The following is a 461,373-nucleotide window of genomic DNA, read 5'->3' as shown; positions in this document are numbered from 1 at the left end:
TCGCGGACTTCCTATATTTTCCAGGGTTCCATTCCGTCGGCCAACTTGTCATGGGAAACAATCGAGACTACCAACGGAGGTCTTGACCTTGGACTTTTCCAGAACAAGCTGCAACTCAATGCAGATTACTACGTAAAGTACAACCGAAATATGCTTACTGCGCAGCAGCTGCCGGGCACAATCGGAATTGGTACGCCACGCAAGAACAATGGAGAGCTGAAATCATGGGGCTGGGAAGCAGAATTACGTTTCCGTGATAAGATTGGTGAAGAATTTAACTATTCGTTGGCGGTTAACTTTTCGGATAACAACAACAAACTGCTGAGTTTCTCGGGAAGAAATGTCGTATCAGCAGGTTATAATAACCTCATCGAAAATTATGCGATGAACACACTTTGGGGTTATAAAACGGCAGGTTATTTCACCACTAGCGACGAGGTGAAAAACTGGGCATTCCAGGATAACCGCGCCGGTGTTGGCGACGTGAAATACGTAGATCTCGACGGAGACAAGCGCATTACAGTAGGGAAGGGGACGGTTGCAAACCACGGCGACCTGGTGCTATTGGGAACTACTGCGCCCCGCTATCTTTTCGGAGTTACGCTGGGAGCAAGCTGGAAGGGATTTGACTTCACGCTGTTTCTGCAAGGTGTAGGGAAACGCAGCTACCGCGCACAAGCCGAGTCGATTGCGCCGCTACTTGTAACCTGGAAACAGGCAATGGGCATTCACAGTGATTACTGGACACCTGAAAATCAGGATGCATTATTCCCAAGACCTTACACAGGAGCTACACATAACTATCTGTCGTCTGACAAATGGACGCTGAATGCCGCGTATATCCGGATGAAAAACATTCAGCTTGGTTATACCATACCGCTACGGATTACAGAAAAGGCCAAAATTTCACGTGCACGTGTGTTCTTCTCTGGACAGGACATTCTGACCCTTTCTGGCTTGGGCAAGTTCCAGGGTTTCTTTGATCCTGAAACGCGCGACGGCGTAGAAAATGACTATCCGTTTTTCGCGACCGCCGCATTTGGTCTAAACATCTCTTTTTAATCAATTCCGACCAACCGCATTAATTCAATAGCAATGAAAATAACATTTAAACAAACACTGCTGAGCTTGTCGCTGTTAACGATGCTGGGGGCTTGTGATGTAAACCGCCTGCCGGAAACGAATATCAGTGATATGAACTTCTGGACTTCGGAGTCTGATATCAAAGCGGCTAGTAATTACCTGTATACATTTCTACCGGGGTTTACTGTACCAAATGCAGGTAATATCACTGAGGACGTATGGTCTGACGATGCATTCGGTTTAGCGTCTAATAATATAAGTGACGGTTCCCGGCTAGCTCCGGCCACGGCGACGGGCGACTACAACACGCCTTACAACCTGATCAGGGCTGCTAACAACATCCTGGAAAAAGCGCCGCGTGCTGATGTGACACCGGCCGTTTTGAACAGGTACCTGGCCGAGGCTTACTTCTTCCGTGCATGGGGTTATTTTTCACTGGTTCAGAGATACGGAAGCGTTCCGCTGATCATGAAAACGCTCGAAGAGAACAGTCCTGAACTAACGGAGCCGGCTGCTCCCAGGGAAACAATTGTGGACCAGATTTATATGGACCTGGACTTTGCAATTGCCAATCTTCCTACTATTACTACATTAGGTACTGCGGATTACGGGCGCATTTCGAAAACGGCAGCCCAGGCATTTAAAGCAAGAGTGGGGCTCAATGAAGGTACTTTCGCCAAATTCCACGCAAAAGGCGATGCAACAAAGCACCTGAATATCGCTGTAACAAGCAGCAAAGCAGTAATCGACAGCAAAGAACATGCATTGTTTGGCAACTACTTTGATCTGTTTCAAATGGCTGGTGAGGGCAGACAGAACAAGGAGAATATCATTGTAAAACAGTACGGTGTTTCTTCTACCGAGCGTGTTGTGACGCACGCTTACTATCGCAGCTCGCTGGAAAATGGGAACGTGAATCCTACTAAAAGTCTGGCGGATTCTTACCTGATGAAAGACGGTTTGCCGCTTAGCAAATCACCACTCTGGTCGGTGCCCGATTCTTCTCACAAAGTGTTCAGAAACCGTGACACACGAATGAGCGCTACTTTCATGAAACGCGGCGATGCGATGATGACCACCAAGCCTATCTTCGATATAGCTAACCTGGTATTTAACAAGACGGGTTACATGTTCAGGAAGTTTGCGAATGTAAATGACTGGAATACACAAGCTTCTGTAATCGACCGTCCATTGCTGCGTTACGCTGAGGTACTGTTGATTTTTGCCGAAGCCACTTACGAGCTCAATGGAGCGATTACAGACACGGAGTTGGATATGTCAATTAACCTGCTGCGCGCCAGAGGGGAAATCGCCAAGCTAACCAATGCATTTGTTACTGCAAACGGTTTGAATATGCGTGAAGAGATCCGCCGTGAGCGCCGGGTCGAGCTGGCGCAGGAAGGTTTTCGTTATTGGGACCTGATCCGCTGGAAAATTGCTGAGACTGAATTGGTAAAACCGGTTTTAGGTAATTTCTATTTCAAAAGTGAATTTGCCGCAGCTACTGTGAACCTAGCCCCAGGCAATGTTATCCTGGTTCAGGATGCAAGTTTCCGCAAGTTTGATCCGGCAAGAGATTACCTGTGGCCGCTGCCAATCAACGAACTCGCATTGAATCCTAAGCTGGAACAGAATGCAGGCTGGTAAAGTAGAAGAGGAAGAAACATGAGCAATTTGGTTGGAGGTAATACTCCTTTCGATAAATGGGGTAAGCCTCAGGGCAAGTAAGTTGGCGAAGGGAGTATTTTCATGCTTTGTTTTAGCCGACTATCAAGATCCCGGCTGACAATGCTTTTCAACTCCCTCCATTTTATCATTTTTTTCATTTTTACAACAACCGCGTTCTATACACTTGGGGGGCGCTGGCGCTGGGTCTTACTCCTGACTGCCAGCGCCTATTTTTATGCGTCATTTATTCCAGCCTACCTGTTGATCCTGGGGTTGATAATTGTATTCGATTACCTGGCCGGGATCTGCATTGAAAAGCTCTCAGGAATACGGCGGCTGGCGATGCTCATCGCCAGCATTGTCGTTAATCTGGGGTTCCTCGGTTTTTTCAAATATTTTGATTTCCTAAATGCCAACATAGCGATTCTGCTGAATACTGCGGGGATCGATTTTCACGCTGAAACAATGGCCGGGATGTACCCGGGCCTTGCATTGCCTATTGGTTTGTCGTTTCATACATTCCAATCGATGAGCTATACAATTGAAGTATATCGGGGTAAACAGCAGGCAGAACGTCATTTTGGGATTTATGCGCTTTATGTATTATTCTATCCGCAACTCGTAGCTGGCCCCATTGAGCGTCCTCAAAATATCTTGTGGCAATTTAAAACTTGTAACGGGTTTGAGTGGGACAATCTCCGCACCGGATTGTGGTGGATGGCGTGGGGGATGTTCAAGAAAGTGGTAGTCGCAGACCGGCTGGCATTAGTGACAGACCCGATCTTCGCGCACCCTGAAAGCCAGAATGCAAGCAGCCTGGCAATTGCCGCAGTGTTTTACAGTATACAGATCTACTGCGATTTCTCCGGCTATTCTGATATTGCGCTCGGTAGTGCTAGGACAATGGGATACAGGCTGATGACAAATTTTCGCTCTCCCTATTTCTCGCATTCAATTTCCGAATTTTGGCAGCGTTGGCACATATCGCTATCTACGTGGTTTCGTGACTATGTGTACATTCCATTGGGCGGAAATCGTCGCGGGAATGTGCACACATGCATTAACCTGATGATTGTTTTCCTGCTCAGCGGGTTGTGGCATGGCGCCGAATGGAAATTTGTGATCTGGGGAGCTATTCATGGCTCTTTACTCATTGTTGGCCGGATTCCTATCCCAGGAAGACTACCTATCCCTCCGTTAATTAGAATTGCCGGCACTTTCTCGGTGGTGACACTAGCCTGGATCTTTTTTCGGGCTCACACCACCAATGACGCCTTTTTGATCATACGCAAGCTGGCTACACCTGAAAACTGGGAGCTTCCCCACCTGCCTTTAAACGGCAACGAAACGATGTTCTGTCTGCTTCTGATAGCTCTATTGTTTGTAAAAGAATACTCTTCTCCTGCGTTTGTGCCGGAGAGGAGGAGCTTCTGGCCTTTGCTCGGTGTCGTTAGTTTTTTGTGCTATTTGTGCGGGGTATTTGGAAGCAATCAGTTTATCTATTTTCAGTTCTGATGATGAAATTCCTGACTAAGTCCGCACGCTTGATCCTTCTGCTATTTTCGGGTATTATCCTGTCAGCAGGACTTTCGGAAACTTTACAAAGGAAGTTGTACGATCGTGGCTTCATTCCTGACCAATACCGTTTTGGTGACCTTTACAACATTACTAATCTGTCTCGATTCAAAGAACTGAACTGGCAGCTGGCTGATGATTTACTTGAAAGCGACAAGCCGGTAAATCGGTCAAAAAGTACAGATCTCTTCACTATTGGCGACAGTTTCACGACAATGGATACGAGCTTTTATGCAGGGCGGCGAAACTATCACATTTGGCTAGGTACCAAAGTCGATACTGTGACACTCGATCCCTCGGTGCGGTCAATCGTGGTAATAGAGCTGATTGAGCGGACAATCCAGGAAAGGCTCAGGAGCGATTATGCCAGACTTTACATAGACCGCGGTTTTCAGGTTCGTGGAAAAAGTAAGCGGACGGTTAAAGAACATGCTGGCTTGGCGGGGTCCTTTTGGGAAAACAACTTAAACAGAGAAATTAACCAGCGGCTTGAATTCATTCTTTTCAATTCCAGCCTCGCGTTGAAGGCTAAGGAAATCAAGGCCAACCTGATGTTATCGTGGTTCGGTCGTACTCATCCTGGATCCATTATATCAAGGAATGGGGGATCGCTTTTTTACGAAATCGAAGCCAGCCCCCATAGTCCTCTGTCACCTTATCAACAACTCTCAGATGCGGATATTGACAGCGTGGTTATTCACATGAACCGCATTCGCTCGCATTACCTTCATGCAGGCTTCTCAGAAGTTTACTTCTGTTTTATTCCAAATAAAGTTACTGTATGCGAGCCTGACAGGCTTCCCCATAATCATCAAATTACCCGCATATCCAGAAATCCACGTTTGAAAGCGCCATTGTTAAACATCCATGACTACTTGCTTCCACATCCCGAATGGTTTCACAAAAGCGACGGGCACTGGAATGTGCATGGTAAGCGGCTGTGGTTGAAACGTGTTAATGGAATGCTAATCGATCAAAACCGCTCCTGGCAGCTTTCGCAGAAGTAGCTCCGGCGCTTTGTTTTGCCGAGATATTCTTTATGAAACGGAATGTTACAGCGCGGACAAATCTTTTTGGTGTGCGCCAGCCAATGCTTTTTAAGCGTATTTTCTTTCTTCCATTCCAAAAAATCAAATGAGTAGTTCCGCGTTTCTTTGATCATTTCGCGCAATTTCTTTTCTGGCATTTCGCCGATCTGGCTGAGCGGGTGGACTTTGATTCGAAACAATACCTCATTCTTAATGATGTTGCCACTGCCGGCAAATATATCCTGATCGAGCAGTGCGTCGCAGGCGAGCATTTCGGGCTGGGCTTTCAGTTTCTTCAATGCGGCTTTTGCATCCCATTTGTCGGACATCACATCTCCCGAAAAATCATAGATATCTGTCAGTGGCTCATCGAGCAGCACTACCGAGCATACATAAAAGTTGAGCTCGTGATCATCAAACAGGAGGGTCAGCCGCGGGTTCGTTTTCTTCCGCTCGTCAATCAGGTAACTCCCGAAGAGCAGAAAATGAATGCGGACTGTGAAGTCTTCAAAACAGATGAGAAAGTGCTTACCCCAGGATCTGAAATCAGTCACCTTTTGGCCAATGATCCTGTCCATATCGATCCTGGCATAACCCTCGGCGTGACGGACAGTTTTCCCTTTCAGATTGAGCGGTTCAATCTTTTCTCTCAAAATAATAATCGACGGACCTTCCGGCATAGTGCAGCATTTTGTGTTCAGCAGCAATGCTCAACAATAATGCCAGCCCGGCATACTTATTATACGTATAGCTATTGCCACCAAATTTGAAAACCATGCGCAACTTCATGATTACAATCGCTTCCACGTCCAAAGAGAACATTTTGACTTTCGAGCGGCACATTATTCAGAATGATACTTTTCCAAGCCAGTCGTATATCACCAACGTTGTGAACAGGGGAGGGCCGGAGCAGGATAAAGGTGAGGTAATTTCCATTGTGGAACTGTCCGACCAGGATGTAGCAGACTACGAAGCCCGCAGCTAACCAACTTTAATTGAACACCATTCTATGGGATTTTTCTCCAAAAAGTCTGACGGTACTGAACCATCTCAGCCTCAAAATTTCGCCTTGGAACAAAGGTATCCGTTCTACATACAGGCTCCGATGGTCTTTATCGGACTTTACCTGTTTTTCTACTTCATGCATCTTTTGCAGGAAATCATCGTGCCTTTTGCATTTGCCGGACTGATCGCCATTCTGCTCAACCCCATTTACAACAGGTTGCAGAAGTGGAACATCAACAAGATACTGTCGATCGTACTCACGATTCTGCTGGCCATTCTTGTTGTTGCCGGAATTGCATTTTTCCTGTCTTCGCAAATCGCGCAGTTCGGCGAAATGCTTCCTCAGCTTAAAACAAAAGCAGTATCGCTCATTCACGATCTGCAATCCTGGCTGGCTGTGAAGTTTAATGTTTCGAATGAAAAACAGACCAGTATGGTCAACGATGCATTGAATGAGGCGATGAACAGCGGTAAGACTTATGTGGGAAAAACCTTGAATACAGTGTTCGGTATCGTGAGCTTTTTCGTACTTATTCCGTTGTACGTTTTTCTGCTTCTCTACTACAAACCTCTGATCCTCAACTTTATATTTGAGGTTTTTGACGAGAACAATTCAGCGCAGGTAGCCGAGATCTTGCAGGAAACGAAAGGCGCGGTGCAAAGCTACATTGTGGGCCTGATGATCGAAACGTCCATTATCGCCGCATTGAATTCGGCTGCGCTGCTGATCCTGGGTGTCAAGTACGGTTTGCTGCTGGGCGTGATCGGCGCGATCCTGAACCTGATCCCGTATATAGGCGGCTTGATCGCGATCATACTCCCGGTACTGATTTCATTTATCACCAAAGATGGTATCACCACGCCGCTCCTGATTGTGGGCGCGTATATGCTGATTCAGTTCGCTGACAACAATATTATCGTACCCCGCATTGTTTCGTCAAAAGTGTCGGTTAATGCATTGATATCGATCCTCATTGTTTTGCTCGGAGGTACATTATGGGGGGTAAGTGGAATGTTCCTGTCCATTCCGTTTGTAGCTGTACTTAAAATCATCTTCGACCGGATTGATGAACTGAAACCCTGGGGTAAGCTGCTCGGTGACAAAATGCCCGAGGATGCGCCCAGGCAGGTGGTCGACCCGAAAGAGGTAGGTTAGCTTGTAAAATCTGATAGGCACAAAAAAAATCGCCGCTCTGTGAGGAGCGGCGATTTTTCTGTTTGCTGATGCTTAGTAAGTCAGTTTTTGAATGGTACCAAGCGGCATGCTGATCACATAAAACTCACGATCGCCCGTGCGTTTGATGTCTGTCGGCATCATTAGTCCGCCAAGCAATACAGTTCCGTCTTCGTTCAGTACTGCTCCTGTGAATGGAGCGAAGCCTGTTGCTCCAAAGTCTGCCAGTTTCACAACAAGTGGTTTGTTGTTGGCTGTCAGTGTAATGTGGGTCAATGTGGTAAAGCCATCTTTGTAAATGCTCACATTTCCGCTCATATCCACAGCGAAGATTTTCGCGCTGCCCGGAACAAATGGTCCGCCTGACAGCGTGCTGATCAGGAATTTACTTCCGTCGAAAACGATTCCGGTTGGTACTGCATCTACGATCGGGCCGGTGCCTACTTTAGGAAGTACTGCAAACAGGGAGATCGCTCCGGTACTGTTGTCTCTTTTGAAAATTGCATTAGCCCCCGCGTCAGCCATATAAATGTTGCCGTCAGGTCCCACAGTCATAGAGTACAGGTTGGAGTTTAAAGGAGTTGTTAACCCCAATGAACGTACCTGAGTGCCGTATTCGTGAACAATCAGGTCAGACATTGATTTCTGAGCATCTCCTGCTTTGAAGTTGGATACATCTGCGATGTACAGTTTTCCTTCGATACCGTGCAGGATATACAGCTTGCTGTCGTGGAACATCACGTGGCTGATACCTTCTGCGCCGCCTTCTGGTCCCATTACAGAGGTAAATCCGCTAGCGAATGTAGTTTTGGTACCATTTGGTGTGATCATCACAACTGCACCGTCATTATTACCGGTACCGATTTCTGACACCCAGAGGTTGCCTTTGTTATCCTTGTCCATTCCGATCGGTGCGCGCAATCCTGAAAACAGGTTGGTAGCAGTAAGCTGGGTAGGCTCCGGAATTGGTACAACGTGGTCTGTACATGCGATTACAGCGGCGAAAAGGAGCAGTGAAGCAAGAATTGAAGGCAGGAATTGTCTTTTCATAAGAAATGATTGTAGGTGGAACGTTGAATGGTTTTGTGAATGCGGCGAATGCCACGCCAAAAGTAAAGAATTTGAATCCCGCTGGTTTGACTGGTAACATTATTGAGTGACTTTCTTATTTAGCGGTCACAATAGTAAGGTTGATTAAAGCAACTATTTGATTCTGACGGCGTGTGCGCTATTTTCACGCCTATAACTACTAACCTTGGTTTTTACATGACGGAAGAAATTATCCAACCTATTCCTAAGACTTATGTCGCCATTGATGAGCAGACAAAAGAATCTGGTTTCAGTATGGCTTCGGACATACATACCTGTTCATTGTTAAAAACACTCGCTGCTTCCAAACCGGGCGGTAAATTCCTGGAACTGGGAACGGGAACAGGTTTGTCGACCTGCTGGATACTTGACGGAATGGATGCCGACTCCAGTCTGGTTTCAATTGACAACGAGGATAAATTCCTGAAAATAGCCTCGCACTTCCTGGGAGATGATTTGCGCTTGTCGCTGGTACTGACCGACGGAGCAGAGTGGATCGAAGCGCATCAGGAAGAAAAGTACGACTTCATCTTCGCCGATACCTGGCATGGTAAGTACCTGCTCCTCGACGAGGTGTTGGATATGCTTAATCCCGGCGGATTTTACATCATAGATGATATGCTGCCACAACCCAACTGGCCGGAGGGTCACGATGTAAAGGCGCGTAATCTTGTCAGTTACCTCGATAGCAGAAATGACATTGTGCTTACGAAGCAGGTTTGGGCCACGGGGATTATTGTGGGAGTAAAGGTGAGATAATGTGCAGCTTGCTGATGTTTTATAAAAAATGCTTGCTGAAATCCGGCAAGCATTTTTTTATTGATATCATTTTTAAAAACAGAGCCTTACTGTTGCTGTGCCTGCTGTTGACCTGGCTCGGGTTCAAGAAGCTGTACTTCTACGTGAAGCGATTTCAATGTTGCATTACCATATTGTGTGACCATTGCTACGTCGGCTGCGTCTCTGCCATGTGCAATTTCGATCCGGTATCCTTCGGTTTTTTCCTGTACCGCATCGAATGCGTACCAATCGCCACCAATATACACTTCAAACCATGCATGCAGGTCCATCTCCTGTAATTTGTCAAGGTATCCGACTGTCATACGCGCAGGAATGCTGAGACTCCTGCAAAGCGCCAGTGCCAAATGGGTGAAATCACGGCAGACCCCAATCCTGTTACGTGCCAGGTCCAGCGCCGTTGTAGTAGAATTGGTCACGCCATATTGGTAATTGACATTATTGTGGATCCACTTCCGGATTTCTTCTACCTGATCATACCCAGGCACAAAGTTGCCTGCGATTTCCATTGCCAGCTTGCTGATCTCGGGCAAGTCGGACTCACAATAGCGGCTCGGCAGAATGTAATGCATCACCTCGTCGGGCAGGTCGCCGATCATCATATAAGCGGGCACCGGATTTGGAATCGGCTTTGTGACATTCACCTGCGCCTGCACTTCGGTAGAAATAGTAACCTGTCCTACCGGCAGCACAAAGCGCTGGCAGGGATTTCCGTAAACATCAGTGTATTCTGAGAAAGGCACGGAAGGGATGATTTCAAAACCTTCCTGAATGACCGACTGGCCTTCCTGTCTTCTTGGGCGCAACATGGTTGTTACGTTGGTGGGCGCGTATACATCGTAGGCGATGACGCTCTTACCCTTCATTTTCATAAGATCCGATTATTGAATAAGTATATCTGCTACAATCATAAATCCTGTGCCATTCAGTGAATTGGGAAAATGGGGTAGGAGATCGCACGCAGTCAGTAATGTAAAAAGGGGCCGGCTGGCCCCTTTTTACATTACTGGATTTCTATTAATCTTGGTCCTTTTTGCTTGGCTTCTTCCCGTTTCGGAATCCAGAGCTTTAAAAGGCCATTTTCATATTGTGCGCTGATCCTGTCTTCGTCGACCACATCTTTGGGAAGAACGAATGTTCTCTGGAAAGACTGGTAGCTGAACTCCCTGCGCGAATAATTGTCTTTGTTATCCTCCTGGTTTTGTTCCTTCACCGAGGAAATCGTAAGTGTATTGCCGTCGAGGCGAATGTTGAAGTCTTTCTTGTCCATTCCCGGCGACGCCATTTCAACTTCAAAGTTGTCATCGGTTTCGCGGATATTCACCGCAGGAATCGTGGTACTTGTCGACGAATAATTGGATTGGTTCCAATTGAAAAGATCGCGACTTAAAAAGTCATCAAAGAAGCTTGGAAACACTGGGAACGTATCCCGGTTCTTTCTGATCAGTGACATAATTTACCTCGTTTTTAAGTGTTAAATAATAAATTATCTAAAAAGTAAAATGAAGTATTTTACATTGAATCCCCTATAAAGAAAACCCTGTGCCAGCCTATGAAATCTGAAAAATTGACATTCCCGAACCAGACATTTTTTCAGGGGAGTTTATGAGTGAATGAGTTTATGAGTGAATGAGTGAATGAGTGAATGAGTGAATTTGTGAATGAGTGAATGAGTGAATTTGTGAATGAATGAATGAATGAATTTGACTGGTAATGAATTATCTACTCATAAACTCATAAACTCATAAACTCATAAACTCTAAACTCATAAACTCCAACTCGCATTCACTCATTCACTCATTCACTCATTCCCCCTTCTCCTTCTCATTCCCCCTTCAACACCTTCGCCGGGTTCATGAGTGCTGCTTTGATGGCTTGTGAACTTACTGTTGCGAATGCGATGATGATTGCGGCTATTCCGGCTACGGCAAACATCCACCACGAGATTTCGATTTTATAGGCAAAATCATCCAGCCAGTGACTTACGCCATACCACGCGATCGGCGAGCCGATTGCGATGGCGATGATGACCAGCTTTATGAAATCCTGTGAGAGTAAAGCGACGATACTGCCGACCGTTGCGCCCAGCACTTTTCGTACGCCGATTTCTTTGGTACGTTGTGCAATGGTATAGGAAGACAAGCCGAAAATGCCCAGTGAGGCGATCAGTACTGCCAGAAGCGAGAAGAAGCTGGAAACCTGGCCGAAAATCCGGTCGTCTTTGTATTGCTCATTGAATTTTTGATCCATAAAAAAGTAGTCAAAACGGTTCCCCGGAAAGAAGTCCTGGTACTTCTGCCTCACCAGGTTGACTGTTTTCTCTACGTCCGAACTTGCCATTTTGACAGAAAAGAAGCCGCTTAAAGTGTAAAAGGGTGCGAATACGATTGGCTCGATAGCATGTTTCAAGGATTGCTGATGGAAGTCGCTGACTACGCCAACAATCTCCCATTCTTTCCCATTTAAAGAAAATTTCTGGCCGGTCGCTTCTTCTGCATTGTTAAAGCCGAGCAACTTGGCAGCGGAAAGGTTAAGTATTGCATTCTTGACTTTCTGAGAGTCCTGGTTGGAGTCGGTCGGAAGGAAATTTCTGCCAGCCAGCATTTTGATACGGTAAGTTTCAAAGAAATCTGCGTCAACGGGCATCCTGCTGAATGTAACACCTTTACCTTCGGTGGCGCCCACGCGCATGATGTTGAAGCTCCTGCTCAGCCTGTTTCCGAATACATTTGCCGAAGAGCTCGCTGCCTGAACCTGCGGGTAGCGCCGAAGCTCTGTCTTGAAGCTGTTAATCCGGTCGATGGAAGTAGAATCCCAGCGGGTCAGCTCGGGGCCGCGTACTACCAGCACTTGCTCCATATTGAACCCAAGGTTTTCTTTCCGCATAAATTCGAGTTGTTTGAATACAATGAATGTGCCCACGATCAGCACCATTGAGGCGGTATACTGGAACACAACAAGCGATTGCCGTACCCAGATCCCGTTCGCAGAACGTTTGAAACTGCCTTTCAAAACACTGATCGCCCTGAAACCCGATAAGGCAAATGCGGGATAAAAACCGGATAATAATGTGCCGGATACAAATACCAGCGCAAGTATCCACGCCATTGCCGAACCTCCGAATCCCTGCCCCGTGAGCAAATCAAACGACAGCGGCTTCTCGATAAGCTGGTTGAGGTATGGCTGGAAAAGTAATGCAAGCACAATGGCGAGTACGAATGCAAATGCATTAAGTAGCACCGATTCAGACAGAAACTGTAAAGTAAGTTGTCCCGAGGTCGCCCCGGCTACCTTGCGCACACCCACTTCGCGGGCCCGTTCCAGAGAGCGGGCGGTGGACAGGTTAATGTAGTTGATCCAGGCAATCAGGAGTATAAATGCAGCGATGATCAGCATAGTCCAGACAGCCTTTCCGTTATTCACCTGCCCGATTTCATATTCATAATCAGAATAAAGGTGTGCCTTGTTAAGAGGCTGCAAATGAAATTTCTCGACACTGCCTGAAACCTTATCTCCTTTGAAGTAACGGTCACTGAATGCAGGTAGCTTATTTTCCAGTGCGGCCGCTTCTGCGCCCTCCCGCAACTTGATATAGTGCCACATATCCGAGCTTTCCCAGCTGGTATTAACCCAGTCTCCCCAGCTGCGCGCCAATGTTTGATAGGACATTAACACAGAAAATTTCAGGTGTGAGTTAGCCGGAATATCCTTCATGATCCCCGTAATCTGGTAAGGCGCGGTATCCAAATCGATCAGTAACGTTTTGCCGATCAGTGCAGGATATTGTGACGGACCTGCATTGAAGATTCTCTTCGCATTGCTCTCGGAGAGTACAATGGAATTCGGCGCTTTCAAAGCTGTTTCGGGGTCGCCGGCGACAAGGGGAAATGTAAAAAATGTCAGGAACCCGGCATCTGCATAAAGGCCTTTTTCCTCATAGATCTTCTGGTCTTTCCGCAGCTTGAATGTACCCGGATTGGAAATGGTCGTATAACTTTCCACCTCGTTATAATCTTTCGCCAAAGCAGGAGCGACTGCGGGGTAGGTTATCGTGCCGTGCTGTATCAGCTTACCTTGCTGAAAGCGGTCATTGGCAACCCGGTAAATCCGGTCTGAATCACTGTGAAACTGATCAAAACTCAGCTCAAAACTGACATACTGAAGGATAAGCAGACAAGCCGTAATGCCCACAACGAGGCCAGTCAGGTTGACGAATGTGAAAGCTTTGTTCTTCCACATGTTCCGAAGCGCAATTTTGATGTAGTTGCTAACCATAATGATGGAGTTATAGAAAAAGAATTATCCACTGCTAACAATTAACAGCTAAGGCTAATAGCCAATCGCTAACAGCTAAAAGCCCTTCCCTAACAAATAAATGCCAGCTACTGCAAACCGTTCATGCGTGGCTGAAAGGCTGATTTAGTCAATGCACGTTGTTCGGATGCGGACAAAATATTTTCCGGGCGAACATCATTTTAGAGTAGTTATAACTTATTTTCAATTTTAAATTCAACAAATACCTTTAATCACCTGGCCGGCTTTCGCCGAGCTGACTGCATTTCAATCGTTTATGTTAAAAATTACATTCAGCCTGTTTTCTGCATTCCTGCTGCTTTGCTGGAATGACTGGAATACCGGGCGCACTGAAAATCCTGAAACAAGGAAAATGCTGGTAAAAGCCGACACACTTCCCAATGCCACCACCTGGCCTGAAGAACTTGATGTCACACCATTTGCCGGTCCGCAACTGACACCAAGTCCTGCCTGTCTCGCAGTAGCGGCCACGGGTGAAGTGTATGTGGGCGTTGATATGATCGGATCATTGGGAAAAGATCCCGGAAAAGGTAGTATCGTGCGGCTGGTGGATGCTGATAATGACGGCAAAGTGGATAAGCACACGACCTTCGCGAAAGTGGACGATCCGCGTGGGATCATTTCAATGGGCGATCAGCTTTTTGTACTGCATACCACGTTTGCAGATGGTAAAGCGTCGGGTATGGCGCTGGTTGTATTTGAAGATAAAAATCACGACGGACTGGCTGACGGACCTTCCACTACTTTGATACAGGGAATCAGTAATCCGAAATTCCTGCAAAGCCGCGGAACCGACCATGCTACCAATGGAATAAGAATGGGGGTCGATGGCTGGATCTATATCGCGGTGGGCGATTTCGGATTTCATGAGGCAGTGGACCGTTCCGGTAAAAAGCTGACACAGCTTGGAGGGGGAATCGTGCGCGTTCGTCCGGATGGAACTGAAATGGAGGTTTATACGCATGGTATGCGCAATATCTACGATGTGGCGATTGATCCTTACATGAACATTTTCACACGTGATAACACCAATGATGGCGGCGGCTGGAACATTCGTTTCAGTAACCAGATCCAGTCAGGAGAGTACGGTTATCCCGTTTTGTTTAAAAACTTCACCGAAGAAATCATTCCTGCATTGATCGATCTGGGCGGCGGTTCCGGAACAGGTTCTTTGTTTATGGATGATCCGAACTGGCCTGCGAAGTACAACCGCGTCCCTATGATGGCCGACTGGGGCCGCAGCCAGATATATGTACATCGTGTGCAGCCTGACGGAGCTACGTTTACCCAAAAGGAGGAAGAGTTTATCAAGCTGGCACAAGTAACAGACCTTGACATTGACGCTTCGGGGCGCGTTTACCTGGCTGCCTGGGATGGCGCGGGATATTCTGGTAACCCAAGCAAAGGGTTTGTTGTCCGGGCTGTTCCGAAGGGTTGGAAGTACAAAGCATTCAAGGATGTCAAGAAGTCGAATGTCAAAGAACTTGAAGCACTGTTGAAATCAGAAAGCGCTGTGCAGCGGCTGGCTGGTCAGCAGGAGCTGCTGGCACGCTTCCCAAAAGATGCGGCGAAAGTTTCGTTGAAAATCGCGGAAGACAAGTCGCTTCCACTTTACGTTCGGGTAGCGGGAATCTATACTTATGCACAGGCGGCTGGGAAGGACGCAGTTGGTAGTTTGGTGAAACTTACCGACGACAATGCAGTACGCGAATTTGCACTGCGTGCTTTGGCTGACAGAAAGCCAGCTATTGAGAGAGTACCTGTTGAACCGTTCATAAAAGGAATGAAAGACAGCTCGCCGCGCGTGCAGGCAGCTGCAACCATCGGATTAGGCAGGTTGGGGCGCCCAGAGGCGGCTTCTGCATTGCTGTCGGTGAAGGTACCATCGTCTTTTGTGTCACCTGCAAAAGGAACCGAAGGTCCGCACGCGACACCTAACTCCGCCATTGTTCCCCCGCATTTAGCGGTTCGCGCGCTGGTTGCCATCAATGCGGTAGATGCTTGCGTACAGGCGATTGGTAGCGAAAATACAACACTTGCACTTTGGGCGCTGCGTTATATGCACGACCCCAAGGCGGTTTCCGGACTGATAGCAGCTTACGATAAGGCCAAAGATGAAGCGCTGAAAAAGCAAATCCTGACAACACTGGGCAGGCTTTATAAAGAAGAGGCGCCTTACGACGGATCCTGGTGGTGGAGTACCCGGCCCGATACACACGGTCCGTACTACAAGGCTGTAACCTGGGCTTCATCGGATGAGATCAAACGTTTTCTGATGCAGCAATGGAGCAAGGCAGATGAGAATGGAAAGAAATTTTTTGCTGACTTGAATGGTCGCCAGCGAATGGGAATTGACGAATTCGGCGGAGAGGATATTGTGGTCGAAAAGCAAGAGTTGAAGATCGATTTGACCAAAATCCAGAATAAAAAAGGACAGGTTGGAGAAAACTCCATTGAAGATGTAATGCTGGCTATTGCAAAGATCGAGGGTGACCCGGCGCTTGGAAAAACTTTGTTTACCAAGCAAGGTTGCGTGGCTTGCCATAGCATCAACCGCAACGGGCCATTGAAAGGACCTTATATGGGGCAGATCGGCTCGATCATGAACCGCGAACAGATTGCAGAATCGATATTGAAACCCAATGCGTCGATCTCTCAGGGATTTGCATCGGTACTGATTACGACCAAGGATGAGAAGAGCTTTATGGGATTTGTTTCTGAGGAATCCGCTGAAAAGCTGGTACTAAGAGATATTACCGGCGCCGTTTACACCTTTAAAGTTTCAGATATTACGTCGCGGAAGGAAATGGAAACCTCGATGATGCCTCCCGGGCTGGCGAACGAGCTATCTTATGAGGAATTTGCTTCGTTGGTTACATTCCTGTCGCAACAGAAAAAGTAGTTAGATAGCTAAGATAAAATAATTCAACCCTCCATTCAGATATCTTTATGGAGGGTTTTTTGTGTCTTGAAACGACTATCATTTCTTCCCAAATCAGGAAAGAACTGAGAACACTGGCCTGGCTTTTGTAATCAGTCAGGCACTATCAGGTTACCACAAGAATTTTGAACTAAAACTTTGATCTCAATGGAAAGCATGAAATTGGAAAGCAAGGCTGCGATACAGATCGCCAAAACGCCTCAGGAGGTTTATGATGCAATTGTTGATCCTGTGCATATGGTGAATTATTTTATCGCCGATAGCAGCGGACATATCCGCGAAGGCGCCAGGCTGACGTGGCATTTCCCGGAAACGGACGTGGATGTTCCTGTGATGATCGAGAAAGTAACTGACCATCAATTTATCTCTTTTTATTGGGGTGAGGAAGGAAATGAGACGCTGGTGGAGATTACACTGGAACCGCTTGGAGGGACAACGATCGTGCGGATTACTGAAAAGTTTATGGAAAATACGCCCGAAGGAATCGATTGGCTCAGGGGGAATACCGAAGGCTGGGCTTACTTTCTCGCATTCCTGAAAGCGTATCTTGAACATGGTGTTAATCTTAGAAAAGGTGCATTCGACTGGCGTTTTCAATAGCCAGGATCAACCAGAGCTCAGCTATGAAACTTACTATTTTAATGGCGCTTTCTTTGGCAGCTTTTAATGGCAGCGATAGAAATGCAGCACCCGACTTCTCTAAAATCAAAGGCAGGTTTGTTTTAAATGAGGCAAGCTGTGCGGGTTTCGAGTTTTTCAGCGACAAAGAAGTGATTTGGCGCAATGAGATAACCTGCCAGGATCCGGATACATTGCTTATTCATTGGCTGGATGACAAATCATTTTTAATGAAAGATAAACAACCGCTCAATGGGGCCAAGAACTGTCCACCGCGTAACTGGTATTATGTGGTTACACAATTTGATGGTAAAAACCTGGTCTTACAGGAATTATGGACGGGGTGGGGTGAGTACAGGAAAGAAAATCTGAAACTGACCAGAAAGGGCAAGTAGTTAGTTAATTTTGTTCACTGTCTGCATTAAAATATTCTCAGATAAGGCCGCGTTGCGAGCGGAGAAAATGGCCAGGGTATTGCGATGAAGATGATGATTGCTGCTACGATAAAGCAAATGGTCATGATCCGGAATTTGGCCAGATCGGTCTGCTGTCGTTTAGCCGCAGAGGATCCTATGGTGATTATAATGACGGCGATCGTCATCAATGTAATGTGCAGTATTCCAAAAAAGACAAAGTCGAAATGCTGTATTGCTTCTTTGAAATGGGAACGGAAGTAAGAGATGAACGGGCTGTTGAAGTACAACAAATACCCGATCATCATCTGAATGTGCGAGAATGTGGCAGTGCCATGTCGCAGCGAATCGTCTCTCCTGGTAAACTCTTTTGCTCCCCTCCACCCCCGAATGCCCCGGTAGATTGCTATTGATAAGGTAGTTACTACAAACCAACGGGTAATTGAATGTGCAATGAGCAGAATCGGGAACATGAAGTTGATCAGGGTTTTTTACGCTTTCTGGTTGAATCTGTTCTGGTCGTTTCGCCGGGGTTCAGCGTTCTTACTTTCTTTCTGACGGTATAGCTCGTCGTAGTATCTGCATCCGGGCGACCGGTGCTGCTGCGCCCGTCGATTGTGCCTGTGCTACTCACGGAGCCATCATCCTTCAAGATTGGTCCGGATTCGGCATTAGAGGAGTCTTTCAGGATAGCAGTCACATCTGATGAATCTTTTTTAGTCTTCTTAAGACTCGTCCTCGTTTCGGTTGTGCGCTCGGTATACCTCGATTTTTGCGAAAACGAGTTTGAAGCAGTAATTAACACAAGTGCTATAATGAATGAAAACGCTTTCATAATTTTCTTGTTTAGTTATGTTGACGGATAATTCCTGATTTTACTTTAACAACCTTCAAATATTATTCCACCATCAATTTATAGACAACAAATCATGAAAGCAGTTTTTTTAACAGAAACGAACCAGCCGCTGATCATCAAAGAAGTAGAAAAGCCGGCCCCAGGAGCTAACCAGGTGTTGGTAAGGCTGCAATTCTCTGCTTTGAACCACCGCGACGTGTGGATACAAAAAGGCCGCTATGCAGGTCCAAAATCAGGACTGATACTTGGTTCAGACGGGCTTGGCGTTGTGGAAGAAGCAGGAGAGCATGCGGATCAGAGCTGGGTGGGGCAGAAGGTAATTATTAATCCAAGTCACGACTGGGGTGACAACCCCGCTGCTTTTGGCGAGCATTTCAAGATTCTGGGAAACCCTGAGCCAGGTACATTCGCTGAGTATATCGCCATAGATGAAAAGTACATTCACGCCAAGCCAGTACACCTCACCGACGAGGAGGCAGCCGCATTGCCTTTGGCCGGGGTAACTACTTATCGTGCATTGTTTACCAGGGCAGCGGTGCAGCCAGGTGAAAAGGTACTGGTAACCGGCATTGGTGCAGGTACCGCGTTGCTCGCACTGCAATACGCGATCGCAGCAGGAGCGGAGGTGTGGGTTACTTCCAGTTCGCAGGAGAAAATGGAGCGTGCGAAAAAGCTGGGGGCTCTCGGGGGTTTCAATTACAAAGACGAAGAGTGGGTTTCAAAGGCAAAAGAAGCAACCGGCGGCTTTCATGTAATCGTCGACAGTGCGTCAGGTGAGGGTTTTATCAACCTGATCGACGCAGCCCGGGCTGGTGGAAGGATTGTGTTTTTTGGTGGTACCGGCGGTGCAATCGGCAATATCGCGCCCAACAAGATCTTCTGGCGCAACCTGTCCATTCTGGGTACAACAATGGGAACTTTGGAAGATTTCAGCAACATGCTCGCATTCACAAGCGCGCACAACATCAAGCCCATTGTCGATAAGGTATATCCAGGTCTCGCAGACGCACAAGACGCCCTGGAATATATGCACCAGGGAAAGCAGTTTGGAAAGATCGTTTTGACAAATCAGTAGTCAAACGGGCCAATTTTTCTATATTGACGTTTTCAAAATATGGTTCCTATGGAGAGGAATACGAGTTTGCCGGAGTTGCGGACAGTGAATGTGATCCGATATCTTACCCCGCTGAGAGAGGGTGGGTCGCTGCCGGCCATTGCAGAGGCTGATGACGATTTTTTATATGTATTGAAATTTCGTGGTGCAGGGCAGGGAGTAAAAGCGCTTATTGCCGAACTGATTGGTGGCGAAATTGCGAGGTATCTCGGTCTTAAAATTCCAGAAATTGTATTCGCTGAACTGGATGAAGCATTTGGCAGAACAGAGCCCGACGAAGAAATCCAGGATCTGCTGAAAGCAAGTGTCGGACTCAATCTGGCTATGCATTACCTCTCAGGTTCAATCACTTTTGATCCGCTGGTCAGCAGGATAGATGCAAATCTTGCGTCCCGGATCGTGTGGCTGGATTGTTTTCTCCTGAATGTAGACCGGACTGTACGCAATACCAATATGCTCATCTGGCATAAAGAGCTCTGGTTGATAGACCATGGTGCGTCTTTGTATTTCCACCATTCATGGAATAACTGGCAGGAGCAGGCGGAGCGTCCATTTTTGCAGGTAAAAGATCACGTGTTGCTCAAAATGGCCAGTGAACTTGAAGCAGTGGATGCGCAGTTTAAGCAAATGCTTAATCCTGGTGTGATCAATGATATTGTATCAATGATTCCTGGCGAGTGGCTGATCAGAGACACACCTTTTCAATCCGAAGAAGAGCACCGGAGCGCCTATGCGGAGTTTTTAACTCGCAGGCTGCATCATTCAGAAATATTTGTAAAAGCCGCATCCGATGCAAGACAAGCAGCTGTATGAGTATGCCGTTCTGCGCGTTGTACCAAGGGTAGAGCGCGAAGAGTTTATCAATGTTGGAGTAGTGCTTTATTGTTCAGGCCGGCAATTTCTTGATGTTGTTTTTGACGATAACCTGACCAGGCTGAATGTATTTAATGCGGATCTTGACGTGGAGCAAATTCAATCGTACCTCCGTGCATTCAGACAAATTTGCGAAGGCCGGAAAGAAGGCGGGGCGATCGGCAGCTTGCCGCTTTCTTCCAGGTTCCGGTGGCTCACTGCAACCCGCAGTACCGTTTTACAAACTTCAAAAGTACATGCAGGCTTTTGTGACGACCCCAAGCAGGCGTTGAGTCATTTATTTAATCAACAGGTTGGATAAACGGCCCTATTTAAGTTTCAGATACTGCTGGACAGAATCTTTTTTCCGTCGTGAAATCTCAATCCTTGATCCGTCTGTAAGCAGCACAAATTGATTATTATGCGTGACTTGCTTGATGTATTTCGGGTTGACGAGATGCGATTTATGTGTCCGTATAAAGTTAAATTCACATAACATTTCGTCAAAGTGCTTCAAAGTTTTACTGGACAGAAATGGTCGTTTACCGATCAGGTGAATGGACGTATAGTTCTTGTCCGCTTCCAGACGCAGTATTTCATCTAATGTGAAAAAGAAAACACCTTCGCTGGAAGGCACTGCCAACCTGAAATCTTTGATTTCCTTTTTCTCAATGTTTTGAACGAGGTTGTCGTAGAGTTGCTGATTATTCTGCTGCGCTTTTTGTTTGACTTTTTCCAAATGCCTGTCGATCGAAGCCTGTAATTCTTCGGGATCAACAGGTTTCAGCAGGTAATCCAATGCACTAAACCGAATCGCCTGAATAGCATATTGGTTGTATGCTGTTGTGAAAATAATGTCGTAGCTCGGGTTTTTGCGAAGCAACAGGAAGTCAAATCCATTTTGATGTGGCATTTCCACATCCAGGAACACAATGTCGGGCATGAAGTCGTTGAGCACATTCAACCCGCCTCTTACCGAATCAGCATGGCGGATTTCTACGTTTTCTTTGACAAAATTGATCAGATAATGCGTGAGTACATTACGTGCTTTTTGTTCGTCGTCAATTATTAGCGCTTTTATCATAACGTTTATGTATTACTTAACAGGGTTGAAAGTTCGATTACTACCAGGGTACCTTCGGGATTTCCCTCCGGGTCATATTTGTCGATTATCTCCACAGAAGCATGTTGCCCCTGTCTTTCAAGTAGGTCAAGCCGGTCTTTTGCGATTTGCAGACCTTTGGATTTGTGTCGCTTTGCTTTGCTGTTGTACTGTTTGATTTCCAGTGATTTCTTCCTGCCTATGCCGTTATCTTCGATCAGGCACCGGAAAATATCGTCATCCATTCGCTCAAAAGTGATGGTAAGCTGCCGGTCGCCGTCTTTGTGCATGAGTCCGTGCCAGAGTGCGTTTTCGACGTAAGGTTGCAGAAGCATGGAAGGAAGGACGATTTCTTCTGCTTCCAGGTCTTCGTCAATGATGATCTCATAGGTAAAGCTTTGCTCAAACCGCATTTGTTCGAGTTCGAGATATAGTTTAAGTACATCTTCCTCTTCCTCAATTGTCACCAGGTTTCTATCGGAGTTGTTCAACACCATCCTGAACAGGCGTGAAAATTTATTGAGGTACTTGCTCGCCTCACCATATTTTTCAGTGACAATGCATTCCTGAATGCTGTTGAGGCAATTGAATACAAAGTGCGGGTTCATTTGGGCGCGTAGCGCCATTAATTGACTCTCCGCCAGCATTTTATTGATTTCCAGGAGCATAATTTCCTTTTGCTGTGCCTGTTCTTCGGCTTGTGCTTCCGCGATTTTTGTCGCACTAATAGACGCAATCGTCATCAAAGCACGCGCGTGTTCCTGGTTGAAAAAGGCACGTTCACTATGCTCGGAATCAACGACGCCGAGTAGCTTACCGTCGTGTAATATCGGCACCGCAAGTTCGGACAAGCGACGTTGATCGTCAACGATGTAGCGCTTGTCCCTGGAAGTATCTTTCACGATTACCGGCCTCCGGGTAGCCGCTGCGGCACCCACAATTCCCTCACCGATTTCCAGTTCCAGCGGGTTCAGTATTTCATGTTCTTTGACATTCTTGGTAGGTCCGTACGCGGCTTTTTGAACCAGTTTATTCTTGTCCGCGTCCCAGAGATAAACCACGCAATCTTCAAAACGGAGCTGGGTAATACAGTTTCTTGCGATATCCCAGCAGATTTCACTTACTGAATTTTCTCCGTATACAGAATTAGCAAAGTAGTCGATGGTCTCGTCAAATGTCATTTTACGCCTCCTTCGCTGGTGACTGTCGATGAGGAAGTGTATTGTGAACGCGAAGAATGTTGCAGAGAAAAAGGCAAACCACCAGGTTTGCCACCACTGTGCTCTCACGCGCACACGCATACTTGTAAACGTAGGCATCCACTTCCCATTCTCATCCGTGCTCCTGACTCTGAAAGTATATAAGCCTGGCTGTAAATTATTATAAGAAGCTGTCAGGTTCCTCCCCGCAGTGATCCACGAGTCGTCCAATCCCCCCAACTGGTAGCTGTATTGTAAGCTCGGGACATCGCGGTGATTGGGAGAGGTATATTGAAAAGTAATAAAGTTGTCATGCGGTGCAAGTTCAAGATCTGCAAGCTTGTGGTAACTGGATACTTCTTTTTCAAAAACACGAACAGAAGTAATGCGCGGCGCTTTCTTGATTGGGATCGTCGAAAATTTGAATGGATCGATCACCACAACATGATCAAGCATAACCGCATACACCTTCTTCTGATAGGAATAAACATAATTCCAATGATCCTGCAGCGTCTTCCCAAGATCGACATTAACCCTTGTAATTTCCTTGTTATAAGGTTTGAAGAAAAGAAGCCCGTCAGCATTGGCAGCCCAGATTGAATTCTGCGCATCAATTGTGAGGCTTGCTATATAGTCGAATGGAAAACCGGAAGCGGTAGTTAGGCTATCAAGAATTGTTCCGTTCTGCCTCATTTTCAAAATCCCTCTCTCAGCAACTCCACACCATAAAATACCATTATCATCTTCGACCATTGTTGGTACGTTAAATTGAGAGCTGTTAGCGACGGAGATGGAAGAGAAACTGTCCGAATGTTGATTATATCTGACAAAGCCCGATTTGTTCATCGAAAAAAGCAAATCGCCATTTCTTAATTTTAAATAGCTTTGGCAACGCATATATTTGAAGAACCCATATGCAGGATCCTTGCCATCAAATCGTTTAATCTCATCCGTAATCGGATCATATCTATAAAGGGCATCCACTTGAAACCAGATCCGCCCTTGGCTATCTTCGAAAACAAAATTGGCCACAGGTGAAAACGGATCTTTTTTGATCCGATCAAATCTTTGTAGCTTGTCAGAACCTGGCTTTAACCGATAAATTCCATCAATGCCTGCAAACCACCATCCGCTTCGGGATTTTGCCGCATGAATAAAAATATTTTTCTCAAAAGCATTTTTTCTACTAATGGCAAATCGTTTATAAGTTTTGAGATTGGTATTGTAAAATATGATCCCATCTTCCTTTGCAGCTACGATCGTGTCGCCAGACACAACGATGAAGTTAGCATGTGCAAACCCTGTGTCTAGAAAGAAATCAAAGCTTGGAAGTTTATAGATGGATCGAAATGGTGCATGTATCTGGCTTCGACTTAGACCGTTAATAGTTGCTAACCAAATGTTACCCTCGTCGTCTTCCACAGCATCGTTGAAATGTCCGTAAGCAATTGAATATGGTGCATCTTGGCTATAGGGAACCTTTTGAATTCCGGAGTTTGGATATTTGACATAGGCAGCATACATCCAGGTAGAAATCCAAAGCCTGTCCGATTTGTCGATGAAAAGATAATTACAGCCATCAGTCATTTTGGTGTCGCCCAACTTGTCGTAGGTCGTAAGCTGATTAGTTGCAGGGTTCCAATAAGATAATGTTTTCGGTGAAGTAGAGCTGAACCAGAGGTTATGCTTCTTGTCAATTACAACCGAAGTTACAAAGCGCTGATCAAAGAAAGCTAACCTAAGGGGATTGTTGTACCTGTCAAAAACATGCTTGTTTCCTAGATCTACGAAACAAGGGTTTACCCCGCCGATCCAAAATCCTTTCCGTGATTGATCCCAACAGAAGGCGGATATACCGGAAAATGAAAAATCAGTATCATCAAGTACTTCAAGAAACGGGAAAACCTCTTTGGCACTTACTACTGTGCCATTTTGTAATATGTGCAGTCCATTGGTAGATACAATCCACAACCTGTTTTCGGAATCCCTCTTAAATGAGAGAACGTCTTTCCCGAAAAGTTTTCGGAAACGTTGGTCCACCTGAAAGCGGCCTAACTTCTTATCAAATGTGAATAGGCCCGTTGAACTGGCAACGAGTAATTTATTGTCGTTTTCGAAAGGAACGATTGCGTTGACATACAGATTTTTTTGTCCATCAAAACCAGGATAACGTTTAATGAAATTTCCGTCAAAGCGGTTTAGAGAATTGGCTGTTCCGATCCAAACCAACCCGTCTTTGTCCTTGTATATACACCGAACGTGCTTTGAGCTTAAACCATCTTTTTCGTTCAGATTTTGAAAAATGAACTGGGCACTTAGGGGAAAAGAAAAGAGCAAAAAGCAAATAGTTAGGTAGATAGTGCGCATACCAGAAATGGAACAGTTACGTCATTGTAATTAATGGTAGAACCACCACAAAACGGAGATACGATTAGTGAATGGTAGTATTCGGTTATTTTAAGGAGACAAGAATTGATAACCGTAATACATGAAGTACAAACCTGCTGATCTCTACCGAAAATCTACTCTGAACTTCATTTTAGCGGAAAATGCCATTAAATCACTGAATTGAAACCGGTAATTCAATATAACACTACACCTTCCAATTTCTCCATCATATTTGAATCAGTTAAGTCATGACAGACAGCCTGGCCCGCTGTCACCCGGCCGGATTTAAAACACCCGCCAACTCTCCAATCACAACCGTTATGAAAATTTTAAACTTAAACACACTCGATTATGAAACGGATTTTATTGCTCGTGCTATTTATATCAGTTTTGAAGATAGAATTGGCTGCACAAACCATTCCAAAAACAAGTGGTCAATCCATATGTAAATGTGCACCTGCTGGGTGGAATACTGGATATCTGTCTAATAGAACTTATTATGGGTCTCTTGATAAACCTTTTGTCGGATTGTTGCCAACCTTTCCAGGAACACCAGTATTACCTCCAATCCCATCAGGAGAAAGCACCTTCTTAGGATTATACTCAGGAATAACACAAGCAACTATTTCAAACCTTGTCATTGGGCAGAAATACAAATTTACATATTCAGTCATTTCTGCAATGATAGAGTCCTTTAATCCAGACTATCCAAATAGAAATTTTACTGGTGGGATCAATTTTAGCGTTAATAATCCTGGAATTGGCTTCAATGAGGTTTTGGCGGTTCATAAACACGATTTTGCTGGTCCTGATGAAGAGCCAATCGAATGGCGAACTGGTGTGTTTGAGTTTACGCCAAAGGCGACAACTGCAATTCTGCAAGTGGAGATTATTCAAGAAGCGGATGATGATAATGAATACGGAGTTGTAGGGCTTGACTTAGGGCCAAATACAGTTGTACCATGCATTGCAGGCACGCAGGCAGTCCCACTTAAGGCAACGTCACACGAAATCCTCTGCCCCGAAACTTCCGTTAACCTTGTTTCACAATTTTTCGGAGGTTTGATTCCGAGTGGCACGGAATTAAAGTTTTTTACAAATCCAAACCATACCGGACTTCCATTAAGTAATCTCAATGTTGGAGCTGGTACATATTATGCATTCTATTACGACGCAGCTAATAACTGCTACAATCAGGATGTTTCAACGGCAAAGATTGATGTCACATACAAGAACTGCGCAGACGTAACACAGACGCTTGATATAAGTGCTGCAAACTTTAGCCTGGGGGTTTCACGTGATTTTGTAGTTAACCTATATGAAATTAATGGATCAGGTACTGCCGGACCAGTTACTTTCAAGATAGGTAAGCCAGGTGGCTTTACAATTACTTATCCGACTGTCAGCGGAGTATCAAAGATATTTGGAGATGTACCAAATGAAAATGGCAAATGGACATTCAGTGAAAATGCAGGGTTCATCACAGCTACGTCTAGCGAGCCTATACCGGCAAATGGACAGGCTACCATAGGGTTTCGAGTCGCTAGAAAAGCTGGAATAGCTGCCGGGCTTAGCCAAAACATCACAATCACTGTTGTGGGCGGCTCTGGTGGTGAATTGAATACCGAAAACAATTTGTCGATTACCACAGTATCGACTAACTGATTAGAGAGGATAGTCTTGTCAGCAAACACTACAAGGCTATCCATTCAATAGCATGTGCAATGCTAGCAAGTCGTAATCTCGCTTCCCAAAATATTAACTATCAAATCACAATCAAATGAAAACAAAAATGAAGAGACTTTTACCATGGGGAATGTTTATCTGGCTTCTCGGAAATGGAGGGTGCTTACAAGCCCAGGATGTGTCAGTTAACATCACTCCACAGACTTTCCCATTGTTCAATCATACATTTGGATTCCTTAGGGTTTCTATTTGCAACAATAATCCAACCCCGGTATCGGCACCAGCAAACAAGTTGCGTCCATTAATCAGTTTTCCGGATAATTTGACTGTTATTGAAGCACTGAATACCGATGGAACTCCAGTTAGCAATTTCAGCATATTTTCATTAGTCAATGAACCTAGCGATCACACGATCGTCTTATTGAATACAACAACGCTACCGCAGTTTGAGTGCTTTGAATTTGATATTAAGGTGTTTGCAGAAGAAGTGGGAACAGGCCCAATCACTTGTACCCTTGGATTTCAAGGGCCGCCGCCGGTGGGTAATAATCCAGCCAATGACAACAGTGTTGCAGTGATGCCCGTCGAGATCAACCTTCCGGTCAAGTTACAGGAATTCAAAGTAACCAAGGAAGGCGCAGCGGCTCAGTTAAGCTGGGTAACATCTGAGGAAGTGAACAGCGAGAGGTTCGATGTCCAGAAGAGTAGCGATGGTAAAAACTGGAAGACTTTCGAGACCGTCCAGGCTCTTGGAGAAAGCAAAGATTCTTACACTTACCATGCTGTCGACAAGGCGCCATTCTCCGGGGAAAATCTGTATCGGTTACACATGATTGACAAAGATGGTACCAGCGCGTATAGTAGCATACGTAATATAAATTTTGAGGGAACGCCGATGTCCTTGTATCCCAATCCTGTTTCAGACGAGCTGATCTTGGATATACCAGATTTAGCAAGTGTTTCAAGCGTTCAAATGTTTGATTTGAACGGGAAAGAAGTGTACAACTCTGGTGCGAGTCCAAAGAAGACCATTAAGGTTCGCCACTTGCACGCAGGTGCTTATGTTGTGCGCGTTAAAGGTGTAAACGGAGATGAAACAAGCTCCAAAATTCTTGTTGTGAAGTAGTTTGCTTGTGTTTTGCAGAGGGCTGCTCTGGTGTGTGGAGCAGCCCCTTTGTAGATTGCTCAGGCAATTCGGAATAAGCGTTAACCCTCCGCTAATTTCCTTTAACATCAAACCATTTTGGTTTGCTCACTAAAATTCCGTTATGAAAACTAAGTTCTTTTTTATAATTGTACAGCTCCTGATTTTGCTCAAAGCTTCTGCACAGGAGATCAAGCCAACTTCGACAGGTACTACTTGTCAATATTGCATGCCATCAAATGGATGGACTAATGATGCTGCTGCTATCTCTTTTAGTGTTTCGAACGAGCGATACTATGCAGGTTTATTAGATCAATCCTGGTCGCCGGCGCCAGATGGTCCGGCACCATCATATCTTGGTTCATTCTTGACCGCTCAGCCCCAGCCAAATCAACCAGCTGTTTGTCATACTAACCTGACTGGCCTGACTGCTAATAAGACATATTATCTTAAATACAGTATTATGTCCAGCAAAAGGGCTGGTGATGCGGGTTATGCAGAGTCGGGAAAGGTGGAGTTAGCTACTGTATCTAACGGTATTCCCACACCCTTTATAGATCAAAGCGTTACTTATATAGCGGGACTAAACACAAGTACATGGGTCACCAAAGTGCTAAAATTTACGCCGCCCAGTTCGAACGTCAGACTTACCTTTTCTGCGATCGGTGCTAGCGGCTTTGTAAACCTGGACATAGGATTCAATGCGCTTACAGAGTGTCTGGCGGGAACAGATCAGGTTAGTTTAAGTGCTATTACTATGAAAACTAAATGTGCCAAAGGTGCCGATCTGACATCGCTGGTGCAGGGTAATGCGGGAGCGACCGTCTCGATCGTTTGGTTCAAAAATGCGACGCACACGGGAGAAAAATACAACCAGCCGAACGCGGCTGAACCCGGAACGTACTACGCATTCAAATATCATGATGTACTACAATGTTATAACACCGACAATTCAACAGCGAAAGTAACCGTAGAGCCTGGATGTTTTGATCTCTCGCCATCTCTGGATATTAATGGACTAAGTTTCTCCCAGGGGCAGAGTCGTGACTTTGTAGTGAATGTGTTTGAGGTGAAAGGCGCAAGTACAGATACAGCCACGATTGTCAAAATTAGCAAGCCTGGTGGATTTGAGATTACCTATCCGACGCAAAGTGGTGTTTCAAATGTTTTTGGAGGGAAAGCTAACGAAAACTCAAACTGGATATTTTCTGAGAACGTCAACTTCATTACGGCCATCCGCAACTCACTTATTCCGGCATCAAACAGTTCCGTAATTGGTTTTACAATGAAAAGGAAGACAGGAGTTGGAAAAGGATTAACTCAAAACATAACAGCTGTGATCGCAGGTGGTGCAAGTGGTGAAAATGATTCTAGTAACAACACCGTTATCACAAGTGTTTCGACCAACTAGTTATGATCTTAGACAATAAAGCTTTTAATTATTTATAGTATGACGTTGTGCTCAAATGAGAATACATGAGTTTCTATTTTAAACTCAATAGTGTGTGAGTAGTACATATTAAGGCTACCTCAATAAAGAGGTAGCCTTATCTAATTACAATCGTCTAATTGTATTTCCGCTAATTACAACCACTCAAATCCACGGTCATATTTTAATACAACGATGGCTAGCGGTGGAAGTGTCATTGGAATGGAATGCATTTTTCCGTGTTTCGGAATTGGGTAGCTTTCTAATTCTTCTCCGCAAAGCAGGTCTGAGCCGCCATATTTCAGGTTATCCGTATTGAAAAGCTCTTTGTAGTAGCCTGGTTTTGGTACACCAACCCGGTAATTGGTGCGGACAACCGGGGTGAAGTTTCCGATAAAAATCAGCTCTTCCCTTGGTGTATTGCCTTTCCTGATCCAGCTCAACACGCTGTTTGTGCTATCCTGATTATCTATCCATTCAAAACCTTCACTTGAAAAGTTCTTCTCGTACAATGCCGGTTCTGACTGGTACAATGCATTCAAATCTTTGAGCACCAACTGAATTCCCTGATGTGACGGATTTAAATTCTCATCCCAATCCAGACTGAAATCGTGGCGCCACTCGTGACGTTGCGCGAAGTCTCCGCCCATAAAAATCAGCTTCGCGCCGGGATGACCGAACATGTAACCATACAGAAGCCGCAGGTTAGCGAATTGCTGCCACTGATCACCAGGCATTTTATTAATCAGCGAATATTTACCATACACAACCTCGTCGTGCGAGAGCGGCAAAGTAAATTTCTCCGAAAATGCATAGTGCATGCTAAAAGCCAGCTGTCCCTGGTGAAAAGGTCGGTATACCGGGTCTTTTTGGAAGTAAGATAAGGTATCATGCATCCAACCCATCATCCACTTCATGTCAAAACCCAGTCCGCCGTTTTGGGCAGGCTGTGTCACTCCCGGCCACGCAGTTGATTCTTCTGCAACAGTAAATACGTCAGGATAATACTGGTGTACTGCCGAGTTGAACTCTCTGATGAAATCAATCGCTTCCAGGTTCTCCCTTCCGCCATATTGATTTGGGATCCACTCGCCTTCATTGCGGGAATAGTCCAGGTATAGCATAGAGGCAACTGCATCAACGCGCAGCGCATCAATGTGAAATTTATCGAGCCAGTAAATGGCGTTGGAGATTAAAAAAGCCCGGACTTCATTTCTTCCGTAATTGAAGATAAAGCTCTTCCAGTCAGGGTGAAATCCTTTCTTTGGATCTGCATGTTCGTACAGGTGGGTTCCGTCAAAGTAGCCAAGTCCGTGCTCGTCAGTAGGGAAGTGAGATGGTACCCAGTCGAGGATTACGCCGATACCAGCCTGGTGAAGCGCATCGATAAGAAACATAAAATCCTGTGGCGTCCCGTATCTGCTTGACGGCGCAAAATAGCCCGTCAGCTGGTATCCCCAGGAACCGTAAAAAGGATGTTCCATCACCGGCATGAACTCCACGTGTGTGAAACCCATATAGCTGCAATACTCAGGAAGTTCGGCCGCCAGTTCGCGATAGGTCATGAAACGACCTTCTTCCTCGTGCACCCGCCGCCACGAGCCCATGTGTACTTCATAAATGGAAATAGGCTTTTCCAATGGAGAAGAGGCTTTTCTTTCCTGCATCCAATTGTCATCACTCCATTGATAGGACAAATCCCACACAATGGAGGCAGTGCTCGGAGGCGTTTCCCAGTGATACGCATAAGGATCGCCTTTTTCAACCTGGTAACCCGAATGCGAGACAATGAAGTATTTATAATACTCTCCATTGCCTATCCCTGGCACAAATCCCTCCCAAACGCCAGAACCGTCGTTTCTGACATTCAGAGGATTATTTGTCCTGTTCCAGCCGTTGAAATTTCCGATAACCGAAACCTCTCTCGCATTTGGAGCCCAAACAGCGAAATAGGTTCCGGTTTGTCCATCTACTTCTGCGATATGTGAGCCTAGTTTGTTGTAAGCGTGATAATGCGTACCGCCCTTAAACATGTCAATGTCGAAGTCGGATATTCTTGCAAACGAGGTACTTTGAAGATCAGTCATATTTGCTTGTTTATACAATCGCCGGGTCATTTTTTTTCAATATGGATTTGATTCCTCTCAGAGGTACCATTACCCACGATGGCCGGTTGTTAACTTCATAATTGAGCTCGTAAATCGCCTTTTGCAACAGGAAAGTCTGTAACAGAATGTCCAGGTCCTGCTTGCTCGAAGGTATGATCGGATTTGTTTTTACCGTTTCAAGATATGCCTTCATGAAAAAGCCGCTCATGTAATGGTACCATTGTTCCACGTACGGGATCAATTTTCCAATATCTTCTTTTCTGATCTGATTATCCAGGAAGAGGCTACCATAAGCTGCGTAATGGAAAGACCGTAACATGCCGGCGACGTCTCTCAATGCCGAGCGTTTCAACCGGCGTTCACTATAGCTTCTGGCAGGTTCACCCTCAAAATCAAGAATGACAAAATCCTTTCCTGTAAACAGTACCTGACCAAGGTGATAGTCACCATGAATCCTGATCTTAGAAGTATCTATCTTGTGCGAGTACACCTTTTTAAGTTCTGCCAGAATTTCGTCTTTCATCTGCAAAACCTTATCAGCCTCTTCTTTCACCTCAGGCGATAGTTTTTTCGCATTGCGGCTCAGGCTCTGAAAAGCTACCCTCACCAGCGATTGCAGCGAAGAATATACCGACCGCTGATAGTGAAGAGAAAATTCTTCCGGCTTGAAATCTTCCGAAGATTTGTCAGAAGCCAGCGCTAAATGCATTTCTGCTGTTCTCACTCCCAGCAATGCAACCTGTTCTGCAACGGGCACATCAAGGAGCGTCTTCAACTCGTCAGGGATATCTTCGTAACCAACCGGCTCTGTAAGTGTTCCCCTTAATTCCGGCAGCTCAACTACATCTCCTAAAAGGATCTTTTCATTGAAGCTATCCAGTCTGTCGAGCATATTAGCCCAGGCGTCTGTCGCATTGGTGACCATTTCCTGCATCATACCCAATATCATAGAGCCATTTCTATGCTTCCATTCAATGGCACCGACGTAAGCCGGAATATTTGGGAAATGCGCCTTGTGCGTCAGGTGCTGGGTTATCTCAACATCAGGATTGATCGCGCGATCAACTTTTCTGTAAAGCTTGAAGAAGTATTTCCCGTCGTAAGTAACAGAGGTATTACTTTGTTCACCCGAAAGTACACGCGGCTTTACGCGCTCGGTTTCCTGAATGTGCGCAGCCAGACCTGCATTACCAGTGAAAAGGATCTCGCTGTCTTTCGCGTGGATCTTTTCATTAGTAGCCATGTTGGTGATCAAAGCCTGCTGCATTTCGAGACCGTACATCGCGTCAAACAACACGCCTTCTTCTTCATCTTTTATCGCGATCCTGGCCACAACTGCCTGTGGGCAATCCTCTTTCACCTTGTAGGAGAAAGGCTCTTTTCCAAATGCCAGCGGGAGCTGATACATTTCCGGCAGATCGTTCTGGTAAGTCGTTTCGAGCAGCAGAATGTAAGCAGGTGGATTATCTCCAAGCGGCATTACTGCGTGTGAAACGATCTTCACGCTGTCCAAACCTTTTCCTTTACCGCCAAACCACCTCATTTTCATTAGGTATGAAGGTAGGAAGGTGTTCTCCAGCATATCCACCACCTCTGGTTCTATCAGGTCACTCCATTTGTCAAGCTGCAATAATGGAAGTTCGTGTACCTCGTCGAGTTCGGGATGTGTTTTCTGTAACACAAAGCATTGACAAGCATAAGCTTCCAGCGTGAAGAAATATGGTGTATTATCCTTAACAGAAGGAAATTTGTTCTTACTATAAATTTCGACTGGCTGAAATCCCTTGTACTGGTCAAGATCCAGCTCAACAGGCTGCGGGAAGCGGGATAGATTGGCAATCACGAGCATCGTCTCATCCTGGAAAGTCCTCGTAAACGCCAGTACCTTCGAGTTTTCCGAGTTAAGGAATTGAATATCGCCGCGGCTGAATGCTTTGTACTTTTTCCGGGTACTGATCGCCCGCTTCATCCACCAAAGCAGTGAGGATGAGTTGCGCGATTGCAGCTCCACGTTCACAGCCTCGTAATGGTATTGCGGGTCCAGAATGGTCGGTAAATAAAGACGCTGCGGGTTTGCTTGTGAAAATCCTGCATTCCGGTCCGGGCTCCATTGCATAGGTGTTCTCACACCGTCGCGGTCGCCCAGGTAAAAATTATCTCCCATTCCGATCTCGTCACCATAATAGATAATGGGCGTTCCCGGGAAGGTAAATAGCAGCGAATTCAGCAACTCTATTTTCTTCCGGTTATTCTCCATCAATGGAGCTAACCTGTGACGGATACCGAGGTTAATGCGCGCCTTGGGATCTTTTACGTACACCTTGTACATATAATCCCGCTCTTCGTCAGTCACCATTTCAAGAGTTAGCTCATCGTGGTTTCTCAGGAAGATACCCCATTGACAGTTATCCGGAATAGCCGGTGTCTGATCAAAAATATCGGTAATAGGGTAGCGGTCCTCCATTTGCAGCGACATAAACATGCGCGGCATAATAGGGAAATGGTAATTCATCTGGCATTCGTCGCCGTCGCCGAAGTACGCGGCAGAATCCTCCGGCCACATATTCGCCTCCGCAAGCAGCAGGGTGCCCGGATAACGGTCATCTACATACTTCCGAAGCTTTTTAAGGTATTCGTGTGTTTCAGGCAGATTTTCGCAGTTGGTACCATCGCGTTCAAACAGGTAAGGTACCGCGTCCAGACGGAAGCCGTCAACACCCATTTTACACCAGAAATTGATGATCTTGAAAATCTCTTCCTGAACCTGCAGACTGTCATAGTTCAGGTCGGGCTGGTGATGGAAGAAACGGTGCCAGTAGTACTGTTCTGCCTCGCTGTCCCACGTCCAGTTTGATTTCTCGTAATCCTGAAAAATGATCCTCGCATCTTTGAATTGCTTCGGATCGTCAGTCCAGACGTAAAAGTTTCGGTGATCGGAGCCTTTCGGCGCTTTTCTTGCCCGTTGAAACCATGGATGCTGATCCGAAGTGTGATTGATAACCAGCTCAGTGATAACCTTTAGACCACGTTTGTGTGCCTCTTTCAGGAATGCTTTAAATTCATGAAGATCTCCATAGGAAGGATTAATGCTGTAATAATCAGCAATATCATATCCATCATCCCGCAAAGGTGAAGGGTAAAATGGGAGCAGCCAGATTGCTGTTACGCCCAGATCCTGTAAGTAATCGAGCTGTTCCATCAGGCCCTTGAAATCTCCAATACCATCGCAGTTTCCATCCTTAAATGCCTTGATGTGCAGCTCGTAAATGATTGCATCCTTATACCAATGCAGGTTTTTTTCAAGCACTCCGTTCTTATATTCCATGGTTGTCTCAGTTGAGTGGTTCGATTTTAAAAATGTGTGCCGGCATCTCGTAAGGGTTCATTTGCACGTAATTGTACTCTCCGTGCCAATCGTAAAGCTCACCGCTCAGCATATCGCGTACACGGTAACTTTGCTCCCAATGCATGCCCAGTTTGTGCAGGGGTACTTTGATGTTCGCACCCTGCGTATTAAAGAAATCAAGGTTCACCGCAATGATCAGCAGGTTGTTACTGAGCGGATCTGCTTTGGTGTAGCAGATAACCATATCATTACTGGTTTCGGCGAAGTTGATGTTCCAGGTAGTTTGCAGCGCCGGATTCTCCTTCCTGATCTTATTAACCCTCGTGATAATTTCTCGTGTACGGCTGTATCTGTCCCAGTCCCAATGCTTGATCTCGTACTTCTCGTTATCGGTATATTCCTCTTTACCAGGATGCGGCGTGTTGACACCATATTCGTAGACAGGCCCGTATAAACCGTAGTTTGAAGAAAGGGTAGCCGCCAGAATAAACCGCGTGATATGCGCATTCTCGCCTCCTTCTACCAGGTGGTGCGGGAGGATATCCGGTGTATTTGGCCAGAAATTAGGGCGGAAGTAGTACTGCTGATCTGTTTTCGTCAGTTCATTCAGATACTGCTCAATCTCCCATTTACTGTTCCGCCAGGTGAAGTAGGTATACGATTGATTGAAGCCGATTTTGGCCAATCTCTCCATGACGCGGGGACGTGTAAATGCCTCTGCCAGAAAGATAATCTGCGGGTTTTCCTTTCGTACTTCGCCGATCATCCATTCCCAGAAGCCGAATGCTTTTGTATGCGGATTGTCAATGCGGAATATATTCACGCCTTTTTCTATCCAGAACTCGATTACGCTTTTCAGCTCCTGCCAGAGATTTTCCCAATCCTGCGTTTCGAAATCGAAAGGAAGGATATCCTCATACCTTTTGGGAGGGTTTTCTGCATATTGCACAGTGCCGTCAGGGCGCCACTTAAACCATTGTGGATGTTCTTTCACATAAGGATGATCAGGCGCGCATTGATATGCAATGTCCATAGCGACCTCAATCCCCAGCTTTTTTGCCTCTGTAACGAGTTCAACGAAATCCTCGATTTCGCCCAGCTCGGGATGTACGGCTTTGTGGCCGCCCAGCCTGTTGCCAATCGCCCAGGGCGATCCCGGATCTGTTTCTGAAGGTACCAGCGAGTTGTTTTTTCCTTTTCTTTTCATCTCGCCTATCGGGTGGATAGGAGGGAAGTACAATGTGTCAAAACCCATTTTGGCTACTTTCGGAAGCAGCCTGGTAACATCCTTGAATGTACCGTGCCGTTCAGGCTCCGGTGATGCGGATCTTGGGAAAAGCTCATACCAGCTGCTGAATGCGGCTTTCTTTCTCTCCACTTCCAGTTGGAAGGTTTTTTGAAAGACTGTAATGCGATCCGTATACCTGATTTTCGACATAGCAGCCGCAATCTCGTCACTGATCGCCAGGTTCACCGCCGCCTGATGGTCGGTGCTGTTGTTAAAGAATGCAATCCATTGCTGAAAATCCGCGGTATCCTGGCTGTCAGCCAAAGCGCTCGCTTCTTCAAGCAATTCTATACCGATTTTGATTTCAACAGCTATATCCTGGTGTGCGTCGTATTTTTTGACGAGCCCTTTTTTCCAGGTAGTAAAATGATCAATCCAACCTGTAAATTGATATTGATAAAAGCCCTCTTTATCGGGAGACCAGGTTGCTTCCCAATGATCGTTGCCGGTGAATTGCATCAGGACTTCATTCCAGTTTTCTTCGGATTCGTGCTTGTAAATTACAGCGGCAGCCACCACGTCGTGACCGTCACCAAACACATCAGCCGAAAAATCAATGCTCTCACCTATGGCACGTCTTGCCGGGTATTTTCCAGCCTCAACTTGGGGACTAACATTGGTGATTACCACGCGTTTTCTTCCGTCCTGGTTGCTCATCGATCTTATTTTTAGTTTCTCATTTTGCTGAATGGACTATCAAGCAATCAAAATCATGCCTGCAGAAATGGTTTTTTACAAACCCATCCAGGCAAAAGTATACGTTTGACGGACATTGTGTACGTATACCATTTTGAAAATGAAACTTTTAACCTGCTTATCGGTTAAATAGATCAGTTGAGGTCGGAGACCGTGTAGCGCTGCTGGTAAACGCGCTGTAATGCAGATTTTATTTCCTCATATCGCAACGGCTTGGCTATATAATCATCCATTCCGGCCGAAAGACAGATCTGTCTGTCTTCCTGCATCGCGTTCGCGGTCATCGCAATAATGTAAGGTTGCGGGCCCGGTTGCCTGCGGATAATGCCCGTCGCTTGCAGCCCATCCATTTCCGGCATCTGGATGTCCATGAAAATGAGATCGTAAGCATTTTTTGCAGCTTCCACAGTAGCTTCTTTTCCGTTTCTGGTCACTACGGGCTTATAGCCGAGCTTGGAAAGCACAGTCACAAACAACTTTTCATTGATCGCATTATCTTCCGCCATGAGGATCGTGAGGGGGTATTCGGCAGCGAAGCTCGTTGCTAGCACATTTTGCGCAGTTGCTTTGGAGTCAGAGGTAGTAACCTGTCTGGAAAGCTGTTTCCTGACCACTTCCCCAAGCTTCTGGTGTTTCACCGGTTTGGTCAAAACAGAAGAGAATATGCCGGGATAGTTCTTGCGTGTCTCATCGCCCATTGAGGTAAGCAGCACGATCGGCAACTCGGGATACCTGCCCCTGATCTGCTGGGCAAGCTCTACGCCGGTCATACCAGGCATGTTCCGGTCGGTAATTACCAGGTCTATTTTGTGTTCGGCATTCAGCATTGAAAGCGCCTCCTGCCCCGATGATGCCAGCACAGGTACCAGTTTCCAGTATTTAAGCTGCGCTTCGATGATGCGCAAATTGGTTTTGTTATCGTCAACAACCAACACCTGTTTGCCCGCATTTTCGCTTCCGTCTGTTGCTTCTGAAAGCTCGCCGGTATCTAGTCCGGCCGTAGTTTTGATAGTGAAAAAGAAGCTTGTGCCTTTCCCGGGTTCACTTTCTGCATAAATTTCACCGCCCATTAATTCAGTCAACCGCTGGCTGATTACCAGGCCGAGACCGGTACCGCCATACTTGCGGCTATGTGACGAATCCACCTGCGAGAATGCTTTGAAGAGCAAATCGAGCTTTTCATGTTCAATACCGATCCCGGTATCCCGCACCTGGAATTTTAGTTTGAATTCGGGAGTTTGCTGCGCCGGGCTTTCCCGCGTTACATTCACGAGAATTTCCCCTTTGTGCGTGAATTTCACAGCATTGCTGACCAGATTGATCAGGATTTGCCTCAACCTGAGGTTGTCCCCGATAATCTGGGAAGGGATATCAGGATCAATCTGGTACACCAGGTCCAGGCCGAGATCAGCCGTTTTCCCGGCGAAAATTCCAAGTACCTCTTCAATGCATTCGTGCAGGTCAAAGGATTTATGTTCGAGCTCCATATTGCCCGACTCAATTTTCGAAAAGTCCAGAATGTCGTTGATCACGGTTAACAAGCCATCGCCGCAACTGATGATCGTCTGGGTATATTCAGACTGCTCTTCCGTCATCTCGGTTTGCGAAAGCAGCACCGCCATTCCCAGAATCCCGTTCATCGGCGTGCGGATTTCGTGGCTCATTGTGGCCAGAAAGACACTTTTTGCCTGATTCGCTTTTTCTGCTTCTTTTCTTGCCTGCAGTTCGTGAATGTTCTTCTGCTGCAAATCCTCATTGAGCTGGTGTAAATTAGCAGCTTGCTCTTCCAGTACCTGTTTCTGCCGCACAACTTCTTTGGTACGCTGAAATACCTTACGCTGCAAAACCTGCTTCTGGTTCTTTATAACCTTTACCCTTGCTTGATAAAGCAGGTAAATGCACGCCGCAGCAACAAGCAAGCCCAAAATCCGGAACCACCACGTTTGCCAGAAAGGCGGGATAATGTGCAGCCGGATCGATGTACCCGTTTCATTCCAGACACCGTCATTGTTGGAAGCTTTGACGTGGAACAGGTAATCGCCGGGGTCAAGGTTGGTATAAGTCGCTTTTCTTGTCGTATTGGAGAAGATCCAGTCTTTGTCAAACCCTTCCAGCTTGTAGGCGTATTTGTTTTTGCGGGGTAATGTGTAATTCAGCGCCGAAAACTCGAACGAAAGCATCAGGTCTTCATGAGAAACGGTAATGTCCCGCGTCTGGGTAATGTGCCTTGACAGCACCGAACCATCGCCTACATTCACCGACTGATTGAAGATCTGAAAATCTGTAACATAGATCGGCGGGATGAATTTATTGTAACGAATGCTGTCAGGATGGAAGATATTAAGTCCCGTTTGCCCGCCAAAATACATCTTCCCGGTTTTATCCTGATAGCTCGCCATCCTGTTGAAGGAGGTTCCCTGCAAGCCATCGCTGATATCGAAGTTGCGGACACTTTTGGTAGCAGGATCAAATCTTGACAAACCGTTATTGCTGCTGATCCACAACATTCCGTGCGTATCTTCCAAAATCCCCCAGATCAGGTCGCTGGGAAGCCCGTCGCGCTGGGTGAATGAGGTAAAGACCTTCGTTTTTGTATTTAAAGAATTCAACCCCCCGTTGGTACCGACCCACAAATTTCCCTTACTGTCTTCCAGCGTACAGTTAACGAGGTTGTTGCTGATTGTCTTGCGGTTTTTCGGGTTATGTACAAAACGTGAAAAGGTGTTTGTTTTTTCATTGTAGAGGTTCAATCCTCCTCCTTCCGTCCCCAGCCAAAGCCGACCTGCTTTGTCCATATACACAGAAGGTACCACGTCATTACTGATCGTTTCAGGATTGCGCGGGTCATTTTTGAAGGTAATGTAAGAGTAGTCGGCTTTGCTGAACCGCAGCAGTCCGGCGGAGCTCCCGATCCAGATGTGCCCTTTGCGGTCGTCGACCATGGCGTAAATATTCGCGGTAATCGGTTTGAGGCTGCGGTTATTATTCAGATTGACAAACTTCCCGGTGGTTTTGTCAAAGAAGCTTAATCCGCCTTTGTAATTCCCGATCCAGATCTTTCCTTCCTGGTCCCGGATCACGGAGGTGATAAAGTTGCTGGCAACGGATGCATTGTTTCCAGGCACGTGCATATAATGTTTGAAGCTGCCCGTTTCGGGGGCCATTACGTTGACCCCGCCGCCGTCGGTACCCAGCCACATTTGTCCGGTCAGGTCTTCGGCAAGAGAAAGTACATTGTCGTTGTTCAAACCCTGCTGTACCGCCGCGCTGCCTCTGAACCTGCTGAATTTAAGCGGTTCATGATCCAGGATATTCACACCTCCGCTGAAAGTACCCACCCACATCGTGCCGTTTTTATCACAAAACATCGAGTAGATCGATCCATTATTGATACCTTCTGCATTGGCTTTGCTGAATGCATATTTTGTGAAGGTTCCGTCTTTTTCGAGAATGTTGATACCCCCGTTCCGCGTGCCTATCCAGAGTCGGCCGGCTTTATCTTCTTCAAAAGACAGAATATCATTATGTGAAATGCTCTCAGGCCTCGCCGGATCATTGCGGAACTTCTTGAAAGTCCCGTTCAGCCGGTCGAGCATATTCAGCCCGCCGCCTTCCGTAGCGATCCAGAGATATTGATTTCTGTCTTCATAAATGCTGTTGATCTCACCCGGACCCAGTGAGGTTTTGTCCGCAGGATTGTGTCGGTAATGCGTAAACTTGCCGGTTTTAGGGTCGAGTTTGTTTAATCCGCCCGACAATGTTCCAGCCCATACCATTCCTTCACTGTCGGCAAGCACACTTCTTACGTAACTCTGGCTGATCGAATTCGGATCCGTAGGTTTGTGTCTGTAATGCGAGAAGCGCTTTTTTACAGAATCGTAAAAACTCAGCCCGTCAGCGGTCCCTATCCAGATGCGGCCCGACGGGTCCTGTGCAATGGAGGTGACTTTGTTGTTCGCCAGGCTTCCTGCATTCCCGGGGTCGTGACTAAAATTGGTGAAACTGTCCAGCTGGTAATTGTAAATGCTCAGCCCGCCATCATTCGTCCCGATCCACAACTTTCCTTTATTATCCTCGAATAATGCCGTAATGTAGCTGTGGGGGATACTTTTAGGATTTTGCGGGTCGTGACGGTAAACCGTAAACCGGTATCCGTCGTACATATTCAGTCCGTCCTGGGTGCCAAACCACATGAAACCGCGCTTGTCCATGACAATGCAGTTCACATTATTCTGAGAGAGGCCCAGATTGGTCGTAAGGTGGCGAAAAGGACGATTTCTGGCTTGGGCGCTGGAATCGGAAAATGCAAACGTGAGTATAAAACAAAGCAGCAGAGGTATTTTCATTAGCAATCAGCACCTAATTAGTATTAGTCAGACATTTCAGGGGAGGGATAGGCGTTAGAAATTGTACATCGGTCTCCTTTTGTTAACTAATTCTACAATTACACTTAAATGTAAAACAAAAATTTATTTTTCTACATTTATTGTTCTTTACGTCTGGCAGAAGGTTTTGTTATGACCCCAATTTCCCTGCATGCATGGAATTCATAATAATTGATGATAGCGTATTCGACCTGTTCACACAGGAGAAGCTACTGCTGAAAAGCGGGTTGGCTTCCAGTGTGCTTACATTCAGCTCGGCTGAGCTGGCGGAAGAGTACCTCGTGCAGCAGAGTCATGAAATGCCGGAGACTGTGATATTGCTCGATCTGCAAATGCCCGGTCTGAACGGGTTCCAGTTTGCCGAACATTACGGCCTGCTTCCTGCCGGAGTCAGAAACCGCATCAGGCTCTTCATGATTTCTTCCACCGTCGACCCGAACGATTTCGCAGAGGCCGAGAGCAATCCATTTATCATCAGGCTGCTACCCAAGCCGCTGGACCTTGTTTTATTGAGGTCGCTGCTGCAAGCGTGATTCAATGCTGCGCTGAAACTGTCTGGCATAATATTTAAAGGGCAGGGTCAGATCCAAAACAGCATTTTATGAATCATCCTGCATCTACTTATCGCATACAGTTCAATAATACATTTACATTTAAAGACTTCGAAAAACTGATTCCCTATTTCCGGAAACTGGGCGTTGGTACTATATATGCTTCGCCTATCCTGGAATCTACACCGGGAAGTACACATGGATACGACGGGGTGAATCCCGCCGATATCGATCCCGAGCTGGGTACGCTGGAACAGCTGAAAGAGATCAGCAGCAAGCTTCATGAAGGAAATATCGGCTGGTTGCAGGACATTGTTCCCAATCACATGGCGTTCCATTCCGATAATCCGTGGCTGATGGACGTGCTCGAAAAGGGAACGCAGTCACGCTACGCATCTTTCTTCGACATTGCCTGGAATAACCGACTCTTCAAAGGCAGGATAATGGTGCCTTTTTTGGCAAACGATCTTGCAGAAGTAATAGAAAGCGGAGAATTACAGCTGGTTTATACCAATAACAGGCTGATGCTTGAATTTTCGGGCGGCGCTTTCCCGCTCAACCTGAGATCTTACCAGCGCATTCTTTCCGTGGCAGAAAATGATCAGCCGCAATCGGTGCAGCAGTTTGTGTCGCAGCTGAAAGAAATCCATGAAGTAGAAGATCCGAATGTGTTTTCGGAAAGATGGAACGAGCTGATGTTACAGCTTGCGTCTTTATACAAAAATGAGCAGATCAAAAAGTACATTGACGAGACCCTGGCGCATTTCAATGCGAGCAAAGAGCTGTTAACAGAAGTAGCCGATTTGCAGACTTACGTGCTTTGCCACTGGCAGAAAACAGAGGAGCAGATCAATTTCCGCCGCTTTTTTACGGTAAACGGGCTGATCTGCCTTAACATGCAGAACGACGAGGTTTTTGACGAATACCACAGACTGACCAAAGAGCTTGTAAAAGAAGGCGTGTTCCAGGGATTGCGCATCGACCACATCGACGGGCTGTTTGATCCCGATTTATACCTTGATAAACTAAGGAATGCGGTAGGAGAGGATACTTATATTATTGCTGAAAAAATCCTTGAAAAAGAGGAAGATCTGCCGGAAAACTGGCCTATTCAGGGAACGACGGGCTACGAGTTTCTTGCGATGATCAATAACCTCCTGTCAAATCCGGAGGCGGAGAAAACATTTGATGCATTCTATCAAAAGCTCGTGGCTTCCGACAAGCCAATTCATGATCAGCTTTTAAGCAAAAAGTCGGAAATATTGTACGGGCACATGGGCGGCGAGCTTGAAAACCTGTACCAGCTATTTATTGAGCTGGAACTTGCAACCAACGCCGAACTGGAAGCCACCGGGAAAGGAAACCTGAAAAAATTCATTGGCGAATTCCTGGTGCATTGTCCGGTATACCGGTATTACGGAAATCAGATGCCACTTTCGGAACCTGAAAATGCGGCATTGAAATCCATCATTGAAGAGGTACTTGAATACCACCCGGATCTGGCCAAACCAGCGGAGCTGTTTGCAAAGTGCATGATCGAAACGCCTGGTGGACAGGAAGATGAAGAATACAATGGCCGCGCACTTGAATTCTACCAGCGTTGCATGCAGTTTTCCGGTCCCCTGATGGCGAAAGGTGGGGAGGATACCTTGATGTATACCAACAATCGCTTTATCGCACATAATGAGGTAGGTGATTTTCCAGACCGGTTTGGCGTGACTGTAAAGGATTTTCATCACTACATGACCAAGCGCCAGCAAAAGTGGCCGCTGGCATTGAATGCGACTTCTACCCACGATACAAAACGCGGCGAAGATGTGCGTGCGAGACTGAATGTGCTGACAGACCTGGGCGAAGGCTGGCTTGAAAAGGTAGAGCAATGGCGTAAGCTGACTGCTGATCTCAGAGAAGAAGGCAAAGGTCCTGATGCAAACGACGAGTACCTGATTTACCAAACAATAACCGGTGCGCATCCGATGCCCGGTGAAGACGAGGATGATTTTTCAAACAGGCTGGCCGAGTACCTGCAAAAAGCTTTGCGGGAAGGAAAAGTAAACTCTTCATGGTCGGAGCCGGATGAGGAATATGAACAGAAAGCAAAAGATTTCGCGGCTGCATTGCTGAAAAGCGACAGCGCTTTTTACAAAGATTTTCAGGGATTTTTGGGCGATATAGCAGATTATGGCCTGATCAATTCACTGGCACAGGTACTGCTCAAATTCACGCTTCCGGGTATCCCGGACGTTTACCAGGGCTGCGAGTTGTGGGATTTTTCACTGGTCGATCCCGACAATCGTCGCGCGCCCGATTTTGAAAGGCGTACCAAATGGCTGAACGAACTGGAAAATTACGAGTCTGACCGCCTCCTGGAAAAGCTATGGGACGAACGGTACAATGCGAAAATCAAGCTGTGGCTTACTGCGCAGCTCTTCCATTTGCGCAAGGATGAAGCCCAAATTTTTACGGAGGGACATTACATTCCATTGAAAACCAGGGGTGAATACAAAAACCATTTAATGGCTTTTGCCCGGAAACACAAGAAGGATTACTACGTGGTAGTGATTCCAATGCACATTGCGGCGCTCTGCAAGGAACAGCAAGCATCCTTTTTTGAGATAGACTGGAAAGATACCAGCGTGGTGTTGCCTGACGGACTTGCACCGGAATGGCTGGATGTTTTGACACAACAAAAAGGGGAATGGCAAGGCAAACTGGTTCCATCGGAGCTGTTTGGTAAGTTGCCATTTGGTTTGCTCAAAGGGTCAAAGCCAGATAACGAGCGTAAGGCTGGTGTTCTACTGCACATTACCTCTCTTCCTTCTCCTTTCGGGATCGGCGACCTGGGTCCTGAGGCATTTGCATTTGCCGATTTTCTGAACAAGAGCAACCAGCGTATCTGGCAGTTATTGCCGCTCAATCCAACTGAACCTTCACAGGCGAATTCGCCTTACAGTGCGGTATCAAGCCGCGCGGGAAATCCGTTGCTGATCAGTCCGGAACTGCTGGCGGAGGAAGGTTTGCTTGATGCTGAAAGTCTTGCCGACTTCCATATGGACGCGTCAGAAAAAGTGGATTATGAAGAAGCAAACCGGATTAAGACGGAAATTCTTGAAAAAGCTTTTGCGGCATATAAAGAGCAGGACAAAGCCGGTGACCAGCAATCTTACAATGATTTTTGTGAACAGAATGCAGAATGGTTGCAGGATTTCGCGACCTATATTGTATTGAAAACCCAGCACGACGGTACGCCCTGGTACGAATGGCAGGACCAGTTCAAGATGCGCGACGAAGCTGCTATCAAGGAAATTGAAAGTACGCAGTCGGAGCTTATTGAGTTTGTTAAATGGCAGCAGTTCATTTTTGACAAGCAATGGAAAAGCCTGCGCGAATACTGCAACAATCTGGAAATTAAGCTGCTGGGTGACATTCCATTTTACGTAAGCTACGATTCTGCCGATGTTTGGGCGAATAAAGAGCTGTTTTGCGTGGATAAATCGGGTAAGATCACCGGAGTGGCTGGTGTGCCGCCGGATGCTTTTTCTGACGATGGTCAGCTTTGGGGAATGCCCGTGTTCAACTGGGAGGTTGTTGAGAAGCAGGGTTACCAATGGTGGATAGATCGTTTGAAAAAGAATGTGGAGTTGTTTGATCTTGTCCGGCTAGACCATTTCCGCGCATTCGCTGATTATTGGGAAGTACCTGGTGATGAGAAAACTGCCGTAAACGGGAAATGGAAGCTTGGACCCGATGCGGCGTTTTTTGAAAAGATCCAGTCTGCGCTGGGTAAGCTGCCCTTTATCGCGGAGGATCTGGGCGAGATCGGGCCGGAGGTGTATAAGCTGCGCGATCAATTCTCATTGCCGGGGATGAAGGTACTTCAATTTGCATTCGATGAAAACATGCCGCAGTCGGACCATATCCCGCATAATTATGCATTCAACTTCATTGCGTACACCGGTACGCACGATAACAATACCACGCGCGGCTGGTTTAAGCAGTCAGCTGAGGAAGGTGTGAAAGAAAGACTGGAACGCTACACCGGCAAGGAAGTGACCGAGGAGAATGCGTACGCAGAAATGGCGCGGCTGATCTATCAATCTGTTGCCAAGATTGCAATACTGCCCATGCAGGACGTACTCAACCTGGATGAAAGTGCGAAGATGAACGTACCGGGTTCGAATGAGGACAACTGGGCGTGGCGGTTACTGCCTGATCAGTATGGTGAAAAGGACCAGCAGTTCCTGGCCGAGCTGGCACAATTGTACAACCGTGATTAGTTTTTGGCCCACATACCTTTTATTTTGTGGGCCCAATCCTGTTTTATATCAATGAGAAATCCCGTTTTTCCGTCTTTGCTGACGCTCTTTGCACTGATTACATTTCTGATTTCCTGCAACAACACGGCCGGAGATTCAAAGGAAGCTGCTGAGTTTCTTACTGCTGCTCCGAAGTGGAAAATAGATGAGATCAGGGTAAATGATGCAGTTACATTTGAGAATGGGAAAATGATGCAGCAATTCGGTGGGATTGATTTTCAACGTTACATGGAGATTGTTGAAATCCGTAGAGACGGGAATTTTGAAGGCGTATTCAAGGGGGAATCAAAACCATTCAAGCTGCAATGGAAGTTGAATGAAAACAAGATCACGGTCGGCTTGCCCGGCGCGTCACCTTCACCCGGCGACTGGACAATCGCTCCGGGCGATGTCGATGAAAGTTCATTCATCATGAAAACCCAGAGCACCGCCTACGACTACCCGAACGTCACCAAAATCGCATTGAAGTTCAAATCCTTAAAGTAAAAAAGAGAGAGCCCGGCCGGGCTCTCTCTTTTTTATTACTCCTTGATTGCAGTTTCCTTCGGGTCTTGTAAAGACCGCGCCGTTTTTACAAGCTGCACGAATTCAGCCCGGTACCCTTCATTGTCTTTCCCCAATGCATTTTGCGCCTTGCTGATCACATCTCCGTAAGTAGCTTCGCCTTTGAACTCTGAATCTCTGAGCAAGAGTCCGAACTCGGCAACTGCTGCGGAGAACCTGAGGTTCTCTGAACAGCTTGCAAATGGACGCGAGCTGTTACCTACCGGCAGATCAAACAACTGGCTTTTCTCGCTGTCAGGCTCTTTGTAACGAACTTTGATCGTGAGCATTTCGTCTGTTTTTCCAGTTGCTGAAATGTTGTTTTTCTGGTATTTCAGCGGATCTGTTTTTGGTAAGTATTCGCTGTTAAAACCTGCCGGAATAAGCTCGTAAATCGCAGTGACAATGTGCCCCGAGCCCATTTCTCCCGCATCTTTCTTATCATCGTGGAACTCCTCGTTTTTGAGTGCCCTGGTTTCATAGCCGATCAGCCTGTAACCCTGCACGTGCAAGGGATTAAATTCAATCTGGATTTTAACGTCTTTGGCAACCGTAAATAATGTACCGCCAAATTCGTGCACAAATTCCTTTTTTGCTTCCTGCAGGTTGTCTATGTATGCATAATTGCCATTTCCTTTGTCGGCCAGCGTTTCAGCCAGGTTATCTTTGTAATTGCCCATTCCAAAACCCATTACGCTGAGGAAAATGCCGCTTTTCCTTTTCTGCTCGATGAGCCGCTGCAAGCCTGCCTCGCTGGAAACACCCACATTAAAGTCACCGTCTGTCGCCAGGATCACACGGTTGTTGCCTTTGGATATAAAATGCGCAGCGGCAAGATCATAAGCAAGCTCGATGCCCTCACCTCCGGCGGTAGAGCCGCCTGCTTCCAGCTTGTCAAGAGCATCCTTAATTTTCGACTTTTCACTTCCCGAAGTAGGAGGTAAGATGACGCCTGCGGCGCCGGCATAAGCAACAATGGAGATCTTGTCTTGCTCCCGCAGCTGGCCCACCAGCAATTTGAGCGCCTGCTTCACCAGCGGGAGTTTATTTTCATCAGTCATTGACCCGGAAACATCCACCAGGAACACCAGGTTGGAAGCTGGCAGATCTTGTACAGCTACTTTTTTCGCCTGCATACCGATATGCAACAATTTAAGTCCCTTGTTCCAGGGTGAGTCCGTCAATTCCGTGGTAAGCGCAATGGGCGAGTCGCCTTTTGGTTGCGGGTAGTCGTAATCGAAGTAATTGATCATTTCCTCGATCCGCACTGCGTCAGCAGGAGGGAGGTTGCCGTTGGTGAGGTACCGGCGGATATTGCTGTAAGAAGCCCGGTCCACATCTGCGGCGAAGGTAGTAACTGCCTGCTGGCCTGTTACCTGAAAGCCATTTTCGTTGATCAGCTTATAAGATTCATTTGTGACATCTGTCAGCGGACTGCTGCGCCGCATTACATTGGAAGATGGCAATGGGGCCGACATTCCTGCAAATTGAGGGCTCACCTTCTTTACGGCCTGCTCGTAAATGCCGACAGTTAGTCGCTGCTTATCGAAGTCAGCCTCTGCTTTTTCCATCACAATATCCAGGAAAGAGGAGGAGGTGATCGTCACCAGCTGCGTTTTAAATCCCGGAGCTGCTACTTGGAGCGGTTTGGTGAAGTCGGGAATGGAAATGGTGAATTTTCCCTGCTGATCGGTGGTAGCAATTGTTTTGCTGCCGTCGAGGGAAATGCGGGCGCCTGCTACCGGCTGATTATTAAAGGTTACCTGCCCTCTGATGACCTTGTTGGGTACCACGGCAAAAGCACTTAGGAATAAAGCAAGGAGTATTACGATCTTTCCTTTCATGGTTAATAAAGTTTTAGTTTATTGACTGGATGCAGACCGGAAAGTTTTTCCATAAAAGTTTTCAGAGTTTTTATGGAAAAGAGCCGCCGCCTGCATCCAGGTATTAGTTGAATGCATTTTCTTCAAGCATATTCATGTGAGGTTTTTAAAGGTTTTTACAAAACAGCATCAGCATCCGCTTACGGAGCCTGAGCTGCTGGAAGCGTACCGCGCATCCGGCGACCTCAGACTGCTGGGGACTTTGTATGAACCTTATATGGACGCCGTTTTCGGGATTTGTTTCAAATATTTTAAAGATGATAACCGCTCAAAAGATGCAGTAATGCAGATTTTTGAGAAGCTTGTGAAAGATCTGCGGGTCCATGAAGTGCAGCATTTCAGCAGCTGGCTGCATTCGGTGACCAGGAACTACTGTTTAATGCAGCTGCGTTCGGCAAAAGTGTTTGTTCCAATAGCGGAGCATACGGAAGAGGCATTGGAGCAGCTGGCGGGAGTTGATTCCGGGGAGACGGATATGTTTGAGGAAAAGCAGCTGGTGTGGCTTGAAAAGTGTATTGCAACCTTGTCGCCCGAGCAAAAGCTGTCCGTAAACTTGTTTTATATGGAGAGCAAGTGTTACCGGGAAATTGCCTCAGAAACGGGGTTTGGTTTAGAGAAAGTGAAGAGCTATATCCAGAACGGGAAGCGGAACCTGAAAATATGTATGGAAAGAAATGGCTGAGTTTAATCAACGTTCCCCCATTAACCTGAAAGATTTTGTACGCTACCAGAGCGGCGCAATGTCTTTTGAGGAGCAGCATACTTTTGAGAAGCGGCTTCTCTCTGATCCTGCATTTGCGGAGGCTTATGAAGGATTTGCATTTCTCAACCCGACCTCTGCCCAAGCCGAAACGCTCCATGCAGAACTGGCTGCTAAGCTGGCAGCAAGAACTGCGGAGAATGGATCACGGAAGACCAGTTTATGGACTTACGCCTCCGCCGCCTCCATCATCATAACAGCTGGGATCCTGTGGATTGTTTTGACCAAAGACAACGTCGTCGAAACAGTAAGTAAAGGGCCTGCGCCTATTGAAAAGCCGGTAATCAAGCCCGCCGGCCCGGTGCCAGATGCAAACGTAAATGCAGCGCCGATTGCAGCAGCTCCCGAACTGCCCGGGAAAAAGCAGCGCCCCGCGCGGAGACAGGCTGAGCAACTTTCGGCGAAGCCAGAGCCGCTTGTCGCTGCTGCACCATCTTTAGATGAGAATATCAGCACTGATTCTGATTTTATTAAAGCCAGAGTGGCTGTGGTTGAACCTGTACCTTCCGCATTTTCTGCTCCTCCTTCTTCCATTCAGTCGCTGGGAAGAGCGGCTCCTGCGAAGCTGAGCAGGTCTTCGTCGCGGCTTGTTTCTGATGGTGCGGTGAGTGAACATTCCGATGCATTGTCAACTGATAAGCCGCAGCCAAAGGCAGGCTGGCAACAATACCTTTCCTACATTCAGCAAAATACACCCGCTTTTGAGGGGAGCGAAACGGTGATCGTCAGCTTCGTTGTAAAAGCCGACGGGACACTTGCTGATATTAAAGCCACCGGCAAATCATCCCTTCATTCTTCTGCTATCGAGGTTGTACGTAAAGGTCCGGCATGGACTCCGGCGAAGCAGAATGGCAGTCCGATCGACGCGACTGCTGAGGTAGCGATTTACTTCCACGCTTCCAAATAATCCGAACAGCCTCAACTGGTTACATTTTACGTAGAATTAATTTGCAAAATTTTTTCAAATTCTGCCGGGTATTTTTTGTGATGTAGTTCCCAGTGCATAATTTTACTACCTACTCTCTACAACTCATCTCTCTTTAACCATAATAGCTTGCTATTGTCCTGAATAACTTAGAATCAACCTAAACAATGAATAAGGACAGTAGGAATGAACAAAACCAGTGTAATACAATTGAACTTACTGTTTTGTTATGAAAAGTATTATGACTAAATCTACAAAATAATTCCATCTGATACTTAGGCATGAAGTCAACTAGTTTGAGCGCATACTTCGATGAATTCTGATGGTTTAACCAACACGTTTTTAGATCTATACCAGCATTTGATTCATTTTTTACATCACCATGGACATTAAAAGAAGTTTGTTGATCATCGACGACGAGCCGAGTATCACCAAAATATTAGAGCATTTTTTAAAGAAAGATTTTAACGTTATCATTAAAAGTGACGGTTCAGAGGGTATGCTTTGGCTGGAAGAAGGCAATCACGCCGATCTGATCATTGCGGACCTGCATATGCCCAACCTGAGCGGAAAGGAATTTTTGAAAGTGACCAAAGCGAGTAACCTCTACTCAGAGATACCCATCATCATCCTGTCCGGCTCCGACGAGAGCAGCGAGCGTATCCAGTGCCTGAACCTGGGAGCGGATGATTTTATGGTGAAACCATTTAACCCGATGGAGGTACACGCCAAGATCAATGCGATACTCCGCCGCGCCAAACGATACTCCTAATCAGTTTAGAAAAGATGGAAACTGCAAGCGAAATCCAGACGCCGGGCGCTGAGACGAAGTCTTACACAGCTCAGTTCAGGGTTATGTACCTGAACGTCGATTTTGATCATTACATTAATTTCACAGAACGCTTCGCCGACTCGCTGCAGGTAGAGTATTTCAGCAGCCGCGAGAACCTGCTTGCTGCACTCCAGGAAAATTTTCCGGCAGATGTGATCATAGCGCACGAGAACAGCGGCGGCATTGAGCTGCTCGATTATATCCGGAGCTCTGCCGGTTTTGGCAATATCCCGTTTGTACTCATGGTCGACAAGCTGACGCGCGCGTCCATCGAAACTGCACGTCAGAAGCACGCAGACGATATCTTCTCTGTCCGCTTCGACGATGGGGACCTGATCACCAGGATTAAGTACTTCAAGAAAAGACAGTGGTATGTTGCCAACAAGGCACTGCAGAAGATTGGCGACCAAAGTGCGCATACGCCCTTATGGAAGCGTAGTATTGATATCATCACCACAGGCACGGCTGTCCTTTTGCTGCTGCCGGTGTTCATTATCGTCGCCATCCTGATCCGCCTGGATTCGAAAGGGCCTGTTTTTTACAAATCCAAAAGGGTAGGGAGCGGTTACAAGATTTTCGACCTCTACAAGTTCCGCACCATGCGTACCGATGCAGACCAGCAGATCCGCAAAATGGCCGCATTGAGTATGTACAATAAATCGACGGAGCCGGTACAGCAGATGGAACACAGCGGGCTGTGCGCGGAGTGCCAGGCCGGAAACCAATGCAAAAGCATGCTGTTCCACGATGGTAAGGAAATCTGCGAAAAGCTGTACCACTTCCAGAAGGAGCAAAAAGCCGCATTTATGAAGTTCCAGAACGATCCGAGGATCACGCGGTTCGGCCAGTTCCTGCGCAATTCAAGTATCGACGAACTTCCACAGCTGATCAACATCCTGAAAGGCGATATGTCGCTGGTGGGCAACCGGCCGTTGCCGCTTTATGAGGCTGAAAAAATGACAACCGACGACAAGATTTTCCGTTTTGCAGGACCAGCCGGCTTAACGGGACTGTGGCAGGTTACCAAGAGAGGAAAAGGAAAAGCAGATATGTCGGAAGAGGAGAGGACGCAGCTTGACATTACTTATGCGAAGGAGTTTTCATTCAAAATGGATATGCAGATTATCCTAAAAACCTTCCCCGCACTTTTACAATCCGAAAACGTTTAGATACCTCCCCAATCCCCTCCTGACTACTACTCACTTAAATTCTCTCAATGAAATATTTCTGCTCACTATTAATTTTCCTGATCTCACTGGCTCCCGCAAAGGCACAAAATGCATTGTCGGACGAACTTTCCTTTCCCTACTTAGAGAAGCTGGTTGAGATCGCCAAAAAAAACTACCCTAAGTTGAAGCTATATCAGTCACGGGTTGACGCAGGCACTTACAATGCCAAAAAGTTGAAGCTTTCCTATTTTGAAATCCTTTCATTCTCCTATCTGTATAGCCCGGATCGGCTGGCGAGCTCCATAAACCCCAATTTTCTGAATGGATACCAGTTTGGTTTTTTCGTGAACATCGGCTCACTGCTGCAAAAGCCGGCTTTGATCAAGCAGGCCAAAAGCGAATTGCAGGCTGTTGAGCACGATCGCGACACATACATGCTGAACCTGGAAGCCGACGTGAAGCAGCGTTACATTGCATATGCGCAATACAAAGTGCTGCTGCGGATCAAGGCAGATGCATTGCACGATGTGGAAGCATTGGCCGAAGAGCTCAAATTCAAATACGAAAAGGGCGAAACCACGCTGGAAGAGTATAGTAAAGCGCTGGTGGTCATTTCGGACAGGCAGCAGGCCAAGGTATCGGCGGAGGCAGATGTGCTTATCTCTAAAAGCGCGCTGGAAGAATTATTGGGACAAAAATTGGAAGACATCAAATGACAGAGCTCTCGCAATTTCTGAGAATACTATATAAAAATAAGTTCGTACTGATCTTTGTTCCGCTGATCACAGTTGTGGCAGCGTACTTTTTGGTGAAAGCGCTTCCCGACCAGTTCAAATCGCACGGAAGCATTGCAACAGGCTTGGTTGACAAAACGGAGCAGGGTTTGATGAGCAGCGGCACTGAGCAGGATTTCGAGATTGCCAGGAAGTTTGACAACATCATACAAATGATGTCGCAAAAGAAGGTACTCGATCAGGTTTCTTATCAGTTACTGCTTCACGATCTGAAAGCGGCTGAGAAGGATGATTTCAGATCGGCTTCCAAAGACTTACAGGCACTGGACCAAAATGCCCGCGCCCAGGCTGTGAATGTGCTTACGCAAAAGTACAAGACACAACAGGAGCTCTCGCCAGCGGTTCCGCAGGAGAAGAAGTTGCTGGCTATTTTGAAGGACATGGGCTACGACGCCGAGTCTGTGCAGAAGAAGCTGACCATTTTCCGACTGTCCAACAGTGATTTTATAAACATTGAATACGAGTCGGACGATTCACAAATGGCATCGTTTGTGATCAATACGCTTAGCAGCGAGTTTATCAAAATGTACTCTGCCAGGCTGACGGATACTTACAACCGTACCATCAGCTTCCTTGCCGATTTTCTCGAACAAAAAAGAATGGCGCTCCGCGTTCAGATGAACGGATTGCGTGATTATAAGATCAAGAACCGGGTTTTGAACCTGGACGAACAGGCAAAAAGCTTGTACGGACAAATGGCGGAGTTTGAGCTGAGAAGAGAAGTTGCCAAGAAAGATGTGATTGCGTACGGTGTGGCGATCCGGAATATTGACAATCGATTCAGTGCGAATGATCGCAAATACTTCGAAAGTGCGGTTTCGGGCATTAACCAGAGCATTGTCGCCACAAAACAGCGGCTCCGCGCGTTGAATGAAGCTTATGTAAAAAGCAACTTTGACCCGAAATATAAAGCTGGGCTCGACTCGATCCAGACCAAATTGTCGGCACAGATTAACGAGTCTACTGACAGGTATGTGTACAGTCCGCTCTCGCTCAAGGAGAACCTGGTTACCCAAAAGCTGACCATGGAAGTGGAGCGGGACCTCGCGGCGAACAGTCTGGCAACTATTGAAGCAGAGCTGAAAACGCTGAACAACAAGTTCGACGGCCTGGTACCCAATGAAGCACGGGTGCAGGAGTTTGAAACTGCGATTGATATAGCAGGCCGCGAGTATATGGAAGCATTGCAAAAATATAACGATGCGCGGCTGGCGTCGAGCTTTCCTGCAACACTCAAAGTCGCGGAAAAAGCACTTCCAGGTGTAATACAGCCTTCTAAAAAGATCGTTTTGGTTATACTGTCAGGAGTGATCAGCTTCGCATTTTGCTTGTTTATCCTCTTTATCCTTTACTTTTTCGACTCATCGATCCGGTACCCGCAGCAGCTTGCCAATGCGACCGACCGGCCGGTGCTTGGTTTTGTTAATCAGCTCGGAGGTGGTTTCCGTATCAGTGAGTTGCAGAATGAGCATACGAGTGAGGGTAAAATCGAATTATTCAGGAACCTGATCCGCTCCATTCGCTTTGAGCTGGACAATGAATTTCCCGATCCAAAGATCCTTTCGATCACCAGCCTTTCGGAAGGAAGCGGAAAAACTTTGCTTACATTGAGCCTTGCGTGGGCATTTTCCAAGATCAACAAAAGGGTGTTGATTATTGATGGAAACTTCAATGCAGCTGATATCACGAAGCTTAATACAGGCTCGCGGTACCTGGAAGATTACCTTACCAAAGGAGACACGGTCACGACTGCTGCGCATGGTTCGATTTCGATCCTGGCCAATAAAGGTGGTGATGTTTCGCTCCTTGAACTCGCCGATGAAACGAGGATCAAGGAAGCACTGGCTACATTGAAAACACAATATGATACCATCCTGGTGGACGCAGGTTCACTCGTGTCGATGAACAAAGCCAAGGAATGGATCACATTCTCAGATGCGGTTGTGGCTGTTTTTGAAAGCGGACACAGTATTTCTTATGACGACCGTTCAAAAATCGAGTATCTGAAAGGTCTCAATGGAAAAATGGCTGGCTGGGTATTAACCGGCGCGCAGGATATTTTGAAACAATCGGGTAGGGTCTCCAAACACGTGGCGGAATGACAATAGTCTGGTTCTTATGGTGGTTATGCCAGATGGCGATCGGCTTTTACCTGATTTTTCCGGTATTGCTGCTGATGTTTAATCTGTTTACCAAAAAAGAAGAAGCAACCGGGAAACCTGAGAAACACCCCGAAGCAGATTACGCGCTGATTGTAGCGACCTATGAGCAAACCCAGCAGTTGCCGGATGTAATTGCTTCCATATCAAAACTTAACTATTCCAATTACCTGGTGTACGTGGTCGCTGACAAATGCGACGCGTCGGGATTGAACCTGGAAAGTGACAGGGTAATCGTATTGCACCCGCCGACTGTGCTGGCGAGCAATACGCGTTCTCACTTTTTTGCGATCAACCATTTCAGGAGAGCGCACGAGCGGCTTGTCATTATCGACAGCGATAATATCGTAGATCCGGAGCTGCTCAACGAGCTGGATGTTTGTTTCAATGACGGCTTCGTGGCGGTTCAGGGTGTACGTAAAGCAAAGAACCTCGACTCGGTTTATGCGTGTCTGGACGCTGCACGCGACATTTACTACCATTTTTATGATGGTCAACTGCTGTTTGAAGCGGGCTCGTCGGCGACACTTTCGGGTTCCGGAATGGCGTTTACGGTAGCGTTGTACAAAGAGGCGCTCGGCAATCTGGATATAGTGGGTGCGGGTTTTGACAAAATACTTCAAAAAGAAATCATCACACGGAAGCACCGCATTGCTTTTCGGGAAGAGGCTGTGGTGTGGGATGAAAAAACTTCTGAATCAACTCAGCTTGTTAACCAGCGCTCGCGCTGGATCAATACCTGGTTCAAGTATTTTAAGTTTGGATTTGATCTGATTTTCAGCGGAGTAAAGAACCTGAACTGGAACCAATTCCTTTTTGGGTTTGTGCTTTTGCGGCCGCCCCTTTTCATTTTTCTGATTATCTCAGTACTGTTCATGCTTGTGAATTTTTGGATTGATCCATTGATGAGTGCGTGGTGGCTGGCAGCTTTGCTCACTTTTGTGGCCGGGTTCCTTGTTCCGTTGTTTGACAGTTCGGTTGACAAACGCATTCTCCGCTCGCTTACTTCCATTCCGGTCTTCATGTATTATCAGGTGCTTTCGCTGCTTAAAGCCAGAAAAGCGAATAAGATTTCAGTTGCAACCAAGCACAATTACCGTAAAGCACCCTGATCAGTATGAAAGTATTCCCTTCTCAAAAAGCAAAAAAAAAATCGAACGATCCTGAACTCACACAACTTCAGACGCTCACGCGCACAATCGCGCTCATCATCGCATTTGCCAGCGTATTTGTTTTCTTTTTTAAGATCCTGTTTTTCTAATAGTTACCATATTGAAATACGAATTATCAGCTGAATCAGAGAGGCGCTCTATCCATTTGCCCATTATCGATAAGGTAAGTACGCCGGTCGGTATGGTGCTGCTGGCTTTGGCTGCGATCGGGTTGGGGCTTGCTACAATTTATGGTGGTATGGTCGCTGGCCTGATGGTGCTGGTGGCGATGGTAGCTATTCCGGCGGTGTATGCAGTGGTTGTTTACCCGATATTCGGTATTGTGGTGCTGCTGATCATGGGCTTTTTCCTCTTTTTTATCCTGCGGTTCGGTATCAATTTCCCGCTCGGAACGTTGATGGACGGACTGGAAGCACTGCTGATCGTCGGTTTTCTGATCAAGTTGAAACAAAAAGGAGACTGGAATATCAGTACATTCAAGAATCCGGTATCCATCATGATATTGGTATGGATCGGTTACAATCTGATCCAGGTGGCAAATCCCTGGGCTGAGTCCCGGCTGGCCTGGGTGTACACGGTGCGGTCTGTTGCGGCAGTTACGATCATGTATTTTGTTTTTGTATACTACCTCCGATCCGTCGAAGCAATTCGTATCGTGCTGAAAACCTGGCTGGTACTTGCAGTTTGTGGTGCAATATATGGTTTCAAGCAGGAATATATCGGCATCGCTCCGCAAGAGCTCGCCGACTTATGGAGCGATCCCATGCAGGTGAGCCTGTTGTATATCAATGGCGCGTGGAGAAAATATTCGATTTTTTCTGACCCGGTTTCTTTTTCTTACACCATGGTCGGCGCCAGTCTGATATGCGTCGCCTTATTGTCGGCCAGACAAAGCCTGGCCAAAAGGATTATCCTGGTTGTAATGATCGGGGCATTTCTTCTGGCGATGCTCTATTCCGGAACGCGGGGTGCTTATGTGCTGGTACCCGCTTCGCTGATACCGTTCGCATTACTGAATTTCAGTAAAAAGATCATGTTTGCTTCCTGCGTGGCGGCCGTTTTTATCATAATCCTGATCATTATCCCCACCTCAAATCCGACGATCGCGCGCTTTCAAACTGCATTCCGGCCTTCCGATGATGCATCTTTCAATGTAAGAAAGGCCAACCAGAAGAGAATACAACCTTACATTTTGACACACCCCATTGGCGGTGGATTGGGATCAACCGGTGCCTGGGGTGCACGATTTTCGCCGAATTCTTTCCTGGCAACTTTCCCGCCTGACAGCGGTTACATACGTGTGGCTGTCGAGCTGGGCTGGATCGGCTTACTGATCTTTTGTTTTTTAATGTATTCGGTATTAAAAATGGGGATCAATAACTTTTACCGCATTAAAAATCCGGAACTAAGAACCTATTGTCTCGCGATGACTTTGGTTATTTTCTCACTTAATATCGGCAACTTTCCGCAGGAAGCTTTGGTGCAATTTCCTAATAATATCCTTTTTTACATTGCAGCAGCTATTGTGCACACAACCTATCTGATTGATAAAAAGGAAACAGCAAAAAGTGTAAAGGGAAATTATTGATCAGATTTAAGAATTTCCAAACCTGCATTCGATTCCAATTCCAAATCTGCAAGCTGAATCGCAAGATCCGGGACAGTTTCATTTCTTTTCAAAGCTGATTCAATTTCCTTGTATTTGGCAGCGGTATTAAGTAGCCCGACTGAAAACAGAGAAGATCTGTATTTATGAATGGATTGTTTCAGCATGTCAAGATCACCTGCTTTGCAATTTGTTCTGATACTGTCAAGCTGGATAACAGTTTCAGATTCAAACATGCTGATCAATTCGCTTTTTAATTCGGCATCTCCGCCGGTAATTTCCTGCAGATAAGCAAAATCAATCAATGAGGTTTCGTCGTGTGAGTTGTTCATTGCGGGGTACATTTTTTCGAGGGGTTATTCATAAGTAAGTTGCTGATCTGTGATCAGCATTATTTACAAAGCTAACACTATTATAGCAATCTGCCAGAACACGTTGGCTTTTCCAACGAACATCCTCAGTTATTATTCGGCTCAGCCGTGAATAAAAAAGAAGTTGCCCGCCGGCAATGAATCCGAGATCTGCACCGGTTCTATTGATTCGGTATTTTCGTTAAAAACATAGGACTTATATCCGAAACCACCCAGGAGGGAAAATACTTGAGTGCGGTTATCATTTTGCCATAACTCGCAGTAAATCATAGGCTTGTTGTTCTCTAAAACTTTCAGCGACCCCTTAAATACTTCAAGTTCAAAGTTTTCTACATCGATCTTGATCGCATTGATATTTGTCTCGGTAGGGTAGAGATCGTCCAGCTTTTTCAATGGGACCTGGTATACAACCCCTTTTTCATTCGCTCCCTCTTCATATGCTTTGCTCAATCCCTGCATCCGAGAATTTCCGCGCTCTGGCATGATCATCTTCAAAGTTCCCGACTCACTTCCCAATGCAATATTGAACAGTTTTACATTTTTCAGTTTCAAATAACGGACAACCCTTTCCAATGCAGAAAAATTTTCAGAAATGGGTTCAAATGCGTGAACCTCTGCGTTGGGATGGTGCTTTGCGAGCGGCGCTGCGGTAATTCCAATGTTAGCACCGATATCCAGTATGATACCGTCCTTTTTAATCATTTTCAAAAAGTATAAAAATTCCCGTTCGTATTTTCCAGCCTCAATGGTTTTAATTGAGTATAAGGAAAATAGGAAGAGATAATTTTTAAAAGACAGTGTTTTTTGAAGCAGATATCGTATAAGATTTTTCATGGCAATTAATGTAATGTCAAGCTAGATCGTTGCTGATGATTTTTGGGTCGAGACTACCCTTTCTAAATTTAGCACTTTTAGCCCAAGTTTGCTAAACAGGATCTAATTCTTGTGTATTTTTACTGGTGGAAGGTAAGAGTTATGAACCCTTTTTCGGATCAGGAATTTCAACCATGTTAAACAAAATACTGAGTTTCTTTGTCTTGATCAAATACGGGAAATTACCCCCGGATCTTAGGTACTTTTATCGCCATACGTATACTTGCAAGTTGGTCCAGGTTAAGTATTTGTTAAAAGATTATATTTTCCGACCCAAATACAAAGAACTTTCATTCGAGGGCGAGTTTGCGTGTGAACTTCAATTTGTTCTCCCATTTGCATATTGGCATTATAAAAACGGTACACTTAAAAGTACAAGTGCCCCCAAGTACACCAAAGAACTCTATTTTTTTTCGCCACAACATACCGAAGAATTCGATATCAGAACGGAGCCGGGTAACAAGAACTTTGAAATGCCGCGCGTGCTCTACAGCCAGGATTATAATATGTCCAAGTGGCTGCCGGTACCACTGAAAGATGTTTATAAGAATGATATTTACATTTATGATAAGCCAATTGTAATTATAGCAAACCGCTATAATATGGAATGGGATGGCCCGCCGGTAAGCTTTTACAGCATCGAGCTTCTGGAATTTATAATTTCTTCACTTACAAGTAAGTATACCATTATTTACAATCGTCCCCGCCCCGAACAAATCACTATGGACAACAGCGAGGTGTATGATTTGAAGGAGTATGAGTGGCTTAAAATAAATCACCCTGAGGTTATCTTGATGGAAGATCTTTACAGAGAAAACGAGGGTAAGGCCAACAATTTCAATCACTTGCAGTTTATGGTATATGCCAATGCAAGCAAGTTTATATCCATTCATGGTGGAACTGCAACCCTGGCAAGTTACTTTGGAGGGACCAATCTGATCTTCTCCAGGAAGGGACCCGAGCATCATTTTAAGTGTTTTCAGAAGTTATATCCGCAATTCTCCGGAGCTAAGATCCTGCATGCAAAAACAGATGAAGAAGTCCGGAATTATGTAAATGAATTTTTTGTCTGAAAACGATTGGTGATGAAATTAGAGGGACAACAATTGATCATTTTTGGCTTGCCCCGGTTTGATTCAAAAATCGAATCGACGAATTATACAATCGCCAAAATGCTGGCTCGTGATAATCAGGTTTTTTATGTGGAACATCCGTTTACCATAAAGGATTATATGCGTCTCCGCAATGAGCCTGAGAATGAGAAACGTAAGGGATATCATGATGTGTTTGATGATAAAGTAATTGATACGGATAACCCTAATTTCAAGGTCATTATTCCGCCCGTTTTATTATCTATTAATTTTTTACCCGAGGGATTTTTATTCCGGTCTTTGCTGAAAGTTAACGAACTGCTGATCCGCGCCAAGCTTAAAAGGGTTATCAGGAAATACAATATCAAGGATTTCATTTTCATTAACTCCTTCAATTTCCATTATCCGGGCTTAATGGACGGGCTGCATCCGAAATTGGCCGCTTACCATTGTGTTGACCCGATCATTGTTCCATTTGATGCGCGTCACGGTCAAGTTTCTGAAAACCAGCTGCTTCGGAAAAGCGATATCGTATTTTGCACAGCCCGCCAGCTTTATAATCAAAGTAAAAAGCTGAATGCAAACACCTACTTTATCCCTAATGCAGCCGATGTAACCCACAGCCAGAAGGCGCTGGATCCAACATTGCCGGTCGCGTCCGTTTTGAAAGATATCAGGAAGCCCGTCATCGGTTATTTTGGAAACATCGAGCGACGCATGGACTATGTGATGCTGGAAGAAGTGATCAAAATGAATGCGGATAAAAGCTTCGTGTTCGTAGGACCGATGGATAAATCGTACATACCGGACTGGTTCTTCAATGCGCCTAATGTTCATTTCACAGGCAGCGTACCTTATTCTGAAATGCCAGCTGTGATCAAGGGATTTGATGTGGCGCTACTTCCGTTTAAGCGGGATGAAGTGAGTGCTACCATTTTCCCATTGAAGTTGTTTGAATACCTGGGTGCAGGTAAGCCGCTGGTTTCCATTAACTTCAATGATGATTTGAAGGAATTCACAAAGGATTCCGTCGCATTTTGTTCAAATGCAGCCGCATTCTCGGAAGCGATCAATGAAGCGTTGAAGACGGACAGTGAGGAAAAAAGACAGGCGCGAATTCAGGTTGCTGCGGATAATACCTGGGAAAAGCGGGTTGCGCAAATCTCAGAATTGCTATCCGCCGAACTCGCGAAAAAGTAATTCAGCTACAACTTTTCGATTTCTTTTGGTGCTTTTGAATGCAGGTTGAAGAGCAATCCTTTGATTTCTTTCACAACCCGCTTTGTAAAAAGACTTACAAAACTACCGTCCCTTTTCAAGGTCCGCGCGCCTGTCCAGGCACGTGAGCGGTTGGCTTTTACCTGCTTGATTTTTCCGTAACTCATTAATGCATAGGCGAGCCGGCCGTCTTCGCCACGCACGTTCTTCATTACAAAGCCGATTTTCAATGCTGGTTCACGAACAAATCCCATGCTGATCCCGTAGGTATTCAGGTAGGGGCGGTTCAAGTGACGATATTCTGCAATCAGGTCTTTCGCCGTTTCCAGTACCGAGAGCTGCCAGCGGGAATAACCCTCTTCGCTGATGAAAGAATATCTGCCGTAAACACATACCACTCCGGGTTGTGTGAGTACCTGCATCATATCGTCCATCCAGGAGCTGGGGTAAAAACAATCTGCATCTGCAAGGAGAATGTACTTGCCGCGTGCATTTTCGAGTCCGAGCTGGCGCGCCGGTCCAGGTCCCTGTATTTCCTGGAAAACTGTCCTAACGTGCAGGCTGTCAATGGTTTGCTGTGTTTTGTCTGTCGAATTATTATTGACAACCAGTATCTCGAATGGAAATTTCGTTGCCATATCCGAAAGCGTTGCCACGCAGCGAAGCAGGTTAACTTCTTCATTCCAGGCCGCAATCATCACGGTGACCAAAGGCTCCGCTGCTTTTTTCGAATCCAGCCGCTGGTTGATTTCAGCAAAAACCTGGTCGGGGATTTGGTCGAAAGCAGTGTAGGGGTAGTTATATTTTTCCAGCCAGTCCGGGTTTTGAAAAAATGACATTGAATGCGGCTTTAAGACAGTTAGCAGAAATCAGGTAAATCTTGGCTTAATATACTTGGCAAAAAACTCAGGGTAAAACTTAAATGCGTATATAAATGTATGAAGCAGGTTCACATGTAAAATGCGGTTCAGGATCGTTTGCGAGATAGCAAAATTGACAATGTTCGAGATCAATGTCGCATAAGCAGCACCCATTACGCCCATTCGTTTAATCAATATGTAATTGAGGACCAGGTTAATAACTGCACTGAGCAGCACCAGTGCAAATGTAATTTTCGGTTTGCCGATAGAATCAAGGATTGTACCGAACTGCCTGCCAAAAGGGATCAGAACACAGTATAAGACGGTTACTTTCAGGATCGGGATCGTCTCCGTGTATTTATCTCCTGCTATAAAGCTGACCACAAATTCAGGGAACAAAAACAGGAAAAGCAGGGCAGGAATCAGGATTGCGAGAATGGTACCTACCGATTTTTCATACAAATATTTAATCGCTGCTTCCCCCTCAGTGGCCAGTCGCCGGGCACTTTGCGGAAACACAATCACTGCAATTGCATTTGTGGGAATGTCGACCAGGTTCATAATACGGACTGCAATATTGAATGCGCCAGAAGCCGCAGGAGAGAGCAGCGAACCCAGCATCATTTGATCGATGGTACTTGAAAGAATGGAGCCAATGGAAGTCCCAAATGCGTATTTACCATAATTCAGCAGCTTTTTCACCCATTCTCCTGTGATTTTCAGCGTGAAATTAAGCAGGTCTTTGACGAAGAAATATTCGAGACAAATAGCCAGGAACAATGCAACTGCCTGCACATAGACCAGCTCAACAAGCCTGATTTTTACATTGAAAAAAAAGCAGAAAGCGAGAAAACAGAAGAAGACACCCGACTTCACGAAGTTGGTGATGAAGATTCCGTTGAAGCGGAAGTTGGCTTGTTCCATCCAGTGAAACTGCGACAGAATGCCGGAAAAAAGATATACAATACTATAAACCCAGAAGAGCGGCACAATATCGGGCGAGTTCCAGATCCTGCCCAGGTAGGTCGCCAGCATCAGGTTTACAAGGATACAAACCAGGGTCAAACCGCCACTCAATGCAAATGAGGCGGAGAGGATCTTGTCGTGCTCTTCGGGTTCGCTGAATGATAAATACTTGATCAATGCATTCTGTATCAGTCCGCTACGTACCATTTCGAAAATGGTGGTCGTCGCGGCAAAGAGTGTCCACACGCCGAATGAATGCTTGTCGAGCATCCGCACCATGAGGTAAAATCCGCCAAAGCCGAAAAGTACACCCGTGAGGTTTTGCAGTACATTGATAATGCCTGATTTAAGCCAGTACTTGTCGTTTCCCTTTTTCTCAGTAGCCATAAATACAGGCCGACACTAGGTCAGGTAATCGTAGTTGAATTTCAAATGCCGGTATAAATGCCGGGAAAGGGTGACGAATGGGTTCTCTGTTTCGCGCCAGTAATTTCTTTTAACCGTGCTGGGCTCGGCGGAGGAATTCACCTGATCGAAAAGCGTGGTGTATTCGTCGAAAAACAATGCCTTTCCTTTGTTTTTGAGGACAGACATCATCATCCGGTATTCGGTAACTTCCACTTTCAAACCCTCAGGATAGCGGCCAAAACGCTCAAAAAAGTTGCTCCTGCGCAGGTGCGGGTGATCGCTGTAATAGTAGAACTTCTTGTAGCCGGGATTCCAGATACTGAATACCATATCAGAAAACCCGCTTTTATAAGGTTTCAGATACGGATATTTGAAGTAGGCATAGAAGCGGACAAAATCGAGCTCTTTCCGTTCCTGCATAAACCCGAAGGCGCTTTTGAGCTTGTCCGGGAAAATCGCCTGCGGAACAAAATCCTCCTGCACGTACAGCGTGTAAGGTGTTTTGACTGCGTCCTGACCTTTGTTGATGTTGTTACCCAGCCCCCGGTTTTTCGGTGTAGTTACCAGCTCAAAAGTGTAGGTGTTTTTAAGCGAGTTGATGTAGGTAATGTGCTCGGGTTTACTGCCGTCATCGGAGACAACAATATTCCCGAACCGGCAGCCAAGATCCTCAAACGATTTCAGTAGCCTTTCCAGGGAAGTGCTTCTGTTGTAATGCGTGACGAGTAAAGTTATTTCATCGAAACTATGCATCTGAAAGTATTCTATTTGAGGTATCCCGATACGATTTTCCTTAATTTATTGTAAGCTTTTCTGCTTAGTCTCACCCAGTCAGGAACCGGCTTGTGGTCTTTCCAGGGAGTCATTCTCAGGTATTTGTAAAACTCGTCCTTATAGGCAGGGTTGCAATTGTAGGATTGGAAAATGGGCTTGATATCGAGGTAGTGGATCAGCCACGGATCTTTGATTTCCAGCACAGCGAATGTATTCCAGCGCTGGTCGAGCACCACCCATTTATTTACCAAAACCACATTCAAACCGTACTGGTCGGGGAAGCTGGCAGAGGCAATATTGTCGTAAATGCATTGGATAACCTTGTTGGAAATATCCTGCGCGCGCCACTGGATCGGGTCCACGAGCAGCATACCTGCATTGAAATAAGGGGTTTGCGGATCAAAGCCGAGTTCTTTGTAATTGGGAACACCGCCCCATTCACTGCTCACTACTTTGGCCAGATCAGGTACTGCCGCGAACATTTTATCCTGCAAGTCGGTGTGCCACAGTTTTGAAATATCCTCTTTCAAAATCATATCCACGTCCAGGTACAGGAAACGTTCGGTTTCCTTCGGGATAATGTAGGGAGCAAAAAGCCGGAGGTAAGTAGTGATCGGGAATGCCGATTTATCTACCGGGATTTTCACATTCGGCGGGATCACGCTAGCAGTTTTATGCCAGTACATTGTCGTTACTGCCGGGTTGCTGGATGCAAGGATCTTCTTCTTGCTGGACTCAGAAATGCCGTCGTCGATGATGTACAGATCAATTTTCTCGTGCGTTTTGTGATTCATCTCGATGGATTTGATCAACGCGCCAAGCAGAATTGCATAGTGGTTATCGGTTGCAACGACGATCGTGATTTTGTCTTTAATGCTCATACATTAGATATTAAACTGGCGAACAATTAGGGTGTTTTCAATTCAGGTTCCTTGCTGTTTTTATTGACCCGGGCTTTTGGCTTGTACGCAAACCGCATTTCAATATGCTTGTAGGTCCAGGCGGAGAAAAAGTAGATGATGAGAAAGTTGAGTATGAAGAGATAGGAGTACGCGGTTTCGGGAAATTTCAGAACGCGTATGAATGCGACATTGAAAAGGCTGATCATCAATGCGTGGCACATGTAAATCGAGTAGGAGTACTTGCCCAGGTTATGCAGTATGCCCACGCTTTTGAGCATTCCTGACAATGCGCCTTTTTCAAATGCGAAAATGTAAATGCAAATGAAGAAAAGCACTTCATAAACAAGCCCGATCTCCTTCAAGGCAGCTCCTGCGCAGATCATCGTGATAATTGCAGCAACAGCCAAAACTTCCAACACGGAAAACAGGGGAGAAGAAAGGCGGGATACAGTATCGTAGCTGAGCCTGAAAACATTCACGCAGATCGCCCCCAGAAAAAAGCCGATAATCCCTCTCAGGAAACCGTAATCGAATGTAAAGTCTATTTTGAAGCTGTTCTGGACTGAGATGAGTGCAATGGTTGCGAGCAGTACAATGGCGGCGTAGAACCAGTTTTTGATTTTTTGTAAACCCATTACAAAGACAGCCAGCGTTAGGAATGCAAACACAATGTAAGCAACCATTTCAGCGCTGATCGACCAGCTGGGTATGTTCCAGCTCACATCTTTCGGGTCAAAAAGCGGGGTTGAATTGAGGAGGAACAGTGAGGTAATGAAGGTGTAAATGTTATTGTCGGGATCTGCCGGATTGTTCACCTTCACATAGGCTGTCATGGATTTTTTTGCAAACTCGATGGCGACAAAAGTGAGCAGCATGAATAAATGCAGCGGATAGATCCTGAAAAAGCGCTTTTTAAGGAACAGTTTTACTTCTCCACCTGATGAAATAGCCTGGTAGCTGTACGCGATCACAAACCCGCTGAGCACGAAGAAGAAGTCAACGAACATATCTGAATTTTCGACGAAGCTGTTGTTGATGATCGGCGTGGCTGCAAAAGGGCTCAAATGGAACAGAAATACCATCGACGCGAACAATCCCCGGAAAATATCAAGTACCTCAAACCGATGCTTCATTGCCGTCTGGTTTCAAATTAAAGATGCACCTAAAAGTATTCGTCCCTGTTTGTGACTCGTATTCGTATTCAAATGCGTCCGAAGCTTTTGTCAGGATCAGCAATCCGAAATGTTCGGTCGTCAATTCTGAAATCATCGGGTTACCGCTGCTTTCCATTTCTTCCACTGAAAAAACAGCCCGCGTGGTGCTCGGTGCACTCAGCCGGAGTGATTCAATCCCGTTCTGGTATATTTCGAATTCCACCGGCGGCGTAATGCTTTCCAGCGGCCACGAAACCTTTTTTCCGCCATTTTCCAGCTTAATCGCAAGTGGCAGGCCTTTATCCGCCTTTTCCAGCACAAGCTTCTTCTGATCATTCACGATCAATACTGCGCATTCAGGCACGCCCGAATGTTTGATCGCGTTCGTCAGCAATTCCGTCATTACCCATTTAAACCTCGACCTGACATCTTCCGTCAGATCATTCGTTAGCACTCTACTCTGCTCCACATAGTCCATACAGCTATTCAACATGTCTGAAATCTCCTGCAGGTCGCATCTGAACACCTTCTCAAACTTGTTGCGCGTTTCCATCATCCTTTACCGAAGCGTTTCCAATGCAGTTTGATGGTCTTTATAAATCTTGAAAACCTTATCCATTCTAATCAGTGTCAATAAGTTATGTACATCCGGTTTAAGGGATACTAGGTATATATCGATATTCCGGGGCAATGCATATTTAAGGGCTACAACGAGGCTTCCCAGGAAGGAGCTATCGATGTAATTGACGTTTTCAAAACTCACGATGATCAGCTTGGCACCATTTACCATCAGGCTGATCATTTCTTCCTTAAACAGTTCCGAGTTTGACAAGTTGGCTTCTTCCGGCAGGATTGTAACCTGAATGACGCCGTCTACTTCATTGGTATGTAATATCATTTTAGCTTATAATTTTTCAATAAAAATAATGCTGGCATCGTCCATCTGATTCGTATCGTCGATGATTGCCAAAACGTACTTTCGGATGAGCTCAAAGCTCTGTGCCTGACCGAGATAAGGGCTTATTTTTTCAACAAAAAATGGATAGTCGCTCTTCTTTGAATTGTTGGAAGGGATATCGATCATCCCGTCTGTAAAAATGGCAAGCTGGTCTCCCAACTGCATTTGAATGGACTGTTTATCGTACAAACCTTCTTCCAGCAAGCCCAGCAGCAGCCCGGAGGATTGTACTGTGTCAATGCGCCGGGTAGATGCCTTAAAGCCGATCAGCGGAAGGTCTCCTGCGCCGGTATAATGCACTTCGCCGGTGTGGCTGTCGAGCAGCAGCAGTGAAAGGCTGGAAAGAATGTTTTGCAGACTTTCATCCAGGCAGATTAGTTTATTGATCTTTTGAACAATCTGGTCGAGCTCAAAATCTTTGTCCAACACGCAAAAACGGATCGCAGCACGGATATAGCTCAGGAAGCCGAAGGTGAAAAACCACGCTTTCCATTTCTTACCCATGATATCGCCCAGGAATGCGAAACAGTACCGCTCGTCCACCTGGACAAAGTCGATAAAATCGCCGCCGGGATAGCCTCTGAACCCTTTATGCCAGAAATGTACCCTAAAACCGGGCAACTCGGGCTCGCGCACCGGGATGGATTTTACATTCAATGCATCCGCCGCGATCTTCAACTCACGCACCGAACGCACATGCTCATTTTGGAGCGACTTAATGATGTTGTTCAACTTGGAAATAATCACCGGGATTGGCGTTTCCTTATTGATAAAATCAAGCGCGTACATATTCAAACCTTCGAGTACCAGTGAATTATCGGTAAATGAGGTAAGGAAAACGAAAGGTATCTCGTTGATTTTCGGGTTCATCAAAACGGCTTGCCTGAAATGAAACCCGTTCATTTCGGGCATGTCGTAGTCGGAGATAATGAGGTCCGGGATTTCATTCGCCAGGAAATCAAGCGCGCGTTCCGCTGATTCGCAAACGGCACATTCATAACCGGCTTTCCGCAATGCAGATTCTATTACCCTGCCAAACAGCAGACTATCTTCCACCAGAAGGATCTTCTTAACACTTGTCGGCGGATCCGGGAACGTGATCATTTCTTGCTGAAGTTTAAAACAATCAGGAGAACTCCTCCAAATATGATCATCAGCGAAACCAGATCCATGATCGTTACGCCGTCATTGATATTGAAATAAAAAACGGTGGCAATTTCAAAGCTGGGCGGGGCCGGCATGATGATCATAGCAAATCCTGTGGTGATCAGTAAAAATCCTAGAATCAGCATTACGACAGTCTGCAATCCCTTCCGGGCCGGACTGCTGCCTATAATCCTGTTATCGACCGGGTTTTCTGCCAGCAGCTTTTCCAGACCTTCCAGCAGGTCCTCGCGTGACAGCGTATCCTGATCCAGCGCTTCGTAGGGCGCCAGCCTTTTTCTCGCGGCTTCTGCCATTCGGAAAGCCTCCGAAATGCGCTCCTCAAATTCTTGCGCCTGCCCGCTATCCACATTGGCGTGACCAATCAGGCGAACTATTTCGTCAACCTTCGCTTCTAAAAGCGCATTTTCCGGTACCTTTTTGGAGGGAATGCTAATCGGCCTGATTTCCAGCAGACGAGGAATTTTCACTTGATTGACGCGGATTTTGGATAAAGGAGGTTCGGTATTGCAATTACTTGCATTTGCTCAACAAAACCTGCGGTCTGAAACAACAATTTGTTAAAGCTATATTTTTATTATTACTTTTGAAATAGTTCTACAAAACAACAAAAATATTCCCTCTTTCCGAACACTTTCCCGCAGTCATTTTTAGAATGAAAACAGTTTCCATTGTGACGGTTAATTTTAACCAGCCTCAGGTTACCGAAGATCTGCTCAGATCACTTGAAGAGGTTAATAATTATCCTGACCTGGAAATCATTGTGGTTGATAACGGAAGCACAATAGACCCGGTACCTGCCTGGAAGCCACGCTATCCGCACGTGAAATTTATCCGCTCTGAAAAGAACACCGGATTTGCAGGAGGGAACAATATCGGGATTGCACAAGCGACAGGTAACTACCTGTTTTTGATCAATAATGACACCGAGGTTACGCCGGATCTGATCAGAAAGCTCGTCGCTCAGCTGGAAGAGAATCCGAGAATCGGAATGATCTCTCCGAAGATCAACTACTTTGATCACCCGAAAATGCTGCAGTACACCGGCTATACCCCCATGAATTATTATACTGCCCGAAATGCTTGCATTGGCCAGTTTGAAGAGGATAGGGGACAGTACGATTCGCTCAGCGGAGAAACCGGCTATGCGCACGGCGCGGCCATGATGGTGCGGCGCGAAGCAATTGAAAAGGCCGGTTTAATGGCGGAAAATTACTTTCTGTACTATGAAGAGCTGGACTGGTGCGAGCGCATCAGGAAGGCGGGCTATGAAATTCATGTAGACTTATCTGCATTGATCTACCACAAAGAGTCCGTTTCAGTCGGAAAGAGAACTGCATTGAAAGAGTTTTTCATGAACCGCAACCGGATTCTCTTCATCCGAAAAAATGCACCCGGACTTACCTTCTTCATTTTCTGTTGCTACTTTCTCCTTACAGTTGCCCCGCGAAATATCTTCAAATACATCAAAAACAAAGAGTACAGCTTTATTCCCGTGTTTCTGAGTGCAATTGCCTGGCATTTCACTAACAAGGCGGACAGCAACAACCTGGGTTTTAATTTGAAACGTTAACATATGGAACTCCTCTTCTGGCTCAGCCTTTTCGTCGTTTTTTACACGTTTCTTGGCTACGGGATCGTGCTGTACATTCTGGTAAGACTGCGCAGGATTATCAAAGGAAACCGGCCAATACCCGGTTTCGATCAGGACTTTCCGACATTGACGCTGATCATTGCTGCGTACAACGAAGAGAGCATCATTGAAGAGAAGATCGCCAATACCTTACAGCTGTCATACCCCGCAGACAAACTGAGCCTGGTGTTCGTTACAGATGGTTCGTCGGATCGTACGCCGGAACTGGTAGCCGCTTACGACCAGATCAAGCTGATGCATACACCGGTGAGAAGCGGTAAAATCCTGGCCATGCACCGGGCAATGAAGGAGGTGAATTCCGAGGTAGTTGTTTTTACCGATGCAAATACTTTCCTCAACAAAGACGCATTGATGCTGATCGCAAGGCACTATGCCGACCCGACTGTAGGCGCAGTGTCCGGCGAAAAACGCGTACAGCAGGAAGAAGTTTCGGATGCAACTGCCGGGGAAGGCTTTTACTGGAAGTACGAATCGACATTGAAGAAATGGGATTCAGAGCTTTATTCGGTCGTCGGGGCGGCAGGAGAATTGTTCAGCGTGCGGAATTCCCTTTACACGGATGTGGAGCCCGATACTATTCTCGATGATTTTATGATTTCAATGCGCATTGCCCAGCAAGGTTACCGCATTATCTACGAGCCTGCTGCCTACGCTTCGGAGCTTTCGTCGGAAGATATCAAGGAGGAGCTGAAACGAAAAGTGCGCATTGCTGCGGGCGGGATACAATCCATTCTGCGGCTCAAAAAACTGCTGAACCCGTTTCATTCGCCCCTGCTGTCATTTCAGTACATCAGTCACCGCGTACTCAGGTGGACAGTCACACCTTTTCTGATGATCCTTTCATTTGTACTTAACATCTGGATCGTTGCCGATGGAGGCGGGTGGTTTTACAGCCTGATCCTTGCCGGGCAGGTTTTCTTCTACGGCGCGGCACTGCTGGGCTGGTTGCTCGAAAAGCGGAAAATCAAGGTGAAAGCCTTGTTCGTTCCTTACTATTTCTGCGTGATGAATTATGCGGTATTGGCAGGAATACGGCGGTATATCAAAGGCTCACAAAGCGCGGCCTGGGATAAGTCCCGCCGGAAAAGCGCAACTGCTACTTACTAGTCTTTGCCCGTAAGCCTGTAATTACATTGCTTTAAGGCGAGCTGATTCTTCTTCCAGAATAGGCAGGAAAACATTGATATCCGTGTTGATCTCCACGTACATGTTCATGAGTGCGTCATTGGTTTCATTGTCTTTAATGGCGCGTTCCAGGATCTCGACGCGCGGGCGGATACCTGTTAATCCCGCCATTGTAAAAGAGGGTTTCAATCCGTGGACAATGCTTGCGGCTTCTTTTTTATTATCGGTTTCAAGTGCCAGCTCCAATGCCCGCCAGCGCGGAAGGGAATCGCTCAGAAATGCGTCAAAAATCATGTAAAGGATGACCGGATCGTCTCCATAAGCCTGATCGATATAGGCAAGATCCAGAGCTGGGTTAAGGTTTAAAGCCATTATTTCTGAGTTAAAAGTATTCCGGATAAGAGGTTGGTTGAGGTAAAAGTAAACGTGCAAGGATACCGCTGGTAACCCTTGCACGTCGCAAAACTATAACAATTATTGATTTCCTTCTGCTTTTGTTTCTTCTTTTGCAGGTTGTTTCGCTTCTTCTTTTGCCTTCTTCTTAAAGTACCTGCGGAACAGGAAGTTAGACCTTAAAGCGGTCATATTTTCATCCAGTTTTTCAGTGCTGGTTTCCAGGTTTTGAAGGGTTCCTTTCAGGTTTGCTGCCGTAGTTTCGTCGTGCAGTAACACACCGATTGGGCTGGTAGTGTTTGAGTTAAGTTCAGCGCTGGCTGTTTTCAGGTTGTTTACCATCACATTCGCAGAAGAAACTGTCTCATTCAATCTGCCGATTGTTCCGCGCAGGTCTCTCATGATAACTGTATCGGTTGCAAAATCATTTGCCAGGCCACCTTTCTGGTTCAATTTCTGAGAAAATCCGGAGAGAGAAGCGGTCATTGCCTGCGCATTAACAGAAGCCTTTTTCAATGAGGCCAGGGTTTGGTCCACATCGTTGTAAAGCCGCTCGTCGTTCAGAAGCATACCCACGGTTCCTTTTCCTTCCAGGATGTTCTTGCTGATCGTTTTGAAGGCACTGGTTATCCCGAGCAGATTTTTGTTGTTTTCGGATAAAACCGCGAGCATTTCCTCGGTACTCTCTATTTTTTCTACAACCAGCTCGTCGCCGTCTTCCACAGAAGGTACCTTTTGCGTGCCGCCGTAAATGACAATGATCTTATTTCCGATCAAACCGTCCGTGCTGACCTTGGCTTTTGCATTCTTGCGGATAAACTCCTGAGATTTTTCTTCGATGTTCAGCAGCACCTCTACCCGCGAGTTACCTAAAAAGCGAATGGACTTAACTGTACCGATCTTCACCCCCGAGTACCAGATGTTGTTGCCGGGTTTAAGCCCGTTCACGTCATCAAAAATGGTTTTGACACTAATGGTGGAAGAAAATACCTTTTTCATACTCCCGATCGTGAGTATTCCGACTACAAAAATCAGAATTCCTATTATTACAAACAGGCCAACGGTGATAGAGCGTCTTCTTGTTGATGTTTCCATTATTTACTGAATAAAATTATAGTCGTAAAAACTCTTGATTCTCTCTTCTTCTGAACTAAATACCTCCTCGAATGTGCCTTGTTTCACGAATGTCCCGTCAAGCAGCATTGCTATTTTATCCCCGGTCGCGCGGGCACAGGTAAGGTCGTGTGTGATGATGATCGAGCTGGTGTGGTATTTTTCTTTTACCTCGTTGATCAGCTCGTTAATTTCCAGACATGTGATCGGATCCAGTCCGGCAGTAGGTTCGTCGTAAAGCATGATTTCCGGTTTGAGGATCAATGTCCTTGCAATACCGATCCGTTTACGCTGCCCGCCTGACAATTCCGAGGGTACCTGATTAATGGTCTGTAAAAGGCCGACCGCATCCAGTACATATTCCACCTGCTCGTTGATCTCCGCGCGGGTCAGGTTCGCCACATTCCTTACGAGCGGGAATTCAAGGTTTTCCCTTACGGTCATACTATCATAGAGCGCACTGTTCTGAAAGGAAAAGCCGATTTTCATCCGCAATTCCCTCAGTTCTTTTTCATTGAGCTGAGATACTTCTCTGCCCAAAACAATGCACTTGCCCCGATCCTGTTTAAGTAGGCCGGCTATGATCTTGATCAGTACCGACTTACCAGTTCCGGAGCGGCCCAGTACCACCACGTTTTCACCTTTTTCGACCTTCAAATCTACTCCGCGAAGCACATGCAGGCTCCCGAAAGACTTGTGAAGGTCTTCGATGTCGATAACCGGCGCTTCTGGCTGAGTTACTTCTTCCATTTTATATCCTGAAATAATTAGATACCTGAACAATGATCACTTCCTCGATAAAAATGAGGAACATCGAAATTACCACAGCCGAGTTGGCTGCCTTTCCAACTCCTTCCGTCCCCTTACTCGCATTGTAACCCTGGTAACACCCCACAATCCCGATTGTGAAACCGTAAGCAATTGCTTTGGCGAGTGAGGTGAAAATATCCAGAAAGGTTATCTGCTCGAATGCGCTTTCGAAGAATGCAATAAAACTTGTCCCTTCATTGAGTGTTACATTGAGGAACGCGCCCAACAAGCTCACGAGCGTACAGTAGAACATCAGAATGGGAATAGCGATGGTGGAAGCGAGCACCCTTGTTACCACCAGGAATTTGAATGGGTTAACAGCCGATACTTCCATCGCGTCGATCTGCTCGGTAACGCGCATCGAACCCAGCTCAGCACCGATGCTCGACCCGATTTTACCGGCGCTGATCAATGCAGTTACGAGCGCAGCCAGCGCGCGGACGATAGCAATAGCAACCAGTGAAGGCAGCCAGGATACCGCGCCGAATTCGGCCAGCGAGGGCCGCGACTGTTTTGTAAATACCATTCCGGTGATAAAGCCCGTCATTCCGATCAGCAGCAGCGACTTGTTTCCGATCGCGTAACATTGCTTCACGATCTCCTGAAATTCCATCCGGCCTTTGAAGACTTCGCGGAAAAACCTGATAAAGAATACGTAGCCATTATAAACCGCCAGGAAGGCTGAGTCTAAACCTTTTGTGTAAACGTGTTCCCTTTTCTTTGTGCTCATTCAATTTTTGGCAAAGTGACTTTTGTGTTTCGTTGCTTCTTTTCAGATGCTCAATGGGATAGCTGGTTTAGCTCCCGGCAGCGATCTCTCTTCAAACCACCTCATTCTGTATGCATTCATAGCTGTTTTTCCAAGTTTGTCCAGCAGGCGATAGTTTACGATCACGCCCACTGCCGCTCCGATCCCAGGTATCAGCTGCGCCATTTTGGCGAGATCAATATAATCGCGGTATTCTTGCTGAAAGGTTTTCCAGTCGAACTGATGGATATCATCCGGCAAAAACTGGCTCTTCACTTGCCAGTCCTGCATTTGGCTGAAAACGTGCTGTCTTTGTTTCTGGCTTGAAAAAGCAAGCTGGAAAACATGCAGGATAAAAAGCCGCTCTTTATAATCGTTTACAGGTCGGCCGTACAGCGCGGCGATCTCGAAAAGCAGCTTCAATTTGATCCCGATCAGAATGGGGAACTCGGCGAGTGCAAGCAGGAAGCCGCCTGCGCCGGTGATACCACCTTCCGCAGCACTGGCTTTTTTATAAAATTCAATGCGTTTCTTGACCTCGGTTTCAATTTCTTCCAGGCTGTGTCGCTCCCGGGGAATGCCGGTTGTGAACTCCGCGCCGGTGAGTACCGCACGGATCATCTGTTTGATAGTCGCAGTAATTGCCTGATGAACCTTATCCGGGATGATATTATTGATTTTGTCCTGAACAGCCTTCGAAGTACGATCAACAAAGTTCGGCCGCTTCTGCATTTTGTGCTGCCACTTCAACAGTTCAAGTCTGGTATTTTCCTCGTATGTGCTGAAATGCATATCAGTCAAAATCAAGATCGGGAAGGATAGAGTACGTTAACAATTCGAATTTGATCTTGTTTAGCAAAAATCATTCCAAATCATTACTCAGTCTCCTTACTAATCTTTTCTTCGGCTAATTCAAGGTCTTCTTTGTCTGGTTCCGGCTCTTCCTGCTGCTTTTCTGCAGCAGGTTCATACTGGAGTGAAATCAGGATCGGGAAGTGGTCGGAGGAAAAGTTTTCCAGTCTTTTCAAATGGATCAGTTTGAAGTGCGTGGTGCAAAAAACGTGATCGAGGGGAAATCTCAGGAAAGGGTACCTCGCATGGAAAGTATTGAAGAAGCCGCGACCTTCACGCGGGTCGAGCGTTCCGCTGATTTTCTTGAAAAGCTGCGTTGTGTATGACCACGCCACGTCATTCAGGTCGCCCACTACGATCGTGGGAATCGGGCATTCTTTTACTTCTTTGGCTACCAGCAACAGTTCTTTGTCGCGCTCGGTGGAGTACACATTTTCACCCGGTACCGGCGGGGTAGGGTGCACGCAATGCAGCTGGAAATTCTTGCCTGAGGGCAATTCTACGCAGGTTTTAATGGAAGGTATCTCTTCATCCACCAGGTGCCGGACTTCCGTATCCATCAGTTTAAGCCGGGAATACAGCAGCATTCCATACGTATTTTCGAGTGGAACAAGCTGCTGGTAAGGGTAGCTTTTTGTAAGCTCTTCGGTACCTTTTCGCCAGAATTCGTCTGTTTCAAGCAGCAGTATAATGTCCGGATTGTACTTCTTCAACACTTTCAGACAGCCTGCTATATTCTTGTTATGCTGGTACACATTGGAAGAAATAATGCTCACCGTATTATCAGGATCATTCCTGTCTGCTTTCAGCAACGTACGTTTGGACAGAAAAGTAAATGGAAAAACCTGGTAAACGAGGTAACCAGTATTCAGCAGCAATACTGCCACGACGCCGATCTGAAAAGGTGTAGAAATCCTGAATAGCGCCAGATAAAGGATCAGGATCAGTACGTTGAGAAAAAGCTTTTGTAACCTGGGATATTCGAAAACTCTGAATGCCCAGAAATCATTTCTGACCAGCGGAATCAGGGAAAAGAGTACAATAATTGCCCCGGCAATTTCCAGGCCTGTTTGAAGAGAATGCATGTTGAGTTAATTCACGATGGTATCTATATGTCGGGCTATTGTACCCAAACTTTCTTTGTCCATTCCTTTTCACCGGCTTTCAGCCTGATCAAATGAATGCCCTGGACCCCGCCAGGTACTGTAATAATGGTTTCTGTTTCATTCCGGACAGCCTGTTGCGACAATGCGTGTCCATTCATATCTAAAAAGCTGATTTCACCTGTAACTGATTTGTTGAACTTTACGCTGAGGCGGTCATTTTTACGTGCCGGGTTCGGGTAAACTGAAAACAGCTCGCCCCGATCCTTCTCTACGCCGAGGATAACAGGCATTTCAATCTCAGCGAGTCCATACTGGTCGGATTCAGCGAGTTTGTTCTCGGCTTTGAGCCGGTATATGATTTTATCGGCATGATTGGGCTTATCAACAAACTGGGTTGTAACCGAGTCAAGTACTGCAATGCGGCTGAACGCGGAGGTGCCTTTCAATTGCCGCTCCAATACGTACTTATTTGCTCCTTCTACAAGTTGCCAGCTGAGCTTTACATCCGTGTCACCCTGCTTTTCAGCTGTCAGAACAGGCTTTGACAATGCAGTTCCGATCGGTACATTGTAGAAAGTAAGCGCGCGCATTCCTTTGCTGTTCCTGATGTAAGGCCCGGTAAACGGAAAGTAGGGGCCGCCCTCAGGAAGGTACATCGGCAGGTAGTTAATGCTATTCGCTCCCTGCGGACCGCTAAGTTCAAGCAGGATTTTGTTGCCTTCGGCTTTTCCTGAAGTTACCATTCCTGATCCCCAGTCCAGGTAAAAGAAATCTTTCATTTCCAGGTTTACGCCGGAAGCAGTGCGGTAAGTTGTCGGGTAAACCAGCTCCTGACCTTCGTCAAACACCAGTACCAGCTGTTTTTTTTCCTGGGTTTTATAAAAAACCTTTTTAAGCGAAGGAGAGAGTATGTTGGAAGTGTCTGTGGAATTGTAAAAATCTTTCAGGATAATCCTCGAAAGCTCGAACCCGCTCTGCTGATTGCCCGCCCGCCCATAATGCAGCCCGTCGAATTCGGCCGTTCCTACCGTCGCAATTGTGGTGATCTCATTGTAAATATCAGGAAGCCTGCGCTGATAATCTCGTATTTCAGCACCGGTTGGGGATGGGAAATAAATGATATCGATCTGGTAAATGTAAATTTTTTGAAGGTTGGGCAGATCGAGTTTGAGGTTCTTATGCAGGTGATCAAAGTTGCCGGGCCAGTTAAAGGCTTCGTGGTAAGCTTCTGTCTCACCTTGCCGGAAAATGTATGATTTAGCTGCATTGACAAGTCCGCCTTTTTGCAGCCGGTAAAGCATTCTGCCGTACCCGGTATTCAGGTCCGCCGGATTGTTCTCGTTGCGTTTCGCATGATCACCCACAGCCGACCAGTGAAACCCTGCATTGATCAGGCAGTTCGGAATGCCCGATTTTTGCATTACCTGCTTCTGGATTTCAAAACCCATTGTACCCACACCATTTTGGTAAAGGTTCATATTGGAGTACGACCAAAGCGTGTCGGCGGGGTTGTAGGGCACTGTATTGAGGTTGTCCGTAATCCTGCCAAAAGTGCGGCAAAAGCGCGTTGTATCTGGTTCTGTGAAGAATCCGGTGGAGTTAGATTGTCCCGAGACAATGTACACGTCTCCACTCACGACATCCTTTCTGTTAACCACCAATACAGAGTCCGCTCCTTTGCATACGTACACTGCAAAATTATATCCGGCGAGCTCCGCCTTGATCTTCGTTTCAGTTGAGAACTTACCTACTTTGCCGCCTCCCGTATATTGCAGATTAGCTTTCAGATACTTGAAAGGCGCATTGTTTCTGGTTACTTGCACCGAAACATAGTCCCAGCCGGCTACTTCGACGATTCCGGAGATCGGAATGTTTGCTTCACTCTTCTCGTCACGAGGGTACAGCTGATAGTCCTGCGGGAGCTTCTCGAATACGACCGAGAAAAACCTTTGAGCATGACCAGCACCTGCGCTTCCGAGGAGAAACACGATAACAAGAAGGATTCCGAGCCACTTTCGGCCGGGCTCAGTGTTGCGGTGAAGCAAATTCATCGACTGGATTATTTGATTTTAACTGGCTTTACACCCTCAAAGGTAATTTTGACCGGATTGATAAATCCCTTCTCGTCAAAGGTCATCGCATCAATACAGGTCTCACGGTGATTTCCATCCGTTTCTGTCAGCGGTCTTCTGTGGTAAACGATATACCATTCGTCTTTGCCTGGTACCTGGATCACCGAGTGGTGACCGGCGCCGGTGGCCACTTTCGGGTCTTGCTGCAATATCTTGTCAACACGCTCGAACGGCCCGAAAGGAGAGTCTGCGATGGCGTAAGCTACTGAGTAGTTCGGTCCTGTCCAGCCGCCCTCTGACCACATGAAATAGTATTTTCCATTTCTGATGAACATAAACGGACCTTCCACGTAACCTTTCGGGGTTACCTCGCGGAATGTACTTCCATCCTCAAAGGGAATAAAGCCGGTGAAATCCGGTTTCAGCTTGGCCACATTGCAATGCCGCCAGCCGCCGTAAAAAAGATAGTACTGTCCGTCTTTGTCCCTGAAAACGAATTGGTCAATCGGTTGTGCTTTGTTGTGGAATTTATCGATCAGCGGTTTGCCGAGGTGATCTTTGAATGGACCTTCCGGTTTATCGGCAACTGCCACGCCTATTCCGCCCAGCTCATTATCGCTTTGAATGTCATTTGCTCCGAAGAAAAAATAGTATTTCTTGTCCTTCTCGATAATGGAAGGCGCCCACATAGCGCGTTTTGCCCATTTAATGGATGAGGTATCCAGGATATTCTCGTGCTTTTTCCAGTTTACAAGATCTTTGGATGAAAATGCGTCGAAATGCACCTGCTCTTCGTATGGAGCAGAGTATGTCGGGTAAATCCAATAGGTTTTGTCGAAGATAATTCCCTCAGGATCTGCATACCAGCCTTTAAAAACAGGGTTGCCTGCGGCTTTTTTCGCAGACTGGGAAAACGAATAGGTACTCAGAATGCAGACCAGGATTAAGGAAAGATAGTTTTTCATCAGAAGTTAACAGGCGTAAGTTTTAACCCGGGTAAAGTTCATAATTTTTACCTAAATTAATATGCCTCCCCTGCGCCGCCGCCACCAAAATTTCCTCCGCCGAACTTAACTCCCGGATCTGCCGGTAGATCCCCGAGGCTTTCAGCAACCAGAATAGCTTCCAGATTGGCAAATCTCCTGCGCTTACCAGGCTGATCGGAAATACCGTGACGAGGTGTTTTCAGGTAACTGATCAATGCGGCCGCCAGTACGATCAGCAGCGCTCCTGCAATGGTAAGTTCCTGAGAAAGGGGTAGTTCAAAAAAGTACATCCGGTAAGTAAACACGGAGGCGACAATTCCCAGTAAGCCGGTGACAAATAATATTCGGTCGTGTTTTTTCAGGCCAAAATAAATGTAAGCCGCCGGGATTGCTGCTGTAAGGAAGTAGAAGAGGTAGGAAAAACTAATTTCCGCAGAAACTGGTAAATCGTTCAGCATTGCATTGCCTTCGCGGACAACGAAATAATTTCCACAAACATAAAACACAGCCAGCGAGAGCGCCTCCACGATTTGCTGACATTTGAGGTAATAAATATCATTGTTCTTCCTGACAGAATAATAGATACCAGCAGCTACGATCATCAAAATAAACGGAAGGAGAGCCTTGCCGAGAGGGAACCCGATGAATGTGGAGCCAACCAGTATGAGGAGCACGAAGAAGGCGGCAGTAGTAACGAAGAGGTCCGCGTATCTTAAAACAGAAGGGATAAGGAACAGCAATGTAACAATGCAGTAGACTCCCGCAGGCGCACTTTCAAAAAGCAGGAAAACAGGCGTTGATGCAGACAGTAATGCGGCATACAAAAGTGCATTGTCTACACCCGAATGGAACAGTTTTCTCTCCCTGATCAATACTTCCAAAGCGGAGGTAAAGCAGGCGGCGCAAAACAGGCTCAGTAGCGAAAGTGTGGCATCGGAGCCCTCACCGATGAAGAATATGGAGACAAAGCCGCCGAAAAATGCGCAGGAAAGGAGCCCAAAACAGAAAAGTCCGATCGTTACGAATATACCGGGCCGGTAAAATTCGCTCGTAAAATTCGCATTAACCGCTTCCAGCTGACTGGCTGTAAGAAGGTTTTTGCGAAACCATTCGTGTGCGGTTTGCTTAATGTACTTGTTTTGAACCCAGAGATTGTTGTAGGCTTTCATCATCGTTTAATCCCCAGAAATTTTTTGTAATTGAGCAGGAACAGGATTACACCAATGCTGGAAAATGTGAAATAAACCGTTGCCAGTCCAAACACCAGTTCATTGCCCACCAGCTTTGCGAGCAGGTAAGTGACGTGAACATAGCCGTAAACGATGCCCATCAGAAGAAACAGCAGCGAATGCACGCGGCGGGCTGATAAGATGAAGAACACAGCAAGTGTGATACCAAACAGGAAGAAAACGAACAGCGGCTCCATTGTAAATGCACCTGCTAACGTTGCTATAAACGCCAGATTTCCACCGAGCAGCAGATAGGTATTTGCGAAGTGAGCTTTCCAGCTTTTCAGGTTAGATATCCATGCGAAAGCCACCAGCAGCACACCCAGCAGCGTAGCCGACCAAACCAGCCTCCCATCGGTAAAATCGCTCTTTGCTATTACCGAAAGCGGTGCAATCGTCAATCCAAGCCAGGACGCGAGACCCGTTATCGCCATGGAAAGTACGCCGGTATGGTCGAAACGGTAAGCAGTTACGAAGAATAATAGGGTGGGTAACAGTACCGCAGCACCGTATTTTGTTCCAAAAAGTGTGTATTGAAATTGGAGATACCCTTCCAATGCAAGAAAAAGCATGCACCCGATCAGCAGTGTGTAGCTGACAAACTTGTTGGGATTATGGACTTCATCCAGACTGAAAGGAACGCGGTGTTTGTAGGTGTACCAGAAGCAAATCACCATCAGGATCGCAATCAATGCGATGATCGCCTGGTGACCAATCGTATCAATGTTCTCGTAAATCAGAATACCCAGTCCAGACGTGAACAGCAGAATGCCGAGATAGAGAATGGAACGCAGTTCCCAGTGAATGGAAAATGCTTTGTCAGCTTCAAAAGAATGGATTGTATCCGCCTGCTTGTTGGAGATAATGCCTTTGCTGGTTAATGCATTCAGAACCTCTGTTGTAGTCATTTTGGTAGAGCGGCGAAGTGTGCTTCAAATTAGTAAGTTTCGAAAGCGAAGATCCGTATGCGCCGAGTTTAATTATTTCCCGGTTGTCTCCAACTATCTAAGGGTATATACTACATGCGAAGCACAAAATCTTCTTTCACTTGCTCCGCTCTGAAAAAGACAATGCCCACCCAGAAAAGGTCGATTGTGACAGTTACACTTGGATGTGCCTTGATGTAATTCCAGGCGGCAGTCATTTCTTCTGACCAATAAATATCATCAAAAATGAAAACAGAGTTGTTGTGCGCGTAAGGCAGGCAGTCTTTGAAATAGCGGACAGTTGGTTCGTAGCGGTGATTGGCGTCAACATACAAAAAGTCAATCTTCTGATCGAGCATGCATAGTTTCTCCGGCAGGGTTTGGTCAATGTTACCCAATACAATCTCAATGTTCGCAGCGCCCATACTTGCAAAATGTTCACGGGCCTTTGCTGCTGTCTGTGGGCAGCCTTCGAAGCTGGTGATGCGGGCGGCCGGGTTTGCTTTGGATAGATAGAGCGTGGTAAGTCCTAGCGAAGTACCCAGTTCTACTATATTTTGTGATTGGAAATTTTGAACTAAACGATAAAACAGACGGCCGAATTTTTCAGGCTTTTCTGCATTTCTGGTAATCGTTTTGATTTTACGCCTGTTCGATTTATTAACCCGGGAACCCGCACCCAGGTCTACGATCTCGATCACTTCTGTGGATGAAAGCAGCTTTTTCCGGAGCTTTTTAATCTTCGCATAGTCTTCATTCCGGTCTTTAACATTGATTACACGGTTGTAAAGATCAAACACAAATGGCGAATGGATCGCATGTGCATTTCCCGAGCGGAAGAGGTACTTGAAGTAAGCGGCAATCAATGGATGAAATTTAAATAATGAAGAGGGTAGCTGCGATTAACCCGCTAGTTAAGGCGGTAGGGAGCTACCAATGAGAATGCAGGAATGATAACCCGGAACTGGCGGCCGTCGAGCACGCGCTCCATCAGGTAAGTTCCAGCCATCTTTCCCAAATCGGTTTTAAGATTGCAGCCTGATACATAATCATGTACATCTCCGGGTTCGAGAATGGGTTGCAAGCCTACAATGCCTGCACCTTCCACTTCGCGCACGGTTCCGTTTGCATCGTGGATCAGCCAGTGCCTGCGTAAAAGCTTCACTGTGTGCTCACTATGATTTTCAATCAGGATTTTGTAAGTGAAAACATAATGGTCCTGACCTGGATTGGAGTAGTCCGGCTGATATTCTGTCAAAACGGTGACTTTCACACCATCTGTCACTTTAGAAACCATATGGATTGAGGGTGTTGGTAATTAGCGGTACTTCCATGTAAACGAAAATAGCAATCAAATACTGATAAAACCAAATCAAAAACATATAATTTGGGTGGCGAAACTAAAGACTAAAATATGGATGTAAAGATAGAGCCTTCGTGGAAAGAGAAACTGCAGGGAGAGTTTGAGAAGCCTTATTTTGAAACGCTGACCGCATTTGTAAAGGAGGAATATAAGACCAAACAGATCTTCCCGCCGGCAAAGCAAATATTCAATGCCTTCAATTTTTGCCCGTTTGATGAATGCAGGGTAGTAATACTGGGCCAGGATCCTTATCACGGTCCCGGCCAGGCGCACGGACTTTGTTTTTCGGTGAACGACGGGGTGAGGATACCACCTTCTCTCGTTAATATTTTCAAAGAAATTCAGGATGATTTGGGAAAACCCATTCCCAAGAGCGGCAATCTGGAAAGGTGGGCCAAGCAGGGAGTATTGCTTTTAAATGCAACATTGACCGTTCAGAGCGGTCAGGCAGGTTCACACCAGAACCGTGGCTGGGAGCGCTTTACCGATGCTGTGATTAAGTGCGTTTCGGATGAAAAAACGAATGTGGTTTTTATGCTCTGGGGAAGGTATGCGCAGGATAAAGGGGTTGTTATTAATGCAAACAAGCATTTGATCCTGAAAGCAAAGCATCCGTCACCTATGTCAGCTAACAGCGGTGGCTGGTTTGGTACGCATCATTTCAGCCAGGCCAATGCATATCTGGAATCAAAAGGGCTTGAACCTATTGAATGGTGAAAAAAAAGAGTCGGGATGCCCGACTCTTTTTCCAATTTTCACTCCTATTACTATTGTTATTATTTTACAATATCTGAATTCATTTCCAGAACCTTGTCCCATTGTGCCTGGTTGGTTTGAATGAATGCTTTCCGATCTGCATTGGCAGCATATTGCTGTGCACTTTCATCCGTACGGAAAGTCAGATAATGGATTACGTCAAATTCATTTGTGCTTCCTTCGGCTTTCTGAACGCGGCCGGCTGAGTAAGCTACCAGGTCTTTTACCGAGCTCTTCATGGAAGCGAAATCTCTTAAATGCTTTTCGATATCCTCGGAAGTAACTCCTTCTTTAAATTTGATGCAAACTACTTTCTGCGTTTCCGCTGGTCTGTGCGGAACGTAAGCTCCGTAAATAATCAACATAAATACGCACAGCGCAAAGACGGGAACCAGGTAACCCAATGTTTTATTTCTTGTCTTCATTTTTATAGCAAAATCAATTAAGTCAATGATAATCTTGATGCTACAAAGGTAAAACAATATTACTTAATTGTATTATTTATATATAAAATATAACTTATTTTGCAATTTATACAATAGGAAAAAGGATCATTAACCTGTCAGCTGATTGTCAGAATAATCTTTGGCAAGTGACTTTATAGCCGCTGTCTATATTCACCTGCTACAATGTTTTGTTTCGGTAAATTTTGCCTGCTAAAATTTGTAGAATAAGTAAACTCAGCTTCAAAATCAAAGATTAAGTGACCTAAAAGTGCAGAGTGCGTCAAAACGGGTGTTGTAAGCTGCTTAACAACCATCCAAATTTTATATGGACGCATTATTTTTCAGATTGAAGGGGAAATCAGGAATTTTCAGCTTTGTGCTTTGTTTAATGCTGCTTTTCAATCAGCAGAATGCATTTACGAATGCTATTCAGGTGTATAAACCGCAATGGGGATTTTGGGCGCACAAAAGAATAAACCGGATGGCAGTTTTCCGCTTGCCAGCTGCAATGCAGGTTTTTTACAAAAAACACATCGATTTCATTACTGAGAATGCTACTAATCCGGACAAAAGAAGGTATGCGGTAGTAGGCGAAGCTGAGCGGCACTACATCGACCTGGATATGTACGGCGACAGTGCATTGAAGATTTTGCCAAAGTTCTGGCAGGCAGCGGTAGTTAGATTTGGCGAGGATAGTCTCCGTAAGCACGGCATTGTTCCCTGGCAGATACAACTATCGGCATACCAGCTCACCGAAGCTTTTAAAGAGAAGAATGCGGCGAGGATATTGCGTGTGTCTGCTGATCTGGGTCACTACGTCGCAGATGCGCATGTTCCCCTGCATACCACCCGCAACTATAATGGACAGTTAAGCAATCAGGAAGGGATCCATGGTTTTTGGGAGTCAAGGTTACCTGAGTTGTTTGCTGAGGAATATGATTTATGGATTGGCCAGGCTACGTACATGGATCGCATTGCCGAGAAAGCCTGGGTGGCCATCGCTGCATCGCATGCGTGCGTTGATTCAGTGTTTTTGTTTGAAAAAGAACTGACAGAGCAGGTTAGAAAAGATGCCAAGTACAGCTATGAACTTCGCAATAATGTACTTACCCGGAGTTATTCAAGGGAGTTTTCCGAAAAATACCACCGGATGCTTCAAGGTCAGGTCGAGCGGAGAATGAAAGCTTCCATTGAAATGGTAAGTGATCTTTGGTACACCTGCTGGATCAACGCTGGGCAGCCGGATCTAAAGTCGCTTGTAAATCCGGTACAGGCAGCAGAGACGACGCAGGAGGAGCCGCAAACCGAACCAGTCAAGAACGTGAGGCAGGAAGGGGATAATGAATGCAACCGAACACTTCTGTGACAGGCAAGTTATCTCTAGATCTTTTCTCCGGCCATTAATACCTTCGCTGTCACCAATAATTGTCCCAAATGCCGTTGGGTATGCTCTGCCGCATGAAACAACAAGCCCAGCTGAGTGGAAGGGATCATTGCGCGGCCGACATATCTGATCTCCGACAATGTAGTTTCGTCCGCTTGTTTCAGCTGATTGATTGCCATGTCGACCTGATTTTTAAATTGCTGCAATAGGAAATGAAAAGAGATGCTTTCCTGCGGTATACCCTCGTTTTTGAGGTATTCCATCTGGCTTTCTGTTAAAGATTCCTGTCTGGCGTAAGTGAAAAGCCGGTCTAGCACACCGGTGAGGTGCTGCAAGTGAAAGCCGACCGAAGCGACGCCCGCCGGTTTTTCCCACAATAATGAAGCAGGGAACTGAGGCGCGATGGCGGATAATTCTTCAACAGCCTGCAATAATGCATGTGCTACGGGCTGCAACGCGGGCGTAAGATCGGGCAGGGGGCCACGCAGCCAGACTTCCAGATTTGATTTTGCATTCATCTGCCCAAGGTAAATAAAAAAAGGGGCTTGTTGAAGGCCCCTTTTACGAATTGTTAATTCTGATTATTTCGCGATATCGATCTGAACAGGCTTGCCTTTGATGGTGTTGCCGTCCATTGCGCGAAGTACAGCACGAGCATCACGCTCAGGTACGTCAACGAATGTGAATTTGTCATAAATGTCGATCGCTCCGATGGTTTTTCCAGGAATGTTAGCTTCTCCTGCAATGGCACCAACAATATCTTTCGGCATAATATGGTCTTTTCTGCCAAGGCTCAGGAACAAACGAGTCATGCCCGCTTCCGGTGCAGACTGGCGACGTGGCTCACCGTCACGGCTACCTTCCGGGCGACGGAAGTCACCTTTTGGTGCATAGCGGTCAGTGCTTCTGCGGTCACCTTCTCTTCTGTCTCCGCCTCTTTCAAAACGGCTGCCAGTTGAGCGTCTTTCGAAACGGTCACCACCTTCACGACGGCCACCATCGCGGTCACCGCGTCTTTCTTCCCAAGCCAGGTTAGCGTCGGCGTACTCATTTTTCTGAACACCCATGATCTGCTTCGCCATGGCACCTACAACCTGCTCAGTTGTATAACCAGCGTGGTTCAGCATTTCCAGAATGTCGCCGAAAAGCTCCTGATCGTCGCCTTCCTGGATGGAAGCTGAAATGCTTTCAACAAAGCGTGCTTTACGAACACCAACGATATCTTCATAAGAAGGAATAACTCCTTTTTCGATTTTTACCTTGGTATAGCCTTCAATTGATTTCAGACGATATTTTTCGTCGCGTGCAACCAGAGAGAATGCTTTTCCGGACATTCCGGCACGACCTGTACGGCCGATACGGTGTACGTAATATTCTTCGTCAAGAGGGATATCGTAGTTGATCACACCATCAAGACCACTAACGTCGATACCACGGGCAGCTACGTCAGTTGCAACAAGAATAGTAGTTACACCAGCTTTGAATTTGCTCATTACATTGCTTCTCTGCTGCTGGCGCAAATCGCCGTGGATACCTTCCGAAGCATAGCCTCTTAATTGAAGATCTTCCACGATCTCGTCCACTTTCCTTTTTGTATTACAAAAAACAAGCAGTGATTTCAAGTGGTGCATATCGATCAGGCGGGTCATAACTTCAACTTTCGCCTGTGGTTTTACTTCGAAGTAAACCTGTTCGATATTCTGGTTAGTCAGCTCGTTGCGGACTACCTTAATAAGAATAGGATCATTCAAAAAGCGTTTTGTGATCGACATAATCGGCTTCGACATAGTAGCCGAGAACAGGATAGTCTGACGATCTTCCGGCATATCAGCAAGGATGCTTTCAATATCCTCACGGAATCCCATATCCAGCATTTCGTCGGCCTCATCCAAAACCATCATTCTGACTTCGTCAAATTTCAGTGTTTTGCGTTCCATATGGTCCATTACACGACCGGGAGTACCTACTACGATGTGGACGCCTTTTTTCAAAGAGCGGATTTGTCTGTCGATGGAATCTCCACCATATATAGCTTCGATCTTAATACCGCGCTGAAATTTAGCTAGGCGACCGATCTCTTCCGACACCTGCACTGCCAACTCACGGGTTGGGCAAAGGACAAGTGCCTGAACTGCATTGCTGGTAAGGTCAATTCTTTCAAGTACAGGAATACCGAAAGCGGCCGTTTTACCGGTACCGGTTTGCGCCTGACCAATTACGTCAGAACCTTGCATTACGGCCGGGATTCCCTGTGCCTGAATAGGAGAGGGTTTTTCAAAACCCATTTCTGTAAGGGCTTTCAGGATATTCTCAGAGAGACCAAGCTCTGAAAAAGATTCAATTGTTTCAGTTGTCATTATCTGTTTATTAGTATTATTCTGGTTGGAAAAATCAGCTCTGCTGCATTGGCAACTCTGGTTTTGTCGAAACAAAAATAAACCTGGACTAAAACAGTTATTTCTTATTCAGACAAATGGCCTCTGTCGTAATGACGAGAGCTTACATGAAAATTTAAAAAAAGGGATTGCGCACAGCCCACCACAAACCATCCGTGGGGCTCTGCATTTGAACGGTTGTCTTTACCGGCGATTAGAGGTCGGTTGCTACTTTTAGATTAATGCCTGACCGTATGAAGCAGAGAAGCGAACGGATGTTCGTTAATTTTATGCAAAAGTAAGAAGATTATTGGAAAACACAACCTGCACTAAAAAACTAATTGTAATATTTTTAGAAAGTAAAAAACCTGACAGAAGGATCTCCGTCAGGTTTGCTTAGCAGGTTTGTCAAATCAGAACAATTCTTTCACATCTGTATAGGGTAGGTTCCATGCCTCAGAAACACCCTTGAACACTACTTTTCCATTCACTACATTCAGTCCTTTCCTGAGTTCTTCATTGCGGGTACAGGCTGTTTTCCATCCCTGGTTTGCTAGCTGAAGTGCATAAGGCAAAGTTGCATTTGTCAAAGCCAGTGTAGATGTATAAGGCACGGCGCCAGGCATGTTGGCAACACAATAATGCACTACTCCGTCCACTTCATAAATAGGGTGCTCGTGTGTGGTTGCCCTGGAAGTTTCGAAACAGCCGCCCTGATCAATTGCCACGTCTACCATAACGGTACCGGGCTTCATGAGCTTCAGCATATCCCGGGTAATGAGTGAGGGCGCTTTTGCGCCGGGGATCAGAACGCCGCCGATAATCAGGTTTGCACCTTTAATCAACTCACGGATATTATATTCGTTCGACATAACTGTATCGACATTCGCGGGCATAATATCTTCAAGGTAACGCAGGCGCGGCAGGCTGATATCCACAATCGTCACATTAGCGCCGAGGCCAGCCGCCATTTTCGCTGATTGCGTGCCCACAATACCGCCACCGAGCACAAGCACATTCGCCGGCTTCACGCCCGCTACTCCGCCCAACAGGATACCGAATCCACCCATTGGTTTTTCAAGATACTTGGCACCTTCCTGTACGGCCATTCTGCCGGCAACTTCGCTCATTGGTACCAGCAATGGAAGACTTCTGTCTGTTTTCTCTACGGTTTCGTAAGCCAGGCAAACTGCCTTTCTTTCCATCATCGCGTGGGTAAGAGGCTCTGAGGAGGCAAAGTGGAAATAGGTAAAGAGGAGCTGTCCTTCTTTGATAAGGGCGTATTCACTTTCAATCGGCTCTTTGACTTTGATAATCATTTCGGCGATCGCATACACTTCTTCAATTGTAGGCAGGATAGTAGCGCCGGCGCCTGCATATTCCTCGTCGCTGAACCCGCTTCCTTTTCCTGCCTCGGCCTGAATGTAAACTTCGTGGCCCTGCTTGCGGAACTCGGTAACCCCGGCCGGGGTCAGCGCGACGCGGTTTTCGTTGTTTTTAATTTCTTTGGGAACACCAATGATCATGTGAATAGTGGTTTGGGATTTTAAATTGCAGGAAAGGCATCAAAATTAGAGTGTTATGGAAAAAGACACCAGAAATCTGCTTTAAGACAGAAAAGAAAACTAATTTTATGCCAGCCGGCAAGAAAAAATCCTGCCATTTGCCCTTTCTGGAAGTCGGCAATCAGAAAAAAAAACTATATGCAACCTGACGCTACGGACCGCAAAATTCTGGCATTGTTACAAGACGATGCCCAGCTTACGATCAAAGAAATAGCGAGCCGGATCAACCTCTCTGTTACCCCGGTTCACGAACGCATCAGAAAGCTTGAAAAAGAAGGATTTATAGATAAATACGTGTGTCTCCTGAACAGGCGAAAGCTTGGCAAGAGCCTCGTTGTTTATTGTAATGTTACCCTCGACAAGCAACGTAAAGAAAGCTTTGAGGACTTCAACCAGGCGATTGTGAAAATGAGCGAAGTACTGGAATGTTCAGTCGTGTCAGGTAACTTTGATTATATGCTGAAAGTAATCGTTGAGGATGGGGAAGCGTATAATCAATTCTATCAGCAAAAACTTTCTGCATTAAAAAGCGTGTTACACATCAGCAGTTATTTTGTAATTTCCGAGATAAAGCATACTACTGGGATTTCAGTGGGCTAGAAGTCGGCTGCGGGCTATTGGCAGTTAGCTATTAGCTATTAGCTTCTTTCGGTCGCAACCGTGGGAGCGATCTATTAATGTTCACTGATGACATATTTATCAACTATAAAAGCCAAGAGCTAATATACAATTGCTAACAGCTAATAGCTAACAGCTTATTAAACGAATGAATAAAAACTTTAAGGATGGACTGAACTTAATGTCGAAGGTGACGCCTAAGCGTGCCTGGAATGCGATTCAGATATTGAGCAGCTACTTTTACTCAAAAATGACAGGTAACCCGGTTCACTGGGGTATGCCAATAGCCATTTCTTTCGAGCCTACTACATCGTGCAACCTGCGTTGCCCGGAATGCCCCAGCGGTCTCCGGTCTTTCACCCGGCCTACCGGAATGATGGAAGAGCAGCTTTATAAAAAGACAATCGACGAGCTTGCCGATACGCTTTTGTACCTGATTTTCTATTTCCAGGGAGAGCCTTACCTGCATCCTAAATTCTTTGAGCTGGTACAATACGCGCATGATAAGGGTATTTACACGGCTACTTCCACGAATGCGCATTATCTCACGGATGAGAAAGCGAGAAAAACGGTTGAATCCGGCCTGGACCGCCTGATTATATCCATTGACGGAACGACCCAGGACGTTTACCAGCAATATCGGGTTGGAGGTAACCTCGAAAAGGTACTTGAAGGAACACGCAATATCATCAAATGGAAAAAGGAGCTCAATTCGAGCACGCCGCACGTGATTTTCCAGTTCCTGGTCGTAAAGCCGAATGAGCACCAGATAGAGGAAGTGAAGAAGCTGGCTGAGGAAATGGGTGTTGACGAGGTTGGATTGAAAACCGCCCAGATTTACGATTATGAGGAAGGTTCTGAGCTTATTCCTACGATTGACAAATATTCCCGCTACCAGAAACATGACAACGGAAGTTATTCCATCAAGAATAAATTCGTCGACCATTGCTGGAAAATGTGGCATTCATGCGTGATTACCTGGGACGGCGCTGTGGTGCCCTGCTGCTTTGACAAGGATGCCGAATACAAGCTGGGTGATATGAAGCGACAAACTTTCCGACAGCTCTGGCGCGGCAAGAAATACGAAGACTTCCGGGCGTCGCTGATCCGCTCTCGTTCCGAGATTGAAATGTGCAAGAATTGTACTGAGGGAACGCAGGTTTGGGCGTGAAACATAGGGTTACAAGCGGCTTATTTCCATTTCTAATTAAATAATAATCTGTCCTAAGTAATTGATTATAAGTACGCTGAATGTTTTAGGCAAATCTGCGTGGAACATTTTTTGGTGAATTGCCCTGAATAACTGAAATTTGAAATCGGTAACACAAAAGGATACATGGGCAAAGTAATTGCAATTGCGAATCAAAAGGGAGGAGTAGGAAAGACGACCACCGCTATCAATTTGGCCGCCAGTTTGGCTGCACTGGAATTTCGAACTTTAATCATTGATGCTGATCCACAAGCTAATTCCACTTCCGGTCTGGGTTTTAACCCGCAGGAAATGGAAAACAGCATTTACGAATGCATGGTGGAACAGGCAAAAGCTTCCGAAATTATTCTGGAAACCGATTTTCCAAACCTGAATTTACTGCCTTCACATATTGACCTGGTTGGTGCTGAGATTGAAATGATCAATCTGAAAAACCGGGAGAACCGAATGAAAGATGCGATTGCGGAAGTTCGGGACAACTACGATTTTATTATCATCGACTGCTCACCTTCGCTTGGTTTGATCACGATCAATAGCCTTACAGCTGCGGATTCGGTCATCATTCCCGTTCAATGCGAGTACTTTGCGTTGGAAGGTCTCGGTAAGCTGCTCAATACGATCACCATTATTCAGTCCAGACTGAATACAGGCCTTATTATAGAAGGTATATTGCTGACAATGTACGATTTGCGTTTGCGTTTGTCGAACCAGGTTGTTAATGAAGTTACCAATCACTTCGAATCACTCGTTTTCAATACCATTATTCCAAGAAACGTCCGGATCAGCGAGGCTCCTAGCTATGGTATCCCTGTGATGGCGCAGGATTCTGATAGTAAGGGTGCAGTAAGTTACCTGAACCTGGCAAGAGAAATATTAAGTAAAAACGGTCTGCTATCCTCGGATAAAAAACTAGGGGTCAACTAATAACGATCAAATAGCTAAACGATGGAGAACAGCAGCAAGACCAAAAAGATGACAGGGCTGGGGAGAGGTTTGGGAGCTCTTCTGCAGGATTCTGAAAAAGTCAATAATTCAAGAACAACTTCAAGATTGCCGGCTGCCGAGGTGGTTGGCTCCATGAATGAGATCAATCTCGACCAGATTGAGGCAAATCCTTACCAGCCGCGTACCAAATTTGACCAGGAAGCCTTGCAGGAACTGGCAGATTCCATTCGCGTTCAGGGTATTATCCAACCCATTACAGTAAGGCAGCTTGCCGAAGATTCATACCAGCTGATTTCGGGAGAGCGCAGGTTGCAGGCTTCGAAGCTGATCGGGCTGGATACCATTCCTGCGTACGTCAGGACTGCCAATGACCAGCAGATGCTGGAAATGGCGCTGATCGAAAACATTCAGCGCGAGAACCTTAACTCTATAGAAATTGCCCTCAGCTACCAGCGCCTGATACTGGAATGTAACCTGAAACAGGAAGAACTCGGTATACGTGTCGGTAAGAACAGGACAACTGTCAATAACTATATCCGTTTGTTGAAATTGCCTCCCGTGATCCAGGCTGCATTGCGTGACAATAAGATCAGTATGGGACATGCCAGGGCCATTATCACCATCAACAGCGACCAGAGCCAGCTTAAAATTTTCAACAAGATCATTGAAGAAGGCTGGTCTGTGCGAAAGGTAGAGGACGAGGTAAGAAAGCTCGGGATGATGAGCAGCAGCTCGCTGACCGACAAGAAGCCGGTGACAATTAATCAGGAAATAAAGTCGTTACAATTTCAATTATCTTCATTTTTCGGAGCGAAGGTTTCCGTAAAGAGCAATGAGAACCACAAGGGAGAAATTAAGATCCCATTCACGTCTCAGGATGAATTAAAGAAGATTTTGGAAACATTGAAATTCAAATAGGACTTGAAAAACTGGTTTTTATCGGCGGTAATCCTGCTACTATCCGGGGCTGTATCGGCGCAGAACACGATCCCAAGAGACAGCGTTAAAACACTGAATGTTCCCATTGTGGTGAACGATAGCACTGTTTTGCTACCGGGTGATACGTTAAAAAAGGTTAAAGGTTTCATGCCTGTTCCTAAAACCGCGACCAGAATGGCGCTGATACCGGGACTTGGCCAGATTTACAACCGCGACTACTGGAAGGCGCCTATTGTATATCTTGCATTCGGCGGCGGACTTTATACCTATTACCTGAATTCTTTGAAATACCACGACTATTTGTCGGCTTACAAAGAGTTTTACAATCTGGACAAGAACAGTCCAACTTACGGCCAGCCAAAGCCGGAACTGGTTGACTCTACGGTAACAGTAAGAGTGAGAAGCTTGCTTAATACCAGCAGCACCTACCAGCCTGCTAGCAGGGACCAGGCTTTAAGAGGAAAAAATTACTGGCGACGGAACCGCGGATTTGCATTGATCGTGACCGGCCTGATATACACACTTTCAATTATTGAGGCTAATGTAGCGGCGCATTTGAAGACTTTTGATCTTTCCGATGACCTTACATTGCGAATAGAGCCTAAACTTCAGCAGCCGGCAATGCGGACACCAGCTCCGGGCGTGCGGCTGGTTTTTAATATTAAATAGCTTTTATTGAATCAAATATTGTAGTTAATGAAAATACTGTTACTCGGTTACGGCAAAATGGGGAAAACGATTGAGAAGATTGCAATCGAAAGAGGGCACACGATCGTAGCAAAAATTGACCTGCAAAACCGAGCAGAAATGGAAGAATTAGGCCGGGAAGATGTTGACGTGGCCATTGAATTCAGCGCTCCGGAATCTGCTTTTGAGAATATAACGTATTGTTTAAAAAAGGGCTGGCCGATTGTAAGCGGAACAACGGGCTGGCTTGAACACAGAACAGAGATAGAACAGCTTTGTCTGGATACCAAAGGCGCTTTCTTTTATGCTTCTAATTACAGCATTGGTGTTAACCTGTTTTTCCGGCTCAATAAGCAGCTCGCACGTTTGATGAAGGGACAGGCATACCGCAGCTCGATGACTGAGATACACCATATCCACAAACTGGACGCGCCCAGCGGTACTGCGATCACCCTCGCCGAAGGTATTATGGAAGGCAGCGGCGAGCAGAAAGGATGGAAGCTTGCACCAGAGGATGAGGAAGGTTTTATTCAAATTGAAGCTAAAAGGCTGGGAGAAGTACCGGGTACCCACATTGTCCGTTACGAATCACAGGTTGATACCATTGAAATTACGCATACAGCCCACAATCGCGATGGATTTGCATTAGGCGCAGTGGTTTCGGCCGAGTGGCTGCCTGGCAAAGCAGGTGTGTTCGGGATGAACGATCTGCTTGAAAATCTAGATTAAATCGCCCCCTTCTATCTTATAAAAGCAACAAAAAAGCATGGCTATTAACAGAGAGTTAATTTCAGATAAAGTGAGTACGAAAAAGAAGAAATCGGCAGTTAGGGAGTGGTTTGATTCCATTCTCTTTGCTGTGGTCGCGGCAACATTGATCCGCTGGCTGTTTTTTGAAGCGTTTACAATTCCTACTCCGTCGATGGAGAATAGTTTGCTGGTGGGAGATTTCCTGTTTGTCAGCAAGCTGCATTACGGTACCCGCACGCCGAAAACCCCATTGCAGGTTCCATTGACGCACCAGACGATCTGGGGTACCAATATTCCTTCCTATACCGATGCTATCCAGCTTCCTCAATACAGATTGCCTGGTTTCAGCGAAGTAAAACGCGGCGACGTGGTCGTGTTCAATTATCCGCCTGAAATGCAGCATCCGGTAGATTTGAAGACCAACTATATCAAACGTTGCGTTGGTCTGCCCGGCGACCAGCTCGAAGTGCGCGACTTGCAGGTTTATGCAAATGGTACCGCTGAGCCAAATCCGGCGCGAATGGAGAACGAGTACTTTGTTGCCACTACCACTGCGGTAAATGAAGTGAAAGTGTTCAAGGAAAATGGGATTTCTGAGTACAACGCGTATTCTGAAAGTTATAATGATACAATTCCGGGAAATGATCAGCAGGGTTATCTTGTTTTCACAACCGAAGAAATCGCTGCGAAGCTTAAAACCTACGACTTTGTAAAAGGAATTACACTGGTGAAATCTTCGAAGGACATTAGTGAACCGATGTTGTACCCAAATTCAACATTGTTTAAATGGAACCGCGATAACTACGGACCTGTAACTGTCCCGAAAGAAGGAGTTAGTGTACAATTGACACCGGAGAATGTAGCACTTTACGGTACGGTGATCAAAAACTATGAGGAGAATGAGAACGTGGAGCTCGGAGAAAAGTCGGTTAAGATCGCCGGAAAGGAAATTACCAGCTACACGTTCAAGCAGGACTATTATTTCATGATGGGGGATAACCGCCATAACTCAGCGGATTCACGCTATTGGGGGTTTGTTCCGGAAGATCACATTGTAGGAAAAGCAGTATTCGTGTGGATGTCCATTGATCCTAGTCCGACGAGCTTCTTCAATAAAATCCGTTGGAGCCGCATATTCCGTGTGATTAATTAACTGGAATTTCTCTTAGGAAAAGAGAGGCTGCGAAGTCTCTCTTTTTTTGTATACTAATATATAAGAAAAATTAATATACATATTGATTATTTATATCTGTAATAAGTATCTTGCGCATGCATCTTTGATCCTTTTTTATGCCTGTTCTCGAAATTACCCCTAAGAACACACAGCAGCCTCACAAGAAAACTCCTTTCCACGAGTGGTTTGACTCCATCCTATTTGCTGTAATAGCAGCTTCATTGATCCGGTGGCTATTTTTCAGCGCATTTGTAATCCCGACTCCATCGATGGAAAACAGCTTGCTGGTAGGTGACTACCTCTTCGTAAGCAGGCTGCATTACGGTACTACCACGCCGATCACCCCGTTGCAGGTACCGCTTACACACCAGACGATCTGGGGTACGCAGATTCCATCTTACCTCGATTGGATCCAGCTCCCGCAATTCAGACTGCCCGGCTTTACGGATGTGAAAAATGGTGATGTGGTGGTGTTCAACTTACCGGTGGAGCATCCCGACACTTACCAGAAGTACAGCAACGTACTGCCAGACCTGCACCCGCATCCGGTCGATCTTCGGTCCAATTACATTAAAAGGTGCGTAGGAATCCCAGGTGATCAACTGGAAGTAAAGGCGGGGCAGGTTGTGATCAATGGCGTGCCGGCTGCTAATCCGCCGGGAATGCAGCAGGAATATTTCTTGTCAGCTACTACGCAGGTTAATGAAGAAAATGTATTCCGGCGCAACGGGGTAGTGGACTACGCGCCATTTACCGAGAGTTTTGGCGATACCATTGCGTCCAATGATGAATTTGGATACATCATTAAGACGACAGATGAGACTGTCGAGAAGCTAAAAGCTTACGATTTTGTAAAACGCATTCAGCCGATCCTCTTGGATAAAGGTTTGAAGGAGCCTTACCTGTTCCCTAACTCGGATCAACTCGACTGGAACAAGGATAACTACGGCCCCATTTTGGTACCTAAGAAGGGCGCAACGATAACGCTCAATGCTGGTAATGTCGCATTGTATGCCGATGTAATCAAAAGTGACGAAGGGAATGCAGGTATAACCATTGAGAATGGGAAGATATTACAAAATGGAAAGGCGCTTGAACGCTACACGTTTCGTCAGGACTATTATTTCATGATGGGAGATAACCGCCATAATTCCGCTGATTCACGCTATTGGGGGTTCGTTCCCAAAGATCACATTGTTGGTAAAGCAGTTTTTGTATGGATGTCTATTGATCCTGATCCGACCAGCTTTTTTCAAAAAATTCGCTGGGAAAGAGTTTTTCGGATTATCAGGTAATGAAAAAGTCCGGCTCGATATCAAGCCGGACTTTCTTTTTGCTTCTGAATACGTTACTCTTCCTGAGAGAAAATCAGCGCGGTATATGGGGGGATTTGTAAAGATCCGTGGAAAGGATGGTTGTCCATTTCACCCTCGAAAGTTTCAATGTCCTTGATTCCAATGTGAGAAAAGTCTGGATCGTAGTCTTCATTGTCGCTGTTGAACCTCAAATTCCAAGTGCCGCCTCTCGGGAAGCCGATTTTATAATCATCGAAGGTTTCAATTGAGAAATTCAAAACTACGATAACGCTGTCCTTCGGCCCGCCTTCGCTCCAACGGTGCATTGCAATAATCTTCTTCTCATTATCAACACGGATCAACTCAACATTTTGCCCCTGAAGACCTTTTGTTACGCCAAACCAGTTTCTTCTCAAATGGATCAGATCGCGGTGCAGATTTGCGAAACCGCTGAATTTTTCCAATCGCGTCCAGTCGATTGGGTCACTGTCCGAAAACCATTTGTCTTCCAGCAGCGGCTGACCCTGAAATATCATCGGGATACCCGGAGAAGTGAGCACAAGTGCCACACCGAGTGCCGCCCGCTTTTTAGAGTACCAGTTATTTACGTCACCATCTGCAATCTCCTCTGCTACTCTTGCCTGACCATTTGAGACTTCATCGTGCGACTCTGTGTATATAATGCGCTGGAAATAGTCCGAATTGAAACGCGAGCTGATCGCGTCTGCAACTTTTACCATATCACGGTCGCCATCGTGCTGGGTAATGATCGCGTCTCTTACAGTATGCACGAACTCGGCATCCCACTGCGATCCATATCCCAAACCGCCATTTTCAACGGAGTTGGTGATGAAATCCAGGGAATGCATATCCTCTGCAATGGTAATGCAATTGGGGTAATGCTGGCGAATATCGGAATTGATCCATTGCATCAGTGAAATTCCTTCGGGAATATCGTTTCCGGGATTACCGTCTGCTTTTACATTCCTGATATATGGTACCATATCCATTCTCAATCCGTCGACGCGGTAATCTTTCAGCCACATCAATGCATTGTCGCGGATATACTGACGTACTTCGCCGCGCCCGTAATCTGGTCGCGTGCTTCCCCAGGGTGTTTCCGCTTTCCAGTCGTTGTAAAAGTAAATACCGCCCCCGTCGTTTTCCGACCAGCCGTCAAACTGCCACAAATCCAGGTCTGACGGACCAAAGTGATTGTAAACCACATCCAGAATGACAGCTAACCCGGCTTCGTGTGCAGCTTTAACAAAGGCTTTCAGTCCGTCCGGACCACCGTAGTCTGCCTCAATGGAAAACGGGTTTGCAGGATTGTATCCCCACGAACGCGATCCCGGAAACTCGGCACAAGGCATTAGCTCGATTGCATTAAAGCCCATTTCTTTAAGATAGGGCAATTTTTCAATGGCTGTGTAAAAGGTACCAACCTGATCCTTATCCTTTACATTAAATGTGCCGACGTGCAGCTCGTAAATGACGATCTCGTGCCAGCTTGGGATCTGAAAAGTAGTGTCCTGCCAGTCAAAAGAAGCATGGTTATATACAATGCAGTTACCGGCAGAATTCGTCATTTTCAATGCATAAGGGTCATTTCTATGCAAATCACCTGCGGGTGTTTTTAATAAAAATTTATATTCATCTCCTTCTTTGGAGTTCTCAACTAAAAGGCCCCAATAACCATTTTCTTCGGCTTGAAGCATATTTGCAGTCTCATTCCAATCATTAAAGGTGCCGATTACGGAAACACTCTCGGCGTGTGGTGCCCAAACCCGGTAGTATACTCCCTCCGGATAACAGGTTGCTCCCATGCCTTCGTAATGTTCAATCGTTTCGGCGTTATCGGTATTAAAATTTTCCATACTAGCTGTTTGGTAAATGAAGTTGTATTTAGGTGATTCATTGACGTATATTGACAAAATGCATGCCACATTTTTTCTGAGGGCACCGCGACAGTCTTTACACAAAAACACACTTAAATGGAAGGTATTTCAGAGGCAGAAAAGATCTGCATTCTCGCACTTGTACAAACCCCCGGAGTTGGCTCTGTCACGATCAGACAACTGATCAGCTACTGCGGCAGCGCCTCAAAAGTATTTGATGCCGATTACAAAAAATTAATAAAGATCCCGGGAGTAGGGGACAAGGTCGTTAAAGCAGTTCTGGCTAAAAGTGAGCTGGATTGGGCTGAAAAGGAATATATCAGATGTAATAAGGAGCTTATCGATCTCCATTTCTTCACGGATCAAACCTACCCGCTCCGACTGAAACCACTTTACGATGCGCCGATTGTACTTTATTCAAAGGGAGAAATCGATTTCAATGCGAAAAGAGCTGTCGGTGTTGTGGGTACGAGGCAAATCAGTGAATATGGAAAGGCAGTTACCGAAACCATCGTTCGGGATCTGGAACCTTACAACGCGCTCGTCGTGAGCGGGCTGGCTTATGGCGTGGATATTACTGCGCACCGCGCGTGCATCAAGCATAACCTCCCTACCATCGGAGTAATGGCGAGTGGGCTAGATGTGATCTATCCAGCGACGCACAAACGAACTGCCGAAGAAATGCAGATCAATGGAGGAATTGTTACTGAGAATACATTGCAGACAAAACCTGATTTCATGAGATTTCCGGCACGAAACCGAATTATTGCGGGGTTGAGCGATGTTGTGATTGTGGTGGAATCGGGGAAGAAAGGCGGCAGTCTGATCACGGTTGAATTTGCCCAGAATTATCACCGTGATGTATATGCAGTGCCGGGTATGATCGGCAATAATCAGTCAGAAGGTTGTAATATGCTGATCAGAGACCATAAAGCTTCTATTTTCACCTCTGTCGAAGATCTTGCCACAGCCCTTAACTGGACCATGAACAACGATCCGACCTCAGTTATGGAACAAAGGCCGCAACATATCAGTTTTGAAGGTTTCACCCAGGACGAAGGACAGGTGTTATCGATGTTGAAACAGAAAGGGCCGACTCAGATCGATGAGTTGGCCTGGCAATCAGGTCTCCATTTGAATAAATTGGCAACATTATTGCTGAACCTGGAATTTCAGGGAATGATCCGCTCGTTACCTGGTAAGAAATACAGTTTAATTTGATGAATGAGCATAAATACTGACGAGATAATCAAGAAAGGAGAGGGGCTGACTGTTGAGTTCAAGAGTAAGATTGACAGTCCGGCCAAGATAGCGAAGACCATTGTTTCATTCGCCAATACTTCGGGCGGCACATTGCTGATCGGCGTGGCGGATACGGGTATTGTAACCGGCGTACCTTCCGAGCTGACCGAATTACAGAAGCTGGAAAAAGCATTGACGGATTACATTGAACCCAAGCTATTGGTACAGATCAAATCCCAGACATCATCGGGTAAAAAGCTGCTCGTTGTAGAAATCAAGGAAAGTGAGGATAAGCCGCATTATGTGTTGAATGAGCGCGGAGCACGGACCATTTATATCAGGGTAAAAGACAAGAGCGTTCCAATTCCCAAGCTGCTGCTTTACAATGATGGTGATGGACAAACTGAAAAGTTACTGGCAAACCGGCATGTAAAAACATTGGTCTCTTACCTTAAAACGTCCGACTCAGTTTCAGCAAAGTTATTTTCCCGTATGATCAACATTTCAGAAAAGCGGGCTGAACGAATGTTGCAGGACCTGGCTGCCCGGCAGATTTTGTTGAAAATACCGGGAACAAGACCGGAGATATTCAGTTTGAAATGGACTGAATGAAAAAAGGATCAGCCGAGTGCTGATCCTTTTTCGTTTCATTTAGTTGATTCCTACCAACTCAAGCTCAAAGATGAGATCCTGTCCCGCCAGCGGGTGATTTGCATCCAGAACTACGGTGTCCTCGGTAACTTCGCGTACAACGACCTGAATAACCTGGCCACCATCCTGATGCATATTCAGGGTGCTGCCGATTTCAAGAGGGATATCAGAAGGGATCTGGCTGCGATCGAAATTAATGATCATATCTTCATTGATCGGGCCGTAAGCTTCTTCGTTGGGAATGTGGATCGTCTTTTTGTCACCAACTTCCATCCCTGTCACACCGTCATCAAATCCTTTGATAACCTGTCCGCTGCCTAATTGGAAATTGAGCGGGTCACGGCCTTCCGATGAATCGAAAAGCTGTCCGTCTGGTAAAGTGCCTTTGTAATGTACTTGTACATTATCTCCTGCCTGCGCCTGCTTCATTTTGCTTTTTCTTAAATGGTTAAAAATATCCAGCCTTCCGGATTATGTACAACTGGTGGTAAAATTAGTATGCCCTTGCAAAAACGACCCTGCCAGTCGAAGGTTTACCTGAGTAAATGCAGGTTCCTGCCTCTTCTTCCTGATCCAGGGGAATGCAGCGGATTGTTGCCTTGGTTTCTTCTTTGATTTTTTCCTCTGTTTCGGAGGTACCATCCCAATGTGCCAGGATAAAGCCGCCTTTGGTATCCAGCACTTCGTTAAACTCTTCAAACGTATCCACTTTATGCGTATTCTCTTTGCGGAAAGCGAGCGCTTTGTTGTAGATGGACTCCTGGATATTGTCTAAAAGTGCTCTTACATGCTCAGCAATTCCATCGAGGCTTACTGTTTCCTTGGTTTTGGTATCTCTCCGTGCCACTTCGATGGTGCCATTTTCAAGATCCCGTCCGCCAAGAGCCAGCCTTACAGGAACTCCTTTCAGCTCATATTCCGCGAATTTGTAGCCAGGTTTGTACGCGTCGCTTGAATCGTACTTAACAGAAATCCCCATCTTTTTCAGCTGCTTCGTAATGTCTGCAACCTTATCTGAAATCTGCTGCAATTGTTCTTCATTCTTGTAAATAGGAACGATTACAACCTGGATTGGTGCCAGTTTCGGAGGTAGTACCAGGCCGCTGTCGTCAGAGTGCGCCATGATCAATGCACCCATCAGGCGTGTACTTACGCCCCATGAAGTTCCCCAGACATATTCAAGTTTACCGTCCTTATCCTGGAATTTTACATCAAATGCAGTCGCAAAGTTCTGGCCCAGGAAGTGAGAGGTACCCGCCTGCAATGCTTTTCCGTCCTGCATCAAAGCTTCAATGCAATATGTATTTTCCGCCCCTGCGAAACGCTCGTTGGCCGTTTTAATTCCTTTTACTACGGGTAGCGCCATCCATTCTTCTGCAAATGTGGCGTATACTTCAAGCATTTGCTCGCTTTCAGCAATCGCTTCCTGTGCAGTAGCGTGCGCGGTGTGTCCCTCCTGCCATAAGAATTCAGCTGTTCTCAAAAATAAACGCGTCCGCATTTCCCAGCGTACCACATTTGCCCATTGATTGATCAGCAAAGGCAGGTCGCGGTATGATTGGATCCAGTTTTTGTAAGTGCTCCAGATAACCGTTTCCGAAGTCGGGCGAACAATGAGCTCTTCTTCCAGCTTTGCATCCGGGTCAACGATTACTCCTTTTCCATTCGGGTCATTTTTCAGACGGTAATGCGTTACAACGGCGCATTCCTTCGCAAAGCCTTCCACGTGCGAAGCTTCTTTACTGAGGTAAGATTTCGGGATAAAAAGCGGGAAGTAGGCATTGGTGTGGCCCGTTTCCTTGAACATATCGTCAAGTGCCCGCTGCATCTTCTCCCAGATTGAATAGCCGTAAGGTTTGATCACCATACAACCTCTGACAGCAGAATTCTCAGCCAAATCAGCACGTTTTACCAGCTCATTATACCATTCGGAGTAGTTTTCACTTCGTGTTGGCAGGGATTTACTCATTATTAGGATTATTTTGTAATGGAAATGGAGTATACTGCTATAAATGCTCTTTTTTGCAGCAGTTGCAAAGATAGTTTTTTATGTTAACTTTGGAATTAATGTCATGTAACAGGCGTTTACTTACTAGTTTGGAATAGATTTTATAACTATATTAGCAACAAACATTTAATCCTTTAAAGCCATGAGTACAATCAACAAAGCAAAGCATCTTTCTTTGCTTATTTTGCTGGGAGCTTGGGGATGTACCAATAATCAACAGATATCGCGTTCGGGTGGATACGACGACCTATACGGTGGCGGTCCTGCTTCGGGGGTAGTAACGAGAGACAGAGGTGCAGATCAGGAATTATCCCGCACGGACAACCCGGATTACAGCTATACAGGTGAATACGCTGAGAACGGAACAAGTGATTATTACGACGAATCGTACTTGTCATCGCGAGGTGCCAAACGTGCGATTTCAAGCGATGTAGGTTATAATGCAGGTTTTGTAGACGGTTATAATCAGGCAAGCCGGTTCTCTAATTTCGGAGGAATGGGCTCTTACTGGCCAGGTATGATGAGTGCAGGAATGCGCTTCGGATATGGTAACTCAATGCGTTTCAGCCCTTATATCGGATTTGGAATGGGTTCAATGTTCGGATATTCTCCATTTGGTTACTCTCCTTGGGGTGGTAGTATGATGGGATACGGAATGGGCTACGGAAGTATGATGGCTTACGGTTATGATCCGTTTGGTTATAATAGTCCATGGGGCCTTGGAAGCCCTTACGGATATTATGACGGCTTTTACGGCGGCGGATACGGTTTCGGAGGAGGTTACGGCTACTCGCCGTGGGCTTACAGCCGTCCGGTTATCGTAGTGAACAGTCCTGAAAGAGGCGTTTCCAGGACATATGGTCCGAGAGTTGTTACAAATGGAACCCACGGCGTAAGAAATGCAACATCAGCTCCGTCACGGTCTGCTGGTGGTGTTACAGGTGACAGAGGTGGAAGACGCGCTTCGAATGCGATTTCTGCAAACGATAATTACGTTTCCCCAAGATCGTCAAGATCCTACAACAGAGGTGAAGTTTCAAACCCGGGTGGAAGAACTGCTAATAGTGGTTATTCTTCACGCGGAAGCAGCGAGGGTAACAATGTATATTACTCGCGTCCACGTCAAGCCAATGCAAGCACGTATTCTGAGCCAAATTCAGCAGCAACAGGCAGCTATACGCCAAGGTCGTCAAGAAGCAGCAGTACATATAACTCGCCTTCTTATACACCTTCAAGAAGCCAGTCTGACTACAACAGTCCTGCCAGAACTTATACGCCCTCAAGAAGCGAATCGTACAGTGCGCCGACCCGTACTTACAGTGCACCAAGTTATAGCGCGCCTTCAAGAAGTTACAGCGCACCATCTGGTGGCGGCGGTGGAGGAAGAGTTTCAAGCCCTTCTTCAAGAGGACCAAGATAACTGAAGTAATGTAATTTTATTACATATAGAGACCCTGCAAAATGCCATATTTTTGCAGGGTTTTCGTTTAAATGAGTGTTAAAGTTCTTAAATGCTATTTTTCAACATCGACATGAAAAAACCGTTTAGCGGATCACTACTCGCATTGAGCCTGTTAGTGTCCTCCTCAGCTTTCGCGCAATATGCGACCGACGCGTTCAGATATTCAGAGATAAATCAGACAGGGACAGCCCGTTTTCAGGCAGTTGGCGGAAACCATGCTGCATTAGGCGGTGATCCCAGTGCTATCAGCGGAAACCCCGCAGGGTTAGGCTTTTACAACAGGTCGGAAGTTACATTCAGCCCAGGGCTCAATAGTATCAGCACAGACAGCAAGTACATTGATCGGGTCACATCTGCAGCAAAAAGCACAGCCAATGTGACCAGCGCGTCCATGGTAATAACCAGTCAGCCGGGCTTTCAGCGCAAATGGAAAAGAACCTCACTCGGGATTTCGTTCTCCCGCCAGCAATCTTTTCAAAACAGGTTTACATACCAGGGACTGAATAACAGAAGCTCTTTCCTGGATCGTGCTGTTGAAGATGCAAATGGCGTCGGCTGGACTGACGAAGATTATAACCGGGAATTGCAGGAAAATCAGGGTACATACCGGTACCTCGACCACGCTTACTATCAATTGCAAACGATTTTTCCGACCAACTTCGTTTCGACTACCGAAGGATACGGGCCGCCTTACGGTCGCGATGATGCACGGAATGCAACATTGCAGCAAGGTGACTTTGATTCGAAAGGAGCAAATACCCAATGGACCATTGCCTACGCAGGTAACTACAATGACAAGCTTTACCTCGGTGGCTCGGTAGGGTTCAGCCGGATCAGGTATGAGTACACGCATATGCTCCACGATTCGATCATTAATGCAACCGTATTCCATTCTACGACGAACACAGAAGACCTTAAAGCTACCGGGAGTGGGCTGAATGCTACATTCGGAGTGATCTACAAATTCTCTCCATTCATCCAGGCGGGGCTGTCGCTCACTTCGCCGACTTTCACGGCTATGCGGGAAACATTCAACAGAAGAGTGGGCGCGAACTATATCCGCGGATCGATCACGAATGATAACGGTCAGGATATCGGGCCGACCCAGAGCAGCGTCTCGCTGGTGCCCAACGACTTTGAATACTCGATCGTAAGTCCATTCCGCGCATCTGCCGGTGCTACGTATTTCATCAGTAGTAATGGTTTCATTACGGGTACGCTTGAATACGTGGGCTATTCTGGAATGCGCCTGCGGACGAATTACCTGACTGACGAGGAGAACAAAAACTTCCGCGATAACAACAATGCGGAAGTGAAGGATGTGTATAAAAACGTAATAAATGCGAGATTAGGAGGAGAGTACCGCTTTGGAATTATGCGCGGCCGGCTCGGATTTGCCTACATTGCCGATCCTTACGCAGAGCGTCTCGATGGAATCAAAAGAGATAAGCTGATGTATTCGGCAGGTTTGGGGGTGCGTGTTGATCGTTTCTTCGCTGATCTTTCCGGGACTTATTCTGTCTTTAAATCAACTTATACGCCTTACACGCTGGAAGATCCTGCCAGATATTTTACAGCGAACATTTCGAACAAACCTGTAAATATGGTCTTGACACTCGGTGTAAATTTCTAAGTTACATTAAAGGGCGAAGTGCATTCAACAGCTGATTCACTTCAATTTCACCGCTCAAACTCAGATGCGCCTGCTGGTAAAACGGCAGGCGCTCATTTATTTTTTGCTCCAAAGTTTCACGCAGGGAAGTAGCGCCAGAGAGGATTGGACGATCATCTTTTCCGTGGCTCTCGATACGTCGCGCAAGGTCAGCTGCGGGTACATCGAGAAAAACACTGATACCCATTGTATTGATCACCTGCATATTGTCGAAAAAGCAGGGAGTGCCTCCGCCGGAAGCGAGTACAATGTGCTGCCGCAATGCTGTTTCTTTCAGGACGCGGCTTTCGACATCCCTGAAATAAGATTCTCCTTTTTCCGAAAATATCGACGGAATATCCATTTGCTGATCTTTTTCAATCAGCTTGTCCAGATCTACAAACTGAAAACCAAGCAATCGCGCTAACTTTTTGCCAAGCGTTGTTTTGCCTGACGACATCATTCCGACCAGAATTACATTCTTCATTTCAATCAGCCGGATTATTTAACAAGGTTCAAGACTTCGTCAGCGCCTGGCGTATCATTATAATGCCATTTTCCTTTCACAGTTCCGTCTTTCAAAAGCCAGAGCCCAGGGTTGGAGCGCATGATCGTTTTTAAAACTGTCGCGTCGACGTAATAAAAAGGCGCATTAAGCTGATGCGCATTCAGGAATGCCACGATTTCTTCACTGTTGCCGGAAGTCAGGATAATGGGCTGTATCCCTTTGCCACGAACTGCATTGATCAGTTTATTAATGTCAGGCAGCGCGGCTGTATTGATATCAGTCAGATTCTTGATAATGAGAAAAAGCTTGTTGCCTTTGAAAGTTTCCTCCGTAAAGTCGCCTTCATCATTCCAGACTTTATAATCTGTGATCTTAGGTTTTGCATCCTCGTTGAGGACAATCATTTCTTTGAAAACAAGTGTCGTGTCGCTTGGATATTGCTCGTACTCCACTGTTTCACCTTTCTTGTCAAATATATAAAGATACCTGAGAGGCTCGGAGGGTTTTAGCTGCGCAGGAATATTGGCGCCGACACGATAGGGGAGCAGGTCCAGAATAGGTAAATGACGTAATGCATACACCGCAATACCAAGTGAGACCAAGGTTGAAATTACCACGATAATACCCGTGGGAAGCGCACGAAATTTCTTTCGGTAAAAAACGATAACGAGAATTAATGCAAGCAGAAACAGGTCTTTCCCAAACGAAGTCCAGGGCGTAAGCTTAATAGCCGCTCCGAAACAGCCGCAATCGGTCACCTTGTTGAAGTAGGCAGAATAGAATGTCAGGAACGTGAAAAACAGGATGATCAGCAGCAGCAGCCAGGAAATTGTCCGTGGTTTGTAAGCGACCAGCAATGCAATCCCGAGCACAACTTCGGCTGTGCAGAGAAATACGGAGAAGTACAACGCCAGGGGAACCAGCCCCATGAAAAAATCATGGAATGCGGGAAGATCGGTAGCGAACACTTCGAAGTATTCTTCAAGCTTGTATTGAGTCCCGATCGGATCATTCAGCTTGATGAGTCCCGAAAAAATGAATAGAAGCCCCACGATGACGCGGGAAACCTGAGCAAGAATTTTCATTTGAAAAGCTGTAATAATGAAGCTTCGGTTCAATTGGTATGTAATGCATTGGACTTGATCAGGCAGAACACCGAATAATTAATGATATCCTGGTAGCCTGCTTTTACACCTTCTGAAACGATCGTAAGTCCGTTATTATCTTCTATTTGTTTAATCCGTAACAATTTCATCAGGATAATGTCTGTCATTGAGTTCACGCGCATATCCCGCCAGGCTTCGCCGTAATCGTGATTCTTGTTGAACAGCAACTCAGCCACTTCATTCACCTGCTTGTTATATAAGGTGGTCAGCTCTGATTCGTCGATCTGCTGGCCCAAACTGTCTATCTGGATCAGTGCCATTACACAATAGTTGATGATCCCGATAAACTCTGAAGAGACATTTTCATCCACTTTCTGCACGCCTTTTTCCTGTATAGTGCGAATTCTCTGGGCTTTGATAAAGATCTGATCAGTAATGGACGGGATGCGCAGAATCCGCCAGGAGGTGCCGTAGTCCTTGTTTTTTTTTGTAAAAAGATCTTGGCAATACTGAATGATTTCCTGATATTCCGATTCGGTGGATTTCACTGTTTTGAGTTAGTATTTAAACAAATCTATGCTGCAAGTTAGCAAAAAAACGCTCAACATCCGGGGCAGGATCGTCGATCTGAGCCGGCCTTTAGTGATGGGAATTCTTAATACCACTACAGATTCCTTTTTCAGAGGAAGCCGCGCAAATTCTGAGGATGAAGTAATTGAGCGCGCAGGCACAATGCTTTCAGAAGGTGCGGACCTGATTGATATAGGCGGATATTCCACGCGGCCGGGAGCAAAAGATATTTCTGTTACAGAAGAATTGGATAGTATTTTAACCGCGCTGAATGCGATTACCAAGTTTTTTCCCAAAACCGTTATATCCGTCGATACTTTTCGTTCTGATGTAGCGAAAGAGGCAGTAGCCGCTGGGGCAAGCCTGATCAATGATGTTTCAGGCGGAACGTTGGATCCCAGGATGTTCGAGACAGTGGCTGAGCTGCGGGTTCCTTACGTACTAATGCACATGCGCGGGGAGCCACAAACAATGAACAAACTTACCCATTATGATCACGTGGTACGGGACATTTTGAAGGATTTGCAAACGAAGATCGCCGCATTGCGTGCACTGGGGATTGCAGACATTATTGTAGATCCCGGATTTGGCTTTGCAAAAACAATCGCGCAGAATTTTGAGCTGCTGCGCAATTTGAGTGAGTTTGAACAGTTAGGTTATCCGGTACTGGCTGGTTTGTCCAGAAAATCGACCATTTACAAAACCCTCGGAGTAGCTCCCGAGGATGCATTAAACGGGACCACCGTCCTCAACACACTGGCACTCGAACGCGGCGCTTCCATACTGCGCGTACACGATGTGAAGCAGGCTGTAGAGGCGGTAAAACTCTGGTCAATGGCCGGAACAGTTAGAAATTAAGTAGTAATTTAGTCGCTGAAATTTATAGATTGTCTTATGCGTGTGGGTTTTCTAAACATTAACTGGACAGATGTCCTGGATGTTTTTCTGGTTGCGATTTTGCTGTATCAGGTGTATACACTGGTAAGGGGAAGTATCGCAAGCCGCGTGTTTTTAGGATACCTGTTCGTGTATGTTTTTTACCTTGTTGTTAAAGGGCTGGGTTTAGGGCTGCTGACTGCCATTCTGGAGTATTTTATGGGAGTGGGAGCGGTCGCATTGATCGTGATTTTTCAGCAGGAGATCCGGCGGTTTTTGCTCATTATCGGTAAATCAACCATTTACACCAATAATGGGTTTTTGAAAAAGATCATCGGCACCTCGGTACTCGACCAGAAAGCGAAGAACCTGAAAGAAATCGTTGACGCAAGTAAAACCATCGCTGCCAACTTCACAGGTGCATTAATTGTAGTTAATAAAAGGGATGATCTCACAAAGTTTATCGAAACAGGCGAGTTGCTCGACGCAAGGGTTTCGAAACCATTGCTGGTGTCGCTTTTCAATCAATATAGTGAGCTGCACGACGGTGCTGTGGTAATTGTAGACGGTGTGCTGAAAGCTGCCAGATGCGTGTTGCCCGTTGCCGACGGAGTGGATGTTCCTTCTTCGCTGGGTTTCCGCCACAGAGCGGGAATGGGCATGAGCGAAGCCACAGATGCAATTGTGATTGTTATCTCAGAGCAGACAGGAAAGATATCCCTGGCAGTGGAAGGTGTACTGCACGGAAACATTCCCTATAATGAACTGGAAGCGCGCATTGAGGAGTACTTATCGTCTGACTTACAACGTATGCCCAAGTAAGTACAGTTAAAATCTAAATTTATTTACAAGGAAGTTTGGCTATTTGTGCTCAAATCTCTATTTTTGCACACCAAAATGAGAAATTGAAAAATATTAATACGAAATGGCAAATCATAAATCAGCATTAAAAAGAATCCGCGCTAACGAAACAAAACGTTTGCGTAACCGTTACCAGCACAAAACCACACGTTCATACATCAAAAAACTACGCGAGACAACTGACAAGACAGTAGCTGTTGAAGTTTACAAAACAGTGTCTTCTATGTTGGACCGTTTGGCTAAGAAAAACATTATCCATAAGAAAAAAGCTTCTAACCAGAAATCGAAATTGGCGAAGCATATTAATTCTTTGGCAGTAGCAGCTTAAATTTCTACTGATGAAATCACCCCGGTAGTTTAACTATCGGGGTTTTTCTGTTATATTGCGAATTAGATAAGAGAAACCTTGCTTGCCGTCCAGCGAAGTAAGGTTTCTTTTGATTTAAAGGAGTTTCATTTTAAAGCCACCTAAAACCTAAGATTCTTTTTATGAAAAAAGTCGCATTATTTGCTGGTTTAGCAGCTTTGGGTAGTATTCCGGCAGTTGCTCAATCGCCCATCACCTTCAATGCCCGTGGATTGGTTGTTGTTTCAGATGCCGATATGTCGGCTTCCGCATTTGTTGATGGTAAGTTATTAAGGGACAACACTTCGAGGGATCAGTTAAGCACCATTAAATTCCCTGTTGAGCGGGGCAGTAAAGGATTAGGTACCGCAATGGTATCCAATTCGGCGCTGGGCTATTCGAAAACACTGGCCGTTCCCGCAAGCGGCGGACTCGCCTACGTGCTGGAAAATCGCGTGAGACCGGAAGACGGTGTAGCCGAATACAAAGATCCTTACAAGGAATTTCCGGTAGGAGAGAAGCTGTTTGTTGTAGATATCACGAACCTGGCAGCTCCGAAAGCGAAATTTGGTTTCCCGGTGGGCAAAAAGCCGACTTCAATCGATATTAATAAGAATGAGTTGATCATCTCCACGAGCGACGCAGGTAAGGAGCTCGTGTTTATAGAAGCTGGTCCCGATGGAAAGCCAGCCCGCTTTCTGAACCTGCCGGCTGCCATTGATTCCTCTAACAAAATTATAGACCTGTCGTGGCACCCTTCCGGTGATTTCATTGCATTCACTTTAGATAACTCCAATGAAGTGGGTCTGTACAAAGTGATCAGAGAGGCTGGAAAGCTCAAAAATGTGGAAATGGTTGGAAAACCTGTGAAGGTTGGTACAGAACCTTCGTTTGGAAAATTCACACCTGACGGAAAGCATTATCTCGTCCTTGATACCAAGGGAGCACAGGGAAAGGCCGCTGGTGACGGTGAGGTTGTCGTAGTTGATTTTTCAATGGATGGTTCAACTGAGCACAAGGTATCCGGTCAGGCTGCTGTTGGTTTGAACACAGGTTCATTTGCAATAAGTCCCGATGGCTCGATGCTTGTTACTGCAACGTCAGGCAAGAGCGGTTCGCCATGGACAGAGGCAGGAGCGGGGACTGGCGCTGCATTAATCTTGTATAAAGTAGCGGCCACCGGTGCATTGACCAAAGTGGCTGATTACCCGTTCCAGGGTATTTATCCGCAGAGCGTCGCATTCGATAAAGACGGCTCGAACGTGGCAGTTACCGTTTTTGAATACCTGCAATATGGTAACAGCAATGGCGGAGTTGAATTCTGGACAGTAACAAAGGGGGATACACCTGCATTGAAAAAGCAAGGTGCCTCAATCGGAGTTGGAAAAGGTGCGCATACCTTACGCGTCATTCCATAAGTAGCATACAAGATAGTTGACGGGGCAGACTGGTTGATCCGGTCTGCCTCATTTGTTTAGTTAACCCGGACATCCGAAATCAGCGTGATTTTTGTAGTTTTGCGGTCTCATTCATAAATAATCGGTTTTTAAGATGATTACGGTTCAAAACGTATCGTTGAGATACGGTAAAAGGGTATTGTTCGACGAAGTAAATATAAAATTTGTCCCTGGTAACTGTTATGGTGTGATCGGCGCCAATGGAGCAGGGAAATCCACTTTTCTGAAAATTCTTTCGGGAGAAATCGAGCCGCAAACGGGTAATGTAAGTATGAACCCGGGCGAGCGGATGACTTTCCTGAAACAGGATCAATATGAGTTTGACACGTATTCTGTGATGGATACTGTGATTTTGGGACACGAAAGGTTGTACAAAATCATGAAAGAGCGCGAAGCTATCTACGAGAAAGAAGAATTCACTGATGCTGACGGAGAAAAAGCGGCGGAGCTGGAAGCAGAGTTTGCCGATCTGAATGGTTGGGAAGCGGAGACCGAGGCTGCACAGCTGTTGAGTGGTCTGGGTCTGGGCGAAGATCAGCACCAGATGATGATGGCGGATCTGAACTCTAATGATAAAGTAAGAGTACTGCTGGCACAGGCACTTTTTGGAAACCCGGATGTTCTGCTGCTTGATGAGCCAACTAACAACCTTGACGTTGAAACGGTATTGTGGCTGGAAAACTTCCTCGCAGATTTCAAAAATACAGTTATCGTAGTATCCCACGACAGGCACTTCCTCGATGAAGTTTGTACGCACGTGGTAGACATCGATTTCAGCAAAGTCCAGATGTTCTCTGGTAACTATTCATTCTGGTACCAATCCAGCCAGCTGGCTTTGAAGCAGCGCCAGGATGCTAACCGCAAAGCGGACGACAAACGCAAGGAGCTCGAAGAGTTCATTCGCAGGTTCAGTGCAAATGCATCTAAGTCCAAGCAGGCTACTTCCCGTGCGAAGCTTTTGGAAAAGCTGACCATCGATGATATCAAACCTTCTTCAAGGAAATATCCGTACATCGCATTCAAATCGGAGCGGGAAGTGGGTGACCAGCTGCTGCGGGTAGAAGGGTTGTCCAAAACTGCCGAAGATGGTACGAAGCTGTTTGATAACCTGAGCTTCACTGTCAACAAAGGCGATAAGATTGCATTTGTAAGCAAGAATGTAATGGCAATCAGTACGCTTTTCGATATTATCAGTGACGTTCAGAAAGCAGATAAAGGCACATATACCTGGGGAGTAACTATTACAAAATCATATTTCCCGAAAGATCCTGCACAATTTTTTGACGTTGACCTGAACCTGGTTGACTGGCTGCGTCAGTACTCGGAAGAGAAAGATGAAAGCTTTATCAGAGGGTTTTTGGGAAGAATGCTCTTCTCAGGCGAGGAGTCTCTAAAAAAGGCAAAAGTGCTTTCCGGAGGAGAAAAAGTACGTTGTATGCTGTCGCGTACCATGCTGTCAGGCGCGAATGCATTGGTTCTGGATGATCCTACCAACCACCTCGACCTGGAATCGATTACCGCATTGAACAATGGACTGATTGATTTTACCGGCTGCCTGTTGTTCTACTCTCACGATCACCAGTTCGTTCACACGATTGCCAACCGGATTATCGAAATCGGACCAAAAGGTATCCTTGACAAGCTGATGAGCTACGACGACTTCCTGACGGACGAAACCGTGAAACAGCAGCGTCAGAAATTATATTAACATCACGCTGCATTGCCAAAAAACAAAAGAGCTGATCACATTGATCAGCTCTTTTTGTTTACACTTGGTAATCGTTAATTATCGTAACTTAAACCATATTGTTTCAAAACGTCGGCCGGTACACCTTCCCAAACATTCGGTGTATTGCCCATGTAACCCAGGGCAGCGATACCGATTTTGGATGTGTAATAACCTGAGGCAGTCAGGTTGCGCATTAAGTTGAAGAATGCAACTCCCTGGCTGTAAATTGGCTTCGCCTTTTCAGGGTAAGCAATATCATCAACAATTTGAATCTGCTGCGCCTTTGTTGCAAGAGTGAATATTTTGCCAAAACGTTTGCTTGACTCCCTATCCAGCCACTTCAAGCCTCCGCGTAAAGGTGTCTGGTTTTGCGGCATATCTTTCACGATGAATTCAATGAAATCAGGTACGCCGGCTTGCGTCGCGCTGCCTGATTTATCATCTGCTGGAATAATAATGTCGACCAGCACTTTGATGGTAGCCATTTCGGCCGCAGTAAGGAATTTCTCCTTCATCAGCCTGGCGTCGCGTATTGCTTCGTCTTTTGTTCTTCCACCCGGTATTTTGAGCGGGGTTTCCGGCGGCATTTGTGTTTCCAGCTCTCTCTGCTCTGCAAGTGCAACCTGCGGACTGAGTGCTGTTATCCCCAATGAGCTGAGGGTTAATGCTTTGAGCGAATCTCTGCGTTTCATATATCGTGATTTGAAACTTTGTTCAAACAATTAAATATTTTTCTGTTTTACCTGATTGATGATGTAATCGGAAGCTCTCCACGACAATGCGAGGATCGTCCAGGTTGGATTTTTGTCAGCCTGAGAAACAAATGAACCTCCGTCAACCACGAATACGTTTTTCGCATCGTGCGCTTGCGAAAATTTATTGAGCGCAGATGTTTTCGGATCGTCGCCCATACGCACGGTACCCACTTCGTGAATAATGCGGCCTGGGGCAGCAAGTCCATAGTTGGTATCCGCACCCGGTTTTACACCATTAGCCACACCGCCCAGTGCATGAATAATCTCTTCGAAGGTATCGTGCATGTGTTTGGCCTGCTTGATCTCGTAATCCGACCATTTGTAGTGGAAGCGCAAAACAGGGATACCATATTTGTCAACAACCGTAGGGTCGATCTCGGCGTAGTTATTGAAGTCAGGAACAGCTTCACCGCGACCTGCCATTCCAATATTTGCTCCGTAAAAACGACGGTAATCTTCTTTCAGTGATGAACCATAGCCACCTGCGGGTTTCATAGTTCCGGCTGCCGTCGGGTATTTTCCATTCAGGTTTTCAATTCCTGAACCAAAGCCGTAGCTCGGCATTCCCATTCCACCGCCGTATTCAATGTGGTAGCCTCTTGGGAAATCCAGTTTTTTGTTGTCCAGCCACCAGGGGGTATAAACGTGCATTCCGCCTACGCCATCTTCATTGTAGCGTTTTCTGTCCATTAAATGCGGAAGGAATGCGCCGCGCGATGCGCCTGTTGAATCGTGCAGGTACCGGCCAACTACGCCGCTCGAATTGGCTAGTCCGTTTGGATGGCGCTCCGATTTCGAGTTCAGCAGCAATCTCGCAGATTCAGCTGCGCTGGCAGCAAGTACTACCACTTTTGCTTTAATAGTATGCTCGGTAAGCTTTTCTCTGTCCACATAAGAAACGCCGGTAGCGAGTCCGGTAGTTGGATCAGTAAGTACCTCGCGGCACATTGCATTGTTGATCAACGTCACATTTCCTGTTTTTACCGCAGGGATACAAAGTACGGACGACGATGAAAAGTCAGCGTAAGCCTGACATGCGCGTGAGCACTGGCTGCAATAGAAACAAACTCCACGCTGGTCATTGATCGGTTTCGTCAGGATCGAAAGGCGCGAAGGTATCACAGGTACGTTTACCTTTTTACCTGCCTGTTTGATAAAAAGCTCGTGCAAACGCGGCTTGGGCGGAGGCAGAAATATACCGTCCGGCTCGTTATCCATGTTTTCAATTGTTCCGAAAACCCCGATCAGCTTATCTACCTGGTCATAATACGGTTTAACGTCATCGTAGCCGATAGGCCAGTCGTCGCCTAATCCGTCGATGCTTTTTCTTTTAAAATCTTTTGGACCAAAACGCAGTGAAATACGGCCCCAGTGATTGGTACGGCCACCGAGCATGCGTGACCGGAACCAGTCAAATTGCGTTCCGTTTTTACGGGTATAGGGTTCCCCTTCAATTTCCCAGCCACCCCAGGCTGCGTCAAAATCGCCGAACGGACGGTGATTGCTTGCGCCGCGGCGAGGTGATTCGTAAGGCCATTTTAGTTGTGTAATGTATTTAGGATCAGCAGGGTCAAAATATCCGCCGGCCTCTAAAAGTGCAACCTTTGCGCCCGCTTTTGCAAGTTGATAGGCTGCCATTCCACCTCCTGCTCCGGAGCCCACAATGCATACATCAAAAACGGTAGGTTGTTCTTTGATTTGAAACATAGGTAAAGGGTTATTTAGATAGTATTTTTTGATCAATAAATATAAACACGGTTTAAATAACAGCCGCCGTTGCCTTCAACATTCAAGGTTATTTAAAAAGAATCTAAATGAGATGGTGCCGGAATTAATGGACGGGAAAGTATTTTTGCACCAAAAAACGCGATAATCCATTGGCTGAGATCGGACAAGACATACTGGTTGCAAAAGAGTTTTTGATAAAAGGAGAACTGGTAGGTATACCGACAGAAACGGTGTATGGACTAGCAGGCAATGCACTAAATGAAAAGGCAGTTCTGTCCATTTTCGAAACCAAGAACCGGCCTGCATTCGATCCCTTGATTATCCATACGGATTCAATTGCCAAAGCGAACAATTTCGTAGCAGATTTTCCACCTGCCGCACAGGCGCTGGCAGAGCAATTCTGGCCAGGTCCGCTGACTTTGCTGCTGCCCAAAAAGAGCAATGTACCTGATCTGGTAACTTCCGGACTGGATACCGTCGCCGTACGCATTCCGCGCCATCCGGTTTTGCTGGAACTGTTGCGTTTACTGGATTTCCCGCTTGCTGCCCCGAGTGCCAATCCGTTTGGCTATATCAGCCCCACCGCCGCCGCCCATGTTAACGCGCAGCTGGGTGATCAAATACCTTATATTCTTGATGGCGGGACTTGCGAAGTAGGGATAGAGTCGACGATTGTAGGGTTTGAGGATGGGGAAGTGGTTGTTTTCAGGTTGGGCGGGCTTGATGTACGTGAGATTGAAGAAGTAGTAGGGAAGGTGCGGCTTACTGCGGTTTCCTCGTCAAACCCAAAAGCGCCAGGTATGCTCAAAAGCCATTATTCGCCCCGCAAATCGTTGAGAATGTTAACCCGGGAGGAAATGCATTCAGTTAATGCAAGAGAAATGGGCTATCTGCTTTTTGATCGTTACCTGGAAAATGTGGACAGAAAATACCAGTTCGTGCTGAGCGAAACGGGAGATTTGCGGGAAGCTGCACATAACCTTTTTGCCTTTCTCCGCGAACTCGATAAGTCCGACGCAACAGCGATCGTTGCAGAGTGGGTACCTATGGCCGGCCTCGGACTCGCCATTAACGACAGGTTAAAGAGAGCCGCAGTGCAGGAATAGGGGAGTACCTATTTAAAAAAGTGAGGATGAAAGTTCATCAGGAAAACTTCGTCGGTAGCTCTCGTGATTGCAGTGTACAGCCACCTGATAAACTCTGCATTGATCTGCTCCTGAGGCAAGTAACCCTGATCAACAAATACAGAACTCCATTGCCCGCCCTGCGCTTTGTGGCAAGTGAGTGCGTAGGCGAACTTTACCTGCAATGCATTTAAAAAAGGATCCTTGCGCAATGCTTCCAGTCTTTCCTTATTGGATTTGATATACAAATAATCCTGCTGCACGCTGTCGTACAGCTTCCGGTTATCCTCCGACGACATAGAAGGGGAAGATGAATGCAGTGTGTCAAGAAAAATCTTCGCGTCAAATTCCGGCTGCTTTTCATAGTCCGTAAGGCGCAGGGTTACGTCTGCAAACCGGAAACCATGTATTTCCTGCGTTTTCCTGATTTTGAGCAGTTCCACAAAGTCGCCGTTTGCTATGAAACCGGCGGGCGAATCTTCATCGAGGATGTTATAGTTGTTTCGCACTACCATCAGCCGGTCGCCGGCGTCCAGTTCTTCTTCCGAGAAGTTGATCACCCGACGGATAAACTCATTGTACTGCACAGCAGATTTGTTGGAGCGCGTCAGGATAATCGCGTTTTCCTGTCCATACTTGTCGTAGGCATAGCGCAGTCCTTCTTCCAGCCGCTCGCCGGTCATTTTATAAACATCCTGAAAGGAGCGTGTTGTAATTTGTATTTCCGGAGTTTCTGAGGCGAGCTGTTCACGCAGCAAAGTCGCATTGTAGAGAATGCCCGATTGCTCGTCCTGGCGCATTACCTCCTTTAATTCCTCCTGAAAAACAGACATATAAAACGTTTGTTCCAGATATTCCCTGTCTAATGCGGGACTCAGCTCTTTACCCACAGGCGGCAGCTGCGCCACGTCGCCCACCAGCATAAGCTTGTTTCCCGGGTTCTCGAAAACGAAATCGATCAGATCGGCCAGGAGGCTGCGACTGCCGAAGTCGGCTTCATTGGTGATCATGGAGGCTTCATCTACGATAAACAGCGTGTTATCATGGTAATTCTTTTGCCGCTGGAATGTCAGCGTGCCAGAATATGCGTCGGCTGTTTGTTTGTAGATCTTCTTGTGGATCGTCAATGCGATCTTATCTGAGTACCCGGACATTACCTTGGCCGCACGGCCGGTCGGTGCCAGCAGTACGGATTTGTAGCCGAAGTTTTTGAGTACTTTAATTAAGGTACTTATAATGGTGGTCTTACCAGTTCCTGCATAACCTTTCAGCAAAAAACAATCGCGGTAACGCTCCAATCCTTTTTCCTCAACCAAAAAATCATTGGCCTGTTCAAAGAAACGCAATTGGCCCTCAGTAGGTCTGAAAGGGAATTTTTTTCGCAGCAGCTGGGAAGGCAGCATTTTATCGGTATCCATAGAGACGAATCTAACGGAAGCTTTAACAATATCAAAATGCCTCTGATGCAACAAAAATATACTCAGAATTAGTTGGACTTTAACAGGTCGATTGCCTATATTGAAATTCCTTTTATCTCACAACCCCAAACCTAAACATCTATGCTAGTACAACATGTAATGGGCAACAAGCCTGTCAATGCGATTTGGTCGGTTACGCAGGACAACACAGTGTTTGAGGCTCTTGAACTCATGGCCGCGAAAAACATTGGTGCAGTTTTGGTATTGGAAGATGAAGAATTGATCGGAATTTTTTCCGAAAGGGACTATGCAAGAAAGGTGATCCTGCAAGGCCGGGCGTCGCGCGATACTTTGATCAGAGAAGTAATGACGAGCAAAGTAATCACTGTTGAAACCCTTGACAAGATCGAAGAGTGTATGCAGATCATGTCTGACAAACACATCCGCCATTTGCCTGTTAATCAAAATGGTACATTGGTCGGTATTATCTCGATCAACGACATTGTATCAGCCATAATCCACGAGCAGAAAGAGCATATCAGCACGCTCGAAAGTTACATTTCAGGTAGTCCTTACTCCTGAAATTGATCTGAATCTAACTTGCTATTCTTTTCAAGTCAGCACGGACATTGAGTCCGCCGGGTGAACTATATCTTGCCAAATATGGCGGGATAGTTATATTTGTTCTTCAAAAACAGGCTTTGCAAACGGTCGGGAAAGAAATAGCAGAAGTGTTTGGAGGGCGTGTGCGCGTCCGTGCTTGCGGTATCTGCATTCGGGATGAACGCATTCTGATGGTGCGGCACCAGCTTTACGGGGCCGACGAACCTTTCTGGAGTCCGCCGGGAGGCGGTGTTCAGCTTGGCGAGCCGACGACCCTTGCATTGGTCAGGGAAATAGCCGAAGAAACTGGCCTGAAAGCGGAAGTAGGCAGGTTGCTTTTTGTAAATGAGCATATTCAGCTGCCGCTACACGCGATCGAGTTGTTCTTTGAAGTCCTGCAATTTCAGGGAGATATTACCACGGGAATTGACCCGGAACTCGCCGCGGGTGAACAGATCATTGAAGATGTAGCTTTTCTGGCAATTGATGAGATCAAAAGATTGAAACCGACACAGGTTCATAGCTTATTTACTAACCTGAATTCGTTGCAGGACATTTTTGAAATAAACAAATACATTCCCGCTAACTAAAACGGGAATGTCATACAGAGCAATTATTCCCATTTATTGTGGCAAATACTGAAAACCAGGTCATTGAAATCATCCCTACCTTACTGGTAGGTGATCAGACCTTTGACCCGGCCAATATTCCTTCGAGTACGCTATGCATTGAAATCGGTGATCAGCAGATCCGTTTTTGCATTGTCAAGGAAGAAAATATGGAATGCGTCTGGCTGGAAGATTACACATTGGATCAAACACTTACTCAGGAAGAACTTTTTGAAAAGGTAAAAAGAGTTTTTACGGGACATTTGCTGTGGTCTTCCAGTGCCTGGAAATCAGTTCGCGTTGCCGTCAATTCCGGACTTTTTAGTCTCGTTCCAAGTCTGCTTTTCGATGAGCAGAATACAACCGGTTACCTTTCGTTCTCGGCCGGGAATGCCCCATCCAGGCAGGATATTGTGTTGCATCACGAGCTGCCGCTGGTTCATGCACATACCGTTTTTTCAATGCGGCAAAGCTGGCACGAATGGATATTGAACCATTTCAGATCTTCGCACCTTTCATTTTACCATTTTACCAGTCCGCTCGTAATCGGTGCATTGGTGAGCCACCTGGAACATCAGGAAATCCGGATAGTATCGCTCTACTTTGAGAAAGATCAGTTTACGCTGACACTAACCGAAAGTCAGCAGCTGATCCTATGCAACCGGTTCAGGTTCAAAGAAGTACATGAAATGGCTTACATTGTCCTTTTTACATTGGGACAACTGGGCTACGAGCCCGAGGAAGTAAAAGTGCTTTGCTACGGGGAAATCTCGGCGACTGCGGATGCATACCAGGAACTTTCGCATTTTCTGCCTGGCTTGCAAATAGGATCGCGGCCAACTACATTGAAGTACAACAGCCAGTGCGCCGAAGTACCCGGCCACAGGTATTTTGGTTTATTTAATACCTATCTTGTCTCATCTTAGGCTTATAACTATCACTTATGGAGCGCATTGCATTGTTTCCCGGTTCTTTTGATCCATTTACGAGAGGACACGAGGATATCGTTCTGAGAGGATTGCGGCTCTTCGATCAGGTCGTGATCGGTATCGGTAATAATGCGACAAAGAAGCGGTACTTCGCGCTTGACGTGATGAAGGAAATGATCGAGAAGACGTTTGCTTCTGAAAAGAATGTAAAGGTGATTACCTATGATGATCTCACCGCGCACACTGCCCGGGAGTTAGGCGCAACATTTCTGCTCCGGGGCCTGCGAAATACCACTGATTTCGAGTATGAAAATGGCATTTCGCAGGTGAACAGGTATTTATATGAAGAAATTGAAACTGTCTTCCTGATCACTTCGCCAGCACTGGCGCCGATCAGTTCCAGTATTATCCGCGACTTGCACCGCTACGGCCAGCAGGTTGATAATTTCTTACCCTACTCACTTTCCGAGCTGAACCAAATCAACTCACAGATTTAGCACTACTTCCCTGATTTTTTTACGCGCATTTTATTGAGACTGTCGAGGACAAAACGGATCGAACTGTAAGAGTTGATCAGAAGCGGCTTTGCATCCTCCGGCGAATACCAGTCGAGCTTTTCGATCTGTTCTTCTGCCTGCGGCGTCATTTTAGAATCGTCGATACTGTCGCAGAGGTACCATTTGGTACGTTTCAGAATGCGGTTGTTATTGAGTGTATAAGTATGCCAGGTAGTGCAGATTTTAGATTTGATAATTGATTTTACGCCTGTTTCTTCTTCTATTTCGCGGATAGCGGCAGTTCTTGAATCTTCGCCTTTATCCAGCTTTCCTTTCGGCAGGTCCCACTTTTTGCGGCGGTACATAAACAGCCATTTCCCGTCTTTCACAACCACGCCGCCTGCGGCTTTGATTACTTTGTACTGCCCTTTGATCTTATCTTCAATGTCGCCTTTCTCTTTTGTCGCCATTGTAATCGAGAGCATTTGCCGCGGGAAGTCTTTTTCCAGCAGCTGTACTACCTGCATGACCGTGGTCGCAGTTGCATTGAGGAACAAAGTATGCCCGGTTAACATGCTCTTCTGCAGTTTTTCAAGTCGTAAATCCACGATCTGATCAAACTGGGATGTTTCCGGGGAGAGCTGATTAGTCCGTACAATTTTGAATGGACGGTCGTCAAAAAAAATGGTCATTTTTCAAATGGTACGTGAATCGGGGTCAAAATTAAGTAAAGTGTTTAGTTTAGACAGTGATTATTATTGATAAATTTGTAACCATATCAAATACACAGTTCTTGGAACTACTGATTATTTTACTACTTGTGCTTCTCAATGGTATCTTCTCCATGTCCGAGATCGCACTCGTGTCTTCCCGAAAATCCCGCTTAGAAGCAGCTGCCAAAGGTGGCGATGCCAGTGCAAAAGCCGCATTAAACCTTGCCAATTCACCCACACGGTTTTTATCAACAGTTCAGATCGGTATTACGTTGATCGGACTTTTAACAGGTATGTACAGCGGGGACAACATTACCGCTGATTTTGAAGGTTTTATCAATACGGTACCTTACCTGCAGCCTTACAGTCACTCACTGGCGGTAGGAAGTGTACTCGTTTTCATTACTTACCTGTCCCTTGTTTTAGGCGAGCTTGTACCGAAACGCATCGGTATGTCGAATCCCGAGGCGATTTCGAAAGTAATGGCCACTCCGATGAACCTGCTTTCAAAGGTTACCGCGCCTTTTATATCCTTGCTCGGTATTTCGAGTGATCTCATTATTAAGGTCTTAAATATCAGGCAGAGTGAGAATGCAGTAACAGAAGAAGAGATCAAGAGCCTGATCCAGGAAGGGACTTCGGGCGGTGTTTTCGAGGAAATCGAGCAGGAAATTGTGCACAATGTATTTCAGCTTGGCGACCGCAAGGTTACTTCCCTGATGACCAACAGGCAGGAGATTGTGTGGCTGGATTTGGAAGATACAGTCGAAGAAAACAAGGCCAAGATCTTCGAAAGCCGCCATTCCATTTATCCCGTTTGCCGCGGCACGGTCGACGATGTGGTCGGTTTGGTTTATGTCAAAGATCTGATCGCGACCGACATCGAATCCCAGCTGGCTACATTGAATACCATTGCGCGTGACCCTGTGTACCTGCCGGAAAGTAACCGCGCTTACCAGGCTTTGGAAAAGTTCAAACAGCAGCGCGTGTACTTCGGGATTATCGTCGATGAATACGGCGGAATGCTCGGGATACTGACCATGCACGATATTATGGATGCATTGGTAGGTGACATTTCCGAAGATATCGAAGAAGCCTCAGAGATCGTGAAACGCGAAGACGGAAGCTTTTTGATAGACGCTCAGCTTCCATTTGACGATTTTATCCAGTATTTCAGCATTAATCTTCCCGAACCGGATCGCCGGGAGCTTGTTGGTTTCAATACGCTCGGCGGGTTTGTGCTGCATATACTTGAAAATATCCCTGCAACCGGCGAGAAATTCAGCTGGCGTAATTTCGAGTTTGAAGTGATTGATATGGATCGCAGCAGGATTGATAAGTTATTAGTTGTAAATCATAATAAGGAAGAAGAATCAGAAGAATAATATGCTAAACGGTTCAGATATCAGTAAAAGAGTTGCAGAACTATTGCTTGAAGCAAAAGCGATCAAGTTGAGCCCTGATAAGCCATTTCAATGGAGTTCAGGCTGGTTGTCACCTATTTATTGCGACAACCGCGTTGCATTGTCTTACCCCGACACCCGCACATTCATCAAGAAAATGCTGGCTGATCTCGTGCGGCAGGAGTATCCTGGCGTGCAGGCAGTAGTTGGCGTTGCGACAGGCGGCATCGCGCAAGGTGCACTGGTAGCCGACTTACTTGAACTGCCTTTCGCTTATGTACGTCCTGAACCAAAAAAGCACGGAATGGGCAATCAGATTGAAGGCAGGCTCGAACCTGGTCAGTCTGTGATCATTATTGAAGACCTGATCTCGACAGGCGGAAGTTCACTGAAAGTAGTGGACGTGCTCCGGGCTGCCGGGATTGAAGTAGCAGGTATGATCGCGATTTTTACTTACGGATTTGAAGTTGCAGCGAATAACTTCAAAGAGAAAGATGTGAAGCTGAGCACGGTCAGCAACTACAATGCATTGATCGAAGCCGCATTGGAACACAATTATGTCTCAGCTTCCCAAGTAGAAAGCCTGAGCGCCTGGCGCGAAGCGCCGGAGCAGTGGGGAAGGTGAGATTTAACTTCGGCTGTCGGCAATCGGCAATCGGCTATCAGACTCAAAGAAGCTGATAGCCGACAGCTGACAGCTGACAGCCGAAGTAAGACTAGCTTCTATGATTATCCAGCTTCTCAAATAGTCCTCCAAACGCTTCTTCCTTTACACCATCTGATTTCAGGAATTCGTGGGGGAAGCCTAGTTCGATCTTACTTACTGCATTCAGTTTTTGTAATGCAGCTTCGGGTAACGTAAAGTCCAGGCAGCCCAGCGAATCTTTAATCTGGTGTTCTTTGGACGCGCCTATAATCGGGATCATCACCTGATTACGATGCCTGGTCCAGTTGATCGCTACCTGCGCCGGGGTAACCCCCAGTTCGTTGGCGACATCCACCACAGTTTGCGCAATAGTGCTACTATGTTCGCTGCGGCGGGTGCTGTGGTCGGGTACCCTGCCATTTTCTCCCCGCAAATATTTTCCTGTCAATGCGCCACCGCCGATTGCGCCCCAGGGGGTAACCGCCAGATCCAGCGCTTTCGCCATTGGAAGCAGGTCGCGCTCAGGTGTTCTTTGCAGCAGGGAATATTCAAACTGAATGGCCGCAAATGCATTCCAACCTCTGAAATCGGCGATTGTATTTGCCTGAGAAACAATCCAGGCGGGTGTATCGGAGATACCGATATAATGTACCAAACCCCGGGTTACAAGATCATCCAAACCCCGCATTACCTCTTCTGTCGGCGTTGTATTATCCCATAAATGTACCCAAAGCAGGTCAATGTAATCGGTATTGAGCCTTTTCAGACTGGAAGTGACCGAACGCATCATGTTCTTCCGGTGGTTACCTGCGAAGTTCAGGTCGTCATTTTTGTCTTTAAGAGTGTATTTGGTAGCAAGTACCCACCTGTCGCGGTCGCTTTCAATGAATTCGCCTACATACTTTTCGGAAGAACCTTCTGTGTATCTGTTTGCTGTATCGATGAAGTTACCTCCTGCGGCAGCAAATGCTTCAAAAATTTTATAACTCTCATGTTTATCTGCCCCCCAGCCCCATTCTTTTCCAAAGGTCATAGTTCCAAGGCAAACCTCTGAAACCCTAAGCCCTGATCGGCCTAATAATTGATAACGCATATGCAACTGAAATTAGATTTTAAGCAAAATATAACAGTGAACGATGATCGTACAGGGTTATATTTTATGGTGCAAAGTTATACCCTTACCACTCAAATGTATTTATATTGTGACCAAATTTGAATCTTTTTCACCCCGCCTAAATGATAGATGTTGCTTATCCCTACTTTGATACCAATCTGAGTTGGCTGTCCAATAACTACCGATTTTTACTGGAAGCGAACGACGAAACAGTGCCGGTGAGGGAGCGGCTCCGCTTTCTTGGAATGTATGCTTATCAGACCAAGGAATTTTACAGGGTCAGGATTCCAAATCTCCTGGCTATGTGCGAAGTCAGCAATGATATCCGTTCAAAATTGTATCTCTTCCCCGAGTCTCTGCTCGAACACGTAAGCGAAACCATTGAAAACCAGCTGCGTGAGTTCAATGAGATCCTGACAGGCAGTATTTTTCCGAGCCTCAAAGAGCAGGGAGTACATTTATATTACCGCGAAGCTTTTGCAACGGAGCACCTGCCGTTTATCAGGAAGTTCTTTATTGACAAGCTTTTCAGGTATTTGCAGCCCGTGTTTTTAGATGCGAAACGATCATCTAAAACGCCGATTTTCGAGTCCAAGCAGCTGTACCTGGTCGTGCGTCTGCAGCATTCGGAAGACTCTGAGGAGGATTGGTATGCAACGGTAAACATACCTTCCGAGCCTTTCGGGCGGTTTCTGGAACTGCCTGAATGGGAAGGGAAGAAACATGTGGCTTTTATGGAAGATATTATCCGTGAGAACCTGCCGCTCCTTTTTCCGGGTTTCAGTGTGCTTGAAAGTTACACAGTGCGCGTAGAGCGGGAAACGGAGCTGTCCATTGAAGATGAATACCCGATGCAAATCGCGCAGCGCATTCTCAAACAGCTTGAAAAGCGCAACTTCATCCAGCCTTCGCAATACTTTTATGAATCGGGAATGCCGCTTTATATGCGCGAATACCTCGTGAATAAGGTCGCAATACCAATGAATGAATTCCATGAGCGCGGCGATTATCTCTTTTTACAGGATTTTAGTCGTTTTCCTGCGTTGTCGCGCCGGCTCGACTACCCGCATCAGCGCCCGATCCATAATCCCGGTTTCGAGGAGAATACCTCCATTTTCGAAACCATCCAGAAGGGAGATCAGCTCGTGCACCTGCCTTACCAATCGTATGAGCCGATCGTGCGCTTTTTTAATGAAGCCGCAGTTGATCCGCATGTGCGCGAGATCCATGTTTCATTATACAAGATCAGCCCCAATTCTTTTATCCTGAACTCGCTCATCAGCGCTGCCCGGAATGGAAAGCGCGTAACCACTTATGTGGAGCTGAACAACAAAATGGATATTCAGGAAAACCTGCAATGGTCGAGGAAAATGCGTGATGCAGGCGTGAAGATCATCTTGAGTGTACCGGGGCTGAAAGTGCATGCGAAAATGGCGTTGATCAAGCGCAAGGTGCAGAAAGGGTGGGAGCGCTATGCATTCCTGGGTACCGGCGGTTTTTACAGACTTACCAGCCGGGAGATCGTGGATCATGCTTTACTGACGAACCACCGGGAGCTAACCAACGAACTGGAACTGCTCTTCGGCTATTTGTCCACCCAGGACGAGCCTAAAAAATACAAGTACCTTCCATTCAACTACCTTTTCGTAACGCAGTTTACATTGCAGAAAAAGTTAATGGATCTGATAGACCGCGAGATCGCGAACTGCAATGCAGGCCTCAAATCTTTTATTAGCATTAAAATAAACCAGTTGCAGGATCACATCCTGATCGACAAGCTGTACCAGGCCGGACAAGCCGGAGTACCGGTGCATGTAATGGTGAGTGAAAGCTGTGGTTTGATTTCCGGGTTACCCTCGATCAGCGACAATATCATCGTAAGCCGCCACGTCGACCGCTATCTTGAAAACACGCGGATCTTCCATTTTGCGAATCGCGGCAACGATGAAATTTTCCTGAGCTCCTGCGACTGGACCCACCGGAACCTGCACCGGCGCATTGATATCTGCTTCCCTGTACTCGACGAGCAGCTAAAAAATCAAATGCGCATTGTACTCAGGAACTATGCAAATGATAATCAGAAGTCGGTGCGGCTTGATTTGTACCAGAATAACCTCAGGATTGGAGAAGACGGGCGCGGGAAAGTGAGAGCGCAGGATGCAAACTACCGCCTGGTTGAAAAAATTGAGAAAGGCGGGCCAATCAGGAAACCAGAATAAACGCATTAAATATGGGTAAAAAAAATTTTTCAGCTGTAAAATTTTCTAACCTGCGCCTAGATTTCACGGACGCACTTTGTTGTAAAAAATCATAAAATCGCAATGAATTTTTACAAATTAGCCGGGTCCTTCTCTTGAGCAGTAAGTTGTATATCACTATATTTGAAAGACATCATTCTCACTCAACCCCAAAATACTACCTAAGCATGGGAATAGTAGAACGAAGAGAACGACTCAAAATACAGGTACGTTCGGACATCGTTAAAACAGCAAAAGACATTGCCCGTGAAGACGGATGGACTGCTGTCTCGATTCGCAAAATTGCTGACGTAATTGAATATAGTCCCCCCATTCTGTACGAATATTTTGATAGCAAGGACAAGCTTCTGGAAGCGATCCGTCTGGAAGGCTTCGACCATTTGCAAGCCGAGTTTATCAAGATAAAGGGTCATTTCAGTAATCCTCAAAAGCAGCTTGTGGAAGTGGCCCAGAAGATCTGGAACTTCGCTGTCGAAAATCCTGAGGTGTTTCAGGTGATGTTCAACCTGGAAGGAGCTTATTGTGATTCTAAAAAGGCTTTTTCGCAGGCAATGAGCATCAAAGGAAACCCGGTTTGGGAAATGATCGCCGGTCTTCGTCCCAAGTCAGGAGAAGCGGTAACCAAGACTTACTATGAATGGTGGTGCCTGACCTTCGGTTTTATAGGTATTACCATGACAACTCAGCCGAGATATGCATTTTCCCAGGCTGAGCCGATATATATGGAAGGAGTAAGAAGATTTATCCGCAGCATTATGTAGTTGCGGCAGATTGAGGGCGTATCTCTATTTTACTTTGGTGATAAACCTGGGAAAATGGAGGTACGCTTCTTACTAACCAGGCATTTCCGCCAATGATTGAATCATGCCCGATTACAGTTTCTCCCCCCAGGATCGTGGCATTTGCATAAACAACCACATTGTCTTCGATAGTAGGATGGCGCTTGCGTGACGCGAGCGACTTGGAAACGTGCGTTGCGCCAAGTGTAACCCCCTGATATAATTTTACATTGTTCCCGATGTGCGTCGTTTCGCCGATCACAACTCCGGTACCGTGGTCGATGAAGAACGAGTGACCTATAACTGCATTGGGATGGATATCAATTCCGGTCTGCCCGTGTGCGAATTCAGTCAGCATTCTGGGCAATAATGGGATACCGCATTGCGCAAAAAGGTGGGCGAAGCGGTAGGTAGCGATCGCCGTGAACCCGGGGTACACCGCAATTACTTCTTCGATACTCACAGAAGCCGGATCATTGTCGGTAATGGATTTGGCGTCTTTCAGGAGCATTTCGTAAATATCCGGGATACCAGAAAAGATATCGTCCAGGATCTCGTCCGTGCTTTTGTCCAGCTCAGGCAACAGTGGCTGCAGCATATAATCCAGGTCCTTTCTAAGGTCTGCGTATTTCATCGCCAGGTCTTTAGATGGGCAGCTTGGACAATCCTGACTAATTGGAAACAGGAAATTGATCAGGTTCTGAATGAATTTCCCTGCGTCTTGTCTGGATGGAAGCTTGTAGCGGTATTTTTCATTTTGCTCCGTGAGGCGCTCGAAAAATGTGTTCTGGTGGCTGGCAGTCATTAAGAAAGTAGATTGAGTCGCAAGTCTGAGATAGTAGGACGTTTCGTTTTTCAACAACAAAGAAACGGCGGGAAAAATTTGTTTGTTTTAATTTCTTCAAAAAAAACCAAATAACGGCACGCTTTTTGACCTTTTGATCGTATATTAAGTATCCTGTGGATTGTAAATGCAGTAACAATACCTTGTATGCCTCGTTTTAAATTCCTTCGGACAGTCGCCTTATTGCTATTTATCTCGGCCTCACTCAGCTCCTGTTTTTCGAAATACATTATCTCTGCGAAACAGGTCAGAAAGCATTACGCCCAAAAGAAAGTCAAACCCACAGAGCGTATTATCAGGAATGACACCCTTTCACTCTGCATTGCCAGCGTGGGAGCGGATACCTTACCAATGCTGTTGCTGATCCACGGCGCTCCCGGTTCGCTTTGGGGATATATGAATTTAATGGATGATGAAGATTTACAGAAACGCTTTCACATTGTTTCGGTTGATCGGGTGGGTTACGGGAAATCAAGACTTAAGAAAAGACGGTCTGTAACTTCTATCGCTACTCAGGCAAATGCATTGCTGCCCGTTTTTGAACTGAATAAGAGCAAAGAAAAAGTAACGGTATTAGGTCGTTCTTACGGTGCGCCAATCGCTGCAAAGCTGGTATCTATGGTACCTGACCAGGTGAAAGAGCTTTTCATGGTTTCACCTGTTATCGATCCCGAGAAAGAGAAATTTTACTGGTTTTCTAAATGGGGCCGGAATTCCTTTATTCAGCTGTTTTTGCCGGGTGAGTTCAATACTGCTACTGCAGAGAAATACAGCCATTCAGACGAGTTGAAGAAGCTTTTGCCTGTCTGGAATAACCTGCTTGTTCCTACCACAGTAATTCAGGGCGGAAATGACTGGATCGCTGATCCGGGTAATATTGATTTTGCCAAAAAACACATTAAAAGCAAGAGAGCGCAGTATATTTTCCTCGATAATGCAGGTCACATGATCACCTACACGCATTTGTCGATGATCAAGGAAATGCTCCTGAAAGGTTTGCTTTTCAAAGACCACATTACTTCGGTCGATCTTACGCCCAACTTGCCGGAAGTTTCAGGGAATTAATCAGCGTATTACTTTTTGAGTTGCCGAATGCGTCGCATTGTCTGCACGGATCAGGTAAATTCCATGCGCCATGTTGCGGAGATCGAATCGTTCCTGAACAGAGATAACGGGTGTCTTTGATGATATTTCCCGCAGAATCCTTCCATGCAAATCAACTAGTTGCAGGCGGATCACAGCCCTCGTTTTGCTGTATGCTTTTACCGTAACAAAATCCTCGGTTGGTACAGGAAAAGCTTCAAGCGCCATGGAAATTTCGGGAGATTCTACCTTTGGAACAGATGTCAGCGGGTTACCATATTCTACTGATTCATAAGGCGGGATTTCAACAGGAGGACCCGGCCTGTCTACTACCGCAATGCTGCCCTCGCGATAGCTTTCGGATATAATTACACCTGCTCTCCATTCCGTTACCAGCATCGCAAAAAGGTAGTTTCCAACAAGCTCCGGGGCGGTCCAAATCAGCTTCTTGGAAACAGGATCTATCTTGAATGTACCATTGCTCGTAATTTCATTTGGAAACAAATACCTGTTGTCGACCATGCGCACACCGCAGGTGCCGGGAGAAGCTTTGCTCAGTTTGTGGACTTTTACACTGACACTGTCTGAATCGGCAACAGTCGGGGTCAGGTCTACTGAAAAAACCTGCTTTACGCCGGCATCAAAATTCAGGTATGGTAAAACAGGCGTCGAGTTTGGAGACTGAGTGTCAATGACGGTCCACAGGAATGCGGGTGTCATTTCTGATCTTTCAAGATTTAGAAATCCAGCGGTGCGGTTATCAATGGAAGTAGATATCTGAAAAATTCCTGCCGTGGGGTAGGTATACTGTCCCACAAAGTCTGCAACAAGTACGTTAGCGTTGCTGGGAAGTGGGATCGTCTTTGCTCTGGTCAGGTTTTTCGTAGCCCCGTTGCCAAGGCAAACCGTAACTTGACCCATTGCATCTGTGGCTCCCTGACCTGATTGAATATCGAGATAAACTCTGACCGTAATCTCGTATGTCTGCCCTGAAACATGCTTCGCCATGATCTCGCCGCCCTTAAAATGGGTAGCATAAGCTGCGTTGCAAAACAACGCTATCAGAAAAAGTATTCCGTAGATTGATTTCATAGAGAGAAAAGGCGGCGTTAAGTTACATACTGAATTGACAACGTTTAAAGCTGGCTGTTTTGTATGGTTACTTACGTAAACTAATGCATAAAAATCAGCATTTTTCCCGACCTGGTTTTTAGGCTTGTTTGTAGCCGAAAATCAGTCTTTATAGATCAGTACTTCACTTTTTCCATCGCCTTTTACATACCCCCGGTACATTCCTTCGCTGTTGAAAGGCATGGCAATGTTTCCATTCCGATCAAGTGAGATAATCCCGCCTTCTCCGCCGCGTTCAACCAGCTTTTTCATCACTACTTCATTCGCCGCACTCTCCAGGGAAAGTCCCTTGTATTCCATTAACGCAGAAATATCGTGCGCAACCACCGAGCGGATGAAATATTCGCCGTGTCCCGTTGCTGAAACCGCGCAGGTGGCGTTATTGGCGTAAGTACCTGCGCCGATAATCGGTGCGTCGCCAATGCGACCGTATTTTTTATTTGTCATACCTCCCGTAGAAGTACCTGCTGCCAGATTACCATATTTGTCCAGAGCCACACAGCCGACTGTCCCAAACTTCCGGCCTTCTGTGAAAATGAGCTCCTCTTTCAGCAGTCCGCCGGTCTTGGGTGCTTTCCTGATCTGCTTTTCTTCTTTGGCGTCGTGGTCTAGCTCTTGTTTGTCAGTGGCTTTTGCTTTTTCCAGCGCTTTAAAGCGGGCTTCGGTATAGAAGTAGGAGGGATCAACAATCTCCAATCCCTGTTCTTTCGCAAACTTTTCAGCGCCTGCGCCGGCCATCATCACGTGCTCCGATTTATTCATTACCGCAATGGCTGCGCTGATTGGATTTTTGATATTGGTAACGCCTGCAACTGCACCTGCTTTCAGCGTTTTGCCTTCCATAATGGAGGCATCGAGTTCATTTTTACCATCATTGGTGAATACGGCACCCTTACCTGCATTAAACAGGGGGGAGTCTTCCATGACGTGAATCGTAGCTTCCACCGCTTCCACGCTCGTACCCCCTTTTTTCAAAACCGCGTAGCCCTTTTGCAATGCCTCGTTCAAAGCGGCTTTATAAGCTTTTTCCTTTTCGGGGCTCATGTTGGCGCGGGTAATGGTACCGGCTCCGCCGTGAATAACAATGGTTATTTTATCTGAAAAATCCTGCGCGAAAGCCGGGAGACTGAGCACGGAAAGAAGCATTGCAGAAAGTTGTTTCATGATGTTGTAATTAGAGTGACTTACTCAAATCTAACAAGTAATGTTTGTATTTCCGGTGCAGTCCGTATTTTCATTGTTTCAAAAGCAGGTGTGCCAACGTACTTTCAATTCACAGTAAAGTGCATTGGTGCGACCCTTTTGAGATAACTAGCTTAATTATTTTTCAGTAATCCTTAATTGAATGAAAAAAGTACTCCTTTACCTTGGCGCCCTCTTATTTACGGCTCCGATCCTGCAAGCGCAGAATGCGGCTGAATGGAAGTATAAACAGGGTAAAATCGTCACGCAATGGGCCGACAAAGTGTCGCCTGCAAACGTGCATTCGGAATATCCCCGGCCACAGCTGGTACGCGGCAACTGGCAAAATATCAATGGTTTGTGGGACTATGCTATTGTGCCGCAAGCCAGTGCAGAGACAAAACCAGCTGCATTTGAAGGTAAGATCCTGGTTCCTTTCGCAGTGGAATCTGCATTGTCGGGCGTGGGCCGTACAGTTGGTAAAGACAGTGTGCTGTGGTATCAGCGCACTATTGATTTTTCCCCTAAACTGAAAGACCAGCGGGTGCTGCTGCATTTCGGGGCTGTTGACTGGAAATGTGATGTAATCGTAAATGGAAAATCGGCAGGTACGCACCAGGGCGGTTACGATCCTTTTTCTTTTGACATTACCGATCTTTTGGTTAAAAAGAAGCAGCAGGAAATTACTGTAAAGGTATGGGACCCGAGCAGTGACGGGCCGCAGCCGCGGGGCAAGCAGATCAAAAATCCGCACGGGATCTGGTACACGCCTGTTACGGGTATCTGGCAGACTGTGTGGCTTGAAACTGTGCCTACTACCTATATTGCCGCATTGATGCCGGTACCTGATATCGACAAGCAAATGGTACGCATTACATCCGACATCAGGAATGTAAAAGAGGGTGATAAGCTCAGGTTCACCGCATTCGACGGCAGTAACAAGGTAGCCGAGCTGGAAGTTGCCCCCAATGCCGCTGCCGATCTGAATATCGCAAATCCGAAGTTGTGGTCGCCGGATAGTCCGTTTTTATATGACCTGACCGTGGCACTGATCCGGAAAGGGAAAGTGGTTGACGAGGCGAAAAGCTATTTCGCAATGCGAAAGATTGCCATGCAGGCGGATCAGAATGGTATCCAGCGTATGACTTTAAACAACCAGTTTTTGTTTCAATACGGACCGCTTGACCAGGGCTGGTGGCCGGACGGACTGTATACTGCGCCAAGTGATGAAGCCTTGAAGTTTGATATCGTGAAAACGAAGGAAATGGGCTTTAATATGATCAGGAAACACGTGAAAGTGGAGCCTGCGCGCTGGTACCGCCATTGCGACGAGCTGGGTATGCTGGTTTGGCAGGATATGCCAAGCGGCGATCTGGGAAATGACTGGGGACAGCACCCGGGCGTTACAGGTAACGAAACCGAACGCAACCGCACCCCGGAATCTGAAAATATCTACAAGACAGAATGGAAGGCTATCATGGATGCCAACCGCTTTTTCCCTTCAATTGTGGTGTGGGTACCTTTCAATGAAGCCTGGGGACAGTTCAAAACAGAGGAAATTACAGAGTGGACGATGAAGTACGATCCGAGCCGCCTGGTAAACAGTGCGAGTGGCGGTAATTTCTTCCCGGTTGGCCACATTATCGACCTCCACAATTACCCTGCGCCGGCGATGCCAAAACCGGAGCTGTTCGGACAGAAGCAGATCATCGTTTTAGGAGAATTCGGAGGACTTGGGCTACCGGTTGACCAGCATACCTGGCAGCAGAAAGACAACTGGGGATACCAAAGCTTTAAGAACCAGGAAGACCTTTACAAACGTTACGAAACATTCATAGGCAGGTTTGAACCACTTATTAAAAAGGGGTTGTCTGCCGCAGTCTACACGCAAACGACTGACGTGGAAGTAGAAACAAATGGGTTAATGACCTATGACAGAAAAGTCATCAAATTCCCGGAAGCGAAACTAATGCAGATCCACAAGCCGCTATATGATCGGTCTTGGGTGAAGATGGGTCAGTAGAAGGAGGAAAGGGAAGAAAGGGAGGAAAGGGAGGAAGGAGGAACGGGAGAAAATATCCATCCTCCCTTTCCTCCTTCCTCCTTCCTCCCTTTTTCTAGCCCTTCATCTGCGCTTCTACGACTGCTATCGCTACCATATTTACGATTTCTCGAACGGAGCTTCCTAGTTGTAGTACGTGAACGGGTTTTTTCATTCCCAGCAGGATAGGCCCGATTGTTTCCAGTTCGGCTGCTTCTTTCAGCAAGTTGTAAGCAATGTTGCTGGCAGATAGGTTCGGGAAGATGAGCGTATTCGCGCCTCCTTCAACCAGGTCGCTGAATGGATGGTTTTCCTTCAACAGTTCTGTATTAAATGCAAGGTGCGCCTGCATTTCACCTTCCACTACCATGGACGGGTTTCTCTTCTTCAAAATCGCAGTTGCTTCGCGCATTTTCTCCGCGTCTTTTCCACCCGCACTTCCGTAGTTGGCATAAGTTACCAATGCAATTCTTGGCTGGATATTGAATCGCTCTACTGCTTTTGCAGTGAGTTCGGTTATTTCAACGATTTCATCAACTGTCGGATCAAGGTTCACGGTTGTATCCGAGAAGAAAAGCGGGCCGCGTGGCGTAAGCAGAATGTACATACCCGCCACCTTGTTCACGCCAGCTCCTTTTCCGATCACATGTAACGCCGGACGGATCGTGTCCGGATAAGTACGCGTAAGTCCTGAAATGAATGCGTCGGCTTCGCCATTCTCAACCATCATAGAACCGAAGTAGCTCTTGAAGTAGATAGTCCGGCGGGCTTCTATCGGCGTCAATCCTTTACGCTGTCTTTTTTCGTAAAGTTTGGATGCGTAGGTATCGATGATATGCTCGTTTTCTTCTGCACGCGGATCTACAATAGATACGTCGCCAAGATCCAGCTTGCTCTCGCGGATCAGGTGAAGGATTGTTTCCTTGCTTCCCAACAGGATCGGTATCGCAATTCCCTCGTCACGCACCTGCTGTGCAGCCCTTAAAACCTGGATGTTTTCAGCATCTGCAAATACAACACGTTTTGGAGCAAGTTTAGCTTTGTTCAGGATTACCCTTGAAATCTGCTCATTGCGGCCGAGGCGGCTGGATAGTTCCTGTTCGTAAGCATCCCAGTCTGTGATAATCTTCCGGGCTACTCCCGTCTCTATCGCAGCTTTTGCAACAGCGGGTGCCACGGTAGTCAGCAGGCGAGGGTCTACCGGTTTAGGGATAATGTAATTTTTGCCAAAAACAATATTGGTTTCATTGTAGGCGAGGTTCACGATATCAGGAACAGGCTTCGTAGCCAGGTCTGCCAGCGCGTGTACAGCGGCAAGCTTCATTTCTTCGTTGATCTCAGTAGCTCTTACGTCCAGCGCACCGCGGAAGATGTAAGGGAAACCCAGCACGTTGTTAACCTGATTAGGGTAATCCGAGCGGCCGGTGGCCATGATCACGTCTTCTCTCGCTTCTACCGCGTCAGGGTAAGGTATCTCCGGGTTCGGGTTCGCCATTGCAAGCACAATGGGATCTTTCGCCATGGATTTCACCATATCTTTCGAAACAATATCGGCAGTCGACAAGCCAAGGAAAATATCGGCTCCTACCATCGCTGCATCCAGCGAGTCATAAGAAACATCGGTCGCAAACTGCTTCTTCATCTCACTCAGGTCCGTGCGGCCGTTGTGAATATGTCCTTTTGTATCAAACATAGCCACATTCTTGGGATCAACACCCAGTGAAATGTAGAGTTTGGTACAGGATACTGCCGATGCGCCGGCGCCGGAAACGACCACGCGGATCGACGATATGTCTTTTTTTACGAGCTTCAATGCATTGAGCATGGCAGCGGCGCTGATGATAGCAGTACCGTGCTGATCGTCGTGCATGACGGGGATATTCAGCTCCTTTTTCAGGCGGGCTTCTATTTCGAAGCATTCGGGAGCTTTGATATCTTCAAGATTTACACCTCCGAAAGTAGGTTCAAGGATTTTGACGGTGCGGACAAATTCATCCACGTCTTTGGTATTTAATTCAATGTCAAAAACGTCGATATCAGCATAAATCTTGAAGAGCAAACCCTTTCCTTCCATAACAGGTTTGGAAGCTTCCGGGCCGATGTCGCCCAGACCAAGAACCGCAGTTCCGTTGCTGATTACTGCGACAAGGTTACCCTTTGCAGTGTATAAGTAAGCATTTTCGACATTGTCGGCGATTTCAAGACAGGGCTCTGCAACTCCGGGAGAGTAGGCCAGTGAAAGGTCTCGTTGCGTGCTGGTTTCCTTGGTCGGAATAACCTGGATTTTACCCGGCCGGCCCTTGGAGTGGTAGTACAGCGCGTCTTCTTTTCTGATCTTTTTGTTCATACCTGTGTAGCAATTATTTCGTGCTAAGGTACAAACATTAGGTTCACGCCAATGACTTTTACGCGGCTATTCACAGTAAAATCATCTGTCGCCAGATCAGAAATCGCGAAGTGAATTGTTGGTGGAAGGAAGGTCTTTTTCGTTGAAAGAAGGACTGTTGACCAATTTTTTCTTCTCTTTCACCATTACAGTGCGTTTCTTGAGAATATATGCAAAAAGCATGTACACACCGAACATTCCGATGTAAATGTACATGGAAGCTGTGTTGGTGATGTCGCCGTGAAAAGCGAAGAAAAGCGCAGTGTTAATGATGGTCACCATCCACAATGTAAACGAAGCCCAGAAGTGGTTAAGGCCGTTATCAATTAGAATATGGTGCATGTGGTTACGGTCTGCAACGAAGGGCGAGCCTCCTTTTACAATCCGCACGATGAATACACGCAGGGTATCAAAAATCGGAACGATCAGCAGGACCATCACGATGATAGGTGCATTGAAATATGCATTGGGATCGTGCAGGTAGCCTACATTCAATGACAGGAATTCAACTGAGAAAATAGAAAGCAGGTAACCCACGATCAAGGAGCCGGTATCGCCCATGAAGATCTTGCTGGTCTTCGAGAAGTTAAACCGCAAAAAGCCAAGCAGTGACCCCGACATTGCGAACGCGAGGCAGCCGAATGAAAAGTGGTCATTTAGAATAAACCAGATCCCGAAGCCAAGTCCGGCAATAAGACTGATTCCACCCGCGAGACCATCGATCCCGTCGATCAGGTTAATTGCATTGATAATAGCGATGAAGATGAATACGGTAAGGGGAATGCTGACGAAATCCGAAACAGTATGAATGCCGAATATGCCGTAAAAATTATCAACCTTAAAGTTGCCCATTGCTACAAGAATAAGCGAGGCGAATATCTGAATGATCAGCTTTTTGGTAGGATCTACTGCCAGGATATCATCTTTGATACCAAGAAAAAACAAAATAATAACCCCCGTCATCGCGAGGCTGATCAGGTTGGAATCAAGTATATTTTCAGAATGCGGCCACAGGAAATAGGCGATCAGGGTAGCTGCAAAAATAGCAATCCCGCCGAGGGTCGGTGTTTCTGTCTCGTGAGAGCTCCTGAAACCCGGCTTGGCTGTCAAATGCAGCAGGTTTGACAAATTGATAATGATCGGAATGGAAATGATCGAAAGAAAACAGGCGATCAAAAATGACAGCAGGCATTGATACACATCATGGTGAATGATGTTGCTGAAGTTGCCTTCGCTTAATATCTGAAGAGGTAACTTTAATTCCATAGTGTCTGCCTTATTTATGAAGTGTAAGAACGAGCAAGAGTAAAATCCTGGTCAAAAGACGTAAATTACTTTAATATAAGAAATATACAAATAACCGGAACCTAAATTATTTATTAAGCGGCTTTGTGTCCATTTGTTATTTCACGATAAACTGGAAGATCTTTCTCAGCGGTTTCAACCACAAAGTGTAAAAATGCGGTTTCAAACCGTTTGTCTTCCAGGCTTTAAGATCATTTCTATTCGCGAGTATTCTGTTTTTGAAAGAACTGTTACTGACACCGCCGCTCCGCATTTTGACGAGTACTTTGGGCAGGTAACCAATTTTGATTTCTGCCTTGTGTACAAATCTGAGCATAAGCTCATAGTCTGCTGCACTCCCCAGGTCGAGCCTGAACTTTCCGTATTTGTCATACATTTCCCTGCGCACAAAGAATGTCGGATGGGGCGGCATCCAGCCATTTAAAAATGAACCTTTCTGGTACAATCCCGACGTCCATCTCCGCTTGACGATCTCGCCGTTTGTAAAATCAACATACTCCAGATCTCCATAGCAAGCGTCGTAGTCTCCTGTTTTAATCAGATTTACAACATCTGAAATCACGGTCGAAACAGCATAGAAATCGTCTGCATTCAAGATACCGATGATATCTCCAGTTGCTAATTGTATGCCTTTGTTCATCGCGTCGTAAATTCCCGCGTCTTTCTCGCTCACGAATTTGCTGACTTTATGTTCAAAGGATCTCACAATATCCTGCGTCCCATCCTTGGAATTACCGTCGACTACAATGTATTCGATATCGGGATAATCCTGGTTGACAATGGATTCAATGCATTGCCGGATGGTTGAAGCTCCGTTATATACGACGGTGAGTATGCTTACTTTCAATGCGTTATAGTTCTTGTTTTAACATACTTTGCCGGATTACCCTGGTAAATTCCGTTTGCTTCCAAATTTGCAGTAGCAACAGAGTTTACTGTTAATACTGCGTGGGAGCCAGCTGTTACGCCTGGACAAACCGTTGCCTTCGCACCGATCCACACTCCTTTCTCAAGCGTAATCGGCTTCACTATGAGGTCAAACTGGCTCTTTGTATAATCGTGATTTCCGGTTAGCAACATGCAACCCTGTGACAGGCAGGCATTTGATTCAATAGTCACCATTGTGAGGTTGTCAATCCACACATTTTCACCGACCCAGGTATTGTCTCCGATCGACAAAAACCAGGGATACTTGATACTCACTTTCGGCTTGATCACAACGCCTTTTCCGATTTTGGCGCCGAATAATTTCAGCAGCCAATTCTTGAATGACGACGGATAAGGCAGGTGTGTGTTCAGGAACAGGCGGCCGGTAAAATACCAAAGGATCTGCTTGACAACATTCCCCGGCTTGTACCAGCTGTTGTCATATTTTGACAGATCGGTTTGGGCTTTTAAGGTCTTTTCCATATTCCGTTCTGAAATGTGTTATAATCTGCTCTTTGTCGCGACCTGCACGGTAGTACACTTCGTATATCTTGGCATCAACCAGGAACCTGTACCAGAATCCCTGTAAAAAGTGCCAGATCAATCCTTTGACGCCATCCAGAAAACCCAGTTTCAGGAAGTACCGGAAACTGAAATAGACGAATGGTCTCGTAAAAAGGGGCATTTTGGCATACTTCACTTTAAGGTAACGCGTGCGCTGCTCCTGGCTTCCCCAAAATTTCGGATCGACAGTTGGTTTGCTGTCAAAATTATATTTAATGTTCAATAAATCAATGACTTCCCGTATTGCATAATTGTTATGCTTTTGGGTCCACCAGGTGAGGTTATTGAGGTTATGATCAACTAAATCGTGATTGAGATTGGCAGTAGTTCCGCTGCTGAGCTTGATGTGCTCGTCCATCCACAACTCCTCGCAGGTACCGGTGCCGCGGCGCCAGAGCCTCAGCAGCCAGATCGGATAGTAACCGCCGCGTTTGATCCATTTATCCATGAAAATGACGCGCCTTTTTACATATAACCCGGAGACGGAATCCGCAACCTGCGAGAGTCCCGCATTAAGTTCGGTGGCAAGTTCCGGTGTGATGTACTCGTCTGCATCCATTCGCATCAGCCAGGCTGTGTTGAACGGATTGTTGGCGATGCCGAAATTGAACTGGAAAGAGTAGGATACCCACGTATTCTGAACCACGGTAGCGCCGAGGCTCTCGGCAATCGCAACCGTATCGTCCGTGGAAAAAGAATCGACAATAAAAATCTTGTCTGTTATCTGATGAAGACTTTTAATGCACCGCCCGATGTGTTTCGATTCATTGTGGGTCAAAATTATGACCGATAAGTCAATCATATCCAGGTATAACGTTTCCGGTTTGGTTTCAGCGGTTACTTAAATGCTCAAAGATAGCTGCTTTTTTTTAACTTTCTTGTATTCTTCCAATAACTGATTGGCAACCACTTTGATGTCAAAATTTTCAGTTACCATCTTATAGGCGCGATTTGCCACGTTATCGGCGTAGCTTTTATCTTGTAATATTTTAAGAATGCCCTCAGCTACTCCATCGGCATTCAGCGGTGTCAGAAACGCTGCATCGTACCTTTTAATGTAGTCGCCAAAGCCAACCCTGTCGGACACTACTGCCGGGATTTTGCAGGTCATTGCTTCAAGTACTGCAATCGAAAATCCTTCCGAGTAGGAGGGAAGAACAAATAGTGACGCGTCCGAAAATGCCTCTTTCTTGTCAGTATCTGTCAGCATGCCAACCAGCTTAATGCGGTCAGATAGCTGATGTTTCTGGATAAATGTTTCACACTCGGCCTGGTAACCATCGTCGGGCCCGGCCAGGATCAGGATCGCGTCCGGTACCTGTTTGAATATTTTATTGAAAGCAGGAAGAAGCAGATCCAGCCCCTTTTTGATATTCAGCCTTCCCATGAAAAGAATGAGCTGCTTATTATCCGGGATCTGATGTTTACGGCGGAAAATACCTTTCGCAGGCAGGTTCTGATAATCCGTGAGCTTCATTCCGTTCGGTACGATCACCATGTTTTTGGGCCGGTAACCCAGGTAACGTACCACATCTTCTTCCTCGTCGGTATTGTTGATCTGGATCAGGTCTGCTTTGCCGAGCAGGCGCTTTTGGTAAAGTGCGGTAACGATCTGCTTTTTCCACTTGCTGTGTGCCACCGCCCATTTGTCGAGCAAGCCGTGAATGGTAATCACCTTTACGGCTTTGTTGGGGATCAGAAAAGGCGCCAGACTGCCGAAATGCCAGATACCGTGCATGTGAACCACGTCGTACTCGTGGATATGCGCTTTCAGGTACTGATACATTTCGAGTGAAAACTCGCGATAGATATTGCTCAATGGCGTCGTTCTCGCACAGGGGATCAGGCGCGCGCCTTCGGGAGCGGGGTACATCTTTTCGCCTGGCGTCATCGGGCTCAGGATATCCACCTGGTGCCCCTGCGCCAGCACTTCCGTAGTGTGGTCGTAAATGATCCGGGCCGGTCCGCCAATTGCCCAGGTATATGCACAAATATTTAAAATCCGCATTCTTTTGGTGAGTGTAAATGGCGTTGCTTCAATCAAGCTTTTGCCAGTATTTTATATGTTTTGACCATTTCTTCGGCTACTTTGCCGGAAGAGAACGGTTTGATCTTTTCGAGTGAAACTGCGCCCATTGCAGCGATTTTTTCAGGATTTTTTACAAAAAATAACATCGCCTGTTCCAGTTCTGTTTGGGCTGTGGGATCGAAAGTAAAGCCGTTTTCTGCATTGCTTACCAGATCCGGCGCACAGCCGCATTTATTGGAAACAATCACGGGCATTCCGCAAACCATCGCCTCATTCACCACCAATCCCCAAGGTTCAGACTTGCTTGGCAAAACCAGCACGTCACTTTGCGCGAGCCAGCGCGGCACCTCGTACCACGGAAACCCGCCTGCGAAAGTAACCTGCGCTTCCACTCCCAGCTTTTTAGTAAGGATTTCCAAAGAACTCCTGGCCGGGCCGTCACCAACCAGCAGCAGTTCCCAGATACTTACCGCATTTCCTGCTTTTTGGATTTCGGCAAAAGCTTGTACCAGCATTTCCAGGTTTTTCTCGGGTGCAAGCCTGCCTACATATACGAATCGCCGGAGTTCGTTCCTGGCGGTATTAGCGTTCTTCAATTCCGTTTTTGCCTGCACATAATTTTCCCTGATTATCTGGTCATCCACCACCGCGGCATTGCGCACGGGAATTTTGCCCGGATTGATACCGAGGTTTTCCAGATAGTCGGCCGAGGTTTTACCAAAACAAAAAAACGCATTGCCTCTGTTAATGATAAAGCTTTTGAATGCCTCTTTCCAGCTGGAACGCGCGTGATCCTGGGCCGATGATTCTGACGAGATCACTACTTTCACGCCTTTCCATTTGGCATAAAACATCAGTTCTACCTGCGCCATGTCGCCCCAGCCTGTCACATTGAGCACATCCGGCTTGAATTCTTTGAAAACCTGAAAGAGCGCAGCCCGGCGCTCGGCTTTCGTGATCTGGTCGAGGCTTTTGTTGAACAGCAGCTGATAAGGATAGTCGTAAGTGACTTTTTCGTCGTTCTGCATCACAGCGCGGCTGGCTTCGTACAGACCGATCTGCGCAACCAGAAACTGGCTTCCGGGCTCCTGTTTTTTGAATACCTTGAAAATGTCGCTGAAAAGCTTCGACTTATAATGTGCCCAAAGCTGGTTATGTACAATAAGAACACGCATTATCTGGGCAGTTTTAAGTATTCCTGAAACAATGGATATAGGTTATCGGCCATAAAAACCTGTCCCTGCGGATTGTAGTGCACCAGATCCATTTTGCGGTACAATCTGGTAGATACCCCAAGCTGCAACTCATTGATCAACCTGACGTTATTCTCTTTTGCAAATGCCATAATTTCTTTCCCCTGATCATTGAAATGCCCCATTTCAACTTCTGAGATTTCGGGATGCAGGTAGATGAAAAATGGGATCTTGTTGGCTTCGGCAATTTCGAGCAGCTGCCGGTAACCCGGGTTGAAATCAGTGCCCGGCTTTCTGATACCCGCCTGGTTAAGGGTTTCCTGCTTCGCCGAATCCAGCTGCACAGTATCTGCTTTCGCAGGGTCGGGCTTGTTTTCAGCTGTGATAACAGGCTTTTCGGGCTCGGTGGTAAGTAAAACGGTATCCAGATAATAGAAGAAGATCCAGCGGTACCGGTCCCAGAGCTCGTACAATGCAACTTTGTATTGCTTGTCCGGCCAGCCCGGATCGATCCCGACCGGACTTTGGTGTGACATGATATCGTGGGCGTCGTGGCTGCTCGTTACAAGGCACATCAGGTTGGCCTTAAAAACTCCGTACTTTTTGAGGTAAGCGGCCACATTATCAGGTCCCCAGGAGCCGGCAGAGATATTGAGTACCCGCACCCGCGTTTTGAAATCTTGTTGAAATCTTTTTTCGAGGATCGTGGAAGCAATGCTGTCCTGATCAGTAAGGCTGCCTCCATTTACAACAGAGTCGCCGATGAGCAGGATGATGATGGAATCGGAAGGAAGTATCTCTTCATTCCGCATGGAAAACCGGTTTGTGCGGATCACCTGTCCAAACCGTTCCACGTCCTGATTTGGCGCATAGATATATTCGAAATCGGGATCAGAAACATAGAGAGGAGAATTACAGAAACCGTATTTTACCCTCAATACAACCTCTGCTATTCCGGCAAGAATGACAATACCGATCAGCAATCCGTACAGGTACTTTAACATCAAGTGAAGTTCTTATCTACGTCGAATGTGGGGCAAATTTAGGATTACTTTTTCCAAAAGCGATTTTTTGCCCTTTTGTTGCGTAAATAACTTACCCGCCGGCGCCGTCTTTTAGTACAGGCTTTGGATGAAAATTTAGTTGGTTCAGGTACTACTTAGTGGCATTAAAGCCGGTTTAAAACGGATAAGCCAAGAATCCAGGTTAATCAGAGCATTTCAATCAGCTCAATGCGGTTTCCAAACGGATCACGGAACGAAAACCGGTTTCTATCCGGGATCTTGCTTTCGTTTTTCAGCTCTATACCGTGTTCCTGCAACACAGCCCGCGCAGCTTCCAGGTCGTTGACTTCAAAGGCGGGATGTCGCTGAGAAGAACCGTCGTGATTCTTTTCAGCCCGTACGTGCAGCTGAATGTCGCCCATTTGAAACCATATCGCCCCGTTTGGCAGCGGGTATCCCAAGTCTTTCAGTTCTTCCAGGCCCAGCACGTTTGTATAAAAATCCCTGGCCTGCTCCTCGGTGCCTTCGGGAATGCAGAGCATAATGTGATCGAGCCTTTTAAATGCAATCTTCATGGTGTGGGGAGTCTCTTGACGATTAATAAATGTGGTTGTGTCTGTAATCGAGCGTTATTTCAGGTCGCAAAGTAACCTTATTTCAGCGGACCTTTGCTCGCCATTTTTCCTTCTTTCCAAACTGCATTGATCTTCCGCGTGTTCCGGATATCCTGAGTCGGGTCGCCGCCAAGGACGATAAGATCCGCCACTTTGCCTGTTTCCAGCGTACCATAATCTTTGTCTATCTGCAATGCACGCGCCGCGTTGCGCGTACCGGCTGTAATTACCTGCATTGGACTCAGTCCCGATTCCACCATCATTTCCATTTCAAGATGCTCTGTAAATCCCTGCGTACGTACAGGAAAAGCGCCGCTGTCGGTACCGAGTGCTACCGTAATGCCCGCATTTGCGATCTTTTGAAGGTTGCGCATTGCTATTTTGTTTGCTTCCATGTTGCGTGCATATTCAGGCGAGTTCCTGATTTTCTCTCCGTAAGCTTTATCGGTGATCATTTCAAACACGCCCGGTTCCAGGGAGTTTTTGAAAAAAGGATCATTAAGCCAGCCCGGAGTGCCTGCGTAGGCAAACTGGTATTCATCGAGCGTTAAAGTGGGGATGTAAATGACATTCTTCTGTTTCATTTTGGTCAAAAGCGGCTGATCAACTTCCTTGTCACGGATGCTATGGGCGATGATGTCAAGACCTGCATCGACCAATGTGCTGGCGTCTTCGGCGTAAAAAAGGTGCGCAGCGACGCGGATGTTCCTTTTGTGGGCTTCGCTGATAATCGCTTTATATATTTCCGGCTTCATTTTCTGCCCGCCACCGTGATCGTCTACCCACATTTTCAGCACGGTTGGTTTCAGGGCTGCCACTTTCTCCACCATGGCAGGTACTTCTTCGGGAGTCGCCGGCCTTTGCAGCAGGTTCATCCACGATCCAGGATTAGGATCGGGTGTATTGAACCCATAACCGGCAGAAAACAACCTGGCACCCGGCAGTTGGCCCGCAACCGTCGAATCCCGCAGCCCATTGAATATCAGCGGCCGGTCGGTTCCCATTACGAGTACCGCGCCTACGCCATAGTCCTGGTACTTTTGTAGTTGGTTCAGAATGTTATCCCTCGTATAATTTTCTGCATTGGATGTTGTCCCTTTCAACGTCCCAATGTGCGCGTGGGCGCAGATGAATGAGGGTACTACGGTTTGTCCGGTCAGCGTAATGGTGGTATCTGCCGCGGCTTTGATGTTCGTGCCGATCATCTTGATCCTTTTTCCCTCAATCAGAATATCCACATTCTTCCTGGGAGCAGCGCCCGTGCCATCGATGAGCGTCACATTTTTCATGAGCTTGGAGCCGCTTTGCGCGAGAGCTGGTACACTTAACAGGACCGGCAATGCCAGTGCCGCGAGCACTATTGTTTTTCTGCAATGCGACAAAAATTGTTGAGCTGTTTGCATGTTGAAATGGTTGTAATAAAGCGGGCAATAACGCATTTAAAGCTTGTCAGATCACTTTTGGCTGGTTCACTGAAATCCAATTTAAAAATACAATCCGGTAAAATGATTCGACAAACACAAAATATTAAAATAGGAAGAAAGAAAAGGTTTTGTCGAAGTAATTCAATCTCACATATAAGTAACCAAAAAACTATATATTGTATGGCTGAAAGTGAGCGACACTCCTTCGCTATCAATTTGGGATGCCATTGAACATGAATAAGATTAAGAAGAAGTTCTTCAGTTTGCTGCAGAGGGATGAACATGTGTTTGACTTTATAGAAGAAGCAGCAATTGACGGAGTTTTGATCTGGGAGCATTCCGATCCGCAAAATGAATGGGCCGATAACAGGCTCCGGAAATTTCTTACCCGTTTTCTGAAACAGGAAAATGAAGATCAGGCAGTTGCCGAGCTGGTTCGAAGTGTACAATTCGATTATTTCCGGGAAAATGCGGGTAAACATTTTTTGCAAAATGATAACGACTACAACAGCGCGATCGTCCTTTTCGGGGCTGAGGGAAATATTTCGCATATACAGGTACGTTCTCTCCCATTTTCCGATCCCGAATCAGATGCCCGCTACATCCTCACCGCTTTTGAAGCAACAGACAGGATCACCGGCGCGCCCGTAAGTGAGGGGCGCCTCTACCATACCTTTCTGAGCAGTCAGACAGTTTACGTGGCAGGAATTGACCTGGCAGGTAACTATATATATGTCAATGATTTTTTCTGCAAATCTTTTCAGCTCGACCGCCGCGACGTGCTCGGCATTTCGTCCATATCGGGCATTGTTCCGGAGGATATTGACAAATGTGTAAGTACCGGCGCGCATTGCCTCACAGTACCCAACGTTCCGCATCCTGTTAAGCTCAGGAAGTTTTGTTCAAATGGCGTGATCAAAACAACTCAATGGGAATTTACGGGAATCACGAATGCAGCCGGCGAAGTGGCAGAGCTTTTCTGTGTGGGCTATGATATTACGCAGCAGGTAAAAGTGGAAGAAGATCTGTCCGTGCTGATATCCAATATGCAGGATGTGCTTTTTACCATCAACAGAAAAGGCGTATTTACATACGTGTCACCCAGCTGGACAGCTACTTACGGATACCCGATTGAAGAAACTGTCGGGCATTCATTTGCCGAGTTTATTCACGCCGACGATTTTGAAGTTTGTTTCAAGGCATTACAGCAAACAATCGAACTGGGTTTGCCGCTGCCGGGGGGAGTAGAGCACAGGATCAGGCACCAGGACGGAACATGGTCATGGAGTAACACCACAGCCAATGTGGACCCTACCAGCCAGGAGATCATTCTCACGAGTCACAATATTACAGAACTGCGCAACTCCCGTGAAAGGTTGAAGGAGCTGGCCATTGTCGCTTCTAACACTACCGATTACATCGTCATCACAGACGGAAAGGGAATTATTACGTGGGTTAACAGGGCCTTCGAAGAGCGCTCGGAATACAGCCGGAAAGAAGCCAAGGGACAAAGGCCGGCTGACCTGATCAAAGGTCCGGAAACGGATCTGGAAACCATTGACCGCATTTACACCCGCAGCAAGGAAAAGCTGGTTGTAGAGGAGGAAATGCTATGCTATTCAAGGTCGGGAGAAAAATACTGGATCGACCTGAAAGTAATTCCGGTATTCAATGAGAATGGGGATTGTACCAATTACATCGCCATTGAAAGGGATATCACCGCGCGAAGGAAGTCCGACGACGAGCTGCGCCGGATCAAGGAAATGCTGGAACAGACCAACCTGGTCGCATTGATCGGCGGCTGGGAGCTTTATCCTAAAACAAATGAACTGTACTGGTCTTCGATGACCAGGCAGCTGCACGAAGTAGACGCCGATTTTGTGCCTGATCTCGCCACCGCTATTTATTTTTATAAAGAAGGTGATAGTAGGAATGCCATTGAGGAAGTGGTAAAGGAAGGCTTGCTCCACGGTACCGGCTGGGATCTGGAACTTCAGATCGTGACGGCGAAGGGTAACGAGGTTTGGATACGCACCATCGGTCAGGCAGAGATGAAGGACGGGATTTGCGTCAGACTTTACGGCGCGTTCCAGGATATTACTACCAAAAAGAAGGCGCAGGTGGAGATCCTGCAGTCGGAAGCGAAATTCAGGAGCTTGTACGATTCTACCAGCGACGCGGTATTGCTTTTCAATAGTCAGGGGTACCTGGATTGTAACGAAGCTGCCCTACGTATGTTCGGGCTGAACTCTGTGGAGACTTTGCGGCAAATGCAGCTGGGTGACTTATCCAGCCGCGAAGATGATGAACAGACTGCCGTGCGGCTGTCGGGAATCCATATAGATTCTGTTTACCGGAAAGGTAGCCACAGCTTTGAATGGGTGTACCGCCGGTTTGGTAATAAAAAGGAAAGCTTTATCGCCGAGGTACTATTAAACCTGATCAATGTGAATGATCAGGACATTATCCAGGCGGTTGTGCGGGATATTACCACCAGGAAGCGGGCTGAAATGGAATTGCTCGAAGCGCGTGAGCATGCGGAGGCAGCCAGCAAGCTGAAATCGGAGTTTCTGGCTAATATGAGCCACGAGATCAGGACACCGCTTAATGGGGTGGTAGGGTTTACCGACCTGCTGATGAAAACCAACCTGGACGAAACGCAGCAACAGTATATGTCCATGGTTTTCCAGTCGGCGAACTCGCTGCTGGACATTATCAACGATATTCTCGACTTTTCAAAAATCGAGGCGGGCAAGCTTGACCTCACGTTTGAAAAAACCGACTTACTGGAAATTTGCGGACAGGTTTCTGACATGGTAACCTATCAGGCGCAGCAGAAGCAACTGGAAATGTTGCTGAACATCCCGCCGGAGGTACCGCATTTCGTCTGGGCCGATCCGCTTCGGCTGCGGCAGATCCTGGTTAACCTGCTCAGCAACGCAGTCAAATTCACGCCCGCCGGCGAGATAGAGTTGAAAATTGAGCTCTTAGATAAGTCAGAACCGGACAATTATACATTCCGCTTTTCGGTCAGGGATACCGGCATTGGTATAGAGCCGCAGAACCAGCGCAGGATTTTCGAAGCATTTTCGCAGGAAGATTCTTCGACAACCAAACGCTTCGGCGGTACCGGCCTGGGACTGACCATTTCCAATCGTCTGCTCGGCCTGATGAAGAGCCACTTACAGCTTGAAAGCATTGTTGACAAAGGCAGTACCTTCTTTTTCGACGTTACTTTCAGCGCAGTGGAAGGTCAGGACCTGTTTGAATGGAAGAATCCCGACGGTGTGAAGAAGATACTGATCGTGGATGACAATGAAAACAATGGGAAAATCCTGCGTGAAATGTTGTCCAACAAAGAGATCGGATCAACGTATGCAAGAAGCGGGCAGGAAGCGCTGGACCTGCTTGCTACCGGCGAAAGTTTTGACGTGATTTTGATGGATTGCAAAATGCCTGATATGGGCGGCATTGAATCGCTGAGAAAAATCAGGGAGTTGCAGGGGCGCGATATGGAGCAGCAACCTGTGTTTCTGTTAAATGATTCTTTTGAGGATGAAATGCTGAATGCACTCCGCGACGAGCTGGGCGTCCAACATTTTTTGTTAAAACCTGTGAAGATCCAGCAGCTTTTTTCAGCCATTTCCAGCCTGGGAGTAAAGCAGCAGAATACTTTGCAGATCGCTGAGCCACCGATCGCGGCGCCGCAAAATAATTCGCAGGTAACGGTACTGATTGCCGAAGACCACCAGATTAACATGTTGCTGGTGAAGTCAATGCTTCTGAAAATTGTTCCTCATGCACATATTGTAGAGGCAACTAACGGGAAAGAGGCGATCCACGCATTTCATAAAAGTAATCCGGATATTGTTTTTATGGACATTCAAATGCCCGAGATGAACGGATATGAAGCCGCCCGTGGCATCCGCAACCTGGAACGGAACAAGCGCGTACCGATCATAGCACTCACGGCGGGCACGGTGGTGGGAGAAAGAGAAAAGTGTATAGATGCAGGAATGGACGATTATTTGACAAAACCGGTATTAAAAGATACATTGGAAGAGGCTATTCTCAAATGGCTGATCAAGACGCAATAGCCTCTGATGCAAAGATCTATAATAGCACTTTATCTCGTTTTCTTCCTTTTCGCAGCCAACTATACCGCAGCTGCGGCTGAGCCGATGCTTTCTGTTTCTGGTGAAAAGCTGCGCATTTCGCAGCTCGAAGAGCTATATGAAAAGGCAGATAACTTCACGACAGGCTCACCCGACTCGCTGCGATATATTGCTGAGTTGATCAAAAAAGAGGGATTGCGGCTGAACAATGCGCGTGCACTCGTACGTGGTACACGCTACCAGGCACAGGCGCTCTGGCGGCTTGGTAACCACAAGGAGGCGATGAAGTTGGCTATTGTTGCGCTGAAAGATGCGGAGAAGGGGAAGCTGACAGGCGAGCTGCCGGATATCTACGCCGTAATCGGGAATTTGCATAAGGAAAAAGCCAATTACAGCATGGCGCTGGCTGCGGTAGACAAAGGTATGGCCATCGCCAGGAAGAACAGGGATACAGCCTCGGTGATCTATATGGCGCGGCTTGAAGCGATGTTTACGCAGGGGCTCGGCGCGGATAAGGAAGATACCGCATTGATACACAAATCCTTGAAGATGCACCTGGAAGGCCTTAAACTGGCTGAATCATCGGCACGGTTTGAGAAACAGCGCATTGGTTACTACAACAATATCGCGCAGGCTTGCGTGAAAAGAGGAGAGCTGGACAGAGCGCGATTTTACGTGACCAAAGGCATTGAACTTGCCAAAAAATACGATCAGCTGCTATCGCTTACCTACTCCTATACCTGGCTTTCACAGGTTTACCTCGGGGAGGGCGACAAACAAAACAGCATTTATTACCTCAAGGAAGCATTGCGCATCACCCGGCAGCTGAAAAATCCTTTCCGGGAAATGGAGGTAAACCGCTACCTCTACCGTACACTGAATGAAATGAACAGTTACAAAGATGCATTGCAGGCTTATACACGCTATATCGAGATCCGCGACTCGCTTCGTGTATTGGAGAACGTGCGGCAGATAGGCGAGATGCAGGAGCAATATGAGGCAGGCAAAAAAGACCAGCAGATCAGCACACTGGCCGAGATTAACAAGGTAAAAACGCGGGAAACAATCTGGGCGCTGGCTGGTTTATCGGTATTCCTGGTATTGTCGGTGTTCATGCTGTTTCAATACCGGACGATATCCAGGACGAACCAGGAGCTTGCAAGTAATAATGCGAAGATCAACGAGCAGGCCGAGAAGCTGAAAATCCTGATGAAAGAGCTGCACCACCGCGTGAAGAATAATCTGCAGACCGTATCCAGCTTACTCAGTATGCAGTCAAGCCGGCTGACCGACGATGATGCGCGGAACAGTATGCGCGCAGGCCAGCAGCGCATTGAAGCCATGTCGCTGATCCACAAGAGCTTGTATGGTCAGGATGCGGTGAATCTTGTAAATATGAAGGAATATATGAGTAACCTGATCGACAGTGTCATGCAAAGCTTTGGTGTGGAGCCTGGCGACCTGGATCTGCGGCTGAATGTTTCCGTGATGGAAATCGATATCGATGTTGCGATGCCTACCGGGTTGATTGTCAATGAGTGGGTAACCAATTATTTCAAGTACGCCTATAATTCCACAACTGATCCGCGATTATCTGTTATATTGGAAGCCAGGCTGGAAGAAGGAAGGTCGCTGCTGCTCCGGATCATTGACAATGGACCGGGTATGAGCCTTGACAAGTGGAAAAGACCTTCCGGCTCATTCGGAATGAAGCTGGTGCAGGTCCTGGCTAAACAGCTGGACGCGAAATGCAGCGTGGAAGTTTCCGGAGGTACGACATTTATAATGGAAATTCCCGCCGTCTCGATTGCGGGAAACAGGTAAAAGCTGCCTGAGAAAAAGTTGCGCTATGAAAAAAACAATTAAAATTCTGGTCGTCGAGGATGAGGGTATCCAGGCAATGGGACTCGAAGAAACACTTGATCAGGCTGGATACGAAGTAGTTGGCATTGCCGACAACAGTGAAGAAGTACTCGGCTTTGTGAATAGTGAAGAAGTGGACGTGATCATCATGGACATTCACATCAAAGGGGAAGTTGACGGCATCGATACCGCATTGCGTGTCCGGGAGATCAAAGCGGGCATTCCTATCATTTATCTGACTGCGTACATGGACCAGGAAACAGTACGGCGTGCATCCGAAACACACCCCGCCGGCTACATTACCAAGCCTTACCGCCAGGCGCAGCTGCTCAGCAGTATCGAAGCCGCTGTTCAGCAGATATCATAAAAGGGATCCCCGCTAACGGGAATCCCTCCTGATCTTATTGGAGAAAACCTCCTTTTAACCATTTACAACCTGTCCTCCATTGGGGTGCAACACTTGTCCGCTCATATAGGAAGCGTCGTCGCTTGCCAGGAACACGTAGCAGGTGGCTACTTCGCTCGGCTGACCGGGGCGTTTCATCGGTGTGTCTTTTCCAAATTTCTCAACCCGCTCTGAATCAAATGTAGCAGGAATCAATGGTGTCCAGATCGGCCCGGGCGCTACTGCGTTCACGCGGATTCCTTTTTCTGACAAGCTGCCCGCGAGCGACCGGGTATATCCCACAATCGCGCCTTTTGTTGAAGAATAATCAAGCAGGCTCGGGCTGCCATGGTAGGCTGTTACCGAAGTGGTGTTTATAATGCAATCTCCCTCACTCAGGTGTTCAAGCGCCGCCTGCGTGAAATAGAAGAACGAGAAGATATTGGTAGAAAACGTATCTGAGAGCTGCTGGGCAGTAATTTCCCGGATATCGTCTTTGGGATGCTGTTCAGCAGCATTGTTGACGAGGATATTCAATTTTCCAAACTCGCGTACGGTCTGGCTTACTGCATCTTTACAAAAAGCTTCGTCACGAATATCCCCCCGGATCAGCAGACAGGCTTTTCCCTCTGCTTCAACGAGTGACTTGGTCTCGGTGGCGTCCTGGGTTTCATCCAGGTATACAATGGCCACATCAGCACCTTCTCTCGCGAAATGCACGGCCACAGCGCGACCGATCCCACTGTCACCACCCGTAATCAGGGCTGTTTTTCCCTGCAGCTTGCCGCTTCCGCGGTAATTTTCACGAATAATAACCGGTGCCGGGTCCATTTCCTGTTCAATGCCGGGCTGCTTGCTTTGTGTCTGGCCCTTGGTATCGATGTCGTAATTCATGATAAGGTTTTTTATGTTGATAAATGCGAAAGCCACATTTGCCAAAAACGATATGCCAAGTCCGGTAACCAGCGTAAACTGCATTGACCTGGATCAACGTCAGGCAGATATTCCTGTAATGAGTAAAGAATTTCACAGTTTCAGCCCGGTATGCTCCTGCTGTAAGTGCATTTGTAAATACCAATTCATGCCCCAAAACATCCCGGCACAATTATATTGAGCGAGGGGCAAAAGATTCTAAATGGACACATTATGGCTACGAAGAAGGTAGTAATCATAGGCGGAGGCTTCGCAGGCATCAATCTGGCGCAGAAGCTGGCCAAAGACAAAGAGTTCGATATTACATTGGTGGACAAGAATAACTACAATTTCTTCCCGCCGCTGCTGTATCAGGTAGCAACCGGATTTCTGGAAGCTTCCAATATCAGCTATCCTTTCCGGAAATTTTTTCAGGAAAAGCCCAATCTACGGTTTAGCCTGGGTGCATTCAAGGAAGTATTTCCTGCCGAAAACCGCGTGCTCACCGATACCGGAGATTTGTACTACGACTATCTGGTGTTCGCCACGGGTACCGAAACCAACTACTTCGGAATGGAGAATGTGAAAAAGAACGCGGTACCGATGAAAACCGTCAAGGATGCATTGGCGCTACGGAACCACGTACTTGAAAATAAAGAAAGGGCCACGAAGATCACCGATCCGGTAGAGCGGCGAAAAGTATTGTCCATTGTAGTGGCCGGCGCCGGCCCGACAGGCGTGGAGATATCGGGTATGCTGGCCGAAATGCACAAAGGCATTTTCAAGAAAGATTATCCCGAGCTGAACCGCGATGAGGTGGAGATATACCTGGTCGATGCATTGCCGGTCGTGCTCAATCCGATGAGCAAAAAAGCGCAGGAAGAAACTTTGGAAGAGCTGCGCGGTCTGGGCATCAAGGTACTGCTGGACCATGCCGTTAAAGATTACGACAATGGCGTAGTGACTTTCGCGAATGGAAAAACGATCGAGACCGAAACGCTGATCTGGACTTCGGGCGTAGTCGGCGTGGAGCTGCCGGGCTTGCCGAAGGAAGTATTCGGGCGTGGCCGGCGTGTGCTTGTTGACCGGAATAATAAGGTAAAAGGATACAGCAACATGTTCGCGCTCGGCGATATCTGTTTAATGGAAGGCGATCCTGAGTTTCCGAACGGTCATCCTCAGCTGGCGCAGGTTGCTATTCAGCAGGGGCGGAACCTTGCCAAAAACCTGCGGTTAATGCAGGAAGGAAAGCCGCTGATCGACTTTTCATATAAGGATAAAGGATCAATGGCCATTATCGGGGTCAACAAGGCTGTGGCCGATTTACCTGGCTTGCATTTCAAAGGTTTTATAGCTTACTTTCTATGGCTGGTCGTGCATTTGTTTTCGCTTATCCGCTACCGTAACCAGGTGAAGACGCTTTACAACTGGATAGTTGCATTTTTCACGCGGGATCAGTCATTGCGCTTTATACTTGATTCTAAGCCAGATAAGTAGACTTCCGAACTTCTGAATAAAATTTGACAGTGTTATATTTCTCGACCAACCCCTATGCTGCAAAGTATTACCGACCATTCAGAGCATCCCTTTGAATGGCTGGATGTGACAGACCCTGATCAGGAAGAGCTTGCCAGTCTTACCAGTAAGTACGCATTGCACGAGTCGTCGATCAAAGACTGGCTGCAAGCTGATCACCTTCCGAAATATGAGCACGTAGGAAGCTATGCATTCATCATTTTCAGGATACACGCCGAAAAGACGGCAGTTGAGGCAGATACTGTGCCTGAGCTGACCGACAAAGTGGCGATTTTCATGTTTGAAGACAGGGTAATTACACTACACAAGCACGAATGGTCAGGCCCTCAGCAGATTAAAGAGAACCGGATCAGCCAGCATGGTTGCGAGAACACTCACCAGTTGGTTAACGAGATCGTTAAAGTTTGTTTAAGTAGCTATGAAGATCCTTCGGCCCGGCTCACGCGTGACATTGAGTATTATGAGGAAAATATGTTCCTGAAAACGCGCAAAGCTTCGCTGTTGAAGGGACTTTATTACCTGAGAAGAAAAGTGGAAGTTACCAGGCGCGTGATCATGCTTTCTCACGATATCATCGACCGGATAGATTCTCCCGAACAATCCAATACCTACACCCGGGATACCCGCGATCTTTACGTAAAGCTTCACAGCATTTACGATACGCTTTTTGAAAATATGAACCAGCTGGTGATGATTTATTTCTCCATTTCATCACAGCGGACCAATGACATTGTGCGGGTACTTACCGTGTTTTCGGTGTTTTTTATGCCACTTACCTTCATCGTCGGCATTTACGGAATGAACTTTAAGTTTATGCCCGAACTGGACTGGAAGTACGGATATCCTGCGGTGATGATCTTTATGGCTGTGATTACAGGCGGCATTTATGTCTGGTTCAAAAAAAGAGGCTGGCTTTAAACCGGCATTCCCCTGCTTTATCGTGTTGTTTTTAGAAGTATGAAAAAAATCGCTTTGGGAGGCTTTGTAGCGGCATTCCTGTTTATGTTGACCGGCGTTTTTGTTAAAGTAAATGCATCTGCATTTGCTGTTCCAAAGGCGCCTGCCAATCTGATTGCAACTCCCACATCAGTAAGTCAGATTACACTCAGCTGGACGGATACTTCAACAGACGAAGTCACGTTCGAACTTGAAAGTGCTGGTGACGGCATCAAATACACCAAAATTGCTGACCTGAAATCTAACACCGTAAGCTACATTCACGATACGCTTAAAGCCTCAACCAAATACTGGTACCGCATTCGGGCAAAGAATGTGAGCGGATATTCGGCTTACTCCAATGTTGCCAGTGCCACCACCTTGACACCGGTTATCACCATCCCAAAAGCACCTTCCGCGCTCGTCGCTACGCCGGTTTCTGCAAGCCAGATTCACCTCGGGTGGACAGATAATGCAAATGACGAAACCGCCTTTGAAGTGGAAAGTTCTGTGGACGGAGTCAGGTTTGAGAAGATTGCGGAAGTCGCTGCGAATATGGTAATCTATCAGCATACCGGCTTAAAACCGGCCACAAAATACTGGTACCGCGTACTTGCGAAGAATAGTGCGGGTAAGTCTGCATACACGAGTATTGTTTCAGCTATCACATTCCAGGTTGCCCCGGCAGCACCGGATAGTTTGGCAGGTATTGTAGTTTCGCAGACCCAGATCAACCTGAGCTGGGTGGATCTTTCCGGAAATGAGACGGGCTTTCAGGTGGAACGATCCACGAATGGGACTGCGTTTACCAAAGTCGCTGACCTCCCGGCGAATGCGACTTCTTACCAAAATACCGGACTGACTGCCGGCACGCTTTACTATTACCGCGTTCGCGCGGTGAATGCAATCGGGGCGTCGCCTTACAGCAGCGTGGTTTCATTGCGGACGCTTAATATCCCCGTACCGGACCGTCCGGCCGACTTCTCGGCTGTCCCGCTCGCTCCGCAGATCGTGCAGCTCAGGTGGGCTCCTGTTACAGGCAATGCAGTTTCGGTATCAATAGAAAAGGCCAAAGCGGCGGATGAAAACTATGTGATACTGGCGACGGTACCGGCCACAGTTTTACAGTTTCAGGATACTGCCAAGCTCGAAAAGGTAGATTATTTCTATCGGATCAAGGCAGTGAATGCAGGCGGCAGCTCACCTTACAGCCTGATCGCGATCGTGCGCGCCGGTTCCATTATCACAGGAATGGAAGATCCTCAAGCCAGAAACAGCATTTATACCATCGGTCGCACTTTGTTCGTGAACCCCAGGCTGGCAGGAAAATACACGATCTCTATCTACCATATTTCAGGCAAAAAGCAGAAAGCGCTGACCGCGACCAGGCCGGCGGAAATCAACCTGCAAGGTTTAGCTGCGGGCATTTACATCGTGGCGATTGAAGCAGGTAAAGAAGTAATCTCGAAGCGGATCGCACTTTATTAACATAAAAATATAATGATGAAAGTCTCTGTTCTCGGAAGGTTAACGGGTCAATGCAGGTATCTGGCTGCTGCGCTTACTTTGCCGCTGCTCTTTGTTTCAGCTGGTTCATTTGCGCAGAACAAAAAGTATATCGTAAATGCCTACGTCGGCGGCTTTCGCGGGCTGGTGAATGCGGCCGAGATCGATGCTGAAAAGCTTACGCACATCAATTATGCATTCGTTAATGTAAAAGACAGCATGGCGGTGCTCACAAATCTTGCCACGGATAGTACCAATTTTAGAAATCTGAATGCATTGAAAACCAAGAATCCAGATCTTAAAATCCTGATCTCAATCGGTGGCTGGGCGTGGAGCGAGAATTTTTCTGACGCGGTACTTACGGAATCTTCGCGGATGAAGTTTGCCAAAACCAGTGTTGATATCATCCGTCAATATAACCTGGATGGAGTCGACATTGACTGGGAATATCCTGCAATGCGGGGCGAGGAAGGTAACATTTACCGCCCCGAAGACAAGCAGAATTTTACACTGATGTTCAAAGCGATACGTGAGGAGCTTGATCTGCTGGAAAGGGAAAAAGGACGGAAGTTTCAGCTTACAACTGCCGTAGGAGCTTCCAAATCGTTTGTAGCCAATACTGAGATGGGTCTTGTGCAAGCTTTTACAGATTACATATTTATCATGACTTACGATTACGGCGGTAAGAACGGGACCGTGGGACATCATACCAATTTGTACGATTACGACGCAGAAGGTTCTTCGGCAGACCGGTCCGTTAAGAACTTCATGGCCGCGGGTGTTCCGGCGAGCAAAATTGTGCTTGGCGCCGCATTCTACGGGAAAGGGTGGGAGGCTGCTTCTGCTAAAAACAACGGGCTTGGAGAAGCCAGGGTCAAATCAGTCCAGGGCGGAGGATATACCAAGCTGAAAGACACGGTGATCGATCAGAACGGATATAAAAAGTATTACGATAAAAATGCAAAAGCGCCTTACCTGTTCAATGATTCCACAAAAGTCCTGATCACCTACGAAGACGAAAAAACGATCAAGCTGAAATGTAAATACATTAAAAAGCACAAACTGGCGGGTATCTTCTTCTGGGAATATTTCAGTGACCCGAAAGAATACCTCCTGAACGAAATCGGCCGCAACCTGGATTAAAAATCAATGCGATACGAGGCTGAGCAAATCGTTTTTAGACAGTGTTTTTAAAACTGAATTGTCCGTCTTGATCAGATCGTTGGCAAGGTCCTTCTTGGTTTTTTGTAGTTCCAGGATCTTTTCTTCAATCGTATCGGGACAAATCAGGCGGACGGCGATCACGTTCTTGTTTTGCCCGATCCGGTAACTCCTGTCAATTGCTTGGTTTTCAACGGCGGGGTTCCACCAGGGATCTACGAGGTACACATAATCCGCTTCTGTCAGGTTCAAGCCCGTTCCGCCCGCTTTGAGGCTGATCAGGAACACACGCACATTGCTGTTGTTTTGAAAGTTCAAGACGCGTGCTTCGCGATCGCGGGTTTGTCCGGTAAGATACTCAAATTCAATGCCCCTGCTGATCAATTCGGCTTTAATGAGGTCGAGCATGCTTACAAACTGCGAAAAGACAAGGATCTTGTGCTGCGGCGACTTGCTCTCTATCTGCTCCATCAATGCATCAATCTTCGCTGAGGCAGTTCCATAAAACAGGTCATCATTGAGCAATGCGGGAGAGTTACATATCTGGCGCAGCTTCGTCAGTCCCTGCAAAATGTGAAGTGTTTCCCGGGGTATATCCACTTCGTTGCGGGTATTCAGGAAGGTGAAAAATTCAAGCTCGTAGGCATTGTACACTTTCCTCTGTTCTTCGCCCATTTCGCAGTAAAGCACGATTTCGGTCTTATCAGGGAGTTCCGTAGCAACCTGTTTTTTGGTCCGCCGGAGAATAAATGGATTGATCCGGCGCGCCAGTTCACGTGCGCGCTCGTTGTCTTTGAACCTGTCTACCGGAGCAGAGAAATGGTTTTTAAACTGCGTTTTACTACCCAGCAACCCCGGACAGGCGAATGAAAGCTGTCCATACAGATCGAAGGTATTGTTCTCCACCGGCGTACCCGTAAGCACGAGCTTATTCCGCGATTGCAGCAGCCGGGCAGCCTTATACCTTTGCGATTCGGGGTTTTTGATCGCCTGCGATTCATCAAGAATAATGTAGTTGAACATGAATTTTTTGAGAAAATTCACATCCGAAAGCAGTGTTCCGTAAGAGGTAAGCACAATGTCGAAATGCTCGAAATCATGGATCTCCCTTTGTCTGTCTGCACCGTAAATGGTCAGCATTTTTAAGCCTGGTGCAAACTTTTCCACCTCGGCCTGCCAGTTGAATATCAGGGAAGTAGGTACGATGATCAGGCTTGTACTTTGACCGCGTTTCTCTTTTTGTAATAATAGGAATGCGATGATCTGGACTGTCTTGCCTAAACCCATATCGTCGGCCAGACAGCCGCCAAAGCCAAATTCATCAAGGAAATTGAGCCAGTTAAGTCCTTCGTGCTGGTATTTACGCAGGCTGGCCCTCAGTCCTGCCGGAATGGCAACAGGCTGAATAGTTTCAAAATCGGCGAGATTGGTTTTGAAAAAGGCAATCTGCTCCCGCACTTCCCGCGTCAGTACTTCTGCTTCGTACAGCTCGCTGATCGCCACGAAGCTGCTTTTCGGCATTCGGATCGTCTCTTCTGCAATCTCACCCACTTCAAAGAATTTGGTGAATTTTGCCAGCCAGTCCTCAGGCAGAATGCCCATGGTACCGTCGCCGAGCTCCACATATCTGGTGCGGTTTTTCACGGCTTTGTGCAGGTGTTTGAGCGTAACCTGCTGTTTGCCAAACTTAATGGAAGCCACGGTGTTAAACCAGTTGATCCCGCTCACCACGCTTACAGATATCTTCGCTTTATTCAGGTTCAGGCGGTTTTTACTCAGTGCATTAAACCCGAGAATGCCGATTCCCTGGTTCTGCCACTCCTCAAATGCATCGGGAAACCAGTTTTCGTCCAGAAATTGACCGCGGTGTAAATAAAAGAAATCCCTGCCTTGCTGGTCCTCAAAATCGGGGTGCTGGCGGACGATCGCACTGATAAACCTCAGCTCTTCGTCACTATCCCGCGCTACCGTAAATGGGTTACCGTGACTGTCAACAGAGTAAATCTGCTTTTTTGAAAACAATGGAACCTCCGTCTGCCCATATCTCACTACCGGCGTAATCAGTACATAATTTCCGAAATCTTCCAGGTACACGAGCTTTTTGACCTGCTCGTTGAAGCCTGTATCCTCCCGCTGGCGTGCAGTGGCGGTTTTGAGGTAAGAGTACGTGATTTTGATCTTGTTTTCGAGCTTGTCCAGCAACCCGAGCCGAAACGCCTCGAACTTTGATTCGTGTATGAAAATCTTTTGGTTATGTTGTCTGAAGAAATGGATTGTTTTCAGGATATCTTCCCGGTCAATCAGGTACAGCTCGCGGATATGAAGTACAAAATAGTCAAACCGCAGCTCAACTTTTTCAAGATCGAGGTATACTCCGTCCAGTATCAGCTCGCCGGAGATCTGGTAAAATGGCTTCTTCTGATCGATCCTCAATTGCAGATCAACGGGTACCTGTTGTAATTTGACGGGAACAACCGAAGCTGCATTGATATTTTCGGATACCTCGGGATTGTGGTAACAGAAATCTGCCTGAACCGGATTTTTAAGGATCGCCCGCAGCCCTGCAACGTCGCTGGCAAATTGTTTTTTACGAAAGTTGTTCTGAAATCCCGCAATCGCGGTGAAGAACTTAACCGTTTCCGTATCCTCGGTCTTCCATATTTGTTCAAGCGGGCTCAGCGGGGTAATGGGATTTTTGATCTTCCCGTCGCGCGTTGTTGCTGCCTCATACAGTTCCGCGAAGAAGTTTTCGTAATACTTATTGTGACCGATCACGACAAGCTGGCGGGTTTGTGGCCGTTGTTCGATATCCGGCAGCATACTGGCATTGGAAGGCAGCAGGCTTTCTCCGAGCAACGTCACGGAGCGGCTGTCTACCGGAACCAGCTCTTTAAGTTTGGGCCTGATCTGCAACTCGCGGTTGGTGTAGGTCAGCTGAAAGTAGGTATCCGGGTCTGGTTCGTTTTCCAAACCATAATCAACGGCTACTTCACGTATCCGCGCGATTCGCAGTGTTTTATCAAAAAATACGCGTAAGTCTTTGCGTTGTAAAAGGTTATAGAGGATCTGAACCTGGTGTTCACACAGTTTTTTCTTGGGCTGGCCGCAGCCGCAGTAAATCTGAATGAGGCTTGCATTCTGTTTGACAATGACCTTGTTGAGCTCGCCGCTGAGTCCCTGCAGCTTGAAGTTGGCATAATGAATATCGATTTCGGCTGGCTGGATCTCGAAATAGCCTCTTTTGCCAGTGTCTGGCATTGTGGCACAATTCTGCAGAATGTGGCTGACAGAAAAGTTGCCGGTATCAAAATTGGGTAATATAAAATTATGCAGGCTCGGGCGCTCCGTTTCCGACGGCTCATTGTTTATCATGAAGCAAAATAACCAACTAATGTCAAAAGCCGAAAAGAAATCCGGCGCTGGTGATTTTAGCCGGAAATACCGAAATTGAGCCCGGGGCACCTGCCACGCATTTATTACTTAACAATAACCAATATGGAAATCGGAATAGCAGCTGATCACGGAGGGTACGAGTTGAAAGAACATCTAAAATCCTATCTGGCCGGCAAAGGATACACGATTAAAGATTATGGCGCATTTACGCTTGACAATCAGGATGATTATCCCGATTTCGTAGTTCCGCTGGCGCGCGGGATCGTAAGCAATGAGGTAGAACGGGGCATCGCGGTTTGCGGCAGCGGGGTAGGCGCTTCTGTGGTGGCCAACAAGGTCGCAGGTGTGCGCGCGGCGTTGATCCAGGATCATTTTTCGGCGCATCAGGGTGTGGAGGACGATGATCTCAATATGCTTTGTCTGGGCGGCCGCGTCACCGGAGTGAATGCAGCACAGGAGCTGGTCGAAGCTTTTTTGAATGCAGAGTTCACCGGTTTGGAAAGACATAACCGGCGGCTTGCGAAAGTGAAAGACCTTGAAAAAAACGGCTAGGCAGCGCACTGGTGCATTTTGGCATTATTATTTTGCGCTTTCGCGGTAATGAAAAATTCGACTCGTCTCCATTTCGCAAAGCTTTCCGCTTTCCTTTTGCTTGTCTTTTCTGCCCCGGCGATTGCGCAGGATTCTACGTCCAAAGCAATCAAGATCCTGCCCGCCGACTCCGTGGCAGGCTCCCGGCCCGATACTTCGCTGCGACCGCGGCAGGTTTTGATTGATACGATCCGGTACCGGTTCGTCGGCGACGGTAACTTTACGAGAGGGAATGTGAACCGCAGCCTGATGGTACTGCGGGCGGAGCTTATTTTCAGCGGACCGGTGATCAATGTAGCCTCCAATCCACGCTTTACATATGGTAAACAAAGCGGCATCCTGGCCGAGCGTGACGGTTATGTGGACGTTTTTGTGGATGTGTTTAAAAAGCGGAAAACTTACGTATTCGGTTTGGGTGTATTGGAAAACAGTAATTTGCGTCGCATTGATGTCCGGCAAATGGCGGGTGCGGGGATTGGATACCGGCTGGTTAAAACGGCTAAAAACGACCTTAGCCTGACCAATGCGGTTTTATATGAATCGACGAATTTTGTTGAAATACCAACCGTAACAACGATCCGTAATTCTTTCCGCGTGAAAGGGAAGCATTCATTTGCACAGGACAAAGTGCGCATTAATCATATTACTTTCCTGCAACCGGCATTGAACGATCTTTCTAACCTCCGGTGGAATACCATCGTGTCGGTGGAATTGCCGCTCAACAAATGGATCAGTCTGCGAACGAGTTTTGAAAACTCTTATGAAAGTGTAGTTGAAGCAACCAGGAAGCGCAACGATTCACGGATTACGTTCGGTGTTTCCGTGGGTAACAAATAGGCTTACTTGTAGGGGGAAATGCGAAAATATGATGTCGTTGTTGAGAGTACATTATATATGAACAAAATGTGCTTTTATCGTCATCACATCATTCAACCCAAGCATGAAAGATCCACAGGATAACCGCCGCCAGTTCCTCAAAAATTCTGTCAACTCGGCCGCCGGCTTGATGCTGCTTCCGGCATTGACCGATAACCTTATCGCCAAGCCCGTAACGAGGGAGTATGCGCAACCTGAACCTGTTATGATGCCGCCCAGGATTAAATTTTCGGTGATCGGAATGAACCACGGTCACATTTACGGCCAGGTGGAGGCAGTTACCCGCGGTGGCGGCGAGCTGATCTCATTTTATGCCAAAGAAGAAGACCTCGCCGCTGCTTTTGCCAAAAGGTACCCCAATGCCAAACAGGCAAAGAGCGAGGCAGAAATCCTCGATGATAAAAGCATCCAGCTGATACTGAGCTCGGGCATTCCCGACGAACGCGCGCCGCTGGGTATCCGCGTGATGAAAAGCGGAAAGGATTATATGGTTGACAAACCCGGTATCACCAGTCTCGAACAACTTGCACAGGTGCGTAAGGTTCAAAAGGATACCAAGCGGATTTACTCCATTATGTACAGCGAGCGGCTCGAAAACCGCGCTACCATTAAGGCGGGCGAGCTTATAAAAGAAGGTGCGATCGGGAAAGTTGTGCAGACGATCGGACTGGGTCCGCACCGGATGAATGCGAATACGCGGCCTGAATGGTTTTTTGATAAAAAGCGCTTCGGCGGCATTATATGTGATATTGCTTCACACCAGTTTGACCAATTCCTTTTCTTCACCAATTCAACCAAAGCCGAAGTTGTTGCTTCGCAGGTAGGCAATGTGAATCACCCGCAGTACCTGAAATTCGAGGATTTTGGTGATGCTATGCTGAGAGGGAATGGCGGCGCAGGTTATATCCGCGTTGACTGGTTTACGCCCGACGGGCTGAAATCCTGGGGCGACGGCCGGCTCACAGTGTTGGGAACCGAGGGTTTTATTGAGATACGTAAAAACGTAGATATAGGCGGCCGTGACGGTGGTAACCACCTGTTTTTGGTCAATAACAAGGAGACGGTCTATGTGGATTGCAGCAAGACAGAGCTCCCTTACGGCCGGCAGCTGGTAGACGATGTGCTCAACCGGACTGAAACCGCCATGTCGCAGGAGCATTGTTTCCTCGCAACCGAGCTGGCATTGAAAGCGCAAAAGCAGGCGCAGAATGTAGCGACGGTAAGTTGATAGATGATTTTGTATAAAGAAAAACCCTGGCACGTTGACGAGCCAGGGTTTTTCTTTGAGCCGGAAATGTTATTCTGAAAGCGCTTTGAAGTCTTCCTCCGAAAGCTCGATTTCGCTTGCTTTGAGGTTTTCCTGCAAATGCGTCAGTGAGCTTGTTCCGGGGATCAGCAGAATGTTCGGGGCACGCTTCAAGAGCCACGCCAATGCGATCTGCGCAGTGGTAGCGCCGTGTGCAGTTGCAATTTTCTCGATCTTGTTATTCATCTTATCCGGGCCGGAAGCCAGCGGGAACCAGGGAATAAATGCCATTCCGCGTTGTACGGTATAGTCCAGTACGCTCTCCCATTGTCTGTTGCCCAGGTTATAAAGGTTCTGGACCGAAACGATCGGTATCACCTTTTCAGCCTGTTCTATTTGCGCAACATCCACTTCCGAAAGTCCCACAAACCTGATCTTGCCGGCTTTAACCGCATCAACAACCGGTGCGAGTGTTTCTTCAACAGGGAATTTGGAATCAAAACGATGCAGCTGCCACAGATCGATTACGTCAAGTTTCAGCCGTTTCAAGCTTCCGTCGATCGCTTCACGGATGTGCTTTGGATCGCCATTGACCGGCCATTGGTTCGGGCCTGTTCTTTCCAGTCCGCCTTTGGTGGCAATCAGCAGATTTTGAGGGTAGGGGTGCAGCGCTTCGGCGATCAGTACCTCGTTGGTATGCGGACCGTAAGAATCTGCTGTATCAATAAAGTTGACGCTGGCTTCTACTGCGGCCTGCAATACTTTCTTGGCATTTTCACGGTCGGGTGCGTCGCCCCATACGCCGCGACCGGTAAGCTGCATTCCGCCGTATCCCAGGCGGTTAATTTCTATTTCTCCACCAATGCGGAACGTAGCCGGATTTTCTGTTGTGGTGCTCATTGACTGATTTATTTAGTATTTGTTTCACTGGTACCAACAAATCTTACGCCAAAAAGAATCAGCTTGTTTGCGCTCTGTGGCATAGTTTTAATCTTTTAGCCTAAAAAACAACGAGCAATGGACACGGATATCACAATCTACGAAGCACGCGCAAAGGAACTGGTCGGCGAGATCAGGAAGATCATTGAGGTAAAAGCCCTTGACCTGGACCAGGCGCTGGAAGAAGCAGGTATTGCGAAGGAAACGGCAGATAATATTCTGAATAAGGGAGGTATCCCCTCACTCTCCGAATTCCTTGCACTTTGCCAGATTTCCGGAATTACCATCCATATACCTTCGATCGAGACGCCGAATACACCCATGTAAGCCGGCTATTTTCTTCTTTTTCACGGCCGCTACCTGCACAAAAGCAGCTTGAAGTCAGCCGTTTAATCATTTATGAAAAAAATTTTGAAGCTAATTCAAAATTTTTTTTCGTTTAAAGCCTCCACACTGCGGGAATTTGCCTGAAAAAACGGTGTTGATAAAATCCACTCAGAAGAAAATTCGGGTAAACTGCCTATGTGCCAAATTGTATTCCAATGTGAACGGAAGGTTAACAATCCTTTATCAAAGGTTACTTGCACTGCCAAATCTTATTTGAGCCAAAATCCGCGGTAAGATGCATTTTGATGAAAGTCATATTTGAATAATACCATTTTTATACTTGATTTCTGTGCTTGTGAATGGAGATAAATTCAGGTTTTGAACAGAATATTGTTTTGTTGATAAATGCATTGAACGCTTGTTTGCGAAATATTGTAGTATATTTGTACTGTCAAATGAGAGACAGATAACAAGAACCAATAAATAATAGCAACAATGAAAAATGCAAAAACAATGATAGCTACTGCCATGATGGTTATGACTATCGCTACTTACGCCAATGCGAATAATTCTACATATATAGCAGAAGAGAAAACCAAAGTAGGCGTATCATCTGCTGCATTGCCAGCTTCGCTTCCTGTTCTGGAAAGCCCGGCTCCGCAGAAGGATAAATTGACAATTGACACCAATAAGCACAATGCTGCACAGAAAGCGGCAATCGTAGGGCTTCAATTAAAAAGCAATTCAGCTAAGTAATTGAACGGGCCTTCACGAGAAGGTCAGTAAGGTTTACGCAAAAAGGGAGGAAAATTTCTTCCCTTTTTTTTGTGCCCGAAATGTCGGTTTTGTCAAATTAGATAGCGGCCCGGTCGCTTGAATGCGGTTTTTTCATACCTTGAAAACTGTTTCACACGTTTCATGTACAAATAAAAACCCTGATGAAGCTTTTGCTTATTGAAGACGATCCTGGCGTAATCTCCGTAATTCAGCGTGGACTTTCTGCTTCGGGGCACGAGATTGCGGTTGCGATGGATGGGCAATCGGGTATGCAAATGGCGCTTCAACATGCATTTGATATCGTTATACTGGATCTGATGGTGCCTGTCATTAACGGCATGGAAGTGTGCAGAAGGCTCCGCAGCGCGCAGTTCACCACACCGATTTTGATGCTCACTGCATTGGGAACGACGGAGAATATCGTGTCGGGGCTGGATGCAGGCGCTGATGATTATATGACAAAGCCTTTCAAGCTGGCCGAACTGGAAGCCAGGCTGCGCACTTTGACCCGCCGCGGCCGCGAACCCGAGCGGAATGACGGCATTCTGAGCATTGGCGACCTGGTGCTGGACAAGGTTACCAAAACTGTCAAAAGAGGGTCGGGCACAATCGACCTGACCGCCACCGAATTCCGCCTGCTCGAATACCTGCTTTCCAATACCAACCGTGTATTGAACCGCATTGAAATCCTTGAAAATGTATGGGATATTAATTTCAATCTGGGTACCAATGTAGTAGACGTGTATATCAATTACCTGCGCAAGAAAATTGATAAAAACCACGACGTTAAGCTGATCCACACGGTTTTCGGAATGGGCTACGTGATTCGCCAGTCTTATGAAGATTCAAAATAAGATTGCCATCATCTTTACGGTACTCTCGGCAAGCATTATCCTGGCCCTGAGCGTTTTCGTTTACATTTTCGGCTCGGAGAGTATCGCTGCCAGCTTTTTCCACCGGCTTGAAGTAAGGTCTGATATCATCGGCCATGCTGTGCTGGAAGAAAATGAATCGCGAAAGCCGATCTACTACGATATTAAAGAGCGGCATCTGGGCGACCTGCCTTTCGAAAAACACCGCATTCTGTTGTCACTTAATGATGAAGGCGTGAAGAAGAAGCTGCCATTGCCGCAGGTTTTCTACGACGAGCTCGCCAGAACAAAGGAAGCCCGGTACTTCGAAAAGGATACCACCTATGTAGGCAGGTACATTACGAGTGGTAATAGAAAAGTAATCATGATTTCGTCGGCGGTGGACCTATACGGGCTGGCCGAAATGGATAATCTTAAAAACCTGCTGGTAACCGGCTTCTTTATCTCACTCATTTTTGTTTTCACTTTCGGAAAGCTCTTTTCAACGCAGATCTTCAAGCCGATCCAGCGCATTGTACGCAATGTAAAGGGGATCAATGCGCGCAACCTGCACCAGCGGCTGATCGTAGACGACAGCGGCGACGATATCCAGGATTTGGCGCGCACTTTCAACGATATGCTCGACCGGCTGGAAGTAACATTTGAGATACAGAATAATTTCGTGAGCAATGCCTCGCACGAATTTAAAACCCCGCTGACTGTGATCAGCGCCGAGGCTGAGATCGGACTTTCAACGGCGGGACTTTCGGAAGGTGCGCGGCAGTCTTTCGAGAATATTTACCGGGAATCTGAAAAGCTTGAACACCTGACGAGCAGTATGCTAAGTCTTGCTCAAACCGGTTTTGACGGGAAAAAAGAAGAATGGGGTGCATTGCGCGTCGACGAGCTGATCCTCTCTGTCAAAGAAGCAGCGGACAAAATTATCCCCGACAATAAGGTTTCCATCAACTTTGAGAACCTGCCCGAGGAGGAGCAAAAGCTTGTGATCAATGGAAATAAGGTACTTTTGAAAGCTGCATTCAGCAATATCGTGCTCAATAGCTGCAAGTATTCAGACAACCGGCCGGTCCAGGTTTCGATCAGTCACGACAAAACCTACGTGATCGTGGAAGTAGCCGATCAGGGTATCGGGATACCTGACCGCGAGATCGGGCAGATCTTTGTTCCCTTTTTCCGAGCGTCAAACACGGAACGCTACAAAGGCTACGGGATCGGGCTTCCGCTTGCGCACAACATTATCCGGATGCACCAGGGCAAAGCCGAAGTGTGGAGCAAAGTAGGTGAGGGAACGCGTTTTAAAACCTATCTTCCGTTCTGTTATAAGGGGCTCTAATCCCGTTTTAATATTCTTATTTCCTTCTAATAACTCTCTCACCGTATTATAATGTAGCTCTTAGTACAGCCTAATAACTCTGCCGTAACATTGTATCACTGATTTAGATCAGCAAAATCATTGTTAATCAAACCGATAGAGTTGTATGAAAACTGTAATGATTCCGACGGACTTTACACACGAGGGTATCCAGGTAGCTGAGACAATTGCAAGAGATTTGAATGAAGATGTGAAGCTGGTGTTTACACACTTGTTCCATGTTGCCGACGATATCCAGGACCTGCTGTTCTCAGGTTACCGGGAGAAAGAATATGAATTTGTTTCCGAAGACTTCTGGGCAGACTGTCGTGCATTGAAAGAAGACTATCCCGATAAGCTGCAAAGTGTCAAAATCGATTTTTTCTACGGCAACAAGATCGCCGGATTGAAGAACTTCCTCGAATACCACGAAGTAGACTGCATTGCCTATTCTGCAAAATACGGCTTCCCCAAACTCAACAAGAGCAGTCTTGATGCGCTCCCTGTTTTAAAAAAATGCGGCATTCCAATGGTAAATGCTGATCTGATCAGTGTAGGCTCCTTTGCACACGCAAACAGCATGCAGTGATATTGCTTCCAACAAGAATTTGTGATCATGATAAAGTGACGAAACTATGCTGCTCAAAAAGAATATCCCTATCCGTTATATTTTCGGAAAAATAAAATACGAAATCCTGTTTGTCACAGTGTATGGGGTAGCGATCGAGGTCGTGTACCAGAATTTTCATATCACTAATATTTCCATTCCGATGACGGTACCGACTGTGCTCGGTACAATTATCTCGCTGCTTCTGGCATTCCGTTCCAACCAGGCTTACGACCGCTGGTGGGAAGCCCGGATTATCTGGGGCGCCATTGTCAACGACTCGCGTACATTGGCCCGGCAGATCATTCATTTAATGGAAGAGCCTTACGGAACCGAGAGCATTGACGGTTTTAAACACCGGATGATCAAAAGGCAGATTGCCTGGTGTTATGCGCTGGGGAAGGGGCTGCGGAAAGATGATCCGATGCCATTGATCCGGAAATTTGTGACCGATGAGGAATATGAATTTGTGAAAGACTACGACAACAAACACGTAGGTCTGCTCCAATTGCACGCCCGCGATCTTAAAAATGCATTGAAGCAAGGTTGGGTAAACCCTTATCAGCAGATAGAAATTGATGGTACGCTTACGAAGCTTTGCGACTCAATGGGTAAATGCGAGCGGATCAAAAACACGGTTTTCCCGTCAACTTACAGTCTTTACATTCATCTGGCGCTCCACTTCTTTATTTTGCTGCTGCCATTTGGTCTGGTTCAGTTGTTCGGATTTTTGATGGTACCGGTGCTGATCGTGATTACTGCATGCTTCTTTTTAATTGAGAAAATGGCGATCCATTTACAGGATCCATTTGAAAATAAGCCAACTGACACTCCTGTTTTGACTATTTCAAGAAACATTGAGCGCGATCTGAGACAAATGATGCGCGACGATCAGGTACCTTCGGCTTACGAGCCCGATAAATTCTACATTCTGTAAACCTCCTCCGCAGGGGCGCGTGGCAAGCTGCGCGCCTTCTGATATTGTCACTTGCCGAGACCTTCGTATATATTGAACAGGATGTTGTAATTCTGTTCCACCCAGTTCCCTTTTCCGGAACTTTTGTGGCGGGTGGATTTAAGATATTGCTCAAACATCCGGTAAGCCTTCATCGCTTCATCCTTCGAGTAAAAACCATCAATCCAGGAAGCCGGTACCTTGTCAGGTTTGACAATGCCGATTCCTGGATTGTAAATTCTGATGATACCTTCCGAAAATTCCCAGGATACATTATCCTGTTCCCTGGTCTTGGCTGCTTTCAGGATCAATGCATTATGCAGTAGATAGTTGCGCAATCTTGCGCGGATCTGTGAATCGTTTTCAGATGCAGCCGGTTTGATCCGCCACTGATTGTTTTCGGGATAAAATGGATCTTCCCGAAAAGGTTTGACATTCTTCGCAAACTCCATCAGCAGCATTCCCTCTGAGGGGTTAAAGCTGAAATTCATTACCCGGACACCGCCCTGCGCCATTTTAAACTGCACGCCCACCTCCTGCGTCATGCGGGCTGAGGTAAGAAACACGGATTGTGAACTGCTGTCGTAAGACCATTTGCCTACATTGTAATCCGCACTTTCACGGATCTGCGTAAAGTTACCGTCGGGGAAAAAAGAGATAAACAGTTCTTTCTCGCTGAATGGCGTGTTCTCCATCGCGTCTTCACCGGGGACGATCACAGAAGGGTCACGCTGGTTCATGCCGTACATGCGCCAGGATCCGTTCATATTCACGCTTTTAGGAAGAATTGACTCTCTTATCGCGGTCAATTCGTCACCTTTCCCGCTTTTTTTGCTGGTCCGGTAGATAATGCCGCGGTACTGCATGATCATGATGAGGACAAACAGGAATATGAGTTTGATAAAAGTCATGCTGATGAACTTGAAAAAAGCAGGAGTAACTTCTGGATATATCCTACTTAAGAATGCACTCGAAGGCTGTTAAAAACCGATCCAGCTGCTTACTAAAATCAGTATTTTTCTATGAATATCATTAACTCTACAACCCTTTTCCTCGTTTTTTTATTTGCAAACCTCCATCATCATTTCAGAAACCCCGAACCCACTGAGAAATTACCCGCAGAAGTAACACTCCGCGCGGTGCAAAGTGCTGACGGTGAAACAATCCAGATTTTTCGGGGCAATGAAAGTAAGCCGGTGGTAACCCAGAATGCCAAGCCGGATTTTCGTCCCTACCTGCATCCCATTGTGGCGCCTGACGGAAAAGGTATCCTCACCGAATACAGCCCCGGCCACCACAAACACCAGACCGGGATCTACTGGGGTTATACCCGCGTAAACGGCCGTGACTATTTTCACCATCCGGCAGACGGTTACTGGAAAAAGGTATCTGCAAAGGTGATTGAAGCAAAAGGTCCGGAAGTAAAATGGCAGACCGTCTATAACCTGCTTGATTCTACCGGAACTGCAGTGCTGACAGAAACACAAAACTGGACTATGCGGCAAAAAAACGGCAAATACCTGCTTGACCTGGAATGGAACGGCGAAGCCCAGACTGACGTGACGATCGGGAAATACGATTACGGCGGGCTGTTTGTGCGTATGCCCTGGAAAGACGGCATCAAAGGAGAGGTAGTGAATGCAGCAAGGCAGAAGAACGAAAAGGCAGAAGGCCAGGCGGCGCATTGGGTGGACATTGCAATGCAGGTAGAAGGCCGGAGCGACCTGGCGCACATTGCAGTTTTGGATCACAAGCAAAATAAAGGATATCCGACCATCTGGCGGGTAGATAACCAGCTCGGCGCAGGTCCGGCGCGGGCGCGGAAGGGAGATTGGTATATTAAAAAAGGGGAAACCGAGACGATCAAGAACGAGCTGGTGATTTATACCGGTGAGCTCAATGATGTGGAGCTGAATAAAACTTTTGGAGAATTTGTAGGAGATAACGGCCTTTACAATGCAACTGCACTGTGGGCGCTGGCGCAAAAGGAAGGCAGGGAAGCTAAATTTCTCAGTGCACAGGAGGCTGTCGCTGCGATGACGATCAAAGAGGGTTACCAGGTAAATGCCTGGGCCTCCGAACCGATGATGACGCAGCCCATGGCTTTTTGCTGGGACGATAAAGGTAGAATGTGGATCGCTGAAAACAAGGATTACGAATCACGCGGCAAAGGATTTTCAAATGCAGGTACCAGCCGGATTCTCATATTGGAAGATACAGACAAAGATGGGGTAGCAGACTCCCGGAAGGTTTTTGCAGAAGGTATTGCATTCCCTTCTGCATTGGCGGTTGGTTTCGATGGAGTGTTCGTAGGCGCGCCGCCAAACCTGCTTTTTATTCCTGACAAAAACGGCGACGACAAGGCAGATATGGATGACATTGAAGTACGCCTGACCGGCTGGGGTATCCGTGACCGCCACGAAACATTAAACAGTTTCCATTGGGGACCCGATGGCTGGCTGTACGGCTTGCAGGGCTTTGCAACACCTTCAACAGTGGGCAAACCTGTTGGAAAGGGCAAGTTATACAAGCACAAAGACCCATTTCCCGAAAATATCCCGGTTGAAGACGGGCAGGAGATCAATGGCGGCGTGTGGCGTTACCATCCTACAAAGCAGAAGTTTGAGGTAGTTGCGCACGGTTTTTCAAATCCCTGGGGGATCGATCATGATGCAAAAGGGCAGCTTTTTATCACGGCTTGCGTGATCCCGCATTTGTGGCACGTGGTACCGGGCGGCATTTACCACCGTCAGGGCGGGCAGCATTTCAATCCCTATGTGTATAACGATATCAAAACCATCGCCGACCACAGTCACCGTTCGGCGCACGGCGGCGCACGCATTTACCAGTCGGACGCATTCCCCGCATCCGAAAAGGGCAAAATATTCATGGCTAACATTCACGAGCACGGCATTTTGTCCGACGTACTGATACCCAAGGGCTCGGGCTTCAGTGGCAAGCATGGAGATGATTTTATGATGGCCAACAATGCGCAGTGGGTAGGTTTCAGCATGGAAATCGGGCCGGAAGGCGCTATGTATGTGCTCGACTGGCACGATGCCGATATCTGCGGTTCCGACGTTCTGAATTCAGAAACCGGACGTATTTTCAGGATAACCCCGAAAAATTCACTGGCCGAAAACTTCACCGGTCGCTACACCGATCTGACTAAAATGAGTGACCTGGAACTGGCTTCATTGCAGACCAGCAAAAGTGACTGGCACGCGCGACGGGCGAGGGTTATTTTGCAGAACCGGGCTGGCAAAGGCAGCATTGCCCAGCCTGCCCTGGATAAGCTGAATGGAATTTACAAAGACGGTTCTGCCGACGAGAGGCTGCGGGCGATGTGGGCATTGCAGGTAACAAACGCACTTCCCGGAAAGCAGTTGACTGCTGCGCTGGCGGATAAGGATGCGTATGTACGCGCCTGGGCTATCCAGTTTTTGTGTGAAAACGGGCAGCCAGCCGAAGAGGTAAGTACCAGGCTCGCTGAAATGGCGCAGAAAGATCCTTCACCGGTTGTCAGATTGTACCTGGCTTCGGCATTGCAGCGCGTCAATGCGGATTTGAAATGGAAAATAGCGACCGGGCTTGTTGCGCACGGCGAGGATGCGGGAGATCATAATTTACCTAAAATGATCTGGTTTGGTGTAGAGCCGCTTGTAAAGGAAAATCCTGCGAAAGCATTGGAGTTGTCGGCTAAATCGAAGATCCCGATGGTTACTGAGTATATCGCCCGGCGGACTGTAGATGCAGATCAGGTGGAAACGCTGGTGGCCGCGATCGGCAAAGCGCCTGTGAATAGAATGGATCTGTTGAAAGGAATGCAGGATGCGCTGTCTGACCGGACCGATATCAAAACGCCCGCTAACTGGACTGCTGTTCTTGCCAAGTTGAAGCAATCGGATAAAGCAACAGCGGCGCTCGCATTGGAACTCAACCGGCAATTTGGCAACACCGAAGCCGCCAAGACGGACCTGGCTACCTTAAAGAGCAAGAGCGCGCCCATTGAACAAAAACAGAAGGCGCTGCAATCACTCACTGCCCGACAGCGCCCGGAGCTGGCCGCCGAATTACCTGCATTATTGAGCAGCCCGGCATTACGCCTCGACGCGATCCGGAGTGTGGCTGCATTCGAAAGTGAGCCGCTGGCTAAGTCTTTGATCGAAAACTATCCCAAGTTTTCGGCCACTGAAAAGTCTGAGGCGATACAAACGCTTGCTTCCAGACCCAAGTCGGGCTGGTTGCTTACCCAGGCGATTGCCAATAAATCAATCCCGAAAAAAGATGTTCCCACTTATGTAGCACGTCAGCTCCGCAGGGTAGTCGGCAGCGGTTTTGTGGAAGTGTGGGGGCCGATTGACCACGTGGCATTTGATGAAAAAGCTTATAAAAAGTACAAAGACCTGCTGACCGACAAATCCGTTTCTGCGGCCAGCAAAACAGAAGGACGGCTTGTTTTTCAGCGCACCTGCGCGCCTTGTCACAAAATGTATGGCGAAGGCGGCGCGATTGGTCCCGAGCTTACCGGCTCCAACCGGGCTAATCTCGATTACCTGCTGGGTAACATTCTCGATCCGAGCGGCGAGATCCAGGATGATTACAAAATGGTAGTAGTAACCATGCGCGACGGCCGCACTTACGTCGGGAATGTTGCCAAGGAAACCGATCGCCAGCTTACCCTGCGCGTTGTGGGGCAGGATGCAGTGGTTGTAAACAAGGCTGATATTCAAACCCGGGAAGTAAACGAAGCTTCCATGATGCCACCGGGATTGCTGGACAACCTGAGCGACAAGGAAGTAACAGAGCTGATCGCATACCTGAAAACAAGTACACAGGTGCCATTATCGAAGAAATAACAGTACAGCGGAGGAGTAGCAGAATGTAGAAACAGAATGGAAAACTGGAAGTCTATCGTCTATTTGCTGGCATTCGGACAAGGAATTGTGCTGAGCTTGTCGCTGATCGTACGAGGTATTACGCAGCAACGGGCAAACCTGTTTTTAGGTTTGATCCTGTACATCCTCGCATTGGAGATACTCAATGCGTGGGGAATGCAGGTGCATTACCATAGCCGGCCTGACAGTTTTCCCTTCTGGAATATGCAGAGTTACCTTGTGCTGCCCGTTTCGCTCTGGTTTTTTGTACAATACACAACGGCGCCGGCTTATCGTGCACCCAGGTGGTCGTGGTTACTTTTCGCGCCATCGTTGCTTGAAGTAATAGGACTAACCTCGTGGCGGCTTTACTGGCGGCATATTGATCAGCGCGTTCCTTCGCTGCTTGAAAACCCGGCCTGGTTCTTCGTGACCGAGATACTGCCTATTGCCGGGATGTTCGCTGTGCTCTCGTTCTATGGCCTGAAATTATTTCGGTTTAAACAGGAATGGAAGCGGAGCGGGCAGCATCTTAGCATTACCCAGGTAATCGGAATCTACGGTCTGTTTGCTTTTCTAACAACGTTAACCTTGCTCTGGACAGCGGGAGTGGGGTTGAACCTGCGTGTGTTTGCTGCGATCGAGGTTTTGCTTACCGGCTGTCTCTTTGCATTGGGCTATGCAGGTTATGTCAATCCGCATTTCTATCAGCTGCCGGTTTTGGTGAAATTAAAGTCTACTGATAAGTCTGTCTTCGCACATTATAATGACTCACGGGAGCTGGGCCGGCTTGAAGCTGCTTTTCGCGAAGATGCATTGCACATGCAGTCAAAGCTCACGCTGGAAGAGGTGGCCGCAAAGCTGCATTTGCCGCCGCGGTATCTGTCTTATCTGATCAACACACACCACAGTTCCAACTTCAATCACTACGTCAATGCATTTCGTGTAGAAGAGGTGATCCGGAAACTGGCGGACCCGAGAGAGCAGCATAAAACATTGCTTGCGCTGGCTTTGGAAGCGGGTTTCAGTTCCAAATCTACATTTAATCAGGTGTTCCGGCAGCATACTGGCAAGGCGCCGTCGGAGTACCTGCTTGTCAATAAATAAGTCCGGAATCCTGATCCCGGACGTCCGGACTTCTGTTTCAAAGCGCATTGCTTTGTTCCATTGGCTTGTTTTGCTTGCATTACTCACAAGCAATTTATCCCCATGTACAGGCAACTTCTATTTCTGTTAACCCTCAGTTGGGCTCCGTTTGCAGCAGCCCGGAACACTCAGATTCAGGTCAAAATCAACAAGAATGCCGAACTCCTCGGCTTCGTGTATTTTCTGGGCTACGAAGGCGCACATGCCCGCACGAGCAGCGATTATCCTGAGAAACGGCGAATCCGGTATGCATACGGACTGGATCTGTACCGGCAGTACCAAGCGCATGAAAAAAGTCCGCATTTGGCTGTGGCAATCGGTTTTGCGCAGGATATCTGGCTCGATTACTTCATCAATCTGCTGGTCCAGCTGGACGATTTTCCGAATGCAAAGTTGAATGAGGACATCGATTTCAAGTACTATAAAAGGTTTTCCGCGAAAGGAGACAAGGAGGAAGCCAGTAAAAATGCAGCTGCATTCATTGAAGCAATGAACCAGCTTTACAAAGAAGTGGACTTTGATTCTTATCTGACCAAAAACCGGTTAAAATACGATAATGTGCTTGCGCAGGTTCGGAGCGGGCTACCTGATAGCTTGTTTGTTCCCGCTATGGAGAAGTTTTACCAGGGGCACTTCGATAGCTATAACCTCGTACCAAGTTTGACTATCCCCGCAGGAATGGGCTTTGGTGTGAGCTATATCTCGGAAGGTAAGTCGCATGCATTCAATGTATTCGGCTCATTTGCTGCGCCGCGATTTGAAGATGACCAGCAGTTGAATATGGGGTTTGATGATGAGAAACACTTGGAGGAGCTGAGCACCCACGAATTTGCGCATTCATTTGTAAACCCGATTATCGACAAGCTGCCGCGAGAGCTGATTACGGCGGCTGAAAAGCTGTTTGTACCCGTTAAAAGCAGCATGGCCGATCAGGGTTATACCACCTGGAAAGCCTGTTTGTACGAGCATTTCGTGCGGGCGGGTGAAGTCGTAATAGCGAAGAATCTGGGTAAGAAAGACGATGCTGAGCGGCTGATGCAGCATTATGTGCAAGATCGAAAGTTCATTTATTTGCCGGTGATTTTGCGTGAGCTGGAAGCGTATAATGCGAAGCAGGAGGGATCATATCCCGACGCGGTCAGGCTTGCGATGGAGCGGCTGGTGGAGGAAGCTCGGCGGTAGGTTTTTTGCCACGAATGCACGAATTTGCACGAATGTTAACGCTGTGCATTAGTCTGAAATGGGAGCGGAGGAGTTGATATATTTTGACTGGTAACTACGTGCTTTTATACTGCATTTCAGATATTGATGAAACATACTTTACTTTTCTGCATTCTTCTTTCGCTTATTTTTTCCTGTAAATCTAAAAAACAGAATGAGCCGGCCCGGGTTCAGGAGCCTGCGGTTTCCAATAGCTCGGGGAGGGAACTTGCGATCGCGCATTGCAGCCGGTGCCATTTGCTGGTTGGCCCGGAAATGCTGCCCAGGTCGAGCTGGCAGAAAGTGCTTTCTGCGATGGGACAACGCATGGGAATATATGCAGGCGGCGCCAGGCCTGACAGTTTGTTTGATTCAAAAACAGGCGGATCGCTTATTCGGAGTGCGGGTATCTTTCCTGAAAATCCTGTTCTGGCAAAAGAAGACTGGCAAAAAATCGAAGCTTATTACCTTCAAAATGCGCCGGATACGGTTGCTGTACCTGTCCGCAAAAATCGCCTAAAAATGGGTCTGCGGCATTTCAGGTACCGGAAACCGGCGTTTTCGCATCGCCCTGCATTGACAACCATGGTGAAAATCCTGCCTGATCAGCAGGGGCTGGTATTCAGCGATGCGAAGGGCAGGCGCAAAATGCTTACTTTTCTGGATAAAGGTCTTGCAGAAAGATATACCGTCGAACTGCCTGTGGCGCCTGTGCATTATCATGAAACGCAGCAGGGTTTGTACCTCACAGCGACTGGAAGCAATATTTTTCCGACAGACGCGGCAAATGGTTCCATTCAGCGCTGGGTCAAAAGTGCGCCGCAACAAAGCTACGCGCCCTCGGACATTCCTATTTCAAATCTGCGACGTCCGGTCCATTCAGCATTTGGTGATTTGAACGGAGATACGCACCAGGACATTGTTGTTTGCGAATTTGGCAACGAAACAGGTCAGCTTGCGTGGTATGCGAATAATGGCAGGGGCGGTTACGAGAGACACATTCTGAATGAGCGGCCCGGGGCGATCAGTGCGATCATTAAAGACGCAAACGGCGACGGGCTGCCTGATATTTTCGTGTTAATGGCGCAGGCAGATGAAGGGATTTTCCTTTATGAAAACCAGGGTGGCGGCCAGTTTCAGGAAAAGCGCCTGCTTACATTCTCCCCACTTAATGGCTCTCAGTACATGGAAGTAGCCGATTTTAATAAAGATGGTTTCGAAGATATTCTGTACGTCTGCGGCGACAATGCCGACAAAACGCCTATCCTGAAAAGCTACCACGGCGTATACCTGTTCCTGAATGACGGTAAATCGAACTTCAAGCAAAGCTATTTTTATCACCTGAATGGTGCTTACAAAGCGATGGCGCGGGATTACGACCTCGACGGAGACCTGGACATCGCCGCGATCTCATTCTTCCCGGATTATGCGCGATACCCGCAGGAAAGCTTTGTTTATCTTGAAAATAAGGGAAAGCTCGTCTTCCAAGATTCCTCCTTCCCGCAGTCGCCCGAAGGTCGCTGGTCCGTGATGGATGCAGGCGACCTTGACGGGGACGGCGATATAGATCTGGTTCTGGGTTCGTTTGTTTACTTCCTGCCAATGGGTGATACAACCGGCCTCGGCAAAAAGTGGCTCGACACCGGCCCTTCGGTGATTGTTTTGGAGAACACGATCAAATAGAAAGGCTACCTTTCGCCAAAAACCTCTGCGCCAATCTCCTGATGCGAGGATGCATATTGTAAAACCGATTTTACAAAATCATTCAGCGTAACATTGTACTGTGAGGCGAGCAAGGCTATTTTCTTGTGCAGATCTGATGAAACGCGCACATTGAAAACACCTTTGTAAGACTTCTCAGGAGACTTTCCCAGCAGCCTGCACGTTTCAATATAATCGTCAACGGCTTCTTGCATACCTTGTTTCAAGGCTTCAACGGAAGTGCCTTCAAATGTGACAAGGTCATTTACACCAATCAATTTTCCAAAAAATACTTCATCTGCGGGACTGTAATAAATACTAGCAGTGTACCCGTCGTAGAACAGTGAGTTAATCATTTTTGACTTTTCCATTTTCTTCAAGAATCTCAATTACTTGTTCTATCACGTAAAACTTGACGATTTGCCCTGGATGCGGTTTGTGGAGGCTAATGATATGTTTAGCCGCATCAGCAAACTTTCGTCTCGATCCGCCAGTCGCTCCTGTCGGCAATTCGCGATATCCATAGAACTCCAGAACTAATACAAGTTCCTTCCATGTAAGGTCCTTAGGTTTATTGAAAAAGCGCGCTAGCAGCTTTTCTATTTTACTCATGTGTGTATAGAATGTAACTAATTTTTAGTTACAAATATAGAATGTAAATTGAGATTTTCAAGTTCCAGCACTACTCCTTTACAAAGACGCGGCTGTCGCTGCCTTCGCGGAAGCTTACTTTTTTGTCGGCAGGTGAAAATTCGAACAGGATCGCCGCGGCGGGGTAGGCGAAGGTGTGCTTGCCGGTCTGGCGTAACTCGGCAGGCGGCCTGCTGTTAGCCTGGACGGTGAGTACTTTATCCTTTTTCGCAAATGTCAGTTTGAATTGCACCTCCGGGTTGCTGTAAGTTCCGGTATAAGGTTCAGGATCGAGGTTGGCGATCTCCTTTGCGAGACTGATAACGCCTGCTATATTGTCGGTCTCCAATATCGCCTCGCTGTATTCAAGCCGCGCCATGATACCCCAGCCATAGAAATCATTTGCAACCCCGATCAGCAGGTCGTTTTCTCCCTGGTTGAGGTTTAGTTTCACAGTCGCATTCTGTACCGATATCCTACCGTCGGGATAGCGTTTCATGTTTTGCTGAAACAGGTTTTTATCAGCAAAAACAATCTGATTATTTAAAAACACCCATACTTCATCACTGAAACCCAGTTGTATGCCAGCCTTCACCGCTTCTTTGGCTGTGATTTTGGTTTTCAGCCAGATCGCCTTCCGGCTCTTGTTGCCTCCGTGCCTGCGCGTGAGGTTTACAAGACCAGCGCGTTCGGCCGCAATAGAATCCGTGAACAGCTCCGGTTTCGGTTGATTCTGAAAAGCCAGCTCGCTTCCGACGGGAAGATCAAAAGGAGCGGTGGACGCCCATTTTCTCAGGTAAAGCCCGTCATAGCTGGTCATATCCGGTAGCGCCAGCGGACTCAAACCTTCTGTTTCATTCGGCTTCACCTGAACATTGGCGATATGAGAAGCTCCTTCAAATGCGATGCTTCCTTCCGTCGCGCTGCCTTGAAGCTCCGGTATATCCAATGCGGGCCGCATTGCATTGTTCAGGAAAACTTGCAATCTCTTGCCTGAAACAACCAGTTTTACGTGGTTCCATTCACCAGCTTTTACCATCGCGGGCGCCTGAAAGTCGGGATACATATCCCACATATTGATCCCATCAAAATAGGGCGAGTACTGAATGCCCTGGTTTGCCAGCTTGTTGCCGACACGCGACATGCGCAGGTACACAATCTCCTGTTCTTTCTGGTCTTTTTGATGGAAATAAACCGACTCAGCAAACTCTGCCGCAGAAGGATCAATATCGAACTCAATCGTACCGTCTCTGAACACCACATCTTTTAAAATCACCTGTCCCGAGTTAGGCGCCAGCTTCATTGCCTTTATTCCATGATGCTCCTCAAAGATTACCTTGTCGGCCTGGAACTGCCATTTTTCAGCAGTGAGCGGAATGGTGAAGTCATTCTTTTTAAGTGAGGAGGAGGTACTCTTCTTTTGACCAAAACTTTGAAATGCAAGGAGGATGAACAGTACTTGAACGAGATTTTTCATAGCATTTTTGCTTGTTTGATTTTGGGCAAAAATGTGCTTCAAACCCGCAAAATCCCGTTCAAATGCGAGTCAAGTTCGGTTCAAGTTGCGTTTAAGAGTGATTTCAGGCTTATTCTGCTTTCATGGCGCGGGTCGGGTTCATTAAAGCTGCTTTTACTGCCTGATAGCTTACCGTAAGCAATGCGGTGAAAAGCGAAAGAGCGCCTGCGAGGGCAAATGTCCACCAGCTCAGCTCTACCTGAAATGCGAATCCTTTTAACCATTGATCCATCAGATACCACGAAACGGGCGTCGCAATTACAATGGCAATCAAGACCAGTCTGACAAAATCGGTGGAAAGTAAGGTGGTAATGTGCACGACTGTCGCGCCCAGCACTTTTCGGATGCCGACTTCTTTGGTGCGCTGCTCCGTCACGAAAGAAGCCAGGCCAAGCAAGCCCAGGCAGGAAACGAGGATTGCAATGCCGGCAAAAAAGTTGAAAAGCTGTCCCGTCTGCTGCTCCGACTTATAAAGCTGATCGTAAGCTGAATCTAGAAATGTATATTCAAATGGGTACTCGGGCTGGTATTGCTTCCAAAGCTTTTCAGCCGCCGCCAATGCAGCCGGCGCAAGCTTGCCTGTGGTATGCACATTGACGATGTGATTTGACTGCGGAGTACTGTACAGCACAAGCGGCCACATCTGTTCGCGCACGGACATCATATTGAAATCTTTTACAACACCGATGATAATGCCCTCGCTACCATCACACTTGAAACGCTTTCCCACAGGATCTTTCAGGCCGGTTTGTTTTACTGCGGTTTCATTTAAAATGAAGTGCGCAGAATCGGACCTGGTACCGAAAAAATTGTCGCCTGCCAGCAGCTTGATGTTAAATCCGGGGATAAAATCTTTATCAACGCCGATCTGCGCGAGTACCAGAGTGCGGTCTTTTGACTTTCCGTCCCAGTCGCAGGAAGCTGTACCTGTCTGCACATTCACCGGGGTGTCAGTTGAAGTACTTACCGCCAAAACGCTTGCCTCTCCCGCCAGTGCCTGCTTGAACTGCTGCGTAAATCCTTTCCCTTGAAATGTGAAAACGTGTTCACGGTTAAAACCCGCGTCGCGCTCACGGATAAACCGGAGCTGATTCCCTATTACAAATGTACCCACGACCAAAACCGTCGCTAATGTAAACTGCAATACTACGAGCGACTTACGCAAGCCGGCGGCTCCGGTTTGTCGGTGGCTGCCCCGCAATGCGGCAACGGGATTGAAGCCCGAAATGAGAACAGCAGGATAAATGGCCGCCATTAAAAAGCAAAAGAACAAAATACCGGAAAGCACCTGCCAGGCAGCCGGATCGGCAAGTGAAAAACGGCCTGATTTGCCGGTTATGTTTGAATAAAAGGGCAGCAGCGCCTGTACTAACCCGACTGCGACGATCAGCGAAATGCTCAATGTCAGCAGTGACTCGATGAGTAATTGTCCTGCGAGTTGCGCGAAACCTGCGCCCACCACCTTGCGCACACCTATTTCCTTATGCCGCCTTGTCGCACGCGCGGTTGTCAGGTTGACGTAGTTGATGCAGCCGATACTGAGCAGGAGCAGGGCTACCATGCCCAATATCTGGACCTGCTGCTCAGGAGAATCTCCGCCTTCTACGGGATGCAGGTGGGTGTCGGCAAATAACTGCAATCGGTAATCTGATTGCACCTTTTCCTTTACCGAACGCGCGTGAGCCGCGGTAAGCTGTTGATTCAGAAGTTGAATAGCTGCGCCTGGCTTTGTTACAACATAAGTTTCAACCCCGAAATCATCCCAGTTTTCATCCATCAGTTTTTGTCCGCCTCTCTCGGGAGCAATGATCTTGCGGACATCCATATTGACATAAATATCATTTCTGAGTGAAGAATTGTCCGGCGCATTTGCCAGCACAGCGCTGATTACGAGTGTTGTTTTGGTATCAACATTTTCGACGGCTTTCCCGATGACGTCGATGGTCCCGAAATATTTCTTTGCTAATTTTTCCGAGACTACCATTGCATTCCGGGCTGTGAATGGCTTGTCAGGATTACCGGCGATAACTTTAAAACCTTCGAATACTTTGAGAAAATTGGTGTCTGCGAAAGCAATGCCGCTTTTCTCTGTGAAGGTGTGCTTACCTGTGCGGAAAATGCTGCCCGGGAACGGCGCGGTGCGTGTTACTACCTCTATCTCGGGGATGTTTGTGGCTGCGATAGCGACAGGAGACGGCGTTGAGGTAAATGTATTCTCATCAGGCCCTTTCCCGAAATGCGCATTAATGAGGTAGGTACGATCGGCATTTGGATGAAATCGGTCGAAAGTCAGCTCGTCTTTTACCCACCAAAACAGCAGCAGGCTCACGGCAAGTACCACAGACAGTCCGCCAATATTAAGTACCGAATACCAGCCGCCACCGCGCAGGCTGCGTAATGCAATTTTAAGGTAGTTGAAGATCATGCTGTTAAGGTCAGGTGTTCATTGGCCAATACGGCAAACGGACAGTTTTTGTGGCACTTAGCCCGCAGCAGTTTCATGCAGTTAGGCCGGGGCGGGATCTTGCCTGAAAGTTGAAAGCGACATTTTAGTCACTGGCGAGGCTATTTACCGGGTTCATTCTGGCTGCCTGCATTACCTTCAATCCGATGGTCAGTATAATAATCGGCACAATCAGCAGACTGCCTGCTGCTATGAGCCACCAATGGAGGTCAATGCGATAGGCGAAGTGATTTAGCCACATGCTCATGAGCGTCCACGCCACGGGAAAAGATAGCAAAAACGCAATGCCGGTCAGGATCAAAAGCTCCTTCCCGAAAAGGGCTAAAATGCTGTCAACACTGGCTCCAAGCACTTTTCGTATGCCGATCTCCTTCGTTTTTTCGGTAACCATAAATGAGATCATCCCATACAATCCAAGGCAGCAAATCACGATTGCAACCCAGGCGAAAAGACGGATCAGGTTGGTTAGTTGCTCTTCCCTGGCGTAAAAGGAGGCAATTTTCTCTTCGATGAATTCCCAGTTGAAAACCTCGCCGGGATAATGCGTTTGCCATGCTTTCCGGATATGGGATATGGAGTTGGTGAGAGAAGATAAGTCGAGTCGGATCGCTACTTCGCGGTATTGTTCAGGCTGGGCGTAAATGGCGCAGGGCTCAGTTGCATCGTGCAACGATCGCAGGTGAAAACTTTTGACCACACCCACAATCCGGCCTTTGTAGCCAGAGGTACCGTCTTCCATCGACCGGCCGATCATTTGTTGCGCATCGCGGATCCCCAGCTTTTTCATGAATTCCTCATTGACAACAAATTCCCGGACTGAGTCACGGTCGGAGAAGCTGCGGCCGGCGAGCAGCGGCATCTGGTATGTTTTGAGATAATCCGCATCGCCAAACCGCACTTTAATTACAAACTTTTCCCATTCGATGCGGTTGTCGAACCGAACCGAGCCGCCGAATCCCATATCGGAAGTAGGCGCGTCGTACTGGTAAGTAACCGACTTTACCTCGGGATATTGGAGTAGCGCATTGCGGAAAGCCTGCCTGTTTACGGTTTCGCCGGTCTGCCTGGGCAGCGTTATCCGGATTACGCCCTTCTGGTCAAAACCCAGGTCTGCATTCCGGAAAAAATCAAGTTGCAGCATCATGACCAGCGTGCCGGTGATCATGATTTGTGCAATTACCAGCTGCACGACCACCAATGAGCGCCGCAGCCCGATACCGCCAACCTGACGGGAAATGAGCTTGCTTTTCAAAGCAGCTACCGGATTAAAGCCCGAGAGGATCACCGCCGGGTAGAAACCGGCGAGCAGTACAATCAGCAGTATTGTAACGAGGGCGAAAACCAGCACTTCCATTTGCAGGAGGTTACCTGCCTGAAAAGCCTGCGTGTGCGTCCAGTTATTGAGTGGCGTGAAAAGCGGAATGGTAAAGAGTATGGAGCCAAATGCGGCTAGAAGGGTAATCAGCAGTGTTTCGATATTGAACTGCCAGAAAAGTTGCTGTCTGCTGCTCCCAAGCGCCTTTCGCACGCCGATTTCCTTTGAGCGTTTCACAGCCTGGGCCGTGGCCATATTGATGAAGTTAATGCTTGCAACCAACACCAGAAAGAAGCCTACGCCGGCTAAAATCCAGAGAATGGAGCGCCGGATTTTGCCATCGTAATTTTCATTGAAGTGAATGTCAGCCAGCGGTTGCAAATGGTGCCGGTAGTAGGGCGCGTTGTCCGCATAATATTTCTTTCCGTTTTTGGCTATAAGCTTTTCAATGTGCTGGGGCTGTGTATCCGGTGCGAGTCTCGCAAAAGTAAAATTCCGGCTGCTGATCCAGCCGAAATCGGTTTGCCAGTTAGTAGGTTCAATGGTTTTGATGGTGGGGAGGGAAATGTAGGCATCAAAGAAAAAATCACTGGGATACTGCTGATCTCTGATCACGCCGGTAATTTTTAAATCGTGCGCATTGTCGAGCCGCAAAATTTGTCCTGTTACATCTTCCGTTCCAAAATATTTTCGTGCAAGTTTCTGGCTCACAACTACTGTAAAAGGCTCCTGCATGGTCGCTGCCGCATTGCCGGAATGCCAGTTCAATGCAAAGAGCTGCATATAACCGTAATCCGCATAGGCGACATTTTCCTTTTCCATAAAGCGCCGCGGACCGGCGGCAGTGTTGGTTGAAAACGATACCATCGGCATCCGGCGGAGGAATCCCGTTTTTTCAACGCCCGCATAGTCTTTTCCCAAAGCAGCTGAAAGCGGGTACGCAGACCCAGGCTCGCGAACAATTCCCTCGTCTAAATGCAGGTCGAGTACGACCCGGTACAGCCTGCTGGCATCCGGCTGGTGCCGGTCAGTGGAGAGGTGATGGGCGAGAAAGAGGAAGATCAGCGTTGCGCCGGACATTCCGAGTGCCAGTCCAAGGATGTTGAGCAGGGTATAAGTGGCATTTACCCGCAGGTTACGGACAGCGACGGTCAGGTAGTTTTGCAGCATATAATCGGACGTGAGTTAGCTGCATAAAGGTAAAAAATAGCAGGTGCGTCCCGGCGATTAAGTCCTCCACGATGAAGTATTTAACATCATTTAACAACCTTCAATCCTTGCGCGGAACGCCTGACCATTTTTGAGTATTACAGATCGCAGGCGATCACGGATTTCCTTCGACTTCCTCATCGTCAACACCCTCGAAATAATTCACGACGGTCATTAATGGCAGGGTGGTAGTGTCGGCTGCATTGGACATCTGTATCACAGCGCGTTCATTATTCTTTTCATCAAAGCCGGAAAAGTAACCTTCAATTACCTCGCCCGGGCGGACTTTGTAGCTGATTGCTTTATCAATGTATCTGGAGGCTCGCTTCTGGAGACCGGTGAGTTCGGGCTGGGGCATTGGAGTGTCGTTTGATGGTTCTGCTCGTGCAAATATCTTTCCAAAAGTTTAAAGCGTCTTCATAGCGGCCCTTCTTTCGGCTACAACAACCGTAGATTCGGCTACGCCTGCTTTTTCGGTGCTGCGCAATTTTGCATAAACAAAAAAAGACAGCAAAATGAAAATCGTTTTAACAGGCTCGCTCGGACACATCAGCAAGCCACTCGCCGGAACATTGATTGGCAACGGGCACGAAGTAACAGTAATCAGCAGCAGCCCTGAGAGGCAGCAGCAAATAGAGGAACTGGGTGCGAAAGCGGCTATCGGTACTTTTGAAGATGTGGAATTTCTTGCAAAAACCTTCACCGGCGCCGACGCGGTTTACACCATGGTAGCGGCGCACAGCTACCTGAGCAAAGATTTGGACCTCATTGGGTTCTACAAACAGCTGGGGCAGAATTACGCCGAAGCAATTCAGCATGCGGGCGTGAAGCGGGTTGTCAATCTCAGTACTTTCGGGGCGCATTTAGCTGAGGGAAATGGTATTCTGGTCGGTGCTTACCATGTAGAACAAACCCTTAATGCATTGCCTGCGGACGTTTCGATCACGCACATGCGACCGGTTTCTTTCTACTACAATCTCTATGGTTATGTGCCTATGATCAAAGCTACAGGCGGTATTTACGTCAATTATGGCGGCGACAGCATGATTCCCTGGGTGTCTCCTTTTGACATTGCCGATGCAGTGGCAGAAGAACTGCAATCCGGCTTTACGGGCAGAAATGTACGTTATGTGGCGAGCGAGGAGCTTACCGGCGATGAAACTGCGCGCATTCTGGCGGCGGCGCTTGGTAAACCGGATCTGAAATGGGTGGTTATTTCGTCTGAGGAGTCGCTCAACAACCTGACTTCTGTGGGCATGAACCCGGCCATTGCAGCGGGGCTGGTAGAAATGTACGGTGCATTGTACAGCGGGTTGCTGGGTGAGGATTATGTCAAAAACCGCCCCGCCAGCATGGGAAAGGTGAAGCTGGCTGATTTTGCGCAGGAGTTTGCAGGTGCATTCAGGGAGAATTGATTAACTTGTAACATGTCCACCATCCAGCCCACCCGATTCAAGACCATCAGCGAATTTCACAGATTCCGTGGCTTGCCTGCGCCCGAGCATCCGCTTGTAAGCGTGATAGATATGTCGCTCGTGCGGCATGTTGCCGGGAATGCCCCTGCTATCGTAAAGGATTTCTATTCCATTGCGCTCAAACGTAATTTTCACATCAAGATGAAGTACGGGCAGCAGGACGTGGATTTTGACAACGGTGTGATGTTTTTTATGGCGCCGGGACAAGTGCTCAGGTTTGGTACCGACATTGATACCGAAGTTCAGCAATCGGGGTGGATGTTAATGCTTCATCCCGACCTGCTCTGGAACACGCCGCTTGCCAAGGGTATCAAGCAGTACGAATACTTCGAGTACAGTGTTACGGAGGCGCTTTTTGTTTCTGAAAAGGAAGAAGCTACGCTGAATACGATCATTGAAAATATCCGGCAGGAGTATCGGGCAAATCTGGATAAGTTCAGTCAGGACCTGATCATTGCGCAGATAGAATTGCTGCTGAAATATTCAGAACGCTTTTATCACCGCCAGTTCCTGACCCGCAAGAATGTCAACCACAAGATCCTCGACCGGCTGGAAGAAATCATCAATGCTTATTTTGACAGTCCGGACTTAATGCAAAAGGGGCTGCCTACTGTGCAGCACGTGGCAGAAAATCTTAATATTTCACCTAATTACCTGAGCAATGTGCTCAAAACACTTACGGGACAAACTACCCAGCAGCATATTCATCACAGGCTGATCGAGAAAGCCAAGGAGCGGCTGTCTGTCACAGATTTGTCTGTCAGCGAGATCGCTTACGAGCTCGGCTTTGAGCATCCGCAGTCTTTCAGCAAACTCTTCAAAACAAAGACTAACTACTCGCCCCTTGAATTCAGAGCTTCTTTCAACTAATCTTTTGATCCCCGGGCTGAAGCCCGGGGCAAGGGATTTTTGGGGCTGAAGCCCCTGGGTTTACCATTTTTCTTCTTGTATTTCGCGGCTTATTCTGGCATTGATATCCACTTTTGCATTCACAAAAAGGAAAATTGTTGCGCCGCGTTCGCGTGAGTAGGGGGTGGTTACCGAGTCGGTGATGGAATAATTGTTGAATAATGGCGCAGTTTCCTTAATCTCCGCTTCACGTTCCCATGCGTTTTTGACGCGCACCACGTGCTTGTATTTTTTACTCAGGTCAAACCAGTTCACGTAATCTGCATTGAATGTAACTGCATTCACGTTTTTTCTGGAATAGTAATTAATGGCACCGGCCTGGCCGTAGTTGTCGCAAAGTACCAGCGTACTCTCCGGATCGGGTGATTGCGCATAAGCGGCGTCCACTTTCCCGGCGAGTTCTTCCCAGCCCAGCATATCAGCAAAATCCTGCGGGATTTCATGATCTTTTCCATCTTCCCAGCGCAACAGGCCCGCGCGCTTGTATCTTCCTGAACCATCCACAATTTCCTTCGGGGTTTTATTAGGGAATGCAACGCGCGATACCGGGATAAATATGGTAATTGGTATGATAATAAAAGCCGCCCGCAGCCAGACCGACTTCAATCTTTCGGCTACAAACACTGCGCCAAAAGCAATGTAAATCGGATAAATTCCAATCGCGTAGTAACCTTTGGCCCGCAACAGCGTGAATACAACCAGCGTAAAAACAATGGAGAAGAAGAAGAGCTTGTATTTGCCGAAAGGTTTGTAAAACAGCAACGCGTAAAATCCAGGAACAATCACGAGCAATGCGCCTATGAAGTAAATGAACTGTTCCTTAAAAAAGTCGGCGCGGCTCACATTGACGAGCTGTCTTTCACTGAGTTCCTTCATGTGGTGAAATACGGGGAAATCGTTCTGATATTGCCAGATAATGTTGGGTGAAATCAATACAATGGCGAGCAGAAGTGCAAAATACAGGTGACGATTCAGGAAAAGGACCCTGTGTTCTGTTAATAAAATAGCCGGCAAAACTCCGATCACGAGAAATGCGACATTGTATTTGTTCAAAAAGCCAAATGCAAATACAACGGCAATGCCGTAAAGCCACTTTGGGCTCCTGGTCTGAATGTATTTGACAAGGAAATAGTAGAGCGTAGTCCAGCATAACACATCAACCGAATTGGGCTGAAACAGCTGGTTCAATCGCAGCAATGCAGAAAACAACGTACAGGTAGCAGCAAGAACACAGGCATACAGGCTGCCACGGAGTGCTTCGACCGTTTTCCAAACTACGAGTATTGTCAGCGCGCCGCAGAGTGCCGGAAAGAACCGCACCCAGAAAACGGAGTTACCAAGTGTTTTGATGATCAGCGCAATCCAGGAAGTAACAGGCGGCACCGACATATAACCCCAGGCGAGATGATCGGCCTGGTCCAGGTGCAGATACTCGTCGCGGTGCAGGTCGTAGGAGGGGAGGATCAATACATATTGTAACAGGAATTTCAACGCAATGAATGCGAGTAAAATGGTAGTTTTTCTGGTCATGGATTTTCTGTGGTCGGTTTTCGGCAATGGATATTGCCTGGCAGGAAAGTTAAGACGCATTCGCTGTTTCCCAAGTTTACTGCTGCACAGCGATCGGAATTATGTTGCCGCGCCGATGGTTGATTTTTAGTTTATAGCGTCTTGGCATATCCCTTCGCAGAGGAACAAGACTGCCCGCAGCTCCAAAGTAAGTATTCGCCGGACCAGCGAGCTCGGTATAACTTGCATTGCGTTCATAATAAAGCTCCCGGGCTCCTTTTTTGATCTCGAAAAAACCGTAAGGTGTTGCTTTGAACATTCTGTTCCCGTCAGAAACTGCATAGATACCCTTTGTTTCAATCCAGACTTTCTTCCTTTTTTCACCATAAAGCCTAGCTACATTGGTCTTTTTCCTGGAATCTTCAATAATCATTTCGGTTTCAATATCCGGTGTGTTGGATTTGAAATGTGCGTAGTCTTTGAAGATCCCGGCCCGCGGTTTGTCTGTAATGAAAATCGGAAGTTCGATAATTTCCAGACTGTCGAGATGGTTCAATTCAGCACGCGTATAAACTTCCTGATTTATCGCGACTTTATGGTTTGGAACTTCTTGTGAAATCCGGCAGATAATCTTGCTAACTTCTCTAAGCATTTTTGCTGTTACATCAAATCCTTTTGTTTCAGAACTCTGATCCAGCGTCCAAATTTCAGAGAATTTGCCTGGAATGCTATCCGAAAAAAAACGCATTTTGAGATTTTCAACAAACCGGTTTCTGTATAATCGGTGTTTTCATCCATATAGAGCTGATTCAGAAGTATCACCAGCGACTTCGGATTTGAACTACTCACGGATGTAGGCGGAAAGAATTTTGCCAGCGTATCCGCTAATATTCCATCAAACGTGACTAGCCTTGTTACATTACCAATACCAACCTGAACGAAGCCAAGTATCTGCTTTTCATCCCTGTTATCAATGATTTCAACAGTATCAAACGGCAGTTTTTGCTGCTGCTCACAGGGGCGCAGGATAAGCGGCACCTGGCTGAATGAACTCGATGCAATAAATGCAGTCAGGATAACAATGATACAAAGCTTCATAGACTTGGGTGGGTATAATCTTCTTATTTAACTACCAGACAAAATACTCTAAACTGCCTTCAAATTCAATGCAGCTTTCTCGATAGTTTCCTGAATGCGTTTCGCGCGGGTTTCGGGGCGTTTTGCGGATGAGATCCAGTAGAGGATCAGCTTGCGGGATGAAGGTGAAAATGCTGTAAAGTTTTGTTTTGCAACTTCATTTTTGTCTAATGCAGTTTGCAGGTCTGCCGGTATCACCTCGTTATCTATATCATTAAGCCTCTCCCAGGAGCCATTTTGTTTGGCCAGGTCTATCATGGCTTGCCCCTGCGGGCGCATTAACCCCAGTTCCGCCATTTTTACAACGCGCTCCTTGTTTGTTTTAGCCCAGTTGCTGACAGGTTTTCGCTTGGTATATGTCTGATAAACACTATGTTCGTCGCGCTTGATTGTCTTGCTGTCAATCCAGCCGAAGCAGAGTGCGTGTTCAACAGACTCCACGTATCCGACACTTTTTACGCCGCTATTCTTATTGTAAATAACCAGATAAACAGAGGTGGCTGAACCAGCATTTTGTTCCAGCCAGTCGCGCCACTCTTTTGCTGAGGCGGCGATTACTACTTCTTTTCCGTCCTTGATTTCCATAGCTACCTGCGTTTTTAAATATGTTGCAGATCCGGGTCGGTACTGAGTCTGCCACTGTTTTGTTTTACCAAAAATACATTGCCGGCGTGACAGCCCTTTGTCAGCAGTGTCCGGCCGAGAGGAAATTTATTTTCAAGGTAAGTTTTAATGGGATTAAAACAGTATTTTGTTGGAACCTTGTCGCTTTTGCATGATATCTCATTTGTGAATTAAAACAGCCGATACTATGCGCCTTATTCGCAAAATATGCATGCTGCTGATGCTGGCTTATACCAGCGTTACAGCCGCCGAACAGCCGGAAACATTGAAGATCGGAGCATCTGCACCCGATTTCAACCTGCTGGGAACAGACGGAAAACGCTATTCTCTGAAAAGTTTTTCCGGGGCCGATGCGCTGGTGATCGTTTTCACGTGTAATCATTGTCCAACCGCACAGGCTTACGAAAATCGCGTGAAAGATCTGGTCAATGATTACAAAGCTAAAAAAGTGGCAGTAGTGGCCATTTCTTCAAACGATCCGAAAGCGATCAGGCTGGATGAGCTGGGTTACACGGACCTGAGCGACACTTATGCCGATATGAAGATCAGGGCAAAAGATATGGCGTATAATTTTCCTTATCTGTACGACGGGGACGATCAGAAAACTGCATTGGCTTACGGACCAGTCGCTACGCCGCATATTTTTATTTTTGATAAAAACCGTAAGCTGCAATATACCGGCAGGATCGACGATGTTGAAAAGCCCACAGGAACGCCCAAGAACCTGGATGCAAGAAATGCGCTTGACGCGATGGTGGCGGGCAAACCTGTGCCTGTACCAACAACAAAAACCTTCGGCTGTTCAATGAAATGGGCTTCCAAGGAACAGGGTGCACAAAGCGAGCAGGCTGGTTGGGCGAAAGAGGCGGTTAGTCTGGTGAAGATCGATGAGGCGGGTTTGAAAGAACTGATCCAAAACAAATCCGATAAACTCAGGCTGATCAATGTTTGGGCGACCTGGTGCGGTCCGTGCGTTGCCGAATTTCCGGATTTTATGGAAATGCACCACATGTACCGCGGACGTGATTTTGAATTTGTATCGATCAGCGCCGACAGTCCGGACAAAGAAGCGAAAGCATTAAAATTCCTGCAAGGCAAATACGCTTCGAATAAAAATTACATTTTTACATCCGACGATAAGTACAAGCTGATTGAGGCAGTAGATCCGAAGTGGCAGGGTGCATTGCCTTACACGATCCTGGTAGAGCCGGGTGGAAAAATCGTGTACGCAAAACAGGGTCCGATTGAGCCGGCGAAGATGAAAAAGATGATCGTAGAGAATAAGTATGTAGGAAGATATTATTGATATTAAAAACTAACTAAATCATGGAAGAACTGGACATTTCAAGAAGGCGCTTTTTAGGAACATCTGCATTGGCAGCCGCGGGTTTTGCGTTGATACGCAACCAGGTGATCGGAGCGCCCGCTTATATCAAAAACCTGGGTAAACCGAACTCGCTGTTCAATGGGGTACAGATCGGCGCGATTACTTACTCGTGGCGCAGCATGCCACAGGACGCCGAAAGCATACTTAAGTACTGTGTGGAATGCAATATCAGCGCCATTGAAATGATGGGCAACACGCCGGAACAACTCGCAGGCGCACCCGAAGCACCGCCACGCCCGAGCATGGCGCCCGGCCCTGATGGTAAGCGGCCCGAAATGACCGAGGAACAAAAAGCAGCAATGAAAGAGCACGGTACCAAAATGGCCGAATGGCGCGCGAAGGTTTCCATGGATAAATTCACACAACTGCGCAAAATGTACAATGATGCAGGGGTGACGATTTACGCTTACAAGCCGAATGCCTTGGGGGTGAACAATACAGATGCGGAAGTGGATTATGCACTCCGCGCAGCCAGGGCGCTCGGCGCCAACCAGGCAACGGTTGAACTCCCGAATGATCCGGCGCAGACCAAACGCCTGGGTGATATTGCGGCCAAAAACAAAACGTACATTGCCTATCACGGACATACGCAGCAAACACCTACCTGGTGGGATACCGCATTAAGCCAGTCTAAATTCAATGCGATGAACCTGGATATGGGGCACTATGTGGCTGCGGGCTTTGAGCCTATCGAACTGATCAATGCAAAGCACGACCATATTTTGAGTATGCACATGAAGGACCGCAAATCCAAAGCAAACGGCGGAGCCAATGTGGTTTGGGGTACCGGCGACACGCCGATCATCCCGGTACTGGAATTAATGCGTACCAAAAAATACAAATTCCCGGCAACGATCGAGCTTGAATACGAAATACCAGCCGGCTCCGACGCCGTAAAGGAAACTGCCAAATGTGTTGAGTACGCAAGGAAGGCGTTGATGGCGTAAAAAGCAGTTTTGACATTGTGAGCGGTCTTCGAAAGGAGACCGCTTTTTTTTGTCCCATAAGTTGAAAATTTACACCTAAACATTTGTTCGTACGAAAAATTTCCTACCTTTGGTTTGTCAGAATATAAATCACGATGGAACCTACAAAATCAGAGCTGGAAATTTTACAGGTGTTATGGGAGAATGGGCCGCAGACGGTGCGGTTTGTCAATGATAAACTGAATGAGGAAAAACGTGCGGTGCAGTATTCTTCTACGTTGAAGCTCATGCAGATCATGTTTGATAAAGGCATTCTGCTTCGGGATGACAGTAGTATGAAGCACATATACCGGCCCGCCGAAGCAGAGGATAAAACGAAAAATGTCTTGCTTAACCGCTTTGTCGATTCGATGTACAAAGGCTCGGCTTCGAGCCTGGTGATGCAGCTTTTTGGTAGTAAGAAAACGTCTGCCGAGGAGCTGAAAGAGATTAAGGATTTCCTGAATAACCTGGATCAACAATAACCAATCAGCTAGCCATGAACTTAGAAATTGTGGATGCACCTTTTTCCAGTGACCTCGTCAGGGCGGTATGCCTGACTTTTCTTCACTCAATCTGGCAGGGACTTATTGCAGCTGTTCTGGCCGGTGGATTTTTGATGCTAAGCAGGAAATCCAGACCCGTGCTCCGGTATCGTGTCCTGGTAACTTTGCTGGGTGCATTGCTGCTGGTGAATGCCGCCACATTCTTTTTTATTTTACCAAAAAACAATTCAGGGATAACCGGCAACGTCTTTATCCCCGCAGCCGGCTCAACCGAAACGAGCTTTACCGGGTTCAGTTCTTCATTCGAGGTAAGCTCGCTGAGTACAAGCATTACAGACTTCTGTAACCAGCACGCTTTCACAATTCTGACGATATGGTTGCTCGTCTTTCTCTGGAAAAGTGTGCGGGCAACTGCCGGTTTAATGCATTTAAGTAAGCTGCGAAAAACAGGTCTTCACGCACCTTCGAATTACTGGAAGGATGTTTTTGGTGACCTGTCGCGCAAATTGAGCATCGGAAGAAAACCGCAGTTCTTCGAATCAGAATGCGTGACAGTCCCAATGGTGATCGGTCACCTGAAGCCGGTCGTACTTGTACCAATGGGAATGCTGGCGGGAATGCCGACTGCGCAGGTGGAGGCCATTTTACTCCATGAACTGGCCCATATCCGCCGGCGTGACTACCTGGTGAACCTGATCCAGATCTTTTGTGAGAATATCTATTGTTTCAACCCGGCGCTTCTCTGGATTTCTTATCTGATCAGGGAAGAACGCGAGCATTGCTGCGACGAAATCGCCATTGAGGTAATGGAAAACAAGACTTCGCTCGTTCATGCGCTGGTTTCATTTCAGGAATATCATCACTCGGGCAGCCTGGCGCAGGTAGCTTTCGCAGGAAGGAAAAATCACCTGCTCGACCGGATCAAACGCATTATCAATCACAACAATAAATCTCTAGATGCCATGGAAAAAGTGTTTGTTTCAATTAGCCTGGTTGCTGCAATTGCATTGTCAGCAGCCGTTTCACCCAAGTCACCGGATAAAGGTCAGTCTGCCGGAGATCATCAGCGCATTTATTCGGAAGCGGTTTCGGCGCAGCTTCCCGTGAGAAAGCCTGTTGCAACTACTGATACTTTGCCGAAGAAGAAAACGCAGGAGCATATGGAGATACATTCCGCCAACGTATATAGTCCGACGGAGGGTGTTTCGACCTATAATGTGCATGTTGACGGTAAGCAGTATGAGATTGTCAAGAAGAATGGGAAAGTTATTTCACTGGATGTGGACGGAAAGGAAATTCCATCCAGTGAGTACGGAAAGTACGAAAGTGAGATTGCGAAAATAGAGGAGCGGATCCAGGAGGAACATAAGAAGGCCGAGAAAGCCCGTGCAGAAGCGGAAAAAATGCGTGCAGAGGCTGACGTGCGCCGGAAAGAAGCTCAGGAACTTCGCCTAGAAGCCGAAGAACGCCGGGCAGAAGCCGAAACCTACCGCCAGCAGGCGAAAGCGCGCCAGATAGAAGCTGAGCAAAACCGCACTAATGCGGAGCAGATGCGGAAGCAGGCAGAAGCAATGCGGGAGCAGGCTGAACTGTTTCGCAAGGAAGCTGAGAAAATGCGCGTACAAGCTGGTAAAAGCCGGGCAGCAGCAGAAGTAATGCGAAGAGAAGCGGAAAAAACACGCGAAGAGTATGAGAAAAAGCAAGCCTCGATGATCGACGATCTGCTGAAAATGGGTGTGATCAAGGATACTAAAAACTTGTCCTTTTTGCTGTCCGACTCGGAATTGATCGTCAACGGAGTGAAGCAGCCTGCTGAAATCCAGAAGAACATCAGCAGTAAGTACCTCAGTGAACCCGGTGCAGAAATGGTCTACAATTATAAAGGTCGGACCGGCTATACATTTTTCGGAACGATACACTCCCGGCAGGGACAGTAAAAACGGGCTATACGATGTATTTTAACGAAGTACATCAAGATAGCTTTGCAATGCACCGCAGGATATTCATCAAAAACACAAGTATCATAGCAGCCGCCGGGATGACAATACCTGACGGTTTTGCTTTAGCAGAAAAGCAACTTGCCAAGAACAAGCTGCCCAAATGGAAAGGCTTCAATCTGCTCGATTTCTTCGGTCCCGAGCCTGACAAGCAGCGCAGGCCTACCACGGAAGAGCAGCTGAAATGGATGAGCGACTGGGGCTTTGATTTTGTACGCATTCCCATCGCATATCCCTACTATCTTAAATTTGACCGAAGCCGGAATATCACGCCGGAAGAGGTATACAGCATTGACGAAAAACAGGTCGACAAAATAGATCACCTCGTTGCATTGGGGCACAAATACAACATGCACGTGAGCCTGAACCTGCACCGTGCGCCGGGGTACTGCATTAATGCGGGTTTCCACGAGCCTTATAATTTATGGACTGATCAAAAGGCGCAGGAAGCTTTTTATTTCCACTGGAATATGTGGGCAAAAAAATACAAGGATACTTCCTCCAAAAAGATCAGTTTCGACCTGCTCAACGAACCGAGCATGCGTGAAGATATGAATGACCAGCATTCAAAACGCTCAGCGGTACCTGGCGATGTGTATAGAAAAGTAGCAATAGGCGCGCAGCAGGCAATCAGAAAAGAGAACCCGAACCACCTGATTGTAGCCGATGGAAATAACGGAGGTTCCAATGTCATTCCCGAGCTCGCCGACCTCGACATTGCGCAGAGCTGTCGCGGCTATCACCCGGGCATTATCTCGCATTACAAAGCGCCCTGGGCAATGAAAGATCCCGATAAAGCGCCGGAACCTAAATGGCCCGGGCAGGTAGGGGAGCAATATCTCGGCCGTGAAATGCTTGAAAAGTTCTACCAGCCCTGGATAGATCTCGTCAACAAGGGAGTAGGGGTGCATTGCGGCGAAAGCGGCGCCTGGAAGAAAACGCCGCACGCTGTTTTCCTGGCCTGGTTCGGGGATGTACTGGGTATCCTGACGTCGCACGGGATCGGCTATGCGCTGTGGGAATTTTCAGGCGATTTCGGTCTGCTTAATTCCGGGCGCGAAGATGTGGCGTACGAGGATTGGCACGGCCAAAAGCTTGACCGGAAACTGCTGACTTTGCTGATGAAATATTAAATTGTTGAAGGCCGCACCTAATTTGTTGGTAAGGCAATAGTGTGTATTTTTGAAATAAAAAATACACACATGAAAATTCTGGAGATAACTATTTCGGATTCAGATTTTGAGTATATACAGCGTTCCGATAAGCACGAAGCTGTGTATGCAGGCGAAGCATTAAAGGAAAAGATCGCGCGTGAAATGACTGGCGATATAAACAACCTTTTAAAAGAAGGTTATATCGCCACGGCAGAGGAGGATCTCAATATATGCCGGGAATACGCACCATCTGAAATGGGCAATTTGTAAATGCTGCGCGGCGAAATTTACTGGGCAGATTTGAATCCAGTTGTCGGCAGCGAAATTGCCAAAATACGGCCTGTACTTATTGTCTCAAACGACATAAACAACGAGTACGGATCAACAATTACAGTACTTCCGATTACTTCGAGCACTGCAAAGGTTTATCCCTTTGAGGTAAGACTTTTGTCATCAGAGGGAGGTTTGAAAAGTGAGTCAAAAATCAAGGCAAATCAGGTCAGGACTATTGACAAACTGCGCATACGCAGTAGGTTAGGAGCAATTGCCAAATCCAGAATGGAAGAAGTAAACAGGGCGCTGTTGATTCATCTTGCTCTTGTTTAGCAATCATTCATATCTTCAATTCCGCTAACAATCCAGTTATATTCAGGCTTCTGGTAAACATTTCGATCGAACCATCTGGCAGGTAGCTCCATTGTTCCTGCGGACGGTCCCAGTAAAGCTCAACGCCATTCCCGTCGGGATCATTGAGGTACAGTGCCTCCGAAACGCCGTGATCACTCGCGCCGGTGAGCGGGTAATGTGCCTGTTGTAATCTGTTGAAAATCAAAGCAAGATCCTTGCGGGTTGGATACAGGATCGCCGTGTGAAAAAGTCCGACACCGTGCTGGGAAGCGGGCGCCGCGCCTTTGCTGTACCACGTATTCAGCCCGATGTGATGGTGATAGCCACCTGCGGAAATGAAGACGGCCTGGTCGCCGTAGCGGGTTGTGATCTCAAAGCCCAGCAGGCCGCAATAGAAGTCGAGCGCTCTTTCCAGGTCTGCGACTTTCAAATGTACGTGGCCGATACGTGTCAGTGCCGGCAGGGTGTAGCCTTCCAATTTCATAAGAAAGTCCGTCTTGTTTTGTTGCGCAATTTACATTTAGTTGCGGTAAAAAATTCCCGCGGCCACCTTTACCAACTAAACCTTTTTCCCCAATTCAAGACATTTATGAATCGCCGAGAAGCATTATCTTCTATTGTAGCCGTGAGCGGAACGAGCCTTTTACCTGTTGAAGCTGCTGCTAAGAAGAAGGAGCCGTTTATATATTCCCTTAATATGAGCACACTGCGTGGCCACAAGCTCGGTTTCCGGAAGGAGCTCGAAGTAGCTGCTCAGGCGGGTTATGGTTCTGTGGAAATCTGGATCAATACCTTGCAGGACTACCTGAAAAACGGCGGCTCGCTGAAAGAAGCCAGCGCGATTGTAAAGGACCTGGGGTTGAAAGTGGAAGATGCGATTGGCTTTGCTCCCTGGATTGTAGACGATAATACCACCAGGGGAAAGGCGCTTGAACAGCTCAAACTGGAAATGGAACAGCTGGCGGCGATCGGTTGTACGCGCGTGGCAGCACCTCCGATGGGCGCTACTACCGGCGACTCGCTCGATCTTAAAAAGGTAGCAGAACGGTACCGCGCCATTCTTGAGCTGGGCGAAAAAACGGGTGTTACGCCGCATCTTGAACTCTGGGGTTTCTCCAAAAACCTGAGCAGGGTAGGTGAGCTGTTATATGTAGCTGTGGAAGCCGCACACCCCTCTGCACGGGTACTGATGGATGTATATCACCTCCACAAGGGTGGCTCTGGCATGGATAGTGTAAAGGATGTGGGCAAGCCGCTGGTCGAGATTTTCCATATTAACGATTATCCGGCAACGCCACCACGCGAAACGATCACGGATGCAGACCGGATTTATGCCGGTGACGGAGTGGCGCCATTAAAAGACCTGTTGAAAAATCTTAAAAATCCTGAAAAGCCAGTTATTCTGTCTTTCGAAGTTTTCAACCAGGGTTACTACGCGCAGGATGCATTGCTGGTGGCGAAGACTGGTTTGGCTAAAATGAAGAAAGTAGCGGAGGGCGTTTAAAATACAATTATGAGCGAAGTAAAATTGAAACTGGATGCCCGCAAGCGTGGCGCGTTTTATTTGGAGGAGAGTGGCAAACAGGTCGGGGAAATGGTGATCGGTGTGAGCGATACCGTGTTGACAGTATACCATACCGAGGTGGATCCTGAGCTGGAAGGCAAGGGTCTGGCAAAGCAGATGTTTGATGAAATGGTGAGTTATGCCCGGAAAGAAAGCCTGCAAGTCCTGCCGCTTTGCGAGTACGTGCATTTGCAGTTTCGCAGGCACCCTGACCAGTTTGAAGATATCTGGAAAAAGTAAGCTGCTGGGTTAAGCAGCTTACTTTTTTGATGATTTTGGTAAAAAAACAATGAATGTAGATCCAGCGCCTACCGTACTTGTTGCGGTAATGTAGCCGTGGTGGTTCTGCGCAACCTTTTTACACAAAGCCAGTCCGATCCCTGATCCTGAAAATTCACTTCTGCCATGGAGGCGCTGGAACATCTGAAAAATGCGGTCTAAATGCGTTTCGTCGAAACCAATTCCGTTATCGGATACTTCAAGCCTGATATAGCCGTGGTCTTCGAGTAGTTTCGGGATTGTCGAAAGCTCGGCCTCGGTTGCATCCCTGTACGACAATTCGATTCTGGAAGGCACGTCGGTTTTTCGGTATTTGATTGCATTGCTTACCAGGTTTTGTAGTAATTGCGTCAGCTGCAATGCATTCCCATGTACTTCGGGCATTTCATTCACGACGATTTCGGTCTCATGCTCCTGAATGGAGATCTCCAGATCTGCCAAAACGTTGCTGACGATCCCCTTCAGGTTCACAGCTGTCATCTCGGCATCTCTGGTCGTAAGGCGCGAGTAGGCCAGCAAATCATCGATCATCACCGACATCCTTTTGGAAGCATCCTGGATCCGGTTGAGCATAAACGCACCATTCTCGTCCAGCTCTTTTGCATAGAGCATTTGCAGTCGCGACCCGAAAGACTGGATTTTGCGCAGCGGCTCCTGCATATCGTGACTGGCCGCGTAGGCAAATTGCTGCAAATTGTTATTTGAGTTGATCAGTTCTGCATTGGTCTGGTTCAGTTCTGCGGTGCGTTGCTGCACTCTTCCTTCCAGCTCACTGGCCAGCTGCCGGTATCTTTCCTCACTTTTTTCCAGCGCCTGCCGGGACTTCACCTGCTCGGTTACGTCCACTGCCATATCAAGTATCGCATAAATTTCACCATCTGTATTTCTCAGTGGCTTGTATGTATAGTCGTAGTAAAATGTCTGCAGAATACCGTCCACCACAATCTCGCCGCGTGCACCCTGCTCGGAATGGGCTTCGCCGGTTCTGTAAATTCTTTCGAGGATATCCAGAAAAGGCTGGCCTTTCAGCTCTGGTAATGCTTCACTGAGTGGCTTGCCGATTACGGTATCGCCTTTTCCCCAGAGTTTGAGCATTGCTGCATTGGGTAGGTCAATGATGAATTCGGGACCGACAAACAGCGTGGTAGCCACAGGCGCCTGTGCGATCAGTGTTCGCAGATGTTCCTCGCTTGTCCGAAGCCGCAGTTCCGAATCAATCCGGTCAGAAATATCCATGACGATCCCTGAAAGCGTCGCCGGTTTTCCGTTGCTGTCAAACAGGTACTGCCCGATCACCCGCACCCAGTGAACTGACTTGTCTACCCAGATAAACCGCGCTTCATACCTGAGCTCGCCCGTTTTTGCGGCAACCTCATAGGCTTCTTCACGGATGCGGATATCTTCCGGATGCACGTGATCAATGAAAACACTCCTGGTAATATGCCGGTTTTCATTTCCTGTCAGGATCCGCGCCATGGTGGGCGAGTAAATGATCTCGTCCGTGTCAGGATCAACCAGGAAGGAGCCCGCGCCGGAGCCTTCAATGCTCATCGCAGCTTGTTTGTCAGCCCAGCTGATCTTTTCCTGCCTGATCACTTCTTCGGTAATCTCCCTGGTAATCCCTGCAAAACGGTAAGGTACACCCTCCGGTGTGAAATAAGCCTGCCCCTTGCAATGCAGCCAGCGCAGTACATTGTCTTTTGCGCCAATGGTCCGGTACCGGACTTCATAAGGCGCTCTTACTTGTGGGTCCAATGCGTCGGATACCGCTTCGCTGACCTTTTGTAAATCGTCAGGATGAATGTATTTGATAACCTGGCCAAATTCGAATTCTTCTTCGTCAGGGTTTCCGTACAGCTCTTTACAACGCTCATTTGCAACGATTTTCTGGGTAGCCGGATCGAAGTTCCAGGTACCCAGGTCCGCCGCGTGCAAGGCGAATTTCAGGTTCTCTTCGCTTTCGCGTCTGGCCTCTTCCAATCTGAGCTGTTCTGTAATGTCCATCATAGATCCCAGCATTCGTACAGGCTTACCATCTTTCTGGATGGTGTAACCGCGATCATGCACGTGGGCGTAGGTACCATCTCCTTTCCGGAATCGGTAATAGTCGGACCACTTGGTGCCGCCGCTGTCAATTATGTCATGTATTTTCTTTACAACTCTTTCCTGGTCTTCCGGATGAATGTTATTGTGCCAGGATTCAGAACCGGGTTCAAGGGTTTGGGGAGTGTGGCCGAAAATCTGGACCATTCCTTCATTCCACCATACTGTATCATTTTCCAGGTCCCAATCCCAGATTACGTCGTGGGTAGCCTTCGCAACAAGTTCAAAACGTTCAGCAGCAACCAATAAATCGTTTTGTTGGCTGTTCAAGGTGTCAATCATAAGAAATTCAAATGCTAGGGTATGCAGTGTTGCTACTGGTAGCAAACTTACTTTTGGTAAAAATACAAACTGGCTAACTGCAGTCAAGAAGGTCGCGCAGAGAATTTATTAAATGTTGGCACCGAACGCGACCGTACTTCTGCAATATCGTCATAGTATAGCCTAAGTGTACGTGGCTTTTACAAATGTGGATTTCGGGAAACGAAAAAAATTGGAGGTTATGTCAAAAAACGCATTGTACCCGCTTGCTGCTGCTGCGCTCCTTTTTGTGGGCTGCATGGTCGCGCCTGCAAAGAAGTCCGTTCCGCTGTTTGACGGCAGGACATTCAATGGATGGGAAGGAGATACGGTAAAAACCTGGAAGATAGAGGATGGCGCCATTGCGGGCGGCTCGCTTACCGAGACGGTGCCGCACAATGAATTTTTATGTACCAGAAAACCATACGCCAACTTTATCCTGAAAGTGAAGTTCAAGCTTACCGGCAATGAAGGTTTTATCAATACAGGTGTACAGTTTCACAGCGTAAGGTCCAAAGATCCTGCGTATGAAATGATCGGCTACCAGGCTGACCTGGGCGACAAGTTTTGGGCCAGCTTATATGATGAATCCCGCCGTAACAAGACATTGATCTCGCCAGACTCAATGCTCATCGAAAAAATCCTGAAACGGAATGAATGGAACGACTACGAAGTGCACAGCCGCAACGGGCGCATTCAGATTTTTCTGAATGGAACGCAAACGGTTGACTACACGGAGCCGGACAAATCCATTCCGCAAAAGGGACTCATCGCATTGCAGATCCACGGTGGCGGCAAAGCCAAAGTGTACTACAAAGACATTTGGATTGAGGAGCTTTGAAAGCGGTCAATGCCACGCATTCATGATCCTACGCAGCACGACAATTTCGGCAGTATGGTAGGAATTATGGTCCGCGATCAGCATCGCCTCCCGCAGAAGGTTCTGGCCGGTACCCCAGGGAAATGTGGCAAAAAGGTCGCGTGTATCGTCTTTCAGTAGCTGGATAAATGTCTGCTGATCCTGTCTGATCTGTTCCAATGCGGTATTCCATTGCTCGTCACTTACAACTTCCAGCGGCTCGGTCCAGTAATCTTTCGGCCATTCAATTTCCTGGTAATCGTCGGAGGCGGAGAAATCGAGAATGTCTTTTTGCGTAATGCGCAGATGCTCTACAAGCTGCCAGATACTGTAAGGCAAATTTTCAGGTGTTACCCCTCGCAATTCAGCAGGCAGGTCGGCCATAGCATTCCAGAGTGTCACGTGCGCATTGCCTTTTTCTATCAGGGTCTGAAGCTCGCTGACGAGCTTTTTTCTTTCGTCTTTTTCCATCGTTCTTCGTTGATTGTATTATGTTGTAAAAAGCATTAATTGTTTATTTTAGCAAAAACATCCTTTCACCTTTTCACTGAACTGAGCATGAATCCTGCCCGCCGGAAGTTCCTCCAAAAAATGTCTGCCGCATCCGTGTTACTGGCCGGAGAGTCGGTCGCCAAGCCATTTAATATTATCAAAGACCTGAAAAAAATCAGTCCCAACGATAAAATCCGGTTTGCTACGATCGGTATGGGTATTCAGGGACATAGTGACACAAAAGCTGCAATGCGCAGCGGGACCGGTGCCGAGTTCGTTGCAGCGGCCGACCTGTACGATGGCCGGTTGACGAGGGTGAAGGAACTCTACGGAAAAGACATTTTCACCACAAGGGATTACCGGGAAATTCTTGACAAAAAGGACATCGATGCTGTGCTGGTAGTTACTCCTGATCATTGGCATGACCATATCACAAAAGCCTCCCTTGCTGCCGGTAAACATGTTTATTGTGAAAAACCGATGGTACACCACATCAAAGAAGGTTTGTCGGTGATTGAAGCCTGGAAAAAATCGGGCAAGACCATGCAGGTAGGAAGCCAGCGGATCAGTTCATCGGCTTTTAAGGAAGCGAAGAGGCTTTTTCAGGCAGGGGAGATAGGGGAGATTAATTATGTAGAATCCAACAATGACCGTTTTAATGCGATCGGCGCGTGGAACTACTCGATACCTACTGACGCGTCGGTGAAAACCGTGGATTGGGACACTTACCTGGGCGATGCACCGAAGGTACCCTTTGATTCGAAGCGGTTTTTCAGATGGAGAAACTACCGTGACTATGGTACCGGCGTGGCGGGTGACCTTTTTGTGCATTTGATTACCGGCGTTCATTTCGTAACGGGCTCAAACGGCCCGGAAAGGATATTTTCGTCCGGCGAGCTGAGTTACTGGAAAGATGGGCGTGACGTACCAGATGTGCTGGTTTCCATTCTGGATTATCCAAAAACGGATATCCATGCCAATTTCCAGATGGTACTGCGCGTCAACTTTGCCAATGCAGGCGCCATTGCCAATAACACGCGCATTATCGGCACGGAGGGACAAATTGAGTTTACAGAAGACAACCTGATCCTGACCAAAAAGAAGCTGCCGAAAGCGCCCGGTTTTGGCGGGTACGACAGCTATAATACCTTTTCGGAAAGCGAGCAGAAGGAGTTTAAAAAGCAATATGACGCGCAATACCCAGAAGAAACCCGCAAGGCAGATCCTGTAAAGGAAGTACGTTTCAATGCGCCGGATAAGGAAGATGCGCATGCGGACCATTTCAAGGATTTTTTCGAGAACATCAAAAAAGGCAGTACAGGCACGATCGAAGATCCAATTTTTGCTTTCCGCGCAGCTGCGCCGGTGCTCGCTTGTAATGAGAGCTATTTCAGCAGGGAGGTCATCAAATGGGATCCCGTTGCGATGAAGCTTAAAAAGAAATAGTTAACCGCCATTTATCCTGAACCCATGAAGTTTCCCCATTTACTTTTTCTTTTATTACTGAGTACAAAGCTGGCGTCGGCGCAAACCAGCAAGGTTTTTGACCAGCTGTCATTACCGTCGAAGCTGCTGAAATCCGAGCGCAAGTTCGCAATCTACCTGCCGCCTGATTATGCTACTTCCGAGCGGAGCTATCCCGTGTTATACCTGCTGCACGGAGCGGGCGATGATCAAACCGGCTGGGTACAGTTTGGAATGGTGCAGCACATTGCCGATAAGGCGATTGCTGATGGTACTGCCGCGCCGATGATCATTGTCATGCCGGATGCGAATACGGGCAGAAGAGGTTATTTCAATGATGTAAAAGGGGACTGGCCTTATGAAGATTTCTTTTTCAAGGAGCTGATTCCGTTTGTCGAAAAGAAGTATCGCGTGAAAGCGGAAAAGGAATTTCGTGCGGTGGCTGGCTTGTCAATGGGTGGCGGCGGTACATTCATGTATGCGCTGCATCACCCTGAGCTATTTGCGGCTGCCTGCCCGCTAAGCGCCTCTACCGGTCCGATCACAATGGAAGACGCGAAGAAGAATCTGATCCGAACGAATCCGGACGTAGCTGACTCCACTGTTGCGAGGTATTATGAAAGACACAGTGCATTGGCGTTGATCAATAATATGCCTGACAACCAGAAGAAAGCAGTCAAATGGTACATTGATTGTGGCGACGACGACTTTCTGTACGAAGGCAATGCGCTGGTGCACATCGCATTGCGAAAAAAAGAGGTGCCGCACGAATTCCGCGTCAGGGAAGGTGCACACAACTGGAAATACTGGCGGGAGTCACTGCCAAATGTGCTTGAATTTGTCTCACAATCCTTTCACCGTTGAGTACGCTGCGCGACATTTTACCGGGGATCAAACAGTTTGATCTGACCGGCAAAACAGCTGTTATCACGGGCGGATCAAAAGGGTTGGGCTTTGCGATGGCGGCCGGACTGGCCTCTGCCGGCGCTGATATAGTTTTGGTCAACCGCAATGCCGTAGAAGGCGAGCGGGCTGCGGCTGAACTTTGCATTGCATTCGAGACCCGGGTACTTTCTTTCGCCGGGGATATTACCAGTCAGGCAGATACCGAAGCAATGGCGCAATTTACATTGGACAACTTCGGCAGGATTGACATACTGATCAATAGTGCGGGTATTAACATCCGCGGTCCGATCGACGAAATTTCACCCGCTGACTTTAACCGTGTCATGGAGGTCAACGTCAATGGGACCTGGCTTGCTTCCCGGGCGGCAAGTCCGGTCATGAAGGCGCAAAAAAGCGGCAGGATCATCAATCTGGCGAGTACGCTTGGTCTGGTCGGACTGGCAAACCGCACGCCTTACACGGCCAGCAAAGGCGCGGTGGTACAAATGACGCGTGCGCTGGCACTTGAACTTGCACCTTTTGGAATACGGGTTAATGCAATTTGCCCCGGCCCGTTCCTGACTGAAATGAATATCCCCATTGCTGAAAGCGAAGAAGCCAAGGAGATTATCCTTGGCTCAACTGCGCTGCACCGGTGGGCGCAACTGAAAGAAATACAAGGCGCCGCCATTTTTCTTGCCAGCGAAGCGTCGAGCTATATGGTAGGATCAGTGCTGACAGTTGATGGCGGCTGGACTGCGCGATAGTGTGTTATTTGCGGTGCCCCGAAATTTTCAGATGTACATCCACGACTGGTTTGATCGAACCTTCATCAGGTAAGCCGGGCTCGGTCGCGTAGTTCATTCCCCAGATCGTCCTGTCGAAAGGAGCGAAGGCTTCCAGTTTGAACACGTCCCCATTTACTTCAATTTTAGCTGGAAATGAGAATGGGTGTGCATTGCCCAGGATGGTAAGGTTACCGTGAACTTTGTAATTGGCACCAGCGATGATCCCTTCACCTGATCCTGTAAACGATTCCACACTGGTAAGGTCAAATTTTACCTCCGGGTGCAGCACCATATTAAAGAAATCGGGGCTTTGCAGGTGGTGTACCAGCGCGTGACGCAGCTCCTCGGTGGGCTGGTTGAAGTTCACAATTGAAGAAACGGGGATGACGAAAGACCCGCTTTTGACCTGGTTTCCTTCCACTGTAAAGCTTTCACTCTGCACTGCAATGGCGCCTTCATTGAAGAAACCTGTTTTCAGGTATCCTTTCCATTCAGCCGTGGAGGAGCTGTCGAGCGCGAACTCGGAGCGTGTTACCTGGTGATCTGTACAGCTGAAAAGCAAGCCTGCCGCAATAGCGAGTGTGTAGCATTGTTTAATTCTGAAAATAGAAGCGATGGTTTTCATGGCGTATTTTATTTAACATGGCTATTAGATAACTGCGGCAAAAGTAGCGGCCTCAGTAGCCAGAGCAACTACGCACGACGGAGTAAAACCTACGCGAAAGGGATTAGGTGAAGCGAGATGTTGCAAGCGCGCATCGTTCAAACATGAAAAAGCCGGCGAAGACGATCTTGCCGGCTGGACTATGTTCAATAGTTTAGGGAATATATTTAACGCGCCTTTTTGCTAGCGGGAGTAATAAGTTGTTCTCTTTTTAAGAGCTGGTTTACACTTGCTTCCAGGGTATTCAATCTTGAAAGCGCCTGTTCCAGTTCCTGGTTTTTGGCATTTAATTCTTTAACAGCTTCGATCAAATGCGGGATCAAGCCAGTGTAGTTGACAGACTTCAAACCTGAGGCATCTGTTTTGACCAATTCAGGAAAGATCTTTTCAACTTCCTGAGCAATTACGCCGGTTTGCAAACCTTGGTCAAGATGCTCGTCTTTCCAGAAATAGTGGTATCCCTTTAAATTGCTTATGTTCGCAAGGCTGCTGGTGAGCACCTGGAAATTTCTTTTCAGGCGCTGATCAGAGCTTTGAAGTACTCCTGATGCGACCATTGCATTCCCAATGTTGTCTACCCAAAAGCGCCAGGCATTTCCGATGTAAAAGCCAACTTCATCGTTGTTTTTCATCCCAACGAAAGCATTTGGCTGATTTTGTGTATTGTTGAAGTAAATGCCTGCGGTCTCCCCGTTGTGGCGAATGCGCGGTCGGCCGTCGATGTCAAGGATGAAATCCGGAAGAAGCGCGTTCTTTCCAAGCCCTATGTTTCCGTTCCGAAGCATTGTAAAGGCGTTCGATAAATCCGTTGGGCCAGACCCATTGCCTATTTGAAAAATGCGGTCAGAACTTTTTTTATCAGAAATAGCCGGGCCTGATGGATTATCCTGCACATTATTATAAGCTCCAAAGGTCGCAGACGCGAAAGCTTTGGCATAGGTACCCTCACCTGTTGTAAAAGACATGTTTCCTTCGGCGCTGGACAAATATCCGGTCGACATCGATCCGACACCATGGGCGGTGCTCTGGATCCCGATTGCGGTAGATGCTATCCCTTTTGCCACTGTTTCTCTACCCAAGCTGGTAGCATAAGCTGACTGTGCTTTGGTCTCGGAACCGAATGCGGTGGAATAGTTGGCCGAGGCAACGGACCGGTCACCACTTGCAATAGAGCCGGTACCCAGTGCAGCTGTCGCATTCCCCATGGCAAAAGCATAAGTGCCGGAAGCCTTCGTGTCAAATCCGAATGCAGCAGTGTGTGGACCAATATTGTTGTTGTTCCAGGCATCGCTGTTTATATAACCTGCTCTAAACGCCGCTTTTTTAGGATACCATATCAGACGTGTTCCTGCCGGTTGGTCGCTAATCGGCTCGCCAAATTCAAAAAAACCGGTTTGGATTACTGGTTCATTGTTTTTCCATCGCTCAGCTTGCTTCGCGTGTAATGCATAAGGCACGCTAACTAGCTGTGTAGATCCCAGGCTGACATAATTGCTCCCGCCATTGATGTCCATTTCGACATGCAAGAAATAATAGCCATTTGCCCAATCAATATTTGAATAGTAGCCGCCCACCAGAGTGCCTCCTCCAACAAGTACAGTAAAGACTCCCTGTGCATTTGTAATTGCCTTATGCTCTTCTGTAAATACGTTAGGATTGAGCATCGGGTGAATCCCTAGTCGCAGAGAAATGCTCTTATTAGCTGCTGGCTTACCATCTACATCTCTTGCGATCCCCTGGAATGAAAAAAAGTCACGGGTACCCTGCGCCTTCGTTAGAAAAGAAATACAACATGCGAGAATGAAAATAAAAAAGGATTTCATAAAGATATCTGTTAAGATGAGGACTTTGCCCACGTAAAATGGCCGACGGACATACATCTCTCAAAGTAAGCAGGCACTTACCGCTATAAACAAACCCATTACCCAGCGGCAAACGCGGCTTAACAAGCGGATCTTATCACCACACCCAGCATTTATTTCTATCCTCACATTTAACATTTGAATATCACCATAGCGCCACAGACGGGAGTAGTAACCCATGGTTATTTTCGAAGAAAACATAGTCAGATTGCTGGAATCCTTGTTTATGTGAATAATTTCATATCTTTTTGTACACCTGGTGACATCTTGTACAATCCGTAGAAGAGATAGTTTTATACAGATAATGCCCGATACGTTTATTATTCTCTGCTCTAAGTTCTGAGCTAATAATTCCCGGTATAATTACGTTTTTACCCCAAGTAGGACATTTGTAACTAAAAGTTGAATTATTAATTGTGTAATTTAGACACAGAAGCAAAGGAGGTGAGGACAGCACGACGCAAGAATTTCAATGTTTAACTATTTTTTTTCACTATCTACAAATTTATACGTTCGATCTATGAGAATTTCTAAAAGAAGAAGGGACCGGAACCTAACACGGTACTTTTATTCTCTTGTGCTGACTATGCTGGTCAGTGCCGCTGCATTCGCCCAGGATGCTGCAGTCAAGGGGAAAGTTAACGATGAGCAAGGACAAGGTTTGCCAGGAGTGAGTGTGGTTGTGAAGGGGACTTCGGTGGGAACCGTCACCGATTTGGAAGGTAATTATACAGTAAATGCACCTGGGACCGCGACGCTGGTCTTTTCATTCATTGGTTACATTACGCAGGAAATTCCGCTGGCCAACAAAACCAGCCTTGACGTTAAAATGCTTGTTGATACCAAAGCGCTGGACGAGGTAGTTGTGGTAGGTTATGGTACAGCAAAAAAAGCTACTTTAACGGGTTCCGTTACAGCAGTAAAAGGTGCTGAACTGCAAAAAGCACCGGCAACTAACCTTTCCAATACACTTGGTGGCCGTTTGCCTGGTGTTTCTACTGTTCAGGCGAGTGGTGAACCTGGTTACGATGGCTCTGCGATCCGTATCCGTGGTACCAACTCACTGGGTAACAGCAATGCACTGATCGTTGTAGATGGTGTCCCTAACCGTAGTGGCGGTTTGGACCGTTTGAACCCGGCCGATATCGAAAGTATCTCCGTTTTGAAAGATGCGGCGGCGGCTATCTACGGTTCGCGCGCAGGTAACGGGGTTATTCTGATCACAACAAAAAGAGGGAAAACGGGTAAGCCCCAGCTGGCGTACGACCTGAACATGGGTATTGCGCAGCCAACCCGTACTCCTGAAATGTCGAATGCAGCTGAATACGCTACTATCCGTAACGAGTTGCAGATTTATGACAATCTGCCGGTAGGGCAGTGGGGAGGCGCATTGCAAGGCTTTAATTCCAACGGTGCCTATACACGTACTGACAATGGAAACGTGCTGAGCGCCGTATTTACACCTGCTGATATCGACCGTTTCAGAGACGGTTCAGATCCATTGATCCACCCAAATACGGATTGGTATGATGCGGTAATCCGTAAGTGGTCTCCGCAGCAGCGCCACAACCTGCAATTGACAGGTGGTAGCGACAATATCAAATACCTGGCTTCATTGGGTTACATCAACCAGGAAGGTAACTACGTGAATTCGGCGACAGGCTATAAGCAATACGACATGCGTATAAACCTGGATACTAAAATCAACAAATATGTAAGTGCCAATCTTGGTGTTGCATTGCGTGAAGAATTCCGTCGCTTTCCGAATGGGGGTGGTGCAGGAGATATCTTCCGTATGTTGATGCGCGGTAAGCCAACTGAAATCGCAATTTGGCCGGATGGTCGCCCTGGTCCTGACATTGAAAACGGTCAGAACCCAGCTGTGATCACGACTAATACAACAGGATACAACCACGACAAACGTGACTACATCCAGACCAATGGAACGTTGGAGATCCTTATCCCGGGAGTGGAAGGTCTGAAAGTGACAGGTATGGCTGCATTGGACAAGCAATTGCGCCGCCAGAAGTCTTTCCAGAAACCATGGACACTTTACTATTGGGACAAAAAAAACTACGAAGCTGACGGAACTACGCCATTCCTTACCGGAACAGTACGCTCCACTTTCAGCGATCCCCGTCTGACAGAAAATGCTTCCCAAGAGCTTTCTATCCAGCTTACAGGTCAGGTTTCTTACGAGAAATCGATCAATGATCACAACTTTAATGTAATGGCTGGTATCCAGCGTGAAAAGGTTGATGCTGACGGTTTCTTCGCATATCGCCGCTACTTTATCTCGCCCGTTGTTGACCAGCTTTTTGCAGGTGGTGCAGCAGAGCAGAATATCGATAACTTCGATTTGTTCAGACGTGCACGTTTGAGCTACTTCGGTCGCGCGGGTTACAACTACAAGGAAAAATACCTTGCTGAGTTCCTGTGGCGCGTGGATGGATCCTATGTATTCCCGAAACAAGGCCGCTTCGGTTTCTTCCCAGGGGTATCAGCAGGTTGGAGGATTTCAGAAGAAGATTTCTGGAAAAACAATGTACGTTTCATGAACAACGTGAAAATCCGCGGTTCATGGGGACAAATGGGTGCTGAGCCTTACCTGATCGGTACCGAGACACTTGCTGAGTACCAGTACCTGTCTACAATGGGCTTTGGTTCTTACATTATCAATGATCAGGTTGCAAAAACATTGCTGGAAACACGCGTAGCTAACCAGAACTTTACCTGGGAGGTTGCCAACAACTCCAACTTTGGTATCGAAGGTACCTTGTTCCGCGACCGCGTTGCATTTGAATTTGACTACTTCGTAAACAACCGTTCGAACATCCTGATCCCAAAAGCAGGTTCAACTCCTTCTTCTGCCGGTATTGACGGAAAGCTTCCTCCTCAAAACCTGGGTAAGCTGCAAAACAAAGGATGGGAATTTAAAGTGAGCTACGATGGTAATGCAGGCGATTTCACTTACTCAGTAGGTGTGAATGGTGGTTATGCCAAAAACAAGATCAAGTACTGGGATGAAACGCCAGGTGCTCCGACTTACCAGCAAACTACCGGAATGCCTTACAACTCATTCCTTGCCTACCAGTATGACGGCGTGTTCCGTGACCAGTCTGAGATCGACTCAAATCCATTGGATTACAGCGGGATCACAGGTTCAATCCGTCCGGGTGATATGAAGTTCAAGGATATCAATGGCGACGGCAAAATTACTGCTGACGATAAGCTCCGGTCAGAAAAAACAAACCGCCCTCAATTCACAGGTGGTATGAACATCAACCTGGGTTACAAGGCATTTGACCTGTCTCTTTTGTTCCAGGGTACACTGGGCGGATTGCAGTACATCGGACAGACTGAATCCGGCGACATTGGTAACTACCTGAAATATGCTTACGATCACCGCTGGACGATCGACAATCCAAGTTCAACCGAACCAAGACTTGCCAACAGGAACAATACGTATTACACCAACTTCGATATTGCCGGAGCTAATACTTACTTCCTGAGAAGCAACAACTACCTGCGTCTTAAAAACATCGAGCTGGGCTACAACCTGCCTTCGGAAGTCGGTAGCAAAATCGGTCTGGGTAATTTGAGAATTTATGTAAACGGACTTAACCTGTTCACCATTGACAAGATCAAGATCTGGGATCCTGAGGCGACCTCTTCAAACGGTCAGTACTATCCTCAGTCCCGCGTGCTGAATGCTGGTGTACGTGTAACTTTTTAAGAAACAATCATGAAATTGAGTTATAAAAATTGGATATTCCTTGCAGCACTTGCCACAACCGGGCTCGTATCCTGCGACACTGAATTTTTGGACGTAACGCCTCCAACTGAAATCCCTGCAGAAGAAGTCTGGAAAGAAGGGGCATTGGCAGAAGGATTTGTAACTGGTATCTACCAGGGTTTACAGCAGGGCGGATTCAGCGAACAAATGCTGGCCTCGCTGACTGACGAAGCTGTTTTTACCCATACCGGGAGAAACATCAACACCGTAAACGAAGGTAGCCTCAGCCCGTCTAACCTGGGCTGGGTTGACGATACCTACGGCTGGGGACCAATGTATACCCGCATCCGGGCAACTAACCTCGCGTTGCAGAATTTGCCGACTGCTACTTTCGCAGACCAGACGCTGAAAGCAAGGTTGATGGGAGAGACGTATTTTCTTCGCGCCTATTACTATCAGCAATTGCTTCGCTACTATGGTGCGGTACCTATCATCACAAAGGTTTACAACCTGAATGAAGACTATTCCGTGCCACGTAATACGTACGACGAGTGTGTGAAGTTTGTCGTGATGAACTGCGATAGCGCTGCCATGTTGCTGAAAGGCAAAGCAGAAGTAAAAGGCCGCGCAACAGAAGTTGCTGCATTGGCGCTTAAATCACGTGTATTGCTTTATGCAGCGAGTGATCTGCATGATATGACCACTGCAAAAGCAAAATCATCTGTATTGGCGGCTTATCCCAATCCTGAGTTCCTCGGATATGTTTCCGGAGATCGCAAGGCAAGATGGCAGGCTGCGCAGGCTGCCGCGAAAGCTGCATTAGATGCAAGCTCAGGCGGATATAAACTTAACCTGACTGCTCCGGTAACCGCAGAACAAGGCAAGCAGAACTATGTTTCCATTTCAATGGGCGGTGGTAGTCTTGACAAGTCGGTTGATGCTTCTGGTGCAAGCGAGATCATTTTCGGCCGCTACTTCACACCAAGTCTTGCCGAAGGCGCACGCCAGATGGGCTTGAATAATGGTCCTAACGGATATCACAACTGGGCAGGTAACACTCCAATCGGTTTGCTGGTTGATGATTACCAGATGATGGATGGTACCAATTTCTCATGGACGAATCCGACCCACAAAGCGACTCCTTATGTAAACCGCGACCCACGTTTCTACGCGACTGTGATGTACGATGGCGCAACCTGGAAACCACGTCCGTCTGACGCAAAAGATCCTGCGAACCAGATTCAGACAGGTTCTTATGACCTGCTTGACGAGAAAGGCGCATTGTTTAACCGCAAAGGACTTGATACACGCAGCAGCTCAATCGAAGACTGGAACGGTAGCCGCACAGGATACTACATGCGTAAATTCATCGATCCAAACCCTGCGCTTTACGACAACACCGACAGGCAAAATATCCCATGGCCATTCATTCGCGTAACAGAAGTAGTATTCAACTACATCGAGGCAAGCATCGAACTTGGTCAGGAGGCAGAAGCATTGGCATGGCTCAACAAAATCCGTTTCCGCTCAGGTATGCCTGCGATCAAAGCTTCGGGAACTGCATTGAGAGATGCTTACCGTCATGAGAAGCGCATTGAAATGGCTTACGAAGAGCAGCGTTACCACGATGCACGTCGCTGGATGATCGCGAAAGAAACATTGGGTCGCCCATTGCAGTATATCACGGTAATCGGCAAGTTCAAGCCTGGCAAGAGCATGCGTGAGCCTTACCACTATGATCCGACTGTTTACGACTACACTTACACTCCAGTGGAAGAGAAGTCGCATGAAAACAGAACCTGGGTGGATAAAATGTACTTCCGTCCATTCAGCCGCGACGAGATCAACCGTAACGCGAAACTGGTTCAGAATCCGGGTTACGATAAGTAATTAAATGTTATTGATACTGAAAACCCGCGCCGGCATTCCGGTGCGGGTTTTTTGTTTTTGGTGAAAAAAACAACAGACTGCGGCGCTGATTACCATTGTCGTAATCCTCGTCCATTTTGTAAACAACTGTAAATAATAGGGTTGTGGTTTTTGGCACAATGATGTTTAATAACAGGGCAGAAGTGCGGATGCACGAGAATTAGTATCAATTGTCTAAAAAACATACGATCATGAAAAAGCTAATAGTATCGGCACTTGCCCTGACGCTGATTTCCTTTGCTTCGGCGCAAGCCCAAACAGGCCAGCAGGAAGCGCAACAACAGGAAGTAGCAGCGCAAAAACAGTCTGCCGTTAAGAAAGACAACAAGGAGAACAAAGTTGCCGTGAAACCGGAAGATCTTCCGGAAGGAATTAAGAAGACCATCAAAAGCGATGACTTCGCGGGATGGACAGTTAAAAAGGCCTTCCTGGTAACTGAAAATAACAATTCGCAATACTATGAATTGCAGGTGGCCAAGGGTAATGAAAATGCCCGTGTGAAACTTGATAAAGATGGTAACAATGCCGGATAAGGTTTTTAATCCAGCATACTAGTGAAGCCGGGACTTGTTCCCGGCTTTTTTTATGTTCAGTTTCCGAATTCTTGCCAGATAATAAATGAACTCCGCCACTCTGTAATTTGAAAATTCAAATGTCTTTCCAAGTCCTATTTTGAGTTTCAGAAACTTAAATTAGGAAAGATGGCGAATACAAAAACAATGATCGACCAGTGGGCGGTGCGTGATCTGGAAGATAATACGAGCATTAATGTGGTGGTAGAGGCAGGTACTGAGCTCGGGAATGCAGGCCTGCCCGGAATACAGATCATGAGTATGGGGCAGTTTATCACGTTTGAGCCAAATGCAGTGGAGCGTTGGGCTTACCTGGCTGGCAAGTCAGGTGCGACGGAATATTACATTGAAGATAAATCCTGGGCCAGGAATGAAGACGAGTACATTAAGTACTACCTGCTGACTGGCGGTCCGTTAAAAGCACGTGTTACCGTCAAAACCAGAAGCTCAAAGCCGGTTTCCAGAGAGTATGAACTTCCTTTTGAAGTTTAATGCCAGACTGTCCATGCAGTTCGATTCCTACAAATTGCGCGACTGCCTTACAACCATTTTTTGCATTAACGGTTCTTTTGATTGTCTTTAATTAACATACCATGAAAAAAACAATTCTTATCGCATTGATCTGTGCTTCCACATTAGCATGCACAAAAAATGAAGTAGCCGCTCCGCAGGAAAAAGTGGAAACTACTATTGTACCTTATCGTCAGTTAACCACAGTCCCTACAACAGGCGATGACCTGAAAGTGGATCTCCGCGAAGTTACTGACAGTCGCTGTCCCAAGAACGTGGTGTGCGTTCAGATGGGCGATGCCAAAGTGAAATTCAATGTATCCGATGGAAAAAATGCTACTGACGTGAGTGTGGCATTCAAAGGAGACAAGCGCACCGATTTTCAAACATTTACACTGAGCGGCCAAAGCTATGTGCTTAGTGTGAATGAGGTACTTCCGTATCCGGAAACTACCCAGTCGCCCAAGCTGGAAGACTATAAGGTAAATGTTTCCATTGAGAAAAAGTAAAAGGTAAATTGGTGTAAGGTTTGTAAAGGGAGTCAGCTCGATCTGGCTCCTTTTCTATTTTATAAACTTTTGGGGCGATTCTTCGATTGTTGTGTAAATTGAGCTACCGTAACACGATTTAAATGCAATGAAGCCCAATTTTTCAAGAAGGGAAGTATTAAAGGGACTGGGAGCGGTCGGTACAAGTCTGCTGATTGATCCCGTTCCGGTGAAAGCCTTTAAAGCACCAGCTATGTTAATGCAGCGTACCATTCCTTCGTCAGGAGAGAAGCTTCCCGTAGTTGGGTTGGGTTCCTGGCAGCAGTTTGATGTCGGTAGCTCTGCCGATGAGCGAAATCCTTTGAGAGACGTTTTGAAAAAAATGAATGAGCTGGGCGGAAAGGTTGTCGACGCCTCACCAATGTATGGCCGGGCAGAACAGGTAATAGGAGATTTGTCGGCAGAAATAAAACTCAATGAACAATTCTTCTTTGCTACAAAAGTATGGACAAGCGGGCGCCAGGAAGGCATTGATCAGATGAATGCCTCATTGAAGAAAATGAAGCGCACCAAGCTGGACCTGATCCAGATACATAACCTGCTTGACTGGGAGACCCATTTGAAAACTTTGAAAGACTGGAAAGCGCAGGGAAAAACAAGGTACATAGGTATCACTCATTACACAGATTCGGCGCATTCCCGGCTTGAACAAATCGTGAAATCCAAATCGGTAGACTTCGTCCAGTTTAACTATTCCATCCGCTCCCGCAACGCTGAAAAAAGCCTGCTGGACGCGGCCCGAGACAATGGAGTAGCTGTTCTGATTAACGAACCCTTTGAGCAGGGCGCATTGTTCAGGGCAACCAAAGGCAAGCAGCTGCCGGACTGGGCAGCTGACTATGGCATTAAAACCTGGGCGCAGTTTTTCCTCAAATACATGATCAGCCACGAGGCAGTTACGTGCGTCATTCCCGGTACTTCCGACGTGAAACACCTGGTTGATAACCTTGGTGCAGCAACCGGAAAACTGCCTGACGCAAATACGCGGAAAATGATGGTGAAGTACATTGAGACGCTGTAAAGCAACTACGCCTGGACTTTCGAAGTAAGATAGTTGAGCAATGCAGTAGCAGCCATCAGTGCCGGGCCAGCCAGTGCGTCGCTGAAAAGCACATCGCAATCCGCCTCGCCGAAATAGAGCCCGTTGGATACCAGGAAGGAAATCCTTGCATTGCCTGTCTTGGGTGGATTAAGCCGCCCATTTGGCCAGATACCTATTTCCTGCACTACCTTCCTGCTTTCTTCAAATAAAGTATCGATAAGTACCTGCGATTGTTCATTGGCAGATTCCCACAAAATGATCTTGCCGGTATGATGCAGGTACCTTGCTGTTCCATCCTGGTAAGCTGCCAGTACGTCCAGGCCGTCCTGCAAACCTACTTCAACGATCACTCCAAGGAGTTCCTGTTTCAGAACAGGCTGGTTGGCCTGCTGTAATCTTTGATAAGCCAGTAGCTTTATCCGCGTCTCGTTGGTGGCCAGATCGATCAGTTCATACAACTCATCCGGAGTCGCAGCCGGGTTGAAAAGTACCTGCCAGGGGTATACGCGGGTATCTTCCAAAACCTCCTCAAATAGTGACAGCTCATCACAAAAGAGCATTTCGTAAAGAAAGCTCAGCTCATTACCTGTTGCATCCACTGCTTTATTGTCATTGAACATAGTCATTTCGGATTGTTGGTTGTTAATTCCAAACATCGCCTTTTGTTTTCGTAGCGCGGCAATGAAATGATTTGGTGGTTCAATTCAGCTTGTAAGCGTAAAGCAACGTGCGGCAGGCACTATCCGGCATGTATGTTTTCGCCCAAAGCTGTGTGGGGGCAGGTAATATGGTAAATGTGTTATCGTCAAATCAGGGTAATGCAAAAGCTACATATTGATTGCCTTTTTTGGTGCCGAGCTTGGTACCTCCGCAAGCAATCACGACAAACTGTTTTCCATTTGCTTCGTAAGTAGCCGGAGTGGCAAATCCCGCAGCAGGGAGCATGGTTTCCCACAAAAGTTTCCCATTGGCTTTATCAAAAACCCTGAATTTTCCATCCTTGGTCGCTGCGATAAAAAGCAGCCCGCTGGCGGTGACCACGGGGCCTCCGTAATTTTCGGTACCGGTGGTTGGAACTCCTTTCGCTTTCAATGCAGCCACTTCGCCGAATGGGACCTTCCAGAGGTATTTGCCCGTATTCAGGTCGATGGCATTCAAAGTACCCCACGGCGGCGCAATGGCAGGCAGCCCATTTGCATCGAGGAATTTGTTATAACCAGTGCTCTGATATGGTAAAAAGGTCTTTTTCGAGGCAGGAGTTTGCGACACAGCTTCCACTTTTTCGTCACCAAACAGGAAGGAAATCAACGCCTGTTTTTCGCCGGCAGTGAGCATCGGAAAGCCGGGCATCATCCCTTTGCCTGATGTGACAAGCTGGCTGACAAACGCGCGGTCACGGCGGCTGCCGATATCGACAAGCGACGGATACCCGCTTTTTGCATTGCCTTTCCGCTGTGCGCCGTGACAGGTTGCACAATAAGTAGTGTATGTTTTCTCGCCCGGGCTCAACGCCGATAGTTCCGACTCTTTGGGTGTGTCTTTCATCGTCAGTATCCACGCCATTTCATTACTGTTTACATACAATATACCCTTCTCAGGGTCAGCCGCCGCGCCGCCCCATTCAGCTCCGCCATCGAAGCCCGGCAGGATCACGGTACCTTCCTTGCTGGGGGCAGCGAAAAGTGCCTTCTTGTAGGTTTTGAATTTGGCTTTAAGTGAATCCCGGTCTGGTGCATATGGACTGATATCGTTTTCTGTCAGCGTATAGGCTTGTCTTGCAAATGCAGCAGGCCGCGTCGGTACCGGCTGCGTGGGCCAGGGATGCTCGCCGGGCAATGCAGCTTGTGGCGCAGTCACCTCGCGGATCGGGTAAATGGGCTTGCCGGTGACCCGGTCGAAAAGGAAAACGTATCCCTGCTTACTTACCTGCGCCACTGCATCGATCTTCTGTCCGTTCTTAGTGATCGTGACCAAATTCGGCGGCGCAGGCAAATCCCTGTCCCACATATCGTGGTGCATGGTTTGAAAGTGCCAGATCCGCTTTCCGGTACGCGCATCCAGTGCAAGCAAACAATTTGAAAACAGGTTTGCTCCCTTTCGTTTTCCTCCATAAAAATCATAACCCGCTGAGCCGGTAGGTACATATAAGATGCCGCGCGTCCGGTCAATGGCAGTGCCTGCCCAGTTGTTAGCAGCGCCGGTATAGGTGTTTTTATAAGCGTCAGGCGGGAAGGTTTCGTAGCCAAATTCACCGGGATAGGGAATGGTATGGAAAGTCCAGACGAGCTTGCCTGTACGCACATTGAATGCGCGCAGGTCGCCGGGTGCCGCATCAGATTCTTCCGAGAGGCGAAGCGGCATGATGATCAGGTCTTCAAAAATGGTCCCGGGTGTATTTGAAACCATATACTTTTTAGCAGCTATTTCAGGCAGTCCGGTGTGCAGGTCAATGCGTCCATTCTCCCCGAAAGTCTGAATGGGTTTACCCGTTTTTGCATCCAGCGCATACAGGAATTCGCCCATTGCGTGCAGAATCCGCTTGTCGTCTCCATCACTCCAATAGGTAAGTCCGCGGCTTGTGTTGGAACCGTTTTTTGATTTATCGCCAAATATCCAAAGCTGTTTTCCGGTAAATGCGTCCAATGCAAATGCCTGCACGGTGGAAGTTACCCCGTACAAAACACCATCTACTACAATCGGATTAACCTGCGTCTGGCCGGAATCGGGCATGGAGTACGTCCATGCTACCTGCAACTGGTTCACATTGCCCGGATTGATCTGAGTAAGTGATGAATAATGGTTTCGATCCGGCCCGCCCAGGTATTCCGGCCATTCTTTTTCTTCCCCCGGACTTTCAATAAAAAGAGAACGGGAACTGATAAAAACAGATAACGAAAGAACAGCGACCCATAGAAATTTCTTGGTAATTGATTTTATCATTTTGTCATTGGGTCATTAAGTCATTTATTGTTCACTTTCGATCTCTGATTCCATGGCGGCTCATTCAGTCATTCCCCGTTCCACGGCGGCTCATTCAAACCTCACCCCCACAGTCTGCCCTGTCCAATCGTCACTCCTGAATGCACTCACGGGAAAACCGTCTTTGCTGTACAGATTAGCATCCTCCGGCGCGTCTGACCACGCATATCTTACTGAAACTGGCTTGCTGTTGGTCGGATTTGAAACAATTACCTTATCCCCTTCAATCACCGCCTGCGCGAAATGGAACACCTTATCTTCCCCGGCGATCTCAAAACCTTTCACATAACCGTACTTATCGCGCGTCATCAAACCGTTTTCGGCATTCCTGAAAGTTACCTGCGCAGTTTTGTCATTGAAAACAACCTTGTCGAAAATGGGAGAAGCATACGGAATATTCTGTCCGTAATCAAATTTGAGCGCATTGGTGGCGAGGCGGTGGGCTACGTCCTGTTTGTTTGTCGGGTGAATATCTTTTGGGTTTCCTACGTCGGTCGATACCGCCATTCCCGTTTTCGGCAGGCTCAATGTCATATTCTGCGCCTCACGCAATTCAGCCCAGGAACTTCCCTGGTTGCTGTCGTTTTCACTTCCAAAGCTGGAAAGCTGTACCCAATAGAAAGAAAAATCGTCTTTCCAGCGTCTGCGCCAGTCATTGATCATCAGCGGAAACGACTTTCTGTATTGGTAAGCACGTGGCGCATTCGTTTCGCCCTGATACCACAGGGTACCGCGGATAGCGAACGGGATCAGCGGCACGATCATCGCATTGTAAATGGTAGTGCCTACATTGTTCACCAAATGCGCATATTCATGCTTTTCAGAAAACGAAGGCATAAGATACCAGTCTTTCGCAATGTTTACTTTGCCTGATCCTGCTTCAAGGTACAGGTCATTGGCCGAACCCATAAATCCTGGTCCAAACCAAGATTGTCCGACCATATTGCCCATTCTGATCACGAGCTGGTTTTTTCCGGCTTTCCAGGTATTTGCGGGAATGCTGATCTTCCTGGTCCCCTTCATTTCGCCTTCGTACACCAGCTTTCCATTGATGTAGATCTGGTTCGGGCTATCGTTTTCAGGCACTGAAAGGGTAGTAGGCTGCGCCGTGATCTCAGCTGCGATATCCACTTCTTTCGCCATATAACCTTTGCCGCGAAATCCCTGCGAACCTTTCCAGTCCCATTGTCCCACAGGATCCGCTACTTTCTGCCAGGAACTGAAATCTGCATTACCGGATATATACTTTTTTTCATCATCTGCCGAAGGTGAAACGGAGGCGCTTTTAAACAGCTGCTTGCGAAGCTTTACGTCCATTACCACGTCTGCCTCTTCCCAGGTTTTCGGCATTGTTGCCACATAAGTTTTCAGCTCTTCATCTTCAAGCATAGCTTCTTTGCTGATCCAGCCTTCGATCTGTGAACCGCCCCAGGATGAATGCAGAATGCCGACCGGTATGTTCAGCTTTTTGTTGATTTCACGCGCAAAGAAAAACCCGATCGCGGAGAATGCGCCGACTGTGCCGGAGGTCGCGAGCTTCCATTCGCCCGCATTCAGGTCTTTTTCGGGTTGCATGGACACCTGGTGGTCTACCCGAAAGTGCCGGATCTGAGGATATTCGGCGTCTTTCTTTTCTTCCTCAAAATTTTTCGCTGCACTAACCGGCCATTCCATATTAGACTGCCCCGAGCAAAGCCAAACTTCTCCGATGAGAATGTCATTGACCACTACATTGCCCGATTTGGCAGTTACCTGCATGGTGTGCGGACCGCCTGCTTCAATGGGCTTGAAGCTGACCTGCCACTTACCCGACGCATCGGCTTTGCCCTCAGAGGTTTGGCCAGCAAGGGTTACTTTGACCTTTTCTCCCGGCTTCGACCAGCCCCAAACCGGAATGGGTTTCTGACGTTGCAGAACGACGTGATCAGAGAATAAGCGGGCGAGTTTTAATTGACAAAAAGCGTCCTGAGCGGTAAAAAGGAGTACTAGGAAGAGCAAACGTTTCATCTGGATCTATTGAATTGGAATTAGTTTATAAAACATGCGTAGGCGGCGATCTACTTAAAGCGTTAATTTTGGACTTACTTCCAAAACAATCCGCCAGACCAGCAGGCAATGATTTCAATTGTAATATGTTCAGCAAATCCGGAAGATCTCTCCCGGGTGGAGCAAAGTATAGAGAATACCATCGGGGTTCCTTTCGAGGTTCTTGCTTTTGACAATAATGTATTAAAAAAGGGTATTTGCGAGATATACAACATGGGCACCCGCAATGCGCGCTATGACATTGTTTGTTTCATGCATGAAGATATCGAGATGATTACTGCGAACTGGGGACAAAAGCTCGTGGCTATTTTTGATAGTAATGCAAGTCTGGGTTTGCTCGGGGTTGCGGGCGGCGGGTATAAGTCTGTTGTGCCTTCCAGCTGGTACAATGCAGATCTTGAACTGAATGGAGCCTTTTATTGCTGCCTGATGCAGGGTTTTAAATATTCCGGAAAGGAAGAATTCCTCGATTACCGTAATCCGCGCAATGAGAAATTGTCAAAAGTAGCCAGTATCGACGGCTGCTGGATGTGTACCCGGAAATCCATTGCCGAACAATATCCATTTGACGAAAAGCTGCTGACTGGTTTCCACGCATACGATATTGACATTTCGCTTGCAATAGGTACGAGCTACGAAGTTGCGGTCACCTACGAGATCCTGCTGCGGCACTTTTCCGAAGGCGCTTTTTCAAGAGACTGGGAAGAGGCGATACTGAAAGTGCACGAGAAATGGAGTGCAATTTTACCGGTTAATACCGACGGGCTGAACGAGGCGGAATTGCTCCGTAACGAGCGGAAAGCGTTCAAAGCCTTTCATAACAGGCAACTGGATCAGGGAAGCACTTACGGGCGGCTTGCCCGCATTATCCGGAAATCCGGTAAGTCGCGGATCTTCGCGGGCGGCAAATGGTATAAGTTGTATGTCGACCTTTGGAGGGTTTGGAAAAAGCGGGCGTAAATTAGTCCAGCTTGTAGCCACAAGCTTCAATATACGGTTTCCAGAAATCCAGATTATGGTCCCAGGAGTGGCAGCCAAACGGGAGCTTTCCTTTGTTGAAACGTACACCGCGTTCGGGGTTATTTTCAATGGAAAACTGATATGCTTTCTTGTATTCCGGAATGCGTAACTGCGGAATCCCGCGGTTTGTTTCAATACTCCAGAACACATCTTCGTGAAACTGGTGCTCGGTCCGCTGATGATAAGCCTCAATCTTCTTCCGCATTTCTCCCGCGATGCGATGGAACTTGCGGACGCGGCGCAGCGAAAAGCCGCCATTCCCCACCTGATTGTCAAATTGGCGCGGGTGAGGTAACCCGTCTTCCTGAATGTTGCGCCACTGATGGTAAAAGGTAATAGCCTTGGTTTTAAGCGCTTTGATAATATCCGGCTCTTCCAGGCGCTTGGGCCAGGGCGCACCAATGTAATCGTAGCCGCTCTGGCACCATTTGGTTAGTTCGTCCTGAAAAACGAAAGCGTCAAGCTGGTGTATTAGAATGAACTCGTAGTCAAGAAATTTGGAATAAAACTCCTGGCTCATCATAAGCCGGTTATAACCTTCTATTCCGGAAAAATAAGAAGGGTCAAAGCAGATAGCCTCTTTGAAAACCGCATTACCGGGCAGGGTATCGAGTTGCAGATTTTCTGGTTTTACAGCAATAACGGGGTAGTTGCCGAGCACGCGGGCGCATTGCTGTAATGAAATTTCTTCATAATGCGTCAGCGTGGTTTTGTAAATAGGCACCACCACTGCCACGTTTCCGGGGCGATTCATTCGTTGAGAACTTTGAGTAGGCGGGTACTTTCCGGGGATTGTACCTAAATTGTTTTTTCCTGCTGCTTAGGATTGTTGAGTGTGCTGACAAGCGATTCCAGGTGTTCCTGAAAAAAGAAATCAAATCCGTCATTTCCCTCAGGCACTACATTGATTACTTCAAATGATGTTTCAAGAATGCGCGGTACTTTCAAACCCTCGGCGATGGAGTAGGGGAAAGACTGGTTTCCGATGAAAAACTTGCAGCCCGCAATAATCTGCGCCATTTGCATAAAATCATCCACCTGCACCCAGCGGATATTCGGTATCGTCTTCTTGATATCCTTGTATTCAGATTCCACGCCGATAAATACGATATCAGCATACTGGTTCATGAACTTGTAGTTGATCGTATAGTTCCTGTACCGCTCGCTTCTTGCCATCACGATAATGTTCTCATAGCTTCTGTCCGGTTCAACTTCCAGCCAGGGTTTCCAGAGCACAGGATTAACGCCGGTAAGGTAGCTGCACCAGCGTGCGATATTTCCTTTGTCAAGCGGGATACCGCCAGCGCGGAAGTAATCCAGGTCTATGTCGATCGTTTGATCCGTATGTATTTCCACATGATCAATATAACGCTGCGGCCGGAGCAATTTGATCAGCATTTCAGCCATTTTCTCATTCAGCATCACGTTACCCAGCGGGTGCGTATTGTAACCGGACAGGATCAGCGGCTGGCCGAGGCGCAGGTAAAGTTCAATGCGTGCACCCGTCAGTTTACGGATCGCTTCAATGGTAGGCAATGCATATATCACGTCACCGGCATTGCCGCTGTGGCTCAGCCGGATCTTCCCGTTCTGTTTTGCGAAGTTGATGATTTTCGCCGGGCTGGTCAGTTTTTCTGCGTCTGTTATGAAGTTGGCAAAAGCCAGTTGCTTCTGGTTCCGCAGCTCCCACTTATACTGTTTATAGCGGATTTTGTCCGTATGTTTCAGCCAAAGCCGGGAAACCAGATTTCTCTTTTTAAACATAATTGGTTACTATTAAACTACTCGTTAAATGTCTGCATGTCAATCAATCGTTTGTAAAGCCCTTCGTGTGCGATGAGCTCCGAGTGATTTCCCTGTTCAACAACTTTCCCCTGATCCAGCACCAAAATCATATCCGCATTCTGAATCGTGCTCAGCCTGTGTGCGATCACCAGCGAAGTCCGGTTTTTCATCAGGTTGTTCAATGCTTCCTGTACCAGCTTTTCGGATTCGGTATCCAATGCCGAGGTAGCTTCATCCAAAAGCATGATAGGAGGGTTTTTTAATACAGCGCGGGCAATGCAGATCCGCTGTTTCTGTCCGCCTGAAAGTTTCATACCCCTGTCACCGATGTTACTGTTGTATCCGTGCTCCGTATCCATGATGAATTCGTGTGCATTGGCCACGCGCGCGGCGGCTTCCACCTGCTCCATCGTAGCGTCCGGATTCCCAAAAGCGATGTTCTGGAAAATAGTATCATTGAAAAGCATCGACTCCTGGTTAACCAAACCGAAAAGCGCCCAAAGGGATTCCTGCTTGATTTGCCTCACGTCAATGCCGTCGAGCGTAACCCTGCCGGATTGTGCTTCTATAAATCTCGGAAGCAAGTCCATTAAAGTCGATTTGCCACCTCCAGAAGGTCCTACCAGTGCTACTGTTTTCCCTTTCGGGATCGTCACATTAATGGAGCTCAAAACCGGCCGTGCAGGATAAGAGAAGGAAAGGTCTTCGAGTTTGATCGCCTCTTTAAAGTCTTTCAGATCGATTGCGTCGGGTGCATCTTTGATCTCAGGTTTTTCATCAATTAATTCCAAAACCCGCTCTCCCGCTGCAATTCCTGCGTGAATGGTACTGAATGAATCCGTAATCGCCTTTGCCGGGCGCATTACCTGGGAGAACAGCGCGATGTATGCGACGAACTTGGAAACGCTCAGATCGGACTGGTTGTCGAGGATCAGGGACCCGCCGTAAAGTACAATAATAGCCACCATACCTACACCCAGGAATTCGGATACCGGCGAACTCAGCTGCTGCCTGCGCGCCATTTTCCTTCCCAGTTCAGAGTAACGGACGTTTTCACTGTGGAATTTCTCTTTGATCTGCTCGGTCGCATTGAAAGCTTTAATGATCTTCACACCGGTAAGCGCTTCGTCCAGATAGCTGATCATCAGACCAAAATAATGCTGCGCCAATGCAGCCTGCTCTTTCAGCCGCTTAACAATTTTTGAAATCAGAAAAGCAGAGACGGGAATTACGAGGATCGCGAACAACGTCAGCTTTACCGAGGTTGCAAACAGCATGAAAATGTAGGCGATCAATTGCAGCGGCTCCTTGAAAACCACCTGCAAAGTACCGGTAACAGAGAATTGCACAACCTGAACGTCAGACGCAATTTTGGAAATAATATCCCCTTTTCGCTGGTTGCTGAAATAGCCTACGTGCAGGTTCATCACATGATCAAAAACCGTCTTGCGCAGGTTCAGCAGCGTATGGATACGCAGGTTCTCCATGATCCGCTGCGAGAAGTATTTAAAGATATTGGAAAGGAGCACCGAAATAACGATCACACCGCATACAATGCGAAGTGCGCCGTGTGGGCCGTATTCCAGGTTGGCCTGTTGTGCAAAATAGTTAAGTGCGGTCGGAACGTCAAACCAGCTGTCGGGCCTGGCAATCAGCGCGGTACCTTCATCATTATTGTTGAATAAAGTGCTGAGCAGAGGCGCCAGCAAGGCAAGGTTTAGCGTGTTGAATATGACACCAAGGACTGTACAGATAATGTAAGGAAATGCAAATCTGGCAATTGGCTGTGCAAATGACAGTAATCGGAAGTATGTTTTCATTCTTAAATGGATGGTGTACATTGCGTACACCCGAAAGTAAAATAGCCGGAAACTGAGAAATTTCCGGTTGAGGATGCAAATTAATGCTTATCCTTTTAAAAGTACTAGCCCAGGTTACAATTTAACAACCTGCTTGTATTTAAGCATGTACTGTATGTTCTCGATGACCTCAATAATCCCGATGTTGGATTTGTGAACTTTCATCTGCCTTTTAAATGCACGCTTTCTCATTTTCAGCTCATTCATATTACGCAAGAAATCGAGATAGGCTTCCGCTTTGTAAAACTGAAATGTAAGTAAGCTCGGCAACACATCGCTGAGGATCACCTGCAAGTGATAAAGGTTTAAATCCAGACCGTGCAGGTGGAGGTGGTGCATATAATAGCGGTTGCGGAAGTAAATCCTTTTAACCGAATATGCATCTTTGTGGCCTTTGGTTGTAGCAGATACCTCGTGGCGGCAAACTGCATTGTGTTCGTAGTAGCATTTCCAGCCCAGGCGCCACGCGCGGATGGACATTTCCTGATCTTCTCCGTAATAGGGATTAAACATTTCGTTAAACCCGTTGATCGCTTTCAGTTTGCGGGTATCCATCAAAGCAATGGCGCCTGAAAGATAGAATGTAGGAGTAAGTGTATCGGAATCCTGCAAATAAAAGAAATTGCTTGGCTTAATTTTCCGGCCCAGGATCTTGGGAGAGCGGGCGGCATCAAGGATATTATCATCTTCCATTCCGATAATCCGGCCCATTACCCCGAAGGTATCTTCGAGTTCAAAGTACTTATAGAGCTTTTCAAAATAACCTTCTTCCAGCGTCACGTCGGTGTTCAGAAGGAAGATCAAATCATTATTTGCTTTTCTGATACCCAGATTACAGGTGTTCGCAAAGCCGGAGTTTTTTTCCTTACGGATGATCGTAATATTATCACCGTAGTGTTGTTCCAGGTAGGCAACCGAGTCGTCTGTAGATGCATCGTCGACAACGATGATTTGTACCTCCGGCCCGAGTCCTTTCAGGATTTTATAATTGGTCTCGAAATATTTTTCGAACAAGTGTCTTCCGTTAAAATTCGGAATTACTACGGAGATGCTTCTCATTAATTTACAGTTTTAGTGTAGCGTAATAGTGTTTCCGATAGCGATTTTTTTAATGTTGATGGATGAATCTGGCGAAGGTTAGGTCCCAGTTGAAACGACCCCTTCTTTATTTCATTGTATTCGACAAGTCACACGCTTGCACTAAATAATTGAACCATTAAACTGTAAATCACGCCAACTCACGAAAACTATATACGCGTTCACTTGATATCGTTGAATATTAAAATAGTAGTCTTAAAAAATGAACTACGAATGCTTACTTAAAAACTTTATACGAGGAGAGATGGACGAAAAGCCTGCAAGATTGTGCGTAAGACTTTTCAAAAGACTGTTTCTGTATTTTTCAATTACAAAATTTAATTTTAACTGCTTTGATTTAAAATACGAGAAAAGAAGGGGGTTTGATGCAGGCAAGTTCGATAATCTAGGACGTTAATCATACTGGTAAAGCAAAATTTAAATTTTCATGGCTAACAGACTGGCTTATATTCCTATGATCCTGTCAAAAGTAAATTGGTTGGAAGCGTGCGTTATAATTTTCGATAAAATATTGATTGTGCGGTATGTTTTGGCGTGAATTACCTCACAGTCAACCATTAAAAACTTCTGATCTGGGGCACTTCTTTTTTATAATGTGTGAAAAAAAATACTCAATGGTTGCATGAACGAACAAAACATTCCTTAATTTTTTTCGTGATCTAACTTTTTCAGGGCAGTCTTTGTTTGTTGTACTAAACCGAGGTTCTCTCCGGAACATTCACTTTTCTCCGACCGTCTAATCGTTTCACAATGCTCAATACCGAATTCACTTTCGACGCAAGCGAGTTATATCCGACGACCACCTATAAAGCTGCCCGTGAGATCGCGGAACAAGTGGTCAGCCACTTTGAAAAACACCACAGTGCCGTCAGCCGATACTACGAACAGGACCTTGCGCCAAAGCCCGATCGCAAAACCATAGAAGCAATTGTAGACACCACGTTCTGGGCGAGCTTGCGAAAAGAAGAGGGGAGATCACCGAAAGTTTCGATTGCATACCTGCCGCCCCGCGACGCGGAGCACCCGCTTGTTTTCGCGGAAACATTGCCACTTTCGGCCAATACACTTACCAAGCTTGCGCCGGCCGTAGAGCGTTCGGGAATCCATTTGGGAGTCTGGACAGAAGGAGGCGAGCTGCGCATCTGGGGTACGACCCGCGTAATCCCGGGCTTGTGCTTTGTACTCGAAGTGATCGAGCCCGGCATGCTGGTGATCAAGCACCGGCGTGTGGATGGGTTGGGTAAGTTCGTCAATGTGGCTGTGCTCAAAGGAGACCAGGTGAAAATTGTGAATGAGGAAAGCGCCAAAGTAAGAGACTGCCCCTCGGTGGTGAATTCTATGATGGGTTTCCGTTCACCAAACATGTGGAACGACTCGCCTAATCTGCTGGTCCAGCTGGCGGTTTCAATGCGCGCCCATGAACGCGGCGGTATTTTGCTGGTGGTACCTACCGGCACCGAGACGTGGCGGAAGTCCATTATACATCCCATTACCTATCACGTTCAGCCCGCATTCTCTGAGCTGGCAGAGCTGTACAGAGGCTATCTCAAAGAGCCTAACCCTATTTCCTGGCAGACACAATTCAGCCCGGCGATCCATAATATGGCCGGACTTACTGCCGTAGACGGAGCTACAATAATCAATGACAGCTACGAACTGCTCGCATTTGGCGCCAAGATCGGTCGCGCTGCGGATGGTTTCCCGGTAGAAGAGATTATTGTGACCGAACCAATTATCGGCAACGAAGGAATGGTCGTGCATCCTGTGCAAACGGGTGGTACCAGGCATTTATCGGCAGCGCAGTTTGTCCACGATCAGCACGACGCTATTGCGCTCGTCGCTTCGCAAGACGGCAGGTTTACGATATTTTCATGGTCGAGCTGCGAGGAAAAAGTGCAGGCGCACCGTGTGGATGCATTGCTGCTTTAATCACGGGAATAATTCCAGCTGTTCGGGATCACGGGGTTTCCGGCTTCTTACTTCGGGCTCGTGAAAATTAGACAGTGAGATACCCAGCAGCCGCACAGGCTTTTCATTCATATCTACCTTATCGAGCAGCGCCCGGGCGGTTTCTACAATGCTGTCAAAATCTGAGATCGGCTTAGTGAAAGACTGGTTCCTGGTAATTTGTGTAAAGTCGCTGAACTTGATCTTTAAAGTGACAGTGCGTCCCTGCAGCTGGTTTTTCTTCAATCTGTTCACAACCGTTTCACCAATCCGGTCCAGCTCTTTGTACATTTCTTCCGGCGTGGTAAGGTCGTAGGTAAATGTATCTTCCGCGCCCAGCGACTTTGTTTCCCGGTGGGTCTGCACTTCCCGTTCGTCAATTCCTCTCACGATTTTATAAAAGAACTGTCCGCTTTTGCCAAACCTGCGCGTCAGCTCTTCTTCGGTTAATGCTTTGAGATCGCCTCCGGTAAAAAGTCCCATTGCCTTCATTTTGTCCGCAGTAACCTTACCCACGCCATGAAACTTCTCGACTGGCAGCGTATGCATAAAGCTTTCAATTTTGGAAGGACCAATGAAGGTAAGTCCGTCGGGTTTGTTGAGGTCGGAAGCGATTTTCGCCACAAACTTGTTGACCGACACCCCGGCAGAAGCGGTGAGTTGCAGTTCCTCTTTGATCTCCTGTTTGATCCGCTTCGCAATTTCCATAGCCGATCCGATTTGCAGCTTGTCTTCGGTCACATCCAGGTAAGCTTCATCGAGTGAAAGTGGTTCGATCAGATCGGTATAGCGGGAGAAAATCTCACGTATTTTGCGGGAAGCAGCTTTGTACACTTCAAACCGAGGAGACACAAAAATGATCTGCGGACAAAGCTGGATGGCCTGCCGCGACGGCATTGCAGATCGTACGCCAAATTTGCGTGCTTCATAGCTCGCGGTAGCCACTACGCCTCTGCCGGTTGGCGAGCCACCCACAGCCAGTGGTTTTCCCCGGTATTCGGGGAAATCGCGCTGTTCAACGGAAGCGTAAAATGCGTCCATGTCAATGTGAATGATTTTTCTTGGAGCTGCCGGCATCTTCAATGCTGGTATTAGGAAATTGGAATACTTTTAATGTTAAAAACAAATTAAATGTTTTACAATTCGCATCGTTCGCTAAATATTTTTCGTAATCCATTAAGACTTTGTGCCTGAATGCCGGGCCCAACATTCGCCAACGTTCCTCTAACACTCAATGCAATATTTTATACCCCGGATTACGTACCTGTTTTGCCTGCTTTTTTCAATTATCATGGTACCCGTCGCCGCCCAGGAAAGATGCGGGACCATGGAGCTGCTTAACCAGCGTTTTACTGCACAGCCTGCATTGAAGGTGATGTTTGACCAGCGGGAAGCCCGGTTGAAACAAATCATAAATGCCCGAATTCAATCGGGAAAGTCAATGCGGACTACCTCCGAAGTGACTATACCCGTCGTTTTTCATGTTGTTCTCAGCCGGCAGTCGCAGGTAACCGACGCGCAGATCCAGGCGCAGCTGGACACGATCAATAAAGATTATGCCGGCCTGAATGCGGGAGCAAGCCGCATTCCTGCTCATTTTCGCTCGCTCTTCGGACAATCGGGAATCAAGTTCTGCCTTGCGCAGCGCACGCCCGATAATCTGCCTGCGAATGGAATTGTACGTTATACAACCAACCGGTCCACTTTTGACTATACAACCAATCTTGTCAAACACGCCGAATCGGGTGGGGCGGACGCATGGGACACGGACAAGTACCTTAATATATGGATATGTGATCTGTCCAATTCCACCCTGGGCTATGCTACTTTTCCCGATGACGGAGTTAAAGATGAACAAGGTGTGGTGGTGGATTACGGTTCTTTGCCGGGCGGGGTAACTACCGGGTATAACCAGGGAAAAACACTAACACACGAGCTGGGCCACTATTTCAACCTGTACCACATCTGGGGTGATGATAACGATTCCTGCTCGGGAAGTGATGAGGTAGCCGATACACCAAACCAGTCGGGGAGTACCAATACATGCAGAAGCGGCATTGTGACTGATCAATGCACACCGTCGGCTCCGGGCATTATGTACCAGAATTACATGGATTACACACCGGATGCTTGTTTGCTGATGTTTACCAATCAGCAGGTTGTGAGAATGGAATCGGCTTTTGAAACTTACCGTGCATTGCTGGCCGAATCCAATGGTTGTACGCCGGTTAATCTGAAAGCCAAAGACGCATCCATTCAGTCGATCACACAGCCTGACCAGCGCATTTGTACCAACACATTTACTCCACGCATTATTATTGAAAACAGGGGAAGTGAAACGCTTACGTCGTTAACTATCAGTGCGGTAATCGACAACGGAACCCCGCAGACCTATCGCTGGACAGGCTCACTGGATACCTATGAGCAAGCAACCGTGACGCTTTCAGCACTGACAACCGGCGAAGGTAATCACGTGCTGACCATTTCAACATCGAATCCGAACGGAGCAGAGGATGAAGATACATCCAACGATGCATTGTCGCTCGACTTCATTTACTACGAACCTTTCACTCCTCCGATCAGCGAGAGTTTCGAAAGTCTTTTCCCGCCGCGCGGCTGGGATATCGTGAATGCGGATAATGGATCAACCTGGGAGAAAACAAATGCGGCAGCAAAAACCGGCAGTGCATCGGTTCGTATTTCCAATTTTAACAATGATGCGATCGGACAACGCGACTACCTGCGCCTGCCGACAGTGAACATCGCAGGTACCGACTCTGCGTTCGTTTCCTTCCAGCTGGCTGCGGCAACTTACACGAACCCGTCGGTTCAAAGCAACGTATGGGACACTTTGCAGGTACTGGTCAGCACGGATTGCGGACAGACTTACCGGAGTGTTTACAGGAAGTGGGGGTCAAGTCTGGTGACCAGAAATGCAGCTACCCGCATTGCATTTACGCCCGCGGCGAATGAATGGAGGCGGGAAGAAATTGATATCAGCGAATTTATCGGCCAGGGTGAGATACTGATCGCATTTCTGAACAGCAATGGAAATGAAAATGATATTTATCTCGACGATGTCAATGTACGCACAGTGACTATCAACCCGAATCTGAAAGAGGCAGGCTTCCTGGTTTCACCGAACCCTACAACGGGCATTTTCTCCGTTCAGTTTTACCCGCATCCGGTTGGTTTGAAATCAGTCGCCGTGTACAATGCAGCAGGTCAGAAAGTAGCGGAGCGACTGGTTACCGGAGAGGTCGCTACAAATGTGTATGATTTCAATCTGACGAATTATTCCTCAGGGTTGTACATTATCAAAGCTGAATTTGAAGATCGGGTGTTGACGAAAAAGATTGTAAAAGAATAAAAAAACGAAAGGCGCGGCATCAATTGCCGCGCCTTTCGTGCATTGTTATCTTCCGAATTAATATATCCTCTTGACGATCACCTTGCTGTTTGTCTGAGAAATCGCAAAATCTCTCGCATTCTCATTTTCAGGGGCGATAAAGATCTGCTTCTTTTTCTTTCCGTCGGTACTTACCCAGTTGGCCGAGTAAATTTCGGGAAGGGTACCTGTGTAAATGGGGTGATTGTCCGACAGCATGAAGATCTCCTCTTCTTCGTAGGCCACTTCCAGGTCACTTCCTTCAATGATGTCGCAAATGATTTTTAATCCTCCCGAATCATCGTCCACCAGTCCTTTAATTCTGGCTTTCCCGTAGAAAGGGTCTTCTTCAAACTCCCAGCGAACGTAATATTCAATTACATTTCCTATCTGAGAATCAATATAGTCGGCGGTAAGCAGTTGTTCCTGGCGCATTTCGAAGCTGTTTTCTTGAACTCCTTTTACAAAAAAGCAATATAGTCCCAAACGAACCATGGGAGTTTAGCAAATGTAATCGGAAGCTTATTGTTTCCAAAAATTAATGAGTTGGCTTTCGCCATTATTTCCCAATGTACAAAATACATACCGACAGCCTAATGCGACAGTGAGAAAAGGTGTTGCATATAGCAGCAACAGTTAGCAAATGGAAGGTTTTTAAGGATCTTTTTAAAATAGCGCCCAGCTGCCGGGAAATGCATTTTTATAACCGCCGGGAACATAGCGGTACGATTTTTGCCCTCGGCTAGGTAACTCAAACAAAAAGGACAATGTCCTCTCACCTAGCCAAAGATCAATATGCAAAGAACTCGACGATTAAGTGGGCGTAGCTCCGCTATGGGCACGTTCATTTTTCTGAGGATCGGTTTGGTTTGCCTGCTGTTGTTTTTATTCAAGGTCAACAACACTCACGCACAACAGGTTACTCCAGACACAAGCCGAAAAGCAAAGCCGGATTCTACCATCCCGCAACCGGTAACCAGGCCGGCCGCTGATACCCTCCCAAAACCAAAGATACCCGCTGACTCAGCAAACAAGCCGGCGACAGCGCCTGCCAAATCTTCACAGAGTTTTGATCCGCTGGTTAAGCCAACAACACCACCCGATACGACCAAAAAAGCAGCTGCATTGACCGACTCCACCGCCGCACCGGCACGCCCGGATAGCCTCGGAACAAAAAGCCAGCCTGCAACACAACCGGTACAACAAGCTGCGCAGCCGGCACAACCCGCCGCACAGCCCGGTCAACCTGCGGCACAGCCCGCCGACTCAGCTATCGCCAGCCCGGCGTCCCAGGAACTTGGCCCGGATGCCAGGTCCATTAAAGGGAAGGTAGTAGATGAAAAAGGCTCAGGAATGCCCGGAGTGGCCGTTTTGGTGAAAGGAACACAGATCCAGGCGATCACGGAACCCGACGGTTCATTTCAGATGAAAGTGCCCGCAAATGGTGGTACGCTGGTGTACAGCTTCGTAGGTTTTACCAAGAAAGAAACGCCGATCGGCAACCAGACTACATTCAATGTGCAGCTTCTGCCCGAGGCAAAAGCTTTGAAAGAGGTAGTGGTTGTGGGTTATGGTGCGCAAAGCAAACGCGACCTTGCGAGTTCAACTTCCAGGGTGTCGGGTACGGAATATAAGTCGGCTGTGATCAACACGGTGGACCAGGCGATACAGGGACGAGCTACCGGCGTGCAGGTAACCGAAACTTCGGGCGAACCCGGCGCAGCTACGGTTGTGCGGATCAGGGGTAACAACTCACTCAGCGGTAATAATGAGCCGCTTTATGTAATCGACGGTTTTCCTATGCCTCCTTACCGCGAAGCAGGGGCCAATTTCACCGGCGCTACTTCGCAAAACGGTCTTTACGGTATCAACCCCAATGATATCGAAAGTATGGAGATCCTCAAAGATGCCTCTGCAACAGCTATCTACGGTTCGCGTGGAGCAAACGGGGTGGTTTTGATCACTACAAAATCAGGCAGGCGGGGTGAAGGTCGCGTGGAGCTGGTTAATAAAACTTCATTCGGCTCGGTTTCAAACCCGATCAAAATGATGAATTCGAGACAATATGCACAGGTGATCAACGAGAGTTACCTGCTGACAGGCCGCAATGCACCTTTCGCAAATCTCGACAGTGCGATGACGAATACCGACTGGGTTGCCGCCATCACACAACCCAGCTTCCGAGAAGATGTAACACTCAGCTTGTCGGGAGGCAGTCCGAAATCTTCCTACTACATTTCCGGAAATTATTTACAGGAAAAAGGTACGATTATCAATTCTGATAACAACCGGGCAAGTTTGCGCGTCAATCTTAACAATGAAATCAATGACTGGTATACTGTAAAAGGACAGGTTTCATTCAGCCGCCAGAAGACCAATCGCGCGGTTACTGCTTCGCGCGCCTGGCCAAGCTCGGGTGGTTTAATGGACGGACTGCGTGCTGCGCCTACGTTGGAGCTGGATTATCTTGGAAATAACAGTATGGGTATTCCCAACTATTCGGGCTACTACTTTTCCAATCCGGTGAATGAGCTTACTGCAAAAACGGACGTGACGCAAAGCGACTACTCGATCCTGAATATCGAGAACTTCTTCAAGCTGACAGACGGGTTCAGCCTGGTCGTGAGCCTCGCCGGAAACCAGAACCTGACGCGCCGGAAGGTGTTTCTTCCTCCAACTACAGCAGAAGGAAACCCGGTAAAAGGAAAGGGAAGCAACAATACTTCGAACACATACAGCTACAACGTAAACGCCTATATGCAGTATGAGAAAACGTTCAAAAAGGATCATTATCTGAATACAACCCTTGGTGTGGAATATAACGACCAAACTGTTGAAATCGTCAACACCAATGCAACCGGTTATGATATACCTTTTTTCGGGATTGATAACATCGGTAGTGCCCAGTCTCAGGCGATTGGATCATTCAAGGAAAAACGCATTCTGCAATCGGGCTTTCTGCGTGCCAACTACTCTTTCAAGGGGCGGTATGTACTGAATAGTTCGGTGCGGATCGACGGCGCTTCTGCATTCGCGGCGAACAATAAATATGGTGTGTTTCCATCCGTCGCGCTGGCCTGGAACCTCGATCAGGAAGAGTTTATGAAAGGAGTTACTTTCGTGTCCAATACCAAGCTCAGAGGTTCGTGGGGTGAAACAGGAAGTCAGGCGATTGCTCCCTATTCCTCGCTATCGCAATATTCAAGCGGGTTCTATGAAATGGGTCCGCAGGGAGATGGGGCCGTTATAGGAACAGGTATTTTCCCGAATACCATTGCAAACCCGAACCTTTCGTGGGAAAGAACGCGCCAGCTTAACCTGGGTTTTGATTTTAACACCGCCAAAGACCGGCTCGTTTTCAGCTTTGATTACTATAACAAGGTTACCTCCGACCTGCTGCAACCCAGAAGGGTACCGACACAGGCGGGCGTAAGTACGATCATCGACAACTACGGTACCATGCGTAACCGGGGTTTTGAGCTGAGTATCACGGGTAATATCATTCAGAAAAAGAATGTAACCTTCTCAACGAGGCTGAACATTTCGAGGAATGTAAATACCCTGGTGGATCTGGGAGAGCGGACCCAGTCTGATTATGTGAGTTTGAATGGAAACTTGCTCGGCGGTGTATCCGGTATCCTCACGCCGGGAAAAGAAGTAGGGCGGTTTTTCGGGTATAAAGTCGCCGGCCTGACGCAAACCACCGACTACGACGCCAGCGGAAATCCTACCTTCGCCACATTCGAAGGCCCGCGGCCTGCTGGAAGCACAGGTACCCCGATATACGGCGCATGGATTTACGACGACACAAACAAAGACAACATCATCACTGCGGACGATCGCGTGGTGTTAGGTAAGTCCAATCCCGACTTCACTTTCGGCTGGACATACGATCTGACCTGGAAGAACCTGGCAGTGAATGCATTGTTTACGGGTTCTGTCGGTAATGATGTGCTGAACCTCACCAACTTCTACATTATGAATGGGGTAGTGGAGTACAGTGGCGTCGGCTTCAACCAGTCGGAGGATTGGTTTAACAAAAGATACACCGAAGCTAATCCTCACAACGATCCCAAGTATCCGGGTATCCAAAGAGGTATTGCGTCAGGCGATATCAATTCCACGATGCTGGAAGACGGAAGTTTTGTGCGGCTTAAAATGCTGAGTCTTTCGTACACATTCCCGCGACTTGGCCCCATTCAGAATCCGCGGCTATTTGTAACAGGTACCAACCTCTGGACTTTAACCAAATACACAGGCTTTGATCCCGAGGTAAGCTCCTACGCACAGTCACTGCTGCAGCAGGGGATTGATTATGGCGCCTATCCGACGCAGCGTTCCTACACCATCGGTATCTCATGCAATTTCTAATCCGACAAAAGCTTATGAAAAGTCATATAAAGATTTCAGTCCTGGCCTTGCTGACGATGCTCGCTTCCTGCAAAGGGAATCTGGAAGAATCTCCATATTCGTCGCTGAGCAAGGAAGTTGTGTTCAAAGATGAAGACGGCCTGAATCAGGCGACAATCGGCATTTACCACGCCTATACAGCGCCTGATTTCGGGGACATCAGCAACCGTTTCAACCTGACCGAATCGGGGCACCGCTATGCTACGGCAGGTATCCTTGGCTCAGGCGCAGACCCTTATTACAGGTTTGGGCACAATGCGACTTCACCCGCATTCGAGTCGGTATGGAGCCGTTTTTACAAGATCATTTTCCGCGCTAATACCGTTATTGCGAATGCAAAAATGGCAGTTCCGGGCGAAGAGGAAGAGGCCGATCCGTACATTGCCGAAGCTCGTTTTCTAAGAGCTTACGCGTATTTTCATCTGGTAAGGCTGTTTGGCGGTGTGCCGCTGATTCTGGATGAAATCAAGTCGCTGGAAGATGAAGACCTGATATTTGCGCCCAAGTCAACCGATGTGGCAGTTTATGACGCCATTCTCGCAGATCTCACATTTGCCGAAGCAAACCTACCTGATTCGAGAGGAGGAGCTGAGCTGGGGCGCGTGTCGGCAGGAACAGCCAAAGCAATGCTGGGTAAAGTGTACCTTCAAATGGCAGGCCGCCCATTGAACCGGACAGAAAATTATCAGAAAGCCGTTGATATGCTCAGCCAGCTTGTGGGACCGGAGAATGAGGAAAAATATGATTTTGAGCTGCTACCAGACTTTACGGATGTTTTCTCGCTTGACAATGAGCGCAACCGTGAAATCGTACTTTCCTTCGGCTACTTTATCAATTCTTCACAGCCGAACGGAAGTATCCTCCCTTTCAATCTTTTTCCTTCCGGATTGGTAAATGGAGATGAACAAACCAACTACGGACTGACTTACAGCTTTTATCAATTGTTTGAAAAAACAGATCAGCGACGCGATTTTACGACGGTTCCGAGGTATACATTCCAGGGCACAGCCAGGGCGGGAGCGGAGCCGGGCGACAGCATTATCTATAACCCAACACTTGGTAATTATGTGGTGAAAAGAACCAATGCATCTTTCGCTCACGATGATTTCAAGTATGGAATTGCTTACGGAAAGCTGGCGCGGGTTGCACGTCCTGCCGGCTCTGCCGTGCAGGGGTACAGCACTGATTTGATTGAAATGCGTTTTCCTGATGTACTGCTGATGCTTGCGGAAGCATTGAATGAAACGGGCAAAAGCGCGCAGGCGCTGCCGCTTGTTAACCGGGTTCGTGCCAGGGCCAAAGCTACTGCCTTGCGGGCGGGCACCGTGGCCGAAATGCGGGCGGCAATCCGTCGTGAACGCCGGCTGGAACTAAGCGGAGAGTTCAACACGGTGTACGATATCCGCCGCTGGGGAACATTGAAAGAGGAAATAGCGGCAATGACCGAAGATCAGATCGTGGACAACATTCTGATCCCATATTCGGAGCGCCTTGAAATTTACCCGATCCCACAATCCCAGATCGACGCAAACCCGAATTTGCAGCAGAATCAGGGTTGGTAAGGATTGAAATTGCATTGATAACAAGACAAATAGCGGCCGGGCCAGGAAATAGTGTTACAACTATTCGGTCCGGCCGCTATTTGTTTGGACTTTCCGTGCTATTTTTAGGTAACAAATGGTTGTTATGACTCCCTTTATTCAAAAAGGAAAAGGTATTTTTATCCTGCTCCTGACTACGCTTCTCCTCGCTTCCTGCCAGAAGCAGCTTGCTGTTTCCAGCAATGACTACAAACAATACAGCATTGATCAGCAGACCGCCGAGGACTCCTCGATGGTGAAGTACTACCTTCCTTACAAACAGAAAATGCAGGCTGAAATGAGCCGCGTGATCGGGCAAACGGAGCAGGCACTTACCAAGCCGGGAAACCCGGAAACGCTCCTCGGCAACTTCTTCGCCGACTTTATGCTGACGGAAGGCTTGAAACGCGAACCCTCGATACAGTTTGCACTCGCGACAAAAGGCGGTCTGCGGACTACCTGGCCAAAAGGCGATATTACCGTTTCCAATGTTTTCGAGTTGATGCCATTTGAAAATGAAATCGTTGTCCTGAAACTGAATGGGGATAATGTGCAGGAGCTGGCTGATTTCGTGGCAAAGAAAAACGGACAACCAGTCTCGGGAATGCGGATGAAGATCCGGAATGGAAAAGCAGTTGATATCGAGATTGCGGGACAGCCTCTGGACAAAAACAAAAGCTACGTACTGGTCACTTACGACTACCTGGCCGACGGCGGAGATGAACTGGACTTTCTTAAAAAGGGAGTAGAGCGAAGAGATATCGGCAGGAAAGTTCGCGATGCATTATTGGATTATATCAATGAACTAACCCGGCAGGGAAAGAAAATCAATGCCCAACTCGATGGAAGAATCACGATTGTCAACGAATAGCAGGAGGGAGTTTTTGCGAAAAAGTCTGGGTGCGGCTGCATTCATGGGGTTGGGATCTGCGCCTTTAACTGCCTTCGGGAAAGATGCTACGGTTCAGCTTACGATATTGCACACTAACGATGTGCACAGCCAGATTGAACCATTCCCAATGGACGGCTCGCGTAACCAGGGACTCGGCGGCGTAGCCAGACGGTCCGCTTTGATCACAAAGATCAGAAAGGAACAGCCCAACGTGCTGCTGCTTGACGCAGGCGATATTTTTCAGGGAACACCGTATTTCAATTTATACGGAGGTGAGGTAGAGATGGTAGCAATGAGCCGGATGGGCTACGACGCGGCCACCATGGGGAACCACGATTTCGACAACGGGATAGCCGGTTTTGCGAAACAGCTCCCGCACGCCAACTTTCCGTTCCTGGTAAGCAACTACAATTTTGAGAATACTGAGCTGCAAGACAAAACGCGGCCTTATCAGGTATTTAAAAAGCAGGGTATCAAGGTGGGTGTATTTGGTTTGGGTATCCAGCTGCATGGTTTGGTCAACAAAAAGAATTACCTGGAAACGCAGTACCTGGATCCAATTGCCAAAGCCAATGAAACCGCCAGCTTGCTGAGAAATGAGCTTAAATGCGATCTCGTGGTTTGTTTGTCGCATTTGGGATATAAGTACCGCGATGATAAAGTGTCGGACTTGATCCTGGCCCGATCGACGAGGAACATTGACCTGATTATTGGTGGCCATACGCACACTTTCATGAAAACGCCCGAAGCGGTGATGAACCTCGACGGAAAGCCGACCACAATCAATCAGGTCGGATTTGCAGGAATTAATCTCGGAAGGCTTGATTACTTCTTTGACAGGAAATCGGGGCGACAGAAAATGGTATCTTCCGTTTATCCCATTCACGGGCAGGGCAGGGTATAACAAAGGGCGGCATTATTCCATATGGAGGAATTGCTGCCTTACTTTTTCTTCTTCCAGATCCAGCTGCGCCAGGTGCTGCCTTACCACCTCTTCCTCAAACATCGCCTTCTTGTTGAATTTGTGTAGCAGCTCCCTTTTTCTTTCCAGGATTTCTTTGCTGATCGACTGGTATTGCGTCACATAATCGTGGCCGGAATGCTGCGGGTCACTTTCTCTTACGTGATTTAAAAATCCGATATCACTTTCGAGTTTGTATTTCAGGCTTTGCAGCAGCTCGTTGTGGGGCACCACGTCTGCATACTGTTCATTGATCAGGCTGAGCGCTTCCTGCGCAAGTTTACGCCGGATCAGCACATCCTGTTCCTGAACGGTAACATCGTAGTCCATTTCTTCGATATTCAGCATTTTGATCACCCACGGCAGCGTTAGTCCCTGAAAAACAAGCGTTACCATGATTACCACGAACGTAATAAAGAGGATCAGGTTGCGTTGCGGGAACGGTTGCCCGCCATTAATCAAATGCGGAATGGACAATGCGGCAGCTAATGAAACTACGCCGCGCATTCCTGTCCACCCGAAAGCAAGCGGCGCCCGCCAGCCGGGACTGCTGTCCGCTGTTCGGATGAATCTGCTGATAAAAACGGTAAACACAGACGCGCCCAACGTGCTGATAATGCGTGTGATGATGACGACAAGGGAAATAATCAATCCGTATTTGATGGCGTCAAAAAGCGAAGTATCTCCCAGCTGTTCTATGATAATCGGCAGTTCGAGTCCGATGAGCATGAATACGATTCCGTTGAGCACAAACCCGACCGTACTCCACACATTAACTCCCTGAATGCGGCTCAGGTGGCTTAAAATGCTGTGACTCCTGTCGGACAGGAACAAGCCGCCGGTTACCACCGCAATCACACCTGAATAGTGAAATTCTTCCGCCACGATGTACATGGTATAGGGAGCCACGAAAGTCAGGATGGTGTCGATACTTGGCGTTGTGGGCATCCACCGATGGATTGCGTAGAACAGCAATGCAATGCCGATACCGATAGCAAAACCCATGATTATGACCAGGAAAAAACTTGTCACAGCTTCTGCCAGGACAAACTGGCCGGTGATGATGGCAGCCAGTGCAAACCGGAATACGATAAGGCTGGAAGCATCATTGAGCAGGCTCTCGCCTTCCACGATCGCAATCAGTCGTTTGGATACTTTTACATCTTTAAGAATGGAAGTAGCCGCAACTGCGTCCGGCGGAGAGATAATGCCGCCGAGTAGAAAACCAAGTGCAAGTGTAAAGCCCGGGATAATGGCTTTGGAGACAAATGCGATTACGCAGGAGGTGAAAATGACTATACCGAATGCAAAAGAGCCAATTACGCGCCGCCATTTCCAGAAGTCTTTCCAGGAAGTTTGCCACGCGGCTTCAAAAAGCAGCGGAGGCAAAAAGATTAGGAAGATCAGGTCGGGATTGATGTCAATCTGCGGAATGCCGGGAACAAAGCCGAGCACCAGTCCGCCAAGGACAAGCACGATCGGATAAGATACCTTGATCCGCTGCGCCAGCATTACCAGGAACAAAATGATGACAATGAGCGAAAGGTACAGAATGATATCGTTGTGCATACAGGCGTAGGAGTGAACTTATCTCACGTACAATTTAATACCATTTGTGGATTTAAGAACAATCTGGGGGTGCATTCCGACGGTGTGCGCAGGATCATTTTCAAAAGTAAAACGCTTGACCAGTGAGGCGAGCAGCAACTGCATTTCCATCATCGCAAATTGCTGTCCGATACATATCCGCGGACCTGCTCCAAAGGGCAGATAGTTGAATTTAGGCCGGTTCTTTACATTTTCAGCATTGAAATTGCCGGGATTGAAAACAGAAGGATTTTCCCATAAATGCGGGTTCCGGTGCAGCTCGAAAACGGACAAAAACACGGAGGTGCCTTTGGGAATGTGGTACCCTTCGATATCGCTGTTGATCACCGCCTCCCGTGTCATGGTCCAGGCGGGCGGGTACATCCGGAGCCCTTCTTCGACAACCTGCCGGGTATAAGGCATGCGCATCAGCTGCTCGAAAGTAGGCACATTGTCAAAAATATCACTTTCTTCCCTGATCCGGCTGGTGATAGCAGGTTGTTTGGATAGCTCCCACAAGAGCCAGCTCAGGCCGGTCGCCGAGGTTTCGTGGCCGGCTGCAAACATGGTGATCGCCTCGTCGCGGATCTGCTGATCGTTCATTTGCTCGCCAGTATCTTCGTCGGTACTGTCCAGCAGGAGTTGAAGTAGATCATTAGGCGCGTCGCCCGACTTTCTTCTTTGCTCTATAAAATTAAAGATCAGCTTATTGAAGTAGCCCAGGTCGGTACGGAAGTACTTATCTTCCCCGTTGATCGCCATTAATGGCCTGCGGTACGGCCGGCGCACGCGGGTCACCAGGTATTTCTGCGTACGTGTTACCTGCTTGTAAATCTGCGCTTTGTCTTCGCTTGTCATATTTCCAAACAGCGTCTTCAATGCGATATCCGAAGTGATCGCCATCATTTTGGCATCAATATCAATGGCTTCTTTCCCGCGAACCGCTTCCATATCGTCCAGAAAAGCTGCTGTGAGGTCGCCCATCGAGAGGAACAGTTCCTGTAAACGCTCCCGGTGAAAGGCAGGCTGAACCAGTCGCCGCTGCCGCAGCCAGAAATCGCCTTCGCTCGTGACCAGTCCATTGCCAAGCACGGGCTGCAGCATTTTGGAAGAGCTTCCTTTCTTGAAATCTTTATTATGCTGCTGCAGAATGTGTTTGAAAAATCCGGGATCACGGCTGATCACAAACTCACGGAAGAGCCTGATCCTGAAAGTATCGCCACACTGATCGAAACCTTGCCGCAGAAAGTGCAGCGGGTCCTGTGCAAATTTGACAGCTCCTAACAAGCTGAATCTCCCGATCCGGTGTTGTGGTATAGTGCGCATGGTTTTGATTTTAAAGACGAATACAAGTAAATCATAGAAACGCAAAAAACCACCTGCAAGGCAGATGGTTTTGGTAAAATCGGTGTTGGCCTGACTTTATTTTTTGCCTGCGAAAGAACGCAGCATCCAGGTATTCTTTTCTTTAAACTGCATGAAACGGTTGACCATATCATTGGAACCGTCGTCACCAGCCTGCGAAGTAGCTTCGAGCAGCTCGCGTTCCAGCTCGATCAGCTTCGCCATATCGTCCAGGATCGCGTCCACCATAGCCAGGTCCTGCATTCCGATAGTATTGATCTCCTTGATCTGCGATTCATTGATATAATCCGCAAAACGACTGTGCGGCGCCTTTCCGAGTGTAAGTACACGTTCTGCAATCTCGTCGATCGTCAGCTGTGCATTTGTATAGAGCTCTTCAAATTTTACATGCAGTGTAAAAAAGTTCTGACCCTTTATATTCCAGTGGCATCCACGCAGTTTCTGGTAGTGAATGTGGTAGTTGGCGAGGTAATCATTGAGCAGGTCTACAACAGGTTTTACTTCCTGTTCATTGAGGCTGATTGCTTTGGCATCCATAATAGTAGCGTAAGATTGAAAATGGTGTTTCAGTTTATTTAAATCAACAAAATCGTACCAATATATCATATAACGCATTACTATACGTTAATCCGGTCGAAAATGAATAAAGTATGACAAACAGGACGGCCGCAGCGGCTGGAAATGTGAAAACGCGCATTTACGGCACGATACTTTATAGACAATTACTCACAATCCACTAATTATTTTAACCATGTTCATTGCAGAATTGAAAGGAAGATTGATCGCGATTTTATTGCTGTCAGGTGTTTTTGCAAACACAGTTGTAATGGCGCAGGCCAAAGAAGAAGAAAAGCTGGTTGCTGCTACTGCTGTTTTGGATGATTTTAATGAGATGCAGGAGAACATACCCGCACAGTTGCTGAATATTTCAAAGGGTGTAATCATTATACCTAAGATGATCAATGCAGGATTGATGGTGGGCGGTAAGTACGGCCGCGGCGTGGCAATGGTGAAAAAGGAGAATGGGGAATGGAGCGATCCTGTGTTTATCACCATTACCGGCGGAAGTATCGGTGCGCAGATCGGCGTGCAGGCTGTGGATCTGGTACTCGTATTCAAGAACAGTAAAACATTGCTTGAAATCGGGAAAGGAAGTTTTACACTTGGCGGAGATCTTTCGGTAGCAGCCGGGCCCATGGGGAGAAGCTCCTCTGCGCAGACAGATTACAAGCTGGAAGCGGAAGTGTATTCCTATTCGAGAAGCAAAGGATTGTTTGCCGGAATCACGATCAACGGAGCTGCATTGGCAGTAGATACCAAAGCCAACAATGAATTTTATGACGATTGGAAGGACGCAGGAACGGTCTTCAGAAGCTCGAATGTATCTTCAAAACCGGTAGAAGACCTGCGCGCCAGACTGGACGAATTTAACAAATAATGCAAGATGCCATCCTCGGTCGTTTCATCATACAGCTATGACGGAGATACGGAAACACTCAGGATCACCTACGTTTCCGGGATGGTCTACGACTATAAAAAAGTACCCCTGGAAGTGTACCAGGCCATGAAGGCCACCACATCCAAGGGTACTTTTTTGAATAAGTATATCAAAGGTAACTTTGAATTTGAGCGGGTCGAAGGGAGCGTGCGCCATGCCCTTCGACCGCCCGGCGGCCCGGTGCGCTCAGGGTGACAAATAGGAGCACTTGTCAGTCTGAGCGCAGTCGAAGACTCAGCCTTTCAAATAATGATCCACCGCCCTCGCGGTCAGTGCCATGTAGGTTAGGGAGGGGTTTTGGGTGGAGGTTGAGGTCATGCAGCCGCCGTCGGTGACGATTACGTTTGGACAATGGTGTAGCTGGTTCCATTTGTTGAGCATGGATGTTTTTGGGTCGTTGCCCATTCGGATGCCGCCCATTTCGTGGTTTTCACTGCCCGGGTTTCGTTTTGTATCTGCTGTTTTGATGTTTGTAAATCCTGCTTTAGACAACATTTCACTCAGCTCGGTATAAAAATCCTGAACCATTTTCATGTCGTTCTCATCGAATGCGACTGACATCCGTAGCTGTGGGATACCCCAGGCATCGGTGAGCGTCGGGTGCAGACTGATCATATTGCTTTCTTTCGGCAGCGTTTCTCCCATCATCTGAGTACCGATGCTCCAACCGCTCTCGTCCGGCGCAAAGAGGCTCGCTTTCAGATCTTCACCAATACCATTGTTGGCATTGCCCATTTTCGACGCGCTCATGGAAACTGCATAGCCGCGGAGGAAGTCTGTTTCCTGTTTGAAAACGTTCCTGAATCTTGGAATGTAAGCGCCATTCGGGCGGCGGCCGTCGGTGGTACGATCGTGAAACCCGTCGAACTCGGCACTGACCCGGCCGCGGTAATTGTGAAAACCAATGTATTTACCCAGCGTACCGCTGTCGTTTCCGAGTCCATCGGGAAAGCGGCTCGACCGGGAGTTGAGCAGGATCAGGTTGGAGTTAATGGCAGACGCATTGATGAAAATCACTTTTGCATAGTATTCGCTCATTTCCTTGGTGATCGCATCTACCACCCGCACGCCGGTAGCTCTTTTTTTCTTCTCGTCATAAATAACCGAATGCACCACCGAATGCGGCCGGAGCGTGAGGTTCCCCGTCTTTTCAGCCCAGGGTAAAGTAGAAGAGTTTGTACTGAAATACCCTCCAAACGGGCAGCCGCGCTGACACATGTTCCTGTGCTGGCATTTTGCCCGGCCTTGTTCCAGGTGTACAGGCTGCGGATCAGTGATGTGTGCTGCTCTGCCAATGATAATTGGTCGCGTATTCTTATAGTTTTTGGCAGTTTGATCAGTGAAATGCTTTTCAACGCAGCTCATTTCGTGCGGCGGAAGAAATTCACCATCAGGTAACTGCGGGAGCCCGTCTTTGTTTCCCGAAATACCTGCAAATTTCTCTACGTAGCTGTACCAGGGAGCAATATCCTTGTACCTGATCGGCCAGTCGATCCCAAAACCGTCGCGGGCGGGACCTTCAAAATCGTAATCCGACCAGCGCTGCGTTTGTCTTGCCCACAACAGCGACCGGCCGCCTACCTGGTAGCCGCGCATCCAGTCGAAAGGTTTTTCCTGCACATAAGGGTGGAATGCATCTTTGACAACAAAATGCATGGCGTCCTCTTTGAAAATATAATGTTTGCTGGCAATCGGATTGGCTTCACGTATCGCCAGCGAAGGCTGACCCCGGTGCTCAAATTCCCAGGGAAGCATATTGGTAGTAGGGTAGTCGACAATGTGCTTTACATCCTGCCCTCGTTCCAGCACCAGCGTTTTCAAGCCTTTTTGAGTTAATTCTTTGGCAGCCCAGCCGCCGCTAATGCCCGTTCCAACCACGATTGCATCAAATGTCCGGGCTTTTTCCGCATCAATATTGAAGTATGCCATTTCTGTTTTTACCGTTCAGGGTTTCTTTTTCCATAAATTGGGCAGCAGCTTGTCGTGCAGGAGCATCCGCCAGGTACCCCAGTCGTGCGCGCCTTCGCCGCCAATGAAATACTCGTGTTTTACGCCGATTTTGTCGAGCGCCGCGTGCGTTGCTGCTGATCTTTTCCCAACGAAATCCAGTTCGCCGCTTCCCAGACCCACCAGCAGGTAATCCACTTTGTCTTTGATTTTTGGATCATTGAAAAAGGCCGGATTCAGCTTTTCAGGTTCCAGGTCTCCCGCACTCAGGATACCAAACGAACTAAACAGATCAATCGCATTGAAGCCGACTGCCTGCGTATGCCGGCCGCCCATTGATAGTCCCGAGATAGCACGCGATTTCCTGTCTTTAACCGTACTATAATGCGAATCAACAAATGGTATGATCTGCTTTCTCAATTCATCCTCAAAAAGCTGGTAAGTTTTCTGTAAATGCTGCGGGTCAGAGCGGTGCAGCACCTGGTTATTGGGCATTGCGATAATCATCGGCGTGATCTTTCCTGCTGCTAAGAGGTTGTCCGCTATGAAGTTGGCTCGACCGTCGAGCTCCCATCCATTGGCAAGCTCGCCGCTTCCGCCGAGCAGGTACAATACCGGGTACTTCTTCTTCGGATCGTAGCCCGGCGGAGTATACACGAACATTTCACGCTCGCCATTAAGTACATCCGAATGGTAAATGTGGCGCGTTACACTTCCGTGCGGCACCTTTTGTGCATCGTAATAGGCAGGTTTGCTGTCGTGCACTACCACATTACTGTACCCCGGCTGATTTGCGCTGCCAGTCAGTGTATTATTGGGGTCAACAACCGGCACTCCGTCGAGCAAGATCCGGTATACATAAATATTCGGCGTCACCGGACCTACCGTGAGCGACCAGTTGCCTTCACGGTCTTTGATAAAAGGGATCGGGTCCTTCGATTTCAGTGCCAGCAAAATCGGTCCGCCGGTAAGTGCGACCTTCTGCGCCTCCGGTGCTTTGAGCCTGAACGTGATCGTGTGATCATCGTGCACCTCGGGCGAAATCACGCTGCCACCGTAAGGCACCAGGTTTTGTGTGTTTTTTTGCGGATTAAAATCCAGGTTTACATTGGCCTGCTGCGCGTAAACAGCCTGGGCAGCGACCAGGGTTGCGGAAACAAGCAGCGCATGTCTGAGTATTTTCTTCAAAGTCGGGATGTATAAAGTAGCGGCGCGAGCCTAATATATGGATAAGACGAAAAATCGGCCGGAATACCTGTCATGCCAGGATCGCTTTTACCAGATTTCCGTGCACGTCGGTCAGCCGGAAGCGGCGGCCCTGGAATTTATAGGTAAGCCGCTCGTGGTCTACGCCCATCAAATGCATTAAGGTGGCGTGAAAATCGTGTACATGCACCGGATCTTTCACGATGTTGTAGCTGAAATCGTCCGTTTCTCCATAGCTCAGACCAGCCTTCACGCCGGCGCCCGCCATCCACATGGTAAAGCACCTCGGGTGATGGTCGCGGCCGTAATCATCTGCGGTCAGTTTGCCCTGCGAGTATACTGTCCGCCCGAATTCTCCTCCCCAGATCACCAGTGTATCATCCAGCAAGCCGCGTCTTTTCAGGTCGATTATCAATGCGGCAGTGGCCTGGTCGGTGTCTTTGCATTGCTTGGCTATCCCTTTTGGTAAGCCGCCGTGCTGGTCCCAGCCCTGGTGATAAAGCTGTACAAACTTTACATCCTTTTCCAGCAGCTTTCTTGCCAGAATGCAATTGGCCGCATAAGTACCCGCATCCCGGCTGTCAGGACCATAAAGATCGAACACTTCGTCGGGCTCCTGGCTGGTATCCATCACCTCCGGCACCGAAGTCTGCATTCTGAATGCCATTTCATATTGGGCAATGCGGTTCGCGATCTCAGGATCACCGTAGGAATCGTTTTGAAGTTGATTGAGTTGGGTTAAATATTGCAACATTTCGGCGCGGTCTGCACCGTCGTAACCCTCGGGATTGTTCAAAAACAAAACCGGATCCTTACCTGACCTGAACTGGACTCCCTGGTGCCTGGATTCCAGGAACCCATTGCCCCAGAGCCGGGCATAGAGCGGCTGGTCTTTGGGCGCGTTTTTGGAGACGAGGACAATGAATGTAGGCAAATTGTGATTGTCCGAACCCAGCCCGTAGCTTACCCACGAGCCGATCGAAGGCCGGCCGGGAAGCTGGTTTCCTGTTTGAAAAAATGTAATCGCCGGATCATGGTTGATCGCCTCGGAATAAATCGATTTCACAATGCAAAGATCATCGACAACCTGGGCGGTGTAGGGCAGCAGCTCACTTACCCAGGTATCGTTTTTTCCGTGCTGATTGAATTGATAGATCGACGGTACCATCGGCAATGCACTCTGGCTGGCGCTCATGCCCGTAAGCCGCTGGCCTTTTCTGACAGAATCAGGCAAATCCTGACCGGCCAGGTTCACCAGTTTCGGTTTATAATCAAATGTTTCAAACTGCGACGGGCCGCCGCTCATAAAAAGGTAAACGACGCGTTTGGCTTTTGGGGCAATGTGCGGCAAAGCTTTGAGAATGTCCGCTTCCAGATCGGTCCCGCCTGTCGCATTCCGACTTCCTGAGCCAGTTACCTTCCTTAGTCCGAAGAGTGAGCCCATTGCCAATGCACCTAATCCCAGGGAAGTTTTGGTTAAAAACCGCCTGCGATCCAGCTTGTGGTGCAAGGCATCAAAGTCTGGTGAATGCAGCCGGAATTCGTCTTCATGGTGGTGTGACATCGCTTATCTTTTGGTTAAACTGGCGTCAGAATTGAGAATTGTACTTGCTACCACGCTGTTGGCTGCCACCATCGCCGGCTCCATTTTCATCGTAACCCTGTATTGACCGCTTCCAAGCCAGCCTTGTGCCTTTTCAGGGTATTTGTCAAACTTTTCTCTTTGCAATTTTTGGAGTGCGATCAGCAGGTCCAGTTCCTTCGGCGGAGGCATTTTGCCGGTCAGCTTGCGGTATGCAATGGTTATGGCAGCTTTTGGGTCGGCTATTCTGGTCATTTGTTCGCCCAGAACCTTACATGCTTCCACAAATGTCGGGTCGTTCAATGTGACCAGTGCCTGCAATGGGGTGTTGGTTTTCTGTCTTCTTACTACGCAAAAGCTGCGCGAGGTGGCGTCGAAGGTGGATAGCGCGGGATGTGGTACCGAGCGTTTCACAATCACATATAAGCTCCGGCGGTAAACTGCATCGCCGGAATCGGGTACATAATTGCTGCTGTTAATGGACCACAAACCTTCTGGCTGATAGGGTTTAATGCTTTTACCGCCAATTTTCCTGTTTAATAATCCGCTCGCAAGCAGCGCATTGTCGCGGATCATTTCTGCCGACATTCTGTTGGAAGGTCCCCGGGCAAGCAGCCGGTTGTCGGGATCCCGCTCTTTTACCTCGCGACTCACGCGCGAATCCTGGCGGTAACTAGCCGACATGACGATCAGCTTGTTCAGCTTTTTCATATCCCAGCCGGATTCCCGGAAAGTCACTGCCAGCCAGTCGAGCAGCTCGGGGTGGCTGGGCATTTCTCCCTGGTTGCCGAAATCTTCGGTGGTTTTCACCAGACCAGTGCCAAAGAAGTTTTGCCAGAGCCTGTTTACTGCCACGCGGGCGGTAAGCGGGTGTTCCGGCGCTACCAGCCACTGTGCGAGTCCGTACCGGTTTTTGGGTAAATGTTTGGGGAATGCGAGAATAGAGGCAGGAGTAGCAGGGTACACTTTTTCGCCGGGCGCATCGTAATTCCCCCTGAGCAGCACCCGCGCCTGCTTAGGTTTCGGCATTTCCTCCATTACCATCAGCTCAGGTACATTTTCGAGTGAATCGGACAGCAAGGTGCGGTTTTGCTGCAATGACGCGCGCATTGCGGCAGCTTCCTTGCTTTCTGCTGCCAGGTAATAGCTTTTCAGGATCTGCTTTTCGTCGGCTGATAGCTGTGAGGGCAACCTGGCCGCGAGCTGTTTCCAGGATGCTTTTTGAGCAAGAACAGCGATTTCAAAGGGAGTTAATGCGCGATTGTAAACTGTAATGTTGTCAACCTGTCCGCCTGTCAATCCAAAGCCGCGCCACCAGGCACCGATCTGCAAACCCGGCTGAACCGCCGATTTGAACAAAATATCTTTTGTAAGCTGGTCCATTGTTGTTTCCATTGCCAGCTCTGTTCCGTCCTGGAAAAGCCTGAAACCCGCTGCCCGCGACGAACCATCGTATTGCATTGTTAAATGGATCCATTTGTTGCGGGTGACCGGCTGCTTTGAAATCCTGGTAATCGCGTCGGAAGGAGCAGTGTGCGCCATGTTAATTTCCAGTTGGTCATTTTTGAGGTATAAATGGTAGCCGCGGAAGTTATAGAGCCGCTCGGCCTGACTTTTATGGAATATGACGCCCTCTTTCAGATCTCCCGGAATGAACACGCGGATACCAATGCTGAAAGGTTCTGATTTCCTGAAAACACCAGCCTGTCCCAGGTCCAGGTACACATCCCCATTCAAATGCAAGGCTTTGCCGCCGGGCGTATCTGTAAACTCAGGTTCTCCCGCCGGGCTACCTGATTCGCGTTTCATGGTACCTGCATTTTTCGGGTTAATGGCATCCTTCAACGTGCCATTGTCAAACGAGAACTGAGCTTGCAGACCGGTTTGAGGGATAGTTTGTTTAGAAAGTTTGCGGTATGCGCCCTTTGATATCCATTGATCAAAATCAACATCAGCCTTCGCTTCTGTTTGTTTCAGGCTGTCTTCCGATTGTTTGATCCGGGTTTTGATAAATGCCAGCACTTTTTCCTGCTGTGGACTAGGCAGCAGCAGAGTAGGAGTGGGCAGGGCGTCGTCCCAGGAAATTTGTCCTGCCTCTTTTACATTATTGAAGAAGCTGAAAAGTTCGTAGTAGTTTTTCTGCGAAACGGGATCGTATTTGTGATCGTGGCACTTGGCGCAGCTCACCGAAAGCCCGAGGAATGCATCTCCGAAAGTGTTGGTACGATCAACCACATACTCCGTCTGAAATTCTTCTTCAATGATCCCGCCTTCCATATTCTGCTGGTGGTTCCGATTGAATGCGGTCGCAATCCGCATATCTTTTGTTGGATTCGGCATTAAGTCACCGGCGAGCTGCCAGGCGATAAACTGATCATAATGCATGTTCCTGTTGAATGCGCCAATCACCCAGTCACGGTACGGCGACATATCCCGCAGCCTGTCCACCGTATACCCGTGCGAGTCTGCAAAACGTGCGAGGTCGAGCCAGTCTACGGCCATTTTTTCACCATAATGGGGAGACGCAATCAGCCTGTCGACCTGTTTCTCATATGCATTGGCGGTATTATCTTTCAAAAAACGATCCATTTCTTCCAAAGTCGGCGGCAGGCCGGTCAGGTCAAGGGATACTCTCCTCAGCAGCATCTCCTTACCTGTCTGTGCGGAAGGTTGCAGCTTTTCTTCTTCCAGTTTTTTAAAAATGAAATGATCGATCGGGTTAACGGCAAGATTTGTCCATTGGGTAGCAGGTACCTCCGATTTTTCGGGCTTCACAAATGCCCAATGCGGCTGGTATACGGCACCATCCCTGATCCACTTGATCAGTACTGCTTTCTCATTCGCCGAAAGCGAAAGGTGCGACTCCGGAGTGGGCATTACATACTCAGGATCAGCGGAGATAATGCGGTGAAAGAATTCACTATCAGCGAGATCGCCCGGCTCAATCGCTGCCCGGCCGGATGTTTTGGAGATTTTTTCGTAGGCGGACCCGGGAAGGTCCAGTCGCAAACCGCCTTTTTGCTTGGCCTTATCAGGCCCGTGGCAGGCAAAGCATTTATCTGAAAGAACCGGTTTTACATGGCGGTTGTAATCCAGTTTGTCCGGCAACTCCGCCATTGCCACTTCCACTTCGTCGGGAAGCTGCGGTGAGCAAGCGGTGAAACCATAGCCGGCAAAACAACAGATTAAATAAACGATCGCCTTTTTCATCTGAGGTAAAAGCGGTTCTTTATCTAAATATAATTTAAGATTTACTATAATGGCATATTATTAGCATGTCTTCTAAAAACCTTACACTAATCTAAACTTTACACAAAATGCGTTGGCAGGATTTAGGAAGAAGTAGCAATGTTGAAGACCGCCGGGGTATGTCAGGAGGCGGCAAAGTAGCTATCGGCGGAATCGGCGCCATTATTGTGCTCGCAATCGGCCTTTTGACCGGTCAGGATCCCAGCGTGATCCTCGGTAACCTTCAAGGTAACGAGAGTGCAGAGCAGGTACAAACCCGCCCGCCAGGCCCGCGTCCTGACGACCGTACCGCCGATATGGTTTCGGCCGTATTAAAAAGTACCGAAGATGTGTGGAGCAATATATATGCTGAAAACGACGGTCAGTATGAAAAGCCGCGTCTACAGATCTTTGAAAATGCAACGCAAAGCGGCTGCGGCAGCGCGTCGTCTGCAATGGGGCCGTTTTACTGTCCTGCCGACCACAAAGTGTACATCGATCTGTCCTTTTGCGACGAGCTGAGAACGCGCTTTAAAGCACCGGGAGATTTTGCAGTAGCCTATGTAGTCGCGCATGAAGTGGGGCATCACGTGCAGAATTTAATGGGAATATCTGAGCAGCTGCAACAGCAGCGAGGCCGGATCAGCGAAGCCGAGTACAACAAACTTTCAGTTAAGCTCGAATTACAGGCGGACTTTCTTGCAGGTGTCTGGGCCAATCACGCGCAGGAAATGAGCAATATCCTCGAACCTGGTGATCTTGAATCGGCATTGAAAGCGGCAAATGCGATTGGTGACGATAAGCTGCAAAAGGAATCGCAGGGTTATGTGGTGCCCGATGCATTTACCCACGGTACCTCTGAGCAGCGGATGTACTGGTTCAAGAAAGGTTTTGAGACGGGCGACCTGAACCAGGGAAAGTACGAGAACATCAGGTAAGAGCAGCTTCATTTTTCCGGATAAATCGGGTGCAAGATTTGCAGGAACCTGCTTTTGCCCATTGCATTCATTTTCAATATTGTTAATTTGCATTCAGATTTATCCGGCCCCTTTTAAATGCTCTATCAAAACATTCTTCTGATCGATGATGATGAAGATGATCAGGAAATATTCCTGAGTGCACTCGAAAATGCCGCAGACTCGGTAAAGTGTGTGGCATTCAGTAATGCTGTTCAGGCATTTGAAAAGCTGCAAAAAAACGAGCTGGACACGGATATCATCTTTCTTGACCTCAATATGCCGTTGATGAACGGGCAGGAGTTTCTTACGCAGCTCAAAAAGCAGCAAGATTTAAAGGATATTCCCGTCATTATTCTGTCAACTTCTTCCAATCAAAACACGATCCAGCAGGCCAAAAAACTGGGTGCAGTTGATTTTATCACCAAGCCGCACAGCTTTGACGACCTTGTGCAGATTCTACGGAGAGTTTTAGTTTAGTTAAAAAAAACTGTCGCTCGCTGCATTATACCACGATAAGCTGCGCAACTCCCTTTGCTTTAAGCGCTTTCTTAGTTTGTTCTTCAATCCCGCCGTCAGTAATCAGGCACGAAATGGCGGATAGCTTCGCGAATTTAATGTAGCTATCCCGACCTATTTTGGATGAATCACACAGCAAAATAGCCTGCGATGCATTTTGCAGGTAAGCTGAGGTAATGCCTGATTCGTGCTCGCTGTGAGCGGTCAGTCCGTTTTCAGCAGAGATACCGTCTACACCGATGAAGCATTTGGCAGCATGGTAACCGTGTATATGCTCGATTGCTTTTTGCCCGTGTACTGCTCTGCGCTTTTTATCCAGTTCGCCGCCGATCAGGTTAATGCGGATAGATGGTACGTCGATCAGCTCGGCCAGTACGGGCAATGAATTGGTAATTACGTGAATGTTGGCTTTCTTTTTCAAGTGCGTGCACATCTGGAACACTGTACTGCCGCAATCCATGAATATCGTATCCCCGTCATCGACCAGTGTAGCTGCTTCCTGCGCAATGCGCTCTTTATCTTCATGCCGCTGTACTTTCTTGTCGGAAAAACCGGTGATCACTGCATTGTCGGGCTTCATCGCACCACCGTGCGTCCTGACCAGCAAACCCTGTTCGGTGATTTCGTGTAAGTCGCGCCGGATGGTAGCCGGCGAAGCGGCCATTTTATCGGCCAGCTCAAACACCGACAAGCTGCCGGCTTCATACACCTCCGCCAGGATTTTCTTTTTTCTTTCCTGAATTGTCATTTGATCAAATTTTGATCAAAAGTAATCAAATGAACAGATATGTAATGATGAAATCGGCCCCTGGATCAGGCTGTGTGAGGAGTTGTGATAGCGATTCCATTGGCTAACGGAATACTGATAAAGAAACAGGTACCTGCGCCGGGCTCGCTTTCAAACCAGATTTGTCCCTGCTGTGCCTTGATGAAATCTACACAAAGCAGCAGTCCAAGTCCCACGCCCTTTTCGTTTTTGGTGCCGTAAGTGGATTGTACATTCAGTGAAAATATGCTTTCACTCTTTTCGGCCGACATTCCTATACCATCGTCCTGAACCTTGATGATGCAATTGCTATCCCGCACTTCTGACCTGATTGTAACGGTACCGCCGCTTTGAGTGAACTTGATCGCATTACCGGTGATATTGCGCACGATGATCTGCATCATATCGCCATCGGCGCAGACGACAGTTTCCGGATCAATGCAGTAGTCGAGTGTAATGCCTTTTGTGGCGGCGATATCCTTTTCGAGGCGCAGGGTCGGTTCCAGTAATTTGGCTATTTCAATGTGTTCCAGTCTGGCGGAAACACCATAAAGCTGTGACTTTGACCATTCCAGCAGCTTGCTCAGCATCGCGAGCGTGTTCTTGGTCGCATTGAGCAGATCATTTTCGATTGCCAGCTTTTGACTTTCTTCCAGTTCATGCTGGGTGAGCAGTTCGAGGAAGTTCTGAATGCTGCCCAGCGGTGAGCGAAGATCGTGCGCCACGATCGACATCAGTTTGTTCTTTTCGGCATTGATCCGTTCCAGCTCCTGGTTCTGTGCGGTAATCTGCTCGTTTTGGGCCTCAATTGCTTTTGATTTTTCAACAGTGACGAGCTTTTCCCGCTCATAGCTCCGGCGGATATAGTGAATGCAGAAATAGGCGATCGCTGCTACAACCACGTAGGCCGACATATGATCGACAAACTTGGCAAACCTGCTATCGTAAGTATCAGGAACAGATCGCGGAACAGAATATTCAAAAATGCATAGCAATACGAAAACGCCTACATTGACAGGTATCCAGAACTTGTACTCGCTGCGCGGACTGATCGCAATGCTGAGCAAAAGGAAAAGCAGAAAAAAAAGGTCAGTAGGCCCATTAATACCTGCATTCAGGAAGTAATTGATTGTAAACAGGATCAGCCCGATCACGTTTGTGGCAAGGATGGTAGCAGGTGCCTGGTTTTTGAACCGCGAGAGGTAGTAAAGGCCAAAAGCCAGCAAAAGCACCACGAGGCTTGTGAGCGCCACTTCCGGCAGGCCGATAAAATAGTTAAATGGAATGTTGTAAGTAAGAGCGAAGATCGAAATCAGGCATACGGAATGGAATATGCGTGCATTCAGAGGGAATTTACTTGGCTCTCCGGAAAGTCTGGCCCAGAGTTGATACAGGTAAAGCTTAGGAGGCAAGGCGTCTTTCTTTTCGTTCTTACAAATATAAGAGAGCATAGTTGTAATACCACGTAGAACTAGTTTAAAATAATTAGCTATACGTCACACCGCCGTTATGAAATATCAGGGCTTTTTTTAGATTTCATGAAGGGTTTCAACTTATTCGTTAACCTACCCGAAAAGGATTATTATATTTGGCAGACGTTTGCATAGCGATAAGCCCGTGTTGCTCTTTCTCCTGATTGCAAAATATAAATAGCTAAATATTTCCTGAACGCTTACCGGATTATAATGAAAAGAAGAGATGCTCTTAAAGATTTGTCGATGCTGCCACTTGCGGGCGGCGTAATGCTGCCTTCCCGACAGGAGCAGCCGGCAGCAAATGCCCTCAACGACGCTGCTGCCGGCAAACAGATTTACCAGTCCATCGGTGTGGAGCCGATTATAAATTGCCGCGGAACATTCACCATCATAGGCGGCTCAGTGGAGCGGCCGGAAGTGCGGGCTGCAATGGACGCAGCTGCGCAGGTTTTTGTGCAGTACGATGAACTGGCATTTGCCGCAGGAAAGCGACTCTCTGAACTGACCGGCGCAGAATGGGGGCTTGTATCCTCGGGTTGTGCAGCCGGGCTTAAACACGTAACGGTGGCCTGCGTGACAGGAGGTAACCCTGAAAAGCTGGTGAGGATACCCGACTTATCGGGTTTTGAAAAAACAGAAGTGATCGTTCCGAGATATTCGCGGAACGTTTACGACCATGCATTGCGCAATGTGGGTGTGCAGCTGGTTACTATCGACACGATCGAGGAGCTTTCGAATGCGATCAATCCCCGGACTGCGTTGATTTATTTAATGGCTTGCCCGGAATCAATGAGCGGGCCGGTTTCTCTGGAAGCGATCTCCAAAATTGCCAAACCCAAGAACATTCCGATACTGATTGATGCAGCTGCTGAGGATCTTACTATCCCAAATGTGCATTTGAAGATGGGCGCCGATGTGGTGGTTTACAGTGGTGGAAAAGCTTTGTGCGGCCCGCAGTGCGCCGGACTTGTATTAGGAAGAAAAGATTTACTGATGTCGGCCTGGCAGGCGAGCGCCCCGCACCACGGTCCGGGAAGGGATAACAAAGTAGGCCGAGAAGAAACAATGGGGATGATTGCCGCCGTGGAAGCCTGGACCAAAAGGGACCATGCAGGTGAATGGAAGCGGTGGCTGTCGTGGCTGGATAGCATTTCAAAGAAAGTATCCGCAGTCGATTCAGTGAAAACAACGGTGATTGAGCCCAAAGATCTTTCGAACAGAACACCTGTACTTCGGGTCACCTGGGATGCTACGAAGTTGAAGATCACGGGAGAGGAAGTTGCAGAGCTTTTCGGTCGCACCAAGCCGAGGATAGCGCTGGGCGGCGGTACCAGGAATGATGAGACTTATGTAACCATTACAACCGGCCAAATGCAGCCGGGAGATGAAAAGGTGGTGGCAGACCGTCTTGTGGAGGTTTTATCTCAAAAACGGACTGCACCTAAAACGGAAATGGCAGCAGCCTCCGTTTCGCTCAAAGGGCACTGGGACGCAGAAATTGAGTTCTTTTCAAGCAAAAGCAAGCATTCGCTGATCATTGAGCAGGATGGTAACTGGCTCAACGGTTCACATAAAGGCGAGTTCAGTGTGCGTGAGCTGCAGGGGACGGTTGAAGGGAATGAATTTAAAATGCGCAGTACCGACAGGCAGCCTGCCGATGCGATCACCTTTTTGTTTTCGGGCACTGTGAAAGACGATGTGATGACCGGCTCCATTTATATGGGTGAGTACATGACTGCTAAATTCACTGCTAAAAAATACAAGTTCAAGTACAAGCGGGAGAAGGTGTTTATTCCTTCGGGACCACCGCTGGCTACCTGATTTTACCGCATACAAAAAGAGCAGCACAAGGCTGCTCTTTTGCGTTTGTTATAGATGAAGTGTAGGAAATACGTTTGAAAGCCAGGTGCTTGCCTGGTTGTTATCTTAATGCCAATAAGCCCGTGAGCGGAAAATCAGGAGCGGGTTCTGGGACGGGCTGTGTGCCTGTCAGATTTTTTAAAAAATCCATTGCGTCCCTGGCAAGCAATTCTTTGATATGCTTGCCGCCCAGCTGGTCATAATACCACAGCCAGACCATCTCCTCTGATACAATCAGGTAATGCAGCTTTTCCATGTTCGTTGACGTAAATAACACTTCAAAGTTATGGAATAAATCCATTTAAATGGAAATAATCCATACCAAATTTTTAAAAAAATGGAAGTGAGTTTTTGAAATGCTCACTTCCAGCTTATTAACTTATATGTGCAAGTGTATCGCGTAGCGAAACTGCTTCATGAGACGCATCGTAAATGCATTCTCCATTTTTAACGACAAGGATCTGCGGCGATTGGTGCTGAACGCGGAAACTGTCGGCAATAGCCATCGATTCCTTCCGGTTGCTGATCACGTCCACGATATAGATAGGAGTGGAAATCTCAGGGGAAGCGCTGACATCCATTTTCAGCTGGCGATACGCCATCAGGCTTGTCATGCATCTTGGGCTGTGCTTGTAAATAATGGAATATTCGCCTGACTGGTGTATTTTCTGAACTTCTTCTTCACTATTGATTGCAATCCAATTCATAACTGATCGGTAACGTTGTTGTTGGTGACTTGCAACTTCAACACAACAAACAGCCCTTTTCATTCCCGGTTACATTAAAAAATGCTTTAATACGCTGTTTATGAATGTTTTGCCCGGATGTGAATAGTTGCTTTTTTTCATTGCAAGCCAGCTTCCTGCTGTATCTTTTGTTTTTATTTCCTTTCAGCCTGTTACCAATTTCCGGAGCCCACGTCTAAACGATAGAAAGTAAATTTATCTAAAATAAACTTAAAGGTTGATTTTATGAAAGTTGGTGGTATCTTTGTGGTTGTTCCGTATAGCCTTTTTGCGGTTCGTTTTAATTCCGATCACAATCACGAGTTTACAAGGCTGTTTGAAAATTGGAATGACGCCTTTTATCTGGAAGAGTTTTTCGAAACACACAAAGGGGATTTGGCGGAATATTGGCAGGATATTACCGTAGAAGAGGCGGTATTAAGAACCAGGCAGGAGGCAACAAGGCTTGAAAAGCGTTTGCTGGCGATAGCGAAGCGAGGGATGAGCAGTAGGTATGAGGGGCTCTCAACGCTGTTCAGGCCACTGCATAATGGCACACAGCGTCTCGATCCATTTGAAAAAAGTAAGGCAAAAGGGGATCAGAGGCAGAGCTGGTTGCGGATTTATGCGGTGAGAGTGGATGTGAACTTCTTCATTATCGCAGGTGGCGCTATCAAACTGACGAGGACAATGAATGAACGCGAGCATTTGTTGAAGGAGCTTCATAAGTTGGATGCCGTCGTTAATTATTTGCGAACTGACCAAAATGACGAATTTGGAATTTTTGAACTGTTTTAAATATCACAACTATGAGTATTCAAAAAGTAAAGGAGAAGGTTATCAAGCAGGCGGTAGTCGATCTTGAATGGCAGGATACGGCGAGGTTCAGAGCGGAAAATGCTGCTTGGATGGATGTATCTTTTAAGATCAGTCTGGCGATTTTGCGTACGTTGAGAGCGCGCAAAATGAGCCAGAAGGATCTTGCAAAAGAAATGCAATGCTCGCCGCAGTATGTGAACAAGCTGGTTCGCGGATCTGAAAATATGACGCTTGATACCATCTGTAAGCTTGAAAAGATCCTCGGTATCAAATTGATCGAGTTACCTTTTCAAGATACAGTGCAGGCAGGTTAGGCCTTCTTCTCAGTGGGGACGATGATAAAGTGGAGCAGTTCTGTGTGTCGCAGAACAGAAATGTTGGTTACATTCAAAATGTCACGATGCGTCAGCGCCCTGAAAAGTTCATTTGAATTATTTACAGGCTTGTCATTGAAAGAAACAATAATGTCACCTTCCAGAAGTTGGGAACGGGAGGCCGGGGTATTTTCTTCAATGCGGGTGACGAAAATGCCGCTCTTATTGGGAAGCTTGTAGTGCTGCCTGATTTTCTCATTCACAGGCACATCCTGTAATTGTAACCCCAGATATGCCTTGAATACCTTTCCGTCGCGGATAAGCTGGCGTGCAATTTCCTTTGCCGTATTAATGTCAACAGAAAAGCTTAGTCCCTGAGCACCCTGGATTACGGCAGTGTTTACACCTACAACTTCACCGTCTGTGTTGATCATCGGTCCACCCGAGTTACCCGGATTCAATGCGGCGTCGGATTGGATCACATTGTCAACCATCCTGCCCGATTGTGTCTGCAAAGTACGTCCCAATGCGCTGACCACGCCTGTGGTAACGGTATGCTGGTAACCATAGGGATTTCCGATCGCAATCACGAACTGGCCGATCTGTAACTGGCTTGCATCACCCAGTTTTGCTACCGAGTAACCTTCCGTGTAAATTTTCAGTATAGCCAGATCCGTGTCCGGGTCTTTCCCGATGAGCGTAGCCTCGATTTCGTTCTCATTCAGAAGACTTACCATGATCTTCTCCGCGCCTTCAACCACGTGGCTGTTGGTAAAAATAAAACCGTCGGAAGAAAATATGAAGCCAGAACCCGAGCCCGCGGCCCGCAGCTTACCATTAGTTGTTTTATAGGTATCTATTTTGACAACGGCGTTCTTGATCTGATCCACCGCGCTGATAATCATAGTTGAAAAAGTGTCCATAGCTGCTGAGTTTAGCTTTTTCTCAACACGGTCAAAAAAATGGCCAGCAGCTGAAATGTGCCAATGTGGCGGATTGCTGCTAAACAATCCGCCAAAAGGGCGCGAAAGTCTACCTTACCAGCTTAATGCTTTTTGATCCCACGACAAGGGTATAAATGCCGCGCGGCATTTTCCGCATATCCACTTCCAGGCTCCTGCTGTTTGTCACAGATTTGTAAACGGACCTTCCATTCGCATCAATCAGCTCCACATTGCCTAGTACAAGCTGAGACTTGACATTGAGCTGATCAGCAACAGGATTGGGGAATGCACTGACTGTTTCTGACCCGTCGATATGAACAGGAACTACGCGGGTATGCGCAAAATCGCCGTTTTCATCCACTTGTTTCACCCTGTAATAGTAAATGCCGGGCAGCAGAAATTCATCTTCAAACTGATACGCTGTTGTGTTCCGGGTATTACCTGCGGCGGCTACGGATTTGATGACCTCAAAAGAAGCAGCATTCGTGCTCCGTTCCACTTCAAAATGCGATGCACTAACCTCTGCCGAAGTAGCCCATTCAACCATTACCCGTCCGTTTTTGTTTGATTTTGCGGTGAAGCTCTTCCAGGTAACGGGCAGTGAGGAACCCATAACGGAAAGCTCCGGAGACAAGATTGTATTCCGGTTGCTATCGACAATTTTCAGGCGGTAAATTCCCGCTCCGACTGTCCATTGCTGGGTGGTATTTTCAATCTGATTGCAGGTGCTGAACCACTGATATTGCGAGCCTGCCTGAATAGCTGGCCCGGTGAATGTGATCTGAGAGCTCCCGAATGCGTAAGCAGCTGCTACCGCAGGGGGCGGCAAAGCAGTATAGGGTTCTGACTGATTCAGAAATTCCGGGGTTATCTTGTCAGACCAGAATCCTGCGAGATGGATCAGCCCGGAGTATACTTGTCCGTCGGGTGACATGGTTACGCCATCGCCCCTGAAATGGATCTGGTCGCCGCGGTAGTTGATATCATAATAGGGGTCTGTTTCTGGTCCGGGATACACGTGCGGGTAAGTTCCATTGTTATTGATCAGTTCATTTTGTGCATTGATCACATTCGTAGAAACCCTGCTGGCGCCTTCCACAGTAAACCTTGAAGCGCGCGCAACGATCCATGCCAGATTGTTTTTACCTGTCAGCGAGCGGCTGGCGCTGATTACCTCCCAGAGATTCGAGATGTAGCGGCTGTAAGTATTGTCACCGGGATGTTCGAGGTAATTGTCTGTTTCGCCCTGATGCCAGAGTACCGCACGTACGCCCAGCTGCGCGATGTAGTAGTTCAATGCAATGCGCAGGTGACCGAAAGGCATACCAGCCGGAAAGGTATAGCCGAATGCGCTGACCGGCTCAGTATTCGCATTAATGGATTGCTTCCAGTTTTCTACGCCGGTACTGGACCAGCCTCCATTGAAGATCATCACAGGTACCCTGAATTTCTCGTAGATCTTATCTCCAAAGGAACCCCAGCACCAGGCATAGTTACCGAACGGGGCCGTTTTTACATTGGCGCCCAGCTGTACAAACTCGGGACAAGGCAGTTCCAGCGAGGGGTAGGGCGTAATGGTTCCTCCATTCACATTCTGATAATCCACGCTATTGACCTGATCGTGCGCAGCGCCCGGCCCGTTTGGATTGGAGTCGCCACCGGTGGCATTGGATTGTCCGGCAACAACGAACACTTCACCAACTCCCACGTGCTGCACGGTAGTTATTACAGGCTCAATGCCTGCTTTTACAGCGCGCACTTCAAGGCGGTACCAGCCGCCTTTCACAGTCATCGAACCGTAAAAGTGACCTGCTTCGATGGTATTATCAATCAATGTCCACCCGCCACCCGCAGGGGCCGCCTCGCCTTCACCGGCGATCCAGGGAATGAACCGCGCTTCAATCTGCTGAAAAGGTTTTGTAAGATACCCTCCGATATATACGCTGGCTTCATTTGCATTGCTCCTCTGGAAGACAGCCCGGTCGGCGGGAAAACTTACTACAACCTGTGCAAGGCTTGTTGTAGCGCCATGTAGAATGATAATTGATGTAACTAGTTGTAAAATTTTCTTCATAGACGAATGATTTAGTAAGGTGATTGATTGAAAACCGAATAAAATCCACACTTAAATCCCCGCACAAGACACAGCATGCCCGAATGCCGGAAACAGCATGAAGACAAGCGTAATCTGACCTGGATTGAGCGTGAACCTTGACTAATATATCAAAGTTGGAACGGAGAAATCATCAGGTGCGACCTTAATTATCAAGCGGGGGAAATGGCTGAAAGAGCGGAAATGAATTAGTTTTCAGCGTGGTATAAATAGTTTATGATTTTGTTCGAAAAATGTAGAATTGTTTTTCTTGTCCTAGTTCAATGTTTTGACCTGCCTCCATACGGTAGCTTTGTATCATCAAAATCAAAAACGGATTTAAACAACGAAGCAAATGGAAAATACAATCAACGGGATACATCACATTACGGCCATTGCAAGTGATGCTAAAAAGAACTACGATTTTTACACCCGTATACTGGGATTGAGAATGGTTAAAAAAACGGTCAATTTCGATGATCCTAATACTTACCACTTTTACTATGGCGACGAGAATGGTACGCCCGGAACAATCCTGACATTTTTCCCCTGGGGAAGTCAGATCCCTGCCGGAAGAAGAGGTACGCGGCAGGTGACTGAAATCGGATATGCTGTTCCCGAAGGGAGCCTCGATTTCTGGTTGAAAAGGTTTGAAGCGAATGGGGTTACTTACAACAAGGTTTCGGAGAAATTCGGCGAGCAGTATCTTACCTTCCTCGATCCTGACGGTTTGAAATTTGAACTGACAGTTCCTGCGAAAGCGGATCTTAGAAAACCTTGGGAAACCAATGAGGTAACTGGCGAGCATGCAACCCGCGGTTTTCACCATATCACGATTACGAGCAATAAAATTGAAGAAACGGCCAAAATCCTGACTGACATTTTCGGGTACCGTTTGCTTGAACAAAGTGTAAACAGATACCGGTTTATCACCGATGCAGTTGAAAACGCGGCACTGGTTGACCTGGTAGAAGTACCCGGAGAAAGAGCGGGGCATGTAGCCGGAGGATCGGTGCATCACGTTGCATTCAGGGTTGCAAACGATGATATTCTAATGGAGTTCCGGAAAAAAGTAATGGAAGCCGGTCATCAGATCACGGATAAGATCGACAGAAATTACTTCTATTCACTTTACTTCCGTGAGCCGGGTGGGGTATTGTTCGAGATCGCAAGTGACAATCCCGGATTTGCAACCGACGAAACCGTTGCAGAACTAGGCACAGGCTTAATGCTTCCGCCACAATATGAACCAAGAAGAGCTAAAATTGAAGCTGTTCTTCCAAAACTTAACTGATATGTACACGCATCAAATGGACGTCGTGACGGACGGGGTGCCCGTTTCAGAAGCGAAAAAAGCAATTATCATGCTGCACGGCCGGGGCGGCTCAGCCGAGAACATTATCTCGCTCAGGCGCCAGCTGAAACTGGACGATATGGCGATTTTCGCACCGCAGGCTACTAATAACAGCTGGTATCCTTACAGTTTTATGGCGCCTGTATCGCAAAACCAGCCTGCACTGGATTCTGCTTTGGAAACAATTGCGGGTGTAGTGGCTATGATCGAGAGCAATGGGATCAGTCCGGAAAACATTTACTTCGCCGGCTTTTCACAGGGTGCTTGTCTGAGTCTGGAATATGTGGCGCGGAATGCAAAAAGGTACGGCGGTGTCATCGCGCTGACTGGCGGACTGGTAGGAGAGGAGCTCATGGAAGACAATTATCAGGGTGATTTTGCAGGTACTCCCGTCTTCATTTCCACCGGCGACCCCGATCCCCACGTTCCTGTTTCGAGGGTAAAAGAGAGTATCGCAGTGTTGGAGAGGCTCAATGCGTTCGTGACTTTCATGGTTTATCCCGGCAGACCGCACACGATCCTGGCTGGGGAATTCAAGCTGGCCAACGAACATGTTTTATCCTGAGTAATATTCTTATTTTATAACTGAAAACCCGGCTTTTGATGTAAAAGCCGGGTTTTTCGTATTTAAAGGGCATAATATAATATCTTGCCGCCAAATGGATCATCAGAAATATGTTTGAACAAATCAACCAATATGCATTACGGTGCATGCAGTTTTCACCCGGAGATCTTGAACTGTTTGACTCACTTCTTCAACATAAGAAATTCGCGAAGAAAACTTTTCTGTTGCTGGAAGGTGAAGTTTGCCAGTTTGAAGCATTTATCCTGAAAGGCTGCATCCGGACTTACTACATAGACAGTACCGGCGCGGAAGTAACGCTGCAATTTGCGATTGAAGACTGGTGGGTAAGTGATATTACCAGCTTCCAGAACCAGACGCCCAGCCACATGTATATAGAAACGCTGGAAGATTGTGAGGTGCTGCTTTTAACCCCTGAGAACAAGGAAAAGCTGCTGGCCAGCGTGCCAGGCTTCGAACGAATGTTCAGATTGATGGTACAGCGCAACCTGGCGCAAACGCAGGAGCGGCTTTTCAGGACCATATCCACCAGCGCGGTAGAAAAGTACCTGGATTTCCTTAACCGTTACCCCACCATTCCCCAACGTGTTGCCCAGCATTATATCGCCTCTTACCTGGGCTTTTCACCGGAATTCCTGAGTAAAGTACGCCGTAAGCTGAGTGCTCAATAAATGCCTGTACAAATTGGTAACACCCTTTGCATATATACGGCGCAAAAAGCTCCACAAACAAGCTTTGAAATATTCTTTTGAGCAGCTTTATGGCTATGGAATGATTGTTTCGCTTCCTCTAAGCACAACCAAACATGAAAATTGTCATGGCACAAAATTCAGAAATTGTAGAGGTACTAAACGACTTGATTCTGATCAATAACGATCGCATAGAAGGATATAAAAAGGCATCAGATGAAACAAATGCTTCTGATGCAGATCTGAAAACTTTGTTCAGCAATCTGGCAGAGCATAGCAGACAACACGTTGCAGAACTTACAACCGAAGTGAATTCACTGGGTGGAGAACCTGTAACCGGTACCATGCTTTCAGGAAAGATATATCGGGCGTGGATGGATGTCAAAGCAGTGTTCAGCAGCAAAGACAGACAAACCGCACTTGAAAATTCAGAATTTGGCGAAGATGCTGCGCAGAAAGCTTATGAGGCAGCATTGAAATCAGATACACTCACACCAGAATTACACGCTATCGTTACAAGACAAAAAGCAACTTTGAAAAGCGGCCACGATACAGTGAAAAGACTGCGTGACGCGGAGAAAGTGCTTCATTGACATTATACTTCATCAACAAATAGGAACGAGAAAAGCCGGCTAAATGCCGGCTTTCTTGCTTTTTAGCTGGTAACCAAATTTCAACTCGCAATTTAAGCTTTACCCTTGTTATCCCAGTGATCCTTGATCAGCTTACCTGACTGATCTTTCACCATCACTCTGGAAAACCTGTCGCCCTTAATGCGGCCTTCCGCGTCAAGACTTCCGATAAACAGCATCACAGGATTGCCGTCCTCGTCGGTCTTAAAAGCGATATCGTACCGGCCGAACTTTTGGTTAACCATAGTCGCAGGCGGGTACTTCTTGTTCAGCTGCTTCAATAATTTGTCGCCGATTTTCATGGTCAATGCATTTAGGCCGCTTTCTCTTCGGGCTGCGAGCGTGGTATTTCCTGCAGGATCAGTTTGGCTACCATATCAATGCATTGCAGCATAATCTCTTCCGGGCTTCCCTTAAAAACTTCCCTTGCAGCTACCGACTTATCTTTGAAATAAGCGTGGACAAACATGGTACCTACCGGTTTTTCGGTCGTTTCACTTCCTCCTGGACATGTTAATCCTGTGACACCAATGTGAATGTCAGCAGGAATAAACGATTGTAGCCGGTTTGCGAGTTCCTGGGTCACTTCCGCACTTTCCGGCGTGAACTTTTGGATCATATCAGCGGGAACATGCAGGATGGTCTGTTTCAAAAGTGCATCGTAACATACAAGTCCACCTTTTAAGATGGTACCCGACTCGGCGCACAGGGAGAACTCTGCGGCTAACCTCCCCGCGGTTGCACTTTCGGCAAAAGCCACTGACAGGTTCTGAGCTGCCAGTGCTTTGCCACATTCAATAACTATTTGTGAAGGCATATATTTAAAAGATATAATTTGAAAATCAAGACAGCCTGATCAGCAGACCTTCGTCACCGGCGAGGGTGATGATATCTTCCACCTGCATTCCCACGCGCTCGGTTTCAGTTCCAAGTACGATCGTACCCTTATAGCTGGTATTGTTGCGCGGCTTGAAGTAGCAAGGCCGGTGGCTGAGGTTGAGAATGATCAGGAATTTTTCGTCCCCAAACTCCCTGGTGTAGGAAACCAGCTGCTGGTCAGAATAAACCGGACTGTAAGCACCAATATTCAATGCAGCGGACTCTTTTCGCAGAGCGATCAGCTTCCTGTAAAAAGCCAGCATGGAATACGGGTTGCTCTTCTGGGTTTCCACATTCACCCTTCCTGAGTTGTAGGGCAGTCTGAGCCAGGGTTTGTTTTGTGAAAAACCGCTGTTGATCTCGCTGCTCCATTGCATTGGCGTACGGGATGGATCGCGGCTTACATTGAGGTCCGGCATGTTCAGTCCCTGCGGGTCTACAATCTCGTTGATAGGAATCGCCACGTCGCGCATTCCGATCTCATCTCCATAATAAATAGTAGGAGTACCGCGCAAGGTCAGCAGCATTAATGCAGCAATTTTTGCCTGTGACCGGCCAATGCGGCTCGAAATCCGAGGTTTGTCGTGATTACTCAAGACCCAGTTTGGCCAGCCCTGAACAGGTAGTGCACCTTCATATTCGTCAATAGCAGCGGCGATCCTGGCTGAATCCCACGGCAGGGTCAGAAGCTGGAAGTTGAACGGCAGATGTGCGCCTTTGTTGTCCAAACCATAATAGGTAACCAGTTTCTGGATTGGCAGATATATTTCACCGATCAGAACGCGATCATCATATTGGTCGGTCAGCTCGCGCATCATTCTTACAATATCGTGTACCTCCGGTTGGTCAGTTGAGTATACCGGATTGTAATGGTCATAAATCAGATCATCTGCATTATAGATGGAATCGGGCGAAGGCGGATTGTCCCGCAGCTGTTCGTCCTTGATCATATGCCACATAACATCCACACGGAAACCGTCGATTCCTTTGTCCAGCCAGAATCGCATCACGTCCAGCATCGCCTGTTGTACTTCCGGATTTCGCCAGTTCAAATCAGGCTGTTCTTTCAGAAATGCGTGGTAATAGTATTGTTGGGTTTGTTCGTCCCATTCCCAGGCGTGCCCTCCGAAAACGCTCAGCCAGTTGTTGGGCAATGCGCCGTTTTCGCCTCCGTCGTGCCAGATATACCAGTCGCGCTTCGGGTTATCTTTTGAAGAGCGGCTTTCCAGGAACCAGGGGTGTTGGTCAGAAGTATGGTTTGGGACCAGGTCAAGCAGCAGTTTCATGCCGCGGCTGTGTGTCTCGTGCAGCAGCTCGTCGAAATCCTCCATGGTACCGAAAAGCGGGTGAATGCCGCGGTAATCAGAAATGTCATAACCGAAGTCGGCCATTGGGGAAGGATATATCGGTGAGAGCCAGATACAGTCGACGCCCAGCCATTGCAGGTAGTCGAGCCGGCTTGTGATCCCTTTTAAATCACCTACACCGTCGCCATTAGAGTCCTGAAAAGAACGCGGATAGATTTGATAGATAACCCCGTGCTGCCACCACAGGTATTTGGTTTGATTCAATGTCTCGGTCCTTGTTTGCTCCGTAATCATAAGTAGTGGTGTTTGTCAATGTTTTGATTTCCCGCGAGCACTCAAAAATCGCGCCTGCCTAGTTTTGGTGCCGCTTTTGCATTAGTATGTGCATTAGGGTTACACATATTTGCTACAATTCGGATGGCACAATTTTTAAGCAATCCGGACTTACTTTATTACAAAATCAATCGAAAAAACCACCTTATATATGAAAAGAGCCGGCGCTTGGTACACAGAAACCGGAGTTCAATTCAGAGTATGGGCGCCAGAAAGAAAGCGGATGCGCCTGCAACTTTTTGGCTCAAATGAAGAATTCCATGATATGCAGCCGGTGGGTGAGGGGTATTACGAATTGCATCTGAACAGGGTTCCAAACGGAACTAAATACAAGTTTCTACCGGAAGGCGAGACCGCTTTCCCTGATCCTGCGTCCCAGTTCCAGCCGGAGGGCGTGCATGGTCCGTCGGCCATTGTCGATCATCAATATTTTCAATGGAGTGACCTTTCCTGGAAGGGTCGGGCATTTGATGAGCTGATTATCTACGAGCTTCATATCGGAACATTCACTGCCGAAGGGACATTTAAAGCCGCTGCTGAAAAGCTGCCGGAACTTGCAGCAAGCGGCATTAATGCGATTGAACTAATGCCTGTTTCGGAGTTTCCCGGAAATCGTAACTGGGGTTATGATGGCACTTACCCATACGCGGTACACAGCGGCTACGGCGGTCCCGACGGATTGAAGTACTTCGTCAATGCGGCACACGAGAATGGAATTGCCGTGATCCTCGACGTCGTTTTTAACCACCTCGGCCCGGAAGGTAACTACCTGCACGAGTTCGGTCCCTATTTCACCGAATGCTATGTGACACCCTGGGGAAAGGCGATCAATATGGACGGAGAGTGGTCGGATGGAGTGCGGAATTACTTTTCTGATCTGGTTCCGTTCTGGTATGAAGAATATCACCTCGACGGTCTCCGCCTCGATGCAATACATACTATCTACGATAAAGGCGCGGTACATTTCTGGGAGCTGGTGGAGCAGAAACTGAAACAGGCCAGGCAGCGCAATGGGCGCACTTTCCATATGATCGCTGAAAGTGATCTGAACAGTCCGAAAGTGGTAAAAAGCGCCGAGTATGGGGGATATGGGTTTGATGCCCAGTGGCTCGATGATTTTCACCACGCATTTTACGTCATGCTGGACCCGGCAGGGGCAGATCGTTATGCAGACTTTGGAAAAGTAGAACAGGTAGCAAAAGCATTCACAGACGGATTTGTGCATAGCGGAGAGTATGTAAAATTCCGCAAGCGCAGGCACGGTGCTTCTTCGGTGGGACTTCCCGGTGACAGTTTTGTCGTATTCAACCTCAATCACGATCAGGTGGGAAACCGCGTAGGAGGGGAGCGGCTTAGTGTACTGGTGGATTTCGAGAGACAAAAGCTCGCGGCTGCTGCCATTATGCTTTCGCCTTACGTACCCATGTTGTTCATGGGTGAAGAGTATGGAGAAGACACCCCATTTTTCTATTTTGTGAGCCACACCGAGGAGGATCTGATCGAAAAAGTTGTGGAAGGCAGAGCCAGCGAATTCGCTGAATTTGGCTGGGACGAGCAGCCGCCTAATCCGCAGGAAGAAGATACTTTTCAAAGGTCCAAGATTCAGTGGGAGAAGCGAAACACGGGCAAGTACCGGGTATTGCGCGACTGGCATTCCACTTTAATCAAACTCCGGCAAACGCACCCTGCACTAAGAAACTTCAACAAAAATGATGTGCGTGTTCACCTGCTTGGCCCGCAGGCATTTGTGCTCATCCGTTTGAGCGCCGACCAGCAGGTGCAGCTCGCGTGTATATTCAACCTGTCTGATAACACCGTGACCTGGACATTCCCGGAGGATAAGCCACAATGGACCGTTCTGCTCGACTCGGCCGAAATGCAGTGGGCAGAGGACGCAGATGCGGCATTGATGCGTGATCGGCACGAACCTACACATGTATCGTATAAGGCTTCCGTTGTTGGCGCGGGCGTAAAGGTACTGGAAGCCGCAGATCCTGTTCAGGCATGATTTTAAATGTAGGAAGGCAAATTTTGGACTTAACTCTGCTTGATATGGAACAAAATGAGATTCAAAAAGATAAATCATACTTCCAGGTAGCGGAAGGGGTTTGGGGACTCACGGATATTTTTACCAATGTATATGTGATCAGAAATGACGCAGATAATTCATGGGTACTGATTGATGCGGGGTTAAAGACAGGTTATGGGAAGATTAAAAAAATGGTCGGCGACCTGTTCGGCGAAAATGCGCGGCCGAGTGCTATCTTGCTCACGCACGGACATTTCGATCATACCGGGTCGTTGAAGAAACTGGCCGAGGAATGGGACGTGCCTGTTTACGCGCATTATCTCGAACTCCCTTATTTGCAGGGTAAATCAGCATACCCGCCACCAGATCCTTCTGTGGGCGGCGGACTGATGTCATACTTTTCAGAGTTTTACCCAAAGCATTCTGCCGATGTGATCGACAGAGTGGGAGCATTTCCGGGAATAGGGCACGATGTGCCAGGGTTGCCGGAATGGAAGTACATGCATACACCTGGACATTCCCCGGGTCACGTTAGCTTCTGGCGTGAAAAAGATAAAGTGCTCATTGCCGGCGACGCATTTGTTACCACCGTCGCAGAGTCGGCCTTCTCGGTAATGACACAAAGCAAAATCATTTCTGGTCCGCCCAAGTATTTCACCTGTAACTGGCTGGAAGCCGAGAGCTCTGTGGAGATGCTCGCCTCCCTGTTACCAGAAGTAGTTGCAACCGGGCACGGAAAACCGATGAACGGGAAGGAAATGCAGCAGGAGTTGCTGGAACTTGCTTACTATTTTCAGGAGCAAGCCGTGCCGAAGAAAGGACGATACGTGATGTCGCCTGCCATTACCGATAGTCAGGGAGTTGTTTCCCTGCCGAAGGAAGGCTCTAACCCCGTTGAAGTATTCCTGACGATCAGCGCAGCAGCTGCAGTGGCAGCTATTGGAATTGCATTGTATGCCAGATTTAAGAACGAGCGAAGCTACCGTTTGTAGTTTCTGATTCAAATGAACCCGCACCTGAAAAGCGTGCGGGTTTTTTGTTGACCAATGTCACCGGTTTTCCGCATTGCCCATGTTACAAAACCGGCGATTCAGGTACTTCGTACACAGTTCTACCGGTAGCTCAATTCGGTATATGTCTGGTATAATATTTGCACTTTATAAGGCGCTAATTCATCAGAGCAGTAAAACCTGAACCAGATTTATGGAGAAAAAAGAAGTCTATCTAGTTGACGATTCAGCCGATCATCGCTTATTGGTACGCACTATTTTTAAGGAATTTCTACCAAACTATCACGTAAGATTTTTTCAGGGTGCGAGTGAGCTTTATCAGTTTATGATATTGCAGTCGTCTCCGGAATATGCAGGAAGACGGCCTGGCCTGATCATCCTTGATTTAAAAATGCCCAATATCGACGGCTATGATCTGTTGAGATTGCTGAGAAAAACGCCGGATAATCATGTAACCCGCTGGTCTACAATCCCGGTAATAATTCTGACCCATAGTTCCTCGGATGTAGATATCCAGAAGTGCTATGAAGCGGGAGCGAGTTCTTTTATGATCAAACCGGTTGAGTTTGAAGAATTGCGCTTCCTGATCGAAACCATTTGCCACTATTGGCTGGACTACAATTTACTTCCGCCGGCGAAAACTTCCGAGAACCGCCTGAAAGAGTCTGAAAACGAAAATTCGTGATCGTGCTTAGCTGGTCAAAATGCCGCAATTGCTCCTCAATATCTCAAAAAAGATGTGGGGAGCAAATGTTTTTGGCGGCGTATTGTGACCACTCGCTAACAACATTAGCCGTTCACTAAATGAAATGTTTCAATCGTGTGAGTTCACCCTTTAATTTGGTCCCAACTAATAAAAAAAGCAGCTGTGGAAATCACTAACAGAGAATTCGGAGCAACAATTATACTGATTTGCATGATCGCTTACTGGGGCTATTCATCGATCAGAAAGCGGATCAGAGAGGAGAGAAAGAGGAGGATATTGAAAGAAGGAGTAGAGGCAAATGCAACCGTACTCAACATTACCCCGACGGGTGAGTACCTGAATAACCAGCCCGAGTTTCAGGTGAAAGTTAAAATCAAACCGGAACAAGGGGAAGATTTCGTCGCAGAGATGACGGAAGTGCTGTGCTATTCCAAATACGATAAGATCAGACAGGGAGGACAGGTGTTGGTTAAATATGACCCTGAATATTATGAGCGGGTAATATTCCTGCAAGCTGCTGAATCGCTCGCCTGATCACTTCTTCTATTTAAAAATTGTAAGGATCAGGCGTAAATGGAATGATGGATTGGAGGAGTGGGAGAGTAAAAGTAAGTGTGTGTATAGGTTTAAATCATAGTGTGTGTGTTACCCACTTCATTAAGCTGTCACAAACAAAATAGTTGAGACACTTCTTTACAAAGTTTGTTGAGTAACAGGCAAGATCCAGTTAACCATCGGTTTTGGCAAAGCAAAATTTATTGCACAGTTCCCGCTAATTAAGCTCACCAGCCGTTTCTATCTTCGAGATCACTGCTTCCAGGTCTATCCCTTTTCCTAAAACAGGCTTGAACAAATCACCTTCACTGCGGGCTCTTTCCACTGCATTCTTAATTGTAAAATCACGCAGTTGTAATCCTTCTTTTACCACATCCCAATGCAGCGGCATGGATACCGTCGCACCTGGCTTCGGCCTCACTGAGTACGGCGCCGCCAATGTAGCCTTCGGCCTGTTTTGCAGGTAATCAATGTACAATTTGCCTTTCCTGTTTTTGGTCATCCGCTCAATGCTCGTGAATTTCGGCAGTTCCTGCTGAACCTGGCTCGCTACCCATTGTGCAAACATCTGGCATTGATCGTAGTTGTATTTTGCGGCCAGGGGAATGTAAATGTGCAGTCCGGTGGAGCCGGAAGTCTTGCAATAACTCTCGACCTGAATGGAATCAAGAAACTGTTTGATGGTTTGGGCAGTCAGAATAACTTGTTCAAAAGTGTTGGTAGTATCAGGGTCAAGATCGAGCAGGCACCAGTCGGGGTTGTCCGGTGCAGCAGTGGTACTGTTCCAGGGATTCACATCAATGCATCCCAGATTAACTGTATAAAGCAAAGCAGCCTCATTGTTACATAGCATAAAATTCTTCTTTTCACCTTCTGATTCATAGGGGAAAGTCTCGATCCAGTCAGGTACTTTGCCGGTCACATCTTTCTGGTAAAAGCTTTTCCCATTGATCCCGTTCGGAAAGCGGTTCAGCGAAAGCGGGCGGTTTTCAAGGTATGGGATGATGAATGGCGCAATCTGGTAGTAGTAATTGATCAAGTCGCGTTTTGTAAACTTTTCCTCAGGCCAGAAAACCTTGCCGAGGTTCGAGAACTTGATCTCCTGCCCGTTGACCTTCCTTACCTGTGTTTCATCCTTCGGGTTTAAAAGTGATTTTCGTCCCGCTTTTGCAGGCGCTTTGATCACCTCAGGCGCGTCTGGCTCTTTCTGTTCGGGTTTTTCTTTTTCTGCAACAATTGCCTCAGTAGGTTGCTGCACTTCTCTCACCACATCTTTGGCGGCTTTGTCTTCCCGCATTCCCTCAAAAGAAGGATGTCTGAACACGCCGTCCGAAGTGATTTCCGCAAAGCTCACTTCACAAACAAGCTCAGGTTTAAGCCAGGTTGCATCTGCTTTCGGTGGGTTAGGGCGGAAACGCGATGGTTTGTTATAGTCTGGTGTTTGTTCAAAAGGGCTTTCTTTGATGATCAGCGGTTTGAACAACGCGAGCATTTCGCGCTGCTGCTTGTCTTTGAAGCCAGTCCCCACTTTGCCCACATATTGCAAAACGCCATTCTCGTAAGCTCCCAGCAGCAGCGAGCTGAAAGGTTTGGATGTACCTACATTCTGCGTATACCCGGCCACGATCACTTCCTGCCTCTTGTTGATCTTTATTTTTAGCCAATCCTTCGTTCTCACTCCCGGAATGTAGGTGCTGTCCGATCTTTTGGCAATAATACCTTCCAATCCCATTCCTTTGGCTGCCTCGAAGAATGCAGCTCCCTCAGCTGCAATGCTGTAACCCAGCTTGGCAGGACTATCGTCGTCTATTATGTTTTGTAAAATGGCTTTTCTATCCGAAAGCGGCAGTCCGGTAAGATCCTTGCCGTCAAGCCAGAGAATATCAAAAACATAGTATACCAACTGCCCGTCGGCTTCGCTGCGCCAGTTTTGCAGCGCATTGAAATCCGACTGCCCATTTTCTTTGATCACCACAATTTCCCCATCAAGTACCGCATTCAGCTTCCACGATTTGAGTGCATCGTAAACAGGATAGAATTTCTCATTGAAGGACTTTTTATTCCTCGATTTGATCTCGACTTCTCCTTTATTAAGGTAAGCCACTGCGCGGTATCCGTCCCATTTAACTTCGTATTCCCAGCCGGGATCGTCAAAAGGCTCGTCCACAAGTGTCGCGAGCATGGGGATCAGTGTTTCAGGAAATGGTGCTTTTGGAGCTTTTTTTAAGATGTCCGTTGTTTTTTTTTTAGCCACAGTTTTAGAAGGTCCGTCTGCCTGTTCTTCAAGCGCCTCATTGGCACCGGCCGTGCTTTTAGCCGGCTTGGCGCTCTTTTTCTTTTTGTCTTCCTCAGGCTCTCCGTACACTGCGTGATCCGGATTTTCTTCTATTCCTTTCAGTGTTTTTCGTGAAATCACTGAGCGGTCTTTTTTTGTTATATCTTCTTCACTGGCAAATTTGTCGCGGTGCTTGATCAGCAGCCACGAATTTTCTTCCATGTGGGTTTTGACCAATGCAAATTCACCATTCAGCTTTTTGCCCTTTAACCTGATTTTCAAAGAGCCAGAGTTCAGTTCTTTCAGGAGCATTTTCTCCATATCTTTTTTAGACTCCGCTTTTTCAAGAGGCTCATACGTACCAAAGTCCCAGACCATCACGGTACCTGCGCCGTAATTTCCTTCCGGGATAATCCCTTCAAAGTCCTTGTAATCGTAAGGGTGATCCTCAACCATCATCGCCAGTCGCTTCACCGAGGGATCAGTGGAGGGGCCTTTTGGTACCGCCCAGCTTTTCAATACCCCGTCCATTTCCAGTCTGAAATCGTAATGCAGGCGGGAAGCGTCATGTTTCTGGATCACAAAAATGAGTTCGTCCGACTTCGCCTTGCCGCCCTTTGGTTCGGGCGTTTCGTCAAACTTCCGTTTCTCATTGTACTTTGATAAGCTCATGATTATTCAGGTTTTTAGGTTAAAGCATTCAGGAAAGTTCATTCACGCAGCTTTGAAGCATTGCGGCATTTCTCAGCGCGTGACCGTTGACATCATTGTTGAAAAATGCCCAAATATTGTGCCCCTTATTTTTCCATTCCACCAGCTTTTCTGCATAGTCACGGATCATCTGCTCAGGGTAGGAGGAGCTGTATAGTTGGCGCGGACCGTGAAAGCGGATGAAAACATCTTTGGCGGTCAGCTCTTCATAATAAGGGTACCTGTCGGATTGCGCGATAACAAGGGTGATCTTGTGCCTGCGCATCAGACGTATACTTTCCTCCGAAAACCAGGATTCGTGCCGCACTTCCATCGCAAACCGATAGTCGCTGTATTCTTGCGAAAGTAGTTCGTACAAATGGGTAACTACCTCTTCATCAAACCTGACGGCAGCAGGAAGCTGGATCAGGATTGGTCCGAGATGTGTTTTGAATGGTTCGAAAATCTGGAAAAAGCGCTGCAAAGGCTCCTCGGGATCATGCAGCTTTTTAAGGTGACTGAGGTACCTGCTCATTTTCGGGCAAAACAGAAAACCTTCCGGAACGGTATCGATCCACTTCTTAACCGTGCTTTTCAGGGGTAGTCTGTAAAAGCTGCTGTTCAGCTCGGAAACACGAAAATGTGTGGCATAAAAGGAGAGGTAATCTCCCGGTTTTACTTCCGGGGGATAAAAGATGTTCGCCCAGTGCTTATAGCTCCAACCGGACGTGCCAATGTGAATGTTAGTTTCGTACTGCATCTTTCTCACGTTCAACACCGCAGCTATTTCAATAATCATACCGCTGTCTCACACATAGCAGGAATAATTTTTGCGTTTGAATGCTGCAAGGTATACTTATAAAAACTGAATTATGAGCGTGATAGACATTCTTGGAGAACAGGAAGAAACATTGGGAACTGCTGACGATTTGAGAGAAGAAATTGTTCTGGAATCGTTACAACCCGAACTTTCCGGCAGTCTGGTGAAGATCGAGTTTGAAACTTCCATTGGTTTATGCAGGGGCTATTATCATGTGAGCGAACTGGGCCACGAGGAGATCAACCTTGAAGAAGAATCACTTAGCCTGCTACAAAAGCTTTTTCCTGGCTGTAATGGCGCATTTGTACATCAGAATAACCGCGACTGGGTAGAGTTGAGTATTGTTGAGGTCATGCAGGGAATTCCGGAATATAAAATATATAACCGCATTGTGACGCCAGGTGCAGCCTAAGGCTGGGCCGACTGATTTTACCGGTCTTTTCAGCAGGTTCAACCTGATATTTTTCTGTCAAATCCTGATTAATATCGTAATTAGGGTTTGATAAATACCACAACGCTTCCCATTTATGAAAAATATCAGTGTTCAGGACTTGAAGGCTATCCCTGTCTTCGCCGATGTTCCTGAGGATCAGCTGCAATGGATGATTGATAAGAGCAATCATTACGAGTTGCAGGAGGGTGAATTTCTTGGCAAACCGGAGGAGCCGCTTAATGGTACGCACATTCTCTTTTCGGGCCGGGTTGAGCTTTACCGCATTCAAAACAACTCCAAGCATACAATTTCAGAATTGCTCCCAGGTACTGTGACTGGCATTCTGCCGTTTTCCCGCGGCAAGGTAGGTGTTGCATTTGCACAATGCCTTGAAGCGACCCAAATCATGACATTTCCGAAGGAGCTGCTGCACGAGCTTATTGTCAATAATTATGAGCTTACCCAGGCGCTGGTAGTGGTTATGACTTCCCGCGTTCGCGAGTTTACAGAGCTTGAACAGCAGAATGAAAAAATGATGGCTTTGGGGAAATTGTCGGCAGGACTGGCGCACGAACTGAACAATCCTGCGGCGGCTATTGTGCGGGGATCGGTCTCATTGAAGAAACATTTACTGATGCAGCCCGGCGATTTCAAAAAACTGATCTCGATTCATTTGTCTCCCGAGGAAGTGGATGTGATCAATAATAAAATGACCGCCATTCTGGGGAATACCAACCGGCCTGTACTCAGTATGATGAAAAGATCGGAAAAGGAAGATGAAATACTTGACTGGCTCGATGACAATAACATTGCCGGCTGCGAGGACATTGCTGATAATCTGGTGGAGTTTGGAATCAGTGAAGAAGATCTGGAAGATTTGAAAAGCAAGATCAACAAAGACGATCTTTCGCCGATTTTGCTTTGGATCAACAACAGTCTGACCACAGAAAGAATGGTAGCTGATATCCAGGAAGCCTCCAAGCGCATTGCTGATCTGGTAGGATCAGTGAAAACCTTCACACACATGGACAGGGGTGGAGAGCGTGAGATTGTGGACATTCATACCGGTATCCGGAATACGATCACAATGCTCAACTACAAGCTGAAAAAAGGCAATATCAAGGTAATTGAAGACTTCAACACTGATTTGCCGAAGATTAAAGCAATGGTGGGCGAGCTAAACCAGGTATGGACCAACCTCATTGACAATGCAATTGACGCACTGGAAGGGCAGCCTGAGCCTGAGCTGCGCATTGTAACCACACTGGATAAGGAGTTTGTGAAAGTGGGTATCTGCGATAATGGACCGGGAATATCCAAAGAGATCCGTTCCAAGATATTCGACCCGTTTTTCACTACCAAGTCCGTTGGAAAAGGAACAGGACTGGGATTGGACGTGGTCATGCGCATTGTGAAGCAGCATCACGGGTCAGTAACCCTGCATTCGGAGCCAGGGAAAACCGAGTTTCTGGTTTGTTTCCCGATTAATGGATAAATTAGTTTCTGCATTTATAAACAACATTTCACTATGGGTTTGCCCATTATATTTTCAATTGACGACGATCCTCAGGTTTTAAGGGCTATCAGCCGCGATCTCAAATCCCATTACCGGGATAAATACAAGGTACTCAGCACTACATCGGTGGCCGAAGCAATGGAAAGCTTGCTCGAACTGCAGAACAAGGGAGAAGAAATCGCAATCTTTATTTCGGACCAGCGTATGCCGGAAATGCAGGGGGTCGACTTTCTTGAAAAAGCCAAAGTACTTTTTCCATTTGCCAAAAAAGTATTGTTGACTGCTTATTCCGATACCGAAGCCGCGATTAAGGCGATTAATGATGTGCAGCTGGATTATTACCTGATGAAACCCTGGGATCCGCCAGAGGAAAAGCTTTATCCGGCATTGGACGAGCTGCTGAGAGACTGGCAGGCCAACTACCGTCCCGATTTCAAAGGCATTAAAGTGTTAGGTTACCAATTCTCACCTAAATCTCACGAGCTCAAAGACTTCCTGGCCGGAAACCTGGTGCCTTATACCTGGCTTGATGCTGAGTCCAACGAACTTGGAAAGCAGATCAGGACCACCAACAACCTTTGTCCAGTTGATTTTCCGGCTATCATATTTGAAGACGGGAGTCTTCTGAAAACACCGTCGCTCATTGAAGTAGCCGAGCGGATCGGTTTGAATGCAAAAACCAAGCAGCAGATTTACGATGTGATCATCATTGGTGCAGGTCCTGCGGGTCTTGCCGCTTCGGTGTATGGAGCGTCGGAAGGTTTAAGTACTTTATTGATCGAGCGAAAAGCACCTGGCGGACAGGCAGGTACAAGTTCACGTATTGAAAATTACCTGGGCTTTCCGATGGGTCTCAGCGGAGCGGAACTTACCCGCCGCGCGGTGACACAAGCGACACGTTTTGGTACCGAAATGCTTTCTCCGCAATCAGTAAAGGAGATTAAGCTGAAAGATAAATACAAGACGATTGTACTTGGCGACGACAGCGAGATCAATGCGAAGGCGGTTGTCATTACAACTGGTGTGGACTACAGAAAGCTGGAAACCCAGGGAATTGAGGAGTTTACAGGAAAAGGGATTTACTACGGAGCGGCGAGTACAGAGGCTACTTCCTGCGGCAATAAGGATGTATATGTACTGGGTGGCGGCAATTCTGCGGGCCAGGCGGCGATGTATTTATCCAAATTTGCGAGAAATGTCTTCATTATTGTCCGCAAAAATGATCTTACCTCTTCCATGTCTTCCTACCTGATCGACCAGATCAGGGGGACGGAAAACATCAGTGTACTGGGCTGTACGGAAATTGTCGAAGCTGCGGGAAGTGACCGGCTTGAATCACTGAAACTGGTAGATCTGAACTCAAATGAGCAGCGGACGGTACCTGCGGATGCACTTTTTATCTTCATTGGCGCGCGGCCGTACACGGATTGGGTAGGTCTTGAAATTATTAAAAACAGCAAAGGCTTCATCGAAACAGGCCGGGAAATGAAGGGATATAGCAATTTCAAGCAGATATGGAAGGCAGACCGCGACCCGTACCTGCTCGAAACCAGCTCACCGGGAATATTTGCAGCGGGCGACGTACGTGCCGGCGCGATGAACCGGGTTACCTCGGCAGTAGGTGAAGGATCAATGTCAATCAGTTTTGTTCATCAATATTTAAGTGAGGTATAATGGACCAGGTTTGTAAGCATATCAGTGAAATAACGGAGTTGAAAACGCCGCGTGAGCACGTTTGTGAAGAGTGCGTGAAAGTGGACGGGCGGTGGCTGCATTTGCGCACCTGCCAGACTTGCGGCGTGACGCTTTGCTGCGACAGCTCACCTGCTACACATATGACAAAGCACTTCAATGAGACGGGCCACCCGGTAGTAATCTCCGCGGAGCCAGGCGAAAACTGGCTGTGGTGTTACGAAGACGAAGCATTTGTAAGATATACCTGAGATCAGGAAGATTTGATTTTCGTAAGTTTGAGGTATGCAGAAAGCCACAACGATCGAAGTATTCTACAATGAAACTTCGCAACTTATTCCGACGCAGATTCAGAAAGAGATCGGGCACTTCAATGTGTTCCGGACGGAAGACTTATACCGTGGCGGAAAGCACCAGCAAATGCCTTACAATCGGCGTGCTTACTATAAAATCAGTTTGATCCTCGGCAAGAACCGGGCGGAGTACGCGGACAAGGTGATTGATATTGAGAGTAATGCATTACTGTTTGCCACACCTCAGATACCCTATAACTACATCCCGCTTGACGATCAGCAAGCGGGTATGTTTTGCATTTTTTCCGAGGATTTTCTGACGCAGGACAACAGCGGAATCAGATTAAAAGAACTTCCTGTTTTTAAACCTGGTGGCAACCCGATCTTTTTCCTCACCGAGCCTCAGATTGAGGAAGTAAACCTGATCTTCTCCAAGATATTCCGGGAGATGAATTCGGATTATACCTATAAATACGATTTGCTGCGAAACTATGTAATCGAGCTGATTCATTTTGGTCAGAAGTTACAGCCTGCTTCCACGCTTTTTACTGAAACCAATGCCTACAAGCGGGTTTCTTCCTTGTTTATGGAGTTGTTGGAAAGGCAATTTCCCATTGAGCCGCCCCATCAGAAACTCACATTCCGCTCGGCGAAAGACTTCGCTGATCAGCTGTCGATCCACGTTAATTATCTCAATAAGGTATTAAAAGAGATTACCGGAAAAACGACCACCGAGTTGATTACGGAGCGCATCATCAGGGAATCAAAGATATTGTTAAAACACACAGACTGGAATGTGTCTGAAATCGCATACAGCCTGGGTTTCGAGGAGACTTCGCATTTCAATAACCTTTTCAAGAAACATACAACCCTGAACCCGCGTGCATTTCGAAGTAGCATTTGAATTTCGTAAGTTTTGATTTGATCGCAGCAAATTTCCTGTCTGGTACACTTTTACTTTTGTTCATCAATTAAAACAAAACAAAAGATGAAATCAGATAGCAAAATAGCACTTGTCACCGGCGCCGGCCGTGGTCTTGGAAAAAACATGGCATTATCACTTGCGGCAAAAGGAAATGATGTGATCGTTATTTACAACAGTAGCGAAAAGGAGGCACTGGATGTAGTTTCGGAAATCGAAGGATTGGGTCAACAGGCAGTAGCACTGCAATTGAATACTGCAGATACCCAAACTTTCGACGGGTTTTTCGAAAACTTATCACGCGTATTAAATGAGAAATGGGGACGCAGTACTTTCGATTTCCTGATCAATAATGCAGGTATCGACAGGTATTCTCCATTTGCGAAGACCTCTGAGCAGGACTTTGACGATTTGATGAATGTTCATTTCAAAGGGGTTTACTTCCTGACACAAAAGGCGCTCCCATTTATTGCAGATCAGGGGCGCATCGTCAATCTATCCACGGGACTGGCCCGCTTTACCAATCCAGGCTACGCCGCTTACGCATCTATGAAGGGCGCTGTGGAAGTGTTGACGAGGTATCTAGCGAAAGAACTCGGCGCACGCGGCATTACGGCCAATACAGTAGCTCCGGGCATCATTCACACCGATTTTACGAAACGCGCCTTTGAGTCGCACCCGGGCCTGGAGGATCACATGAACAGTATCACTGCGCTTGGCAGGGTTGGTCAGCCTGATGATATCGGTGGGGTAGTAGCCTTCCTTTGTTCGGACGAGTCGCGCTGGGTAAATGGACAACGTATAGAAGTATCTGGCGGAATGAACTTGTAAGGTTCGCTAAGTTCTTTCCGTTTTCAATAGTTACATTTCGATCGTGCTACAAACTACTACCAGGCCTCGATCCGGTGAATAACCAGGTTGAGGCCGTTTGTACGTTGCTAAAATCAAAGTGTTGGAAGCGGGGGTATTATGGCTGAGTTTTTCAGCTTAATATATCCCCATCTATGAACAGAATTTTACGATTCCCTCCCTGGCAGGCGTGCGCTGTGCCGGTTACCCTAATCCGGCTTTTCTTGTTTTTGGTGCTCTCAATTTCGGGAATAAGCACGGTCTATGCGCAGGACGAATCGGTCAAGCCGCCTTCTTACCCGAAAGTGAACTATGACCCATTGCAGCCACCACCACCGAACAAATTTGGGGTGCTTTATAATTCAACGAACTACTGGGTGCAAGTACCTACCCAGTACTATGGCATGCAGGGTGTCTGGCTGACAGCCTATTTGCCGTACATTGAAAACGAATATGATCCCACTCAGCCTGCAGTACCCTTTGGTAATTACTACACTACCGGCCTGGCTCTTCGTTCACCACGGGATCCGGCAAAGGAACTCTGGGCACCCATTGAAATCACAGGTATTGAAGATGGCGATACAGAAACTGCCATTGAGTACCCTTTTGCTTCCATTTTGAATTCCGGCGCGCCACCAGCGGTTTATAATGGATCGTTAGGTTTGTTATCGAATCTCAATGAGGAAGGTAATCCGATAACGCCCAACCCCATTCTGTCCACTTACGGAACCAGCGCATTGCATATTGCACAGCGTTTTACAAAATTCACGCACACCTTCCTGGGGCATGATGGGATTGATAAAGAGGGCTATTGGCCTATTGAGATCGTACTTCGAAAGAGCTCCTTACCGGATATTATTGGTGAGAGAGTCACTTTTAATACTGAAACTCTGAATGGCATATCGCTGGTATCGAGGTCTGATCTGGCATATTTGTTGTCAAACGAGCTTGCTATTGCGCATTTACCTGGTGAATTGAATAAGGCTAGCGAAGCATTCTATCTCACGGGTGTGTTAAGTCAGGTGCTGAGTCTGGCATTTGTTAACTGGGAAGACCCCCAAAGGAAATTTACGAATCCCAACTGGGCACCGGACAAGGAAGATGTATTTCCCGCAGGCTACCCGGTGTCCGTGCCTTTTGATAATCCGAAGCAACATGATCTACCCAGTACTTATAAAGGAACATTCTGGGTAGATGGTCTTGACCCAATGGGTCGCAACTCTGCCGTGGGCAAGTACCTTTTTTATTTGCTCAACACTGCTAGAACCGGGTATCCTGATGATGATATTTCCAAGGGCTTGTTCGTCACAGAGCCCCTCATTCCCGGAGACAAACACGCAACTTACGAGCTGGCACTGAAACTCTTCTATGATGCGCTGGTTCCTGGATTGAATGCAAATACCACTTATTCAGACTTCAGGGTATTACTACTTAAAGCCGCAGTATTGAACGGGCATCCGGTAGGCTCGCCGGTTTACAAGAGGATCATGACAGCATGTTACGCGGTTGGGATAGGCAAGAGGCCTTACACCAGCAATGCGGATTGCGCGGTTACCAAAGAGGCTGAAAGCTGGTTTAATGGCCCGGTAACATTCAGTGCAAAAGAGGTAACATTAACAGAAGATCCAAATAGCGCACGCGCGGTTTTGTTGGTTGATTGTTCCACCGGCGGCCTTATTGAAACGGTCGAATACGACCCGCTAGCTCCTGATGGTCAGTCCTCTTTCATAAACTTAAATCCGCAGCAAAGTCAGCTTTACGGCAAGGATCAAAATCTGTTGAAATCGAAGGTAGGCGTGAGTGTTCATGCTTATTCAAGTAAAGCAAAAAGTTGGTTCATGACTAAATTCCAGCACTTAGGAATGGACGGAACTGGGAAGGTTGGTTTGACTAATACAGTTGGTGACCCTTCGGGCGACATCTCGGAATTATGGCATTATGGGAATTATGCTTATCTGTTTTATCCATATAAACCTTCGTCCGCGTGTAGAGACGAAATATTCAGGACTTATGCTCTCTCATTACAGTTATGCAGAGACTTTCCGGTTGCAATGGATGTAGAGAGGGATTTGGATGCGAGAACAATCATGTCAGGCCTTGCTAATATTTTCGCTTTGGAAATCAAGAAAGATGAGGAGCGCGAAAAGCAAAATCCTGATGCCGAAAGTATATGGACGCTCTTTGAGGAAATATCACCTTCTACGCCCATGACCGACTTTTCTCAGCCAAAGCTTTACGATCAGCCGACTGTTTATCATGGAGCGAACTGGAGTAATACCAGCCCCAAACATAATGCAGGCTTTCTTCAATTCTTCTACTACTTACTTGTGCACGGAACAGAAGGCCCTACTGGATACACAAATGACGAGCCCGGTAGTTTAACCTACTTCGTTAATAAAATGCCCAGAGAACTTGCATTGCGTGTGCTCTGGGCTGCATCACGGGCTGTTTCGTACAATGCAGGCGTCGAAGAGTTCCGCCAGGCAACTATGACTGCATTGCACGCCTATCCTCAATACGGTCCCAAATCAAAGGAGCACATTACGCTCTTTGATGCTTGGGCAACGGTTCTGGAATTGCCGGATTATGCGTCAACCTTGGCACATTCGCCGGAAGATGATGCAGTGGCATACCCTTGGCCGGTAAAAGTTGGTGTTGAATCAGAGTATCCGTTGTACGAGAGCTACCGGCTTTTTGAGGTAAGCGAAAGTGCCACGTTTAGTGAGAGTGAAGCACCTGTCTACAGATTTGTGAGCAACCAGGCGCCCGAGTTAATGACCAGTATGACTTACGGGTTAATTAATTTGGAGCCAGGGCACAGATACTTCGTTCGTTCACATTTGGCCGACGGACCGGGAGCGCGGGAACACTGTGCTGGAACAAATGATCCAAAGTTTTGTGAGTCACTGCTCAACAAGAAAAAATGGACTTTAACTTATCCTTTTGCCACAGACCATATCCCGGCAGTTACAGTATCGCAGCCATTACAGGCAGCCATCGTCCCAGCATGGAGTACGCTGTTCACCTTTGGAAGTACGCCTGGGGCTGCTGGTTATGACATCCATGTGCTGGATGATATAAGTCCCGTCTCCGGGCATCTCATTCCCGTAGATGAACCTTACGATGAAGACAAGCTTGTTATAAATACGGAACTCGCACTTTCGAAACAGAAAAGTTATACTTATAAAGTAGCTGCGAAACAAAAGCTTGGCTCCGAATGGGCAGTTCACGTTTTACCAAATGGAATGATTGTCAATTTTACAGATGAGGAGAAGAATAACTTCCCGACAATTTATGGAGAATGGAGTAATTCGATTTGGTTTAAGACAGATCTGCCGACAATCCCGTTGTATTCCCCAGCTAACTATGCCGAAGTTCCGCTATTTGGTGAGGATATCCGTTTGATGGCTGGTAAACTCAGTCCTAACAGTGCGGACTACTATCAATTGTATGTAAAAGATCCGCTATACCAATCTCTTGCACAGGACACGTCAGCCACCTTCACTGATTTTACGCTTCACATCCCAGACTTATTGGAGCTCAATAATGACAAAGAGTATAAATGGGCCATTATCCCAAAGAAGAATCCAATCGCTCCTTTTATTTTATATGAGGAAGAGGGGGCAGTATCCGAGTGGTTCCACTTTACTACCAAGGCCGAACTTGCGCCCAAGCCGGATCTTGATCCGCTTACGTGTGTAAATGCAGGACAGGGGGTACAGATATCCTGGAAGCCAATTGCGGGCGTAAAAGCTTACCAGTATAGCATTTTCGATCCATTATTTCAGAAATTTATTGTTATGGATAGAGTTGAGGGAGATACAAAATCTCCTGTGATAAGCAATGCTTCAGTTTATCCAGGCCCATACCTTCGCAGTGTCCGCGGAGCTATCAAGAATTCCGATGGTGTATGGTTGCTTGGACCTGCAGCATCAGCGTTTTACTTTATTCTTCCACCCAGCCCGTCAAACCTTATTCCTAACAATGTCAATGGAGTGCAGCTGGGAGCCAATAACTCTGTTCAACTTACGTGGACAATGCCGCCAGGGGTTACTAATGTGCGTTTATTTGCAAAAGTAGAGGGTGGCTCAACACTGGTTGACACCGAAGTATCTGGAAGTACTTTTACCCTAGAAAACTTATCTTTTGATAAGGATATAAGTTGGTTCGTTTCTTCGATAGGTTCAGATAAATCATGCGAGACGAAAGAGGTTAGCGCAGTGTTTCATACCGAAGGAGAACCAATTGTCCCCGAGCTCAACTTCAATTTTAGTCTCTTATGCTTCGATAGCTTCGGCTTACCAGGACCTGTCGCCGATTACAACCTTGTAATCCGCGATCCGAATGGAGATGTAGTATTCAGTAAAATGGGCTTAAAGTCGCACTTTTCTAATCCGAAAGGAGTACTCCCCCTGGCAAATGGTATTTATAATGTAGACGCAGTAATTACCAAAGCTGATCCGATTTATCTAAAAACGTCCGAAATGGAGGGGGCTGTCGCCATTCAAACACAGCTGTGGGATAAAGGTGCTGCTAATCAGGAGTTGGACTCAGATGCACAAGGTCATTTTTTTGAGCCAGTCACAAACCTTCAATTTCACTTCTTATTTGAAGTTGATCTAACAGATAATACCCTTCATCACCGTTCAAATGCAGGGCAGGCAACTAAAAAAGCTTTGCGGATCTATGGTTTTGAAGTCAAATACCCTGAAATTGAAATGACGGTCTTCCCTAACCCAGCCAGCAATGATGTGGAGCTTATGCCTGGGGTTTACAAGAAGGGGCAGCAACACCCACTGCAGATATACGACCAGCACGGCAGGGCTGTCCTTGACGTCAATTGGGAGGGAGAGAAGCTTGATATCTCCAAGCTAATTGATGGTACATATGTTGTTAGGGTAAGACGCGGTGAGTTAATGTTCACCCAAAAGCTTATCATCAAAAAATAGCTAATGCTGAATTTTAGCTTTTCTTAAGAAAACCAAGCTGCTCTCTTATAAGCAGCTTGGTTTCTAAAAGCATTGCGTGGTGGAAATGTCGGATTGGTATTGGATTGAATAATTGCGATATTTGCCGACATCAATAGCCTTAAAATATCCGGCATGTCAGTAAGAGGACCGATCATTTCTATCGAAGACGACGTTGACGATCAGTTTCTGATCCAAAGCGTAATCGAAGAATTGAACCTTCCCAATAAGCTTATTTTTTTTGGGAATGGGCTGGAAGCGCTTCTATATCTTGAAACAACCCAAGAACAACCATTCATCATCATTTGCGATATCAACATGCCGGTAATGAACGGACTTGAACTAAGAAATCGCATTGATGAAAATGAATTTTTGCGAAGAAAGTCAATTCCATTCGTTTTCCTTAGTACTGCCGACAATCCCCTGGTGATTGAAGCAGCCTACGATTCCACCATACAAGGCTTCTTCAAAAAAGAGGATAGTTTCACAGATCTTAAAAACCGCCTCAAGATCATTTACGATTACTGGCAGTGCTGCCTTCACCCTAACAAACACGCTTGAGTAAGTCCGCTAAGCTCTGTTTAACATGAAGAAAATACTCATCATTGATGATGAAGAAAAGTTAAGAGGGCTGATCGCACGGATCGTCACATTGGAAGGATTCGAAGTTTTAGAAGCAGGTGATTTGAAGTCAGGATTGAAGCGGCTCGATCAGTCCGACATTGATATCTTACTTTGCGACGTAAAGCTGCCGGACGGGAACGGTGTGGATTTTATAACAACTGTCAAGGATAAATATCCACTCATCGAGGTAGTCTTGTTGACGGCATACGGAAATATTCCAGATGGTGTGCAGGCTATTAAGAATGGTGCATTCGATTACATAACCAAAGGCGACGACAACAACAAAATTATTCCTCTTGTTCACCGCGCTATTGAAAAGGCAGAGCTGAACAGGCGGGTGTATCAGCTGGAAAAGCAGGTGGGCGAGAAATACTCGTTCGACTCTATCATAGGGAAGTCTGAAAACCTGCTGCAAAGCATCGCCTTAGCCAGAAAAGTAGCTCCGACTGACACGACTGTCTTGCTCTTAGGAGAAACGGGTACGGGTAAGGAGGTTTTTGCGCAATCTATTCATCAGGCAAGCAGTCGGTCTAAAAAGCCTTTTGTGGCTGTCAATTGCTCAGCTTTTGGGAAGGAACTTCTTGAAAGCGAGATGTTTGGCTATAAGGCTGGCGCTTTTACAAGTGCGGTACGTGATAAGAAAGGGTTATTTGAAGAAGCACATAACGGTACTATTTTCCTTGATGAAATTGGTGAGCTAGCGTTGGAACTGCAAGCAAAATTGCTCCGCGTACTTGAATCTCATGAATTTATCAAGATAGGAGATACGCAGCCGACCAAAGTAAATGTGCGCGTAATCGCGGCAACCAACCGCGACCTCAATAAAGAAATTGAATCGGGTAATTTCAGGAGTGATTTATATTACAGATTGTCAGTTTTTCAGGTCAACATTCCAGCGCTGAGAGATCGAAAAGGTGACATAGAAGCGCTGGCGAAGGGTTTTGCAAGTATTTATGCGTTGAAAGCAAATAAGAAAATAACTTCGCTGTCTGCGGATTTTATAGCTGCCTTGCAAAGAAACCGCTGGACAGGCAATATCCGTGAGCTGAAAAATATCATCGAACGCAGCGTCATCCTCACAGACGAACCTGTCTTGGGGACAGAAACACTTCCAGCGGATTTGCTGCAAGAACGTACCGGAAGCTCCAAAAATCTATCTGCCTTTTCACTTGCAAGCGCGGAGAAGCTGCATGTACAAAAAGTCCTGAATTATACAAAAGGCAACAAAGCAGAAGCTGCGCGCCTTTTAGAAATTGGCATTGCGACCTTGTACCGGAAGATTGAAGAGTATAAACTTTAACTTCCTAAAAAAGGATTGATAATGGTCAGTTTGTTTTCGATTACCAGGCCGTTCTGCATATCTTCTGAATAGAGTATAGTGCAATCTGCTTCCAATGCTGAGGCAATGATCTTGGCGTCAAAAGGTTGCAGCATGTATCTGTCAAAAAGGTATAATGCTAGGCTGACCACATGCTCGGTTTCAGATTGCATAAAAGTACTTGAAACAAGCTCATTCACGAACCTGAAAGATTTTTCCCGATCTAATCTGAGTTTCCGGAGACAAACATTAAAGCATTCAAAAACCACTTGCGGACTGATAAACGGCAATTCGAAGATAATCGAGGAGGCAATCTGTTTTTTAGGGCTATCGGGCAAGTCTAGCAGATATAAGGCAATGTTGCTGTCAATAAAGATTTTATCTCTCATTGGCTTCATCCCTGTTAAATCTATAATGGCTCAGATCCACCTGAATGCTATCGAAAAATCGCATTGCTTTTCGCGCGGCGTCCTTTTTAGCAGCATAAAGCTCATCTGTATTGCTGTCGAGCTCAAAGGCAATTACTTCAATGCCTTTATGCAAATATTCATCTGGCAGCCTTACCATGAGGTCTTCTGAATGCTCGGCTACAAATACTTTCCTATACATAATGTCAGCGTAGATTCTAATTTAAATATAACAATAACAATCATCAAACACACATTCTTCCTACGTCTGGTCGACAATCGTGACTTGGGACTCGCCTAGGAATCTAGGAAACCCATTCCCAGCAAAAACGATCCCAATCATCACTCCAAAACCCTCACACCGACGTACGAAGAGCTGCTTCCAGAAAGATAGATCCGGTGATTCGCTTTCTTGAAATCTTTCTCGGAAGCTTTGTAAATGTTGACGAACTGCTGCGGATTGCGGTCGACTAAGGGGAACCAGGAACTCTGTACCTGTACCATTATTTTGTGACCTTTTCTAAAACAATGGGCGGCGTCCTGCATATCGAATTTCACATGTTCGATTTTGCCAGGCACGAGCGGCTCCGGTTTCGAAAAGCTGTTCCGGAATTTGGAACGCATTACCTCTCCACGAACCAGCAACTGAAATCCGCCCATTTTCATGTTCGGATTGACCGGACTGTCATTGGGTGCATCGCCCGGGTACACATCGATCAGCTTGACCACGAAGTCGGCATCTGTACCTGTTGATGAAATGAAAAGATCAGCAAAAACATTGCCGGAGATGGTCACATCCTGTTCAAGCGGAGCAGATTCATAAACCAGCACATCGGGCCGGGTAGCCGCAAAACGCTGGTCTTCATACATAAAATCCGACCCGCGGATAATACGGATTTCGGAAGTATAAGGCACCGGCTTATCAGGATCGCTCGTGTATTCGTGAAAGGCAGGTTTTGCGCCTGCTTGCATCGTTGTCATCGTGGGGGTAAATGACAAAGTCCCGTCGGGGTGGAAGTACAGCTTTTTTTCAACGGTATTTTTCGGAGGCCACTGATCGTACTTTTTCCACTGGTTTGATCCCGTTTCAAAAATGTATGCTTTCGGTAATGCAGGATCAGGCTGGTCTTTGAGGAAGTGATTAAAGTAGGGTAACTCGATTTCCTTCTGATAAAATTCACTTGTACGTGCACCGAAACGAATATCGCCCAGCGACTCACCGGTACCCCGCGCCCAGCCACCGTGAATCCAGGGTCCCATTACCAACAGGTTAGGTGATTTGGGTTTGTTATTTTCAATCCCCTGGTATGTTTTCAACGGACCGTAAAGATCTTCCTGATCAAACCAACCACCTACAACCATCACTGCGGGTTTGATATTCTTTAAATGCGGCACCGGCGTGCGCGCTTTCCAGAAATCATTGTAGGTTTCATTTTCCATCATCTGATTCCAAATGCGGTTCTGGTTTTTGAAGATCTTTTCGTTCACATTTTTCAGCGGACCCAGTTTCTTGTAGAACTCGTAAGAATCCGGTGTTCCATAAGCACTGAAAGCAGGAGTGCCTTTCGGAGTGGGGGCCGGCCGCGGCGCTCCATAGGAAGAAAGGAATGCAAATGTGCCCATCAGGAAAAAAGCGCCGTTGTGATGGCGGTCGTCACCCATAAACCAATCGGTCACGGGGGCTTGTGGCGATGCTACTTTCAATGCAGGATGTGCGTCGACGGCGGTCATCGTCGCGTAATACCCCGGCGCCGAGATACCCCAGCTGCCCACTTTTCCATTATGATATTCGATATTCTTGGTCAGCCAGTCGATCGTATCGAAAGTGTCGGAGCTTTCGTCGATGTCAGTTTTTGATTTCTTGTTTGGTATAAATGGGCGGTAGGCTTCAAAGTCACCTTCCGACATATACTTGCCACGTACGTCCTGGTAGACGATAATATATCCGTCGCGCGCAAAATGCATGCTCGGGCCGATCGTCAGCTTGTAAAGTTCTTCACCATAAGGCGCCACGCTATAAGGTGTGCGATTAAGCAGGATCGGATATTTTTTCCCGGCAGAAATGTCTTTCGGGACGTAAATTGAAGTAAATAGTCTTACTCCGTCACGCATGGGTACCATCCGCTCCATTTTCGTATAATGTTCGCGGATATAAAGTGAATCCTGCGACACCGAACTCTGGCCAGAAACTGCCTGTGCTGCGATGCTAAGAACAAAAACGATAAAGCAGGTGACACGGCGGAGGGGCGAGCCCGGTAACCAGTTCAACAGGGTAGAAGCGTTTTTCAAAATCAGGAGTGTAAAGGTTGGTTAGCCAATTTAGCAATATTTGGCAAAACAGAGCAGCGATCCGGTTTTTGCTTGAAGAAAGAAGTAGCGCAAGCGTCTCAATTACTTTATGTTCTGATTTGATAATACACTTATTACGTGATACTAACGTCAACGCGCTCCTTTGTCCGCCGGCACAGCCAGGCTATCCTCTACGGTATTGTACTTGCTCTGCTGCTTTTCCTGTTGAAGTGGCTGGAACTGCGGTTTTTAATCATTCATCACCTTATTGAAATTTACATAGGGGGAGTTGCGCTCCTTTTTACCGGACTAGGGATCTGGCTGGCGATTAAACTCACGAATCCGAAAGTGCGTACCGTTGTCATTGAAAAGGAAGTTTTTGTAAAACCGACCGAAACCTTCGCGCTCAATGAACCGGAGGTGCTTCGCCTTGGCCTTAGTAAGCGGGAGTTAGAAGTGTTGGCAAAAATTGCCGAAGGTTCAAGTAACCAGCAGATCGCCGATCAGCTTTTTGTTTCAGTCAACACAATCAAGACACATTCATCCAGCCTTTTTGACAAACTCGAAGCAAGGAGCCGCATTCAGGCTGTGGAAAAGGCGAGGAGACTAAGATTGATTCCATAATACTGGCTAGTACTTTGGGATGATATGACTTGCGCTTTGCATCAAATCACCCGAAAGTATGAGAGGGAAATGCGTTGATTAGGGCAGTTTTGCAGCATCACCAGTTCTTAATTTTTTTGATATGAAAAGAATTATCCTCATCTGTGGCCTGATCTCCGGCGCTATCGTCTCCACCTTTATGGTCGCCAGCACGGCGGCTTGTTACGAAAACGGGAACTTTGAAGGGAGTATCCTCGTCGGCTATGCTTCCATGCTCCTGGCATTTTCGCTCATTTTTGTGGGTGTCAAAAATTACCGCGACAAGTACAGCAATGGTACTGTCACATTCGGCAAAGCATTTAAGATCGGCTTGTTGATTACATTAGTAGCATCGACCGTCTATGCATTAGTCTGGCTGGTAGACTACTACTACTTTGTCCCCGATTTTATGGACAAGTACGCAGACTTCACGATACGGCAAAGCGAGCAAGAAGGTGCAACCGCGGCCGAACTCCAGCAGGAAATCGCCAAGATGAATGAGTACAAGGAGATGTACAAAAATCCCTTCGTAATTCTCTTAATGACCTACGCCGAGATCCTGCCAGTCGGGCTGATCGTGTCATTGCTCTGCGCATTGATCTTAAAAAGAAAAGGTCACGCAACCGAAGCTGCCTGACCTTTGTATCTGCTGAAATCTGAATTTACACGGAGCTACATTTTTACAACTTGCTGGGTTCTGATCCCACCATCCTGTCGGGTAACTTTAATGTAATAAGTCCCGACAGGGTATTTTCTAAAATCATATTCACGCGAACCGGGATCGCTTCCGGCTTTGCTGTTATTCATTGGAATGACATTTCCCTGTTTGGTAACTAACTCCACGGATTTAACTTCGTTCCAGTCATCAGCCTGAATGAGCAGCTTTTCGGTGAGCGGATTGGGATAAAAACTCACCATCATATTGCTTTCGAAGTCGAGTACCACAATTTTGCTATGCGTGTAAGTACCGTCAAAATCCACCATTTTGAGCCGGTACAGGTTTTGTCCGTTAGCTGGGGAGTTGTCCGTGAAGGTGTAGGTACGTTCCGCTTTACTGTCACCGGCAGCCTGCACCTTTCCTATCGCATTCCAGATTTTACCTTCTGCGCTCCTTTGCACTTCGAAGTAGTCACTATTGATTTCGTCTGATGTGCTCCACGCGAGCTGCGCTTGTTCGCCTTCTTTCAATGCCTTAAAGCTGACAAGTGTTACAGGCAAAACGCTGTTTGCATTGGTTGCAGTAATGCGTAGGAAGCTGTTGTTAAAACCTGTGAAATTCTTTGACACAAAGTGAATAGTTTTGTCGACAGTGCTTCCGGTAGTAGTAACATACTTCTCATCCGGATTGAAATAGGCAATCTGCAGATCATCTTCCGTGTTTCCGTTGAGGTTACCAGTCAGGTAAGTCAGTCCAACCAAACCAGAGAAACTGGTGGGTTCATTAAATGTATGAACCTGCTGGATGCTTGCAGTAGGTTCACCAACGATTGCGTCCGGAGACCTCGTAAGTACCTTATTGCTCCACACCGTATTGTTAAACGTCGGCCGCAGTACAAGACCATGAATAGAAACCGTCGTATTCGCTCCGATGAAGAATTGGTTGCCGGAGGAGAACTGGGCATTGGCGAGATCAGTAAGGGCCAGAAACGTAAATAGAAACATCCAGTTGAATTTCATAATAAAGATGTTGGTTTGCTAAGATATCCACAATTATTTTTGTACAAAATGGCCGCTGAAGTGGCTTGAAGCCGATACAAGATTCAAATTCGAGTTGTTGTTGTGGATGATGTTTACGAATATTTTATCTCCCGCAAATAATTTTACATCAAATGAGTCGAGAAATCCACCTACCGCGTCTTCCATCATTATTACCGATTCATTGTTTCCACTTACATGATGAATTTGTACGCGGGCATCTTCGTTTGTTTCAAAGACAATTTTAACATCAAAGTGGTAAATGCCCGAAGCTTGGGCTTGAAAAGTACTTTCAGGATATGGAGTATAGTTGTTTTGCGTATCATGCTTTTCTAGATCGAAGGGTACACGATAGAGCGTGTTCTTTGCAAGCACCTCTGGTCCCCCAGTTTTCAAGCCAATCACAGTGAAAGCTGCACCACCCTCCCAGGTTGCATTACCTGATGCATCACTAGTTAATACTTTACCAGGGCCAGGTTGTTGCCCGTTGCCCGAAATCTTCACCTTTCCATCTGCAACAAATGCATATCCCGCCTGGCTAAATGCATGTATTGTCTCAGCAGATCCAGATTGGCTAAAATTATTTATCCTGAATGCTGTACCACCACTATTTGTACTGGTAGAGGCATTTACAGGCAACCTAAGTTCCCTTAAACTTGTCCAATCAGGTGATTGTGCAGTACCTATGTTGTAAAAAAAACCTGTTCCTCCTGGTACCTCGGGATTGAGATTATAAACCAGTAAACCAGTAGCTGGTGTAGGAACCGTAGTATTGTCACTAACACTCTGCAAACTCACTCGCGGTATCAAAATTCCTTTATCCGTCGCCTGAACATCGAGGGCGGCGCTGGGATCGGGAGTAGTAGTGTTGATACCTACGCCCTGGCCGAAGCTGGCGGTGGCGAGTAAAGCGGTAAGTAGTGTTCCGCAGATCATTGCCTTTGATCGCATTGAGCGGGTGTTGTTTGGTAATAGGGGGGACAGTTTTTCCATCGTTGTTATGTGTGAATTATAGTTAAAAATTTGAATTAGATGTTGAATTTCAAGGCTGCACAACCTGTATCGTCTTGTTCCCCGCCACAGATTCAATGTTGAGCAGGAAAGAGCCGGTGCCGGGTAGCAGCAGCTGCTCTTGCGTTTGGGGCTGTGTGATTTGCTTTACTTGCCTGCCTGTCTTGTCAAATAGCGTAAGTTTGAAGCTGCGCTCGGGGAGGGTGGCGGTTACTTTTCCGTCTTTTACCGGATTGGGGTAGACTGTAAATCGATCGAGACTTTCATTGTGCGGGATCACACGGATAATCTTGCTGAAACTGAATTTCTCATCAAAATCAACCTGCTTTAAGCGATAGTAGCTTGTAGTTGCTAGCTGGTTGTCAACAAACTGGTAGATGTTCCTGTTCTTTGCATCGCCAGCTCCATCGACCCAGCCGATGTTTTCGAAATGTACTGCGTCTGTGGCTTTTTGAATTTCAAAACCTTTATTACCATATTCTTCCGCAGTTTCCCATTCGAGTTTTGCCGAACCTTCCGCTGTTAGTGTACCGTCAAAGCGGATCAGTTTGACCGGAAGAGGCGAAAGGCTGGAAAAAGAATTAATGCTTCCCAGTACCCATTCCAGGCTCACGCCGCCTGACTGATTGTAATTGGCAGCCGCATAAATGCCACCCGGAGAAATAGACTGCGCCTGTGCAGCCAGGCCAATAAGCAATGAGCTAACGGTGAGGTATATGTTTTTCATTTTGAGAGTTGGTTTGAATGGTATGCTTTCTTTAATTGTACTGTGTAGCCCCATTATTTACCTCACCAGATGCCCAGTGAAATAGGTATAGTAATCTTCGATGTTGATGTTCTCGTGCTGATTACTGGTCGGAGTAACTGTGACATAAACTTTATCGCCTTGCAGCAATTGCACATCCCTAACAAGCATTCCACTGCCCCATGCAAGGACGGTTTCAACTCCATTTCTCAGCAGATTCAAATGCATTGCAAGATTAATACCAAGAACTTTTGCATTGAAGTGATAAATTCCATTTACAGGCGCAGTAAATGTGCTTGCAGGGGATTGATTGTGAAGCGTATAGCTGCTCTGGGTGTCATAATTTTCATTGGCAAATGGAACGACGTACTTTGTGCCAGGCCCTACTACTTCTCCGCCTCCTCCTTTTACACCGGAGACTGAGAAGGCAGTTGGCCCCTGCCAGGTAGCTTCACCAGTTGCATCACTTGTCAAAACTTTACCAACACCAGGCACTTGGCCGGCTCCGAATATCTTCATAAGACCTTTAATTTGAAGCGCATAACCATTATCGCTCTCCGCAAATATTCCCGTTCCAACACCTGCGGAATAACCTTTAATTGCTATTGCGCCACTGCTACCCTGATAATTTTGAATATAGAAGGCGTTGTTTGTTGAAGTTCCATGTGAGTAAGGAAGCTTCAATCTTGAGAGTATTTCCCAATTTGGTGCAACGTGCGTGCCTGTGTTCTCGTAAAATCCGACACCACTTAAAACATTGCCGTTCTTATTGTAAACAAGCAGACCAGTGGCCGGGTTGACTATCGTTGCGTTATCAATCGAACTTTGCAATTCAACCTGCGGGATGAGAATACCTTTATTGGTACTCTGGATATCCAACGCAGCACTGTTGTGAGGTGTTGTAGTGTTGATCCCCACTCCCTGTGCATTCGCTTGTTCGTAGCCAGTGCTTAAAAGAAGCGCTGCAACATAGTATTTGATGTATCCGATTTCTCGGATTTGCTGTGGACGAACGCATGCTAAGCGCTTCCATAAAAAAGTAAGTAGAGATAGATCGTTCATAGTAGTTTTAGATATAAGATTTGGCTAATAGATGCTGTGAGTAAATATGCAATTGCTATTGTTCGCTATAAAGGCGTATTGATCCTGAGGTAGCTTTGAAGAATCTATCGGCAATGGAAATTGAGTTGCGTGCTTCAAACCTGATTCTCCTTAAATTGCCGCATTTACAAACCCCAGCATTTTACCATTGTCACGTTCTACTTTCCCGCGCCTGGATATCGGGCCGCTTTCGGAGTACCGGGCGGAGGATTTTATGATCAGCCGGTTTTCAGAATACCTCAAAGAACATCAGAACCTGGTGTTCCCGCACCGGCATAGCTTCTACCACCTGGTGCTTTTTACCAGTGGCGCAGGTGAGCATATCATTGATTTCAACCACTTTCAGGTCGCAGCCGGACAGATTTATTTCATGGTGCCCGGTCAGGTACACGACTGGCGTTTCGAAGGTGAGCCGGAGGGTTATGTAGTCAATTTTTCGGAATCGTTCTTCCAGTCTTTCCTGTTGCAGCCCGATTACCTCGATTTTTTCAATTTCCTGAACAGCAGCGACAGCCGGAACAATGTATTACAGCTCGATAAATCCGTTTTCGGGAAAGTGACAGGTGTCTTTGAAGAGTTGCTGGAACAGCAGCGAGGAGCGGCTTTGTTCCGTAAAGATATGACGCGCGTTTTGCTGTTACAGCTATTTTTCCTTGTTGCAAGGAATGAGCCTGCGGGGCTGACCAGTGGAAAACCAGTACCTCGCAACCCTGTGATCCGTGATTTTCAAAAGCTCGTCGACAGGCATTTCAGTACCATCAAGCAGCCGGGCGCTTACGCCAAACTCCTCAACATTACACCCAACCACCTGAATGCATTGTGCAAAGAACACCTCGGTGTACAAGCAGGCGAAATCATCCGCGCGCGCATTGTGCTGGAAGCAAAAAGGCTGCTGATCAACCTCAACCTCAGCATTTCACAAGTAGCCGACCAGCTCCATTTCAGCGACAATTCCTATTTTACCAAATTCTTCAAAAAAGAAACCGGGCAAACGCCGGAGGGGTTTCGGGGAGGAATTTAAGGGAAGGGATGGATGGAGGAAACTTGCTTTGTCACCCTGAGCGGAGTCGAAGGGAATGCGACAACGCCCTTCCCTTCGACTCCGCTCAGGGTGACAAAAAAAGGCGACATCGCTCATCCTTCGACCGCCCGGCAGCCCGGTCCGCTCAGGGTGACAAAACATTTTCTACTTGCTAGGCCTCATATCTCCCCAGCTGCTGGCTTGATAAACAGCGCCAGCCAGGAGCGGCGGGCTAGGCGGTAGAACCAGGGGGTTAGGATGACCAGGATGGGGATGATTGCGAATAGGAAATAATCGAGGTATTGTTCGAAAAAGTTGACGCAGATGAGGAATGCGATCACCATGAAGGCGACGTAAAATGCATAGCTCATGTACAACGCACCCTGGTAAAAGCCCGGTTCGGGTACCAGGTTTTCGCCGCAGTGCGGACAATGCTTGTGCATCTTTTCAAAGTTTTTGAGATCGTAGGCGCTTTTGCTCACGAAGAAATCACCCACGCCGCAACGGGGACATTTATTAAAAAAAACGCTATATAGTCTGTTATGCCTGGCCATGATCGTGCTGTTTATCAGGTGAAGGGGGTACCAATTGTTTACCTTACAAATTTCCTCAGAAAACCCCTTTGAAAAAATGACAGAAGTTACCTTTTATGGTAAAAATCAACGATTGTAAAAACTCATTCCAGGCCGTTGATGAAACCTGCGAGTCCGGCAATGTCAAGTGTGTAGTCGACGGTACCGGCGGTGATAGCGTGCTGCGGCATGAAAGGCATTTGTGCGGTATCAGGTTGCTGGGCTACGGTCCGGCCGCCTGCGCGTTTTATTGAAACTAAACCGTTTGTACCGTCTTCATTGGCGCCTGACAAGATAATACCGGTAGTTGCTGCACCAAAGACATCAGCTGCTGATTCAAATGTCACATCAATGCTCGGTCGGCTGAAATTGATTTTCTCGGAGTAGTCGAGCGAAAATGTGTGGTCATTTTCAATGAGTAAGTGGTAGTCGGCAGGAGCGAGGTAAATGCAGCCGGGCACGATCGGGTCTTTGTCTTCTACTTCGACCGTCTTGTTCAAAGTCTTGCTTCCTAGCAGTTCCGTCAGCGACGAATCGCCCGAGTTGCGGCGATGGAGTACAAGTACAACAGGGAAGGGGAGATCGGCTTTGAGCCTGGGAAGAAGCTTGAAAAGCACTTCCAGACTTCCCGCAGAACCTCCGATCAGGAGCAGCCCGCAATGTCGTGCTACATGATTTTCTTCCATATCTTCTCGCGGTTCAGCTGTTTGAACTTGTTTTGTACCACAGAAAATTTCAGCGTTTCCTTTGTTCCGAGCGCCAGGTAGCTCAGCGGAGCGAGACTGGCATCGAACAATTTAAGCACCCTGTCCTGCAACTCTTTATCGAAATATATCAGGACATTGCGGCAAAGTATCAGGTCAAATTCATTAAATGAGCTGTCTGATACCAGGTTATGTGTTGAAATAATGATCTTTTCTGCAAGTTCCCTGTCAAACTTCGCCTGTCCGTAATTGGCTGTATAATAGCCTGAAAAGTCCCTGCTGCCGCCCGATGCAATGTAGCTTTCGGAATATTGTTTCATTTGCGAGAGCGGAAAAATGCCTTTTCTGACCTTTTCCAGCACAGTCGGGTTCAGGTCCGTTGCATATAAAAGCGACTTGCGGAGTAATCCTGCTTCTTTCAGCAGGATCGCCATCGAAAACACTTCCTCACCCGTTGAACATCCTGCGTGCCAGATTCTTATGAAAGGTTTTGTGCCCAGCACCGGCAGTATATCTTCCCTTAATGCTTTGTAAAAAGAAGGATCGCGGAACATTTCCGTCACATTGACGGTGATTTCTTCAACGAACCTTTTCAGGTAATCGGGATCGTTTTTAACGCGGTAACGTAATTCTGCAAAACTCGGGAATTTGTCGAGCAGGCAAAGCCGCTCAATGCGCCTTTTGAGAGAGGCGCGGGAGTAGCTGGTGAAATCGTATCCGTACAAATCGAATAAGTCTGTCAGCAGCAGGTCGATATTTTCATCATCAATCATTTTCCACACTTAAATATCTTCCAGCAGCACCAGTAATTTATCTACATCAATCGGCTTGGAAATATAGGCGTCGGCACCTGCTTGCAGGCATTTTTCCCGATCACCCACCATAGCCTGCGCAGTAACCGCTATTACAGGGGTATTTTTCCGCTGCTCAATGCGCTTGATCAGTGGAATCGCCTCATACCCATCCATTTCCGGCATCATCATATCAATCAGAACTGCATTCACAACCTCGCCGGTTTTCAGCAGTTCCAAAGCCTCCGGCGCCCCGCTACTCGATACGCAATCAAATCCTTTTGCCTTCAAAGTCGCCTTCAAAGCAAAAATATTCCGCGCATCATCATCAATTATCAAAATCCGTTTTTTCATTGTGGAGGTCATTAGGATATTAGGTCACTGGGTCATTCAAAACTTCTCATAAAGCCACACCCGCAGTAGCGACATCAGCTGATCGATATCTACCGGCTTGGTGATATAGTCAGATGCGCCGGCATTGATGCATTTTTCCCTGTCACCGGTCATCGCTTTTGCAGTTACCGCAATTACAGGAAGGTTGCGCCACTTAGGATTTTCACGAATGCGGCGCGCCGTTTCGTACCCGTCCATTTGCGGCATCATCATATCCAGCAACACTACGTCAATTTCGGGATTGTCTTCCAGCTTCGCCAATGCTTCCTTGCCGTCAAGGGCAGTGACCACATTCATTTTATAATTTTCCAGCGATTTGGAAAGCGAGAAGATGTTACGCACATCATCGTCGGCAATCAGCACTGTTTTATTGCTCAGTATTTCACTCAGTCCACCCAGCTTTTTCTGGTCTGAGCCGCGCTGTGTTGACTTTTTATTTTCTTCCACCACATGCAGGAACAATGAAACTTCATCGAGCATGCGCTGGTACGAATGCGCCGTTTTCACGATAATGGAGTCCGCATACTGTTTAATACGCAGTTCTTCGGACATGGAAAGGCTCTTTCCGGTAAAAATGATAATTGGAATATTTTCCAGTCCGGGGTTTTTCTTCGCCTCTTCCAGTGCGTCATAAGCTTTCTTATCGGGGATTCCCATATCAAGGATCACGCAATCGGCCTCATTGTTTTTCAATGCAGAGATACCTTCCGACAAGTCGCTTTTCAGTTCCGAGTTGATATCAAATGTACCAAGGAAATAAGCCAGCGCCTTGGCGTGCATGGAGTTATCTTCCAGGATCAGCACTTTTTTGGATTTTTTGCTGATCACATATTCTATCTTTTTGAACACCTCCTGCAACTTGTCGATCGCCATTGGTTTATCGATGAAATCGATAGCTCCCTTCATCAGGCTCTCGTTTTTCATTCTGTGCGACGACATGATGTGCACCGGAATGTGCCGCGTTTCAGGGTCGCTTTTCAGCTGGTCCATTACATCCCAGCCGCTGATTATCGGCAGCTGAATATCCAGCAGGATACCGATCGGCTTGAAGGTTTTGGCAAGTTGCAAGCCTTCGTCACCTCTCACTGAAACAATCCCTTTATAACCATGGCGACGGGTATAGTCGAGCAGCGATTTGGCAAAGAATGTATCGTCTTCAACGATCAGGATCGTTTTATCGCCGGATTGGACCGTATTCCGGTCATCGGAAATGCTTTCGGGAATGATCGTGCTCACAAACCGGTGGTCTGTTTCAGGTACAGCCTTTACAGGAAGTGTCTCTTCTTTCACGGTTTTGAAGAAATCATCTTCTTTCTCCTGAACGGCATAAACGGCAGCTATCGGGATAATGACCGTAAACTCGCTTCCCTGATTTTCAATGCTGGTAAGCGCAATCTCGCCGCCGAGCAGTTTCACCAGCTCGCGGCTGATCGAAAGTCCGAGTCCGGTACCTCCGTATTTCCGTTTGGTTGAACCGTCAGCTTGCTGAAATGCTTCAAAAATGTGCTTCTGCTTCTCAGGCGCAACCCCGATACCGGTATCTTTTACCTTAAAGCTCAACATATTGTCATTGCCTTCATGCAGCCTGATCTGAACTTCGACGTAGCCTTTTGCAGTAAATTTCAGCGCATTGGAGATCAGGTTTTTCAGGATCTGTTCCAATCGCATCTTATCCGTTTCAATCACCACCGGAACTCCCTGGCCAATGTTAACGGTAAAGTCAAGTCCCTTTTCGCGAGCCACGGGAGCGAACATACCTTTCAGGTCATCGGAGATTTCCTTGATAGACACATTCACATAATCCAGCTCCATTTTGCCGGCCTCAATTTTAGAAAGGTCCAGGATCTCGTCGATCAGCCCCAGCAATCCATTGCCCGAAGATTGGATCACGGTAGCATACTCGATCTGCTCGTCGGTCAGGTTCTTGTCATCGTTTTCAGATAACAGCCTGCTTAGTAGCAGGATGGAGTTGAGTGGCGTGCGCAGTTCGTGCGACATATTCGCCAGAAACTCTGATTTATACCTCGTAGTCAGTTCAAGCTCTTCCGCTTTTTTGACGATCTCTATATTTTTCTCTTCCAGCAATCCGCTCCGCTCTTCGAGTTCCTCATTGGTCTGCTGCAGTTCTTCCTGCTGCACGCGGAGCTCCTCTTCCGAAGCCTGCAATTTCTGCGACTGCGCTTCCAGTTCCGCATTCAGGTTTTCGAGTTCATTGTGTTGCGTTTGCAGTTCTTCCGCCTGCGCCTGCGTTTCTTCAAGGAAGTTCTGCAGTTTCAGGTAATCCAAAGCAGAATTCACGCTCGTGCCAATCGCTTCCAGGTTGTTTTCCAGGAACTGTATCTGCAGCTCGTCCGGATTTTTCAGAAATGCGAGCTCGATCACGCCAATGCATTCATACGCATAGGAAAGCGGCAGGATCACAACAGCTGCGGGACTCACATCGCCGAGGGAAGATGTAACGCGCAGGTAATTGGCGGGCACGTCGTTGACGAACATCGGCTTTTTACTTTCAATCACCTGTCCGGCCAACCCTTCGCCCGGAGTAACCATTTCCGGCGCGCTTTTAACAGCATAGGTGCCTGTCAACCGGTAATTCCAGTCATTGTCGATAATGTAAATGGTACCCAAACTAGCCCCCGAATAGTCTGCAAGGGTGTTCAGCAAATTGGCGGTCAACTTTTTAAGGATCCGCTCGCCCCGTATCGCATCGCTGATCTTTACAGATCCCGTTTGCAGCCAGTTTCTGCTGTTCAGGTCATTAAATGTTTGTTCCAGAGAACTGGTCATATTATTGAGCGCCACAGAGATGCGGCCAATCTCGTCTTCGGATTCGTCGGTGCTGCGCACAGTGTAGTCACCGTCTGAAACCTGCTGGGTAACCTCCTCAATGTACCTGATCCGCCTCTCCGTCTCCGCGTATTTCCTGTTTTCAAGCTCCTGCAGGGCAATGCGTTTGTCCATATCATTTTTGATACGGAAGTATGCAAATACCGTGATCATAATAGAAATGAGCGCGGCAATGATCAGCAGGATAGGAGTGTACTTAATGTAAATCTGTTGTTGTTCGAGGCGGTCGGTCAGTATCGCTTTTTCTTCGTCTTTGATATGCTCGGTTGCAAATCTCAGATCGTCCATTACTTTCTTGCCCCGCAGCATTTCACGCAGCCGCGCCTCGGTATCCACGGCAAAACCGGGATTCTTGCGCGTCATATCTATGATATTCTGCATTTGCCCGAATTTCGCTTCATAAAGCGCCTTTACTTCACGCAGGTATTTTTGCTGGGCAGGATTGTCAAGGGTGAGTTCCGACAGGCGGTTGTAGCTGCGGGTGGTTTTTTCATAAGCCCCATTATAAGGTTCCAGGAAAGTCGGGTCAAGTGTCACCAGGAAACCGCGCTGCCCTGTTTCCGCATCCTTCATGTGCGAAATGATCGCCTCCGCTTCCAGCAGTACTTCATTGGTGTGATTAACCAGCTCTGAATTGTTGATCAGCTTCTGGGTACTGTAATACGACGCCAGCAAACTGAAAATCAGCAGCAGGGTTGAAAATGAAAATACGATCTGAAGCTGCTGGATAATAGAGTTAGAAGTTTTTCTCATAAATGCGTTTACTTGTTTTCAAGGGTTGTTTCCTGTGATGTTTGCTGGACAGCGGGCAATACCAGAATAAACCTGGCACCTTCGTTTTGTGTGCTCTGGGCGGATATCAGCCCATTGTGTTTGTCCATGATCTTTTTGGCAATAGCGAGCCCTATACCCGTGCCTTCGTAGCTGTTGAGGTTATTGAGCCGCTGAAAAATGACAAAAATCCGGTCAAGGAATTTCTCGTCAAATCCTATTCCATTGTCGGCGATTACGATCCTGCAAAAACCACCAGCAGGGGAAGGTTCGGAATGCACATCTTTATGTTCAATGAGCTCGGCGGTGATGGTAATGCGCGGCGGCACGTCGGGTTTGGAGAATTTCAATGCATTACTGATCAGGTTCTGGAATACCTGCCTGATCTGGCTTGGAATAGTATCGATCAGCGGCAGCTTGCCAATGGAGATCTCTGCATTCTTTTGCAAAATAATTTCGTCAAAGTCCGACAGCAGATCGCTGATGAGCATATTCAGATCGGTAAGTAGGAAATTTGCTTTGACAGAAAGCCTGGAATAATCAAGCAAGTCGCTGATCAGGCGCGACATTCTTGCCGAAGAGTTGATCGACCGGTTGAGGTAAGAGGTCGCCTCTGCATTGTCGTTCAGGTATTTATCTTTGATCAGATGACTGAATGTCTGTATCTTCCTGAGTGGCTCCTTCAGATCATGGGATACTACCCAGGCAAACTGCTGCAATTCGTGGTTGGTGGTTTCCAGCTCTGTGTTCTTGTCCATCAGCTCCTTCGTCCTCAGCTCAACCTTATGTTCCAGCAGTTCGTTGGCCATTTTTTGCTGGTGGATATCTGTAAATGAACCAACCCAGCGCACGATGCCGGTACCCTGGTAAACCGGGATGATCTTTAACAGGAAATATCTATAGTCGGTAGTCCCAAGCTGTTTGAGCCGCGCTTCTGTTGAAAATTCCTGTCCGTTGCGGAAGCATTCTTCCCATCTCTCCCAAAACTCATCTTCCGGATGCGTTTCGGGGAACACCGCTGCATCTTCCGAATACTGAAACCAGTGTTCGTTCACATACTCGATCTTTCCGTCCGTTTTAACGGTGAATGCAATCTGCGGTAATGATTCGAGGATAAAACGCAGCTCCTGCATGCGGGAAGCGAGCTCATCCTGGGCGTTTTTACGAATGTCAATTTCCTGTCTCAGCGATTCCTGAATCGCTTTCAGCTCCTGCTGTTGCTCATAAAGGCGCACAAACGTTTTTACCTTCAGCAAAAGAATGTCAGGATCGACAGGCTTTGTGAGATAATCGATCCCGCCCGACGCATAGCCTCGTGTGATAAAACGCTTTTCGGTATTTACTGCGGAGAGGAAAATAATGGGGGTGTCTTTGGCCCGCCCAAATCCGGAGATAGCCTCGGCGACTTCAAATCCGTCCATGCCGGGCATTTGAACATCCATGATAATCACGGAATAATTGTTGTTGAGCACCTTCTTCAAAGCCTCCTCACCAGACTCAGCCGAGTCTGTTTTAAAATCATGTAATTCCAGGATTTTCTTTAGAGGTAGAATGTTTTCCGGCCTGTCGTCGACAATCAGGATCATAGTAAAGGGTAAAGGAACAAAAAGGAGCGCGCGTGTGACTTTTGGTTTACAAAAATCATACCTAAATGCCCTATCTGCGCAAATAAGCCATTTTTGACAACATTATGAAGCGGTTTGCTCCCCAAGTGTTTGCGCAACCAGCAATTTCAACTCTTCCACCCATTTTTGCACCGTAATCATCGGGTGAACGTACGGTGTTTCAAAATCCTCAACAATAGACGTTTTGCCTTTTTCCTTCACAAGCCTGATCAGCTCTTCCACCAGATAATCCTGTGAAGAATCAAATTCCGTATCTTCATTGGTCTCTGCTGTTTGTTCCAGGAATGCGGCCAGTCTCAGGAGTTCTTCTTGTGTCATATCAATTCAGTTTGCGTGTCGGGTATGATGCTGGGGAAAAATCTCCCGAGCCCCACGGTTCTCGCGTGGCATAATTTTATAGCAAATTGCGTACTAACAGCTCAGTCGGGCAACAAAATGCTGTTTTCCACAGCTAAAAGGCACATTAAGCTGCCAATCCTCAAATCATCGCAGAAAAAAAATCAGCATATATGAAAAAAATTGCCAACAAGAAAGTTGTAGATCAATCGAAGTTAGACAATATAGTAGTATACCCCGGAGAGCCTTATCCGCTCGGGGCTACGTGGGACGGAAAAGGGGTGAACTTTGCGCTTTACTCAGAGCATGCGACAGGCGTGGAGCTTTGTCTGTTTGATAGTGAAGAGAGTATTACCGAGAATGTCAAAATCCAGATCAGGGAAGTTTCACATTACGTGTGGCACGTATACGTTCCAGGCCTTAAACCCGGACAGCTTTACGGCTACCGGGTACACGGACCATATGAGCCAACGGTAGGTTTGCGCTTCAATCCCAATAAGTTACTGATCGATCCTTACGCAAAATCCATTTCCGGCACGATCCAGTGGCACGATTCACTTTTCGGTTACGAGATCGGTCACCCTGATGAAGATCTGAGTTTTAGTGATTCGGACAGCGCGCCTTATGTGCCTAAGTCGGTGGTTGTAGATCATCTGTTTGACTGGGAAAATGTAAAAGCACCCGAGATCCCTTATCACGATACCATTATATATGAAGCCCACGTAAAAGGCTTCACCAATCTTCACCCGGACATTCCGGAAGAGATCAGGGGTACATACGCAGGACTTGCACACCACGCATCGATCAGCTATCTGAAAAAGCTGGGTGTTACTGCCATTGAGCTGATGCCCGTGCACCATTTTATATCTGACCGCCATTTAAAAGAACGCGGGCTGACCAATTACTGGGGCTACAATTCCATCGGCTTTTTTGCTCCGGATGTGCGTTACAGCAGCTCAGGTACGCACGGTCAGCAGGTAATTGAGTTTAAAAACATGGTGAAGGAAATGCACAAAGCCGGCATTGAGGTTATCCTTGATGTCGTGTATAACCATACTGGCGAAGGAAACCAGATGGGACCGACCATTTCTTTCCGCGGAATTGATAATATGGCGTATTACCGTTTAATGGACGGCCGCTATTATATGGATTATACCGGTACAGGCAATACGCTGAATGCCAGGCTGCCAAATGTACTCAGACTGATCATGGATAGTTTGCGCTACTGGATCACGGAGATGCACGTCGACGGGTTCCGCTTTGACCTGGCTTCAACGCTCGCCAGGGAGCTCCATGAGGTAGACAGGCTGAGTGCATTCTTTGATATCATTCACCAGGACCCTATTATTTCACAGGTGAAACTGATCGCCGAACCCTGGGATATCGGCCACGACGGCTACCAGGTAGGTAAGTTTCCGATCGGCTGGGCTGAATGGAACGGGCGGTACCGCGATTGTATGCGCGACTACTGGCGCGGGGCAGACAGTATGCTGGCCGAGTTCGCGGAGCGGTTTACCGGAAGTTCGGATTTGTATAAAGGAGAAGACCGGCATCCTACTGCTAGCATCAACTTCATCACCGCACACGACGGTTTTACGCTGAATGATCTTGTCTCGTATAATGACAAGCGTAATGATGAAAACGGCGAAAATAACAATGATGGAGAAAGTCATAACCGCTCGTGGAATTGCGGTGAAGAAGGGCCGACGGAAAACGATGAGGTAGTGAAGCTCCGGAACAAGCAAAAACGCAATTTCCTGACCACACTTTTCCTTTCACAGGGCGTACCTATGCTGGTAGCGGGCGATGAATGGGGCAGAACGCAGCAGGGAAATAACAATGCATACTGTCAGGATAATGAAATATCGTGGCTGAACTGGGACCAGGCGGATCAGCAACTACTTGGGTTTACCCAAAAGCTGATCAAATTCTGTAAAGCCCACGCCACATTCCGCCGCCGCCACTGGTTCCGCGGAATGCCGATCAAAGGGATAGGTCTGGAAGATATTGCGTGGTTTTTGCCAGACGGGCAAGAGATGCCGGATGAAAACTGGAATCATGATTATGCAAAATCACTGGGCGTGTTCTTGAATGGAAAAGGGATTCGCCACATGAACCCGAAAGGCGAGCCGATCTACGATGATAGCTTTTATATGATCTTCAATGCGCATTATGAGCCTGTGGAATACAAGTTACCTCCCGAAAAATACGGAACCGAATGGAGGAAAGTGATCGATACAAGCGAATGCTGCGTAACGGAAGACGGGCAGATCATTGCGCCGGACACCACCATTACAGTTGACAGCAGATCGATAGTTGTTTTTAAACACGCATTGGAAGAGCAAAAACTATGAGCTTTAGTGAGACATTGCCCGCAGTACCGGGTATAAGATTTAATGAATTTGGAGAAGCGGAAGTGCTCATCTGGGCGCCGCTCGCGGAGGAAGCTGGTATCCTGCTGGTCAATCAGAACAAAACATTGCCGCTTGAAAAAGCTGAATACGGTTACTGGACCCTGAAAACGGAGGATATTAAACCCGATGATCTGTATCAGATTGTGTTGGGAGATGAAGAGCCGCTTCCTGATCCTGCGTCAGTGTACCAGCCCAAAGGTGTTCACGGGCCGTCTCAGGCGGTTGATATCAAGAGTTTTCAATGGACAGACCAGCAATGGGCTAATCCTGCGCTTTCAGACTATATTATTTACGAAGTCCATATCGGTACATTCACGCCGGAAGGTACCTTGCAGGCAATAGAAAGCAAGCTAGATCACCTGGTGGAACTGGGCGTTAATGCGATTGAAATTATGCCGGTATCTCAGTTTGCCGGCGGTCGGAACTGGGGTTATGATGGTGTGTTCCCTTATTCGGTACAGGATTCTTACGGCGGTCCGCGGGCGATGCAGGAGTTTGTCAATGCGTGTCACGCGAAAGGAATAGCTGTAGTGCTGGACATGGTTTATAACCACCTGGGCCCGGAAGGGAATGTATTTGGCAAGTTCGGCCATTATTTTACAGACAAGTACCACACGCCCTGGGGCGACGCGGTCAATGTAGATGATGCATGGAGCGATGCCGTGCGGCAGTATTTTATCGAGAATGCATTGATGTGGTTCCACGACTTCCATATCGACGCATTGCGGCTGGATGCTGTGCATGCGATCAGGGATTTTGGTCCATTGCATTTACTGAAAGAAATGAAGATGCGGGTCAACGAGCTTTCGCAGGTCACCAACAAACAGCATTACCTGATGGTGGAAATGGACCTGAACGATACGCGCTTTATAAAGCCTGTCGAAGAAGGTGGCTACGGAATGGATGCGCAATGGATAGACGAATTTCATCACGCATTGCGGGTTTCTTCCGGTCAGCAGAAGAGTGGGTACTACTCAGATTTTGAGCCGATTGTGTCACTTGCCAAGTCTTATAAAGATGCTTACGTGTACGACGGTGTCTACTCGGATCACCGGAAGCGGAAGTTTGGTGTAAAAGCCGACGGACATCCCGGCGAGCAGTTCATCGTATTTTCTCAAAACCACGACCATGTAGGTAACCGTATGCTCGGGGAGCGTACAAGCCAGCTGGTTAGTTTTGAAATGCAGAAATTACTTGCCGGTGCCGTGCTGATCAGTCCCTATTTGCCGCTGTTGTTTATGGGAGAAGAATGGAGTGAAACAAATCCATTTCAATATTTTGTCAGCCACACTGATCCTGAACTGGCCGAGGCTGTGCGAAAAGGCCGAAAAAGCGAGTTCGCGGCGTTCCATATAGAAGGCGACGCGCCTGATCCGGTGAGTGAAGAGATATTTCAAAAGTCGAAAGTGCAATGGGAGCTGTTGGACAAAGAGCCGCACCGCACGATGCTGAACTACTATAAAACCTTTATATCACTACGGAAACAGGAACCCGCATTGCGCAAAACCGATCGGGAAGGAGTTGTGGTAGAAGGATTTGAAGACCGTGAGCTGATCATTTTACAGCGGATTTCACCGGAACAGCATCTGACTGCCGTGCTGAATTTTTCAAAGAATGCCCAGGAGGTATCTTTACCCGGCGAGGCAAACTGGCAGAAGCTCATGGTTTCTTCTGACGCGAAATGGGGAGGGGAAAAGGATCTTCCGGAAACAGCAGAAGGCGGCGTAATCAGGGTGCAGCCGGAATCAATTTCCGTATACACGAGCCGGTTATAAATTCCTGATCTTGATACTTATATCCTGAGGAGCAGCTTCGTCTCCTCCGAAATAGGGGAGCAGCTTATACGCGATGCCGACGCCACCATCACAGTGGCGCGGCATTGTTGTTTCTACGCCACGAAAAGTGAAAATGTAAGATTTGTCCCCGGCCGCCAGTCTGAAACTGGTCAGTTCGTTAAGCTCGGCAGTTCCGAGTTCTTTTTCCTGGCGCACGCCATTTACATATACATAAGCGTAAATCCGGAGCGCGCCTTCACGCCAGTTCCAGCCGAACCTGGCACTATTGTTCTGGTGACCGGAGCTGCAATCCGAGAATCCGTAGAGCTTATTAATATCATTTTGATTTTCCGGAACTGCATTCTGATACACGCAGCTGCTGTCAAAAATCGCCTGAAAATGCATGGAAGAAGAGGTAAAAGGCGTATTCAGGTTGTTGTCTACCTCGTGGTTTCCCTTGCGGATCGTGTAAGTAATAAAGTCGTCGCCGAAACTTGGCGAATTGCCGATCCAGTCACACGATGAAACGATCAGTAGCAGTAGCAGAACGGGAATGTATTTCATTCAGCAGGATATTTGAAACAATTCTATCAACGAGCGCTTCTCAGGAAAATTGAATTGGTACCTGCGTTTTGACGCATTTACATGCATTATCCCTCCCGGTAAGAAGTGGGCGGTACCGTCATTTTCTTCTTGAATATTCGCGAAAAATAAAATTCCGACTCAAAGCCCGTCTTGTACGCGATCTCGGAAACGGACAATGAAGTTTCCCGAAGCATCTCACAGGCTTTCTCAATTTTAAGGTTCAGATGGTACTGCCCGGGCGAGGTACCGATCACCTCTTTAAATGCCTTCCTGAACCAGCCGTAACTTACCCCATGCTGCCGGGCGAGTTTTTCCATATCCAGGTTCACGGTGCTGCTTTCGTGAATCTGGTACCGCATCCGGTGTACGAGTTTTTCCTTGTAAGATCGCGCATGATCGGTCATCAATGCAGATGCATAAATGAGGCCCAGCAGCTGGATTACGAGGCAGGAAGAAATTTGCTTGTAAGCTATTCCCTCGAATTTCAATGTTTGTACAAGGCGGATAAAGACATTCAGAAGCTCGGAATTGAAACCAATGTGGATCAGCGGATTCTCGGCATTGAAGCAGTCCTGCCGCATCAGGTACTCCGAGTAATGACCGCCGAATCCCACCCAGAACTCTTCCCAGCCCGACTCCTGCGAAGGTTTGTAGCGGTGCCATACATTAGGAAAAAGCAGGAATGCGGTACCAGCTTCCACGATCGTCGGCGGAATGGTTTCGGTCTCAAAAACACCACTCCCGGTGGAGATATACACCAGCTGGAATTCATTGAGCACGCGTCCTTTTTCCCAGTCGAAGTAGTAGCTGTCAGGGTGATTCTGGTCCGGATAAATTTTTCCGGCCGGATGCAGGTTGTGGCCGACATTCAGGATAGATACTCCCCAGTTAGGTTCAGATCCTGCGAGTGCTTCAAGTTGTTCCTGACTAAAATATTTACGGTATAGTTCCATATCATTTTGTGCAAACATTGAATCACATTATTCATTGGATGTGATCTGTATTGTGTCCTATTTTTGCAAACCAAAGTTTAATTTAACCCAGTTTTAACTACTTCTCAACGAAAAAATAATTCTCTCCACCATTTTCCCAGAGCTGGCGTTGGAGAAGGATTTGTATTTTTTGATATGACTAAATTGTACACTCATCAACTAAAAATCGGTCTGTTCGGTGTCGGACTACAGGCTTATTGGGAACAATTTGAAGGGCTGGAAGAAAGATTGAAAGGCTACCTCGAAGTAGTTGATACAAAGCTGACCAACTGCGGTGCCGAGATCGTCAATCTTGGTCTGATCGACAGTCCCGAAAAAGCTATGGAAGCAGGGCACGCATTCAGGAAAGCAGATGTAGACCTGCTTTTTTTGTACGTAACAACCTACGCGCTTTCAGCTACGGTTTTGCCGGTGGTCAGGCGGGCCAATGTGCCCGTCGTTGTGCTTAACCTCGTTCCCGAAGCTGCTATCGACTACAATGCATTTAACAAAATCGGTGACCGTACCCGGATGACAGGGGAGTGGCTGGCGTATTGTTCAGCCTGCCCGGTACCCGAGCTGGCGAATGTTTTCAAACGTTCGCGCGTGCCATTTTACCAGGTTACCGGCATGCTGCACAACGATCCGGAAGCTTGGGACGAAGTACAGGAGTGGATCCAAGCTGCGCAGGTCGCCAGCGTCATGGCGCATAACCGCCTGGGATTAATGGGCGGGTACTATGGTGGTATGCTCGACATTTACTCGAATCTCACACTGCAATGCGCCACCTTCGGCGGACATATTGAAATGATCGAAGTCGATGAGCTTTCAGCGATCCGGCAAGAAGTGTCCGATGAAGAAATAGAGGATATACTGCAAGTTTTTGCAAGTGAATTTGAAATCCAGCCCGATTGTCCGGAAGCCGAACTGCGCCGGGCCGCGAGCACCGCAGTTGCGCTCGACAAGCTGGTTGCCCGCCACGGACTGGGTTCGATGGCTTATTACCACAAAGGAACAGGGAATGTACCCAATGCGGACACAATGAGCTCAGTGATTCTCGGTAACTCCCTGCTGACTGCCCGGGGCATTCCGGTTGCAGGAGAGTACGAGGTGAAAAACGCGCAGGCGATGAAGATCCTGGATGCATTTGGTGCCGGCGGCTCTTTTACCGAGTATTATGCCATGGATTATACTGACGACGTGGTTCTCATGGGGCACGACGGTCCGGGCCACATTGCTATCGCCGAAGGCAAAACCAAAGTGCGCCCATTGTATGTATATCATGGTAAAACAGGCAACGGGCTTTCTGTTGAAATGAGCGTAAAGCACGGCCCTGTTACGCTGCTTTCAGTAGTTGAAACAGTGGACGGGAAAGTGGTATTGCTGGTGGCAGAAGGGGAATCGGTGGCGGGACCGGTCCTGGAAATTGGGAATACAAACAGCCGGTATCGGTTTCCATTGGGTGCACGCAGATTTGTTGAATGCTGGAACAGCCACGGCCCGGCACATCATTGCGCCGTCGGTGTCGGACATATCAGCTCAAAAATAGACAAGCTAGCCAGGCTGTTGGGCATTGAAGCGCATATTGTTTGTCGCTGGGAAGATCAGCATTCAACCATCAAAAGCGGCCATTGAGGCATAAAAAAGCCGGATCCAGAAAATTCTGAACCCGGCTTGACTCTAATCACAATAAATACAGAGAAAAGCTACTTTTGTTTGTTGAGGCTATGATGTTCTTTCCGATTATTGGTCAGGTCATTGCCTTTTACCATTTCCTCTTCTCTGCGCCTGCTGTCCAAATTGTCCTTGTTTTCAGGCCTTGCCCGGGAACTCTGATTTTGCTGCATCATTCCCGAATTTTGTGACTGTCTCATGACAAATTGTGTTTGATTATGCCTGATGTACTTTAAATATCGTGCCAGTAAAACATGGAATAACGATACGTTGTATCGGAATAAACCTAAAAAGTGCGCTTTGTGCCCTCATACAGCTCGTATTCCAGCAATCTGCAATCGATTTTACCGGAATAAAACTCAATGCGGCGGCGTGGTTTCAAGCCGATTTTCTTGGCCAGAGCCAGGTTACCTGTAAATACATAGCCTGAAAATCCTCTACACTTTTGTTTCATAAAGTCACCAATGCGGGCATAGGTTTCTTCAAGTTCACTGATTTCGCCCAGCCGCTCGCCGTATTCAGGATTTACAAAGAATACCCCTTTGTTTTCATCCGGTATCTCTGTTTGCGTAAAATCACAAACCTGAAGCTCGATCATATTGGCTACTCCGGCAGCAACCGCATTCTTTCTCGCATTTTCAATGGCTGCTTCGCTGTGGTCGGTTGCGATAATGCGTAGATCAGGCGCATCGATGATCTGTGCTTCCAGCTTGTCCTGTTCCGCATAGTAAACCTCCTCGTCATAGCCGAGCAAATGCATGAAGGAATAGTTATTACGGAAAAGGCCGGGCTTGCTGTTGGTAGCAATGAGGGCAGCTTCAATGGCGAGCGTGCCTGAGCCGCACATCGGGTTCAGGAACGCAGAGCGCCTGTCCCACGTGCTGGCAAGTATCGTTGCCGAGGCGAGCGATTCCAGCATGGGCGCTGCCCCCGGGATTTTACGGTAACCGTGCCTTGCAATCGTTTCGCCTGAGGTATCTATAAAGATCTCAGCCTGCTCTTCTTTCCAGAACAAATGCATCACAGCCTGCTTCATATCCGAGCCCGACGAAGGCCGCACGCCCTTTTTACCCCTGATCCTGTCTGCAATTGCATCCTTAACCCGCACATTGACATACATGGAATTGTTCACGCTTTCCGTATGCACATTGCTGGTTACCGAAAAGTAACCCTCAGCTGGCAGAATGTCTTCCCAGGCTATTTGCGATAAAAACCGGTATACATCGTCGGCATGTTTTGCACGAAAAGTACCCAGGCTGTACAAAACCTGGCTTGCACAATACAGGTTCAGGTTCAGACGGATACAATCGGTCATGGTACCTGACGTGCGAATGCCCGTGGGGAAAGTTTCAGCTACATCAAATCCAAGTGCTTTCACCTCCGGTTCAAGGAATGGCGACAGGCGACGATAGCAGGTGATGATGATGTTTGCTTGATTTTGAAAAACTGACATTGTAAGCTGTTAATGCGGGTGAATGCGTGCAAACATACTAAGAATATTGCTCGCTAATCAACTCGTGACTCAAGCGCGCGCCCGCAAAGCTGCCCGCTGCAACTGCATTCGCGACAGAACGAGCCGGTGAGGTATTGTCGCCCGCTGCGTAAATACCTGGTACATTCGTCTTTTGAGCAGGATCAAGCGCAATGTGGCCCTGCGCGGTAAGCTGGACGCCCAGCGTTTCAGGCAGCTTGCAATGTTGTTCAAAAGGCGGTCGGTGGTACAATGCTTTGAGCGCAGCGGTACTTCCGTCCTGAAATGCGATGTGCGTGAGGTAGCCGTTTTCATGTACTATTCTTTCAACCGGCTGCTCGTTGAGCGACACGCCCATTTGTTCCAGCTGCGTTTTTGTATTTATGTCAAAATCAGCTGCACCGTTTGTGAAAATAGTCAGGTCGGATGTCCAGTTACGGATCAATCTGGCGAAATCCAATGTGGTTTCTCCATTCACCAGAATGCCCGTTTTCTGATCGCTGTATTCGTATCCGTGGCAAAAAGGGCAATGGATCACGCTGATCCCCCAGCACGCTGCCAGTCCGGGCGTGGCGGGCAGCAGGTCTTTGATACCAGTCGCGAAAAGGATCTTTTTTGTAGCGAAATGCTTCCCGGATCCCGTCTGGACTGTAAAGTTGTGATTCTCTCCGGATGCATTCACAGCCACATCTTCAATCCATTCAACTGTTGGGTAGGAGAGTACCTGTTCCCTGGCGACCGCACCTATGGCTGTCGGAGTAGCGCCATCCTGGGTAAGGAAGTTGTGCGAATGCGGCGTTTGTGCATTGCAGGGTTTTCCGCTATCGATAATCGCCACCTTCCATTTGGCGCGCCCCAGGGACATAGCGGCCGATAAGCCGGCGTAGCTTCCGCCAATTATTATTACATCAAAGTCAGTTTTCAAATGCATATTAATCATGGTTTTTGTCTCAGAATTGAGACATATATGGATAAAAAATTTTACAGACCAATTCCCCGGCTGAATGAAAACCAGCCAAGCTTTTTTACATCATTGAGTTGCATAGCCGCATTGTTGCGCGAGGTAACAGAAGCAGCCACAATTCCCTGAAACAGCTGGTGAACCCAGTCAATAGTGACCATCGGGCTGATCAATCCCTGCTTCTGGAGAAATTTCAGGTGTGTTTTCCAAATGGAGAAGGTATCGTCGTAATCTGAGCATTCCTGATCGTGTGACTGATGCTCATGATCATGCAATGTGTGCAGTTTGTGCAGAAAAGTATCTTTGGTACCGCATTCAACGCCCGCGTAAAACATGCGCTCCAATCTCTGGATCGGGTCTTCCGTGCTGTTGTAAGCGTTTTGCATTGCAATGTGGCAGGCTTTGCGGATCTCGTTCTTGCAGCTTTTCATCAGCTCGTTCCGGTCTTTGAAGTACCGGTGTAAAGTTCGCCGCGTGACCTGCGCCTGCTCCGCCACCTTTTCGAGTGGAGCCGAAAGATCCTCATTGAAAATCAGGATAGCGGCTTCAATAATGCTTTGCTCAGTATCTTTCATATTATCAGAACAAAAAAAAGAATGTCCCATTACTGAGACATTCTTTTCATTTCTTTCGTTCAGTTAAACCGGTTTTTCGTTCAGCAGTTTTTATATTCCGTTCAACTCTGCTTCTGTAAATGCCTTTTCGCGACCTGTGAGTTTCTGGCGGACTTTGCTTACCTCCTCCGTGCTGACCACATCCGCATTGTTGCGCCACGATTTGCGTATGTAGCTGAGCAACTGGGCAATGTCCTCATTTGGCATATCTCTATCATAGCCTATACCCGGCATATCTCCGCTCACTTCCGGCGTCTGGTACACGTGACCATTCACTTTAACGGGGCCAGTCAATCCGAAAAGGACGATCGAGATCAGTTTGTCTTTACTTCCGGTTACCCATTCTGATTGGTTCAATGGAGGTGCAAGCGACTTCACACCGCCACCATCAGGACCGTGGCAGGTCTGGCACACCGACGTAAACAATGCTTCGCCTTTTGGAAACTGGCGTTTCAGCATTTCAGGATTCCGGTTACCCTGAGCGCTGCGCACCGCTGTGATTACCTTTTGAAGCTGCTTATTTACTAACAGGTTCTGGTCGCTCAATGAAGCTGTCAGCTCGGTCTGGAAAGCTTCCTCTTTACCCTGCAAATTGCTGATCACCGCGTCGGCTACATACCGGTTGTTCGGGTATTTGGTAGCGAGTTTGGTCAGCAGGCTTTTGGATGCAACCGTGTCAAATCTGGCGATGCTTTTTGCCATAAATCCAACGTAGGGAGCAGCCAACGTATCATTCTGATCAACCATCTGATCAAACAAAGTGGCAAATTGCCTGTACGAAGTAGGTGTGATAATAGATGGTGTAACCGCAAATCCCTGCATTTTAAACTGCATGTCGGCGCTTCTTAGCCAGCTTACTACTTCCTCTGTTTTCAGGGAATTCAAGCCTTCCAAAGTCCACAATGCGTGGATCGCAAGAAGCGGGTTAGCTGTTTGTTTCACGGCTTCACGCAATGCCGGTACCGTTTGGTTGTATTTTCCGTCAATGAGCTTTTGCTGCGCGCGGTCGCGAACCCAGCCATTTGGGTGGCCGAGTAGCTTAACCAGCGCCGATGCATCGGAAGGAATTGTGACCGGTTTCGCATTGGTATTTTTTGGAACAATCTTGTAAATGCGCCCGCTCGAAAGTGGCTGCGTCAGCTCGCGTTTCCCGATCTGCTCTTTCAGGTAAGGTGTGAGATAAGTTTTGTGCTGGATAATCCCGCGGTACATATCGAGTACGTACATCGCGCCGTCGGGTGCATTGTATAAGCTCACGGGCCTGAAACGCTCGTCGGTACTGGCCAGGAACTCGCGCCCTTTGTAAGCCTGCTCACCTTTTACAACAAATCCCTTCTGCGCAAGTATGTTCCGCTTGATCAGGTTAGCCGATGGTTCGGGAACAAATGCATTGAAGTCGTAACCCTGACCGAACAAATCGCCGCGGTAAATAACAGGTCCGGCCGCTGCTGTAAAGTCATTGAGGCGCAGACTGTCATCAAGGATATTTTTCATATAACCCCTGTTTACGCCAGGGGTAGGATGTAGCGGATATACCTTATTGTTAGCAACGGATTTTTCATTGTAACCTGCAACTCCGCGCTGATTGGTATTCCAGGCTCCTACACCGGCCGGGAAATAGTCTCCAAGCAGGTTTTGTGAATTGTTGTTATAATAAAGCCTGCCATAATTATCCTGGCAAATACCCCATTGACCCCGAAAATGCGTGTGCTCAATGAGCCACTTCGCACCTACTTTCCGGTAACGCTTGTCTGATTTTGCATTGTAAATCCAGTTATCCATTGCACGCAGCAGTCCGTTTGGCTGGTGCTCTACATTGCCGCCTTCTGTGTACTTCGGATCAACGAGCGTGCGTTTCCCGGCTTTGTCATTTTTAATTTCGTAAAACCAAAGGTTTGTTGGCTCTGCAACGAGGATACCATTTTCAATCAGGCAAATAGCTCTTGGCAATACCAGTGAATCAATGATCACCTGCCGGTCGTCGTAAACACCGTCGCGGTTTTTGTCTTCAAGGATTACGATGTTTCCGTTAGGGATATCCTCGCCGGTGCCGATCGTGTCGGGCATATACCCGGTCATTTCAACGACCCACATCCGGCCTTTGTCGTCGAATTGCATGGCCACCGGCGAGCTTACCAGCGGTTCAGATGCGACGAGCTTCACTTCAAAGCCGTTTTCCACCTGCATTAATGCAATGGTATTTTCGGGCGAGATAAAGGGGGATCGACCAGGCTTGCTGGCAGTGGGTTCTTCCTTTTGCGCCGTAGCGACGGTCGCCGTGGTAGCAGTTGTCGCAGGTTGCTTGTTTGTTTTACAATAAACAAGTGAAAACGAGACTGCCAGAAAAAGGAATGGATAGCGGTACTTTTTCATCTGAAGAAATATTCCTCTAAGTTCGATGGTTATGAATTGCTGAACAATGTTAATCTTTTAACGCTTCTTCAACCGGTTTCATGTTTTTTGTTAAAAAATGTATGATTACCCACGCTATGATATAGGCGAGTCCGCATATGATAAACAGGATATTGTAACCCGCGCCGATGTTGCCGGCGGCTTTGTAATAGTCCAGCAGCGCACCCACTACCAGCGGGAAAAATGTGGATCCAAGGGATCCCGCCATTCCGCCGATACCTACCACCGAGCTCACTGCCCGTTTTGGAAAAATATCGGAAACGATCGTGAAAATATTCGCACTCCACGCCTGGTGAGCCGCAGTAGCAATACTGATGATCCCGACTACGATCCAGACATTGCTGGCAAATTGCGCAAGTATGATAGGCAACACTGCAAATGCTACCACAAGCAATGTGATTTTCCGGGCACGTAGCGGAGCCCAGCCTTTTTTGATCAGATAAGAAGACAGATAACCGCCGCCTATGCTACCAAATGTAGTCGCAGTGTAAACGATCGCGAGGTGCAGGCTCGGCTTTTTAAGGTCGAGCGCGAATGTGGTTGCAAAGTAGGAGGGAAGCCAGAAAAGGAAGAACCACCAGATCGGATCGGTCAGGAATTTACCTACAATGAAAACCCACGATTGGCGTAATTGCAGCAATTTGGTCCAGTGGATCGGCTTTTTTCCTTCGCCGTCACCAGCTTCGTTGTCGCTGTGAATGAATGCGTATTCTTCCGGCGTGATCTTCTTGTGCCTTGAAGGAATTTCGTAGAAAAGCCACCAGAATATAAGCCAGATGAAACCCAGCGCACCGGTGATCAAAAATGCCTCCTGCCAGCCGTAAGCTCCTAAAAGCCAGGGTACCAGAATGGGAGCAGCTACCGCGCCAATACTTGTTCCGGAGTTGAAAATGCCGGTCGCAAGCGCTCGTTCTCGTTTCGGGAACCACTCAGCTGTCGCTTTAACAGCAGCCGGAAAGTTACCCGACTCACCCAGTCCAAGCAATGCACGAACTGCGCCAAAACCGAAAGTACTTCTTACAAAAGCGTGTGCAATCGCCGCAATGCTCCATATCACGATCGAAACTGCGTAGCCAAGCTTGGAGCCGATCTTATCGATAATATTCCCGAAAACAATGTAGCCCAGTGCATAACAGCCCGCGAAGACCATTACGATATTGGCATAATCACTTTCAGTCCAGTTAAACTCAGTTTCAAGCGTTGGTTTTAATAGTCCGAGAATCTGTCTGTCTATATAATTGATTGTGGTTGCAAAGAAGAGGAGCGCACATATAACCCAGCGGTAATTGCCAATTTTAGGTTGTTCCATAATAGGTACAGATTCTTGGATTCAGGGATGGTTAAAAATACAACTGTTTCGGATAAGACTGTATTTTGGCCATTCTACCCCTTACGACTATGGTAAAGAGTTCAAAAAAAGAGTCCCGCCGAATGGGCGGGACCGGGTCATTATTCAATTAAATCCAGGTTAAATATATCAGGTAATCGGATAAGCAAGCTGTGCTTTGATGAGCTCTGCTTCGTTGGTAAGGTCAAGGCGGAGGGGAGTAATGGATACGAATCCATTTTCAACTGCCCACCTGTCTGTCCCTTCCTCAGCGGCTTCAAGCGGCACTACCGTAAACCAGTAATGCTTCCGCCCCATCGGATCGAGGGCCGGGACAATGTTGTTATCATATAGCCGCACCGACTGTCTCGTCCACCTTACCCCCTTTGGCTGAGGAGGGAAGTTTACATTCACGAGGTTTAAATGCGGATTCTTGAAAAGCAGGTCCAGCGCCTTCTCTACGAACGGATCAAGCGCGTCAAAATCGGGCTCTACTTCGGTAGGTGTGCTCAGCGCAATTCCCTTGATACCGAACAATACCGCCTGTTTGGCAGCAGCGAGTGTACCTGAATGCCACATTGCATTACCCAGGTTGGGGCCGAGGTTAATGCCTGAAAGAACTACATCGGGTTTGTCCCACAAATGCTGGCCCAAAGCCACGCAGTCGGCTGGGGTTCCATTCACGCGGTATGCGTCAATGCCACCGAAGTCTATCGGGGATTTCTTATAGGAAAGTGGCCGTGAAGCAGTTATCGCGTGGCCCATTGAAGATTGTTCCACATCGGGTGCCACGATTTTGACTTCCCCAAACCTCGCCGCGATTTTTGCCAGTGAAGCAATGCCGGGGCTGTATATTCCATCGTCGTTTGTTACCAGAATTTTCATATACAATCTCGTTTTTGGTTGTACATCAATAAAATTATGCCTGGTATGTTTTTTATGAAATAGCATTATCACTACATACTGCTTATGAAAAAAGCCCACCTTTTGCACAACCCGACCGCCGGGGATAGTGATTTTAGCAAAGAAGAGTTAACAAAACTGATCAAAAAGGAGGGGTTTGATTGTGCTTATTCTTCTGTCAAAGAGAATGGCTGGGAGGCGTTTGATGAGGATTCTGATTTTCTGATCATAGCTGGCGGTGACGGAACTGTCCGCAGGATTGCCAAAGTATTAATAAAGCGCACGCTGCTCGACAGGCATTATCCCATTGCGCTCCTTCCGCACGGAACCGCTAACAATGTGGCTTGTGCGCTGGGTATTGATGGCAAAGCAAAAGATATTATTAAGAAATGGCACCATTATCACCTCAAACCTTTCGATATCGGGAGGGTTGTAGGGCTTGATACCGACAAATTCTTTCTTGAAGCCTTTGGGATAGGGATCTTTCCGCGCCTGATGAAAATCATGGACAAGCTTGAAGACGAAATTGGCGAGACTGCCGAGGACAAGCTGAATGCGGCACGTCGGGTTTTGTTGGAAATTGTTCAGACCTACGAAGCCAAAAGTTGCCAGATTTTTGCGGATGGAAAAGAGTACTCCGGTGATTATATCATGGTAGAGGTAATGAATATCAGGTCTATCGGTCCGAACCTGGTTCTTGCGCCTGAGGCCGATCCAGGCGATGGAATGCTGGAAGTGGTGCTGATCTCCGCGTCAAACAGGCGCAAGTTCGAGAATTTCCTGCGGCACCAGATTGACGGTATTGAGCAGGATTTTACTTTCAAAACAATCCGGGCGAAGCAGGTCAGGATTGTGTGTGAATGCAAAGACCTGCACATTGACGATGAACGGATCAAGGTTGAAAATCCATCCGATATCGAAATCAGTATCAATCCTGCGAGACTTGAATTTATTATCACAGACGAAGAGTAGGCGTCAGAACCTGGATTTTACATTCTTTAATACTTCATCTACCCACATCTGATACATCTTGCCCGAAAAGTGCAGCTGATCACGGGCAATCATAGTCGGATCCTGCAATGCGCGTCGTGAAAGGGGAGTGATATCTATAAACAGCACCTGCTCTTTATCGCATTCCTCTTTTGCGACTGCGTTAAATTCATCGATCTCCCGGGCGATCTCGTCCCGCCTTCCCTCCCCATAACGCGTTACTCCCCAGTCCGGGGTCAAGAGCACAAATACGTTGCCTGTGTCGCCGTTGGCATAGTCGATACTGCGGAGCAGCAGGGTGCGGAACTGTTGACGATATTCTTCCAGACTTCTGCCCTGGTACTGATTATTGACGCCGATCAAAAGTGAAACAAGGTCGTACTTTTCAGTTGGATTGTAGTTCTGTAAACCCAGCAGCAGGTCTCCGGTTGTCCAACCCGTTTGCGCAACGATATAAGGTGCTTGTACGGGCTTCCCGGCCGTTCGCATTGCTTTCGCAAACAATACAGGCCACCGTTCACTTTCATCCACGCTTTCTCCGATTGTGTAAGAATCTCCTAATGCGAGGTAGCGCATGCCCGTTTTATCCGCAGCAGACAGGTTGTTTTTCTCACGACATCCTGCAAATAGCAGCAGCGCAGTTAAGATGATTGTCAAAAGTTTCATGATCAATATACTGGCTGAATGCCATTTTGGATCAATTAGTCAATGTTCTAACAGCGTTAAATTTCCTGACGTTAAGTTTTGCAACATTAGCCCATGATCGCAATCAGGTTCAATGCGACGGCTGCCAGCTGCTCGTTGCCTGTGAGCGTAACGGCACTTCTTGCTTCTGCCGGGGACAACGCTTTGGTAAAAAGCTTCCAGGCGATTTCAGCGGGGATAATGATACCGGCACTTTCGTTTTCTGTTTCCTTATTGGTTAGTTCCCAGCTGTTTGATTTCAGCAGGTACCATGAAAATGATTCTTCCAGTACAATCGTAATCTTAATACTGGTTCCAATTGCAGCTTCTGTGTTCCGGTAAGTGTGCGGTAAGCCGCGCAGCAGTGTTTTTATAAATGGAAGAAAAAGTGGTTTGGTAAGAATACCAGGCCGACCGGTAGCTTCCCTGATTTGTTGCTGGTGGTGCCACTTTTCGGTGTACTCACGCGCAATGTGAAACCAGTTTTTGGAGGTTTGCTCGCCAGCCCAGGCTACTGAGAATATAGCGTCCACATCGGGGTCCTGGGCTTGCATGATCGCTGAATATTGTTTTCCCGTACTTTCCAGGAGCTCAGTGATGACCTCGTAACTCAAACGCTGCGAAGCTTTTATCCAGTCTTCATTAAACTGGTTTAAGTAAGCAACAAGGTCTGCGTAGGAGCTAATTTTCCGGTCCGGCGGACTGAGGTACCCGTCGCGCATATGGGATATTACCCGAAGGTTGCCGTCAAGCAAATGTGCAGCTACGTCTTTCACGCACCAGTGTTTGGCGACGGTAGGCTTGTTCCATTCTTCTGCGGAAAGGGATTTCAGCAGCTCAATCAGCTTTTGGTCTAATATAGGAAACAGATGTGCGGTTTCGATTTTATGGGGCATAGTACAGTTTTTTCAATGGGCTTTGTTCCGGTTTATGGGTGGCCAATTTTCAAAAAAAACGTGAAAAAGCCTTTTTTCTCGTTTGGTCACCATGCAATTTGGTACTTTTGATGCCAGATTAAAGATTTACCGGGCCGCGTTTCAACATTGACAAACAGCTTTATGCCCGTTATTAAAAAGAAAAAAATGACTTACTGCTTAGGAATAAAAGTTAAAGAAGGACTGGTAGCATTGGCCGATACCCGCATTACAGCCGGAACCAATACAACAGTGAAAAAGAAAATGTATGTTACCCAGCACGATAACTATTCGATGTTCATCATGACCAGCGGACTAAGATCTGTGCGTGATAAAGCGGTGCATTATTTTGAAGAACTGATCAACGAAGGCGTTGTATACAACAAGCTTTACAAGGCCGTGAATGCATTCGGCGAGCAGATCAAGCGGGTAGCGGAGGAAGACAGAGCCAACCTGGAAAGGTCGGGATTCAAGTTCAACCTGAATACGATCGTGGGCGGACAGCTGCGCGACGATGCGGAACACAAGCTTTTTCTGCTTTACTCCGAAGGAAACTGGGTGGAGCTGGATGAAGGTTCGCCTTACGTGATCATCGGGAATTCCGGACAAGGGAAAGCGATCCTGAACAGGGTTCTTAATCAGGAATCTACCATGAAGCAGGCGCTCAAAGCTGGTTTCCTCTCCTTTGACTCAACGCGCGTGAGCAACAATGACGTCGATTTTCCGATTGATGTGGTGTTGTATAAGAAAGACAGCTTTCAGATTGTCGAGCACCGTTATGAGCAGAAGGATATGCTGGCGATTTCGGAAATATGGGCAGACAAGTTAAAAGAGGCGCTCGACGACATTCCCGAGGAATGGATGGACCAGAGCTTCGAAAAGATAATGCCTTCAAAGCCCGCCTGAAAAGCGGGCTTTGAAAAGCCTTTTATTCTACTCCGTATTTGTCGATCAGGTACATCATCGCTGCCATTGCGGCACCTCCGAGTTCCAGTTCGCGCTTGCTGACAGTTTCAAATTTGTCGCTCGATGCGTGATGATAATCAAAGTAGCGTTGCGAGTCGGGGATAAGGCCTAGTAGTAAGGTACCCTGCTGTGCCAGGGGACCAATATCGGCGCCGCCGCCACCCGGTCCGAGCTCATGAATACCGTATGCAGCAAAAAGCTTCTGCCAGCTTTGAATCCTGCTTTTCTGAGCAGCAGTACCTACAATGCCAAAACCTAACGGTGTAAACCCGCCGCGATCCGACTCGATGGCAGCTATGTGCACCTCTTTGGCAGACTTCGCTGAATCTGCATAGGTGATGCCGCCTTTCAATCCATTTTCTTCATTCATGAACATCACAGCGCGGAGCGTGTTGTTGGGCTGGTAACCCAAGGCTTTCAGCAGGCGTACCGCTTCAATGGACTGCACGCATCCGGAACCATCATCGTGGGCGCCCTGCGCGAAATCCCAGGAATCAAGGTGGCCGCCAACCACGATATATTTACCTGATTTACCTTTAAGTTCACCAATCACATTGTGCGAAGGCGCGTCGGGCAGTGTTTCGCAGCTCTGCTCGAAGTATATCTGCGTTTGCGGGTTAGCTTTCAATGTCTTGCTGAGAAGCTCGGCTGCATTGGTAGAAATGGCCGCGGCGGGTACAATGGGGGCACCGCTTGCGTAACGCATACTTCCTGTGTGCGGAAAATCGTCAAGCCGGGTGGTCATTGACCTTACAATTGCCCCAATCGCGCCAAGCTTGGCTGCTTCACTTGCCCCTGAACCGCGCTGTTCTACCGCACCGGCGTAGGCTTCAAACGTATTCAGCTTAGTGGGATCCATAGGCCGGTTGAAGAACACGATCTTGCCTTTAACCTTATCCGCACCTAACTCGCGCAGTTCCTGGAATGATTTTACCTCGATCACATTGCCCTTGATGCCGCCTTTCGGAGTAGCTACGGAACCACCCAGTGCGGCAACCGGAATGTCGGTCTTTTGTTTCCCATTAATGATCTGGGCCTTTTCCTTTGCGCCGCGTACCCAGTGAGGTACCATTACATTTTGCTGGAACACATTGTCCAATTGCTCCGCTTCCATCACAGACTTTGTATAAACAACCGCCTTCGCAGCACCTTCCGAGCCGCTGAGCCGCGGCCCGACATCCTGGGTCAGCTGCCTGAGCCACTCGTAGGATTTACCTTCGCTAAGCGCGGTATTGAAGATTTTGCGGATAAAGATTGAGTCGGTCTGATAGTCACTTTGCGCATATGCATGCTGGCTCAGACCGGTCAGCAATGTGAGACCGAGCATTAAAGGTTTTTTCATGAAATAACAGGAGTTATGTATTGAATCAGGTATTTCAAGTTGGCTTTACATCTTTCCCCTGCCTTTTCGCAATCGACAACAGCAATGCAGGAAGCAATATCAGGTTAGTACACATGGCTACCAGCAGCGTAATCGACACCATCACACCCATTGCTGCCGTACCTCCGAAACTGGACGCCGAGAAGATCGAGAAACCGCAGAATAGAATAATCGCGGTATAGATCATACTCAATCCTGTTCCGAAAATGGAGCGCGTCACTGCTTTTGTCGGCGTTAACCCATTCTTGTAAAGTTCCTCCCGGTATCTGGTCAGGAAGTAAACAGTCCCATCGGAGGCGATACCAAACGTGATACTGAAAATAAGGATCGTAGTCGGTTTGAAATAAATATCAAAATACCCCATAATACCTGCGGTAAGCGCTAGGGGAATCAGGCAGGGCAACTTGGATAACAGAATGATCGGGATAGACCTGAAAAGCACCATTCCCACGATCGCGATGAGTACAATGGCGATGAGCAGACTTTCGTAAAGATTGCTGAGCAGGTAATCATTGCTTTTCAGGAAAACGAGGCTGTGACCGGTAAGGCTCACTTTGTATTTGGCAGGACTGAAAATGGAGTCAACCTTCGGGCGAATCTGCTGCATCAGTTCTTTAATGCGCTCCGAGCCCACATCTGCCATTTGAAAGCTTACACGGGTTACACTTTTGTCTTCATTCAGAAATGAATTCAATTGCTTTGCAGCGCCTTGTTGTCCCTGAATATAGTTGGATACTTTGTTCAGTTCAAGTACACCCGGCAACGCGTAGTATTTTGAATCGCCTCCGCGGTAAGCCTGGTAAAGGAATTTGGAAGCTTCAACGATAGATACCGGCTTTGAGAATTCGGGAAACTTGGCCATTTCGTTTTGAAAGGCTTTTATCTTATAGAGCGCCTCAGCCTGATCCGCAAAAACGCCATTCGGCTGCTTTGTGTTGATCATCACTTCAAAGGGAAGTACCCCATTGAAATTTTTCTCAAAAAAGCGAAGGTCTGTGTAAACAATATCCTTTTTCGGCAAGTCATCGACTACATACCCGATGCTTTTGATCTTGGTCATACCAAATGCCGACACGATTATCATGATCACCATCGCAATGTAAATTTCCTTCCTGCGGTAATGAACCAGATAATTCACCTTGGTAAGAAATCCATTGGCCCATTTACCTTCCAGATGTTTCAGGTGGCGCGCTTTCGGAACACTCATATAATGCAGCGTAATCGGCAACAGGAGCAGACAAAGCACGTAAGTAACCATGACACTGATCGCGGCAACAACCCCGAATTCAACAAGTAGTATACTGTTTGTGAAGTAAAAAACACCAAAACCGATTGCAGTGGTCATATTCGCCAGGAATGTAGAAAGTCCGATCTGGCGTATCATCTGCATTAAAGCTTCGTCTTTGTTATTGTGAGAAAGCAACTCAGACTGGTATTTGTTGATCAAAAACACACAGTTAGGCACACCGATCACGATCAGCAATGGCGGTATAAGGCCAGTGAGCGCGGTAATTTTGTAATTGAATAAATGCAGGATACCAACAGAGAATACCACGCCGATCAACACCACTACAATAGATAAAAGTGTAAGTCGTAACGACCTGAAAAAAGCCCACAGGATCAATAGTGTCACAAATACAGCGAGTCCCATGAAAAGCTCCATTTCACCGGAAATCTTTTTCATGTTAACCGTCCTGATGTAGGGCATTCCCGAATAATGGAGGTCGGTGTTGTATTTTTGGGCAAAAGTCTCCGCCATTTGCTCGATGTCGTCAACAATCGTGAGGCGGCGTTTTGAGTTGAGTTCCTTGTCGTTGAAGGTCACTACGATGAGCGTAGCATTGGTTTTGCTGTTGATGACAAGTCCCTCGTAAATCGGCAGGTTGGCAATCTCCTTTTTAAGACTGTCTGCCTCTGCCTGGGTGTTGGGCATTTGTCTGATTACCGGCGCGAAGTCGAACCGGGTAAGACTGTCATTACGGACTATTTTGTAAACATTGGCAAGAGAAAGTACGTTTTTGATACCTTCCGAGGCCTTTATTTCTTCGGAGAGCTTATACCAGTCGCGGAATTTATCGATGTTAAAAAGCTCGGAATCCTGCCAGCCGATTACCATCACGCTGCCATCTTCTCCGAATAATTTTCTGAAATCCTGGTATTCTTTTTCAACGGGATCGTTGGAAGGGAGGATTCTTGCAAAGTTGTAGGAGAGTTCAATTTTACTGGCCTCGTAAGCCATAAAGACCGTAGATACCAGCACCAGGGCAACCCACATAAGCCGGTACCGGATGATGTAAGTCGCTATTTTATTCCACATATTGAGTTAATCAGGTTTAACAAAAAGTCGCAATATAGGCACAGAAGCTCAAAAAAGGGCATTTTATCCTTCGATACCGGCTATTCTTTCCAGATGGTGGTAGCCAATTCCGAAGTATTCTTTGGCAGCTTTTATTTTTTGAAGGGTAGCATGGCGGTCGGTTTTGCCGGCTGGATCTTTGACGCCTACAACCATCACGTTCTTAGGTGTATGCACATCAGAAACGAACTCGAATACTTTCGTTTTGTAGCCAAAATATTCCATAACCAAAGCCCGTATTCCGTCCGTCACCATCTCTGCCTGACGTTCCAGAAAAATACCATACCGGGTAAGAAACTGGACATCGTTACTGGCCTTGTGCTTTTCAATTTCCCGGCGGATCTGCTTGTGGCAGCAGGGCGCAACCACGATCAGGCTTGCTCCTGCGGAGATTCCCTTCCAGATCGCATCGTCCGTGGCAGTATCGCAGGCATGCAGCGCAATGAGAATGTCGGTTCCGGTGCTGTCAAATTGCTCGATCGTGCCTTCGGTAAAATGCAGCTTTTCAAATCCGGCGTGCTGAGCTATATCGTTACAAAGTGCTACGAGGTCATTCCTGAACTCTACGCCGGTCACTTCTGCTTTCCGTTTCAGTACGTTTTGCAGGTAATCATACAGCGCAAATGTGAGATAGCCCTTTCCTGATCCCATATCTGCTACTTTCAACGTATCCCGATCAGGTACTTCGCTGATCAACCCGGAAAGCAATTCAATGTAATGGTTGATCTGGCGGTATTTGTCCTGCGCATTCTTCAACACATTCCCTTGCTCGTCGGTGATGCCGAGCTGTTGTAAGTAAGGCTTCCGGCCTGCTGAGATCAGTCTCTTTTTGTTTTTGTCGTGAGTAAGCGAGGGCGCTTCCCGGTCCGTCACTTCCTTTTTTCTTAAAACCGCCTGCTGATTTTTGGTTATTTCAAATTGTAGGTCGGAATCAATGGTTTGCAAGGTAGCCACATAGAATTCGCTGCCGATCAGGCGCGACAGGATATCCACTCCTTCTTCAATGGGGTAATTGCGGGTAATGTCGCGTGTTTTGTGCCGGTAAGTAAAGCTCAGCTTTTCCTCGCGCTTTACGAGCACCCGCTTTACGTAGATGTTTTTGAGCGTTTCATCCGGACCTTTGTAGTTGCCCAGGGATAGTTTGCTGAAACGCTCGTTTTCCAGACTGGTTCTTATTGCTGTTGTAAATTCTGCGACCTTTTCAGGGATATTCATAATGCATTTGTTTTCCTGCTCAACCGGGCAGGAGAGTGGGTTACTTCAATTAACGGTTGAATGTTTTGGGTATTTCAATTTCCACGCTGGTCCCGCGCTCTTCGTTTGTATTGATCCGGATTTTACCGTGAATACTCTCTACGCGGCTTTTTACATTGCGCAATCCGGTACCCTGGCGGCCCGGTTCGATGATCCCGCTTCCATTGTCTTTTACTTCGAGCGAAATCGTTTTCAGGTTTTCAGTGAGATTGATCGTCGCCTGAGTCGCGCCAGCGTGTTTGATGATGTTGTTCGTGAGTTCGAGTACAATGCTGTATAATTCAAATTCAACGCGGCTGTTGAGGCGATTTTCCAATCCTGTCAGGTTAAACTGAAAATCGATATTCTTGTTCTCATTCAACTTGGCAATCAGCCGGTCCAGCGCTTTGATCAGCCCATGCTCTTCGAGTTCGGCGGGCATTAAATTGTGTGAAAGACTTCTCACTTCGCGGTAAGCCGAGCCTACCATCTGATGTACACTGTCATAGATTTTCTGCTCTTCGGGAGACAGCATTTTCTTGTCAATGCCGTACATATACCAGTTTAATGAAGCAAGCGTACCGCCAAGATGATCGTGTAGCTCAGCCGCAACACGCTTTCTTTCGATAGTCTGGCCTTGAATCAGCGCTGCTTCAATTTCCGCATTTTTTCGCCGCAACTTTTTGTTATTCAGCCAGAGAAAGGCAGCCAGTGCCACAATCGCAATCGTAATGCCGAGCAAAATGCGCTGTATGGTCTGCTGTTCGTTGATCGTACTTTGCTGGATTTCTGATCCCATTGCCTCATTTTCGTACATCAACTGGTACATGGTGTACTGCCTTCTTACCGTTTCATCGTGCACCATCCGTCGGTTGTGGTTGACCTGCTCGTTGTACTCCAATGCCTCTCCCGGCATATTCTTTGCTTTATACGCCCTCGAAAGCGTGATCAGCGCCCAGTTCGTTTGTTGGGAAGAGTGGTAAGATTTGGAATATTCAAGCGCTTTCAACCCCGTTTCAACTGCTTTGTCAAATTCATTCTGGTGGAAATAGGTATTACTCAGATCATTAAGGGTGTTCAGTTCCCCGTACCGGTTATTGATCTTCTGCGAAAGCCTGAGACTTTCCTTGAAATATTTCACTGCGGCGCCAAGTTCCTTCTGCCGCACTTTCGTATAGCCTTTGTTTTGAAGAATGGAGGCACGTCCCCAGTCTGAATCAAGGCTGTCATAAATCTGGTAAGCGCGCCGGTATTCCTGCATTGCTTCATTGTACATCAGCTTGTCGCGGTAGCAGTTTCCCAGGTTCTCGATCGTCATGGCCCGCGCACTATCAGCTCCCAGACTGGCGAATATCTTGATAGCCTGGTTATAATTCACCTGCGCCGAATCCCACTGCCGGTATTCGGAATAGCTTTCGGCCAGAAAGCGTTTGGCATAGGCAGTATAAAGGGGCATGTTGAGCTCCTTTGACAGCGCCATTGTTTCATTGGAAAGCTCGCGTAGCACATCGTAATTCCCGTCGAGCAGGTAATAGGTACTTAAAAGGTTGTAGGCCAGTATCCTTCCTTCATCCCAGTTGTGTTTTTGCGAGAGGCGTAAAACATGCTTTGCATAAAGCATAGACCTGTCAGCGTCAAGGAAAATGTAGGAGGCTCCAAATGCGTAGTATTGCCGGATCAGGGCAGTATCTTCTGAAAAATCACTTCTGCGGGAAGGTAAGCTGCCTTCTATCGCACTGATATTGGCGTTTCGGGTGCATTGGTTCGCAGAGAGCAAACCGGCAAAGAGAAGTAGCAGAAAGTACCTGAAAAAATCATTCATAAGTCTGGATACCATGCCGGCGAGCTCCGAAATCAGCCGGAAATAGTGAATGATCATTCATGGTATTCGTTGGGCATTCGGGGATTTATATGTCAAATATAAAAAATCAATCGCAAAAAGCCGGATGAAATGTTTGGCGGAATTGACCTTTACTGATTTTTATTTGAATATAACTTAGGGTTTACTTACAAAACTGTTGTCGCGAAGATAATAGCGGAGTGGAAGTTCCGCACCTACATTGATTCCGATTCGGGTAGTAGTCACAACCGAAAGTTCTTCGTTATCAGCAGCAATGATATAGATCGTCTCATAATCCAGCGTAAGATTGTTATGCAGAGCACGATCAATTCCCATGGCTTTCACGAGCTTGCCAGGGCCGCGGCAGAGCTCTTTGAGACTTACTGGCTTCGTTTTGAATGTGATTCCCGCTTTGCCACGAATCTCCTGCCGGCGCTGCTGCATCAGGTCGACGCCCTGCCTGGGTTCCAGCGCGCGGATAAGTACCGCTTCGCCGATGCCGGCGTCATTGCTGACTACATTAAAGCATTGATACATCCCGTAAATGAGGTACACATAAATGGTGCCAGCCGGTTGGTACATCGGCTCGGTCCGGGAAGTTCTGCGGTTATATGCGTGGCAGGCGGGATCATCGCTGAGGTAAGCCTCCGTTTCTACGATGATCCCGCTGGTAGTGCCTTCTGCGCTTTCGTGTACAAGCTCGCAGCCCAGCAGCTTTTGCGCAAGCGTGCGGGTATCGTACGATTGATAGAACGAGAGAGGAAGCCTGGTTCCCGCCATTTTATCAAATAATATTCATTGTCTGTTCCTTGATCTTTTCGAGCTCATCCTTCATTTGAACTACCAGATGCTGGATCGCCACATCGTTCGCTTTTGAGCCGATCGTATTGATCTCGCGGCCGATTTCCTGGGCGATGAAGTTGAGCTTTTTCCCATTGCTCTCGTGGGCGTTCATCGTTTCGATAAAGTAGGTAAGGTGATTTGCAAGACGTATTTTTTCTTCCGAGATATCGAATTTTTCTACGTAATAAATCAATTCCTGCTCAAAACGGTTAGTATCGAAATTGTCGTCTGACAAGAGCTCGCGAACTTGTTTTTCAAGCCGCTCCCGCACATTGGGGATCCGCTGTTTGTCTTGTTCTGTTACTCCGGCGAGCAGCGTTTCGAGGTTTTTGATATAATCAGTAAACTTATCAGCAGTCATTTTACCTTCCTGCTCCCTGAAAACGGTGCATTTGTGCAAGGCATTTAAAACCGCCACCTTGATCTGCGCCCAATCATTTTCCCGGCTCGACTCGTCTACGGTTTCGTTGTTATATGCATTGGGCATTTGCATGGTAATGCGGAAAAGCTCGGTGTGGTCTGGCGAAAAGCCCAGCTCGGAAGCCGAGGCGAGCAAATCCTGATAGTAAGCACTAACCAGCGGCCGGTTCACAGAAGTGGACGCTACCGCCTTGCCCACAGGCTGTACGGTAAGTGTAAACTCCACCTTACCTCTTTCAAGAGATTGCGTGATCAGGTTACGGATCTCAATTTCCTTTTCAGAGTAGTTTCTCGGAATGCGGCAATAGATATCCAGGAATTTTGAATTAAGGGTCTTGATCTCAACGGTAACATTGATTGAATCGGACTCGATGTTGGATACACCGTACCCGGTCATAGATTTTAGCATTTCTGTATGTTTTGCAATCCCTCTGAGGATCTGGTTAAAATATCTAAAAAAATCAGCCGAAAGCCAGCGGCTAAAAGCTAACGGCTAACAGCCAACAGCTAACAGCCAACAACTAGCCACTCCTAATTAAACCTCTGCTTCCCGCCTGATTTTGCCGGGTGCTGACTTTCTGATTGTTGTGGTTTGGAGATCAATGCATTCCTGTCCATTTCCTTATTAAAGATGTGGAAACGGGAAACGTCGCACGCCAGGTAGATCGCCTGCAGCAGAGAACCCGGTTCAGCGATGTTTTTGCCGGCAATGTTATAGGCAGTTCCATGGTCAGGCGAAGTCCGCACAGCAGAAAGGCCAGCCGTGAAGTTGACACCCTCGTTGAATGCAAGTGTTTTGAATGGGATCAAGCCCTGATCGTGGTACATCGCCAGAACTGCGTCGTACTGTTTGTAAGTGCCTGCTGCAAAGAAACCATCTGCCGGGAACGGTCCCACTACGATGTTTCCTTTTTCCTTAAAGTTCTTGATCACGGGCTGGATAACATCCTGCTCCTCAGTGCCCAGCAATCCGTTTTCGCCGGCATGCGGGTTCAGTCCAAGCACCGCCACACGTGGTTTTTTTATACCAAAATCACCTTTTAAAGATTGAAGGATCTGCTCGATTTTGGCGGATAGTTTCTCCGGCGTAATCTGTGATTTCACTTTTTCAAGCGGAATATGTCCCGTTAGTACGCCCACACGCAATTCCCCGGCGACCATAAACATCAATGCTTCTTCCTTTTCAAAAGCTTGCGCCAGGAATTCGGTGTGGCCCGGGAAATGAAAATGCTCGCTCTGAATATTGTCTTTATTAATAGGTCCGGTAACCAGTGCCTGGATTTTACCTTCTTTCAGGTCCTCCACCGCCCGTGTTAATGCAGCCAGTGAGCCTTGGCCAGCCTCGGCGGTAACTTTCCCAGGTTGCACTTCTGTTTGGTTGTCCTGCCAGCAGGTAATCACATTAGTCAGTTTATGGTTGGCCTGATCTGCTTTTTGTATCCCGTGGAGCGACCATTCTTTCATGTCCAGCAGATTTCTGTACTGGTTCAGTACTTTCAGGGAACCATAGATAATAGGCGTGCACAATTTGGCTAACTGGTTTCCTTCTAATGCTTTAAGGATCACTTCCGGCCCAATGCCGTTATAATCCCCGATTGTTATTCCGATTACGGGTTTATCAACGTGTTGATCGCTCATGTAGGTAAAATGCGGTTGAATCTATTCTGCTGACCAATTCTCTATTATTTTTGCCAGCGCCTTAAACAGGCAAGTTACAAAAAATCCTGTGCTCCCATGAAAATCCTCATTGCCGACTCCATGCATCCCTCACTTTTCAATATGCTTGACGAGCGAGGCTGGGAGTATGACTACCACCCGGAATTCCGCCGGGAAGATATCAAAGCTGCATTGCCTGGCTACGAAGGCTTGTTTATCCGTAGTAAGACTTTCCTTGACGAAGAGTTGCTAATCAATGCAGAAAGGCTCCGTTTCATAGCCAGGGCGGGAGCAGGGCTTGATCTGATCGACCTCGACGTTGTTAAAAGAATGCATATCACTCTCTTTCACGCGGGCAAGGGAAACCGCGACGCAGTTGCAGAGCAGGCCCTGGGAATGCTGCTGGCGCTGTTTAACAATATTCTGAAAGCAGACAGGGAAGTTCGTCGGGGTATCTGGGACAGGGAAGGTAACAGGGGAATTGAGTTGATGAATAAAACCGTGGGCATTATTGGCTACGGAAATAATGGATCTGCTACCGCAAAAAGGCTGAGCGGCTTTGGCTGCGAGGTACTTGCCTATGATAAATACCGGGATAATTACGGTGACGATTTCGCTACCGAGTCAACGATGGAGGAGATAATGGCCAAGGCAGATGTAATCAGTCTGCACATTCCATTAACTAATGTTACAAGATATTTGATTAATGATGATTTTATTGCCGGATGTGCTAAGCCAATCTATTTACTTAACCTGTCGCGGGGAGAGATCGTAAAGCTGGATGCAGTGGTTAAAGGGCTGGAAAGCGGGAAGATAAGAGGCGCTTGCCTGGATGTTCTTGAAAATGAAAAGATCGGTAAGCTGACCGAGGAGCAGAAAAGGACATTCGACTATTTGAAAAATTCGGATAAAGTAGTGCTCACGCCGCATATAGGTGGCTGGACACATGAGAGTTACGTGCGTATCAATGAAGTATTGGTTCAGCAGATTTCAGAATGGCTATAAACAAAAATGCCGACCAATGGTCGGCACGTTTGCATCTATTAGCCATGAAAAATAAAATACTTACTTGGTAAGCGTACCGCGAAGCGCACGTGGTATCTCTACTGAGGCGATCGGGTTGCTTGCGGCTGTCAATATAACAAAATTTTCAGCTTTAACTGCACCAACCTTTACAGATTTTCCTAAATCAAGCTCAGTTACATCAACATCTACATAGTCAGGAATATTATCAGCCAGACCTTGTACGCGCAATTTACGCAATTTTTGGTTCATTTTTCCACCTTTCATTACTCCGGTGGATGTACCTGTCAATTTAACAGGAACTTCAACTTTTATTTCCTTACCATCAACGATCTGTAAAAAATCCGCGTGGATCAAAGAATCGTTAACCGGGTGAAACTGCTTTTCCTGAAGAATCGCGTTGTATGTAGTACCCTCAATATTAAGAGTTACATTGAAAATATCCGGTGTGAAAAGCAATTCACGGAACAACATAGCCGGCGCATAGAAATGTACCTGCTCTTGTCCACCGTACAGCACAGACGGAACATAACCTTGTGAACGTAGTTCCTGGGCTTCCGTCTTGCCGAGATTCGCTCTTTTAAACCCTACAATCTCATGCTTTTTCATAAGAATATTTATTATTAAAGTTAAAAAAAATAAAATTTACTGATGATTTATAAATAATGAACTAATAGATTCATGATCTCTGATCCTTCCAATCGCTTTTGCGAAGATTTCAGCCACTGACAGAACGCGAATTTTGTCGCTCTGCTGTTTAAGAGGGATCGTGTCTGTAATAATCAACTCTTCCAAAACAGAGTTGGCAATGTTTTCGTGCGCTTTGCCTGACATAATAGCGTGTGTACTGATTGCTCTTACCGAGCTAGCGCCTTTATCAAGGATCAGTTCAGCCGCTTTGCAAAGTGTGCCGCCTGTATCGATCAGGTCATCCACAAGCACTACATCCATTCCTTCTACATCTCCGATCACCTGCATGCTGGCAATTTCATTTGCCCGCTTCCGGTGCTTATCGCAAAGGATCATATCCACATTCAGGAACTTCGCGAAATTCCGTGCACGTGCAGCTCCACCCATATCAGGCGATGCAATCAGCAGATTTTTAAGGTTCAATGATTTGATATAAGGAACAAAAATCGAAGTTCCTTCCAGGTGATCAACAGGTAAGTCAAAAAATCCCTGGATTTGTCCGGCGTGCAGATCGATCGTCATCAAACGGTCCACACCGACAGAAGTAAGCAGATTTGCCACCACTTTCGCAGCAATGGCAACGCGGGGTTTATCCTTGCGATCCTGCCTTGCGTAGCCGAAATATGGAATAACGACCGTAACGTAGTGAGCAGAAGCGCGTCGGGCGGCGTCTACCATCAGGAGTAGCTCCATCAGGTTATCGGCCGGCGGGAAAGTAGACTGGATTAAAAAAACGTCGCAGCCCCTGATGGATTCTTCGAAGCTGGGCGACAATTCACCGTCTGCAAACTTCCGTAAATTATACCCGCCGAGCTCCTTGCCATAATATCTGGCAATGTCTTTGGCCAAATACTCTGACTGACTTCCCGAGAATATTTTTACTGTATTGAAAGAACCCATGGACAGACTAAAATTTGCGCAAAATTAAACAAAATCAATTAATTAAGATAGTATCTCTTCAAAAAAATGTAGTGCAGCTGAATGCAGCAGTACCCCGTCAGCAACCCGACCAATGCGCCCACAAAGATGTCGGTAGGATAGTGTACGCCAACGTAAATCCTGCTATACGAGTAGGTTACAGCCCAAAGGAACAGTAATCCCGGGTATTTGACTTTGCCTTTTAAAAAGGTAAACCAGGTAATTGCGACAGCAAAGCTCGTTGAAGCGTGGGAAGATGCAAAACCATACAAACCACCACAGCCTGCAACTTCATGCACCATTCCGCGGAGTGTTGGTTCGTGACACGGGCGGAAGCGTATGAAGTAAGGTTTCATAAAGCCGGAGGTAATTTGGTCTGCGAGGATGACGGCCAGTATCACAGTGATCAATGCAGCAAAACCCCTCTTGCGGTCCCCCGCCAATGTGAATGCAATCAGGACCACGTACATCGGGATCCAGGTGTATTTGTAGGTGATCCAGTACATGATCGAGTCGAGCCAGGGCGTATGCAGCCCGTTTAGCCAAAGAAATAAATCCTGGTCAGCACGAATGAGCATGTCCAAGGCGTCGGTCATGAGCTGAATCCTAACACTTTACGTACTTTCGAAATAGTGTCCTGGGCAATCACACGCGCTTTTGCTTCGCCCTCTGTCAGAATTGCTTCCAGCTCCTGATTGTTTTCCATATAATAGTTGAAAATGCGTCTTGGCTCAGCAAACTTTTCAAGCATGCATTCAAACAGCGCCTGCTTGGCGTGGCCGTAACCGTAGCCGCCATTTATGTAATTCTGCCGCATTGCCTCTACTTCGCTGTCGGTGGCAATCAGGCTGTATAATTTATATGTAATATCATTGTCAGGATCCTTGGGCTCTTCCAGCGGGGTAGAATCAGAAATGATCTTTTTGACGACCTTTTTCAGCTCGTTCTCGGACAGGAAGATATCGATGTAATTATGATAGGACTTGCTCATCTTTTGTCCGTCCACACCCGGGATTGTCATAATGCGTTCGTCAATCTGCGGCTCGGGCAGTACCAGGATATCTTCTCCCGCAAGCTGGTTGAAGCGGGTTGCAATATCTTTCGTCATTTCAAGATGCTGCTTCTGGTCTTTGCCCACCGGGATAATGTTTGCATTGTAGAGCAAAATATCCGCAGCCTGTAAAACCGGGTAAGTGAACAAGCCCGCATTCACGTCGGCCAGCTTTTCAGATTTCTCTTTGAATGACGTTGCATTTGCCAGCATAGGAAAAGGCGTGAAGCAGTTTAGATACCACGCGAGCTCGGTATGCTCCTGCACGCGTGACTGGCGCCAGAACACATTCTTTTTGTAGTCGAAACCGAAGGCGAGCCAGGTTGCCGCAATAGCTCTTACGAAGTTCGTCCGCTCCGCACCATTTTTGAGGGAAGTGAGTGAATGCAGGTCCGCGATGAAGAAAAAAGATTCGTTTTTGGGATCTTTCGAGAGTTCGATCGCCGGAGCAATTGCTCCAAGAATATTACCTAAATGCGGTCTCCCGCTACTTTGAATGCCTGTGAGAATTCTGGCCATTTGCAGTTTTAATAGTATTACTTAGTTATTCATCGACCTTTGGTTCTCTGCGATTATCCCAGAAAGATAACAGCACAATGCGGTCTTCTTCAATTTGATAGAAAAGGGATTGTTGTTTTGAGAGAACAGCTTTTCTCACTCTGGGACTTGATGGTGAAGCTTCAAACATTTGAGGAAAAGCTGCTATATGTTTGACTATCTTTTTTACACGATGGATAAAGTTTTTAACTTCTCGTTCAGTCCATTGATCTTCCAGATACCCTATGATTTCAGCAAAGCCGGTTTCAGCTTCAAAAGTCCATACAACGGGTAAACTCATAGGTATTTTGCATATTTCTGCATTACCTCTTCGTTCGATGTCACCTGTTCCGCAGCTGCCTGTTTTTGTCCTCTTCCAATACTTTCCCTAACATGTTCGGGCAAGGTTTCCCAAAAGTCTGAACTTCGGGGTTTAAGCCTGTTTTGGATCTTTTTCCACTCATTCATGGGAATTACAACTGAGGTCTTCATCGTTTTTTCTTTTAACAAAAATTGAACATTCATACCATTCAAAAGTTGAGTGTTAAATAGATGATCCTATTCCCCGTTCACCAAAATTCGTTAAATTGGATCAGAAATCGTAGTAAAAACAGATAATATACAGTCACCAAATAAGAATGGAATCCGCAACACTTCACTTTCTCAGTCAATTAGCCGAAAACAACAACAGGGAATGGTTTCAGGAAAACAGAGGGCGGTATGACGAGGCCAAAGCGGATATGGAAAAGCTCGTGGGTTACCTGATCAGTGAGGTAGGAAAGTTTCAGGATCTTGGAAATTTGCAGGTAAAAGAATGTCTGCTGCGCATCAACCGGGATATTCGTTTTTCAAAAAACAAGGCGCCTTACAAGAATAACCTGGCTGCGGGCATTGGGCCTGGTGGGAAAAGTTCGGGTAAGGTTGACTACTACATACAGATCCAGCCTGGCGATCAGACTTTCCTCGGCGGAGGAATGTGGGAGACCACTCCCGAGCAGCTCGCGCGGTTCAGGCAGGAAGTGGATTATAATGCAGAAGAGTTGAAAGCGATCATTGAGGAAAAGGAATTCCGCACATTTTTCCCCGAAATCCACGGTGATACCTTGAAGACAACGCCCAAAGGTTACCCGAAAGACCATCCCGAAATTGAACTGCTGAAACGTAAGCAGCTTTTTTTTGTACATCGGTTTACCGATAAAGAAGTGGCTTCCAGGGATTTTGGGAAAACGATTGTAAAAGGTATCCAACTCCTTAAACCTTTTGCAGACTATATGAATTATGTATTGTATGAACAGCCCGCAACGCATTGATCTGATACGTTAAGTTCCTTCGAAGCCAGTTCCATTATTCAACCCGTTACAAATGCAATTTTCCCATTTACACTGCCATACCCAATTTTCACTTCTCGACGGGGCGGCTGACATTAAAAAACTGTTCAAAAAGGCCAAAGAAGACAATATGCCCGCCGTCGCGATTACCGACCACGGCAATATGTTCGGCGTTTTCGAGTTTGTGGCAGAAGGAAATAAGCAGGGTATCAAGCCGGTCGTAGGATGTGAATTCTATGTGGTGGAAGACAGGCACGTGCGACAATTTACCAAAGACAAAAAGGATGTACGTCACCACCAGCTTTTACTTGCGAAAGACGAAATCGGGTATAAAAATCTGGTCAAAATGTGCTCCCTGGGCTTTATTGAAGGGATGTACGGTAAATATCCCCGTATTGACAAAAGCCTGATCGTTCAATATCACAAAGGTTTGATCGCCACTACCTGCTGCATTGGAGCGATTATTCCTAAAACCATTATCAGGCAAGGAGAGGAAGCTGCCGAGAAAGAATTCAAATGGTGGCTGGATTTGTTCGGTGACGATTTTTATATCGAGTTGCAGCGTCACGAGATCCGCGATCAATACATTGTCAATGAGGTTCTTTTAAGGTTTGCCAAAAAATACAACGTTAAAGTAATCTGCTCCAACGATTCTCATTATGTGGATCGCGACGACTGGAATGCACACGATATTCTTCTGTGTATCAACACCGGCGACAAGCAAAGTACCCCATCTGCAAAGGATTTTGATGACGAAAAGGGTATTCCGAAGGGTTCCCGCTTTGCATTCTATAATGATCAGTTCTATTTCAAGAAGACCAGCGAAATGATGCAGCTGTTCAACGACTTACCCGAGTCGCTGGACAATACGAATGAGATTGTTGACAAGATCAAAACACTTGATCTCAGAAAAGATATTTTACTCCCCAACTTCCCGATCCCCGACGAGTTTAAGACACATACTTTGTCGGAAATGGTTGGTAAAAAGGAGCTGACGGCAGATGTGCTCAATCAGTGGGAGTACCTGAAACACCTCACTTTTGAAGGTGCGAAGTTTAAGTACGGCACAATTACCCCTGAAATTGAGGAGCGGATCAACTTTGAGTTGAATACAATCCGTAACATGGGTTTTCCCGGTTACTTCCTGATTGTGGCTGATTTTATAGATGCGGGTCGGAAAATGGGTGTGTTTATCGGTCCGGGCCGTGGTTCGGCAGCCGGTTCCGTGGTGGCCTACGCAACGGGGATCACCAATATTGACCCGATCAAGTACGATCTGCTTTTTGAGCGTTTCCTTAATCCTGACCGTATTTCACTCCCTGATATTGATACGGACTTCGATGATGAAGGCCGGCAGAAAGTGATTGATTATGTAGTTAAAAAATATGGTTACAACCAGGTAGCGCAGATTGTGACTTACGGTACAATGGCGGCAAAATCAGCCATTAAAGATGTAGCCAGGGTAATGGACCTGCCGCTTGCAGAGGCGAATGCACTCGCCAAGCTGGTACCCGACAAGCCTACCTATAATATGACGCTCAACCGGATCTTCACAGCGCCGCTGGAAGGGGAAGGGAGCCTCTTGAAAAAGGAAGGAATCGCACCGGAGGAATTGGATAATGTGAAGAAAATGCGGCAGATCGCATTGGGCAAGGATTTGCAGGCCAGTGTGTTGCAGGAGGCGAGAAGGCTGGAAGGTACCGTAAGAAATACGGGCATTCACGCAGCGGGTATCATCATTGCACCGAGTGATCTGACGGAGATTATACCGGTAAGTACCTCCAAAGATTCTGATTTTCTGATTACCCAGTATCAGGGGAAGATCATTGAGGACGCAGGAGTTATTAAAATGGACTTCCTGGGGTTGCGAAACCTGACCATCATTAAGGAAGCGCTCCGGCTTATCAAGCAAAACCATAATGTCGATATTGTGATCGACGACGTGCCGCTCGACGATCCGAAAGTTTTTGAACTGTTTCAAAGGGGAGAAACGAATGCGATCTTCCAGTTTGAATCGGACGGGATGAAGAAGCACATGCGCGACCTCATTCCCGATCGTTTTGAGCACTTGATCGCCATGAATGCATTGTACCGCCCGGGTCCGATCGCGTACATCCCGAACTTTATCCGCCGTAAAAACGGCCAGGAGGAAATCACGTACGATTTGCCGGAACTGGAAGAGTATTTGTCTGACACTTACGGTATTACCGTTTACCAGGAGCAGGTAATGCTTCTTTCACAGAAGCTGGCAGGATTTACAAAAGGCCAGGCGGATACCTTGCGTAAAGCAATGGGAAAGAAGCAGATCGAGACGCTGAACAAGCTGAAAGGCGACTTCATGAAAGGCGGTACCGAGCGCGGACTTGATTCCAAAAAACTCGAAAAGATCTGGACTGACTGGGAAGCATTCGCTTCTTATGCTTTTAACAAGTCACACTCAACCTGTTATGCATTCGTCGCATACCAGACAGCTTACCTGAAAGCGCATTATCCAGCTGAATATATGGCGGCGGTTTTGACGAGCTCACTGGGTAACATTGATAAAATTACATTCTTCATGGAGGAATGTAAAGCATTGGGTATAACTGTTCTGGGTCCGGATATCAATGAATCTGACAGGCAGTTTAACGTGAACAGCCGGGGTGAAATCCGGTTTGGTCTGGCCGGTGTAAAAGGCAGCGGCGATGCAGCTGTGGAGTCGATCATAGAGGAAAGAGCAGCAGGTGGCCCATTTGCCGATATATATGATTTTATCACGCGAGTCAATTTAAGGACTGTCAATAAGAAGACGATTGAAAGTCTGGCCTATGCGGGCGGGTTCGACTGTTTTGAAGATTATCACCGGGCGCATTACTTCGCTGTTGAGACTGGCGAAAACGGTACATTCATTGAAAAGCTTATCCGTTACGCGAACAATTATCACGCAGAAAAATCATCTGCACAAGCTTCTTTGTTCGGCATATTAGGCGACGGCAGCTCTACGCTTGCAAGACCGAAGGCGGCAGATGTTGCCGCCTGGGACGATCTGGCAAAGTTGCGGTATGAGCAGGAGGTAGTCGGCTTTTACATTTCTGGTCACCCGCTGGATACATTCAGGGTTGAACTGGATAACTTTTGCAATTGCACGGTCGACAAAGTAATGGAGATTGCGGAAGGAGAGCGGTCGCCGAAGTATTTTGGGAAGGAGATCAGCGTGGCGGGAATTGTTACCAGCGCGCAGGAAAGAATGTCGAAGAATGGCAGTTATTTTATGATTTTTAAAGTGGAGGATTACAAGGGTTCACTTGAAATGCTGCTGGGAGGCGAGGATTATATCAGGTTCAAAAATTATCTGCAGGTGGGCCAGTTTCTTTATATAAAGGGTAAAGTACAAAACCGCTGGAAACAGGAGGACCAGTTTGAGTTTAAGATCACCCAGATTCAGCTGTTGCCGGAGATCATGGGTAAAATGTGTAAGAAGATCAAGATCAATCTTACATTGGATCAGATTGACGCTCAGTTTATTCACGTACTAAGTGATACGCTCAGCCACCACCCGGGGCCATGTGCTATAAATATGACGGTCGTAGATCCGGATACAAGGCTGGAAGTTGAAATGTTATCGCGCGGATACCGCGTCGCGCCAACCACTGAACTCTTCAAAGTACTTCGCGGATTTCATGGCGTACAATTCTCTTTGAACTGATTTACATTAGCAATATTCAGGAACTTTTAGGCACCAATTATCCTTATTAGAACAGATTTATAAAACAACATTAGACATTTTCAAACATGGGAAAAGCACTTGAAATTACCGATAGCACCTTTGAAGAATTGATCCAAAGCGAAAAGCCAGTACTTGTTGATTTTTGGGCTGAGTGGTGCGGACCTTGTAAAATGATCGGGCCGGTTGTAGAGCAGCTTGCAGGAGAGTACGAGGGTAAAGCAGTTATTGGTAAAATGGATGTGGATATGAATTCTTCGGTTCCAGCTAAATTCGGTATCCGCAGTATCCCTACTTTAATGATATTCAAAGGCGGTCAATTGGTTGACAAAGTGGTAGGTGTAGTTCCTAAAACAACGCTGGAAGACAAATTGAACGCTCAGATCGAAGCGACGGTATAACATCTTACCGCCAGATAAATGAAAGCTCCCATTCGGGGGCTTTTTTTGTGACTGCTTGTTTAAAGGTATATTATTGTATACTTTTAACACAAGTCACTTGCAATGAAATCCTCAGAATTCCATCGCTTAATCAAGCGAAACGGTTGGTCGGTCATTCGGATAAAAGGTAGCCATTATATCTATCAAAAAGGGGACGAGACTTACACTGTGGCTTATCATGGCTCAAAGGAGATGGGCGAGGGAATACGCCTGAGGACCATTAAGAAGATGAATTTAAAGGAATCGTTATGAAAAAAATTAAGGTTATTATTGAGAGAAGCAAGGATTTTTTCTGGGCTTATAGCGATAATGTTGACAAGATAAGCGGAGGTGGAGCAACGATTGATGATGTGAAAAGATCTGTATATGAATCCATTGACATTGTCAAATCCTTCGATGATAAAAACATTCCTGCTGCACTAAAAGGCGAATACGAGATTGAATGGAAGCTTGATGTTGGAAGCTTTTTGAAGTATTACAAAGGGATATTCAGCCAGACCGGCATTGCGAAGATTACCGGAATTAACGAGAAGCTGCTGAACCACTATGCTTCCGGCATTAAAAAGCCAAGGCCAGCACAAGCCAAAAAAATTGAAGCAGCCCTGCACAAACTTGGCAATGAACTTTTAGCAGTAAAGCTGTAAGCGTTACTGCTAAAAGTGAACTATTCATTAATTTCAATGGAAAAGCTGGCCCGGAAAGTTTCACCGGCCGCCAGCTGCAAAATTCCCTCTTTCGTTTCAAAATTCTGGTCCGAATCTGCGCTATCTGCAATGCCCAGCCAGGGTTCAATGCAAACGAAGTCTCCCTTTGGTTTCGCCCAGATACCCAGATAGGGGAAATCATCGAAACGAACGGTGACTACCTGTGCAGATTTTGTACTTCTCAGACTTACCTGCTTTGAAACCAGATGTTTGAATATCAACGCATCGCTGTCGAACAGGTGATGATCCAGATGAAGTACATTGGTATTATCAAAAATCTTTTTGGTCTCATTCCCTACCAGTCCGTCTTTCGTCAGTAGCCAGGTAGAGTCGTTTTCAACGGCTTCAAATTCAAGATAATAATCCGAATAATTTTCACCCTCCTGCACCGGGCATTTAAATGCAGGATGCCCGCCCAAAGAGAAGAGCATCTCATTGTCGCCCTTATTAACGATTTTGTGACTGACCATAATCCTCTGCTCTTCCAGTCGGTAAGTGACTTGAAAATCAAATGCAAATGGATAAATTTTCATGGTTTGTTCCGACGATTTCAAACCAAAGGTCAAGCTTGAACCGGTTTGTTCAACCAGAGTTACCTCCGGATTATTTCGCACAATTCCGTGGCGGGGTACTGCATAATCTTTTCCATTATACCGTACAAAACCATTTTTAATCGCGCCGATAACCGGGAACAAAACGGGGGCGTAACTTGGCCAAACGTCAGGATCTGCATTCCACATGAAATCAGTACCTGTTACCTTCGACTGAATGCGGCACAATTCCGCACCTGCCTGCCTTACGGCGATACGCAAAAACTCATTCTCTATTGAATATTCCATAAGCTTGGTTTAAGAATTCAAAACATCAATAATCACCTTGCAAGCTGTGCGGATTTCGTCTTCCGAAATTACCAGCGGAGGCGCAATGCGCATGGCATTGTCGCAGAACAGGAACCAATCTGTCACAACACCATTTTCAATGCAGCGATCTATGGTATCTTTCAGTTTTTCAAACGATTCCATTTGCGCAGCCAGCATCAAACCTCTTCCTCTTACCTCACTGATCGCCGGATGTACAAGCAGCGATTTAAACAACTCGCCCTTTTCAACAGCAGAATGGTGCAAATTCTCGTCTAAAATTACATTTAATGCGGCCAGTGAAGAAGCGCAGCAAACCGGGTGACCGCCAAAAGTGGTAATGTGTCCAAGTATGGGATTGTTCTTAAAAACGGCCATCACTTCCTGCGAAGCCATAAACGCACCAATGGGCATACCGCCACCCATTCCCTTGGCACTTAGTAAAATGTCAGGGTAAATATCAAATTGTTCAAATGCCCAGAAACTTCCGGTACGGCCAAACCCGGTTTGGATTTCGTCCAGGATCAGCAGTGTCCCAGTCTCGGTACATTTCTGTCGCAATGCGATCATGAAATCCTTTTCAGGTACCCGCACACCAGACTCTCCGCCGATCACTTCAATGATCACAGCCGCTGTTTTATCAGTGATCTGCTCCAGATCTACCATGTTACCATGTCGGATCTGGCGTGTACCGGGAAGCAGTGGACGGAAATTCTGTTTGAAAAAGTCGGCTCCGGCCAGGCTCAATGCGCCTTGTGTGGCCCCGTGATAGGCATTTACGCAGGATATGAATTCGTGCCTGCGTGTAAATCGCTTTGCAAGCTTCATCGCACCCTCGGTAGCCTCGGTGCCAGAGTTGGTAAAATACACATTATCAATGAGGCCGAAAGGGGAGGGGCAGGGTGGGGTAACCTGCAATGTCTTCGTCAATGCAGTTGCCAGCTGCACCTGTGCGCTCTGCACAAATTCGCCATAAACAAGCAAGTGCATGTGCTTTTCCAGCTGCTCGTGAATGGCGGATATTACCTTAGGGTGCCGGTGACCGACATTACTTACCGCAATTCCGGAAATCAGATCCAGGTAGGACTTCCCGTCTGCTCCATACATATAAACTCCCTGGGCACTTTCAATTTCGAGCGCGAGCGGATAATCGGAAGTTTGGGCGAGATGATCAAAAAACTGTTGACGATGGGTAATATACATTCTTTACTTTTGATACTTTTTTAAAGTGTAGTTCTTTTCTGGTGTTTTCCTCATTCAAAGAAAGTGGCACTGCCGCCAACCCAGGTAAAATCTTTATTGAAGCGCACTCCGATCATTTCGCCCCGGCTCAATCTGCTCAGACTGATCAGCAGTTCCGGCTTCTCAGCTTGATCTTCCCAGCTGTACATCATCCTTACCTCACATTTTACGAGTCCGTCCGGTGCCTGTATCACAGGTTCATAGGATACCTTGCGCTGTAGTATGTAGTTTTCGGGATCAGGTAATGCATGAAGATCCGCAGCTGTAACCTGCAAACGTACGCCGGAACCAGCAAATGAAAATAGAGGTTTCAGGACGTAGTTTTGAAGATCCTTCGGAAAGTCACCCGCATAGTCACTCACGAAACGCGTTTCCGGTATGTACGAATCTTTGAGAAAGGGCATTGAAAACTTGCTGATCCGGAAAAACCAATTCGGATGCCCTACCCAGGTTACATCCACTTCATCGGTAAAATGGTAGCTGGTAACCAGGTCCGGGTAGTTGAGCAGATCGTCGAAGATCAGCCTGTTATAAATTCGTTTGACTTGAACCTTCCGGCCATCTTTCTCGTAAAAGAGCGATTTTCCTTCACGGATCAGTTTGGTATAGCAAACTGCCTGGATCCCCAGCATTTCCGCCGTTACAGCAAAGTCGATCCTGGTTTTTTGTTTTTCAGGAAAAATTTCGAGCAGGATTACGGATTCCGGTTCTTCGCCAGCGAGAATAAGCGATCGCAGTTTTGCTACATAAGCATTGTATCCGTCACTGTTGAAGAGATACTGAAATTCAGGTAGCACATCAAAATGCATCTTGAATGCTTCTGATAAAAAAGCCTGGTACCCGAAGATCGACGGAAATCCTTGTAGCTCGATCAACTGCGGAACAAGCGCTCCATTCTCATCCCTGCAAATCGCATAGTCAATTGCCAGGAATGAAGTATGCGCATTTTCACCGGGAACAAATTGCGTTTCGGGGACAGCGCGCTCTGTTTTTGCTTTGAAGTCTGGCGAGCGCAATACCTCGATAATCTGCTCCGAAGTTTCCAGGATTTGCTCTTTCAGCTCCTTCGGAATAAACACGGGTGTTTCGGCCACACGAAAATCCAGCTGGCCAGGGAATGCAGATTCAATATAAGCTACAAAGTCCTGGTACTTCTTGTCAGAAAATGACCGGTTAAATGCTTCCCGGGCTTCCTTATGCATAGGCGGGTGTAAATGATTTGTCCAATGCGTTTTTCAGAAATGCAGGCAGGATAACAGACTCGGTGAGCAGGATCTTGTCAGGATCGTTCAGGTGCGCAATCATGTCATTGTATTTAGTCTCTCCATGCGCGGCGACAATCGCGGTTTTTTTATCCTCCCTGAGAAAATACCGCAGCATTCCTTCTGCGTCAGCTTCGGGGTGAAACTGTGTTCCCACGATCTCATTAGAAAAGCGGATCGCCATTACAGCGCGTTCCAGCGGCACATGCGGACGGATCTTTTCAAGACAAAGCAATTTTGCACCCATATCGTCGAACATGAACTGATCGGGCTGGGTTACCTGAAAGTCACGCGAATCCACGATCCAGAAAGGATCTGCAAGCCCGGTAAGCAGCGGATCTTTACGTCCCGTGCTGGTCTTGTGTACCGGGAATGTACCAAATGAAGTCTTTCTCCTCTTGCTCACACGAGCAAGTTGCCAGTGTATGCAAGCCATTTGGAATGAATGGCAGATCAGGAATAAGTGTTTTTTGACGCGGTTCTGACGTTTCTGATTGTATTGAAACAGCTGGTCAAGGAAAGAAAAGTACTTCTTCTCCCAGGCTTCGCCGACTGGTGAAGGATTACCCGGCCCACCGGTAGAAATATAGGCATCGAAGTCCATTCCGGGAATTTTGAGCTTTTGGCGTACATCGAAAATCGTGTATTCAACGGGCACTGCTTCTTTCTCACCAAAACTGGTGATAATTTTCCTGATGCATCGCATCCCTTCGTTCTCGAACCCGTCGTACATGTCCAGGATTGCTACCCGGAAATGTCGTGTATTGTGAATCATTTTTGTGAGGGCTTTTTGCCAGGAGCTGTTGCTGTTAGCTTTTAGCAGTTAGCTGTTAGTTTATTTTTTTGTAAAATATTTAAACAAACTATATGCATATAAGTTCGATGGGCAGAATTTTATTTGGAGGCTTTGTTACTCCAAACCTATCTTAGTCTCCGCTACGATATAATCTACCACTGCATTCATACTTCCCGTTTGTTCAAAAACAGCCAGCTGGCGATCAGCGCCGGTGCCCATTTCCATGATCTGGTAGATGTAGTCGATCTCCTTCCGGCTTCCCAGCTCGTCCACCACATCGTCGATAAATTCAAGCAGCTCGCCGGCGAGCAATTTGTATTCCACTTCTTCCTGTTTGCCAAAATCAATGAGCTTTCCGTGAATGCCATACCGTGCCGCGCGCCATTTGTTTTCATTAATGAGCATCCGGTCGTAAACGCGGAAGCTGAGGTTCATCCGGTGCAGCTTGTAAATTTTTGCAACCAGCGCCTGCATAATCGCGGCGAGGCAGATAGTCTCGTCTGTCCGCATCGGTACATCGCACATCCTGAACTCAATCGTATTGAAAAAAGGATGTACCCGAATGTCCCACCAGATCTTCTTCCCGTTATCAATGCATTTGGTCTTAATCAGCAGGTTTACATACTCGTCATACTCGGATGCGCTGGAAAAATAATCGGGTATACCTGTTCTCGGGAATTTATCAAAAACCTTGGAGCGATACGATTTAAAGCCTGTATTCCGACCGCACCAGAAAGGCGAGTTGGTAGATAATGCATAAATGTGCGGTAAAAAGTACCTGACTGCATTCATGATCTGAATTCCTTCATTACGGTCTTCGATCCCAACATGCACGTGCAGCCCGAAAATGAGATTGCCCCGTGCTACATCCCGCATTTCATCTATAATCTCATCATACCTCGGATCGTCGGTAATCAGCTGATCAACCCAGTCGGCGAAAGGGTGGGTACCTGCTGCTGCTACCTGTAAATCCTGCTTTTCAGCCAGGCCGAGGATCATTTTACGCAGGTAAGTCACTTCTTCTCTCGCTTCCTGTATGTTGTGGCAAATATTGGTACCTACTTCCACAACAGCCTGGTGCATTTCGGCCTTCACACGCTCCTTTAAGGTGATCTTACCATCTTCAACCAGCTTCGACATATGCGATCGCAGGTTGCGGGTAATGGGATCTATCGTCTGAAATTCTTCTTCAATTCCTAGTGTGAAAGTGGCCATAAAGGGCAATTTGAAATGCTTTGATCAGGATTTTTTCATTTTTGAATTCTTGGCAGGCGCTTTGGTCACCGCAGCTTTGTTGGTTGGGAGCAGCGGATCCGGTTCTGCGATCGGCTCTGAACTTCCGTCTGTCGGCTTCTTGACCGATTTCTTCGGCGTAACAGCTTTGATGTTAACCTCCGTAGCAGAGGGAACAGGAGCAGGTTGCGCTGGTTGCGCGGGAGCAGGAATACCGGCCTGCACTGCATTGCTCAGGAAGGTTCCCCAGGTAAGGTTAACCTGTCCGGGTACCTGCGCTTTGGCACGTTCAATTGCCATATTAGCGGCAGCTTCTACTACCCACTCAAAATTGTCGGGACCTACGGAATATATGTCCGCATCGGGTGCTGGGTTGCAAAAGTCGATGGCGTAAGGAATACCGTCGCGTACGGCAAATTCAACCGTATTGAAATCATAGCCCAGCGCTTTATTCAATTTCAGGGTATAATCTTTAATGGTTTCCAGCAACTTTTCTCTTTCCTCTCCGGTAGCTTTTAATTCCGATGCATATCTTAAATGGTGCGGGTTGCGGGGCTCGTAAGGCATGATCAGCACATCTTTCTGGCCGATACAATAGCAACGAACATAGTCGCTAAATTCAATCTCTTCCTGCAGCATCATCACAAGCTGGCCCGTTTCCTCATGTTTAAACCACATATCCTGCGGATTCACAACCTTGTAAACGCTCTTCCAGCCGCCGCCATCGTGTGGTTTCATGTAAGCCGGAAAACCTACATACTGGAATATCTCTTCCCACGCCATCGGGAATGCGAGGTTGCGGAATGAAGTTTCCGTTGTATTATCAGGCCGCTGCTTCGAAGGCAGCAGCACTGTTTTAGGAACAGGTACCCCGATCTGCTCTGCCAGTGCATTGTTGAAGAACTTTTCGTCCGCGCTCCACCAGAATGGATTATTGATCACTGCGGTGCCGCACAGTGCCGCGTTTTTGAGGTAAGACCTGTAAAAAGGTACATCCTGCGAAATGCGATCGATGATTACGGCGTATTCAGTCGGAGCAGCTTGTGCAACTTTATCAATGGTAACTGCCTCAGCAATTATATCGGGTTCTCCCTTACTGTTAACTCTTTCAATAAATGCATTCGGGAAAGTATTTTCCATCCCAAACAGTATTCCAATTTTTTTCATCCTAAAAACGCGGTTTGTTATTGATAAAGTCCGTTTTACATGATCCTCGCCAGATAATCGGGAAACATCTTGGTCCACAAAGGCCAATCGTGCTTCTCCCAGCCCCGGATATCCAGCCAGTGTTCTATGCCATTTGCATTTAAAATATCAGACATCCTTACATTACTGTCGAGACAGATATCCCATTCAGAAGTACCCAGCACGATTTTCATGTGCCCATATCGCCAGCCTTGTTCATTAGGCATGTAGTCGACCGGGTTATTGAAATAAACAGTATCGTCGTAAAAGCCATCGGTAAAGGTCCTGATATCGAATGCGCCACTCATACTGATCAGGTAAGCGACAAGATCGGGATGCCTGAATGCGAAATTGGCTGAATGAAAACCTCCGAAGCTGCAACCCGCCACACCGATCTTCCCGACGTTACACTCGGCCTTAATATATGGTACCAGCTCGTTTGCAAGAAACTTATCGTACTGAATGTGGTTGAGAACCCTGTATTGCGGGTTAATGTGTTTGGCGTACCAGGAATCCGCGTCAATGGAATCGACACAATAAAGCTTGTATTTACCTGAGTCGATCAAATTCCTCACTGACTCGGTCAGGCCCATATCTTTGGCCTGATAATACCGCCCGAGGGTAGTTGGAAAAAGGAGGATAGGGTACCCCCAGCTTCCGTAAACAAGCATATCAATCTCTCTGTCCAGGTGATGAGAGTAGTATTTAATGTGCTTCTCTTCCAAATCAGCCGGGGTTAAATTTGATAAATGAAATATACAAAACAAATCATAGGAAGCAAATTAATAACTTGCACGTTTGTTTTAGTCCAATTTCAGGGGTTTAAGGGTTTGAGCGCAGTGTATTCTTCCACATATCTTGATGATATAAAAATTTATTCCAACTTCCTTCACAGGGAAGTCCGCATAAGCGTGCTCTTGCCTGCCGGGTACGACGCGACAATGCAATATCCATTGCTCCTGTTCAATGACGGCCAGGATTTCGGGTCACTCAGGTTGGTGGAGATTGTCGGGGAGCTGCACAGTTCAGGACTAATAAAGCCGATGGTTGTAGCGGGCATTCACGCAAATGAACGTCGCATTTACGAGTACGGAACGGCCAGCAAGTCTGACTACGCAGGCAGAGGCAGTGAAGCCGGGCAAACAACTTCATTCGTCACTAATGAGCTTCTTCCGTTTTTGCAACAGCATTATCAGGTGAGGCCCTCCGGCAATGCCTACGCCGGCTGTTCACTGGGTGGGTTGATGGCGCTGGATGTTGCGCTGCATTTTCCGGCATTGTTTCCGCTTACCGGGGTTTTTTCCGGCGCATTGTGGTGGAGGCAGAAGGCGATCGGAGAGGGGTACCAGGATTCTGACAGGATAATGCATGCGCAAATCCGGGATCTTGGGGAAAAACCTGCATTGAAATGCTGGTTTCAATGCGGCTCGCAGGACGAGCACGACGATCGCGATGGCGACGGTGTGATCGATTCTATACAGGATACCCTTGAATGCATTGCTGCATTGGAAAGAAAAGGATTGGTCTGGAACCAGGATGTTTTCTACACCGAATTGCCGGAGGGGCGCCACGACCAGGATACCTGGTCGAAGATGATGCCCGAATTCCTGAAATGGGTATCTGCAAACCTGGAATAAGCTCCTATAGCGTACTTAGGAACGCCATGGTGTCCACAGCATCCGCATAGTCGCAAAGGCCGGGTTCCTGTGATTCTCCAAAAGGTACATTACCGGGAATGCCTGCGTTACCGACTACGCACTGAACCTTCTCGGCCGCCTCGACCAGAGCAGATTTGACAGTTTCTAAATCCGTGTATGTTTCAAAATGTAAAACACTGATCGGAGAAACGAGCGCGCTGTTTTCGGTGATCATCAAAAAACCATTATCAAGGTGCGGAACCCTGTTAATCAGGAAAATCGACTTGTTGTATTCGTAGTTATTGAAGTATTTATGATTTTGAAGATAGAGGTAAGCCCTGTCTTCTATCGCTTCGTAAAACTTGGTAAAATCATATCCGGCAGGAACAAAGAGCTTGGAAACATTGCGGCAACCCAGACCAAAATATTGAAGTACGTCCCTGCCAAGTAATTGCAGTTCTTCATGCGTCTCGCTGCCCGTCAAAACAGCAGCAGAAGTCCTGTTCCGGCGGATCACATTGGGTTTGTTGGCGAAATAATAATGAAAGTACCGGGCTGTGTTATCACTGCCGGTGGCAATGTAGGCGTCGGCCTCGTTGAGCCGCTCCACAAACCTGATCTGTGAAGTAAATTCAGGTTCTATTTGCATTAATTGGTTAAGCAATGCGGAAATCAGCACCGGATCATCAGAGCTGGGTTTCACCAGCAGTGTGTGCCCGCTGATCAGTACGCACAAAGCATCCTGAAAACCGACTGCAGGAATATTTCCAGCCATTACAACGCCTACTTTTCTGGATTCCCGCGGCTCGGTATATCGCGCTGACCATTCACGAAGCTTTTCAGGATCAAGGAATTCGGTGGCAATAGCATGAAGTGATTTCCTTACATTCTCAGGCGTAAACCAGTTGTTCCGGCTGTTGGCTGATTCAACCCAATCCTGTATAATTTCCTCATTCTCCGCGTCTGTAATGAACTTTCCTAATTGGATGAATGCCTCTTCCCGCCTGATCCTTGCTAACATACCTTGTGAACTCTAAAAAGTTTTACTAACCTGCCGTTTTTATTTTTCTGATTGTTGGGAAACTATAAATAGTTATATTTGTTACTCTAAGCAGAAGAATAGCAACAAATATAAACAATCCGGCGACTATGGCTATAATGATAACCGATGAATGCATAAATTGTGGGGCGTGCGAGCCAGAGTGCCCCAATACAGCAATTTATGAAGGCGGTGTAGAGTGGACCTGGGGAGATGGGACCAGTTTAGATGAAGTAGATTTTGGCGACGGTACAGTGGTGAGCGGTAAGGAGAAGCAGGCGCCTGTTTCAGACGAGTTCTATTATATTGTTACCGATAAATGTACTGAATGCGTTGGCTTCCATGAAGAGCCGCAATGTGCTGCGGTTTGCCCGGTTGATTGCTGTGTGCCGGATCCGGACAATGAAGAAGAAGAAGATACATTGTTAGCTAAAAAAGCCTGGATGCACGGCGAATAGCCACTTCCGGAAATACAAGTTTGATAGCCCTGCCTTTGGCGGGGCTTTTTTTGTGCCCAAACTTTTCTGTAATGGCATTATGATAATAAAATTTCTTAATAATTGGACTGTTGTAACTGAAAGAATATTCTGCGTATCAAGGTGAATGCAAAATTTAAATTTTTGACGCAAATCTGAATAAACTGTTATTTTCTGTTGATTATCCGTTAAAAAAGAGAACAAAAACATGAAAATTGTATTTTTTTGGATAAAAAAGGTGAGGTATATTTGATTAATATAATTTATGCACAATATTTGATTCATAAATCCCGCCGGAGAGTAATATAAACTTAAACAGAATATAATTATGAGAAAAGTCTATTGCACAGTATTATCTTTGATGGTTCCTTTTTTGGGTTTTGCAAAGTCTGGCGAAGACAAAAAGGCTGTTAAAGCTGATACGACAGTCGTAGCAGAAGCAGCTGCGGAAGAAGGAAAGGGAGCATTTGCGTTCTCAGGCTATCTTGACTCTTATTACATGGCCAATTTCAACAAGCCAGCTTCCCGGTCAAACATGGGTGCCACCAATGCACGTGTGTTCGATCAGCGATCAGGTCAGTTTTCACTTGGCCTTGTTCAGACGAGAGTTGCTTACACCAATGCGAAGTCGGAAGCAGTAGTAGATTTGACATTCGGCCCGAATGCCAACATGGGTAACTATGGAAATGCCTTGTTCAGCACCGCACTTGCTATCAAACAGGCATACTTCACTTATAAATTCACAGACAAGTTTTCAATGACCGCGGGACAGTTTGGAACGCACATCGGATATGAAGTGATCGACGCACCGGCCAACTTCAACTATTCGCTGTCCAACCTGTTTAACAATGGTCCGTTTTACCATGCCGGTCTGAAAGCAACTTATGCGTTTTCTGACAAGGCTTCTTTAATGGTTGGCGTAGTGAACAATGTAGACGGACTTGGCGATAACAACCGCGCAAAAGGAATCATCAGTCAGTTATACCTTCAACCTGCATCGGGATGGAACGTATACCTGAACTACATCGGAAGCAACGAAGCGAATACAGACAGCCTAGGAAAGCAGCCGGAAGGTCTTTACCAGGTATTTGATCTGACAACCAGCTTCCAGGTAACCGAAAAATTCCTGCTTGGTTTGAATGCAGCTTACGGCAGCCAGAAAGGTGACTACCAGGGTGCAGGCGGCCCACTGGGTACGGAATCATGGAGTGGAGTTGCAGTATATGCAAATACTGCTCTGACGGATAACTTCGGAATTGGCGCGCGTTACGAATATTTCAACAACGATAACGGTGTACGTGGATTGCTGACCCGTGGAGGAATGGGTACCAAGGTTAACTCAGTAACATTGACTGGTAATATCAGCCTTGCCGACGGACACATTCTTGTTAAACCTGAGTTCCGCCTCGACGCTTATCCTAAGCTGTCAGGCACCGGGGAAGAGCAGCAGTTTGAAGATTCAGATGGAAACTGGACTAAAAACAGCCAGACCACTTTCGGACTTGCATTCATTTACAAATTCTAATTAGTTACAATATACCTTCTTAATCTACCTATAATAACAATTTACAAAAATGGAAAAACGCAGTTTTATCCCACTGATTATCCTTCTGGTAATCGCAATCCTTGGTGCTTTCGTGCCAAATGTTCCGACTCAAATTGTCACCGAAGGAGTAAACGGCGGTGATACGGCCTGGTTGCTGGTTTCAGCCGCGCTGGTATTGCTGATGACGCCCGGTCTGGCTTATTTCTACGGCGGGATGGTTAACAACAAAAACGTAATTTCTACCATGCTCCAAAGCTTTATCGCAATGGGGGTAATCAGTGTGTTATGGGTAGTGGTAGGGTTCAGTATTGCTTTCGGAGATGATTTCGGCGGCGTTGTTGGAAATCCATTCACGCACTTTATGTTCAAAGGCGTATTGGACGGACCGGTTTGGGGAACAATTCCTTTCGCGCTTTTCGCAATGTTCCAGATGAAGTTCGCGGTGATCACACCTGCACTGGTAACCGGTTCAATGGCTGAGCGCATCAACTTCCGCTCTTACGTATTGTTCATTATCCTGTTCTGTATTTTCATCTACGCTCCGCTGGCGCACATGACTTGGCATGCAGATGGTATCCTTTTCAAAATGGGTGTGCTTGACTTCGCTGGTGGAACTGTTGTTCACATGTCTGCTGGCTGGGCTGCATTGGCTGGCGCGCTTTACCTGAAAAGACGTAAATCACTTCTTGAAGATCACGTATTGCCACCTGCAAACATTCCTTTCGTTCTTTTGGGAACAGGTTTGCTCTGGTTCGGCTGGTTCGGTTTCAATGCAGGTTCTGCATTATCTGCTGGTCCTTTGGCGGTATCTGCTTTCGCAACTACCAACACAGCTGCGGGCGCCGCTGGTCTTGCATGGGTTCTTTTTGACGCTGCAAAAGGAAAGAAAGTATCTGCACTTGGTTTCTGTATCGGTGCGGTTGTAGGTTTGGTCGCTATCACACCTGCTGCTGGTTTCGTAACGGTTCCTGCTTCTCTTTTCATCGGTACAGTTGCTTCCATCATCAGTAACTATGTAGCGCACCTGCGCACCCGTTCCACTTTGGACGATACACTTGACGTGTTCCCTTGCCACGGTGTAGGAGGTATGGTTGGTATGTTAATGACCGGTATCTTCTCTACAAGCGGCGTTAACCCGCTGGTAGTTGACCAGGGTCTTGCATTCGGCGAAACCAAGCTGTTTATCAACCACGTAATTGCATTGGTTGGTGTATCTGCCTTCGCATTTGCCGGTTCATTCCTTCTTCTGAAAATCACTGACCTGATTTTACCACTTCGTGTATCTGAGCAGGATGAGAAAGCTGGTTTGGACGTAAGTCAGCACGACGAGTTCATGATCGAGGCTTAATTTTACTCAACGTTTATATTTAAATAGCAGGAAAGCCCGGCATTGTGCCGGGCTTTCCTTTTTATGCATTGATATCAAAATGTTACTTGGGTGGGCCGGGCCGCTTAATGTACAAGTACCTCCGCTTCGACCTCTGTCACTTCCATTAATCCTGCTTCATTCAGCTGCTCGTACTTCACGAATTTCGTTTCGTTAATGAGCAGCGGATCGTATTTAACGGAAACGCGCACATAGTTTTCGCTGAAACCCAGCATCTGACCGTCCTGAACTTCATCTTCAAACAGCACCGTCCCGGCTTTCCCGACCTGCTGCTCATAGAAGGAGCGGCGCTTTTTGTCGGAGAGGATATGCAGCATTTTTGATCTGTCGGCCCTGATATTTTTTGGTACTACCGGTTTAATCGCCAAAGCAGCGGTATTTTCTCTTTCTGAGTAAGTGAATACGTGCAGATAGGAAATTTCAAGTTCATTTAAAAAGCGGTAACTCTCTTCGAAGAGCTCCTGCGTTTCGCCAGGGTGACCTACGATAACGTCAACACCAATGCAGCAGTCGGGCATCAATGATTTGATTTTCGCGACGCGCTCTGCATACAACTCCCTTTTGTACCGGCGCTTCATTAGTCCCAGCACTTTGTTAGAGCCCGATTGCAGCGGAATATGGAAGTGCGGAACAAACCTTTTTGACTGCGCGACGAATTCGATGATCTCGTCGGTCAGAAGGTTAGGCTCGATCGATGAAATGCGAAAGCGCTCAATGCCTTCTACTTCGTCCAATGCTTTTACAAGGTCCAGAAAAGTTTCCCTGCGTTCGCCATTCTGGATGCCAAAGTCGCCAATGTTCACACCGGTGAGTACGATCTCTTTTACCTCCCGCGCCGCAATTTCATACGCCGCTTTCACGATATTCTGAATGCTGTCGGACCTGCTTTTCCCGCGTGCCAGTGGAATGGTGCAGTAGGAGCAGGGATAGTCGCAGCCGTCCTGAACTTTCAGGAATGTGCGCGTTCTGTCATTCAGTGAGTAGGAAGTGTGGTAATCAACCGCTTCGTCAATATGGGAAGCCATGATTTTTGCAGGCTGACCTACCGGCGTTTTTTCAAAAGTATCAACCAGATCTGCCAGCCTGAACTTCTCGGCAGCGCCAAGAACTGCGTCAACGCCTGGAATTTCTGATATCTCTGCAGGTTTCAACTGGGCGTAGCAACCTATAATGGCTACATAGCCGTCAGGATTGATCTTCTGCGCTTCACGCACGATTTTCCGGCATTTTTTATCTGCATTTTCGGTAACCGAACAGGTATTGATTATGAAAACATCCGGGCTTTCATTGAACTCAACCCTGGAATGCCCTTTTGCTTCGAACATTCTCGCGATCGAAGAGCTTTCTGAGTAGTTGAGCTTGCAGCCCAGTGTATAAAAAGCGACTTTTTTCATTTTTCTTGATTATCCCGCAAAAATACAGCTTTTATGCTCAACGCTTTAAATAATCTCCGAAAGAAGCTTGGAGGTATGCTTTCGCAAGATCTTCTTCTGACTGATCAAGCGTTCCTTCTCTTTCCGTGATATTCCCGCCAATATTGTCCCTGATCAGAAATCCGCCCGGCCTGATCCAGCCCAACCCGTTGTTGAATGCAAAGTAGGAAAACGGTTCACGGCCAGCAGAAAAGATATCGCTGCTCCATTCAAATTGCACGGACGGAAGTCTGAACTGGTTCAGCAATGTAGCTGCAAGGTCCGTTTGCGAGCATAATGCATCTATTTTCCGTCCCGGCCTGGCCAGCGCGCCACTCAGCCAAAGCATTGGAATGTGGAACTCTGCCGGCTTTGACTTTTGTGTGTAAGGCAGCGGGTGGCCGTGATCTGCGAGAATAATTACAAGCGTATTCTTCCACCACGGTCTGGATTTCGCTTTTTTGATGAAGTTCCCGATGGCGGCATCCGTATAATGGTGCGCATTCAAAAACAGATGTTCAGGGTCATTTCCGGGAATGGCGGTCTTGACCGGAACTTCGAAAGGTTCGTGGCTGCTTAATGTAAACAGGGTCGAAAAAAATGGCTGCTTTTCCTTGTCGAGATCATCAAGCAGTCTGTCGAGCACAACGTGGTCATGTGCGCCCCATTTCGAGTTCATATCCGCTTTGTCAAAATCATCCTTGTCAACAATCCGGTCAAAATTGTCCTGCAAAAGGTAGGATTTCATATTAGCGAACTCGGTTTCCCCGCCGTAATAAAATGATGTTTGCCAGCCATTCTGCCGGAATGCGCGGGGTAAGGAAGGCAGCGTGCTGGTTTTTTTAGGTATTTTGATGATAGAATGTGTGGGCTGGGCAGGGTAGCCGCTTAATATCGCAACCAGGCCTTTGTCGCTCCGGTTGCCGCTCGCGTACATATTCGTAAACAGCATTCCTTCCTTAACCAGCTTGTCAAACTGCGGGGTCACACCCGGAACGCCATTGAGGCTGGCAGATATCTTGGCCGTAAAACTCTCCCAGATAATCACCACGACATTCAGCCTGGCTGTCGAATCAATGACCTGCTCCGTTTTCCCCCGGACTTTGTACAGCTCCTGAACCAGTCTTTGTGCCTTTGCTTCATCCTGGTATATAAAAGGATTTTTGTTACTGTAAGAAGCATTGATAATGGAGCTCATGTAATTCCAGGGGACATTAACCGCCGCATAGTTGGCAAAACTCTTATCTGAAAAAAACACCGCACTTTCATTCATAGGAGCCAGCTGAAATCCCCCGCGGATCGGGATGATCAATGCAGCTGTGAGGATCAGGAAAACCGGTAGCGTGTAAACGAACCTGACAGGACCGAAAGCAGCTATGCTCCGGCTGATGATGTTGCGTAGTACTGTTACCGTCAGGGCAAGCAGCACAAGCAGTAATAGTAAGAGCGGCAGAACAGGCGCGGCGCCTGCCGAGGCCAGTGCTTCACCGGGAGTTTCAAGGTAATGGAGTGAAGTACTGTCGATCCTGAAACCCCAGGCTTTGAACAGTTCAAGGTCAATGACGGTAAGTGTTACTATTACAGGTGCAAGTACATAGCTGTAAATGAGCAGGAAGCGCTTATACCAGCCCCAGCGCCGGGCTGTGAAAATCAGCAGAATGGTCGGGATCGCGAGGATATAGGCCGCGAAAGAAAGATCCATTCTCAGCCCGTGTACTGCACTTTGTACCCAGAGTGAAGAGGGGAGTTCAAGCGTTTTCTGGTAATGATAGGCAAGAAAGAGGAGGCGGAAAAGCTGAAAAAGTACTACCCAGCTCAGCCCGTAAAGGGCAAACAATTCAATTCTTTTACGCATTAGTGTCAATCAAAATATTCCGTAAAGTTCTTAAAAATGAGTATAATGTGCGACCAGCGGCAAAACATAAATGTGAAAATGTACCCCCAGCATTGTTGTTGCTATCCTTAAATAAATAATTTTGGGGAGATTTAATATAACTGATTGAATACATGACTTTTCGTTCCAAGGCATTTGAAATCGCGCAAGGGCGGGTTTCGCCTGTTTTAACCCCTCCTGTTGAAAAAGTAGCCGATCTGTACGGAAGCAACACTTTCAATGATGAAGTGATGAAAACGCTGCTGTCGGCAGAAGCTTACGCCAAGATTTCAACTGCGATCCGCTCAGGGTCAACGATAGACCGGGAAGTAGCGGATGAAGTTTCGGCAGCTATGAAATCCTGGGCCATATCAAAAGGTGCAACGCACTATACGCACTGGTTTCAGCCTCTGACAGGTACAACCGCCGAAAAGCACGATTCGTTCTTTGACCTGACCATGGATGGACGCGCTGTTGAAAAATTCAAAGGAAGTGCACTGGTACAGCAGGAACCTGATGCTTCTTCATTTCCGAGCGGCGGCTTGCGCGCCACTTTTGAGGCGCGTGGCTATACCGGCTGGGACCCGAGTTCTCCTGCTTTTTTAATGGATAATGGTGCCGGGGGTAAGACCCTGTGCATTCCTTCGGTTTTCATTTCCTATACAGGCGAGGCGCTCGATTACAAGGCACCATTGCTGCGCTCACTGGTGATGCTCGACAAAGCGGCTACCGGCGTGTGCCAGTTTTTCAACCGGGATGTAAGCAAGGTAACTCCCACGCTGGGCATTGAGCAGGAGTACTTTTTGGTTGATAAAGCATTATACTATGCGCGTCCCGACCTGTTGATGGCTGGTAGAACGGTGTTTGGTCACAGCCCGGCGCGCGGTCAGCAGCTCGATGATCACTATTTTGGCTCTATCTCGCCGCGTGTGAATGCATTTATGGTTGATTTCGAGTTTGAAGCCTTAAAGCTCGGAATACCGGTACGTACCAGACACAATGAAGTTGCGCCAGGTCAGTTTGAATGCGCGCCTACTTTTGAAGAGGTGAACCTGGCGATTGATCATAATGCATTGTTAATGGACTTAATGCAGAAGATCGGAGAAAGGCATAATTTTCAGGTTCTTTTTCATGAAAAACCTTTTGCAGGAATCAACGGCAGTGGCAAGCATAATAACTGGTCACTCGGTACGGACACGGGCATTAACCTGCTCGCGCCTACTTCAAAGCCAAAAGAAAACCTGCGTTTCCTGACTTTCCTTCTGAATGTTGTAAAGGCGGTTCACGATCACGCAGACTTGTTGCGTGCCTCCATTTCCTCGGCGGGTAACGAGCATCGGCTCGGAGCGAACGAGGCGCCGCCTTCCATTGTGTCGGTGTTTTTAGGAAATGAGTTGACAAACATGCTGGAAGAGCTGGTCAATAAAGGAGAAATCACGCTCGAAAAAGGAGAGAACTTTTACTATAAGCTGGGTATATCGCGCATTCCAAATTTACAGCGGGACAATACGGACAGAAACCGGACTTCACCATTCTGTTTTACGGGAAATAAATTCGAGTACCGGGCGGTGGGAAGTGCGCAGAATAGTGCTTCGCCGATGATTGTTCTGAACACGATCGTGGCTAACCAGCTGATGGATTTTAAAAGGGAAATGGACGAGCGGCTGGCGGCAGGAGAAGAGAAGAAAGTAGCGACTGTAGAAATACTCAAACGGTATTTTACCGAATCCAAAAACATTCTTTTTGAAGGAAACGGGTATTCCGAAGAATGGATACAAATGGCTAAGGAGCGCGGACTTAGTAACATCAGTGCCACTTACGACGCGCTTTACGCTTACAAAACAGAAAATACAATTGCTGTTTTCGAGAAAATGGGTGTACTTACTTCGAGAGAGCTGCACGCCCGCTACGAGATCGAGCTGGAAAACTATGTTAAAAAGCTGCAAATCGAATCGCGGGTTATTGGCGATCTTGCATTGAACCACATTGTTTCGACAGTAGTGAAGTACCAGTTCAAGCTCGCGCAGACAGCCCGCGCACTGACCGACCTGGAAATGCTGGAAGAGGCCGAGCCGATCAAGGAAATTATACGTGATATCTCAACACACATTGTTGTGATCAAACGTCTGGTGCACGAAATGACAGAAAGCAGGAAGACTGCGAACAACATTGAAAACCTTTTTGAACGCGCAAAACTGTATGGTTCAGAGGTGAAAGGCTTTTTTGAAGAGATCCGCTACCACGTTGATAAGCTTGAATTGCTGATCGATGATGAAGATTGGCCTTTGGCAAAGTACCGCGAAATGCTATTTTTGGAGTAAATTACACAGCCTATTTAGTAACAAACATTGTAAATCATGAATCCGGGATTCGATCCAGAAGAAATTGCTCAGCTGAAAAGGGAGTGCAAAGCCGAGAGAGCCAACTTCATCTACGTTGATGATGAATTTGAAGACGAAGACGAAAACAACGAACATGCACACGTGCAGTTTGTTGGTATGTATAAAGAGTCGGAAGTGATTTACGACGCATTGATTTATACATTGCGGTTACACCATTCCACGCTTGTATACGACGCCGCTTTGGAACGTTTGAAGAAGGAAATGCCGCATTATGTTTCGCAGGACGAGCGCCCCGCAGACTACAAGATCAGCGAGGAAGACGAGGACGAAGCCGAGTTGCTGCTAACCGAGTTTATCGAAGAGATTGAAGAAAATGAAGAAATCACCGTGCGTGAGCATGTGGAAATCGACGATACCTTCGAGTACGGCGTGGGACTGGAAGTTGGTCTTAACAAAACTGAAATCACTGATAAGGTAATCGACGAGTTTATTGCCTTGTTCAATGCAGATCGGGTACAGCTTGATCCGACCTTGTATTCTTTTACAGGAAGTGAAGACGAAGATTGATCTGATTGATTTTCAAAACTGATACAAACAAAAAAGCCACCATTCGGTGGCTTTTTTGTTGATCATATGTCAATGCGACTAAACCGCAGATTTAACAGTTTTGATGATACGTGCAGCTACTTTGTAAGGATCAGCAGCCGAGTTAGGACGACGATCTTCCAGGTATCCGCTCCATCCTTTCTGAGGAACCAGAACAGGGATACGGATGGATGCACCGCGGTCAGAAACACCGTAGCTGAAATCGTGGATAGAAGCAGTTTCGTGCTTTCCAGTCAAACGCAGGTGGTTATCTGCACCGTAAACTTCGATATGTTCTTTCACAACAGGGCGGAAAGATTCGCAAACTTTGTCGAATACTTCTTTGCTTCCTGCAGTTCTCAAAGCTGTGTTAGAGAAGTTAGCGTGCATACCGCTACCATTCCAGTCAAGTGCGCCAAGCGGCTTGCAGTGCCAGTTGATAGATACACCATATTTCTCACCGATACGCTCCAACAGGTAGCGGCCCAACCAGATCTGGTCACCAGCTTCTTTCGCGCCTTTTGCGAAAATCTGGAATTCCCACTGACCAGCAGCAACTTCTGCATTGATACCTTCTACATTCAAACCTGCTTCAAGGCATGCATCAAGGTGCTCTTCGATGATCTCACGACCGTATGCATTCTGTGCGCCTACTGAACAATAGTATGGACCTTGTGGTGCAGGGTATCCGTTTGCAGGGAAGCCCAGTGGTTTGTTGGTTTCATTGTCCCAAAGGAAATACTCCTGCTCAAAACCAAACCAGAAATCGTTATCGTCGTCTTCGATAGTGGCACGACCATTTGAAATGTGAGGAGTACCGTCGGCGTTCAATACTTCGCACATTACCAAATATCCGTTTTTACGTTGTGGATCCGGAATAATGTAGACTGGTTTCAACAAACAGTCAGAAGATCCGCCAAGCGCCTGTTCAGTTGACGAACCGTCAAATGACCAGTTACTGCAATCTTCCAATTTGCCGCTAAAATTATCTTCGATTTTGGTTTTGCTGCGTAGACTTTGGGTCGGCTTGTAGCCATCCAACCAAATATATTCCAGCTTGGACTTAGACATAATAGTACTAGATAAAGTGGTGACGAATAATTTGAACGGCACAATATTAATGCAAAAATGTATTTCCAAAAAATAAAAAATAAGAAAAATTCGGTATGCGCAGAATAATATTGCGTTCGTGGTAGTATTGTCAGTAAAAGATGTACTTTTCTTATAATCCGGGCAGGTTTGTTCAGGAGACGATTTCCTGAAAAAATTTGTAAAAACCCCAAAAATGCGGCAAAAAACTGCTTATCATTTAAGAAAATATTCGTAAAATGTTATAAATGGCCTTATCGTGATTTATCGGAGATGTGACCGAAGATAATTTCGATGATGTTCAGCAAATGGCGATTATTTAGCTATTTTTGGACAAATCGATTCATTAAATGGCTGATGCCAATATTACAAATGCACATTTTTTATCAACCAGAGGATAGTGTTTTTGAACTGGAAGAAGAGGAGGCAAAACACATCACCAAGGTACTCAGACTTGGATCCGGGGATATGATTTTAGTAACAAACGGAAGGGGGCAGCTGCGCAAGTGCGTACTTAACGTTCAGGGGCGCAAGGTGGGCTATGAAGTTCTTGAAACCACCCTGATCGAACCCCGGCCTTTTACCGTAAATATGGCAATAGCACCCACGCGAAAGGCGGAGAGAAATGAGTGGATGGTCGAGAAGATGACTGAGATAGGAGTGGAGCGCATCGACTTTATCGTCACGGAACATACAAATCCCGAAACCCTTAACCGGGTGGTAAACCTGGGCAGGCTCAACCGCATTGCGGCAAGTGCAATGAAGCAGTCGCAACAATATCATAAACCGATCATTACAGTAAACAACCGTTTTGATTCGTTTATCAAAAATGTAACAACAGATACCAGGCTGATCGCCTACGTGCCCGATCAATATAAGGTAGAGCATGTTTTTAGCAAGATTAAAAAAAACACTGGTACGACTTTGTTAATAGGTCCGGAAGGTGACTTTAGTGAGAGGGAAATTGAGCTGGCTTTAGAACAGGGCTTTACCACAGTATCCCTCGGCCCAACGCGCCTGAGAACCGAAACCGCTGCAGTCACAGGTTGTCACGCGATTAATTTGGCGCAGGAAGTTTAAATTTTGAATGAGTGAATGAGTGAATGGGGCTTGGGAAGTTTGATTCGCGGTTATTGAATCCCAGTCTTCAGTTACTTAAATCTGCTCACTTAGTTATTTAAATTCATTTATTAATTGAACATTCACTAACTCGAAATTCACTCGTTCAGAATTCGCAAACTCGCAAACTCACTCATTCACTCATTCAACATTAAAAAATGCCTTCTCGCCTAGTAGTTCTCGCCCTTTTGCTCTGCGCTGCTATCTCGTCGCAGGCACAGTCTTCATTGAAGATTGCCAAGTTGAAGTACGGTGGCGGCGGAGACTGGTATGCGAATAAAACCTCGCTGCCCAACCTGATCAAATTCTGTAATACAGAGTTGAAAATGAATATCAACCCGGCGGAGGATGTCGTGGAGGTAGGCAGTCCTGACATTTTCACCTACCCGTTTGTACACATGACGGGCCACGGAAATGTAGTGTTCAACGATGCGGAGGCACAAAACCTGCGAAATTATCTGCTTTCGGGAGGCTTTCTTCACATTGATGATAATTATGGACTCGATCAGTTTGTGCGCCGCGAAATGAAGAAGGTTTTTCCTGAGCTTACATTTGTCGAGCTCCCATTCGACCACCAGATTTATCGTGTTAAATATGTTTTCCCGGAAGGTCTGCCCAAAGTGCATGAACACGACGGCAAGCAGCCGCAGGGTTTTGGATTGATCTGGCAGGGAAGGCTGGTTTGTTATTACAGCTATGAAACCGACCTGGGTAATGGCTGGGAAGATCAAAGTGTGTATAATGATCCAGAAGAAATGCGCAGAAAGGCACTGCAAATGGGCGCAAATCTGCTGAGCTATGCTTTTATGATCCAGTAAAATCACGGGATCGCAAACTTTTACCCGAAATGCAGGTAACGTTATATTCCATTTTACTCGCTTAAATTTCGTTTTTTAACCCACTTACGCTTACTTTTGTACAAACTTCGTTCTTAAAATCCTGCACGCGTTTCATGTATATTGTTCTTATTGTATTTGTTTTACACTGGTACCTTTCTCTATTCTGCCAGACCTTCTTCCTGCACCGCTATTCCGCTCATAAAATGTTTATAATGAGCAAGCCGTGGGAGCGTTTTTTCTATTTACTCACCTACATTTCACAGGGTTCGTCTTACCTGAGCCCCCGTGCATACGCGATTTTGCACCGGATGCACCATGCATTCAGCGATACTGAAAAAGACCCGCATTCACCGCATCATACCAAAAATGTATTTACCATGATGTGGGAGACCAAGCATATTTATAATGCAGTACTGAGCCGCAAAAGAGCTATCGAAAATCGCTTCGAAAGAAACTATCCTGAATGGAATTTTGTGGAGAAACTGGGTGATTCCTGGATTTCCCGCATTGGCTGGGGATTGATCTATATGGCGTTTTACATCCTGGCTTACGTGTACCTGGATATGCACTGGGCGTTTTTCTTCCTGCTGCCAATCCACTTTTTAATGGGGCCGATCCACGGTGCAATCGTGAATTGGAGTGGTCATAAATATGGTTACCAGAACTTCGATAATGATGATAAATCAAAAAACTCATTGATTTTCGACTTCTTAATGCTCGGCGAGCTTTTCCAGAACAATCACCACAAACGCCCAAATTCGATTAACTTCGGTTCAAGATGGTACGAAGTTGACCCAACTTATCCGGTAATTAAGTTATTGAATAAGTTGAAGATTATTGAGATTAGGAAGAAGCACTAGGCTTAATGCCAAGGTAAAGCCCTTCGACTGCCCTTCGACTCCGCTCAGGGTGACAAGTTTCATCGCTTGTCACCCTGAGCGGAGTCGAAGGGCTCTTCATTTATAGTACCCCACAAAAAACTTTTGGCAGGCGTGAGACACACCTGCCAAGTTTGCTTATTAACACCACAAAAAATGAAATTCGTTTGAATGGTCGCGCGTGAATACCGCGACAATACAAATTAATCATTCAATACTTAAAAACGCGTTAATTGCGCGTTAGAATTTGCTTAGAGGTGTGAAAGTTTAATGCGGAAGGTGGTACCCTTGGGTTCATTGGGTTGAATCGTGATCGTGCCGTTGTGCAGCTTCACGATCCGCTCTACCAGCGACAGGCCAATTCCATATCCCTTAATGTTCGCGGTGTTGTCGCTGCGGAAAAATGGCTGAAAAACCAGGCTCTGATCTTCTTTCGGGATTCCTTTTCCCTGATCTGTAAAGCCGATCGTGAGCTGCTCTTTGGAAGGTTGCAGGTTAATGTGAACTGCGTGGTTGTCTGAAAATTTGCACGCATTATCCATGAGATTCAGGAATGCTGTTTTCAGCAGGGTTGAGTTGCCCGTTACTTCCAGCCACGTATCATCCTCAGGCAGCTCATCAAAATTGAGGATAATGTTATAAGCGGGATTCGCCTCGGCCAGGTTGAGGCGACAGTCGAGCAAGAGTTCATCCACCCGCACAACTTCTGTCAGCAATTCACGCTGGTGTTCGCTTACTTTGGCCAGTTCCAGCAAGGTATTCGAAAGCTGCGCCAGTTCCTGAATATCTTCCAGAACAGAGAGGATGGTAACCTGATACTCCGCCGCATTGCGCTCCTTCAACATACTTACTTCCAGCTGTGACCTGATTTTCGTCAGCGGGTTCTTCAACTCGTGGGATACATTCGCAACAAAGATCTTCTGCATTTGAAAAGCCGTTTCAATCCGGTCCAGCAGCTTGTTGAAAGTGGTTGTAAGCCGACCAATCTCGTCTTTTTGGTTGGGTACTTCCAGGCGGGTATCCAGGTTTTGCGGCAGGATACGTTCCACCGAGTTCATGACTTTGGATATGGGTCGTAATGCGCGTTTGGAGAAAACCCAACCGACGATCGCTACTATGAAAGTCACAATGAAGAACAATACCGTAAGCAATGTGCTGAGATTGGATAAGTTGGCTTCGCCATACAAATCCTTGGCACCCAGCATGACCACCGCCCGGTTAAAAGGGTATTTATAGTACAAACCCACAACCTTATAGTCGCCGTCAGTATACCGGATCTGTCCCGATTTCCTGATCTCGTCCAGCCAGTAATCTGAAACGTGCAGCGCCTTGGTTTGGGGAGAGGAAAGATTGCTGTAAATGAGCCGGTTTTCTTCGTCAAAAATAAAGGTATTTTCGTCGTAGATCAGGTCGCGATTAGTCTCGTCGAGCGCTTTCAGGACCTCGATATTTACCTGAGGTACCTTCAAAAGCAGCTCTGCCTGCGACTTTGCCTTGGACCCAAGTCTGGCGTAGAAGTCTTTTGTAACGTTGTCGTACGAGAAATAGTAGATAGCGAGAAACGTAATAAGAAGGATACCGCTTACCAACAAGGAAAACTGAACCGTAAGTCGGGTGCGGATCTGCATGTTACTCTACTTTAAGCACATAGCCCATTCCAAAAAGGGTATGAATGAGCTTGACGGGATAATCTTTGTCAATTTTTTTACGTAAATAATTAACGTAAACTTCAATCACATTGGTACCCGTATCAAATCCGATATCCCAAACCTGTTCTGCAATTTCCACTTTTGAAATGACCCTGCCCTGGTTGCGGATCAGGTACACGAGCAGGTTAAACTCACGTGCGGTGAGATTGATCTTGTTCCCGGAACGATGAACCGTTTTTGCGTCCAGGGATACTTCCAGATCTGCAAAACGCAGTACCTGCGCAGTGTGCCCCACAGTAGCACCCCGCTTTGTCAATGCACGGACACGAGCGAGCAATTCTTTAAATTCGAACGGTTTAACCAGGTAATCGTCTGCGCCGGCATCGAGACCAGTTACCTTGTCGTCGGTAGTACCGAGGGCAGTCAGCATAAGGATCGGCGTTTCATTTCCCCAGCTTCTTATTTCCCGGCAAAGCTCTATACCGTTGATCCCTGGTATAATGATATCACTGATAATGAGCTGGTAAGCATTGTTTTTCGCCAGCTGTTTTCCGATCAGACCATCGTACGCAATATCAACTTCATAACCGTTTTCTTCCAGTCCCTGTTTAATGGACTGCAATGTTTTCGGTTCATCCTCAATCAGTAGTAGCTTCATTTGATAGGTAAAAATAGCTCGGAAACCTCATTCCAGTCAGAAACACGCTTGTAGCCATTTTCTTTCAGGTTGTGCGGAGCAGTGAATAAAATACCCTGCCCTTGAAATGCAGCCAGGTTCCTTACATGGTCATCGATCAGGTAGTCGGACTGGATAATGCTTTTATATCCGCAAAAAACAATGTTGGTCCAGGGTATGAATGAAAAATGCTTTTTAAGCCAGTCGAACTTGTCCCGGAACGAAGTCGGGAATTCCATGCAGGCTGTTGCAACAAACAGTTCGTAATACTTGGACAGCTTGTAAACAGTTTCCTGCGCGCCGTCCATTACCTTGATATCTGCAAAAAAGCCGGGCGTATCTATGATCTTGTTGAGCTTGGTCAGCTGCTTCGGATGAAGCAGTTCGCGCAATGCCTTGGAACGCAGCTGTTCGGCTGTCAGGATCGTATCGAAATCATTCAGGATGACGCTGATCAGTTTCTCGTGTGTATCCGCCAGCACATCGTCCATGTCCAGGGTCAGTCTCAGCATCAGATCAAAATTCTTTGCGTGTCAAAATTTTCAAGATAATCATTTACACGTTTCAGGAACAAGCCGCCCAGTGAACCGTCAACTACGCGGTGGTCATAGGAATGCGAGATAAACATCAGGCTCCGGATCCCCAGTAAGTCTCCCTGTGGCGTTTCAATCACGGCGGGTTTTTTCTTGATCGCACCAAAAGCCATAATCGCCACCTGAGGCTGTACGATAATAGGTGTTCCCATTAAGTTCGCGAATGCACCAATGTTCGAAATGGTATAAGTACCACCTGCAAGATCGTCGGCTTTCAGCTTGTTTTCACGCGCGCGCCTTGCAAGTTCATTAACTTTTCTGGCCAGTCCCGGTAAATCGTACTGGTCGGCGCGGTGAATTACAGGAACGATCAGGTTGCCGTCGGGCAGCGCCACCGCCATACCAATGTTTATCTCCTTTTTCCTGATAATCCTGTCTCCGTCGACGGAAATATTGATCAGCGGGTAATCTTTGATCGCTTTCACTACCGCCTCGATCAGGATAGGAGTGAACGTAATGCTGTCTCCCGATCTCTTCCGGTAATCATTTTTGACATGCTCGCGCCACTGTACGACGGGCGTCATATCTGTTTCAATGAAAGAAGTTACGTGCGCTGAAATCCGTTTGGAATCGACCATGCGCTGGGCGATCATTTTCCGCATCCGGTCCATTTCCACGATCTCGCTGCTTCCATTCAGTGAAGTAGCAGGAGGTGCAGTTTGGGGTACTTGTTTTCTGGTGTCAAGAAATGCCAGGATATCATTCTTGGTGACACGGTTTTCCATTCCGGTACCATGAATAGAAGCAAGCTCCTGCTCACTTACGTGTTCTTCGCGCGCAATGCTTAGTACAAGAGGGGAATAAAAGGGGTTCAACCCGGCTTCCTGATTACTTACTACTTTTTCTTTCTGTGTAAGCGCCTGTTCGAATTCCTGTTCAAGTTGGGTTGCGATGGCTACTTCTTCGGCGGGTGCCTGCTGTAAAAATGCGGGTTCGCCGGGTGTGTCATCTGCCACTTCGATCTGCGCGACCGGACTGCCGATCGGCACTACGTCATTTTCCTTCACAAGCCATTTGGCAAGCTTGCCTACGTAGGGGCAGGGTACTTCGGTATCCACCTTATCTGTCGCTACTTCCAGAACGGAATCGTCTATCACCACTGCCTCGCCCTCTTTTTTGAGCAGGTGCAACACGGTGCATTCCATTATGCTTTCGCCCATTGAAGGCATTACCATTTCTAAAATTTTCATAAAGACTATATTAACCGGCAACAATGGTTGCCCGTAATTGATCAATTACCTAAGCTTTTGTTACCAGATTGGCTTTCAATATGGTTTTTCTTAAAAGATTAAGTACATAGGAAGATGTAAGTTCAATGTTTATTTTCCTGTCGTTTCGCAAAGTCAGCAGCTGCGTAAAGGTTTCATCCGGTCCTGCACATGCAATCCAGACTGTACCCACGGGCTTTTCTGGTGTGCCTCCATCAGGTCCGGCAATGCCGGTTGTGGCGATTGCAAAAGTTGTATTCAGAACGTTTCTTGCTCCTTCGGCCATTTCGCGGGCAGTTTGCTCGCTCACCGCTCCGAATGCATCCAGGGTTTCTTTCTTTACACCCAGCACATTCATTTTTATCGAATTGCTATAACTCACGACGGAGCCTTCAAAATAGCGGGACGATCCTGCGACCGCGGTAATGCGGCTGGCCACATAGCCTCCTGTACAGCTTTCTGCGGTGGCTAATGTAGCCTGATTTTGCATCAGCAAGGAGCCTATAACCGTTTCGAGTTCATCAATATCAAAGCCGAATACGTGTTCCTCTATGATCGGCATAACCTTACCAACCTGATCCTGCAACTCTTTTTCAAGAAGCGCCTGATCGGTGCCGGTACCTGTTAGCCGCAGGCGAACCTGGCCGAAATGGGGCAGGTAGGCTAGCTTGATATGGGGCGGCAATGCAGTTTCCCAATCGGCTATCTTCTCAGCCAGAAAGGATTCACCTATTCCGATCGTACGAATGGATTTATGCTGAATGATAGAAGTCGGGAACTTGGCTTTCAGTCTTGGCAGAATCTCGTGCTCCATCAGGTTCTTCATTTCATAAGGAACCCCGGGCAGTGAAACATACACGACATTGTCTTTTTCAAACCACATTCCGGGAGCTGTTCCCCAAAGGTTTGGTATATAGGTACAGTTTTTGGGTAGTGCTGCCTGTTGAATATTCATCTCGGTCATGGCGCGGCCTCTTTTTTTAAAAAACGAGGTAACCAGGGCCAGGGCGTCCTGATTGATTTCAAGTTCAGTTCCGAAATATTCGCAAAATGTGTGTTTGGTGATATCGTCGCGGGTTGGTCCGAGACCTCCTGTAACTATAATTACCTGCACGCGCTGACTTGCTTCTGCGAATGCATTAAGTATATCCTGCTTGTTGTCTCCAACAGAAGTTTTTCGCACCGGACGAATGCCGATGTCAGTTAGTTGAGTGCCAATCCATTGAGTATTGGTGTCGGTAATCTGACCAAAAAGTATCTCGTCACCGATGGTAATTATTTCAGCCCTTGTCGAAGAAATCATCTCGTTGAAATGGATTGTTAAGAACCGTTAATTCCCAAAAATAAGTAAAATTAATCGTTATTGAGTACGTTTGAACCTTAGTCCAGTACCAACCAAGTCTTTTGTAATGAAACATAAAATTATAGCTCTTACGTTGTTTTCCCTGCTTTCAGCTACCGCTTCCATGGCGCAGTTTAACCTGGGAAAGGTGTTCGATAAAGTAGGAGGAAAGAATAACACCGGCCTTGCCGAAAATGAGATCGTTCAGGGATTGAAAGAGGCGCTGAATGTGGGTATCAGCAACGGATCGGCAGAAGCTTCCAAGGTTGATGGTTTTTTTAAAAATGAGCTGATCAAGATTGCCGTACCTCCTGAGGCGCAGAAAGTTGCAGAGACTTTAAGGAAAATGGGACTGGGCGCCCAGGTAGACAAGTTTACATTGTCACTCAACCGCGCAGCCGAGGATGCCGCAAAGAAGTCGAAGCCAATCTTCGTCAAAGCAATCACTTCCATGACTGTACCCGATGCACTTGGTATCCTCAAAGGCCAGGATGATGCGGCAACACAGTACCTGAGAAAGTCGACCAATGATGATCTGTTCAAAACCTTTTACCCGGTTGTAGACAGTACATTGAACCTCAACAAGGCGACTGAATATTATACAGACATTGTAAGTACCTACAACCAGATTCCATTGGTAAAGAAGGTTAATCCTAATCTCAAAGAATACGCCACGCAGAAAACCATTGACGGACTGTATGTTCTGATCGCGCAGGAGGAAAAGAAGATCCGCGAGAACCCAGGTGCGAGGGTAACTGATTTGTTGAAGAAGGTTTTCAGCAAGTCCGGAAAGTAGCGTTATCCGGCTTTTGTAAACGGCAAATGCTTACTTTTGCTGAAAATTAACACCGTTATGAAAAAGTCAGAAATACATTTCACCGTTGAATTAGACGATAAAAATATACCTGAAAAGATATTCTGGGATGCTACCGACAACCCGAATGAAGGTATCAACGACACCCGCGCCATTGCCATTGCCGTTTGGGACCATTACCACAGAGGTACCCTCAAAATTGACCTTTGGACGAAGGATATGGAGGTTTTTGAAATGAAGCGCTTCTATATCGAACTTATGAGCGGAATTGCCGATACCATGCTGACTGCAACAAACGACCGCGTCATGGCAGAAGCAATCGAAGGCTTGTGCGAAACACTCAGCAAGAAGTTGGATGAAGAAATGAAGGCTGCGAAGTAGCCCTTCGACTGCGCTCAGGGTGACAAAGCTTCAACTATGTCTTGTCACCCTGAGCGCACGGGGCCGCCCGGCGGTCGAAGGGATGTGCGACCCTCCCCGTTATTTGATTAACGTTGCCTGCTCCTTTTTAGGCAAGCTCTTCACGACAAGATCATAAGACTCTTTCACCCATTCAAATAACAAATCACCGGGAATGCTGCCGTTTACATTGACAGTATTCCAGTGTTTCTTATTCATGTGATACCCGGGCAAAACGTCCGGGTATTTTTCTCTTAGCTCTATTGCTTTTTCCGGGTCACATTTTACATTAAATCCAAACTGTGGTGAATCCAGCGAGGTGAGCAGAAATACCTTGCCTTTAACCTTGAAAACAAGTGTATCAGGTCCGAAAGGCAGTTCTTCGGTAACACCGGGTTGTTCAAGGCAATACTCACGCAATGTTTCTAAATTCATCTGGTCAATGCTCTTACGATCATTACAATAAGACAAATCAGGAACATGATGATGGAAATGCGGTTGATTCCATGCATCATGCGCAGGTTAAATGAGTCGGGCGCATTCGGGTCTTTTTTCTTGAAAACCCGCACGAAGTAGTAAAACACGTCGCCCAGTTGGAAGTACTTTTTCATATAATTGGTGCTGGTAGCTCTTGGCTGTTGGCTATTAGCTATTAGCAGTTAGCTGTTAGTTTTTTAATTCTGCCTTTTCTTAAACAAAGTATACATGCTGAAAGTCCATTGTAGGTCTTAGAAGCTATTCAGCAACACTAAAAGCCGATAGCTAATAGCTAACAGCTAACAGCTTTTGACTAAACATACACCTCTCTCTCCTCCGGTTCAATCCAGCGGCCATCTTCACGAATAAGCTCAATCAGCTCTTCCACTGCCTTCGCCGCCGTTACCGATCTTTTTATTACTTCCTGGCCGCGATACAAGGCAATTTTGTCTTTACCCATTCCCACATAACCATAATCCGCGTCGGCCATTTCGCCCGGGCCATTTACAATGCAGCCCATGATACCAATTTTCACGCCTTTCAGGTGCTCAGTATGCTTACGGATCATTGCTGTGGTTTCCTGCAGGTCAAAAAGCGTCCTGCCGCACGATGGGCATGAGATATATTCCGTTTTCGACATTCTTGTACGCGCTGCCTGCAAAATCCCGAAAGCGATATTGTTATAGGAAGCGGCAATGGTCAGCTTGTCGTCGTGCAATGTATTTTCATCAAAATCAGGGCTAAGTATTACACCATCGCCAAATCCGTCCACCAGCAAGCCGCCGATATCAGTTGCAGAATAAAGTGTCAGCTTATCGCCGATATCCGTCTTGTAGCTTCTCTGAACAATGACAGGTACCTTGATTTTCAGCTCAGTTAATTTGTAGAAAAACCTGCGCAGCTCGGGCATTGCATGTTTGTTCTGAGTAAAAACAACCAGTACGATCCTGTCACTCTCCCTGATATTGTTCAGGAAGGTATTGTCAAAAGAATGAATGTTACCTTTTACAAAGTTGAGCTGCCCACTTTTTCCGCTTATTTCTGCGGTCCATTCTTCTGCTTCAAACAATGGGAATTTGCTGTCTTTTTCAGGATGTTGCAGCCATTGTTCGTAATCCAGTATTTCCTTCAAACCATTTGGGAGCATGAAGGGAATGGGATTTTTGGCAGTATAAATGTAGTCAGCACCCAAATCGTTCATTGCCCATTTATCCGGCACCGGAAGGAAAAAATGGCCGATACTTTTCAGGTCTGAAAGGTTTTGAACCGGTATATCAGAGTAGTCAGCGATAACTCTGGGTACGTTCAGGTGACCAAGGTTATTGACTTCGTAAGTATCTCTCCGGGTATATTGAAAGGGATTAATCGGGCAGCCCGCAATAGGCTCGATCTCATCGTGTGGGACGCGATTGGTGTACCGCTCGACCAATGCACGCGCAACAGGCGCCTCTTTTTCGGGTGCTTCCGTAAGTGAGACCCTCACGGTATCTCCCAATCCATCTTCCAGCAAAGTACCGATACCCACCGCCGATTTGATCCGCCCGTCTTCTGCCTCACCCGCCTCGGTTACGCCGAGGTGAAGCGGATAAGGTTTAAGACCTTCTTCATCCAGGCGCTGCACCAGCAGGCGGTAAGCTTCTACCATCACCTGGGTGTTACTGGATTTCATCGACAATGCGATGTTATAGTAGTTCAGCTCCTCGCAGATCCGCAGGAATTCCAGTGCGGATTCCACCATACCCAGCGGTGTGTCGCCGTAACGGCTTAATATCCTGTCAGAAAGGGAGCCGTGGTTGGTACCAATGCGCATTGCTGTCCCATACTCCTTGCAGATCCTGACCAGCGGAATGAATTTTTCCCTGATCCTTTCAAGCTCGGCCGCGTAGGAAGCGTCTGTATAATCTATGATTTCAAATCGCTTTTTGTCGGCGTAGTTTCCGGGGTTAATCCTCACTTTCTCGACAATGCGCGCGGCTAGCTCTGCTGCGTTAGGTGTAAAATGAATGTCCGCAATCAATGGAACATTGATACCGAGCTTGCGCAGACCGTTTCTAATATTTTCAAGGTTCTGAGCCTCTTTCACACTCGGAGCTGTGATCCGCACGTATTCACATCCGGAATCCACCATGCGCACAACCTCGTCAATGGAACCCTGGGTATCCATTGTGTCTACGGTTGTCATGGATTGAACCCGGATCGGGTAATCAGAGCCCATGGGCAGGTCTCCGATCTGAATTGTAATAGTTTTTCTGCGTTGATATGCTGTCAGCGAAGGACAGTATAAGTTATTTTTTGTCTCAGAAGGTGCGATGATCATGGAATTTGAATGTGATCCGGTAAGCACAAAGGTCTTAAAAGAATAACACAATCGGAATTACATTCGTGCCTTTTTAAGGGTTTGCATCTTCAATCCTCGTGCCGGAATCGACTGTGATGATGTAACTTTTTCCGCCTTCTCTTTCAATCGCCGCGGCAACCTCTTCGGCTTTTTCCGGCGCGTAAACGAACATACAGCCACCGCCGCCTGATCCGTTTATCTTTCCGCCCAATGCACCTGCGAGTAAGGCTGCATCCATCATCCGCTCTATCTTGGGAGTGGAAGTGCGTTTAAAATCGCGGAGGTTTTTATAGTGCCTGTAAAGCAGGTCACCAAAATGCTTGTCAAATAATTGATCGACAGCTTCTTCCGCACTCTGGCTCAAAAGGGCCTTGCCTTCCAGCAATATATCCCGGTCCTCTACATTGGCACGCAAAAGTCCGAGCTCGTCGTCTGAAAGAATGTTCCGGTAGTCAGTAAGATGCTCAGGCGGTGTGCTGAAAATAGAAAATTGCGGGTTGAACGAGGTTACCTTTTTAATCACGTCTTCCATTCCGAATCGGCACCTTGCCAGAATCCCGAGGGTATCTTTTGGTTCAAGGGAATCCCCGAGAACGAAGGTGCCCAGCTTGGGCGTGAGCGTTTCAACCTTGATTTCGGGCGTGGATTCGAGGTAAATCACATTTCCGATTGCCGTAGAATAGTGGTCCATCATGCCGCCGGGTTCTCCGAATTCGAGTACCTCGGCTGCATTGGCAATTTCCCCAAGCTCCTTCTGAGAATAGTTGGCAGGATTATCGCTCATTCTGTCCAGGAAGTGCGCCCAGGAAACAATGAGGGCAGACGAACTTGACGTACCTGAATTGATGGGAATGTTACCGTGAATGGTACATTCAAAACCTCTTGAAAAGACAAGTCCCTTTCGCCTCAGCACATTGATGGTACTGCGAAAATAATCACGCTGCACCACATAGGGAAAGGTATCTCGGAGGGAGAAATCTTCCCTGATACCCAGATCAGGCAAATGCAGGATCACCTGATCGTCGTTCCGGTAAGTACCGTCGATACTGATCCTGCGCGATATAGCGGCTGCGATGACGGGTAATCCAAGATAATCCTGGTGTTCACCAAAGAGACAAATGCGGCCGGAAGTTGAAATTCTCATGAACTACCAGCTTTTCTTTTTGTGGCCAAACAGACCGAAATAGAGAATAAACAGGTAGAGCGGCAACATGATCCAGTAAGCCTGCTGCGTGCTGCCGATGGAATCAGCGATGCCTCCGTACACAAGCGGCAGAATAGCGCCACCCGATATACCCATTACCAGAAGCGCAGAAGCAGTTTTGGTAAACTTACCCAAACCGCTCAGCGACAACGGCCAGAGCGCAGGCCAGATTACCGCATTGGCAAAACCTAATATTGCAATGCAAAGTACGGAAGTGAAGCCCGTTGAATTTACTGCAACCAATGTAACAATTACACCCAGGATCGCGCAGAATTTGAGGTAAGCTTGTTGAGAAACATATTTAGGGATCAATGCAACACCGAGAATGTAGCCGAACATCATTCCATAAAGTGTGTAGGTACCAAAAAGGCGCGCCTCTTCTTCTGCAAAGCCCAGGTCGATCCCATAACTGATAATCGTGTCACCGGCGATTACCTCTACACCCACATAACAGAACAATGCAATCACACCCATGACAAGGTTAGGGAATTGCAATACGCTTGTTTTGGTTACAACAACCTGCGACGAGCTTACCACCGGCTCTTCTTCCTCTTCGCTCACTTCCACCAGTCCTTTTGAGAACCGGATCATGATCGCAGTAGCCACGAGCACAAGTGTAAGTACAATGTAAGGAGTGACCACTTTATCGAGCTCATCTTTCGGATCAACAGACGAGGCGCCTGCCAGTAGCAACTGGCCAAAAATCAGCTGGCTGATTACACCGGCTGTTTTGTTGGCAATCCCCATGATACTGATACGCTGCGCAGCACTTTCACGCGGCCCAAGAATCGTAACGTAAGGGTTTGAGGCAGTTTGCAATACCGTAAGTCCGATCCCTATCGTGAATAAACCCACCAGGAAGAGTCCGTAAGACGCCATGGAAGCGGCAGGTATAAATATCAGGGTACCAGCCGCCATTACCAGCAATGCGATCGACATTCCATTCTTAAAACCCGTCTTTTTGAGAACAAGTGAGGACGGGATTGCCATTAAGGTATAGGAAATAAAGAATGCGAAAGTTACCAGGTAGGAACTGGTGTTATCCAGCGAAAATGCCTTTTTGAAGAAACTGATCAGTGTTCCGTTGACCCAGGTCACGAAACCCATGATGAAAAAGATGATACCAATGATAAGGAGAGGAACCAGGTAGCTATTTTTTTTGCTCATTTAAATGTTGGTTAATGGACTTTCCGGGGGGTTATTTGTCGCGAAATTTAACTATTTATATACAATACTGAATAATCGCCATTCAGGCTCTTCTTTATTCTGCGTTTGAGCGCAATTTACATGCAATAAGTAGTTTTTTATTTTTTTTACGAATTAAATAATTCCACGAAGCTGCACATGATTTTGCATTGATGTGAACATTTTGGAAATGTATGGCGTTTACCCAAAGCAAGTGACTCCAAAGAGCATTTCACGCAGGCTCACGCCTTAAATGTGTTGGACACATACTTTGTTACGACATTTAAGGATTCATTATTTAAGTGATTTACAATATGGTGCAAAAGGTGGCTGTGTTCCGGAAGGAGCATTTCAATGCGGCTCATCGTCTTCATAACCCGGCGTGGTCAGAGGAGAAGAACGCAGCAGTATTCGATAAATGCAACAACCCTAATTTTCATGGGCATAACTATGAGCTGATCATACAGGTGACCGGTCCGGTTGATCCTGAGACAGGTTATGTGATGGATATGAAAGTACTCAGCGCCATTTTGAAGGAGTTTGTGGTCGATCGTTTTGACCACAAAAACCTGAACCTTGACGTACCCGAATTCCAATCCCTCAATCCTTCCGCAGAGAACATAGCGATCGTTATTTATTCCATTTTAAGACCTAAAATTGATTCAGGGCTTGACCTGAAAATTAGATTATATGAAACCGAACGGAACTTTGTCGAATATCCCGCCATCTGAAATTTTGGACCTGGAAGAAATCGGTGACGATCATGTGTTTAACTCCATCGAAACGCCTCTTCGCAAGGATGCTTTTGCTATAGAGGACGAGGTGAAAATTGAGCTGATCGAAAAGCATTTCAGGCACATCATGGAAATAATGGGCCTGGACCTGGCTGACGACAGTCTTAAAGGAACTCCCAAGCGGGTCGCGAAAATGTTTGTAAAAGAAGTTTTCAGTGGCCTCGACCCGAAGAACAAGCCAGCGATAACGCTGTTTGACAATAAATACAAATACGACCAGATGCTGGTCGAGAAAGACATTTCGGTGTTCTCCAACTGCGAGCACCATTTTGTGCCCATTTACGGTAAAGCGCACGTAGCGTATATTTCGAGCGGCAAAGTAATCGGCTTATCAAAGCTCAACCGCATAGTAGAATACTATGCCAAGCGCCCACAGGTACAAGAGCGGCTTACCGTACAAATTGCCAACGAATTGAAGCAGGCGCTACAAACCGAAGACGTTGCCGTAGTTATTGATGCCCAGCACATGTGCGTACAATCCCGGGGCATCCGCGATTCAGGAAGTTCTACGGTTACAGCATACTACGGCGGTAGGTTCGAAAACGAAGCGACTAAGAAGGAGTTTTTGAGTTATTTGGGAATGTAATTCAATTCATTTTGTCACCCTGCCCTTCGACTCCGCTCAGGGTGACAAAGGAGCTTAGCCAACAAAACAAAAAGAGGGATTTGCGCGATGCAAATCCCTCTTTTTATAACAGGCTTGATTATTAAACCGTCGGTCCAACTCTCTCCAGCAACGCCTTCGTTGCCTTGATACCATCATATTCAGAAAGCTTGCTTCCTTCGTACTCGATACCTGCGATACCTTTGAAACCTGCTTCTTTAACGATTTTCAGGATTTTTGTATAGTCTGTTTCAATGCAGTTTCCTTTTTCGTCGAAATCGTAGGTTTTTGCACTTACACCTTTTGCGAAAGGCATCAGTTCTTTTGTTCCCTGATATCTGTCGTAAGACTCTTCGCAGCCGGTTGACGAACGTTTGATACAGAAATTACCGAAATCAGGTAGTGTACCTACATTTTTCAGGTTAACCTGCTTCATTACACCCGATAGCCACTGTCCGTTTGAAGAAGAACCGCCGTGGTTTTCTACGATTACATTGATGCCTGTTTTGGCAGCAAACTCACCCAACTTACCCAAACCTTCTACCGCAGCCTTCGCGATTTCTTCATTGGATCCTTTTCCGAATGCATTCACACGAATGGTTTTGCAACCCAGGTACTTTGCCGCTTCCACCCATTTGTAATGGTTTTCAACAGCTTTGTTACGCACTGCAGCATCCAGTTCGCCCAGGCCGCCTTCACCGTCGATCATGATCAGGTGCGCCTTAACCCCGTTGTCTTTTTGTCTCTTAATCAGATCATTCAGGTACGTTTTATCCTCAGCTTTGTCCTTGAAGAACTGGTTTACGTACTCAACGATGGATATACCAAACTCTTTTTTAGCAAGTTCAGGGAATTCAAGGTTGGTCAGTTTTTTGGCAAATAATGCTTTGTGCAGCGACCATTCAGCCAGGGAAATGTCAAACCAAAGCTTTTTGGCAGGATCAGCTGCAAAAAGATCGGTAAAGGTAGTGGCAGCAAGCGCAGTAGCTCCTGCCTGTTTTAGGAAATCGCGTCGGGAAACGTACATTTTGGTTGGAATTTAGATTAAAAGTTATTCTTGTATATTGATCTTGGCTTCTGTGTAAAGCTTCTCATTCTTCACCAGCTTCGCCGCATCCCATTCAATGTCCTGAATGAAATCGTGCTGGCGTACCGGGCAATTGTCAATTCTGCAAAAGTAGCAGCATTGAAACAGGCAGGGGTCTGCGTGCACAAAAATCTCGGTTTCGCCGCTGTGGCTGTTTTTAAGTGTGTTTTCAAAGTTATGAATTGTTTCGTGCACTTTCTGAAGTTCCCAATAATAGGGTAGCGTCAGGTGGCAGTCAATGTGCAGGTCCGATCCGTACTGCTGCACGCGCAGGTTATGAACGTCTATCCAGTCCGGCTTCTTGTTGTCCCGCAAGGTTTGAACCACTTTTTCCAGCAGCGCCTCGTCACTAGCGTCCATTAATCCCGCCACCGATTTGCTCACAAGATGAAAACCATTATAAGCCAGGAACACGCCGAACAGGAGGGAGGCTGCGCTATCAATCCACACCTGACCGGTAAGTATAATGAGGCCGACGCTCACAATCAGCACAAGGCTGCTGATGCTGTCGGACATCAAATGCCGCCCGTCCGCGATCAGCGCAAGTGAGTTGGCCTTTGTTCCCTCTCGAAGCAGCTTATAGCCGATAATGGTATTGACAAAAATGGTGAAAATAATGAAACCCGATCCTTGCAGCAGGTTCTGGATCGGTGCGGGGTCCATCAAACGCTTCACTGCTTCTATAATAATGAAGAGCGAGGCGATCATGATCAATGCACCTTCAAAACCGGCGGAAAAGAACTCGACTTTCCCGTGTCCGTATGGGTGGTTGCGGTCTTTCGGCTGGGCTGAAAGGTAGATACTGTAAAAGGCAAAACCACTCGCAATCACATTGATGATCGACTCAAGAGCGTCGCTCAGGATTGCATTGGAAGAAGTAATATAGTAGGCAAAAAACTTCAACCCCGTCAGCAGGATACTGGCTATAAAAGACAGCAAAATGAGACGTTGTTTGAGCTTATTTTGGTTTATTTGCATCTGGGAGCTAAAATTCCGAGGTTAAAAATACTAAGAAAAAGCGGGTTATGTCCACAGAAAATAACTGGAAAACACTTTCGTCACAAACTGTATATGAAAATGCCTGGCTTGAACTCAGCCACCGCGACGTAATCAATCCGTCGGGCAACAAAGGCATTTACGGGCTCGTGAAATTTAAGAATCAGGCGATTGGCATTATTCCGCTTGACGAAAACGATAACATTTATCTGGTTGGTCAGTTCCGCTATGCGATCGATGAATATTCCTGGGAAATTCCCGAAGGCGGCGGCTTGCTAGGTACCGATGTACTTGCCGCGGCGCAAAGGGAGTTGAAGGAAGAAACCGGTCTGGTGGCCAATAAATGGACCAAGCTGGCGCGCATTCATACTTCCAATTCGGCCACGAACGAAGAGGCATTTTTATACATAGCCGAAGAACTTACCCAACAGGAAGCCGAGCCGGAAGATACGGAAGATCTGCAGGTCAGGATCGTGCCGCTTACGGAGGCAGTTGAAATGGTGATGCGTTCTGAGATCACCGATTCGATGTCTGTCTGCGCCATTCTCATGACAGCCCGGCTGAAAGGGATCTGATATGCTGGAGTCGCTGCTCTATGGTACGCTCACCGGCATTGCCCTTTGTCTCACTTTTGGTACCGTATTTTTTTCTTTGGTCCAAAATAGTGTCGACAATGGGTTTTGGAGTGGAGTGAAAATCGCGTTCGGCGTTTTTGTATGCGATATCATCTTTGTCTTCTTCGCGATCTTCGGTACTGCATTGCTGCCGGATATTCCCAACTTCAAGCAGTACATGGCAGGTGCGGGTGTGGTGTTCCTGCTTGTACTAGGACTGGGCAACCTGATCAAAGGCCAGCCGAAGATTGCCTATCCGCAGACCAGCCTGAGTAGTCTCGTTTACTATTTTACAACAGGATTTTTGTTAAATGGGCTGAATCCGGTGAATTTCATCAGCTGGGTTACCATCGCTTCTTATATCCGCACTAATCTGCACTACGATTTGAACCAGGTCATGCTGTTTTTTGGAGCGAGCGTGATTGCGGTTTTTTTGGTCGAATGCGGGATTGCATTCTCTGCCCAGCGGTTGAAGCGGCTTTTTACACCCAAAGTTGTGACGGTATTTAACAAAGTGACAGGCGCAGTTTTCATCCTGATCGCCTGTCAAATTGCTTATACCAACTTTATCAAGTAGCTATTTAATTTCGTATCCCTGGGTTTTCAGGAAAGCTTTCCATTCTTCGATCAGGAAGTTTTTAAATACGCGCGGAAACTTATGTTGTCCGCCCATTTTACCTTTTGATTTCATCCAGTCGTAAAATACCTGATTGGGTAAAACGGTCACGAAGACCTCCTGCAATGCATGGCGGCGCTCTACGGCGTAATCGTCATTTAACTCCGACAGCTTCGCATCCAGTTTCTTTTTCAGAAGTTCGGTATCTACATTCTGTTCCTCCACTCCGATATACCATTGATGCGCGAACATGGAACCGTGCTCCACGCCGCTCACCGTGAATTCTTTCACGGTAATGCCCATTTCGTCAGATACAAGATCGATCGCCTTGTTCATATTATCCACCGACAAGTGCTCTCCGCAGAGACTGAGGTAGTGTTTCGTGCGGCCGGTAATTACAATCTCGCCTTTTGCTTTGTCAATAAATTTCAAAGTATCTCCGATGAGATACCGCCACGCGCCGGCGCAGGTTGACAGCAGCAATGCATATTCCGTCCCTTCTTCCACCTGATCGATCATCAGCGTTTTCGGGTTGGCGAGCAACGTTCCTTCGGAGTCGAAATTCTCCTGGGTAAATGGGACAAACTCAAAAAAGAGCCCGTTATCACACACCAGCTCCATTCCCTGCGCGCCCGGACGGGTTTGATAGGCAATAAAGCCTTCTGAGGCAAGATAAGTATTGATGTAGATCAGCGGCCTGGCTAGCAGCTTCTCAAATCCTTTGCGATAAGGTTCAAAAGAAACCCCGCCGTGACCAAATACGCGCAGGTTCGGCCAGATATCGTGAATGGTTTTAACTTTATAATGGTCAATTATTTTTTCCATTAACAGCTGGATCCACGCCGGAACGCCCACTACGAAACCAATATCCCATTCGTGCGCCTGTTTCGTGATTTCTTCAAGCTTTAAGCCCCAATCTTTCTGAGCAGCGATTTTCTCGCCGGGCTTGTAATAAGGGCGGAACCAGTAGGGGATCTGTTTTGCCTGGATACCGCTCAAATCACCCTCAAAGTGCTTGTCCTGACCATTGAGATTAGTACTTCCGCCGAGCATCAGGAAACCTTTCTCGTACAGATCATCAGGAAGGTCTTTGTAATTGCCGAGCGATAAAATCTGGCGGATACTTGTTTTTTGCATTGCCCGGGACATTGCTTTGGTCACTGGAATGTGCTTTGTAGAAGCCTCCGATGTTCCTGAGCTTAATGCGAAATATTTGATCTGTCCAGGCCAGCAAACATCCTTTTCACCTGCAAGTGATTTGTGCCACCATTCATTGAAGATCTTGTTGTAATCGTGCACAGGGACAGAGCGTTTGTATAGCTCGTAAAACGCTCCTTTTTCGTTGAAAAGAATCGATGAAAGCAGTTCGTCGAAGTTGTATTTCTCGCCAAACTCGGTGTACCTGGCTTTTGCGAGCAGCTTGGCCAGTGTCTTTTTTTGTTGCTGATGAAGACTTGCCTTGCGCCTGTTAGCGACGATGTTGCTAAAATGTATGCCTCGTTTTAATAAGCGACCTACTAATGCCATAGCTGAATTTTAGATTATAAATCCCAGGTTGAGAGCTGTTTTAGAGCTCCATACTCTGTCAGATCATATTGACAAGGGACAACTGAGATATAATTGTTTTCAAGTGCCCAGACATCCGTATCTTCTTTTTCCGTGTCGAAATTGACGAACTCGCCCGCCATCCAGAAATAGCCTCTGCCATTTGGATCCACGCGGTAATCGAATTTCTCCTGCCACTTCGCGAGCGCCTGCCGGCACACTTTCACTCCTTTGATCGGCAAGTCGCTTTTCGCGGGAATGTTGACATTCAATGCAATTCCAATAGGTATCCCGTTTTTAAGGGCTTCTTCGGTGATCGATTTGATAAAAGGTACGCCATGACTGAAATCAGCATCCTCGCGAAAATCGCATAATGAAAATCCGATGGCCGGAATGCCTTCAATCGCTGCCTCTATCGCCGCCGACATGGTGCCGGAGTAAAGCACATTGATCGAGTTATTGCTTCCGTGGTTAATCCCGCTCACTACCAGATCAGGCTTTCTGTCCAGCAGAATGTGGTGCTTCGCTATTTTCACGCAATCGGCGGGTGTGCCCGAACATTCATACTCCGTCAAATTATCAAAGATGTGGGTAGCATAAAGGCGGAGGGGCTCGCCGATTGTGATCGCGTGGCCCATTCCCGACTGTGGGCTATTAGGCGCTACAACCACCACTTCACCCAGCTCCTGCATGATTTCTACCAGTGTCCGGATTCCTTTGGATGTTATGCCGTCGTCATTTGTAACTAAAATGAGGGGTTTCATATATTTCTACTTATCGGAAAGGCTCCGGAAGTACATTCCGGCGGCTGCGATGAAGTAATGCTGGTTTTTAGGTTTATAACTATTTATTTGCAGTTTTAAGCTCAAATTTAAACAATATGCCCGCATTCTCAATAAAGCCCGCGACCGCGGCGGATATACCGGCGATCATTTCAATACAGGAGCAAACCTGGGAACCTACTTACGGTGAAATCCTTAACAAGGAACAGATTGACTATATGTTTGATAAAATATATTCTTCTGACGCTTTGAAATCCCAAATGGAGGAAGGCCAGTCTTTTTTGATTTTGATGAAAGAAAATGAGCCCGCCGGCTTCGCATCTGTCTCCGAAGAAAAACCCGGAACGTTCAAATTACATAAATTATATGTACTTCCTTCGACGCAGGGTACCGGTGCGGGCAAATTCCTTTTGGGTGAGGCGGAGCGTTACGTAATGCAGGCTGGTGGCCAGGTAGTGCTCCTTAATGTCAACAGGTATAACAAGGCAAAGGCCTTTTACGAAAAGCAAGGCTATCAGGTGATCGATAAACAGGATATCCCGATCGGTCCGTACTGGATGAATGATTATATACTCGAAAAACGGCTTAACTGATTTAGGCAGATTGTGTTTGCTGCGCCAGCTTCATTTTTTTTAAGTTCTTTTTCTGGCTCTTCAAACCCTGCAATGGATGATAATGGTTGCTCTGGCTGACGTAATAACCTGTTCCATCATAAATCCGCTTGCCTGGGTGCGCCTTGCACTCAGGTGAGCATGCACCCTCCATTTCTTCGCCGCATTTGATGCAAACAGGTACGTGCGTGTTGCATTCCGCATTTGCACAGTTGATCATCCGATCGCAAGGTTCGTTGCAGATATAGCACTTGGAGATCACAGTCGGGTTCACGCTGTTTACGTCAACTGTAATCCTGTTGTCAAAAACGTAGCATTTGCCATCGAAATTCTCACCGCCTTCTTCAAGTCCGTACCGGATAATGCCGCCGTGAAGTTGATATACATCTTTAAATCCCTGGTCTAAAAGGTAGGCACTCGCTTTTTCGCATTTGATCCCGCCGGTACAATAAGTCACGATCTTTTTATCTTTCAAATGCTCGATCTCGTGAATGTGCTCCGGCAGTTCGCGGAGGGTGTGCATATCAAAAGTGATCGCTCCCTTGAACTTGCCGACTTCGTGCTCATAATCCGAGCGCATATCGACCAATACTACATCAGGGTCGTTGATCAGCTTCTTGAATTCAGCCGGTTCAAGGTGTTTTCCGGTTCGTTCCAGGGGGTTAACAGGCAGGTCAGAATTGACAATCTCATCTTTTACACGCACGTGCAGTTTTTGAAATGCAATCTTATCATGCTCCTCCACTTTGAACTGAACATGGCTGAAACGCGCATCCGAACGCACATAATTCATATAAGCTTCACAATCTTCCGGGGTGCCTGAAACGGTACCGTTCAATCCTTCCGGCGCGACGATAATTCGCCCAAGCAGGTTATGCTCAACGCAAAACACGTGGTGCTCGTCCCGGTAAGTTTCGGTATCAGCAATGGGAGAGTAGCAATAATATAAAATAACCCTGAACGGCTTCATTACAACTGATTTGGTTTTAACAAGAGAGGAAAAGTACCTCGCGAAATAGCTTTTTTCGCCAAAATCGATGGCAAATATACTAATAACACAACTTTAACGAAAATCGCACAGGTGCAGTTCTAACTCATTTTGAAATACATATTTTTGCAAAAAGCACCCGGACAGAAAATCTAAAATTGAACGTATGCACATCGCGATCATTGGTAATATAGGCGCAGGAAAAACGACGCTCACCCAGATGCTGGGCGAATATTATAAGTGGGATGTCATGTACGAGGCGGTAGAAGGCAATCCTTACCTAGCGGACTTTTACCATGATATGCCCCGTTGGGCTTTCAATTTGCAGATTTTCTTCCTGAACAGTCGGTTTGCGCAGGTGCAGCAGATCAGGGCCACTACTTACTCTACCATCGTTCAGGACCGCACGATTTATGAAGATGCTTACATTTTCGCCAGGAATTTGTATGAATCCGGCGTAATGGCGGAGCGGGATTACCAGACTTACCAATTGCTTTTTAAGTCGATTATCAATACAGTTTCACAGCCGGACCTGCTCATTTATCTCAAAGCGGACATTCCCAAGCTCGTTTCTCAGATCAGGAAACGAGGCCGCGACTTTGAAGCCGATATATCGACAGAGTATCTTTCAAGCCTTAACCGCTACTACGAGGATTTTGCCAAAAATTATGACCACGGTAAAATCCTGGAAATAGATGTAAACCAGATGGATTTTGCGGCTAACCGGGCGGATTTCGAATCTATAATTACATTGCTGAACAAGGAGCTGTTTTACCTTTGAAGTAACGCTCAGTTCATGCAGGCGAGGGCTTTTTGAAGAAGCTTGTTGCTTGCTTCGCTGAAAACAAATACCCGCTTTTCTTCCGGAAGAATCACTTCGATCCGCGCGGTACCATTCATCTTTTGTAGTTCCTTTTCGGTTATGGGAGTGGAGAGCGTCATCACAGGCTGCCAGGGTGCGCGCTCGGACTTTGCCGTGTAAAGCGAAAAGTTGCCTCTTGACGAAAACACCCGGACTTCCGTAAACATGCCCACGTGGTACACCATATCGAGGCTCTTATTATTGTAGGAAAAGATCCGCTCTTTTCCGCAGCGCGTCAGCGTAAGGTACTCTCCCTTGTTACTCAGCTTGATATCGTGATAATGCACAATCTTACGATTGGCCTCACTTATCTTTTCCCTGCATTGACCAAAAACGGCTGTTCCGGAAAAAACAAGACCTGCAAGAATTTGAATGGAGAGAAACGAACAGGAGTAGCGCTTGAATTTCAATGATTTCAGGGTTGAATTAGGTTATCCGATCTTTGATTAAAGATAACTGCTTAATAGCAAGTAACTAGCAATAAGCTGTTTAAACCAGGAATTTACCCGCCAGAAAACAAAAAAAGTTATTTCAATCTGATAACAATTTTGGATTCAAAAAGAATAACTACTTAATGCAAAAGCAGCTACTCTCGCGCAAAATCCGATAGGAGTTTAAGGGGCCTGAAATTTAATTAGGATACGTTTAGAAAACTCTCAAAAAGCTTGCTGTAGAGTAACAAATATGTTACTTTTGTTCAAGATAGCAATAATGCTCATCTAAAACGTTTTTTGACATGACGGCAAGACAATTACTCGAAATCCTGAAAGAGGACGGATGGTATGTAAAGTTGCCCCTGAAAGGTACCAGTCACAGGCAGTATATCCATCCCCATAAAAAGGGAAAGATTACTGTCTCTTATGAGGGTAAAGATGAGATACCCCGGGGCACTTTAAATAGCATTTTGAAACAGGCGGGTTTGAAATAACTAAACTCGCCTGCTTTCAGGCATGGTTAATTGTGAACATATATACATTAATAAGGAACCGAACGATCTGCAAAACTACAACTACTATGGATAACAAGAGCGACAACAGTCATGCCTTACCGGTCGAGATGATCGTAGAGGGACAAGACGGCTCACTCTGGGGAAGGTTGGTTTATGATGATGATTTAATCGTTGATCAGGCTTCCAGTATAGAGGAGCTGGAAATGAAAATGAAAAAGCTATTGTCTGATTTCCATGACTTGGATGCGAAACAAATTGTTTTCAATATCGAATACGATTTAATTGCCTTTTTTGAGGAGTTCCGCTTTCTTAATATAACTGAGATTGCGAAGGCATCAGGTTTGAATGGAAGTTTAGTACGACAATATGCCACCGGGAAGAAATTCCCATCTGCTAAACAAGCAGAAAAGTTAGAGAGTGCTGTCCGACACCTTGGGCAACGACTTTCAAATGTTCACATTTATACCAAGTAAGCGGGTAGTTGTAGCTGTCATAAAGAACGGAAGCCCTGGACATCTGTCCGGGGCTTTTTATTAATGGCTCTCCCGAACCTTTAAAAACAAAAAAAGTGCGTTGATTGCTCAAACGCACTTTATCGACTGTGACCAGAAGGAGAGTCGAACTCCTATACCCAAACGGGCACTACCCCCTCAAAGTAGCGTGTCTACCAATTCCACCACCTGGCCGCTAATTGGATGCAAAAGTAATATTTAAATGATATGTCGCAAGAAGCTGCCGCAGGTTTTTTACCAATACAGATATATTAAAGCAGGCACCGCCGATTTTGAAGGTTTTGTTATTATTTTCATCCCTCAGAGAATCAAATACTAACACCTTGGATCCTATGTCCTATTTTAACCAAAAAAACAGAAGAGATTTTATTAAAAAATTATCAGGAGGCGCATTACTGGCGGCAAGCCCTGTTCACGAATTATTAGCCGGTAATAAGAAATCCACTTCTCACGAACTGCCCTGGCTCAATAGGAAGATAGCAGCCAACGACAAGATCCAGATCGCCTGCATTGGTACGGGGATCATGGGAATGGGTGATACGCGCACTGCATTGCAGGTGCCCGGCGTCAAGTTGATGGCCGTTGCAGATTTGTACGACGGACATCTGGTAAGAGCCAAAGAGCTGTTTGGCAGCGATATTCAAACCACGCGTGACTACACCGAGATCCTGAACCGGAAGGACATTGACGCGATCATCCTCGCTACCCCCGACCACCTGCATTCGCAGATCGGAATTGAGGCATTGAAGGCCGGAAAGGCGGTTTATTGCGAAAAGCCGATGGTGCATAAAATCGAGCAGGGTTATGATATGATCAAGGCTCAGAATGATTCCAAAAAAGTTTTTCAGGTAGGAAGTCAGCGGGTAAGCTCCATTATTTATGCCAAAGCAAAAGAACTTTATAAAGCCGGCGCGATCGGCGAACTGAACTTTGTGGAGGTTTACTACGACCGCCACTCAGCGCAGGGAGCGTGGCAATACTCCATTCCGCTCGATGCTTCGCCGAAAACAGTGGCCTGGGACCGTTTTCTTTCCAATAAAGCGCCTAAAATGCCTTATGATCCATTGCGTTTTTTCAGATGGAGAAATTACCAGGATTATGGTACCGGCGTAGCGGGCGACCTTTTCGTCCATTTGTTTTCAGGAATGCATTATATCCTTGATAGCAAAGGTCCGACGCGCATTATGACCAGTGGCGGCTTGCGCTACTGGAAAGACGGACGCGATGTGCCGGACGTGATGGTCGGGATTTACGATTATCCGAAAACAGCTACTCACCCTGCATTTAACCTGACGCTGCGTGTGAATTTTGCTGACGGATCCGGCGGAGGATCGGGTTTCCGGTTTGTAGGTACCGACGGGCAGATCACCCTCTCGGGCAATACTGTTACTGTGAAGAAAAAGAAAATGGCCAAAGCGCCGGGGTATACCATTGACACCTTCCCGAAAGACATGCAGGAGAAGTTTCTGGCTGAGTACCGCACGAAGTATCCGGTGATCCCTGAAATGTCTGAACCGGATTTTGAGGAGTACAAAGCGCCGCAGGGTTACGACGACCGACTCGACCATTTTGCATTGTTCTTCGATGCAATGCGCGGTAACAAAACGATTGTTGAAGATGCTGTTTTCGGCTTCCGTGCCGCGGGACCGGCGTTGTTATCCAATAAAAGTTACTTTGAAAACACGGTTGTGAACTGGAATCCCGAAGAAATGAAGATTGTAAAAGCAGTCTGATATTTGTAAAAAGCTAAAACTGAAAAAGCAACTCTTTCCGGGATTCGGACGGAGTTGCTTTTTGTTTTTACATTAAACTGACAGCGCTTATTTTTTCGCAGCCGGACGTGGCAGATTAACCGGGTCAACCAATGCATTCAATGTGTAAACAACACTTCCGCCTTTGATCGTGAGTTCCGTCTCAATGCGTTTTTTACCTTCGATCCTGCCATCACGTGCGTAAAAACCAAATTTCCCGTCGCGCAGGTTGAGTACCGCAACATCCGCAATGGCGCCCACAGACAAGTGGCCCAGCTCTTCCCGCCTGATCTCTTTGGCCGGGTGCCAGGTACTGGCGGCGATTACGCTCTTAAAGTCCATCCCCATTGCCATAAACAGCGACATGATATTGTTCATGTCTTTCATCGGCCCGTTCATGCTTGATATGTGCTGGTCCGTGCTGATCGAATTGGGGTAAAAGCCTTGTTTGATAGCAGGTTGTCCCTGTGCGAGCAGAAAGCTTGCGCCGCCAAAACCCACGTCAAAAACAACACCTTTCTTTTGCGCCTCCATGACATATGGTTTTACTTTATTGGTCGAGATATCCACGATCGATTCCCTGCCTTTTCCGCTGTTATCGCTGTTTCCACCAAAACAATGCGTGTAAATGTCACCAGGACGGAGTTTTTTCAGGTAGAGCTCTTCTAACGGAAGTACCGGATCGGCGCCTCCGAAATCTACCATTAGCGGAACATTGGCCAGCTTCCCGGCTTCCAGTGCACGATCGGTAGGTGTCCAGTCATGGCCGCTGAAATGCGCCAGCTTGATTCCCACGATCTCATCGGGATACTTCTTCGCCATTTCCGCTGTTTTCGCAGCGTCCATTTCGTCCAGACTATTTTCAAACTTGCCGCCCGCCATTCCTTCTCCGACAATGTTCAGCATCGCAAGAACGCGCGTTTTTGACAGGTCTATGGTTTGTGCTTTAAAGGTCTCGAAGGTTTTCCAGCCGGAACTGCCTGCATCTACTACCGTGGTAACGCCCGTCCGGAATGTAAATCCGTCGGCCTGCAAACCATTTGGCCCGTTGCGGTAAGTGCCCTTCAGGTCGGTACCCCAGAAGTAATGCACGTGAATATCGATCAGGCCGGGCGTTACATAGAGGCCTTTTGCATCAACAACCTGTACGGCGAGTTTAGGGTCGATGTTTTTGGCAACCAGGGCAATCTTGCCGTCGCTACCGCCCGGAGTACCTTCAATCGCGATGTCCATAACCGCGTCCACATTGTTTTTGGGATCGATTACGTGGCCACCTTTGATGACGATACTGTATTTTTTGTCTTGCGCCGAAGCTGGTTCTAACCAAATAAAAAATGCAAAAAATAGAAACAGTCGATGTACTTGCATAGTAGGTATTGGATTTAGGTATAAAAAAGTCCGTTCTTTCGGCGGAATGCGCAATTTACTTCAATCGTCTCTTTTTGTGGTCAATTATTTTAAACCGAACTGCAGAAGGAGCGGGGAAATGCGGGCTTTTTGAGATTTTATCCGGATCAATGTCCTGTTTTTCAGATCTCATTTGTAATGATGTAAAACCAGTATTTAACTTCAAAAAATTGATTTTTATGGAAACTCAAAATGATCGCCGCGAAATGGACGAGTACCTGATTCTGATGCGCCTTGACCTGCTTACCAAAGAAGCGCAACCCTCACCGGAACAAATGCAGGGGTTTATGGAAATGTATAATAATTGGGTAGGGGACATTGCAGCACGTAACAGGTTTGTCGGTGGAAAAGGCTTGTCTACCGAAGGAAAAGTATTGAAGCCGGGCGGCATAGTCACTGACGGACCTTTTGTTGAGATAAAAGAGTCACTTGCCGGGTTCATCATGGTGAAGGCCGAGAGCCTGGAAGATGCAACGGCCATGGCGGCTGCCTGTCCCATTTTGTATGGCGAGGGGAATAGCGTCGAAGTAAGAATGATTTCTTCAGTGCATGAAAAATGACAACCTCATTCCGCATCTTTTCAGGACGGAGTACCGCAAGATTGTGTCTGTACTGTGCCGCAAATTCGGTTTGGAACAGTTTGAGGTAGCCGAGGACATTGCCAGCGAAACTTTCCTGGTGGCAATGCATTCCTGGGGGATCGAGGGGGTACCGCCTAATCCGGCCGGCTGGCTTTACGAAGTTGCAAAGAACAAGGCGAAAAATCACCTTCACCGAAATGCGATCTTCAACGAGAAAGTGGCTCCGGTACTTGCGGATAACACAGCTGAATATGATAGCGAAATTGATTTGTCACCCGGGCATATCGCTGATAGTCAGCTGCGGATGATGTTTGCGATCTGTGATCCTGCGATAGCCGCAGAGTCGCAGATCGCATTGTCACTGCGCATTCTCTGCGGGTTCGGGATAGGGGAGATCGCCGATGCTTTTGGTACAACAAAAGAGGTTATTAACAAGCGCCTGACACGGGCGAAGGAGAAGTTGAGATCGCAAAAACTCAGCTTTGAAATGCCGGACAGCGTAATTCTTTCCGAGCGGCTCGATCCCGTACTCCTGACTATTTATCTGCTTTTCAATGAGGGATACTACTCTCAGAGTCAGCACAAAACGCTCCGCCGCGATATGTGTTTTGACGCGATGCGCCTTTGCCTGATGCTCATTGAAAATACACTGACTAATCAGCCGAAAGTAAATGCGCTGCTTGCATTGATGTGTTTTCACGCGTCCCGCTTTGATGCAAGACTGTCAGGTTCCGGCGAGTTGGTGCTCTATGAAGAGCAGGATACGAGCAGCTGGAACAGTGACCTGATCAGCAAGGGAATGCACTTTTTAAATCAGGCCAAAAGCGGCAGTCAGCTAAGCAGGTACCACCTCGAAGCTGGCATTGCATTCTGGCATACGCAGCGCGAGGGTACACCGGCGAAGTGGGAGCAGATCCTGCATTTGTACAACCATTTACTTCAAATCAACTACTCGCCCGTTGCGGCACTCAACAGAACTTACGCGTTGTTTAAAGCCAAAGGCGCGCAAAAAGCGATAGCAGAAGCTGAAAAGCTCGACATTGAACCCGACTATTTTTATTTTCTGTTGCTGGGAGAATTGTATAGCACGATAGACGCAGCTAAATCAGTCCATTATCTTCAGGAAGCCTTCAAACTTGCGCGCACCGATGCTGAGAAGCGGGCCGTGAAAAAGAAGTTGGTTGTATAAGCCGGTTTTGTGCTGTTTCGGGGAGCAAGGTAACTGCCCGCCAAGTCAGGCTTTACTCCGCTTGAACCACTTTTTGCCTTGATATTTTTTGAACAAATAACTATTGATCCGCACGAACAGGAGCAGGGCCAGGAGGATGAAAACCGCATTCAGCTTGTACGAAAATCCTACAAAAGTCTCTTTACCGTCCAGAGACAGCTCATATCTCAGCCAAGAGCGCTCAGCAGTCGTTGTCGTTTTGTCGAATGGAAGCGCCTCATCGTAGATTATCTCAGTGATGTACTTGCCGGTGGTGTCGATGTAGCCATATTTATCGTCGAGCCTGACCATCGACAAACCGTGGTTGTAATAAGAGGCAAAATCGTATTTGAGCGGCGTGCGGATTCTGCCTTTCTTGTCAATATGCCCGAATTTCCCATTGATAGCGACTGCCGAGCGATCTTCTGAAGTAAAGCCGGTAGCCTCGTCATACAGGAAATTGATCCTCACTTTTCCTGTTTTGTCAATGCAGCCCCATTTGTTGTTCTTTTTCACCCAAAATAGCCCGGCAGTCGGCTTGCGCGTATCGGTGTATTCAAAGGGTACGATGAGGTCGCCGGTGAAAGGACTAATGTACCCGAACTTATCGCCGTACTGAACACGCTCCATTCCCTGTCCCGAGAATTTGTAGGTTGGGTCAATATCGTCGAGCGCCACGGGTACTTTGAGCATCATGTTTTTGTCAATGATCCCGTACTTGCCCCTAAAATTGAAGTGATAGATGTGCTTTGAGCGCTTAATTTCCTGCTCATTGAATTTGCTAAAATTCCAGTTGAGGATAAACATATCGCCCTTTCTCCACCAGATAATATCCTCTTTGGTGTCGTGGTTGCAAACGTGCTCCTGCTCCGCCTGCGCAATCAGGAAATCATTTTTATAGTGCTCTATCGGGATTTTGTAGAGGGTATTTCCTTGTTTGTCAATGTAAGAGAGCCCAAACTGTTTGCCTACCGGATAAATCACCCAACTTTTCCCATTCATAAAACGGTCGGTACCGGCGTAAATGGCTGGTACTATGATCTTACCGGAGCGGTCTATGAACCCGTGCAGTCCCTTACCATCGGGACCAAGTTCCATTGGCACAAACTCGGCCCGATCCTCGGAGAAATCGCCGATGTCCCGGAATGCGGGTGTCAGTTTTTTGCCGTTTTTATCAACCAGGAAAGTCTCGTAGGAAGTACAGGGAACAGCTACTTTCTTGACCACGTACACGTCGCCGTAAGCCTTGTGCTCTTTATATTCATCCAGCCAGGCTTTGTTTTGAGCTGCCAGATGCACGGGCAAGCCGATGCAGAAAGCAAGAAGAGAAAGAAAGATTGCCAAATATCTGGCAGCTACAGCAAACATTCTGAAAGGTTTTTTTTTGATCAGGGTAGAATAATTCTATGCCAGCTAATATAGGCAAGGCGCATTGTTTAGACCAATTTTACTGCAAGTGTTTTCCGGGAAGTCCAATTGTTTGCCAGATTTCAAATAGATGCATTTGCTGCATGGCTGTTGGTTGAAAAAAAATCTGAAAAAATATACATGATCCAAATACCTGAATGCGAGACGTATATCCTTTGTCAGAAAAAAAAGTCAAAAAAACAGGTCTATGAAATTTGTTTCGTACAATTTCCCGCATACTTTTGCACCACAATTAGCGAAAAGGCTTGGCATTGTACAAGAATTTTGAGGGTTGTAAATCGAGTAAAATTGATTCCGTAGCTCAGCTGGTAGAGCAATACACTTTTAATGTATGGGTCCTGGGTTCGAATCCCAGCGGGATCACTGAAAGCGCCTCAAAGGGCGCTTTTTTCGTTTAAAAACGTCATTTTTTCACTGTTTTCGAAGATAAGCATATCAGTCTGATTCAATCCAGATCAAAGCATTCGGTAACCTATTCGGTAACCTGCTTTGCTTACTAAATTAGGTTACCGAATGGACATGTTTGACAGAGGCGATTTTGACCAAGGTTTCTCAAGCATCAATGTTTTTCTAACCTTAAACTGTGAGGATGATGAATTTCAAACAGAACCTGACTGTACTCTTCTGGCTGTACAGACAAAAAGCGAAAGCAGACGGCAAAGCTCCTATTTATGCCAGAATCACAATCGACGGTAAGTACACCGAAATCTCAACAGGTAAAAAAGTGAACCCGGCATCCTGGGACTTGGATGTAAAGCAGATCACTGGCTCAGGGCTGGAAGTAAAACTGGCAAATCAGAAGCTTGCCCAGATTCAGACTGACGTTGAGCGGATCTTCAACGGCCTTCAAACGCAGTTTCCACGCGTCACCCCTGCGATGGTCAAGAATGTTTACCTGGGCAAACCAGCGGTCGAACAGCCAAAGCTGGCTAAACCGGTTGCAAAGAACGAGCAAACCGTACTGGAAGTCTTTGACGAGTTCATTGCAAAGTTTGAGAAGCGCGTGGAAAGGGAGAATGCCTCGTTTGAGACGTTGAAGCACTGGCGCAGCACTAAAAAGAAGGTAGCTGCATTTATCAAATACCACTTCGATCGGGAAGACATTCACTTTTCTTCCCTTCCTGACACCTTTGCCGAAGATTTGTACGATTATTTAACGCTACACGTCGTCAAACCGTTAGCCGAGGTGACAGCGCGCAAAGAAGTGAAATGGGTACGCCAGATTGTCAAAATTGGAGTCAAAAAGAAGTACATACCTTCTAACCCGATGGAAGGCTTTAAGTGTTCAGGTGGCGATGTTGAAGTTATTCCCTTGGAGTTTTGGCAGGTTGAGAAAATTCAGCAAAAGCAGTTTAATGTAGATCGGATTTCTGAGGTTCGCGATGCATTCATTTTTCAGTGTTTCACGGGTTTTGCTTACCAAGACATCTACGATCTTAGTCCAGAAAACGTTGTTCTGTTTGGGCCCAAGAAAGAACGTTGGCTCGTCAAGCATCGTGGGAAAACAGATGTCGGCGAAATGGTGCCTATTCTCCCGATTGTTGATCAACTAATATCAAAATATCGGGATCATCCGTACTGTATGGCTAATAGGAAGTTAATCCCAGTGAACAGCAATTACCGCTATAACGTGTATCTTAAGGACATTGCTCAGCTATGCGAAATCCGGGATATCAATGGCAATATCAGACGGCTGGATACGCACGACGCCCGGCATTTTTTTGCCGACATGATGCTCAACAATGGTGTTCCTCTAGAAGATGTTAGCAAGATGCTGGGCCACCGAAGCATTAGGACAACGATGCGCTACTGCAGAGTGAGAAAGTCGAGGATTAGCGAAAATGTGGCGAAAGTTAGAAATAAGCTATTCTCTTCATCCGGTTCACTGCGTCAATTAGCTTAAATCTACACGGTAAGTTCACTTACCTGGATTCAGAAGTTGATCCTCGATTGGCAAACATCAAGTCCCTAACTTTGGCGTTAGGGACTAGTTGTTTTTGATGGCCACTATTTTTTGTCGGCATTTCCGACTTTGCCCCAATGCGATCGGATCGACGTCCACAAGTTGTAATGATTTCACCATTTTGAGCGTCCCAGTCTTGTATTTTTGAAAATGAGGTGTTTTTAAATGAGCTTCATACGCCTGTTTGCTGGCATATACTTCAAAAACTGTTACAAGAGCCGAGTTCGCTTTGTCGTGCACCGAGCACAAAGCGAGTACGCCGGGCTCGGAAGCAACAGCAGCCTGGGTATGTTCCTGGATTGCCGCCTTGTAGGGTTCTAGGTACACGCTATCGATATCGACTTTTGCGATTCGCACCATCCAGGCCTTGCTTTGTGCCAATGCGGGTTGCAAGTGCCGCACCGAACATGACCAGCGTTATTGTTGCTATTAGCTTCATCGGACTAATTGTTGGGGTAGATGCCATACTGCTCCTGGGTAACCTTCTCCATCCATGTAACCACATTCCCGTTCAAATTCTCCTGAATAGCAATATGACTCATGGCTGTGGTGGCGGTAGCACCGTGCCAGTGCTTTTCGTTGGCCTCGAACCAAATCACGTCGCCCGGAAAGATATGTTCTACCGGCCCACCTTCGCGCTGGACCCAGCCGCTGCCAGCGGTGACGATCAGCGTTTGGCCCAGCGGATGTGTATGCCAGGCTGTCCTCGCACCGGGCTCAAAAGTAACCAGTGCCGATGCGGCACGCCGTGCATCATTGGGTTCAAAAAGCGGATCTATCCTGACCGCCCCTGTAAACCAGTCTTCCGGGCCTTTGCCCGATGGCCTGCTGCCTATTCTTGTAATCTCCATGATTTGCCTTTCGATTGCTGAATATATTTGCAATGTACAAAGAACGACTTCTCACATAACCTTTTCCGTTTCGTCTCTGAACGGTTGATTGTAATAACGTTTTCCCTTCAATTTGTACAGCGCATTGGCCACTGCCCCAAAAACCGGTGGAAATGGAGGTTCCCCCAAGCCCGTTGGGTCCAGCTCGTTTTGTACGAAATGGACTTGGATGCTTTTGGGCACTTCGTTTATCCGGATCATCCGGTAATTGTGAAAGTTGCTCTGCTGGGCGGCACCTTCTTTGTGGGTCAACTGGCCAAAAAAGGCATTGCCGATCCCATCCACGACCGCTCCTTGCACCATGTTGGTAGCCGCATCAGGATTAATTACAATCCCGCAATCCATTGCACTGAAAACGCGCTCGACATAAGGCTGACCATCGCGCGTTACCATATCCACGACGTGCGCCGCATACGAATTGTGACAAAAATAAGCAGCAACACCTCGGTTGTATTTTTCATTTCCCGGCTTGCCCCAGTTTGATTTATTGCGTACCAATTCAAGTACACCAGCGTATCGGTCCGCATCATATTCGTTGTTTTTGCCAACGGGTTTTTCCTTGGCCCTTTTCAAAAGTTCCAGCCTGAATGCGATCGGGTCTTTGCCAGCTGCTTCGGCCACTTCATCCAGAAAGGATTGCTCGGCAGCTGCGTTGAAATTGGAACGCGGAGCTCGGAAAGCGCCTATGGTAATGTTAGACGCAATCTGCCATCCTTCTGCCAGGTAATTGTCAACAGCACCGGCAGGAAAACGGTTTGCATGTATCGGATGCTCAGGTATGCCGCCTCCTTTTACGTGAAACGCGATCAGGTTTTTGTTAGCGTCCAAAGCCGCCCGGTAAGTGGCAGTGTACATCGGGCGGTAAATGCCGTAAGTCATATCATCCTCGCGGGTGTACATCAACTTCACCGGCGCTTTGACTTTTTTGGAAATTAGCGCTGCTTCATATAGGTAATGTCCATAAGCCCGGCGTCCGAAGCCGCCGCCCATGCGCGTCATTTGGATCTCAATCTTGTCGGCAGGCAGGTTCAGTAACTTTGCAAGTGTAGGCTCGGACCAACCTGGCGCTTGCAACGGACCCGCTACCATTGCCTTTTCATCAGTCACATGGGCAAAGAAATTCATTGGCTCCATGCAATTATGCGCCAGGAAAGGCCCATTATATGTCCGCTCAATTACCTGGGCTGCATTTTTGAAAGCAGCTTCCGGATCACCATCTCGTCTCAATTCTTGGGCAGGCTTGGCGGCGTATTCCTGCATTTGCTGCATTTGCGTAGTTGTACTTTCTAGGGTTCCCGGAACGGTAACCTCCCTTTTTCCACCCCTTCCACTCATTGTGTCTTTCAAATCACCAGCTGCTTCCCAGTTGGCAACCAGCTTTTTACGCGCATTCATAACTTCCCAGGTGGTACTTCCGACTATAACCAGCAGATCATTGAACGTACGCGTATCAAAACCGCCTTGTTCAAAATCGTCCGCATATAATTTCAGGGTGAAAACATCTTTAATGCCTGGCATTTTCAATGTTTCGGCAGCATCGAAGGATTTCAGCTTCATTCCAAAAGCAGGTGGGTGCTGGATCATGGCGATCAGCATTCCGTCAACACTATAATCCAAACCAAAAAGCGGCTTACCAGAAGTGATCTTCTTTATTTCTACATTCTTTTTTGAATTGCTGACAATGGTAAAATCCTTGGGCGCTTTCAGTTTCAAATCTTTTGGTACAGGCACGCTGGCTGCTTTGCTGGCCATATCTCCATATTTAGCCGATTTCCCGCTCGAATGCGACAAGACACCTGCCTTGGCTATCACTTCGCTGGCTGGTACATTCCAGGTCTGAGCAGCAGCTTCACGCAGCATTTGTCTGGCTGCCGCCCCGGCCTCACGCAGCGGTTTCCAGTACATGCGCACGGAATTGCTTCCGCCTGTAAACTGTGCCCCGAGTTTAGCCGGATCGTGTGGCCCCATTTCGACACTCACGTTTTCCCAATCTACATCCAGTTCTTCGGCCAGCATCATCGGCAGGGAAGTCATTACATTTTGCCCAAATTCAGGGTTAGGACAAATCAGTTTTGCCTTATTATCAGGCAGGATATGGATGTAACCATTCAGGGTCGCCCACTGCTCAGGCAAGGCCAGCGCCTGGGTCTTGTCAGCAGATTTGAAGCTGGATAACCAGCTGACGGTAAGCATCATTCCGCCACCAGACAGGATTGAAGCTTTTAGGAAAGAGCGTCTGTTCAAGGCTGTTTTATCTTTGTCCATGTTCGGAAAGTTCGTTGGTGAGCATTCAGCAAGTTGGCGATTTTCGATGGAAGCGCGTGTATATAGATTCCTGATTTCTCTACCAATATTCCTGATTTAGGCCAACTAGATAGCTCCGAACCTACGAACCAAAGTCAAGAGCTTCGAAAAAAAGCTGGGGCTAGTCCAGGAGCATCTAGCTCACAGATTATGACTGCAATTTTCTATATTTGAAAAACCAGATTTTTCAGCAATGAACACAGAGTAACGTACTAATCTGACACTAAGTAAAATTGGGTTTGCTGCTATGCTAAAAGAGCCAGGTGCCTTTATACAAGACTGAGCAGTTCGCTGCACTAGCGGAGTTGCATTAGAAAGAGACTTCATAATAATGGGATCGCTTTGTCGCAAAAACCTAAATCTTGTAAATTGGAGAATAAGTGGTTGGAAGAACTGATGGCTTTAAAACCTATAATAATACATGAAGACTTGGACAAAAGAAGAAGGCTTAGACTATTTAGATAAGCTTATTAATGAAATTGGAGAAATTAAAAATATAGGTAGGAAATCTTCGGAACATGTTCGTTGGCTTTCAAATACATTAACTTTCCTTGAAGAGCTTTTTGGAGAAAAATCATTATACTATTCTAATTTACAGCACTTGCCTTGGCGTGAAACCGGGAATATGATAGTTGATGCAAGAAATTATGAATATGAAGTTGCCGAAAAACACAATCATGCCTTCAAAAAGCAGATGGAACAGGCAAGAGGATTTCTATTGTCTGCAAGGGATCAACTGGAACGGAATAATATTAATGATCTTTATGTAAAATCAAGCGCTTCAACTAACACCTTTATTAAATTATTGAAACTAGGAGAAGGAAAGCTCAGGAAAATAATACGCCAAGCACCAACTACAGAAAAAGAAATCCAAGATAAATACGAAGACTTGTTAATAAGTGCAGAATTCAGTTATTCTCGTGAGTTCCCTCACATAGAATATTCATGTAAGCATTACATTCCTGATTTCAGCTTCCCAGAGATAGATCTAGCAGTAGAATTAAAACTCTGTAAAAAGGATAAAAAACTGCTTATAGCTCAATTAAATGACGATATCGTTGCCTATAAGACTAAATTTACTACCATTCTTTTCATAATTTATGACCTTGGTAATATAAGTGACGTAGATGAATTTAAAAGCTCATTTGAGAAACAAGAAAATGTCTTTGTACAAATTATAAAACATTAAGGTATACTGGCACGCATTAGTTTCACAGATTCGTAGTTCACCAACAGAGAAATTCGATTATGCCTTGTGTAGGTGAATACTTTAATTCTCAGTTATCAAAAAAATTAAATCCACCACACTAAACGCCAGCAGACTTGAGAACAACCCTCACTCACCTTCCCGAAGACAAACAAGAAGAACTAAAATCGCTCATCGAAATTATTCTAGAAAAAGTCCCAGCCGAAATGATCGTCCTTTTTGGCAGTCATGCGCGTGGCGACTGGGTGGAGGATTTTCAGGAAACCTACGAATATGTGAGCGACTATGATATTCTAGTGATCACAAAAGACAGAAAGGCTGCGAGAGGACAAAAAAAGTGGCGGGATTTGGACAAAGAATTGGCGGCAAATCAGGACATTACCAAAACCAACATTATTCAACATAGCGTTTGGTTTGTGAATGATAAGATTGAACGGAATTACTACTTTTTCGTGGACATTTTTAAGGAAGGAATTCTACTTTTTGACTCAGGAAAATTTAGTTTATCGGAGCCGAAAGATTTGAGTCCGGAGGAAAGACAGAAAAAAGCCAGGAACTCATTTGAGCACTGGTTTAAGAAAGGAAACGACTTCCGAAAATATGCTGACTTAGCAATTCAAAACGCAGATAATAATATTGCAGTATTCAACCTTCATCAGGCAACAGAAACGTATTATGCTGCTATTCTGCTGGTTTTCACAGATTATAAGCCAAGAACGCATGACATTGAGGAGTTAGGGAAACAAGTCGAAAAACTTCATTCTGACTTCTCAACTGTTTTCCCTAAAAAAACAGCAGAAGAAGCACGGCTGTTTAAACTTCTCAAAAAAGCATACATTGATGCGCGGTACGAAATCGACTACAAGATCGAAAAAGAAGAATTGGAGTATCTATCCGAACGTGTAAAAATGTTAAGGGATTTGACGGCACGAATTTGTAATGAGCGGATTGCGCAGTTTGCGGAAACTTGAGTAAACACATTCAATTCCCAACCCGAGCCTGTAATGCCGCCGGATAACGTTCACCCTGCACTGTAATCTCCGCTGCAGCCTTTTCAATCTCGGCCAGATCCTCCGGACTCAACTTAATCGTTGACCCGCCCAGATTTTCTTCCAATCGGTGCAACTTGGTAGTTCCTGGAATCGGCACAATCCAGGGCTTTTGCACGAGCAACCAGGCCAATGCAATTTGCGCCGGGGTGGCAGGCATTCCTGTGTCAGGCATTCCTGTTCCACCTTTTTGCTGCGCAATACGATTAAGCAATTCCACCATTTCCTGGTTTGCCTTACGTGCTTCTATGGTGAAGCGGGGTACGATATTTCTGAAATCGTTTTTGTCAAAGTTTGTGTTCTCGTCGATCTTCCCAGTCAAAAACCCTTTGCCTAACGGGCTGAATGGAACAAAACCGATCCCCAACTCTTCAAGAGTGGGGATAATCTCATTTTCTGGCTCTCGCCACCATAATGAATATTCACTTTGCAACGCAGCGACTGGTTGAACCGCATGCGCCCGGCGAATCGTTTGCGCGCCTGCTTCTGAAAGTCCGAAATGTTTGACTTTTCCAGCCTGGATCAACTCTTTTACTGCTCCGGCCACATCTTCTATTGGCACCTGTGGATCGACCCGGTGTTGATATAGCAAATCGATGCGATCTGTTCTAAGGCGTTTGAGTGATGCTTCAACAAATGCACGTATATTTTCAGGCTTGCTGTTGAGCCCGCCTTTCGAGTCGCCACCTTCAAAACCAAATTTTGTCGCAATCACTACTTGATCCCGAAAAGGTTCAAGTGCTTCGCCCAGCAGCTCTTCATTGGTAAATGGCCCGTAAGCTTCGGCAGTGTCAAAGAAAGTCACACCGCGCTCGAATGCAGCCCTAATTAGTGCAATGGCATCATTTTTATCTGTCGCCGGGCCGTAGCCAAAGCTCAATCCCATGCAACCCAGGCCAAGTGCTGATACTTCAAGCCCGCTTTTTCCTAATTGTCTTTTTTCCATTGTGTTCTTACTTTGTCGTTGATGATCCTTAATTGAAAGCCTTACTTCTTGGGGGCGTAAGCACCACTTTGAAGCCAGGTAATCCAGGCTTTTTTGAATTCCGCATGCGTTACCGGTGGCAATGTCCTTCCTTCTCCCGGATCCCAGCCTGCCAGCACAAGCCCATCATCGGCGTGCTCGATCAGCTTTTTGATATCCTTGTTCCCATTTTGCTTCTTGTCAACCAGCTGTTTAGCCAGCTCATGCGCACTTTTTCCTTGAAAAACCATTTTCATGGCAGCAGGCGGCAAATGCCATTCAGGGTTGCCGGGCGGCATATGAAGGCCAGCTATGTTGGTTTCCTGATGGCAATTAGAACATTTCATGGCATAGACGCCCTTGCCATCCAAGCCACGTTTGGGTCCCATCGCATGCAAATGGCTGTCATCACCTTGCAATGGCACATCACCAGCCGGATGGCAGTTCATACAGCGCGGGCTCATCAGCGTTTTATAAACAATCTCAAAAGCTTGTACGGATTCTACGCTATCACGGTTAATGGTGCTGAATGTAATCTGTTTTACCGGCGCATCATTCCTGAATGCCGATGCCCCGACGGCGACGATAAAAATGAATATTGACAGCACGGTAGCGGCCTTTTTTGGAACAAATTGTTTCATTCCATTTTCTGGTTTTTGCTTCATAAGGTGAGTTTGAAAATGAATGTTGTTAACCCTTCGTACCTGTTTTTTTCTGCAACTCGGCAGCCGTGTGGATCGCCTCGCGAATCCGCAGGTAGGTGCCACAGCGGCAAATATTGCCCGCCATCGCATCATCAATATCCTGGTCAGTCGGATTGGGCTTTTCGCGCAGCAGCACCGCAGCCGACATAATCTGCCCTGAATGGCAATAACCGCATTGCGGCACGTCAATTTCCTGCCAGGCTTTCTGGACAGGGTGTGAATTTGTTTCAGACAACCCCTCGATCGTTACCACCTTTTTTCCAGCAGCCCGGCTCACCTTGGTCACGCAGGAACGCACCGCTTCACCATCTAAATGCACCACGCAAGCCCCGCATTGCGCGACCCCACAACCATACTTAGTCCCTTTAAGACCAGCCAGATCGCGTATCGCCCATAAGAGCGGCATTTGTGGATCAGCTTCCAAAGGGTAATCCTTTTTGTTGATATTCAATGTGATTTTGGCCATGGTGAAAAGGTTTAATTGATGGTGAGATTAGGCTTATATTTTTAGAAAAAAAAGCAGTTACAGCTGGTAACAACTACAATCCAAGTATTTGACTTACAGAAACTTTGTATAGAACTCAGCGAGCTTGTCAACAGCCTGATCTACATACTCTGGCTTCCAATAGGTCTGGATGTGTGTTGCCCCATCGATAACAAACAGCTCCTTGCTTTTTGAATTAGTAGCTTTGGGGAATGCTTCATCAGTCATGTATTTTGTGTCTGATTTGCTTCCAGCCATCATTAGTAAGGGCTGATCGATCAAATCCATATTCTCACTAGCATCCCAGGTCATCAAGTCTAGCAAATTGCTCATTGGGTACAGGAAAGTGGAGTTGGGATGCGCATGCGTTCTGTAATAGTAAATGTACCCTTCGCGGTACAGGTCTGTGGAAACCTTTGCGATTTCTTCATCAGTGATGCTTGCCACTCCGGCGTAAATAATTTTGCCATCTGCGGCCTGCTGCGCGCGGGCATCGGAAGCCTGCTTTAAACGCTGCGGAATGGTTTCCAGGGCCGAATTCTGAAAGCCGTTGCGCCGGACTTCGCCCGAGTTAAACATGCTCAGGGTTGCAACTGCTTTTAGTCTTTTGTCAGACTGGGCAGCTTTTAACGTATATCCCCCACCGCCGCAAATTCCCAAAGCGCCAACACGGTTCACATCCACTCCTTTATAGCGGGTGATGAAGTCGGCCATCCCACGAATATCTTCTGTCCGAAAGGCAGGTTTATCGGTGTGACGGGGCTTGCCGCCACTAGCTCCCTGGTAGGCTGCGTCCGCAGCAATGGTAATGTATCCTGCTTCGGCAAGGCGCTGCGCATACAGCCCGGCTGTCTGTTCTTTTATACCGCCATTGGGATGGGCAATTACTAATGCTGGATATTTTTTTGCAGGGTCGTAATTCGATGGCGTATATACGTTGGCGGCAATATCAATCCCATTCAACTGATAGGTTACGGGGTGAATGTTGACTTTACCTGCCATATTTGTTGAAATAGCACCATCATAAACCAGCGTAAACGGGTTTTTGGCTGTTGTAGCCTGAGCGTTTGCTACCTGCACTTATGAGATCGATACTAACAGGCTCATTGTTGCGATTGCTATATTTTTCATTCTATTTATTACTGCTTAATACTTCGTTTAAAACTGTATTTGCCGCTGTGGTTTTCTGCTTGCCAATTGTTGGGGCAATGACCGTGACAAACTCTTTTAACTGGGCAGGTGACCAACCTGTACGTAATGAAATGTTCAAATGGCTTTTCAGCATTGGCTCAGCCTGGCCAATGGCGCTGATTACCGAAATGGTCACCAGTTCCCTTTGGCCGTAGCTCAGCACATCTCTTTCAAAGATGTCTGCAAACAAATGTTCCTTTAAGAATGTATCTATGGCCGGTGCAAATGCGCCATAGCCCGAAGGCTGCTCGGGCTGTGGCATGCCCGTCAGCTCTCCTAATATTTTTTTGCCGCGCTCATATTTGTTGCTATTAGCAGCAGCAGGCGAAGCTTCTTTTCCCATATTATCATTGATGCCCCTGGCTTTCCTTTCTTCAATGACCTGCATGAATGTTTGCAGGCCGCGGATGCTCCGTGGAAAACCACAATATGCGTAGGTGTGCACCAGGACTTCCTTAATCTCATTGACACTCAAACCTGCATCAAGGCCCCCGCCAAGCTCTTTCTTTAGCTCTGGGATCTCACCTTGTGCTGTCAGGGAAGAAATAATAATGATACTCTTCTCTTTGGGGGCTAATCCTTCTTTTGAGCTGGCCACGTTCTGTGCCTTTATAGTGTTAACAGTCATTAAAACCACCGCTAACACCTCTATAAAGGCAGCTGGTTTTAACCTGCTCGTTCTCAATTTGATTTTGCTTAGATCCATAGTCTGATGATTACTTGTCCAGCCCTTTTTCTTTTAACCATTTCTCCAACACGCCTGCAACTTGCTCACTGTTTAAATCCGACATCAGAAAATGGGTATTGCCTTTAATACCTATCTCTGGCAAATGGACAATAGTAGCATCACCCCCGTGGCTGTTTACCACTTTTGCCCACTGGCGCGCCGTAGCCAAGACATTTCTCCAAAAATTAAGTGAAGCTGCTTTCGTTTCATCTTTCGGGATGAAATCACCAAAATAAACCACGATGGGTATCCTGGTCAGTTTCTTGAACTCATCAAGCGGCACTCCTTTACCGCCACGGTTGCCTTCGGGTTCCTGGCCTTCGGGAAAAGTAAACCCGCCCGGCTCATAGGCCACAACGGCTTTAACATGCTGGTTTTTAATAGCCGTCTTCCATCCAGGCGAACCACCGGCCGAATGGGTAAACAAGATCCCGTCGCCAGATTTATCCATCACCGCCGACATGGCATTCACGATCGTTGCTTCATCGACACTGCCCGTGTTGGGCGTCATCATCCTGAAAAAATTATTGAGCGATACGCTGTCTTTGGGAAACTGGACACCCTCATTAAATTTGGGATACAAGCCGATCCGGAACTGAGTGAACCAGGTCTGGTCATCTGGTGTGGCCGTGATCTGTCCGGGCTTTGATGTTTGCCCTGCGTGGCCACGCCCGGGTTGGTCTACCAGATAAACACCGTAGCCTTTTCTTAGAAAGATATTGGCAAAGCCTTCCCTTCCATCGGCAGTGGTTTGCCAGCTGCGGCGCGATTGCCCGTAGCCATGCAGAAAAACCATAGAAAGTCGCTTTGCCTTTGGCGGGATCTGGTAAAACACGTCGGCATGGTCCCCGTGGCGGGTTTGTCCGCCCTGCGCTACATTCCAGGGTTTGAGCGCATCGAATGTGCCTTCACTTTTGGTTACGCTGCCACCAGCCGAAAAAGCGCCCTGCTCCTGGATGATTAAAGGTTTCGTACTTTTAGTTTTCTGTGCCTGGCCTTGCAAGCTTACTATGGAGCATACCACACATACAAGGCTCAGCATTGCGTTATTTCTCATATCTATTGCATTTAATCTGCGACGCTTGAATCAAATTGTTCGCATTAAATCATTTTTAAGCTTCCCAGCCATTGCTTGATCTCATCCTCTGTCTGACGCGCCTTATCATCTTTAATCATTAGCAGCTGCCCGTCTCTTTCAAGGCCGCCACGGGTCGAATACCCTTCCGATATTTTACTGTTCGGGCATAGCTGCCTGACTGTTTCGAACGTGCTGCCAATGCCGTAGCCACCGTTCGTATTGAATGGAATGATGGTCTTACCGCTCAAATCGTATTGTTTCAAAAAGCTTTTCATTGGCGGTGGCAGCTGCATCCCCCAGGTCGGGAAGCCAACAAAGACCACATCGTACTGGCCGATGCTGTCAATTTTAGTTTTCAAAGGCGGCAGATATCCTGACTGGTTTTCACTGGCTACCTGCGCGACAGTTGCCTGATAGTTTTCAGGGTACGGCTTTTCCAGCTCAATCGCTACCAGTTTTCCACCTACGTTCTTCTGGATCATTTCCGCAACTGCCTTGGTATTCTTCGTGCGGGATAAATAGACGATCAGGATCTTGCCAGCTGCCACATCAGTGTCCGTTTCAGCATCAGTGCTTGTTTCAGCATCGATCCGCTCAGTTTGAGTAGAAGAGCAAGCCGAAACCAAAAACAAAAAAGCCAGCAGCAGGTGTGATAATGGAGCGGTTAGTTTCATGTTTTCTGATCTGTTTATTATCCTCCCACCTTGGTAAATGAGAGCGAGCCTAGTTTCCAACCTTCTTTTTGCTGCACATACACTTCCGTTACTTCAAACTCGTTGGTAACCTCCCTGCCGCCAACGACCGCTAACAGTGTAATCCTGTTTAAAAGAATAGCCGTTGACCCAATGATGTTTACAGATACCTTATGGATATCTGCCTTTTTGTAATGAATGCCCCCGGACTTGATGATATTGACTTCCTGCTGTTTTCCCCAGGATCCGCCCATGTGAACAAAGACGGCCTTTTCATCAAAGAGCGCAGCCAGTGAGTCTGCATTCTTGTCTGCCATCCACTGCCATTTCGTTTTAGAAAGTGCAATGATTTTCTGCTCGGCGCTATTTTCAACTTGCGCGAAAGCTGCCTGAGATCCTAGCATCAAGCCTGCTGCAAGCATCAGGCAGGTAGTGATTCTGGTGGTTGTTTTATTTACGTTCAATTTCATTATATCCCCGGTTTAATGTTTAATGACATGCGTATCGCGCACGCTGCTGAATGTAAGCGCCAACAGTTTCCAGTCACTGGCCTGTTTTGTATAAACCTCTGTAACAGTAAACTCTGTATTTGCTTCATTGCCCCTTACCATCGCTGAAAGCATAATCCGGCTCCAAATGATTGCCGTGTTACCCACAATCTCGACAGCAACATCTTTGACGTCTGCTTTTTTATACCAGATGCTTCCGGTCTTGATGATTTCGAGCTCTTCGTCTTTTTTCCAGGTACCGCTCATATGGACAAATTTTGCTTTGTCATCAAAGAGTTTGGCCAGCTCGTCCACGTTCTTATCAGCCATCCATTGCCACTTCTTTTTTGAAAGATCAATGATATGCTGCTCCTGGCCAGCTGCGCCTTGTGCCAGTGATGATTGAGTACCTGCCAACACGGAGCATAGCCCCAGAAACGTAGCTGCCAAAATAGATTTGAAAAATGATTGAGAATGCAATTGCATGAGTAATAAGTTGATTTAGAGGTTAAATATTAATTTCTCGGCCTCTTATAGGCTATTTGTCGTCGAGCTTTCTTTCACCTAGCCATTTCACCATATTAGGATCACGGTGATCAAAGAAGCTGCTGGTATTAGTATCCAGAGATTTGATCGATTCCATATCTTCGGAGCTTAACTGGAAATCAAAAATGTTCAGGTTCTCTGCCATTCTTTCTTTACGGACTGATTTGGGAATTGCAATTACACCACGCTGCGTGAGCCAGCGGACGACTACCTGCGCGATTGTTTTGTTATATTTTTGACCAATCGAGGCTAAGAGCTCATTTTGAAACAAGCCGTTTTTACCTTCTGCAAATGGCCCCCAGGACTGGATCTGCACGTTGTTTTCTTCCAGGAATAGCTGTGTCTGGATCTGCTGGTGAAAAGGGTGCGTTTCAATCTGGTTGACTGCCGGCACTATTTCGTTATGGATGATCAGGTCAATGAGCCTGTCAGGTTGGAAGTTACTTACACCAATTGCCCTGATTTTACCCTCCTTATATAGTTCCTGCATTGCCCGCCACGCTCCATACACATCGCCGAATGGTTGGTGGATCAAATACAAGTCCAAGTAGTCCAGCTGTAACTTTTTCAGCGATACTTCAAATGCCTTTTTGGTATCCTGGTATCCGTTGGATTGTATCCAGAGCTTTGTAGTGATAAAGAGCTCTTCCCTGGCAAGGCCACTTTTCTTTATTGCATTCCCTACGGCTTCTTCGTTTTGATAAGACGCCGCTGTATCAATCAGACGGTAACCTGTATCGATCGCGTCCAATACACTTCTCTCACATTCTGCCAGGTCCGGCACTTGAAAAACCCCGAACCCCAGAAATGGCATTTCTACGCCATTATTTAATTTTACTGTTTCCATAGTGGTCTTTGTTTTGATGATGCAAAGTTCCGCCTTTCCAGGGGCATGTTTGGTATATGGATTCCCGTTTTCTCTACCAATATTCCCGGTAGATGATTGGGTCAGACCCTGTCAGGAAAGCTATGCCAGAACCGCTCTTAGTCTATTTCTCCGCAGCCTTCTGCATCACATCCAGCCGTGCTTTTTTAGGGTCGGGCCCGCCCATAGCCGAGCCGTCAGAGCGGAACTCAATGATTTCGTTTTTCCCCGGATCATAAACCGGCCACTTTGGTAAGCCCTTACCATTCGGGTCTGATGTCTTGGCAAAATTGGCCCAATATGTATTCATCATCGTAGCAACCTGTTTGTCTGTTGGTGCAATTGTAGCTCCGTTGCGCTCGATCAGATTGTCAAAAACATAAGCGATTTCGGAAGCATGTCCTGCGCCAAAACGCATCCGCTGCTGCATGGCAGTTGCCACGTAGGAGAAAAGATAAACGTAGGCTTTGTCACCTTTGGCTGTGACCGCATTGGCTGTAAACCGGGCTGGCTCTGCCCAAACCTTATCAGTGTTGACCATCGAAAGCATTTGGGCGAAGTCTGTTTTACCATCCGGATCATAGGCAGCAGTCATTTCCTTACGTACAGGTTCAAACTGCGCCAGCAATTCGTCCTTTGACCTTGCATTCACAAAGCCAGCTGGCACTTCTGCACTATTCGAACCAATGATGATTGGAACACGGATCTGCCTGCCTGCCTTATATGCCTGCTCGAAAGTCTCTACAATCAATTTGCCGTCCAGGATTGGCCCGGCGTAAATCAGCGCCCCGCCCTGGCCATTGCTTTCTTGTCCATTATCGATGATATCTTCCACAGAAAGTGAGCGGAGTTTGGCCAAGGCTGCTGCATCCTTACCTTGGATACCATGTTTAACAGCGAAGTTTACACCTATTGTCTCGGCTGACACAGGATAATATTTGTCGGCATTTTCTTTACTGATCGGCCTGCTTGATAAAACACCGTCGCGGCCGCCTCCCGACTCGATAATTGCCTTGTGAAAAAGACCTTTCGCAGATGGGATCGTCAGCAGGGAATGCACTGAAACACCGCCCGCAGACTCGCCAAAAATCGTCACATTCTTTGGATCACCACCAAATGCGGCAATATTCTGCTGCACCCATTTAAGGGCAGCGATCTGATCCATATAGGCATAGGTCCCTTTTGGCTCGTTGGGATGCTCAGCGCCTAATGCAGGGAACGCAAAATGCCCGAGCCGCCCCAGGCGGTAATTGAAATTCACCAGAATGACGCCTTGTTTGGCAAACTGAGTGCCGAAAGTTTCAGGATAGGAACTCCCACCGCCCACAAACCCGCCTCCGTAAATCCATACCATGACAGGTAGTTTGGCTCCCGGCTTGGCTGCACTAGGCTTCCATATATTTAGAAACAGACAATCCTCCGATGTGTTTTCCCGGATCTTACCCGCCTGGCGTGGCCAGCCCGCCTGGGCACAGTCTGCGCAAAATTTGGTTGCCTCCTTTACGCCCTGCCATGCAGGAAATGGCTGCGGGGGCCGCCACCGGAATTCTCCAATGGGTGCTGCCGCATAGGGGATTCCTTTAAAGACATCAGCGTCTGCTTCTGTGAGGCCCCGTAAAGTTCCAGCACTTGTCTGGACCGTAGGACTTGCGCTGGCACCTGTATTGGTTGATGTTGGCTGGGCCTGCAAACCAAAACTTAAAATGAAAGTTAAACCTGTAAGTATGTTTCTCATTTTTTGGATATTTCCGCAGTTTAATTGGATTGTAAATTTCGGCTTTGCTTTGAGAGCAAATGGTATACAGATTCCCGATTTGTCTACCAATATTCCTGATTTGACTTTCCAGGTTTTCAACAGGGTAATGAATTGGGTAACTTTGGGCATATAAAATTCTCAGACTATGGAAGACATCATTCGTTTCGAAACTGTAAATCAATACAATGCATTTAACCAACAGGAAACATTGCACCCGCTGGTTACTGTGATTGATTTGTCAACCGCCAGTCCCAGAAAGAAGACCAGCCAATACATGGGCTGCTACGGGATTTTCTTAAAAGATGTCGTCTGCGGCGATCTTCGTTACGGGAAAGAATATTATGATTATCAGGAGGGCACGCTTGTCTTCATGTCTCCTGGACAGGTTTTCACTGTCGAAAATGACGGGGAGCTTTATCAACCCAAAGGCCACGCGCTCGTATTTCATCCTGATCTGCTTTTGGGAACTTCACTGAACGGGAAGATGCAGGAATTTTCGTTTTTTGGTTACCAGGTCAATGAAGCCCTGCATTTGTCCCAGCGTGAAAGGCAGATTGTGATGGATTGTTTTGGCAAGATCAAGTATGAGCTCGAACACGCCATTGACAAGCACAGCAGAAAACTCATTGCCGCTAACCTTGAATTGTTCCTGGATTATTGCACACGCTTTTACGACAGGCAATTTATTACCCGCGATACCATACACAGGGGAATCCTGGCAAAATTTGAGACCCTTCTGAGCAGCTATTTCAGCTCAGACAAACCCCAGACCATTGGCCTGCCGTCTGTTTCATATTGTGCCGAAGAGCTCAACTTATCAGCAAAATACTTTGGTGACCTGGTTAAGAAAGAAACCGGCCAGACTGCCCAGGAATACATTCAAATGAAGGTGATTGAAGCCGCCAAGGAAAGGATATTTAGTAGCGACAAAACCGTTAACGAGATCGCCTTCGAATTGGGATTTAAATATCCCCAGCATTTTAGCCGCCTGTTCAAACAGCGGATCGGGCAAACCCCCAATGAATACAGGATTTTGAATAACCTCAATTAAATTAACTAACGACAGGTAATGAAGCGATCAAAAGGACTAATCCGTTTGCAGTTAGCATTCCTGCTGACGCTCACGCACATTTTTGTAACCGCTCAGGTAAAAAACGCCGATCCAGGAAGTCGTACGTCGATCTTTCCAAAAGGGCAGCTGGCCTCAGCTAGTAACTTTACTGGAAAAGCTTGGGTTCACCCGTTAATCCCAGCGGATAGTGTTTTCAACATCCCGGTTTCTTCTGTGACCTTCGAGCCAGGAGCCAGGACATACTGGCATTCACATGGAGGTGGCCAAGGCATAATCGCGATTGATGGAATCGGCTACTATCAGGAAAAGGGTAAGCCAGTTCAAATTCTGCGAAAGGGCGATGCTGTCAAATGCCCACCTAACACACCGCATTGGCACGGCGCTTCGCCGGAAACTGGATTTGTACAGATGGCTATAACTCCGAATCACGCAAATGGAAGGGTCAAATGGTTGCAGCAAGTGACAGCTAGTGAATACGCTAACATAAAGTGACTAGTAGTTGACCTTTAACGAACACAGTTCACTATTAGTAAAATATCCATGTCCAGGCCAGTCTTTTCCAATTTTTGAGGACGTGGTCATCGGAGTTGGACCACCTCTTCGCTTCATAGTGATCGAAAAATTTGACGGCTTCCATGATAGTAGATCCCTGCTGCAAAAAATAGACCCTGACGAAGTCTTCGTCAGGGGGACATTCATTACCAAGGCCGGATGAACGCAGTTTTGAGTTCATTTGACTGCAATAGTTTTAGACCTTTCGAACATTCTGTCGATATCTGCCCGGTCGTAATAGATCACGCCACCGATCCGCATAAAGCTGAGCTGACGACTTGCACGCATGGCGTGGAGCTTCCCGGGCGACACATCGAGCAACTTCCGGACCTCCCGAGATTTGAGCCATTGTTTGGCTAGCTGAGCGCCCCCGCCTGCAAGTAGTTTTCTCATCTCAGATAGCATTTGCTCTTTAAATTTTTCCAGATCCGCCAAAGTGACTAGTTGATGCGTGAATAACGCTGAACTCTGCTCAGTTTGCTTGCCCCTCTTTTCCATTGTTCTTTGTTTTACGTTGACTATCCCCAAAACACCCTCACTTATGTGTAATCGATGTTTTCGCCTGGAAAATAATAGGCTGCATTTGATTATTGCTTCCTTTGTTTCCAGTGGAATAAAAAGAATAAAGCGCAGTTCGATGCGGCTGGCATCGAACTGCGCTTTAGGTTTAATAATCAGCGAATACATGCCCTTCGTATTCGCTGTAGCCTTCCAAAAACAGGTCTCTGGCGAAGGCCTCGTAATTAAAATATTTTTCGAGTGTGGAGGGCATGCCTGATAGCAGCCCCGTCTCTTCGACGTATTGGTAGGCATATTCAAGCTCTGGATCTTTCATTGAGCCACCAAAGAATCCCCGGTAGCATTCCCGGAAACTTTCAAGTTGGTCTTCCAGCTCGTATCCGTTGGAAGGCCAGTAGTTTATTTGTTTGCAATAGATCTCAAATGCTTCGGCAGTCTCATCGTCCATTTCGCCGGTGGCCTCAAAATAGGCAAATGCTTCTTTTTGAAGGCTGCATTCCGATATCAAAAAATCCGGGATATTCTCCCAGTCTTGGAACATGAGTTCCGGATCCAGTTCATTTCGATGGAATTCAAAGCAGTCTTGCAGGAATTCTTTCAGGTCTGTATAGTCCGTCAAGTCAAACCATTTACCGAACAGCGAGCCACTGTTGTACTGGCCATAGGTTCCAACATAGATTCTTGGAGCATTTTCGAGATTTCTCATGATTGAAAGGCATTTAAGTTGCTTTGGCCCCGGCTTTGTGCTCAGGGCAATCGCTGCCTATCGATCAAAGAAAAAAGGACGGGGCTTGTCTCCTTGGTTGCAAGCCCATCCGGCGGTTTAAGGCGCGGCTGACTGTAGTGCGGTCAGCTAAAAAGCCGGATGACGCAGTGCAGGCTTGCAACCGTCTTTTTTTGCTTTGTAACTTTCGTTTGCACTGAACGCATCTTTTAGTGATCCTTACCGGCAGTCTGAACAACCTGCAAAAGGCATTGTAGTCCTCTCGCGTTAAATTCGAATTGTCGTCAATCTCTCTTCGAATACCGCCTCGGCTAGTTCCAGCAGGCGGAAGACCCGTGATGAGATTAAATGAAGGTCCTGTTCGCTGACCTGATAATGTAGATTGTACCTTGCTTCAAGATATGCGTCTTCCAAAAGCTGCAAAAGCCTTTCTTCGTCCGGCAAGCCGCCAGGAAAGATGTCATTCAGTTGAGGTGTTAACCTTTGATTAAACCTTTTAAGTGATCTGATGGAATGGGTGCGTCGCTCGTTTCCATAAAGCGCAATGGCAGTGGTTCGAAACGTAGTTTCAACAGCTTGTTGAAGCATGAACATCGATAATGCATGCTCACCTAATTGTTGGTAGTACCCTGCCCCCTCATAGAACTTTCTGGCTTTGTTCATCCCGATTACAAAGCCCTGCCTTGATTTATTAATCAATTGCGCCAGCGTTTCCGGGAGTACTTCCGGCAATGGTGAAACACTTCTTTCGTAAACCAGATTTTCGGTGGTACAGGCCAAAGAGAAATACACTTGCCCGGCGGTAAGCGCATGATGAAGATCCGATAATTTGTGAACTGAGCAGCAGAGTCTTTCATCGCCCATACTAAATAGCTCAACGATGGGTTGATGCTCTTTGAAGGGCTTTTGATTGTCATCGGCAAACACAATCAGCAGGTCCCTGTATGGCTTCTGCTCCGTTGAATCTGGCGTGGGATGCTTTACCTCAAATATTAGTAGCGGGTCAAGTGCCGCAATTAGCAGTTCGATGATTGCTTTACTGCCAGCTACTTTCCCAAGTCGGCGTTTCTGATACGGAATCCCTGCATCACGCCTTGAAATCAGGAAAACGGCTTCAAGTAGCGATTCCAACAGTTCGTACTGGATGATTTCAGCACATTCGCCGGTGGCTTCGCAAATACTCACTTTGCCTAATCCATATTCCACCCAATCTTCCAGAATCTGCTGCCACTGGTCGTAGCTGTAAATCTCGAAAACGCGCTTAATCGCCAGTAGTGGCTGCTCTGTCTCAGCGAGCGACAACCTGCGAATCATCCCTCCATACCGGTCATTAAGCTCCTGTACATCACGCATGTACCGCCGATCAGCTTCAATTTGAGCATGACTGAAAGGCTGCAAATCGCTGATGTTTAGGTGGGCCCCATCGTCTTCGGCAACCTCCAACAGCAGCCGACACGCCGTAAGCATCTTTTGAAAATGCCTCTCCAGGCAAAGTACCGTCGACGGGTCGCCCAGAAAAGAAAACGGCCTCTCTGTGGTCACCGATTTTAGAAACTCCCACAGCTCGACACGCATGTAGTCCAGATCGGTAGCGTGAAAGAAATCCGCAATTAAGCTGCGAGCATCTGCCAATTTCTGCTCATTCGGAATACGACTTTCGCTGGCTATTGTGTTTTTCGTCTCCATAGGCTTTTCTTTTTCTAGCAAAAAAGAGGCCCTGGCCGAGCGTGCCGAACCATAGCAAGTTGTATCCTACCATAGAACGTTAGTAAAACACTTTAAAGCGACCTGTTGATGTTGGCCCGGATATTTCTTTTATTTGTAACCATGAGCACAGCAACAAAACCCAGTCATATTGGTTACAAGATCGGCCGGATTCGCGAACTGCGGGGTCTGAAGCAGGAATATATTGCCCACCAGCTAAACATTAGCCAGCAAACTGTGTCGAAAATCGAGCAAAGTGAAACCGTGGAGGATCAAATATTGGAGCAGATTGCAAACATTCTCGGAGTGACGCCAGAAGGGATCAAGAACTTTAGTGAGGAAGCGGTCTTCAATTACTTTAACAATTTTAGTGACAATAGTATCAATCAGGGACCAATGGGCTCATACAATGTTTGTAACTTCAATCCGCTAGATAAGGTGATTGAACTGTATGAACGTTTATTACAAAGCGAACGCGAAAAACTTGAATTGTTGAAGACGTTGAAAGAGCAGCATTAGCTCGTATGCTATTTTCTCATTGGTTACTTCTAAATGTCTCATAATCTTCGCCCCTTTCGCTGTTTCTGTGAAGGTTGATCTTCCTCCGGCTGAAATGTAATCCACGGTCTGTACACAGCCTGGCTAAGACGCATACTTGTTTCGTCCCAATCGAATTTTCTATCAAGTAGTTTGATTGGCACCGAAAAATCGATGTCCTGGTGGTACAGTAGACTTGCCTTGGCAATTTGCGGACTGGCCTGAGGATATTTATCTGCGTAAGCTTTTACGAGCACTCCCAGCGGTAACTTCTCCAAAAGAGAATAGACATCGATAAAATCCTTGATCCTGCTTCCGTTTTGCACGATTGCCGAAAGCTTCATCGCGCCGATATCTTCCAGAGAAAGCATCCTGATCCCACTCGTTAGCTCTGCGGGTTTGATAAGCGGATATTGATGGCTGATGAAGTCCACTTTAACATCATCGATAAATCCGAAGACGCCGTTCTTGACCTGTTTTTCGTCAGTCAGTCCATACGCCTTTTTTAGATGCTCATTTAGCGCAGAAGAGTCAAAATCTCTGCCGATGAAAAGGTCGATATCGATGGAAATCCTATGCCCTAACTTCAAGGACAATGCCGTTCCACCAACAAGGTAAAAATCCGCAAGATTTTCATCGGCCATCAACCGGCGGATTAAAGCCAGTGTGCTGGCCTCGACTGTTTCTTCGTGTAGCATAGCATTTCCTCTTTTTTAATAGGAAAGTATGTGCAGGCCTCTTCAATGGCATAATCAGGCAGGAACACAATTTCGTTTTTAACAGTGTCAACGACTTTCTGCAACCCGTAGAAGCGGACCAATTCTTGCCATTGCTGCTCTTTACCTCGCTCTATAATCCGGGCAATAACCGTTTTATAAGACGCTTGCCAATCTATCTTCTCATAGTCCAAATCCCAAAACCATTTGGGGGCAAAATCAGGTTTTTCAAGTGTTTTGGGCTGCTGCATGGTCGTCAAGGTAAGAGATGCCGGGAGCTTTTAGGCTCAAAAGTTAACGAATCTATTGTGAAATCAGCCGCCTGTAAGCAAATAGCTGCTCACAGGCGACTGGATTTATTTCGAGTGAGCTGCCGCTTTGGCCTTTCTGCCGCGGGGCTTACCTGTGTATTCTGGTTTTGGCACTTCGTTCTCAATCGCAAGCTCATATCCTTTCGTCGCCTGATCAAAGTCAAACGTGGAAATCTTGAAAACCAGCTTTTCATTTTCAAAGTTGACATTCCCTTTTTTCAGAATAATAGCCAGTGGAATCACATGACCTCTACCACTTTTTTCGAACGAAAAGGTTTGATCCGAATTTACAGCCGGAACGAGATATAGAGATTTGATTTTCCGCTTTCCTTCCTGTGTACCGATTTTAAAATAGGCAGACTCTGGATCAATTTCCAAATCGCGAAGCACCGCCGCCGGAAAAACAAGCTTGCCGGAGTTAGAAATGTAACCAATCGGAAGCGGTGCTGCTTTTGGGGTGGCCTTGACCTTAGAAACGTTTTCCTCTGGGGAAAAGAATTTAATTGCTTTCAGTTTCATGGTGTTATGGGTTGTTTTTGAGGACGAAAATAAGTCATTCTCCCTAGAAACTGGCATCTAAATACCCAGGCCCTGTTTTTTCTGCCTTTTTTGCTGCTGCTGTAACTGCTCTTTAGCCTCGATTCCGATGTTTTGAGCCAGCCGTTTTTCAATCCAGGCAAGCGAATAGCTCCGTCCTAAGTCAGAGCCCTTAATCTTGATATTTTTCCGCATGTTATAAAATGCAATCCCTCTTCCAACATAAGTCTTATACCCTTGGGTTAACAATTTGGCTTTAAGTTCGTCAATCGATGCTGTGGTATTTAGAAGCTGGTCAATAGATAATTTGAGCTTCAAATGCTGCTTGTCAGTCAGGATATTTTCAAGCCCCTGTCGCTTATTGATCCTCATTTCCGGCGCTTGGACTAATTCAAGCCGTTGTTCCATTCTGCGGCAGAAGTCGCCAGTTCTGGCATAGTTATGAAAATGCTTTGAGGTGTTTTTACCATCGCAATTAATGCGGTTGGCTACAATATGAAAGTGCAAATTAGCGCTGTCCTCATGTTTGAAAACCAGCATCTGGTTCTGTTCAAACCCAAACTCCCTGGCAAATTCCGTGGAGATCTCTGCGATCGTTTCGTTGCCGGGCTTTTCGCCTGGCGCGAAGCTAAATGACTGGTGCCACATGAATTTTTTCAGGTTCGTATTTTGCGTATGATTACTGTTAAACTGGTTGATCAAATAGTTCAGGTCCAATTTTCCATCTGCATGCATTTTTATACCGAGGTTTTGAATGTAAACCAATTCCCCTCGGACATCCTGCTCATCCAGGCATTGGCGCATCTTTGCGGAGACATGCTTGTCGTAATAGCAATATTCAAGTAGCCCTTTGGCGTAGCTGCCAAGGCTTGCTTTTCCAATCATAGCCTCATCCTTTTCATGGTTGCACTTAAAGCTTTTTCAATCTCAGCGTGAACGGCAAGGGCATCTGTTTCACCAGATTTCCACAGCGGCGTTAGCTCTTCAAGTGGCTGCGAATAGTAGGCCTCATATTTTTGCTGCAAATCACCGATCAGGCGACTGGTCGAACTGCATCTTAGTAGTAGCTGATGTTTGCCTTCGGTTTCAGGTAGCATTTGAGAAAGATAAGAAGTAAGCTCATCTGACCATTTGAGAAGCTCGTCGAACGCCTTTTTCACGCTTCGGATCTCAAAGCTTTCAAACACCCAAAGGGTGATAAGATCTGCGAGCAGCCTAACCCGCTGGCTACTCTGCTGCCACTGGTCTGAAAGCATCTGGTGCCCCTTGGTCTTTAGGGCTGCTAGTGACAAGACGCCTGAAAGTTGTTGCAGCACCTTAACCGTTTCAGCGGTTGCCCTAGGTAGCGATCTTTTCTGTGGTCTTTTAAAAGGTACATCAAGCGCCAATGTCAAAAAGTACTGGCTGGCGGAAAACCCGCTTTTTTCGATCAGCTCGTTGATCTGTCTTTTCTGGTCAGCGCTTACCCAGACTGAGAAGTGATCTCTTTTGGCAGTGCCCTTTTCCTTAGGTGGTCTGCCTTTTTGTTTCTGATTTTCCATTTGTCTTTCTTGATTAGCTATGAGCCGGAGGCGAATAGCAGGGGTCCAGGGGTTTTCCCATGGCCAGCTCCCGCCGGGGAGTCGCTTTTTGCGACGTACCGGCGATAGCTGGCTGTGGAGGAAACCACCGCACATGCCGATTCCAGCTCAAAAGTTCTTAAAATGGCTTTTGACTTTGCTTAAAGTGGAGCAACCATGCCTATTCTGACCCAGAATTTCACCCAATTGCCTATTTGAGATCAAATTAAGGATCAAAATGGCTGTTCATTGATCATTCCTGCCGTTTCAATGGCACTTTGACCACTTTGTTTCGTGAATCATATTCATAGGTCTTGCCAATCCGATGTTTGCCCGCTTTTGCAGGGCTTAACACCAGGTATGTCACGCCTTTCTCTTTGGTTAGTTGACCATCGACTACGAGTTGTTCGTAAAGTGCCATGTTTGCATAAGCATCCACTAACCTTTCCAGCTCCTGATAGTCAGTTTGTGTTACAAACTAATCTGGCCCGCCCAAACGCTCCGTAGTCGCTGGCGGGAGAGTTCTATAATATTCCCAGTTGCTCTTAAAATGAGGTCTTATTCCAAAACCTGAGGCAAGACGCCTATTAAACTATCGAAACGAACTGCATAGACGTAACGCCAATGCGCTCCTTTGATTGCTCAAACTAGTGGGCGAGCAATGTCGATATGAACCTAGAACTCCCGTCAATGAAAATCTCGATTCCTCTCATTTTCACCGATAGTTTACTACTATATTTGTCACGATCCCTTATCAGTTAAAATAATGACCAATATGTCCAAACAAATTTCCGTAGGCACCAGACTGGGGTCGATGTTACTAGATCATTTCTTTATGACTATGATCGCCATGGTGTTTTACCTACCAGGAATGATTTTCACCTTCGCACGAGCATTTGAAGTAACACACGAACAACAAAATATTGACTTTTTGGGCGGAACATTCCTATACGTCAATCTAATAGGCTTTGCGTTATATTTTTGTAAAGACTGTATTAATGGTCAGAGCATTGCAAAGCGAATTTTGAAGCTGCAAGTCGTTGATAATGAAACAGGGTTGGTCGCAAGCCCAATGAAATGTTTCATACGCAATTTGTCAATTGTTTTATGGCCTGTTGAAGTATTAGTAGCATTGACAAATTCCAATAGACGATTTGGTGACAGAATTGCAGGAACTAAGTTAGTCGTATTTGACGGAGCAATTGAACAACCAAAGGTTGAAATTGGGCAGGCACTGATCCCAGTTGTGATAGCATACGGACTTATGTTGTTGTTAATACTACCCTTTAAAGCTCTTATGCCGCCGATTGAACAAAAGAAAATAGACTTTGTTGAGTCCTCGTATGACGACCAATCAAGCAAAGAGGCGGAAAAGCTTTTTGCAGACAGCCTCGGTCAGTATTTAACAGCGAGCATTAGAGTTTATGACCAAATTGAAGACAGTCCATCAAAATATATTTCTGTGATTATTCAGCATAATGAAAATTATCTTGAAAGCGACCAGGACTTTGAAAAGATAGAATCTCTTATCAAGCCTGTGCTATTTTCAAAGTTCCCTGAAAAAACTTTCGTTGGTCAAATTAAATACGTTTATAAAACAAGCAGTAGCATGCAGACGAGGATTGTTCCGATATCCTGGACACCTGAGAATTAAGAATCAATTTAACAGGCTCATTAAAAATCATATTGTTCACGATGTCTCTGGCAGAACAATCTCTGAATTTATTATATTTGACCCAATTGCAAGCCACTTACGACAATTTGGTGAGTGAGTCGGTGAGTACAAGATTGGCAGGGTGCAACTACTTGATAAGCAATTTTTTACCTCAAAAAATATAATCCCAGCGGGATCACAAGCGCCTCCAAAGGGCGCTTTTTTCTTTGTCGCAGATGCGTGATCGGTTTTCCCAAGACCGTCAGCTAAATAAATGAATGACGAATCTTTAAGTATTTCTCCCGGATTTTAACTTAGGTGAAAAACGGGCAGGTGATTAGCGCTGACCTTTGACGTAACAAAAACAAAACATTACGTCATGAAATCACCGGACACATCCAGCACTGCCTTCTCCAATGAGGCTGTTCAAACCGCCAAATCGCTGCGGACACTTTATTTCACACGCGCTGCATTTTCTATTGTGTGGATATTGTTGGTAACAACCTTAGCCAATACAAATGCTTCTATTGCAATGGTCCTGTTCATTATCTATCCGGTATGGGACGTGATCGCAACGTTTTTTGATATCAGGTCGAACCCACCTTCTGCCAACAAAACACCGCAATATGTAAACGTTGCCATCGGTATCATCACAGCGGTTGCAGTATTCATGGCCCTACAAAAGGGTATTGCCGAGGCATTAATCGTTTTTAGCGCATGGGCAATCCTGACTGGTTTGATACAACTTATCTTAGGCTTGCACAGACGTAAACAAATGGACGGTCAATGGCCAATGATTATTAGTGGTGGTCAGTCTATGCTGGCCGGTGTTTCAATATTTCTAAAAGCACATACGCCCGGAACCGGGGTGAATACCCTGGCTGGTTACGCCGCTTTTGGCGCGTTTTACTTCTTACTGGCGGCCTTCCGTCTAAGCAAAACAATTAAAAATACGCCTGTCCATGGCTGAGTCTTTTGTTAGGCTTTTTCATGCGCCGGTCTAATCTGACCGGTGTATTATTCTGATGCACATAAGCTGGAAACCACGGCTCATTTGTAAATTTGTTTTGCCGTAAAATGATCCGTTTTGCTTTTCAGCTATCGCAGATTTGTATCAATCAATAATTTATTATGAGTGACAAAAATGAAATTATCGCCCGGCATCTGCGGGATTTTGCTTCGCTAACAGATAAGGACATTGAACAGGGGAAACACTTTTGGAAGCCGCGGACGATTAAAAAAGGGGATTTTTTTAATATGCAAAGCATGGTCTGCAATGACTTGGGATTAGTCGTAAAAGGGATCTTTCGCATATACTACCATGATCCGAAAACAGATACAGATAAGAATCTGTTTTTCTTTTCAGAGAATCAGTTTGTCGTTTCGTTCAGGAGCTTTATTTCTCAAAAAGCCTGCTGGTATTTCATAGAAGCGATGGAAGATTCTGAAATCGTTTTTATTTCCTACAAGGACCTTAATAGTTTATATGAAACGAATGCCAACTGGGCGAAATTCGGAAGGCTGTTGGCAGAACTTTTCTTCTCTTACGCCCAGACGCGCACAGAAGAATTTGTCTTCTTTTCGCATGAAGAGCGATATCTGCGGCTGCTGGAAGAACACCCCAATATCATAGAGCGTATTCCAGCCTATCACATTTCCTCTTTTTTAGGTATAACAAATCCATCCCTGAGCAGGATAAGGAAGCGGATAAAAAACAATGACACTGCTTAACAAGCACATTTATAGCACTTCTTTCCTGTGGGTCCAGAAGTAAATCGCTGCTAGGAGGGTTATGCCTGCAAGCGCAGCGCCAAATTCATCTATGAAATAATGGGTCTGGCTGCTGGAAACAATGGTTATAGGTGTAAAAAAAGTCTGGATGAATAAATTATGGCTGGCATGCAGCATAACACCTGTCCACAGGCTCGCTGATTTCAGCCTGAACCAGGTATAGATAAAGCTTGCGCTAACCACTGCTAATCTAAAACAGCTCAGCCCGTACCAGATTGGGGTGCCACCGTTATAATGTCCCCAAATAATAAGAGGGTAATGCCAAATGGCCCAGATCATACCACTAATCAATGAGGTATAGGTGTAACCGGTAATATTATGAAGATGGGGTACCAGAAATCCGCGCCAGCCGATCTCTTCACCTAATGCTGTACTCATGCTCCCGAAAAGGCCAATAACCCCATTAATCACAAAAAATAAAGGGATGAACACGCCGGGAGATAAACCAGCCCAGCCCATGGATTTTGCTGCTTCCGTAACAAACTCTTTATTGTAAAATCCTCCCAAGCCTGTTAGCCATATAAGCAGGTAAGCGATCAGAGAGTAAGCAAGAGGAGTGAGATACGCCCATACCTGGTATTTTGGCTTGCCCCATCGCCAGGCAAGATCGCTTATTTGGTAATTCATGATTCTGCACGTCAGCCAGGTTGCCAGCGCCGGGCACCACATAATGCCATAGCCAAATATTCTGCCACTGATCCGGCCTTCGCCTGAGCGAATCGTTAATACCCAGACAACAACGCTAAAAGCAAAAGTCAAAAGCAAAAATATGGCTATGGCTTTTTTACTCTGTGATCTGGATCCTTCATTTTTGCTATGTTCATTTCCTATTGACATGATGTACACAATTAAAAAAACAGAGCCCGGCACATTGCCGGACTCTGTTTTTAGAGTTTAATTAAATAGCTGGTTGTAACTCGCCGTAAGTAACTTTCAAACTGATCGATACACCACTTAACGCCTTTGAGATAGGGCAGTTTAGCTTAGCATCATTTGCGATTTCCAGGAATGAATCGGCCGGTACGCCTTCGATTGCTGCGGCATTAAGCGTAAGTTCTATGCCGGTAATTCCACCTTTGGCCAGGTCGACACTTACAGATGCTTTGGTATCCAGTTCATTTGCAGGCGTTCCTTTTTGTGACAATGCATAGGCTAATGCCATGGTAAAACAGCCTGCATGTGCTGCTGCCAACAACTCCTCGGGGTTTGTGCCGATGCCATCTTGAAAACGAGTGTTAAATGAATATTGTGTTTTATCCAGGACATTACTGTCTGTTGATAACTGGCCATGACCGGTACTTAAATCGCCGCTCCAATGTGCTTTTGCTGATCTTTTCATTTTGTTATTGTTTTTTAAGTTTTGTTGATCCAAAGTTCTCCTGAAAAGATCGCCTGTTTTTTCACCTAAGTTAAATCCCGCCTTTTCCAGCGTTTTTAAATAAAAAATTTTTAGCCGAGTGAAACAGATGCGTCACTGCGCACGTTTCCGCTCCTCTTCGCTGGCTGTACTTCGGCTTCGGGAAGCAGTTACATTGTTTCCGATACGATATGAAAAGCTTAGAGACACGTTACGGCTTTCGGCGTGGTGCAGGAAATTGCTTTTCTGGTCGAGATATCTGATCCGGATTTTATTATTGAAAGTGTTGAAGATATCATTAACAGCCAGCCGCAATGTGCCTGCGCCGCGAAGGACGTTTGTTTTTACACCTGCGCCCACTTGCGAATTGTGCCCTGCCCAGTAAATCCCCTGAATGCCGGGCCCATTGTAAGTCGCGCTGATCTCCGCCTTTATTGCTGCCTTGCTATGGATGGTGAAGGACTGCATCAGGGTCGCATCATAAGAAAACAGGTGATAGTCGAATGCGCTGGACAGATAGGCTGATTTTTCCCGCAGTCTGTAAGCCCCACCCGTTACATTGATATCCCACCAGCTGCCCGGCTGAAATGCTGCTGATAAACGGACACCTGCATTCGCGCTCAAACCCAGGTTCGCCTGTGTTCCATAATAAAGCTTGGTCTGATTGTCCTGCACATTGATGTTGGTGAAAACATCCTGTGTTGTGGTGTAGTAAGCTGTAATGCTATATCCCTGCTTGTAAGTATAGGTTAGCTCGGCGTTGTGTACAAATGCAGGCTGCAGGGAGGGATTGCCAACATAGAAATTAAATGGTGAAGCATACCGTTTGGCAGGGTTCAACCGGTTGTATTCGGGACGCTCAATCCGGTATGCATAATTGAACTGCAACTGGTGATCTTCACTGGCTTTATATTGGACAAATACAGTGGGGAATATTTTGAAATAGCTGCGTTCATTCAATGAATCCAGTGTTATGGAGTAACCTTTTGTCCGGGTAAGCTCAGCCCGTAATCCGCCTTGCAGCGTCCATTGCCCAAAGGTTCCCGACAGTGAAGTGTAGGCGGCAGCGGTCTTTTCGCGGTATATGAAATGGTTGAAGTTCGCCTGAATGGCCGTTACCGTTGTTTCGCTCCGATTATAATAATCAAAATCATTACGGCTCTTTGTACTGCTATACTTTACGCCTGAGGCTGCTTCCCAATGGCCAAACAACTGGTAGGTATAGTATGCCTTGCCGGAGTAAATATCAATGTGCTGGGCGCTGGGCGTAAATATATGGAACTGGCTCGCGGTTTGCTGGCCGTTGGGCAAAAATGAGATATTGTCGGCAAACGAATTCGTCCTGCTTTGGTAAGGTGAGTAATCGACATCGATATTCAGGCTCTGCTTGTCGGAATCGAGCTTCATGTTATAATTAAGGTTATAAGCATATTGATTACCCCTGGTAGTCGCAATGTTGTCCGTTTTTAATGTCGAATCCAGTGCCATTGGACTGCTGGTAATACGGGTTTTCGTATGTCCTTCAGAAGAGCCGGTGCGGTTACTTCCGGTCACCAGGAAGCCTATCACCTGGTTGGGGGTCAGTTGATAATCTGCTCCCAAACGATAGTTATGGTTGTCCGACTTGTAAATACTACGGTTCGGGCTACTCCAGAAAGAAGTGCCGTAGTCGATAGCCACATTATGATCCTGGAAATTATGCCTGTGCGCAAAACCGTAACTTCCATAGAGATTAAGCTTATTGTTCCTGTAATTAAAAGTAGCGCTGTTGTTATGTCCCAGGTAGATTCCCTGGGTTGCAGCTGCATTGAGGGTTACATTGAGTCCCTGCTGTCCGCCTTTTTTAGTGATCACATTGATAACGGATGCCCCTGCCGCATCGAATTGCGCCGGAGGGTTTGAGTAAACCTCTATCTGAGCAATCAGCTGAGACGGGATGCCTTTCAGGTAGGCGGATAGATCGTCACCGAAAAGGTTCAGCGGCTTTCCATCCATGTATATACGTACATTTTTACGGTTAGCAGTTATTTCCTCGCTACTATTAACCTGAACACCGGGCGCTTTCCCGAGTGATTCCCAGGCGCTGCTCCCCGAAGCCAGAATGCTGTTCTCAACATTAAATGTTACCCGGTCAACTTTGCGCTCGACCAGTGGCTTGCGGAAGAGAACGGTGACTTCATTGAGCTGCTTGTTGTCCTGCTGCATGATGAGAACAAGACTGTCTTTTGGAAGCTCCACCAGCATCTGGACCTGTTGGTAGCCAACAAGGCTTGCAGCAATACTGTATGTGCCGCCTGCCGGGAAGGTCAAGTTGAAGTTTCCTGCATCAGCAAACGCCAGCGCAATCTGTTTTTCACCTTGCATCAGTATAACGGTTGCTGCATCGAGCGGCTTGCCTGCCTGATCCACTACTTGGCCTCGCAGCTGCATTTGTCCGTGGGCCAGGCAGGGCAGGATCATCATTAAAAATGTTGCTAATTTTTTCATGCTGCAAACCTACCTTTGGCCTGCCTAATGGCGGGTTAAGCAATGTTAAACATGGTTAAATCGTAGCCCTGCGTTGTCATGAATGCAGCAATATGCTGAACTTAGTGGCATGAAATGGCTTTCCAACCGATATGCGTATCCACTTGTTGCATTAGTGATGCTGGCCAGTGTCGGCCTGCAGGTTATTTGGCTTGACCAGCTGTTCCGCGCGCAACAAGTGCAGGTAAAACGTGACCTTGATCAGGCCGTGGCCAACGCGGCAAGTCAAAGCGATTACCTGAGCGTTGCCGGGGGGCACGAGAACAGTGAAAACTTCAAGAATTTTTTTCTTTCCCCAGACTGGCTACAAATCAAACAGGCCTTTACACGACTGCGGGACCGTCAATTTGGCGGCAGTTTCAGCTCGCAGATCAGGCCTGATAGCACCATTGTCACCATTGGAATTCATATTGCCAATGATAAACCCAGAGCAAGCCACCGAAAAATAATTCGTATTTACGACGAAGGCGAGACTTTGCAAACGATAACGGCTGCTGATAAACGCGACCTGGCCCGAATGGACAGTCTTGTCAAGGTCGAATGCCTGCGGGCGGAACTTGATTTGGATACTTATCATGTCATATATGATTATGACAGCGGTAAGCCCGAGTCTCCTGCTGTCTGGAAAAAGGCGCAGCAAGCGGCCTATCGGAGCCAGCAATTTGGCTATAACCTGAATTTTTTTCTGCACACCTATCAACTGGCGGTTCAATCCATCAATGGCGTCGTACTTTACCGGATGCGCTATTATCTTGGCTCGTCGCTGCTCATGCTTATATTAACCGGCGCGGCCTTTTTCTTTCTGTTTAAAATAATGCACAGTCAGCGGCTTTATACACAAGCGCAGCTGGCATTTACCAGCAATATGACCCATGAATTAAAAACCCCTGTTTCGGTCATTGAGGCTGCTCTTGATGCCATTACCCGCTACGATCTCGTCCGGGAACCGGTCAAATTGAACAACTATATTCAGATCAGCCAGTCGGAGTTACAGCGCCTGAACCTGATGATCGACAAAGTACTTAACCTTGATCAGCTCGACAACGGGCAGGTGTCACTGCGCCGTGAACTGTATGATGTACAGGAAGGATTAGCCAGTGTGGTCTCTTCGATGCAGCTGCGCCAGGAGCAGACAGGTGCTGTTATCACTTACCACCCGGCCAGCGAACCCTGCTTTACCGATGGCGATCCGGTGCATTTAATCAATGTTTTTTACAATCTCATTGACAATGCATTGAAGTATGGCGGCAAAAATGTAAGGATCAACATCTCATGCAAATGCGGCTTAGAAGATATCCATGTCAGCTTTCAGGATAATGGTCCGGGAATTCCGGGATTATACCAGGAACAGATCTTCGAAAGGTTTTTCCGGGTGCCTGAAAACGCGGACATACATACGGTCAGGGGCTCGGGACTGGGCCTGCACTACGTGAAGCAAATCGTTGAGAAGCACCGCGGCTCGGTAAAGCTTCAAAGCGAGCCGGGAAAAGGCAGCACCTTTGATATTATTCTCCCATCTTACCATGAAGTATAAAATTCTCTATGCCGAAGACGAGCCTACCTTGGCACAAATTATCGGCGATGGTCTAAAAAATGGTGGTTACGATGTCGATACGGCCCTTGATGGACAGCAGGCATTACAGCTTTTCGAGTCGGGCCAGCCGGACATTTGCGTACTCGATATCATGATGCCCCTAAAAGACGGATATACACTTGCCGAAGATATCAGAAAGCAGAATAGCAATGTTCCTATCATCTTTCTAAGTGCCAGATCATTGACCGAAGATGTAATCAAGGGTTTCAAGAGCGGCGGAAACGATTATCTCAGAAAACCTTTTAGCATAGGAGAGCTGCTCGTTCGGATAGAGTCATTGCTGCATCGCTTCGGCAGCTCGGACCAGATAACAGAAAGCCTGTCTACCCGCGTGCGTTTTGGCAGATGCGAGTTTGATACGCTCACGCAGCAGTTGATAACACCACTTGGAACGCATGCGCTGTCTTACAAGGAAACCGCGCTCTTGGAACTGTTGCTACAAAACAAAAACACCTTAATGCCCAGGCAAGTGCCGCTCCTCAAAATCTGGGGGGATGATAGTTTTTATAATGCGCGCAGCATGGATGTTTTTATGTCACATTTACGTAAAATGTTGAAGGATGATGAAACCGTGCAGCTTATGAGCATTCGTGGTGCAGGTTATAAGCTTATATTTTAGTTTACTTGGTCTCAAAGCTTTTTTACCTCCATGGCATCCCGCGCAGCCTTAAGCTCGTACTGGCAAACCGGTTCTGTACTTTTCATAGAGATTTCGAAAAGGCTACTTACCTGGCGGTAACTACTTACCCACAGGTAACAACTATCTTTTGGTAAGTGAATGTAGGTAGTTTTGTTGCATTGATCACCATCATTGAAGCAAAATCATGAAATACCTCATTCTTATTCTCGCATTCACTGTCAGCACCGCCGCATTGGCACAAGAGCACAAGCCTCGTACATTCCTGCTCGTGCACGGTGCCTGGTCGGGCGGTTGGGATTATGCCAAAGTCGATTCAATTTTTAAAACAAAGGGAGACATTGTGTACCGGCCTACGCTCACCGGCCTGGGTGAGCGGGTGCACCTGGCCAGCGCAGATGTCAACCTGAGCACTTACATCGCCGACATCGTCAATGTGATTCGGTACGAAAACCTTCACGATGTCATCCTGGTGGGTCACAGTTTCGGCGGACTGGTCATTTCCGGGGTTGCCGAGCAGGTCCCCGACCGCATCAGCCAGCTCATTTACCTGGACGCCATGGTCCCCGACAACGGCCAGAGCGCCCGGGACGTCTGTGGCCCGCTCTGGGAACAGGTGATGGTTCCCTTCATCAAAGATGGTTTCATGCAGTATCCATTTGGCAAAGCCAGCGGCCAGATCCCGGGAGATGTTCCGCAGCCGATCAAAACTTTCACCGAATCTTTAGAAATCACCAACCCGCAGGCCAAAAGGATTCCCTCCGCATTCATTGTCATGACAAAAAACGGCCAATCCAATCCGCTCAATGACCAAATGGGCCTAAACAAAGCGCGTGCGCGCGGCTGGAAAATATTCGCAATGGAAGGTGGGCATTATGCCATGCGCGAGCAGCCGGATGCGTTGGTTAGGAAGTTAGATAAGATTGCTGGACACAGTCAACAGTGATAGAATATTGGCTTTATATCGAACTATTTGCGAGAAGATTGATCGCAAGCTGAAATTTGTTGTAACTATAATAGTTTATTGATTAAACTACCCTGCTTTACTGTATTCAACCTCACAATATTCGCTGTGAAATACCTAACATCTCTGCTTTTTTTGTTTATTGGATGTGTTGGCAGCGTCAAACGCCCTGAAAAGATCGATAAAAAGGTGTCATTCTCAGTTATATTTGGCTCATGCTTTGCTAACGATACAATATCGCTTTTTCTGGATGAAGATTTGATAGTTGATAAGTTGAGCATCCAGTCGGATACGGTGTTGGGGCTGGCCGAATTGTATATATCCCAAAGGTTAGATTCAAACTCTCTCTTGATTCGATATAACACAAAAGAATTTCTTAAACCACCAATTAGGTTAAAGCCTGCTTTTGATCTTAAAATTTTGAAAGGTTCGGAAACCTACTATTTCAAACTGAATCTAAAATCAGGTAGATTAATTTTGGTAGACGGTTGTCAAGGTAAAATAATGATCAGACAATCGAAAAAAGAACTTTGGTTTGAATAACGCTCCGGAGTTGCTCGCGGGAGAGTTTATAGATTTTCCTATATTGTCTTTCAAGGGACGATCACACATATCTGTCACAATACAAAAACAGATCTCGGCATCAATTGCAAAAATCGGCTTGAAAGATTATTAATTCAATAATTCTTACTACGATAATGCCGAGACAAACAATAACAGCAATTGAACAGCATCTTTTAACAAATGCCTTTTTTCCGCCAGAAGCTGAGATATGGAAGCCAGGAAACGCAGTCTACGAGGGCGTATTTATCCAAAAGATAAATGCAAGACAATTTATAGTACACGCGCAACGCCACATGGCATTCGATCCATTTCAGTTGGCGGAGAATGCAAACTGGGTATTTGATTCGTTAGGTGGTGCCTATAAAAAATGGAGCGATCTAGAAAACGGTATTTATGATTGAACACAATTTAAACATCAACGAATGAATCGAAAAACGCAATCACAATCTAGTGAGTGATAAGGTGAGTAAAAGATTTAGCAGGCTGTAATCGACTAATAAGTAATTTGTTATCTAAGGAGTTATTATCCAAGGGTGAGCACGGAAAGCGCCTCCCAATTTCGAATGAAGGAACATTCCGGGTCTTCGCGTATCCTTCACGGTTGATAACTTGCTAAGTTTGTAAAGTAGCATGGATGCCATTTTATGAAAATACTGATAGTTGAAGACGATCGCCGGATCAGCGAATTTTTGCAGAAGGGTTTGCAGGAAACTGGTCATTTTGTGCAGCTTGCGCATGATGGCGTGGAAGCCCGAAACTTTATACAAAACGATTGCTGGGACCTTTTTATCCTGGATATTATGGTACCCGGCATCGACGGTATTCAGCTGGCCGAGCTGATCCGTTTTCGCAAAATTGACACGCCTGTGCTGATGTTCAGCGCATTAGGCGAGGCCGAGGATAAAATTAAGGCGCTGGATATCGGCGCCGACGATTACCTTGTCAAACCCGTCCATTTCCCCGAACTGCTTTCCCGCATTAATGCGCTCCGGCGGCGTTACGAGCTGCATTATTCGAATGAACATATTCTGGTTTGCGGCGATTTGCGGGTGGATATTGACAGCAATGTGGTGGAGCGCGCAGGAAAAGACATTGTATTGTCTGCCAAAGAGTTCAAGTTCCTTGGTTATTTGCTTGAAAATCAGGGTAAAATTGTTACCCGCACGCAGATTCTGCAGGTGGTGTGGGGCGCGAATACGGATACCTATACTAACGTAGTGGACGTTTACATTTCCTATCTCCGCAACAAAATCGACCATAATTTTGATGAAAAACTGATCCGCACCGTGAAGGGCAGGGGATATATGATCGCGGCGCAAAAATGAAGATCAGGAATAAATTAACGCTGGCTTCCTCCCTCGTTTTCGGACTGGTACTCACCGTTTCGTCGGGGTTGATTTATCTGAATTTTATCAAATCGGCAGAGAATATTTTCTTTGAAGAACTGGCGCGCAAAGCAGCATTGACTGCCATTTTCTATTTGGAAGAAGACGAAATGAGCTCGAAGGAATACAGCCGGATCGAGCAGAAATTCCTAACCGCTACCGCCGACCAGGAAATCAGGTTGTACGACCGCTCGGGCAACATTCATTTTGGCGTAGCCGACCCGGATTCCAACATTACCGCCAACATTCTCAAAACCATTCGTGACCGCGATCATTACAGTTTCAAGGTCGACAACCTGTATTACTACGCGATTTATTACCGTGATAATCAGGGTTCTTTCAGTGTGATTATCAAAGCCAATAACCCGACTTTGAATGCGCAGGAAAGTGAATTTATGAAAATCCTGCTGACTGCATTGCTGATCGGGATTGTGGTGATTGTTGTGCTGAGCTATACTTTATCGAAGGTGGCTTACAGACCTGTCCGCGACATTATCCGGCAGGTGCAGTCGCTGGATGTGACTGGTAAAAAGCAAATGCTGACTTACCCGCAAACCAAAGATGAGCTGGAAGATCTTTTTAAGGAATTTAATGGTATGCTCGATAAGTCTTATCAAAGCATTCAGATCCAGAAAAATTTTATCAGCCACGCATCTCACGAACTGAAAAGTCCGTTGGCCTCTATTGTCGGGAATCTGGAAGTTTTGCTAAGCAAAGAAAGATCAGTGCAGGAATACCAATCTGTGAGCGGACAGGTATTGACCGATGCCGACCGTCTTGAAAAAATCTTAAACAACCTGCTGACACTAGCTGGTCTGCAACAGCAGAATATTGAAACCAATGCACCCGAACGCATCGACGAAATTCTCTGGGAAGCGCTCGATCAGCTCAAAACCGAATACCCGGAAACCAAAGTCAATGTGCTCTGGCAGCTCCCGGAAGACCAGCCGGATTTACTCACTTTCACCTGCAACCGCACGCAGCTTTATATTGCATTATATAATCTGATCGAAAATGCAGCCAAGTTTTCGGATTCAAAACCGGTTGATATTGAGTTGTTTGAAATAAATAAAAGTCTTGGAATCAAAATCCGGGACCGCGGCATCGGGATCAGCAGCGAAGACCTTTCACACATTTCAGAGCCATTTTACAGGGGCAGCAATACGGCGCTGCAAAAGGGAAATGGTCTGGGTATGGCGATCGTCACGCGGATTTTTGACAAATATAAAATCCAGCTCAAAATTGACTCCGCGCCGGGAGCAGGAACCGAAATACAGATCCGGTTTTAATCCGGTTTCTCATTTACTTTTAATGTAGCTCTCACACAGATATAATGTAGAGCAAAGAATGCTCTAATGTTGCCGCGATAGTTTTGTGCCTTAACATCAAGGCATCTCTGTGAAGTTATTTATTATCGCATTTCTCGCACTCGCCTCCTCTTTTTTTGGGTCATCAAAGCTTTTTGCCCAGGATACATTAAGGATCAATCAGAAGGAAGCAGAGGCATTATTTCTAAACAATAACCTCGATCTGATCGCGCAAAAGCTGAGCATTCAGCAGGCGGAGGCGGCGATTATCCAGGCCAGGCTTTGGCCCAATCCTGAATTCAGTCTCGACGAAGTGAATCTCTGGGCGACGCGCAACCAGCTTTCGTCCGGCGAAACGATCCCGCCATTGTTCGGGAATTTTGGTAAAAACAGGGAGTTCACGGCGGAGTTTTCGCAGCTGATTGAAACCGGCGGAAAGCGCCGGAAACGCATTGCGCTCGAATCCGTGTCGCGGGATATGGCGGCTGAATATTTCTGCGAGCTGATCCGTGAACTGAAAATGCAGCTGCGGTCTTCTTTGCATGAGCTGGCATTTCAGCAATCCTATCTGAATGTGCTGGACACGCAGAGTGAGGCGGTCGGGAAGCTGGTAGCTTCTTATGAACACCAGTTCAAGCAGGGAAATGTAAACAAACCCGAGCTGTTCCGCCTGCGTGCATTAAAGCTGGAACTTGGTCAGCAAATCGTGGAAACGCAGAAGGAAATCAATGGTTTACAAAAAGACCTAACCATTCTGCTGCATACGCCAGCCAATGGTTACCTGCTGATCGAAACGCCTGAAATGGTTAATACCAATACATTAGCCAGCCTGTCGCTCGGTGAGCTTACAGCCACCGCGGCGGCCAATCGGCCTGACGGGAAAATCAGCATTCTGCAGCAAACCCATTCCCAGAAAAAATACGATTATGAATACGCCCAGCGCAAACCCGATGTAAATGTGGGCATCAACTACGACCGCGGCGGCAACTTCCTGCTCAACTTTTTTGGGTTTGGGGTAAAGTTCGATGTGCCGGTTTTTAACCGTAATCAGGGCGCTATACTTGAAAGTAAAATTGGCATTGATCTCGCCAAAGTGCAGGCCGACCAGACTTCAAAACGCATTGAAGCCGAAGTGGCGGTGGCATTTCGAAATCTGCAAAAAAGTCTGACTGCATACCAGAATCTCGATGCGGCTTACAGTGAAGAACTCGACAACGTACTCGCTGCCTACACCCGCTATTTTGTCCAGCGCAATGTCAATCTGGTCGAGTACCTCGACTTTTTCGATGCCTACATCGCCAATAGGAAAACGATTTTCACGACGATCAACCAGTTGCGGCAAAGCAGGGAAGAGTTGATCTATGCAACCGGCGCGGAAATCCAGTAATCCATCCTTTTAACTTATACCATGTTAAAGTCAAATCGCACTTTCATCGCAATTGCAGCCGTTTCGCTCATGCTCACCGCATGTTACGAGCGGAAGGAGGAAGCAGAAAAAACAGCCAAACCGGCGGCTGCTTTCCTGCCTTCCAAAATCACGACTTATCCTGCCGTCATCGAGCCGATCACGGAATCCATCCGGCTTACGGGACAGATTGAATACAATCCCAATCAGGTAGTCCGCTATGCCAGTCTGGTCACCGGTGTGATCACTAAATCCTACATTTCATTGGGCGACCGCGTCAGGAAAGGACAGGTACTCGCCGAAATGCGCAGCGCAGAACTTTCTGAGTTGAATGCACAAGGCCGCGTGCTGGAAACGCAGTTGAAGGTGGCGGAACGTAAACTGGCGTCGACCAAATCGATGTTTGAAGACCGCATTGCGTCGGAAAAAGACCTGGTAGAGGCCCAGAGCGAGACAGAGATTTTGAAGTCGGAAATCGAGAAAATTAAATCCAATCTCTCCCTCTATAATGCAAGTTCTGAAAAAGGTGTATTCCAGATCAAAGCGCCGGTGAGCGGGTATGTGGTGGAGAACAATATGTCCGGCGGAACGCAGATCAGCAATACAGAACCGAATCTGTTTACAATTTCAGACTTGTCGGAGGTTTGGGTGACGACAAATGTATACGCAGTTGATCTTCCTTTTGTACAAACCGGTATGAAGGCTGTGATCAAGTCCAAAGCTTATCCCGAAGATTTTTTCGAAGGCACGATCTCCGACATTTCCCAGGTTTTCGACCCGCAGGAGCGTGTGCTCAAAGCAAGGATCAGAATGCAGAATAAAAGCCTGAAACTGAAACCAGGACTAATGATTGAAGCCGTAGTGAAGAAAAATTCAGGAGAAGTAGCAGTGGGCGTACCCGCCGTTGCGATGATTTTTTACAACAACGAAAACTACCTGCTCATTCAGAAACCTGACAATACGCTGGAACCGCGAAAAGTAACGGTCGACGTAAAAGATAATGACCGTCTCTTTTTTAAGAGTGGCATCGCAGCGGGTGAAAAGGTGGTGATCAACAACCAGTTGCTCCTTTTTTCGGAAGTCCTCAGTCAGGAAAACTAACAGATATTTATGCAGAAATTAACGCAAGGCATCGTATCCTTTTCGCTAAGGAATACGACGATTATATTTTTTATGACGGCCCTGCTGGCCGTAGTGGGCGTGGTAAGCTACCTCCACACGCCCATTGAAGCGTTCCCCGACGTAACCAATACCCGCGCGCGGATCATCACGCAGTGGCCCGGCCGTAGCGCCGAGGAGGTCGAAAAATTCATTACACTGCCGGTGATGAAAGAAATGAACACGATCCCGAAAAAATCGCAGGTCAGGTCCATTTCCTTGTTCGGTTTGTCGGTGGTAACGGTTTTGTTCGAGGACAATGTGGAAGATTTTTACGCGCAGCAATATGCATCCACGCGCCTTCGTAACATTGAAATGCCCGCTGGTGCCAATGCTGAAATCGAGCCGCCATATGGGGCTACCGGGGAGATTTTTAGGTACGTGATTAAAAGCGAGCGGCCGATCAGGGAGCTCACTGCCTTGCAGGAATGGGTGATCGAGCGGGAGCTTGTCGCCGTACCGGGCGTCGCGACGGTGGCGAGTTTTGGAGGCGAGGAAAAAATCTATGAAATCCGCGTAAACCCTGCTTTGCTTGCCCAATACAACCTCACGCCGCTCGATGTGTACGATGCGGTTAGAAAAAGCAATATCAATGTCGGCGGCGATGTGATCCAGAAAGGCGATCAGGCTTATGTGGTGCGCGGAATGGGTTTGCTGGAAAGTGTGAAGGACATTGAGAATATTCTGATCAACGTAAAAGGCAATACGCCGGTGCTCGTGAAACAGGTGGCCGATGTGGAAATCACTGCAAAACCGCGTTTGGGGCAAGTCGGGCTGGGAGAAGAGAAGGATCTCGTAGAAGGAATCGTAGTGATGCTGCGCGGTGAAAATCCGAGCGAAGTCATTGATAAACTGGAAAATACGATCGCCGACCTGAACAACCGAATTTTGCCAGCGGACGTGAAAATCGTCCCGGTAATCGACAGGACCGAGCTCGTCGACGCGACTGTGCATACGGTGACGCACAATCTGGCGGAAGGTATCGTGCTCGTTTCGGTGATTGTTTTTGTGTTTTTGTTCAACTGGCGTACAACCCTCACCGTGGCGCTCGTGATCCCGCTTTCGTTTCTGTTTGCAATCACCATGCTGCGCATTCAGGGACTGCCTGCCAACTTAATCTCGTTGGGGGCGATTGACTTCGGCTTATTGCTGGAAGGGACAATGGTAATTGTGGAAAAGATCTATGTGGACTTGGAACGAAGTTCGCTGAAAATGGGTGTCGCGCGGTTTAATAAAATGTCAAAACTTGGCTTAATCAAACGCAGTGTAAGACACGTGGCGCCGCATATTTTCTTCGCGCAAATTATATTGATCGTCGCATTGCTGCCGATATTCTCATTCCAGAAAGTGGAGGGGAAAATGTTCTCGCCGCTTGCATTTACATTGGGGTATGCATTGATCGGTTCGCTGATTTTGAGCCTCACTTTTGTGCCCGCCATGTGTAAGGTTTTGTTGCAAAAAAATGTGCGGGAAATCAATAATCCGGTGGTTAACTTTTTCCGGAATAACATCTTCAAGCTCTATCAATGGAGCGACCGGAATAAAAAGCTGGTGATGGTTTCGTTCGTGGTTTTGTTTGCGGTTTGTGTAGGTAAATTTCTGACTTACGGGACGGAATTTATTCCCAAATTAAATGAAGGCGCTATTTATGTCAGAGCGACTTTGCCGAATAGTATTAACCTGGAACAATCCGTCAAAACCAGTAACACATTACGCGATACTTTGCGCTCATTTAAAGAAGTTTCATTTGTAATGAGCCAGACCGGCCGCCCGAATGATGGTACTGATCCGACCGGTTTTTTTAACAATGAGTTTCACATTCAATTAAAACCTGAAAGTGAATGGACGCGCAAGATCACCAAGGAAGAATTGCTGCGCGAAATGAAAGAAGTACTTGGTGCATTTCCGGGAATTACCTTCGGATTCAGTCAGCCGATCCAGGATAATGTGGAGGAATATGTGGCCGGTGTAAAAAGCTCGCTGGTGGTGAAAGTGTTCGGCGACGATTTGCAGGATATGGAGCGCCAGGCCGACGAAGTAGCCGCGCAGCTCAAAGGTATTGAAGGAATTACGGATATTCTGGTGTACAGAAATATCGGTCTGCCCGAACTTAACATCAAGCTCGACGAAGGCCGCATGGCGCGTCACGGCGTATCAATGGCCGATGCCCAGGCAGTCATCGAAATGACGATCGGCGGAAAAGCTGCTTCAATATTTTACGAAAACGACCGACTGTTCGACATTACCGTGCGCTACCAGGAAAAGTACCGGAATACGGAAGAAGAAATCGGCAATATCCTGATCCCGTCGCTCGACGATCATCAGGTACCGTTAAAAGAAATCGCGAGCATTAGCACCAAAACCGGCCCCGCATTTATTTACCGCGAAGGCAGCAGCCGCTACATCGGAATCGGTTTCAGTATAGACGGACGTGATCTGGGAAGTACCATTGCCGAGGCGCAAAAAGTGGCGAAAGACAATGTGAAATTTGCCAAAAATTCGAAGGTAGAATGGGCGGGAGAATTTGAAAGTAAAGAGCGCGCCACTGCCCAACTGGCGGTGATTGTCCCCGCTGTATTGCTGCTGATTGTCTTCTTGTTATATATGAATTTCGGCAATGTAAAAGACACTGCTATTTCGCTGATCACCATTCCATTTGCTTTCATCGGCGGCTTCCTTTCGCTCTGGGCGACGAGCACTATTTTCGGAATTTCAGCAGGAATTGGATTCATCATTCTGTTCGGAGTTTGTACGATTGACGGGATTATTCTAGTCCACGTGATGAAGGATAATCTGCTCAATAAAATGCCGCTCAAACAGGCGATTTCAGAAGGTATTTACGGACGGATCCGACCTGTAATCATGATCGCATTAATGGGCTCACTCGGACTTTTACCCGCCGCATTATCCAATGGAATGGGTTCCGAAATCCAGAAACCGCTCGCCATTATGATTGTAGGCGGACTCTTGATTTGTATGTTCTTGTCCTTCACCGTTTTGCCGCAGGTTTTTCATTGGGCTTACCGGAAAACAGACCAGCCAGACGCTTAACCAAAGATCCGCTCCCAGGCTTTACACTTCATTTATGACAATACAACGCACCTTTTCCCGGAATATCTATATGTGCCTGATGCTAGGCCGCAGGCACACGCCACGCTGAGGTTTCGCAACTGGGAGTTATTTGCAGGACGGAAAAAACGATGGATCGGACTGGCTGATTCCACGCTTGGTACGGGTTCCTATGCCTGGTCCACCAATGCATTGCCGATCCCGAAAGTGCATTTAGGAACTACCAAATTCGTGGCAATGCAGGCGTTTACGATTCCCCCTTCAAAGTAAACCCCCGTCAGTTTTCAGGATTGATCAGTGTGGCAAATGACCCACGGCTATTAATCGGATTCCAGGTAAAACTGTCACTAGCCTCCGACGTTGGCCGCTTGTACCCGGAGAATTATGGTGCTGCTGTGCAGATTGTCCGGTTTTTTAAGGTGTGAAGCCCATGTCCGAGCAGCTACAGTTGAAGATCTACCAAAAGGTTATGAAATGAGCGGTGAATGGAAGCTGTTTCACATTTTAAATCCTATGTCTTCAAGAAATTCAAAAGTATTAATGTGCCGGATACTGAATGCTTCACAAACGTCAGGTATAAATATTCTGCTTTTCGAAAAAGGAGAGAGCGTTTCCTGTGATACAACAATAAGCTCGTAATGCATTGCGCAGCATACAATCCATGGATCGGCATTTTCGAAGGTTGCAAACTCGTCGCGTGCATTTTGTTTCAATCTCTCAATTCCGTTAGCCCATTGCATAAGGTTACCATAATGCTGTAATATTCCAGGCTCCTTTTTGGTATCGATTAGATTTGATTTAATCCCGTCAAGACAAATCCATTCATAAAGTTTGTCTTTTCCTCTCTTTATCTCATCATAGACTTTATCAATGCTCGTTATTGTCTTGCATTTGAATTGTTCATCCAAGAAATTCCAGAAAGTTGGCGCTATTTTAAATGAATAGTAGGCACGATGTGCTTGTGTGAAGCTACTGGTATCTATGACGTATTTCAATGTTAGGTGTGTATTTCGGTGTAAATAATAGGTTTAATCCTTCGATTGGAAATTGTGGTATGTTTCTCCGTAAAGATTTGTCAATTTGTAGGCGTCGCTATACAATAGTTTTCCAGATCTTGTGGCATAATCGACCATTTTAAAGAACGCCCTCCCAACTCTATTAGGCTGATTTAGATAAAAATCTCCACCCGCTGGCTTTTGACCGGTACTTTCCCACTTTTGTTTCTCGGAATTATAAAACCTTGTGTATTCTGTCCAACTAAATATTCCTATATCCAGTAATCTTCTTCCGATTACAACACTGCTTACTTTGAATTGTTTAACGAGTGCATCAATATAATTGGATTGGTGTTTAACTTTATTCCAGGCTATTCTTAATTCGCCTTCATCAACCAACAAAGATGCAGCAACAGCATCACAAATTTTTTCATGATCATTAGCAGGAGGTTGCATTTGGTTAAGCTCAGAGACAGCGGAAATTCCTAGCCAAACATGCACCAATTCATGCAAAATCGTAAAGATCTGCGCTGCTTTAAAATCCTGCCTGTTAACAAAGATGAATGGTGCATAAGGATCACACAAGGTAAATCCTTTGAACTCTTGCGGATTAAGTGCCCTATTTGTGCTATTTCTCACAATACCATTCATAATGATGTAAACTCCGGTTTCTTCAATTTTCTTCACGAGATACATCAAAGCTTCATCTCGACCGTTTAGTTCTGCAGCCCAGTTTTTCGGTAAATTTAAGGCTGTCCTTATTCTGTTGGCAATGTCGGGAACATTGTTTTGATCTGTGACAGAACCAACGAAATTCAGGGGCTCAAAACCTTCGGTACGAAGAAATTTACTCAACCAATCTTGTCGCATTTCAACCACAGCAATGGTCTCCCTCAGTTCGGGACTGTACTGATAGACAGGGGCGACTTCGCCGGTTCTGAATAACGGAACCGTATTTTCCTGACTTGGCAGCTCTTTAAGAAAAAAGTAGCCAAAGGGAATATTCACTTTCTTGGCCAGTTCAGCCAGTTGATTGATAGTAGGTTGCTTGTCCCCAGAGATCCACTGCTGCAAAGACGGAAAGATCTTCCATATAGATTCCTCAGCTGAGCTTACTGCCTCTGCGAGAAGTGTGCTGTTGATATGTACCGTTTCAGACATATTACAAAGCTAGCATTTTGGTTGAATCAAACCGACAAAACACTTCTGGTTGTCAGGCGTTAGCTCTTACTCCAGCTCACGTGATTTCTGACCTGATTTGACAGATTTCCTGTCTTTGGTAATCACCAGAATATCGTAGTCGCTCACATAATCGGTATGCTGCTGATAAAGGTGAGCGAGGGAAGTCTTCATTCGTGTGTGGCGGTTTTTTAGAATTTGCGGTAAGATACTAAATTTCAAAAAATGGTAGTACAAGACCATTTCGGCTACAACAATCTCCACATCCGCTACAAGCGCCCGCGCCGAACCACGGAAATTTGTCTTCTGAAAATAACAGTTAAGACAAATGACAAAGACGATTTTTATTACCGGTGCTTCAACGGGTATCGGAAGGGCTACTGCCAAATTATTTGCGGCCAAAGGCTGGAAGGTAATTGCGACCATGCGCAAGCCTGAAAATGAAACAGAACTCAATGTGCTGGATAATGTAACCGTGCTGCCGCTCGACGTGACCAGCCCGGCGCAAATCCGCGAAACCACGCAGCAGGCGCTGGCTTTGGGCGATATTGATGTGGTATTCAACAATGCGGGCTATGGATTGTTCGGTGCGTTGGAAGCGATGACCGACGAGCAGCTGGTACAGCAAATGGACACCAACTTTTTCGGTGTCGTACGGGTGACGCAGGCCTTCATTCCCTATTTCCGGGAGCGAAAAGCGGGACTTTTTATTACCACCGGCTCATCGGCCGGGCTGATGGCTTTCCCGGTGAGCTCCATGTACGATGCCAGTAAATTTGCGCTGGAAGGTTGGGCGGAAAGCTTGTCCTATGAGCTGAATGAGTTTGGGATCGGCATTAAAACCATTGAACCGGGACTGGTCGCGACCGAAATTGGGGCAAAATCAGTGTTTGCCACGCATCCGGCTTACGAAGCGATTATAGGCAAATTCACAGCAATGCTGGCAACTGGCAACGCCCCGACGACTTCCGAGCAAATCGCCGAAGTCGTGTACGGCGCTGCAACTGACGGTACTGATACATTGAGATATGTTTGCGGCGACGATGCCATTGAATGGTATGCGCTGCGCCTGGCTAAGGGCGACGAGGCTTTCCGGGACGGGATCAAACAACTATTAGCCGCTGTTTAAAATTAAAACGGTCTGCCGGCCCAGGCCTGAACGATTTGCGCCGGCAGACCATTATCTGATTATGAAAAGGGAACATCTCAAACCGCGCGTTTATCACTCCATTTCCGAAATGCAGCGCGCATTCGGTCTGCCGCAACCATTGCACCCGCTGATCAGCTTGCTCGATTTCAACAAGGTGCGGATCACGGCCGAAATGCTGGCCGAAACTTTTGTCATGGATTTTTATAACATTACCTACAACGAATCGGCGGGCTGCCGGATGCGATACGGGCAAACCACTTACGATTTTCAGGTGGGCGGAATGTTTTTTTCCTCTCCTGGCCAGCCGTTGACGGGCATTCAGGTGGCAGAAGAAACGCTTGGATTTACCTTGCTGGTCCACCCTGATTTTCTGCGAAACTATGCGTTGGATGCTAAAATCAAGCATTATGGCTTCTTTTCATACTCGGTAACCGAGTCGCTGCATTTGTCGGATAAGGAAAAGTCGATCATAGAGGGCATTGGCAGCAACATCGGCGACGAGCTCGAAACGGCGATCGACGACCTGAGCCAGGATGTGCTGATTTCGCAGTTGGAACTGCTGTTGAATTACAGCCAGCGGTTTTATAAACGTCAATTTATTACCCGCAAAACAATCAACAATGCATTGCTAGAAAAGCTGGACCAATTGCTGAATAATTATTTTGATGACAAAACCACCCTGCTGAAAGGGCTGCCGAGTGTCCAGTATCTCTCGGATGAATTACACGTCTCGCCCCGCTACCTCGGCGACATGCTCCGCGCACTGACCGGCCAGAATACGCAGCAGCACATTCACAATAAGCTGATCGAAAAAGCAAAGGAGGTGCTCACATTCAGTGATCTGACAGTAGGTGAGATCGCCTACCAGCTCGGTTTCGAGCATCCGCAGTCTTTTAGTAAGTTGTTTAAATCAAAAACAAACGTTTCTCCCCTGGAATTCCGAGCGAGTTTTAATTGAGAAAGGCTGGCTAGGCTGCGTATTAAAAAGCCTGCTTACTTAGATTATTTGAATGAGGGCAACGGTCAAAACCAGATAATTACAAGCGCGCCTTATTATCTTGTAAAACATTAGCATTACTCCTGATTGTTACACATTTAAATCTAACAAGCTGACCATATTACTATGAAACGATTTGTCTTTTTACTCCTGTCACTTTTCGGTGGCTTCAATGCCGTGGCACAAATTGACACGACCAGCTATCCCAAAGAAAGACAGGAAATCAGGGCACTGATGCGCAATAGGAAACCGGATGTACAAATTGATTGCAAAGACTTTATCGCGGTGGGAGCCAAGGGTGACATTTCCTTTTCGCACGAGCAATGGCAGGGTGTGCAATCGAAGGAGAAATTGGTTTTCAAATCGGTGCGGCCGGTGCCTGGCAACGAATTCATTCGCATTTATGACGGGAATATGGCAGTGGTCAATTTCCTGATTAATGTTCAGCTGGAAGTCGACGGACGGGAGGTGAATATGAAAGTCAGGAGACTGGAAGTTTTTCATAAAAATGCTGGCAGCTGGTGCCGCGTAGCCGGACAGGGTACGGAGGTGGATGAGAAGCTGTTTCCGGTAAAGACGAATTGATCAGCAAAGAGCCAGACCTGCGGCGTTTTCCAGCAAATGTGAATTATGAAAGGAGCAACAAAAACCCATTCGATGCCGGCGAATCTAAGCCAGAACGAGCAGCTCCCGATCCGGATCGTGTCTCCCGGTTTCGGGCATTTGCCAAAGGAGACTGTCGACAGGCAGGAGCTTACACACAGGCTTCCATACTATTTCCTGCTCTTTGTAATAGAGGGTACGAGCCGCCACAAGGTAGATATGGACGAGTTTGAGATCGGGAAAAACGAACTGCTGTTTTCGTTGCCCCATCAGATTCAGCAGCTCCCGGAAATGGGACATGGCGCCGACTATTTTAAAATAGGATTTGATAATGAATGTTTATCCAGACTGCCACGGCAATACCCTTTTCTGCTGAATCCACTCAATCAGCATAAAGTAACTTTTTCTCCTGCCGCCGCAGTGAGGCTGAATTCAATATTTGCGATATTGAAAGATTTGCTGAGTAGGCCCGATACAGACCCGGACCTGATTTTGGCGCACCTGAACAGTCTGCTGACCGAGATCAATACGGCTTACTTTGCAGGGGAGGGGAGACAGGCAGATGATCGTATCACCAAGTTTATCGGGTTTAAGGTATTTGTAGAAAACAACCTGACAGGTCATCCAACGATCCGGGACATTGCGGAGTCGCTGGCGGTGAGTCAGGACAGCCTGTATCAAATCGTCAAGCAGTATTCGGGACTTTCGCCCAAGGAATTTGTCACAAACCGGCTGATCCTTGAAGCCCGGCGCAGGATATATTATGGCGAGCGCACATCCGTGAAAGAACTGGCTTTCGACCTGGGTTTTAATGATCCAGATTATTTTTCCCGCCTGTTCAAGAAAGTGACAGGCAAAACAGTCGCCAGCTTTTTTCAGGATTTGTCCTGAACCCTTCGTTTTTCGTCCGGCTCGATTCCAATCAATGTTCGGAGCTTTGTTCATCACTTTAAAATAAGGATTATGGACAAAGGATCTGAGAAGATATTGATCACCGGTAGCACCGGACTGGTAGGCGCCAGACTGCTTCCCCGACTTGCAGACGCAGGTTTTGCCTGTCATGCATTGATCCGAGAAGGAAAACAAGCCCCTGCCAACGTGCCCTTCACGGCGGGCGACCTGCTAAACCCACAAACGCTCATAGAAGCTGTAAAAGGCGCATCCGCGATTATCCATCTGGCGGCCGTATTCCGGACTGCCGACACGGATATGATCTGGAAAAGCAACCTCGAAGCGACACAAAACCTTATAGAGGCGACGAAGAAATATGCACCCACTGCACGGTTTATTCTGGCAAGCACGGCGCATGTTTATAATGTCAATAACCCGCATCCCGGACGGGAGGACGATCTTTTGAACCCGGAGCTTGCCTATCCGGCGAGCAAGCTGGCAGCAGAGCATGCATTGCGCACGAGCGGGCTTAACTGGTCTGTGCTGCGGTTCCCTTTTGTATACGGTGACAGCGACGGGCACATCGCCATGTTGCCTGAGCACGTGCTGGGAAAGTGGCACCCGGCTGCCAGAATGAGCATTATTCACCATCGCGACATCGCCAATGCGATCAAAATGGCCCTTGCCGGCAAGATGGACGGGCAGGTTGTGAACATTTCCGACGAATGCCCGATGTCCGTCTACGAGCTGCTGCAGTTGGTGGGTGTAAGAATGGAATCTTCCTCCGAGCCTTTGACTAATCCCTGGCATTTGCAAGTGGATAGTTCGCTGGCGCGGAGCCTTGGCTTTCAGGCAGAGGTGCGGACCGTGTATCAAGCTGTCAGGGAAAATCTGTTGTGAGGCTTTTATTCTAAATTTATCTGAAAACCGATCCTGAGGATAATTCTTCCTGAGATGTGCTCAACCGAAAAGTCCCGCAAGCGATATCTTTCGACTCGTTGCGGGATTTTCATTTAACGATCAGCGTCGATCAGATCGCTGTTTAGTTTTGCAACTGCGACAGTACATCCGACAGCGTTGTAATTCCCCAATGTTCAAAGTACCTGCCGTCTTTTACCCGGACGATATCAATCACGTCAATGTTGACTGCGCGTCCAGTCGCCGGAATACCCAGTATCTCACCGGTCTGAGTTCCGCTGATTGTCTTCCGGGTAGTAACCAGATCACCTTCTGCAACCTGTTGGTGGATCGTCACGTGAATGTCGGGCATTGCAGGGCGAAGGATTTCATTGAAAAAGTAGATCATTCCATCTGCACCATTGCTCATTCCCTCGGGTGCTGAACGATTTACAAATTGCCCGTCCATGAGTTCATTGAAGCTTTGAAGATTGCCTTCTGCGATTACTTCCTGATTGAAGCGGCGTACTACTGCTTTGTTGTTTTCGGTTGTTGTTTCCATCATTAATATGTTTTTGTGATGGCCCGAAATTACAGGTGCAGTCAGCTGAGCAGTTAAGGATAGACGGTCAACCGCTACGGCGCAACGTTCAAATGCTTTTGCTGGTAATCACTCGGCGTGCTTCCGAAGTGATTACGGAATGCTTCTGAGAAACTGGAATGGTTCTGATAACCGACCCGCATATAAACTCCTGACGGACTCTCATCAAAAGTTCTGAGCAAGTCTGCCGCCAGTTCAAGCCTTTTGGCCAATAACCATTTTTGAGGTGAGGTTTGATAAATCTCGCTGAACTTCCTCTTGAATGTGGAAGTACTCATGTGGCAAAGAAATGCGAGATCCTCCACCGTAGTGGGCTGACCGATCTGGCTTTCAACCACTTTTTTAATCTGCAATTGCTGTTTGTCGCGGGTCAATATTTGAATTGCATGAAATCTTTCCGGATCAGTCTGGAACATATACAACAGCAGTTCCTCGATTTTAAGTAACCGGATTTCAGCTGATAAATCCCCGTCATTGTTCAGCAAAACTTGCAATGAGGCAATGAAATGCTTTATAAAAGTATCCTGCCTGAAAATTAAAAACGGCTGCTTGTTAGCTTTGGCGGTGGCTGCATTCAACAGGTGCTCGTACTTGATCAGAAAGCGGTTGAACACTTCATTGCTGAAATAAAAGAGGATACTTGTGAATTGGTTTGTACCGGCAAGCAGCTCGGAAGTAAGTACATTACCCGTTGAAAGAACAACAAGCTCGCCTGCGTTAACAACCGCTGTCGCATCAGGATAGATGATTGTCTTCGTCCCGCTCACAAGCAAGTTGATCATATTCTTGTTCAGGACGATCCTGTTCTTGACTGAGTCACGGTCGGAGTTGTAGTAACGGATTACGACATCGTCCGCTTGCGCCGCAGGATCATCCAAAAGATCATCAGGCAGGTAGTAGGTGTTCATTTTTGACTTAACAACTTTATGTTCTCCGCGTCGCTTATTGCGACTCCGATGCAAATTAAGCTATTTAAAACGCTCTGCTGCATCTGGCGTTATGGGGGTGAAAAAATTGATCAGGTTACCGTCTGGATCCCGGAACAAGAGCGACCGGTTGCCCCAGGGCATTGTTGTTGGTTTTTGTACAATGCACGCTTTAAGGAAATCAGATAGTCTTTCATAATGCGCATCTACATCATCAACCCGAAATTCCAAAATGACCGAACGGTTTGTAGAAGGCGTAGCCACACTTTCTCCACCAAAAAAGTTGAGCGTGCGCGTGCTGCCAATCGCTAATGTGGCCAGGGGAGTACGGAATTCGGCAAAGTCTTCGGTAAGCCGGTGCGCATCGGATCCGGTGATTTGCTGATAAAAATCGATCAGTGCATTGATGTTCCCCGTGATAATCCGAGTTGAATTGAATGTCATAGTTAATGAGGATTAAATATTTCCTCAAAGCAACATGGACCGCATGACAACAGTGTGTCAGCAGGGCGGACTATCCGTAAACATTTAATGTAGATTTTTGTGAAAAAGCAGTTTGGCGGTATATACCCTCTAAATTGTCGCATTTGCACAGGTTCAAATGCCAGAGTAAATTTCACCTTTGCATGGTCAGAAACATTCTGATCGCGACGATAGTAGCCACAGCAGCTATATCAATGTGAAAACGGAAATGCTGAACAGCTTGGACAAAAAATCAAAACTTAAAATAAGATCATGAGAACAATCAATCCCTGGATCAACTTCAATGGAAATGCAGAAGAAGCATTCACTTTTTACAAATCTGTTTTTGGTGGAGATTTTACAAAGATCGTTCGTTTCAAAGACCTGGCAAGCGACGAGTTTCCTATACCGGAAAGCGAGGCAAACAAAATAATGACCATTGTTTTACCAATAGGGAAACACAATGTGTTAATCGCCAATGATGTTCCGGAATTTATGGGGCGGGTAAATGAAAACGAAAACAGGTCTAAAATTTCAATCAGCACCGAAACGCGCGAAGAAGCAGACCAAATCTTCAACGCGCTATCAGCCGGCGGGAGCATCGAAGGACCAATCGACGAAAGCCCCTGGGGTACTTACGCTGGAATGTTCAGAGACAAGTATGGGATTGAATGGATCGTGGAGTTTGATCCGGCTTATGTTGGATGAAATAAGGTTCGCATTAACAATGCACGCTTAATTAAATGACCGCCTGAATTCTAATGGCGACACATTCATTTTTCGCTTGAATAACTTGTTAAATGATTGCGCGTATTCAAACCCCAATTGGTACGCGATTTCGGCAACCGACAAATTGGTGGTACTCAGATATTGCTTCGCTTTTTCGATCAGCTTTTCGTGAATGTGCTGCTGAGCATTCTGGCCGGTGAGAGAGCGGAGCATGTCGCTCAGGTAATGCGGCGACAAATGGAGCTGCCCGGCCAGATACTCCACCGTCGGAAGTTCGTTGTTGACCGGTGCCTGCTCATCGAAATAAGCATTCAGCACGTTTTCCATTTTGGTCAGAAGATCGTGGTTGACGGACTTTCTGGTGATGAACTGCCGCTCGTAAAAACGGTTGCTATAATTCAGCAGCAGGTCAATCTGGGATAGCACGATTTCCTGGGTATGGCGGTCAATGTGAACCAGTTCCTCGGCGATTTTCAGGAAAACGGCTTGCATGTTCTGCTCTTCTTTCTCGGATAAATGCAGCGCCTCGTGCAGGGAATAGGAGAAAAATCCATAGTTCCTGATCGTGGCCGCGAGCGGATGTTTGTACAAAAACTCAGGATGAAAAAAGAGCGCCTGGCCGGTACCGAAATCAGGATCCAGGATCGCATCTTCCGCTGTTTCCAGGGATTGCACCTGCCCGGCGCTTACAAACGTCATCAAACCTTTATCGAAATCGAAATACTGCTGCCCGTACCGAACCTTCCCGATAATCCCTCTTTTCAGCGACACGCAGTAGAATTGCAGCACAAACTGTCGCCAGAGATCGCGATCGGTAAACCGCATATCCGCCACATTGATCACGCTGATCAGCGGATGCTGCGGCTCCGGCAATGCGTGGAGCCGGTGGAATTCGGTAATGGAATGGATTGTCTTCATGCTGTTTTATTCAAAAAACTGATCCCGGATTTCCTGTCTGAATGCTTCCGAGCCAATGGCCAGGCGACGTGCATACAATGCATTGGCGTCGGCCCCGGCCAGGTAACGCACCTGGTCTTTGCCATCGGTAGCAGCTTCAAAAACGATAGCAGCAACCTGTGCCGGGGTCAATGCCGCCTCCATCATTGTATCAATATTCGTGAATAATTTGTCTTCGAGCTCCACATACGCAGGATGCGAATTCCTGTCCAGCGACCTGCCCAGAAATTCCGTCGCGAAAGCGCCCGGCGCGATGGTTTTAATACCAATATGATGCGGGGCGAGTTCAAAAGACATGCCTTCGGCCCAGCCTTCGACGGCGAATTTGGTAGCATGGTAAATCGAATGCAGTGGAAATCCGAAAAGTCCGCCCATGGAAGTGGTATTAATGAAAAGCCCGCCTCCTTGCTCCCGAAAATGCGAAACAAAAGCTTTTGTAACACGGATCACACCCAGAAGATTGGTATTGATTTGTCTGAGTATCTGCTCCTCAGTTAACGCTTCCAGCGCGCCCATCAGCCCGTAACCTGCATTGTTGAAGACTACGTCAATATTTCTGATAGCCGTCGCTTGCGCGACAGTAGCTTGTATTTGCTCAGGATCGGTAACATCGAGCGGAAGAATGGTCACGTTTTCCAGTGCTGCCAATTCCGTTTCATTCGCGGGATTTCGCATGGTCGCGATCACATACCAGCCTTCACTTTGAAATAATTTTGCAGTTGCCTTTCCCAGTCCGGAAGAAGCCCCGGTGATAAAAATTGTCCTTTGCATTGTACTTGTTTGTTAGTTCAATGCAAAGGTCGGGGCAGGATAAATGGCAAGTGTTTCCAAAACGGGGTAAGCTGTATCCAAAGTACTGAAGAGAACCGGTACCAGACTTATCCTGCTTTACTGCTATTCGTATTAAGCCTTTTCAGTTCTAGTTAGCTTCTAACTTCAGGCTCGCCATAGTAGTTAATTCAACGCGTGCCTGCTTCGGCAAACCTGCTACGGCAATGCAGGTGCGGGTTGGAAAACGGTCGGTGAAATAGGTCTGGTAAACCGCATTCAGCTCGTCGAAATACCGCATATCGGTCAGATATACCGTCACGCTCACAATGTGGCTGAAAGTCAGGTTGTGCTCAGTAAGTATCGTCTCGATATTTGTAAATACCTGTCTAACCTCATCCTGGAAAGAGGTAGTCACGAGCTGTCCGCCAGCCGAGCCGATCTGACCTGAAATAAACAAGAACCCGTTGGAAACCAAAGCTTTTGAAATAGGAACTGCCTGTGCAGCAGCATTTTCATTTGTACTCATGTGATCAATTATCATTTAAATGTTTGCATCTGAATGCCAATTTATGCCCTTTGGGCGAAAGAATCCGGCTCTGCCCGCATTAAAAGCAGATTTTCTGTAATGGGTTTGTCCACGCACGTCTCGCTACTCCTTCATGACTCTAAGCCGCACTTCTCCTTCGTTTGATTTAACATTGAGCAGGTAAAGGCCGCCAGGCAGGTCTGGTGTCCCGAGCTGAATATCCAGAGCAGATGTAACTTCCCGGAATTTCATTTGCTTGCGAACTTTACCCGAGAGATCAATCACTTCGATCTCAACAGGTCCTTTTACTACGCCCTGCGGTTCAAGCCTGAAAATGTCCCGTGATGGATTCGGGAAGATGCGCCATGCTGTTGAAGTATTAAAAATCACTGCCCGCACCGAGGAAAATTCAAAGCTACCGTCGACATCAACCATTTTCAAACGATAATAATGTGTGTTGTTTAAGGTGGATTTGTCGTCAGCGAAAGCGTACTGCTGCACACCCGGCATTGCTTTGCCTTTCACGATGCCAAGATCAGCAAATAATCCCTTTTTTGCGTTTTCCGAACCTACTGCCACCTGGACTACAAAGTGACCGAACGCCTTCTCCTCAGCAGTCGCCCATTTCAACTGGACGGCCGTATGCTCCCCTGAATGGATTTTTTCTGCAGTAAAACTGATCAGCTCGGCAGGCAAAGGCGTGCCCGTACCAATATAGCTTTTCGCCAGCCAGAATTCCGAAAAAGTCTTTGTTTCAAATTCGAGATAATACCCGTTCCGATAGGGGACTTTTTTGACTTTGTCAGCAGGAAAATAGTCCCATCCTTCATTTGCATTGTTGCCCAGATCTCCATCCTGATTTGGGCCCGCGTATTTCGTCAGGCTCAGGTCGTAAACGGATGCGGGCTTGACCAGGTCCGGGTATGCTGTGTCAGTTACCAGTCGCTCGATGGTCGTCTCCGGAAGGTACAACCGGACACCAACGGGATTATCAAGATCCGCATCCGTATTAATCACCCAATTCCTGTCAAGGATCAACTGATCTTTACTGAATTGCAACGCGCCCTCATTGAAATAAGTGTTAAGACCAATGCGCTCGGTGTTCTGCCCTCGGGGCTCGATCGCCATAGCGATCTTATCGTTAATGAAATAAGGAACCCATCCGCCATTGGATAAATAGGAAGGACCCATATCGAATGTACTAGAACTACCATCATAGATATGGTAGGGCATGCTGTAAATATGAACGTCGTCAATGACGATATTCCGTTTGGCAACATTACTGTTTGTTTTAATAACAAAACGGAGCCGCAAATTGGATTGGTAAGGCAAAGTAGTCGTAAATACGCGCCATCCGGTTGCTACTTTTCCGCTCCAATGACCAAGTCCATCTTTTTGCTGATTATACCAATTTGTCCCATCTCCATTGGTACCCACCCGGTACCATCCGTATCCCGAATTGTACTCTAAGTACAGCATATCACAAGCATTCCCATCGCAATCTTCCATATCTATTTTCGCGCTGAAACTCAGGTGCAACGGATACGAGTTCATATTAAAGCAGGGGGAGTACAGATAGGATTCGCTGTTGCTGCCGGCACCTTCGGGGTCTGTCTTCCATGCATTATTTCCACTTCCGGCTACACTTTCCCCGGTTGCTTCGGGCGTGACAAACTGCCACAATGAATGGTCTCCCTCTGTGAACCACCCGCCGTTACCCAGCTCAAAGTTTTCCAGGTGCGTGTTGTCAATGGAGATTGTTGCTGCTGTAAAGAGCTCAACTTCCAGGGTATCATTTGCCCGGTTAATGTCGGATCCTTTGTCTGACCAAACTCTGACGAGGTGCTTTCCCGATGTATAAATCTCAGTTGGGTAATACAATCTCACCACAGTGCTATCACCCTTTCTGATGATATCAATGGTATGTTCGGAAACTTTACCATCAACGGACATTTTGACCGGGACATTGACATTATTGTCGCTGCCGTTATTCCTCAACACTACGTCGAGCGACGCAGGAGCGGCAGATTCACAAGGGGATACCGGAGGCACATGCAACCGGACGAGCTCGACATCGCTGGTCGTTTTGAACAACTTAATATTGTCAACGATAAAACCATCCTCCGGGTAGGTATTGAATGCCTCGGCTGCCCATCTGACCTGAAACCCGGCTGAGAAATCCTGTCCGTTAGTTCGAAGCAATGGGGTAACATCGACAGACACCAGCTTGAACCAATCCTCAAACTCGCCGTAGGTCCCGGCATCGCGGACATAGGCCAGGATCCAGGGATCATTGCCGCCGCCGCGAATGTACACCCTGTTAAAGTCGTGGTAGTAGGAGTATGAATATTGGTGTCTGAAAGTAAGCCTCACTTCGTCATCCTGTACGTGATAATCTGACAGGTTATAAGTTCCTTCCAAATAGCTCCGGACTTTTTCAGTATCGTTACGCGTTTTGTCGAGGATAAATGCGACCTGTGTTGATGACCATATCTTTGAACTATCCGCTGTCCTAAGCCGGCCTTCACCGTTTACCCTGATAAAATCATACTCCCCCGCACCTTGAAGTGCCATTCTGGTTTCGCGGACATCCATTGCAGGAAGAGAGCCGGCATGATGTACATAAGGTAATACCACTTTTGGATTCGGTAATTGCCTGAGACCAATTGCAAGAGAATCATTTTCTTGCACTGGATCACCGGCAAGTCGGAGGCGCACGAGTAATGTACCCTCGTGCAGGGAAGCCAGATCCGCCTTTTTCTGAAAAGTGTAGTCAGCACTTGCCAGTGCTGCCAGCGGCGTATTCACAGTTTCCCAATGCATTGCTCCCCCCAGTGAGTAACCCACTTCATAAGGTCCCGCCTGCGGCTGATCGTCGAGGTTTTTGATCCGTATCTGAATGGAATGCTCGGGTAAGTAGGCGGCGTAGGTAAACTTTCTGGCATTTGGAAGCGGAGAGAGTACGGCTTCCAATTTAAGATTATTGTCAGAGATACTTCCTGCGCAGGTACCCGAATCCGGTTTTCTGATAACGGCAAACGAGCGTCGCCCGGGCACCTGATCTTTTCGCGCCCTGACTGATACATAATAAACAGAGTCCAGCGAAAGTCCTGATAAGGTGTATTTCAATGCATTTGTAATTGCAGCCGACTTCATTTCGCCACCGAGTGAAAACATCACTTCATAATCAGAAGCCCCGTTCACAGCATTCCATTGTAATGCAATGTACCCTTCACATTGTGCAGATTGAAGTGTGACGGAAGGGACGCCGATGATAGCAAAAGCGCCGCTCACGTTGCTGCTGCCGTTCCGCTCTATTTTTACCTTTGCCTTGCCCGTTGCAGCATCCGGCACTGTCCAGGGCAATTGACGCTGGTCTGCTGCAACATTGGCATTCAGCGTTGTCCAGGCCGCTCCGTCATTCAGTGAGTACGACACTTTGAAAGTGCTGGTCGCATCTCCGTAAGACTCCCAGCATATATTAAGTGCATCACCTTTCGTCAAATGCTCTCCTGCCAGCGGGTAGGTGAGAGTCAGTGACGGTTCTATCACATCGTAAACAATGAAATATTCCTGTACCCCCTGCGGGATCCTTGTTGCCGCAACTTCAACTGTATAGGTTCCCGGCGCGGGTGCATCCACGAAAATCTGCTCGATATTATTTAACGAATCAATGCCCGACTTAGCCGCCGCTGTCGGGTCCGCTGCCGAAGGAAAGACTGGCCGCATTTTGGTGTTGTCGGGTCTGATAACGGATAAATCCAGGTTGTTTACCAATGCACTTCCGCCCGCGAGTACAGATGGTGCGGGATCATTCCAGTAAATGAGCACCTTCAATTTGGCGGTATTTGCCGGAACAACGATCTGGTGGGTATTCGTGACAGCATGCGTGACGGTACCGGAGAAGAAATGGCCTTTGTCCAGAATGGTAACCGAGCGCAGCAGGTTCATGAGCCCAAACCCGTAGGTATAGTCTGGCCCCGGCAAGCCCTGGTCAGAGGCACCATTGGTAATCAGCGCCTTCATCAATGCATTTTTAGGATTTTGGCCCTGATTCAGCTGCCGGTACCGCTGGTAAAGTAAAGCCGCTCCACCGGTAACAGCCGGTGTGGCCATGCTCGTACCGGAAGCACTTTGGTACGTGTTGCCCGGTATCGTTGAAAAAATGGCGCTTCCCGGCGCAGTAATTTCCGGTTTGATCCGTCCATCTGCGACCGGGCCTTTCGATGAAGTTGGGTTAATGAGCAAGTTTGCCTGTGTCATGCCCACGGTCAGCACGTTTTTAGCGGACTGAAAAGTACCAAGAACGGTACCGTAACCCGCCGGCGACACCTGACAGTTTGTTTCCATGCCACTATTCCCGGCAGCAAAAATATGTTGCAAATGCGGGAGTTCGAAAGCTTGTTGATCCAGTATGGGTGAGTCATAAGTGTATGTGCCAAACGTGCCGCAACCACTTCCGCCCGGGTAGGTATTGCTGGTAACTACCATGCCGTAATCCCGCACAAACTCAGGAGCGTTAAACACGATGTCGGACCTGCGACGGAATACAATTTTGGATTGCGGAGCATACCCTTTGTACTTCTCGTTGAGCAGTCCTGACCCGGCGGCGATCCCACCCACATGTATCCCGTGCCAGGTATTGTTAAGCATATCATAATTGATCACTCGGCGCCCGATGTCCGGATGGAGCAAAGGATTGGAATCATCACCCAGACCAAGCACAACACCCTCGCCTGTCAGCTGGTACCCCAGGAGTGCTGTTGAACCCAGTACATTCGCTTTGGTGCTTGCTGTACTTTTATCATTCAGCATTTCGGAAGGCGGCTGGACTGGCGCAAGATATTGTACCCAGGGAAATGCAGCAAGGTGCTGTAAACTATCTTCGGAGACTCTTACTTCAAGGAGCTGGTAAGATTTCAATTTGTCAGAAAGCACCTCAAAGCCGCTTTTCTGGATATCTCTGATCACCTCATCAAATGTAAAAGACCTTGCAAAGCTCAATGTCACATCCGCCTTCCCGGCCACTTTCTTGGCATGCTCAGGAATGAACCCCGGCTGCAGCAAAGGGTGAAGTATATCCTCGATCCCCAGCCTGAAGATGGCCCTTACTCCCGCTTTTTCAAGTACCTCCCTGTTGATCCGTGCTGTTACTGTAGTTGTATACGCGTAGTCGGGAATGTAGTCCAGCACTTCAATCCCGTTACTTTTTAGATAGGATAAAACGGTTTCACCAGGAATGCTATCAAACTGGATAATCATCAGGAATTTGCCATTTTCCTGTTCCTGTAACCTGCGATTGTTGAATCCCATTTCGTCTGGAATACCTGCAGACAGAGACAGTACCCTGTTTTTAAGAAATAATTGCCGCTGCGCCAGATGCTGCGCAAAGATGCTGGTTGAACTGACTAATAGCAGGATCACCAGACAAGCTGTCCGTGTTTTTGACGTCATTCAAATGTAACTGATAGGGAAGAAGGGCGAAAATAGTCAAAAGAATATGGTCAGCGTGCAATTTGCCAGGTAAATAATTGGGAGTTACAATGGAGCCATTGAAGAATCGTATTCTTTTTTGGTACAAAATTTATAAGAGCCTGCGTGCCGACAAGTTGAAGACGAATACGACCTTAATCGCAGGCAGAATATGGAAATACAATCAATGTATGAACCAGAACCCGGACCACTTTCGGCCGAAGATTCTGTGGCCGTTGTGTCAGCTCTTGCGCAGGCAATCTGGGAGACTGATGGGAGGGGGAATGTTAATGCAGATTCGCCATCCTGGCGCGCATATACCGGGCAGACGCCCGATCAATGGCTGCAATCGGGTTGGTTGGCG

At 47.0% G+C, this 461,373-nt stretch carries 411 protein-coding genes and 2 tRNA genes (2 of these 413 running past the window's edge); 198 read left to right on the top strand and 215 right to left on the bottom strand.

The features are described from left to right. The 4 genes from ASG33_RS20980 to ASG33_RS20965 form a co-directional block, all read left to right on the top strand. Positions 1-1,062: the final stretch of a TonB-dependent receptor gene (locus ASG33_RS20980; protein WP_056290114.1), read on the top strand. Its footprint begins 2,388 nt before the window's first position; only the last 1,062 of its 3,450 coding nucleotides appear in the window; the start codon falls outside the window, past its left edge; its stop codon occupies positions 1,060-1,062. Between the two features lie 33 nt (positions 1,063-1,095). Beyond that, entirely contained in the window at positions 1,096-2,730 is a 1,635-nt protein-coding gene (locus ASG33_RS20975; protein WP_056290111.1) for a RagB/SusD family nutrient uptake outer membrane protein, read from the top strand. Between the two features lie 141 nt (positions 2,731-2,871). Continuing rightward, entirely contained in the window at positions 2,872-4,266 is a 1,395-nt protein-coding gene (locus tag ASG33_RS20970) for an MBOAT family protein (protein WP_056290107.1), read from the top strand. Continuing rightward, positions 4,266-5,333 (top strand): hypothetical protein, encoded by a 1,068-nt coding sequence (locus ASG33_RS20965; RefSeq protein WP_157474875.1) that lies wholly within the window; start codon positions 4,266-4,268, stop codon positions 5,331-5,333. The genes ASG33_RS20970 and ASG33_RS20965 overlap by 1 nt, the downstream gene beginning before the upstream one ends. Here ASG33_RS20965 and ASG33_RS20960 read toward each other — a convergent pair. Continuing rightward, positions 5,300-6,034: a DNA-formamidopyrimidine glycosylase family protein gene (locus ASG33_RS20960; protein WP_056290100.1), complete on the bottom strand. Its 735-nt coding sequence runs from the start codon at positions 6,032-6,034 to the stop codon at positions 5,300-5,302. The genes ASG33_RS20965 and ASG33_RS20960 overlap by 34 nt on opposite strands. Positions 6,035-6,129: 95 nt before the next feature. Here ASG33_RS20960 and ASG33_RS20955 point away from each other — a divergent pair, with 95 nt between their 5' ends. After that, positions 6,130-6,339 carry a hypothetical protein gene (locus ASG33_RS20955; RefSeq protein ID WP_056290097.1) on the top strand — a complete coding sequence of 70 codons (210 nt, stop codon included), beginning with the start codon at positions 6,130-6,132 and terminating at the stop codon, positions 6,337-6,339. A gap of 84 nt (positions 6,340-6,423) precedes the next feature. After that, positions 6,424-7,515 carry an AI-2E family transporter gene (locus ASG33_RS20950; protein WP_229238767.1) on the top strand — a complete coding sequence of 364 codons (1,092 nt, stop codon included), beginning with the start codon at positions 6,424-6,426 and terminating at the stop codon, positions 7,513-7,515. 72 nt (positions 7,516-7,587) lie between these two features. Here the strand turns inward: ASG33_RS20950 and ASG33_RS20945 are convergent, their stop codons facing one another. After that, complete coding sequence (locus ASG33_RS20945) at positions 7,588-8,583, bottom strand: ScyD/ScyE family protein (protein ID WP_056290090.1); 996 nt, start codon at positions 8,581-8,583, stop codon at positions 7,588-7,590. 216 nt (positions 8,584-8,799) lie between these two features. Here ASG33_RS20945 and ASG33_RS20940 point away from each other — a divergent pair, with 216 nt between their 5' ends. After that, on the top strand, positions 8,800-9,381 hold the full coding sequence (locus ASG33_RS20940) for an O-methyltransferase (protein ID WP_056290087.1): 582 nt from the start codon (positions 8,800-8,802) through the stop codon (positions 9,379-9,381). Between the two features lie 86 nt (positions 9,382-9,467). Here ASG33_RS20940 and ASG33_RS20935 read toward each other — a convergent pair whose 3' ends face one another. The 3 genes from ASG33_RS20935 to ASG33_RS20925 all read right to left on the bottom strand — a co-directional run bounded on the left by ASG33_RS20935 (position 9,468) and on the right by ASG33_RS20925 (position 13,695). Further along, positions 9,468-10,292 (bottom strand): transglutaminase family protein, encoded by an 825-nt coding sequence (locus ASG33_RS20935; protein WP_056290086.1) that lies wholly within the window; start codon positions 10,290-10,292, stop codon positions 9,468-9,470. Between the two features lie 131 nt (positions 10,293-10,423). Next, on the bottom strand, positions 10,424-10,873 hold the full coding sequence (locus ASG33_RS20930; RefSeq protein WP_056290082.1) for an Hsp20/alpha crystallin family protein: 450 nt from the start codon (positions 10,871-10,873) through the stop codon (positions 10,424-10,426). Positions 10,874-11,244: 371 nt separating this feature from the next. Beyond that, positions 11,245-13,695 carry an ABC transporter permease gene (locus tag ASG33_RS20925; RefSeq protein WP_056290079.1) on the bottom strand — a complete coding sequence of 817 codons (2,451 nt, stop codon included), beginning with the start codon at positions 13,693-13,695 and terminating at the stop codon, positions 11,245-11,247. A gap of 295 nt (positions 13,696-13,990) precedes the next feature. Between ASG33_RS20925 and ASG33_RS20920 the strand changes: the two genes are divergently transcribed. The 3 genes from ASG33_RS20920 to ASG33_RS20910 all read left to right on the top strand — a co-directional run bounded on the left by ASG33_RS20920 (position 13,991) and on the right by ASG33_RS20910 (position 17,688). Continuing rightward, complete coding sequence (locus ASG33_RS20920) at positions 13,991-16,636, top strand: HEAT repeat domain-containing protein (RefSeq protein WP_056290076.1); 2,646 nt, start codon at positions 13,991-13,993, stop codon at positions 16,634-16,636. Between the two features lie 186 nt (positions 16,637-16,822). Next, positions 16,823-17,275 (top strand): SRPBCC domain-containing protein, encoded by a 453-nt coding sequence (locus ASG33_RS20915; protein ID WP_229238766.1) that lies wholly within the window; start codon positions 16,823-16,825, stop codon positions 17,273-17,275. 23 nt (positions 17,276-17,298) lie between these two features. Continuing rightward, complete coding sequence (locus ASG33_RS20910; RefSeq protein ID WP_157474873.1) at positions 17,299-17,688, top strand: hypothetical protein; 390 nt, start codon at positions 17,299-17,301, stop codon at positions 17,686-17,688. Positions 17,689-17,714: 26 nt separating this feature from the next. On the opposite strand, the gene ASG33_RS20905 is transcribed toward ASG33_RS20910, so the two are convergent. Together ASG33_RS20905 and ASG33_RS20900 are read right to left on the bottom strand one after the other, a co-directional pair. After that, positions 17,715-18,179, bottom strand: a complete 465-nt coding sequence (locus ASG33_RS20905) for a hypothetical protein (protein ID WP_056290071.1) — start codon at positions 18,177-18,179, stop codon at positions 17,715-17,717. Positions 18,180-18,187: 8 nt separating this feature from the next. Next, positions 18,188-18,541, bottom strand: a complete 354-nt coding sequence (locus ASG33_RS20900) for a hypothetical protein (RefSeq protein ID WP_056290067.1) — start codon at positions 18,539-18,541, stop codon at positions 18,188-18,190. A 94-nt stretch (positions 18,542-18,635) separates the two neighbouring features. Here ASG33_RS20900 and ASG33_RS20895 point away from each other — a divergent pair, with 94 nt between their 5' ends. From ASG33_RS20895 to ASG33_RS20885, 3 genes are read left to right on the top strand one after another with little or no spacing between them, the layout of a single operon-like run. Next, entirely contained in the window at positions 18,636-19,637 is a 1,002-nt protein-coding gene (locus tag ASG33_RS20895; protein ID WP_056290064.1) for a zinc-binding dehydrogenase, read from the top strand. Between the two features lie 48 nt (positions 19,638-19,685). Next, complete coding sequence (locus ASG33_RS20890) at positions 19,686-20,489, top strand: HipA family kinase (protein WP_056290060.1); 804 nt, start codon at positions 19,686-19,688, stop codon at positions 20,487-20,489. Next, positions 20,467-20,850, top strand: coding sequence for a DUF3037 domain-containing protein (locus tag ASG33_RS20885; RefSeq protein ID WP_056290057.1), 384 nt, complete (start codon positions 20,467-20,469; stop codon positions 20,848-20,850). The genes ASG33_RS20890 and ASG33_RS20885 overlap by 23 nt, the downstream gene beginning before the upstream one ends. A 6-nt stretch (positions 20,851-20,856) precedes the next feature. Here ASG33_RS20885 and ASG33_RS20880 read toward each other — a convergent pair whose 3' ends face one another. Together ASG33_RS20880 and ASG33_RS20875 are read right to left on the bottom strand one after the other, a co-directional pair. Then, positions 20,857-21,612 carry a LytTR family DNA-binding domain-containing protein gene (locus tag ASG33_RS20880; RefSeq protein WP_056290053.1) on the bottom strand — a complete coding sequence of 252 codons (756 nt, stop codon included), beginning with the start codon at positions 21,610-21,612 and terminating at the stop codon, positions 20,857-20,859. A gap of 5 nt (positions 21,613-21,617) precedes the next feature. Beyond that, on the bottom strand, positions 21,618-25,166 hold the full coding sequence (locus ASG33_RS20875; protein ID WP_229238765.1) for a histidine kinase: 3,549 nt from the start codon (positions 25,164-25,166) through the stop codon (positions 21,618-21,620). A gap of 402 nt (positions 25,167-25,568) precedes the next feature. Here ASG33_RS20875 and ASG33_RS20865 point away from each other — a divergent pair, with 402 nt between their 5' ends. From ASG33_RS20865 to ASG33_RS20855, 3 genes are all read left to right on the top strand, one after another. Further along, the gene (locus ASG33_RS20865; protein ID WP_157474871.1) at positions 25,569-26,882 is read left to right on the top strand and encodes a hypothetical protein; all 1,314 of its coding nucleotides are present in this window, start codon (positions 25,569-25,571) and stop codon (positions 26,880-26,882) included. Between the two features lie 115 nt (positions 26,883-26,997). Continuing rightward, on the top strand, positions 26,998-28,029 hold the full coding sequence (locus ASG33_RS20860) for a T9SS type A sorting domain-containing protein (protein ID WP_082489343.1): 1,032 nt from the start codon (positions 26,998-27,000) through the stop codon (positions 28,027-28,029). Between the two features lie 142 nt (positions 28,030-28,171). Beyond that, a complete protein-coding gene (locus ASG33_RS20855; RefSeq protein WP_056290038.1) occupies positions 28,172-29,458 on the top strand; it encodes a hypothetical protein in 1,287 nt (428 codons plus the stop codon). Positions 29,459-29,631: 173 nt separating this feature from the next. Here ASG33_RS20855 and glgB read toward each other — a convergent pair whose 3' ends face one another. The 4 genes from glgB to ASG33_RS20835 form a co-directional block, all read right to left on the bottom strand. Next, positions 29,632-31,563, bottom strand: coding sequence for a 1,4-alpha-glucan branching protein GlgB (gene glgB / locus ASG33_RS20850; RefSeq protein ID WP_056290035.1), 1,932 nt, complete (start codon positions 31,561-31,563; stop codon positions 29,632-29,634). Positions 31,564-31,573: 10 nt separating this feature from the next. Continuing rightward, the gene (treS, locus tag ASG33_RS20845) at positions 31,574-34,909 is read right to left on the bottom strand and encodes a maltose alpha-D-glucosyltransferase (protein WP_056290033.1); all 3,336 of its coding nucleotides are present in this window, start codon (positions 34,907-34,909) and stop codon (positions 31,574-31,576) included. 7 nt (positions 34,910-34,916) lie between these two features. Then, entirely contained in the window at positions 34,917-36,875 is a 1,959-nt protein-coding gene (locus ASG33_RS20840) for an alpha-1,4-glucan--maltose-1-phosphate maltosyltransferase (protein ID WP_056290030.1), read from the bottom strand. Positions 36,876-37,048: 173 nt separating this feature from the next. Next, positions 37,049-41,260, bottom strand: coding sequence for a hybrid sensor histidine kinase/response regulator (locus tag ASG33_RS20835; protein ID WP_056290027.1), 4,212 nt, complete (start codon positions 41,258-41,260; stop codon positions 37,049-37,051). A 194-nt stretch (positions 41,261-41,454) separates the two neighbouring features. On the opposite strand from ASG33_RS20835, the gene ASG33_RS20830 reads away from it, so the two are divergent. The 3 genes from ASG33_RS20830 (at position 41,455) to ASG33_RS20820 (ending at position 46,652) form a co-directional block, all read left to right on the top strand. After that, complete coding sequence (locus ASG33_RS20830) at positions 41,455-41,832, top strand: two-component system response regulator (protein ID WP_056290024.1); 378 nt, start codon at positions 41,455-41,457, stop codon at positions 41,830-41,832. A 68-nt stretch (positions 41,833-41,900) separates the two neighbouring features. Next, positions 41,901-46,127 carry a malto-oligosyltrehalose synthase gene (gene treY / locus ASG33_RS20825; RefSeq protein ID WP_056290021.1) on the top strand — a complete coding sequence of 1,409 codons (4,227 nt, stop codon included), beginning with the start codon at positions 41,901-41,903 and terminating at the stop codon, positions 46,125-46,127. A 51-nt stretch (positions 46,128-46,178) separates the two neighbouring features. After that, on the top strand, positions 46,179-46,652 hold the full coding sequence (locus ASG33_RS20820) for a hypothetical protein (RefSeq protein ID WP_056290017.1): 474 nt from the start codon (positions 46,179-46,181) through the stop codon (positions 46,650-46,652). 35 nt (positions 46,653-46,687) lie between these two features. Here ASG33_RS20820 and ASG33_RS20815 read toward each other — a convergent pair whose 3' ends face one another. Further along, complete coding sequence (locus ASG33_RS20815) at positions 46,688-48,553, bottom strand: von Willebrand factor type A domain-containing protein (RefSeq protein ID WP_056290014.1); 1,866 nt, start codon at positions 48,551-48,553, stop codon at positions 46,688-46,690. 136 nt (positions 48,554-48,689) lie between these two features. Here ASG33_RS20815 and ASG33_RS20810 point away from each other — a divergent pair, with 136 nt between their 5' ends. From ASG33_RS20810 to ASG33_RS20775, 9 genes are all read left to right on the top strand, one after another. Then, positions 48,690-49,274 carry an RNA polymerase sigma factor gene (locus ASG33_RS20810; protein WP_056290011.1) on the top strand — a complete coding sequence of 195 codons (585 nt, stop codon included), beginning with the start codon at positions 48,690-48,692 and terminating at the stop codon, positions 49,272-49,274. Continuing rightward, on the top strand, positions 49,267-50,259 hold the full coding sequence (locus ASG33_RS20805) for an energy transducer TonB (RefSeq protein ID WP_082489342.1): 993 nt from the start codon (positions 49,267-49,269) through the stop codon (positions 50,257-50,259). The genes ASG33_RS20810 and ASG33_RS20805 overlap by 8 nt, the downstream gene beginning before the upstream one ends. 400 nt (positions 50,260-50,659) lie before the next feature. Continuing rightward, positions 50,660-51,049, top strand: coding sequence for a response regulator transcription factor (locus tag ASG33_RS20800; protein ID WP_056290003.1), 390 nt, complete (start codon positions 50,660-50,662; stop codon positions 51,047-51,049). A 14-nt stretch (positions 51,050-51,063) separates the two neighbouring features. After that, the gene (locus ASG33_RS20795) at positions 51,064-52,278 is read left to right on the top strand and encodes a sugar transferase (RefSeq protein WP_056290000.1); all 1,215 of its coding nucleotides are present in this window, start codon (positions 51,064-51,066) and stop codon (positions 52,276-52,278) included. A gap of 47 nt (positions 52,279-52,325) precedes the next feature. Beyond that, a complete protein-coding gene (locus tag ASG33_RS20790; RefSeq protein WP_056289996.1) occupies positions 52,326-52,994 on the top strand; it encodes a TolC family protein in 669 nt (222 codons plus the stop codon). Then, complete coding sequence (locus ASG33_RS20785) at positions 52,991-55,174, top strand: AAA family ATPase (RefSeq protein WP_056289992.1); 2,184 nt, start codon at positions 52,991-52,993, stop codon at positions 55,172-55,174. The genes ASG33_RS20790 and ASG33_RS20785 overlap by 4 nt, the downstream gene beginning before the upstream one ends. Further along, complete coding sequence (locus tag ASG33_RS20780; RefSeq protein ID WP_056289989.1) at positions 55,171-56,343, top strand: glycosyltransferase; 1,173 nt, start codon at positions 55,171-55,173, stop codon at positions 56,341-56,343. Before ASG33_RS20785 ends, ASG33_RS20780 begins: the two co-directional genes overlap by 4 nt. A 5-nt stretch (positions 56,344-56,348) precedes the next feature. Then, entirely contained in the window at positions 56,349-56,492 is a 144-nt protein-coding gene (locus ASG33_RS25985; RefSeq protein ID WP_200942827.1) for a hypothetical protein, read from the top strand. 11 nt (positions 56,493-56,503) lie between these two features. Next, positions 56,504-57,991, top strand: a complete 1,488-nt coding sequence (locus tag ASG33_RS20775; protein ID WP_200942824.1) for an O-antigen ligase — start codon at positions 56,504-56,506, stop codon at positions 57,989-57,991. Here ASG33_RS20775 and ASG33_RS20770 read toward each other — a convergent pair. Both ASG33_RS20770 and ASG33_RS20765 read right to left on the bottom strand, forming a co-directional pair. Next, positions 57,985-58,341 (bottom strand): Hpt domain-containing protein, encoded by a 357-nt coding sequence (locus tag ASG33_RS20770; RefSeq protein WP_162242765.1) that lies wholly within the window; start codon positions 58,339-58,341, stop codon positions 57,985-57,987. The two genes, ASG33_RS20775 and ASG33_RS20770, sit on opposite strands and share 7 nt — an antisense overlap. 141 nt (positions 58,342-58,482) lie before the next feature. After that, a complete protein-coding gene (locus tag ASG33_RS20765; RefSeq protein WP_162242764.1) occupies positions 58,483-59,082 on the bottom strand; it encodes an FkbM family methyltransferase in 600 nt (199 codons plus the stop codon). A gap of 419 nt (positions 59,083-59,501) precedes the next feature. Between ASG33_RS20765 and ASG33_RS20760 the strand changes: the two genes are divergently transcribed. Both ASG33_RS20760 and ASG33_RS20755 read left to right on the top strand, forming a co-directional pair. Next, the gene (locus tag ASG33_RS20760; protein WP_229238764.1) at positions 59,502-60,326 is read left to right on the top strand and encodes a hypothetical protein; all 825 of its coding nucleotides are present in this window, start codon (positions 59,502-59,504) and stop codon (positions 60,324-60,326) included. A gap of 12 nt (positions 60,327-60,338) precedes the next feature. Continuing rightward, complete coding sequence (locus ASG33_RS20755; RefSeq protein WP_056289976.1) at positions 60,339-61,544, top strand: glycosyltransferase; 1,206 nt, start codon at positions 60,339-60,341, stop codon at positions 61,542-61,544. A 5-nt stretch (positions 61,545-61,549) separates the two neighbouring features. On the opposite strand, the gene ASG33_RS20750 is transcribed toward ASG33_RS20755, so the two are convergent. Genes ASG33_RS20750 through ASG33_RS20710 form a run of 9 tightly spaced genes read right to left on the bottom strand, consistent with a single transcriptional unit; the run spans position 61,550 to position 69,218 of the window. Then, positions 61,550-62,401, bottom strand: a complete 852-nt coding sequence (locus ASG33_RS20750; protein WP_056289975.1) for a glycosyltransferase family 2 protein — start codon at positions 62,399-62,401, stop codon at positions 61,550-61,552. A gap of 30 nt (positions 62,402-62,431) precedes the next feature. Further along, entirely contained in the window at positions 62,432-63,775 is a 1,344-nt protein-coding gene (locus ASG33_RS20745) for a flippase (protein ID WP_056289971.1), read from the bottom strand. 15 nt (positions 63,776-63,790) lie between these two features. Then, the gene (locus ASG33_RS20740; RefSeq protein ID WP_056289968.1) at positions 63,791-64,549 is read right to left on the bottom strand and encodes a glycosyltransferase; all 759 of its coding nucleotides are present in this window, start codon (positions 64,547-64,549) and stop codon (positions 63,791-63,793) included. Positions 64,550-64,560: 11 nt separating this feature from the next. Then, positions 64,561-65,451 carry a glycosyltransferase family 8 protein gene (locus ASG33_RS20735; RefSeq protein ID WP_056289965.1) on the bottom strand — a complete coding sequence of 297 codons (891 nt, stop codon included), beginning with the start codon at positions 65,449-65,451 and terminating at the stop codon, positions 64,561-64,563. Between the two features lie 26 nt (positions 65,452-65,477). Continuing rightward, complete coding sequence (locus ASG33_RS20730) at positions 65,478-66,605, bottom strand: acyltransferase (RefSeq protein ID WP_056289962.1); 1,128 nt, start codon at positions 66,603-66,605, stop codon at positions 65,478-65,480. Next, a complete protein-coding gene (locus tag ASG33_RS20725; RefSeq protein WP_056289959.1) occupies positions 66,589-67,182 on the bottom strand; it encodes a hypothetical protein in 594 nt (197 codons plus the stop codon). The genes ASG33_RS20730 and ASG33_RS20725 overlap by 17 nt, the downstream gene beginning before the upstream one ends. Positions 67,183-67,185: 3 nt before the next feature. Beyond that, positions 67,186-67,524: an STAS domain-containing protein gene (locus tag ASG33_RS20720; protein ID WP_056289956.1), complete on the bottom strand. Its 339-nt coding sequence runs from the start codon at positions 67,522-67,524 to the stop codon at positions 67,186-67,188. Positions 67,525-67,530: 6 nt separating this feature from the next. Beyond that, positions 67,531-68,688 carry a response regulator gene (locus tag ASG33_RS20715; RefSeq protein WP_056289952.1) on the bottom strand — a complete coding sequence of 386 codons (1,158 nt, stop codon included), beginning with the start codon at positions 68,686-68,688 and terminating at the stop codon, positions 67,531-67,533. Continuing rightward, the gene (locus ASG33_RS20710; protein WP_056289949.1) at positions 68,685-69,218 is read right to left on the bottom strand and encodes a hypothetical protein; all 534 of its coding nucleotides are present in this window, start codon (positions 69,216-69,218) and stop codon (positions 68,685-68,687) included. The genes ASG33_RS20715 and ASG33_RS20710 overlap by 4 nt, the downstream gene beginning before the upstream one ends. A gap of 185 nt (positions 69,219-69,403) precedes the next feature. Between ASG33_RS20710 and ASG33_RS20705 the strand changes: the two genes are divergently transcribed. Beyond that, complete coding sequence (locus tag ASG33_RS20705) at positions 69,404-70,321, top strand: glycosyltransferase family 2 protein (protein ID WP_056289948.1); 918 nt, start codon at positions 69,404-69,406, stop codon at positions 70,319-70,321. A gap of 3 nt (positions 70,322-70,324) precedes the next feature. Next, a complete protein-coding gene (locus tag ASG33_RS20700; RefSeq protein ID WP_056289944.1) occupies positions 70,325-71,509 on the top strand; it encodes a glycosyltransferase family 2 protein in 1,185 nt (394 codons plus the stop codon). Between the two features lie 21 nt (positions 71,510-71,530). On the opposite strand, the gene ASG33_RS20695 is transcribed toward ASG33_RS20700, so the two are convergent. The 12 genes from ASG33_RS20695 to apaG all read right to left on the bottom strand — a co-directional run bounded on the left by ASG33_RS20695 (position 71,531) and on the right by apaG (position 83,059). Continuing rightward, positions 71,531-71,899 (bottom strand): Hpt domain-containing protein, encoded by a 369-nt coding sequence (locus ASG33_RS20695; RefSeq protein WP_056289941.1) that lies wholly within the window; start codon positions 71,897-71,899, stop codon positions 71,531-71,533. A gap of 102 nt (positions 71,900-72,001) precedes the next feature. Continuing rightward, entirely contained in the window at positions 72,002-73,015 is a 1,014-nt protein-coding gene (locus tag ASG33_RS20690; RefSeq protein WP_056289938.1) for an MlaD family protein, read from the bottom strand. A 3-nt stretch (positions 73,016-73,018) separates the two neighbouring features. Continuing rightward, entirely contained in the window at positions 73,019-73,783 is a 765-nt protein-coding gene (locus ASG33_RS20685) for an ABC transporter ATP-binding protein (RefSeq protein ID WP_056289934.1), read from the bottom strand. A 1-nt stretch (position 73,784) separates the two neighbouring features. Continuing rightward, on the bottom strand, positions 73,785-74,573 hold the full coding sequence (locus ASG33_RS20680; protein ID WP_056289931.1) for an ABC transporter permease: 789 nt from the start codon (positions 74,571-74,573) through the stop codon (positions 73,785-73,787). Between the two features lie 42 nt (positions 74,574-74,615). Next, positions 74,616-75,383, bottom strand: a complete 768-nt coding sequence (locus tag ASG33_RS20675; protein ID WP_056289928.1) for an EcsC family protein — start codon at positions 75,381-75,383, stop codon at positions 74,616-74,618. Between the two features lie 83 nt (positions 75,384-75,466). Continuing rightward, positions 75,467-76,528 carry an endonuclease/exonuclease/phosphatase family protein gene (locus tag ASG33_RS20670; RefSeq protein ID WP_056289923.1) on the bottom strand — a complete coding sequence of 354 codons (1,062 nt, stop codon included), beginning with the start codon at positions 76,526-76,528 and terminating at the stop codon, positions 75,467-75,469. A gap of 35 nt (positions 76,529-76,563) precedes the next feature. After that, entirely contained in the window at positions 76,564-78,600 is a 2,037-nt protein-coding gene (locus ASG33_RS20665) for a T9SS type A sorting domain-containing protein (RefSeq protein WP_056289920.1), read from the bottom strand. Between the two features lie 8 nt (positions 78,601-78,608). Continuing rightward, entirely contained in the window at positions 78,609-79,586 is a 978-nt protein-coding gene (locus ASG33_RS20660) for a glycoside hydrolase family 43 protein (protein WP_056289917.1), read from the bottom strand. 56 nt (positions 79,587-79,642) lie between these two features. Further along, the gene (locus ASG33_RS20655; RefSeq protein ID WP_056289914.1) at positions 79,643-80,779 is read right to left on the bottom strand and encodes a hypothetical protein; all 1,137 of its coding nucleotides are present in this window, start codon (positions 80,777-80,779) and stop codon (positions 79,643-79,645) included. After that, positions 80,776-81,744 (bottom strand): DUF2157 domain-containing protein, encoded by a 969-nt coding sequence (locus tag ASG33_RS20650; protein ID WP_056289909.1) that lies wholly within the window; start codon positions 81,742-81,744, stop codon positions 80,776-80,778. The genes ASG33_RS20655 and ASG33_RS20650 overlap by 4 nt, the downstream gene beginning before the upstream one ends. Before the next feature lie 110 nt (positions 81,745-81,854). Next, entirely contained in the window at positions 81,855-82,628 is a 774-nt protein-coding gene (locus tag ASG33_RS20645) for an O-methyltransferase (RefSeq protein WP_056289907.1), read from the bottom strand. 44 nt (positions 82,629-82,672) lie between these two features. Further along, positions 82,673-83,059 (bottom strand): Co2+/Mg2+ efflux protein ApaG, encoded by a 387-nt coding sequence (gene apaG / locus ASG33_RS20640; RefSeq protein WP_056289904.1) that lies wholly within the window; start codon positions 83,057-83,059, stop codon positions 82,673-82,675. 117 nt (positions 83,060-83,176) lie between these two features. Between apaG and ung the strand changes: the two genes are divergently transcribed. Beyond that, positions 83,177-83,842, top strand: coding sequence for a uracil-DNA glycosylase (gene ung / locus ASG33_RS20635; RefSeq protein WP_056289901.1), 666 nt, complete (start codon positions 83,177-83,179; stop codon positions 83,840-83,842). A 59-nt stretch (positions 83,843-83,901) separates the two neighbouring features. On the opposite strand, the gene ASG33_RS20630 is transcribed toward ung, so the two are convergent. After that, on the bottom strand, positions 83,902-84,306 hold the full coding sequence (locus tag ASG33_RS20630) for a Dabb family protein (protein WP_056289899.1): 405 nt from the start codon (positions 84,304-84,306) through the stop codon (positions 83,902-83,904). A gap of 346 nt (positions 84,307-84,652) precedes the next feature. Between ASG33_RS20630 and ASG33_RS20625 the strand changes: the two genes are divergently transcribed. Next, on the top strand, positions 84,653-85,693 hold the full coding sequence (locus ASG33_RS20625) for a zinc dependent phospholipase C family protein (RefSeq protein WP_056289897.1): 1,041 nt from the start codon (positions 84,653-84,655) through the stop codon (positions 85,691-85,693). A 14-nt stretch (positions 85,694-85,707) separates the two neighbouring features. On the opposite strand, the gene ASG33_RS20620 is transcribed toward ASG33_RS20625, so the two are convergent. The 3 genes from ASG33_RS20620 to ald form a co-directional block, all read right to left on the bottom strand. Beyond that, positions 85,708-86,229 carry a DinB family protein gene (locus ASG33_RS20620; RefSeq protein ID WP_056289894.1) on the bottom strand — a complete coding sequence of 174 codons (522 nt, stop codon included), beginning with the start codon at positions 86,227-86,229 and terminating at the stop codon, positions 85,708-85,710. Between the two features lie 63 nt (positions 86,230-86,292). Then, entirely contained in the window at positions 86,293-88,068 is a 1,776-nt protein-coding gene (locus ASG33_RS20615; RefSeq protein ID WP_056289891.1) for a DEAD/DEAH box helicase, read from the bottom strand. A 431-nt stretch (positions 88,069-88,499) separates the two neighbouring features. Next, on the bottom strand, positions 88,500-89,612 hold the full coding sequence (ald, locus tag ASG33_RS20610) for an alanine dehydrogenase (protein ID WP_056289888.1): 1,113 nt from the start codon (positions 89,610-89,612) through the stop codon (positions 88,500-88,502). 177 nt (positions 89,613-89,789) lie between these two features. On the opposite strand from ald, the gene ASG33_RS20605 reads away from it, so the two are divergent. The 8 genes from ASG33_RS20605 (at position 89,790) to lepB (ASG33_RS20570) (ending at position 97,269) form a co-directional block, all read left to right on the top strand. Continuing rightward, a complete protein-coding gene (locus tag ASG33_RS20605) occupies positions 89,790-90,251 on the top strand; it encodes an Lrp/AsnC family transcriptional regulator (protein WP_056289885.1) in 462 nt (153 codons plus the stop codon). Between the two features lie 166 nt (positions 90,252-90,417). Further along, positions 90,418-91,440, top strand: a complete 1,023-nt coding sequence (locus ASG33_RS20600; protein WP_056289883.1) for an SPASM domain-containing protein — start codon at positions 90,418-90,420, stop codon at positions 91,438-91,440. Between the two features lie 165 nt (positions 91,441-91,605). Then, positions 91,606-92,403, top strand: coding sequence for a ParA family protein (locus ASG33_RS20595; protein ID WP_056289880.1), 798 nt, complete (start codon positions 91,606-91,608; stop codon positions 92,401-92,403). A gap of 21 nt (positions 92,404-92,424) precedes the next feature. Continuing rightward, positions 92,425-93,342, top strand: coding sequence for a ParB/RepB/Spo0J family partition protein (locus ASG33_RS20590; protein ID WP_056289877.1), 918 nt, complete (start codon positions 92,425-92,427; stop codon positions 93,340-93,342). A gap of 3 nt (positions 93,343-93,345) precedes the next feature. Then, positions 93,346-94,032 (top strand): DUF5683 domain-containing protein, encoded by a 687-nt coding sequence (locus ASG33_RS20585; RefSeq protein WP_056289874.1) that lies wholly within the window; start codon positions 93,346-93,348, stop codon positions 94,030-94,032. 27 nt (positions 94,033-94,059) lie between these two features. Then, on the top strand, positions 94,060-94,779 hold the full coding sequence (gene dapB / locus ASG33_RS20580; RefSeq protein ID WP_056289872.1) for a 4-hydroxy-tetrahydrodipicolinate reductase: 720 nt from the start codon (positions 94,060-94,062) through the stop codon (positions 94,777-94,779). Between the two features lie 37 nt (positions 94,780-94,816). Beyond that, complete coding sequence (lepB, locus tag ASG33_RS20575) at positions 94,817-95,953, top strand: signal peptidase I (RefSeq protein ID WP_056289868.1); 1,137 nt, start codon at positions 94,817-94,819, stop codon at positions 95,951-95,953. 137 nt (positions 95,954-96,090) lie between these two features. Then, positions 96,091-97,269 carry a signal peptidase I gene (lepB, locus tag ASG33_RS20570; protein WP_056289866.1) on the top strand — a complete coding sequence of 393 codons (1,179 nt, stop codon included), beginning with the start codon at positions 96,091-96,093 and terminating at the stop codon, positions 97,267-97,269. 53 nt (positions 97,270-97,322) lie between these two features. Here the strand turns inward: lepB (ASG33_RS20570) and ASG33_RS20565 are convergent, their stop codons facing one another. Further along, positions 97,323-99,146 carry an alpha-amylase family glycosyl hydrolase gene (locus ASG33_RS20565; RefSeq protein WP_056289863.1) on the bottom strand — a complete coding sequence of 608 codons (1,824 nt, stop codon included), beginning with the start codon at positions 99,144-99,146 and terminating at the stop codon, positions 97,323-97,325. Between the two features lie 117 nt (positions 99,147-99,263). Here ASG33_RS20565 and dprA point away from each other — a divergent pair, with 117 nt between their 5' ends. After that, on the top strand, positions 99,264-100,388 hold the full coding sequence (gene dprA, locus ASG33_RS20560) for a DNA-processing protein DprA (protein WP_056289860.1): 1,125 nt from the start codon (positions 99,264-99,266) through the stop codon (positions 100,386-100,388). A gap of 3 nt (positions 100,389-100,391) precedes the next feature. Next, a complete protein-coding gene (locus tag ASG33_RS20555; protein ID WP_056289857.1) occupies positions 100,392-101,021 on the top strand; it encodes a helix-turn-helix domain-containing protein in 630 nt (209 codons plus the stop codon). Positions 101,022-101,060: 39 nt separating this feature from the next. On the opposite strand, the gene ASG33_RS20550 is transcribed toward ASG33_RS20555, so the two are convergent. Then, positions 101,061-101,489: a peptidylprolyl isomerase gene (locus ASG33_RS20550; protein ID WP_056289853.1), complete on the bottom strand. Its 429-nt coding sequence runs from the start codon at positions 101,487-101,489 to the stop codon at positions 101,061-101,063. A gap of 64 nt (positions 101,490-101,553) precedes the next feature. Beyond that, positions 101,554-103,029, bottom strand: coding sequence for a proline--tRNA ligase (proS, locus tag ASG33_RS20545; protein WP_056289849.1), 1,476 nt, complete (start codon positions 103,027-103,029; stop codon positions 101,554-101,556). A gap of 181 nt (positions 103,030-103,210) precedes the next feature. On the opposite strand from proS, the gene ASG33_RS20540 reads away from it, so the two are divergent. Together ASG33_RS20540 and ASG33_RS20535 are read left to right on the top strand one after the other, a co-directional pair. Then, positions 103,211-104,488 carry a hypothetical protein gene (locus ASG33_RS20540; RefSeq protein WP_056289846.1) on the top strand — a complete coding sequence of 426 codons (1,278 nt, stop codon included), beginning with the start codon at positions 103,211-103,213 and terminating at the stop codon, positions 104,486-104,488. 112 nt (positions 104,489-104,600) lie between these two features. Next, positions 104,601-106,163, top strand: a complete 1,563-nt coding sequence (locus ASG33_RS20535; protein WP_056290574.1) for an OmpP1/FadL family transporter — start codon at positions 104,601-104,603, stop codon at positions 106,161-106,163. Between the two features lies 1 nt (position 106,164). Here ASG33_RS20535 and ASG33_RS20530 read toward each other — a convergent pair whose 3' ends face one another. Genes ASG33_RS20530 through ASG33_RS20520 form a run of 3 tightly spaced genes read right to left on the bottom strand, consistent with a single transcriptional unit; the run spans position 106,165 to position 108,343 of the window. Next, positions 106,165-106,668, bottom strand: coding sequence for a shikimate kinase (locus ASG33_RS20530; RefSeq protein ID WP_056289843.1), 504 nt, complete (start codon positions 106,666-106,668; stop codon positions 106,165-106,167). 14 nt (positions 106,669-106,682) lie between these two features. Further along, complete coding sequence (locus ASG33_RS20525; RefSeq protein ID WP_056289840.1) at positions 106,683-107,774, bottom strand: BT_3928 family protein; 1,092 nt, start codon at positions 107,772-107,774, stop codon at positions 106,683-106,685. A gap of 29 nt (positions 107,775-107,803) precedes the next feature. After that, entirely contained in the window at positions 107,804-108,343 is a 540-nt protein-coding gene (locus ASG33_RS20520) for a DUF1599 domain-containing protein (protein ID WP_056289835.1), read from the bottom strand. A gap of 28 nt (positions 108,344-108,371) precedes the next feature. Here ASG33_RS20520 and folP point away from each other — a divergent pair, with 28 nt between their 5' ends. The 5 genes from folP (at position 108,372) to ASG33_RS20495 (ending at position 113,613) form a co-directional block, all read left to right on the top strand. Beyond that, a complete protein-coding gene (folP, locus tag ASG33_RS20515; RefSeq protein ID WP_056289832.1) occupies positions 108,372-109,223 on the top strand; it encodes a dihydropteroate synthase in 852 nt (283 codons plus the stop codon). 36 nt (positions 109,224-109,259) lie between these two features. After that, positions 109,260-110,063 carry a diadenylate cyclase CdaA gene (gene cdaA / locus ASG33_RS20510; RefSeq protein ID WP_031527290.1) on the top strand — a complete coding sequence of 268 codons (804 nt, stop codon included), beginning with the start codon at positions 109,260-109,262 and terminating at the stop codon, positions 110,061-110,063. A 103-nt stretch (positions 110,064-110,166) separates the two neighbouring features. After that, positions 110,167-110,430, top strand: a complete 264-nt coding sequence (rpsT, locus tag ASG33_RS20505; RefSeq protein ID WP_056289828.1) for a 30S ribosomal protein S20 — start codon at positions 110,167-110,169, stop codon at positions 110,428-110,430. A gap of 161 nt (positions 110,431-110,591) precedes the next feature. Next, positions 110,592-111,866 carry a WD40 repeat domain-containing protein gene (locus ASG33_RS20500; protein WP_056289823.1) on the top strand — a complete coding sequence of 425 codons (1,275 nt, stop codon included), beginning with the start codon at positions 110,592-110,594 and terminating at the stop codon, positions 111,864-111,866. Positions 111,867-111,999: 133 nt separating this feature from the next. Continuing rightward, positions 112,000-113,613 carry an ABC-F family ATP-binding cassette domain-containing protein gene (locus tag ASG33_RS20495; RefSeq protein ID WP_056289821.1) on the top strand — a complete coding sequence of 538 codons (1,614 nt, stop codon included), beginning with the start codon at positions 112,000-112,002 and terminating at the stop codon, positions 113,611-113,613. A gap of 74 nt (positions 113,614-113,687) precedes the next feature. On the opposite strand, the gene ASG33_RS20490 is transcribed toward ASG33_RS20495, so the two are convergent. Together ASG33_RS20490 and ASG33_RS20485 are read right to left on the bottom strand one after the other, a co-directional pair. Next, a complete protein-coding gene (locus tag ASG33_RS20490) occupies positions 113,688-114,326 on the bottom strand; it encodes a gluconate 2-dehydrogenase subunit 3 family protein (protein ID WP_056289818.1) in 639 nt (212 codons plus the stop codon). A 30-nt stretch (positions 114,327-114,356) separates the two neighbouring features. Continuing rightward, the gene (locus tag ASG33_RS20485) at positions 114,357-116,096 is read right to left on the bottom strand and encodes a GMC family oxidoreductase (protein ID WP_056289816.1); all 1,740 of its coding nucleotides are present in this window, start codon (positions 116,094-116,096) and stop codon (positions 114,357-114,359) included. Between the two features lie 170 nt (positions 116,097-116,266). Here ASG33_RS20485 and ASG33_RS20480 point away from each other — a divergent pair, with 170 nt between their 5' ends. Next, on the top strand, positions 116,267-117,223 hold the full coding sequence (locus ASG33_RS20480; protein ID WP_056289812.1) for an L-threonylcarbamoyladenylate synthase: 957 nt from the start codon (positions 116,267-116,269) through the stop codon (positions 117,221-117,223). Positions 117,224-117,231: 8 nt separating this feature from the next. On the opposite strand, the gene ASG33_RS20475 is transcribed toward ASG33_RS20480, so the two are convergent. After that, positions 117,232-118,659, bottom strand: a complete 1,428-nt coding sequence (locus tag ASG33_RS20475) for an ATP-dependent RecD-like DNA helicase (RefSeq protein WP_056289809.1) — start codon at positions 118,657-118,659, stop codon at positions 117,232-117,234. 141 nt (positions 118,660-118,800) lie between these two features. On the opposite strand from ASG33_RS20475, the gene ASG33_RS20470 reads away from it, so the two are divergent. Genes ASG33_RS20470 through coaD form a run of 4 tightly spaced genes read left to right on the top strand, consistent with a single transcriptional unit; the run spans position 118,801 to position 121,296 of the window. Then, entirely contained in the window at positions 118,801-119,241 is a 441-nt protein-coding gene (locus tag ASG33_RS20470; protein ID WP_031527281.1) for a CBS domain-containing protein, read from the top strand. 47 nt (positions 119,242-119,288) lie between these two features. Beyond that, positions 119,289-119,852, top strand: a complete 564-nt coding sequence (locus tag ASG33_RS20465; RefSeq protein WP_229238762.1) for an NUDIX domain-containing protein — start codon at positions 119,289-119,291, stop codon at positions 119,850-119,852. A 38-nt stretch (positions 119,853-119,890) separates the two neighbouring features. Further along, on the top strand, positions 119,891-120,796 hold the full coding sequence (locus ASG33_RS20460; RefSeq protein WP_056289807.1) for a DUF3822 family protein: 906 nt from the start codon (positions 119,891-119,893) through the stop codon (positions 120,794-120,796). A gap of 17 nt (positions 120,797-120,813) precedes the next feature. Beyond that, positions 120,814-121,296 (top strand): pantetheine-phosphate adenylyltransferase, encoded by a 483-nt coding sequence (coaD, locus tag ASG33_RS20455; RefSeq protein ID WP_056289806.1) that lies wholly within the window; start codon positions 120,814-120,816, stop codon positions 121,294-121,296. Between the two features lie 2 nt (positions 121,297-121,298). On the opposite strand, the gene ASG33_RS20450 is transcribed toward coaD, so the two are convergent. Further along, positions 121,299-121,988, bottom strand: a complete 690-nt coding sequence (locus ASG33_RS20450; protein ID WP_056289803.1) for an NUDIX hydrolase — start codon at positions 121,986-121,988, stop codon at positions 121,299-121,301. A gap of 101 nt (positions 121,989-122,089) precedes the next feature. Between ASG33_RS20450 and ASG33_RS20445 the strand changes: the two genes are divergently transcribed. Then, complete coding sequence (locus ASG33_RS20445; protein ID WP_082489363.1) at positions 122,090-123,394, top strand: hemolysin family protein; 1,305 nt, start codon at positions 122,090-122,092, stop codon at positions 123,392-123,394. Position 123,395: 1 nt separating this feature from the next. Then, on the top strand, positions 123,396-124,037 hold the full coding sequence (gene pyrE / locus ASG33_RS20440; RefSeq protein WP_056289796.1) for an orotate phosphoribosyltransferase: 642 nt from the start codon (positions 123,396-123,398) through the stop codon (positions 124,035-124,037). 91 nt (positions 124,038-124,128) lie between these two features. Here the strand turns inward: pyrE and ASG33_RS20435 are convergent, their stop codons facing one another. After that, positions 124,129-125,151: an aldo/keto reductase gene (locus ASG33_RS20435; protein WP_056289793.1), complete on the bottom strand. Its 1,023-nt coding sequence runs from the start codon at positions 125,149-125,151 to the stop codon at positions 124,129-124,131. A 143-nt stretch (positions 125,152-125,294) separates the two neighbouring features. Here ASG33_RS20435 and ppk1 point away from each other — a divergent pair, with 143 nt between their 5' ends. Further along, a complete protein-coding gene (gene ppk1 / locus ASG33_RS20430; protein ID WP_056289789.1) occupies positions 125,295-127,391 on the top strand; it encodes a polyphosphate kinase 1 in 2,097 nt (698 codons plus the stop codon). Between the two features lie 206 nt (positions 127,392-127,597). Continuing rightward, a complete protein-coding gene (locus tag ASG33_RS20425) occupies positions 127,598-128,191 on the top strand; it encodes a TetR/AcrR family transcriptional regulator (protein ID WP_031527272.1) in 594 nt (197 codons plus the stop codon). Here the strand turns inward: ASG33_RS20425 and epsC are convergent. Next, on the bottom strand, positions 128,184-129,014 hold the full coding sequence (epsC, locus tag ASG33_RS20420; protein ID WP_056289787.1) for a serine O-acetyltransferase EpsC: 831 nt from the start codon (positions 129,012-129,014) through the stop codon (positions 128,184-128,186). The two genes, ASG33_RS20425 and epsC, sit on opposite strands and share 8 nt — an antisense overlap. Positions 129,015-129,200: 186 nt before the next feature. On the opposite strand from epsC, the gene ASG33_RS20415 reads away from it, so the two are divergent. Beyond that, the gene (locus tag ASG33_RS20415) at positions 129,201-130,118 is read left to right on the top strand and encodes an alpha/beta fold hydrolase (RefSeq protein ID WP_056289783.1); all 918 of its coding nucleotides are present in this window, start codon (positions 129,201-129,203) and stop codon (positions 130,116-130,118) included. Here the strand turns inward: ASG33_RS20415 and ASG33_RS20410 are convergent, their stop codons facing one another. Together ASG33_RS20410 and ASG33_RS20405 are read right to left on the bottom strand one after the other, a co-directional pair. Beyond that, the gene (locus ASG33_RS20410) at positions 130,119-131,228 is read right to left on the bottom strand and encodes a T9SS type A sorting domain-containing protein (protein ID WP_056289781.1); all 1,110 of its coding nucleotides are present in this window, start codon (positions 131,226-131,228) and stop codon (positions 130,119-130,121) included. A gap of 141 nt (positions 131,229-131,369) precedes the next feature. Further along, positions 131,370-132,431, bottom strand: a complete 1,062-nt coding sequence (locus ASG33_RS20405) for an isoaspartyl peptidase/L-asparaginase family protein (RefSeq protein ID WP_056289776.1) — start codon at positions 132,429-132,431, stop codon at positions 131,370-131,372. Positions 132,432-132,612: 181 nt separating this feature from the next. Here ASG33_RS20405 and ASG33_RS20400 point away from each other — a divergent pair, with 181 nt between their 5' ends. Continuing rightward, positions 132,613-134,472, top strand: a complete 1,860-nt coding sequence (locus ASG33_RS20400; RefSeq protein ID WP_056289773.1) for a glycoside hydrolase family 2 protein — start codon at positions 132,613-132,615, stop codon at positions 134,470-134,472. A 94-nt stretch (positions 134,473-134,566) separates the two neighbouring features. Here the strand turns inward: ASG33_RS20400 and ASG33_RS20395 are convergent, their stop codons facing one another. The 10 genes from ASG33_RS20395 to ASG33_RS20350 form a co-directional block, all read right to left on the bottom strand. Then, complete coding sequence (locus ASG33_RS20395; RefSeq protein ID WP_056289770.1) at positions 134,567-136,837, bottom strand: NADP-dependent malic enzyme; 2,271 nt, start codon at positions 136,835-136,837, stop codon at positions 134,567-134,569. Positions 136,838-136,933: 96 nt separating this feature from the next. Beyond that, positions 136,934-138,142 carry an MraY family glycosyltransferase gene (locus tag ASG33_RS20390; RefSeq protein WP_056289768.1) on the bottom strand — a complete coding sequence of 403 codons (1,209 nt, stop codon included), beginning with the start codon at positions 138,140-138,142 and terminating at the stop codon, positions 136,934-136,936. A 136-nt stretch (positions 138,143-138,278) separates the two neighbouring features. Then, entirely contained in the window at positions 138,279-139,028 is a 750-nt protein-coding gene (locus ASG33_RS20385) for a glycosyltransferase family 2 protein (RefSeq protein WP_056289765.1), read from the bottom strand. Then, positions 139,025-139,591, bottom strand: coding sequence for a putative colanic acid biosynthesis acetyltransferase (locus ASG33_RS20380; RefSeq protein ID WP_056289762.1), 567 nt, complete (start codon positions 139,589-139,591; stop codon positions 139,025-139,027). The genes ASG33_RS20385 and ASG33_RS20380 overlap by 4 nt, the downstream gene beginning before the upstream one ends. After that, positions 139,548-140,474, bottom strand: a complete 927-nt coding sequence (locus ASG33_RS20375; protein ID WP_056289760.1) for a glycosyltransferase family 2 protein — start codon at positions 140,472-140,474, stop codon at positions 139,548-139,550. Before ASG33_RS20375 ends, ASG33_RS20380 begins: the two co-directional genes overlap by 44 nt. A gap of 39 nt (positions 140,475-140,513) precedes the next feature. Next, on the bottom strand, positions 140,514-141,680 hold the full coding sequence (locus ASG33_RS20370) for a glycosyltransferase (protein WP_056289757.1): 1,167 nt from the start codon (positions 141,678-141,680) through the stop codon (positions 140,514-140,516). Positions 141,681-141,712: 32 nt separating this feature from the next. Beyond that, positions 141,713-142,876 carry a glycosyltransferase gene (locus ASG33_RS20365; RefSeq protein ID WP_056289754.1) on the bottom strand — a complete coding sequence of 388 codons (1,164 nt, stop codon included), beginning with the start codon at positions 142,874-142,876 and terminating at the stop codon, positions 141,713-141,715. Next, complete coding sequence (locus ASG33_RS20360) at positions 142,876-143,898, bottom strand: hypothetical protein (protein WP_056289750.1); 1,023 nt, start codon at positions 143,896-143,898, stop codon at positions 142,876-142,878. The genes ASG33_RS20365 and ASG33_RS20360 overlap by 1 nt, the downstream gene beginning before the upstream one ends. A 206-nt stretch (positions 143,899-144,104) precedes the next feature. Beyond that, entirely contained in the window at positions 144,105-144,473 is a 369-nt protein-coding gene (locus tag ASG33_RS20355; protein WP_056289747.1) for a VOC family protein, read from the bottom strand. Positions 144,474-144,550: 77 nt separating this feature from the next. Beyond that, positions 144,551-145,915: an amidohydrolase family protein gene (locus ASG33_RS20350; protein WP_082489340.1), complete on the bottom strand. Its 1,365-nt coding sequence runs from the start codon at positions 145,913-145,915 to the stop codon at positions 144,551-144,553. A gap of 254 nt (positions 145,916-146,169) precedes the next feature. Between ASG33_RS20350 and ASG33_RS20345 the strand changes: the two genes are divergently transcribed. The 3 genes from ASG33_RS20345 to ASG33_RS20335 are packed head-to-tail and all read left to right on the top strand — an operon-like array spanning position 146,170 to position 152,281. Beyond that, positions 146,170-150,033: a PAS domain S-box protein gene (locus tag ASG33_RS20345; protein WP_056289745.1), complete on the top strand. Its 3,864-nt coding sequence runs from the start codon at positions 146,170-146,172 to the stop codon at positions 150,031-150,033. 6 nt (positions 150,034-150,039) lie between these two features. After that, complete coding sequence (locus ASG33_RS20340; RefSeq protein ID WP_056289741.1) at positions 150,040-151,875, top strand: sensor histidine kinase; 1,836 nt, start codon at positions 150,040-150,042, stop codon at positions 151,873-151,875. A gap of 25 nt (positions 151,876-151,900) precedes the next feature. Continuing rightward, complete coding sequence (locus tag ASG33_RS20335; RefSeq protein WP_056290564.1) at positions 151,901-152,281, top strand: response regulator; 381 nt, start codon at positions 151,901-151,903, stop codon at positions 152,279-152,281. 54 nt (positions 152,282-152,335) lie between these two features. On the opposite strand, the gene ASG33_RS20330 is transcribed toward ASG33_RS20335, so the two are convergent. Beyond that, a complete protein-coding gene (locus tag ASG33_RS20330; protein ID WP_056290561.1) occupies positions 152,336-153,193 on the bottom strand; it encodes an SDR family oxidoreductase in 858 nt (285 codons plus the stop codon). A 252-nt stretch (positions 153,194-153,445) separates the two neighbouring features. Between ASG33_RS20330 and ASG33_RS20325 the strand changes: the two genes are divergently transcribed. The 4 genes from ASG33_RS20325 to ASG33_RS20310 are packed head-to-tail and all read left to right on the top strand — an operon-like array spanning position 153,446 to position 158,332. Next, on the top strand, positions 153,446-154,708 hold the full coding sequence (locus ASG33_RS20325) for an NAD(P)/FAD-dependent oxidoreductase (RefSeq protein ID WP_056289739.1): 1,263 nt from the start codon (positions 153,446-153,448) through the stop codon (positions 154,706-154,708). 54 nt (positions 154,709-154,762) lie between these two features. After that, the gene (locus tag ASG33_RS20320; RefSeq protein ID WP_056289737.1) at positions 154,763-155,665 is read left to right on the top strand and encodes a CorA family divalent cation transporter; all 903 of its coding nucleotides are present in this window, start codon (positions 154,763-154,765) and stop codon (positions 155,663-155,665) included. A gap of 39 nt (positions 155,666-155,704) precedes the next feature. Then, positions 155,705-157,171, top strand: coding sequence for a fibronectin type III domain-containing protein (locus ASG33_RS20315; protein ID WP_056289734.1), 1,467 nt, complete (start codon positions 155,705-155,707; stop codon positions 157,169-157,171). A 12-nt stretch (positions 157,172-157,183) separates the two neighbouring features. Beyond that, positions 157,184-158,332, top strand: coding sequence for a glycoside hydrolase family 18 protein (locus ASG33_RS20310; protein ID WP_229238759.1), 1,149 nt, complete (start codon positions 157,184-157,186; stop codon positions 158,330-158,332). Positions 158,333-158,335: 3 nt separating this feature from the next. On the opposite strand, the gene ASG33_RS20305 is transcribed toward ASG33_RS20310, so the two are convergent. Then, complete coding sequence (locus ASG33_RS20305; RefSeq protein ID WP_229238757.1) at positions 158,336-161,608, bottom strand: DEAD/DEAH box helicase; 3,273 nt, start codon at positions 161,606-161,608, stop codon at positions 158,336-158,338. A gap of 237 nt (positions 161,609-161,845) precedes the next feature. Here ASG33_RS20305 and ASG33_RS20300 point away from each other — a divergent pair, with 237 nt between their 5' ends. The 3 genes from ASG33_RS20300 to ASG33_RS20290 all read left to right on the top strand — a co-directional run bounded on the left by ASG33_RS20300 (position 161,846) and on the right by ASG33_RS20290 (position 164,438). Further along, positions 161,846-162,295 (top strand): RpiB/LacA/LacB family sugar-phosphate isomerase, encoded by a 450-nt coding sequence (locus ASG33_RS20300; protein ID WP_056289730.1) that lies wholly within the window; start codon positions 161,846-161,848, stop codon positions 162,293-162,295. A gap of 48 nt (positions 162,296-162,343) precedes the next feature. Then, positions 162,344-163,171: a DUF481 domain-containing protein gene (locus tag ASG33_RS20295; protein WP_056289727.1), complete on the top strand. Its 828-nt coding sequence runs from the start codon at positions 162,344-162,346 to the stop codon at positions 163,169-163,171. Positions 163,172-163,274: 103 nt separating this feature from the next. Beyond that, complete coding sequence (locus ASG33_RS20290) at positions 163,275-164,438, top strand: Gfo/Idh/MocA family protein (protein WP_056289724.1); 1,164 nt, start codon at positions 163,275-163,277, stop codon at positions 164,436-164,438. A 69-nt stretch (positions 164,439-164,507) separates the two neighbouring features. On the opposite strand, the gene ASG33_RS20285 is transcribed toward ASG33_RS20290, so the two are convergent. Continuing rightward, positions 164,508-165,356: an aldo/keto reductase gene (locus tag ASG33_RS20285; protein ID WP_056289721.1), complete on the bottom strand. Its 849-nt coding sequence runs from the start codon at positions 165,354-165,356 to the stop codon at positions 164,508-164,510. 117 nt (positions 165,357-165,473) lie between these two features. Here ASG33_RS20285 and ASG33_RS20280 point away from each other — a divergent pair, with 117 nt between their 5' ends. The 6 genes from ASG33_RS20280 to ASG33_RS20255 all read left to right on the top strand — a co-directional run bounded on the left by ASG33_RS20280 (position 165,474) and on the right by ASG33_RS20255 (position 170,266). Next, a complete protein-coding gene (locus ASG33_RS20280) occupies positions 165,474-165,722 on the top strand; it encodes a hypothetical protein (RefSeq protein WP_056289717.1) in 249 nt (82 codons plus the stop codon). A gap of 495 nt (positions 165,723-166,217) precedes the next feature. Further along, the gene (locus ASG33_RS20275) at positions 166,218-166,478 is read left to right on the top strand and encodes a hypothetical protein (RefSeq protein WP_056289713.1); all 261 of its coding nucleotides are present in this window, start codon (positions 166,218-166,220) and stop codon (positions 166,476-166,478) included. 182 nt (positions 166,479-166,660) lie between these two features. After that, positions 166,661-167,353, top strand: coding sequence for a response regulator transcription factor (locus tag ASG33_RS20270; protein WP_056289710.1), 693 nt, complete (start codon positions 166,661-166,663; stop codon positions 167,351-167,353). Further along, positions 167,337-168,704 carry a cell wall metabolism sensor histidine kinase WalK gene (locus ASG33_RS20265; RefSeq protein ID WP_056289707.1) on the top strand — a complete coding sequence of 456 codons (1,368 nt, stop codon included), beginning with the start codon at positions 167,337-167,339 and terminating at the stop codon, positions 168,702-168,704. The genes ASG33_RS20270 and ASG33_RS20265 overlap by 17 nt, the downstream gene beginning before the upstream one ends. A gap of 145 nt (positions 168,705-168,849) precedes the next feature. Continuing rightward, positions 168,850-169,311 (top strand): hypothetical protein, encoded by a 462-nt coding sequence (locus tag ASG33_RS20260; RefSeq protein WP_056289705.1) that lies wholly within the window; start codon positions 168,850-168,852, stop codon positions 169,309-169,311. A 46-nt stretch (positions 169,312-169,357) separates the two neighbouring features. Beyond that, positions 169,358-170,266, top strand: coding sequence for a bestrophin family protein (locus tag ASG33_RS20255; RefSeq protein WP_056289703.1), 909 nt, complete (start codon positions 169,358-169,360; stop codon positions 170,264-170,266). Between the two features lie 47 nt (positions 170,267-170,313). Here the strand turns inward: ASG33_RS20255 and ASG33_RS20250 are convergent, their stop codons facing one another. Further along, entirely contained in the window at positions 170,314-171,195 is an 882-nt protein-coding gene (locus ASG33_RS20250) for a hypothetical protein (RefSeq protein WP_056289700.1), read from the bottom strand. A gap of 111 nt (positions 171,196-171,306) precedes the next feature. On the opposite strand from ASG33_RS20250, the gene ASG33_RS20245 reads away from it, so the two are divergent. The 4 genes from ASG33_RS20245 to ASG33_RS20230 all read left to right on the top strand — a co-directional run bounded on the left by ASG33_RS20245 (position 171,307) and on the right by ASG33_RS20230 (position 179,190). Beyond that, positions 171,307-175,143 carry a PVC-type heme-binding CxxCH protein gene (locus tag ASG33_RS20245; RefSeq protein WP_056289698.1) on the top strand — a complete coding sequence of 1,279 codons (3,837 nt, stop codon included), beginning with the start codon at positions 171,307-171,309 and terminating at the stop codon, positions 175,141-175,143. Between the two features lie 36 nt (positions 175,144-175,179). Further along, positions 175,180-176,268 (top strand): AraC family transcriptional regulator, encoded by a 1,089-nt coding sequence (locus ASG33_RS20240; protein ID WP_056289696.1) that lies wholly within the window; start codon positions 175,180-175,182, stop codon positions 176,266-176,268. Between the two features lie 102 nt (positions 176,269-176,370). Next, positions 176,371-177,489, top strand: a complete 1,119-nt coding sequence (locus ASG33_RS20235) for a DUF4932 domain-containing protein (protein ID WP_056289693.1) — start codon at positions 176,371-176,373, stop codon at positions 177,487-177,489. Between the two features lie 126 nt (positions 177,490-177,615). Continuing rightward, on the top strand, positions 177,616-179,190 hold the full coding sequence (locus ASG33_RS20230; RefSeq protein ID WP_056289691.1) for a VCBS repeat-containing protein: 1,575 nt from the start codon (positions 177,616-177,618) through the stop codon (positions 179,188-179,190). Positions 179,191-179,195: 5 nt separating this feature from the next. Here ASG33_RS20230 and ASG33_RS20225 read toward each other — a convergent pair whose 3' ends face one another. From ASG33_RS20225 to ASG33_RS20200, 6 genes are all read right to left on the bottom strand, one after another. After that, positions 179,196-179,564, bottom strand: a complete 369-nt coding sequence (locus ASG33_RS20225; RefSeq protein ID WP_056289688.1) for a type II toxin-antitoxin system HicB family antitoxin — start codon at positions 179,562-179,564, stop codon at positions 179,196-179,198. Beyond that, on the bottom strand, positions 179,557-179,820 hold the full coding sequence (locus ASG33_RS20220) for a type II toxin-antitoxin system HicA family toxin (RefSeq protein WP_056289686.1): 264 nt from the start codon (positions 179,818-179,820) through the stop codon (positions 179,557-179,559). The genes ASG33_RS20225 and ASG33_RS20220 overlap by 8 nt, the downstream gene beginning before the upstream one ends. A gap of 70 nt (positions 179,821-179,890) precedes the next feature. Then, positions 179,891-181,315, bottom strand: coding sequence for a family 16 glycoside hydrolase (locus tag ASG33_RS20215; RefSeq protein WP_056289684.1), 1,425 nt, complete (start codon positions 181,313-181,315; stop codon positions 179,891-179,893). A gap of 109 nt (positions 181,316-181,424) precedes the next feature. After that, entirely contained in the window at positions 181,425-183,779 is a 2,355-nt protein-coding gene (locus ASG33_RS20210) for an ABC transporter permease (RefSeq protein ID WP_056289681.1), read from the bottom strand. Positions 183,780-183,903: 124 nt separating this feature from the next. Continuing rightward, a complete protein-coding gene (locus ASG33_RS20205) occupies positions 183,904-186,303 on the bottom strand; it encodes an FtsX-like permease family protein (protein WP_056289679.1) in 2,400 nt (799 codons plus the stop codon). A 154-nt stretch (positions 186,304-186,457) separates the two neighbouring features. After that, positions 186,458-186,700, bottom strand: a complete 243-nt coding sequence (locus ASG33_RS20200; protein ID WP_056289676.1) for a hypothetical protein — start codon at positions 186,698-186,700, stop codon at positions 186,458-186,460. 157 nt (positions 186,701-186,857) lie between these two features. On the opposite strand from ASG33_RS20200, the gene ASG33_RS20195 reads away from it, so the two are divergent. Next, positions 186,858-187,757 (top strand): NAD(P)H-binding protein, encoded by a 900-nt coding sequence (locus ASG33_RS20195; protein WP_056289673.1) that lies wholly within the window; start codon positions 186,858-186,860, stop codon positions 187,755-187,757. Between the two features lie 12 nt (positions 187,758-187,769). Then, positions 187,770-188,687 carry an AraC family transcriptional regulator gene (locus ASG33_RS20190; RefSeq protein WP_056289671.1) on the top strand — a complete coding sequence of 306 codons (918 nt, stop codon included), beginning with the start codon at positions 187,770-187,772 and terminating at the stop codon, positions 188,685-188,687. 60 nt (positions 188,688-188,747) lie between these two features. Here the strand turns inward: ASG33_RS20190 and ASG33_RS20185 are convergent, their stop codons facing one another. The 4 genes from ASG33_RS20185 to ASG33_RS20170 are packed head-to-tail and all read right to left on the bottom strand — an operon-like array spanning position 188,748 to position 191,957. Next, positions 188,748-190,316, bottom strand: coding sequence for a glycosyltransferase family 39 protein (locus ASG33_RS20185; RefSeq protein ID WP_310589214.1), 1,569 nt, complete (start codon positions 190,314-190,316; stop codon positions 188,748-188,750). 16 nt (positions 190,317-190,332) lie between these two features. Next, on the bottom strand, positions 190,333-190,887 hold the full coding sequence (locus ASG33_RS20180; RefSeq protein ID WP_056289665.1) for a hypothetical protein: 555 nt from the start codon (positions 190,885-190,887) through the stop codon (positions 190,333-190,335). 8 nt (positions 190,888-190,895) lie between these two features. Beyond that, positions 190,896-191,333 (bottom strand): hypothetical protein, encoded by a 438-nt coding sequence (locus tag ASG33_RS20175; protein WP_056289661.1) that lies wholly within the window; start codon positions 191,331-191,333, stop codon positions 190,896-190,898. Between the two features lie 48 nt (positions 191,334-191,381). Next, complete coding sequence (locus ASG33_RS20170; RefSeq protein ID WP_056289659.1) at positions 191,382-191,957, bottom strand: YdeI family protein; 576 nt, start codon at positions 191,955-191,957, stop codon at positions 191,382-191,384. Positions 191,958-192,183: 226 nt separating this feature from the next. Between ASG33_RS20170 and ASG33_RS20165 the strand changes: the two genes are divergently transcribed. From ASG33_RS20165 to ASG33_RS26310, 7 genes are all read left to right on the top strand, one after another. Next, positions 192,184-193,302 (top strand): redoxin domain-containing protein, encoded by a 1,119-nt coding sequence (locus tag ASG33_RS20165; RefSeq protein WP_056289656.1) that lies wholly within the window; start codon positions 192,184-192,186, stop codon positions 193,300-193,302. Positions 193,303-193,322: 20 nt separating this feature from the next. Further along, entirely contained in the window at positions 193,323-194,330 is a 1,008-nt protein-coding gene (locus tag ASG33_RS20160) for a sugar phosphate isomerase/epimerase (protein ID WP_056289652.1), read from the top strand. Positions 194,331-194,464: 134 nt separating this feature from the next. After that, the gene (locus ASG33_RS20155) at positions 194,465-194,833 is read left to right on the top strand and encodes a BlaI/MecI/CopY family transcriptional regulator (protein ID WP_056289649.1); all 369 of its coding nucleotides are present in this window, start codon (positions 194,465-194,467) and stop codon (positions 194,831-194,833) included. A gap of 14 nt (positions 194,834-194,847) precedes the next feature. Beyond that, positions 194,848-196,791 (top strand): M56 family metallopeptidase, encoded by a 1,944-nt coding sequence (locus ASG33_RS20150; RefSeq protein ID WP_056289644.1) that lies wholly within the window; start codon positions 194,848-194,850, stop codon positions 196,789-196,791. A 50-nt stretch (positions 196,792-196,841) separates the two neighbouring features. Continuing rightward, positions 196,842-197,984: a glycoside hydrolase family 5 protein gene (locus tag ASG33_RS20145; protein WP_056289642.1), complete on the top strand. Its 1,143-nt coding sequence runs from the start codon at positions 196,842-196,844 to the stop codon at positions 197,982-197,984. Positions 197,985-198,053: 69 nt separating this feature from the next. Next, a complete protein-coding gene (locus tag ASG33_RS20140) occupies positions 198,054-198,275 on the top strand; it encodes a hypothetical protein (RefSeq protein ID WP_056289638.1) in 222 nt (73 codons plus the stop codon). Next, positions 198,276-198,611 (top strand): type II toxin-antitoxin system PemK/MazF family toxin, encoded by a 336-nt coding sequence (locus ASG33_RS26310; RefSeq protein ID WP_056289633.1) that lies wholly within the window; start codon positions 198,276-198,278, stop codon positions 198,609-198,611. Positions 198,612-198,618: 7 nt separating this feature from the next. On the opposite strand, the gene ASG33_RS20130 is transcribed toward ASG33_RS26310, so the two are convergent. Beyond that, positions 198,619-199,116 (bottom strand): VOC family protein, encoded by a 498-nt coding sequence (locus ASG33_RS20130; protein WP_056289630.1) that lies wholly within the window; start codon positions 199,114-199,116, stop codon positions 198,619-198,621. A 105-nt stretch (positions 199,117-199,221) separates the two neighbouring features. Between ASG33_RS20130 and ASG33_RS20125 the strand changes: the two genes are divergently transcribed. Both ASG33_RS20125 and ASG33_RS20120 read left to right on the top strand, forming a co-directional pair. Beyond that, on the top strand, positions 199,222-200,136 hold the full coding sequence (locus ASG33_RS20125; RefSeq protein WP_056289627.1) for a sugar phosphate isomerase/epimerase: 915 nt from the start codon (positions 199,222-199,224) through the stop codon (positions 200,134-200,136). A gap of 9 nt (positions 200,137-200,145) precedes the next feature. Then, positions 200,146-200,436 (top strand): GNAT family N-acetyltransferase, encoded by a 291-nt coding sequence (locus ASG33_RS20120; RefSeq protein ID WP_056289625.1) that lies wholly within the window; start codon positions 200,146-200,148, stop codon positions 200,434-200,436. Between the two features lie 18 nt (positions 200,437-200,454). On the opposite strand, the gene ASG33_RS20115 is transcribed toward ASG33_RS20120, so the two are convergent. Further along, entirely contained in the window at positions 200,455-202,860 is a 2,406-nt protein-coding gene (locus tag ASG33_RS20115; RefSeq protein WP_056289622.1) for a PAS domain-containing protein, read from the bottom strand. A gap of 220 nt (positions 202,861-203,080) precedes the next feature. Between ASG33_RS20115 and ASG33_RS20110 the strand changes: the two genes are divergently transcribed. Then, entirely contained in the window at positions 203,081-203,719 is a 639-nt protein-coding gene (locus ASG33_RS20110; RefSeq protein WP_056289620.1) for a DUF1080 domain-containing protein, read from the top strand. 6 nt (positions 203,720-203,725) lie between these two features. Here the strand turns inward: ASG33_RS20110 and ASG33_RS20105 are convergent, their stop codons facing one another. Further along, complete coding sequence (locus tag ASG33_RS20105) at positions 203,726-204,208, bottom strand: DinB family protein (RefSeq protein ID WP_056289618.1); 483 nt, start codon at positions 204,206-204,208, stop codon at positions 203,726-203,728. 87 nt (positions 204,209-204,295) lie between these two features. Between ASG33_RS20105 and ASG33_RS20100 the strand changes: the two genes are divergently transcribed. From ASG33_RS20100 to ASG33_RS20090, 3 genes are read left to right on the top strand one after another with little or no spacing between them, the layout of a single operon-like run. Then, entirely contained in the window at positions 204,296-205,675 is a 1,380-nt protein-coding gene (locus tag ASG33_RS20100; protein WP_056289615.1) for a Gfo/Idh/MocA family protein, read from the top strand. 24 nt (positions 205,676-205,699) lie between these two features. Then, on the top strand, positions 205,700-206,557 hold the full coding sequence (locus tag ASG33_RS20095) for an esterase family protein (protein ID WP_056289612.1): 858 nt from the start codon (positions 205,700-205,702) through the stop codon (positions 206,555-206,557). Continuing rightward, positions 206,554-207,345, top strand: coding sequence for an SDR family NAD(P)-dependent oxidoreductase (locus ASG33_RS20090; protein ID WP_082489337.1), 792 nt, complete (start codon positions 206,554-206,556; stop codon positions 207,343-207,345). Before ASG33_RS20095 ends, ASG33_RS20090 begins: the two co-directional genes overlap by 4 nt. A gap of 4 nt (positions 207,346-207,349) precedes the next feature. On the opposite strand, the gene ASG33_RS20085 is transcribed toward ASG33_RS20090, so the two are convergent. Together ASG33_RS20085 and ASG33_RS20080 are read right to left on the bottom strand one after the other, a co-directional pair. Then, the gene (locus ASG33_RS20085) at positions 207,350-207,991 is read right to left on the bottom strand and encodes a YceI family protein (RefSeq protein WP_056289609.1); all 642 of its coding nucleotides are present in this window, start codon (positions 207,989-207,991) and stop codon (positions 207,350-207,352) included. Between the two features lie 206 nt (positions 207,992-208,197). After that, entirely contained in the window at positions 208,198-209,853 is a 1,656-nt protein-coding gene (locus ASG33_RS20080; RefSeq protein WP_162242763.1) for a tail fiber domain-containing protein, read from the bottom strand. A gap of 559 nt (positions 209,854-210,412) precedes the next feature. Here ASG33_RS20080 and ASG33_RS20075 point away from each other — a divergent pair. From ASG33_RS20075 to ASG33_RS20050, 6 genes are all read left to right on the top strand, one after another. Next, positions 210,413-213,628: a TonB-dependent receptor gene (locus ASG33_RS20075; RefSeq protein ID WP_082489335.1), complete on the top strand. Its 3,216-nt coding sequence runs from the start codon at positions 210,413-210,415 to the stop codon at positions 213,626-213,628. A 9-nt stretch (positions 213,629-213,637) separates the two neighbouring features. Continuing rightward, positions 213,638-215,518: a RagB/SusD family nutrient uptake outer membrane protein gene (locus tag ASG33_RS20070; RefSeq protein WP_056289600.1), complete on the top strand. Its 1,881-nt coding sequence runs from the start codon at positions 213,638-213,640 to the stop codon at positions 215,516-215,518. A gap of 230 nt (positions 215,519-215,748) precedes the next feature. After that, a complete protein-coding gene (locus tag ASG33_RS20065) occupies positions 215,749-216,090 on the top strand; it encodes a hypothetical protein (RefSeq protein ID WP_056289598.1) in 342 nt (113 codons plus the stop codon). A 168-nt stretch (positions 216,091-216,258) separates the two neighbouring features. Continuing rightward, positions 216,259-216,621, top strand: coding sequence for a hypothetical protein (locus tag ASG33_RS20060; RefSeq protein ID WP_056289596.1), 363 nt, complete (start codon positions 216,259-216,261; stop codon positions 216,619-216,621). 101 nt (positions 216,622-216,722) lie between these two features. Next, complete coding sequence (locus tag ASG33_RS20055; protein WP_056289594.1) at positions 216,723-217,148, top strand: hypothetical protein; 426 nt, start codon at positions 216,723-216,725, stop codon at positions 217,146-217,148. A 127-nt stretch (positions 217,149-217,275) separates the two neighbouring features. Beyond that, positions 217,276-218,208, top strand: a complete 933-nt coding sequence (locus ASG33_RS20050; protein ID WP_056289591.1) for an aldo/keto reductase — start codon at positions 217,276-217,278, stop codon at positions 218,206-218,208. 5 nt (positions 218,209-218,213) lie between these two features. On the opposite strand, the gene ASG33_RS20045 is transcribed toward ASG33_RS20050, so the two are convergent. From ASG33_RS20045 to ASG33_RS20035, 3 genes are all read right to left on the bottom strand, one after another. Then, a complete protein-coding gene (locus ASG33_RS20045; RefSeq protein ID WP_157474869.1) occupies positions 218,214-218,855 on the bottom strand; it encodes a hypothetical protein in 642 nt (213 codons plus the stop codon). Positions 218,856-219,039: 184 nt separating this feature from the next. Further along, positions 219,040-221,169, bottom strand: coding sequence for a PQQ-binding-like beta-propeller repeat protein (locus tag ASG33_RS20040; RefSeq protein ID WP_056289584.1), 2,130 nt, complete (start codon positions 221,167-221,169; stop codon positions 219,040-219,042). A 90-nt stretch (positions 221,170-221,259) separates the two neighbouring features. Next, positions 221,260-223,215, bottom strand: coding sequence for a sialate O-acetylesterase (locus tag ASG33_RS20035; RefSeq protein ID WP_056289582.1), 1,956 nt, complete (start codon positions 223,213-223,215; stop codon positions 221,260-221,262). 108 nt (positions 223,216-223,323) lie between these two features. Here ASG33_RS20035 and ASG33_RS20030 point away from each other — a divergent pair, with 108 nt between their 5' ends. Continuing rightward, a complete protein-coding gene (locus ASG33_RS20030) occupies positions 223,324-224,214 on the top strand; it encodes a glycosyltransferase (protein ID WP_056289579.1) in 891 nt (296 codons plus the stop codon). 1 nt (position 224,215) lies between these two features. On the opposite strand, the gene ASG33_RS20025 is transcribed toward ASG33_RS20030, so the two are convergent. The 4 genes from ASG33_RS20025 to ASG33_RS20010 all read right to left on the bottom strand — a co-directional run bounded on the left by ASG33_RS20025 (position 224,216) and on the right by ASG33_RS20010 (position 228,977). Then, on the bottom strand, positions 224,216-225,028 hold the full coding sequence (locus ASG33_RS20025) for a DUF5672 family protein (RefSeq protein WP_056289575.1): 813 nt from the start codon (positions 225,026-225,028) through the stop codon (positions 224,216-224,218). Between the two features lie 44 nt (positions 225,029-225,072). Further along, positions 225,073-226,038, bottom strand: coding sequence for a hypothetical protein (locus tag ASG33_RS20020; protein WP_056289572.1), 966 nt, complete (start codon positions 226,036-226,038; stop codon positions 225,073-225,075). 17 nt (positions 226,039-226,055) lie between these two features. Continuing rightward, a complete protein-coding gene (locus ASG33_RS20015; protein WP_056289569.1) occupies positions 226,056-227,879 on the bottom strand; it encodes an ABC transporter ATP-binding protein in 1,824 nt (607 codons plus the stop codon). Positions 227,880-227,993: 114 nt separating this feature from the next. Beyond that, positions 227,994-228,977, bottom strand: coding sequence for a glycosyltransferase family 2 protein (locus ASG33_RS20010; protein ID WP_056289566.1), 984 nt, complete (start codon positions 228,975-228,977; stop codon positions 227,994-227,996). Between the two features lie 789 nt (positions 228,978-229,766). On the opposite strand from ASG33_RS20010, the gene ASG33_RS20005 reads away from it, so the two are divergent. After that, positions 229,767-230,945 carry a putative sensor domain DACNV-containing protein gene (locus ASG33_RS20005; protein WP_056289562.1) on the top strand — a complete coding sequence of 393 codons (1,179 nt, stop codon included), beginning with the start codon at positions 229,767-229,769 and terminating at the stop codon, positions 230,943-230,945. Here the strand turns inward: ASG33_RS20005 and dinB are convergent, their stop codons facing one another. Continuing rightward, the gene (dinB, locus tag ASG33_RS20000; protein ID WP_056289560.1) at positions 230,946-232,040 is read right to left on the bottom strand and encodes a DNA polymerase IV; all 1,095 of its coding nucleotides are present in this window, start codon (positions 232,038-232,040) and stop codon (positions 230,946-230,948) included. A gap of 157 nt (positions 232,041-232,197) precedes the next feature. Here dinB and ASG33_RS19995 point away from each other — a divergent pair, with 157 nt between their 5' ends. Beyond that, positions 232,198-234,333 (top strand): M43 family zinc metalloprotease, encoded by a 2,136-nt coding sequence (locus ASG33_RS19995; RefSeq protein ID WP_082489334.1) that lies wholly within the window; start codon positions 232,198-232,200, stop codon positions 234,331-234,333. A 57-nt stretch (positions 234,334-234,390) separates the two neighbouring features. On the opposite strand, the gene ASG33_RS19990 is transcribed toward ASG33_RS19995, so the two are convergent. After that, positions 234,391-234,786, bottom strand: a complete 396-nt coding sequence (locus ASG33_RS19990) for a hypothetical protein (RefSeq protein WP_056289558.1) — start codon at positions 234,784-234,786, stop codon at positions 234,391-234,393. 399 nt (positions 234,787-235,185) lie between these two features. Here ASG33_RS19990 and ASG33_RS19985 point away from each other — a divergent pair, with 399 nt between their 5' ends. From ASG33_RS19985 to ASG33_RS19970, 4 genes are all read left to right on the top strand, one after another. Next, complete coding sequence (locus ASG33_RS19985) at positions 235,186-238,722, top strand: SusC/RagA family TonB-linked outer membrane protein (protein ID WP_229238755.1); 3,537 nt, start codon at positions 235,186-235,188, stop codon at positions 238,720-238,722. 14 nt (positions 238,723-238,736) lie between these two features. Then, a complete protein-coding gene (locus ASG33_RS19980) occupies positions 238,737-240,323 on the top strand; it encodes a RagB/SusD family nutrient uptake outer membrane protein (RefSeq protein WP_056289552.1) in 1,587 nt (528 codons plus the stop codon). 124 nt (positions 240,324-240,447) lie between these two features. Then, positions 240,448-241,212, top strand: a complete 765-nt coding sequence (locus ASG33_RS19975) for a 5'-nucleotidase C-terminal domain-containing protein (protein ID WP_229238754.1) — start codon at positions 240,448-240,450, stop codon at positions 241,210-241,212. Continuing rightward, positions 241,184-242,137: a bifunctional UDP-sugar hydrolase/5'-nucleotidase gene (locus tag ASG33_RS19970; RefSeq protein WP_056290544.1), complete on the top strand. Its 954-nt coding sequence runs from the start codon at positions 241,184-241,186 to the stop codon at positions 242,135-242,137. The genes ASG33_RS19975 and ASG33_RS19970 overlap by 29 nt, the downstream gene beginning before the upstream one ends. Positions 242,138-242,149: 12 nt before the next feature. Here ASG33_RS19970 and ASG33_RS19965 read toward each other — a convergent pair whose 3' ends face one another. The 3 genes from ASG33_RS19965 to ASG33_RS19955 all read right to left on the bottom strand — a co-directional run bounded on the left by ASG33_RS19965 (position 242,150) and on the right by ASG33_RS19955 (position 245,683). After that, complete coding sequence (locus tag ASG33_RS19965) at positions 242,150-243,763, bottom strand: Na+/H+ antiporter (RefSeq protein ID WP_056289548.1); 1,614 nt, start codon at positions 243,761-243,763, stop codon at positions 242,150-242,152. Positions 243,764-243,781: 18 nt separating this feature from the next. Beyond that, positions 243,782-245,107, bottom strand: coding sequence for a cytochrome P450 (locus tag ASG33_RS19960; protein WP_056289542.1), 1,326 nt, complete (start codon positions 245,105-245,107; stop codon positions 243,782-243,784). A gap of 96 nt (positions 245,108-245,203) precedes the next feature. Beyond that, positions 245,204-245,683 (bottom strand): Dps family protein, encoded by a 480-nt coding sequence (locus ASG33_RS19955; RefSeq protein ID WP_056290541.1) that lies wholly within the window; start codon positions 245,681-245,683, stop codon positions 245,204-245,206. A gap of 214 nt (positions 245,684-245,897) precedes the next feature. On the opposite strand from ASG33_RS19955, the gene ASG33_RS19950 reads away from it, so the two are divergent. Together ASG33_RS19950 and ASG33_RS19945 are read left to right on the top strand one after the other, a co-directional pair. Then, positions 245,898-246,584 carry a lipid-binding SYLF domain-containing protein gene (locus ASG33_RS19950; protein ID WP_056289539.1) on the top strand — a complete coding sequence of 229 codons (687 nt, stop codon included), beginning with the start codon at positions 245,898-245,900 and terminating at the stop codon, positions 246,582-246,584. A 6-nt stretch (positions 246,585-246,590) separates the two neighbouring features. After that, positions 246,591-246,839 carry a KTSC domain-containing protein gene (locus tag ASG33_RS19945; RefSeq protein WP_056289534.1) on the top strand — a complete coding sequence of 83 codons (249 nt, stop codon included), beginning with the start codon at positions 246,591-246,593 and terminating at the stop codon, positions 246,837-246,839. Between the two features lie 39 nt (positions 246,840-246,878). On the opposite strand, the gene ASG33_RS19940 is transcribed toward ASG33_RS19945, so the two are convergent. The 4 genes from ASG33_RS19940 to ASG33_RS19925 form a co-directional block, all read right to left on the bottom strand. Next, positions 246,879-248,573 (bottom strand): GMC oxidoreductase, encoded by a 1,695-nt coding sequence (locus ASG33_RS19940; RefSeq protein WP_056289526.1) that lies wholly within the window; start codon positions 248,571-248,573, stop codon positions 246,879-246,881. Between the two features lie 15 nt (positions 248,574-248,588). Beyond that, complete coding sequence (locus ASG33_RS19935) at positions 248,589-249,779, bottom strand: esterase (protein ID WP_056289524.1); 1,191 nt, start codon at positions 249,777-249,779, stop codon at positions 248,589-248,591. 70 nt (positions 249,780-249,849) lie between these two features. Then, positions 249,850-251,361, bottom strand: a complete 1,512-nt coding sequence (locus ASG33_RS19930) for a DUF1501 domain-containing protein (protein ID WP_056289520.1) — start codon at positions 251,359-251,361, stop codon at positions 249,850-249,852. A gap of 3 nt (positions 251,362-251,364) precedes the next feature. Continuing rightward, entirely contained in the window at positions 251,365-254,589 is a 3,225-nt protein-coding gene (locus ASG33_RS19925; RefSeq protein ID WP_056289518.1) for a DUF1553 domain-containing protein, read from the bottom strand. A 107-nt stretch (positions 254,590-254,696) separates the two neighbouring features. On the opposite strand from ASG33_RS19925, the gene ASG33_RS19920 reads away from it, so the two are divergent. Both ASG33_RS19920 and ASG33_RS19915 read left to right on the top strand, forming a co-directional pair. Then, positions 254,697-255,545: a neutral zinc metallopeptidase gene (locus ASG33_RS19920; protein ID WP_056289514.1), complete on the top strand. Its 849-nt coding sequence runs from the start codon at positions 254,697-254,699 to the stop codon at positions 255,543-255,545. Positions 255,546-255,662: 117 nt separating this feature from the next. Beyond that, positions 255,663-256,043 carry a response regulator gene (locus tag ASG33_RS19915; protein ID WP_056289511.1) on the top strand — a complete coding sequence of 127 codons (381 nt, stop codon included), beginning with the start codon at positions 255,663-255,665 and terminating at the stop codon, positions 256,041-256,043. Between the two features lie 25 nt (positions 256,044-256,068). On the opposite strand, the gene ASG33_RS19910 is transcribed toward ASG33_RS19915, so the two are convergent. Together ASG33_RS19910 and ASG33_RS19905 are read right to left on the bottom strand one after the other, a co-directional pair. Beyond that, positions 256,069-256,830 carry a DeoR/GlpR family DNA-binding transcription regulator gene (locus ASG33_RS19910; RefSeq protein WP_056289506.1) on the bottom strand — a complete coding sequence of 254 codons (762 nt, stop codon included), beginning with the start codon at positions 256,828-256,830 and terminating at the stop codon, positions 256,069-256,071. Positions 256,831-256,895: 65 nt separating this feature from the next. Next, positions 256,896-258,299: a sensor histidine kinase KdpD gene (locus ASG33_RS19905; RefSeq protein ID WP_229238753.1), complete on the bottom strand. Its 1,404-nt coding sequence runs from the start codon at positions 258,297-258,299 to the stop codon at positions 256,896-256,898. Positions 258,300-258,533: 234 nt separating this feature from the next. Here ASG33_RS19905 and ASG33_RS19900 point away from each other — a divergent pair, with 234 nt between their 5' ends. After that, positions 258,534-260,144, top strand: a complete 1,611-nt coding sequence (locus ASG33_RS19900; protein WP_056289503.1) for an aminotransferase class V-fold PLP-dependent enzyme — start codon at positions 258,534-258,536, stop codon at positions 260,142-260,144. Positions 260,145-260,244: 100 nt separating this feature from the next. On the opposite strand, the gene ASG33_RS19895 is transcribed toward ASG33_RS19900, so the two are convergent. Both ASG33_RS19895 and ytxJ read right to left on the bottom strand, forming a co-directional pair. Continuing rightward, on the bottom strand, positions 260,245-260,439 hold the full coding sequence (locus tag ASG33_RS19895) for a hypothetical protein (RefSeq protein WP_157474865.1): 195 nt from the start codon (positions 260,437-260,439) through the stop codon (positions 260,245-260,247). A 118-nt stretch (positions 260,440-260,557) separates the two neighbouring features. Continuing rightward, on the bottom strand, positions 260,558-260,890 hold the full coding sequence (gene ytxJ / locus ASG33_RS19890; protein ID WP_056289495.1) for a bacillithiol system redox-active protein YtxJ: 333 nt from the start codon (positions 260,888-260,890) through the stop codon (positions 260,558-260,560). A 264-nt stretch (positions 260,891-261,154) separates the two neighbouring features. Between ytxJ and ASG33_RS19885 the strand changes: the two genes are divergently transcribed. Both ASG33_RS19885 and ASG33_RS19880 read left to right on the top strand, forming a co-directional pair. Then, on the top strand, positions 261,155-261,706 hold the full coding sequence (locus tag ASG33_RS19885; RefSeq protein ID WP_056289483.1) for a hypothetical protein: 552 nt from the start codon (positions 261,155-261,157) through the stop codon (positions 261,704-261,706). Between the two features lie 11 nt (positions 261,707-261,717). Continuing rightward, a complete protein-coding gene (locus tag ASG33_RS19880; protein WP_056289480.1) occupies positions 261,718-262,041 on the top strand; it encodes a helix-turn-helix transcriptional regulator in 324 nt (107 codons plus the stop codon). Here ASG33_RS19880 and ASG33_RS19875 read toward each other — a convergent pair. Further along, entirely contained in the window at positions 262,038-262,964 is a 927-nt protein-coding gene (locus tag ASG33_RS19875; RefSeq protein ID WP_056289478.1) for a S1C family serine protease, read from the bottom strand. The genes ASG33_RS19880 and ASG33_RS19875 overlap by 4 nt on opposite strands. Before the next feature lie 109 nt (positions 262,965-263,073). Continuing rightward, entirely contained in the window at positions 263,074-265,059 is a 1,986-nt protein-coding gene (locus ASG33_RS19870) for a T9SS type A sorting domain-containing protein (protein WP_056289476.1), read from the bottom strand. Positions 265,060-265,432: 373 nt separating this feature from the next. Here ASG33_RS19870 and ASG33_RS19865 point away from each other — a divergent pair, with 373 nt between their 5' ends. From ASG33_RS19865 to ASG33_RS19850, 4 genes are all read left to right on the top strand, one after another. Next, on the top strand, positions 265,433-266,371 hold the full coding sequence (locus ASG33_RS19865) for a ring-cleaving dioxygenase (protein ID WP_056289474.1): 939 nt from the start codon (positions 265,433-265,435) through the stop codon (positions 266,369-266,371). 1 nt (position 266,372) lies between these two features. Then, positions 266,373-266,996: an alpha/beta hydrolase gene (locus tag ASG33_RS19860; RefSeq protein ID WP_056289471.1), complete on the top strand. Its 624-nt coding sequence runs from the start codon at positions 266,373-266,375 to the stop codon at positions 266,994-266,996. Between the two features lie 110 nt (positions 266,997-267,106). Beyond that, a complete protein-coding gene (locus ASG33_RS19855) occupies positions 267,107-267,685 on the top strand; it encodes a Crp/Fnr family transcriptional regulator (RefSeq protein WP_056289469.1) in 579 nt (192 codons plus the stop codon). A 146-nt stretch (positions 267,686-267,831) separates the two neighbouring features. After that, positions 267,832-268,296, top strand: coding sequence for a PA2169 family four-helix-bundle protein (locus ASG33_RS19850; RefSeq protein ID WP_056290533.1), 465 nt, complete (start codon positions 267,832-267,834; stop codon positions 268,294-268,296). Positions 268,297-268,388: 92 nt separating this feature from the next. Here ASG33_RS19850 and ASG33_RS19845 read toward each other — a convergent pair whose 3' ends face one another. From ASG33_RS19845 to ASG33_RS19835, 3 genes are read right to left on the bottom strand one after another with little or no spacing between them, the layout of a single operon-like run. Then, positions 268,389-268,637: a hypothetical protein gene (locus ASG33_RS19845; RefSeq protein WP_056289466.1), complete on the bottom strand. Its 249-nt coding sequence runs from the start codon at positions 268,635-268,637 to the stop codon at positions 268,389-268,391. 11 nt (positions 268,638-268,648) lie between these two features. Beyond that, positions 268,649-269,152: a CinA family protein gene (locus ASG33_RS19840; protein WP_056289464.1), complete on the bottom strand. Its 504-nt coding sequence runs from the start codon at positions 269,150-269,152 to the stop codon at positions 268,649-268,651. A gap of 25 nt (positions 269,153-269,177) precedes the next feature. Next, positions 269,178-270,815, bottom strand: coding sequence for an alpha-amylase family glycosyl hydrolase (locus ASG33_RS19835; protein ID WP_056289461.1), 1,638 nt, complete (start codon positions 270,813-270,815; stop codon positions 269,178-269,180). 190 nt (positions 270,816-271,005) lie between these two features. Here ASG33_RS19835 and treZ (ASG33_RS19830) point away from each other — a divergent pair, with 190 nt between their 5' ends. The 4 genes from treZ (ASG33_RS19830) to ASG33_RS19815 all read left to right on the top strand — a co-directional run bounded on the left by treZ (ASG33_RS19830) (position 271,006) and on the right by ASG33_RS19815 (position 275,133). Then, positions 271,006-272,862 (top strand): malto-oligosyltrehalose trehalohydrolase, encoded by a 1,857-nt coding sequence (gene treZ / locus ASG33_RS19830; protein WP_056289456.1) that lies wholly within the window; start codon positions 271,006-271,008, stop codon positions 272,860-272,862. Positions 272,863-272,906: 44 nt separating this feature from the next. Continuing rightward, entirely contained in the window at positions 272,907-273,875 is a 969-nt protein-coding gene (locus ASG33_RS19825) for an MBL fold metallo-hydrolase (protein WP_056289451.1), read from the top strand. 211 nt (positions 273,876-274,086) lie between these two features. Then, the gene (locus ASG33_RS19820) at positions 274,087-274,578 is read left to right on the top strand and encodes a response regulator (protein WP_056289448.1); all 492 of its coding nucleotides are present in this window, start codon (positions 274,087-274,089) and stop codon (positions 274,576-274,578) included. 183 nt (positions 274,579-274,761) lie between these two features. Continuing rightward, a complete protein-coding gene (locus tag ASG33_RS19815; RefSeq protein WP_229238752.1) occupies positions 274,762-275,133 on the top strand; it encodes a hypothetical protein in 372 nt (123 codons plus the stop codon). A gap of 238 nt (positions 275,134-275,371) precedes the next feature. On the opposite strand, the gene ligD is transcribed toward ASG33_RS19815, so the two are convergent. Both ligD and ASG33_RS19805 read right to left on the bottom strand, forming a co-directional pair. Continuing rightward, positions 275,372-278,101, bottom strand: coding sequence for a DNA ligase D (gene ligD, locus ASG33_RS19810; protein ID WP_056289445.1), 2,730 nt, complete (start codon positions 278,099-278,101; stop codon positions 275,372-275,374). Positions 278,102-278,129: 28 nt separating this feature from the next. Continuing rightward, positions 278,130-278,879, bottom strand: a complete 750-nt coding sequence (locus ASG33_RS19805) for a DUF72 domain-containing protein (protein ID WP_056290529.1) — start codon at positions 278,877-278,879, stop codon at positions 278,130-278,132. Between the two features lie 112 nt (positions 278,880-278,991). On the opposite strand from ASG33_RS19805, the gene ASG33_RS19800 reads away from it, so the two are divergent. The 9 genes from ASG33_RS19800 to ASG33_RS19760 all read left to right on the top strand — a co-directional run bounded on the left by ASG33_RS19800 (position 278,992) and on the right by ASG33_RS19760 (position 291,535). Then, entirely contained in the window at positions 278,992-279,351 is a 360-nt protein-coding gene (locus ASG33_RS19800) for a hypothetical protein (protein ID WP_056289441.1), read from the top strand. 115 nt (positions 279,352-279,466) lie between these two features. Beyond that, positions 279,467-280,867, top strand: a complete 1,401-nt coding sequence (locus ASG33_RS19795) for an ATP-binding protein (protein WP_056289438.1) — start codon at positions 279,467-279,469, stop codon at positions 280,865-280,867. Positions 280,868-280,900: 33 nt separating this feature from the next. Then, positions 280,901-282,562, top strand: a complete 1,662-nt coding sequence (locus tag ASG33_RS19790) for an FAD-dependent oxidoreductase (RefSeq protein WP_056289435.1) — start codon at positions 280,901-280,903, stop codon at positions 282,560-282,562. Then, the gene (locus ASG33_RS19785) at positions 282,562-282,831 is read left to right on the top strand and encodes a UBP-type zinc finger domain-containing protein (protein ID WP_056289432.1); all 270 of its coding nucleotides are present in this window, start codon (positions 282,562-282,564) and stop codon (positions 282,829-282,831) included. The genes ASG33_RS19790 and ASG33_RS19785 overlap by 1 nt, the downstream gene beginning before the upstream one ends. Before the next feature lie 34 nt (positions 282,832-282,865). Next, positions 282,866-283,777, top strand: coding sequence for an AraC family transcriptional regulator (locus ASG33_RS19780; protein WP_056289429.1), 912 nt, complete (start codon positions 282,866-282,868; stop codon positions 283,775-283,777). A gap of 84 nt (positions 283,778-283,861) precedes the next feature. After that, positions 283,862-284,626: an SDR family NAD(P)-dependent oxidoreductase gene (locus ASG33_RS19775; RefSeq protein WP_056289426.1), complete on the top strand. Its 765-nt coding sequence runs from the start codon at positions 283,862-283,864 to the stop codon at positions 284,624-284,626. A gap of 173 nt (positions 284,627-284,799) precedes the next feature. Next, the gene (locus ASG33_RS19770) at positions 284,800-289,593 is read left to right on the top strand and encodes a T9SS type A sorting domain-containing protein (RefSeq protein ID WP_056289422.1); all 4,794 of its coding nucleotides are present in this window, start codon (positions 284,800-284,802) and stop codon (positions 289,591-289,593) included. Between the two features lie 153 nt (positions 289,594-289,746). Continuing rightward, entirely contained in the window at positions 289,747-290,172 is a 426-nt protein-coding gene (locus ASG33_RS19765) for a response regulator (protein WP_056289418.1), read from the top strand. Positions 290,173-290,197: 25 nt separating this feature from the next. Further along, positions 290,198-291,535, top strand: coding sequence for a sigma-54 dependent transcriptional regulator (locus ASG33_RS19760; RefSeq protein ID WP_056289415.1), 1,338 nt, complete (start codon positions 290,198-290,200; stop codon positions 291,533-291,535). On the opposite strand, the gene ASG33_RS19755 is transcribed toward ASG33_RS19760, so the two are convergent. The 3 genes from ASG33_RS19755 to ASG33_RS19745 all read right to left on the bottom strand — a co-directional run bounded on the left by ASG33_RS19755 (position 291,532) and on the right by ASG33_RS19745 (position 294,249). Beyond that, complete coding sequence (locus ASG33_RS19755) at positions 291,532-291,942, bottom strand: PIN domain-containing protein (protein WP_056289413.1); 411 nt, start codon at positions 291,940-291,942, stop codon at positions 291,532-291,534. The genes ASG33_RS19760 and ASG33_RS19755 overlap by 4 nt on opposite strands. Next, entirely contained in the window at positions 291,932-292,162 is a 231-nt protein-coding gene (locus ASG33_RS19750) for a hypothetical protein (protein WP_056289410.1), read from the bottom strand. The genes ASG33_RS19755 and ASG33_RS19750 overlap by 11 nt, the downstream gene beginning before the upstream one ends. A gap of 140 nt (positions 292,163-292,302) precedes the next feature. Then, a complete protein-coding gene (locus ASG33_RS19745) occupies positions 292,303-294,249 on the bottom strand; it encodes a CocE/NonD family hydrolase (RefSeq protein WP_229238751.1) in 1,947 nt (648 codons plus the stop codon). A 138-nt stretch (positions 294,250-294,387) separates the two neighbouring features. Here ASG33_RS19745 and ASG33_RS19740 point away from each other — a divergent pair, with 138 nt between their 5' ends. Both ASG33_RS19740 and ASG33_RS19735 read left to right on the top strand, forming a co-directional pair. After that, positions 294,388-294,873, top strand: coding sequence for a response regulator transcription factor (locus ASG33_RS19740; RefSeq protein WP_082489331.1), 486 nt, complete (start codon positions 294,388-294,390; stop codon positions 294,871-294,873). A gap of 121 nt (positions 294,874-294,994) precedes the next feature. Next, positions 294,995-295,528 carry a DUF4199 domain-containing protein gene (locus ASG33_RS19735; RefSeq protein ID WP_056289407.1) on the top strand — a complete coding sequence of 178 codons (534 nt, stop codon included), beginning with the start codon at positions 294,995-294,997 and terminating at the stop codon, positions 295,526-295,528. Positions 295,529-295,563: 35 nt separating this feature from the next. Here the strand turns inward: ASG33_RS19735 and ASG33_RS19730 are convergent, their stop codons facing one another. Genes ASG33_RS19730 through ASG33_RS19715 form a run of 4 tightly spaced genes read right to left on the bottom strand, consistent with a single transcriptional unit; the run spans position 295,564 to position 299,404 of the window. Beyond that, positions 295,564-296,568, bottom strand: a complete 1,005-nt coding sequence (locus ASG33_RS19730; RefSeq protein WP_056289405.1) for a T9SS type A sorting domain-containing protein — start codon at positions 296,566-296,568, stop codon at positions 295,564-295,566. Positions 296,569-296,601: 33 nt separating this feature from the next. Beyond that, the gene (locus ASG33_RS19725) at positions 296,602-297,579 is read right to left on the bottom strand and encodes a C1q-like domain-containing protein (RefSeq protein WP_082489330.1); all 978 of its coding nucleotides are present in this window, start codon (positions 297,577-297,579) and stop codon (positions 296,602-296,604) included. A 49-nt stretch (positions 297,580-297,628) separates the two neighbouring features. Further along, positions 297,629-298,324: a T9SS type A sorting domain-containing protein gene (locus ASG33_RS19720; protein ID WP_056289399.1), complete on the bottom strand. Its 696-nt coding sequence runs from the start codon at positions 298,322-298,324 to the stop codon at positions 297,629-297,631. Between the two features lie 57 nt (positions 298,325-298,381). Continuing rightward, positions 298,382-299,404, bottom strand: a complete 1,023-nt coding sequence (locus ASG33_RS19715) for a C1q-like domain-containing protein (protein WP_157474863.1) — start codon at positions 299,402-299,404, stop codon at positions 298,382-298,384. A 187-nt stretch (positions 299,405-299,591) separates the two neighbouring features. On the opposite strand from ASG33_RS19715, the gene ASG33_RS19710 reads away from it, so the two are divergent. After that, a complete protein-coding gene (locus ASG33_RS19710; RefSeq protein WP_056289392.1) occupies positions 299,592-300,464 on the top strand; it encodes a helix-turn-helix transcriptional regulator in 873 nt (290 codons plus the stop codon). Between the two features lie 179 nt (positions 300,465-300,643). Here the strand turns inward: ASG33_RS19710 and ASG33_RS19705 are convergent, their stop codons facing one another. The 7 genes from ASG33_RS19705 to ASG33_RS19675 form a co-directional block, all read right to left on the bottom strand. Further along, positions 300,644-301,018 carry a DUF983 domain-containing protein gene (locus ASG33_RS19705; RefSeq protein ID WP_056289389.1) on the bottom strand — a complete coding sequence of 125 codons (375 nt, stop codon included), beginning with the start codon at positions 301,016-301,018 and terminating at the stop codon, positions 300,644-300,646. A gap of 122 nt (positions 301,019-301,140) precedes the next feature. Then, entirely contained in the window at positions 301,141-301,722 is a 582-nt protein-coding gene (locus tag ASG33_RS19700; RefSeq protein WP_056289387.1) for a chemotaxis protein CheB, read from the bottom strand. After that, a complete protein-coding gene (locus tag ASG33_RS19695) occupies positions 301,704-302,513 on the bottom strand; it encodes a protein-glutamate O-methyltransferase CheR (RefSeq protein ID WP_056289384.1) in 810 nt (269 codons plus the stop codon). The genes ASG33_RS19700 and ASG33_RS19695 overlap by 19 nt, the downstream gene beginning before the upstream one ends. A 9-nt stretch (positions 302,514-302,522) precedes the next feature. Next, positions 302,523-302,885, bottom strand: a complete 363-nt coding sequence (locus ASG33_RS19690; protein WP_229238750.1) for a response regulator — start codon at positions 302,883-302,885, stop codon at positions 302,523-302,525. Positions 302,886-302,921: 36 nt separating this feature from the next. After that, a complete protein-coding gene (locus ASG33_RS19685; RefSeq protein WP_056289378.1) occupies positions 302,922-306,524 on the bottom strand; it encodes a response regulator in 3,603 nt (1,200 codons plus the stop codon). 8 nt (positions 306,525-306,532) lie between these two features. Further along, a complete protein-coding gene (locus tag ASG33_RS19680) occupies positions 306,533-308,128 on the bottom strand; it encodes a response regulator (RefSeq protein ID WP_056289376.1) in 1,596 nt (531 codons plus the stop codon). Between the two features lie 102 nt (positions 308,129-308,230). After that, on the bottom strand, positions 308,231-308,485 hold the full coding sequence (locus ASG33_RS19675; RefSeq protein WP_056289373.1) for a hypothetical protein: 255 nt from the start codon (positions 308,483-308,485) through the stop codon (positions 308,231-308,233). 191 nt (positions 308,486-308,676) lie between these two features. Between ASG33_RS19675 and glgX the strand changes: the two genes are divergently transcribed. Both glgX and treZ (ASG33_RS19665) read left to right on the top strand, forming a co-directional pair. After that, positions 308,677-310,857, top strand: a complete 2,181-nt coding sequence (gene glgX / locus ASG33_RS19670) for a glycogen debranching protein GlgX (RefSeq protein ID WP_056289370.1) — start codon at positions 308,677-308,679, stop codon at positions 310,855-310,857. Continuing rightward, a complete protein-coding gene (gene treZ / locus ASG33_RS19665) occupies positions 310,854-312,692 on the top strand; it encodes a malto-oligosyltrehalose trehalohydrolase (protein ID WP_056289368.1) in 1,839 nt (612 codons plus the stop codon). The genes glgX and treZ (ASG33_RS19665) overlap by 4 nt, the downstream gene beginning before the upstream one ends. Here treZ (ASG33_RS19665) and ASG33_RS19660 read toward each other — a convergent pair. Together ASG33_RS19660 and ASG33_RS19655 are read right to left on the bottom strand one after the other, a co-directional pair. Beyond that, the gene (locus tag ASG33_RS19660; protein WP_056289364.1) at positions 312,687-313,256 is read right to left on the bottom strand and encodes a hypothetical protein; all 570 of its coding nucleotides are present in this window, start codon (positions 313,254-313,256) and stop codon (positions 312,687-312,689) included. The genes treZ (ASG33_RS19665) and ASG33_RS19660 overlap by 6 nt on opposite strands. Before the next feature lie 86 nt (positions 313,257-313,342). After that, the gene (locus ASG33_RS19655) at positions 313,343-314,230 is read right to left on the bottom strand and encodes an AraC family transcriptional regulator (protein WP_056290520.1); all 888 of its coding nucleotides are present in this window, start codon (positions 314,228-314,230) and stop codon (positions 313,343-313,345) included. A 183-nt stretch (positions 314,231-314,413) separates the two neighbouring features. Here ASG33_RS19655 and ASG33_RS19650 point away from each other — a divergent pair, with 183 nt between their 5' ends. Further along, on the top strand, positions 314,414-315,883 hold the full coding sequence (locus ASG33_RS19650) for an arabinose isomerase (protein WP_409012539.1): 1,470 nt from the start codon (positions 314,414-314,416) through the stop codon (positions 315,881-315,883). A gap of 71 nt (positions 315,884-315,954) precedes the next feature. On the opposite strand, the gene ASG33_RS25835 is transcribed toward ASG33_RS19650, so the two are convergent. The 7 genes from ASG33_RS25835 to surE (ASG33_RS19620) form a co-directional block, all read right to left on the bottom strand. Continuing rightward, positions 315,955-316,122, bottom strand: a complete 168-nt coding sequence (locus ASG33_RS25835; protein ID WP_157474861.1) for a hypothetical protein — start codon at positions 316,120-316,122, stop codon at positions 315,955-315,957. Between the two features lie 86 nt (positions 316,123-316,208). Then, on the bottom strand, positions 316,209-317,375 hold the full coding sequence (locus ASG33_RS19645) for a class I SAM-dependent RNA methyltransferase (protein ID WP_056289356.1): 1,167 nt from the start codon (positions 317,373-317,375) through the stop codon (positions 316,209-316,211). Positions 317,376-317,412: 37 nt separating this feature from the next. Beyond that, positions 317,413-318,324, bottom strand: coding sequence for an NAD(P)/FAD-dependent oxidoreductase (locus ASG33_RS19640; protein WP_056290516.1), 912 nt, complete (start codon positions 318,322-318,324; stop codon positions 317,413-317,415). 50 nt (positions 318,325-318,374) lie between these two features. After that, the gene (locus ASG33_RS19635; RefSeq protein ID WP_056289352.1) at positions 318,375-318,929 is read right to left on the bottom strand and encodes a TetR/AcrR family transcriptional regulator; all 555 of its coding nucleotides are present in this window, start codon (positions 318,927-318,929) and stop codon (positions 318,375-318,377) included. A gap of 90 nt (positions 318,930-319,019) precedes the next feature. Further along, positions 319,020-321,341, bottom strand: a complete 2,322-nt coding sequence (locus ASG33_RS19630; protein WP_056289349.1) for a c-type cytochrome — start codon at positions 321,339-321,341, stop codon at positions 319,020-319,022. A 49-nt stretch (positions 321,342-321,390) separates the two neighbouring features. Continuing rightward, entirely contained in the window at positions 321,391-322,689 is a 1,299-nt protein-coding gene (locus ASG33_RS19625; RefSeq protein WP_056289346.1) for an MFS transporter, read from the bottom strand. Between the two features lie 168 nt (positions 322,690-322,857). After that, positions 322,858-323,592 carry a 5'/3'-nucleotidase SurE gene (gene surE / locus ASG33_RS19620; RefSeq protein WP_056289344.1) on the bottom strand — a complete coding sequence of 245 codons (735 nt, stop codon included), beginning with the start codon at positions 323,590-323,592 and terminating at the stop codon, positions 322,858-322,860. Between the two features lie 84 nt (positions 323,593-323,676). On the opposite strand from surE (ASG33_RS19620), the gene ASG33_RS19615 reads away from it, so the two are divergent. After that, on the top strand, positions 323,677-324,582 hold the full coding sequence (locus ASG33_RS19615) for a diacylglycerol kinase family protein (protein ID WP_056289342.1): 906 nt from the start codon (positions 323,677-323,679) through the stop codon (positions 324,580-324,582). A 3-nt stretch (positions 324,583-324,585) separates the two neighbouring features. Here the strand turns inward: ASG33_RS19615 and ASG33_RS19610 are convergent, their stop codons facing one another. Both ASG33_RS19610 and ASG33_RS19605 read right to left on the bottom strand, forming a co-directional pair. Next, the gene (locus tag ASG33_RS19610; RefSeq protein WP_082489328.1) at positions 324,586-325,266 is read right to left on the bottom strand and encodes an SGNH/GDSL hydrolase family protein; all 681 of its coding nucleotides are present in this window, start codon (positions 325,264-325,266) and stop codon (positions 324,586-324,588) included. Between the two features lie 86 nt (positions 325,267-325,352). Further along, positions 325,353-326,180 (bottom strand): maleylpyruvate isomerase N-terminal domain-containing protein, encoded by an 828-nt coding sequence (locus ASG33_RS19605; protein WP_056289337.1) that lies wholly within the window; start codon positions 326,178-326,180, stop codon positions 325,353-325,355. 186 nt (positions 326,181-326,366) lie between these two features. Between ASG33_RS19605 and ASG33_RS19600 the strand changes: the two genes are divergently transcribed. Next, positions 326,367-327,104: a peptidase gene (locus ASG33_RS19600; protein WP_056290510.1), complete on the top strand. Its 738-nt coding sequence runs from the start codon at positions 326,367-326,369 to the stop codon at positions 327,102-327,104. Positions 327,105-327,126: 22 nt separating this feature from the next. Here ASG33_RS19600 and ASG33_RS19595 read toward each other — a convergent pair whose 3' ends face one another. From ASG33_RS19595 to pdxA, 7 genes are all read right to left on the bottom strand, one after another. Next, complete coding sequence (locus ASG33_RS19595) at positions 327,127-328,506, bottom strand: M28 family peptidase (RefSeq protein WP_056289334.1); 1,380 nt, start codon at positions 328,504-328,506, stop codon at positions 327,127-327,129. A gap of 34 nt (positions 328,507-328,540) precedes the next feature. Next, positions 328,541-330,862, bottom strand: a complete 2,322-nt coding sequence (locus tag ASG33_RS19590; protein WP_056289332.1) for an RND family transporter — start codon at positions 330,860-330,862, stop codon at positions 328,541-328,543. Positions 330,863-330,925: 63 nt separating this feature from the next. Then, the gene (locus ASG33_RS19585; RefSeq protein WP_056289329.1) at positions 330,926-332,116 is read right to left on the bottom strand and encodes an SAM-dependent methyltransferase; all 1,191 of its coding nucleotides are present in this window, start codon (positions 332,114-332,116) and stop codon (positions 330,926-330,928) included. Positions 332,117-332,165: 49 nt separating this feature from the next. Continuing rightward, positions 332,166-334,013 (bottom strand): sensor histidine kinase, encoded by a 1,848-nt coding sequence (locus ASG33_RS19580; RefSeq protein WP_229238748.1) that lies wholly within the window; start codon positions 334,011-334,013, stop codon positions 332,166-332,168. A 117-nt stretch (positions 334,014-334,130) separates the two neighbouring features. Continuing rightward, a complete protein-coding gene (locus tag ASG33_RS19575) occupies positions 334,131-334,754 on the bottom strand; it encodes a DNA-3-methyladenine glycosylase (RefSeq protein WP_056289327.1) in 624 nt (207 codons plus the stop codon). 4 nt (positions 334,755-334,758) lie between these two features. Next, the gene (locus ASG33_RS19570; RefSeq protein WP_056289324.1) at positions 334,759-335,646 is read right to left on the bottom strand and encodes a YicC/YloC family endoribonuclease; all 888 of its coding nucleotides are present in this window, start codon (positions 335,644-335,646) and stop codon (positions 334,759-334,761) included. Between the two features lie 122 nt (positions 335,647-335,768). After that, entirely contained in the window at positions 335,769-336,875 is a 1,107-nt protein-coding gene (gene pdxA, locus ASG33_RS19565; RefSeq protein WP_056289319.1) for a 4-hydroxythreonine-4-phosphate dehydrogenase PdxA, read from the bottom strand. 96 nt (positions 336,876-336,971) lie between these two features. Here pdxA and ASG33_RS19560 point away from each other — a divergent pair, with 96 nt between their 5' ends. Next, on the top strand, positions 336,972-337,898 hold the full coding sequence (locus tag ASG33_RS19560; protein WP_056289317.1) for a 2-hydroxyacid dehydrogenase: 927 nt from the start codon (positions 336,972-336,974) through the stop codon (positions 337,896-337,898). Positions 337,899-337,958: 60 nt separating this feature from the next. Here ASG33_RS19560 and ASG33_RS19555 read toward each other — a convergent pair whose 3' ends face one another. Genes ASG33_RS19555 through ASG33_RS19530 form a run of 6 tightly spaced genes read right to left on the bottom strand, consistent with a single transcriptional unit; the run spans position 337,959 to position 341,637 of the window. Then, positions 337,959-338,525 (bottom strand): 50S ribosomal protein L25/general stress protein Ctc, encoded by a 567-nt coding sequence (locus ASG33_RS19555; protein ID WP_056289314.1) that lies wholly within the window; start codon positions 338,523-338,525, stop codon positions 337,959-337,961. A 36-nt stretch (positions 338,526-338,561) separates the two neighbouring features. Beyond that, positions 338,562-339,506, bottom strand: coding sequence for a ribose-phosphate pyrophosphokinase (locus tag ASG33_RS19550; protein ID WP_056289311.1), 945 nt, complete (start codon positions 339,504-339,506; stop codon positions 338,562-338,564). Positions 339,507-339,544: 38 nt separating this feature from the next. Then, positions 339,545-340,120, bottom strand: coding sequence for a phosphatase PAP2 family protein (locus ASG33_RS19545; RefSeq protein WP_056289307.1), 576 nt, complete (start codon positions 340,118-340,120; stop codon positions 339,545-339,547). Continuing rightward, a complete protein-coding gene (trpS, locus tag ASG33_RS19540) occupies positions 340,117-341,094 on the bottom strand; it encodes a tryptophan--tRNA ligase (protein WP_056289303.1) in 978 nt (325 codons plus the stop codon). The genes ASG33_RS19545 and trpS overlap by 4 nt, the downstream gene beginning before the upstream one ends. A gap of 25 nt (positions 341,095-341,119) precedes the next feature. Next, entirely contained in the window at positions 341,120-341,413 is a 294-nt protein-coding gene (locus ASG33_RS19535) for a type II toxin-antitoxin system RelE/ParE family toxin (RefSeq protein WP_056289301.1), read from the bottom strand. Beyond that, positions 341,410-341,637, bottom strand: coding sequence for a hypothetical protein (locus ASG33_RS19530; RefSeq protein WP_056289298.1), 228 nt, complete (start codon positions 341,635-341,637; stop codon positions 341,410-341,412). The genes ASG33_RS19535 and ASG33_RS19530 overlap by 4 nt, the downstream gene beginning before the upstream one ends. Positions 341,638-341,750: 113 nt before the next feature. On the opposite strand from ASG33_RS19530, the gene ASG33_RS19525 reads away from it, so the two are divergent. The 5 genes from ASG33_RS19525 to ASG33_RS19505 all read left to right on the top strand — a co-directional run bounded on the left by ASG33_RS19525 (position 341,751) and on the right by ASG33_RS19505 (position 347,227). Next, complete coding sequence (locus ASG33_RS19525) at positions 341,751-342,422, top strand: DUF2461 domain-containing protein (RefSeq protein ID WP_056289295.1); 672 nt, start codon at positions 341,751-341,753, stop codon at positions 342,420-342,422. Positions 342,423-342,474: 52 nt separating this feature from the next. Continuing rightward, positions 342,475-346,125 (top strand): DNA polymerase III subunit alpha, encoded by a 3,651-nt coding sequence (gene dnaE, locus ASG33_RS19520; protein ID WP_056289293.1) that lies wholly within the window; start codon positions 342,475-342,477, stop codon positions 346,123-346,125. 86 nt (positions 346,126-346,211) lie between these two features. After that, positions 346,212-346,544 carry a thioredoxin gene (trxA, locus tag ASG33_RS19515; RefSeq protein ID WP_031527084.1) on the top strand — a complete coding sequence of 111 codons (333 nt, stop codon included), beginning with the start codon at positions 346,212-346,214 and terminating at the stop codon, positions 346,542-346,544. Positions 346,545-346,646: 102 nt separating this feature from the next. Beyond that, on the top strand, positions 346,647-346,835 hold the full coding sequence (locus tag ASG33_RS26305) for a type II toxin-antitoxin system HicA family toxin (RefSeq protein ID WP_056289290.1): 189 nt from the start codon (positions 346,647-346,649) through the stop codon (positions 346,833-346,835). Continuing rightward, positions 346,832-347,227 (top strand): transcriptional regulator, encoded by a 396-nt coding sequence (locus tag ASG33_RS19505; RefSeq protein ID WP_056289288.1) that lies wholly within the window; start codon positions 346,832-346,834, stop codon positions 347,225-347,227. Before ASG33_RS26305 ends, ASG33_RS19505 begins: the two co-directional genes overlap by 4 nt. A gap of 20 nt (positions 347,228-347,247) precedes the next feature. On the opposite strand, the gene ASG33_RS19500 is transcribed toward ASG33_RS19505, so the two are convergent. The 7 genes from ASG33_RS19500 to ASG33_RS19470 all read right to left on the bottom strand — a co-directional run bounded on the left by ASG33_RS19500 (position 347,248) and on the right by ASG33_RS19470 (position 354,587). After that, on the bottom strand, positions 347,248-348,126 hold the full coding sequence (locus ASG33_RS19500) for an aldose 1-epimerase family protein (RefSeq protein ID WP_056289285.1): 879 nt from the start codon (positions 348,124-348,126) through the stop codon (positions 347,248-347,250). Between the two features lie 9 nt (positions 348,127-348,135). Next, a complete protein-coding gene (locus tag ASG33_RS19495; RefSeq protein ID WP_056289283.1) occupies positions 348,136-349,347 on the bottom strand; it encodes an aspartate aminotransferase family protein in 1,212 nt (403 codons plus the stop codon). Positions 349,348-349,397: 50 nt separating this feature from the next. Continuing rightward, on the bottom strand, positions 349,398-350,588 hold the full coding sequence (locus ASG33_RS19490) for a hypothetical protein (RefSeq protein ID WP_056289281.1): 1,191 nt from the start codon (positions 350,586-350,588) through the stop codon (positions 349,398-349,400). After that, positions 350,581-351,423 (bottom strand): type 1 glutamine amidotransferase, encoded by an 843-nt coding sequence (locus ASG33_RS19485; protein ID WP_056289278.1) that lies wholly within the window; start codon positions 351,421-351,423, stop codon positions 350,581-350,583. Before ASG33_RS19485 ends, ASG33_RS19490 begins: the two co-directional genes overlap by 8 nt. A 135-nt stretch (positions 351,424-351,558) precedes the next feature. Beyond that, the gene (locus ASG33_RS19480; protein WP_056289275.1) at positions 351,559-352,659 is read right to left on the bottom strand and encodes a carboxylate-amine ligase; all 1,101 of its coding nucleotides are present in this window, start codon (positions 352,657-352,659) and stop codon (positions 351,559-351,561) included. Between the two features lie 24 nt (positions 352,660-352,683). Beyond that, on the bottom strand, positions 352,684-353,844 hold the full coding sequence (locus ASG33_RS19475; RefSeq protein ID WP_056289272.1) for a RimK family alpha-L-glutamate ligase: 1,161 nt from the start codon (positions 353,842-353,844) through the stop codon (positions 352,684-352,686). A gap of 35 nt (positions 353,845-353,879) precedes the next feature. After that, positions 353,880-354,587 (bottom strand): esterase family protein, encoded by a 708-nt coding sequence (locus ASG33_RS19470; RefSeq protein WP_056289270.1) that lies wholly within the window; start codon positions 354,585-354,587, stop codon positions 353,880-353,882. A 114-nt stretch (positions 354,588-354,701) separates the two neighbouring features. On the opposite strand from ASG33_RS19470, the gene ASG33_RS19465 reads away from it, so the two are divergent. Further along, positions 354,702-355,499, top strand: coding sequence for an esterase family protein (locus ASG33_RS19465; protein ID WP_056290503.1), 798 nt, complete (start codon positions 354,702-354,704; stop codon positions 355,497-355,499). A gap of 4 nt (positions 355,500-355,503) precedes the next feature. Here the strand turns inward: ASG33_RS19465 and ASG33_RS19460 are convergent, their stop codons facing one another. Next, on the bottom strand, positions 355,504-356,520 hold the full coding sequence (locus ASG33_RS19460) for an acyl-CoA reductase (protein ID WP_056289267.1): 1,017 nt from the start codon (positions 356,518-356,520) through the stop codon (positions 355,504-355,506). A gap of 128 nt (positions 356,521-356,648) precedes the next feature. Between ASG33_RS19460 and ASG33_RS19455 the strand changes: the two genes are divergently transcribed. The 3 genes from ASG33_RS19455 (at position 356,649) to ASG33_RS19445 (ending at position 359,908) form a co-directional block, all read left to right on the top strand. Continuing rightward, a complete protein-coding gene (locus ASG33_RS19455) occupies positions 356,649-356,996 on the top strand; it encodes a 4Fe-4S binding protein (protein WP_031527072.1) in 348 nt (115 codons plus the stop codon). A gap of 346 nt (positions 356,997-357,342) precedes the next feature. Beyond that, on the top strand, positions 357,343-358,539 hold the full coding sequence (locus tag ASG33_RS19450; RefSeq protein ID WP_056289262.1) for a porin: 1,197 nt from the start codon (positions 357,343-357,345) through the stop codon (positions 358,537-358,539). Between the two features lie 49 nt (positions 358,540-358,588). Then, the gene (locus ASG33_RS19445; protein WP_056289258.1) at positions 358,589-359,908 is read left to right on the top strand and encodes an ammonium transporter; all 1,320 of its coding nucleotides are present in this window, start codon (positions 358,589-358,591) and stop codon (positions 359,906-359,908) included. A gap of 104 nt (positions 359,909-360,012) precedes the next feature. On the opposite strand, the gene mtaB is transcribed toward ASG33_RS19445, so the two are convergent. Next, a complete protein-coding gene (mtaB, locus tag ASG33_RS19440; RefSeq protein WP_056289254.1) occupies positions 360,013-361,341 on the bottom strand; it encodes a tRNA (N(6)-L-threonylcarbamoyladenosine(37)-C(2))-methylthiotransferase MtaB in 1,329 nt (442 codons plus the stop codon). A gap of 37 nt (positions 361,342-361,378) precedes the next feature. Continuing rightward, on the bottom strand, positions 361,379-363,214 hold the full coding sequence (locus ASG33_RS19435; protein ID WP_056289252.1) for an LTA synthase family protein: 1,836 nt from the start codon (positions 363,212-363,214) through the stop codon (positions 361,379-361,381). 152 nt (positions 363,215-363,366) lie between these two features. On the opposite strand from ASG33_RS19435, the gene ASG33_RS19430 reads away from it, so the two are divergent. Together ASG33_RS19430 and ASG33_RS19425 are read left to right on the top strand one after the other, a co-directional pair. Continuing rightward, on the top strand, positions 363,367-365,553 hold the full coding sequence (locus tag ASG33_RS19430; RefSeq protein ID WP_056289249.1) for a glutamine synthetase III: 2,187 nt from the start codon (positions 363,367-363,369) through the stop codon (positions 365,551-365,553). 36 nt (positions 365,554-365,589) lie between these two features. Beyond that, entirely contained in the window at positions 365,590-366,141 is a 552-nt protein-coding gene (locus ASG33_RS19425) for a hypothetical protein (RefSeq protein WP_056289244.1), read from the top strand. A 78-nt stretch (positions 366,142-366,219) separates the two neighbouring features. On the opposite strand, the gene ASG33_RS19420 is transcribed toward ASG33_RS19425, so the two are convergent. Continuing rightward, a complete protein-coding gene (locus ASG33_RS19420; protein WP_056289241.1) occupies positions 366,220-367,230 on the bottom strand; it encodes a glutamine synthetase beta-grasp domain-containing protein in 1,011 nt (336 codons plus the stop codon). A gap of 312 nt (positions 367,231-367,542) precedes the next feature. Between ASG33_RS19420 and ASG33_RS19415 the strand changes: the two genes are divergently transcribed. From ASG33_RS19415 to ASG33_RS19405, 3 genes are all read left to right on the top strand, one after another. Next, positions 367,543-368,328: a 16S rRNA (uracil(1498)-N(3))-methyltransferase gene (locus ASG33_RS19415; RefSeq protein ID WP_229238747.1), complete on the top strand. Its 786-nt coding sequence runs from the start codon at positions 367,543-367,545 to the stop codon at positions 368,326-368,328. A 197-nt stretch (positions 368,329-368,525) separates the two neighbouring features. Then, on the top strand, positions 368,526-369,185 hold the full coding sequence (locus ASG33_RS19410) for a DUF4159 domain-containing protein (protein ID WP_056289235.1): 660 nt from the start codon (positions 368,526-368,528) through the stop codon (positions 369,183-369,185). Positions 369,186-369,319: 134 nt separating this feature from the next. After that, positions 369,320-370,066, top strand: a complete 747-nt coding sequence (locus tag ASG33_RS19405; protein ID WP_056289231.1) for an acyl-CoA desaturase — start codon at positions 369,320-369,322, stop codon at positions 370,064-370,066. Between the two features lie 269 nt (positions 370,067-370,335). Here ASG33_RS19405 and ASG33_RS19400 read toward each other — a convergent pair whose 3' ends face one another. The 5 genes from ASG33_RS19400 to ASG33_RS19380 are packed head-to-tail and all read right to left on the bottom strand — an operon-like array spanning position 370,336 to position 375,513. Further along, positions 370,336-371,712, bottom strand: a complete 1,377-nt coding sequence (locus ASG33_RS19400; RefSeq protein ID WP_056289228.1) for a HAMP domain-containing sensor histidine kinase — start codon at positions 371,710-371,712, stop codon at positions 370,336-370,338. A gap of 1 nt (position 371,713) precedes the next feature. Then, entirely contained in the window at positions 371,714-372,391 is a 678-nt protein-coding gene (locus ASG33_RS19395) for a response regulator transcription factor (RefSeq protein WP_056289226.1), read from the bottom strand. Beyond that, positions 372,388-372,921: a 5' nucleotidase, NT5C type gene (locus ASG33_RS19390; RefSeq protein WP_056289223.1), complete on the bottom strand. Its 534-nt coding sequence runs from the start codon at positions 372,919-372,921 to the stop codon at positions 372,388-372,390. Before ASG33_RS19390 ends, ASG33_RS19395 begins: the two co-directional genes overlap by 4 nt. Further along, a complete protein-coding gene (locus ASG33_RS19385) occupies positions 372,921-374,192 on the bottom strand; it encodes a dihydrolipoamide acetyltransferase family protein (protein WP_056289221.1) in 1,272 nt (423 codons plus the stop codon). The genes ASG33_RS19390 and ASG33_RS19385 overlap by 1 nt, the downstream gene beginning before the upstream one ends. 49 nt (positions 374,193-374,241) lie before the next feature. Next, positions 374,242-375,513, bottom strand: coding sequence for a competence/damage-inducible protein A (locus tag ASG33_RS19380; protein ID WP_056289216.1), 1,272 nt, complete (start codon positions 375,511-375,513; stop codon positions 374,242-374,244). A gap of 106 nt (positions 375,514-375,619) precedes the next feature. On the opposite strand from ASG33_RS19380, the gene ASG33_RS19375 reads away from it, so the two are divergent. Further along, entirely contained in the window at positions 375,620-376,348 is a 729-nt protein-coding gene (locus tag ASG33_RS19375; protein ID WP_056289213.1) for a DUF4197 domain-containing protein, read from the top strand. Positions 376,349-376,405: 57 nt separating this feature from the next. Beyond that, complete coding sequence (gene gldC, locus ASG33_RS19370) at positions 376,406-376,747, top strand: gliding motility protein GldC (protein WP_056289209.1); 342 nt, start codon at positions 376,406-376,408, stop codon at positions 376,745-376,747. 99 nt (positions 376,748-376,846) lie between these two features. On the opposite strand, the gene ASG33_RS19365 is transcribed toward gldC, so the two are convergent. The 5 genes from ASG33_RS19365 to ASG33_RS19345 form a co-directional block, all read right to left on the bottom strand. Beyond that, positions 376,847-377,200 carry an MmcQ/YjbR family DNA-binding protein gene (locus ASG33_RS19365; protein WP_056289207.1) on the bottom strand — a complete coding sequence of 118 codons (354 nt, stop codon included), beginning with the start codon at positions 377,198-377,200 and terminating at the stop codon, positions 376,847-376,849. Beyond that, the gene (locus tag ASG33_RS19360) at positions 377,197-377,376 is read right to left on the bottom strand and encodes a DUF6728 family protein (protein ID WP_031527053.1); all 180 of its coding nucleotides are present in this window, start codon (positions 377,374-377,376) and stop codon (positions 377,197-377,199) included. Before ASG33_RS19360 ends, ASG33_RS19365 begins: the two co-directional genes overlap by 4 nt. A 179-nt stretch (positions 377,377-377,555) precedes the next feature. Then, on the bottom strand, positions 377,556-379,559 hold the full coding sequence (gene ispG, locus ASG33_RS19355; protein WP_056289204.1) for a (E)-4-hydroxy-3-methylbut-2-enyl-diphosphate synthase: 2,004 nt from the start codon (positions 379,557-379,559) through the stop codon (positions 377,556-377,558). Between the two features lie 73 nt (positions 379,560-379,632). Next, positions 379,633-380,724 carry a galactokinase family protein gene (locus ASG33_RS19350; RefSeq protein WP_056289201.1) on the bottom strand — a complete coding sequence of 364 codons (1,092 nt, stop codon included), beginning with the start codon at positions 380,722-380,724 and terminating at the stop codon, positions 379,633-379,635. 3 nt (positions 380,725-380,727) lie between these two features. Then, positions 380,728-381,951 carry a sugar MFS transporter gene (locus tag ASG33_RS19345; protein WP_056289197.1) on the bottom strand — a complete coding sequence of 408 codons (1,224 nt, stop codon included), beginning with the start codon at positions 381,949-381,951 and terminating at the stop codon, positions 380,728-380,730. Between the two features lie 332 nt (positions 381,952-382,283). Here ASG33_RS19345 and ASG33_RS19340 point away from each other — a divergent pair, with 332 nt between their 5' ends. Both ASG33_RS19340 and folE read left to right on the top strand, forming a co-directional pair. Next, positions 382,284-382,700 carry a 6-carboxytetrahydropterin synthase gene (locus tag ASG33_RS19340; RefSeq protein ID WP_056289195.1) on the top strand — a complete coding sequence of 139 codons (417 nt, stop codon included), beginning with the start codon at positions 382,284-382,286 and terminating at the stop codon, positions 382,698-382,700. After that, a complete protein-coding gene (folE, locus tag ASG33_RS19335) occupies positions 382,660-383,349 on the top strand; it encodes a GTP cyclohydrolase I FolE (protein WP_056289190.1) in 690 nt (229 codons plus the stop codon). Before ASG33_RS19340 ends, folE begins: the two co-directional genes overlap by 41 nt. A 121-nt stretch (positions 383,350-383,470) precedes the next feature. Here folE and ASG33_RS19330 read toward each other — a convergent pair whose 3' ends face one another. Then, the gene (locus tag ASG33_RS19330; protein WP_056289186.1) at positions 383,471-384,394 is read right to left on the bottom strand and encodes a sugar phosphate isomerase/epimerase; all 924 of its coding nucleotides are present in this window, start codon (positions 384,392-384,394) and stop codon (positions 383,471-383,473) included. Between the two features lie 24 nt (positions 384,395-384,418). Then, complete coding sequence (locus ASG33_RS19325; protein WP_056289181.1) at positions 384,419-385,432, bottom strand: cation diffusion facilitator family transporter; 1,014 nt, start codon at positions 385,430-385,432, stop codon at positions 384,419-384,421. Between the two features lie 47 nt (positions 385,433-385,479). On the opposite strand from ASG33_RS19325, the gene ASG33_RS19320 reads away from it, so the two are divergent. After that, positions 385,480-386,025: an NUDIX hydrolase gene (locus ASG33_RS19320; protein WP_056289177.1), complete on the top strand. Its 546-nt coding sequence runs from the start codon at positions 385,480-385,482 to the stop codon at positions 386,023-386,025. Between the two features lies 1 nt (position 386,026). Further along, positions 386,027-386,641: a LysE family translocator gene (locus ASG33_RS19315; protein WP_056289173.1), complete on the top strand. Its 615-nt coding sequence runs from the start codon at positions 386,027-386,029 to the stop codon at positions 386,639-386,641. On the opposite strand, the gene ASG33_RS19310 is transcribed toward ASG33_RS19315, so the two are convergent. Then, positions 386,642-388,207 carry a GH3 auxin-responsive promoter family protein gene (locus ASG33_RS19310; RefSeq protein WP_056289171.1) on the bottom strand — a complete coding sequence of 522 codons (1,566 nt, stop codon included), beginning with the start codon at positions 388,205-388,207 and terminating at the stop codon, positions 386,642-386,644. Positions 388,208-388,221: 14 nt separating this feature from the next. Further along, on the bottom strand, positions 388,222-388,989 hold the full coding sequence (gene surE / locus ASG33_RS19305) for a 5'/3'-nucleotidase SurE (protein WP_056289167.1): 768 nt from the start codon (positions 388,987-388,989) through the stop codon (positions 388,222-388,224). A 116-nt stretch (positions 388,990-389,105) separates the two neighbouring features. Here surE (ASG33_RS19305) and ASG33_RS19300 point away from each other — a divergent pair, with 116 nt between their 5' ends. Then, positions 389,106-389,600: a GNAT family N-acetyltransferase gene (locus tag ASG33_RS19300; protein WP_056289165.1), complete on the top strand. Its 495-nt coding sequence runs from the start codon at positions 389,106-389,108 to the stop codon at positions 389,598-389,600. Position 389,601: 1 nt separating this feature from the next. Here ASG33_RS19300 and ASG33_RS19295 read toward each other — a convergent pair whose 3' ends face one another. After that, complete coding sequence (locus tag ASG33_RS19295) at positions 389,602-390,588, bottom strand: rhodanese-related sulfurtransferase (RefSeq protein WP_056289162.1); 987 nt, start codon at positions 390,586-390,588, stop codon at positions 389,602-389,604. Between the two features lie 184 nt (positions 390,589-390,772). Between ASG33_RS19295 and ASG33_RS19290 the strand changes: the two genes are divergently transcribed. Further along, positions 390,773-391,387, top strand: coding sequence for a deoxynucleoside kinase (locus ASG33_RS19290; RefSeq protein WP_056289159.1), 615 nt, complete (start codon positions 390,773-390,775; stop codon positions 391,385-391,387). 8 nt (positions 391,388-391,395) lie between these two features. On the opposite strand, the gene ASG33_RS19285 is transcribed toward ASG33_RS19290, so the two are convergent. Continuing rightward, positions 391,396-391,878, bottom strand: a complete 483-nt coding sequence (locus ASG33_RS19285; RefSeq protein WP_056289156.1) for a hypothetical protein — start codon at positions 391,876-391,878, stop codon at positions 391,396-391,398. Between the two features lie 326 nt (positions 391,879-392,204). On the opposite strand from ASG33_RS19285, the gene ASG33_RS19280 reads away from it, so the two are divergent. Both ASG33_RS19280 and ASG33_RS19275 read left to right on the top strand, forming a co-directional pair. Continuing rightward, a complete protein-coding gene (locus ASG33_RS19280; protein ID WP_056289153.1) occupies positions 392,205-392,396 on the top strand; it encodes a type II toxin-antitoxin system HicA family toxin in 192 nt (63 codons plus the stop codon). An 86-nt stretch (positions 392,397-392,482) separates the two neighbouring features. Next, entirely contained in the window at positions 392,483-392,890 is a 408-nt protein-coding gene (locus ASG33_RS19275; protein ID WP_229238745.1) for a hypothetical protein, read from the top strand. A 129-nt stretch (positions 392,891-393,019) separates the two neighbouring features. On the opposite strand, the gene ASG33_RS19270 is transcribed toward ASG33_RS19275, so the two are convergent. Beyond that, positions 393,020-393,103, bottom strand: a tRNA-Leu gene (locus tag ASG33_RS19270). A gap of 158 nt (positions 393,104-393,261) precedes the next feature. On the opposite strand from ASG33_RS19270, the gene ASG33_RS19265 reads away from it, so the two are divergent. Beyond that, on the top strand, positions 393,262-394,662 hold the full coding sequence (locus ASG33_RS19265; RefSeq protein ID WP_056290494.1) for a Gfo/Idh/MocA family protein: 1,401 nt from the start codon (positions 393,262-393,264) through the stop codon (positions 394,660-394,662). 87 nt (positions 394,663-394,749) lie between these two features. Here ASG33_RS19265 and ASG33_RS19260 read toward each other — a convergent pair whose 3' ends face one another. Beyond that, positions 394,750-396,048, bottom strand: a complete 1,299-nt coding sequence (locus tag ASG33_RS19260) for an amidohydrolase/deacetylase family metallohydrolase (protein WP_056289150.1) — start codon at positions 396,046-396,048, stop codon at positions 394,750-394,752. A 218-nt stretch (positions 396,049-396,266) separates the two neighbouring features. Here ASG33_RS19260 and ASG33_RS19255 point away from each other — a divergent pair, with 218 nt between their 5' ends. Then, the gene (locus ASG33_RS19255; RefSeq protein WP_229238744.1) at positions 396,267-396,647 is read left to right on the top strand and encodes a YciI family protein; all 381 of its coding nucleotides are present in this window, start codon (positions 396,267-396,269) and stop codon (positions 396,645-396,647) included. After that, positions 396,637-397,857 carry an RNA polymerase sigma factor gene (locus tag ASG33_RS19250; protein ID WP_056289146.1) on the top strand — a complete coding sequence of 407 codons (1,221 nt, stop codon included), beginning with the start codon at positions 396,637-396,639 and terminating at the stop codon, positions 397,855-397,857. The genes ASG33_RS19255 and ASG33_RS19250 overlap by 11 nt, the downstream gene beginning before the upstream one ends. Before the next feature lie 45 nt (positions 397,858-397,902). On the opposite strand, the gene ASG33_RS19245 is transcribed toward ASG33_RS19250, so the two are convergent. Beyond that, positions 397,903-399,243, bottom strand: a complete 1,341-nt coding sequence (locus ASG33_RS19245; RefSeq protein WP_082489325.1) for a WG repeat-containing protein — start codon at positions 399,241-399,243, stop codon at positions 397,903-397,905. A 350-nt stretch (positions 399,244-399,593) separates the two neighbouring features. Between ASG33_RS19245 and ASG33_RS19235 the strand changes: the two genes are divergently transcribed. Continuing rightward, positions 399,594-399,666 (top strand) — tRNA-Lys (locus ASG33_RS19235). Positions 399,667-399,892: 226 nt separating this feature from the next. Further along, complete coding sequence (locus ASG33_RS19230; protein ID WP_056289138.1) at positions 399,893-401,206, top strand: site-specific integrase; 1,314 nt, start codon at positions 399,893-399,895, stop codon at positions 401,204-401,206. A gap of 84 nt (positions 401,207-401,290) precedes the next feature. On the opposite strand, the gene ASG33_RS19225 is transcribed toward ASG33_RS19230, so the two are convergent. The 3 genes from ASG33_RS19225 to ASG33_RS19215 form a co-directional block, all read right to left on the bottom strand. Continuing rightward, positions 401,291-401,647, bottom strand: a complete 357-nt coding sequence (locus ASG33_RS19225; RefSeq protein ID WP_229238742.1) for a putative quinol monooxygenase — start codon at positions 401,645-401,647, stop codon at positions 401,291-401,293. Positions 401,648-401,709: 62 nt separating this feature from the next. Then, the gene (locus tag ASG33_RS19220; protein WP_229238740.1) at positions 401,710-402,150 is read right to left on the bottom strand and encodes a cupin domain-containing protein; all 441 of its coding nucleotides are present in this window, start codon (positions 402,148-402,150) and stop codon (positions 401,710-401,712) included. A gap of 18 nt (positions 402,151-402,168) precedes the next feature. Then, a complete protein-coding gene (locus tag ASG33_RS19215) occupies positions 402,169-404,421 on the bottom strand; it encodes a xanthine dehydrogenase family protein molybdopterin-binding subunit (protein WP_056289127.1) in 2,253 nt (750 codons plus the stop codon). Positions 404,422-404,881: 460 nt separating this feature from the next. Here ASG33_RS19215 and ASG33_RS19210 point away from each other — a divergent pair, with 460 nt between their 5' ends. Continuing rightward, positions 404,882-405,649, top strand: a complete 768-nt coding sequence (locus ASG33_RS19210) for a hypothetical protein (protein ID WP_056289123.1) — start codon at positions 404,882-404,884, stop codon at positions 405,647-405,649. A gap of 134 nt (positions 405,650-405,783) precedes the next feature. After that, positions 405,784-406,638, top strand: a complete 855-nt coding sequence (locus tag ASG33_RS19205) for a HEPN domain-containing protein (RefSeq protein WP_082489323.1) — start codon at positions 405,784-405,786, stop codon at positions 406,636-406,638. A 10-nt stretch (positions 406,639-406,648) separates the two neighbouring features. Here the strand turns inward: ASG33_RS19205 and ASG33_RS19200 are convergent, their stop codons facing one another. The 11 genes from ASG33_RS19200 to ASG33_RS19150 all read right to left on the bottom strand — a co-directional run bounded on the left by ASG33_RS19200 (position 406,649) and on the right by ASG33_RS19150 (position 416,190). Then, positions 406,649-407,662 carry an aldo/keto reductase gene (locus ASG33_RS19200; protein WP_056289119.1) on the bottom strand — a complete coding sequence of 338 codons (1,014 nt, stop codon included), beginning with the start codon at positions 407,660-407,662 and terminating at the stop codon, positions 406,649-406,651. 41 nt (positions 407,663-407,703) lie between these two features. Next, on the bottom strand, positions 407,704-408,345 hold the full coding sequence (locus tag ASG33_RS19195) for a hypothetical protein (RefSeq protein WP_056289116.1): 642 nt from the start codon (positions 408,343-408,345) through the stop codon (positions 407,704-407,706). 25 nt (positions 408,346-408,370) lie between these two features. Continuing rightward, the gene (locus ASG33_RS19190) at positions 408,371-408,850 is read right to left on the bottom strand and encodes a (2Fe-2S)-binding protein (RefSeq protein WP_056289113.1); all 480 of its coding nucleotides are present in this window, start codon (positions 408,848-408,850) and stop codon (positions 408,371-408,373) included. 93 nt (positions 408,851-408,943) lie between these two features. Next, the gene (locus tag ASG33_RS19185) at positions 408,944-409,870 is read right to left on the bottom strand and encodes an alpha/beta hydrolase (protein ID WP_157474859.1); all 927 of its coding nucleotides are present in this window, start codon (positions 409,868-409,870) and stop codon (positions 408,944-408,946) included. A 130-nt stretch (positions 409,871-410,000) separates the two neighbouring features. After that, positions 410,001-410,765, bottom strand: coding sequence for a carboxymuconolactone decarboxylase family protein (locus ASG33_RS19180; protein ID WP_082489322.1), 765 nt, complete (start codon positions 410,763-410,765; stop codon positions 410,001-410,003). Between the two features lie 10 nt (positions 410,766-410,775). After that, positions 410,776-411,843: an alpha/beta fold hydrolase gene (locus tag ASG33_RS19175; RefSeq protein WP_056289107.1), complete on the bottom strand. Its 1,068-nt coding sequence runs from the start codon at positions 411,841-411,843 to the stop codon at positions 410,776-410,778. Positions 411,844-411,887: 44 nt separating this feature from the next. Next, positions 411,888-412,538: a flavodoxin gene (locus ASG33_RS19170; RefSeq protein WP_056289103.1), complete on the bottom strand. Its 651-nt coding sequence runs from the start codon at positions 412,536-412,538 to the stop codon at positions 411,888-411,890. A 17-nt stretch (positions 412,539-412,555) separates the two neighbouring features. After that, positions 412,556-413,026 (bottom strand): nuclear transport factor 2 family protein, encoded by a 471-nt coding sequence (locus ASG33_RS19165; protein WP_310589213.1) that lies wholly within the window; start codon positions 413,024-413,026, stop codon positions 412,556-412,558. 12 nt (positions 413,027-413,038) lie between these two features. Further along, on the bottom strand, positions 413,039-413,530 hold the full coding sequence (locus ASG33_RS19160; protein WP_056289099.1) for a nuclear transport factor 2 family protein: 492 nt from the start codon (positions 413,528-413,530) through the stop codon (positions 413,039-413,041). A 52-nt stretch (positions 413,531-413,582) separates the two neighbouring features. Further along, a complete protein-coding gene (locus ASG33_RS19155; protein WP_056289096.1) occupies positions 413,583-414,437 on the bottom strand; it encodes an aldo/keto reductase in 855 nt (284 codons plus the stop codon). A gap of 142 nt (positions 414,438-414,579) precedes the next feature. After that, complete coding sequence (locus ASG33_RS19150) at positions 414,580-416,190, bottom strand: carboxylesterase/lipase family protein (RefSeq protein WP_056290481.1); 1,611 nt, start codon at positions 416,188-416,190, stop codon at positions 414,580-414,582. 166 nt (positions 416,191-416,356) lie between these two features. Here ASG33_RS19150 and ASG33_RS19145 point away from each other — a divergent pair, with 166 nt between their 5' ends. Together ASG33_RS19145 and ASG33_RS19140 are read left to right on the top strand one after the other, a co-directional pair. Continuing rightward, positions 416,357-417,262, top strand: a complete 906-nt coding sequence (locus tag ASG33_RS19145) for an AraC family transcriptional regulator (protein WP_056289093.1) — start codon at positions 416,357-416,359, stop codon at positions 417,260-417,262. A gap of 18 nt (positions 417,263-417,280) precedes the next feature. Further along, positions 417,281-417,775 (top strand): cupin domain-containing protein, encoded by a 495-nt coding sequence (locus ASG33_RS19140; RefSeq protein WP_082489321.1) that lies wholly within the window; start codon positions 417,281-417,283, stop codon positions 417,773-417,775. Between the two features lie 237 nt (positions 417,776-418,012). Here the strand turns inward: ASG33_RS19140 and ASG33_RS26125 are convergent, their stop codons facing one another. The 3 genes from ASG33_RS26125 to ASG33_RS26120 form a co-directional block, all read right to left on the bottom strand. Continuing rightward, a complete protein-coding gene (locus tag ASG33_RS26125) occupies positions 418,013-418,522 on the bottom strand; it encodes a helix-turn-helix domain-containing protein (protein ID WP_229238738.1) in 510 nt (169 codons plus the stop codon). Next, positions 418,503-419,060: an antirestriction protein ArdA gene (locus ASG33_RS19125; RefSeq protein WP_056289086.1), complete on the bottom strand. Its 558-nt coding sequence runs from the start codon at positions 419,058-419,060 to the stop codon at positions 418,503-418,505. The genes ASG33_RS26125 and ASG33_RS19125 overlap by 20 nt, the downstream gene beginning before the upstream one ends. 285 nt (positions 419,061-419,345) lie before the next feature. Next, complete coding sequence (locus ASG33_RS26120; protein WP_056289083.1) at positions 419,346-420,764, bottom strand: HEPN domain-containing protein; 1,419 nt, start codon at positions 420,762-420,764, stop codon at positions 419,346-419,348. A gap of 141 nt (positions 420,765-420,905) precedes the next feature. Here ASG33_RS26120 and ASG33_RS19115 point away from each other — a divergent pair, with 141 nt between their 5' ends. Next, a complete protein-coding gene (locus ASG33_RS19115; RefSeq protein WP_056289080.1) occupies positions 420,906-421,301 on the top strand; it encodes a helix-turn-helix domain-containing protein in 396 nt (131 codons plus the stop codon). A gap of 38 nt (positions 421,302-421,339) precedes the next feature. On the opposite strand, the gene ASG33_RS19110 is transcribed toward ASG33_RS19115, so the two are convergent. From ASG33_RS19110 to ASG33_RS19085, 6 genes are all read right to left on the bottom strand, one after another. Continuing rightward, a complete protein-coding gene (locus tag ASG33_RS19110; protein WP_082489320.1) occupies positions 421,340-422,017 on the bottom strand; it encodes a nucleotidyl transferase AbiEii/AbiGii toxin family protein in 678 nt (225 codons plus the stop codon). Further along, positions 421,975-422,286, bottom strand: a complete 312-nt coding sequence (locus ASG33_RS19105; RefSeq protein ID WP_056289071.1) for a DUF6922 domain-containing protein — start codon at positions 422,284-422,286, stop codon at positions 421,975-421,977. The genes ASG33_RS19110 and ASG33_RS19105 overlap by 43 nt, the downstream gene beginning before the upstream one ends. A 105-nt stretch (positions 422,287-422,391) precedes the next feature. Then, positions 422,392-422,865: a hypothetical protein gene (locus ASG33_RS19100; RefSeq protein ID WP_056289068.1), complete on the bottom strand. Its 474-nt coding sequence runs from the start codon at positions 422,863-422,865 to the stop codon at positions 422,392-422,394. A 57-nt stretch (positions 422,866-422,922) separates the two neighbouring features. Continuing rightward, positions 422,923-423,768 (bottom strand): relaxase/mobilization nuclease domain-containing protein, encoded by an 846-nt coding sequence (locus tag ASG33_RS19095; protein WP_056289065.1) that lies wholly within the window; start codon positions 423,766-423,768, stop codon positions 422,923-422,925. Continuing rightward, positions 423,765-424,424 (bottom strand): hypothetical protein, encoded by a 660-nt coding sequence (locus ASG33_RS19090; protein WP_056290471.1) that lies wholly within the window; start codon positions 424,422-424,424, stop codon positions 423,765-423,767. Before ASG33_RS19090 ends, ASG33_RS19095 begins: the two co-directional genes overlap by 4 nt. Before the next feature lie 271 nt (positions 424,425-424,695). Then, on the bottom strand, positions 424,696-424,863 hold the full coding sequence (locus ASG33_RS19085; RefSeq protein WP_157474857.1) for a hypothetical protein: 168 nt from the start codon (positions 424,861-424,863) through the stop codon (positions 424,696-424,698). A 354-nt stretch (positions 424,864-425,217) separates the two neighbouring features. On the opposite strand from ASG33_RS19085, the gene ASG33_RS19080 reads away from it, so the two are divergent. The 3 genes from ASG33_RS19080 to ASG33_RS19070 all read left to right on the top strand — a co-directional run bounded on the left by ASG33_RS19080 (position 425,218) and on the right by ASG33_RS19070 (position 427,827). After that, positions 425,218-426,096 carry an RDD family protein gene (locus tag ASG33_RS19080; RefSeq protein ID WP_162242762.1) on the top strand — a complete coding sequence of 293 codons (879 nt, stop codon included), beginning with the start codon at positions 425,218-425,220 and terminating at the stop codon, positions 426,094-426,096. Positions 426,097-426,475: 379 nt separating this feature from the next. Next, a complete protein-coding gene (locus tag ASG33_RS19075) occupies positions 426,476-427,066 on the top strand; it encodes a DUF308 domain-containing protein (RefSeq protein WP_056289055.1) in 591 nt (196 codons plus the stop codon). Between the two features lie 161 nt (positions 427,067-427,227). Further along, on the top strand, positions 427,228-427,827 hold the full coding sequence (locus ASG33_RS19070; RefSeq protein WP_056289051.1) for a Crp/Fnr family transcriptional regulator: 600 nt from the start codon (positions 427,228-427,230) through the stop codon (positions 427,825-427,827). Positions 427,828-427,836: 9 nt separating this feature from the next. Here the strand turns inward: ASG33_RS19070 and ASG33_RS19065 are convergent, their stop codons facing one another. From ASG33_RS19065 to ASG33_RS19055, 3 genes are all read right to left on the bottom strand, one after another. Then, positions 427,837-428,724, bottom strand: coding sequence for a type II CAAX endopeptidase family protein (locus tag ASG33_RS19065; RefSeq protein WP_056289048.1), 888 nt, complete (start codon positions 428,722-428,724; stop codon positions 427,837-427,839). Between the two features lie 61 nt (positions 428,725-428,785). Further along, positions 428,786-429,226 carry an OsmC family protein gene (locus ASG33_RS19060; RefSeq protein WP_056289045.1) on the bottom strand — a complete coding sequence of 147 codons (441 nt, stop codon included), beginning with the start codon at positions 429,224-429,226 and terminating at the stop codon, positions 428,786-428,788. A 132-nt stretch (positions 429,227-429,358) separates the two neighbouring features. Continuing rightward, positions 429,359-431,731: a TonB-dependent receptor domain-containing protein gene (locus tag ASG33_RS19055; RefSeq protein ID WP_082489319.1), complete on the bottom strand. Its 2,373-nt coding sequence runs from the start codon at positions 431,729-431,731 to the stop codon at positions 429,359-429,361. A 109-nt stretch (positions 431,732-431,840) separates the two neighbouring features. Between ASG33_RS19055 and ASG33_RS19050 the strand changes: the two genes are divergently transcribed. The 11 genes from ASG33_RS19050 (at position 431,841) to ASG33_RS19000 (ending at position 444,123) form a co-directional block, all read left to right on the top strand. Then, positions 431,841-433,304: a sensor histidine kinase KdpD gene (locus ASG33_RS19050; protein ID WP_056289037.1), complete on the top strand. Its 1,464-nt coding sequence runs from the start codon at positions 431,841-431,843 to the stop codon at positions 433,302-433,304. Continuing rightward, a complete protein-coding gene (locus ASG33_RS19045; RefSeq protein ID WP_056289034.1) occupies positions 433,294-433,983 on the top strand; it encodes a response regulator transcription factor in 690 nt (229 codons plus the stop codon). The genes ASG33_RS19050 and ASG33_RS19045 overlap by 11 nt, the downstream gene beginning before the upstream one ends. 205 nt (positions 433,984-434,188) lie before the next feature. Continuing rightward, the gene (locus ASG33_RS19040) at positions 434,189-434,947 is read left to right on the top strand and encodes an alpha/beta fold hydrolase (RefSeq protein WP_056289032.1); all 759 of its coding nucleotides are present in this window, start codon (positions 434,189-434,191) and stop codon (positions 434,945-434,947) included. A 126-nt stretch (positions 434,948-435,073) separates the two neighbouring features. After that, positions 435,074-435,508 carry a hypothetical protein gene (locus ASG33_RS19035; protein WP_157474855.1) on the top strand — a complete coding sequence of 145 codons (435 nt, stop codon included), beginning with the start codon at positions 435,074-435,076 and terminating at the stop codon, positions 435,506-435,508. Positions 435,509-435,663: 155 nt separating this feature from the next. Continuing rightward, on the top strand, positions 435,664-435,930 hold the full coding sequence (locus ASG33_RS19030) for a hypothetical protein (protein ID WP_056289025.1): 267 nt from the start codon (positions 435,664-435,666) through the stop codon (positions 435,928-435,930). Positions 435,931-436,173: 243 nt separating this feature from the next. After that, on the top strand, positions 436,174-436,854 hold the full coding sequence (locus tag ASG33_RS19025; protein WP_056289022.1) for a response regulator transcription factor: 681 nt from the start codon (positions 436,174-436,176) through the stop codon (positions 436,852-436,854). Then, the gene (locus tag ASG33_RS19020; RefSeq protein WP_056289019.1) at positions 436,851-438,203 is read left to right on the top strand and encodes a HAMP domain-containing sensor histidine kinase; all 1,353 of its coding nucleotides are present in this window, start codon (positions 436,851-436,853) and stop codon (positions 438,201-438,203) included. Before ASG33_RS19025 ends, ASG33_RS19020 begins: the two co-directional genes overlap by 4 nt. 109 nt (positions 438,204-438,312) lie before the next feature. Beyond that, positions 438,313-439,608, top strand: a complete 1,296-nt coding sequence (locus ASG33_RS19015; protein ID WP_056289016.1) for a TolC family protein — start codon at positions 438,313-438,315, stop codon at positions 439,606-439,608. Between the two features lie 21 nt (positions 439,609-439,629). Next, entirely contained in the window at positions 439,630-440,727 is a 1,098-nt protein-coding gene (locus ASG33_RS19010; RefSeq protein WP_056289013.1) for an efflux RND transporter periplasmic adaptor subunit, read from the top strand. A gap of 9 nt (positions 440,728-440,736) precedes the next feature. Then, positions 440,737-443,835 (top strand): efflux RND transporter permease subunit, encoded by a 3,099-nt coding sequence (locus ASG33_RS19005; protein ID WP_056289008.1) that lies wholly within the window; start codon positions 440,737-440,739, stop codon positions 443,833-443,835. Positions 443,836-443,907: 72 nt separating this feature from the next. Next, the gene (locus ASG33_RS19000) at positions 443,908-444,123 is read left to right on the top strand and encodes a hypothetical protein (protein ID WP_056289004.1); all 216 of its coding nucleotides are present in this window, start codon (positions 443,908-443,910) and stop codon (positions 444,121-444,123) included. A 227-nt stretch (positions 444,124-444,350) separates the two neighbouring features. Here ASG33_RS19000 and ASG33_RS18995 read toward each other — a convergent pair whose 3' ends face one another. The 3 genes from ASG33_RS18995 to ASG33_RS26175 form a co-directional block, all read right to left on the bottom strand. Next, a complete protein-coding gene (locus tag ASG33_RS18995; RefSeq protein ID WP_056289000.1) occupies positions 444,351-444,848 on the bottom strand; it encodes a DUF4411 family protein in 498 nt (165 codons plus the stop codon). 33 nt (positions 444,849-444,881) lie between these two features. Further along, positions 444,882-446,009 (bottom strand): ImmA/IrrE family metallo-endopeptidase, encoded by a 1,128-nt coding sequence (locus ASG33_RS18990; RefSeq protein WP_056288998.1) that lies wholly within the window; start codon positions 446,007-446,009, stop codon positions 444,882-444,884. Between the two features lie 66 nt (positions 446,010-446,075). Then, positions 446,076-446,201, bottom strand: coding sequence for a hypothetical protein (locus ASG33_RS26175; protein WP_255356530.1), 126 nt, complete (start codon positions 446,199-446,201; stop codon positions 446,076-446,078). A 154-nt stretch (positions 446,202-446,355) separates the two neighbouring features. Between ASG33_RS26175 and ASG33_RS18985 the strand changes: the two genes are divergently transcribed. The 5 genes from ASG33_RS18985 to ASG33_RS18965 all read left to right on the top strand — a co-directional run bounded on the left by ASG33_RS18985 (position 446,356) and on the right by ASG33_RS18965 (position 450,568). Continuing rightward, positions 446,356-447,156: an SDR family oxidoreductase gene (locus ASG33_RS18985; protein ID WP_056288994.1), complete on the top strand. Its 801-nt coding sequence runs from the start codon at positions 446,356-446,358 to the stop codon at positions 447,154-447,156. A 61-nt stretch (positions 447,157-447,217) separates the two neighbouring features. Beyond that, positions 447,218-448,135 (top strand): AraC family transcriptional regulator, encoded by a 918-nt coding sequence (locus ASG33_RS18980; protein ID WP_056288990.1) that lies wholly within the window; start codon positions 447,218-447,220, stop codon positions 448,133-448,135. A gap of 165 nt (positions 448,136-448,300) precedes the next feature. Further along, the gene (locus ASG33_RS18975; protein ID WP_056288987.1) at positions 448,301-448,759 is read left to right on the top strand and encodes a DUF4440 domain-containing protein; all 459 of its coding nucleotides are present in this window, start codon (positions 448,301-448,303) and stop codon (positions 448,757-448,759) included. Positions 448,760-448,804: 45 nt separating this feature from the next. Further along, complete coding sequence (locus tag ASG33_RS18970; protein WP_056288984.1) at positions 448,805-449,668, top strand: helix-turn-helix transcriptional regulator; 864 nt, start codon at positions 448,805-448,807, stop codon at positions 449,666-449,668. Positions 449,669-449,740: 72 nt separating this feature from the next. After that, positions 449,741-450,568 (top strand): NAD(P)-dependent oxidoreductase, encoded by an 828-nt coding sequence (locus ASG33_RS18965; protein ID WP_056288981.1) that lies wholly within the window; start codon positions 449,741-449,743, stop codon positions 450,566-450,568. Between the two features lie 142 nt (positions 450,569-450,710). On the opposite strand, the gene ASG33_RS18960 is transcribed toward ASG33_RS18965, so the two are convergent. From ASG33_RS18960 to ASG33_RS18950, 3 genes are all read right to left on the bottom strand, one after another. Further along, positions 450,711-451,130, bottom strand: a complete 420-nt coding sequence (locus ASG33_RS18960) for an ester cyclase (protein WP_056288978.1) — start codon at positions 451,128-451,130, stop codon at positions 450,711-450,713. 71 nt (positions 451,131-451,201) lie between these two features. Then, complete coding sequence (locus tag ASG33_RS18955) at positions 451,202-452,074, bottom strand: AraC family transcriptional regulator (protein WP_056288975.1); 873 nt, start codon at positions 452,072-452,074, stop codon at positions 451,202-451,204. Between the two features lie 60 nt (positions 452,075-452,134). After that, positions 452,135-452,536: a VOC family protein gene (locus ASG33_RS18950; protein ID WP_056288972.1), complete on the bottom strand. Its 402-nt coding sequence runs from the start codon at positions 452,534-452,536 to the stop codon at positions 452,135-452,137. Between the two features lie 291 nt (positions 452,537-452,827). Here ASG33_RS18950 and ASG33_RS18945 point away from each other — a divergent pair, with 291 nt between their 5' ends. Then, positions 452,828-453,262, top strand: a complete 435-nt coding sequence (locus ASG33_RS18945) for a VOC family protein (protein WP_056288970.1) — start codon at positions 452,828-452,830, stop codon at positions 453,260-453,262. Positions 453,263-453,289: 27 nt separating this feature from the next. Here the strand turns inward: ASG33_RS18945 and ASG33_RS18940 are convergent, their stop codons facing one another. The 4 genes from ASG33_RS18940 to ASG33_RS18925 all read right to left on the bottom strand — a co-directional run bounded on the left by ASG33_RS18940 (position 453,290) and on the right by ASG33_RS18925 (position 460,991). After that, complete coding sequence (locus ASG33_RS18940; protein ID WP_056288967.1) at positions 453,290-454,201, bottom strand: AraC family transcriptional regulator; 912 nt, start codon at positions 454,199-454,201, stop codon at positions 453,290-453,292. 6 nt (positions 454,202-454,207) lie between these two features. Beyond that, on the bottom strand, positions 454,208-455,011 hold the full coding sequence (locus ASG33_RS18935) for an SDR family oxidoreductase (RefSeq protein ID WP_056288963.1): 804 nt from the start codon (positions 455,009-455,011) through the stop codon (positions 454,208-454,210). Positions 455,012-455,159: 148 nt separating this feature from the next. After that, positions 455,160-455,537, bottom strand: a complete 378-nt coding sequence (locus ASG33_RS18930; protein WP_056288959.1) for a RidA family protein — start codon at positions 455,535-455,537, stop codon at positions 455,160-455,162. A 123-nt stretch (positions 455,538-455,660) separates the two neighbouring features. Next, on the bottom strand, positions 455,661-460,991 hold the full coding sequence (locus ASG33_RS18925; RefSeq protein WP_056288956.1) for a S8 family serine peptidase: 5,331 nt from the start codon (positions 460,989-460,991) through the stop codon (positions 455,661-455,663). A 190-nt stretch (positions 460,992-461,181) separates the two neighbouring features. Between ASG33_RS18925 and ASG33_RS18920 the strand changes: the two genes are divergently transcribed. Next, a protein-coding gene (locus ASG33_RS18920; RefSeq protein WP_082489316.1) for an ATP-binding protein crosses the window boundary here: on the top strand, positions 461,182-461,373 show its beginning. 1,389 nt of this gene lie beyond the right edge of the window; the window shows 192 of its 1,581 coding nt (coding positions 1-192); it begins with the start codon at positions 461,182-461,184; its stop codon lies off the right edge, out of view.

Source organism: Dyadobacter sp. Leaf189 (assembly GCF_001424405.1).
Classification (GTDB): domain Bacteria; phylum Bacteroidota; class Bacteroidia; order Cytophagales; family Spirosomataceae; genus Dyadobacter.
Note: the sequence above shows the minus strand (reverse complement) of the source record. Positions and strands in the feature narration are given on the sequence as shown.

Excerpts from the sequence above, each read along its gene's own strand:
- ASG33_RS20975 (WP_056290111.1), top strand. The coding sequence starts at position 1,096 with ATGAAAATAACATTTAAACAAACACTGCTGAGCTTGTCGCTGTTAACG.
- ASG33_RS20970 (WP_056290107.1), top strand. The coding sequence starts at position 2,872 with ATGCTTTTCAACTCCCTCCATTTTATCATTTTTTTCATTTTTACAACA.
- ASG33_RS20965 (WP_157474875.1), top strand. The coding sequence starts at position 4,266 with ATGATGAAATTCCTGACTAAGTCCGCACGCTTGATCCTTCTGCTATTT.
- ASG33_RS20960 (WP_056290100.1), bottom strand. The coding sequence starts at position 6,034 with ATGCCGGAAGGTCCGTCGATTATTATTTTGAGAGAAAAGATTGAACCG.
- ASG33_RS20955 (WP_056290097.1), top strand. The coding sequence starts at position 6,130 with ATGCGCAACTTCATGATTACAATCGCTTCCACGTCCAAAGAGAACATT.
- ASG33_RS20945 (WP_056290090.1), bottom strand. The coding sequence starts at position 8,583 with ATGAAAAGACAATTCCTGCCTTCAATTCTTGCTTCACTGCTCCTTTTC.
- ASG33_RS20940 (WP_056290087.1), top strand. The coding sequence starts at position 8,800 with ATGACGGAAGAAATTATCCAACCTATTCCTAAGACTTATGTCGCCATT.
- ASG33_RS20935 (WP_056290086.1), bottom strand. The coding sequence starts at position 10,292 with ATGAAAATGAAGGGTAAGAGCGTCATCGCCTACGATGTATACGCGCCC.
- ASG33_RS20930 (WP_056290082.1), bottom strand. The coding sequence starts at position 10,873 with ATGTCACTGATCAGAAAGAACCGGGATACGTTCCCAGTGTTTCCAAGC.
- ASG33_RS20925 (WP_056290079.1), bottom strand. The coding sequence starts at position 13,695 with ATGGTTAGCAACTACATCAAAATTGCGCTTCGGAACATGTGGAAGAAC.
- ASG33_RS20920 (WP_056290076.1), top strand. The coding sequence starts at position 13,991 with ATGTTAAAAATTACATTCAGCCTGTTTTCTGCATTCCTGCTGCTTTGC.
- ASG33_RS20915 (WP_229238766.1), top strand. The coding sequence starts at position 16,823 with ATGGAAAGCATGAAATTGGAAAGCAAGGCTGCGATACAGATCGCCAAA.
- ASG33_RS20910 (WP_157474873.1), top strand. The coding sequence starts at position 17,299 with ATGAAACTTACTATTTTAATGGCGCTTTCTTTGGCAGCTTTTAATGGC.
- ASG33_RS20905 (WP_056290071.1), bottom strand. The coding sequence starts at position 18,179 with ATGTTCCCGATTCTGCTCATTGCACATTCAATTACCCGTTGGTTTGTA.
- ASG33_RS20900 (WP_056290067.1), bottom strand. The coding sequence starts at position 18,541 with ATGAAAGCGTTTTCATTCATTATAGCACTTGTGTTAATTACTGCTTCA.
- ASG33_RS20895 (WP_056290064.1), top strand. The coding sequence starts at position 18,636 with ATGAAAGCAGTTTTTTTAACAGAAACGAACCAGCCGCTGATCATCAAA.
- ASG33_RS20890 (WP_056290060.1), top strand. The coding sequence starts at position 19,686 with ATGGAGAGGAATACGAGTTTGCCGGAGTTGCGGACAGTGAATGTGATC.
- ASG33_RS20885 (WP_056290057.1), top strand. The coding sequence starts at position 20,467 with ATGCAAGACAAGCAGCTGTATGAGTATGCCGTTCTGCGCGTTGTACCA.
- ASG33_RS20880 (WP_056290053.1), bottom strand. The coding sequence starts at position 21,612 with ATGATAAAAGCGCTAATAATTGACGACGAACAAAAAGCACGTAATGTA.
- ASG33_RS20865 (WP_157474871.1), top strand. The coding sequence starts at position 25,569 with ATGAAACGGATTTTATTGCTCGTGCTATTTATATCAGTTTTGAAGATA.
- ASG33_RS20860 (WP_082489343.1), top strand. The coding sequence starts at position 26,998 with ATGAAAACAAAAATGAAGAGACTTTTACCATGGGGAATGTTTATCTGG.
- ASG33_RS20855 (WP_056290038.1), top strand. The coding sequence starts at position 28,172 with ATGAAAACTAAGTTCTTTTTTATAATTGTACAGCTCCTGATTTTGCTC.
- glgB (WP_056290035.1), bottom strand. The coding sequence starts at position 31,563 with ATGACTGATCTTCAAAGTACCTCGTTTGCAAGAATATCCGACTTCGAC.
- treS (WP_056290033.1), bottom strand. The coding sequence starts at position 34,909 with ATGGAATATAAGAACGGAGTGCTTGAAAAAAACCTGCATTGGTATAAG.
- ASG33_RS20840 (WP_056290030.1), bottom strand. The coding sequence starts at position 36,875 with ATGAGCAACCAGGACGGAAGAAAACGCGTGGTAATCACCAATGTTAGT.
- ASG33_RS20835 (WP_056290027.1), bottom strand. The coding sequence starts at position 41,260 with ATGAAAATACCTCTGCTGCTTTGTTTTATACTCACGTTTGCATTTTCC.
- ASG33_RS20830 (WP_056290024.1), top strand. The coding sequence starts at position 41,455 with ATGGAATTCATAATAATTGATGATAGCGTATTCGACCTGTTCACACAG.
- treY (WP_056290021.1), top strand. The coding sequence starts at position 41,901 with ATGAATCATCCTGCATCTACTTATCGCATACAGTTCAATAATACATTT.
- ASG33_RS20820 (WP_056290017.1), top strand. The coding sequence starts at position 46,179 with ATGAGAAATCCCGTTTTTCCGTCTTTGCTGACGCTCTTTGCACTGATT.
- ASG33_RS20815 (WP_056290014.1), bottom strand. The coding sequence starts at position 48,553 with ATGAAAGGAAAGATCGTAATACTCCTTGCTTTATTCCTAAGTGCTTTT.
- ASG33_RS20805 (WP_082489342.1), top strand. The coding sequence starts at position 49,267 with ATGGCTGAGTTTAATCAACGTTCCCCCATTAACCTGAAAGATTTTGTA.
- ASG33_RS20800 (WP_056290003.1), top strand. The coding sequence starts at position 50,660 with ATGGACATTAAAAGAAGTTTGTTGATCATCGACGACGAGCCGAGTATC.
- ASG33_RS20795 (WP_056290000.1), top strand. The coding sequence starts at position 51,064 with ATGGAAACTGCAAGCGAAATCCAGACGCCGGGCGCTGAGACGAAGTCT.
- ASG33_RS20790 (WP_056289996.1), top strand. The coding sequence starts at position 52,326 with ATGAAATATTTCTGCTCACTATTAATTTTCCTGATCTCACTGGCTCCC.
- ASG33_RS20785 (WP_056289992.1), top strand. The coding sequence starts at position 52,991 with ATGACAGAGCTCTCGCAATTTCTGAGAATACTATATAAAAATAAGTTC.
- ASG33_RS20780 (WP_056289989.1), top strand. The coding sequence starts at position 55,171 with ATGACAATAGTCTGGTTCTTATGGTGGTTATGCCAGATGGCGATCGGC.
- ASG33_RS25985 (WP_200942827.1), top strand. The coding sequence starts at position 56,349 with ATGAAAGTATTCCCTTCTCAAAAAGCAAAAAAAAAATCGAACGATCCT.
- ASG33_RS20770 (WP_162242765.1), bottom strand. The coding sequence starts at position 58,341 with ATGAACAACTCACACGACGAAACCTCATTGATTGATTTTGCTTATCTG.
- ASG33_RS20765 (WP_162242764.1), bottom strand. The coding sequence starts at position 59,082 with ATGATTAAAAAGGACGGTATCATACTGGATATCGGTGCTAACATTGGA.
- ASG33_RS20755 (WP_056289976.1), top strand. The coding sequence starts at position 60,339 with ATGAAATTAGAGGGACAACAATTGATCATTTTTGGCTTGCCCCGGTTT.
- ASG33_RS20750 (WP_056289975.1), bottom strand. The coding sequence starts at position 62,401 with ATGTCATTTTTTCAAAACCCGGACTGGCTGGAAAAATATAACTACCCC.
- ASG33_RS20745 (WP_056289971.1), bottom strand. The coding sequence starts at position 63,775 with ATGGCTACTGAGAAAAAGGGAAACGACAAGTACTGGCTTAAATCAGGC.
- ASG33_RS20740 (WP_056289968.1), bottom strand. The coding sequence starts at position 64,549 with ATGCATAGTTTCGATGAAATAACTTTACTCGTCACGCATTACAACAGA.
- ASG33_RS20735 (WP_056289965.1), bottom strand. The coding sequence starts at position 65,451 with ATGAGCATTAAAGACAAAATCACGATCGTCGTTGCAACCGATAACCAC.
- ASG33_RS20730 (WP_056289962.1), bottom strand. The coding sequence starts at position 66,605 with ATGAAGCATCGGTTTGAGGTACTTGATATTTTCCGGGGATTGTTCGCG.
- ASG33_RS20725 (WP_056289959.1), bottom strand. The coding sequence starts at position 67,182 with ATGATGGAAACGCGCAACAAGTTTGAGAAGGTGTTCAGATGCGACCTG.
- ASG33_RS20720 (WP_056289956.1), bottom strand. The coding sequence starts at position 67,524 with ATGATATTACATACCAATGAAGTAGACGGCGTCATTCAGGTTACAATC.
- ASG33_RS20715 (WP_056289952.1), bottom strand. The coding sequence starts at position 68,688 with ATGATCACGTTCCCGGATCCGCCGACAAGTGTTAAGAAGATCCTTCTG.
- ASG33_RS20705 (WP_056289948.1), top strand. The coding sequence starts at position 69,404 with ATGAAAACAGTTTCCATTGTGACGGTTAATTTTAACCAGCCTCAGGTT.
- ASG33_RS20700 (WP_056289944.1), top strand. The coding sequence starts at position 70,325 with ATGGAACTCCTCTTCTGGCTCAGCCTTTTCGTCGTTTTTTACACGTTT.
- ASG33_RS20695 (WP_056289941.1), bottom strand. The coding sequence starts at position 71,899 with ATGGCTTTAAACCTTAACCCAGCTCTGGATCTTGCCTATATCGATCAG.
- ASG33_RS20690 (WP_056289938.1), bottom strand. The coding sequence starts at position 73,015 with ATGGAAACATCAACAAGAAGACGCTCTATCACCGTTGGCCTGTTTGTA.
- ASG33_RS20685 (WP_056289934.1), bottom strand. The coding sequence starts at position 73,783 with ATGGAAGAAGTAACTCAGCCAGAAGCGCCGGTTATCGACATCGAAGAC.
- ASG33_RS20680 (WP_056289931.1), bottom strand. The coding sequence starts at position 74,573 with ATGAGCACAAAGAAAAGGGAACACGTTTACACAAAAGGTTTAGACTCA.
- ASG33_RS20675 (WP_056289928.1), bottom strand. The coding sequence starts at position 75,383 with ATGCATTTCAGCACATACGAGGAAAATACCAGACTTGAACTGTTGAAG.
- ASG33_RS20670 (WP_056289923.1), bottom strand. The coding sequence starts at position 76,528 with ATGCATTCTCTTCAAACAGGCCTGGAAATTGCCGGGGCAATTATTGTA.
- ASG33_RS20665 (WP_056289920.1), bottom strand. The coding sequence starts at position 78,600 with ATGAATTTGCTTCACCGCAACACTGAGCCCGGCCGAAAGTGGCTCGGA.
- ASG33_RS20660 (WP_056289917.1), bottom strand. The coding sequence starts at position 79,586 with ATGAAAAACTATCTTTCCTTAATCCTGGTCTGCATTCTGAGTACCTAT.
- ASG33_RS20655 (WP_056289914.1), bottom strand. The coding sequence starts at position 80,779 with ATGATGAAAGCCTACAACAATCTCTGGGTTCAAAACAAGTACATTAAG.
- ASG33_RS20650 (WP_056289909.1), bottom strand. The coding sequence starts at position 81,744 with ATGACTACAACAGAGGTTCTGAATGCATTAACCAGCAAAGGCATTATC.
- apaG (WP_056289904.1), bottom strand. The coding sequence starts at position 83,059 with ATGGTTTCTAAAGTGACAGATGGTGTGAAAGTCACCGTTTTGACAGAA.
- ung (WP_056289901.1), top strand. The coding sequence starts at position 83,177 with ATGGATGTAAAGATAGAGCCTTCGTGGAAAGAGAAACTGCAGGGAGAG.
- ASG33_RS20630 (WP_056289899.1), bottom strand. The coding sequence starts at position 84,306 with ATGAAGACAAGAAATAAAACATTGGGTTACCTGGTTCCCGTCTTTGCG.
- ASG33_RS20625 (WP_056289897.1), top strand. The coding sequence starts at position 84,653 with ATGGACGCATTATTTTTCAGATTGAAGGGGAAATCAGGAATTTTCAGC.
- ASG33_RS20620 (WP_056289894.1), bottom strand. The coding sequence starts at position 86,229 with ATGAATGCAAAATCAAATCTGGAAGTCTGGCTGCGTGGCCCCCTGCCC.
- ASG33_RS20615 (WP_056289891.1), bottom strand. The coding sequence starts at position 88,068 with ATGACAACTGAAACAATTGAATCTTTTTCAGAGCTTGGTCTCTCTGAG.
- ald (WP_056289888.1), bottom strand. The coding sequence starts at position 89,612 with ATGATCATTGGTGTTCCCAAAGAAATTAAAAACAACGAAAACCGCGTC.
- ASG33_RS20605 (WP_056289885.1), top strand. The coding sequence starts at position 89,790 with ATGCAACCTGACGCTACGGACCGCAAAATTCTGGCATTGTTACAAGAC.
- ASG33_RS20600 (WP_056289883.1), top strand. The coding sequence starts at position 90,418 with ATGAATAAAAACTTTAAGGATGGACTGAACTTAATGTCGAAGGTGACG.
- ASG33_RS20595 (WP_056289880.1), top strand. The coding sequence starts at position 91,606 with ATGGGCAAAGTAATTGCAATTGCGAATCAAAAGGGAGGAGTAGGAAAG.
- ASG33_RS20590 (WP_056289877.1), top strand. The coding sequence starts at position 92,425 with ATGGAGAACAGCAGCAAGACCAAAAAGATGACAGGGCTGGGGAGAGGT.
- dapB (WP_056289872.1), top strand. The coding sequence starts at position 94,060 with ATGAAAATACTGTTACTCGGTTACGGCAAAATGGGGAAAACGATTGAG.
- lepB (WP_056289868.1), top strand. The coding sequence starts at position 94,817 with ATGGCTATTAACAGAGAGTTAATTTCAGATAAAGTGAGTACGAAAAAG.
- lepB (WP_056289866.1), top strand. The coding sequence starts at position 96,091 with ATGCCTGTTCTCGAAATTACCCCTAAGAACACACAGCAGCCTCACAAG.
- ASG33_RS20565 (WP_056289863.1), bottom strand. The coding sequence starts at position 99,146 with ATGGAAAATTTTAATACCGATAACGCCGAAACGATTGAACATTACGAA.
- dprA (WP_056289860.1), top strand. The coding sequence starts at position 99,264 with ATGGAAGGTATTTCAGAGGCAGAAAAGATCTGCATTCTCGCACTTGTA.
- ASG33_RS20555 (WP_056289857.1), top strand. The coding sequence starts at position 100,392 with ATGAGCATAAATACTGACGAGATAATCAAGAAAGGAGAGGGGCTGACT.
- ASG33_RS20550 (WP_056289853.1), bottom strand. The coding sequence starts at position 101,489 with ATGAAGCAGGCGCAGGCAGGAGATAATGTACAAGTACATTACAAAGGC.
- proS (WP_056289849.1), bottom strand. The coding sequence starts at position 103,029 with ATGAGTAAATCCCTGCCAACACGAAGTGAAAACTACTCCGAATGGTAT.
- ASG33_RS20540 (WP_056289846.1), top strand. The coding sequence starts at position 103,211 with ATGAGTACAATCAACAAAGCAAAGCATCTTTCTTTGCTTATTTTGCTG.
- ASG33_RS20535 (WP_056290574.1), top strand. The coding sequence starts at position 104,601 with ATGAAAAAACCGTTTAGCGGATCACTACTCGCATTGAGCCTGTTAGTG.
- ASG33_RS20530 (WP_056289843.1), bottom strand. The coding sequence starts at position 106,668 with ATGAAGAATGTAATTCTGGTCGGAATGATGTCGTCAGGCAAAACAACG.
- ASG33_RS20525 (WP_056289840.1), bottom strand. The coding sequence starts at position 107,774 with ATGAAAATTCTTGCTCAGGTTTCCCGCGTCATCGTGGGGCTTCTATTC.
- folP (WP_056289832.1), top strand. The coding sequence starts at position 108,372 with ATGCTGCAAGTTAGCAAAAAAACGCTCAACATCCGGGGCAGGATCGTC.
- cdaA (WP_031527290.1), top strand. The coding sequence starts at position 109,260 with ATGCGTGTGGGTTTTCTAAACATTAACTGGACAGATGTCCTGGATGTT.
- rpsT (WP_056289828.1), top strand. The coding sequence starts at position 110,167 with ATGGCAAATCATAAATCAGCATTAAAAAGAATCCGCGCTAACGAAACA.
- ASG33_RS20500 (WP_056289823.1), top strand. The coding sequence starts at position 110,592 with ATGAAAAAAGTCGCATTATTTGCTGGTTTAGCAGCTTTGGGTAGTATT.
- ASG33_RS20495 (WP_056289821.1), top strand. The coding sequence starts at position 112,000 with ATGATTACGGTTCAAAACGTATCGTTGAGATACGGTAAAAGGGTATTG.
- ASG33_RS20490 (WP_056289818.1), bottom strand. The coding sequence starts at position 114,326 with ATGAAACGCAGAGATTCGCTCAAAGCATTAACCCTCAGCTCATTGGGG.
- ASG33_RS20485 (WP_056289816.1), bottom strand. The coding sequence starts at position 116,096 with ATGTTTCAAATCAAAGAACAACCTACCGTTTTTGATGTATGCATTGTG.
- ASG33_RS20475 (WP_056289809.1), bottom strand. The coding sequence starts at position 118,659 with ATGGATACCGATAAAATGCTGCCTTCCCAGCTGCTGCGAAAAAAATTC.
- ASG33_RS20470 (WP_031527281.1), top strand. The coding sequence starts at position 118,801 with ATGCTAGTACAACATGTAATGGGCAACAAGCCTGTCAATGCGATTTGG.
- coaD (WP_056289806.1), top strand. The coding sequence starts at position 120,814 with ATGGAGCGCATTGCATTGTTTCCCGGTTCTTTTGATCCATTTACGAGA.
- ASG33_RS20450 (WP_056289803.1), bottom strand. The coding sequence starts at position 121,988 with ATGACCATTTTTTTTGACGACCGTCCATTCAAAATTGTACGGACTAAT.
- pyrE (WP_056289796.1), top strand. The coding sequence starts at position 123,396 with ATGCTAAACGGTTCAGATATCAGTAAAAGAGTTGCAGAACTATTGCTT.
- ASG33_RS20435 (WP_056289793.1), bottom strand. The coding sequence starts at position 125,151 with ATGCGTTATCAATTATTAGGCCGATCAGGGCTTAGGGTTTCAGAGGTT.
- ppk1 (WP_056289789.1), top strand. The coding sequence starts at position 125,295 with ATGATAGATGTTGCTTATCCCTACTTTGATACCAATCTGAGTTGGCTG.
- ASG33_RS20425 (WP_031527272.1), top strand. The coding sequence starts at position 127,598 with ATGGGAATAGTAGAACGAAGAGAACGACTCAAAATACAGGTACGTTCG.
- epsC (WP_056289787.1), bottom strand. The coding sequence starts at position 129,014 with ATGACTGCCAGCCACCAGAACACATTTTTCGAGCGCCTCACGGAGCAA.
- ASG33_RS20415 (WP_056289783.1), top strand. The coding sequence starts at position 129,201 with ATGCCTCGTTTTAAATTCCTTCGGACAGTCGCCTTATTGCTATTTATC.
- ASG33_RS20410 (WP_056289781.1), bottom strand. The coding sequence starts at position 131,228 with ATGAAATCAATCTACGGAATACTTTTTCTGATAGCGTTGTTTTGCAAC.
- ASG33_RS20405 (WP_056289776.1), bottom strand. The coding sequence starts at position 132,431 with ATGAAACAACTTTCTGCAATGCTTCTTTCCGTGCTCAGTCTCCCGGCT.
- ASG33_RS20400 (WP_056289773.1), top strand. The coding sequence starts at position 132,613 with ATGAAAAAAGTACTCCTTTACCTTGGCGCCCTCTTATTTACGGCTCCG.
- ASG33_RS20395 (WP_056289770.1), bottom strand. The coding sequence starts at position 136,837 with ATGAACAAAAAGATCAGAAAAGAAGACGCGCTGTACTACCACTCCAAG.
- ASG33_RS20390 (WP_056289768.1), bottom strand. The coding sequence starts at position 138,142 with ATGGAATTAAAGTTACCTCTTCAGATATTAAGCGAAGGCAACTTCAGC.
- ASG33_RS20380 (WP_056289762.1), bottom strand. The coding sequence starts at position 139,591 with ATGGAAAAGACCTTAAAAGCCCAAACCGATCTGTCAAAATATGACAAC.
- ASG33_RS20375 (WP_056289760.1), bottom strand. The coding sequence starts at position 140,474 with ATGATTGACTTATCGGTCATAATTTTGACCCACAATGAATCGAAACAC.
- ASG33_RS20370 (WP_056289757.1), bottom strand. The coding sequence starts at position 141,680 with ATGCGGATTTTAAATATTTGTGCATATACCTGGGCAATTGGCGGACCG.
- ASG33_RS20365 (WP_056289754.1), bottom strand. The coding sequence starts at position 142,876 with ATGCGTGTTCTTATTGTACATAACCAGCTTTGGGCACATTATAAGTCG.
- ASG33_RS20360 (WP_056289750.1), bottom strand. The coding sequence starts at position 143,898 with ATGTTAAAGTACCTGTACGGATTGCTGATCGGTATTGTCATTCTTGCC.
- ASG33_RS20355 (WP_056289747.1), bottom strand. The coding sequence starts at position 144,473 with ATGAAGATTGCATTTAAAAGGCTCGATCACATTATGCTCTGCATTCCC.
- ASG33_RS20350 (WP_082489340.1), bottom strand. The coding sequence starts at position 145,915 with ATGCAAACAGCTCAACAATTTTTGTCGCATTGCAGAAAAACAATAGTG.
- ASG33_RS20345 (WP_056289745.1), top strand. The coding sequence starts at position 146,170 with ATGAATAAGATTAAGAAGAAGTTCTTCAGTTTGCTGCAGAGGGATGAA.
- ASG33_RS20340 (WP_056289741.1), top strand. The coding sequence starts at position 150,040 with ATGCAAAGATCTATAATAGCACTTTATCTCGTTTTCTTCCTTTTCGCA.
- ASG33_RS20335 (WP_056290564.1), top strand. The coding sequence starts at position 151,901 with ATGAAAAAAACAATTAAAATTCTGGTCGTCGAGGATGAGGGTATCCAG.
- ASG33_RS20330 (WP_056290561.1), bottom strand. The coding sequence starts at position 153,193 with ATGAATTACGACATCGATACCAAGGGCCAGACACAAAGCAAGCAGCCC.
- ASG33_RS20325 (WP_056289739.1), top strand. The coding sequence starts at position 153,446 with ATGGCTACGAAGAAGGTAGTAATCATAGGCGGAGGCTTCGCAGGCATC.
- ASG33_RS20320 (WP_056289737.1), top strand. The coding sequence starts at position 154,763 with ATGCTGCAAAGTATTACCGACCATTCAGAGCATCCCTTTGAATGGCTG.
- ASG33_RS20315 (WP_056289734.1), top strand. The coding sequence starts at position 155,705 with ATGAAAAAAATCGCTTTGGGAGGCTTTGTAGCGGCATTCCTGTTTATG.
- ASG33_RS20310 (WP_229238759.1), top strand. The coding sequence starts at position 157,184 with ATGATGAAAGTCTCTGTTCTCGGAAGGTTAACGGGTCAATGCAGGTAT.
- ASG33_RS20305 (WP_229238757.1), bottom strand. The coding sequence starts at position 161,608 with ATGCCAGACACTGGCAAAAGAGGCTATTTCGAGATCCAGCCAGCCGAA.
- ASG33_RS20300 (WP_056289730.1), top strand. The coding sequence starts at position 161,846 with ATGGAAATCGGAATAGCAGCTGATCACGGAGGGTACGAGTTGAAAGAA.
- ASG33_RS20295 (WP_056289727.1), top strand. The coding sequence starts at position 162,344 with ATGAAAAATTCGACTCGTCTCCATTTCGCAAAGCTTTCCGCTTTCCTT.
- ASG33_RS20290 (WP_056289724.1), top strand. The coding sequence starts at position 163,275 with ATGAAAGATCCACAGGATAACCGCCGCCAGTTCCTCAAAAATTCTGTC.
- ASG33_RS20285 (WP_056289721.1), bottom strand. The coding sequence starts at position 165,356 with ATGAGCACCACAACAGAAAATCCGGCTACGTTCCGCATTGGTGGAGAA.
- ASG33_RS20280 (WP_056289717.1), top strand. The coding sequence starts at position 165,474 with ATGGACACGGATATCACAATCTACGAAGCACGCGCAAAGGAACTGGTC.
- ASG33_RS20275 (WP_056289713.1), top strand. The coding sequence starts at position 166,218 with ATGAAAAATGCAAAAACAATGATAGCTACTGCCATGATGGTTATGACT.
- ASG33_RS20270 (WP_056289710.1), top strand. The coding sequence starts at position 166,661 with ATGAAGCTTTTGCTTATTGAAGACGATCCTGGCGTAATCTCCGTAATT.
- ASG33_RS20265 (WP_056289707.1), top strand. The coding sequence starts at position 167,337 with ATGAAGATTCAAAATAAGATTGCCATCATCTTTACGGTACTCTCGGCA.
- ASG33_RS20260 (WP_056289705.1), top strand. The coding sequence starts at position 168,850 with ATGAAAACTGTAATGATTCCGACGGACTTTACACACGAGGGTATCCAG.
- ASG33_RS20255 (WP_056289703.1), top strand. The coding sequence starts at position 169,358 with ATGCTGCTCAAAAAGAATATCCCTATCCGTTATATTTTCGGAAAAATA.
- ASG33_RS20250 (WP_056289700.1), bottom strand. The coding sequence starts at position 171,195 with ATGACTTTTATCAAACTCATATTCCTGTTTGTCCTCATCATGATCATG.
- ASG33_RS20245 (WP_056289698.1), top strand. The coding sequence starts at position 171,307 with ATGAATATCATTAACTCTACAACCCTTTTCCTCGTTTTTTTATTTGCA.
- ASG33_RS20240 (WP_056289696.1), top strand. The coding sequence starts at position 175,180 with ATGGAAAACTGGAAGTCTATCGTCTATTTGCTGGCATTCGGACAAGGA.
- ASG33_RS20235 (WP_056289693.1), top strand. The coding sequence starts at position 176,371 with ATGTACAGGCAACTTCTATTTCTGTTAACCCTCAGTTGGGCTCCGTTT.
- ASG33_RS20230 (WP_056289691.1), top strand. The coding sequence starts at position 177,616 with ATGAAACATACTTTACTTTTCTGCATTCTTCTTTCGCTTATTTTTTCC.
- ASG33_RS20225 (WP_056289688.1), bottom strand. The coding sequence starts at position 179,564 with ATGATTAACTCACTGTTCTACGACGGGTACACTGCTAGTATTTATTAC.
- ASG33_RS20220 (WP_056289686.1), bottom strand. The coding sequence starts at position 179,820 with ATGAGTAAAATAGAAAAGCTGCTAGCGCGCTTTTTCAATAAACCTAAG.
- ASG33_RS20215 (WP_056289684.1), bottom strand. The coding sequence starts at position 181,315 with ATGAAAAATCTCGTTCAAGTACTGTTCATCCTCCTTGCATTTCAAAGT.
- ASG33_RS20210 (WP_056289681.1), bottom strand. The coding sequence starts at position 183,779 with ATGATCTTCAACTACCTTAAAATTGCATTACGCAGCCTGCGCGGTGGC.
- ASG33_RS20205 (WP_056289679.1), bottom strand. The coding sequence starts at position 186,303 with ATGCTGCAAAACTACCTGACCGTCGCTGTCCGTAACCTGCGGGTAAAT.
- ASG33_RS20200 (WP_056289676.1), bottom strand. The coding sequence starts at position 186,700 with ATGCCCCAGCCCGAACTCACCGGTCTCCAGAAGCGAGCCTCCAGATAC.
- ASG33_RS20195 (WP_056289673.1), top strand. The coding sequence starts at position 186,858 with ATGAAAATCGTTTTAACAGGCTCGCTCGGACACATCAGCAAGCCACTC.
- ASG33_RS20190 (WP_056289671.1), top strand. The coding sequence starts at position 187,770 with ATGTCCACCATCCAGCCCACCCGATTCAAGACCATCAGCGAATTTCAC.
- ASG33_RS20185 (WP_310589214.1), bottom strand. The coding sequence starts at position 190,316 with ATGCGTCTTAACTTTCCTGCCAGGCAATATCCATTGCCGAAAACCGAC.
- ASG33_RS20180 (WP_056289665.1), bottom strand. The coding sequence starts at position 190,887 with ATGCTTAGAGAAGTTAGCAAGATTATCTGCCGGATTTCACAAGAAGTT.
- ASG33_RS20175 (WP_056289661.1), bottom strand. The coding sequence starts at position 191,333 with ATGAAGCTTTGTATCATTGTTATCCTGACTGCATTTATTGCATCGAGT.
- ASG33_RS20170 (WP_056289659.1), bottom strand. The coding sequence starts at position 191,957 with ATGGAAATCAAGGACGGAAAAGAAGTAGTAATCGCCGCCTCAGCAAAA.
- ASG33_RS20165 (WP_056289656.1), top strand. The coding sequence starts at position 192,184 with ATGCGCCTTATTCGCAAAATATGCATGCTGCTGATGCTGGCTTATACC.
- ASG33_RS20160 (WP_056289652.1), top strand. The coding sequence starts at position 193,323 with ATGGAAGAACTGGACATTTCAAGAAGGCGCTTTTTAGGAACATCTGCA.
- ASG33_RS20155 (WP_056289649.1), top strand. The coding sequence starts at position 194,465 with ATGGAACCTACAAAATCAGAGCTGGAAATTTTACAGGTGTTATGGGAG.
- ASG33_RS20150 (WP_056289644.1), top strand. The coding sequence starts at position 194,848 with ATGAACTTAGAAATTGTGGATGCACCTTTTTCCAGTGACCTCGTCAGG.
- ASG33_RS20145 (WP_056289642.1), top strand. The coding sequence starts at position 196,842 with ATGCACCGCAGGATATTCATCAAAAACACAAGTATCATAGCAGCCGCC.
- ASG33_RS20140 (WP_056289638.1), top strand. The coding sequence starts at position 198,054 with ATGAAAATTCTGGAGATAACTATTTCGGATTCAGATTTTGAGTATATA.
- ASG33_RS26310 (WP_056289633.1), top strand. The coding sequence starts at position 198,276 with ATGCTGCGCGGCGAAATTTACTGGGCAGATTTGAATCCAGTTGTCGGC.
- ASG33_RS20130 (WP_056289630.1), bottom strand. The coding sequence starts at position 199,116 with ATGAAATTGGAAGGCTACACCCTGCCGGCACTGACACGTATCGGCCAC.
- ASG33_RS20125 (WP_056289627.1), top strand. The coding sequence starts at position 199,222 with ATGAATCGCCGAGAAGCATTATCTTCTATTGTAGCCGTGAGCGGAACG.
- ASG33_RS20120 (WP_056289625.1), top strand. The coding sequence starts at position 200,146 with ATGAGCGAAGTAAAATTGAAACTGGATGCCCGCAAGCGTGGCGCGTTT.
- ASG33_RS20115 (WP_056289622.1), bottom strand. The coding sequence starts at position 202,860 with ATGATTGACACCTTGAACAGCCAACAAAACGATTTATTGGTTGCTGCT.
- ASG33_RS20110 (WP_056289620.1), top strand. The coding sequence starts at position 203,081 with ATGTCAAAAAACGCATTGTACCCGCTTGCTGCTGCTGCGCTCCTTTTT.
- ASG33_RS20105 (WP_056289618.1), bottom strand. The coding sequence starts at position 204,208 with ATGGAAAAAGACGAAAGAAAAAAGCTCGTCAGCGAGCTTCAGACCCTG.
- ASG33_RS20100 (WP_056289615.1), top strand. The coding sequence starts at position 204,296 with ATGAATCCTGCCCGCCGGAAGTTCCTCCAAAAAATGTCTGCCGCATCC.
- ASG33_RS20095 (WP_056289612.1), top strand. The coding sequence starts at position 205,700 with ATGAAGTTTCCCCATTTACTTTTTCTTTTATTACTGAGTACAAAGCTG.
- ASG33_RS20085 (WP_056289609.1), bottom strand. The coding sequence starts at position 207,991 with ATGAAAACCATCGCTTCTATTTTCAGAATTAAACAATGCTACACACTC.
- ASG33_RS20080 (WP_162242763.1), bottom strand. The coding sequence starts at position 209,853 with ATGAAATCCTTTTTTATTTTCATTCTCGCATGTTGTATTTCTTTTCTA.
- ASG33_RS20075 (WP_082489335.1), top strand. The coding sequence starts at position 210,413 with ATGAGAATTTCTAAAAGAAGAAGGGACCGGAACCTAACACGGTACTTT.
- ASG33_RS20070 (WP_056289600.1), top strand. The coding sequence starts at position 213,638 with ATGAAATTGAGTTATAAAAATTGGATATTCCTTGCAGCACTTGCCACA.
- ASG33_RS20065 (WP_056289598.1), top strand. The coding sequence starts at position 215,749 with ATGAAAAAGCTAATAGTATCGGCACTTGCCCTGACGCTGATTTCCTTT.
- ASG33_RS20060 (WP_056289596.1), top strand. The coding sequence starts at position 216,259 with ATGGCGAATACAAAAACAATGATCGACCAGTGGGCGGTGCGTGATCTG.
- ASG33_RS20055 (WP_056289594.1), top strand. The coding sequence starts at position 216,723 with ATGAAAAAAACAATTCTTATCGCATTGATCTGTGCTTCCACATTAGCA.
- ASG33_RS20050 (WP_056289591.1), top strand. The coding sequence starts at position 217,276 with ATGAAGCCCAATTTTTCAAGAAGGGAAGTATTAAAGGGACTGGGAGCG.
- ASG33_RS20045 (WP_157474869.1), bottom strand. The coding sequence starts at position 218,855 with ATGACTATGTTCAATGACAATAAAGCAGTGGATGCAACAGGTAATGAG.
- ASG33_RS20040 (WP_056289584.1), bottom strand. The coding sequence starts at position 221,169 with ATGATAAAATCAATTACCAAGAAATTTCTATGGGTCGCTGTTCTTTCG.
- ASG33_RS20035 (WP_056289582.1), bottom strand. The coding sequence starts at position 223,215 with ATGAAACGTTTGCTCTTCCTAGTACTCCTTTTTACCGCTCAGGACGCT.
- ASG33_RS20030 (WP_056289579.1), top strand. The coding sequence starts at position 223,324 with ATGATTTCAATTGTAATATGTTCAGCAAATCCGGAAGATCTCTCCCGG.
- ASG33_RS20025 (WP_056289575.1), bottom strand. The coding sequence starts at position 225,028 with ATGAATCGCCCCGGAAACGTGGCAGTGGTGGTGCCTATTTACAAAACC.
- ASG33_RS20020 (WP_056289572.1), bottom strand. The coding sequence starts at position 226,038 with ATGTTTAAAAAGAGAAATCTGGTTTCCCGGCTTTGGCTGAAACATACG.
- ASG33_RS20015 (WP_056289569.1), bottom strand. The coding sequence starts at position 227,879 with ATGAAAACATACTTCCGATTACTGTCATTTGCACAGCCAATTGCCAGA.
- ASG33_RS20010 (WP_056289566.1), bottom strand. The coding sequence starts at position 228,977 with ATGAGAAGCATCTCCGTAGTAATTCCGAATTTTAACGGAAGACACTTG.
- ASG33_RS20005 (WP_056289562.1), top strand. The coding sequence starts at position 229,767 with ATGCTCAATACCGAATTCACTTTCGACGCAAGCGAGTTATATCCGACG.
- dinB (WP_056289560.1), bottom strand. The coding sequence starts at position 232,040 with ATGCCGGCAGCTCCAAGAAAAATCATTCACATTGACATGGACGCATTT.
- ASG33_RS19995 (WP_082489334.1), top strand. The coding sequence starts at position 232,198 with ATGCAATATTTTATACCCCGGATTACGTACCTGTTTTGCCTGCTTTTT.
- ASG33_RS19990 (WP_056289558.1), bottom strand. The coding sequence starts at position 234,786 with ATGCGCCAGGAACAACTGCTTACCGCCGACTATATTGATTCTCAGATA.
- ASG33_RS19985 (WP_229238755.1), top strand. The coding sequence starts at position 235,186 with ATGGGCACGTTCATTTTTCTGAGGATCGGTTTGGTTTGCCTGCTGTTG.
- ASG33_RS19980 (WP_056289552.1), top strand. The coding sequence starts at position 238,737 with ATGAAAAGTCATATAAAGATTTCAGTCCTGGCCTTGCTGACGATGCTC.
- ASG33_RS19975 (WP_229238754.1), top strand. The coding sequence starts at position 240,448 with ATGACTCCCTTTATTCAAAAAGGAAAAGGTATTTTTATCCTGCTCCTG.
- ASG33_RS19970 (WP_056290544.1), top strand. The coding sequence starts at position 241,184 with ATGGAAGAATCACGATTGTCAACGAATAGCAGGAGGGAGTTTTTGCGA.
- ASG33_RS19965 (WP_056289548.1), bottom strand. The coding sequence starts at position 243,763 with ATGCACAACGATATCATTCTGTACCTTTCGCTCATTGTCATCATTTTG.
- ASG33_RS19960 (WP_056289542.1), bottom strand. The coding sequence starts at position 245,107 with ATGCGCACTATACCACAACACCGGATCGGGAGATTCAGCTTGTTAGGA.
- ASG33_RS19955 (WP_056290541.1), bottom strand. The coding sequence starts at position 245,683 with ATGGATGCCAAAGCAATCAGCCTCAATGAACAGGAAGTAAAACCTGTT.
- ASG33_RS19950 (WP_056289539.1), top strand. The coding sequence starts at position 245,898 with ATGTTCATTGCAGAATTGAAAGGAAGATTGATCGCGATTTTATTGCTG.
- ASG33_RS19945 (WP_056289534.1), top strand. The coding sequence starts at position 246,591 with ATGCCATCCTCGGTCGTTTCATCATACAGCTATGACGGAGATACGGAA.
- ASG33_RS19940 (WP_056289526.1), bottom strand. The coding sequence starts at position 248,573 with ATGGCATACTTCAATATTGATGCGGAAAAAGCCCGGACATTTGATGCA.
- ASG33_RS19930 (WP_056289520.1), bottom strand. The coding sequence starts at position 251,361 with ATGTCACACCACCATGAAGACGAATTCCGGCTGCATTCACCAGACTTT.
- ASG33_RS19925 (WP_056289518.1), bottom strand. The coding sequence starts at position 254,589 with ATGAAAAAGGCGATCGTTTATTTAATCTGTTGTTTTGCCGGCTATGGT.
- ASG33_RS19920 (WP_056289514.1), top strand. The coding sequence starts at position 254,697 with ATGCGTTGGCAGGATTTAGGAAGAAGTAGCAATGTTGAAGACCGCCGG.
- ASG33_RS19915 (WP_056289511.1), top strand. The coding sequence starts at position 255,663 with ATGCTCTATCAAAACATTCTTCTGATCGATGATGATGAAGATGATCAG.
- ASG33_RS19910 (WP_056289506.1), bottom strand. The coding sequence starts at position 256,830 with ATGACAATTCAGGAAAGAAAAAAGAAAATCCTGGCGGAGGTGTATGAA.
- ASG33_RS19905 (WP_229238753.1), bottom strand. The coding sequence starts at position 258,299 with ATGCTCTCTTATATTTGTAAGAACGAAAAGAAAGACGCCTTGCCTCCT.
- ASG33_RS19900 (WP_056289503.1), top strand. The coding sequence starts at position 258,534 with ATGAAAAGAAGAGATGCTCTTAAAGATTTGTCGATGCTGCCACTTGCG.
- ASG33_RS19895 (WP_157474865.1), bottom strand. The coding sequence starts at position 260,439 with ATGGAAAAGCTGCATTACCTGATTGTATCAGAGGAGATGGTCTGGCTG.
- ytxJ (WP_056289495.1), bottom strand. The coding sequence starts at position 260,890 with ATGAATTGGATTGCAATCAATAGTGAAGAAGAAGTTCAGAAAATACAC.
- ASG33_RS19885 (WP_056289483.1), top strand. The coding sequence starts at position 261,155 with ATGAAAGTTGGTGGTATCTTTGTGGTTGTTCCGTATAGCCTTTTTGCG.
- ASG33_RS19880 (WP_056289480.1), top strand. The coding sequence starts at position 261,718 with ATGAGTATTCAAAAAGTAAAGGAGAAGGTTATCAAGCAGGCGGTAGTC.
- ASG33_RS19875 (WP_056289478.1), bottom strand. The coding sequence starts at position 262,964 with ATGGACACTTTTTCAACTATGATTATCAGCGCGGTGGATCAGATCAAG.
- ASG33_RS19870 (WP_056289476.1), bottom strand. The coding sequence starts at position 265,059 with ATGAAGAAAATTTTACAACTAGTTACATCAATTATCATTCTACATGGC.
- ASG33_RS19865 (WP_056289474.1), top strand. The coding sequence starts at position 265,433 with ATGGAAAATACAATCAACGGGATACATCACATTACGGCCATTGCAAGT.
- ASG33_RS19860 (WP_056289471.1), top strand. The coding sequence starts at position 266,373 with ATGTACACGCATCAAATGGACGTCGTGACGGACGGGGTGCCCGTTTCA.
- ASG33_RS19855 (WP_056289469.1), top strand. The coding sequence starts at position 267,107 with ATGTTTGAACAAATCAACCAATATGCATTACGGTGCATGCAGTTTTCA.
- ASG33_RS19850 (WP_056290533.1), top strand. The coding sequence starts at position 267,832 with ATGGCACAAAATTCAGAAATTGTAGAGGTACTAAACGACTTGATTCTG.
- ASG33_RS19845 (WP_056289466.1), bottom strand. The coding sequence starts at position 268,637 with ATGAAAATCGGCGACAAATTATTGAAGCAGCTGAACAAGAAGTACCCG.
- ASG33_RS19840 (WP_056289464.1), bottom strand. The coding sequence starts at position 269,152 with ATGCCTTCACAAATAGTTATTGAATGTGGCAAAGCACTGGCAGCTCAG.
- ASG33_RS19835 (WP_056289461.1), bottom strand. The coding sequence starts at position 270,815 with ATGATTACGGAGCAAACAAGGACCGAGACATTGAATCAAACCAAATAC.
- treZ (WP_056289456.1), top strand. The coding sequence starts at position 271,006 with ATGAAAAGAGCCGGCGCTTGGTACACAGAAACCGGAGTTCAATTCAGA.
- ASG33_RS19825 (WP_056289451.1), top strand. The coding sequence starts at position 272,907 with ATGGAACAAAATGAGATTCAAAAAGATAAATCATACTTCCAGGTAGCG.
- ASG33_RS19820 (WP_056289448.1), top strand. The coding sequence starts at position 274,087 with ATGGAGAAAAAAGAAGTCTATCTAGTTGACGATTCAGCCGATCATCGC.
- ligD (WP_056289445.1), bottom strand. The coding sequence starts at position 278,101 with ATGAGCTTATCAAAGTACAATGAGAAACGGAAGTTTGACGAAACGCCC.
- ASG33_RS19805 (WP_056290529.1), bottom strand. The coding sequence starts at position 278,879 with ATGCAGTACGAAACTAACATTCACATTGGCACGTCCGGTTGGAGCTAT.
- ASG33_RS19800 (WP_056289441.1), top strand. The coding sequence starts at position 278,992 with ATGAGCGTGATAGACATTCTTGGAGAACAGGAAGAAACATTGGGAACT.
- ASG33_RS19795 (WP_056289438.1), top strand. The coding sequence starts at position 279,467 with ATGAAAAATATCAGTGTTCAGGACTTGAAGGCTATCCCTGTCTTCGCC.
- ASG33_RS19790 (WP_056289435.1), top strand. The coding sequence starts at position 280,901 with ATGGGTTTGCCCATTATATTTTCAATTGACGACGATCCTCAGGTTTTA.
- ASG33_RS19785 (WP_056289432.1), top strand. The coding sequence starts at position 282,562 with ATGGACCAGGTTTGTAAGCATATCAGTGAAATAACGGAGTTGAAAACG.
- ASG33_RS19780 (WP_056289429.1), top strand. The coding sequence starts at position 282,866 with ATGCAGAAAGCCACAACGATCGAAGTATTCTACAATGAAACTTCGCAA.
- ASG33_RS19775 (WP_056289426.1), top strand. The coding sequence starts at position 283,862 with ATGAAATCAGATAGCAAAATAGCACTTGTCACCGGCGCCGGCCGTGGT.
- ASG33_RS19770 (WP_056289422.1), top strand. The coding sequence starts at position 284,800 with ATGAACAGAATTTTACGATTCCCTCCCTGGCAGGCGTGCGCTGTGCCG.
- ASG33_RS19765 (WP_056289418.1), top strand. The coding sequence starts at position 289,747 with ATGTCAGTAAGAGGACCGATCATTTCTATCGAAGACGACGTTGACGAT.
- ASG33_RS19760 (WP_056289415.1), top strand. The coding sequence starts at position 290,198 with ATGAAGAAAATACTCATCATTGATGATGAAGAAAAGTTAAGAGGGCTG.
- ASG33_RS19755 (WP_056289413.1), bottom strand. The coding sequence starts at position 291,942 with ATGAGAGATAAAATCTTTATTGACAGCAACATTGCCTTATATCTGCTA.
- ASG33_RS19750 (WP_056289410.1), bottom strand. The coding sequence starts at position 292,162 with ATGTATAGGAAAGTATTTGTAGCCGAGCATTCAGAAGACCTCATGGTA.
- ASG33_RS19735 (WP_056289407.1), top strand. The coding sequence starts at position 294,995 with ATGAAAAGAATTATCCTCATCTGTGGCCTGATCTCCGGCGCTATCGTC.
- ASG33_RS19730 (WP_056289405.1), bottom strand. The coding sequence starts at position 296,568 with ATGAAATTCAACTGGATGTTTCTATTTACGTTTCTGGCCCTTACTGAT.
- ASG33_RS19725 (WP_082489330.1), bottom strand. The coding sequence starts at position 297,579 with ATGGAAAAACTGTCCCCCCTATTACCAAACAACACCCGCTCAATGCGA.
- ASG33_RS19720 (WP_056289399.1), bottom strand. The coding sequence starts at position 298,324 with ATGAAAAACATATACCTCACCGTTAGCTCATTGCTTATTGGCCTGGCT.
- ASG33_RS19715 (WP_157474863.1), bottom strand. The coding sequence starts at position 299,404 with ATGAACGATCTATCTCTACTTACTTTTTTATGGAAGCGCTTAGCATGC.
- ASG33_RS19705 (WP_056289389.1), bottom strand. The coding sequence starts at position 301,018 with ATGGCCAGGCATAACAGACTATATAGCGTTTTTTTTAATAAATGTCCC.
- ASG33_RS19700 (WP_056289387.1), bottom strand. The coding sequence starts at position 301,722 with ATGGAAGAAAATCATGTAGCACGACATTGCGGGCTGCTCCTGATCGGA.
- ASG33_RS19695 (WP_056289384.1), bottom strand. The coding sequence starts at position 302,513 with ATGATTGATGATGAAAATATCGACCTGCTGCTGACAGACTTATTCGAT.
- ASG33_RS19690 (WP_229238750.1), bottom strand. The coding sequence starts at position 302,885 with ATGAAAAAACGGATTTTGATAATTGATGATGATGCGCGGAATATTTTT.
- ASG33_RS19685 (WP_056289378.1), bottom strand. The coding sequence starts at position 306,524 with ATGAGAAAAACTTCTAACTCTATTATCCAGCAGCTTCAGATCGTATTT.
- ASG33_RS19680 (WP_056289376.1), bottom strand. The coding sequence starts at position 308,128 with ATGATCCTGATTGTCGACGACAGGCCGGAAAACATTCTACCTCTAAAG.
- ASG33_RS19675 (WP_056289373.1), bottom strand. The coding sequence starts at position 308,485 with ATGACACAAGAAGAACTCCTGAGACTGGCCGCATTCCTGGAACAAACA.
- glgX (WP_056289370.1), top strand. The coding sequence starts at position 308,677 with ATGAAAAAAATTGCCAACAAGAAAGTTGTAGATCAATCGAAGTTAGAC.
- treZ (WP_056289368.1), top strand. The coding sequence starts at position 310,854 with ATGAGCTTTAGTGAGACATTGCCCGCAGTACCGGGTATAAGATTTAAT.
- ASG33_RS19660 (WP_056289364.1), bottom strand. The coding sequence starts at position 313,256 with ATGAAATACATTCCCGTTCTGCTACTGCTACTGATCGTTTCATCGTGT.
- ASG33_RS19655 (WP_056290520.1), bottom strand. The coding sequence starts at position 314,230 with ATGGAACTATACCGTAAATATTTTAGTCAGGAACAACTTGAAGCACTC.
- ASG33_RS25835 (WP_157474861.1), bottom strand. The coding sequence starts at position 316,122 with ATGAGACAGTCACAAAATTCGGGAATGATGCAGCAAAATCAGAGTTCC.
- ASG33_RS19645 (WP_056289356.1), bottom strand. The coding sequence starts at position 317,375 with ATGTCAGTTTTTCAAAATCAAGCAAACATCATCATCACCTGCTATCGT.
- ASG33_RS19640 (WP_056290516.1), bottom strand. The coding sequence starts at position 318,324 with ATGCATTTGAAAACTGACTTTGATGTAATAATAATTGGCGGAAGCTAC.
- ASG33_RS19635 (WP_056289352.1), bottom strand. The coding sequence starts at position 318,929 with ATGAAAGATACTGAGCAAAGCATTATTGAAGCCGCTATCCTGATTTTC.
- ASG33_RS19630 (WP_056289349.1), bottom strand. The coding sequence starts at position 321,341 with ATGAAAAAGTACCGCTATCCATTCCTTTTTCTGGCAGTCTCGTTTTCA.
- ASG33_RS19625 (WP_056289346.1), bottom strand. The coding sequence starts at position 322,689 with ATGGAACAACCTAAAATTGGCAATTACCGCTGGGTTATATGTGCGCTC.
- surE (WP_056289344.1), bottom strand. The coding sequence starts at position 323,592 with ATGAAAATTCTGGTAACAAACGACGATGGAATATACAGCCCCGGCATT.
- ASG33_RS19615 (WP_056289342.1), top strand. The coding sequence starts at position 323,677 with ATGAAAAAAGCCCACCTTTTGCACAACCCGACCGCCGGGGATAGTGAT.
- ASG33_RS19610 (WP_082489328.1), bottom strand. The coding sequence starts at position 325,266 with ATGAAACTTTTGACAATCATCTTAACTGCGCTGCTGCTATTTGCAGGA.
- ASG33_RS19605 (WP_056289337.1), bottom strand. The coding sequence starts at position 326,180 with ATGCCCCATAAAATCGAAACCGCACATCTGTTTCCTATATTAGACCAA.
- ASG33_RS19600 (WP_056290510.1), top strand. The coding sequence starts at position 326,367 with ATGACTTACTGCTTAGGAATAAAAGTTAAAGAAGGACTGGTAGCATTG.
- ASG33_RS19595 (WP_056289334.1), bottom strand. The coding sequence starts at position 328,506 with ATGAAAAAACCTTTAATGCTCGGTCTCACATTGCTGACCGGTCTGAGC.
- ASG33_RS19590 (WP_056289332.1), bottom strand. The coding sequence starts at position 330,862 with ATGTGGAATAAAATAGCGACTTACATCATCCGGTACCGGCTTATGTGG.
- ASG33_RS19585 (WP_056289329.1), bottom strand. The coding sequence starts at position 332,116 with ATGAATATCCCTGAAAAGGTCGCAGAATTTACAACAGCAATAAGAACC.
- ASG33_RS19580 (WP_229238748.1), bottom strand. The coding sequence starts at position 334,013 with ATGATCATTCACTATTTCCGGCTGATTTCGGAGCTCGCCGGCATGGTA.
- ASG33_RS19575 (WP_056289327.1), bottom strand. The coding sequence starts at position 334,754 with ATGGCGGGAACCAGGCTTCCTCTCTCGTTCTATCAATCGTACGATACC.
- ASG33_RS19570 (WP_056289324.1), bottom strand. The coding sequence starts at position 335,646 with ATGCTAAAATCTATGACCGGGTACGGTGTATCCAACATCGAGTCCGAT.
- pdxA (WP_056289319.1), bottom strand. The coding sequence starts at position 336,875 with ATGAGCGATCAACACGTTGATAAACCCGTAATCGGAATAACAATCGGG.
- ASG33_RS19560 (WP_056289317.1), top strand. The coding sequence starts at position 336,972 with ATGAAAATCCTCATTGCCGACTCCATGCATCCCTCACTTTTCAATATG.
- ASG33_RS19555 (WP_056289314.1), bottom strand. The coding sequence starts at position 338,525 with ATGAAAAAGCATGAGATTGTAGGGTTTAAAAGAGCGAATCTCGGCAAG.
- ASG33_RS19550 (WP_056289311.1), bottom strand. The coding sequence starts at position 339,506 with ATGGGTTCTTTCAATACAGTAAAAATATTCTCGGGAAGTCAGTCAGAG.
- ASG33_RS19545 (WP_056289307.1), bottom strand. The coding sequence starts at position 340,120 with ATGACCGACGCCTTGGACATGCTCATTCGTGCTGACCAGGATTTATTT.
- trpS (WP_056289303.1), bottom strand. The coding sequence starts at position 341,094 with ATGGCCAGAATTCTCACAGGCATTCAAAGTAGCGGGAGACCGCATTTA.
- ASG33_RS19535 (WP_056289301.1), bottom strand. The coding sequence starts at position 341,413 with ATGAGTTTACCCGTTGTATGGACTTTTGAAGCTGAAACCGGCTTTGCT.
- ASG33_RS19530 (WP_056289298.1), bottom strand. The coding sequence starts at position 341,637 with ATGAATGTTCAATTTTTGTTAAAAGAAAAAACGATGAAGACCTCAGTT.
- ASG33_RS19525 (WP_056289295.1), top strand. The coding sequence starts at position 341,751 with ATGGAATCCGCAACACTTCACTTTCTCAGTCAATTAGCCGAAAACAAC.
- dnaE (WP_056289293.1), top strand. The coding sequence starts at position 342,475 with ATGCAATTTTCCCATTTACACTGCCATACCCAATTTTCACTTCTCGAC.
- trxA (WP_031527084.1), top strand. The coding sequence starts at position 346,212 with ATGGGAAAAGCACTTGAAATTACCGATAGCACCTTTGAAGAATTGATC.
- ASG33_RS26305 (WP_056289290.1), top strand. The coding sequence starts at position 346,647 with ATGAAATCCTCAGAATTCCATCGCTTAATCAAGCGAAACGGTTGGTCG.
- ASG33_RS19505 (WP_056289288.1), top strand. The coding sequence starts at position 346,832 with ATGAAAAAAATTAAGGTTATTATTGAGAGAAGCAAGGATTTTTTCTGG.
- ASG33_RS19500 (WP_056289285.1), bottom strand. The coding sequence starts at position 348,126 with ATGGAATATTCAATAGAGAATGAGTTTTTGCGTATCGCCGTAAGGCAG.
- ASG33_RS19495 (WP_056289283.1), bottom strand. The coding sequence starts at position 349,347 with ATGTATATTACCCATCGTCAACAGTTTTTTGATCATCTCGCCCAAACT.
- ASG33_RS19490 (WP_056289281.1), bottom strand. The coding sequence starts at position 350,588 with ATGCATAAGGAAGCCCGGGAAGCATTTAACCGGTCATTTTCTGACAAG.
- ASG33_RS19485 (WP_056289278.1), bottom strand. The coding sequence starts at position 351,423 with ATGATTCACAATACACGACATTTCCGGGTAGCAATCCTGGACATGTAC.
- ASG33_RS19480 (WP_056289275.1), bottom strand. The coding sequence starts at position 352,659 with ATGGCCACTTTCACACTAGGAATTGAAGAAGAATTTCAGACGATAGAT.
- ASG33_RS19475 (WP_056289272.1), bottom strand. The coding sequence starts at position 353,844 with ATGAAAAAAATTGGAATACTGTTTGGGATGGAAAATACTTTCCCGAAT.
- ASG33_RS19460 (WP_056289267.1), bottom strand. The coding sequence starts at position 356,520 with ATGTTAGCAAGGATCAGGCGGGAAGAGGCATTCATCCAATTAGGAAAG.
- ASG33_RS19455 (WP_031527072.1), top strand. The coding sequence starts at position 356,649 with ATGGCTATAATGATAACCGATGAATGCATAAATTGTGGGGCGTGCGAG.
- ASG33_RS19450 (WP_056289262.1), top strand. The coding sequence starts at position 357,343 with ATGAGAAAAGTCTATTGCACAGTATTATCTTTGATGGTTCCTTTTTTG.
- ASG33_RS19445 (WP_056289258.1), top strand. The coding sequence starts at position 358,589 with ATGGAAAAACGCAGTTTTATCCCACTGATTATCCTTCTGGTAATCGCA.
- mtaB (WP_056289254.1), bottom strand. The coding sequence starts at position 361,341 with ATGAAAAAAGTCGCTTTTTATACACTGGGCTGCAAGCTCAACTACTCA.
- ASG33_RS19435 (WP_056289252.1), bottom strand. The coding sequence starts at position 363,214 with ATGCGTAAAAGAATTGAATTGTTTGCCCTTTACGGGCTGAGCTGGGTA.
- ASG33_RS19430 (WP_056289249.1), top strand. The coding sequence starts at position 363,367 with ATGACTTTTCGTTCCAAGGCATTTGAAATCGCGCAAGGGCGGGTTTCG.
- ASG33_RS19425 (WP_056289244.1), top strand. The coding sequence starts at position 365,590 with ATGAATCCGGGATTCGATCCAGAAGAAATTGCTCAGCTGAAAAGGGAG.
- ASG33_RS19420 (WP_056289241.1), bottom strand. The coding sequence starts at position 367,230 with ATGTCTAAGTCCAAGCTGGAATATATTTGGTTGGATGGCTACAAGCCG.
- ASG33_RS19415 (WP_229238747.1), top strand. The coding sequence starts at position 367,543 with ATGATGTTCAGCAAATGGCGATTATTTAGCTATTTTTGGACAAATCGA.
- ASG33_RS19410 (WP_056289235.1), top strand. The coding sequence starts at position 368,526 with ATGCCTTCTCGCCTAGTAGTTCTCGCCCTTTTGCTCTGCGCTGCTATC.
- ASG33_RS19405 (WP_056289231.1), top strand. The coding sequence starts at position 369,320 with ATGTATATTGTTCTTATTGTATTTGTTTTACACTGGTACCTTTCTCTA.
- ASG33_RS19400 (WP_056289228.1), bottom strand. The coding sequence starts at position 371,712 with ATGCAGATCCGCACCCGACTTACGGTTCAGTTTTCCTTGTTGGTAAGC.
- ASG33_RS19395 (WP_056289226.1), bottom strand. The coding sequence starts at position 372,391 with ATGAAGCTACTACTGATTGAGGATGAACCGAAAACATTGCAGTCCATT.
- ASG33_RS19390 (WP_056289223.1), bottom strand. The coding sequence starts at position 372,921 with ATGCTGAGACTGACCCTGGACATGGACGATGTGCTGGCGGATACACAC.
- ASG33_RS19385 (WP_056289221.1), bottom strand. The coding sequence starts at position 374,192 with ATGAAAATTTTAGAAATGGTAATGCCTTCAATGGGCGAAAGCATAATG.
- ASG33_RS19380 (WP_056289216.1), bottom strand. The coding sequence starts at position 375,513 with ATGATTTCTTCGACAAGGGCTGAAATAATTACCATCGGTGACGAGATA.
- ASG33_RS19375 (WP_056289213.1), top strand. The coding sequence starts at position 375,620 with ATGAAACATAAAATTATAGCTCTTACGTTGTTTTCCCTGCTTTCAGCT.
- gldC (WP_056289209.1), top strand. The coding sequence starts at position 376,406 with ATGAAAAAGTCAGAAATACATTTCACCGTTGAATTAGACGATAAAAAT.
- ASG33_RS19365 (WP_056289207.1), bottom strand. The coding sequence starts at position 377,200 with ATGAATTTAGAAACATTGCGTGAGTATTGCCTTGAACAACCCGGTGTT.
- ASG33_RS19360 (WP_031527053.1), bottom strand. The coding sequence starts at position 377,376 with ATGAAAAAGTACTTCCAACTGGGCGACGTGTTTTACTACTTCGTGCGG.
- ispG (WP_056289204.1), bottom strand. The coding sequence starts at position 379,559 with ATGATCATCGCACCTTCTGAGACAAAAAATAACTTATACTGTCCTTCG.
- ASG33_RS19350 (WP_056289201.1), bottom strand. The coding sequence starts at position 380,724 with ATGAGAATTTCAACTTCCGGCCGCATTTGTCTCTTTGGTGAACACCAG.
- ASG33_RS19345 (WP_056289197.1), bottom strand. The coding sequence starts at position 381,951 with ATGAGCAAAAAAAATAGCTACCTGGTTCCTCTCCTTATCATTGGTATC.
- ASG33_RS19340 (WP_056289195.1), top strand. The coding sequence starts at position 382,284 with ATGGTGCAAAAGGTGGCTGTGTTCCGGAAGGAGCATTTCAATGCGGCT.
- folE (WP_056289190.1), top strand. The coding sequence starts at position 382,660 with ATGAAACCGAACGGAACTTTGTCGAATATCCCGCCATCTGAAATTTTG.
- ASG33_RS19330 (WP_056289186.1), bottom strand. The coding sequence starts at position 384,394 with ATGTACGTTTCCCGACGCGATTTCCTAAAACAGGCAGGAGCTACTGCG.
- ASG33_RS19325 (WP_056289181.1), bottom strand. The coding sequence starts at position 385,432 with ATGCAAATAAACCAAAATAAGCTCAAACAACGTCTCATTTTGCTGTCT.
- ASG33_RS19320 (WP_056289177.1), top strand. The coding sequence starts at position 385,480 with ATGTCCACAGAAAATAACTGGAAAACACTTTCGTCACAAACTGTATAT.
- ASG33_RS19315 (WP_056289173.1), top strand. The coding sequence starts at position 386,027 with ATGCTGGAGTCGCTGCTCTATGGTACGCTCACCGGCATTGCCCTTTGT.
- ASG33_RS19310 (WP_056289171.1), bottom strand. The coding sequence starts at position 388,207 with ATGGCATTAGTAGGTCGCTTATTAAAACGAGGCATACATTTTAGCAAC.
- surE (WP_056289167.1), bottom strand. The coding sequence starts at position 388,989 with ATGAAACCCCTCATTTTAGTTACAAATGACGACGGCATAACATCCAAA.
- ASG33_RS19300 (WP_056289165.1), top strand. The coding sequence starts at position 389,106 with ATGCCCGCATTCTCAATAAAGCCCGCGACCGCGGCGGATATACCGGCG.
- ASG33_RS19295 (WP_056289162.1), bottom strand. The coding sequence starts at position 390,588 with ATGAAGCCGTTCAGGGTTATTTTATATTATTGCTACTCTCCCATTGCT.
- ASG33_RS19290 (WP_056289159.1), top strand. The coding sequence starts at position 390,773 with ATGCACATCGCGATCATTGGTAATATAGGCGCAGGAAAAACGACGCTC.
- ASG33_RS19280 (WP_056289153.1), top strand. The coding sequence starts at position 392,205 with ATGACGGCAAGACAATTACTCGAAATCCTGAAAGAGGACGGATGGTAT.
- ASG33_RS19275 (WP_229238745.1), top strand. The coding sequence starts at position 392,483 with ATGGATAACAAGAGCGACAACAGTCATGCCTTACCGGTCGAGATGATC.
- ASG33_RS19265 (WP_056290494.1), top strand. The coding sequence starts at position 393,262 with ATGTCCTATTTTAACCAAAAAAACAGAAGAGATTTTATTAAAAAATTA.
- ASG33_RS19260 (WP_056289150.1), bottom strand. The coding sequence starts at position 396,048 with ATGCAAGTACATCGACTGTTTCTATTTTTTGCATTTTTTATTTGGTTA.
- ASG33_RS19255 (WP_229238744.1), top strand. The coding sequence starts at position 396,267 with ATGGAAACTCAAAATGATCGCCGCGAAATGGACGAGTACCTGATTCTG.
- ASG33_RS19250 (WP_056289146.1), top strand. The coding sequence starts at position 396,637 with ATGAAAAATGACAACCTCATTCCGCATCTTTTCAGGACGGAGTACCGC.
- ASG33_RS19245 (WP_082489325.1), bottom strand. The coding sequence starts at position 399,243 with ATGTTTGCTGTAGCTGCCAGATATTTGGCAATCTTTCTTTCTCTTCTT.
- ASG33_RS19230 (WP_056289138.1), top strand. The coding sequence starts at position 399,893 with ATGATGAATTTCAAACAGAACCTGACTGTACTCTTCTGGCTGTACAGA.
- ASG33_RS19215 (WP_056289127.1), bottom strand. The coding sequence starts at position 404,421 with ATGGACAAAGATAAAACAGCCTTGAACAGACGCTCTTTCCTAAAAGCT.
- ASG33_RS19210 (WP_056289123.1), top strand. The coding sequence starts at position 404,882 with ATGAAGACTTGGACAAAAGAAGAAGGCTTAGACTATTTAGATAAGCTT.
- ASG33_RS19200 (WP_056289119.1), bottom strand. The coding sequence starts at position 407,662 with ATGGAAAAAAGACAATTAGGAAAAAGCGGGCTTGAAGTATCAGCACTT.
- ASG33_RS19195 (WP_056289116.1), bottom strand. The coding sequence starts at position 408,345 with ATGAAGCAAAAACCAGAAAATGGAATGAAACAATTTGTTCCAAAAAAG.
- ASG33_RS19190 (WP_056289113.1), bottom strand. The coding sequence starts at position 408,850 with ATGGCCAAAATCACATTGAATATCAACAAAAAGGATTACCCTTTGGAA.
- ASG33_RS19185 (WP_157474859.1), bottom strand. The coding sequence starts at position 409,870 with ATGGCAGGTAAAGTCAACATTCACCCCGTAACCTATCAGTTGAATGGG.
- ASG33_RS19180 (WP_082489322.1), bottom strand. The coding sequence starts at position 410,765 with ATGGATCTAAGCAAAATCAAATTGAGAACGAGCAGGTTAAAACCAGCT.
- ASG33_RS19175 (WP_056289107.1), bottom strand. The coding sequence starts at position 411,843 with ATGAGAAATAACGCAATGCTGAGCCTTGTATGTGTGGTATGCTCCATA.
- ASG33_RS19170 (WP_056289103.1), bottom strand. The coding sequence starts at position 412,538 with ATGAAACTAACCGCTCCATTATCACACCTGCTGCTGGCTTTTTTGTTT.
- ASG33_RS19165 (WP_310589213.1), bottom strand. The coding sequence starts at position 413,026 with ATGAAATTGAACGTAAATAAAACAACCACCAGAATCACTACCTGCCTG.
- ASG33_RS19160 (WP_056289099.1), bottom strand. The coding sequence starts at position 413,530 with ATGCAATTGCATTCTCAATCATTTTTCAAATCTATTTTGGCAGCTACG.
- ASG33_RS19155 (WP_056289096.1), bottom strand. The coding sequence starts at position 414,437 with ATGGAAACAGTAAAATTAAATAATGGCGTAGAAATGCCATTTCTGGGG.
- ASG33_RS19150 (WP_056290481.1), bottom strand. The coding sequence starts at position 416,190 with ATGAGAAACATACTTACAGGTTTAACTTTCATTTTAAGTTTTGGTTTG.
- ASG33_RS19145 (WP_056289093.1), top strand. The coding sequence starts at position 416,357 with ATGGAAGACATCATTCGTTTCGAAACTGTAAATCAATACAATGCATTT.
- ASG33_RS19140 (WP_082489321.1), top strand. The coding sequence starts at position 417,281 with ATGAAGCGATCAAAAGGACTAATCCGTTTGCAGTTAGCATTCCTGCTG.
- ASG33_RS26125 (WP_229238738.1), bottom strand. The coding sequence starts at position 418,522 with ATGTATTCGCTGATTATTAAACCTAAAGCGCAGTTCGATGCCAGCCGC.
- ASG33_RS19125 (WP_056289086.1), bottom strand. The coding sequence starts at position 419,060 with ATGAGAAATCTCGAAAATGCTCCAAGAATCTATGTTGGAACCTATGGC.
- ASG33_RS26120 (WP_056289083.1), bottom strand. The coding sequence starts at position 420,764 with ATGGAGACGAAAAACACAATAGCCAGCGAAAGTCGTATTCCGAATGAG.
- ASG33_RS19115 (WP_056289080.1), top strand. The coding sequence starts at position 420,906 with ATGAGCACAGCAACAAAACCCAGTCATATTGGTTACAAGATCGGCCGG.
- ASG33_RS19110 (WP_082489320.1), bottom strand. The coding sequence starts at position 422,017 with ATGCTACACGAAGAAACAGTCGAGGCCAGCACACTGGCTTTAATCCGC.
- ASG33_RS19105 (WP_056289071.1), bottom strand. The coding sequence starts at position 422,286 with ATGCAGCAGCCCAAAACACTTGAAAAACCTGATTTTGCCCCCAAATGG.
- ASG33_RS19100 (WP_056289068.1), bottom strand. The coding sequence starts at position 422,865 with ATGAAACTGAAAGCAATTAAATTCTTTTCCCCAGAGGAAAACGTTTCT.
- ASG33_RS19095 (WP_056289065.1), bottom strand. The coding sequence starts at position 423,768 with ATGATTGGAAAAGCAAGCCTTGGCAGCTACGCCAAAGGGCTACTTGAA.
- ASG33_RS19090 (WP_056290471.1), bottom strand. The coding sequence starts at position 424,424 with ATGGAAAATCAGAAACAAAAAGGCAGACCACCTAAGGAAAAGGGCACT.
- ASG33_RS19085 (WP_157474857.1), bottom strand. The coding sequence starts at position 424,863 with ATGGCACTTTACGAACAACTCGTAGTCGATGGTCAACTAACCAAAGAG.
- ASG33_RS19080 (WP_162242762.1), top strand. The coding sequence starts at position 425,218 with ATGTCCAAACAAATTTCCGTAGGCACCAGACTGGGGTCGATGTTACTA.
- ASG33_RS19075 (WP_056289055.1), top strand. The coding sequence starts at position 426,476 with ATGAAATCACCGGACACATCCAGCACTGCCTTCTCCAATGAGGCTGTT.
- ASG33_RS19070 (WP_056289051.1), top strand. The coding sequence starts at position 427,228 with ATGAGTGACAAAAATGAAATTATCGCCCGGCATCTGCGGGATTTTGCT.
- ASG33_RS19065 (WP_056289048.1), bottom strand. The coding sequence starts at position 428,724 with ATGTCAATAGGAAATGAACATAGCAAAAATGAAGGATCCAGATCACAG.
- ASG33_RS19060 (WP_056289045.1), bottom strand. The coding sequence starts at position 429,226 with ATGAAAAGATCAGCAAAAGCACATTGGAGCGGCGATTTAAGTACCGGT.
- ASG33_RS19055 (WP_082489319.1), bottom strand. The coding sequence starts at position 431,731 with ATGAAAAAATTAGCAACATTTTTAATGATGATCCTGCCCTGCCTGGCC.
- ASG33_RS19050 (WP_056289037.1), top strand. The coding sequence starts at position 431,841 with ATGAAATGGCTTTCCAACCGATATGCGTATCCACTTGTTGCATTAGTG.
- ASG33_RS19045 (WP_056289034.1), top strand. The coding sequence starts at position 433,294 with ATGAAGTATAAAATTCTCTATGCCGAAGACGAGCCTACCTTGGCACAA.
- ASG33_RS19040 (WP_056289032.1), top strand. The coding sequence starts at position 434,189 with ATGAAATACCTCATTCTTATTCTCGCATTCACTGTCAGCACCGCCGCA.
- ASG33_RS19030 (WP_056289025.1), top strand. The coding sequence starts at position 435,664 with ATGCCGAGACAAACAATAACAGCAATTGAACAGCATCTTTTAACAAAT.
- ASG33_RS19025 (WP_056289022.1), top strand. The coding sequence starts at position 436,174 with ATGAAAATACTGATAGTTGAAGACGATCGCCGGATCAGCGAATTTTTG.
- ASG33_RS19020 (WP_056289019.1), top strand. The coding sequence starts at position 436,851 with ATGAAGATCAGGAATAAATTAACGCTGGCTTCCTCCCTCGTTTTCGGA.
- ASG33_RS19010 (WP_056289013.1), top strand. The coding sequence starts at position 439,630 with ATGTTAAAGTCAAATCGCACTTTCATCGCAATTGCAGCCGTTTCGCTC.
- ASG33_RS19005 (WP_056289008.1), top strand. The coding sequence starts at position 440,737 with ATGCAGAAATTAACGCAAGGCATCGTATCCTTTTCGCTAAGGAATACG.
- ASG33_RS18990 (WP_056288998.1), bottom strand. The coding sequence starts at position 446,009 with ATGTCTGAAACGGTACATATCAACAGCACACTTCTCGCAGAGGCAGTA.
- ASG33_RS26175 (WP_255356530.1), bottom strand. The coding sequence starts at position 446,201 with ATGAAGACTTCCCTCGCTCACCTTTATCAGCAGCATACCGATTATGTG.
- ASG33_RS18985 (WP_056288994.1), top strand. The coding sequence starts at position 446,356 with ATGACAAAGACGATTTTTATTACCGGTGCTTCAACGGGTATCGGAAGG.
- ASG33_RS18980 (WP_056288990.1), top strand. The coding sequence starts at position 447,218 with ATGAAAAGGGAACATCTCAAACCGCGCGTTTATCACTCCATTTCCGAA.
- ASG33_RS18975 (WP_056288987.1), top strand. The coding sequence starts at position 448,301 with ATGAAACGATTTGTCTTTTTACTCCTGTCACTTTTCGGTGGCTTCAAT.
- ASG33_RS18970 (WP_056288984.1), top strand. The coding sequence starts at position 448,805 with ATGAAAGGAGCAACAAAAACCCATTCGATGCCGGCGAATCTAAGCCAG.
- ASG33_RS18965 (WP_056288981.1), top strand. The coding sequence starts at position 449,741 with ATGGACAAAGGATCTGAGAAGATATTGATCACCGGTAGCACCGGACTG.
- ASG33_RS18960 (WP_056288978.1), bottom strand. The coding sequence starts at position 451,130 with ATGATGGAAACAACAACCGAAAACAACAAAGCAGTAGTACGCCGCTTC.
- ASG33_RS18955 (WP_056288975.1), bottom strand. The coding sequence starts at position 452,074 with ATGAACACCTACTACCTGCCTGATGATCTTTTGGATGATCCTGCGGCG.
- ASG33_RS18950 (WP_056288972.1), bottom strand. The coding sequence starts at position 452,536 with ATGACATTCAATTCAACTCGGATTATCACGGGGAACATCAATGCACTG.
- ASG33_RS18945 (WP_056288970.1), top strand. The coding sequence starts at position 452,828 with ATGAGAACAATCAATCCCTGGATCAACTTCAATGGAAATGCAGAAGAA.
- ASG33_RS18940 (WP_056288967.1), bottom strand. The coding sequence starts at position 454,201 with ATGAAGACAATCCATTCCATTACCGAATTCCACCGGCTCCACGCATTG.
- ASG33_RS18935 (WP_056288963.1), bottom strand. The coding sequence starts at position 455,011 with ATGCAAAGGACAATTTTTATCACCGGGGCTTCTTCCGGACTGGGAAAG.
- ASG33_RS18930 (WP_056288959.1), bottom strand. The coding sequence starts at position 455,537 with ATGAGTACAAATGAAAATGCTGCTGCACAGGCAGTTCCTATTTCAAAA.
- ASG33_RS18925 (WP_056288956.1), bottom strand. The coding sequence starts at position 460,991 with ATGACGTCAAAAACACGGACAGCTTGTCTGGTGATCCTGCTATTAGTC.